General features: G+C 63.8%; 419 protein-coding genes, 7 tRNA genes and 11 pseudogenes (2 of these 437 cut by a window edge). 235 read left to right on the top strand and 202 right to left on the bottom strand.

What is annotated here, in order from left to right; genetic code table 11:
- Positions 1-462: the 3' portion of an aldo/keto reductase gene (locus tag QYR03_RS04905; RefSeq protein ID WP_301713341.1), read on the top strand. 375 nt of this gene lie to the left of the window's left edge; only the last 462 of its 837 coding nucleotides appear in the window; its start codon lies off the left edge, out of view; its stop codon occupies positions 460-462.
- A gap of 208 nt (positions 463-670) precedes the next feature.
- Here QYR03_RS04905 and QYR03_RS04900 read toward each other — a convergent pair whose 3' ends face one another.
- On the bottom strand, positions 671-1,645 hold the full coding sequence (locus QYR03_RS04900; RefSeq protein ID WP_301713340.1) for a DUF1906 domain-containing protein: 975 nt from the start codon (positions 1,643-1,645) through the stop codon (positions 671-673).
- A 102-nt stretch (positions 1,646-1,747) separates the two neighbouring features.
- Between QYR03_RS04900 and QYR03_RS04895 the strand changes: the two genes are divergently transcribed.
- From QYR03_RS04895 to panC, 3 genes are read left to right on the top strand one after another with little or no spacing between them, the layout of a single operon-like run.
- Positions 1,748-2,206, top strand: coding sequence for a hypothetical protein (locus QYR03_RS04895; protein WP_301713339.1), 459 nt, complete (start codon positions 1,748-1,750; stop codon positions 2,204-2,206).
- Positions 2,203-2,523 (top strand): transcriptional regulator, encoded by a 321-nt coding sequence (locus QYR03_RS04890; protein ID WP_301713338.1) that lies wholly within the window; start codon positions 2,203-2,205, stop codon positions 2,521-2,523. Before QYR03_RS04895 ends, QYR03_RS04890 begins: the two co-directional genes overlap by 4 nt.
- Positions 2,507-3,304 carry a pantoate--beta-alanine ligase gene (panC, locus tag QYR03_RS04885; RefSeq protein WP_301713337.1) on the top strand — a complete coding sequence of 266 codons (798 nt, stop codon included), beginning with the start codon at positions 2,507-2,509 and terminating at the stop codon, positions 3,302-3,304. Before QYR03_RS04890 ends, panC begins: the two co-directional genes overlap by 17 nt.
- Positions 3,305-3,307: 3 nt before the next feature.
- Here panC and panB read toward each other — a convergent pair whose 3' ends face one another.
- The 4 genes from panB to QYR03_RS04865 are packed head-to-tail and all read right to left on the bottom strand — an operon-like array spanning position 3,308 to position 7,320.
- Positions 3,308-4,126: a 3-methyl-2-oxobutanoate hydroxymethyltransferase gene (gene panB / locus QYR03_RS04880; protein WP_259851896.1), complete on the bottom strand. Its 819-nt coding sequence runs from the start codon at positions 4,124-4,126 to the stop codon at positions 3,308-3,310.
- Positions 4,127-4,157: 31 nt separating this feature from the next.
- Complete coding sequence (locus QYR03_RS04875; RefSeq protein WP_301713336.1) at positions 4,158-5,024, bottom strand: ABC transporter ATP-binding protein; 867 nt, start codon at positions 5,022-5,024, stop codon at positions 4,158-4,160.
- A 5-nt stretch (positions 5,025-5,029) separates the two neighbouring features.
- Positions 5,030-6,115, bottom strand: a complete 1,086-nt coding sequence (locus QYR03_RS04870) for an iron ABC transporter permease (RefSeq protein WP_259851898.1) — start codon at positions 6,113-6,115, stop codon at positions 5,030-5,032.
- A gap of 26 nt (positions 6,116-6,141) precedes the next feature.
- The gene (locus QYR03_RS04865) at positions 6,142-7,320 is read right to left on the bottom strand and encodes an ABC transporter substrate-binding protein (protein WP_301713335.1); all 1,179 of its coding nucleotides are present in this window, start codon (positions 7,318-7,320) and stop codon (positions 6,142-6,144) included.
- Between the two features lie 153 nt (positions 7,321-7,473).
- On the opposite strand from QYR03_RS04865, the gene QYR03_RS04860 reads away from it, so the two are divergent.
- Positions 7,474-8,259: a hypothetical protein gene (locus tag QYR03_RS04860; RefSeq protein ID WP_301713334.1), complete on the top strand. Its 786-nt coding sequence runs from the start codon at positions 7,474-7,476 to the stop codon at positions 8,257-8,259.
- 80 nt (positions 8,260-8,339) lie between these two features.
- Positions 8,340-8,412 (top strand) — tRNA-Arg (locus tag QYR03_RS04855).
- Positions 8,413-8,424: 12 nt separating this feature from the next.
- Here the strand turns inward: QYR03_RS04855 and QYR03_RS04850 are convergent.
- From QYR03_RS04850 to QYR03_RS04830, 5 genes are all read right to left on the bottom strand, one after another.
- A complete protein-coding gene (locus tag QYR03_RS04850; protein ID WP_301713333.1) occupies positions 8,425-9,633 on the bottom strand; it encodes a Fic family protein in 1,209 nt (402 codons plus the stop codon).
- A 123-nt stretch (positions 9,634-9,756) separates the two neighbouring features.
- On the bottom strand, positions 9,757-10,038 hold the full coding sequence (locus tag QYR03_RS04845) for a glutaredoxin domain-containing protein (RefSeq protein ID WP_259851902.1): 282 nt from the start codon (positions 10,036-10,038) through the stop codon (positions 9,757-9,759).
- A gap of 3 nt (positions 10,039-10,041) precedes the next feature.
- The gene (locus QYR03_RS04840; RefSeq protein WP_259851904.1) at positions 10,042-10,560 is read right to left on the bottom strand and encodes a dihydrofolate reductase; all 519 of its coding nucleotides are present in this window, start codon (positions 10,558-10,560) and stop codon (positions 10,042-10,044) included.
- A 2-nt stretch (positions 10,561-10,562) separates the two neighbouring features.
- The gene (locus QYR03_RS04835; protein WP_301713332.1) at positions 10,563-11,369 is read right to left on the bottom strand and encodes a thymidylate synthase; all 807 of its coding nucleotides are present in this window, start codon (positions 11,367-11,369) and stop codon (positions 10,563-10,565) included.
- Between the two features lie 53 nt (positions 11,370-11,422).
- Complete coding sequence (locus tag QYR03_RS04830; RefSeq protein WP_301713331.1) at positions 11,423-12,196, bottom strand: 3'(2'),5'-bisphosphate nucleotidase CysQ; 774 nt, start codon at positions 12,194-12,196, stop codon at positions 11,423-11,425.
- 151 nt (positions 12,197-12,347) lie between these two features.
- Here QYR03_RS04830 and QYR03_RS04825 point away from each other — a divergent pair, with 151 nt between their 5' ends.
- Genes QYR03_RS04825 through QYR03_RS04810 form a run of 4 tightly spaced genes read left to right on the top strand, consistent with a single transcriptional unit; the run spans position 12,348 to position 18,636 of the window.
- On the top strand, positions 12,348-17,108 hold the full coding sequence (locus QYR03_RS04825; RefSeq protein WP_301713330.1) for a DEAD/DEAH box helicase: 4,761 nt from the start codon (positions 12,348-12,350) through the stop codon (positions 17,106-17,108).
- Positions 17,109-17,163: 55 nt separating this feature from the next.
- Entirely contained in the window at positions 17,164-17,406 is a 243-nt protein-coding gene (locus tag QYR03_RS04820; protein WP_259851511.1) for a type II toxin-antitoxin system Phd/YefM family antitoxin, read from the top strand.
- Positions 17,406-17,831 (top strand): type II toxin-antitoxin system VapC family toxin, encoded by a 426-nt coding sequence (locus QYR03_RS04815; RefSeq protein ID WP_367620404.1) that lies wholly within the window; start codon positions 17,406-17,408, stop codon positions 17,829-17,831. The genes QYR03_RS04820 and QYR03_RS04815 overlap by 1 nt, the downstream gene beginning before the upstream one ends.
- Complete coding sequence (locus QYR03_RS04810; protein ID WP_259851512.1) at positions 17,818-18,636, top strand: DNA-formamidopyrimidine glycosylase family protein; 819 nt, start codon at positions 17,818-17,820, stop codon at positions 18,634-18,636. Before QYR03_RS04815 ends, QYR03_RS04810 begins: the two co-directional genes overlap by 14 nt.
- Here QYR03_RS04810 and QYR03_RS04805 read toward each other — a convergent pair.
- The 3 genes from QYR03_RS04805 to pgi form a co-directional block, all read right to left on the bottom strand.
- Entirely contained in the window at positions 18,633-19,262 is a 630-nt protein-coding gene (locus QYR03_RS04805) for a DedA family protein (protein WP_259851513.1), read from the bottom strand. The two genes, QYR03_RS04810 and QYR03_RS04805, sit on opposite strands and share 4 nt — an antisense overlap.
- Before the next feature lie 15 nt (positions 19,263-19,277).
- Positions 19,278-20,765, bottom strand: coding sequence for a glutamate-cysteine ligase family protein (locus QYR03_RS04800; RefSeq protein WP_259851514.1), 1,488 nt, complete (start codon positions 20,763-20,765; stop codon positions 19,278-19,280).
- 61 nt (positions 20,766-20,826) lie between these two features.
- Entirely contained in the window at positions 20,827-22,464 is a 1,638-nt protein-coding gene (pgi, locus tag QYR03_RS04795) for a glucose-6-phosphate isomerase (RefSeq protein WP_301713328.1), read from the bottom strand.
- A gap of 96 nt (positions 22,465-22,560) precedes the next feature.
- Here pgi and QYR03_RS04790 point away from each other — a divergent pair, with 96 nt between their 5' ends.
- Positions 22,561-22,881 (top strand): antibiotic biosynthesis monooxygenase, encoded by a 321-nt coding sequence (locus tag QYR03_RS04790; protein WP_259851516.1) that lies wholly within the window; start codon positions 22,561-22,563, stop codon positions 22,879-22,881.
- 5 nt (positions 22,882-22,886) lie between these two features.
- Here QYR03_RS04790 and QYR03_RS04785 read toward each other — a convergent pair whose 3' ends face one another.
- Positions 22,887-23,186: a chorismate mutase gene (locus QYR03_RS04785; protein WP_301713327.1), complete on the bottom strand. Its 300-nt coding sequence runs from the start codon at positions 23,184-23,186 to the stop codon at positions 22,887-22,889.
- Positions 23,187-23,272: 86 nt separating this feature from the next.
- Between QYR03_RS04785 and pcrA the strand changes: the two genes are divergently transcribed.
- Positions 23,273-25,567, top strand: a complete 2,295-nt coding sequence (pcrA, locus tag QYR03_RS04780) for a DNA helicase PcrA (RefSeq protein ID WP_301713326.1) — start codon at positions 23,273-23,275, stop codon at positions 25,565-25,567.
- Positions 25,568-25,570: 3 nt separating this feature from the next.
- Here the strand turns inward: pcrA and QYR03_RS04775 are convergent, their stop codons facing one another.
- A complete protein-coding gene (locus QYR03_RS04775) occupies positions 25,571-26,293 on the bottom strand; it encodes a M23 family metallopeptidase (protein ID WP_259851519.1) in 723 nt (240 codons plus the stop codon).
- 213 nt (positions 26,294-26,506) lie between these two features.
- Complete coding sequence (locus QYR03_RS04770) at positions 26,507-27,238, bottom strand: M23 family metallopeptidase (protein WP_259851520.1); 732 nt, start codon at positions 27,236-27,238, stop codon at positions 26,507-26,509.
- Positions 27,239-27,441: 203 nt separating this feature from the next.
- On the opposite strand from QYR03_RS04770, the gene QYR03_RS04765 reads away from it, so the two are divergent.
- From QYR03_RS04765 to QYR03_RS04745, 5 genes are read left to right on the top strand one after another with little or no spacing between them, the layout of a single operon-like run.
- Entirely contained in the window at positions 27,442-28,989 is a 1,548-nt protein-coding gene (locus tag QYR03_RS04765; RefSeq protein ID WP_259851521.1) for a DUF6350 family protein, read from the top strand.
- 6 nt (positions 28,990-28,995) lie between these two features.
- Positions 28,996-29,586 carry a phosphoribosylglycinamide formyltransferase gene (gene purN / locus QYR03_RS04760; RefSeq protein WP_301713325.1) on the top strand — a complete coding sequence of 197 codons (591 nt, stop codon included), beginning with the start codon at positions 28,996-28,998 and terminating at the stop codon, positions 29,584-29,586.
- Positions 29,583-31,103, top strand: coding sequence for a bifunctional phosphoribosylaminoimidazolecarboxamide formyltransferase/IMP cyclohydrolase (gene purH / locus QYR03_RS04755; RefSeq protein WP_301713324.1), 1,521 nt, complete (start codon positions 29,583-29,585; stop codon positions 31,101-31,103). The genes purN and purH overlap by 4 nt, the downstream gene beginning before the upstream one ends.
- 48 nt (positions 31,104-31,151) lie before the next feature.
- On the top strand, positions 31,152-31,715 hold the full coding sequence (locus tag QYR03_RS04750; RefSeq protein WP_259851524.1) for a hypothetical protein: 564 nt from the start codon (positions 31,152-31,154) through the stop codon (positions 31,713-31,715).
- Complete coding sequence (locus QYR03_RS04745; RefSeq protein WP_301713323.1) at positions 31,712-32,599, top strand: hypothetical protein; 888 nt, start codon at positions 31,712-31,714, stop codon at positions 32,597-32,599. The genes QYR03_RS04750 and QYR03_RS04745 overlap by 4 nt, the downstream gene beginning before the upstream one ends.
- 72 nt (positions 32,600-32,671) lie before the next feature.
- On the opposite strand, the gene rpsR is transcribed toward QYR03_RS04745, so the two are convergent.
- The 5 genes from rpsR to QYR03_RS04720 form a co-directional block, all read right to left on the bottom strand.
- Positions 32,672-32,920 (bottom strand): 30S ribosomal protein S18, encoded by a 249-nt coding sequence (gene rpsR, locus QYR03_RS04740; protein ID WP_087116263.1) that lies wholly within the window; start codon positions 32,918-32,920, stop codon positions 32,672-32,674.
- Positions 32,921-32,938: 18 nt separating this feature from the next.
- Entirely contained in the window at positions 32,939-33,244 is a 306-nt protein-coding gene (rpsN, locus tag QYR03_RS04735) for a 30S ribosomal protein S14 (RefSeq protein ID WP_076599275.1), read from the bottom strand.
- A gap of 2 nt (positions 33,245-33,246) precedes the next feature.
- Positions 33,247-33,411 (bottom strand): 50S ribosomal protein L33, encoded by a 165-nt coding sequence (gene rpmG / locus QYR03_RS04730; RefSeq protein WP_259851526.1) that lies wholly within the window; start codon positions 33,409-33,411, stop codon positions 33,247-33,249.
- Positions 33,412-33,414: 3 nt separating this feature from the next.
- Positions 33,415-33,651, bottom strand: coding sequence for a 50S ribosomal protein L28 (rpmB, locus tag QYR03_RS04725; protein ID WP_259851527.1), 237 nt, complete (start codon positions 33,649-33,651; stop codon positions 33,415-33,417).
- Positions 33,652-33,878: 227 nt separating this feature from the next.
- Positions 33,879-35,006 carry an SLC13 family permease gene (locus tag QYR03_RS04720; RefSeq protein WP_301713322.1) on the bottom strand — a complete coding sequence of 376 codons (1,128 nt, stop codon included), beginning with the start codon at positions 35,004-35,006 and terminating at the stop codon, positions 33,879-33,881.
- A gap of 139 nt (positions 35,007-35,145) precedes the next feature.
- On the opposite strand from QYR03_RS04720, the gene QYR03_RS04715 reads away from it, so the two are divergent.
- Positions 35,146-35,418, top strand: a complete 273-nt coding sequence (locus tag QYR03_RS04715; RefSeq protein ID WP_087116267.1) for a type B 50S ribosomal protein L31 — start codon at positions 35,146-35,148, stop codon at positions 35,416-35,418.
- Positions 35,419-35,451: 33 nt separating this feature from the next.
- Positions 35,452-35,625, top strand: a complete 174-nt coding sequence (rpmF, locus tag QYR03_RS04710) for a 50S ribosomal protein L32 (protein ID WP_076599278.1) — start codon at positions 35,452-35,454, stop codon at positions 35,623-35,625.
- Positions 35,626-35,818: 193 nt separating this feature from the next.
- On the opposite strand, the pseudogene QYR03_RS04705 reads toward rpmF, so the two are convergent.
- From QYR03_RS04705 to QYR03_RS04695, 3 pseudogenes are all read right to left on the bottom strand, one after another.
- Positions 35,819-37,010: pseudogene (locus QYR03_RS04705) on the bottom strand (IS3 family transposase).
- A 49-nt stretch (positions 37,011-37,059) separates the two neighbouring features.
- Positions 37,060-37,602: pseudogene (locus tag QYR03_RS04700) on the bottom strand (IS256-like element IS3507 family transposase); the annotation flags it as partial.
- A 787-nt stretch (positions 37,603-38,389) separates the two neighbouring features.
- Positions 38,390-38,920: pseudogene (locus tag QYR03_RS04695) on the bottom strand (IS256 family transposase); the annotation flags it as partial.
- A gap of 247 nt (positions 38,921-39,167) precedes the next feature.
- Here QYR03_RS04695 and QYR03_RS04690 point away from each other — a divergent pair.
- The 5 genes from QYR03_RS04690 (at position 39,168) to QYR03_RS04670 (ending at position 43,407) form a co-directional block, all read left to right on the top strand.
- Positions 39,168-39,869, top strand: a complete 702-nt coding sequence (locus QYR03_RS04690) for a response regulator transcription factor (RefSeq protein WP_301713055.1) — start codon at positions 39,168-39,170, stop codon at positions 39,867-39,869.
- A complete protein-coding gene (locus tag QYR03_RS04685) occupies positions 39,866-41,275 on the top strand; it encodes a HAMP domain-containing sensor histidine kinase (protein WP_301713056.1) in 1,410 nt (469 codons plus the stop codon). The genes QYR03_RS04690 and QYR03_RS04685 overlap by 4 nt, the downstream gene beginning before the upstream one ends.
- A gap of 121 nt (positions 41,276-41,396) precedes the next feature.
- A complete protein-coding gene (locus QYR03_RS04680) occupies positions 41,397-42,572 on the top strand; it encodes a S1C family serine protease (RefSeq protein WP_301713122.1) in 1,176 nt (391 codons plus the stop codon).
- Between the two features lie 63 nt (positions 42,573-42,635).
- Entirely contained in the window at positions 42,636-43,202 is a 567-nt protein-coding gene (locus QYR03_RS04675) for a molybdenum cofactor biosynthesis protein B (RefSeq protein ID WP_259851531.1), read from the top strand.
- 10 nt (positions 43,203-43,212) lie between these two features.
- Positions 43,213-43,407, top strand: a complete 195-nt coding sequence (locus QYR03_RS04670; RefSeq protein WP_301713057.1) for a hypothetical protein — start codon at positions 43,213-43,215, stop codon at positions 43,405-43,407.
- Here QYR03_RS04670 and mscL read toward each other — a convergent pair.
- The 3 genes from mscL to QYR03_RS04655 form a co-directional block, all read right to left on the bottom strand.
- Complete coding sequence (mscL, locus tag QYR03_RS04665) at positions 43,404-43,814, bottom strand: large-conductance mechanosensitive channel protein MscL (protein WP_301713058.1); 411 nt, start codon at positions 43,812-43,814, stop codon at positions 43,404-43,406. The genes QYR03_RS04670 and mscL overlap by 4 nt on opposite strands.
- A 115-nt stretch (positions 43,815-43,929) precedes the next feature.
- A complete protein-coding gene (locus tag QYR03_RS04660; RefSeq protein WP_301713059.1) occupies positions 43,930-44,553 on the bottom strand; it encodes an SAF domain-containing protein in 624 nt (207 codons plus the stop codon).
- A gap of 3 nt (positions 44,554-44,556) precedes the next feature.
- On the bottom strand, positions 44,557-45,171 hold the full coding sequence (locus QYR03_RS04655; RefSeq protein WP_301713060.1) for a 5-formyltetrahydrofolate cyclo-ligase: 615 nt from the start codon (positions 45,169-45,171) through the stop codon (positions 44,557-44,559).
- Here QYR03_RS04655 and QYR03_RS04650 point away from each other — a divergent pair.
- From QYR03_RS04650 to QYR03_RS04630, 5 genes are all read left to right on the top strand, one after another.
- A complete protein-coding gene (locus QYR03_RS04650; protein WP_301713061.1) occupies positions 45,170-46,117 on the top strand; it encodes a UTP--glucose-1-phosphate uridylyltransferase in 948 nt (315 codons plus the stop codon). The genes QYR03_RS04655 and QYR03_RS04650 overlap by 2 nt on opposite strands.
- A gap of 9 nt (positions 46,118-46,126) precedes the next feature.
- Positions 46,127-47,386, top strand: a complete 1,260-nt coding sequence (gene glp, locus QYR03_RS04645) for a gephyrin-like molybdotransferase Glp (RefSeq protein ID WP_301713062.1) — start codon at positions 46,127-46,129, stop codon at positions 47,384-47,386.
- Between the two features lie 2 nt (positions 47,387-47,388).
- Positions 47,389-48,042 (top strand): GNAT family N-acetyltransferase, encoded by a 654-nt coding sequence (locus QYR03_RS04640; protein WP_301713063.1) that lies wholly within the window; start codon positions 47,389-47,391, stop codon positions 48,040-48,042.
- 102 nt (positions 48,043-48,144) lie between these two features.
- On the top strand, positions 48,145-49,182 hold the full coding sequence (gene glpR / locus QYR03_RS04635) for a gephyrin-like molybdotransferase receptor GlpR (protein WP_301713064.1): 1,038 nt from the start codon (positions 48,145-48,147) through the stop codon (positions 49,180-49,182).
- Positions 49,183-49,228: 46 nt separating this feature from the next.
- Complete coding sequence (locus QYR03_RS04630; protein WP_301713065.1) at positions 49,229-49,753, top strand: hotdog fold domain-containing protein; 525 nt, start codon at positions 49,229-49,231, stop codon at positions 49,751-49,753.
- Here the strand turns inward: QYR03_RS04630 and QYR03_RS04625 are convergent.
- Positions 49,734-50,159, bottom strand: coding sequence for a DNA-3-methyladenine glycosylase I (locus tag QYR03_RS04625; protein ID WP_301713066.1), 426 nt, complete (start codon positions 50,157-50,159; stop codon positions 49,734-49,736). The two genes, QYR03_RS04630 and QYR03_RS04625, sit on opposite strands and share 20 nt — an antisense overlap.
- Before the next feature lie 54 nt (positions 50,160-50,213).
- Here QYR03_RS04625 and QYR03_RS04620 point away from each other — a divergent pair, with 54 nt between their 5' ends.
- Together QYR03_RS04620 and QYR03_RS04615 are read left to right on the top strand one after the other, a co-directional pair.
- Complete coding sequence (locus QYR03_RS04620; RefSeq protein WP_259851542.1) at positions 50,214-50,621, top strand: DoxX family protein; 408 nt, start codon at positions 50,214-50,216, stop codon at positions 50,619-50,621.
- Entirely contained in the window at positions 50,614-51,234 is a 621-nt protein-coding gene (locus QYR03_RS04615; protein ID WP_301713067.1) for a zf-HC2 domain-containing protein, read from the top strand. The genes QYR03_RS04620 and QYR03_RS04615 overlap by 8 nt, the downstream gene beginning before the upstream one ends.
- Before the next feature lie 18 nt (positions 51,235-51,252).
- Here QYR03_RS04615 and QYR03_RS04610 read toward each other — a convergent pair whose 3' ends face one another.
- Positions 51,253-52,836 carry a dolichyl-phosphate-mannose--protein mannosyltransferase gene (locus QYR03_RS04610; RefSeq protein WP_301713068.1) on the bottom strand — a complete coding sequence of 528 codons (1,584 nt, stop codon included), beginning with the start codon at positions 52,834-52,836 and terminating at the stop codon, positions 51,253-51,255.
- Between QYR03_RS04610 and rsmI the strand changes: the two genes are divergently transcribed.
- The 3 genes from rsmI to metG all read left to right on the top strand — a co-directional run bounded on the left by rsmI (position 52,835) and on the right by metG (position 57,404).
- Positions 52,835-53,677, top strand: coding sequence for a 16S rRNA (cytidine(1402)-2'-O)-methyltransferase (rsmI, locus tag QYR03_RS04605; protein WP_301713069.1), 843 nt, complete (start codon positions 52,835-52,837; stop codon positions 53,675-53,677). The two genes, QYR03_RS04610 and rsmI, sit on opposite strands and share 2 nt — an antisense overlap.
- Positions 53,678-53,906: 229 nt before the next feature.
- Positions 53,907-55,532: a BCCT family transporter gene (locus QYR03_RS04600; RefSeq protein WP_301713123.1), complete on the top strand. Its 1,626-nt coding sequence runs from the start codon at positions 53,907-53,909 to the stop codon at positions 55,530-55,532.
- Between the two features lie 18 nt (positions 55,533-55,550).
- Positions 55,551-57,404 carry a methionine--tRNA ligase gene (gene metG / locus QYR03_RS04595; protein WP_301713070.1) on the top strand — a complete coding sequence of 618 codons (1,854 nt, stop codon included), beginning with the start codon at positions 55,551-55,553 and terminating at the stop codon, positions 57,402-57,404.
- A gap of 7 nt (positions 57,405-57,411) precedes the next feature.
- Here metG and QYR03_RS04590 read toward each other — a convergent pair whose 3' ends face one another.
- Positions 57,412-58,764 (bottom strand): HNH endonuclease signature motif containing protein, encoded by a 1,353-nt coding sequence (locus QYR03_RS04590; protein WP_301713071.1) that lies wholly within the window; start codon positions 58,762-58,764, stop codon positions 57,412-57,414.
- 237 nt (positions 58,765-59,001) lie between these two features.
- Positions 59,002-59,394 (bottom strand): DUF3806 domain-containing protein, encoded by a 393-nt coding sequence (locus QYR03_RS04585; RefSeq protein WP_259851547.1) that lies wholly within the window; start codon positions 59,392-59,394, stop codon positions 59,002-59,004.
- Between the two features lie 24 nt (positions 59,395-59,418).
- Between QYR03_RS04585 and QYR03_RS04580 the strand changes: the two genes are divergently transcribed.
- The 9 genes from QYR03_RS04580 to QYR03_RS04540 all read left to right on the top strand — a co-directional run bounded on the left by QYR03_RS04580 (position 59,419) and on the right by QYR03_RS04540 (position 69,772).
- Positions 59,419-60,255, top strand: coding sequence for a TatD family hydrolase (locus tag QYR03_RS04580; RefSeq protein ID WP_301713072.1), 837 nt, complete (start codon positions 59,419-59,421; stop codon positions 60,253-60,255).
- A 165-nt stretch (positions 60,256-60,420) separates the two neighbouring features.
- Positions 60,421-61,545 (top strand): resuscitation-promoting factor, encoded by a 1,125-nt coding sequence (locus tag QYR03_RS04575; protein ID WP_259851549.1) that lies wholly within the window; start codon positions 60,421-60,423, stop codon positions 61,543-61,545.
- 11 nt (positions 61,546-61,556) lie between these two features.
- A complete protein-coding gene (gene rsmA, locus QYR03_RS04570; protein ID WP_301713073.1) occupies positions 61,557-62,432 on the top strand; it encodes a 16S rRNA (adenine(1518)-N(6)/adenine(1519)-N(6))-dimethyltransferase RsmA in 876 nt (291 codons plus the stop codon).
- On the top strand, positions 62,429-63,424 hold the full coding sequence (locus QYR03_RS04565) for a 4-(cytidine 5'-diphospho)-2-C-methyl-D-erythritol kinase (RefSeq protein WP_301713074.1): 996 nt from the start codon (positions 62,429-62,431) through the stop codon (positions 63,422-63,424). Before rsmA ends, QYR03_RS04565 begins: the two co-directional genes overlap by 4 nt.
- Positions 63,425-63,437: 13 nt before the next feature.
- Complete coding sequence (locus tag QYR03_RS04560) at positions 63,438-65,237, top strand: ABC-F family ATP-binding cassette domain-containing protein (protein ID WP_301713075.1); 1,800 nt, start codon at positions 63,438-63,440, stop codon at positions 65,235-65,237.
- A 72-nt stretch (positions 65,238-65,309) separates the two neighbouring features.
- Complete coding sequence (locus QYR03_RS04555; protein ID WP_301713076.1) at positions 65,310-67,343, top strand: neutral/alkaline non-lysosomal ceramidase N-terminal domain-containing protein; 2,034 nt, start codon at positions 65,310-65,312, stop codon at positions 67,341-67,343.
- Positions 67,344-67,360: 17 nt separating this feature from the next.
- Entirely contained in the window at positions 67,361-67,681 is a 321-nt protein-coding gene (locus tag QYR03_RS04550) for a putative quinol monooxygenase (protein WP_301713077.1), read from the top strand.
- Positions 67,682-67,787: 106 nt separating this feature from the next.
- The gene (locus QYR03_RS04545) at positions 67,788-69,002 is read left to right on the top strand and encodes an NRAMP family divalent metal transporter (protein WP_259851555.1); all 1,215 of its coding nucleotides are present in this window, start codon (positions 67,788-67,790) and stop codon (positions 69,000-69,002) included.
- Positions 68,993-69,772 (top strand): putative hydro-lyase, encoded by a 780-nt coding sequence (locus QYR03_RS04540; protein ID WP_259851556.1) that lies wholly within the window; start codon positions 68,993-68,995, stop codon positions 69,770-69,772. The genes QYR03_RS04545 and QYR03_RS04540 overlap by 10 nt, the downstream gene beginning before the upstream one ends.
- On the opposite strand, the gene QYR03_RS04535 is transcribed toward QYR03_RS04540, so the two are convergent.
- From QYR03_RS04535 to QYR03_RS04525, 3 genes are read right to left on the bottom strand one after another with little or no spacing between them, the layout of a single operon-like run.
- Positions 69,769-71,511 (bottom strand): biotin carboxylase N-terminal domain-containing protein, encoded by a 1,743-nt coding sequence (locus tag QYR03_RS04535; RefSeq protein ID WP_301713078.1) that lies wholly within the window; start codon positions 71,509-71,511, stop codon positions 69,769-69,771. The two genes, QYR03_RS04540 and QYR03_RS04535, sit on opposite strands and share 4 nt — an antisense overlap.
- 4 nt (positions 71,512-71,515) lie before the next feature.
- The gene (locus tag QYR03_RS04530) at positions 71,516-73,018 is read right to left on the bottom strand and encodes an urea amidolyase family protein (protein ID WP_301978997.1); all 1,503 of its coding nucleotides are present in this window, start codon (positions 73,016-73,018) and stop codon (positions 71,516-71,518) included.
- A gap of 35 nt (positions 73,019-73,053) precedes the next feature.
- Positions 73,054-73,815, bottom strand: a complete 762-nt coding sequence (locus QYR03_RS04525; RefSeq protein WP_301713124.1) for a LamB/YcsF family protein — start codon at positions 73,813-73,815, stop codon at positions 73,054-73,056.
- A 170-nt stretch (positions 73,816-73,985) separates the two neighbouring features.
- Between QYR03_RS04525 and ppk2 the strand changes: the two genes are divergently transcribed.
- A complete protein-coding gene (gene ppk2 / locus QYR03_RS04520) occupies positions 73,986-74,840 on the top strand; it encodes a polyphosphate kinase 2 (RefSeq protein WP_301713080.1) in 855 nt (284 codons plus the stop codon).
- A gap of 134 nt (positions 74,841-74,974) precedes the next feature.
- Here ppk2 and QYR03_RS04515 read toward each other — a convergent pair whose 3' ends face one another.
- From QYR03_RS04515 to QYR03_RS04505, 3 genes are all read right to left on the bottom strand, one after another.
- The gene (locus QYR03_RS04515) at positions 74,975-76,612 is read right to left on the bottom strand and encodes a histidine-type phosphatase (protein ID WP_301713081.1); all 1,638 of its coding nucleotides are present in this window, start codon (positions 76,610-76,612) and stop codon (positions 74,975-74,977) included.
- Positions 76,613-76,777: 165 nt separating this feature from the next.
- Positions 76,778-77,344 carry a DNA-3-methyladenine glycosylase gene (locus QYR03_RS04510; RefSeq protein ID WP_301713082.1) on the bottom strand — a complete coding sequence of 189 codons (567 nt, stop codon included), beginning with the start codon at positions 77,342-77,344 and terminating at the stop codon, positions 76,778-76,780.
- The gene (locus tag QYR03_RS04505) at positions 77,332-78,132 is read right to left on the bottom strand and encodes an HAD family hydrolase (RefSeq protein WP_301713083.1); all 801 of its coding nucleotides are present in this window, start codon (positions 78,130-78,132) and stop codon (positions 77,332-77,334) included. The genes QYR03_RS04510 and QYR03_RS04505 overlap by 13 nt, the downstream gene beginning before the upstream one ends.
- Before the next feature lie 34 nt (positions 78,133-78,166).
- On the opposite strand from QYR03_RS04505, the gene QYR03_RS04500 reads away from it, so the two are divergent.
- From QYR03_RS04500 to manA, 3 genes are all read left to right on the top strand, one after another.
- Positions 78,167-79,165, top strand: a complete 999-nt coding sequence (locus QYR03_RS04500) for a 3-hydroxyisobutyryl-CoA hydrolase (protein WP_301713084.1) — start codon at positions 78,167-78,169, stop codon at positions 79,163-79,165.
- 83 nt (positions 79,166-79,248) lie between these two features.
- Positions 79,249-80,688, top strand: a complete 1,440-nt coding sequence (locus QYR03_RS04495) for a glyceraldehyde-3-phosphate dehydrogenase (RefSeq protein WP_301713125.1) — start codon at positions 79,249-79,251, stop codon at positions 80,686-80,688.
- 13 nt (positions 80,689-80,701) lie between these two features.
- Positions 80,702-81,871: a mannose-6-phosphate isomerase, class I gene (manA, locus tag QYR03_RS04490; RefSeq protein ID WP_301713085.1), complete on the top strand. Its 1,170-nt coding sequence runs from the start codon at positions 80,702-80,704 to the stop codon at positions 81,869-81,871.
- Here the strand turns inward: manA and QYR03_RS04485 are convergent.
- Both QYR03_RS04485 and QYR03_RS04480 read right to left on the bottom strand, forming a co-directional pair.
- Positions 81,841-82,965 (bottom strand): glycosyltransferase family 1 protein, encoded by a 1,125-nt coding sequence (locus tag QYR03_RS04485; protein ID WP_301713086.1) that lies wholly within the window; start codon positions 82,963-82,965, stop codon positions 81,841-81,843. The genes manA and QYR03_RS04485 overlap by 31 nt on opposite strands.
- Entirely contained in the window at positions 82,965-84,155 is a 1,191-nt protein-coding gene (locus QYR03_RS04480) for an NAD-dependent epimerase/dehydratase family protein (protein ID WP_301713087.1), read from the bottom strand. Before QYR03_RS04480 ends, QYR03_RS04485 begins: the two co-directional genes overlap by 1 nt.
- Before the next feature lie 133 nt (positions 84,156-84,288).
- Between QYR03_RS04480 and QYR03_RS04475 the strand changes: the two are divergent.
- Positions 84,289-85,746, top strand: a pseudogene (locus QYR03_RS04475) (FAD-binding protein).
- Here QYR03_RS04475 and QYR03_RS04470 read toward each other — a convergent pair.
- A complete protein-coding gene (locus QYR03_RS04470) occupies positions 85,743-86,966 on the bottom strand; it encodes a D-serine ammonia-lyase (protein WP_259851567.1) in 1,224 nt (407 codons plus the stop codon). The pseudogene QYR03_RS04475 and the gene QYR03_RS04470 sit on opposite strands and share 4 nt — an antisense overlap.
- Positions 86,967-87,039: 73 nt before the next feature.
- Here QYR03_RS04470 and QYR03_RS04465 point away from each other — a divergent pair, with 73 nt between their 5' ends.
- Positions 87,040-88,239: an MFS transporter gene (locus tag QYR03_RS04465; RefSeq protein WP_259851602.1), complete on the top strand. Its 1,200-nt coding sequence runs from the start codon at positions 87,040-87,042 to the stop codon at positions 88,237-88,239.
- Here QYR03_RS04465 and QYR03_RS04460 read toward each other — a convergent pair.
- Positions 88,236-88,697, bottom strand: a complete 462-nt coding sequence (locus tag QYR03_RS04460) for a hypothetical protein (RefSeq protein ID WP_301713088.1) — start codon at positions 88,695-88,697, stop codon at positions 88,236-88,238. The two genes, QYR03_RS04465 and QYR03_RS04460, sit on opposite strands and share 4 nt — an antisense overlap.
- Before the next feature lie 49 nt (positions 88,698-88,746).
- On the opposite strand from QYR03_RS04460, the gene QYR03_RS04455 reads away from it, so the two are divergent.
- The 6 genes from QYR03_RS04455 to QYR03_RS04430 all read left to right on the top strand — a co-directional run bounded on the left by QYR03_RS04455 (position 88,747) and on the right by QYR03_RS04430 (position 94,843).
- Positions 88,747-89,910, top strand: coding sequence for a YihY/virulence factor BrkB family protein (locus tag QYR03_RS04455; protein WP_301713089.1), 1,164 nt, complete (start codon positions 88,747-88,749; stop codon positions 89,908-89,910).
- A gap of 21 nt (positions 89,911-89,931) precedes the next feature.
- Positions 89,932-90,798: a patatin family protein gene (locus tag QYR03_RS04450; RefSeq protein WP_301713090.1), complete on the top strand. Its 867-nt coding sequence runs from the start codon at positions 89,932-89,934 to the stop codon at positions 90,796-90,798.
- A 27-nt stretch (positions 90,799-90,825) separates the two neighbouring features.
- The gene (locus QYR03_RS04445) at positions 90,826-91,692 is read left to right on the top strand and encodes a patatin family protein (RefSeq protein ID WP_259851571.1); all 867 of its coding nucleotides are present in this window, start codon (positions 90,826-90,828) and stop codon (positions 91,690-91,692) included.
- A gap of 236 nt (positions 91,693-91,928) precedes the next feature.
- Positions 91,929-92,474, top strand: a complete 546-nt coding sequence (locus tag QYR03_RS04440; RefSeq protein WP_301713091.1) for an LppP/LprE family lipoprotein — start codon at positions 91,929-91,931, stop codon at positions 92,472-92,474.
- Positions 92,475-92,562: 88 nt separating this feature from the next.
- Positions 92,563-93,975, top strand: a complete 1,413-nt coding sequence (locus QYR03_RS04435) for a hypothetical protein (RefSeq protein ID WP_301713092.1) — start codon at positions 92,563-92,565, stop codon at positions 93,973-93,975.
- 202 nt (positions 93,976-94,177) lie between these two features.
- The gene (locus tag QYR03_RS04430) at positions 94,178-94,843 is read left to right on the top strand and encodes an LppP/LprE family lipoprotein (RefSeq protein ID WP_301713093.1); all 666 of its coding nucleotides are present in this window, start codon (positions 94,178-94,180) and stop codon (positions 94,841-94,843) included.
- Between the two features lie 9 nt (positions 94,844-94,852).
- On the opposite strand, the gene QYR03_RS04425 is transcribed toward QYR03_RS04430, so the two are convergent.
- Positions 94,853-96,484, bottom strand: a complete 1,632-nt coding sequence (locus QYR03_RS04425) for a peptide chain release factor 3 (protein ID WP_301713094.1) — start codon at positions 96,482-96,484, stop codon at positions 94,853-94,855.
- A 59-nt stretch (positions 96,485-96,543) separates the two neighbouring features.
- Positions 96,544-97,443 carry an NAD(P)/FAD-dependent oxidoreductase gene (locus QYR03_RS04420; RefSeq protein ID WP_301713095.1) on the bottom strand — a complete coding sequence of 300 codons (900 nt, stop codon included), beginning with the start codon at positions 97,441-97,443 and terminating at the stop codon, positions 96,544-96,546.
- Positions 97,444-97,585: 142 nt separating this feature from the next.
- On the opposite strand from QYR03_RS04420, the gene QYR03_RS04415 reads away from it, so the two are divergent.
- Entirely contained in the window at positions 97,586-98,131 is a 546-nt protein-coding gene (locus tag QYR03_RS04415) for an NADPH-dependent FMN reductase (RefSeq protein ID WP_301713096.1), read from the top strand.
- Here the strand turns inward: QYR03_RS04415 and pth (QYR03_RS04410) are convergent, their stop codons facing one another.
- Positions 98,132-98,785, bottom strand: a complete 654-nt coding sequence (gene pth, locus QYR03_RS04410; RefSeq protein WP_301713097.1) for an aminoacyl-tRNA hydrolase — start codon at positions 98,783-98,785, stop codon at positions 98,132-98,134.
- On the opposite strand from pth (QYR03_RS04410), the gene QYR03_RS04405 reads away from it, so the two are divergent.
- Positions 98,784-99,734 (top strand): nitronate monooxygenase, encoded by a 951-nt coding sequence (locus QYR03_RS04405; RefSeq protein ID WP_301713098.1) that lies wholly within the window; start codon positions 98,784-98,786, stop codon positions 99,732-99,734. The two genes, pth (QYR03_RS04410) and QYR03_RS04405, sit on opposite strands and share 2 nt — an antisense overlap.
- A gap of 47 nt (positions 99,735-99,781) precedes the next feature.
- On the opposite strand, the gene pth (QYR03_RS04400) is transcribed toward QYR03_RS04405, so the two are convergent.
- The 6 genes from pth (QYR03_RS04400) to QYR03_RS04375 form a co-directional block, all read right to left on the bottom strand.
- Complete coding sequence (gene pth / locus QYR03_RS04400) at positions 99,782-100,348, bottom strand: aminoacyl-tRNA hydrolase (RefSeq protein WP_301713099.1); 567 nt, start codon at positions 100,346-100,348, stop codon at positions 99,782-99,784.
- An 85-nt stretch (positions 100,349-100,433) separates the two neighbouring features.
- On the bottom strand, positions 100,434-101,096 hold the full coding sequence (locus QYR03_RS04395) for a 50S ribosomal protein L25/general stress protein Ctc (protein WP_301713100.1): 663 nt from the start codon (positions 101,094-101,096) through the stop codon (positions 100,434-100,436).
- Positions 101,097-101,310: 214 nt separating this feature from the next.
- The gene (locus QYR03_RS04390) at positions 101,311-102,687 is read right to left on the bottom strand and encodes an MFS transporter (RefSeq protein WP_259851585.1); all 1,377 of its coding nucleotides are present in this window, start codon (positions 102,685-102,687) and stop codon (positions 101,311-101,313) included.
- 147 nt (positions 102,688-102,834) lie between these two features.
- Positions 102,835-103,812 carry a ribose-phosphate diphosphokinase gene (locus QYR03_RS04385; RefSeq protein WP_301713101.1) on the bottom strand — a complete coding sequence of 326 codons (978 nt, stop codon included), beginning with the start codon at positions 103,810-103,812 and terminating at the stop codon, positions 102,835-102,837.
- Positions 103,802-105,214: a bifunctional UDP-N-acetylglucosamine diphosphorylase/glucosamine-1-phosphate N-acetyltransferase GlmU gene (glmU, locus tag QYR03_RS04380; RefSeq protein WP_301978994.1), complete on the bottom strand. Its 1,413-nt coding sequence runs from the start codon at positions 105,212-105,214 to the stop codon at positions 103,802-103,804. The genes QYR03_RS04385 and glmU overlap by 11 nt, the downstream gene beginning before the upstream one ends.
- A 108-nt stretch (positions 105,215-105,322) precedes the next feature.
- On the bottom strand, positions 105,323-106,543 hold the full coding sequence (locus QYR03_RS04375; RefSeq protein ID WP_301713126.1) for an MFS transporter: 1,221 nt from the start codon (positions 106,541-106,543) through the stop codon (positions 105,323-105,325).
- A gap of 70 nt (positions 106,544-106,613) precedes the next feature.
- On the opposite strand from QYR03_RS04375, the gene QYR03_RS04370 reads away from it, so the two are divergent.
- Both QYR03_RS04370 and QYR03_RS04365 read left to right on the top strand, forming a co-directional pair.
- On the top strand, positions 106,614-107,993 hold the full coding sequence (locus QYR03_RS04370; RefSeq protein WP_301713104.1) for a multicopper oxidase family protein: 1,380 nt from the start codon (positions 106,614-106,616) through the stop codon (positions 107,991-107,993).
- Positions 107,994-108,045: 52 nt separating this feature from the next.
- On the top strand, positions 108,046-109,551 hold the full coding sequence (locus QYR03_RS04365) for a multicopper oxidase family protein (protein WP_259851590.1): 1,506 nt from the start codon (positions 108,046-108,048) through the stop codon (positions 109,549-109,551).
- A 40-nt stretch (positions 109,552-109,591) separates the two neighbouring features.
- Here the strand turns inward: QYR03_RS04365 and QYR03_RS04360 are convergent, their stop codons facing one another.
- Positions 109,592-111,004 carry a hypothetical protein gene (locus QYR03_RS04360; protein WP_259851591.1) on the bottom strand — a complete coding sequence of 471 codons (1,413 nt, stop codon included), beginning with the start codon at positions 111,002-111,004 and terminating at the stop codon, positions 109,592-109,594.
- 230 nt (positions 111,005-111,234) lie between these two features.
- Between QYR03_RS04360 and mfd the strand changes: the two genes are divergently transcribed.
- Positions 111,235-114,852: a transcription-repair coupling factor gene (mfd, locus tag QYR03_RS04355; protein ID WP_301713127.1), complete on the top strand. Its 3,618-nt coding sequence runs from the start codon at positions 111,235-111,237 to the stop codon at positions 114,850-114,852.
- Here the strand turns inward: mfd and QYR03_RS04350 are convergent.
- From QYR03_RS04350 to QYR03_RS04330, 5 genes are all read right to left on the bottom strand, one after another.
- On the bottom strand, positions 114,842-115,774 hold the full coding sequence (locus tag QYR03_RS04350) for an ABC transporter substrate-binding protein (RefSeq protein ID WP_301713105.1): 933 nt from the start codon (positions 115,772-115,774) through the stop codon (positions 114,842-114,844). The genes mfd and QYR03_RS04350 overlap by 11 nt on opposite strands.
- Positions 115,774-116,460 carry an ABC transporter permease gene (locus tag QYR03_RS04345; protein ID WP_301713106.1) on the bottom strand — a complete coding sequence of 229 codons (687 nt, stop codon included), beginning with the start codon at positions 116,458-116,460 and terminating at the stop codon, positions 115,774-115,776. The genes QYR03_RS04350 and QYR03_RS04345 overlap by 1 nt, the downstream gene beginning before the upstream one ends.
- 1 nt (position 116,461) lies before the next feature.
- Positions 116,462-117,097, bottom strand: a complete 636-nt coding sequence (locus QYR03_RS04340; RefSeq protein WP_301713107.1) for an ABC transporter permease — start codon at positions 117,095-117,097, stop codon at positions 116,462-116,464.
- Complete coding sequence (locus QYR03_RS04335; protein WP_301713108.1) at positions 117,094-117,900, bottom strand: ABC transporter ATP-binding protein; 807 nt, start codon at positions 117,898-117,900, stop codon at positions 117,094-117,096. Before QYR03_RS04335 ends, QYR03_RS04340 begins: the two co-directional genes overlap by 4 nt.
- Positions 117,901-117,965: 65 nt before the next feature.
- Positions 117,966-118,595: a CPBP family intramembrane glutamic endopeptidase gene (locus QYR03_RS04330; RefSeq protein ID WP_301713109.1), complete on the bottom strand. Its 630-nt coding sequence runs from the start codon at positions 118,593-118,595 to the stop codon at positions 117,966-117,968.
- Between the two features lie 78 nt (positions 118,596-118,673).
- On the opposite strand from QYR03_RS04330, the gene QYR03_RS04325 reads away from it, so the two are divergent.
- A tRNA-Leu gene (locus QYR03_RS04325) sits at positions 118,674-118,747 on the top strand.
- Between the two features lie 20 nt (positions 118,748-118,767).
- Here QYR03_RS04325 and QYR03_RS04320 read toward each other — a convergent pair.
- Positions 118,768-119,760, bottom strand: coding sequence for a suppressor of fused domain protein (locus tag QYR03_RS04320; RefSeq protein ID WP_301713110.1), 993 nt, complete (start codon positions 119,758-119,760; stop codon positions 118,768-118,770).
- A gap of 130 nt (positions 119,761-119,890) precedes the next feature.
- Between QYR03_RS04320 and QYR03_RS04315 the strand changes: the two genes are divergently transcribed.
- Both QYR03_RS04315 and QYR03_RS04310 read left to right on the top strand, forming a co-directional pair.
- Positions 119,891-120,742 carry a Bax inhibitor-1/YccA family protein gene (locus QYR03_RS04315; RefSeq protein ID WP_301713111.1) on the top strand — a complete coding sequence of 284 codons (852 nt, stop codon included), beginning with the start codon at positions 119,891-119,893 and terminating at the stop codon, positions 120,740-120,742.
- Positions 120,743-120,986: 244 nt separating this feature from the next.
- Positions 120,987-122,159 carry an HNH endonuclease signature motif containing protein gene (locus QYR03_RS04310; RefSeq protein WP_301713112.1) on the top strand — a complete coding sequence of 391 codons (1,173 nt, stop codon included), beginning with the start codon at positions 120,987-120,989 and terminating at the stop codon, positions 122,157-122,159.
- 83 nt (positions 122,160-122,242) lie between these two features.
- Here the strand turns inward: QYR03_RS04310 and QYR03_RS04305 are convergent, their stop codons facing one another.
- The 3 genes from QYR03_RS04305 to QYR03_RS04295 form a co-directional block, all read right to left on the bottom strand.
- Positions 122,243-122,578 (bottom strand): hypothetical protein, encoded by a 336-nt coding sequence (locus QYR03_RS04305; protein ID WP_259851283.1) that lies wholly within the window; start codon positions 122,576-122,578, stop codon positions 122,243-122,245.
- Between the two features lie 82 nt (positions 122,579-122,660).
- On the bottom strand, positions 122,661-123,182 hold the full coding sequence (greA, locus tag QYR03_RS04300; RefSeq protein WP_259851284.1) for a transcription elongation factor GreA: 522 nt from the start codon (positions 123,180-123,182) through the stop codon (positions 122,661-122,663).
- A 79-nt stretch (positions 123,183-123,261) separates the two neighbouring features.
- Positions 123,262-123,744 carry a DUF4307 domain-containing protein gene (locus tag QYR03_RS04295; RefSeq protein WP_259851285.1) on the bottom strand — a complete coding sequence of 161 codons (483 nt, stop codon included), beginning with the start codon at positions 123,742-123,744 and terminating at the stop codon, positions 123,262-123,264.
- Positions 123,745-123,824: 80 nt separating this feature from the next.
- Here QYR03_RS04295 and mca point away from each other — a divergent pair, with 80 nt between their 5' ends.
- The 3 genes from mca (at position 123,825) to QYR03_RS04280 (ending at position 125,892) form a co-directional block, all read left to right on the top strand.
- Positions 123,825-124,718, top strand: a complete 894-nt coding sequence (mca, locus tag QYR03_RS04290; protein WP_259851286.1) for a mycothiol conjugate amidase Mca — start codon at positions 123,825-123,827, stop codon at positions 124,716-124,718.
- Positions 124,715-125,026 carry a hypothetical protein gene (locus QYR03_RS04285; protein WP_301713113.1) on the top strand — a complete coding sequence of 104 codons (312 nt, stop codon included), beginning with the start codon at positions 124,715-124,717 and terminating at the stop codon, positions 125,024-125,026. The genes mca and QYR03_RS04285 overlap by 4 nt, the downstream gene beginning before the upstream one ends.
- Before the next feature lie 95 nt (positions 125,027-125,121).
- Positions 125,122-125,892 carry an isoprenyl transferase gene (locus QYR03_RS04280; RefSeq protein ID WP_301713114.1) on the top strand — a complete coding sequence of 257 codons (771 nt, stop codon included), beginning with the start codon at positions 125,122-125,124 and terminating at the stop codon, positions 125,890-125,892.
- A 22-nt stretch (positions 125,893-125,914) separates the two neighbouring features.
- On the opposite strand, the gene coaA is transcribed toward QYR03_RS04280, so the two are convergent.
- A complete protein-coding gene (gene coaA, locus QYR03_RS04275) occupies positions 125,915-126,841 on the bottom strand; it encodes a type I pantothenate kinase (RefSeq protein ID WP_301713115.1) in 927 nt (308 codons plus the stop codon).
- Between the two features lie 108 nt (positions 126,842-126,949).
- On the opposite strand from coaA, the gene glyA reads away from it, so the two are divergent.
- Entirely contained in the window at positions 126,950-128,239 is a 1,290-nt protein-coding gene (gene glyA / locus QYR03_RS04270; RefSeq protein ID WP_259851290.1) for a serine hydroxymethyltransferase, read from the top strand.
- Here glyA and QYR03_RS04265 read toward each other — a convergent pair.
- Positions 128,236-128,595, bottom strand: coding sequence for a DUF5997 family protein (locus QYR03_RS04265; protein ID WP_259851291.1), 360 nt, complete (start codon positions 128,593-128,595; stop codon positions 128,236-128,238). The two genes, glyA and QYR03_RS04265, sit on opposite strands and share 4 nt — an antisense overlap.
- A 22-nt stretch (positions 128,596-128,617) precedes the next feature.
- Here QYR03_RS04265 and QYR03_RS04260 point away from each other — a divergent pair, with 22 nt between their 5' ends.
- The 4 genes from QYR03_RS04260 (at position 128,618) to QYR03_RS04245 (ending at position 132,143) form a co-directional block, all read left to right on the top strand.
- The gene (locus QYR03_RS04260; RefSeq protein WP_301713116.1) at positions 128,618-129,349 is read left to right on the top strand and encodes a LysR family transcriptional regulator substrate-binding protein; all 732 of its coding nucleotides are present in this window, start codon (positions 128,618-128,620) and stop codon (positions 129,347-129,349) included.
- A 64-nt stretch (positions 129,350-129,413) separates the two neighbouring features.
- Positions 129,414-129,959 carry an LGFP repeat-containing protein gene (locus tag QYR03_RS04255; RefSeq protein WP_301713117.1) on the top strand — a complete coding sequence of 182 codons (546 nt, stop codon included), beginning with the start codon at positions 129,414-129,416 and terminating at the stop codon, positions 129,957-129,959.
- A 201-nt stretch (positions 129,960-130,160) separates the two neighbouring features.
- On the top strand, positions 130,161-131,489 hold the full coding sequence (locus tag QYR03_RS04250) for a PhoH family protein (RefSeq protein WP_301713118.1): 1,329 nt from the start codon (positions 130,161-130,163) through the stop codon (positions 131,487-131,489).
- A 45-nt stretch (positions 131,490-131,534) separates the two neighbouring features.
- Entirely contained in the window at positions 131,535-132,143 is a 609-nt protein-coding gene (locus QYR03_RS04245; protein WP_301713119.1) for a GNAT family N-acetyltransferase, read from the top strand.
- A gap of 44 nt (positions 132,144-132,187) precedes the next feature.
- On the opposite strand, the gene QYR03_RS04240 is transcribed toward QYR03_RS04245, so the two are convergent.
- The 4 genes from QYR03_RS04240 to glpX all read right to left on the bottom strand — a co-directional run bounded on the left by QYR03_RS04240 (position 132,188) and on the right by glpX (position 137,019).
- Entirely contained in the window at positions 132,188-133,735 is a 1,548-nt protein-coding gene (locus QYR03_RS04240) for an MDR family MFS transporter (RefSeq protein ID WP_301713120.1), read from the bottom strand.
- The gene (locus tag QYR03_RS04235; RefSeq protein WP_301978892.1) at positions 133,729-134,340 is read right to left on the bottom strand and encodes a TetR/AcrR family transcriptional regulator; all 612 of its coding nucleotides are present in this window, start codon (positions 134,338-134,340) and stop codon (positions 133,729-133,731) included. Before QYR03_RS04235 ends, QYR03_RS04240 begins: the two co-directional genes overlap by 7 nt.
- A gap of 166 nt (positions 134,341-134,506) precedes the next feature.
- Positions 134,507-135,904, bottom strand: coding sequence for a class II fumarate hydratase (locus QYR03_RS04230; RefSeq protein WP_259851297.1), 1,398 nt, complete (start codon positions 135,902-135,904; stop codon positions 134,507-134,509).
- Positions 135,905-136,011: 107 nt separating this feature from the next.
- Positions 136,012-137,019: a class II fructose-bisphosphatase gene (gene glpX / locus QYR03_RS04225; RefSeq protein ID WP_301713546.1), complete on the bottom strand. Its 1,008-nt coding sequence runs from the start codon at positions 137,017-137,019 to the stop codon at positions 136,012-136,014.
- 164 nt (positions 137,020-137,183) lie between these two features.
- Here glpX and QYR03_RS04220 point away from each other — a divergent pair, with 164 nt between their 5' ends.
- Positions 137,184-137,762, top strand: a complete 579-nt coding sequence (locus QYR03_RS04220; protein WP_259851299.1) for a DUF4245 domain-containing protein — start codon at positions 137,184-137,186, stop codon at positions 137,760-137,762.
- 78 nt (positions 137,763-137,840) lie between these two features.
- Here QYR03_RS04220 and QYR03_RS04215 read toward each other — a convergent pair whose 3' ends face one another.
- Both QYR03_RS04215 and xseA read right to left on the bottom strand, forming a co-directional pair.
- Positions 137,841-138,107: an exodeoxyribonuclease VII small subunit gene (locus QYR03_RS04215; protein ID WP_259851300.1), complete on the bottom strand. Its 267-nt coding sequence runs from the start codon at positions 138,105-138,107 to the stop codon at positions 137,841-137,843.
- 35 nt (positions 138,108-138,142) lie between these two features.
- Entirely contained in the window at positions 138,143-139,390 is a 1,248-nt protein-coding gene (xseA, locus tag QYR03_RS04210) for an exodeoxyribonuclease VII large subunit (RefSeq protein WP_301713547.1), read from the bottom strand.
- Between the two features lie 77 nt (positions 139,391-139,467).
- Here xseA and QYR03_RS04205 point away from each other — a divergent pair, with 77 nt between their 5' ends.
- The gene (locus QYR03_RS04205) at positions 139,468-140,427 is read left to right on the top strand and encodes a 4-hydroxy-3-methylbut-2-enyl diphosphate reductase (protein WP_301713548.1); all 960 of its coding nucleotides are present in this window, start codon (positions 139,468-139,470) and stop codon (positions 140,425-140,427) included.
- A 16-nt stretch (positions 140,428-140,443) separates the two neighbouring features.
- On the opposite strand, the gene QYR03_RS04200 is transcribed toward QYR03_RS04205, so the two are convergent.
- The 4 genes from QYR03_RS04200 to QYR03_RS04185 all read right to left on the bottom strand — a co-directional run bounded on the left by QYR03_RS04200 (position 140,444) and on the right by QYR03_RS04185 (position 144,452).
- Positions 140,444-141,130: a DUF6542 domain-containing protein gene (locus QYR03_RS04200; protein WP_301713549.1), complete on the bottom strand. Its 687-nt coding sequence runs from the start codon at positions 141,128-141,130 to the stop codon at positions 140,444-140,446.
- A gap of 52 nt (positions 141,131-141,182) precedes the next feature.
- Entirely contained in the window at positions 141,183-142,304 is a 1,122-nt protein-coding gene (locus QYR03_RS04195; RefSeq protein ID WP_301978888.1) for a DNA recombination protein RmuC, read from the bottom strand.
- A 21-nt stretch (positions 142,305-142,325) separates the two neighbouring features.
- Positions 142,326-143,696 (bottom strand): AI-2E family transporter, encoded by a 1,371-nt coding sequence (locus QYR03_RS04190; RefSeq protein ID WP_301713535.1) that lies wholly within the window; start codon positions 143,694-143,696, stop codon positions 142,326-142,328.
- 381 nt (positions 143,697-144,077) lie between these two features.
- Complete coding sequence (locus tag QYR03_RS04185; RefSeq protein WP_301713533.1) at positions 144,078-144,452, bottom strand: hypothetical protein; 375 nt, start codon at positions 144,450-144,452, stop codon at positions 144,078-144,080.
- Between QYR03_RS04185 and QYR03_RS04180 the strand changes: the two genes are divergently transcribed.
- From QYR03_RS04180 to QYR03_RS04165, 4 genes and pseudogenes are all read left to right on the top strand, one after another.
- Entirely contained in the window at positions 144,338-145,321 is a 984-nt protein-coding gene (locus QYR03_RS04180) for a metallophosphoesterase (RefSeq protein ID WP_367620406.1), read from the top strand. The genes QYR03_RS04185 and QYR03_RS04180 overlap by 115 nt on opposite strands.
- A complete protein-coding gene (locus tag QYR03_RS04175; RefSeq protein ID WP_301713532.1) occupies positions 145,242-145,568 on the top strand; it encodes a hypothetical protein in 327 nt (108 codons plus the stop codon). The genes QYR03_RS04180 and QYR03_RS04175 overlap by 80 nt, the downstream gene beginning before the upstream one ends.
- 86 nt (positions 145,569-145,654) lie before the next feature.
- Positions 145,655-146,743, top strand: coding sequence for a redox-regulated ATPase YchF (gene ychF, locus QYR03_RS04170; protein WP_301978886.1), 1,089 nt, complete (start codon positions 145,655-145,657; stop codon positions 146,741-146,743).
- A gap of 113 nt (positions 146,744-146,856) precedes the next feature.
- Positions 146,857-147,240 (top strand): annotated as a pseudogene (locus QYR03_RS04165) (recombinase family protein).
- Positions 147,241-147,414: 174 nt separating this feature from the next.
- Here QYR03_RS04165 and QYR03_RS04160 read toward each other — a convergent pair.
- From QYR03_RS04160 to QYR03_RS04150, 3 genes and pseudogenes are all read right to left on the bottom strand, one after another.
- On the bottom strand, positions 147,415-147,672 hold the full coding sequence (locus QYR03_RS04160; protein ID WP_301713500.1) for a hypothetical protein: 258 nt from the start codon (positions 147,670-147,672) through the stop codon (positions 147,415-147,417).
- A 26-nt stretch (positions 147,673-147,698) separates the two neighbouring features.
- Positions 147,699-149,179 (bottom strand): annotated as a pseudogene (locus tag QYR03_RS04155) (multicopper oxidase family protein).
- A gap of 70 nt (positions 149,180-149,249) precedes the next feature.
- On the bottom strand, positions 149,250-149,819 hold the full coding sequence (locus QYR03_RS04150) for a CueP family metal-binding protein (RefSeq protein ID WP_301712991.1): 570 nt from the start codon (positions 149,817-149,819) through the stop codon (positions 149,250-149,252).
- Between the two features lie 403 nt (positions 149,820-150,222).
- Here QYR03_RS04150 and QYR03_RS04145 point away from each other — a divergent pair, with 403 nt between their 5' ends.
- The 3 genes from QYR03_RS04145 (at position 150,223) to QYR03_RS04135 (ending at position 152,507) form a co-directional block, all read left to right on the top strand.
- Complete coding sequence (locus tag QYR03_RS04145) at positions 150,223-150,945, top strand: response regulator transcription factor (RefSeq protein WP_301712979.1); 723 nt, start codon at positions 150,223-150,225, stop codon at positions 150,943-150,945.
- A complete protein-coding gene (locus QYR03_RS04140) occupies positions 150,942-152,069 on the top strand; it encodes a cell wall metabolism sensor histidine kinase WalK (protein WP_301712980.1) in 1,128 nt (375 codons plus the stop codon). The genes QYR03_RS04145 and QYR03_RS04140 overlap by 4 nt, the downstream gene beginning before the upstream one ends.
- A 111-nt stretch (positions 152,070-152,180) precedes the next feature.
- Positions 152,181-152,507, top strand: coding sequence for a heavy-metal-associated domain-containing protein (locus QYR03_RS04135; RefSeq protein ID WP_301712981.1), 327 nt, complete (start codon positions 152,181-152,183; stop codon positions 152,505-152,507).
- Between the two features lie 6 nt (positions 152,508-152,513).
- Here the strand turns inward: QYR03_RS04135 and QYR03_RS04130 are convergent, their stop codons facing one another.
- Positions 152,514-152,759, bottom strand: coding sequence for a hypothetical protein (locus tag QYR03_RS04130; RefSeq protein WP_301712982.1), 246 nt, complete (start codon positions 152,757-152,759; stop codon positions 152,514-152,516).
- On the opposite strand from QYR03_RS04130, the gene QYR03_RS04125 reads away from it, so the two are divergent.
- From QYR03_RS04125 to QYR03_RS04115, 3 genes are all read left to right on the top strand, one after another.
- Positions 152,685-154,790 carry a copper-translocating P-type ATPase gene (locus QYR03_RS04125; protein ID WP_301712983.1) on the top strand — a complete coding sequence of 702 codons (2,106 nt, stop codon included), beginning with the start codon at positions 152,685-152,687 and terminating at the stop codon, positions 154,788-154,790. The genes QYR03_RS04130 and QYR03_RS04125 overlap by 75 nt on opposite strands.
- A 52-nt stretch (positions 154,791-154,842) precedes the next feature.
- Complete coding sequence (locus QYR03_RS04120; protein WP_301712984.1) at positions 154,843-155,505, top strand: DUF305 domain-containing protein; 663 nt, start codon at positions 154,843-154,845, stop codon at positions 155,503-155,505.
- Between the two features lie 87 nt (positions 155,506-155,592).
- Positions 155,593-156,645, top strand: coding sequence for a type II glyceraldehyde-3-phosphate dehydrogenase (locus tag QYR03_RS04115; RefSeq protein ID WP_259799003.1), 1,053 nt, complete (start codon positions 155,593-155,595; stop codon positions 156,643-156,645).
- Between the two features lie 111 nt (positions 156,646-156,756).
- On the opposite strand, the pseudogene QYR03_RS04110 reads toward QYR03_RS04115, so the two are convergent.
- Positions 156,757-157,281, bottom strand: a pseudogene (locus QYR03_RS04110) (class I fructose-bisphosphate aldolase); the annotation flags it as partial.
- 55 nt (positions 157,282-157,336) lie between these two features.
- Between QYR03_RS04110 and QYR03_RS04105 the strand changes: the two are divergent.
- Entirely contained in the window at positions 157,337-158,047 is a 711-nt protein-coding gene (locus QYR03_RS04105) for an IS6 family transposase (RefSeq protein ID WP_301712985.1), read from the top strand.
- 273 nt (positions 158,048-158,320) lie between these two features.
- Here QYR03_RS04105 and QYR03_RS04100 read toward each other — a convergent pair whose 3' ends face one another.
- The 3 genes from QYR03_RS04100 to QYR03_RS04090 form a co-directional block, all read right to left on the bottom strand.
- Positions 158,321-158,662 (bottom strand): metal-sensitive transcriptional regulator, encoded by a 342-nt coding sequence (locus tag QYR03_RS04100; RefSeq protein WP_301712986.1) that lies wholly within the window; start codon positions 158,660-158,662, stop codon positions 158,321-158,323.
- Between the two features lie 290 nt (positions 158,663-158,952).
- Positions 158,953-161,289, bottom strand: coding sequence for a cation-translocating P-type ATPase (locus tag QYR03_RS04095; protein ID WP_301712987.1), 2,337 nt, complete (start codon positions 161,287-161,289; stop codon positions 158,953-158,955).
- A 170-nt stretch (positions 161,290-161,459) separates the two neighbouring features.
- The gene (locus tag QYR03_RS04090) at positions 161,460-161,669 is read right to left on the bottom strand and encodes a heavy-metal-associated domain-containing protein (RefSeq protein WP_034997583.1); all 210 of its coding nucleotides are present in this window, start codon (positions 161,667-161,669) and stop codon (positions 161,460-161,462) included.
- A gap of 186 nt (positions 161,670-161,855) precedes the next feature.
- Here QYR03_RS04090 and QYR03_RS04085 point away from each other — a divergent pair, with 186 nt between their 5' ends.
- Positions 161,856-162,053: a type II toxin-antitoxin system prevent-host-death family antitoxin gene (locus QYR03_RS04085; RefSeq protein ID WP_301712988.1), complete on the top strand. Its 198-nt coding sequence runs from the start codon at positions 161,856-161,858 to the stop codon at positions 162,051-162,053.
- 87 nt (positions 162,054-162,140) lie between these two features.
- Here QYR03_RS04085 and QYR03_RS04080 read toward each other — a convergent pair whose 3' ends face one another.
- A complete protein-coding gene (locus QYR03_RS04080; RefSeq protein ID WP_301712989.1) occupies positions 162,141-162,977 on the bottom strand; it encodes a hypothetical protein in 837 nt (278 codons plus the stop codon).
- A 107-nt stretch (positions 162,978-163,084) separates the two neighbouring features.
- On the opposite strand from QYR03_RS04080, the pseudogene QYR03_RS04075 reads away from it, so the two are divergent.
- Positions 163,085-163,837: pseudogene (locus QYR03_RS04075) on the top strand (M23 family metallopeptidase).
- 230 nt (positions 163,838-164,067) lie between these two features.
- Here QYR03_RS04075 and lnt read toward each other — a convergent pair.
- From lnt to QYR03_RS04025, 10 genes and pseudogenes are all read right to left on the bottom strand, one after another.
- A complete protein-coding gene (gene lnt, locus QYR03_RS04070; protein ID WP_301978880.1) occupies positions 164,068-165,633 on the bottom strand; it encodes an apolipoprotein N-acyltransferase in 1,566 nt (521 codons plus the stop codon).
- Positions 165,633-165,806 (bottom strand): annotated as a pseudogene (locus QYR03_RS04065) (multicopper oxidase family protein); the annotation flags it as partial. The pseudogene QYR03_RS04065 and the gene lnt, both read right to left, overlap by 1 nt.
- Positions 165,807-165,876: 70 nt before the next feature.
- Positions 165,877-166,446, bottom strand: a complete 570-nt coding sequence (locus tag QYR03_RS04060; protein ID WP_301712991.1) for a CueP family metal-binding protein — start codon at positions 166,444-166,446, stop codon at positions 165,877-165,879.
- Positions 166,447-167,201: 755 nt separating this feature from the next.
- Positions 167,202-167,552 carry a VOC family protein gene (locus QYR03_RS04055; RefSeq protein ID WP_301712992.1) on the bottom strand — a complete coding sequence of 117 codons (351 nt, stop codon included), beginning with the start codon at positions 167,550-167,552 and terminating at the stop codon, positions 167,202-167,204.
- Between the two features lie 172 nt (positions 167,553-167,724).
- Complete coding sequence (arfB, locus tag QYR03_RS04050) at positions 167,725-168,168, bottom strand: alternative ribosome rescue aminoacyl-tRNA hydrolase ArfB (RefSeq protein WP_301713052.1); 444 nt, start codon at positions 168,166-168,168, stop codon at positions 167,725-167,727.
- Positions 168,169-168,231: 63 nt separating this feature from the next.
- The gene (locus QYR03_RS04045) at positions 168,232-168,516 is read right to left on the bottom strand and encodes a type II toxin-antitoxin system RelE/ParE family toxin (RefSeq protein ID WP_301712993.1); all 285 of its coding nucleotides are present in this window, start codon (positions 168,514-168,516) and stop codon (positions 168,232-168,234) included.
- A 9-nt stretch (positions 168,517-168,525) separates the two neighbouring features.
- Entirely contained in the window at positions 168,526-168,732 is a 207-nt protein-coding gene (relB, locus tag QYR03_RS04040; protein ID WP_301978876.1) for a type II toxin-antitoxin system RelB family antitoxin, read from the bottom strand.
- Between the two features lie 100 nt (positions 168,733-168,832).
- Positions 168,833-169,045, bottom strand: coding sequence for a hypothetical protein (locus tag QYR03_RS04035; protein ID WP_301712995.1), 213 nt, complete (start codon positions 169,043-169,045; stop codon positions 168,833-168,835).
- A gap of 131 nt (positions 169,046-169,176) precedes the next feature.
- The gene (locus QYR03_RS04030; RefSeq protein ID WP_301712996.1) at positions 169,177-169,431 is read right to left on the bottom strand and encodes a hypothetical protein; all 255 of its coding nucleotides are present in this window, start codon (positions 169,429-169,431) and stop codon (positions 169,177-169,179) included.
- Complete coding sequence (locus tag QYR03_RS04025; RefSeq protein ID WP_301712997.1) at positions 169,421-169,666, bottom strand: ribbon-helix-helix protein, CopG family; 246 nt, start codon at positions 169,664-169,666, stop codon at positions 169,421-169,423. Before QYR03_RS04025 ends, QYR03_RS04030 begins: the two co-directional genes overlap by 11 nt.
- A gap of 137 nt (positions 169,667-169,803) precedes the next feature.
- Between QYR03_RS04025 and QYR03_RS04020 the strand changes: the two genes are divergently transcribed.
- Positions 169,804-170,085 carry a type II toxin-antitoxin system RelE/ParE family toxin gene (locus QYR03_RS04020; protein ID WP_301712998.1) on the top strand — a complete coding sequence of 94 codons (282 nt, stop codon included), beginning with the start codon at positions 169,804-169,806 and terminating at the stop codon, positions 170,083-170,085.
- An 8-nt stretch (positions 170,086-170,093) separates the two neighbouring features.
- A complete protein-coding gene (locus tag QYR03_RS04015; protein ID WP_301712999.1) occupies positions 170,094-170,399 on the top strand; it encodes a HigA family addiction module antitoxin in 306 nt (101 codons plus the stop codon).
- Between the two features lie 7 nt (positions 170,400-170,406).
- On the opposite strand, the gene arfB (QYR03_RS04010) is transcribed toward QYR03_RS04015, so the two are convergent.
- The 6 genes from arfB (QYR03_RS04010) to QYR03_RS03985 form a co-directional block, all read right to left on the bottom strand.
- The gene (gene arfB, locus QYR03_RS04010; protein WP_301713053.1) at positions 170,407-170,850 is read right to left on the bottom strand and encodes an alternative ribosome rescue aminoacyl-tRNA hydrolase ArfB; all 444 of its coding nucleotides are present in this window, start codon (positions 170,848-170,850) and stop codon (positions 170,407-170,409) included.
- A gap of 63 nt (positions 170,851-170,913) precedes the next feature.
- On the bottom strand, positions 170,914-171,198 hold the full coding sequence (locus tag QYR03_RS04005) for a type II toxin-antitoxin system RelE/ParE family toxin (RefSeq protein WP_301712993.1): 285 nt from the start codon (positions 171,196-171,198) through the stop codon (positions 170,914-170,916).
- A gap of 9 nt (positions 171,199-171,207) precedes the next feature.
- Positions 171,208-171,414, bottom strand: coding sequence for a type II toxin-antitoxin system RelB family antitoxin (gene relB / locus QYR03_RS04000; protein WP_301978876.1), 207 nt, complete (start codon positions 171,412-171,414; stop codon positions 171,208-171,210).
- 100 nt (positions 171,415-171,514) lie between these two features.
- Complete coding sequence (locus QYR03_RS03995) at positions 171,515-171,661, bottom strand: hypothetical protein (RefSeq protein WP_301713000.1); 147 nt, start codon at positions 171,659-171,661, stop codon at positions 171,515-171,517.
- Between the two features lie 105 nt (positions 171,662-171,766).
- Positions 171,767-173,686, bottom strand: coding sequence for a VWA domain-containing protein (locus QYR03_RS03990; protein WP_301713001.1), 1,920 nt, complete (start codon positions 173,684-173,686; stop codon positions 171,767-171,769).
- On the bottom strand, positions 173,679-175,073 hold the full coding sequence (locus tag QYR03_RS03985; RefSeq protein WP_301713002.1) for a magnesium chelatase: 1,395 nt from the start codon (positions 175,071-175,073) through the stop codon (positions 173,679-173,681). Before QYR03_RS03985 ends, QYR03_RS03990 begins: the two co-directional genes overlap by 8 nt.
- A 58-nt stretch (positions 175,074-175,131) precedes the next feature.
- Between QYR03_RS03985 and QYR03_RS03980 the strand changes: the two genes are divergently transcribed.
- The gene (locus tag QYR03_RS03980) at positions 175,132-175,674 is read left to right on the top strand and encodes a histidine phosphatase family protein (RefSeq protein WP_301713003.1); all 543 of its coding nucleotides are present in this window, start codon (positions 175,132-175,134) and stop codon (positions 175,672-175,674) included.
- Positions 175,671-176,396: an SCO1664 family protein gene (locus QYR03_RS03975; RefSeq protein ID WP_301713004.1), complete on the top strand. Its 726-nt coding sequence runs from the start codon at positions 175,671-175,673 to the stop codon at positions 176,394-176,396. The genes QYR03_RS03980 and QYR03_RS03975 overlap by 4 nt, the downstream gene beginning before the upstream one ends.
- A gap of 3 nt (positions 176,397-176,399) precedes the next feature.
- Here QYR03_RS03975 and QYR03_RS03970 read toward each other — a convergent pair whose 3' ends face one another.
- Together QYR03_RS03970 and QYR03_RS03965 are read right to left on the bottom strand one after the other, a co-directional pair.
- Entirely contained in the window at positions 176,400-176,942 is a 543-nt protein-coding gene (locus QYR03_RS03970; protein ID WP_301713005.1) for a DUF488 family protein, read from the bottom strand.
- 144 nt (positions 176,943-177,086) lie between these two features.
- Entirely contained in the window at positions 177,087-177,491 is a 405-nt protein-coding gene (locus tag QYR03_RS03965; RefSeq protein ID WP_301713006.1) for a putative glycolipid-binding domain-containing protein, read from the bottom strand.
- Positions 177,492-177,748: 257 nt separating this feature from the next.
- On the opposite strand from QYR03_RS03965, the gene QYR03_RS03960 reads away from it, so the two are divergent.
- A complete protein-coding gene (locus tag QYR03_RS03960; protein ID WP_301713007.1) occupies positions 177,749-178,729 on the top strand; it encodes an NAD(P)-binding domain-containing protein in 981 nt (326 codons plus the stop codon).
- Positions 178,730-178,807: 78 nt separating this feature from the next.
- Here the strand turns inward: QYR03_RS03960 and QYR03_RS03955 are convergent, their stop codons facing one another.
- From QYR03_RS03955 to QYR03_RS03940, 4 genes are all read right to left on the bottom strand, one after another.
- Positions 178,808-180,700: a cation-translocating P-type ATPase gene (locus tag QYR03_RS03955; protein ID WP_301713008.1), complete on the bottom strand. Its 1,893-nt coding sequence runs from the start codon at positions 180,698-180,700 to the stop codon at positions 178,808-178,810.
- Positions 180,697-181,056: a helix-turn-helix transcriptional regulator gene (locus tag QYR03_RS03950; RefSeq protein ID WP_259901270.1), complete on the bottom strand. Its 360-nt coding sequence runs from the start codon at positions 181,054-181,056 to the stop codon at positions 180,697-180,699. Before QYR03_RS03950 ends, QYR03_RS03955 begins: the two co-directional genes overlap by 4 nt.
- A gap of 235 nt (positions 181,057-181,291) precedes the next feature.
- Entirely contained in the window at positions 181,292-182,371 is a 1,080-nt protein-coding gene (locus QYR03_RS03945) for an FUSC family protein (protein WP_259851325.1), read from the bottom strand.
- Positions 182,372-182,596: 225 nt separating this feature from the next.
- Positions 182,597-182,911 (bottom strand): hypothetical protein, encoded by a 315-nt coding sequence (locus tag QYR03_RS03940; protein ID WP_301978871.1) that lies wholly within the window; start codon positions 182,909-182,911, stop codon positions 182,597-182,599.
- Between the two features lie 333 nt (positions 182,912-183,244).
- Here QYR03_RS03940 and QYR03_RS03935 point away from each other — a divergent pair, with 333 nt between their 5' ends.
- Positions 183,245-183,805: a DUF1707 domain-containing protein gene (locus QYR03_RS03935; protein ID WP_259851327.1), complete on the top strand. Its 561-nt coding sequence runs from the start codon at positions 183,245-183,247 to the stop codon at positions 183,803-183,805.
- Between the two features lie 8 nt (positions 183,806-183,813).
- Here the strand turns inward: QYR03_RS03935 and QYR03_RS03930 are convergent, their stop codons facing one another.
- The 3 genes from QYR03_RS03930 to QYR03_RS03920 form a co-directional block, all read right to left on the bottom strand.
- A complete protein-coding gene (locus QYR03_RS03930) occupies positions 183,814-184,491 on the bottom strand; it encodes a YoaK family protein (protein ID WP_301713010.1) in 678 nt (225 codons plus the stop codon).
- 70 nt (positions 184,492-184,561) lie between these two features.
- Positions 184,562-185,251, bottom strand: a complete 690-nt coding sequence (locus tag QYR03_RS03925; protein WP_301713011.1) for a hypothetical protein — start codon at positions 185,249-185,251, stop codon at positions 184,562-184,564.
- 258 nt (positions 185,252-185,509) lie between these two features.
- Complete coding sequence (locus QYR03_RS03920; protein WP_301713012.1) at positions 185,510-186,601, bottom strand: hypothetical protein; 1,092 nt, start codon at positions 186,599-186,601, stop codon at positions 185,510-185,512.
- A 338-nt stretch (positions 186,602-186,939) separates the two neighbouring features.
- On the opposite strand from QYR03_RS03920, the pseudogene QYR03_RS03915 reads away from it, so the two are divergent.
- Together QYR03_RS03915 and QYR03_RS03910 are read left to right on the top strand one after the other, a co-directional pair.
- A pseudogene (locus tag QYR03_RS03915) lies at positions 186,940-187,323 on the top strand (YhgE/Pip family protein); the annotation flags it as partial.
- A gap of 173 nt (positions 187,324-187,496) precedes the next feature.
- Complete coding sequence (locus QYR03_RS03910) at positions 187,497-189,041, top strand: ABC transporter permease (RefSeq protein WP_301713013.1); 1,545 nt, start codon at positions 187,497-187,499, stop codon at positions 189,039-189,041.
- A 268-nt stretch (positions 189,042-189,309) separates the two neighbouring features.
- Here the strand turns inward: QYR03_RS03910 and QYR03_RS03905 are convergent, their stop codons facing one another.
- The 4 genes from QYR03_RS03905 to QYR03_RS03890 form a co-directional block, all read right to left on the bottom strand.
- Positions 189,310-190,170, bottom strand: coding sequence for an SDR family oxidoreductase (locus QYR03_RS03905; protein ID WP_301713014.1), 861 nt, complete (start codon positions 190,168-190,170; stop codon positions 189,310-189,312).
- A gap of 84 nt (positions 190,171-190,254) precedes the next feature.
- The gene (locus QYR03_RS03900) at positions 190,255-191,733 is read right to left on the bottom strand and encodes a DHA2 family efflux MFS transporter permease subunit (protein WP_259851334.1); all 1,479 of its coding nucleotides are present in this window, start codon (positions 191,731-191,733) and stop codon (positions 190,255-190,257) included.
- Positions 191,734-191,912: 179 nt separating this feature from the next.
- Positions 191,913-193,979 (bottom strand): bifunctional UDP-sugar hydrolase/5'-nucleotidase, encoded by a 2,067-nt coding sequence (locus QYR03_RS03895; protein ID WP_301713015.1) that lies wholly within the window; start codon positions 193,977-193,979, stop codon positions 191,913-191,915.
- A gap of 236 nt (positions 193,980-194,215) precedes the next feature.
- On the bottom strand, positions 194,216-194,650 hold the full coding sequence (locus QYR03_RS03890) for a cupin domain-containing protein (RefSeq protein ID WP_301713016.1): 435 nt from the start codon (positions 194,648-194,650) through the stop codon (positions 194,216-194,218).
- 109 nt (positions 194,651-194,759) lie between these two features.
- Between QYR03_RS03890 and QYR03_RS03885 the strand changes: the two genes are divergently transcribed.
- Positions 194,760-195,182, top strand: a complete 423-nt coding sequence (locus QYR03_RS03885) for a DUF4298 domain-containing protein (protein WP_259851337.1) — start codon at positions 194,760-194,762, stop codon at positions 195,180-195,182.
- Between the two features lie 18 nt (positions 195,183-195,200).
- On the opposite strand, the gene QYR03_RS03880 is transcribed toward QYR03_RS03885, so the two are convergent.
- From QYR03_RS03880 to QYR03_RS03865, 4 genes are all read right to left on the bottom strand, one after another.
- Entirely contained in the window at positions 195,201-195,914 is a 714-nt protein-coding gene (locus QYR03_RS03880; RefSeq protein ID WP_301713017.1) for a DUF4185 domain-containing protein, read from the bottom strand.
- On the bottom strand, positions 195,830-196,315 hold the full coding sequence (locus QYR03_RS03875) for a hypothetical protein (RefSeq protein WP_259851339.1): 486 nt from the start codon (positions 196,313-196,315) through the stop codon (positions 195,830-195,832). Before QYR03_RS03875 ends, QYR03_RS03880 begins: the two co-directional genes overlap by 85 nt.
- Before the next feature lie 70 nt (positions 196,316-196,385).
- Entirely contained in the window at positions 196,386-197,480 is a 1,095-nt protein-coding gene (locus QYR03_RS03870) for a hypothetical protein (RefSeq protein ID WP_301713018.1), read from the bottom strand.
- 94 nt (positions 197,481-197,574) lie between these two features.
- A complete protein-coding gene (locus QYR03_RS03865) occupies positions 197,575-198,486 on the bottom strand; it encodes a DUF808 domain-containing protein (RefSeq protein WP_259851340.1) in 912 nt (303 codons plus the stop codon).
- Between the two features lie 76 nt (positions 198,487-198,562).
- Between QYR03_RS03865 and QYR03_RS03860 the strand changes: the two genes are divergently transcribed.
- Positions 198,563-198,937 carry a DUF2218 domain-containing protein gene (locus QYR03_RS03860; protein ID WP_259851341.1) on the top strand — a complete coding sequence of 125 codons (375 nt, stop codon included), beginning with the start codon at positions 198,563-198,565 and terminating at the stop codon, positions 198,935-198,937.
- Between the two features lie 31 nt (positions 198,938-198,968).
- Here QYR03_RS03860 and QYR03_RS03855 read toward each other — a convergent pair whose 3' ends face one another.
- Together QYR03_RS03855 and QYR03_RS03850 are read right to left on the bottom strand one after the other, a co-directional pair.
- On the bottom strand, positions 198,969-199,526 hold the full coding sequence (locus QYR03_RS03855) for a DUF402 domain-containing protein (RefSeq protein ID WP_259851397.1): 558 nt from the start codon (positions 199,524-199,526) through the stop codon (positions 198,969-198,971).
- Positions 199,527-199,599: 73 nt separating this feature from the next.
- Positions 199,600-200,337 carry a hypothetical protein gene (locus tag QYR03_RS03850; RefSeq protein ID WP_301713019.1) on the bottom strand — a complete coding sequence of 246 codons (738 nt, stop codon included), beginning with the start codon at positions 200,335-200,337 and terminating at the stop codon, positions 199,600-199,602.
- A gap of 256 nt (positions 200,338-200,593) precedes the next feature.
- Between QYR03_RS03850 and typA the strand changes: the two genes are divergently transcribed.
- The 8 genes from typA (at position 200,594) to QYR03_RS03810 (ending at position 209,949) form a co-directional block, all read left to right on the top strand.
- Positions 200,594-202,510, top strand: coding sequence for a translational GTPase TypA (typA, locus tag QYR03_RS03845; RefSeq protein WP_301713020.1), 1,917 nt, complete (start codon positions 200,594-200,596; stop codon positions 202,508-202,510).
- 52 nt (positions 202,511-202,562) lie between these two features.
- On the top strand, positions 202,563-204,353 hold the full coding sequence (locus QYR03_RS03840) for an ABC transporter family substrate-binding protein (protein WP_301713021.1): 1,791 nt from the start codon (positions 202,563-202,565) through the stop codon (positions 204,351-204,353).
- 1 nt (position 204,354) lies between these two features.
- Complete coding sequence (gene mshB, locus QYR03_RS03835) at positions 204,355-205,242, top strand: N-acetyl-1-D-myo-inositol-2-amino-2-deoxy-alpha-D-glucopyranoside deacetylase (RefSeq protein WP_301713022.1); 888 nt, start codon at positions 204,355-204,357, stop codon at positions 205,240-205,242.
- Positions 205,239-205,628 carry a hypothetical protein gene (locus QYR03_RS03830; RefSeq protein WP_259851346.1) on the top strand — a complete coding sequence of 130 codons (390 nt, stop codon included), beginning with the start codon at positions 205,239-205,241 and terminating at the stop codon, positions 205,626-205,628. The genes mshB and QYR03_RS03830 overlap by 4 nt, the downstream gene beginning before the upstream one ends.
- A gap of 44 nt (positions 205,629-205,672) precedes the next feature.
- Complete coding sequence (fdxA, locus tag QYR03_RS03825; RefSeq protein WP_301713023.1) at positions 205,673-205,996, top strand: ferredoxin; 324 nt, start codon at positions 205,673-205,675, stop codon at positions 205,994-205,996.
- Positions 205,997-206,001: 5 nt separating this feature from the next.
- Complete coding sequence (dapC, locus tag QYR03_RS03820; protein ID WP_259851348.1) at positions 206,002-207,105, top strand: succinyldiaminopimelate transaminase; 1,104 nt, start codon at positions 206,002-206,004, stop codon at positions 207,103-207,105.
- Positions 207,106-207,241: 136 nt separating this feature from the next.
- Entirely contained in the window at positions 207,242-207,835 is a 594-nt protein-coding gene (locus QYR03_RS03815; RefSeq protein ID WP_259851349.1) for a GtrA family protein, read from the top strand.
- Positions 207,836-208,059: 224 nt separating this feature from the next.
- Positions 208,060-209,949 carry a hypothetical protein gene (locus QYR03_RS03810; RefSeq protein WP_301713024.1) on the top strand — a complete coding sequence of 630 codons (1,890 nt, stop codon included), beginning with the start codon at positions 208,060-208,062 and terminating at the stop codon, positions 209,947-209,949.
- Positions 209,950-210,072: 123 nt separating this feature from the next.
- Here the strand turns inward: QYR03_RS03810 and dapD are convergent, their stop codons facing one another.
- The 3 genes from dapD to QYR03_RS03795 form a co-directional block, all read right to left on the bottom strand.
- A complete protein-coding gene (gene dapD, locus QYR03_RS03805; protein WP_259851351.1) occupies positions 210,073-211,038 on the bottom strand; it encodes a 2,3,4,5-tetrahydropyridine-2,6-dicarboxylate N-succinyltransferase in 966 nt (321 codons plus the stop codon).
- Positions 211,039-211,186: 148 nt separating this feature from the next.
- Positions 211,187-212,557, bottom strand: a complete 1,371-nt coding sequence (locus tag QYR03_RS03800; protein WP_301713025.1) for an amino acid permease — start codon at positions 212,555-212,557, stop codon at positions 211,187-211,189.
- Between the two features lie 104 nt (positions 212,558-212,661).
- Positions 212,662-213,597, bottom strand: a complete 936-nt coding sequence (locus QYR03_RS03795) for a succinyltransferase (protein WP_259851353.1) — start codon at positions 213,595-213,597, stop codon at positions 212,662-212,664.
- A gap of 29 nt (positions 213,598-213,626) precedes the next feature.
- Between QYR03_RS03795 and dapE the strand changes: the two genes are divergently transcribed.
- The 7 genes from dapE (at position 213,627) to QYR03_RS03760 (ending at position 218,661) form a co-directional block, all read left to right on the top strand.
- Positions 213,627-214,718 (top strand): succinyl-diaminopimelate desuccinylase, encoded by a 1,092-nt coding sequence (gene dapE / locus QYR03_RS03790; RefSeq protein ID WP_259851354.1) that lies wholly within the window; start codon positions 213,627-213,629, stop codon positions 214,716-214,718.
- Between the two features lie 76 nt (positions 214,719-214,794).
- Positions 214,795-215,598, top strand: coding sequence for a TIGR00730 family Rossman fold protein (locus QYR03_RS03785; protein ID WP_301713026.1), 804 nt, complete (start codon positions 214,795-214,797; stop codon positions 215,596-215,598).
- On the top strand, positions 215,595-216,494 hold the full coding sequence (gene folP / locus QYR03_RS03780; RefSeq protein WP_301713027.1) for a dihydropteroate synthase: 900 nt from the start codon (positions 215,595-215,597) through the stop codon (positions 216,492-216,494). Before QYR03_RS03785 ends, folP begins: the two co-directional genes overlap by 4 nt.
- Positions 216,494-217,225: a glucosyl-3-phosphoglycerate synthase gene (locus QYR03_RS03775; protein ID WP_301978862.1), complete on the top strand. Its 732-nt coding sequence runs from the start codon at positions 216,494-216,496 to the stop codon at positions 217,223-217,225. Before folP ends, QYR03_RS03775 begins: the two co-directional genes overlap by 1 nt.
- Positions 217,226-217,234: 9 nt before the next feature.
- Positions 217,235-217,582: a cell division protein DivIVA gene (locus QYR03_RS03770; RefSeq protein WP_259851358.1), complete on the top strand. Its 348-nt coding sequence runs from the start codon at positions 217,235-217,237 to the stop codon at positions 217,580-217,582.
- A gap of 6 nt (positions 217,583-217,588) precedes the next feature.
- On the top strand, positions 217,589-217,759 hold the full coding sequence (locus tag QYR03_RS03765; protein ID WP_259798789.1) for a DUF3117 domain-containing protein: 171 nt from the start codon (positions 217,589-217,591) through the stop codon (positions 217,757-217,759).
- Between the two features lie 23 nt (positions 217,760-217,782).
- Entirely contained in the window at positions 217,783-218,661 is an 879-nt protein-coding gene (locus QYR03_RS03760) for a methyltransferase domain-containing protein (protein ID WP_259851359.1), read from the top strand.
- A gap of 97 nt (positions 218,662-218,758) precedes the next feature.
- On the opposite strand, the gene QYR03_RS03755 is transcribed toward QYR03_RS03760, so the two are convergent.
- Together QYR03_RS03755 and glgA are read right to left on the bottom strand one after the other, a co-directional pair.
- Entirely contained in the window at positions 218,759-220,156 is a 1,398-nt protein-coding gene (locus QYR03_RS03755; protein WP_259851360.1) for a GH32 C-terminal domain-containing protein, read from the bottom strand.
- A 16-nt stretch (positions 220,157-220,172) separates the two neighbouring features.
- Positions 220,173-221,363 carry a glycogen synthase gene (glgA, locus tag QYR03_RS03750; protein ID WP_259851361.1) on the bottom strand — a complete coding sequence of 397 codons (1,191 nt, stop codon included), beginning with the start codon at positions 221,361-221,363 and terminating at the stop codon, positions 220,173-220,175.
- Positions 221,364-221,482: 119 nt separating this feature from the next.
- Here glgA and glgC point away from each other — a divergent pair, with 119 nt between their 5' ends.
- Entirely contained in the window at positions 221,483-222,706 is a 1,224-nt protein-coding gene (gene glgC / locus QYR03_RS03745) for a glucose-1-phosphate adenylyltransferase (protein ID WP_301713029.1), read from the top strand.
- 82 nt (positions 222,707-222,788) lie between these two features.
- Here glgC and QYR03_RS03740 read toward each other — a convergent pair whose 3' ends face one another.
- A complete protein-coding gene (locus tag QYR03_RS03740) occupies positions 222,789-223,436 on the bottom strand; it encodes an O-methyltransferase (protein ID WP_301713030.1) in 648 nt (215 codons plus the stop codon).
- Positions 223,437-223,500: 64 nt separating this feature from the next.
- Between QYR03_RS03740 and sigE the strand changes: the two genes are divergently transcribed.
- The 3 genes from sigE to QYR03_RS03725 are packed head-to-tail and all read left to right on the top strand — an operon-like array spanning position 223,501 to position 224,943.
- Positions 223,501-224,085: an RNA polymerase sigma factor SigE gene (gene sigE / locus QYR03_RS03735; RefSeq protein WP_301978858.1), complete on the top strand. Its 585-nt coding sequence runs from the start codon at positions 223,501-223,503 to the stop codon at positions 224,083-224,085.
- Between the two features lie 5 nt (positions 224,086-224,090).
- Complete coding sequence (locus tag QYR03_RS03730) at positions 224,091-224,438, top strand: anti-sigma factor (RefSeq protein WP_259851365.1); 348 nt, start codon at positions 224,091-224,093, stop codon at positions 224,436-224,438.
- Positions 224,439-224,442: 4 nt separating this feature from the next.
- Positions 224,443-224,943 (top strand): Sec-independent protein translocase TatB, encoded by a 501-nt coding sequence (locus tag QYR03_RS03725; protein WP_259851366.1) that lies wholly within the window; start codon positions 224,443-224,445, stop codon positions 224,941-224,943.
- A gap of 17 nt (positions 224,944-224,960) precedes the next feature.
- On the opposite strand, the gene QYR03_RS03720 is transcribed toward QYR03_RS03725, so the two are convergent.
- Positions 224,961-226,103, bottom strand: a complete 1,143-nt coding sequence (locus QYR03_RS03720) for an Mrp/NBP35 family ATP-binding protein (protein WP_259851367.1) — start codon at positions 226,101-226,103, stop codon at positions 224,961-224,963.
- A 91-nt stretch (positions 226,104-226,194) separates the two neighbouring features.
- Between QYR03_RS03720 and QYR03_RS03715 the strand changes: the two genes are divergently transcribed.
- From QYR03_RS03715 to QYR03_RS03705, 3 genes are all read left to right on the top strand, one after another.
- Positions 226,195-226,746, top strand: a complete 552-nt coding sequence (locus QYR03_RS03715) for a phage holin family protein (protein ID WP_259851368.1) — start codon at positions 226,195-226,197, stop codon at positions 226,744-226,746.
- Positions 226,746-227,453: a hypothetical protein gene (locus QYR03_RS03710; protein WP_259851369.1), complete on the top strand. Its 708-nt coding sequence runs from the start codon at positions 226,746-226,748 to the stop codon at positions 227,451-227,453. The genes QYR03_RS03715 and QYR03_RS03710 overlap by 1 nt, the downstream gene beginning before the upstream one ends.
- A 485-nt stretch (positions 227,454-227,938) precedes the next feature.
- The gene (locus tag QYR03_RS03705; RefSeq protein ID WP_259851370.1) at positions 227,939-228,757 is read left to right on the top strand and encodes a GDSL-type esterase/lipase family protein; all 819 of its coding nucleotides are present in this window, start codon (positions 227,939-227,941) and stop codon (positions 228,755-228,757) included.
- Positions 228,758-229,186: 429 nt separating this feature from the next.
- On the opposite strand, the gene QYR03_RS03700 is transcribed toward QYR03_RS03705, so the two are convergent.
- The 3 genes from QYR03_RS03700 to QYR03_RS03690 form a co-directional block, all read right to left on the bottom strand.
- Positions 229,187-232,942: a multifunctional oxoglutarate decarboxylase/oxoglutarate dehydrogenase thiamine pyrophosphate-binding subunit/dihydrolipoyllysine-residue succinyltransferase subunit gene (locus tag QYR03_RS03700; protein ID WP_301713031.1), complete on the bottom strand. Its 3,756-nt coding sequence runs from the start codon at positions 232,940-232,942 to the stop codon at positions 229,187-229,189.
- A 65-nt stretch (positions 232,943-233,007) separates the two neighbouring features.
- On the bottom strand, positions 233,008-236,667 hold the full coding sequence (locus QYR03_RS03695; protein WP_301713032.1) for an ABC transporter ATP-binding protein: 3,660 nt from the start codon (positions 236,665-236,667) through the stop codon (positions 233,008-233,010).
- Between the two features lie 48 nt (positions 236,668-236,715).
- Positions 236,716-237,648 carry a hypothetical protein gene (locus QYR03_RS03690; RefSeq protein WP_301713033.1) on the bottom strand — a complete coding sequence of 311 codons (933 nt, stop codon included), beginning with the start codon at positions 237,646-237,648 and terminating at the stop codon, positions 236,716-236,718.
- Positions 237,649-237,848: 200 nt separating this feature from the next.
- Here QYR03_RS03690 and QYR03_RS03685 point away from each other — a divergent pair, with 200 nt between their 5' ends.
- Together QYR03_RS03685 and QYR03_RS03680 are read left to right on the top strand one after the other, a co-directional pair.
- On the top strand, positions 237,849-239,420 hold the full coding sequence (locus tag QYR03_RS03685; protein WP_301713034.1) for a carboxylesterase/lipase family protein: 1,572 nt from the start codon (positions 237,849-237,851) through the stop codon (positions 239,418-239,420).
- A 111-nt stretch (positions 239,421-239,531) separates the two neighbouring features.
- Positions 239,532-240,392: a hypothetical protein gene (locus QYR03_RS03680; RefSeq protein WP_301713035.1), complete on the top strand. Its 861-nt coding sequence runs from the start codon at positions 239,532-239,534 to the stop codon at positions 240,390-240,392.
- A gap of 81 nt (positions 240,393-240,473) precedes the next feature.
- Here the strand turns inward: QYR03_RS03680 and QYR03_RS03675 are convergent, their stop codons facing one another.
- The gene (locus QYR03_RS03675) at positions 240,474-240,935 is read right to left on the bottom strand and encodes a hypothetical protein (RefSeq protein ID WP_301713036.1); all 462 of its coding nucleotides are present in this window, start codon (positions 240,933-240,935) and stop codon (positions 240,474-240,476) included.
- 115 nt (positions 240,936-241,050) lie between these two features.
- On the opposite strand from QYR03_RS03675, the gene QYR03_RS03670 reads away from it, so the two are divergent.
- Positions 241,051-242,352: an MFS transporter gene (locus QYR03_RS03670; protein WP_301713037.1), complete on the top strand. Its 1,302-nt coding sequence runs from the start codon at positions 241,051-241,053 to the stop codon at positions 242,350-242,352.
- On the top strand, positions 242,352-243,356 hold the full coding sequence (locus QYR03_RS03665; RefSeq protein ID WP_301713038.1) for a nucleoside hydrolase: 1,005 nt from the start codon (positions 242,352-242,354) through the stop codon (positions 243,354-243,356). The genes QYR03_RS03670 and QYR03_RS03665 overlap by 1 nt, the downstream gene beginning before the upstream one ends.
- Positions 243,357-243,374: 18 nt before the next feature.
- Here the strand turns inward: QYR03_RS03665 and QYR03_RS03660 are convergent, their stop codons facing one another.
- From QYR03_RS03660 to QYR03_RS03645, 4 genes are all read right to left on the bottom strand, one after another.
- Positions 243,375-244,661 carry a DUF4041 domain-containing protein gene (locus tag QYR03_RS03660; protein WP_301713039.1) on the bottom strand — a complete coding sequence of 429 codons (1,287 nt, stop codon included), beginning with the start codon at positions 244,659-244,661 and terminating at the stop codon, positions 243,375-243,377.
- A 51-nt stretch (positions 244,662-244,712) separates the two neighbouring features.
- The gene (locus tag QYR03_RS03655; RefSeq protein ID WP_301713040.1) at positions 244,713-247,640 is read right to left on the bottom strand and encodes a DUF3427 domain-containing protein; all 2,928 of its coding nucleotides are present in this window, start codon (positions 247,638-247,640) and stop codon (positions 244,713-244,715) included.
- A 4-nt stretch (positions 247,641-247,644) separates the two neighbouring features.
- Entirely contained in the window at positions 247,645-248,034 is a 390-nt protein-coding gene (locus tag QYR03_RS03650) for a (deoxy)nucleoside triphosphate pyrophosphohydrolase (protein ID WP_301713041.1), read from the bottom strand.
- Positions 248,035-248,123: 89 nt separating this feature from the next.
- Positions 248,124-248,723 carry a hypothetical protein gene (locus tag QYR03_RS03645; RefSeq protein ID WP_301713042.1) on the bottom strand — a complete coding sequence of 200 codons (600 nt, stop codon included), beginning with the start codon at positions 248,721-248,723 and terminating at the stop codon, positions 248,124-248,126.
- 200 nt (positions 248,724-248,923) lie between these two features.
- Here QYR03_RS03645 and QYR03_RS03640 point away from each other — a divergent pair, with 200 nt between their 5' ends.
- Positions 248,924-249,562, top strand: a complete 639-nt coding sequence (locus QYR03_RS03640) for a hypothetical protein (RefSeq protein WP_301713043.1) — start codon at positions 248,924-248,926, stop codon at positions 249,560-249,562.
- Here the strand turns inward: QYR03_RS03640 and QYR03_RS03635 are convergent.
- The gene (locus tag QYR03_RS03635) at positions 249,559-250,062 is read right to left on the bottom strand and encodes a hypothetical protein (RefSeq protein WP_301713044.1); all 504 of its coding nucleotides are present in this window, start codon (positions 250,060-250,062) and stop codon (positions 249,559-249,561) included. The two genes, QYR03_RS03640 and QYR03_RS03635, sit on opposite strands and share 4 nt — an antisense overlap.
- A 166-nt stretch (positions 250,063-250,228) precedes the next feature.
- On the opposite strand from QYR03_RS03635, the gene QYR03_RS03630 reads away from it, so the two are divergent.
- A complete protein-coding gene (locus tag QYR03_RS03630) occupies positions 250,229-252,313 on the top strand; it encodes a DEAD/DEAH box helicase (protein WP_301713054.1) in 2,085 nt (694 codons plus the stop codon).
- Positions 252,314-252,430: 117 nt separating this feature from the next.
- Here the strand turns inward: QYR03_RS03630 and QYR03_RS03625 are convergent, their stop codons facing one another.
- The 3 genes from QYR03_RS03625 to putP all read right to left on the bottom strand — a co-directional run bounded on the left by QYR03_RS03625 (position 252,431) and on the right by putP (position 255,388).
- Complete coding sequence (locus tag QYR03_RS03625) at positions 252,431-252,913, bottom strand: DUF2269 domain-containing protein (RefSeq protein WP_301713045.1); 483 nt, start codon at positions 252,911-252,913, stop codon at positions 252,431-252,433.
- A gap of 6 nt (positions 252,914-252,919) precedes the next feature.
- A complete protein-coding gene (locus tag QYR03_RS03620) occupies positions 252,920-253,576 on the bottom strand; it encodes an HNH endonuclease family protein (RefSeq protein WP_301713046.1) in 657 nt (218 codons plus the stop codon).
- Positions 253,577-253,828: 252 nt separating this feature from the next.
- Positions 253,829-255,388 (bottom strand): sodium/proline symporter PutP, encoded by a 1,560-nt coding sequence (gene putP, locus QYR03_RS03615; protein WP_259851387.1) that lies wholly within the window; start codon positions 255,386-255,388, stop codon positions 253,829-253,831.
- A gap of 151 nt (positions 255,389-255,539) precedes the next feature.
- On the opposite strand from putP, the gene QYR03_RS03610 reads away from it, so the two are divergent.
- The 6 genes from QYR03_RS03610 (at position 255,540) to QYR03_RS11035 (ending at position 264,364) form a co-directional block, all read left to right on the top strand.
- Positions 255,540-258,602 (top strand): DEAD/DEAH box helicase, encoded by a 3,063-nt coding sequence (locus QYR03_RS03610; protein ID WP_301713047.1) that lies wholly within the window; start codon positions 255,540-255,542, stop codon positions 258,600-258,602.
- A 21-nt stretch (positions 258,603-258,623) separates the two neighbouring features.
- Positions 258,624-259,448 carry a hypothetical protein gene (locus tag QYR03_RS03605; RefSeq protein WP_301713048.1) on the top strand — a complete coding sequence of 275 codons (825 nt, stop codon included), beginning with the start codon at positions 258,624-258,626 and terminating at the stop codon, positions 259,446-259,448.
- 69 nt (positions 259,449-259,517) lie between these two features.
- On the top strand, positions 259,518-260,675 hold the full coding sequence (locus QYR03_RS03600) for a metallophosphoesterase (protein WP_301713049.1): 1,158 nt from the start codon (positions 259,518-259,520) through the stop codon (positions 260,673-260,675).
- Entirely contained in the window at positions 260,675-263,362 is a 2,688-nt protein-coding gene (locus QYR03_RS03595; protein ID WP_301713050.1) for an AAA family ATPase, read from the top strand. Before QYR03_RS03600 ends, QYR03_RS03595 begins: the two co-directional genes overlap by 1 nt.
- A gap of 57 nt (positions 263,363-263,419) precedes the next feature.
- Positions 263,420-263,899, top strand: a complete 480-nt coding sequence (locus tag QYR03_RS03590; RefSeq protein WP_259851392.1) for a MarR family winged helix-turn-helix transcriptional regulator — start codon at positions 263,420-263,422, stop codon at positions 263,897-263,899.
- Between the two features lie 90 nt (positions 263,900-263,989).
- Positions 263,990-264,364: a PspC domain-containing protein gene (locus QYR03_RS11035; protein WP_367620400.1), complete on the top strand. Its 375-nt coding sequence runs from the start codon at positions 263,990-263,992 to the stop codon at positions 264,362-264,364.
- A 76-nt stretch (positions 264,365-264,440) separates the two neighbouring features.
- Here QYR03_RS11035 and QYR03_RS03580 read toward each other — a convergent pair whose 3' ends face one another.
- A complete protein-coding gene (locus QYR03_RS03580; RefSeq protein WP_301713051.1) occupies positions 264,441-264,989 on the bottom strand; it encodes a YceI family protein in 549 nt (182 codons plus the stop codon).
- A 206-nt stretch (positions 264,990-265,195) separates the two neighbouring features.
- Between QYR03_RS03580 and QYR03_RS03575 the strand changes: the two genes are divergently transcribed.
- Positions 265,196-265,269 (top strand) — tRNA-Arg (locus tag QYR03_RS03575).
- A gap of 100 nt (positions 265,270-265,369) precedes the next feature.
- Here the strand turns inward: QYR03_RS03575 and QYR03_RS03570 are convergent.
- Both QYR03_RS03570 and QYR03_RS03565 read right to left on the bottom strand, forming a co-directional pair.
- Positions 265,370-266,557, bottom strand: coding sequence for an IS481 family transposase (locus QYR03_RS03570; RefSeq protein ID WP_301713561.1), 1,188 nt, complete (start codon positions 266,555-266,557; stop codon positions 265,370-265,372).
- 361 nt (positions 266,558-266,918) lie between these two features.
- Positions 266,919-267,599, bottom strand: coding sequence for a type 1 glutamine amidotransferase domain-containing protein (locus QYR03_RS03565; protein WP_259850883.1), 681 nt, complete (start codon positions 267,597-267,599; stop codon positions 266,919-266,921).
- A 141-nt stretch (positions 267,600-267,740) separates the two neighbouring features.
- Here QYR03_RS03565 and QYR03_RS03560 point away from each other — a divergent pair, with 141 nt between their 5' ends.
- On the top strand, positions 267,741-268,100 hold the full coding sequence (locus tag QYR03_RS03560; protein ID WP_259850885.1) for a VOC family protein: 360 nt from the start codon (positions 267,741-267,743) through the stop codon (positions 268,098-268,100).
- Here the strand turns inward: QYR03_RS03560 and QYR03_RS03555 are convergent.
- The 6 genes from QYR03_RS03555 to QYR03_RS03530 form a co-directional block, all read right to left on the bottom strand.
- A complete protein-coding gene (locus tag QYR03_RS03555; protein ID WP_259850887.1) occupies positions 268,097-269,005 on the bottom strand; it encodes a DMT family transporter in 909 nt (302 codons plus the stop codon). The genes QYR03_RS03560 and QYR03_RS03555 overlap by 4 nt on opposite strands.
- Positions 269,006-269,104: 99 nt before the next feature.
- Positions 269,105-269,257: a CPBP family glutamic-type intramembrane protease gene (locus tag QYR03_RS03550; protein ID WP_367657543.1), complete on the bottom strand. Its 153-nt coding sequence runs from the start codon at positions 269,255-269,257 to the stop codon at positions 269,105-269,107.
- Positions 269,258-270,063: 806 nt separating this feature from the next.
- Positions 270,064-271,680, bottom strand: a complete 1,617-nt coding sequence (locus QYR03_RS03545; RefSeq protein ID WP_301713501.1) for an alpha/beta fold hydrolase — start codon at positions 271,678-271,680, stop codon at positions 270,064-270,066.
- Positions 271,681-271,926: 246 nt separating this feature from the next.
- Positions 271,927-272,565 (bottom strand): lactate utilization protein C, encoded by a 639-nt coding sequence (locus QYR03_RS03540; RefSeq protein WP_301713502.1) that lies wholly within the window; start codon positions 272,563-272,565, stop codon positions 271,927-271,929.
- A complete protein-coding gene (locus QYR03_RS03535; RefSeq protein ID WP_301713503.1) occupies positions 272,565-274,175 on the bottom strand; it encodes a LutB/LldF family L-lactate oxidation iron-sulfur protein in 1,611 nt (536 codons plus the stop codon). The genes QYR03_RS03540 and QYR03_RS03535 overlap by 1 nt, the downstream gene beginning before the upstream one ends.
- The gene (locus QYR03_RS03530; RefSeq protein ID WP_301713504.1) at positions 274,172-274,957 is read right to left on the bottom strand and encodes a (Fe-S)-binding protein; all 786 of its coding nucleotides are present in this window, start codon (positions 274,955-274,957) and stop codon (positions 274,172-274,174) included. Before QYR03_RS03530 ends, QYR03_RS03535 begins: the two co-directional genes overlap by 4 nt.
- Before the next feature lie 62 nt (positions 274,958-275,019).
- On the opposite strand from QYR03_RS03530, the gene argS reads away from it, so the two are divergent.
- The 7 genes from argS (at position 275,020) to QYR03_RS03495 (ending at position 284,201) form a co-directional block, all read left to right on the top strand.
- Positions 275,020-276,690 (top strand): arginine--tRNA ligase, encoded by a 1,671-nt coding sequence (gene argS / locus QYR03_RS03525; RefSeq protein WP_301713505.1) that lies wholly within the window; start codon positions 275,020-275,022, stop codon positions 276,688-276,690.
- A 3-nt stretch (positions 276,691-276,693) separates the two neighbouring features.
- Positions 276,694-278,103 (top strand): diaminopimelate decarboxylase, encoded by a 1,410-nt coding sequence (lysA, locus tag QYR03_RS03520; protein ID WP_301713506.1) that lies wholly within the window; start codon positions 276,694-276,696, stop codon positions 278,101-278,103.
- Between the two features lie 35 nt (positions 278,104-278,138).
- Positions 278,139-279,491: a homoserine dehydrogenase gene (locus tag QYR03_RS03515; protein ID WP_301713507.1), complete on the top strand. Its 1,353-nt coding sequence runs from the start codon at positions 278,139-278,141 to the stop codon at positions 279,489-279,491.
- Between the two features lie 2 nt (positions 279,492-279,493).
- A complete protein-coding gene (gene thrB / locus QYR03_RS03510; RefSeq protein WP_301713508.1) occupies positions 279,494-280,423 on the top strand; it encodes a homoserine kinase in 930 nt (309 codons plus the stop codon).
- 296 nt (positions 280,424-280,719) lie between these two features.
- Entirely contained in the window at positions 280,720-281,619 is a 900-nt protein-coding gene (locus tag QYR03_RS03505; protein ID WP_301713509.1) for a VWA domain-containing protein, read from the top strand.
- A gap of 54 nt (positions 281,620-281,673) precedes the next feature.
- A complete protein-coding gene (locus QYR03_RS03500) occupies positions 281,674-283,023 on the top strand; it encodes an IS256 family transposase (protein WP_301713562.1) in 1,350 nt (449 codons plus the stop codon).
- Positions 283,024-283,127: 104 nt separating this feature from the next.
- Positions 283,128-284,201, top strand: a complete 1,074-nt coding sequence (locus QYR03_RS03495) for a hypothetical protein (RefSeq protein WP_301712834.1) — start codon at positions 283,128-283,130, stop codon at positions 284,199-284,201.
- Positions 284,202-284,426: 225 nt separating this feature from the next.
- On the opposite strand, the gene QYR03_RS03490 is transcribed toward QYR03_RS03495, so the two are convergent.
- Positions 284,427-285,569 carry a glycerol dehydrogenase gene (locus QYR03_RS03490; RefSeq protein ID WP_301712833.1) on the bottom strand — a complete coding sequence of 381 codons (1,143 nt, stop codon included), beginning with the start codon at positions 285,567-285,569 and terminating at the stop codon, positions 284,427-284,429.
- Positions 285,570-285,656: 87 nt separating this feature from the next.
- Complete coding sequence (locus tag QYR03_RS03485; protein ID WP_259850902.1) at positions 285,657-287,432, bottom strand: long-chain fatty-acid--CoA ligase; 1,776 nt, start codon at positions 287,430-287,432, stop codon at positions 285,657-285,659.
- Positions 287,433-287,701: 269 nt separating this feature from the next.
- Between QYR03_RS03485 and rho the strand changes: the two genes are divergently transcribed.
- The 17 genes from rho (at position 287,702) to QYR03_RS03400 (ending at position 303,211) form a co-directional block, all read left to right on the top strand.
- On the top strand, positions 287,702-289,591 hold the full coding sequence (gene rho / locus QYR03_RS03480; RefSeq protein WP_301712832.1) for a transcription termination factor Rho: 1,890 nt from the start codon (positions 287,702-287,704) through the stop codon (positions 289,589-289,591).
- A complete protein-coding gene (prfA, locus tag QYR03_RS03475; RefSeq protein ID WP_259850904.1) occupies positions 289,591-290,670 on the top strand; it encodes a peptide chain release factor 1 in 1,080 nt (359 codons plus the stop codon). The genes rho and prfA overlap by 1 nt, the downstream gene beginning before the upstream one ends.
- Positions 290,639-291,511 (top strand): peptide chain release factor N(5)-glutamine methyltransferase, encoded by an 873-nt coding sequence (gene prmC, locus QYR03_RS03470; RefSeq protein ID WP_301712831.1) that lies wholly within the window; start codon positions 290,639-290,641, stop codon positions 291,509-291,511. The genes prfA and prmC overlap by 32 nt, the downstream gene beginning before the upstream one ends.
- A gap of 41 nt (positions 291,512-291,552) precedes the next feature.
- A complete protein-coding gene (locus tag QYR03_RS03465) occupies positions 291,553-292,218 on the top strand; it encodes an L-threonylcarbamoyladenylate synthase (protein WP_301712830.1) in 666 nt (221 codons plus the stop codon).
- A gap of 4 nt (positions 292,219-292,222) precedes the next feature.
- Positions 292,223-293,362: a glycosyltransferase family 4 protein gene (locus QYR03_RS03460; RefSeq protein WP_301712829.1), complete on the top strand. Its 1,140-nt coding sequence runs from the start codon at positions 292,223-292,225 to the stop codon at positions 293,360-293,362.
- Positions 293,363-293,481: 119 nt separating this feature from the next.
- Positions 293,482-293,847, top strand: coding sequence for a hypothetical protein (locus tag QYR03_RS03455; RefSeq protein ID WP_301712839.1), 366 nt, complete (start codon positions 293,482-293,484; stop codon positions 293,845-293,847).
- 348 nt (positions 293,848-294,195) lie between these two features.
- On the top strand, positions 294,196-294,993 hold the full coding sequence (atpB, locus tag QYR03_RS03450; protein ID WP_301712828.1) for a F0F1 ATP synthase subunit A: 798 nt from the start codon (positions 294,196-294,198) through the stop codon (positions 294,991-294,993).
- A gap of 100 nt (positions 294,994-295,093) precedes the next feature.
- Positions 295,094-295,336, top strand: coding sequence for an ATP synthase F0 subunit C (locus QYR03_RS03445; RefSeq protein ID WP_076598385.1), 243 nt, complete (start codon positions 295,094-295,096; stop codon positions 295,334-295,336).
- 47 nt (positions 295,337-295,383) lie between these two features.
- On the top strand, positions 295,384-295,965 hold the full coding sequence (locus tag QYR03_RS03440; protein WP_301712827.1) for a F0F1 ATP synthase subunit B: 582 nt from the start codon (positions 295,384-295,386) through the stop codon (positions 295,963-295,965).
- Positions 295,966-295,973: 8 nt separating this feature from the next.
- Positions 295,974-296,807, top strand: coding sequence for a F0F1 ATP synthase subunit delta (locus QYR03_RS03435; protein WP_301712826.1), 834 nt, complete (start codon positions 295,974-295,976; stop codon positions 296,805-296,807).
- An 8-nt stretch (positions 296,808-296,815) separates the two neighbouring features.
- Positions 296,816-298,495 (top strand): F0F1 ATP synthase subunit alpha, encoded by a 1,680-nt coding sequence (gene atpA / locus QYR03_RS03430; protein WP_301712825.1) that lies wholly within the window; start codon positions 296,816-296,818, stop codon positions 298,493-298,495.
- A gap of 67 nt (positions 298,496-298,562) precedes the next feature.
- Positions 298,563-299,537: a F0F1 ATP synthase subunit gamma gene (locus QYR03_RS03425; protein ID WP_301712824.1), complete on the top strand. Its 975-nt coding sequence runs from the start codon at positions 298,563-298,565 to the stop codon at positions 299,535-299,537.
- Positions 299,538-299,539: 2 nt separating this feature from the next.
- Positions 299,540-301,090 (top strand): F0F1 ATP synthase subunit beta, encoded by a 1,551-nt coding sequence (gene atpD / locus QYR03_RS03420; protein WP_259850920.1) that lies wholly within the window; start codon positions 299,540-299,542, stop codon positions 301,088-301,090.
- A gap of 9 nt (positions 301,091-301,099) precedes the next feature.
- Complete coding sequence (locus tag QYR03_RS03415) at positions 301,100-301,462, top strand: F0F1 ATP synthase subunit epsilon (RefSeq protein ID WP_301712823.1); 363 nt, start codon at positions 301,100-301,102, stop codon at positions 301,460-301,462.
- Positions 301,463-301,696: 234 nt separating this feature from the next.
- Positions 301,697-302,155 (top strand): DUF2550 domain-containing protein, encoded by a 459-nt coding sequence (locus QYR03_RS03410; RefSeq protein ID WP_259850924.1) that lies wholly within the window; start codon positions 301,697-301,699, stop codon positions 302,153-302,155.
- A 63-nt stretch (positions 302,156-302,218) separates the two neighbouring features.
- Positions 302,219-302,911, top strand: coding sequence for an endonuclease NucS (nucS, locus tag QYR03_RS03405; RefSeq protein ID WP_301712822.1), 693 nt, complete (start codon positions 302,219-302,221; stop codon positions 302,909-302,911).
- 24 nt (positions 302,912-302,935) lie between these two features.
- Positions 302,936-303,211, top strand: coding sequence for a hypothetical protein (locus QYR03_RS03400; protein WP_301712821.1), 276 nt, complete (start codon positions 302,936-302,938; stop codon positions 303,209-303,211).
- On the opposite strand, the gene QYR03_RS03395 is transcribed toward QYR03_RS03400, so the two are convergent.
- The 3 genes from QYR03_RS03395 to QYR03_RS03385 all read right to left on the bottom strand — a co-directional run bounded on the left by QYR03_RS03395 (position 303,208) and on the right by QYR03_RS03385 (position 308,869).
- Positions 303,208-304,314 carry an HNH endonuclease signature motif containing protein gene (locus QYR03_RS03395; RefSeq protein ID WP_301712820.1) on the bottom strand — a complete coding sequence of 369 codons (1,107 nt, stop codon included), beginning with the start codon at positions 304,312-304,314 and terminating at the stop codon, positions 303,208-303,210. The genes QYR03_RS03400 and QYR03_RS03395 overlap by 4 nt on opposite strands.
- A 230-nt stretch (positions 304,315-304,544) precedes the next feature.
- Positions 304,545-306,761 carry a 1,4-alpha-glucan branching protein GlgB gene (gene glgB / locus QYR03_RS03390; RefSeq protein ID WP_301712819.1) on the bottom strand — a complete coding sequence of 739 codons (2,217 nt, stop codon included), beginning with the start codon at positions 306,759-306,761 and terminating at the stop codon, positions 304,545-304,547.
- Positions 306,762-306,841: 80 nt separating this feature from the next.
- Entirely contained in the window at positions 306,842-308,869 is a 2,028-nt protein-coding gene (locus QYR03_RS03385) for a maltotransferase domain-containing protein (protein ID WP_301712838.1), read from the bottom strand.
- A gap of 145 nt (positions 308,870-309,014) precedes the next feature.
- Here QYR03_RS03385 and QYR03_RS03380 point away from each other — a divergent pair, with 145 nt between their 5' ends.
- Genes QYR03_RS03380 through QYR03_RS03350 form a run of 7 tightly spaced genes read left to right on the top strand, consistent with a single transcriptional unit; the run spans position 309,015 to position 316,136 of the window.
- Positions 309,015-309,866: an ABC transporter ATP-binding protein gene (locus QYR03_RS03380; protein ID WP_301712818.1), complete on the top strand. Its 852-nt coding sequence runs from the start codon at positions 309,015-309,017 to the stop codon at positions 309,864-309,866.
- An 18-nt stretch (positions 309,867-309,884) separates the two neighbouring features.
- The gene (locus QYR03_RS03375; protein WP_259850933.1) at positions 309,885-310,712 is read left to right on the top strand and encodes an NUDIX hydrolase; all 828 of its coding nucleotides are present in this window, start codon (positions 309,885-309,887) and stop codon (positions 310,710-310,712) included.
- Positions 310,702-312,006, top strand: a complete 1,305-nt coding sequence (locus tag QYR03_RS03370; RefSeq protein WP_301712817.1) for an SAM-dependent methyltransferase — start codon at positions 310,702-310,704, stop codon at positions 312,004-312,006. Before QYR03_RS03375 ends, QYR03_RS03370 begins: the two co-directional genes overlap by 11 nt.
- A 41-nt stretch (positions 312,007-312,047) precedes the next feature.
- On the top strand, positions 312,048-312,875 hold the full coding sequence (locus tag QYR03_RS03365) for an electron transfer flavoprotein subunit beta/FixA family protein (RefSeq protein ID WP_259850935.1): 828 nt from the start codon (positions 312,048-312,050) through the stop codon (positions 312,873-312,875).
- 14 nt (positions 312,876-312,889) lie between these two features.
- Complete coding sequence (locus QYR03_RS03360; RefSeq protein ID WP_301712816.1) at positions 312,890-313,837, top strand: electron transfer flavoprotein subunit alpha/FixB family protein; 948 nt, start codon at positions 312,890-312,892, stop codon at positions 313,835-313,837.
- Between the two features lie 44 nt (positions 313,838-313,881).
- Positions 313,882-314,976 (top strand): cysteine desulfurase family protein, encoded by a 1,095-nt coding sequence (locus tag QYR03_RS03355; protein WP_301978987.1) that lies wholly within the window; start codon positions 313,882-313,884, stop codon positions 314,974-314,976.
- Between the two features lie 59 nt (positions 314,977-315,035).
- Positions 315,036-316,136 (top strand): glycoside hydrolase family 25 protein, encoded by a 1,101-nt coding sequence (locus QYR03_RS03350; RefSeq protein WP_259850937.1) that lies wholly within the window; start codon positions 315,036-315,038, stop codon positions 316,134-316,136.
- Between the two features lie 12 nt (positions 316,137-316,148).
- Here QYR03_RS03350 and QYR03_RS03345 read toward each other — a convergent pair whose 3' ends face one another.
- From QYR03_RS03345 to QYR03_RS03320, 6 genes are all read right to left on the bottom strand, one after another.
- On the bottom strand, positions 316,149-316,961 hold the full coding sequence (locus QYR03_RS03345) for a spermidine synthase (RefSeq protein WP_259850939.1): 813 nt from the start codon (positions 316,959-316,961) through the stop codon (positions 316,149-316,151).
- Positions 316,962-316,972: 11 nt separating this feature from the next.
- Positions 316,973-317,722, bottom strand: coding sequence for an ABC transporter permease (locus QYR03_RS03340; protein ID WP_259850941.1), 750 nt, complete (start codon positions 317,720-317,722; stop codon positions 316,973-316,975).
- A gap of 3 nt (positions 317,723-317,725) precedes the next feature.
- Complete coding sequence (locus QYR03_RS03335) at positions 317,726-318,472, bottom strand: ABC transporter permease (protein ID WP_259850942.1); 747 nt, start codon at positions 318,470-318,472, stop codon at positions 317,726-317,728.
- A complete protein-coding gene (locus QYR03_RS03330) occupies positions 318,469-319,386 on the bottom strand; it encodes an ABC transporter ATP-binding protein (RefSeq protein WP_259850943.1) in 918 nt (305 codons plus the stop codon). The genes QYR03_RS03335 and QYR03_RS03330 overlap by 4 nt, the downstream gene beginning before the upstream one ends.
- Before the next feature lie 83 nt (positions 319,387-319,469).
- The gene (locus QYR03_RS03325) at positions 319,470-320,156 is read right to left on the bottom strand and encodes a response regulator transcription factor (protein ID WP_259850944.1); all 687 of its coding nucleotides are present in this window, start codon (positions 320,154-320,156) and stop codon (positions 319,470-319,472) included.
- Positions 320,153-321,298, bottom strand: a complete 1,146-nt coding sequence (locus tag QYR03_RS03320) for a sensor histidine kinase (protein WP_301712815.1) — start codon at positions 321,296-321,298, stop codon at positions 320,153-320,155. Before QYR03_RS03320 ends, QYR03_RS03325 begins: the two co-directional genes overlap by 4 nt.
- Positions 321,299-321,402: 104 nt before the next feature.
- On the opposite strand from QYR03_RS03320, the gene mnmA reads away from it, so the two are divergent.
- From mnmA to QYR03_RS03305, 3 genes are all read left to right on the top strand, one after another.
- Complete coding sequence (gene mnmA, locus QYR03_RS03315) at positions 321,403-322,569, top strand: tRNA 2-thiouridine(34) synthase MnmA (RefSeq protein ID WP_259850946.1); 1,167 nt, start codon at positions 321,403-321,405, stop codon at positions 322,567-322,569.
- Entirely contained in the window at positions 322,566-323,438 is an 873-nt protein-coding gene (locus tag QYR03_RS03310) for a methionine synthase (RefSeq protein WP_259850947.1), read from the top strand. The genes mnmA and QYR03_RS03310 overlap by 4 nt, the downstream gene beginning before the upstream one ends.
- Positions 323,439-323,503: 65 nt before the next feature.
- The gene (locus QYR03_RS03305; protein WP_301712814.1) at positions 323,504-323,902 is read left to right on the top strand and encodes a hypothetical protein; all 399 of its coding nucleotides are present in this window, start codon (positions 323,504-323,506) and stop codon (positions 323,900-323,902) included.
- Positions 323,903-323,917: 15 nt separating this feature from the next.
- Here QYR03_RS03305 and QYR03_RS03300 read toward each other — a convergent pair whose 3' ends face one another.
- Positions 323,918-324,595 (bottom strand): 3'-5' exonuclease, encoded by a 678-nt coding sequence (locus QYR03_RS03300; RefSeq protein ID WP_259850951.1) that lies wholly within the window; start codon positions 324,593-324,595, stop codon positions 323,918-323,920.
- 82 nt (positions 324,596-324,677) lie between these two features.
- Here QYR03_RS03300 and QYR03_RS03295 point away from each other — a divergent pair, with 82 nt between their 5' ends.
- Positions 324,678-325,457 carry a MerR family transcriptional regulator gene (locus tag QYR03_RS03295; protein WP_301712813.1) on the top strand — a complete coding sequence of 260 codons (780 nt, stop codon included), beginning with the start codon at positions 324,678-324,680 and terminating at the stop codon, positions 325,455-325,457.
- A 16-nt stretch (positions 325,458-325,473) separates the two neighbouring features.
- A complete protein-coding gene (gene ligA / locus QYR03_RS03290; protein ID WP_301712812.1) occupies positions 325,474-327,528 on the top strand; it encodes an NAD-dependent DNA ligase LigA in 2,055 nt (684 codons plus the stop codon).
- Between the two features lie 13 nt (positions 327,529-327,541).
- Here ligA and QYR03_RS03285 read toward each other — a convergent pair whose 3' ends face one another.
- The 4 genes from QYR03_RS03285 to QYR03_RS03270 form a co-directional block, all read right to left on the bottom strand.
- Positions 327,542-327,808: a hypothetical protein gene (locus tag QYR03_RS03285; protein ID WP_301712811.1), complete on the bottom strand. Its 267-nt coding sequence runs from the start codon at positions 327,806-327,808 to the stop codon at positions 327,542-327,544.
- Positions 327,805-328,860 (bottom strand): serine hydrolase, encoded by a 1,056-nt coding sequence (locus tag QYR03_RS03280; protein WP_259850957.1) that lies wholly within the window; start codon positions 328,858-328,860, stop codon positions 327,805-327,807. Before QYR03_RS03280 ends, QYR03_RS03285 begins: the two co-directional genes overlap by 4 nt.
- Positions 328,860-329,348: a helix-turn-helix transcriptional regulator gene (locus tag QYR03_RS03275; RefSeq protein ID WP_259850958.1), complete on the bottom strand. Its 489-nt coding sequence runs from the start codon at positions 329,346-329,348 to the stop codon at positions 328,860-328,862. The genes QYR03_RS03280 and QYR03_RS03275 overlap by 1 nt, the downstream gene beginning before the upstream one ends.
- 240 nt (positions 329,349-329,588) lie before the next feature.
- Positions 329,589-330,263, bottom strand: a complete 675-nt coding sequence (locus QYR03_RS03270; RefSeq protein ID WP_301712810.1) for an amino acid-binding ACT domain protein — start codon at positions 330,261-330,263, stop codon at positions 329,589-329,591.
- 83 nt (positions 330,264-330,346) lie between these two features.
- On the opposite strand from QYR03_RS03270, the gene QYR03_RS03265 reads away from it, so the two are divergent.
- The 7 genes from QYR03_RS03265 (at position 330,347) to QYR03_RS03235 (ending at position 337,253) form a co-directional block, all read left to right on the top strand.
- Complete coding sequence (locus QYR03_RS03265) at positions 330,347-331,486, top strand: cytochrome P450 (RefSeq protein ID WP_301712809.1); 1,140 nt, start codon at positions 330,347-330,349, stop codon at positions 331,484-331,486.
- A gap of 67 nt (positions 331,487-331,553) precedes the next feature.
- Positions 331,554-331,862 carry an Asp-tRNA(Asn)/Glu-tRNA(Gln) amidotransferase subunit GatC gene (gatC, locus tag QYR03_RS03260; RefSeq protein ID WP_301712808.1) on the top strand — a complete coding sequence of 103 codons (309 nt, stop codon included), beginning with the start codon at positions 331,554-331,556 and terminating at the stop codon, positions 331,860-331,862.
- Positions 331,862-333,343 carry an Asp-tRNA(Asn)/Glu-tRNA(Gln) amidotransferase subunit GatA gene (gatA, locus tag QYR03_RS03255; protein ID WP_301712807.1) on the top strand — a complete coding sequence of 494 codons (1,482 nt, stop codon included), beginning with the start codon at positions 331,862-331,864 and terminating at the stop codon, positions 333,341-333,343. Before gatC ends, gatA begins: the two co-directional genes overlap by 1 nt.
- Positions 333,327-334,670 carry an MFS transporter gene (locus QYR03_RS03250; protein ID WP_301712806.1) on the top strand — a complete coding sequence of 448 codons (1,344 nt, stop codon included), beginning with the start codon at positions 333,327-333,329 and terminating at the stop codon, positions 334,668-334,670. The genes gatA and QYR03_RS03250 overlap by 17 nt, the downstream gene beginning before the upstream one ends.
- A gap of 19 nt (positions 334,671-334,689) precedes the next feature.
- A complete protein-coding gene (locus QYR03_RS03245; RefSeq protein WP_259850967.1) occupies positions 334,690-335,721 on the top strand; it encodes a 6-phosphofructokinase in 1,032 nt (343 codons plus the stop codon).
- Between the two features lie 9 nt (positions 335,722-335,730).
- Positions 335,731-336,660 carry an NAD-dependent epimerase/dehydratase family protein gene (locus QYR03_RS03240; protein ID WP_259850968.1) on the top strand — a complete coding sequence of 310 codons (930 nt, stop codon included), beginning with the start codon at positions 335,731-335,733 and terminating at the stop codon, positions 336,658-336,660.
- Entirely contained in the window at positions 336,657-337,253 is a 597-nt protein-coding gene (locus QYR03_RS03235) for a GNAT family N-acetyltransferase (RefSeq protein ID WP_259850969.1), read from the top strand. The genes QYR03_RS03240 and QYR03_RS03235 overlap by 4 nt, the downstream gene beginning before the upstream one ends.
- On the opposite strand, the gene QYR03_RS03230 is transcribed toward QYR03_RS03235, so the two are convergent.
- From QYR03_RS03230 to nadA, 4 genes are read right to left on the bottom strand one after another with little or no spacing between them, the layout of a single operon-like run.
- Positions 337,250-338,155 (bottom strand): PrsW family intramembrane metalloprotease, encoded by a 906-nt coding sequence (locus tag QYR03_RS03230; protein ID WP_259850970.1) that lies wholly within the window; start codon positions 338,153-338,155, stop codon positions 337,250-337,252. The two genes, QYR03_RS03235 and QYR03_RS03230, sit on opposite strands and share 4 nt — an antisense overlap.
- A complete protein-coding gene (locus QYR03_RS03225) occupies positions 338,155-338,715 on the bottom strand; it encodes a hypothetical protein (protein ID WP_259850971.1) in 561 nt (186 codons plus the stop codon). Before QYR03_RS03225 ends, QYR03_RS03230 begins: the two co-directional genes overlap by 1 nt.
- 30 nt (positions 338,716-338,745) lie before the next feature.
- Positions 338,746-339,603 (bottom strand): carboxylating nicotinate-nucleotide diphosphorylase, encoded by an 858-nt coding sequence (gene nadC, locus QYR03_RS03220; protein ID WP_301712805.1) that lies wholly within the window; start codon positions 339,601-339,603, stop codon positions 338,746-338,748.
- A 6-nt stretch (positions 339,604-339,609) separates the two neighbouring features.
- Positions 339,610-340,563 (bottom strand): quinolinate synthase NadA, encoded by a 954-nt coding sequence (nadA, locus tag QYR03_RS03215; protein WP_259850973.1) that lies wholly within the window; start codon positions 340,561-340,563, stop codon positions 339,610-339,612.
- Between the two features lie 53 nt (positions 340,564-340,616).
- On the opposite strand from nadA, the gene QYR03_RS03210 reads away from it, so the two are divergent.
- Genes QYR03_RS03210 through gatB form a run of 3 tightly spaced genes read left to right on the top strand, consistent with a single transcriptional unit; the run spans position 340,617 to position 343,711 of the window.
- The gene (locus QYR03_RS03210; protein ID WP_301712804.1) at positions 340,617-341,138 is read left to right on the top strand and encodes a mismatch-specific DNA-glycosylase; all 522 of its coding nucleotides are present in this window, start codon (positions 340,617-340,619) and stop codon (positions 341,136-341,138) included.
- 35 nt (positions 341,139-341,173) lie between these two features.
- Positions 341,174-342,148, top strand: coding sequence for a bile acid:sodium symporter family protein (locus QYR03_RS03205; protein ID WP_301712803.1), 975 nt, complete (start codon positions 341,174-341,176; stop codon positions 342,146-342,148).
- Positions 342,149-342,208: 60 nt separating this feature from the next.
- Positions 342,209-343,711, top strand: coding sequence for an Asp-tRNA(Asn)/Glu-tRNA(Gln) amidotransferase subunit GatB (gatB, locus tag QYR03_RS03200; RefSeq protein WP_259850975.1), 1,503 nt, complete (start codon positions 342,209-342,211; stop codon positions 343,709-343,711).
- A 127-nt stretch (positions 343,712-343,838) separates the two neighbouring features.
- Here the strand turns inward: gatB and QYR03_RS03195 are convergent, their stop codons facing one another.
- Positions 343,839-345,242 (bottom strand): hypothetical protein, encoded by a 1,404-nt coding sequence (locus tag QYR03_RS03195; RefSeq protein ID WP_301712802.1) that lies wholly within the window; start codon positions 345,240-345,242, stop codon positions 343,839-343,841.
- A 71-nt stretch (positions 345,243-345,313) separates the two neighbouring features.
- Here QYR03_RS03195 and QYR03_RS03190 point away from each other — a divergent pair, with 71 nt between their 5' ends.
- A complete protein-coding gene (locus QYR03_RS03190; protein WP_301712801.1) occupies positions 345,314-346,390 on the top strand; it encodes an aldo/keto reductase in 1,077 nt (358 codons plus the stop codon).
- A gap of 59 nt (positions 346,391-346,449) precedes the next feature.
- The gene (locus tag QYR03_RS03185) at positions 346,450-347,391 is read left to right on the top strand and encodes a DoxX family protein (RefSeq protein WP_301712800.1); all 942 of its coding nucleotides are present in this window, start codon (positions 346,450-346,452) and stop codon (positions 347,389-347,391) included.
- 339 nt (positions 347,392-347,730) lie between these two features.
- Here QYR03_RS03185 and QYR03_RS03180 read toward each other — a convergent pair.
- From QYR03_RS03180 to QYR03_RS03165, 4 genes and pseudogenes are all read right to left on the bottom strand, one after another.
- Positions 347,731-348,522, bottom strand: a pseudogene (locus QYR03_RS03180) (glycosyltransferase 87 family protein); the annotation flags it as partial.
- 14 nt (positions 348,523-348,536) lie between these two features.
- Entirely contained in the window at positions 348,537-350,390 is a 1,854-nt protein-coding gene (gene ilvD / locus QYR03_RS03175; protein WP_301712799.1) for a dihydroxy-acid dehydratase, read from the bottom strand.
- A gap of 5 nt (positions 350,391-350,395) precedes the next feature.
- Positions 350,396-350,896: a PH domain-containing protein gene (locus tag QYR03_RS03170; protein ID WP_259850981.1), complete on the bottom strand. Its 501-nt coding sequence runs from the start codon at positions 350,894-350,896 to the stop codon at positions 350,396-350,398.
- A gap of 4 nt (positions 350,897-350,900) precedes the next feature.
- On the bottom strand, positions 350,901-352,451 hold the full coding sequence (locus QYR03_RS03165) for a mechanosensitive ion channel domain-containing protein (protein WP_301712798.1): 1,551 nt from the start codon (positions 352,449-352,451) through the stop codon (positions 350,901-350,903).
- Positions 352,452-352,683: 232 nt separating this feature from the next.
- Here QYR03_RS03165 and QYR03_RS03160 point away from each other — a divergent pair, with 232 nt between their 5' ends.
- The 3 genes from QYR03_RS03160 (at position 352,684) to ilvC (ending at position 356,263) form a co-directional block, all read left to right on the top strand.
- Entirely contained in the window at positions 352,684-354,531 is a 1,848-nt protein-coding gene (locus tag QYR03_RS03160; protein WP_301978824.1) for an acetolactate synthase large subunit, read from the top strand.
- 2 nt (positions 354,532-354,533) lie between these two features.
- Positions 354,534-355,061 (top strand): acetolactate synthase small subunit, encoded by a 528-nt coding sequence (gene ilvN / locus QYR03_RS03155; protein ID WP_259851085.1) that lies wholly within the window; start codon positions 354,534-354,536, stop codon positions 355,059-355,061.
- A gap of 185 nt (positions 355,062-355,246) precedes the next feature.
- Positions 355,247-356,263 carry a ketol-acid reductoisomerase gene (gene ilvC, locus QYR03_RS03150; protein WP_301712796.1) on the top strand — a complete coding sequence of 339 codons (1,017 nt, stop codon included), beginning with the start codon at positions 355,247-355,249 and terminating at the stop codon, positions 356,261-356,263.
- Between the two features lie 341 nt (positions 356,264-356,604).
- Here ilvC and QYR03_RS03145 read toward each other — a convergent pair whose 3' ends face one another.
- A complete protein-coding gene (locus tag QYR03_RS03145) occupies positions 356,605-357,297 on the bottom strand; it encodes a hypothetical protein (protein WP_259850985.1) in 693 nt (230 codons plus the stop codon).
- Positions 357,298-357,520: 223 nt separating this feature from the next.
- Between QYR03_RS03145 and QYR03_RS03140 the strand changes: the two genes are divergently transcribed.
- The 9 genes from QYR03_RS03140 to QYR03_RS03100 all read left to right on the top strand — a co-directional run bounded on the left by QYR03_RS03140 (position 357,521) and on the right by QYR03_RS03100 (position 368,942).
- Positions 357,521-358,435: a cation diffusion facilitator family transporter gene (locus QYR03_RS03140; protein ID WP_301712795.1), complete on the top strand. Its 915-nt coding sequence runs from the start codon at positions 357,521-357,523 to the stop codon at positions 358,433-358,435.
- Between the two features lie 18 nt (positions 358,436-358,453).
- On the top strand, positions 358,454-360,214 hold the full coding sequence (locus tag QYR03_RS03135) for a DUF262 domain-containing protein (RefSeq protein ID WP_301712794.1): 1,761 nt from the start codon (positions 358,454-358,456) through the stop codon (positions 360,212-360,214).
- Entirely contained in the window at positions 360,211-361,140 is a 930-nt protein-coding gene (locus QYR03_RS03130; protein WP_259850988.1) for a hypothetical protein, read from the top strand. The genes QYR03_RS03135 and QYR03_RS03130 overlap by 4 nt, the downstream gene beginning before the upstream one ends.
- Before the next feature lie 41 nt (positions 361,141-361,181).
- The gene (serA, locus tag QYR03_RS03125; protein WP_301712793.1) at positions 361,182-362,798 is read left to right on the top strand and encodes a phosphoglycerate dehydrogenase; all 1,617 of its coding nucleotides are present in this window, start codon (positions 361,182-361,184) and stop codon (positions 362,796-362,798) included.
- A gap of 150 nt (positions 362,799-362,948) precedes the next feature.
- Positions 362,949-365,255 (top strand): carbon starvation CstA family protein, encoded by a 2,307-nt coding sequence (locus QYR03_RS03120; RefSeq protein WP_259850992.1) that lies wholly within the window; start codon positions 362,949-362,951, stop codon positions 365,253-365,255.
- Positions 365,255-365,458 carry a YbdD/YjiX family protein gene (locus tag QYR03_RS03115; RefSeq protein ID WP_259850993.1) on the top strand — a complete coding sequence of 68 codons (204 nt, stop codon included), beginning with the start codon at positions 365,255-365,257 and terminating at the stop codon, positions 365,456-365,458. The genes QYR03_RS03120 and QYR03_RS03115 overlap by 1 nt, the downstream gene beginning before the upstream one ends.
- Positions 365,459-365,468: 10 nt before the next feature.
- Positions 365,469-366,515 carry a 3-isopropylmalate dehydrogenase gene (locus QYR03_RS03110; RefSeq protein WP_259850994.1) on the top strand — a complete coding sequence of 349 codons (1,047 nt, stop codon included), beginning with the start codon at positions 365,469-365,471 and terminating at the stop codon, positions 366,513-366,515.
- A gap of 10 nt (positions 366,516-366,525) precedes the next feature.
- A complete protein-coding gene (locus QYR03_RS03105) occupies positions 366,526-368,091 on the top strand; it encodes a cell wall-binding repeat-containing protein (RefSeq protein WP_259850995.1) in 1,566 nt (521 codons plus the stop codon).
- Positions 368,092-368,150: 59 nt separating this feature from the next.
- On the top strand, positions 368,151-368,942 hold the full coding sequence (locus tag QYR03_RS03100; RefSeq protein ID WP_301712792.1) for a fumarylacetoacetate hydrolase family protein: 792 nt from the start codon (positions 368,151-368,153) through the stop codon (positions 368,940-368,942).
- A 27-nt stretch (positions 368,943-368,969) separates the two neighbouring features.
- On the opposite strand, the gene QYR03_RS03095 is transcribed toward QYR03_RS03100, so the two are convergent.
- Positions 368,970-370,085 carry an isochorismate synthase MenF gene (locus QYR03_RS03095; RefSeq protein WP_301712791.1) on the bottom strand — a complete coding sequence of 372 codons (1,116 nt, stop codon included), beginning with the start codon at positions 370,083-370,085 and terminating at the stop codon, positions 368,970-368,972.
- A gap of 305 nt (positions 370,086-370,390) precedes the next feature.
- On the opposite strand from QYR03_RS03095, the gene QYR03_RS03090 reads away from it, so the two are divergent.
- The 11 genes from QYR03_RS03090 to QYR03_RS03045 all read left to right on the top strand — a co-directional run bounded on the left by QYR03_RS03090 (position 370,391) and on the right by QYR03_RS03045 (position 378,780).
- Complete coding sequence (locus QYR03_RS03090; protein WP_259850998.1) at positions 370,391-371,437, top strand: PHB depolymerase family esterase; 1,047 nt, start codon at positions 370,391-370,393, stop codon at positions 371,435-371,437.
- A gap of 25 nt (positions 371,438-371,462) precedes the next feature.
- Positions 371,463-372,953, top strand: a complete 1,491-nt coding sequence (gltX, locus tag QYR03_RS03085; RefSeq protein ID WP_259851000.1) for a glutamate--tRNA ligase — start codon at positions 371,463-371,465, stop codon at positions 372,951-372,953.
- 154 nt (positions 372,954-373,107) lie between these two features.
- Positions 373,108-373,179: transfer RNA gene (locus QYR03_RS03080), tRNA-Gln, on the top strand.
- 54 nt (positions 373,180-373,233) lie between these two features.
- Positions 373,234-373,306 (top strand) — tRNA-Glu (locus QYR03_RS03075).
- Positions 373,307-373,380: 74 nt separating this feature from the next.
- Positions 373,381-373,938 (top strand): LURP-one-related family protein, encoded by a 558-nt coding sequence (locus QYR03_RS03070; RefSeq protein ID WP_259851002.1) that lies wholly within the window; start codon positions 373,381-373,383, stop codon positions 373,936-373,938.
- Positions 373,939-374,031: 93 nt separating this feature from the next.
- Positions 374,032-375,090 (top strand): ABC transporter substrate-binding protein, encoded by a 1,059-nt coding sequence (locus tag QYR03_RS03065; RefSeq protein ID WP_259851004.1) that lies wholly within the window; start codon positions 374,032-374,034, stop codon positions 375,088-375,090.
- A 164-nt stretch (positions 375,091-375,254) separates the two neighbouring features.
- Positions 375,255-376,778 carry an iron ABC transporter permease gene (locus QYR03_RS03060; RefSeq protein WP_301712836.1) on the top strand — a complete coding sequence of 508 codons (1,524 nt, stop codon included), beginning with the start codon at positions 375,255-375,257 and terminating at the stop codon, positions 376,776-376,778.
- Positions 376,778-377,830: an ABC transporter ATP-binding protein gene (locus tag QYR03_RS03055; RefSeq protein ID WP_301712790.1), complete on the top strand. Its 1,053-nt coding sequence runs from the start codon at positions 376,778-376,780 to the stop codon at positions 377,828-377,830. The genes QYR03_RS03060 and QYR03_RS03055 overlap by 1 nt, the downstream gene beginning before the upstream one ends.
- 76 nt (positions 377,831-377,906) lie before the next feature.
- A tRNA-Glu gene (locus QYR03_RS03050) sits at positions 377,907-377,979 on the top strand.
- A gap of 16 nt (positions 377,980-377,995) precedes the next feature.
- Complete coding sequence (locus QYR03_RS11030) at positions 377,996-378,343, top strand: DUF6114 domain-containing protein (RefSeq protein ID WP_301712789.1); 348 nt, start codon at positions 377,996-377,998, stop codon at positions 378,341-378,343.
- Between the two features lie 77 nt (positions 378,344-378,420).
- The gene (locus tag QYR03_RS03045) at positions 378,421-378,780 is read left to right on the top strand and encodes a hypothetical protein (protein WP_259851011.1); all 360 of its coding nucleotides are present in this window, start codon (positions 378,421-378,423) and stop codon (positions 378,778-378,780) included.
- 6 nt (positions 378,781-378,786) lie between these two features.
- Here the strand turns inward: QYR03_RS03045 and QYR03_RS03040 are convergent, their stop codons facing one another.
- Together QYR03_RS03040 and QYR03_RS03035 are read right to left on the bottom strand one after the other, a co-directional pair.
- The gene (locus tag QYR03_RS03040; RefSeq protein WP_301712788.1) at positions 378,787-380,976 is read right to left on the bottom strand and encodes a YhgE/Pip domain-containing protein; all 2,190 of its coding nucleotides are present in this window, start codon (positions 380,974-380,976) and stop codon (positions 378,787-378,789) included.
- A complete protein-coding gene (locus QYR03_RS03035) occupies positions 380,973-383,564 on the bottom strand; it encodes a YhgE/Pip domain-containing protein (protein WP_259851015.1) in 2,592 nt (863 codons plus the stop codon). The genes QYR03_RS03040 and QYR03_RS03035 overlap by 4 nt, the downstream gene beginning before the upstream one ends.
- Before the next feature lie 165 nt (positions 383,565-383,729).
- On the opposite strand from QYR03_RS03035, the gene QYR03_RS03030 reads away from it, so the two are divergent.
- The 4 genes from QYR03_RS03030 (at position 383,730) to QYR03_RS03015 (ending at position 386,330) form a co-directional block, all read left to right on the top strand.
- On the top strand, positions 383,730-384,068 hold the full coding sequence (locus QYR03_RS03030) for a hypothetical protein (RefSeq protein WP_259851017.1): 339 nt from the start codon (positions 383,730-383,732) through the stop codon (positions 384,066-384,068).
- 375 nt (positions 384,069-384,443) lie between these two features.
- A complete protein-coding gene (locus QYR03_RS03025; protein ID WP_301712787.1) occupies positions 384,444-385,013 on the top strand; it encodes a DUF6230 family protein in 570 nt (189 codons plus the stop codon).
- The gene (locus QYR03_RS03020; RefSeq protein WP_259851021.1) at positions 385,003-385,497 is read left to right on the top strand and encodes a DUF6114 domain-containing protein; all 495 of its coding nucleotides are present in this window, start codon (positions 385,003-385,005) and stop codon (positions 385,495-385,497) included. Before QYR03_RS03025 ends, QYR03_RS03020 begins: the two co-directional genes overlap by 11 nt.
- The gene (locus QYR03_RS03015; protein ID WP_301712786.1) at positions 385,497-386,330 is read left to right on the top strand and encodes a hypothetical protein; all 834 of its coding nucleotides are present in this window, start codon (positions 385,497-385,499) and stop codon (positions 386,328-386,330) included. The genes QYR03_RS03020 and QYR03_RS03015 overlap by 1 nt, the downstream gene beginning before the upstream one ends.
- On the opposite strand, the gene QYR03_RS03010 is transcribed toward QYR03_RS03015, so the two are convergent.
- Complete coding sequence (locus QYR03_RS03010; RefSeq protein ID WP_259851090.1) at positions 386,320-386,661, bottom strand: carboxymuconolactone decarboxylase family protein; 342 nt, start codon at positions 386,659-386,661, stop codon at positions 386,320-386,322. The two genes, QYR03_RS03015 and QYR03_RS03010, sit on opposite strands and share 11 nt — an antisense overlap.
- A gap of 151 nt (positions 386,662-386,812) precedes the next feature.
- Here QYR03_RS03010 and QYR03_RS03005 point away from each other — a divergent pair, with 151 nt between their 5' ends.
- Both QYR03_RS03005 and QYR03_RS03000 read left to right on the top strand, forming a co-directional pair.
- A complete protein-coding gene (locus tag QYR03_RS03005) occupies positions 386,813-387,790 on the top strand; it encodes a pyridoxal-phosphate dependent enzyme (protein WP_301712785.1) in 978 nt (325 codons plus the stop codon).
- A 53-nt stretch (positions 387,791-387,843) separates the two neighbouring features.
- Positions 387,844-390,558: an FAD/NAD(P)-binding protein gene (locus QYR03_RS03000; RefSeq protein ID WP_301978816.1), complete on the top strand. Its 2,715-nt coding sequence runs from the start codon at positions 387,844-387,846 to the stop codon at positions 390,556-390,558.
- Between the two features lie 41 nt (positions 390,559-390,599).
- Here QYR03_RS03000 and QYR03_RS02995 read toward each other — a convergent pair whose 3' ends face one another.
- Positions 390,600-391,301 (bottom strand): IclR family transcriptional regulator, encoded by a 702-nt coding sequence (locus tag QYR03_RS02995; protein ID WP_301712783.1) that lies wholly within the window; start codon positions 391,299-391,301, stop codon positions 390,600-390,602.
- Between the two features lie 181 nt (positions 391,302-391,482).
- Between QYR03_RS02995 and leuC the strand changes: the two genes are divergently transcribed.
- Together leuC and leuD are read left to right on the top strand one after the other, a co-directional pair.
- A complete protein-coding gene (leuC, locus tag QYR03_RS02990; RefSeq protein WP_301712782.1) occupies positions 391,483-392,904 on the top strand; it encodes a 3-isopropylmalate dehydratase large subunit in 1,422 nt (473 codons plus the stop codon).
- Between the two features lie 46 nt (positions 392,905-392,950).
- A complete protein-coding gene (gene leuD / locus QYR03_RS02985; protein ID WP_301712781.1) occupies positions 392,951-393,541 on the top strand; it encodes a 3-isopropylmalate dehydratase small subunit in 591 nt (196 codons plus the stop codon).
- A gap of 26 nt (positions 393,542-393,567) precedes the next feature.
- On the opposite strand, the gene QYR03_RS02980 is transcribed toward leuD, so the two are convergent.
- Complete coding sequence (locus tag QYR03_RS02980) at positions 393,568-394,575, bottom strand: bifunctional NUDIX hydrolase/histidine phosphatase family protein (RefSeq protein ID WP_301712780.1); 1,008 nt, start codon at positions 394,573-394,575, stop codon at positions 393,568-393,570.
- 131 nt (positions 394,576-394,706) lie between these two features.
- On the opposite strand from QYR03_RS02980, the gene QYR03_RS02975 reads away from it, so the two are divergent.
- Together QYR03_RS02975 and QYR03_RS02970 are read left to right on the top strand one after the other, a co-directional pair.
- A complete protein-coding gene (locus QYR03_RS02975; protein WP_301712779.1) occupies positions 394,707-395,705 on the top strand; it encodes an NAD(P)H-dependent glycerol-3-phosphate dehydrogenase in 999 nt (332 codons plus the stop codon).
- Between the two features lie 20 nt (positions 395,706-395,725).
- Positions 395,726-396,790: a D-alanine--D-alanine ligase family protein gene (locus tag QYR03_RS02970; RefSeq protein ID WP_301712778.1), complete on the top strand. Its 1,065-nt coding sequence runs from the start codon at positions 395,726-395,728 to the stop codon at positions 396,788-396,790.
- Here the strand turns inward: QYR03_RS02970 and QYR03_RS02965 are convergent.
- The gene (locus tag QYR03_RS02965) at positions 396,762-397,760 is read right to left on the bottom strand and encodes a DUF3515 domain-containing protein (RefSeq protein WP_301712777.1); all 999 of its coding nucleotides are present in this window, start codon (positions 397,758-397,760) and stop codon (positions 396,762-396,764) included. The two genes, QYR03_RS02970 and QYR03_RS02965, sit on opposite strands and share 29 nt — an antisense overlap.
- A 76-nt stretch (positions 397,761-397,836) precedes the next feature.
- Here QYR03_RS02965 and QYR03_RS02960 point away from each other — a divergent pair, with 76 nt between their 5' ends.
- The 7 genes from QYR03_RS02960 to QYR03_RS02930 are packed head-to-tail and all read left to right on the top strand — an operon-like array spanning position 397,837 to position 405,078.
- The gene (locus QYR03_RS02960; RefSeq protein WP_301712776.1) at positions 397,837-398,817 is read left to right on the top strand and encodes a thiamine-phosphate kinase; all 981 of its coding nucleotides are present in this window, start codon (positions 397,837-397,839) and stop codon (positions 398,815-398,817) included.
- A complete protein-coding gene (locus QYR03_RS02955) occupies positions 398,814-399,458 on the top strand; it encodes a uracil-DNA glycosylase (RefSeq protein WP_301712775.1) in 645 nt (214 codons plus the stop codon). Before QYR03_RS02960 ends, QYR03_RS02955 begins: the two co-directional genes overlap by 4 nt.
- An 11-nt stretch (positions 399,459-399,469) precedes the next feature.
- Positions 399,470-401,041: a DAK2 domain-containing protein gene (locus QYR03_RS02950; protein WP_301712774.1), complete on the top strand. Its 1,572-nt coding sequence runs from the start codon at positions 399,470-399,472 to the stop codon at positions 401,039-401,041.
- A 2-nt stretch (positions 401,042-401,043) separates the two neighbouring features.
- On the top strand, positions 401,044-403,173 hold the full coding sequence (locus tag QYR03_RS02945; protein ID WP_301712773.1) for an ATP-dependent DNA helicase RecG: 2,130 nt from the start codon (positions 401,044-401,046) through the stop codon (positions 403,171-403,173).
- A gap of 26 nt (positions 403,174-403,199) precedes the next feature.
- The gene (locus QYR03_RS02940) at positions 403,200-403,805 is read left to right on the top strand and encodes an RsmD family RNA methyltransferase (protein WP_259851049.1); all 606 of its coding nucleotides are present in this window, start codon (positions 403,200-403,202) and stop codon (positions 403,803-403,805) included.
- 41 nt (positions 403,806-403,846) lie between these two features.
- Positions 403,847-404,326, top strand: coding sequence for a pantetheine-phosphate adenylyltransferase (gene coaD / locus QYR03_RS02935; protein WP_259851050.1), 480 nt, complete (start codon positions 403,847-403,849; stop codon positions 404,324-404,326).
- Positions 404,323-405,078: a sulfite exporter TauE/SafE family protein gene (locus QYR03_RS02930; protein WP_301712772.1), complete on the top strand. Its 756-nt coding sequence runs from the start codon at positions 404,323-404,325 to the stop codon at positions 405,076-405,078. The genes coaD and QYR03_RS02930 overlap by 4 nt, the downstream gene beginning before the upstream one ends.
- On the opposite strand, the gene QYR03_RS02925 is transcribed toward QYR03_RS02930, so the two are convergent.
- From QYR03_RS02925 to QYR03_RS02910, 4 genes are all read right to left on the bottom strand, one after another.
- On the bottom strand, positions 405,075-405,857 hold the full coding sequence (locus QYR03_RS02925) for an amino acid ABC transporter ATP-binding protein (protein ID WP_301712771.1): 783 nt from the start codon (positions 405,855-405,857) through the stop codon (positions 405,075-405,077). The genes QYR03_RS02930 and QYR03_RS02925 overlap by 4 nt on opposite strands.
- 2 nt (positions 405,858-405,859) lie before the next feature.
- Positions 405,860-406,798 (bottom strand): amino acid ABC transporter permease, encoded by a 939-nt coding sequence (locus QYR03_RS02920; RefSeq protein WP_301712770.1) that lies wholly within the window; start codon positions 406,796-406,798, stop codon positions 405,860-405,862.
- A gap of 2 nt (positions 406,799-406,800) precedes the next feature.
- Positions 406,801-407,700, bottom strand: a complete 900-nt coding sequence (locus QYR03_RS02915; RefSeq protein ID WP_301712769.1) for an ABC transporter substrate-binding protein — start codon at positions 407,698-407,700, stop codon at positions 406,801-406,803.
- Between the two features lie 80 nt (positions 407,701-407,780).
- Positions 407,781-408,158: a hypothetical protein gene (locus QYR03_RS02910; RefSeq protein ID WP_301712768.1), complete on the bottom strand. Its 378-nt coding sequence runs from the start codon at positions 408,156-408,158 to the stop codon at positions 407,781-407,783.
- A 213-nt stretch (positions 408,159-408,371) separates the two neighbouring features.
- Between QYR03_RS02910 and QYR03_RS02905 the strand changes: the two genes are divergently transcribed.
- Complete coding sequence (locus tag QYR03_RS02905; RefSeq protein WP_301712767.1) at positions 408,372-409,304, top strand: cutinase family protein; 933 nt, start codon at positions 408,372-408,374, stop codon at positions 409,302-409,304.
- A 7-nt stretch (positions 409,305-409,311) separates the two neighbouring features.
- Here QYR03_RS02905 and crtI read toward each other — a convergent pair whose 3' ends face one another.
- The 3 genes from crtI to QYR03_RS02890 are packed head-to-tail and all read right to left on the bottom strand — an operon-like array spanning position 409,312 to position 413,317.
- Entirely contained in the window at positions 409,312-410,892 is a 1,581-nt protein-coding gene (gene crtI, locus QYR03_RS02900) for a phytoene desaturase family protein (RefSeq protein WP_301712766.1), read from the bottom strand.
- Entirely contained in the window at positions 410,892-411,773 is an 882-nt protein-coding gene (locus QYR03_RS02895; RefSeq protein WP_367620397.1) for a phytoene/squalene synthase family protein, read from the bottom strand. Before QYR03_RS02895 ends, crtI begins: the two co-directional genes overlap by 1 nt.
- A 50-nt stretch (positions 411,774-411,823) precedes the next feature.
- Positions 411,824-413,317: a deoxyribodipyrimidine photo-lyase gene (locus tag QYR03_RS02890; protein ID WP_301712765.1), complete on the bottom strand. Its 1,494-nt coding sequence runs from the start codon at positions 413,315-413,317 to the stop codon at positions 411,824-411,826.
- A gap of 259 nt (positions 413,318-413,576) precedes the next feature.
- Here QYR03_RS02890 and QYR03_RS02885 point away from each other — a divergent pair, with 259 nt between their 5' ends.
- The gene (locus QYR03_RS02885; RefSeq protein ID WP_301712764.1) at positions 413,577-415,139 is read left to right on the top strand and encodes a sodium:alanine symporter family protein; all 1,563 of its coding nucleotides are present in this window, start codon (positions 413,577-413,579) and stop codon (positions 415,137-415,139) included.
- On the opposite strand, the gene QYR03_RS02880 is transcribed toward QYR03_RS02885, so the two are convergent.
- Positions 415,136-416,332 carry an MFS transporter gene (locus QYR03_RS02880; protein WP_301712763.1) on the bottom strand — a complete coding sequence of 399 codons (1,197 nt, stop codon included), beginning with the start codon at positions 416,330-416,332 and terminating at the stop codon, positions 415,136-415,138. The genes QYR03_RS02885 and QYR03_RS02880 overlap by 4 nt on opposite strands.
- Positions 416,325-416,813: a MarR family winged helix-turn-helix transcriptional regulator gene (locus tag QYR03_RS02875; RefSeq protein ID WP_301712762.1), complete on the bottom strand. Its 489-nt coding sequence runs from the start codon at positions 416,811-416,813 to the stop codon at positions 416,325-416,327. Before QYR03_RS02875 ends, QYR03_RS02880 begins: the two co-directional genes overlap by 8 nt.
- A gap of 130 nt (positions 416,814-416,943) precedes the next feature.
- On the opposite strand from QYR03_RS02875, the gene kdpF reads away from it, so the two are divergent.
- From kdpF to QYR03_RS02850, 6 genes are read left to right on the top strand one after another with little or no spacing between them, the layout of a single operon-like run.
- Positions 416,944-417,036 (top strand): K(+)-transporting ATPase subunit F, encoded by a 93-nt coding sequence (gene kdpF, locus QYR03_RS11025; protein ID WP_367620396.1) that lies wholly within the window; start codon positions 416,944-416,946, stop codon positions 417,034-417,036.
- 7 nt (positions 417,037-417,043) lie between these two features.
- Positions 417,044-418,681, top strand: a complete 1,638-nt coding sequence (kdpA, locus tag QYR03_RS02870; RefSeq protein WP_301712761.1) for a potassium-transporting ATPase subunit KdpA — start codon at positions 417,044-417,046, stop codon at positions 418,679-418,681.
- The gene (gene kdpB / locus QYR03_RS02865) at positions 418,678-420,789 is read left to right on the top strand and encodes a potassium-transporting ATPase subunit KdpB (RefSeq protein ID WP_301712760.1); all 2,112 of its coding nucleotides are present in this window, start codon (positions 418,678-418,680) and stop codon (positions 420,787-420,789) included. The genes kdpA and kdpB overlap by 4 nt, the downstream gene beginning before the upstream one ends.
- Before the next feature lie 5 nt (positions 420,790-420,794).
- Positions 420,795-421,358 carry a potassium-transporting ATPase subunit KdpC gene (kdpC, locus tag QYR03_RS02860; protein WP_259851068.1) on the top strand — a complete coding sequence of 188 codons (564 nt, stop codon included), beginning with the start codon at positions 420,795-420,797 and terminating at the stop codon, positions 421,356-421,358.
- 4 nt (positions 421,359-421,362) lie between these two features.
- Complete coding sequence (locus tag QYR03_RS02855; RefSeq protein ID WP_259851070.1) at positions 421,363-423,876, top strand: ATP-binding protein; 2,514 nt, start codon at positions 421,363-421,365, stop codon at positions 423,874-423,876.
- A gap of 4 nt (positions 423,877-423,880) precedes the next feature.
- On the top strand, positions 423,881-424,564 hold the full coding sequence (locus QYR03_RS02850) for a response regulator (protein ID WP_259851072.1): 684 nt from the start codon (positions 423,881-423,883) through the stop codon (positions 424,562-424,564).
- Here QYR03_RS02850 and QYR03_RS02845 read toward each other — a convergent pair.
- Together QYR03_RS02845 and QYR03_RS02840 are read right to left on the bottom strand one after the other, a co-directional pair.
- On the bottom strand, positions 424,561-426,936 hold the full coding sequence (locus QYR03_RS02845) for an excinuclease ABC subunit UvrA (protein ID WP_301712759.1): 2,376 nt from the start codon (positions 426,934-426,936) through the stop codon (positions 424,561-424,563). The two genes, QYR03_RS02850 and QYR03_RS02845, sit on opposite strands and share 4 nt — an antisense overlap.
- 258 nt (positions 426,937-427,194) lie before the next feature.
- Complete coding sequence (locus QYR03_RS02840) at positions 427,195-428,598, bottom strand: hypothetical protein (RefSeq protein ID WP_301712758.1); 1,404 nt, start codon at positions 428,596-428,598, stop codon at positions 427,195-427,197.
- Between the two features lie 574 nt (positions 428,599-429,172).
- Here QYR03_RS02840 and QYR03_RS02835 point away from each other — a divergent pair.
- Both QYR03_RS02835 and QYR03_RS02830 read left to right on the top strand, forming a co-directional pair.
- Positions 429,173-430,401, top strand: a protein-coding gene (locus QYR03_RS02835; RefSeq protein WP_301978559.1) for an IS3 family transposase whose coding sequence is annotated in 2 segments (ribosomal slippage) — positions 429,173-429,446 and positions 429,446-430,401 — 1,230 coding nt in all. Because the reading frame shifts where the segments join, the coding sequence is not laid out codon by codon here.
- A 231-nt stretch (positions 430,402-430,632) separates the two neighbouring features.
- Entirely contained in the window at positions 430,633-430,839 is a 207-nt protein-coding gene (locus QYR03_RS02830) for a hypothetical protein (RefSeq protein ID WP_301978806.1), read from the top strand.
- A 219-nt stretch (positions 430,840-431,058) separates the two neighbouring features.
- Here QYR03_RS02830 and QYR03_RS02825 read toward each other — a convergent pair.
- Positions 431,059-431,135, bottom strand: a tRNA-Leu gene (locus tag QYR03_RS02825).
- Between the two features lie 146 nt (positions 431,136-431,281).
- Between QYR03_RS02825 and polA the strand changes: the two genes are divergently transcribed.
- On the top strand, positions 431,282-433,894 hold the full coding sequence (gene polA / locus QYR03_RS02820) for a DNA polymerase I (RefSeq protein ID WP_301978983.1): 2,613 nt from the start codon (positions 431,282-431,284) through the stop codon (positions 433,892-433,894).
- Between the two features lie 64 nt (positions 433,895-433,958).
- On the opposite strand, the gene QYR03_RS02815 is transcribed toward polA, so the two are convergent.
- The gene (locus tag QYR03_RS02815) at positions 433,959-435,284 is read right to left on the bottom strand and encodes a hypothetical protein (RefSeq protein WP_301712914.1); all 1,326 of its coding nucleotides are present in this window, start codon (positions 435,282-435,284) and stop codon (positions 433,959-433,961) included.
- 332 nt (positions 435,285-435,616) lie between these two features.
- On the opposite strand from QYR03_RS02815, the gene rpsA reads away from it, so the two are divergent.
- Together rpsA and QYR03_RS02805 are read left to right on the top strand one after the other, a co-directional pair.
- Entirely contained in the window at positions 435,617-437,089 is a 1,473-nt protein-coding gene (rpsA, locus tag QYR03_RS02810) for a 30S ribosomal protein S1 (RefSeq protein WP_301712915.1), read from the top strand.
- Between the two features lie 231 nt (positions 437,090-437,320).
- On the top strand, positions 437,321-438,415 hold the full coding sequence (locus QYR03_RS02805; protein ID WP_301712916.1) for an HNH endonuclease signature motif containing protein: 1,095 nt from the start codon (positions 437,321-437,323) through the stop codon (positions 438,413-438,415).
- A 189-nt stretch (positions 438,416-438,604) separates the two neighbouring features.
- Here the strand turns inward: QYR03_RS02805 and QYR03_RS02800 are convergent, their stop codons facing one another.
- From QYR03_RS02800 to QYR03_RS02755, 10 genes are all read right to left on the bottom strand, one after another.
- The gene (locus QYR03_RS02800; protein ID WP_301712917.1) at positions 438,605-439,738 is read right to left on the bottom strand and encodes a trimeric intracellular cation channel family protein; all 1,134 of its coding nucleotides are present in this window, start codon (positions 439,736-439,738) and stop codon (positions 438,605-438,607) included.
- A 102-nt stretch (positions 439,739-439,840) separates the two neighbouring features.
- The gene (locus QYR03_RS02795; protein WP_259851401.1) at positions 439,841-440,194 is read right to left on the bottom strand and encodes a DUF4259 domain-containing protein; all 354 of its coding nucleotides are present in this window, start codon (positions 440,192-440,194) and stop codon (positions 439,841-439,843) included.
- 76 nt (positions 440,195-440,270) lie between these two features.
- Positions 440,271-440,864 (bottom strand): dephospho-CoA kinase, encoded by a 594-nt coding sequence (gene coaE, locus QYR03_RS02790; RefSeq protein ID WP_301712918.1) that lies wholly within the window; start codon positions 440,862-440,864, stop codon positions 440,271-440,273.
- 2 nt (positions 440,865-440,866) lie between these two features.
- The gene (locus QYR03_RS02785) at positions 440,867-442,600 is read right to left on the bottom strand and encodes a choline/carnitine O-acyltransferase (RefSeq protein WP_301712919.1); all 1,734 of its coding nucleotides are present in this window, start codon (positions 442,598-442,600) and stop codon (positions 440,867-440,869) included.
- 91 nt (positions 442,601-442,691) lie between these two features.
- Complete coding sequence (locus tag QYR03_RS02780) at positions 442,692-444,482, bottom strand: ABC transporter ATP-binding protein (protein WP_301712920.1); 1,791 nt, start codon at positions 444,480-444,482, stop codon at positions 442,692-442,694.
- A complete protein-coding gene (locus QYR03_RS02775; protein WP_259851405.1) occupies positions 444,479-445,573 on the bottom strand; it encodes an ABC transporter permease in 1,095 nt (364 codons plus the stop codon). Before QYR03_RS02775 ends, QYR03_RS02780 begins: the two co-directional genes overlap by 4 nt.
- The gene (locus tag QYR03_RS02770) at positions 445,573-446,520 is read right to left on the bottom strand and encodes an ABC transporter permease (protein ID WP_301712921.1); all 948 of its coding nucleotides are present in this window, start codon (positions 446,518-446,520) and stop codon (positions 445,573-445,575) included. The genes QYR03_RS02775 and QYR03_RS02770 overlap by 1 nt, the downstream gene beginning before the upstream one ends.
- 3 nt (positions 446,521-446,523) lie before the next feature.
- Positions 446,524-448,080: an ABC transporter substrate-binding protein gene (locus tag QYR03_RS02765; RefSeq protein ID WP_301712922.1), complete on the bottom strand. Its 1,557-nt coding sequence runs from the start codon at positions 448,078-448,080 to the stop codon at positions 446,524-446,526.
- A 60-nt stretch (positions 448,081-448,140) separates the two neighbouring features.
- Positions 448,141-448,941 (bottom strand): TetR/AcrR family transcriptional regulator, encoded by an 801-nt coding sequence (locus QYR03_RS02760; RefSeq protein ID WP_301712923.1) that lies wholly within the window; start codon positions 448,939-448,941, stop codon positions 448,141-448,143.
- Positions 448,942-449,005: 64 nt separating this feature from the next.
- Complete coding sequence (locus QYR03_RS02755) at positions 449,006-449,842, bottom strand: YdcF family protein (protein WP_301712924.1); 837 nt, start codon at positions 449,840-449,842, stop codon at positions 449,006-449,008.
- 317 nt (positions 449,843-450,159) lie between these two features.
- On the opposite strand from QYR03_RS02755, the gene uvrB reads away from it, so the two are divergent.
- Positions 450,160-452,256 (top strand): excinuclease ABC subunit UvrB, encoded by a 2,097-nt coding sequence (uvrB, locus tag QYR03_RS02750; protein WP_301712925.1) that lies wholly within the window; start codon positions 450,160-450,162, stop codon positions 452,254-452,256.
- Between the two features lie 60 nt (positions 452,257-452,316).
- On the top strand, positions 452,317-452,760 hold the full coding sequence (locus tag QYR03_RS02745; RefSeq protein WP_259851410.1) for a universal stress protein: 444 nt from the start codon (positions 452,317-452,319) through the stop codon (positions 452,758-452,760).
- Here the strand turns inward: QYR03_RS02745 and QYR03_RS02740 are convergent.
- Positions 452,757-454,940, bottom strand: coding sequence for an ATP-binding domain-containing protein (locus QYR03_RS02740; protein ID WP_301712926.1), 2,184 nt, complete (start codon positions 454,938-454,940; stop codon positions 452,757-452,759). The genes QYR03_RS02745 and QYR03_RS02740 overlap by 4 nt on opposite strands.
- Before the next feature lie 124 nt (positions 454,941-455,064).
- Positions 455,065-455,399, bottom strand: partial view of a DoxX family membrane protein gene (locus tag QYR03_RS02735; protein WP_259851412.1) — the end only. It continues 685 nt past the right edge of the window; only the last 335 of its 1,020 coding nucleotides appear in the window; the start codon falls outside the window, past its right edge; the stop codon is at positions 455,065-455,067.

Raw genomic sequence — 455,399 nt, 5'->3', positions numbered from 1 at the left:
TACCGCGCGCTGATCGACGTCCGCGATCGCGGCGATCTCGTCTCCGTCGGCGTGGCGAATTTCTACGAGGAGACCCTCGACGAGATCATTGAGGCCACCGGCACCGCCCCCGCGGTCAACCAGGTGGAGCTGCACACCGGGTTCACTCAGCCGGAGCTGCGCGACTACCACGTCGCCCACGGCATTCTCACCGAGGCATGGGCGCCGCTGGGCAGGGGAGAGATCCTCGCTGAGCCCGCGATCACCGAGATCGCCGAGGCCCACGACGCCACCCCGGGCCAGATCGCCTTGGCGCACCTGCTCGCCCACGGCATCTCGGTCATTCCGAAGACAGCCAACCAGGAGCGTCTCGCGGAGAACTTCGGTGCCCTCGACGTCGCGCTCAGCGGCGAAGACGTCGCCTGCCTTGATCAGGTGCAGGGGAGCCGCCAGTCCAAGGACCCGCGGGAGTTCCCGGGGTAGGCCTGCGGGTTCGTCTTGGTGCGTTCATCCTGCGGGTTCATCTTGGTGCGTACATTTCTGTGCGGCCAGGTCCGCATCAACTAAACCGCAGAAACTGAACCGCATCAACTGACAAGCCGCCCGACCTCATCTGAGGCAGGGCGGCTTTTTCAACGGTCCATGCAGAACTGTCCATGACGGTCAGTTCATGCAGATCATGCAGAGTAGGTTACTTGATGAACTGGCGCGCGAATTCTGCGGCGTTCTTGATGTCCTGCGCATCGATGTTGCGTGCGAAGTTCTGGGCCTCCGACGACATCCCCTGCGGAGTGGGGTTGGAGGAGAAGTCCGGCACCGACGAATTCTCCGGGATGCGGTAGTCGGGAGCTGGCTGCGGCTGCGCTTGAGACTGCGAATTCGGCTGAGGCTGTGCGGCAGGTGCCGGGGTGCTGCTCCGGCCGGGTTTCCACTGGCCCCAGTCTGCGGTGTAGACGTTGTTGATGTCGCACAGGTGGCCGTCGATGTGCTTCTGCCATCCGGCTTTCTGGTGGATATTCGCCCGCGGGTGCAGCTTGCCTTGCGAACCCCAATCGTGCTGCCAGAAATACGTGCCGATGCCGTCTTCAACGCACCACTGGATGGTGTTGTAGTTGCCGTACACACCGGTCTTCAAGCCTGCAGCTGTCAGTGCGACTTGGAAGGCGCGCAGGTAGGGGCGGATCTGGTTGGTGTACTGCTCGCGTGACGGATTGTCGTCGATGGCGACGTAGATGGGGACGCCGTTCGGGCCGCCTGCGGCGCGGTGGAGCTGGATCGCCTGCGGCGCGTGGACAGCGGCGCCTGCGGCACCGGTGAGCCAGTCGGCGGTGGTGGCACGTCCGAACTGGTACACCGAGGCGGTGAACAGTCCGTTGGCGGCGAGGTCCTGTGTCTCCGACAGGCGTACAGGCTTCGCCTTCATCCAGCTCACCGAGTCGGGGCGCGGCTGGGAGACATAGCGCACGGCACCCATGTGGCCCGCAACCCTGATCGAGCGTCCGGATGGCACGCCTGCTGCGTAGTCGAGGACGGTCCCCACAGGGGTCCGGTTCTGGGCGTCCGCGGACGGGATGCGGGACACACCGATGATGCCGGCCGTCCCGATAGCGGCGAATGCGGATACGCTACCCAGAAAGCGGCGGCGGGAAAATTTGGATGCAGTCACATGCGAAACAATAGCAGCATTAATTACAGCTATCCAGCGCAAAGTGGTGCGATTGCCTGAAGCCGCTTGTTTTCCAGTCGGGAAAGTGTCAGACTTGTCAATATGGAAAACAAGGGAGATGTGATGAACAAGGACGAGGTGAATGAATCGCTCGCGGCCGTCCGCGATATTGAGGCGCGCGCCGCGAGCGCGCCAATTCCGTGGGGCATGATCGTGGCCGTCGGACTGACATTCGGTTTCGGCCTCGGTCTTTTGCTTGCGGGCAATATGTGGGGTTTTCTCGCGCTTTTGGTTTCTCTCGGTGTGATCATTGCCCTGGAGAGCGGGAGTAGGCGCGCAGTCCGCACCGCGATGAAGCAGGACGTGCAGTCAGAAGAGAATTCGTGGAGCTGGAAGCGGTTCCTGTCGTTCATGGTGCTCTACACCATCGCGTATCTCGGGATGCAGATCTTCGCGGACCGCTACCCGGACGGGAACACACCGGTCGGCATCGTCGTGGGAATCATCGCCGCCGTCGCGATGATCGCCGGCTACGGCTTGACGTGGAGGAGGTTCCATTGATCGATCCGGTTATTCACCCCCTCAACCGTCTGAAGATCTGTGCGGCGCTGCGTGCCGGCGGTGCGACGGAAGGCACGACTCGCCGCGAAATGAAATTCTCCCGACTGCGCGACATCACCGATCTGTCGGATGCGACGTTGTCCAAACAGCTCAGCGTCCTAGAAGAGCACGGCTATGTCTCCCGATTCCGCGAATACGGGTCGTCCCGAGCCAAGGATACGGTGTGGGTGACTCTCACCAAGGCAGGGGAACGGGCCCTCGAAGGCCACCTCGACGCACTCAACCGATACGCTGAGCCGCATGACGCAACTGACTAGGACTCCGCAGGAGCTTGAAGCAGCGCTTATCGACGCCACCGGGGTCTCCCTCGTACCCACCATGGGTGCCCTGCACAGCGGGCACATCTCACTCGTCCGGGAAGCTCAGAAGGTGGGCAACCCGGTGGTGGTGAGCATCTTCGTCAACCCCCTGCAATTCGCGCCGGGGGAAGACCTGGATGCGTACACGCGTACCCTCGAGGAGGATCTCAGAAAGCTCGAAGCCGAGGGAGTGGAGGCAGTCTTCGCGCCGAGCGTGTCGACAATGTACCCCCACGGCCCCCGCACCACGATCCACCCGGGACCGCTCGGATCGGTGTTGGAGGGAAAGACTCGGCCGACGCATTTCGGCGGCGTGCTCACCGTGGTGGCCAAGTTGTTCATGCTCACCGGCGCGACCGACGCATTCTTCGGGGAGAAGGACTACCAGCAGCTGGCTCTCATCCGACAGATGGTTGAGGACCTGCACCTGCCGGTGCGCGTTCACGGCTGCCCGATCGTGCGCGAAGACGACGGGCTCGCGCTATCTTCGCGCAACCGCTACCTGAGCGATGGGGAGCACGAGGCGGCGCTGGCGCTATCGCGTGCGCTCGCAACCGGGAGTTACGACGCGGCATTGGCACAGCTCAAGGCGGCGGAGGGGATCGACCTCGATTACTTGGCTGTTACCACTCCGGGGCTCGAGGAACTGCCGGAAGGCTACGCAGGACCCGCACGCCTGCTCGTCGCCGCGAAGGTGGGGCAGACCCGCCTCATCGACAACACCGAAATCCAGGTCTAAGCCTTAGAAGGTGTGCTCGTCCGCGGGGAATTCGCCCTCGTGGACGGCGCGCTTGTAATCGGCGGCGGCTGCGCCGAGCGCCTCGCCGACCGCGCCGAATTGGCGCACGAAACGCGCGCGGTGGCCGCCGGCAGGGAAGTCAGCCAGGTCGTGCCAGACCAGCACCTGGGCGTCAGTGTCCGGGCCAGCGCCAATACCGATGGTGGGCACCGGGCACGATGCGGTGAGCTCCCCGGCGAGGTCCGCCGGGACCATTTCGAAGACCACCATGTCCGCGCCCGCCTCGACCACGGCCTCGGTATCGGCGCGCAGCTGATCAGCGCTGTCGTCGCGCCCCTGGACCTTGAAGCCGCTTAAGTTGTCGACGGACTGCGGGGTGAAGCCCACGTGGGCGCACACGGCGAGGCCGGCATTCTTCAGGGCCGTAATACGCGGGGCGATACGGACGCCGCCTTCGAGCTTGACCATGTGGGCGCCGCTGCGGCGGACCATCTCGGTGGCGCTGAGCACGCACTGCTCGTCGGACGCCTCGTAACTGCCGAAGGGGAGGTCAGCCACCACGAGTGCATTGCCGGCGCCACGCACGACAGCGGCGGCGAGGTAGGCCATCTCGTCCAGCGAGACCTGGTTAGTGGTCTCGTAGCCGTAGACGACATTCGCGGCGGAATCGCCGACGAGCATGCATTCGATGCCGGCTTCGGCGAAAACGCGGGCGGTGGAGTAGTCATACGCCGTGAGCATCGCCCACTTCTCACCGTCGCGCTTCTTCTGCTTCAGGTCCGCGACCCGGACTTTCTTGGTTGGGGCCAGATATCCAGTCATAAACACAGTTTAGGCGGACGGCATCGCCCCTCTAGCCACGGGCGGTGGAGATAGCCTCGATCACTTCGGGGTCCGCCACCGCAGGGTCGACCATGGCCGGTTCGTCCGAGCTGATCTCTGTCGGGTTCTCGTGGCGCGGCAGTCGCAGCACCGGGCACACGATGGGCACGCCAGCATCGTTGATGATGCGGGCGCTGATCCCGTAGACGCGCTCGAGCAGGTCCGGAGTGAGCACCTCGGCCGGTGTGCCCTTCGCGATGGCGTGGCCGTCCTTGATCACCAACAGCTCATCGCAGAAGCGCGCCGCCAAATTCAGGTCGTGGAGGGCGACGAGCGCCTGACGGTCCTCACCTCGCACCTCGTCCTGGATGATCTGCAGCAGCTCCACCTGGTGGCGGAGGTCGAGGGCGGACGTCGGCTCGTCGAGAAGCATGATGCGCGGGGAACGCACCAGCATCTGAGCGACGGCGACCAGCTGACGCTGGCCTCCCGACATGTCGGAGATCATGCGGTCCGACAGCTTCGTGATACCCAGGCGGTGCATGACTTCGGCGGTCTTCTGCAGCGCGTTGTCGGTGCCTTTGCCGCGGCGGCGCGCGGACACCATGACCGATTCGAAGGCGGTGAGTGTGGCGCGCGACAGCATGTCCTGTGGCACGTAACCGACGGCGCTCACGCGCTCCTTCGCGGAGAGCCCGCGGCCGCCGACGACGATGTCCGTGCTGCCTTCCGAGGGCTTATTGATGCCCGCGAGGGTCTTCACCAACGTCGATTTGCCGGCGCCGTTCGGGCCGATGAGGCCGGTGATCTTGCCGTCCTCGAGCGGGCCGAAGGTCATGTCGTTGATGATCGTGGCCCGGCCGTACCGCACCGTGAGGTTTGTTGCGCTGATTGCCATCGGGCTTAAGCACTCCTTCCACGAGAGCGGGTGAAGATCAGGAACACGAAGAACGGTACGCCAACCAGCGAGGTGATGATTCCGAGGGGGATGGCCACACCCGGGATGATCGACAGCGACACAGCGTACGCGAGGCTCATCAGCATCGCGCCGGCCGCGGCCGCGCCGGGCAGGAAGAATTTCTGGTCCTCGCCGACGATCATGCGGGCGATGTGGGGGCCGACTAGGCCGATGAATCCGATGATGCCGGTGAACGCGACGGAAGCCGCAGCGAGCAGGGAAGCTACCAACAAGGTGGTCACGCGCAGGCGCTGGACATTGATGCCCATGGCTGCGGCGCGGTCGTCGCCGAGTCTCAGCGCGGTGAGGCGCCAGGAATTGACCACGCAGAAGGGGATCGCGGCGGCGAGCACGACGGCGATGACGATATTCGCGGTCCACGACGCTCGGTGCATGGAGCCCATCGTCCAGAAAACGATCTGCTGCAGCGCCTCGTTGCTGGCCACGTACTGCAGTAGCGACAGGACAGCCTGGAAGAAGAAAGACAGCGCGATGCCGAGCAGGATCATTGACTCCGCGTTCGCCCCGCGCCAAATGGCCGCACCCGCGATGATCAGCACCGCGAACAGTGCGGCCAGTGCGGCGGTGAGCGCCAGATTCAGCTGCGCGTTCAGGATGAGCGTCCAGCCCATCACGATGGAGATCGCCGCACCCAGCGCGGCCGCGGCGGAGATACCGAGCGTGAACGGCTCCGCCAGCGGGTTGTCCAGGATAGTCTGCATCTGCGCGCCGGACAAGCCCAGCGATGCCCCGACCAGCACCGCCATCACCGCGGCAGGCAGACGCAGCGTGCGCACGATGGTCTCGGTCTGTTGGTCGACGGAGTCGGGGGAGAAGACGGCGCGGAAGACGTCGCTAAGCGAAAGATCGATGGGCCCAACGACCACCGCAACGAGGAAGCTGACAATCGCCGCGGCGATGAGGAGGGCGATGGAGATCGCTTTTCGACGTCCCCGGCGACGGTAACTTTCTATCGCACGGTCCGGCGAATCCTCCCGCGGGTCAGTGTCAGGCGCTACGCGTGTGGTCATTGAGCTCTTTCGTGTCGGTTGCTCGGCTACTTAGCTTCGTAGCCGTCGAGGAAGAATGTGCCGCTGTACTCGATCGGCATCCACTCGGCATGGAAGTCCTGGAAGTCCTTCGCCGGGTCCAAGTCCTCGAATTCTTCGGGGTGGAGCCACTTGGCGAATGCCTCGAGCGCGAACACGTTGTACGGGCTGTCGTAGAACTGATGGTAGACGGCGAAGTAATCGCCCTCCTTCGGGGCCGTCAGTTGTTCCATGCCCGGTCCGTTCAGCGGGCCGCCGAAGGAGTCCTTCGCCACTGCCTCGTCGGCCTGGTAGCCCAGCTCAACGTGGCTGAATGCATCGGACTTCTGCGGGTCGCTCGCCCACTCGCCGCCGGAAACGATGAGCTTGTCCGGGTTGGTCTCGACGAGCTTTTCCGGGGTGATCGCTGTTTCATCGGTACCCAAGATCTCCGGGCCGATATTGTGACCGCCTGCCGCGGTGACGAGCTTGCCCAGGTTCGCGTCGCCCGCGATGGAGCAGCAGTCCTTGAAGCCGGCGGCCATCCACACAGCGGTCTTCGGCTTCTCCGTCGTCTTCGCCACACGGTCGGTGATGTCCTTGACCTTGTCGGCCCAGAATTTGTTGTAGCTTTCAGCGCGGTCGGACTTGCCGAAGATATCGCCGAAGAGCTTCATGGACACCTCGGTGTTGTTCAGCGGGTCCTGGCGGAAGTCAGTGAACACGTACTTCAGGCCCACTGCATCCATATCAGCCAAAAAGCCGTTCTGCTCAGCGACCTTCTTCTGGTCCAGTGTCATGACGACCACATCCGGTTTCTGCGCCAGCAGGTTCTCGACGGTGACATCGCCCTTCTGCAGGGAGCCGATCACCGGCAGATCCTTGGCCTCCGGAGACTTCTCCAGGAGCTTCTCGCGCATCGCCGGGGCGGCGCTTTCGAGGTCGTCGCCGTACGCCACGACCTTCTCGAACGGGTCGTCCTGCAGGATCGACGTGGCGAAGACACCGCGGCCCTCGGCGAGGAGGATGCGCTCCGGCTGCTTGTCGAATTCGACGGTGCGGCCAGCCGCGTCCGTGACAGTGAGAGCCGTCTCGCCCGAGTTTCCGCCGTCAGCGTTGCCGCTGCTCGATTCGGAGGAGCAGCTGGCGAGACCGAGCACTGCCATGAACGAGAAGAGCAGTGCTGCGAGTGTGCGTGGAAAGTTCACGATCCACCTTTCATAGTAAGTAAGCCTAGGCTTAGTTTGCTTAACCCTTTGCATGGTAAGGCATGCCTAATTTGAAAACAAGAGTGTGCCCTAATTCGGTTTGTGGGGCGAGTTCCTCGGCCAATGGGTTCATGGGCACCTACCATGGGGCCCATGACGCATAGGACGCTGCCTTTCTCCCGCAGCCTGAAAGTTCTCGGAGCGACTACCGCCATCGCTGTGCTCATGACCGTTGCTGGCTGCAGCCCGGATAATCAGTCGGAATCGTCCACGTCTGCGCCGGCGGAAGGCAGCCCGGTTTCAACCTCTCAGGCAGAGGATGGAAAAGAAGGGGATGAGGAGGGGCTCAAGTCCGAGGCCTCGAAGAATCTCAACATGTCCCAATTGCTGGAGGGGGTCACGTACAAGGGGCAGCCGGTGGCCGTGCGCACGCCAGCGGAAATCGAAGACTACGTCCAGATGGAGCGGGATGCGATTGCGGATAATGCCGTCGATAATTTGAAGACGGATCCGCCGGAGTGCAAGGAGTTGTCGCGGGCAGCTTATGACAAAGTCGAGCCGGACAAGAAGACGCCTGAATCCTACGCGATGGCCGACTTGGGGGTCGATCAGTTCACGATTCTCGCATACCGCGCAGACATTGCGTACGACCCTTTCGCCGCGGATGTTCACGACCCCGAGAAATGCAGCGAGTTCACGCAAGAAATGCCCGGGTACTCGCAGCACGTCACTAGGGAGGCTCTCCCGTTCGAGGCCGATGCAGACAAAGGGAGCGCAACATTGCAGACTTCCGAGATAAGCGATGGCACTGTATCCAAGCTGTACAACGTCACGGCAGTGAAGGACGGGAACGTCATCCATGTCGCCGTCACCGATGACTCGGAGGAGTCCATCCACGCCGCCAACGAAACGCTTGACCAGATTCTGGAGCGGCTCTAGGCAGTCTTTGCCGGGGGGACGGGCAGTGCGGGGTGCTTCTTTCCTGCTGTGAAGGCCGTGCGGTAACGTAGCTTCTCGTTGCCCTAGTAGCTCAGTGGATAGAGCACGGCTCTCCTAAAGCCGGTGTCGGAGGTTCGATTCCTCTCTGGGGCGCAAATTTTTTGGTCAATTCAACCCCAGCACATCGAGGGCTTTTGGAGTTAGAGCGAGCTCCAAGGGGCGTTTCTTCACAGCAACGATAAGACCGTTTTCCTGGAGTTCCGTTACGTGATCGCGAACGGTATTCCAGGAACGGTTGAGGTATTCCTGCAAGTCTCTTGCTGCCACCGGCGCGTCGGGGCCGAAGAGCTTGGCTTGGCCAAGAATGAAGAGAATCTGGCTTTGGTTTTCGGGTAGTTCTACTTTCGCTACGTTCTCGCGAAGCGAATTCAGCAATGTCAGTTTTTCCGAAAGGGACTTCTCGAGCTGCTCTTGAGCGTCGGTCAAAATCGCGAGCATTTTAAGCAGGAAGAAGGTTCCTTCGCCCCGGTTGAGAGGTGCCTCCGTCTCCTCGAACGCTTTGTAGTACTTGGCGCGCTGGATGGAAAACTGGTGTGACACTGACATTGCAGTGGGGGCGGACAGCGCCTCAATTAGGGCGAAAGCCAAGAGAAAACGGCCGATGCGGCCGTTTCCGTCGTAGAACGGGTGAGTGAATTCGAACATGAAGTGCCCCATGAAAGCATTCACCAGGCGGTGGTTGTCCGCGCTTTGCGTAGCAAGGAAGGTCTCGAGTCTCGCGGTGATTTCGGCTTCGTCCGTCGGGGCGGCATGAATCTCTTTCTGCCCATCGTGAATCGAAACTGAGTGGGCACGGAATAACTGGCCGTCAGGCTTGTCGCTATCTGCAATCTCGTCGGCCAGGAGTTCGTCGTAAAGCGAGCGAAGCGCTTGTGGTGACTGGGGGAAGGCCCGTGCATCTTCCCGTGGAAAGAGCAGAGATGCGTACAAGGCCGCCATTTCACGAAATCGCTTGTGCGCGGTTGTCCGTGGTTGCCTCAGTGCTTCGGCGATTTCCTGGCGAGTGGAGCGAATGCCTTCGATGCTGTTCGTTGCCTTGATTTCTTCGATAAGGAGGCCACTCAGGTAGTGGCTCTTCGCGGCATCGGGAAGTGATGCCCACTTAGGGGCGATCTGCAGTTCGTTGCTCCACACCCGCTCAATCGCTTCAACGACCTCGTTCGTATGCACAACAAACAAGGGGTGGTTGCCCACGTTGAAGTCCCAGGTGACCGTTGCGGGCGAGGCAAGACGCAGCTCGTGCTGCTCCTTTGCGATTTTTTCACCGTGTTGATGGCTGTGGAAGACCTGTTTTAGCTGCTTATAAGGGCTCATGTTGCGAACTTCCCTGGTCGTCGGGGTGCAATTTAGGGACCCATCCTAAGTCCCTATTTTGCAAAAAACCCGCATTTTGAAAAATACGGGCTGGGGGAGAGGCTGGAAATTGCAGTTCTGGTTTTAGCTCAGCTCTGCGATCTTGGCCAGCACGTCGGCCGCCGGCGGATTGGTAGCGTGCGAGCCGTCGGAGTAGAGGACGGTGGGCACGATGCGGTTGCCGTCGTTGACGGACTCGATCCACTCGGAAAGGGCTTCAGTGCCGGGGGCATCGACATCGATGATGTCGACCGTGCCTTCCGCCAGATCCGCGCGGCGCAGATCCGCGATCAACCTGGCGCAGAACGGGCACCAAGATGTGGCGAAGACAGTGACAGGGGAGTTCGTCTCAGGGGTGGTTGCCATAGTTCATGAAGCCTTTCGTTCGAAGCGCTGGAAACAGTAGCTCAGAGGGGTGTCCTCCACGCCGGGCACAGTTGCGCGGCCCCGTTCGGAGGTGAGCCAGTCAGTTTGGCTGATCAGCTCGAAATCGTCGGTGATGCGCGGGGCGTGGACGGCATTGCCGGGGGTGAGGGGGGCCAAGGCGACGTCGATAAGCGTGCGCTCGATGACGTCTACCTCGTCGAGCGTGGCCTCGTAGAGCTGCGCCCCGCCGATGATCCACGCGTCGGTGTCGAAGTCCGGAAGGTCGCGGTAGACGTAAGCGCCCTTCGACCAATCACCTGCTTCGCGCGAGGAGATAATGATGTTCGCGCGACTCGGCAGCGGGGTAAGGGGCAGCGACTCCCAGGTGCGGCGGCCCATGACCACCGGGCTGCCCAGCGTCGTCTCCTTGAAGTGCTTCAGGTCCTCCGGCAGGTGCCACGGCATTCCCGTGCCGTCGCCGATGACCCCGTCCAGGGACTGTGCCCAGATAGCGCCGAGCATCACTACACCGAGACCTTGGCGGTGATCGTCGGGTGCGGGTTGTAGCCCGTGACCGCGATGTCCTTAAAGCCGTAACCGAAGATGGAATCCTTCTTTGTCAGTTCAAGTTGCGGGTAGGTGCGAGGTTCGCGCGAGAGTTGCTCTTTGACCTGCTCAACGTGGTCGTTGTAGATGTGGCAATCGCCGCCCGTCCAGATCAACTCGCCGACCTCGAGGCCCGCTTGCTGTGCGAACATGTGCGTCAGCAGCGCGTAGGAGGCGATGTTGAACGGCACGCCCAGGAACATGTCCGCCGAGCGCTGGTAGACCTGCATGGACAGTGTGCCGTCCGCGACATAGAGCTGGAAGAGCAAGTGGCACGGCATGAGCGCCATCTTGTCCAGCTCCGAGACATTCCACGCCGAGACCAGGTTGCGGCGCGACTCCGGATCCTTCTTCAACAGGTCGAGAGCGTTCTGGATCTGGTCGATGTGCTCGCCGTCCGGCGTCGGCCACGAACGCCACTGCACGCCGTAGACTGGGCCGAGCTCGCCGTTGTCATCCGCCCACTCGTTCCAGATGCGGATGTTGTTCTCCTGCAGCCAACGGACGTTGGAATCGCCCTTGAGGAACCACAAAAGCTCGCCGACCACACCTTTGAAATAGACCTTCTTCGTGGTCAACAGCGGGAAGGAATCGGCGAGGTTGTAGCGCAGCTGCTTACCGAAGACACTGATCGTGCCGGTGCCGGTGCGGTCTTCCTTCGGGGTTCCCGTCTCGAGAATCTCGCGCAGCAGGTCTTCGTACGGGGTCGGGATCGTCCCAGTCATTCACTCACTCTTCGTGTGGCTCGTTGTTGTGCCAGCGTCGTTCCGTCTCGCCGTTATTTGACGATGCCTTCGTAGCTGCCGTGCTCGCCCTTGTAGGCTGCAGCGTGCTCGAGAATCTCATCGGCGAGCTCGGGGCGGCAAATCAGGAGGTCCGGGATGTAGGTGTCTTCGTTGTTGAAGCGCACCTCACTGCCGTCGAGGCGGGAGGCGTGCAGGCCGGCTGCCTTGGCGACACCCACCGGTGCTGCCTGATCCCACTCGTACTGGCCGCCGGCGTGAATGTACGCGTCGTAGTCGCCGAGCAGCACGTGCATGGCCTTAGCGCCGGCGGAACCGATGCCGGCGGCTTCGAAGCCCATCTTCTCCGCGACGTATTTCGCCACCGCCGGCGGGCGGTTGTGCGACAGTGCGATTTTGCGGGACAGGGGGCCGGCGACATGGCGGACATCGGAAGACTTGAACACCACGCCCAAGTCCGGCAGGCCCACGGCGGCGTGGGTGGGCACACCGTTTTCCACCAGTGCGATGTGGACGGCCCAGTCCTGGCGGCCGGTGGCGAATTCCTTTGTGCCGTCGAGCGGGTCGACGATCCACACTCGCGGATTGTCCAGGCGGGACAGGTCGTCGACCGCTTCCTCGGACAGAAAGCCGTCTTCCGGGCGGTGCTGGGCCAGCACGCGCGCGATCCAGTTCTGGGCGAGGTCGTCGCCCGCCTCGCCGAGCTCCCGGCCGCGGAGGAGGCCGACGCCGCGGATGCCCTTGAGGATCTCGCCAGTGCCGAGCGCAATCAGGTTAGTCAACCGTGAGTCCGAGTACGTTGCCGTCATGGCCTAGACCTTACCGCGTGCGCGCTGTCCGCGTGTGCCGCGGCCGACTGCTTCTGCGGCGCAACATAACACTTAACTTCCCACATAACATCCCACAAGTGTTAAGTAGTGGGAAGTCAAGTGTTATGTTCCGGCCGTCTAAGGTGAAGGCGTGCCTGACAGACCTTCTGACCGACCTTCAAGCGGGGAGACTGGTTGCATTCTCGACCGCTTCCACCCGCAGGTGGCCACGTGGTTCGAGGAGGTCTTCGCCGCACCCACGCCGGTGCAGGAGCAGGCGTGGAAATCGATCTCGGAGGGGGAGAACACCCTCGTCGTAGCCCCCACTGGTTCAGGCAAGACGCTCGCGGCGTTTCTCTGGTCGCTGAATTCGATGGTGCAGCGTTCCGGCCAGCAAGCCCTGCATTTCGACGACAACGCTGCTCTCCAGCGCACCACCCAGGGCACCCGCGACGGTGTGCGGGTGCTGTACATCTCCCCGCTGAAAGCACTCGGCGTGGATGTGGAGAACAACCTCCGCGCGCCGTTGACCGGCATCGCCCGGGTGGCCCAGCGGATGGATTTGGAGATGCCGGATATCTCCGTCGCGGTGCGCTCCGGCGATACCCCGCAGGCGGAGCGCAACCGGCAGGCCCGTAAGCCGCCGGACATTCTCATCACCACCCCGGAGAGCCTCTATTTGATGCTCACTTCCAAGGCCGCGGGGATCCTGAAGACGGTGGACACAGTCATTGTCGACGAGATCCACGCGCTCGCCGGCACCAAGCGCGGCGTGCATTTGGCGCTGTCGTTGGAGCGCCTCCGTCGATTAGCAGGCGATTTCCAGCGCATCGGCCTGTCCGCGACGGTGCGCCCGCTGGATGCGGTGGCGAATTTCCTGGGCGAGCGCACCACCATCGTGAACCCGCCCGCGGAAAAGAAGTGGAAGCTCGATGTCCACGTCCCCGTCGAGGACATGAGCGACCTGCCCGTTCCTGAGGAAGGCTCGCCGATCGGGGACGCCGTAATCGACACCTCGGCCATCTCCGACGACATCCTCGATTTCAACTTGGACGGGCCGGAAGAGAAGAAAGACCTTGCTCCGCCGCCGACACCGGGCCAGTCATCGATCTGGCCGCACATCGAGCAGCAGCTGTACCAGGAAGTGATGGCGCACCAGTCGACCATCGTCTTCGTCAATTCGCGCCGCACGGCGGAACGCCTGACCAGCAGGCTCAACGAGATTTGGGCGACGGAGCACGACCCGGAGGCGCTCAGCCCGCAGACGCGGCGCCCGCCGGCGCAGCTGATGAAATCCGTGGACACAGCCGGTACCGCGGCGCCGGTGATCGCGCGCGCCCACCACGGGTCGGTGTCCAAGGAGGAGCGCCTGGCCACGGAGACCGCGCTGAAGGAGGGAACCCTGCGAGCGGTGGTGTCCACCAGCTCGTTGGAGCTTGGCATCGACATGGGTGCGGTCGACTTGGTCGTCCAGGTCGAGTCGCCGCCGAGTGTCGCATCCGGCCTGCAGCGCGTGGGCCGCGCCGGGCACTCGGTGGGGGCGGTGTCGGAAGGCTCCTTTTACCCCAAACACCGCTCCGATCTGGTCCAAACAGCGGTGACTGTTCCGCGTATGCGGGAAGGTCTGATCGAGGAGCTGCACACCCCGAAGAGTCCGCTTGACGTGCTCGCCCAGCAGACCGTCGCGGCCGTCGCCGTCGAGGACATCGAGCTCGACGATTGGTACGGGACCGTCACCCGCGCCTGGCCCTACCACGACCTGGCCCGGGAAGTTTTCGACGCGGTGATCGACCTCGTCATCGGCATCTACCCGTCGACGGACTTCGCGGAGTTGCGTCCCCGCGCCATTCTCGACGGCACGACACTCAAGGCCCGCCCCGGCGCCCAGCGCGTCGCCGTCACCAACGCCGGCACCATCCCGGACCGCGGCATGTTCGGAGTCTTCCTCGTCGGCACTGATGCGGAAGGAGGCGTGCCCAGACGCGTCGGCGAGCTCGACGAGGAGATGGTCTACGAGTCCCGTGTCGGCGATGTGTTCACCCTCGGCGCTTCCAGCTGGCGCATCGAGAACATCACCCGCGACCAAGTGCAGGTCTCTCCCGCGCCGGGGCACACTGGGCGACTGCCGTTCTGGAACGGCGACAGCGCCGGCAGGCCGTACGAGCTCGGTCTCGCGCTCGGCGCATTCCGCCGCGAAGCGAAGTCGGACCCGGGCATCATAGACGCCAGCCTGGACGGGTACGCGCATGACAACCTGCAGAAATACCTCGCGGAGCAGGAGGAAGCCACCGGCGTCGTGCCGGACGAGAAGACACTGGTGCTCGAGCGGTTCACCGACGAGCTGGGGGATTGGCGCGTGGTGCTGCACACCCCGTTCGGTAAGGGCGTCAACGCCGCGTGGGCGCTGGCGACGGGGTGGCGCGTGGCACAAGAGACAGGCATGGACGCCCAAGCGGTCGCAGGCGACGACGGCATCGTGCTGCGTCTCCCGCAGGGGGAGAAGGAGCCCGATGGGTCGATTTTCGCTTTCGAAGCCGACGAGATCGCGGACATCGTCACCGAGCAGGTGGGCAATTCCGCACTGTTCGCCTCCCGCTTCCGCGAGTGCGCCGCCCGCGCGCTGCTCCTGCCGCGCCGCAATCCGGGCAAGCGCGCACCGCTCTGGCAGCAGCGCCAGCGTGCGGAGCAGCTTCTCGACGTCGCCCGCAATTACCCGTCTTTCCCCATCATTCTCGAGACAGTCCGCGAGTGCCTCCAGGACGTTTACGATTTGACGTCGCTGCAGGACGTGATGCGCAGCCTGGCCACCCGCCGCATCCGTATTGCCGAGGTGACCACTGACCAGCCGAGCCCGTTCGCGTCGAGCCTGCTGTTCAACTACACCGGCGCGTTCATGTACGAGGGCGACACACCGCTCGCGGAAAAACGCGCCACCGCCCTCGCACTCGACCCGTCTTTGCTCGCGAAATTGCTCGGCACCGTGGAGCTGCGCGAGCTTCTCGACGCCGACGTCATCGCCGACGTCGATGCCTCCCTGCGTCGACTCGGAAAGGCCGAGACCTCCGAACAATTCGCCGACACGCTCCGCATCGTCGGACCCATTCCCGTCGACGAACTCGAGCTCTACACCTCGGTTCCCGCCGTGGCACTCGAAGAGAATCTGGGCAAGCGCATGATGCGCGTGCGCATCGGTGGCCGTGAGCATCTCGCCCAAGCGCTCGACGCGCCATTGCTTCGCGACGGCCTCGGTGTCCCCGTCCCTCCCGGCATCGCCGCCCAGGTGGCCACGATCCCGGACGCGCTCAGCCAACTGGTCAGCCGGTGGGTGCGCACACGCGGCCCGTTCACCCTGCGCGACTTCGCCGCCGCATTCGGTCTGTCCGTCGGTGCCTCCTATGAGACACTGAAGCGCCTCATCGAAGACGGCAAGGTCATTGAGGGCCGTTACCGCCAGGGCGTCGACGAGCAGGAATACATGGGGGCAGATGTCCTGCGCATCGTGCGCACCCGCTCCCTCGCGGCGGCGCGGGCCCAGACACGGCCTGTGTCCCAGTCAGCGCTCGGGCGTTTCATGCCCGCCTGGCTCAATGTCGCGCCTGCCGGTGTCCGCCCGTCCCTCCGCGGGGCGGACGGGGTCTTCTCCGTTATTGAGCAGCTGGCCGGAGTCCGCCTGCCGGCGAGCGCCTGGGAGTCGATGATTCTGCCCAGCCGCGTGGGCGACTATTCACCGGAGATGCTGGATGAGCTCACTCTCTCCGGCGAAGTGCAGATTGTCGGCGCGGGCAAGGCCGGATCGCGGGATCCGTGGATCATGCTGCTGCCCGCCGACTACGCCGCCCAGCTCATCCCCGTGCCGGAGGAACCGCTGTTGAGCCTGACCCAGCAGCGGGTCATGGAGAAGATCGACGCCGGCGGCGGCTACCTGTTCACGGACCTGCTCGGTCCGGCGAGCGAGGCTTCCACCACCGCCGAGGAGCTCCGCGAGTCCATGTGGGACCTGGTGGAGGCAGGGCTGATCTCACCTGACTCCTTCGCCCCGATCCGCGCCCGCTTGGCCGGGGGAAAGCACGGCAAGACGGCGCACCGCGCGAAGCGGAGGCCGGCGAGAAGCCGCATCCGCTCGGGCCGCACGACGTTCGCCACCGTGACCCCGCCGGACATGACGGGACGCTGGGCTGCGACGCCCACTCCCGACACCGACGCCACGCAGCGCTCCGTCGCACACGGCGAGGCGTGGCTCGACCGCTACGGCGTGGTCACCCGCGGCAGCATCGTCGCCGAAGATGTCCTCGGCGGTTTCGCGCTGGCCTACAAGACTCTGTCCGGCTTCGAGGAATCCGGCCAGGCGTTGCGCGGCTACCTCGTCGAAGGGCTCGGCGCGGCGCAGTTCTCCACGCCCGCCACCATCGACCGTCTGCGCGGCTACCAGGACTCGGACGACCTCGTCGGATGGCCGTCCGGCACCAAAGAACCGAAGGTCTACGTGCTCGCCGCGACCGACCCCGCTAACCCGTACGGCGCGGCGCTGCCGTGGCCCGAAAGCGGCCCCACCCGCTCGGCTGGTGCGCTGGTCGTGCTTATCGACGGCCTGCTCGCTGCCCACATCACCCGCGGCGGTAAGACCATGACCACCTTCTTCGAAGGCTTCCCGGAAGGGGTGGGGGAGGAAACGGAGCTTTTGGCCATGGTGATCGGCGCGCTTGCCGATGCCGTCGCGCAGGGCCGTCTGAGTCCGCTTGTTGTGGAGAAGTACAACGGTGGACCGGCCTTCGGGCTGAAGAACTACGGCGCGGCACCATCCCCGCGCGGCGCGAAGATCGGCGGGAAGGCCGTCTCCCCGCGGAAGCGGCGCGGAAGGAGTGTAGCCGAGGCGTTGGAGGAACTTGATGGGAATCTGAATTTCGACGATTGACGGGGGATTCAACTTATCCCTAGGATGTAGTCATGTTGCTACGGAGGGAGTGCTGATGACTCAGTTGATGTCTGCTCGTGAGTTTAACCAGGAGCTCAGTCGGGCGAAACGGGAAGCGCTTGTATCCCCGGTAATCGTTACTGACCGTGGTGAACCATCCCATGTGCTTATGTCTTACGGAGAGTACAAGAGGCTGACGCGTTCCCCTGGGAGCTTTGTCGAAAAGCTATTGATCGATGATCCCGTCGACGTGGATTTAGAGAAGACCGAATTACGCATGCGGCCGGTCGAATTCTGATGTACATCCTCGATACGAACGTTGTTAGCCAGTTTCATAAACCTCGTCCTGACAGGGGAGTCTTGGCATGGGTTGGGGAGCGCAGCGAAGCTGAACTCCATATTTCCGTCATCACGGTGATGGAGATTGAGATCGGTATTCGCCGCCTGGAACGGCGTGATGCGGAACAGGCACGGCGGTTGCAGAACTGGCTCGATCACACGGTGATCCGCGCATTCCAGGGACGGATACTGCCGATCGACCTCGACGTCGCTCGTCGATGCGCACCCCGACACGTCCCGGACCCGGCTCCGGAAAGGGATGCTCTTATCGCGGCCACTGCCTCTTCACACGGCTTCACAGTCGTGACGCGCAACGAGAAAGATTTCCGGCGGCTAGGGGTCCCGGTGCTCAACCCGTTCGAGGTGTTGGATGCCCGAAGGTGATTCCGTCTACCAGCTGTCCAAGCGGTTGCAGTTCATGACCGGGCGTGAGGTGACAGCGTCATCGTTGCGTGTCCCGCGGTTTGCCACCGTCGACTTCACGGGCATGACCTGCGAGTGCGTCTGGCCGTATGGGAAACACCTGTTCATGCAGTTCGGCGCCGACGGCCACGAACCACCGATCCTGCACACGCACCTGAAAATGGAGGGCACGTGGTCCGTGCACCGCGCTGGGGCTCGCTGGTCGAAGCCCGGCCACACTGCGCGTGTGGTGCTCCAGCTTGCCGACGCCGCCGGCGACATCGAGCTCGTCGGTCACGACCTCGGGCTTGTCGACGTGTTCCCCGCCCGTGAGTACGAGACCCAGATGGGCTACCTCGGACCTGATCTGCTCGCGGAGGACTTCGACGTTCACGAAGCGACACGCCGCATCCTCGCTGATCCGGACCGGGAAATTGGTCGAAGCCTGTTGGACCAGTACCGCGTCGCCGGCATCGGCAATGAATACCGCGCGGAAATCTGCTTCCTCGGCGGCGTCCACCCTGCGCGGACGGTGGGGGAGGTGGGCGAAGAAGGTGTCGACAAGCTCCTGCGCATCGCCCGCCGTCTGATGTGGGCCAACAAGGACGAAGTGAAACGCGTGTCCACTGGTATCAAACGCGCCGGCGAGACCACCTATGTGTTCGGACGCAACAAGAAACCCTGCCGCCGGTGCACCACCTTGATCACCAAGGGGTTTCTGGGCGGGCAGGGCGATTTAGAGCGCGTGATCTGGTGGTGCCCCAGCTGTCAGCCGGAGCCTGATTAAGCAGTGGCTCCTTCGTTCTTCTCGCGGATCGCCCGGCGGATGAAAAAGATCAGGAAGCCGAGCAGGATCAGGATGAGAATCACGTAGACAACCTTGGAGTACTGGTCGACGTAGCCGGTGACGGCCTCCCAGTTCTCGCCGAGCTTGAAGCCCAAGAAGATGAGGATGAAATTCCAAACGGCGGAGCCGAGGGTGGTCCACAGACCGAAGGTGAGCAGGCTCATCCGGTCAAGGCCGGCGGGAATGGAGATTAGCGAACGGATGCCGGGGATGAGGCGGCCGAAGAGGATGGACGGCTTGCCGTACTTGTCGAACCAGGCGAGGGATTTATCCACATCGGATACCTTGACCAGCCACATCCAGTCGGCGATCGCGCGCAGGCGGTCCGCGCCGAGCCAGGCGCCGAGGCCGTACAGCAGATACGCGCCGACGACTGATCCGACGGTGGCCCAGATGAACACCGGGATGAAGCTCAGCGAGCCCTGGGCGACGGTGAAGCCGCCAAGCGGCAGGACCACCTCAGAAGGGATGGGCGGGAAGAGGTTTTCAAGCAGGATGGCAATGCCGACGCCAGGGGCGCCGAGCGTATCCATCAAACTGACAATCCAGTCAATGATCGCGGACATGGCAAGTATCTTGCCCTATCGGAAGTCGGTGGACCAAGAATGAACCGGAGTGCCAGACTTTTGGTTCTCTAAATACATCCGGAGCGCATCTGCGAGCGCCTTCTGCCGTTCCGGGGTGCCGGGTTTTGTGCCGGCGCCGAACGCGTCCAGAGCGTCCAACTGCCATGTCGCACCATTCTGGCGGTGCCAGGCGCGCCCCTCGATCACGGCGAGGTACTTCTCCGACAGCTCTTCATCGACGTCGAGCATGCGCAGGCCTTCGTGCGCCTGGTCGAGCAGGTGGTTGAGGACGAGGTTGGAAACGTCGATGCGCCCCAACGTCGGCCACACCATCGTCGCGCCGATGCCGTCTCGGGCGCCGGCGTAGAAATTGTCACGCGCATCGTCGAAGGTCAGGCGCGACCACACCGGGCGGGTTTGCTCGCCCAGGAATTTCGCCAACCCGTAGTAGAACGCGGCGTCGGCGACGATGTCGATCGTGGTTGGGCCAGCCGCCAGAAGGCGGTTCTCCACACGGATGTGGGACAGCTCAAGCGACGGATCATAAATCGGTCGGTTCCAGCGCCACACCGTGCCGTTGTGCAGGTTCAGGTAGTGCAGGCCCGGACTGTTGCCGTCCATCATTGGCTTGCCCGCATCCGCGCGGGATTCCGGGATGAGTGGGGAGAAGTAGCGGACATTTTCTTCGAACAGGTCGAAGACACTGGTGATCCAGCGCTCACCGAACCACACACGCGGACGGACGCCCTGGTTGACCAGCACGTCCGTGCGGGTGTCGATGGACTGTTTGAACACCGGGATACGCGACTCGTGCCACGTGCGGCGGCCCATGAACAGCGGGGAGTTCGCGCTCAGAGCCACCTGCACGCCCGCAATCGCCTGCGAGGCGTTCCACGCCTCAGGGAAGCGGTCGGGAGCGACCTGCAGGTGCAGCTGCATCGAGGTGCAGGTGGATTCGGTGGCGATGTCCTCGAAGGTCGCGCGGTAGCGCTCCTGCCGCGAGATGTCGATATCCACGAGCTCACCTCGTGCCTCGAGGACCATATTCGACAACGCGGAGTAACGGTTCTCCTGCGTCATCCACGCGTCGCTCTGCAGGTACTCGGTGGTGATTGTCGGCAAAGTGCCGATCATCGCGACATGCGCACCAGCCTTATTCGCTGCCTCGGAGACAGTGCGCAGGCGCTCATCAAGCCCTTCGTGAAGCACCGTCAGGCCGGTACCGGACAAGTCCAGTGGCGGGTGGTTCATCTCGACGTTGTAGCGGCCGATCTCGGACTGGTACTCGTCCGAGAGCTCCTTCAGCACGGCCTCGTTGCAGCCGGCGGGATTCATCTCGTCGTCGACCAGGTTCAGTTCGAGCTCGAGCCCGATCGTGCCGTGGTCGACGAATTCCGCCTCCTGGAGGTGGTGATCGAAAATCTCGAGATCGTCGAGGAGAGCTTGGCGGTACTTGGTCCGCTGTTTGGGGGTATAAGAATCGCGTGAAACGGCATCGCCCATGCACAAATCTTATCTGTGCCGTGCGGCAAACCTCCGGTTTCCCGCGCCCTTTGCATTCATGTTATTTACTGCTGCGGTACCACTCGATGAGCGCGTCGGTGGAGGAGTCACCGGTGTCGGGAGCAGCCTCACCGGAAACTGCAGCGGCGAGCTCATTGGCCTGGGCCTTGCCCAACTCCACGCCCCACTGGTCGAAGGAGTTGATGCCCCAGATCACGCCTTGGGTGAACACGATGTGCTCGTATAGCGCGATGAGGGCACCGAGGGCGTGCGGGGTGAGCTCGGGGGCGAGGATCGTGGTGGTGGGGCGGTTTCCCGGCATCACCTTGTGCGGGGAAAGCTCGTGGCTCACACCGCCGTCCTCGACCTCTTGCCGGGTCTTGCCGAATGCGAGCACCTTTGTCTGCGCGAAGAAATTACCCATGAGCAGGTCGTGCATTGAGCCTTCGCCGGAAGCGGTCGGCAGGTCCTGCTTCGGGTTGGCGAACCCGATGAAATCGGCCGGCACCATCGTCGTGCCCTGGTGGATCAGCTGGTAGAAGGCGTGCTGGCCGTTGGTGCCGGGCTCGCCCCAGAAGATCTCGCCGGTGTCGTAGGTGACCGGGGTTCCGTCGATACGCACGCTCTTGCCGTTCGACTCCATGGTGAGCTGCTGGAGGTACGCGGGGAAGCGGGAAAGATCCTCGGAGTAGGGGAGGACGGCGTGGGTGTCCGTGCCGTAGAAATTGCGGTACCAGATGTTCAGCAGACCCATTAGCGCCGGAATATTCTCCTCCAGCGGTGTACTGCGGAAGTGCTCGTCCATGGCGTGGAAACCCTCGAGGAAGCGCATGAAGTCCTGCGGGCCGATGACTGCCATGAGCGACAGGCCGATCGCCGAATCCACGGAATAGCGGCCGCCGACCCAATCCCAGAACGGGAACATGTTGTCGGTGTCGATGCCGAATTCCGCGACCTTCTCCGCATTCGTGGACACTGCCACGAAGTGCTTCGCAATGGCGGACTCATCGCCGTCGAACTGCTCTAGCAGCCACCGCTTCGCGGCGTGCGCGTTGGACAGCGTCTCCTGGGTGGTGAAGGTCTTCGACGCGACGATGAACAGTGTTTCACCCGGGTCGGCGTTGTCGAGCACGCTCGTCATGTCTGCCGGATCCACGTTGGACACGAACTCGGCGGTGATCCCGGCCGTCGCATACGTGCGCAGTGCTTTCGTGGCCATTGCGGGCCCTAGGTCGGAGCCGCCGATGCCGATGTTGACCACCTTTTTGATCGTGTGGCCTGTGTGCCCGAGCCACTCACCCGACCGCAGCTTGGACGCGAAATCTCGCATCCGGCCCAACACCTCGTGGACATCCGCCGCCACGTCCTGCCCGTTCACGGAAAGGTCCTGTTCCGCCGGGATACGCAGAGCGGTGTGCAGAACAGCGCGGTCCTCGGTGGAGTTGATGTGCGCACCCGTGAACATCTTCTCGGTTGCGCCCTTGAGGTCCGCTTCCTCGGCGAGAGCAACCAGGGCTTCGAGAATCTCGCCGTCCACCAGGTTCTTCGAGAGGTCCACGTGGAGGCCGGCGCCGTCGAACGTGAACTTCTCCGCGCGCTGGTCATCGCGTTCGAAGAGCTCGCGCAACGTCGTCTTGTTCTTCTCTGCGTGAAGCTTGAGCAGGTCGTTCCAGGCAGTCGTGGAAGTGATATCAGTCATGGCCACTCCTTAGGGGCGCATCGAAGACGGTGTTAGCGGTCAATGCTTCCCAGACTAATGAAAAACAGCCCCGCATTTGCGCCATAATAGGAAGGCATGAGCATCGTGAAGATCAACGCAATCACCGTCCCCGAAGGTGCCGGCGAGCAGCTTGAGCAGCGCTTCGCTGCCCGCAAGCACGCCATTGATGCCCAGCCGGGCTTCGAGGGCTTCCAGCTGCTGCGCCCAGTGAAGGGGGAGGACCGCTATTTCGTAGTCACCCGCTGGGCCGATGAGGAGTCCTACAAGAACTGGTGGGCGGGAGAAGGGAAGGCGGCCCATGCCCACAAGGAAGGCGAGGAGCCCCGTAAGCCGGTCGCTTCCGGAGCCGAGCTGCTTGAATTCGAGGTCGTTCTCGACTCCCTCGAGCAGGACTAGTCCGCCTAACCCAGCTTGCCCCGGCCGAGCCGCAGCAGAATCGCGGCGAGGTTGGGGCCTTCTTCGCCCAACTCGTCCCGGAACTGGTTGATGATGGCCACTTCCCGGGTGTGGACGAGGCGCGTTCCGCCGGAGCCCATGCGGGTCTTGCCGACGGCGGACGAGATCTCCGAACGCCGCTTGACCGCATCCAGGATCACCCGGTCGAGCCGGTCGATTTCTTTGCGGTAGGCCTGGATTTCCTCGTCCGACAACGGATCGTCAGTGCCGGACGGGTGCCTGATATCGCTGTTATCCACGCTCATAACCACTGATTCTGCCACGAATTCCACAAGGCGTTCGAATGGGTGCGGCCGGGTGGTCCACCCCGCCAAGTACGGTAGTAGCCATCATGGGAACAGATTTGATTTTGGGGTTGAATCCGCAGCAGAAGGCCGCCGTTGAGCACGCCGGCAGTCCGCTGCTCATCGTCGCTGGAGCGGGGTCCGGCAAGACTGCTGTGCTGACGCGGCGCATCGCCTATTTGCTGCAGCAACGCGGGGTGGCGCCGTGGGAGATCTTGGCCATCACCTTCACCAACAAGGCCGCCGCGGAGATGAAGGAGCGCGTCAGTCAACTCATCGGGCCGCAGGCGGAGCGGATGTGGGTGGCCACATTCCACTCGGTGTGCGTACGCATCCTGCGCCAGCAGGCTCAGCTGGTCAATGGGCTGAACACGAATTTCACCATTTATGACGGGGATGATTCCCGCCGGCTTTTGGGCATGATCGCCAAAGAGGCGAACCTGGACCTGAAGAAGTTCTCGCCGCGTGCGCTGGCAAACGCGATTTCCAATTTGAAGAATGAGTTGATTGGTCCGGGGCAGGCGCTGTCGAACGCGGAGAAGACGAAGAATCCCTTCGAGGTGACAGTGGCCAAGGTCTACTCCGAGTACCAGCGGCGTTTGCGCGAGGCGAATGCCGTGGACTTTGACGACCTGATCGGGGAAGTCGTCGGCATGTTCAAACGTCATCCCGAGGTGGTGGAGTATTACCGTCGCCGGTTCCGCCACGTGCTGGTGGATGAGTACCAGGACACCAACCACGCGCAGTACGAGCTCATCCACACATTGGTGGGGGACGGCCCCGACGCGCCGGAATTGGCTGTCGTGGGCGACTCGGACCAGTCGATCTACGCCTTCCGCGGTGCGACGATACGCAATATCGAGGAATTCGAGCGCGACTACCCGGATGCCACGACGATCATGCTGGAGCAGAACTACCGCTCCACGCAGAATATTCTCGCCGCTGCCAACGCGGTGATCGCGCAGAATGCCGGGCGCCGCCCGAAGAAGTTGTGGACGGATCTGGGGCAGGGGGAGAAGATCGTCGGCTACGTGGCGGACAACGAGCACGATGAGGCCCGCTTCGTCGCCAGTGAGGTCGATGCCCTAGCCGACAAGAACATCCCGTATTCCGATATCGCGGTCATGTACCGCACGAATAACTCGTCGCGCGCGCTCGAAGACATCTTCATCCGCGCCGGGATCCCGTACAAGGTCGTCGGCGGCACACGTTTCTACGAGCGCAAGGAGATCCGCGACATCGTAGCCTACCTGCGCGTGCTGGAGAACCCCGACGATTCGGTGAGCATGCGCCGCATCATCAACGTTCCCAAGCGCGGCATCGGCGACAAGGCTCAAGCGATGGTGGCGCTGTACGCGGACAATCACCGGATCAGTTTCGGTCAGGCGCTTATCGACATCGCCGGCGGCGAAGGCGAGGCCATCACCTCCCGTTCCCGCAACGCGATTTCCGGCTTCGTGGACCTTTTGCACGGACTGCGCACGGATATGGACGAGCTGGTCAACGAGGTGACCGGCATGCCGGATCTCGGGGGACTGGTCGCCCGCATCCTGGACGCGACGGGGTACCGGGCAGAGCTGGAAGCCTCCAACGACCCGCAGGACGGGGCCCGGCTGGACAACCTCAACGAGTTGGTCTCTGTGGCCCGGGAATTCTCCTCCGACGCGGCGAACCAGATGGCGTACGAGGACTTCGACCCTGAGAGCGGAGAAGCCCGACCGGGGTCGTTGCAGGCATTCCTGGAGCGCGTCTCGCTGGTGGCTGATGCGGACCAGATTCCGGATGAGGGACAGGGTGTGGTCACCTTGATGACTCTCCACACCGCAAAGGGGCTGGAGTTCCCCGTCGTCTTCGTCACCGGCTGGGAGGACGGGCAGTTCCCCCACCTCCGTGCCCTCGGCGACCCGGACGAGCTGGCAGAGGAACGCCGACTGGCCTATGTGGGGATTACCCGCGCGCGTGAGCGCCTGTACCTGACACGCGCGATGCTGCGTTCGTCGTGGGGATCTCCGGTGACCAACCCGGCCAGTCGCTTCCTCGCAGAGGTCCCTGAGGACCTCGTCGACTGGCGGCGGGTCGAACCGGAGCGCTCCTTCTCCTCGGACGCGTGGGGGAGCCCGGTGCCCGCGCGGCGGCCGAAGCGCCGCAGCGAGAGCAGTGTGAAGGTGAACAAGAACCTTCAGCTGGCTAAGGGGGACCGGGTCAACCACGCGAAGTACGGGCTGGGCACGGTCATGAGCGTCGACGGTGTCGGTCCGCGCGAGACCGTCACCATCGATTTCGGTTCGAGTGGCACGGTGCGCTTGATGCTCATCGGCGGTGTGCCAATGGAGAAGCTGTAGCGCTTAGACCGTGATGCCGCGCTCGGCGAACCACGGAACCGGGTCCACCTTGTTCTCGCCGTCCGGCATGATCTCGAAGTGCAGGTGCGGTCCGGTGGAGTGGCCTTCGCTGCCCATTTCGGCGATCTGCTGGCCGGCTGTGACGTGGTCGCCGACGTTCACGTTGAACGAGCGGACGTGGCCGTAAACGCTGATCGACCCGTCGTCGTGGCGCACGCGCACCCACTTGCCGAAGCCTTGGGCGGGGCCTGCGTTGATCACGGTGCCGTCCATGACCGCGAGGATCGGGGTGCCGGGGTCGTTGGCGATGTCGATGCCGTAGTGGAAGCTGCCCCAGCGCGGACCGTAGCCCGACGTGAAGCGGCCCTCTGCCGGCATGACGACCTTGTTGCCGTTCGATGTGGTTCCGGTCTGCGGAGTGACTGAAGTGGTGGGGACGCCGGCGGTGGCTTCCTCCTCGTTGTACTCAGGCAGAGCACGCGGGTCGTACACGATGCTGTATCCGGCGGCGGAGACAGTGGCGCCCTTGGTGAAGATGTCGTCGAGCGCCATGCCGATCGACGGCAGGGCGGGGCCGATCTCTTCTACTTGCTGTCCGTTGACAGAGACGGAGATCGCGTGGGCGGGGATGGCGGTCAGGGGTATGGCGAGCGCCACGGCGGCGACGAGTAGGCGTCGTTTCATGTCGTCCTTCTTCGATTCGTTGCGGAACCAGTAAACAGGCATGGTTTTTCCAACCCGCAACATGCTATCGGCCCATTACTCCGCGGGCAACGCCGTTTTTCCGCTCTGACATGCGGAAAAACTGTTCAATTCGCACAAAACAGCTGGTTAGGGGAGTGAACTAGTGTGGCTAGTGTGAACACTGTGAATTAATGGCGGGGGTAGTGAGGCATGAAAAAATTCCCCCCGGCGAACCGGAGGGAAGTGAAGGATTTCTTAGAGATTGATGCCGCGTTCCTTCAGCCACGGGGCCGGGTCGATTGCCTCGCCGCCGTTCGGGTGCACCTCGAAGTGGAGGTGGGAACCGGTGGAGAAGCCACGGGAACCCATACCGGCGATCTTCTGGCCGGCATGAACCTTCTCGCCGACGGCGACATCCAGGGTCTCCATGTGTCCGTAGACGGTGACGGTGCCGTCCTCGTGGCGCAGGCGGATCCAGTTGCCGAAGCCATTGGCCGGGCCAGAGTCGATGACCTCGCCGTCCTCGACGGCGACAATCGGGGTGCCGACCGCGTTGGCGATGTCGATGCCCTTGTGGAAAGTGCCCCAACGCGGGGCGAAGCCGGAGGTGAAGGCACCTTCAGCCGGCTTCACGGACAGGGGGGCGCGGGCCGCCAGATCGGCGGCGCTGCGGACCTTCGCGTACTCAACAGCCTTCCCCAGCTGTTCAGAAAGGTTGTCGACCGGCTTGTACTCGCTGATCGTGAGGATCTGCGGGGCTGCACCTGCGATCTCGTCGGGGGTGCCAGCGTTGTCGACTGCAGCCTGTGCTGCACCAGCGTTGTCGGCGTTTGCGGCGGAAGCAGCGGAGATGCCGCCGGATGCGACTGCACCGGTAGCGACTGCGACCAGTGCGACACGACCCTTGTTGGGGCTCTGCTTGCGGTGCTTGCCTGCAGTGCGGCGTGCGCTCGAAGAGTTCAAGGTGTACCTCGTTGAGATCGTCATTGGGTAACGGTTCGTTCCGGAATCGTAACCTCTTTGTTATCTACGGGTGGTAACACTAGCCAGTCTCGGTCCGACAAGCAACCTAAACGGTGAGATTCATATATTCGAGTGCCCATGCTCATGCGTTACATCCAACGGGAGCACCGTCAGATAATCGTGTCCTAGCGCCCGATTACACTATCCGCGTGCCAAGGTTGAAGGCAATGAGCAACAAGTCTAGTCCGCCGAGTAGATCCACCCGCACTTCGACGCCGGTGAGCCGCCGTCGCCTGCGTGCGGGCACGGCCAACTCCGCTGCGCGCACACCCGCCGCGGACAAGGTGCCCACGACAATGAAGGAACGGGTGCGCCACTACCTGCCGTTCGTGGGCATCCCGAACCTGATCGTGGTGCTCGGCATCGTCGCTGTGTGCCTGGGGACGGTCTTGTTGAGCGGCGGGCGTCTTGCCGCGATGGCATCTGCGGTGGCCGAGACGTGGTTCGTCCTCCACGGCGTGCCTGTCAGCTTCCAGGGGGTGACGCTCGGCGCGATTCCGTTGCTGCCCGCCATCGGTGTGGCGGCGCTCATTGCGTGGCGCGTGCGTGTGGCCACCCGCGACCGGGTGAGCATTCTCGACTTGTACGCGATTTTCGGCCTAGTCGTTCTCATCCCGTTCACGTTGTCCGCGGTCGCGTGGTTCATGATCGACGATGCGGCCGCGGTCTTCCCGGTCTCTCCGCCAGCGATTCACAAGGCCCTGGCTATTCCCGTGTTCGTTCATGTGGTGGGAATGATGTGCGGCATGAGCGGCCGTTTGTGGAAGGCCTTGCTGACACGTCTTGGCGCGCCTGATTCGCTTTACGACGCCGCCCGCGCGACCATCATGCTCTCCCTCCGCCTGCTGGGGGCTGCGGCTGTCGTCTACCTGTTCCTGCTCGCCGCGGGTTACAGCAGGCTCTCCGGGCTCCTCGGGGAGTTTCCGACATTGGGGGCCGGCGGCGGTCTCGCGCTGTTCGCCTTGAGCGTGCTGTACCTGCCGAATGCGGCGCTTGCCACTCTGGGTGTTCTGCTCGGCGCTCCTTTCGACATTGCTCAGGGCGGGGTTTCCCTCTTCGGTTCGGTGCTGGTGCCCCTGCCGCCGTTCCCGCTGTTCGCGGCTATCCCGGGAGAAGTGCCGGTGTGGGCGCCGGTACTCCTCGTGGTGCCCGCTGCGGTGATGATCCACTTTGTCCTGTCCAAGCGCCTCGGTTGGCAGGAAGTCCTGATTTCCTCTGTGTTCGTTGCAGTCCTCGCGGTGTTCGCTGGACTGATGTCCGGCGGTGAGGTCGGTGCCTATGGCTGGATCGGCATCAATCCGTGGTTCTTCGCGCTCGCAGCCGCCCTCTGGGTCGGTGTCGTCGGCGCGGCCGCCTATCTCGTCGCCCGCTTCGCGCACAAGGACACGGCTGAGCCGGAGCAGGAAGAGCCTGAAGAAGCAGATGCAGAAGAGGCAGAACCGGAAGAGCCTGAAGACGACCCTGAGGAACAGTCCGAAGAGTCCGAAGAGTCCGAAGAGTCCGACAACGGCGCCGAGGCAGATGAGGCAGATGAGGCAGAGCAAGCTGATCTGCGAGAGGAACCGGAGGAAGAGGAACCGGAGCATGATCCCGCGGACGGGGAAACGCAGGAGGAAGAGCAGGAAGAAGAGGAAGAGGATGACGTCGATAAGCCCGCTGCTTCTGGGGGCGGTTCGACGGCGATCTCGGTCCTGCGTGAGGACCAGCTAGACTGATCTTCCGTGGCAGAGACTTCTCAGACCTCTCAGACTTCTGTGGCGGTGCTCGTCTCCGGTTCGGGGACGTTGCTTCAGGCGATCCTGGATAATCAGGGGGCGTACTCGGTGGAGCTCGTCGTCGCCGACGTGGAATGCCCGGCGTTGGACCGGGCCCGGGCGGCGGGCGTGCGTGCCGAGGTCGTTCCCCTTGAAAGTGATCGTGATGAATGGAACCGTCAGCTCGCTGACATGATGGGGGACCCCGATATCGTGGTCTCCGCAGGATTCATGAAGATTGTGGGGGAGGCCTTCCTCGACCGCTTCGAGGGACGGCTCATTAACACCCACCCGGCGCTGCTGCCCGCCTTCCCGGGGGCGCACGCGGTGCGCGACGCGCTCGCGTACGGCGTGAAGGTCACCGGAACCACTGTCCACTACATCGATGCCGGCGTGGACACCGGCGAGATCATCGCCCAGCGCGCGGTCGACGTGCGCGCGGGGGAGACTGAAGAAGATTTGCACGAACGCATCAAGGAAGTGGAGCGCGCTCTCATCGTGGACACGCTGAACCGCGCCGAAACCTCAACAATCGGAAAGGTCGAATTTCCAGCATGAGCACCCGCACCCCCATCAAGCGCGCACTGATCAGCGTCTATGACAAGACCGGAATCGAAGAGCTCGCGTCTGCGCTTTCCGAGGCCGGGGTGGAGATCGTCTCCACCGGCTCCACCGCACAGCGCATCAAGGACACCGGCGCGAACGTGACCGAGGTGGCGGAGCTCACCGGCTTCCCCGAGGTTCTCGAGGGCCGCGTGAAAACGCTGCACCCTCGAGTGCACGCTGGCATCCTCGCAGATCTGCGGAAGGACGACCACGCGAAGCAGATTGAGGAGCTCGGCGTGAAGCCGTTCGAGCTCGTCGTGGTGAACCTCTACCCGTTCTCCGAGACGGTGGCTTCGGGCGCGAGCTTCGACGAGGTCGTCGAAATGATCGACATCGGCGGCCCCTCCATGGTGCGCGCGGCGGCCAAGAACCACCCGTCCGTCGCCGTCGTCGTCGACCCGGCCAAGTACGGGGAAGTCGCGGAGGCCGTCAAGAACGGTGGTTTCGACGAAGAGCAGCGCCGCCAGCTTGCCGCTGACGCGTTCGCGCACACGGCACAGTACGATGCGGCTGTTTCAACCTGGTTCGACGAGCAGCTGGGCAGCTCCACCACGCTGCGTTACGGCGAGAACCCGCACCAATCCGCAAGCCTCATTTCCGACGGAACTGGATTGGCGGGCGCGACCCAGCACGGCGGCAAGGAAATGTCCTACAACAACTACCAGGACGCCGACGCCGCATGGCGTGCTTGCTGGGACCACGAGCGCCCCTGCGTGGCCGTGATCAAGCACGCCAACCCGTGCGGGATCGCGGTGTCCGACACATCGATCGCCGACGCCCACGCCAAGGCCCACGCGTGCGACCCAGTCAGCGCCTACGGCGGCGTGATCGCGGCCAACCGCGAGGTCACCTTGGAGATGGCGGAGCAGGTCAAGCCGATCTTCACCGAGGTCATCATCGCGCCGAGCATCGCTGACGACGCTCTCGAGCTGCTGCAGACCAAGAAGAACCTCCGCATTCTCACCGCGGAGAAGCCGGAGCGGGAAGGCAAGGAGATCAAGCACATCTCCGGCGGCACGCTCATCCAGGACCGCGACATCTACCAGGCGGAAGGGGACAACCCGGAGAATTGGACTCTCGCCGCTGGTGAGGCAGCCGACGAGAAGACCCTGGCTGACCTTAAATTCGCGTGGAACGCGATCCGCTGCGTGAAGTCCAACGCCATCCTGATCGCCCGCGACGGTGCGGCAGTCGGCGTGGGCATGGGGCAGGTCAACCGCGTCGATTCCGCGAAGCTCGCCGTCGACCGCGCGAACACTCTCGACGAAGGCCGTAACCGCACCAACGGTGCCGTCGCCGCTTCGGATGCGTTCTTCCCGTTCGCCGACGGTTTCCAGATTCTCGCCGACGCAGGTGTGTCCGCTGTTGTTCAGCCGGGCGGCTCTATCCGCGATGAAGAGGTCGTCGCGGCGGCGAATGAAGCCGGAGTCACCATGTACTTCACTGGTATGCGCCACTTCTCCCACTAAACTAGGGTTTTTGAAAGACAATTTCACGCTGACTGAAGGACAACCCAGGTGAGTATTCCGACGTGGGGCGGCCCCGAGCCGCAGCACCAGCCGACACTCGAGCAGCAGACGAGCACCAGCACCGCAGCTGGGAGCGGGGACAGTAACAAAACCAATAACAACACCGCCCTGATCATCGTCAGCATTCTCGCGGCGCTGCTGGCTCTCGCTCTCGCCGGCTTCTCAGTGTTCTACTTCCTGTCGGGCTCCAATTCCGGAAGCACGACCGACGACGTGGCAGCGATGTCGAGCATCTCCGCCGCGCCCGCCCCAGCGTCGAAGTCCACGGTGACCGAGACTGTGGATGCCCCGGCACCGAAGAAGGAGAAGGCGAGTGCCAAGTGCGACTACTCGTCGTGGGATGTCACGGACCCGAACGTAACCACGGCCGGGTTCGCCAAGAATGTCTTCAACGACTTTAAGTCCGCGTGCCGTGAGGAGGGCTCGCCCAACGTGACGCTTGTCGACGTCTACAGCCCCTCCACGCAGAAGAATTACACGATGACTTGCCGGGAACGTGACGGCCAAGTTGTGTGCACCGGCGGGCGCAACGCCGCCGTCTACATCTCGTGACATACCTGAGAAAGACACTGGCACTGTCCGTGGGAGTGGCCGCCTTGGCCGCGGGAGCTGCCGCATGCACGATCGGGGAACCCTTGGACGAGCCCAGCACTGAACCCGTCGAAATCGTCACCGTCACCGAGACGGCCGCTGACGGGGGAGAAGCGGCCCAGTCCCCCTCACCGTCAATGCCACCGTCGGATGATCCGACCGCGGCGCTGACTGAAGCAGTGGACAACGTAATCGCCGCATACGGGGGCCGGGCCGCTCTCGCTGTCTCGGGGGACCAGGAGTATTCTGCCGGCGACACAACGGGCTTCGCCTCCTGGTCCACGATGAAGGTTCCGGTGGCGATCGCGGCCCTCAACAGCCGTCCTGAGATGACAGTCGAGGCCGCCAATGCCATTCAGGCCTCCGACAACGGTGCGGCCGATATGCTGTGGAACGCGACCACGCCTGAAGCAGTCGAAGCAGTGCTGGCGGAAGGGCACAGCCCGGTGGCTGTTGAACGCAACGTCACGCGCCCGGGCTTCTCCGCCTTCGGTCAGACGCAGTGGACCGTCGACGAGCAGGCCCGGTTCGCCTCGCACCTCAGTTGCGTGGCCGGGGCAGGGCCTGTGCTCGAGCACATGGGCAACCTGACTGCTGGGGGCGACTACGGCATTGGCACCCTGCCGGGGGCCCGGCTCAAAGGGGGATGGGGGCCGTCGATAAGCGGTGCGTACGAGGTGCGCCAATTAGGCCTCGTGCCTGATGCGAATGGGCGTCAGATCGCCGTCGCTATCGCGGCGAGCGCAGCTGACGGCACTTACGAGACCGGCCAGGCAATGCTCACGCAGCTGGCCGTGGCTCTCGCCGGCGTGCTCGACACCGCGCCGGCCGCGGTCTGCCAATAAAAAATCTCCCCGCATCCGAAAATCGGATGCGGGGAGACGTCGAACTCTACGCTGTCGAAGTCAACCGGGAATTTAGCGGCTGGTGAACGGCAGCAGAGCCATCTCGCGTGCGTTCTTCACAGCGGTAGCGACCTGGCGCTGCTGCTGCGGCGTCAGGCCGGTGACGCGACGCGAACGGATCTTGTGGCGGTCGGAGATGAACAGACGCAAGGTCTCAATGTCCTTGTAGTCCACAGCTTCGATGCCCTTGGCCTTGAGCGGGTTCTTCTTCGGGCGGCGGGACTGCTCCATCCGCACCTTGCGGTTGTTATTGCGCTTCATTTACATGCACTCCCTTGCTTACCACGAGGACTTGCGGACGCCCGGCAGCTCACCGCGGTGGGCCATCTCGCGCATACGGACGCGGGAGAGGCCGAACTTGCGGAGGTAGCCGCGGGGGCGGCCGTCGTGCGAGTCGCGGTTACGGACGCGAGCCGGGGAGGCATCGCGCGGCTGACGGTTGAGCTCAAACTGAGCCTCGAGACGGTCCTCGTCGGACGTCTCCGGGTTGCGGATGATCGCCTTGAGCTCCTGGCGGCGCTCAGCGTAACGCTCGACGATCTCCTTGCGCTTCTCGTTCTTAGCGATCTTGGACTTCTTCGCCATTCTTATCGCTCCTCGCGGAATTCAACGTGCTTGCGCGCAACCGGATCGTACTTCTTCAGGGAAATACGGTCCGGGTTATTGCGCTTGTTCTTACGGGTGACGTAGGTGTAGCCGGTGCCCGCGGTGCTCTTGAGCTTGATGATCGGGCGGATATCGTTACGTGCCATGAGCTAGATCTTCTCCCCTCGGGCGCGGATCTGAGCAACAACAGACTCGATGCCGTCGCGGTCGATGATCTTCAGACCCTTGGTGGAAACATTGAGCGTGATGGTACGGCCCTCGGAGGGCAGGTAGAAACGCCGCTTCTGCACGTTGGGGTTCCAACGGCGCGAGTGGCGGCGGTGCGAGTGAGACACGGTTTTGCCGAAAGACGGCTTCTTTCCCGTGACCTGGCAATATGCCGACATGGTTACTTCTTTCTCCTAGCCGCTTGAGCCACGGAGACTATGAGGAGGACGCCGCGCTCTTAAGCAGGTTATCGGCCAGAAATGTGAGGAAGGCCGTGGTGCTCGAGGGCGTCGCAAGTCACCGGTTGACTAAGCGTAAACGTGTACTTCGACAACAGCGAGAGTAAACACTACACGCGCAAGGCCTCATTTCATAATCGCTACCGCGCTTATCGACGGGCCTCCGTTCAGCCCGCAACCATCATTGCCCCGAGAGGGGCCGCGACAGCGAAAGGCATGAGACATGCGCCGCGGACGGCCACGTCTTTCCATGCGACCGCGACCCCCGCCCGCTGTAGCTGATCGTGCCAGAGCAGCGTGGCGAGCGACGCCCACGGCATCACGATGGGCCCGCAGTTGACGCCTATTAGTAGGGCAATGATCTGCTGCGGAGTCTGCGCGGACGGTTCCAGCAGGAGGTAGGCCGGCAAATTATTCACCGCATTCGCCGCTACTGCGCCTGCCGCGGCGAGCGGAACTGGGGCGAGCTCCCCGAATTCAATCCCGGCGGCAATTGCGGCGGCGGAGGCGCACGAGAAGGTGGCGGCCAAGACGATTGAGAACCACGGAACGAGATTGCTTCTGCGGTGGTTCTTTCCAGCTGCCGCGTAGAGCACTGCTGCGGCGACCGTACTGACAAGCCAGTAGGGGAGCACCATTAGCGCCGGAGGGATGGCCGCCAGCACGGCGAGCGCCATCCTCAAGGCGGGGCTGCTCGCCGCTTCGTTTTCTGTCCGCGGACTCGGCGCAGGTTCGTCCGCGGCAAGAACATAGGCCAGCCAGGACGCGGCCACGGCGACGAGGAGCGCCGCGGTAGCCGGGGCGGCGGCCATTCGCATATATGCGGTCTCCGACGCGATGTGGGCTGACCCGGCGGCGAGAAGATTGGTCAGGTTCGACACTGGCAAAAGCAGCGAGCCGAGGTTGGCTATCCACACCACGGCGAATGCGACTGGCACCACCTTCAGCCCGTTTCTGCGCGCCAGGGCCACCGCCATCGGGGTGATCATGATCGCTGTCGTGTCGAGAGAGAGGAAGATCGTGGAGATCGCCGAGATGGCGACAATGCCGGACCAGAGTGCCCACGGCGACCGTGTGCACCGCTCAAGTCCGCGCGCGACCGCCTCGAATGCTCCGGCGGCGGACGCAAGATTCACAGTCACGGACATTCCCGCGACGAACAGCAGCACCGGGGTCAGCCGCAGCGCGAGGGAGAGCAAGGCTTCTGGCGCGGCGACGGCGAGAAAGACAGCGCTCGGAGCGAGCACGGCTGCGCACACGGCCCAGCGAAGCAGCGATTTCAGGATAGTGTCCATCACCTGTACTATGTATCAAGTTGTCTGATCAGGCGTATTCGCGCTGCTCGGATAAAGACCATTTTCGCACCCAACTCAGGCACGATCCGGGGTACCCCGCGAACCGACCTGAAGTATCAATCCTGAGGGAAACGAAGAGATGAAGAAAGATATCCACCCTGATTACCACCCGGTGATCTTCCAGGACGCAGGTACTGGCCACCAGTTCCTGACCCGTTCCACCGCAACCTCCGGCCGTACCGCCCAGTGGGAGGACGGCAATGAGTACCCGCTCATCGTCGTCGACGTGACCAGCGAGTCGCACCCGTTCTGGACCGGCGCACAGCGCGTTATGGACACCGCTGGCCGTGTTGAGAAGTTCAACCGCCGCTTCGGCGGCATGGCCCGCCGCAAGAAGAAGTCCGCTAACTAGCGCGAGATACCCCGGTAAAGGAGGAAAGACACTATGGCAACCCCGAAGTTCCGCAAGTCCCGCTCGAACACGCACCACCGCCGTTCGCAGTGGAAGGCTGACAACGCCGCTCTGCAGGAGGTCAAGATCGACGGCCAGACCGTGCGTATCCCGCGCCGCCTGATCAAGGCTGCCGAGCAGGGCCTGATCGACGTCGAGCAGTTCTAAGCTCTTCACGCACAGCCGGTCGCCACTTTTGTGGTGGCCGGCTTTTCGCTTGTGCAGGGAAGATTGCGCGTTAAAAGACAGAATGTGTGTCTGGCTCGGCGTGTCGTCGGGCGGGCATTGTTTTTACTGCATGGGGCCTTTGCGCATTACTATGTAGTGTTGGGGCTCTGAAGCGTCCTGGTTTTCGTTCCGCTTATTTAACGCCCAACGTTTGAGCGCCTGATCGTTGATAGTAAGCGTCCTCCATCTCCTGTGGAGTGATATATCTTAGGGATTGATGAAGTCGCTGGTTGTTCCACCAGTGCACCCAGCGAAGGGTGGCAATCTCGACTTCACCGACCGATGCCCACGGCCGGTGGGGATAAATCAGCTCTGTTTTGTAGAGCCCGTTGACCGTTTCAGCCAACGCGTTGTCATAGGAGTCGCCAACGGTGCCGACAGACGGATCGACACATACTGCGAGCCGCGGTCACTGTGGTGGACAAGCCCTTCTGGGCGAAGATCACCAGCGTGATACAGGGCGTGCTCAAAGGCCTCCAGCGGCAGTTCATCGGTACGCATGCTCGCCCGGGTCGCGACACCGACGATCTTTCTGGAGTACACATCGGTGATAAACGCGGTGTAGGCAAAACCAGACAAGGTGCGTACATAGGTAATGTCAGCGACCCACAACCGGTGCGGTGCGGGGGCAGTGAAATCACGGTTGACCAGGTCAGGGCGGCAATCTGGCACGTTGGCCCGAAGCGTTGTCATCGGTGTGCGGCCACGCCTGCGGCCGTAAATGCCAGCTTGCTTCATCAAACGCGCGGTCTGATCACGACCGATGTTCCAGCCGGCGCGCTGCATGGCCTTCCACATCTTGCGGATCCCGTAGACGCTGAAGTTGTCCTCGTAGACCCTCACCAATTCAGGAATAAGCAGCGCATCTGACAAACTTCTCGCCGACGGTGCTCGTGTTTTCGCTGCTCGGTAACCGCGAGAGGTGATGAACCCACATTCTGTCTTTTTCAATGTGCGACAGATAGCCTCGACCCCGAAGCGATCGCGATACGCATCGATGTATTCGATCATCTTCTGGTGGGACGGTCGAGTTCCGCCGCGAAAAAAGCTGACGCGGTTTTCAAGATCTCATTAGCCCTGCGTAGCTCCTTAATCTCTTTCCGCAGCCGCTTCAGTTCGTCAGCCGTTGACTCGCCGGCGCCAATCTCAACATCGGATGAGACCATATTCGGCTTCAGCCAATCGTTGAGCGTGTGCGCTGGAATGCCGAGCTTTTCACCGATCTCTACGGCTGCACCCCATTTCGAACACCCTTCGAGCTCAACGAGGTCCTCAGCCAAGCGCACTGCCTTGGTCTTGAACTCGTCACTGTACTTCCTTGGCATGATTCCAATCTTTCTCTAGAAATGATCGGAACTAAACCCAGGACACTTCACGTTGGGCGTGCACGAGGCAACGCTGGATTTTCGTGGTGGGCCAGCACTTTTTGATCGCGCTAAACGCTCCCTGGCCGCCATCGATAACGGCGATAAGTGGGGCTTCGATGCGCTCGAGAAGTCGTTGGTAGTCGCGCGTGGTTTCGAGTTTGCACCAGTGCCAGGCGATGACATGGTCGATAGTGGCGGCAATGATCAAACAGCCGCCGGCGGTATAGGTACCGTCTAGAAACACCTGGTCGTAGACCCGCCCGATATGTCCGATGGTGGGATCGGGTACGTCAACGAGCCAGAAGGGTTCGAAGCGGCGTTGCAGTGTGCGCGGCGAGCATCCCACACGGCTGGCAATGGTATCGAGGCTGGCGCCAGTGGTCAGGTGGTCAATGAAGGCGGTAAAACCCGTGGAATTGGTGATGTCGATGCGGCGCTTCACACTCGACGCGCCGCAGTGTTTGCATCGCCACCTCGTAGTTCCTTTGCTGGTGGTGCCGTTGCGTTTCATCTCACCGCCGCAGTGGCAGCGTGGTTGGTTCTTTGACATTGCGACACCACACCACGCCGCGTGTAGCACATCACTGCTGCCACACCGAGGATTTACCGTCCCGGAGTCAGATATATGCTCCCGGAGCATATATTTTCCTGAAACCTAGAGGTCAAGCACTACAAATCACCGAATCCAGACACACTTTCTGTCGTTTAACTCCGTCTAGCGTTTAACCCCGTCTAGATACCCGCATATTGAGGGTTTTATTTCAGCTAAAAAGATAGGCCCTTCAGTAAAAACGATATACTTATAGAGCACACCTATAGATCACGATTTAGAAACTAAGATTGACCCAAGTATGATTTTTGCTAAAATCGAGGACATGCTTCACTCGAACACTTCCAAAAATGCAGCAAAGAGACTTGCTGCCGCCGCAATCGTTTCCCTTGGCCTTATCTCCATCCCTTCCACCCCGGAGGCCAGTGCTGCCCCTAGCTGCAAAACGTGGCAGGAAGGAAAAACTGGGTTCGCATCATGCAAGGGAGTCCATTCACACCGAGTAGTTGTATCCTGTAGGCGATTTGATGTCATTCGCTGGGAGAACATTTACCACAAAGTGCGGGGCGAATGGGTAGGAGATGGACAGGTATCCAGCGCAACATGTGAAAATAGCCGTGGAATTGACGTCGTAGGGTACGAGATACGATAGCTCTCAATAAGAATTTTTTCGCCCAAGATTTCTTCTATGGAACTGGGGTTTTCGTATTGCAATCTCCTTTGCTAAATAAAGGTTAAATGACAGAATGTGTGTCTGGCTCGGCGTGTCGTCGGGCGGGCATTGTTTTTACTGCATGGGGCCTTTGCGCATTCCTATGTTGTGTTGGGGCTCGGTTGGGATACCGTTGTCGTAGAGGGGGTCGGTTTGGTTCTCGTGTTGGGTCAGGGTGGAAACTTTGGCGAGTTGGTCTTAGCCCCAGTTGGACTGCCTGGCGATTCGTGCTGGATCGTCGGGCAGTTCGGTTTTTAAGTAGAGCCACCAATCCAGCATCCGGCGTTGTCGTTCGCCTGATCTTCCGCGGTGTGTTCTGGCAAGTAGTTTGATCTGGGAGTTGATGTCGCCTTCGAGACTGTTGGTGGTGGATTTAATCCGGTTTTTCTCCAGCACACCTTCTGGTGGGGTGAGGTAGACAAGCAGCAGGTCGGAGCGCCAGAGGTGGTTGAGGCTGTTGTAGGCCTTGCGCACGTTGTGATGTGTCCGCGTGCGGGTCCATGTACCTGTTTTTGGGTCTTTGACCACCGTTTTCTCGTCCATCCAGGAGCGGTAGATTGTGGAGAATTCGTGCAGTTGTGTACCCCATGCTGCTGCTTCGTCCAGTGCTGGTGGTGCCGTTGCGTTTCATCTCACCGCCGCAGTGGCAGCGTGGTTGGTTCTTTGACATTGCGACACCACACCACGCCGCGTGTAGCACATCACTGCTGCCACACCGAGGATTTACCGTCCCGGAGTCAGATATATGCTCCCGGAGCATATATTTTCCTGAAACCTAGAGGTCAAGCACTACAAATCACCGAATCCAGACACACTTTCTGTCGTTTAACCCAAGATTGCCATAATGGAGGGTATGAAGGTTTTGGTGGTCGACGACGAGCAGGCAGTCCGTGAATCCCTGCGACGCTCCCTCAAATTCAATGGATACGAGGTTGCGCTGGCGGAAAACGGTGTTGAAGCTCTCGCCGCCATCGAGACGGAGCAGCCGGATCTGACCATTCTGGATGTGATGATGCCGCGTCTCGACGGGCTCGGGGTGTGCCGTGAATTACGCTCCACCGGGTACGACCGGCCCATCCTCATGCTCACCGCCCGGGACGGTGTAGCTGAGCGGGTCGCCGGCCTGGATGCTGGCGCAGATGACTACCTGCCCAAGCCTTTCGCTCTTGAAGAGTTGCTGGCGCGCGTGCGCTCGCTCCTGCGCCGTGCTCAAGCCGACACCGTGATGCCGGCGAACAATGGTCCGGCGGCGGAGCTGGTTTTCGAGGATTTGCGGCTTGACGCGATCACCCGGGATGTCTACCGCGGTGACCGTCACGTCTCGCTCACCCGCACGGAATTCTCACTGATGGAATTGCTCCTACGAAATCCCCGCCGCGTATTGTCCCGGCAGAAGATCCTCGAGGAGGTCTGGGGCTACGAGTTCCCGTCCTCGGGCAACGCCCTCGAGGTGTACATCGGCTATTTGCGCCGTAAGACGGAGGCCGGCGGCGAATCCCGCCTCATTCACACTGTCCGGGGCGTCGGCTACGTGCTGCGGGAGACCGCTCCGTGATTCTCCGCCGCCTCGATGCGGGCGGGGATGCTCTCCTGCGTCCCGCCCGCAGTTCTTCCATCCGCGGGAAGATCGCGGCATTCGCCGGTGCCGGTGTAGCGGCGGTGGTCGGTGCCACGGCGGTGATGTCTTATGCCGCAGTTTTCGGTGCGATTGAAGACCATGAGCTCAGTGCGCTGAACACCCGCACCATCGCGTTGATGCGGCAGGTGGAGGACGACAACGCGGATGAGGCAGCGCTGGACGCGATCGTCGATAAATTCCGGGTCGATAACCCGGGTTACCGTGCAGCCGTCTCCCCCAAAGAGCGGAGCTCCTTCGTAGGTGATCCCTTGCCCGTCGACCGGATGGCGCGCGACGGCGACGCTGCTAACTGGTCGCGGATGGAGAACGGCGACGAGATGGTGTCCATCCTGCGAGACGGCGACGGCACGACCGTCGCCGTGGCGCACAACCGCGCGGATTTCGCCCACCTGAAGAGCCGTCTGAAGGCGACCCTCGCGGGCATCGTCGGTCTGGGCACCTTGCTGGCTGCTCTCACTGGAGTCATCATCGCCCGGGTGACCGTGCGCCCGATCACGCGTCTCCGCCGCGCCGTCGACAGTGTTTCCTCCGAGGGCACGCTGGAGCCGATCGAGGTCGCCGGCAGTGACGAGTACGCGAAGTTGACCGAGTCCCTCAACGGCTTGATGGAGTCGCTCGACAAATCCCGTGTGCGCCAGGCCCAGCTTGTGGTCGATGCCGGACACGAACTGCGCACGCCCTTGACCTCGATGCGAACGAATATCGAGCTGCTGATCATGCTGCACCGCTCCGGGCAGATGGCCCAGATGTCAGAAGAGGATCTCAACGAGCTCGAAGACGATGTCAACGGGCAGATGAAGGAATTGACCACCCTGATCGGCGACCTTGTCGACCTCGCGCGGGAGGATGACCTGCAGAAGGAATTCGAGCCGGTGCGCCTCGATGAGGTCATTAAGGAAGCCGTGACCCGTGTGCAGCGGCGGCGCCCCGACGTGAATTTCCGCTTCCGCGTCGATCCATGGGTGCTGGATGCCGACCGTGCTGCCTTGTCGCGTGCCCCGGTGAACCTGTTCGACAACGCGGCCAAGTGGTCCCCGCCGGGCGGAGTCGTGCGCGTTTCACTCCGCGCCGGGAAGCGCAGCGCCGTGTTGATCATCGACGATTCGGGCCCCGGAATTCCGCCGGAGGAGAGGGAGAACGTCTTCGAGCGCTTCTACCGCGCTCCCGAATCGCGCTCCATGCCGGGCTCGGGATTGGGGTTGGCTATCGCAGCTCAGGTGCTTGAACGCCATGGCGCCGTCATCAGCATCGAGGACTCTGATGACGGCGGTGCCCGCATCCGTGTCATCTTCCCCGGTAGGCCGGAAAAAGTCTCACAGTGACCGTTCAGCAACTACTACGATAGGGACGGACTGGAAATGAGAACCGGCACAGCGTTGAAGAGGACAATGACCGATCATGACAACTCCGGAATATCCCACTAACCCAGGTTTCGGCGGCCCCATGGCCCCGCCGCCCTACGGTGAGCAGCAACCTGCTCCTGTCCAGCAAACGCCCGTCCGCCAAAAGAAAAAGGGAGTGGGGGCAGGCACTGCCTTCGCGATAGCTCTCGTCACCGGCCTCGTCGCAGGGATCGGCGGAGGTGCCCTCGGCGGCACACTGGTCTCCGGTAAGGACGAGTCGTCGCAGAGCTCTGGTATCGGCGCCAGCAGCAACGAAAACTCCCTCGACGCTCCGGTGAAGACGCAGCGCGAGCCTGCTCCCGACGGGTCAGTGGAAAAGGTCGCCGAGTCGGTCCTCCCCGCAGTGGTGTCCATCGAGGTCGCGACCCGCCAGGGCGGGGCGGAAGGCTCCGGCTCCATCATCAGCTCCGACGGCATGGTGCTCACGAACCACCACGTTGTCGCCGAGGCCGCTGAAGGCGGCGCGCAGATGCAGGTCACGCTCAACGACGGCACCAAGCACTCCGCGAAATTCATCGCCTCCGACGTCAACACCGACATCGCCGTGATCCAGATTGAGGACGTGAAGGATCTGCCGACGATCCAGTTCGGCGATTCGGACAGTCTCGCTGTAGGCCAGTCCATCGTCGCCATCGGTTCCCCGTTGGGGCTGTCCGCCACGGTCACCACCGGTATCGTTTCCGCCCTCAACCGCCCGGTCCGTGCTGCCCAGGGCGGCGGGGAGAGCTCCTTGATGGACGGCATCCAGACCGACGCGGCAATCAACCCGGGTAACTCCGGTGGACCGTTGGTGGACATGAATGGCCACCTGATCGGCATGAATTCTGTGATCGCGTCTTTGTCCCAGGGGGAATCCGGTGAAGCGGGCTCGATCGGCTTGGGCTTCGCCATTCCCTCGAATTTCGCGCGCCGCGTGGCTGACCAGCTCATCAACGAGGGAAAGGCTCACCAGCCGATGATGGGCGTGGAGGTGGACATCCGCCACACCACCGGTGGTGCATTGGTCAGTAACGTGCAGCCGGGCAGCCCCGCTGAAAAGGGAGGGCTCAAGGCCGGCGATGTCGTCACCCGCATCAACGACCGTCCGATTGAGTCCTCTGACGCCCTCGTCGCGGCAACCCGCTCCTTCGATTTCGGCGAGACCGTGAAGATCGAAGCCCATAATAAGGATTCAAAGGAGTCCAGAACGGTGGAGGTGACTCTAAGTTCCGAGTAGATTCACTAAGTAGCTGAATAGCTGAGAAGCACGACCCCGCGAAGCCCATGAGGAGCCCCGACCATGTCTAACACTCTCGACGCGCTAGACCTCAAAGAGCCCGACGAGGCCTTCCTGCTCGCCGCTGAGGCGGAGGTGGAACTACCGGCGCAACCGTGCGCTCTCGCGGTGCTGATCAGCGACCACAAGCGCAACGGCGCCATCGCCGAAGGGACCGACCAGCTGGTCTTCGAGCTGCTCCAGGAGATGGGCTACAAAGTCGACGGCGTGGTCAGCGTGAAGTCGAAGAAGTCCGAGATCCGTAAGGTCATCGAGACCGCGGTCGTGGGCGGAGTCGACCTGGTGGTCACGGTCGGGGGGACGGGCGTGGGTCCCCGCGACAAAGCTCCGGAGGCCACACGCGCGGTCATCGACCAGCTCGTCCCAGGTGTGGGCCAGGCGGTCCGCGCCTCCGGCCAGTCCTGCGGCGCAGTCGACGCCTGCACGTCGCGCGGAATCTGCGGTGTTTCCGGTTCTACCGTCGTGGTCAATCTCGCACCATCGCGCGCCGCGATTCGGGACGGCATGTCCACGATCGCTCCGCTCGTCGCCCACTTGATCAGCGAGCTGCGCAAGTACAGCGTCCAGTAGAAGAAACGCGATGGCACAGCGCGCGCGGCGCCGGGTGAAGCGCATCTCCGATGCCGATTACGACAGAAAAGCGGACCGTCCTGATCGTGGACGGTCCGCTGGTGATGCCGAGCGCATCGTCGAGTTTGATGATTCGCTGCCCGGATCAGAGTCGAGTGAGGCTGCCGATTACGAAGAGGAACGGCCGCCACACCACGGAGGCTAGTGCTTGATCTGCGGGTTGTTGCCGCCGGCGAGCAGGTCGCGGATCTCGGTGAGGAGCTCCTGCTCGGTCGGGTCGGTCGCCTTTGGGTCAATGCCCTTGCGGAGCTTCTGCTGCTCGTCGAGCTTGTTCATCGGGGCGACGATGAGGAAGTAGACGACAGCTGCGATCAGCAGGAAGTTGATGATGGCGGTGACGAGAGCGCCAAAGTCAATGAAGGTGGACTCGTCGCCGGAGATGATCTTGAAGCCGAAGGAGAAGTCGGCGCCGCCCACGGAGTTGATTAGCGGGTTGATGATGTTGTCGGTGAACGCGGTGACGATAGCGGTGAATGCGGCACCGATCACGACACCGACAGCGAGGTCGATGACGTTGCCGCGCATGATGAAGTCTTTGAAGCCCTTGAGCATGGGGGTCCCTCCTGGGGTCTAAAGGATCTGGCCCGACAGAAGCTACTACAGAGACTCCTAGAACACCGTTATCGGAGGCCTAAGTTTGCGGAAATATCCACGGGGACTCTCAGCCTTAGACACCCAGCACCACCGCCAAAGGTGAAGTGAGAGATGCGGCGGCGACGGTGGCGGCATCGGAGTGGCGGAGCAGGAGCAGGACGCTGGAGCTGTCCTCCTCTCCCGGAGCTCCGGCGATCACGACTGTGCCGGATTCAGCTACTGTCTGCGGGGTGCCGTCGCCGGCGGTGACAACGGAGACGCGGGCCCCGTGGTGCAGCATCGGGATGATGTCGGGGTCAGCGAGTTTAACGGGCACCATCGTGTACGCCTCAGCATCGTCGCCGACCAGTGCGCCGACGAGATCCGGCCCCAGCAGCCGTGTGGAGGTGACCACCTCACCGGAGGATGCATGCGAAGCGATGACCTGGCCTTCCGCAGCCTCAACCGACGCTACGGCGGACGGCGGCGTGAATTCCTCGGGCAGGGAGCGCACGGCGAGATCGCCCGCCTCGACGACATCGCCGGGATGCACATCGCGGGCGAAAACAACGACGCCGGGATCGGCATTCGCCCGGCTGAGGAGCGCGCTCACCGCCGCGCCGGCCACGAGCACAGCGGCGGCTCCCCGGCGCAGCGCAACGGACCGGCGGTAGCCGGGGGTGCGGAGGAAATCAGCGGCATCATCAATAAGACCCATGCCTTATTGGACTGCCGCACCGCCCCGTCCGGTTCCCAACCACATGAACCCCGATTGCGTCACTGCCGCATCGACAGGCTGGTCGTGCGGCTCACAGGGAAGTTCGTCGTAGACCTCCGAGTCGTAAACCAGCGCCACAACGGGGCATTTCACGCCGTCGAGGGCGCGGTCGTAATAGCCCGCACCCTGCCCCAGACGGACGCCGTGGCGGTCCACAGCGAGGGCGGGCACGATCACGGCATCGCACGAAAGCATGCTTAACGACGCCTCCCCGGGCCCCTCCGGTTCCCCGATGCCGAAATGAGCTCCTTCATGGAGTTCGCCTACGAAACGCCCCCAGCGCAGATCCCCCTCTTTAGGAGTGATGGGCAGCCAGAGATCGTGCTTCGCCGCCAACGCGGCGACGAGTTCCACACCGCCCGGTTCGCCCGGGAGGGGGGAGTACGCGGCCACACGGGAGGTGGGGCCGAGCCAGTCGAGGAGATGGTCAGTCAGGGTGACGTCGATAAGCGAATGTTCCATTGTCGCACGCTGCCTGCGCGTCGTTGCGCGGATTGCTTCTTTCGCGGAGTGGCCTACACCGAACACGCCATCATTGTAGGTAAACTGCTCATTCATGCAGAATTCCGACCAGAGCCCGCACTCGCGCGTGAAAACTGTCGTCGTGCCGGCCGCCGGCATGGGCACCCGGTTCCTGCCGGCGACTAAGACTGTTCCGAAGGAGCTGCTCCCCGTGGTGGACACACCGGGGATCGAGCTGATCGCCGAGGAGGCGGCGCAGGCCGGCGCACAGCGCCTCGCGATCGTGACCGCGCCGGGTAAAGGCGAGGTCATGGAGCATTTCGGCGACTTCGAGCACCTGCGCTCCACGTTGCTGTTGCGCGGTAAGGAAGAGCAGGCGAAAAAGGTCTCCCGCGCCGCTGAGATCATCGCCGCGGAAGCCGTGGTGCAGGAAGAACCGCTCGGCCTCGGACATGCAGTGGGCTGCGCGGAGTCGATTCTCGACGACGATGAGGATGTCGTCGCCGTCATGCTTCCCGACGACTTGGTGCTGCCCACCGGTGTGATGGAGAAGATGGCGGATGTGCGCGCGAAGCTCGGCGGTTCCGTGCTGTGCGCCTTCGGGGTGAGGCCGGACGAGGTGTTCAACTACGGCGTTTTCGATGTCCGTGAAGTCGACGCCGATTCCGGTCTAGACGCCGACCGCGTCAAGCGTGTGGTGGGCATGGTGGAGAAGCCAGACCCGGCCGACGCTCCCTCAAACTTCGTGGCCACCGGCCGCTACCTGCTCGACCGCGGGATTTTCGACGCTTTGCGGCGCATCACCCCGGGCAAGGGCGGCGAGCTTCAGCTCACCGACGCGATCGAGTTGATGATCAGCGAGGGGCACCCGGTCCACGTGGTCGTTCACGACGGGAAGCGCCACGACCTGGGCAACCCGGCGGGCTATATTCCCGCGAACGTCGACTTCGGCCTGCACCACGAGAAGTACGGCCCGGCTCTGTACAAGGCGATCAAGCAGATCGTGGCAGACTTCGAGGCGGAGAGCCCGGACATTCGGTAGGAGGGGACCATGCGCAGTGTCGACGACCACCTCGCCATGATCATCGATGCGACGATGACGCCTGAGCCGATCCGCATCGGCATCACCGATGCACTCGGCCTGATGTGCGCCGAAGAGGTGCAGGCGAATGCGCCCCTGCCTGGTTTTTCCCAGGCGGCCGTCGATGGCTACGCAGTCCGCGCGGTCGACGTCGGCGGCGGTAAGAGCCTCGGTCAGAAGGAGGACGCTCCTGCCCCGGAGGCCTCTCTTCCCGTGGTGGGCGAGGTCGCTGCCGGATCCCAGAAGCCTTTGCGCCTCCAACCGCGCCAGGCAGTGCGCGTGGCCACGGGTGCCCCGCTGCCCACGCTCGCCGACGCAGTGCTGCCCCTCGAGTGGTCAGACCGCGGCCGCAAGCGCGTCACCCCGCACCGCCCTGTGCGCTCCGGTGACTTCATCCGCCGGGAGGGCGATGACATCCAGCCCGGCGATATCGCGGTGCGTTCCGGCGCTGTGCTCGGCCCGGCCCAGATCGGGCTGCTCGCCGCCACCGGCCGCGACAAAGTCCTCGTCTACCCGCGTCCCCGGGTGACCGTCATGTCCTACGGCCTGGAGCTGGTCGACATCGACCGGAAGCCGGGCCTGGGCCAAGTCTTCGATGTCAGCTCCTATGCTGTCGCCTCCGCCGCGAAGGACGCGGGCGCGGAAGTGAACCGCGTGGGTATCATCAACGCCGAGCCGCGCCGCCTCAAAGAGCAGCTCGCGGTCCAGGCGCAGAAGAGTGAATTCATGGTCATGACCGGCGCCGTCGGCGGGTCGAGCGCCAAGCCGATCCAGGATGCGCTGGGGGAGCTGGGCGACATCGACACCACGCGTGTGGCAATGCACCCGGGTTCCGCCCAGGGCTTCGGCCTGATCGGGGAGGACCGTATCCCTGTTTTCCTGTTGCCGTCGAATCCGGTGAGCGCGCTCGTCATTTTCGAGGCACTCATCCGTCCGGCGATCCGGACATCCCTGGGCAAGCGCGTGCCCACCCGCCGCACCGTCAAGGCGCGTGCCTTGGGCCGCATCGAGTCCATTCCTGGCCGCCTCGGTTTTATCCGCGCCCGCCTGATGCGCGACGCGGAGACCCACGACTACCTCGTCGACGGTATGGGCGGCGTGTCCGGAAGCCCGGCCCACCTGCTGGCGGGGCTTGCGGAGGCCAACGCGATCATCCGGATTCCCGCCGATGTCTCAGAGGTCCGTCCAGGCGATATCGTGGATGTTCTCTTCCTCCAGCAGCGGGCCTAGACATGTTCAGTTTCTTCGGACGGGCGAGCCACCCGGGTTGGCCCGAAGCGTCCCCGACCGTCCACATCCCCGGCGTTTCCACTGTGCGCTTGCGTCCGCTCAATTCCCGCGACGGGAAAGACTGGTCGCGCATGCGCATCCGGGACGAGGCTGTGTTGCGTCCTGTGGAGCCCACCGTGCCGGGCACGTGGGAGGAGGCTCACTCACCGGCGGCGTGGCGTGTGAACTGGCAGAACCTGCGGAAGTTCGCCCAGGACGGCATCATCGTCCCGCTCGCGATTGAGCTGGACGGCCGTTTCATCGGCCAAGTTACCCTCGGCAACATCCAGCACGGCGCGATCGGGGAGTGCTGGATCGGCTACTGGGTCTATTCCCGCTATTCGGGGCGCGGCATCGCCACCGTCGCCTGCGCGCTCGGGGTCGACCACGCTTTCGCCAGGATCGGTCTGCACCGCGTCACGGCGACCTATCTGCCGGACAACCCGGCTTCGGGCAAGGTCCTCGCGAATTCTGGTTTCCGCGAGGAGGGCTATTTGCACCAGAACCTGCATATCGACGGTGCGTGGCGCGACCACCATTTCGTCGCGCAGAACATCGACGACCTGCCTGGATCCGCCGTGGAACGGCTCGCGACCCGGGGCCGCTGCTGGATCTAGAAATTGCCCCGGGTTTTCGCGGCGTGGGTCGGTCACCGCCTGATCGAGAGTGGATAATGTCAGCCTGGAAATCTTGCCCGGAAAGCAGAAAGGTCGTGGCACATGTCCGGCAGCCTGAGCCTGATCATCGTCCTCATCGTGGTGGTGTGGGCGATTGTTCTCGCCCCGATGGTGATGGGGGACTCGAAGCCGATTCGGCGCTCCGGCGAAGGTTATGACGAGACCCGCGTCCTGCACGAGGGAGCTGCACCCCTGCAGGGTCGTCGTCGCCCGCGCGTGACTAAGGCGGACATCCACAGCTTCGACGAGGAAGACGGCTACGAGGTCGTTGAGGCCGACGAGGCAGTGCTTATCGACGACACCTCCGGCTCCACCTCCCTGAAGAAGCTCTTCACCCGCAAAGAGTCCGTCGACGGCGAAGTCGTCGAACTCGAAGAGCCAGAGGCAGAAACAGGGACAGAAACAGAAACAGACACAGAGACAGAAACAGACGCTGAAACCGCCTCTGAATCTGCCCCCGAAACTGCTTCCGATTACGAGCTCGACGAGTCGTACCTCTCCCCGGAGGACTACGGCTACACCACCGTCACCGAGCTCGAGACTGAAACTGCCACAGACACAGGCACGAGCGACGAGTCCGAAGCTGCACACGAGGAAGACACCGTCTCCGATTCCCCGGAGCCGACGGAGGACGAGCTCGAGTTCGCGCGTGCGCGCCGCGGCCGCGGCGGCTGGGATCCGGAGAAAGCGAAACGGGTGCGTGAGGACCGTTTCCGCCGTCGCCAGCGCACGCTGCTCGGCCTTGTCATCCTGTTCGGTGTGAGCTTCGTCTTCGCGATCGTGTCCGGCGGCTGGGCATGGGCGGCCCCGGCCGCGGCTGCGGGACTGCTGGCATGGTTCCTGACGGCACTGCGCACGACTGTGAAAAAGGAGCGTGCGCTCCGTGCCCGCCGCGTGCGCCAGTTGCGTCGCGCACGTCTGGGCGTTGTGTCGTCCGCTGAGGATGCGCCGGTTCCGCCGCACATGCGACGCCCGGGGGCAGTCGTCGTGGAGGTCGACGACGAGAGCGCCGACTTCGCGAACCTGCCGGTCTACACCGCACCCCGCCAGGAAACGGAGCGGATGCGCGAAATCGCTTAGTTTTTCCGCCAATATGAGGTCGTTGTAGCCGGTAACATCACCAGGTATGACGACCTCTTTTTCTACTCACACACAACAGGTGAACACTGACCCTGGCAAGTCCGCCCAGCTGTGGGAGAAGTTCAGCGACACGAAGCTCAAGCGGCTGATCTTCTCTGCTTTCTACTCCGTCAAGGCGCCGTATTTCCGCACCGTCATGCCGCGCGTTCAGCTCGCTGAGCCGGGACGCTGCGTGGTGCGCCTGGGCAAGTGGTGGGGCGTGCAGAACCATATCGGCACTTTCCACGTCATTGCCGGCCTGAACGGTGCGGAAGCCGCGATGGGTCTGTTGTGCGAGGTGTCCGTGCCGGACACGCACCGCTGGATCCCCCGAGGAATGCGCGCGGATTATCCGGCGAAGTCCACCGGCGGCCTGACTATTACCGCCACGGCGGACTTCCCGGACTTCTCCGAGATCACCCGCGAAACAGGCGGCCGTCTGGTCACCATCGACTGCGAGATTGTCGACGATGCCGGAGTGGAGCCGATCACCGCGGAGATCGACGTCTGGATCACTGCGAAGAAGAAATAACCATCTCCATCATCCCCTTCATCGTCGTGGGCCCGATGAAGACGAAGCCGTAAGTCCGCAATTCGGCGGTGAGCTGCAGCTCGTCGCCGGGGGTGAATCCGTCGGCGAAGGACGCGATGAGCCCGCCCAGCGATTCACCGCGCTCCCACATCGCCACCGCCGCGCGGGCGTTGGTGATCACGGCGTTGATCTTGTGCCGGTTGCGGATGATGGCCGGATTCTTCAGGAGGGTCTCGACGTCTTCATCCTCGAAGGCTGCCACACGGTGTGGGTCGAAACCGGCGAAGGCGTCTTTGAGGGCGCCACGTTTCTTCTCTATCAACTCCCAGGACAGCCCTGGGAGAAATACTTCGAGGGCGAGCAGTTCGAAGGCGTGCGTGTCGTCGTCAAGTAAAAGTGTCGTCATACCTACTTTGACTGTCTCCACCGCCCAAAGGTTCCACGTTGTAGTCTTTAACACATGAATAGCCCCGCCCTCCGCGATTTCGCCCTGCTCGTGGCGCGGCTTGTGCTCGGCGTTGTGTTCATCGCCCACGGCTACCAGCACTGGATCGGACACGGTATGCGCCAGACCGCCGAGCAATTCGACCAGGCGGGAGTGCCGCAGCCGCAATTGGCGGCGTACCTCACCGGCTCCGTCGAGCTCGTCGGTGGGGCGATGCTGATCATCGGCTTGCTCACCACCATCGTCGCGGGTGTCCTCGCACTGATGGTGCTCGCCGCCGGGTACTTCATGCATATCGACGCCGGCTTCTTCGCCGACCGAGGCGGCTTCGAATATCCGCTGGTGCTCGCCGTCGTTCTGGGGCTGGTCGTCGTCTTCGGGTCGGGCCGGGTGAGCCTGGATAAGGTGCTCGTCGATGGTTGACCACAGTGACGTGCAGGCTGCCCTGTCGGCACGCATCGACGGTGAAGAGACCGGACTCGCAAACGATGTGGTGGACGCGCACCTCGCCGAGTGCCCGGAGTGCCGCCGCTACTGGGAGCAATCTTTGGAGCTGTCGCGCACGCTCAACGGCACGCGAGCAGACAGCTCGATGTCTCCGCCGGAGGATCTCTCGGAGGTCATCTACGCCGGTGTCGAATCCGAATTCCACCGTGTTTCGGCCCGCCGTGTGCTGCTCATGACCATGTGTCGTGTGCTGCTGGTGCTGCTGGCGGTCGTCTACATCGTGTGGGCGGGCCGCCTGCTGTCCACCGAGATGACGGATTTGGTGCTGGGCGCGGCGTCGGTGCGCGTGGGCATCGCGTCGGCCCTGCTCTTCGTCAGCTGGAAGCCGTCGCAGATCCCCGGCGTGCTCTTGATCGTCGGAGCGATGTTCGGCTTCAGCTTCGGCTTTGTGGTTCTTGAGGCAGTGACCGGCGGCACCGCACAGTGGGCACCGCTCCTGACGCTCCTGTTCACCTGTGCCGTTCTTGTGGCGATGTGGGCCGTGGATTACGGTAACCCGCTCCGCGTGCTCAACGCGCGGCCGATCTAGATTTCCGGAATATTTGGCTTATTTCCAGCTCGGCAGCCACATCAGCTGGTTGTAGTAGCTTTCCGGGATCGAGAACCCGTAGAGGATCGGGGAGAAGTACAAGAACATTCCGATCACGACGGCGAGGTAGACAACCACGCCGAGCTGCCCTGAAGTGATGGGGCCGACGTACTTGCCCACCCGCTCGAGGTATGTGCCACGTTTGGAGAGCTCACCGAGCGCGAGGGCGAGCAGCACGATCGTGAACGGCGCGAGGGGGGCGGCGTAGAAGAAATACATCTGTCGGTCGAAGGCGGCTAACCAAGGAAGAAAACCGGCGGCGAAGCCGACCAATGGAAGAATGACCCGACGGTCTTTGCGCGTCACCCAGGCCCAGACGGCCCACAGCAGGACGGGCACCGTCAACCACCAGATGGCGGGAGTGCCGAAGAGGTAGATCATCCGGCGGGAATCATCACCGTTGGCGGAGAAGTAGAGGATCGGGCGGGAAGCCACCAGCCACGACCACGGCTTGGAGTCCCAGGGGTGGGAATGGCCCGACGACGACGTCAGCTCGGAGTGGAATCTCAGCACCGAGAGGTGGTAGTAGAACCAGCCGGCGAGTGCCTCGGGCAGTTTGGCCAGCCCGGGCCAGTCGGAGTTGGCAATGGTGCCGTCGGAAAGCGCGTGGCGGTATACAGCAGTTTCGGACGCGAACCACGCGCGCCACGACCACACGTAGAGCACAGCTGGAATGAGGACGATCGACGCGAGAGCCGAAGGGACATCCTTGAGCAGGGTTTCCCGGACCGGGTTCTTCACCCCGTATCGGTGCCGCAGCCACAGGTCGTAAAAGGACGACAATAGTCCGAAGAATGCGATGTAGTACAGCCCGGACCATTTCACGGCCAGCGCGCATCCGAGCAGCACGCCGGTGGCGAAGCGCCACCAGCGGAAGCCCAGGCGGGGATTAATCTCGCCCTCCACGTAGGCGTCGTGGAAGCGCTGATGCACATCGCGCATGTCGCCGGCCAAGGTCCAGGCGGCCATGACGATGAACAGGAGGATGAACACGTCGAGCATGCCGAAGCGGCCGATGACCAGCAACACTCCGTCGCAAAGCGCGATTGTGCCCGCGAAAAGGGCGATCATCGTTGACTGGGACAATCGCCGCGCGAGGAGCATCGTGAACACGACGACGGCGGATCCGAAGAGGGCCGCCATGAACCGCCAGCCGAGCGGCGTGTAGCCAAAGACCATCTCCCCGAGCGCCTCGATTCTCTTCGCCAGGGGAGGGTGCACGACGAGGCCGTAGCCAGGATTCGACTCGATGCCGCCGAGCACCGGATTGAACCAGGACCGGGCGATATCCCACGCCTGCGGGACGTAGTGCTTCTCGTCGAAGACCGGGGTGTCGCTCGAATGCGCGGATGTCAGCCCGACGAAGCGGGTGAACAGGGCGAGGATTCCGATGACGAGTGTGGCGACCGTATCCCGCTTCGACCACGGCACCGTCACGGGGGCCGTTGGTTCAGGTTTGCTGATGCCGAAGGGAATGCCGGTAGCCACTGTCGAACTCACGGCAATGATCTTAGCGGGTGGGTGTGCAAAGCTTGGGGGCATGGAAACGGATTCACTGCCGTCCCGCGGGGTCGTGCTCGCGGCGACTCCGCTTGGCAATATCGGTGACGCGTCCCCGCGCCTGAAGTACGCGCTCGAGAACGCCGACGTGATCGCCGCCGAAGACACCCGCCGCACGCGCAATCTCGCAACAGCCCTCGACGTGGAGATCCGCGGCAAGGTCGTCTCCAATTTCGACCACAACGAGGACAAACGCGTAGCTGAGCTTATCGACGCCGCCCGCCGCTCAACCGTCCTCATCGTCACCGACGCTGGGATGCCGTTGGTCTCCGACCCGGGGCACTCCCTCGTCGCGGCGGCCCACGCCGCGCAGATCCCCGTGACCTGCCTGCCTGGGCCCTCCGCAGTGACCACGGCTCTCGCCCTGTCCGGTCTCGGCGTCGGACAGTTCATCTTCGACGGCTTCGCTCCCCGCAAGCCCGGCGCGCGGAAGGCCTGGCTGCAATCCCTGAGGAACGAGAAACGCGCCGTGTGCTTCTTCGAGTCCCCGCACCGCATTGAGACCACGCTGGCGGAAGCCGCCCGGATACTCGGCGACCGCCAGGCGGCGGTGTGCCGCGAGCTGACCAAGACATTCGAGGAGGTCAAGCGGGGTACGCTCGCCGAACTCGCCGAATGGTCGAAAGGCGGTGTGAAAGGCGAGGTCACGGTAGTGATCGACGGTGGCACTGATACCGCGGAGCCGGAAGACGTCCTTGCGCTCGTGCAGCAGCGCGTCGATGACGGCATGCGCGCGAAAGACGCGGTCAAGGAGGTCGCGAAAAGCGCGGGCATCAAATCGGGCGAGCTTTATGACGCCTACATAGCCTCTCGCAGTTCCTAGTCAGCAATTGTGCACGCTGTGCACATCTTCGTTACGGTCATTGGCGTGAGAAAGGAACCCAATGAGCAGTGAAGAGATGATCAAAGACCCGCACGACCCCGATGCGACTCCTCACACCGAGGACCCCATTAAGCGCGACCGTACGGCAACCGCTGAACTCCAGGACCTCCTCGACGCGAGGAAAGACGGTCAACAGCAAGCAATCGCCTCCCCTGAAGATGCCGTGGAGATGGCCTCGGAGGACGAGAACCTGAAAATCGATTGGACGATTGTCGCTCCGCTCGCTGCGGTCGTCGTCGCCATCGTGGTCTGGGGCCTTGCCGCGAAAGAGAGCTTCAGCGCATTCTCCGACGCGTCGTTCAGCTGGGTCATCGAGAACCTCGGTTGGGCGTACGTCTTCTTCGGCAGCGTCTTCGTGGTGTTCATCCTCGTGATCGCGCTGTCCAAGTTCGGCAAGGTCCGGCTGGGAGCCACCGACGAGCAGCCGGAGTTCAGCACCATGTCGTGGATCGCCATGATGTTCGCTGCCGGCATGGGTATCGGCCTGATGTTCTTTGGTGCGTCTGAGCCGCTCAACTTCTACCGTGACGGCATTCCAGGTATGGATAGCGCGGATTCCGTCGGCACGTCGATGGCGCAGACGATGTTCCACTGGACCCTCCACCCGTGGTCCGTCTACGCGATCATCGGTCTCGCCATCGCCTACTCCACGTTCCGTCTGGGACGTAAGCAGCTGCTCTCCAGCGCGTTCATCCCGTTGATCGGCGAGAAGCGGGCCGCTGGTTGGCTGGGCAAGCTCATCGACGGCCTCGCCATCTTCGCCACCATCTTCGGCACCGCGTGTTCCCTGGGGCTCGGCGCCCTGCAGATCTCCACCGGCCTGGAGGCGTCCGGCGTCGTCGATTCGCCGTCGACGATGCTCACCGTCGGAATCGTGAGTGTTCTGACGCTCGCTTTCCTGCTGTCGGCAATGTCCGGTGTGGGCAAGGGCATCCAGTGGGTGTCCAATTTCAACCTCATTGTCGCGGCAGTGCTCGCCATCTTCGTCTTCGTGTTCGGCCCGACCCTGACGCAGCTCAACCTGCTGCCCACCGCGGTCGCTTCGTACTTGGACCAGTTCTTCCTCATGGCCTCCCGCACTGCCGAGTCCGCGGACACTGAAGCAGGGGAGTGGCTGGGCGGCTGGACCATCTTCTACTGGGCATGGTGGATCTCCTGGTCCCCGTTCGTGGGCAGCTTCCTGGCCCGTATCTCCCGCGGCCGCACAATCCGTGAGTTCTGCCTCGGCGTGACCCTCGTCCCAGCTGGCCTGTCCACCATATGGTTCTGCATCTTTGGCGGCACCGCCATCCACATGGAGCAGAACGGCGAATCCATCTACGGCGAAGGCACCTCTGAGGAGCAGCTGTTCAACCTGCTGCACAACCTGCCGGGCGGCTTCCTCATGGGTATTGTCGCCCTGATTCTGCTGGGCACCTTTTTCATCACCTCGGCGGATTCCGCCTCGACTGTGATGGGCTCGCTGTCTCAGAACGGCAAGACCGACGCGAAGCCGTTGCTCACCGGTATGTGGGGCCTGGCCACCGCAGCTGTCGGCTTGACCCTGCTCATCGCCGGTGGTGACGATGCCCTGAATTCTCTGCAGAGCGTCACCATCGCTGCCGCGACACCGTTCCTTTTAATCCTTATTCTGCTGATGTTCGCAATCGTCAAGGATGTCAGCAACGACACCATCTACCTGGACCTGAAGGAACAGCAGCGCTTCAATCACCAGCTGGCCATCGAGCGCCGTATGCACCGCGATGCGCTCGCCAAGGCCCGTAAACGTCAGCGCATGTTCGGCACTGAGCAGTAGTCACTTATGCTGGGGCGTATGACTGTCTCCCCGAACAACTCCACCTCCGAAAATGTCCTCGTGTGCGTGGCGTGGCCCTATGCGAACGGGCCGCGCCACATCGGCCACGTCGCCGGCTTCGGTGTCCCTTCCGATGTGTTCGCGCGCTACCAGCGCATGCTGGGGAACAACGTGCTCATGGTATCCGGCACCGACGAGCACGGCACGCCACTTCTGGTCCAGGCGGATAAGGAAGGCGTGACGGTCAAGGAGCTCGCTGACCGCTACAACCGCCAGATCGTCGAGGACCTTGCGGGACTCGGCCTGTCGTACGACTTGTTCACCCGCACCACCACGCGCAACCACTACGCGGTGGTGCAGGACTTGTTCAAGGGCCTGTACGCCAACGGCTACATGATCAAGGAGGTCACCCAGGGCGCGATCTCCCCGTCGACCGGCCGCACCCTGCCGGACCGCTACATCGAGGGCACCTGCCCGCTGTGCGGCGCCGACGATGCCCGCGGCGACCAGTGCGACAACTGCGGCAATCAGCTCGACCCGGTCGACCTGATCAACCCGGTGTCCAAGATCAACGGGGAGACCCCGGAGTTCATCGAGACCGAGCATTTCATGCTCGACCTGCCTTCGCTTCACGACGCCTTGAAGCAGTGGCTCGAGGCCCGCCAAGACTGGCGCCCGAACGTGCTCAAATTCTCCCTGAACCTGCTGGAGGACATGCGTCCCCGCTCCATGACACGCGACATCGACTGGGGCATTCCGGTGCCCGTCGAGGGCTGGGAGAACGACCCGGGCAAGAAGCTCTACGTCTGGTTCGACGCCGTCATCGGCTACCTGTCCTCCTCCATCGAGTGGGCGGCGAGGACCGGCAACCCCGACGCGTGGAAGCAGTTCTGGCAGGATCCGCAAACCCCGGGCTTCTACTTCATGGGCAAGGACAACATCACGTTCCACTCCCAGATCTGGCCGGGCGAGCTCCTCGGTTACGCCGGCAAGGGATCGAAGGGCGGCGAGGTCCACGAGCTCGGCGAGCTCAACCTGCCGACGGGGGTCGTTTCCTCGGAGTTCCTCACGATGTCGGGTTCGAAGTTCTCGTCGTCCAAGGGCGTGGTCATCTACGTCAAGGATTTCCTTGCCGAGTTCGGCCCTGATCCGCTGAGGTATTTCATCGCCGTCGCCGGCCCGGAGAACAACGACACGGACTTCACCTGGGACGAGTTTGTCCGCCGCGTGAACAACGAGCTCGCCAACGGCTGGGGCAACCTGGTCAACCGCACCGTGTCCATGGCGCACAAGAACTTCGGCGAGGTGCCGCAGCCCGGTGAGCTTCTCGACGTCGACCGCGCCATCCTCGATCTGGCCTCCCAGACCTTCGAGTCCGCTGGCAAAGAACTCGGCCTCGCCCACTTCAAGGCCGCCATCACCAAGGTTATGCACGTCGTCGGTGAAGCGAATGCGTACATCGCCGACCAGGAGCCGTGGAAGCTCGCCAAAGACGAGTCCCAGCGCGAGCGGCTGGCCACTGTCCTGTGGACTGCCCTCCAGGTCGTCTCGGACTGCAACGCCCTGCTGACCCCGTTCATCCCGCACACCGCGCAGAAGGTTCACGAAACCCTCGGCCGCGACGGTATCTGGGCTGCGTCCCCGCGGGTTGAGGAGGTCATCGATGACGAAGAACTCGATTTGGTCGGTGTCGGTTTGCCTGAAGAGGGCCAGACTTACCCGGTGATCACCGGTGATTACGCATCCCAGCAAGCAGTGTGGGCCCGCGTCGATGTGGTGCCGGGCACCAAGCTGGAGAAGCCGCAGCCGCTGATTGCCAAGCTCGACCCGGAACTTGGAGAGACCGGCCCCGAGTGGGCTCCGGTGCAGTAGTTTCTGGTCACTTCACCTCCGGGAAGAAAGGGAAGTCGAGCCTGAATTCCCGTTCCAGGTCGATCAGGGCCGGGACGCACGCTTCGTAGTCGCCGTCGATGTCGTAGGCGTCCAGAATTGCGTGACCCTTGGCGAAGAACTGCTCACGGTCGCGCTTGAGGCGCTGGATGTCGTCGAGCGTGCATTTCCACCGCGGTGCCGTCGGGGTGGTGTGGCGGGCGAAGATTCCGTCCGGGTCCACCAGCGCGTAGGTGCCGTCCGCGAAAAGCCATACAATGTCGCCGGTGACCGGGTCGGGCACATAGAACGCACGGCGGTCGGTTTTGCAGTTGTGATGGTGCTGGCACAGGGAGAACAGGTTGGCCGCCGCGGTCTGTCCACCTTCCTCGTACGGGATGCGGTGGTCGAGCTGGCAGTTCCACGCCGGCTGGTCGCACCCCGGGTAGATGCAGGTGCTGTCGCGCCCCTGGACGTATGCGCGCACCGACGGTGGCGGGACGTATCCAGCAACGGTGTGCTCTTTCGCGGGGCGGATATCGACGACGGTGGTTCCCATGCTGTGCACCATCTCGGTTCCGGCTGCGGTGGTGTGGCCGTAGCCGGGGATGAATGCAGATGCGGATTCATCGAGAGTTCCGTCTGCGTCAAGCGGCGCGTAGGCGAAAATGGTCACATTCGCCGGTGGGGTGATCGCGCCGGTGAGGAGCTGCACCACGGCTTCCACCTCGGTGATTTCGTGCTCCTTCGAGGCTTCCCGGATGAATTCCTTGATGGCGGCCATGCTGGTGTGGTCTCCGGACAGGGTCATTCCGGAGGTTCCGTGAGCGATGCCGTCGTGAAAGGCGAGGTCGTACTGGCCGGGGGCGGCGCTTTCGCGGGCCTTGGGCTTGCGCTTGTCGTGCGCGACGGACGAGTCGATGCTGCCGATGAGTTTGTGCAGCCGACTGGTCACCTTGTGGGCGCTAGGCAGCTCCTGGTGAGGTTTGTCCGGGGTGAACAGGTCCACGAGCATGTCGTCGATGATGTCGTGGATGGACTGGTCGATGTCGTGCCCGAGCATGCCCACGGCGCGGTCGATGGCTTTGAGCCGGGAGAGGTCCAGGCGAGCAGTTTCCTCCTGCAGCTGTTTGAGGCGCGGCAAGGAGCCGAGCGTCATGTAAGCGTAGACAGCTGCCTTGACCTCGTTGACAGGAATGCCGGTGGCGGTGCGCATGCGGGCCATTTCCAAGTCGTGGTCGTGGGAACCGCAGAAACCGTCCTCGGCATAGTGGCGGAACACCGCGTGGTGGGATTTCCTCAGCGCCATCCCCAGAATGGCGTCGGTGTCGTCCGGATTCTCAGTTTCGAAGAACGGTTCCATCGGGCCCCACCCTTCCCGTTTCCGTGATGTGCAGTTGCATTGCTTCCCCCTCAATGACGTATGGACTTATGACTTTGTTTTCTAGTCGTGCGAACAGTCTTTCACATGGGGTGAACCAAGCCTGTGGAAATCCGTCCAGATTCGAACAAAGTGTCGAAAACATGTCCGAAATGCCAGGTCGTGAGAGAACGGCTTCGAACGCCAGGAAGGATGGGATAGGTGGGAAGGGCGGGAAAGTCAGCGCCCCAAGAACTGCTTAATGAAGGCGGTCAGCTTCCCTGGTTCGTCGTCTTCGAAGCGGGCGTCCACGACGACCAGGGGAGCGGTGTACATGTCGTGGTCGGGGGAGGTGACGACGAGGTCGGTGCCGTAGTCGTCGATAAGCAGTTGCCAGGTGAAGCCGTGCTCGCGGATGAACGCGTCGCCGAGCGCGGTGCCGTACATGCGCGCGACGTCGCCGCGGGAATAGGCGCGGCGGAGGTCGGGTTCGAGGGCGAGATAATCGGTCAAGGTGTCCTCGAAGGAGGCGACGATGTCGTCGAGCGAGCCATTGATGCCTGCGACGGCGGCTTCCGCCAGATCGCGGTCGAGCTGGGAGCGGGTGGCGGCATCGATGTCGTGGAACTTCATGCGCCCGAGGATAGGCTGGAACGCATGTCGAAGAAGAAACCGCGTCCCACGCCCGTTCCGGCCGAGCGAATTGCCGGGCTTATCGACGCCCACACGCACCTCGCCTCAGCCAATGCCCGCACCGAAGCTGAAGTCGGGGAGATGGTGCGCAGGGCGGTGGATGCGGGCGTCGAAAAGCTCTGCACTGTCGGTGACGGGCTCGACGAAGCTGAGCTCGCGTTGCAGGCCGCGCACTTCGATGAGCGCGTGTTCGCGGCGTGCGCGATCCACCCGACGCGGGCGGGCGAGCTGGACGGGGCGGCGCGTGAGCGGCTGACGGAAATGGCGGCCGACGAGCGGTGCGTGGCGGTGGGGGAGACCGGCATCGACACCTACTGGATCAAGCATGATCCCGAGGGAACTGCGCCGCTCGACGTGCAGGAGGAGGCATTCCGCTGGCACATTCAACTGGCCGTTGATTCGGGCAAGGCGCTGATGATCCACAACCGCGAAGGTGATGAGGAAATGATGCGGATTCTCGCTGATTCCCCGCGTCCCGAACATGTCATGCTGCACTGCTTTTCTTCGCCTGTCGACGTCGCCCGCGAGGCCATCGACCGCGGCTACGTCCTGTCTTTCGCAGGGAACGTGACCTTCAAGCGAAACGACGGGCTGCGCGAAGCTGCGGCACTTGCCCCAGTCGGCCAGCTGCTGATCGAGACGGATGCGCCTTATATGACGCCGGAACCGTTCCGCGGCGCGCGCAACGAACCGTCCCTGATCGGGCACACCGCGAAAGTGGTGGCTGAAGCTCGGGGAATGGCAGTGGAGGATCTCGCGCAGGAGGTCAACGCCACCTTCGGGCGCATCTTCGGAGTGTGACATAGCACACGTTAGCGTTGTTGCTGGTGGCCGGTGGCACAGGGGCCAGTGGTGGCGGATGTGGTGTTTGTGGTTGCCGACCCAACGAATTTCTGGTCTCCGAGCGATCTTTACCGTATTGTTACATGAGTTCTTCATTCCCTTCCCCAGTGAGGAATTCTCTTCATGTCGCGCCATCGTCGCATTAACAAGACTTCAACCACCCGCGCCGTCATCGCCTCCACGGCTGTCGGCGCCCTCGCCATCGGCGGGGCCACCACTGCTGTCGCCGCACAGAAATCGGTGACCGTGGACGTCAACGGTGAGCCCATCGAGCTGACCACCTTCGCAGGCAACGTCGGCGGGGCGCTCGAGGCAGCCGGCGTCCAGGTTGGTGACAAGGACCTCGTGTACCCGGCGCCGTCCGACGCGCTGGCCACCGGTGACACCGTCACCGTCCGCACCGCGAAGCCGGTCGCCGTGACCATCGACGGCGGCGAAGCGCAAGAATTCACCACCACGGCGCTGACTGTGTCCGACTTCCTGAAGGAAATCCCGGGCGCTGGCGGCACGGCGCACGCGTATGCGGAGGACGAGCCCCTCACCGACAACATGACCATCGATCTGACGTCCCCGAAGATCGTGGCCATTCACGATGGAGGCAAGACCACCTACACCGCCGCCGCGGCGAAAACGGTCTCCGAACTGCTCCGGTCCCGCGGCGTGCTAGTAGACTCGAACGACCGCGTCTCCCCGGGCATGGATGCCCCGGTGACCGGAAACATGGACATCACGATCGACCGTGTCGACGTGGATGAGCGCACCACCACCGAAGAATTCGATGTCGAGCCGCGCTTCGTCGATGATGAGTCTCTCGCCGAGGGCGAAGAGAAAGTCCGCGAGCCCGGTGAGAAGGGCAAGCGGGAGACGACCCGCCGCGTGGTCACGGTCAACGGCAACGTGGAGTCCGACGAGATCGTCAACAGTGTGGAGTCACGCAAGGGCCGCGCAGCTGTGATCGCCCGCGGGAAGAAGGCATCGGCCTCCGCGCCGGCAGTCGGAGATGGTTCCGTGTGGGATTCCATCGCGCAGTGCGAGTCGGGCGGTAATTGGGCAATCAACACCGGCAACGGGTTCTACGGCGGCCTGCAGTTCACGGCTTCCACCTGGGCGGCCTACGGCGGCACGGCGTACGCGCCGAGCGCCCACATGGCTACCCGTGAGCAGCAGATCGATGTCGCGAAGAAGGTTCAGGCCAGCCAGGGTTGGGGAGCATGGCCCGCCTGCACCGCGAGCCTGGGAATCCGCTAACCTCGAAGGGCATGACAAGCCCCGACATCCAGTTGCTCGGCCCGGTGGAGATCCGGGCCCTCGCTGACGAGCTCGGGGTCACCCCGACGAAGAAACTGGGTCAGAATTTCGTCCACGACCCCAACACGGTGCGCCGCATCGTGGCGGCGGCGGACATCTCCGGCGAAGACACCGTCCTCGAGGTTGGACCGGGGCTGGGATCGCTCACCCTCGGCCTGCTCGAAGTGGGCTGCAGTGTCGCGGCCGTGGAGATCGATTCGCGCTTAGCTCAGCGCCTGCCTGAGACGGTCGCGCAGTTCGCGCCCGAGGTGGCGGGCAACCTCGATGTGCTTAACGCGGACGCGTTGAAAGTCTCCCGTGGGGACATTCCGGAGCCGACGGCACTCGTGGCGAATTTGCCCTATAACGTCGCTGTTCCTGTCTTGCTTCACCTGCTCGAGGAATTCCCCGGCATCCGCCACGTGCTGGTGATGGTTCAGCTCGAGGTAGCCGACCGTCTGGCGGCTGGGCCAGGCTCGAAAATCTACGGTGTGCCCAGCGTCAAAGCGGCCTTTTACGGGGACGTGCGTAAAGCAGGCAACATCGGCAAGAACGTCTTTTGGCCTGCGCCCAACATCGAATCGGGGCTCGTGCGTATCGACATCCGCGAGAAAGGCTGGCCGCTCTCGTTGCGCGACCGCGTTTTTTCGCTTATCGACGCAGCATTCGCCCAGCGCCGCAAGACCCTCCGCGCCTGCTTGAGCGGGATCTACGGCTCAGGTGCTGCCGCCGAGGAAGCGTTGCGTGCCGCGGGTATTGACCCGCAGCTGCGCGGCGAGAAGCTCGCAGTCGAAGATTTCGTGCGGCTGGCGGAAGTGGGCAAAGGGAGCGGGGTGAGCGAGAAATGAAATTCACCGCACGCGCGAACGGCAAGGTGAATCTACACCTCGGGGTGGGAGAGGTACGCAGCGACGGCTACCACGACCTGTCCACCGTTTTTATGGCGGTGGACCGGCCCGAGACGGTCACGTTGACGACTCTCCAGGGTGAAGTGGAAAAACACCCGGATGCGTCCCCGTTGAGCTTCATCACAGAGATGCGCACCACCTACCACGTGCAGGAACCGGACGAAGACCTGGATACGTCGAAGAACCTGGCGTGGAAGGCCGTGGATTCCATCTGCACCGGCTACATGGGCATTCTCGCGCAGGATATGTCGCGGGAGGACATCAAACCGGACCTGCCACCTATGAGGCTGGACATCGACAAGAAGGTGCCGGTCGCCGGCGGCATGGCTGGCGGGTCGGCGGACGCTGCTGCGGCCGTGGAGGCGATCCGGGCCCTCATCGCCCACTACGACAGGCCGCTTCCCGACGAGCTGTTCAACTATCTTGTGCCGGCACTTGGGGCGGACGTGCCCTTCGCTCAGATGGGCGGCATCGCGCTGGGAACCGGCCGCGGGGACTCACTCGTGCCCATGATGGGACGGGGGAAATACTGGTTCGCTTTCCTGAACCCGAAGGTCGGCCTGTCCACGAAGGCGGTGTTTGAGAAGCTGGACGATCTCCGCTTCAACTACGCCTCCATGGTCCCGCACATGGACACCACCACACTGTCGCGGGCACTCGTCTCCGGAGACCCACAGCTGGTGGGGGCCGCCATGCACAACGACCTAGAGGCTGCGGCACTGGCGCTGCGGCCGTCGTTGCAGCAACTCATTCATGATGCCGAGGATGCCGGCGCGATCCGCGCAATGGTGTCCGGTTCAGGCCCGACCGTCGCGGCGCTGTGCGCGGACGAGGAGGGGGCGGGGGCTGTCGTCGATAAGCTTGCGTCCGAGAGCGTGGAAGCGTTCGTCGCGCACGGACCTGTTGGCGGGGCGGCGTTGCTCCGACCCTAGAATGGCCCCCATCATGGCGAACCTGATCAACCTGGAAAATGTGTCCAAGACGTGGGGCCTGAAGACCCTGCTGGATGGAGTGTCGCTTGGTGTGCAGACCGGCGACCGTATCGGCGTTGTGGGGCTCAACGGCGGCGGCAAGACCACGCTGCTGGAGGTGCTCACCGGCATCGAGCCGCCGGACGAGGGGCGCGTTTCCCACACGAACGGGCTGCGCATGGCGGTGGTGACGCAGCGATTCACGCTCCCGGACGACGTGACTGTCGGCCAGGCGGTTGTGGAGCCGCTCGGTCTGGAAGTCTTTGAATGGGCGTCGAACGCGAAGGTGCGCGAAGTGCTCGCGGGCACGGGCGTGGCGGAGCTGGGCCTGGACACTCCGGTGGGGAACCTCTCCGGCGGTGAGCGGCGCCGGGTGAACCTCGCGGCGGCGCTCGTGCAGGACCTGGATTTGATCGTGCTCGACGAGCCGACGAACCACCTGGACGTGGAAGGCGTGCAGTGGCTTGCCGACCACCTGCTCAAGCGCAAGGTCGCCATCGTGGTTGTCACGCACGACCGCTGGTTCCTCGACACCGTCGCCACTCTGACCTGGGAGGTCCATGACGGAAAAGTCGACGTGTACGAGGGCGGCTACAACGACTGGACCTTCGCCCGTGCGGAGCGCGCCCGGCAGGCGGACGCGATCGAGCAACGCCGTCAGAATCTCGCGCGCAAGGAGCTCGCGTGGCTGCGGCGCGGAGCACCCGCCCGTACATCGAAACCGCGCTACCGGATCGAGGCGGCGGAGGCCCTCATCGCCGACGTGCCGGCACCGCGCGACACGGTGGAACTCATGGCGTTCTCCAAGCAGCGCCAAGGCCGCGTCGTTGTGGAGCTGGAGGACGCGCGGATTGAATCCCCCGACGGCCGCACGCTCGTCGACCACTTGACGTGGCGGCTCGCGCCGGGCGAGCGCATCGGTCTCGTCGGCGTGAACGGCTCCGGTAAGACGACCCTGCTGCGCACGATCGCCGGGGACTACCCGCTCGCCGCGGGAAAGCGGATCGAGGGGCAGACAACGAAGATCGGGTGGCTGCGTCAGGAGCTGGACGACCTCGACCCGTCGCGCCGTGTGATCGACGCGGTCGAAGACGTGGCCACCTACATCACGCTGGGGAAGAAGGAGATGTCCGCGTCCCAACTGGCAGAGCGCCTCGGATTCTCCTCGAAGCGGCAGCGAACTCCGGTGGGAGATCTCTCAGGGGGCGAGCGGCGCCGCCTGCAGCTGACCCGCGTGCTCATGAGCGAGCCGAATGTGCTGCTTCTCGACGAGCCGACCAACGACCTCGACATCGACACCCTCCAGGAACTGGAGAACCTGCTCGACTCGTGGCCGGGAACGCTGGTGGTGATTTCGCACGACCGCTACCTGATCGAGCGCATTGCCGACGTCACCTACGCGTTGTTCGGCGACGGGGCTCTGACGAACTTGCCGGGCGGGATCGAGCAGTATCTCGAGCGCAGGAAAGCTATGTCGGAGGATTCCGGGGTGCTCGACCTCGGGGACACGGCGCCGAAGGAGAAGCCCGCGGACGCACTCAGCGGGCAGGAGCGGCGTGAACTGACCAAGAAGATGAAGTCCCTCGACCGCAAGATGGAGAAGCTCGACGAGGAAGCGGCCGCGCTCGAAGCGGAAATCACCGCGATGTCGGGGGAGGAAGCCCCTGACTTCCAGGCGATCGGCGCGAAGACAGGGCATGTCGCGGAGTTGCGCGCTCGGCGCGAGGAGCTCGAATTGGAGTGGCTCGACCTCGGTGAACGGCTGGAAGGCTGATCCGGACTAGATTTTTGGGAAAAATAGTTCAAAATCCAAAAACAAAGCTGAGTTCTCTGTACCGTTTCCGCCATGGGGAACATGGTGAGCTCAGTCACAAAAGGATTCAATTTCGCGCGCCGCACGTTCTTGGCTGGGACGGGACTCGCCGCCGCGACAGCGGCGATGGGGGTGCCGCGGGCGAGGGGCCAGGAGGCCGTGCTCACTGTCGGCCGCGGTATGGCGGACATGACAGGTGAGCCGCTGGGCGCAGGAATGAATGGCTATGCGGTGATGAAGCAGTCCACGACCGGGATCCGCTTCCGCCAGTTCGCCCGCGCCTTCATCTTCGAGGACGCCCAAGGCACCAGCAGCGTGTTCGTCATCGCGGAGATGGGCTTGATGTTCCAGTCGATTCAGTTGGAAGTGCTGCGCCGCCTGCGCGAGTTATTTGACGGCAAATACAACGAGTCGAACGTGTTCATCACCGCCACCCACACCCACGTCGGCCCCGGCGGCACGTCCGGCCACCTCATGGTGGACCTGACCACGCTGGGCTTCCGCCCCGTCACTTTCGAAGCGACAGTCCAAGGGATCGTCGAGGCTGTCGAGAGAGCGCACGCGGACAAGCAGCCGTCGAACCTGCGCCTGGTGCGCGGCGAAGTGAAGGACGCGGGCGCGAACCGCTCGTTCCAGGCGTTCAAGCGCAACCCGGCAGAAGAACTCCGCGCGTTTCCGAACGGAGTGAACCCGGAAAGCTTGACGCTTTGTATCAGCCGTGGCGGCAAGGACGTCGGCCTGATCAACTGGTACGGCCTGCATGCCACGAGCTTCGGCCACGAGCACACGCTTATCGACGGCGACCATAAAGGCTGGCCCTCATGGCGCATGGAAACGGAGCGCGGAGTTATTCACCGAGATGTCGAGGACCCGCCATTCGTCGCTGCTTTCTCTGCTTCACCCCAGGGCGATATCACTCCGAATGCGGGGCTGGAGCCCAAAACGGGGCCGGGCTACGAGGACGAGGCGAAGTCCGCGCAGATCCTCGGCGACCGGCAGATCGACGCAACCGAAGGGCGGCTGGTGGATATCTCTACCGGTGGAGCGAGGGTGAGGAACCGACACCAGTGGGTGGACATGAGGGACATCAAGATCCGCGGAGAGTTCACGCCCGACGGCACAGAACAGCGCACAGGCCCGGCGATCCTCGGCGCGGCTTTCGCAGCGTCCAGCCAGGAAGACGGCGGCGGCTTGGAGGTGCCCATCTTCAACGAGGGGGAGCGGGGCGGCACTCCTTGGGTGAAAGAACTGAATAATGTCACGGTCCCCGACGACTGGAAGGAGATCCACGGAGCAAAGGAGATGCTGCTGCCGCTGGGCTACGTCGACGGCATGATCCAGCAGGTGCTGATGTTCTCCATCACGCAAATTGCGGGCCTGACCATCATCACGAACTCAATGGAGCCGACCTCGATGGCCGGCTACCGCATGCGCAAACGTGTGGCCGAGGTGCTCGGGGTGCCGTTGGAGACCGTCGTGTGCCAGGGCTACACCAGCGGGTACGCCCACTATGTGGCCACGCCGGAGGAATACGACAACCAGGACTACGAAGGTGGCGCCACTATCTTTGGACGCCACGAGCTGTGCGCGATGGTGCAGGTCTACGACGGGCTGGCGGTATCCCTGCGTGACGAGTCCCGGGTCGATCCAGGTGCGCCTGCGGGCGACCTGACCGGCTGGATCCCGACATCGCTGTCGGGGCTGCCCGGAATCGACCGGCCGGCCTGGGGTAAGCGCTTCGGCGACGTGATCACCGCGACCGAACAGGTCAAAGCAGGGGATACTGCGTCAGTGACGTTCTCGTTTGCCAACCCCAATTCGGATCTGCGCCGCGGGGTCGGCTACCACACCATCACGGACGGGGCAGGAAAGATCGTCGCGGACGACTTCAACTCGTCCACCATTATCGAATTCGTGAAGAACGCCGACGTGGTCAACGCCCGCATTTCATGGGACACCGATGGGGTTTCGCCCGGCACATACACCGTGAGCGCGAAGGGCGTGTCCCGCGATATCGGCGGCTCGCTTACCCCGTTTACCGGCAGCACGGAAGTGAGAGTGGTTTAGCTCGTAGACTGGGGTCCATGATTTTGATCAACGTCCGTTTCCGTCCCCTGCCCGAGAACACCGAGAATTTCCGCGAGCTCGTCGCCGAGTTCACGGAGGCCTCCCGCGCGGAAGAGGGCAACCTCTTCTTCGAGTGGTACCGCAACACCGACGACCCGCGCGAGTACATCCTGGTCGAAGCATTCAAGGACGATGCCGCTGAAGCGCACGTCAATTCCGACCACTTCAAAGCGGCCCAGGAGCTGTTCCCGCAGATTCTGGAGAAAACCCCAGACATCATCAACACCCTGATCGACGGCAAGCTCGAGTGGGACGAGATGGCGGAGTTCCAGGTTTAGCCCCCCCGTGTTTTCTAGGTCAGAGGATTCATTCCCGCATCGGTTCGCTGGCCCCTTAAACTGTGCGCAGTATTTGAACTAGATCTGCTTAGGAAAGGGAGGGCCTATGTCTTCACAGGAAGTGGCCGCCGAGGTAGGGAGGAAGGGGCTCGGCCCACTTCTCGGCGCCGTGTTCCTCATGGCAACCAGCTCGATCGGCCCGGGATTTCTCACACAGACCAGTGTGTTCACCGTTCGGTTGGGGGCTGCCTTCGCGTTCGCGATTCTTATTTCCATTCTCGTGGACATCGCTATCCAGTTGAATGTGTGGCGCGTGCTCGGTATTTCGGGACTGCGCGCGAACGAGCTCGGCAACTCGGTGCTCCCCGGGTTGGGTTGGGTGATGTCGATACTGGTCTTCGCTGGCGGTGCGATCTTCAATATCGGCAACATCGCCGGAGCGGGGCTGGGCATGAATGCGATGTTGGGGATCGACCCGAAGATCGGTGGTGCGATCTCAGCGGCCATCGCCGTGTTCATCTTTTTGTCCAAACGCGCAGGTGTTGCCCTAGACCGCATTGTTGTGGGGCTCGGCGCAATCATGATCCTGCTCATGCTGTACGTCGCTATTGTCTCCCAGCCGCCCGTCGGCGATGCATTGAAGCAGACGTTCCTGCCTGAACAAGTGGATTTCGCGATCATCGTCACGCTGATTGGCGGTTCGGTTGGCGGCTACATCACCTTCGCCGGTGTCCACCGCATCATTGATTCGGGTCAGACCGGTGTAGAAAATATCAAGAATATTTCGAATGCATCTGTGCTGGGCATCGTGGTGATCGGCATTATGCGAGTACTTCTCTTCCTCGCTGTGCTCGGTGTCGTGGCTACCGGCGTGGCGCTTTCGAAAGATAATACGGCCGCCGATGCCTTCTATCAGGCCGCCGGGGAGTTCGGCCTTCGTGCTTTCGGTCTGGTGCTGTGGGCGGCAGGCTTGTCATCTGTGATTGGTGCGTCCTACACCTCGCTGACATTCGTGACCACTCAGAAGATGGGAGTGAAGCTGCGTAACTGGCTCACGGTGGCGTTCATCGTGGCGTGCACGATCCTCTTCCTCTTCGTCGGTGCTGCGCCGCAAAAACTGCTGATTTTCGCTGGCGCGTTCAACGGGTTGATCCTGCCGATTGGTTTCGCCGTGGTCATGTGGGCCGCGCTTTTCCGCAAGGATTTGCTCAAGGGGTACAACTACCCGGTGTGGATGAAGGTCGTCGGAGTGATTGTGCTCGCTGGAACCTTCTGCATGGGTGTTCGTTCGCTCGCAGGGTTGTCAGAGATTTGGGCGTAGAGAAGGAACCCGCCCGCGCACGGGAGTTTTTCCGCACTCATGATGTCGGCACCACTGCGGGGTGGGCGCCGGGGTACGCACAAGCGAATCTCATCGCTGTGGATGAGAAGTATGCGTTCGACTTCCTGCTTTATGCCCAGCGTAACCCGAAGCCATGTCCTGTCTTAGGGGTTCTCGAGGCCGGGCAGCTGGAGTCGAGCCTCATGCCTGGAGGAGATATCCGTACCGATATCCCCGCGTACAAGATCTACAAACAAGGGCAGCTTATCGACGAAGTGACCGACGCGACCGGTTACTGGACCGATTCCACGGTAGCTTTTCTCATCGGATGCTCATTCACATTCGAAGACGCGCTGCTGGCAGAGGAGATTCCTGTCGCCCACATCGAGCAGGGGCGGAATGTGTCGATGTTCATGGCGAATATCGAGACGGAACGTGCCGGTATTTTTGGGGGCCCGATGGTGGTCTCAATGCGACCGATCCCAGCGAACCGAGTAGCGGATGCCGTTCGCATTACCTCGCGCTATCCGGCAGTGCACGGGGCACCCGTGCACGTCGGGGATCCGGCAGCGATCGGCATTCGAGACCTCGAAGCCCCCGATTTCGGCGACCCGGTGGAGATCCCAGCCGGAACGATTCCGGTGTTCTGGGCGTGCGGTGTCACACCCCAGTCGGCTGTGATGAGTTCAAAGCCGGAGCTGGCTATCTGCCATGCTCCGGGCAAGATGCTCATTACCGATATCCCGGATCGGTACTATCAGGTCCCTTAAACGATGGTGGCGATGGCTACGCCCGGTTTCACGCGGTCGCCTTCGTTAGCGGAAACAGAAATTGTGCCAGCCGTAGGCGACTTCAGCGTCGACTCCATCTTCATGGCCTCGACAACGGCCAGCGGTTGACCCTTTTCCACTGAGTCGCCGTCGCTGACCATCCACTTCACGATGGTGGAATCAAACTTCACGGTAACGGCACCCTCTCCACTAGTCCCGGAAGACTCTGGCTCGCTCGTTTGTGGACCGCCACCTCCAGAGCACATGCGGCGGGGGATACCGATCTGGTGCAAGCGGCCGTCGATTTCGATGACGACGGTCTCCCGCTCGTCGTAAAGATGCTCAATATCGCTGGTTTCGTGGTTGGCGCTCGGCGAGTAATTTCCGTCAACCCAGTCGGTGTAAAGGTCGAGGGAATCGCCGTTCAGCTCCGGTGCGTCCACCATGTCGCGGTGGAACGGAAGTACCGTCCGCACGCCCTCGATGGTGAACTCCTTGAGAGCCTGGCGGGAACGCGCCAGCGCAGCATCGCGGGTCGGTGCGATGACGATTAGCTTGGCCATGAGCGAGTCGTAATAAGCCGGAATCTCACTACCGGTGCGCACACCGGAGTCGACGCGGATGCCGTGTCCAGTGGGGACGTCGAAACGCGTGACCGTGCCCGGCGACGGAGCGAAACCATTGGTGACATCCTCGGCATTGATGCGGAATTCGAAGGCGTGCGAGGTGATTTCCGGGTCGCCGCCAAAAGACAGTTCTTGGCCGTCGGCGATGCGGAACTGCTCTGCGATGATGTCTACGCCCGTGACTACTTCCGTGACTGGGTGCTCGACCTGCACACGAGTGTTTACCTCGAGGAAGGAGACAGTGCCGTCCTCTGAGACGATGTATTCGACGGTGCCGGCGCCGATATAGTTGGCGGAGCGGCAGATCTCGCGTGCGCCGTTCTCGATGCTGTTGCGTTGTTCCTCGGTCAGGAAGGGTGCGGGGGCTTCTTCGATGAGTTTCTGGAAGCGGCGCTGAGTAGAGCAATCTCGGGTGCCTAGGACCGCGACATTGCCGTGCGTATCGGCGAGTACCTGGGCTTCGACGTGGCGGGGATGGATGAGGAATTTCTCCACGTAGCATTCTGCGCGGCCGAAGGCTTCCTTGGCTTCGCGTCCGGCGGAGGCGAATGCATCTTCGATGTCTGCTTCGTCATACACGACCTTGAGGCCGCGACCGCCGCCGCCGTAGGCTGCCTTGATAGCGATCGGCATGCCGTGCTCTTCTGCGAACGCGCGGGCCTCTTCCCAGTTATCGATCGGATCCTCGGTGCCCGGGGCCAGCGGAGCACCGACTTCAACGGCGACGCGCCGGGCTGCGATCTTATCGCCGAGCAGATCGATAGATTCGGGAGTGGGGCCGATCCAAGTGAGCCCCGCGTCGACGACAGCGCGAGCGAAGTCTGAATTCTCCGAAAGGAAGCCGTAGCCGGGGTGCACGCAGTCCGCGCCCACCTTGTGTGCGAGAGAGATCAATGCGGGCACATTCATGTAAGTCTCGGACGCGCTGTTGCCGGGGAGGTGGTAGGCCTCGTCGGCGACTAAGGTGTGCAGCGCGCCGGTGTCAGCGTCGGAGTAAACGGCGATGGACCGAATACCCAAGTCACGCGCCGAGCGGGCGATGCGAACTGCGATCTCGCCGCGGTTGGCGATGAGAACGGCTTTGAGCGAGGTTTCTGGTGCGGGAGTGGACATGGGCTTATTCTCCTTCGCTGTAGAGTTCGAAGCGGATAGTGGAACCGGGGGAGAGCTGGGCAGCGATGTCGACATCTTCGCTGATCACAGTGGCGATAGCGGGGTAGCCGCCTGTCACGGCGTGGTCGCGGAGGAATACCACCGGCAGCCCGCTCGGCGGCACCTGGACACTTCCAGCCACCATTCCCTCTGAGGGCAGCTCACCACCGCGCTCGCGCTGCAATGGCTCGTCGGTCTCCAAACGGACACCGACTCGGTTGGACTCGCCGGTCACCGTGAAGGTGGTATCGAGGAATTTTTCGACTTCGGATTTGTTGAACCAGTCATCGCGTGGGCCGAGGACGCAGCGCACGGTGGAGACGTCTTTGGTCACGCGCAGCGGGTTCGAAAGCAGATCGGTTGCGGTGCCAGGATTTCCCATGGCCACCGAGACCGTGTCGCCGGCCTGGATTGGTGCGGGTCCGAGCCCGGAAAGCAGGTCGGTGGCGGCGGAGTTGAGCTCCGTGTCGGCGATCAATCCACCGCGCACAGCGACATAGGAGCGCATGCCCGTCCTTGGTGGGGAAACCACGAGCTGGGCGCCTGCGGGAACAATGATCGGGGTTGCCAACGGGAAAGGTTGCTGCCCCACGAAGACGTCGCTGTCTGCACCGGTGACGCACACGACGGCTTCGGCCAATGCGGTCATGGACAAACCGCCGATATTCTCCAGAAGCGTCGCGTTGCGCTTATTTCCCACTACGTCGTTGGCGATGCGGGCGGATGCTCTATCGGAAGAGCCAGACGTAGTCACTCCGAGACTGCCGTATCCTTGCCTTCCGAGATCTTGGTAAAGGGTTTGCAACCCGGCCTCGTCGACGGTGAACAAGGGCATCCGCGGGGGAGTGTCCAGCTTATAGTGGCTGGTCTCCTGCTCGTCGGTGAGCTTATCGACGCGAACGTAGCGCACCGTGTCTCCTGGGCTAACGAGCGCCGGCGGTTCGGCGGTTGAATCCCACATCGGCGTCGTGGTCGTGCCGATCAGCTGCCACCCGCCAGGGGACGTGCGTGGATAGACAGCCGAAAAATCGCCTGCCAGCGCAACTGCGCCCGCGGGCACTTCGGTGCGTGGGGAGGAACGGCGGGGCACATCGAGTGCATTAGCCTCATCGGCCGGAACGCAATAGGTGAACCCGGGAGCGAAGCCGCCGAAACCGGCTTTCCAGACCGTGGATGTGTGCCACTCGATAAGTTCTTCGGGAGTCTTACCGAGCAGCTGGGCGAGTTCGTCGAGGTCTTCGCCGTCGTAGCAGACCTCGATCTCGATCTCGCGTGACTTTTGGGCCTCGGCAGCCTCCGGCGTGAAGGTGCGCAGAAACTCTGCGGCTTCCTTTGCCGCGGACGTCGAATCGAAGGTGACCAGTACGGTCCGGGCGCCAGCGACAACGTCAGTCTGGCGTTCGAGCGGAGAGGTGTTCAGTGCTCCGTAGAAGTCCATAACCTCTTCGAGGCTGTCTAGGTCGATCATGAGTGCGCGTGTGCCGACGCGTCTGATGTCTCTTCTCACAGAAAACTCCTGATCTCGATTCCTTCGTCCTTCAACCTAGCCACCACACTGCGGGTCAGCTCCACCGAACCCGGGGAATCGCCGTGGACGCAGACGGATTCTGCTTGAACGTCGACGACACTGCCGTCGATAGCCGTCACGGCACCCGTTGACGCGACCTGCAGCACCCGGTCTGCCACTTGCTGTGCGTCGGTCATCACCGCGTTCGGTTCGCGGCGCGACACCAAGGTGCCGTCGGGGTTGTACCCGCGGTCGGCGAAAGCTTCGCGGATAACCCTCAAACCGGCCTTTTCCGCGATTTCCACGGCAATGCCGCCGGGGAGCAGCATGACGGGCAAATCACCGAATGCTTTGATCCCGGCGACTACGGCTTGAGCGTGCTTCTCGTTGTGGACGATGGTGTTGTAGAGCGCACCGTGCGGCTTGATGTAGCGAACCTGAAGTCCCTGAGCCCGGGCAAGGGCATCCAGCGCGCCGATCTGATACAGCGTTTCGTCGGCAAGCTCGGCCGGGTCGTAGTCGATAAAACGACGGCCGAAACCAGCGGGATCCTGATACGCGATGTGGGCGCCGACGACGACGTCTCTTTGTTTCGCGTCCACGAGAGTACGGCTAATGGAGTGTGGGTCGCCCGCGTGGAAACCCGTGGCCACGTTCGCACTCGAGACCATCTCCAGCATGGCCGCATCGTCGGCAACCGGGTTGCCAGCAGTGGTTTCGCCCAAATCGGCGTTGAGGTCGATGTGCTCGTTCATAATTCACCAACTTTCAGAGTTATGGAAAATACTCATAACAGTCTAGTGACCCACCTCTCCGTGGATTCAGGCAAAGACCCCGGACACCAATAGGCTCCACATTGTGCGCCGAAACGTAGCGGGGTCGATGACCGAGTTCAATGAGCGGGAGCAGGCGTATTACCGTTGTAGGTATGACATCCGAGAACACGCATAAACCGCCGAAGCTGTCCAAGAAGGCCTACGAGGAGGAACTGCTCCGCCTCCAGGCCGAGTTGGTCAAGATGCAGCAGTGGGTCGTGGCCACTGGCGCGCGCATCGTCGTCGTCATGGAGGGCCGCGACGCAGCGGGCAAGGGGTCGGCGATCAAGCGCATTACCCAGTACCTGAATCCGCGCGTGTGCCGTATTGAGGCTTTGCCGAAACCGACGGAACGCGAGCAGACGCAGTGGTACTTCCAGCGTTACGTCGAGAAGCTTCCCGCTGCCGGCGAGATCGTGATTTTCGATCGCTCCTGGTACAACCGCGCCGGTGTGGAGCGCGTCATGGGCTTCTGCACCACGGAGGAGTACCGCCGTTTCCTCCACCAGGCACCGATCTTCGAGCGCCTGCTCGTGGAGGACGGTATCCACCTGCGCAAGTACTGGTTCTCCGTCTCCGACGAGGAACAGCACGCCCGCTTCGAGTCCCGCCGCAACGATCCGCTGCGCCAGTGGAAGCTCTCGCCGATGGATCTGGAGTCCATCACCAAGTGGGAGGACTATTCCCGCGCGAAGGACGAGATGTTCATTCACACCGACATCCCGACCGCTCCCTGGTACACCGTGGAATCCGAGGACAAGAAGCGTTCGCGCATCAACGTGATCTCGCACCTGCTGTCCACCATCCCGTACGAGCACATCGAGCCGGACCTGCCGGATGTGCCGGAGCGCCCAGAGTCCGACGATTACGAGCGGCCGCCGCGCGCGGAGTTCCGCTACGTGCCCGACGTGGCCGCCAACTTGGAAAAGGGCAAGCAGAAAAGCACGAAGAAACGCAAGAAGAAGTAGCTATTTCGGGTAGCCGCGGGGGAGCCAGAAACGTGGAGCTCCCCCGCGGATTAGCGGATTAGGGCACGGTCCTTAGCTTGTCGACGTCGTCTTGCGGGGTGTTTCCCACGGTGACGGTGACTTTGGCCTGTCCGTTAGAACGGCAGGGGCGGCAGTGCCGGCACGTCGATAAGGCCTGACTGCACCGCGCCCAAGCCGAGGGCGGCGCTGACAAAAGCGAGTACTGCGAGGATGAGGGCGACGGTGCCACCAGTCGAAGAACCGGTGGAGCTGGTTGAACTTTCCGAGCCGGATTGGGGCGCGCTGTCGGGGCGGGCTTTGGAGTGGTCGGAAGTGGAACCGAGCGGCAGGCAGTCCGCCAACTCGTCGATGGTGTAGAAAGCCGAGTCATCTGCCACGGGCATGCATCCCGCGTGGAACGGGGTTTCCGCCTCGTTGTAAAGCATGCGAACGAGGGTGACACCCGCGTCATTCTGAAACGCGTCCCACTGGATGTTCGCGCCCATCGGCGTAACCTTGTCGCCGCGCCAAGTGGAATTGTCGTAAGACATGACCTCTTCGGCGGGCACACCTTTCTCGGAACCAGGCAGCTTAAGCAAGGCGGCGAGCGGGGCGATGGTCTCGGCGTGGCCGAACCGGTACTCGGCTGCGATGTTGCCGCCGGCGGCGCGATCCTGGACCCCCTTGATCATATGATCGAGGAGGGGTTCGTAGATGTCGTAGGACACCGATTGTCCCTCGATACCCGGGCCGCTTCCGTAGAATTTCTCTACGTCGAGTAAGTAAGCGAGCTGTCGACCGTCCTCATCATCCATGAACTGGTCGAAGATCCAGCCTTCGGCCGGTTTAGCGGGCTCGTTCTCCATCGCGGGGGCGATGATGTACAGGTTGTAGAACTGAAGTGCCGCGTCGGCGGTGCCTTTAACTTTCTTACCGCTGGCGCCGACAAACTTCAGCGTCCCGTTGTCGAGGTCGTCGATGAACTTCTGGTCGAAGATCTTGGTGAGCAGGTGAGTCGCCGCCTGCTGGGATGCCTCGGAATTCTTGGCTTTGTTCACCTTTTCGTCGAGGGTGTCGCTCTCGGTCCACTCGGAGTACGCCGCGTAACGCGGAGAATTCTCGTCGGAGTGGGCGTGCAGCAGGTCGAATCGGTCCTCGACGTTGACGGTGTTGTTGGTCATGCCGTCGGCTAGGTTGTCAGACAGCTCTGGAACAGCCGAGAGCAACCCCTGCCCGAAAAGCTCGCCGGATTCCTTCGCGCGGTCCGCGCCGGAGGACATGAACTTCACCTGGTCGGTATCGCTCTGAGACACCGATTCCAAGAATGTCAGGTTGCGGGCCGCATTGCGGGTGCCGATACCGCGCAATTCGTTGCGGCCGAACGTGGTCAGGTTGCCGTAGCCACCTTCCCCCGGACCGGTGAGCTGTTCGTTTGCGCGAGACATCGCCTCCACCTGAGGGATTAACTTCTCGCCGAGCGGGGTCAACTCTCCACGCTCTTTAGCGGAAGCTAGCATCTGGCCGGCGAGGTCGTCGTATTTGAAACCGGACAAGCCGCGGGAACCGTGACGGCCCACGGAGGCGGTGTAAATCTGGTGGAAACCAGCGGGAGGTTGGCTGTAGGAGGAGATGGGGGCGGCGGGGGAATATGGCTGTTTGGTGGAATAGTAGGTCGCTGCCTCGGCGGCACCAGCAGGAACGAGTGTCGCTGCAGTGGCTGCGACAGTGGCGAGGGCGATGGCGCGACGGGCCAGTGCTGGGGAGTGTGGCACGGGGAACTCCTTAGTGGAAACGGGGGGAAACAACAGGAATTACAGCTTAAAAGCCCCTGGTGAAAAGCTGGTTACACCGATGTGAACATCCGCCACTGTTTGTGTTTTTATCGACGCTCGGATCGAGGACACGACCGAGTGGGAGGAAATAGCAAGAAGAAATAGCTATTTCGGGTAGCCGCGGGGCGTGCTGACCGTTTTGTTGCGGGGGATCCAGAAACGGTAGGGCGCGCCCGCGTTCTTGCTGATTCCGATGCGCGGGCCAACCACCCATTCGGGTTCCTCGGTGCGCATTGTGAGCTGGACGGGTGTGCCGTTGTCGTCCAGGGCTAGGCCGAGGGCGCGCCCGAGATTTCCAGGTCCGCGGGCGAGGTTTTCGTAAGGAATTGGGGCGCGGTCTTTCACTTGTCGACGGCTGCGGGCGAGCTGCTCTCCCCCGACGATCTCCCCGCCGCGCATGAGGCACCCCTGGCCGGTGCCCTCCGGCGCACAGACGATGTTGCCGTTCAAGTGGATGCCGTAGGACAGGTAAACGTAGAAGCGGCCGGGCGTGCCGAACATGGCGGCGTTGCGTTTGGTCCGGCCCCGGTATGTGTGGGCGGCGGCGTCTTCGGCACCGAGGTAGGCCTCGACTTCCGTCAGCCGGACGGTCACGCCGTTGTGGCTGACGCAGCAGCCGAGCAATTGTGGTGCGACGACGTTGGCGGGGGCGGTGAAATCTATGCCAGCCATGCCTGCAGCTGCTTGATCGCGCCGTGATCGGCATTGGAAGCGGCGATAATGTCCGCGATAGCTTTGAGTTTCTCGTGGCCGTTCACCATCGCCACGGCGGTGCCGGCGGCCTCGAGCATCTCGAAGTCGTTCAGGTAGTCGCCGATGGCGGCGGTGTCCGCGATGGCGACCCCGAGGGAATCGGTGAGGGACTGCAGGGCGCGGCCCTTGTTGGTGTCCGGGGACATGACGTCGACCCAGTTCGCGCCGGACACGGCGATGCTTTGGCCCGTTGCCGCCATGGCGATTGGCAGACCGTCGGTCTCGGCGTCTGTTTCGACGTAGAGGGCCACCTTAATGGTCGGGCCGCCGGATTGTTCCGCCGCCTCCACGAGGGAAGGTACGCTGCGCCGCGAGTGGTAGTACTTCTCGGTCTCCGCCGCCGCTGATTCCGGGATGTCCTCGGCGACGAAGGCGAATTCCGGCTGGCACACCACAGGGTGCACGGGGGAGTCGGATTCAGCCGCGGCGCGGAGGACCGCCCCGACCGCCTCCTCATTCATCGGCTTGGTGGAGACAACCTCGCCGCGGTGCCACACCACGCCCCCGTTTTCCGCGATGAAGGTCTCGATGCCGCGCCCGTCGAACATGTCCTGCAGCGTGGCCAGCTGACGGCCCGACGCCGGGGCGATCACCATGCCCTTCTCCTTCGCGTCCTCCAAGACGGACCAGAACTCCTCGGGGATGTTCCCGTCCGGGTCGACGAGGGTCCCGTCCATGTCCAAGACGACAATGCGGGGAAAAGTCATAGCAGTCCTTTGCACGCTGTGGAACACTGGCTTCATGGCAGAAAGCACCACCGGACCAGTACATATTGCCGTCGAGCAGTCTACCGGAGTGATCACTCTGGACAGACCCAAGGCGTTGAACTCCATCAACCCGGAGATTCTCTTTCCCGTCATCGAGGCGCTCGAAGCGTGGCGCGACGATGATGCGGTGGAGCAGGTCGTGGTGGCGTCGACAAGCAAGCACTTCTGCGCGGGCGGCGACGTCCGCTATGCACGCGAGACGGTCCTCGACGGCCGGGGAGAGGAAGCTGACGAGTTCTTCTCCCGCGAATACGGGATGAACCTGATGATTTCGGAGTATCCGAAGCCGTATATCTCGCTGATTTCCGGCGTCGTCATGGGCGGCGGGCTCGGGCTCTCCGCCCACGGCAGCCACATCGTGGTCACCCCGGATGTGTCGGCGGCGATGCCGGAGATGAATATCGGCTTCTTCACCGACGTGGGAATGAGCCACCGGTTGCAGAACCTGCCTGGAAAGCCGTCGCTGGACCTCGGCATGTTCCTCGCACTGACGGGGTACCGGATGAACGCCGGCGACATGATGGCCACCGGGCTGGCAACCCACCTCGTGGAATCACTCGACGGACTCAAAGACAGAATCGTCGCTCAGGGAGCGGGGGTACTGGATGAGGTGGCGGTCGCGCCCGGGGAGTCGGAGCTGGAGAAGCTCTCCCCGCTTATCGACGGACGGTTCAGCTCCCCCTGGTCCGAAATTGCGAACACCATTGATTCCGACCCGGAATTGGTGGCGGTCGTGGCGCCGCTGCTCAAGCAGGCATCGCCATCGTCGCTGGTAGCGACGGCGGAGCTGATGATGGCTAATTCCAGGCACGATCTGGCGGCCGCGCTGGACAACGAACGCCGCTACGCCGAAATGCTCCTCCGCGAGCCGGATTTCAGCGAGGGCGTGCGCGCTGTTTTGGTGGACAAGAGCAACGACCCGTCGTTCGCCCCCGAGCCAGGTCCGGAAAAGTACCGGGACGTACTAGAATAAGGGCCGTTTGAGCAACGTGACATGTGAAAGGACGCAGCGTGAACGCTGAAAGCCCGGTCAATCCGAACCCGCACGACAACCCGATGGACGACTGGAACCACAAACTGCAGCTGGCACAGGAGATGCTGCCGCTGATCAGCCAGCTCCACCGCGAGAACAACGTGGTGACGTCCATCTATGGCCGTCTCCTTGTGGGCATGACGGACATCGAGATCATCAAGGCGCACCGCTACGCCCGCCGTGTCGTGGCGCGCGAGCTGCCGCTGGACGCCACGCTGCCGATCCTTCGCGAGCTGACCCAGATGAACCTGGGCACCGCCTCCATCGACTTGGGCCGCCTGGCCAAGAACTACTCCCGCACCGAGGGTGCGGAGCTGCGCTCCTTCCTCGAGGAGGAGCTGGCTGAGGTCATCGGCGCCGACAGCCACCGCGTCCCGCGCGATGTCGTCCTGTACGGCTTCGGCCGCATCGGCCGCCTGCTGGCCCGTATCCTCATCGCCCGCGAGGCACAGTACGGCGGCGTGCGCCTGCGCGCCGTGGTCGTGCGCAAGAAGGGCGACGACGACGTGATCAAGCGCGCGTCCCTGCTGCGCCGTGACTCGGTCCACGGGGCCTTCAACGGCACCATCACCGTGGACAAGGAAAACGAGGTTATCTGGGCCAACGGCACCCCGATCCAGATGATCTACTCGGACGACCCGGCCGCCATCGACTACACCGCGTACGGCATCAACGACGCGATCGTGGTGGACAATACCGGCCGTTGGCGCGACCGCGCCGGCCTGTCCCAGCACCTGCAGTCCAAGGGCGTGACCCGCGCACTGCTGACCGCGCCGGGCAAGGGTGACGTGAAGAACATCGTCTACGGCATCAACCACGCCACCATCGACGACTCGGAGCAGGACCGCGTTCTGTCCGCCGCGTCTTGCACCACCAACGCGATCACCCCGGTGCTCAAGGTCGTCAGCGACCGCTGGGGCGTCAAGCATGGCCACGTGGAGACGGTCCACTCCTACACCAACGACCAGAACCTGGCCGACAACTTCCACAAGGGCCCGCGCCGCGGCCGCGCCGCCGGCCTGAACATGGTGCTCACCGAGACCGGTGCCGCCAAGGCAGTGTCGAAGGCTCTCCCGGAGTTCGAGGGCAAGTTGACCGGTAACGCCATCCGCGTTCCCACCCCGGACGTGTCCATGGCAGTGCTCAACCTGGACCTGGACTCCGAGGTCGACCGCGAGGAGGTCAACAACTACCTGCGCCGCGTGTCCACCGACTCGAACCTGCGCCAGCAGATCGACTACATCCAGTCCCCGGACATCGTGTCCACCGACTTCGTGGGCACCACCCACGCCGGAATCGTGGACGGCCTGGCCACCATCGCCTCCGGCAACCACCTGGTGCTCTACGTCTGGTACGACAACGAGTTCGGTTACTCCAACCAGGTGATCCGCATCGTCGAGGAGATCGCGGGCGTCCGCCCGAAGATCCTGCCGACCCGCAAGGACCCGCAGGAGATCCGCTAGGGGGGAAGTAACAGTGCTCAAACTCACGGGCAAGGTTCAGGATTACGCCTGGGGCGACACCAGCAGCATCGCCACCTTGCAGGGCCGAGCGCCGTCCGGCGGGCCGGAAGCGGAAGCCTGGTTCGGGGCGCACCCGTCCGCCCCGTCCGGGACCGCTTCGGGGCTGCTCGACGAGGTCATCGCGGCGGACCCCGTGAGTGCGTTGGGCACGGAGGGGACACTCCCTTTTCTGGTGAAGTTGCTGGCGGCGGAGCGGCCGTTGTCGATTCAGGCGCACCCGTCGATAAGCCAGGCGCAGGAAGGCTTCGCGCGCGAGGACGCGGCGGGCATTCCGCGCGGTGCGGCGCACCGGAATTACAAGGATCGTAACCACAAGCCGGAGGTCCTGATCGCGCTGACGCCGTTCAGGGCGATGGCGGGGTTCCGGCCGCTGGAGGAGACGGTTGCGCTTCTCGACGAGCTCGCGGTGCCGCAGCTCGAGAACGACCGGGCAGTGCTTGCCGACGGCAGCGTGGACGTCGAAAAGCGTCTCCGCACCGTGCTCTCCGGTTGGCTGGCGTTCGACGACCCGGTGCCCGTCGTGGAGGCTGTGCTCGAACGCGCCGCGGAACTCAACTCGGATGTCGCGCGCAACCTGGTCTTCATCGGCGAGGAATTCCCCGGCGATGTGGGTGTGCTGGCGGCGCTGCTGCTGCATCACGTCGAGCTGGCCCCCGGTGAGGCGCTTTTCTTGCCCGCCGGAAACATGCACGCCTACCTGAGCGGATTCGGCGTGGAGGTCATGGCGAGTTCCGATAATGTGCTGCGCGGCGGGCTGACGGCCAAGCACATCGATGTCGCCGAACTTGAAGACATCGTCATTTTCGAGCCGATCGACGATCCGGTCCTGGAACCCGACATGACCGTGGAGAACGGAGTAGCGTGCGCGCGTTTCCCGATTCCGGTCCCGGATTTCGCGGTGACGCGGTGTACGGCTGAATCCGGTTCTCTCGAGCTGAGCCGCGGTCCGGCGATCGTTCTCGCGGTGGCGGGGAAGGTCCGGCTCGGTGAAGAAACGCTCGGCCCCGGCGAAGCTGCGTTCCTCGCCGCCGGGGACGGAGAAGTGACGGCGGAATTCACCGCTGGCGGCGATATCTTCGTGGTCCGCCCCGGTCAGCGGTGGGCGTCAATGCACTCGGAGTAGTACTCCACGAGCTTTACTGTGGCGGCGCGCCAGGACCAGCGCTCCGCCTCCGCGCGGGCGGCTGTGCGCATGCCGGGGGAGTCGGCGGCGCGGATGAGCGCGTCGGCCCACTGTTCCGGGGTGGCGTCCTCGTCGACGAGAATGCCTGTCTCGCCGTCATCGATGACGAAAGGAATGCCTCCGGCGCGTGCGCCCACCACGGGAACGCCTGAGGCGAAAGACTCGAGCGCGACCAAGCCCAGCGTTTCCGTCAGCGACGGGAAGGCGAAGACGTCGGCCGAGGCGAACGCCTGCGCCAAGGACGTGCCGGACATGTAACCGGTGAAAACGGTGTACTCGGGGTCGAAGGATTCTTTCATCTGCTCCAGCTGCGGCCCCGCCCCGATCAGGGCCAGACGGGCGCCAGGAAGCTTCCCGCGCAGTACCTGCATGACCTCGTTGAGGATGCCCAGGTTCTTCTCCGCGCTCATGCGGCCGACGTAGACGACCAGCGGGGCATCGGGGTTACCGCCGGTGAGGCGCATGCGCATCGCCTCGGAGTAATTGTCTGGCCGGTAGCCGTCGGTGTCCACAGCTTTCGGCCACACGGCGAGGTCCCGGAAGCCGTAGCCCCGCGCGGTGTCCAGCATCGGTGCGGAGGTGACAAGGTTCTTGTCCGCCCGGTTGTGCATAAGGCGGATGATGCCGGTGGCGGGCTTCTTCAGCACACCGATCTTCAGGGCCTCGGTGTAGGCGGGCACATCGGTGTGGAAAGAGGCGAGCAGCGGGATCCCGAGGCGCTTAGCCGTGAGCGCGCCGTAGCCGGCGAAGAACACCGGGTTGACCGCGTGCACGACGTCCGGGTTGAAGGCCTTGAGTGCCTTCGCCACGCCCGGGGAAGGAAGACCGACCTTGATCTCCGGGTAGATGCGGTGGAGGGAGAAGCTCGGGGCGCGAACCACCGGGAAGCCGGCGTAGGTCTCCGGGGTGTCGCCGGTGGCGAAGATCATCACCTCGTGGCCCATTTCGGCGAGCTGGTCGATGGTGCGGATCACCCTCGTGACCACCCCGTCAATCTTGGGCAGGAAGACCTCCGTGAAAATCGCGATGCGCATTAAGCGTTCTCCGGAACACCCTCAGATTGCGCGCTGGTCCACAAGGAGCGAGCCGGGATCTTGCTGCGGTCGGCTCGGCCGGCGTATTTCTTGGCCACGTCCTCCACCTCCTGCAGCAGGCCCTCCGCGAGCTTGGTCGGTTCGAGGCCCAAGCTCAAGAAGGTGTCGTTGGAGACATGCAGCTCGTTCTCCGCCGATTCCTTGCGGGGGTTGGGCACCAGCGCGTATTCGGCCCCGGAGATCTCTGCCACGAGCTCGGCGAGGTCGCGGACGCGGTGGGTCTCCGTCATTTGGTTGAAGATCTTGACACGGTCGCCTTTCGCCGGCGGGTTCTCCAGCGCGAGCTGGACGCACTTGACCATGTCGCGGATGTGGATGAAGGCGCGGGTCTGCCCGCCCGTACCGTGAACGGTGAGCGGGTATCCGATCGCCGCCTGCATGAGGAAGCGGTTGAGCACCGTGCCGTAGTCGCCGTCGTAGTCGAAGCGGTTGATCAGGCGCTCGTCCCGCTCCGTCTGCGGGGTGTGCGTGCCCCAGATGATGCCCTGGTGCAGGTCGGTGATGCGCAGCTCGTCATTCCTGGCGTAGTACGCGAACAGGTTCTGGTCCAGCACCTTGGTGAGGTGGTACACCGAGCCCGGGTTGGTGGGGTAGAGGATCTGCTGGTCGACGAGCTCTTCGCCGTTGTCGACCTTGATGTCCAGGTAGCCCTCCGGGATCTTCATGCCGGCGGTCCCGTAACCGTACACGCCCATCGTGCCCAGGTGGACGATGTGGATGTGCAGTCCGGATTCGACCACGGCGACGAGCAGGTTGTGGGTGGCGTTGACGTTGTTGTCCACCGTGTAGCGCTTGGTCACCGGAGTCTTCATGGAATACGGGGCGGCGCGCTGCTCGGCGAAGTGGATGATCGCGTCGGGGCGGTACTCGTCGATGAAGGATTTCAGTCCTTCGTAGTCCTGGGCGACATCGATGTTGCGGAATTCGATGGTCTTGCCGGAGACCTCGTGCCATGCGGCGGTGCGCTCGTCGATGGATGCGATCGGGGTGAGCGATTCCGCGCCCAGTTCCTCGTCGATCCGGCGGCGGGACAGGTTGTCCACGATCACGACATCGTGGCCGATGTCGGAGAGGTGGAGGGACGCTGGCCAGCCACAGAATCCGTCGCCGCCGAGAACCGCGATTTTCATGTGTCAACCTTTCTATTTCCAAGCTTCTCGGTCACGTTACCTGGGAACGGGCGATCGCGCCGGGTAAGCGGAAAACGGCCACAGCGCGCGCCAATCCATGTATGTTTCGGGTATGAAATAATACTCGGGAGACATCATCATCGTGGGGGCCGGCCTCGCCGGGCTGGTGGCGGCACACGAAGCGGTCAAGGCGGGACGCCGCGTCGTGTTCGTGGAGCAGGAGAGCCGGGCGAACCTCGGCGGACAGGCATTCTGGTCGCTGGGCGGCCTGTTCATGGTGGGCACACCGGAGCAGAAGCTCGTGGGGGCGAAGGACTTCGAGGACCTTGCCTGGGCTGACTGAGAGAATTCCGCGGACTACGACGACGAGGACTACGACCGTTGGCCGCGCGAGTGGGGCCGCGAGTACGTCCGCTTCGCGTCCAACGAGATGCACGGCTACCTCAAGGATCTGGGGTTGCGCGTGCTGCCGACAGTCGGGTGGGCAGAGCGCGGTTCGGGCGACGCCTCCGGTCACGGCAACACAGTGCCACGTTTCCACCTGACGTGGGGTACGGGTCCCGAGGTCGTGCGTGTGTTCCGGGAACCAGTCGAGCGTGCGGAGCAGGCGGGCAAAGTCGAGTTCAAATTCCGCCACCGCGTCGACGGCATCATCGTCGAGGACGGCCGTGCGGTGGGGGTGAAGGGAGTGAAGCTGGCGGATGACTCAAGTGACCGAGGCGCCGCCTCGAACAGCGACGAGGTCGAACCTTTCGAACTGCGCGGCGCGGCCGTGGTGATCTCCACCGGCGGCATCGGCGGCAATCTGGCGAAGGTGCGCGAGATGTGGCCGGAAGACCGCTGGGGGCCGTGCCCGAACGACATGGTCACCGGTGTGCCGGAGCACGTCGACGGTCGCGGAATCGATATCGCGGCGCTCGCCCACATCGGCAGGACCGGTCACGGGTATTCGTGGTTCATCCTCAACCAGCACATCGCGGACAAGGAATTCATTTTCTCCGGTTCGGAACAAAACCCGGATCTTACCGGCAAGTCGTTGAAGAAACTCGCGGGCAAGGTAGGGCCGGGCACGCACCCGGCGGTGAAGGCGTTCATGGACAACGGCGTGGACTGGGTCACTGCGGACACAGTGGAGGACTCGGTACGCAAGATGAACGAACTCGGCTCCGACGGCATAGAGGTCGACGTGGATCTGGTGCGCAAGCAGCTCGTCGAGCGCGATGCGCAACTGACCAACAACTTCTCCAAAGATGCGCAGGTCAACTACATCCGCACCGCGCGGAATTTCCTCGGGGACAAGATCGTGCGGTGCGCGGAGCCGCACCGTCTGCTCGATCCGAAGAAGGGGCCGCTCATCGCGGTGAAGTTGCACGTGCTCACGCGTAAGACGCTCGGCGGGATCGAGACGGACTTGGGCGGTAGGGCATTGCTTGCCGACGGCTCCGTCTTCCCCGGCCTCTACGCTTGCGGCGAGGCGGCCGGTTTCGGGGGCGGCGGAATGCACGGCAAGAATGCGTTGGAGGGAACCTTCCTCGGCGGCTGCATCCACTCGGGCAAGCGGGTGGGGGAGCACGCCGCCGCGGATAATTAGCGCTGCCAGTGGAGCGCCGCAGTAGCTGCCTGCCCGCGAAGGCGGTCCTTGTCCTGGTCGGGGATGAGCGAGCCGCCGGTGAGCCACACGAGGTGGGTGGCGGTGTCGGGGACATCGGGAAGACGCCACGGAATGGTGAGACCTGCGGTGGCTGACGGCTCGGCGATGATGCCGGCGCTCCGCTCCAACCAGTTGACGGCGGCCAGGAAAGTGGTGTCGGAAAGTGTGTGGAAGCCGCTGACGAGGTGCGCCGCGTGCTCCATCACGAGCGGGGAGGGCCGTTGCACCGCCAGCCCGTCGGCGACGGTCCGGCCGGACAGGCCGTAGTCGGCGCAGGTGACATCCGGGTTCCCGGTGAATGCGCCGAGCGTCATGCACGGGCTAGCCGTCGGTTCGACGAAATGGCAGGAGACAGCCTCGCCGAAAGCCATCTTCAGGCCGAAGGTGACTCCGCCTGCGCCGCCGCCGACGCCGCAGGGGAGATAGACGAACAGCGGGTTCTCGGGGGTGAACGTCTGGCCGGCTGCGGCGAACTGCTCCTTGAGTCGCTGGCCAGCGACGGCGTATCCGGTGAAGAGGCCGAGGGAATTCTCGTCGTCGATGAAGAAAGCATCGCCCGCGCTCTCCCGTGCCGCGGCCACGGTCTCGGTGAAGAGTCCGCGGTGCTCCACCACAGTCGCCCCACGGGAACGGAGCAGGTCTTTCTTCCACTGCTTCGCGTCCGTCGACATGTGGACCTCTGTGTCGAATCCGAGCAGGGGGCCGACGGTGCCGATGGACAGCGCCAAGTTGCCGGTCGAGGCGACGGAAAGTCTGCCGTACCGCTGCTCCTCCGCGAGGCGGAAGACTTCGTGGACGCCGCCGCGGGCCTTGATGGAGCCGCTGATCGGCAGCGAGTCGTCGCGCTTGACCCAGAGCTGGCCAGGTAGATCGCGCTCCATGAGGCGCGACATGAAGTCCTTGGTCTCAGGAACAGGGGCGAGCTCCGACTCGATGGTGCCGTCGCCGGTCTCTGGGAAATGGTCGGCCACCCAGGGGGCGAAGCGATCAAATCGGGCGGATGCCTCGTGGACAGCTTCAACCACGTCCGGCGCGAGGGAAGACGAGTCGGGGGTGGGGGTCCAGGAGATCTCGTGCTGGGCGGACAAGCCGTCGATAAGCGAGAGCGGTGTACGCGTCGGCGGGGTGGGTTGAGCTGGGCGGTCCCAAGGCATGGTCATGGGGATCCATTGTACGAGTAGCGCAGGTGTAGAGTTACGTGGGTCACATTTCCATGCAGGAGGGAGACAGATGATGAACGCGCAAAAGTCTCGACCGCAGCTGGTCTTCGCCAGTGTTGTGGCCTTTCTCATCACGGCGGGGTGGTCGGCGAACCACTTCGCCTCCGTCCTGGTGGTCCTACGAGAAAAACAGGACATGTCCACGCTGCTGGTCAACAGCGCCTACGGGATCTACGCCCTCGGACTGTTTCCGTGCCTGATTGCCGGCGGTCTGGTCGCGGACCGTTTCGGCTCAAGACCCGCGGTGATGGTCGGCGCGGTGGTGGCGGCGCTGGGAAATATCGCGCTCATGTTTTGGCAGGAGGTTCCGGCCGTTCTGCTCGGCGCGAGGTTCGTCATCGGCCTCGGCGTCGGGCTCGTGGTCAGCGCGGGCACCGCGTGGGCGGGACGTTTGCGGGGAGCAGCGGGCACGACGCTCGCAGGCATTTTTCTGACCTCCGGCTTCATGCTCGGACCGATTGCATCGGGCATCATTGCTCACCTCGTCAGCGCGCATAACGCGATCTACATCCCGTACATCGCGTCGATCCTGCTGTCGTTCGCGGCGGTGGCATTCTCCGCAATGGTGGGAGACGTGCCGAACACCCGCGAAGTAGTGGTGGAGAAGGAGGAAGAAGAGCAGGGGGTCCGCGCACCCGCGCACGAGCGGTCGGCGAAGAAGGCGCTGGCCACGGCATTCCCGATGGGGCTGTGGGTGTTCGCGTCGATGACCAGTGCCATCGTTGTGCTGTCCGGGCGTGTGGGGCAGCACTTCGAATCCAGCGCATTCCTACCCGGTGTGGCGGCTGTTGTGGCGTTCGGCTCCGGCCTTGTCATCCAGGCGCTCGGGCGGCGCTTCGAGTTCGGGCCGTCCTCCGGCGTCGTCGGGGCGGTGTGCTCTGCTGTCGGAATGTCGGTGGCGGCGGTCGGCGGGGCGGCTCCGTCGGTGGCGATGTTCGTGGTCGCGTCGATGTTCCTGGGGCTGGCCTACGGGCTGTGCCTGCGGGAGGGGCTGCTCGACGTGGAGACGTTCAGCCCGCCGGAAAAGCGCGGTGCCGTCATCGGCATCTACTACGTGGCCACCTACATCGGTTTCGGGTACCCGCCGCTGATCGAGTGGCTCGCTGGTTACGTCGGCCCCTCGTCGCCGTACTGGGTACTGGCGGCGCTGGCCCTGTGCTCGGCGGTCATCCGCACCGTCCAGATCCGCTCGGGGTACCTGCGGCGCGGCTAAGGCTCGACGATGAAGGCCACGTTCGTCGTGGCCAGTTCGTGCTCCCCGGGGCCGGCGGGCAGGGCGCGCAGTTCGGCCTCGGAGTCCCGGGAAATCGGAATGAGCCAGCCCTGGTTCGGGTCGAGGGCGGGCGGGCCGGATACGCCCGGCTGAAAGGTCACGGGGCGGGAGTCGGGGGAGGTCAGGCGCAAGGGGGCGTCGATAAGTGTAATGCTCCTGAACGCGTCCGCGTCGACGGTGACGACCACCATGATGTCGTCCGATTCCGGGCTGAGATTCGCGGTGTGGACCGACAGGGTGCGCGCGCGGACGACGGCGGTGCGGGTGCGCTTCTTCGCGAAGACGAGCGCGACGACGATGAGCGGGACCGCGATCAGCATGAAGATGATCACGAGGATGAGGATCGGTTCCCAGATGCTCGTTTGAAAACCGAGATCGCTATTTTGTGCCCATGACATGGCCCAACCCTACAACGGTGTGGCCCGGACTCCCGATAGTGTGAGACGCATGAGCCAGGAAACTCCGGGTGAGGATACAGAAACCGTGGTGCACGCGGCGGAATTCGTGCAGCACTACGGTCTCGGGGAGATCGAGGTTCTCGGGCCCCGTCAGACGCGGCCGGAACCGCTGCGCCGCGGTAACTGGCTGTCCTGGAAAGCGTGGAAACTCGTGCTCGCGCGCACCGTGTTCGACTTCGGCCCGTTGGCGATCACCGACCGTGGGGCGACGATGACGTATTTCAGCGTTACAGCTTTCGCGCCGCTGCTCCTGGCGTTCTACTCCCTGGTGACCCTGCTGTTTCCCACCGACGAGGCAGCGCTGCACGAGATGCTCGGCGGACTTATCGACGAGGCCGTGCCTGAGACCCTCCGCCCCCAGGCCTTCGAGCTCGTGCTCACCGTGGTGGGCAGCCCCGCGCAGAGCACCGTCGCGCTGGTGCTGTCGATCGTGGTGTCGCTGCTGGCGGCGTCCGCGTATGTGCGGGCGTTTTCGCGCTCCACGAATGTCATTTACGGCCGGTCGGAAGGGCGCAACCTGGTGGTGACGTGGGTGACCATGTGGGCCATCACGCTGCTGCTCGTGCTCGGACTCATTGTCGTGGTGGCGGCGCTCGTGCTGCGCGAGTCTATCGTTGACGCGGTGTTCGGCCCCATTGCGGAACCACTCGGGCTCACCGGTGCAGTGAATTACGTGAAGCACATTTTGTTGCCCGTGTGGGAATGGGCGCGGTATCCCGCTGTTGTCGTGGCGGCGGTCGTGCTCGTGTCGTGCCTGTTCTATTTCGCGCCGAATGTGCGGCCCGGGCGGTACCGGCCGCTCACTGTCGGGGCCATCTTCGCCATGCTCGTCATCGGCGCCGAGTGGAGTCTCTTCGGTTGGTACCTGTCCACCTTCGGGCTGCGCAGTGCATACGGTGCGTTCGGGACGGTGCTGGCCGTGCTCGTCGCGGTGTGGTGGATGAATATCCTGCTACTGCTCGGCGTGAAGATCGACGCGGAGATCCTCCGGGCGAAGGAGCTGCAGGCAGGCTACGACTCCGAAGAGATGATCCAGGCGGCCCCGCGCGCCCAAGATGCGGTGCTGTGGCAGCGCAAGATCAGCCTGTGGCTCCACCAATTAGCGGAAGAAGTCAAAGAAGATTCGCGGGCAAAAACACAAAATAGAGGGTGAAGTTCCTTAAACTTGTGAACCATGATTGACGCACGCGATACCGCCCTCGTGATTGAGGGCGGCGGAACCCGAAACTCGTACACCGCCCCCGCGATCATGAAGCTCATCGAGGAACGTGCGCGATTCGGCTGGGTTGGCGGCGTGTCTGCTGGTGCGATCCACGCCATCAACTTCTTGTCCGGGGACGCGAAGCGCACCGAGGAAGCATTCACCACCTTCATGGGGCACCCGAAGATCGGCGGTCTGCGCTCGCTCGCGCTCGGGCGAGGTCTGATGAACGCGGAGTTCATGTTCCAGGACCGTGGCGGCGAACTGCCGTTCAACCTCGAGGCGTTCAAGGCCAACGAGACCCCGATCCACATCGAGGCAGTGCGCGCTGACACCGGCGAATCTGTCGTGTGGCAGAACGCGGACCTGCAGGACGAGGACACTATCAACCTGGTCATGCGCGCTTCCTCCACGATGCCGATGCTCATGCCGATGGCGAAGATCGACGGTGTGCCCTACGTTGACGGCGCGCTCGGCGACGACGGCGGCTTGCTCGTTGGGGCGGCTGAGCGCGCCGGATTCACCAAACTCCTCGTGCTGGCCACGAAGCCGCGGGATTACGTCCGTGAGCCAGTGAACCGTCCCGCCATGATCCGCCGCATGTTCCCGAAGTACCCGGACGTAGCCCGCCGCACCATCGGCCGACCGGATGCCTATAACAAGGCCAAAGCCCGCATCGACGAGTTGGCGGAGCAGGGCAACGCCTATGTCTTCTACCCGGAGCAAATGATGGTGGAAAATGCCGAGTTCAAGGTGCCCAAACTGCAGAAGAATTTCGCCGCGGGCAAGGAGCAGTTCGACCGCGAATGGGGCGCGATCAAGGAGTTCCTCGAGAACTAATCCGCGGTTCGACCTAGAATCGTCCGCATGATCGACGCCACCGACACCGCTTTAGTCATCGAGGGTGGCGGGATGCGCAATTCCTACACTGCGCCGGCGATCGTCCGCCTGATCGAGGAAGATGTCCGTTTCGGCTGGGTCGGGGGAGTCTCAGCGGGTGCGGCGCACGCGGTGAATTACGCGTCGCGGGATGCGCACCGGGCGAAGGAGTCGTTCACGAATTTCGTTGCGCACCAGAAATTCGGCGGGTGGGTCTCGCTCGCCCGCGGCAACGGCTACTTCAACGCGGAGTTCATCTACGAAGGGTCCAACGATATTTTGCCGTTTGACTGGGAGACCTTCGACGCCAACCGCGACACTGAGGTGCACATCGAGGCCGTACGCGCGGACACCGGCCACACTGTGACGTGGAACCGCAAGGACCTCCATTCAACGAAGCTCATCGGGCAAGTCACCCGCGCTTCGTCGACGCTGCCGAAGGTCATGCCCATGGGCAGCATCGACGGCATCCCTTACGTCGACGGTGCGCTCGGGGTATCGGGAGGCTTGCTTATCGACGCCGCACTCAACGCCGGCTTCTCCAAATTCCTCGTCCTGGCCACGAAGGAGCGGGATTACGTCCGCCCCGACAACACCAGGCCGATTGCGACGCGACGGCTGTTCACTAAGCATCCTGCGGTAGCGGAAGCGTTGATCGCGCGCCCGCCGCGCTACAACGCTTCCAAGGACAAGATCTTGGAGCTGGAAAAACAGGGCAAGGCCAAAGTTCTTTTTCCCGATGCCATGAGCGTGGACGCTTCGGAGCGCAACGTGGGCAAGCTCAACGCCAACTATCTGCTGGGCAAAGCGCAGATGGAGCGCGAATGGGACGGGTGGATGGACTTCCTTGCGTGACCTCTTCGTGACACGATGCCTATGAAATTTTGAGGAAGAAGCTGTTGTGGCGGAAAGTGCAGCGCGTGCGTCCAGAGAAAACTCAAAGTCTGCGAGCTGCGACGTTAATGATCTTGTGCTCTGATCTGACAGTTGTAGCGTGAGTTTCACCGCGGTGATCGGAAAGTAAATCCAACGACAGCCCCCGGCAAAACAGCAAAACAGCGAACACGTGGGACAGAAAGCGTATGGAAATCATGACTACCCAGCGACGAGGAAACACGACCGCAAAGGCATTCGCAGGTGCCGCGCTAGTCGGCGCGGCGCTGATGAGCCCCAGCATCGCGACTGCCCAGGAAGCAGTGCCAGCCGACAATTGCGCCCCCAACCCCAGCGCCCCCGAGATCGCTGCAGCCACCAAGCAGCTCAACGACGAGCACCACACCGACCGTGGTGGTTGGACATACGCGGGCGGTTCCACCTTCAGCCCGTGTGCGGACCTGAGCTACGCCCTCACCAAGCAGGGCGGCCAGGGCAACGGTGAAGAGACGAATGTGCTGCTGCTGTTCCACAAGGGCCAGTATGTCGGCATCGACTCCAATCACCCGCAGACCATCCAGCACATCACGCCGCACGATGACGGCACCTTCACCGTCGTCTACCGCGACGTCGAAGCCCAGATGGCTGCCGGCGCACCGAATTCGGATGCCAGCAAGTTCACCACCGAGGTGACCTATTTCTGGGACGGCGACAAGGTCGGCCACCACGGCAGCATCCCGAACGAGTCCTTCCCGGAGTTCTAGACAACAGGACTCTTCCGCGGTAGCAAGCGGCGCCCGACTGAATGAAAGTCGTGCGCCGCTTTTTGTGCCGGGCGTAGTCTCCTGAAGGATGAAGAACCCATCGAGCATTGCACAAACCGCTGCAGCGCTGCTCCTTATCGGGGCAGCCGTCGGCGGCTCAACCGCTCACGCCGAGACTCAGTCTGCTCCTACGGGGACGCGCCTGATGCACCGCGACATCAACTCCTCCGACTCGGTTCCCTGGGCGGGGCCGAACATGGCGGGGAAGATCAACTGGTCTGTGCCGCTCGGAACGTGCTCGACGACGTTTCAGGCATCGGACGGCATGGTGCTGGCCCTGTGCACCAAGTATGTGGGCACGGAACAGAAGCAGAAGAACGCACTGGGATTGGACCTGGGATTGGACACCGTGGTTCCGTCGGTCGTCCTCTTCGATCCGGAGACCGCCCAGCCGCTGGCCACGCTGGAATTGCAGAAGACCTCTCTGCTCGGCGGGGTGTACGGATACTTGGACGAGCACGACAACGTGGTCATCGCCGAAGGCACCGATGTCCTCCATATCGGGCACCGGGTTGAAGGCGGGAAGTGGCAGTTGAGCGTCGATAAGCGCATGCCTCTCGGCTTACCTTCCGGAACGTCACTCGGCGGCCTTGCACCGGATCAAGCGGGGCGCACCTGGTTTGTCACCAAAGACTCGACGATCGGACTCATCGACGAAGGGCGCGTGGTCACCCGCCCGCTCGCACAAGCTCCGGGAGGGGAGACCATCGCGAACGGGCTGACCGGCAGGCCGGACGGCATGAGTGTGCTCACCAGCCACTCCCTGAACGAGGTCGAATACAAAAACGGGAAGATCGAGCTGAAATGGCGGCGCGATTACGACCGCGGCAGCGCCCGCAAACCCGGGCAGCTGTCGTGGGGATCGGGGACTACACCGACAGTCTTCGGACCCGACGGGAAATGGGAAGCGATCGTCGACAACGCCGACGGATCCCCGAACCTCATCGTCGTCGATGCCGATACAGGTGAGGATGTGTGCGTCATGCCGGCGTTCACTACGAGCGGCCCGGGCACGGAGAACTCCCTGATCGCCAGCGGAAATTCGCTGTTCATCCCGTCCACCTACGGCTTCACGTATCCGCCGAGGGCAGTGGAGGGGAAAGCGGACCCCGAATTCGCCCCGTTTACGGGCGGCCTCGCACGAATCGACGTCACCCCAACGGAAAGCGGCGCTCACTGCGAGAGGAAGTGGGAGAAACCGCGCAAGATAGAGACCTTGCCGGTGCTTACCGAGCAGGACCGCACAATCTGGTCGCTGAGTTCTGATCCCGCACGACTGCGCGTGGATCTCGTCGGTGTCAGCGCTGATACGGGCGAAGAAGTGTCTCGGCGCCAGGTGGGTTCGTTGCCAGCGGATTTGCCGATGCAGCTCACCGGCATGGTCACTCCCGACGGGGCATACTGGCAGGGGACAGTGACCCGGATGCTCCGTCTGAAATAGCTAGTCGGCGACGAGGAGGACTCCACATCGGTCCAGCTCTACCAGCCGCCAAAGGAGCCCCTCGATTACGCTATGACGAAGGCGGTGTTCAACAACCCCGCTAAGGTCACTCCCGTTTCCAGTGGAATCTGCGTCACCGATGGCGCACCGACTCGGTAGAAGCGGCTTGAAAACCACTGCCTGAAGAAATTGGAAGGTGCTCATGCTCAATCACCGTCAATACACCCGCCGGTTCCTCGCCGGGCTTTCCTTTTCGTGTGCTGTTTTCCTCGCAGGATGTAGCGACGACACTATCGCGGAGCCGCCGCTCCAGTCCGTTGATTCCAGCGTGAAAGCTACCGACGGGGCGACGAGCAGCACTACCATCACGACGCTTTTCGAGACAGAGACTGAGACTGAAGCAGGGCAATCCGAACAAGAGGAGCCTGAGAAGCATGAAGAATGCGATACGGACCCGGCTTCTCCCGAGATCCACAAAGCCGTCGATGAGGCCAACGAGGAATACCCGAATAAGTTCGGGGGCTGGAAATTCACGGGGCGCACCAACTTCGACTCGTGTGCCGATTTGAGCTACGCTTTCGTGACCCAGGCGGAACAGGGAAACGCGCAGTTCGGCACGCTGATCCTCATGTTCCACAAGGGCGAGTACATCGGCGTTGATTCGCTTTACCCGCAGCAAGCGATGGAGATCACACCGAATGACGACGGCAGCTTTACCGTGTTGTACAAAGACTGGGAAGCGTTGGATGAAGCTGGCGCAGGCAACGCTGAATCGCCGAATTACAACAGCACTGTTACCTACTACTGGGACGGCGACAAGGTCGCCCACGACGGGCGGATCCCGAACACCTCTTTGACACCGCAGTAAGGGGAGCGGCTAGTCGGCGACGAGCGGCTCCATGGTGAGTTCCGGGTGCTCCTTTTCGATGAAGGCGAGCTTCCACTTGTCGCCGAACAGGGCGATGAGCTCGCCGTCGGTGCGGGTGAAGATCTCCACGCCGCGCTGGCGGCCCAGCTCAGGTGCGGATTCGGCGTCGGTGCGGCGGGCAACGGAATATGGGATCGGTTCGGTGACCGTCTCGACGTTGTACTCGTTTTCCATCCGGGCCTGCATGACCTCGAACTGCATGGGGCCGACGGCGGCCATGACGGGGGCGGCATCGCCGCGGGCGTCGTTGCGCAGAATCTGCACGACACCTTCAGCATCCAACTGCTCGAGCGCCTTGCGGAACTGCTTGTATTTGCCCAGCGACTTCGCACGCAGGGTGCGGAAGTGCTCGGGTGCGAACTGCGGCATCGGCGGGAACTGGACCTTCTTGCCTGAGTAGATGGTGTCGCCTGGGGCGAGCGCGCCTGCGTTTACTAGGCCGATGATGTCGCCAGGGAAGGCCGTTTCCACTGTGTCGCGGTTGCGGCCGAACACGGTGAGGGCATACTTCGTGGAGAAGCTGCGCCCAGACTGGGCGTGGATGACCTGCATGCCGCGGTCGAATTCGCCGGAGACTACCCGCATGAACGCCAGCGTGTCGCGGTGGTTCTTGTCCATGCCGGCTTGGACCTTGAACACCACACCCGAGAATTCGTCGCCGACCTCGCGCTCGGTGTCCATCGCGGTGGTCGACGACTCCACTGCCTTCGGGTCGGATTCGCGCCCTTCCGGCGCGGGGGCGATGGCGCACAGCGTGTCCAGGATCTGGTGCACACCGAAGTTGAGCATCGCGGAGGCGAAAATCAGCGGGGAGGTCACGCACTGCTCGAAGAGCTGCTGGTTGTGCACGGCGCCATCGGCCGCGAGCAACTCCGCCTCCTCCACGGCGGTCTCCCACGCATCCTCCTCGCGGGCGAGGGCGTCGCCGGGGGAATACTCCTCCTCCGGGGCGATGGTGGAGCCGCCGGCGGTGCGGATGAAGTGGATATACTGGTCGGCCTCACCGTCGTCGTTGATGTGGGCGAGCCCGCGGAAATCTCCTGCTTCACCGACTGGCCAGTACAGGGGAGTGGGCTGGAGGTCGATCTCGGTGACGATCTCGTCGACAAGCTCGAGCGGCTCGCGCCCCACGCGGTCCCACTTGTTGATCACGGTGACGATCGGCAGGCCGCGGGCCTTGCACACGCGGAAGAGCTTGAGGGTCTGTGGCTCCAGTCCCTTCGCGGCGTCGATGAGCATGACTGCGGCGTCGACGGCGGACAGCACGCGGTAGGTGTCTTCCGAGAAGTCCGCGTGACCCGGGGTGTCCACCAGGTTGATCACGTAGGGCTCGCCGTCCTGGCCCTCCGGCAGATACTCGAACTGCAGCGCGGACGACGCGATCGAAATGCCGCGGTCTTTCTCCATCTCCATCCAGTCGGACACCGTCGATTTGCGGTTGCCCTTGCCGTGCACCGCGCCGGCCTCGGAGATGATGTGCGCGTGCAGCGCCAGCGCCTCCGTCAACGTCGACTTACCGGCGTCCGGGTGGGCGATGACGGCGAACGTGCGGCGGCGGGCGGCCTCGGAAACGGTGCTCATGACCTGTAGAGGGTAGTCGCTCCGGCAGCGGCAGGGCTAACCAGTGCGGGGCAGTGGAATCAGAGTAGGGACTCTGCGAATAGTGCCTGGTCGATCGCGATGCCGACGGCAGCTCCCGCTCCTGCGGCTTGTGAAACCTGGTCGGGGGAGCTGATCACATTGCCGGCGGCCCACAGCCCAGCCTGTGATGTCAGCCCACGCTCGGTGTGAACCCACCCGTCAACAACATCGCACCCGGCTTCGCGCAACAGCTCATCGTTCGGTTGGAAGCGTGGACCTGTGAAGCAGGAATCAAAAGTGGTCTCGTTATTGCTGGTGCGAATTGTGACAGCAGAACGGCTTGCGTCGGCCGCGTCCACTGAAACGACAGGCTCCTCGGTGACGGTGATTCCCAGCGATGTGAACAACCCGCGTTCTTCCGCAGGAAGTTCAAGACCGTTCGCGAAGAACGTCACTTTTTCTGCCCATTTGGTCAGGAGCTTAGAGATGTGGAACGTGAAACCGGGGTTCTCTCCGCCAATCACCGCGAGGTTCGTTCCTCTCTCCTCGTACCCGTGGCAGTAAGGACAGTGGAAAACACGTTTCCCCCACAACTCAGGCAGACCGGGGACATCAGGGAGTACATCTGTGATGCCGGTGGCGACGAGAACGTGGGAAGACTTTACAGCCTCTCCACCAGTCAGCTGGACCGACCAACGAGACTCGCCGTCATGCGACTCCGTCAGCTTGTTCGCGCGTTGAGGAAGAATCGTTCCGCCGAACGACACGAATTCTTCGTGAGCTCTAGAAAGAAGCTCCGAGGGATTGATCGAGTCTAGGCCAAGGATGCCGTGGGCGTGCTCGCTGAAGCGGTTGCGGGGCTTACCCTCGTCAACCAAACAAACCGAACGATTCGCTCGCGCCAAATTGATCGCGGCCGCCGTGCCGGCAAAGCCTCCGCCGATAATGGTGACGTCCATGCTGTAGCCCCCTGGAATTCTTCCGCCAGTCTTGTGCGTTGAACACACTAGTTGCTTGGGGCTCCATAGCGGGAGGCCGTGACGGCCTCCGTTAGAGTGGGAGCGAAGTTAGGTGACTTGTACGCAATTGAGAGGAGACGTTATGAAGATCGGTGTGATCGTCGGTTCCATCCGTAAGGGACGCACTGCGGAGAAGGTCGCGGACTGGATGAAGGAGAGCATCGGCGAGCGGGAGGGGTTCGACTACGAGTTCATCGACCTCGCGGATTACGCGCTTCCGCTTTACGACGGCGCCGGGCTACCCATGCTCATGAACAAGCAGTATGACAACGATGAGGTGACCCGCTGGTCGCAGGCAATCGATGCGTGCGACGCCTTCATCTTCATCACCCCCGAATACAACCACTCCGTGCCCGCCGCACTGAAGAACGCCGTGGACACCCTGGGCCCGGAGTGGGTGGGCAAGCCCATCGCGTTCGTCGGCTACGGCGGCGTCGGCGCTATCCGAGCGATCGAGCACTGGCGCCAGATCGCCGCGAATTTCCACATGCACGACATCCGCGAGCAGCTCGGCTTCATTCAGGCGATGGAAATGAAGGACGGCTTCAACCCGATGCCGCACCGCGCCAAGGAGCTCGCCGCGATGTGCGATCGCCTCGAGGAAATGGCAGGCAAGCTGCGCGGCTAGTCACCGCGCGTGGATCTGGTTCTGCGTGCGCTGCAGACCTTCAGCGACGACGAGGCGGGCTGCCTCGGCGGCGGTGGCTATCTGCTCATCGAGCCCTTCGTCATCGATGGGGCTAAGCATCCAATCTGGAACTGGCATCCCTTTCGGTGGGCGGCCGATGCCCATACGGACCCGGATGTAGTCCCGTGTGCCTAACTGCTCCGTCAGGGATTTCAGGCCGTTGTGGCCGTTCTCGTTACCGCCCTGCTTGATGCGCACCTTGCCCGCGGGCAGGTCCAGCTCGTCGTGCAGGACAATGATCCGCTCTGGCGGGATTCCGAGCTTCTCCGCGACTGGGGCGACGCCCTCGCCGCTGTTGTTCATGAAGGTCGTCGAACGCACTGCCAGAGCGGACGTGCCCGGAACTGGTGCTGTGTGCGCTTTGAAGCCGGGAAGGGGGTTCAGCGCAGCGCCGACAAGCTCGTTGAGCGCCATGTATCCCACGTTGTGGCGGGTAGCGGCGTATTTCGCGCCGGGGTTGCCCAATCCGACGATGAGCCACTCTGCATCGGGAAACTCGGGACTGTGCGTGGGCCGGCGGGACGTGAACAGGGCGCGGAGTTTATCGAACACGCAGCCCAGTCTAAGGGGCCATGTTGCTAGTGTGGGCGTCATGCCACCAGATCTTCCCGCACGCCTGCCCCGCATCGTCGCAGCCCCCATGGCGGGCGGCCCGAGTACCCCCGAACTCGTGAATGCCGTCGGCTTCGGCTTCCTCGCGTGGGGGACATGCCCGCTCGACCAAGCGCGCGACGAACTCAGCCGGGTGGAGGAGCCGTTCGGCATTAACCTGTTCTACCCGCAGCGCGAGGAGCCGCGCCGGGAGGACCTCGAAGCGGCCGCCGCAGAGCTCGGGGCCGAGATTCCTGAGCCGGATTACACATTCGGCTTCCACGACAAACTCGACCTCGCGCTTGCCGACGGTCGCGCGACGATTATTTCCTGCACCTTCGGCTGCTTCACGGAGGCGGAATTCGCACGCATCCACGACGCCGGCATTCAGGCGTGGGTGACGGTGACCAATGAAGTAGACGCGATCAAGGCAGCGGAACTCGGTGCCGACGGACTGATTGTCCAAGGCCCGAAGGCCGGCGGCCACCGCTCCACGTGGACGATCACCGAAGAGCCCGACGAGCGCGACCTGGAGCAGCTGCTCAGCGGCATTTTCCGCCACGTGAACATTCCCATGATCGCCGCTGGCGGCGCGCGGACCTCCGAGGACGTCGAGCGGCTCATCGAGTGGGGCGCGGTATCCGTTGCCTGCGGCAGTGCATTCCTGCTTGCCGACGAAGCCGGCACCAGCCAGACCAACCGCTCCATCCTGAAAGCCGGTGGCACCTCCGTGTCCACTCGCGCCTTCTCCGGCCGCTACGCCCGTGGCGTGGAAAGCCGCTTTACTCGCGAGCACCCCGATCTGCCGCCGCTGTACCCGCAGCTCAACGCGATGCAGAAGCCACTGCGGGAGAACCCGGACTACTCCTACTGCCTCGTCGGCGACGAGTTCGCCGGGAAACTCCAGGAGGGCCCCGCCGCGGAGATCGAGGCGAAGCTGCTGGGTCGTTAGACGGTGGTTACGACTGGCGCGGTTCGAGTTCGCATGGCAGTCCCTTTCTACGAGATGGCGGCGATGAGCTCGTCGGCGGCGTCGGCGAGCGTGATGGGCAATTCCGCCGCCTCCTGCTTGGCAAACGGCTTGAGCACGTAGTCGGCGGGGGCTTGGCGGCCCGGCGGGCGGCCGATGCCAACGGCGAGGCGGTTGTAGTTGGGGGTGCCCAGTGACTTGGTCACGGACTTCAATCCGTTGTGGCCGTGGTCGCCGCCGCCGAGCCGGAGCTTGACCTGGCCGAAGTCGAGGTCGAGCTCGTCGTAGACAACGTAGATATTTTCTGGGTTCACGCCGTAGTAGGTGGCGAGGGCTTTCACCGGGCCGCCCGAGACATTCATGAAGCTGCGGGTGCGGGCGAGAATCGTGCGCCGGTCGGTGAGACGGCCGGCCGTGAGTTCGGCGACCTCCGTGTTGGTCTTCTTGTGCACGCTCAACTGTGCCGGCATCGGGGTGGCGCGGTCGAGCAGTTCCTCGATGACCATCACTCCCGCATTATGGCGGGTCTGCGAGTAGATCGTGCCGGGGTTTCCCAAGCCGACGACCAGAACCGGGGCGGTGGAATCAGCAGCCATGCACACCAGAATAAATGAATAAACGGCCGGTAACCCCGTGGTGGGGTCGCCGGCCGTTAAGACGCGGGCGTCGATAAGCGAAGGCTTACTCCTCGGAGTCGTCCTCGGACTCGCCCTCCTCTGCGCCCTCCTCGGAGTCGGCGCCAGCCTCGGCTCCGCCTTCCTCAGCGTCCTCAGCCTCAGACTCGAGCTCCTCGTCAACCTGCTCGTAGGTGACGTTGATCGCCAGCTGCTCCGGATCGGTGATCAGCTCGGAACCCTCCGGCAGCGGCAGGTCGCTGGCGAAGATCTGGTCGCCGATCTCCTTGCCCTCGATGGACACGACGATCTCGTCTGGAATGTTCAGAGCGTCGACCTCGATCTCGACAACGTCGATCTCCTGGAGAATCACAGCGTCCGGGGCGGCCTCGCCCTCGTAGATGACCGGAACCTCGACGGTGACCTTCTCGCCGCGCTTGACGCCGAAGAGGTCGATGTGGTCGATGTTCAGGGTCAGGACGTTCTGGTCGACGTGCTTAACCATCGCGAGGTTCTTGTCGCCGTCAACCTCGAGCTCGAGAATGGCGTTGGTGCCGTCGTTGCGCACGAGAGCGGTGATCTCGAGGATGTCCACGTGGAAGTGGAGGTTGTCCTCGCCGTTGCTGTACAGGACGCCCGGGACGCGGCCAGCGGCGCGCAGACGGCGAGCGGAGCCCTTGCCGAACTCATCGCGCTTCTCAGCCTGGATAGTCGGGAACTTATTCGCCATGATGCTTTCTCCTTCTAGTGATGCGTAGGTTCGATGAGCCACAGAAAAAGCCTGCGGCCACGTGTGCTCGTCGAGTGACCGCAGGCTTTTTGGGAGAAAAGTCTGTGATGATTCATCGCGTCGATAACGGCCCTGCTTGCGCGTATCCGTGCAAGTGGGGTCCCTCGCCGAGACAGGTCACGAGATTAGCAGACCGGGCTGGGCCGGACCAAACCTAGCGTTGCCAGATGAAATGGCCGGTGCGCTGCACGTGTTCGTTGCTAGGGTCGAGCGGAATGTCCGCGCGCTCCCGGAGACACACAGCCACGGCGAGTCCGATGACACTCGCGCCGACCAGGTAGGTGGTGATGCCCCACGATGAGCCAGTGGCCTCGTAGATCCAGGATGCAATGAACGGAGTGAATGCGCCGCCGAGGATCGCGCCGATGGCGTAGGTGATCGACGTGCCTGACGCGCGGACCGATGCGGGGAAAAGCTCGGCATACAGTGCTGCAATCTGTCCGTAAGTGAAGCCGAGCGCGAGAGCGAGGAAGATTAGGGCGACGTAGATCTTTCCCATGTCCGCCGTGTTCACCAGCGGGAAAAGAACGAGAGCGGCTACGATCTGAACGACAAAACCTCCAACGAGGGTGGTCTTTCGCCCGAGCCGGTCGGAGAGCCAGCCGGTGAAGAACGTGGAGACCATCCACACCGCGCCGGCGACGGTGACGGCGAAAAGAATCGGGCCACGGTCGAGGGCCATTCCGTCCGGATCGGTGGTGTAGTTCTGGATGTACCCGCCGGTGGTCATATATCCCAGAACGCTATTCGCGGCGAAGAGTAGAGCGCCAGCGATGACAACGGGGGTGTAGTTCCGGAACAGGGTTCCGATTGGATTGGATGTCTGGTTGGAGGAAATCTCCGCCATTTCCTCGTACACCGGTGATTCATCCACTCCCTTACGCACCCACCAGCCGAGCAGGACCAGCAAGGCGGAGAAGAGGAACGGTACGCGCCACCCCCACTCGAGGAAGGCGTCGCCCGGGGCGATGATATTCATCAGATACAGCGCCCCGGACGATAGCAGCAGGCCAGCCGGGGCGCCGATCTGCGGACTCGCGCCGAAGAGTCCGCGTTTGCCGTCCGGGGCGTGCTCGACGGCCAGCAGGACAGCCGAGCCCCACTCGCCGCCGGCGGAAATGCCCTGCACCAGGCGCAGCAGGACGAGCAAGACAGGGGAGAGGACGCCGATCGTCTCGTAGGTGGGGAGCAGGCCGATCAGAGTGGTGGCGCCGCCCATCGCCAACAGTGTCACCATGAGGACCGCGCGGCGGCCGAGCTTGTCCGCGAAATGCCCCGCCAAAAACGCGCCGAGCGGGCGGAACAGGAACGACAGTCCGACGGTGAGGAATGCGAATAAAGTTCCGCCGGCCGGGCCCAGCGGGGTGAATATCGCGGCTTTGAACACCAAGCCGGCGGTGGCGGCGTAAAGGAAGAAGTCGTACCACTCGATGGCAGTGCCCACCGTCGTGGCTGCTACCACGCGGCGGCGTTCGGAGGTGAGGGAGGGGCCGTCGATAAGCGGTGCGGTTGCTACTTTCGGTGAAACCATGTTTGCGAAGTTTATGCGAGGGCGCGCGCACACCGCTCGAAAACGAGAAAACCTACTCCAGGAGGCCTATCCACAAGGTCGGCGCGATGGGGTGGCTACGCGCTCGGCGGTGAATAGGTGCCTTGGAGTAGGTACCTGGAAAAGGTGCTAGGCCTGGCCCTCGAAGAGGGTGGTCACGGAGCCGTTCTCGAAGATCTCGTGGATCGTGCGCGCGAGAAGCGGGGCGATGGAGAGAACGGTGAGGTTGCTCCAGCCCTCCGTGGACTGCGGCAGAGTGTCGGTCGTGATGACCTCCTCCGCGCCGCAGGTGGACAGGCGCTCGCGTGCCGGATCGGAGAAGACGCCGTGGGTGGTGGCGATGACCACCGAACGGGCACCGGCATCCTTGAGCACGCCGACCGCGCCGGCGATGGTACCGCCGGTGTCGATCATGTCGTCGAGCAGGACGCAGTCCTTGCCCTGAACATCACCGACGACGCGGTTGGACACGACCTTGTTCGCGGCATCGATGTCGCGGGTCTTGTGCACGAAAGCCATCGGGGCATCGCCGAGCGTGTTGGCCCACTTCTCAGCGGTTTTCACGCGGCCCGCATCCGGGGAGACCACTACGAGGTTGTCCAGCGGATACTTTGACTTGATGTAGTCGGTCAGGATCGGCATCGCGTGCATGTGGTCGACCGGTCCGTCGAAAAAGCCTTGGATCTGGTCCGTGTGCAGGTCGACGGAGACAATGCGGTCCGCTCCGGCAGCGGTGAGCAGGTCTGCGACTAGGCGGGCGGAGATCGGCTCGCGGCCGCGGTGCTTCTTGTCCTGGCGCGCGTACGGGTAGAACGGCAGGATCGCGGTGATGCGCTTGGCGGAGCCGCGCTTGAGCGCGTCGATCATGATGAGCTGCTCCATCAGCCACTTGTTCAGCGGCTGGGTGTGGGACTGCATGACAAAGCAGTCGGCGCCGCGGACGGACTCGTCGAAGCGGATGAAGATCTCGCCGTTGGCGAAGTCGCGTGCGGTGGTGGGCACGAGGTCGATGCCCAGCTCCTCGGCGACCTTTTCGGCGAGCTCGGGATGGGCCCGGCCGGAGAAGACCTTGAGGTCCTTGTGGCTTTCGACTTTCTTACCGGTCATTGGTGGTGTCACCTTTCAGTTCACTCTCGCGTGCGCGCTGGGAGGCTTCGGCCGCGTCCGTGCCGGGGCGGTTCTTCTCCACCCAGCCTTCGATGTTGCGCTGGTGTCCTTCCTTGACGGCGAGGGCGCCGGCGGGCACATCTTTAGTCACTACTGTACCTGCGCCGGTGTACGCCCCATCGCCGACCGTGACGGGAGCGACGAACATGGTGTCGGAGCCTGTGCGGCAGTGGTCGCCGATGGTGGTGCGGTGCTTGTTCACGCCGTCGTAGTTGACGAAGACGCTGGAGGCGCCGATATTCGATTCACGGCCTACGGTCGCGTCGCCGATGTAGGTCAGGTGGGGCACCTTCGAGCCGTCGCCGATCTGCGCGTTCTTGGCCTCGACGAAGCCGCCGAGCTTGCCGCGTGCGCCGAGGGTGGTGCCCGGGCGGATGTAGGTAAACGGGCCCACGGCGGCTTCTTCGCCGACGACGCCGAGTTCGCCGTGGGTGCGCACAACGGAGGCGCGGGTCCCGACCTCGAAGTCGGTCAGGGTGGTGTCGGGGCCGACGACGGCGCCGTCGCCGATCACGGTGGAGCCCCACAGCTGGGTGTTCGGGTGGATGGTGACGTCCTGGCCGATTTCCACGTCGACGCCAATCCAGGTGGTGTCAGGGTCGACGATGGTGGCGCCGCCGCGCATGGCGCGCTCGACGAGGCGGCGGTTGAGTTCCTTGCCGGCGGCGGCGAGCTGCACGCGGTCGTTGACGCCGGCGAGCTCCCGCGCGTCGGGGGCGGTGAACGCAGTGACGGTCCGGCCGTCGTTCACCGCGATGCCGAGCACGTCGGTGATGTACAGCTCACCCTGCGCGTTATCGGAGTTGATGCGGGTCAGCGCATCACGCAGTACAGCGCCGTCGAAAGCGAAGACACCGGAGTTGACCTCGGTGACCGCGCGCTGTTCGTCGTTCGCGTCCTTTTCCTCGACGATTTCGCGCACGTTGCCGTCGCTGTCGCGGATGATGCGCCCGTAGCCCGTCGGGTCCTCGAATTCCAGGGACAGCACAGTTACAGCGGCCTGCGCGCTTTCATGCTTATCGACGAGCGCCTCGATCGTCTCCGTCCGCAGCAGCGGCACATCGCCATTGGTGACCACGACAGTTCCGTTGAAATCGGGGATGGCGCCCAAGCCGACCTGCACGGCGTGGCCGGTGCCATTCTGCTCCTCCTGGACGGCCTGGAGGATGGTTACCTGCATGTCCTCGGCGATGCCGTCCACGGCCGGGGAGACCTGGTCGCGCTGGTGGCCGACCACGGCGACGAGGTGGGCGGGGGAGATCCCGGCGGCCGCGTGCAGCGAATGCGACAAGAGGCTGCGCCCGCCGATTTCGTGGAGGGTCTTCTGCGTCGTCGACTTCATGCGGGTTCCGGCACCGGCCGCCAAAACGACGACGGCGCACTCGGAATTAGTTGGCACGCTGGGGTACTCCTTACAGTTCCTGGGAAATTTCGTGGACTAGCTTAACGCTTAGGCTGCTCCCGCAGAGACTTCACGCAAATTCGACGCACCGAACACGCCGACGAAGCCGATGACCGCGAGGAATATCAGAGCGGCTTGGGTGCCGAAGGCGGCGACGACTGAGGACACAGCGCCCACCACGAGCAGCATGACGCCCATGACAGTGTTGGACACGCCGGTGATCAAGGTGCGGTTGTCACCGGTGGCCATGTCAACCAGGTAGGTCTTGCGGCTCACGCGCACTGTCGTGTGCGCGAGGTTGACGAGGAAGAATCCCGCGGGCATGACCCAGGCGTTGATGTCGGCCGGAACGAAGCGCGCGCTGAGAACGAGCAGCACCAGCACGGTCGAGGCTGCGCCGGCCGCCCAGCCCATCGCGTTCTTAGAGGATTTATCAGACCATTTGCCGGACACGCGTCCGCCGAGCAGCGCTGCGCCCCCGGAGGCGATGATGAAGGCACCAAGCCCCGTCAGATCCGAGCCTTGCTCCTGGCCGAGCACGACAATGAACGGCGTCGACAGTGCGGTGACCAGCATCAGCGAGCGCACGACGAGGAATTTCTGCAGGTCCTTATCACTCGTGACCAGCGACCACATTTCCTTGAAACCGTGGGTGGCGGCGTTATCGTCCGGTTCCGATTCCGGCTCTTTGATTCCGGAGAAGACGAGCGAGGCAAACGCCCAGGTGGATGCGCCGATGCCGAGCAGCAGCACGAGGATCCAGCGCGGCAAGTCGTTCGGCAGGAATGTCAGGGCCAAACCGACCGCCAGAGTGAATCCGCCGCCGAGCGCCGTTGCGCGCCCGGTGATGTCGCCGCGATGCCCCTTCGAGATTGTGCGTCCCTGCACGTCTTTGCCCGCGATCGAGCAGATAGCCCGGAAGCACGCCTGGATGCCGAGCAGCACCAAGACAGCGACACCGAGTGCGGTGCCGTTCAGGAACATCGCTGCCACAGCGATCAGTGCCGCCGCGATGAACTGCCCCCAGGAGCCGATCAGCCAGACTCGCTTGCGGGACGCCGCCGATGTCACCCACGGGCTCAGCGCGAACTGGGGGAGCATGGAGCCGGACTCGCGGATCGGCACCAGAAATGATGTGAATCCAGCGGGAACGCCGGCGGCGGTGAACAGCCACGGTAGCACAGTTTTCGGGGCGACAACCTGGTCACCGATGTTTTGTAGGCCGTTCGACCAGATGAAACGGCGCGCGTTGTGCTCTTCATGCGGCATGGGGGAAGACACACCTCGGATAGTAGGGTCGAATCTGTACACCAGCGAACTGGGAGGCAGTAAGAGCTCAATGACCGGCGCAACAGATTCGACACGATCGCTGCCGATCCCGCCGCTGTATGAAGGGACACTCGACGGCAATGTCCGCCGCTTCGAGCTGACCGCGCAGGAAGGCGAATACGAAATCCTGCCGGGCACGACGACGAAGACGTGGGGTTTCAATGGGCCGTTCCTCGGTCCGACGCTGTACATGCGGCGCGAGGAACAGATCGACATGACGGTGCACAATGAGCTGCCCGATCCTACTGTTGTCCACTGGCACGGTCTCCACCTGCCGGTCACGGCAGACGGGGGACCGGCGCTCATGTTCGATCCGGGCGAGTCGTGGTCGCCGTCGTGGACCGTCGAACAGCCTGCGTCGACGTGCTGGTACCACCCGCACCCCCACGGCGAATCCGCGATCCAGGCGTACCGCGGGCTCGTCGGCGCCATCGTGCTTGACGACGACACCACCACCGCCGGCATCCCCGGCTTGCCCTCCCGTTACGGGGTGGACGACATCCCGGTGTTGATTAGAGACGCGAATTTCGACGACGACGGCCAGCTCAACGCCGACGACGGTTGGCTCGGCGACACCTTGATCGTCAACGGGATCACCAGTCCGCGCTTTGAGGCGACGACCCGGCGATTACGCCTGCGCATCCTCAATGGGTCGACGATGCGATTTTTGAATCTCACGCTCGGGGTTCCCTTCCAGATCGTCGCCACCGATCAAGGACTGCTGGAAACTCCGGTGGAAGCGGAATCGATCTTGCTCACTTCCGGCGAGCGTGTGGAGATCGTCGTGGATCTCGAGCCCGGAAAGGATCTCGCGTTGCGCAGTGACGGTCTGCCGCGCTTCGCCGACCTGCCCGACGAAGAAACCGCGCAGACCTTCGGTGTCACCGACCTCTTCGACGTGCTCGCGATCGGTGCGCCGCCGGAAGAAGCGCCCGCGTTCCCGCCGCTACCGGAGACACTCATCGAATTTGAGGAGCCCGAGAAGGCCACCGTCCAGCGTGAATTCCGTTTGAAGGACATGGAGATCAACGGCAAGCAGATGGACATGTCGCGTGTAGACGAGGTGGTGGACCACCGCGGTCCTGAGATCTGGAAAGTCACGAACGAGAATGCCGCCAAGCTGCACAATTTCCACGTGCACGACGCGCGCTTTCTGGTCACCGACGTCGAGAACGGCCGCATCGACTTCAGTGCGGGCTGGCACGACACGATCAATGTTCCGCCGCTCGCGACGGTCACCCTGCACGTCGACTTCGGCTACTACCCGGACCCGACCTTGGCGTACATGTACCACTGCCACATGCTCAACCACGAGGACCACGGAATGATGGGGCAGTTCGTCATCGTCGAACCGGGGCAGAAGCCGGAACTCCAGAGCCATTCGCACTAGACGCTGGTTAATCCGCTAATCAAGTCAGAGCAAGACACAGAAAAGGAGAACCATGAAACGGGAATTCGGACGGCGCACGTTCTTCAAGGGCATGCTGCTCGCCACGGCGGCGACGGCGACCGCCTGCGCAGGACCGGGTGGTGTCCGTTTCCGTCAGACCGCGCCCGAGGGTGCGAAAGAGGAGTACCGCGACCTGCCGGTGCCGGAGCTGTACGAAGGCGAGCTGGAGGGTGGCACCCGCCGCTTCGAGCTCACCGCGCAGGCGGGACAGACTGAAATCCTGCCGGGCAAGATGACCGACACGTGGGGCTTCAACGGTGCGTGGCTCGGCCCCACGCTGTACATGCGCCGCGGCGAGCACATCGAGATGAAGGTCAACAACGAGGTGACCGAGCCCACCGTCGTGCACTGGCACGGCCTCCACCTGCCGGCGGCCGCCGACGGCGGACCCGCGCTCATGTTCGACCCGGGCACGTCCTGGGAACCGTCCTGGGACATGGACCAGCCGGCATCGACCTGCTGGTATCATCCGCACCCGCACAATGTCTCCGGACTGCACGCCTACCGGGGTCTCGCTGGCGGCCTGATCGTCGCGGACGACGAATCCGACGCCCTCGAGTTGCCCCACGACTATGGCGTCGACGACATTCCCGTCATCATCACCGACGCCAAGTTCCGCGCGGACGCCAGCCTGGACTCGACTTTCGACCCCGACTACGGGCTGCTAGGGACCACTCCGCTCATCAACGGCATCACCAAGCCGCAGTTCACCGCAACCACGCGCCGGGTCCGTCTGCGCTTGGTCAACGGTGCGACGATGCGCTTCCACAACCTTGTCGTGGGGAAGCCCTTCCACGTCATCGCCACCGACCAAGGACTGTTGAGCGAACCGGTGGAGGTCGACAGTATCCTGCTCAGCCCCGGCGAACGCGCCGAGATCCTCGTCGACCTCGAGCCCGGCGAGGACCTCATGCTGCGTAGCGACGGCGTCCCCGACGGCGGCGGTCTCCCCAAGGAAGAGGTAGCCAACGGTTTCGGCCTCCGGGATACCTTCGACCTAGTGAAGATCACTGGCCCCGATGAGAACACCCCGGAGGTGGGGGAGGTGCCGGGGACGCTGGTGGGCGTCGATAAGCCTGACGCTTCCGGCGCAGTCGAGCGCGAGTTCGCGCTGAGTGGATTCGAGATCAACGGGCAGACAATGGACATGGAACGCGTCGACGTCGTCGTCGACCACTCCGGCCCCGAGATCTGGCGGGTGACCAATGAGAACGCGGACTGGCCGCACAACTTCCACATCCACAACGCGCGGTTCACGGTGGAGTCCGTCGACGGCGGGGCCGTTGCGTTCACCCAGGGCTGGCACGACACGATTTTCGTGCCTCCACAAACGACGGTGACCTTGCTCGTGGAATTCGGCTACCACCCGGACCCCACCCTGGCGTACATGTACCACTGCCACATGCTCTACCACGAAGACCAGGGAATGATGGGCCAGTACGTCATTGTCGAACCCGGTCAGCAGCCCGCGCTGGAGAAGCACACCGGGCGGCACTAGCTGCCATGCGGCGCTGAGTAGGGGGCGCACCCCCGCACTGTCACCCTTTGCAGGAAGTGTCGGGGGTGTAGGCCGTGAAAGTTGTCTGGGACTCTGCGGTGAAGAGGCGGACATGGAGAATGTTGCCGTTGCCGCCCTCGAGGTACCAGTGCTTGACTGACCATTCGCCGGACTTCTCGGTTTCTGGCTCATGCCCCGGGACGATGTTGAAATCATCGCCGGGTTTCCAGCTATGGATCGGCTCGTTCTCGAAATAGCCGTTGCCGCCCTCCGCGCGGATCGCGCTGATTACACCGTTTTCGAGGTACACCGTCGCCTCGGGGACGCCAAGCTTGGAATATGTTGCTGTGGTGCACCCCTCGATCCCGTTCTCCGCGGGGGCGACCGAGCCGGAATCGAGCCCCAACTCGGTCGCTTCCTTCTCGCTCATCCCGATGAGCAGTTCCCCGTAACCCCACGGCGTCATGAAAGCAGCCTCCCGGGCCTGACGGGAGCTGTCGCCCTCCTCAGCCGACTTCTTCTTGCCGGCGCCGGAGTCTTCCGCCGTGAACTCCTCGTAGAAGTCCAGCACCGGGCCCGAGCGGGCAATGCCGATCTCACCATCAATGTCGTCCCACTCGCCGGCGTGGAAGTTCAAAGAGCCGGTGAGCTTGCCGTCGGCGGAGGTGAATTCTGCCGAGCCGCCGCTGGCATCGCCGCCAGTGAATTTCCAGGTGCCGCCGCTTTCGCAGTCGCCGACGGTGATGTTTTCTACTCGGATATTGGGATCGGTGCTATCGACAGTGCCGTAGCAGCCGCGTCCGGGGTAGGCGACGGTGTGGGTGGTGGCGTCTTGGGAGATGCGGAAGATGACCTCATCGGAAATATTCTTCGACGGGTCGTCGGCGTGGACCAATTCGATGGTGCCGGTGGAGCGGTAGGAGTGCTCGGGGAATTCGATCCCGTCGGGTTCGGCGCCGGCTACCTCGGGGTTAATGCCGACCTCGCCGGAGGTGTTCCCCGGGTCAGTCTGAGGCAGCTCGGCAGAGGCGGAGGCGCCGTCGGAGGTGGTATAGGAGACGTCCATGGCATCGTTCTCGCCAGGTTCGAAGGTCCACTCGACACCGCTGTCGCCAGCGTCGACATCCTCGCCGTGAAGAATCTCTTCGCGGTAGGTGTGCTCGTCGGTCCGGGTCAGCGTGGAGTGGCGCTTCAAGGTGGGGGAGGTCAACTCACCTGTCTCGCCGTTGTCGTGGAAGCGGACGACGAGTACGACGGGGACGGGGTCCGCGGCCTCGATAAGCCCTTCCGCGTTCTCGATCGTTCCGCTGTAGCGCGTCTCGTTGTAGGGCTGCGCGATGTCGTCGCCGGAGCCGAAAAGACCGCTGCGCGCGGCGATGGCTCCACCCATGACCGCCGCGATGAGCAGCAGCACGCCAAGGACAGCGAGAAGGATCTTGTTGGTCTTCGTCACAGGTTCAGGGTAGCTGGCTCACACCTTCCGCACATTGAAGTGGAGGGGAATTCTGTTCGCATGAGCAATGCGGTAAGCTCTTGACCGTCTTTCCCCATGGTGTAATTGGCAACACTGCGGTTTTTGGTACCGTCATTCTAGGTTCGAGTCCTGGTGGGGAAGCTTTTTTATCGCCCGGACTTAAGCTTCAACCAGGGGGTTCGATGGCTGACCAGCCGCAGAATGTGCCGATGCTCGCCGGGGTGCTGACCCAGGCGATGACGGATCCGAAGTTGAAGGGTCTGAGCAAACGGGTGGGGGAGCCGTCGCTGCACGTCACCGGCATTGACCAGGTGCGTCCGTGGGCGGCGGCGACGATCGCGCGCACCGTGCCGGTGCTGCTCGTCACTGCGACTGGGCACGAGGCCGAGGATCTCGCCGCCGAACTCTCGGCGTTGCTCGGTGATGAGCGGGTGGCGTTGATGCCGGCGTTCGAGACGTTGCCGCACGAGCGTCTGTCGCCCGCCGCGGACATCGTCGGCAAGCGGAATCAGGTGCTGCACGGGCTCGCGGAGACGTCGGTCGTGGTGGCTTCCGCGCGCGCTATGTGCCAGCCGGTGCTGCCGGCGGTGGCGCCGATTGAGGTTGCACACGGCGAGGAATACGACTTCGAGGAGCTCGCCGCATCATTGACGAGTTTCGCGTACGAGCACGTCGACATGGTCTCCGGCCGCGGGGAATTCGCCACCCGCGGCGGCATCATCGATGTGTTCCCGACGACGGCCGAGCACCCGGTGCGCATCGAGTTCTGGGGCGACGAGGTTACTGACCTGCGCACATTCGCGGTTGCGGACCAGCGCACCATCGAAGACATCGCGCGCGTCGAGCTGCATCCCGCGCGCCAATTGCTTATCGACGATGCCGTCAAAGCGTCCGCCGCCTCCCTCGCCGAGGCCCACCCCGGCAACCGGACCCTGGTGGAGCTGCTCACCCGCATTTCCGACGGCACGCACGCCGACGGCATGGAGGCGCTCATCCCCGCGCTGACCGGTGCGCCGTACGCGGTGCTGCCCGAGCTCATGCCGGAAGGCTCCGTGGTGCTGGTGACATCGCCGGAGAAGGTGCGCACCCGCATCTCCGATTTGCAGGCGACCGACCAGGAATTCCTCGAGGCAGGTTGGGAGGCCGCCGCGATGGGCGCCGACGGACCCGTCGCGGCAGAAGGCCTGGATGTGTCGGCGAGCTCTTACCGATCCTTCGAATCCCTGGAGGTCTCGGCCCGCGAGGCCGGCAACGCGTGGTGGACCTTCGCGCCTCCCGGCATGTTCGCCGCGGGCGAGGACGACGAAGCCACCCTGCCCCTCGAATTCGAGGCCGCGCCAGCACCGAAGGGCGACCCGAAGCAGATCGAGGCGCTGTACGGCCAGGTGAAGATGCACCTGAAAAACGGCGGCCGCGCCGCATTCACCGCGCCGGCGAAGGGGACCGTGGACCGCATGGCGGAGCGCCTGCGCGAAAACGGCATTTCCGCGCGCGTGGCCACTGCCGGCCTCGAGCCCGTCGACGGCCAGGTCACGCTCTACCAGGCGCTGTCGCACGCAGGTTTGACCTTCCCAGGCCCCGGATTGGTCGTGTTCACCGAGACCGACGTGACCGGCAACCGTGTCGGCGATATCGCCGGTGCCAAGCGTCGTGCCCCGCGCCGCCGCAACCGGGTCGACCCGCTGGCGCTCAAACCTGGCGACTACGTCGTGCACGACACCCACGGCATCGGCCGGTTCGTGAAAATGGCCGAGCGCACGATCGGCACCGGCGAGGATTCTTCGCGTCGCGAGTACATCGTGCTGGAGTACCAGCCGGCCAAGCGCGGCCAGCCCGCCGACCAGTTGTGGGTGCCCATGGAGTCCCTGGACTTGCTGAGCAAATACTCGGGCGGGGAGCAGCCGTCGTTAAGCAAGATGGGCGGCTCCGACTGGAAGAACACGAAGAAGAAGGCCCGTGCGGCGGTGCGCGAAATCGCGGGAGAGCTCGTGCAGCTCTACGCCAAGCGCGCGTCCGCCCCTGGGCACGCATTCGCTCCGGATTCGCCCTGGCAGATCGAGATGGAGGACAATTTCCCCTTCGTCGAGACTGAAGACCAGATGGCCGCGATTGAAGCGGTGAAGGCGGACATGGAAAAGCCCACGCCGATGGACCGCGTCATCGTCGGCGACGTCGGCTTCGGCAAGACCGAGGTCGCGGTGCGCGCCGCGTTCAAGGCGGTGCAGGACGGCAAGCAGGTCGCCGTGCTCGTGCCCACGACGCTGCTTGCGCAACAGCATTTCTCGACGTTCAGCCAACGCATGGACGGCTTTGGTGTGGACGTGAAGGAGCTGTCGCGCTTCACCACCGGCGCGGACGCGAAGAAGATCATGGCGGGGCTTGCCGACGGCTCCGTCGACATCGTCATCGGCACCCACCGCCTCCTGCAGACGGGCGTGCAGTGGAAGAACCTCGGCCTCATCATCGTGGACGAGGAGCAGCGCTTCGGCGTGGAGCACAAGGAGCACATCAAGGCGCTCAAGTCGCACGTCGATGTCCTCACCATGACCGCGACCCCGATTCCGCGCACTCTCGAGATGTCGCTGACCGGCATCCGCGAGATGACATCGATCACGACCCCGCCGGAAGACCGCCACCCGGTGCTGACGTATGTGGGTCCGCAGGAAGACAAGCAGGTCGCCGCCGCCATCAGGCGCGAGCTGCTTCGCGACGGCCAGGTCTTCTACATCCACAACAAGGTCTCCGACATCGAGAAGACCGCCCGGCACCTGCGCACCCTCGTGCCGGAAGCGCGCATCGTCGTCGCCCACGGGCAAATGGGGGAGCAGCTGCTCGAGCAGACGGTGCAGGGCTTCTGGAACCGCGACTTCGACGTCCTCGTGTGCACCACCATTGTGGAGACTGGCCTGGACATCGCCAACGCCAACACCCTGATTGTCGAGAACGCCCAGAACATGGGGCTGAGCCAGCTGCACCAGCTGCGCGGCCGCGTCGGCCGCTCCCGCGAGCGCGGCTACGCCTACTTCCTGTACCCCAAGGACAAGGTGCTCACCGAGACCTCGTACGACCGCCTGGCCACCATCGCTCAGAACAACGACCTCGGCGCCGGAATTGCGGTCGCCCAGAAGGACTTGGAGATGCGCGGCGCCGGCAACGTGCTCGGCGCGGAGCAGTCCGGCCACATCGCCGGCGTCGGCTTCGACATGTACGTGCGCCTCGTGGGTGAGGCCGTGGAGACCTACAAGGCCCTCATGTCCGGCGACGTCGTCGACGCCACCGACCAAGGCCCCAAGGAGATCCGCATCGACCTGCCTGTCGACGCACACATCCCCGAGACCTACATCAATTCCGAGCGCCTCCGCTTGGAGAGCTACCGCAAGCTCGCCGCCGCCCGCGACGACGCGGAACTTTCCCATGTGGCCGAGGAATTGGTCGACCGCTTCGGCGAGATGCCCGAGGAAGTCGAGCGCCTCTTCGCCGTCGCACGTTTGCGCCACCAGGCCCGCCGCGCCGGGGTAGCCGACATCACCATGCAGGGCACGCGCCTGAAAGTCCACCCGGTGGACATGCCCGACTCGAAGCAGGTGCGCCTCAAACGCCTGTACCCAGGCTCGAATTACCGCGCCGCGGCAAAGGCAGTCCAGGTGCCGTTCCCGCGCGAAGGTGGGGCGAAGAAGGCCCTCAACGCCCCGAATCTCCGCGACGAGGAGCTGCTGCAGTGGATTGCCGACTTCCTGAGCGAGATGTTCGACGTGGAGAAGGTCTCGGTGAGGGGCGCAGGCATCGACAAACCCGCGAAAAAGCGCGTGGTCTCCGTCAGCGAGTAGCGCGGTCGCTGATCCAGTCTCGCGCAATCACGGCGGGCTCCGCGCGCTCGTCGCCGACATTGCGCAGATTCATCTCCACCAGATCGTCGGTGGTCAGCTGAGCATTGACGTTGTTGACCACATCGAGCGCGCCGGGCGGCAGCGCTCCGGCGCGGATCACGGGCACGACATTCTGCGGCGGGATGAGGTGGAGGGGGTCCTCGAGAATCACTAGGTCGGGCTTGTCTCCCTTCCCCGTCACGGCTGGCGAGGTAGTGAAGATATTCGCGGCGTCGACCGCGCCTTCCTCGAGCGCCTGGACGGTGAGCGGGCCGCCGCCGTCGGAAATCGGGCGGACCGTGATTTTGCCGAGATCGATTCCGTACACCGATGTCAGGCCGGGTGGTCCGTAGCGCCGCTCCGCGAATTCCGGTGGGGCGGCGATGGTGATGTGATCGAGTTTGTCTAAGTCCCCGATGCTGCGGATGCCACGGTCGGCTGTGGCGGTGGTGACGCGGTAGGCGTCGGCGGATTGAGCAGGGCTGAACTCGCCAAGCTCGAGCGATTCCGGCAGGGAAGCAGAAAGGGTGTCGCGCACCGCGGTTTCGTCGGCACGCTCGGGCAGCTCGGCGTAGAAGGACGCCAGATTTCCGGCGTATTCCGGGACGATATCGATGGTGCCGTCCTCGACAGCCGTCAGGTACACCTCGCGCGAGCCGATCCCGGGGGCGACGGAGGCCTCGAAGCCGGCATCGTCGAGAGCTGCGGCCCAAATGTGCCCGATGATCTGTGCCTCAGGGAAATTAGCGGTGCCGATGACGATCGTCCCGGCATCCGCCTCCACCGTCGGGGCCTCATCTGAGCCCGAGGTGTCCAGCGGGTCACCCTGAGCGCACGCGGCGAGCAGGAAGGGGAGAAGTACAACCAGATAGCGGGCACGCATCACGCATTCTCCTTCACATTTAGGCCATTTGGGGTCGCCCAGCGCTGCACACCCGCGAGCAGCACATCCACGACCAAGGCGAGAAGCGTGACGACGATCGCCCCTGCCACCATCCGCGCATAATCCTGCATGGCCAGCCCGTCGATGAGATAGCGTCCCAGCCCGCCGAGACCGATATAGGCGACGACAGTCGCTGTAGCCAGCACTTGTACCACGCACGAACGCAGCCCGCCGAGCATCACCGGCGCGGCCAACGGCAGCTCCACATCACGGAGGATCTGCTTTTCGCTGAACCCGGCGGCCCGGGCGGATAACACCACGTCCCGCTCGACGGACTCGAAACCGGCGACGATTCCAGCTAAAAGCGGTGCGACAGCCAAAAGCACGAGCACGATGAGCGACGGAATGATCGGCCAGCTGATCCCGCGCGGCAGGGTGATAGCCAACCAGGTCAGCAGACCCAACTCCGGCAGTGCACGCAAAGCACCGGAGATGGCGATCACGGCATTCGCCCCTTTACCGGTATGCCCGACAGCCACGCCCACGGGAACGGCGATGAGCGCAGCGGCGAGCACCGCCAAAACGGTGTAGCCGAGGTGTTCAGCGATGCGCACCGCGAATCCGGTGGCGCCGGTCCAATGCGAGGAGGTGGTGAGGTACGCGAAGGCGTCGATCAGCGGCTGCATGTCAGGACCTCCACGGCATGGTGAGGCGGGCAAGCAGGTTCAAGGCGGCGTCGAAAAGCAATGCGAGAACGACGGTGCCGACGATGCCCGCGATGATCTCGGTGGGGAACGCACGCTGGAAACCTTCAGTGAACAGAGTGCCCAGCGATTCCACACCTATTAGCGCACCGACCGAGATCAGACTCACCGTCGAAGCCGCCACGACGCGCATGCCGGTGACCAGGCCGGGGCCCGCCAGCGGAAGCTCGACGCGCAGAATGCGTCCGAGTGGGGAGTATCCGGCGGCGACAGCGGACTGTTTGACATCGACGGGGACCGCATCGAACGCGTCGGCGGAGCTGCGCACCATCAATGCGAGACCGTACAGCGTCATCGCCGCCACCACATTCAGCGGCGAGAGAATCGATGTGCCTAGAACCAGCGGCATCACAATGAACATCGCCAGCCCCGGCACCACGTAGACCAGGCTCGTCGCAGCGACGATCACCTCACGGAAGCGCCCCGAACGGTGCGCGGCCCAGCCGAGGGGCACAGCCAACACGAATGTCAGCACGATCGCCGGAAGCGCGATGAGGACATGCCGCCACGCCAACCCACCGATCATTCCCGCGTTATCCGCGAGCCAGTCCCAGTTCATTCGAGGACGCCTTTCATGTGGCCCGAGGCATCCACGACGACGGTTTGCCCGCCGCGTCGCTGTGTACGCAACCTGCGTGATTGCGTATCGACGAACTCCCTCACCGCCCCATTTTCCGGCTCCGCCAGAACCTTCTCCGGGGTGTCCGCCTGTTCGATCCGGGCCTGCTCGCCGAGAACGACCACGGTGTCACCGAGGAAGAACGCCTCGTCGATGTCGTGGCTGACGAGCAAAACAGTGGTGGTCAGCTTCTCCCGCAGTTCGATGATCTCGCGTTGCAGACCACGCCGCACCACGGGATCGACGGCGCCGAAGGGCTCGTCCATAATGAGCACGTCCGGTTCGTTGACCAGCCCGCGGGCAACGCCGACGCGTTGCGCCTGGCCGCCGGAGAGTTCCGCTGGATAACGCTTGCTTAACGACGCATCCAGCCCCACCAACTCCAACATTCCCTCCGCCTTGTCGCGCGCGTCGGCTTTGCTCGCCCCGCCCAGCCGCGCCACGTCCGCGATATTGTCTCGCACCGTCCGGTGCGGCATGAGGCCCGAATGCTGCATGACGTAGCCGATGCTGCGGCGCAGCTGCACCGGATCAGCCTGAGACACGTCGTCGCCGCGGACCAAGACGGTGCCTTCATCCGGGTCGACCATACGGTTCACCATCCGCAGCAGCGTCGTCTTCCCGCAACCGGATGGACCGACGAATGCCGTCGTCGCGCCTTCTTCGACCGTGAGGCTGAAATCCTTCACCGCCGGTCGTGTGGAGCCGGGGTAAGTCTTGGAGACGTTGCGGAATTCGATCACCGTAATCAGCGTACTGCGCGGATGGCGATGCCGGTCGTGATTCTTTCAGTCCGTGCCCCAGTGCGTCACTGAAGGACCAGCGGCATCGCCGCCAACATCGTGATACTCCACGTCAGGTGGGCCGCGATGGGGGAAACCACTTTTCCTGTGCGCGAGGCTTCGACGAAGCACACTGCGCCGAGCACTCCCGCCGCGAAGACGAGCAGCGGCACCCCCATCGCCACGGTGACGATGCAGTAAATCAGTGTCGAGGCCACGCCCGTGCCGAGTTCCGAGAAGCGCCTGCGCAACTGCCGCGGCACCGCATCTCGGTACACCAGCTCCTCGCCGATGCCGTTGATGACGAGCACCGCCAACGTCGGCACCCAGCCCCCGGCGGCGGGCATGCTCAGCAAGGCGCTGACCGGTTCCGCCAAGAACGGGATCCGCCGGACCACGACCGCCCCAACCAGGAAGACGACGGCCAAAGCCGCACCGATCCCGATACCGCGTGCCAGATCCGCACCTTTCAGGTTTGCCCACGCGTACCGGTCGCCCCAGATCCACCACGCTGCCGCATACACCACGGCCGTGACAACGGTCAGCGCGTAGAACCCCGCCGTGCCGTCGCCAGCCTGCCGCGCGAAGAAAAGCCCCAGCGCTCCGAGTACACAGGGCACGAGGACCAACCAAGGATGAACAGCACGCGACGTCATGATGGAGCAAGTATAGGAGCGCGCACCGGCGTGCCGTACACTCATTCACCAGGCTTGGCTCATATGCGTGCCCGGCCGGCCCCTATAGCCCAATTGGCAGAGGCAGTCGACTTAAAATCGATTCAGTCAGGGTTCGAGTCCCTGTGGGGGCACTTTCAGATCCGACGGCGCGTCACCGCGCCGGGTCGATGACACTGATGGCCAGCGGCGCCGTACTCAGACGGTAGATCCCTGGCGCATTGTCAAGCACCGCGAGAATCTCGTGGCGCAGCGCGCGGTCGACGGCCACCGTCAGGTGGGAGCTGGAATGTTCGTCTTCCCCGAAGGCCACCGCCGGCTCCTCAGCGGGCACGAAGCGCACCCAACCGGCATCGCCTTCACCCACGACAGCGAACGGCCGCCCGTAACCGAGACGCCATTTCATCGCCCGCAGCACGTGCTCCGAGGCATGGGTTGTCAGATCAATGCGGCCCGATTCGTCGACAGCGAAATAGCCGGAAGACACCGCCGCGATGGAGGAGCCGTCCCTCTCAGTGAGGGAGGTGAGAGGGCGGGAGAACGCGGCATCGATAAGCAATGATGCGCGCGCGGGATCGCCGACGCCCAGTGGCAGCGTGTCGCCGAGCACACCCGCGAATTTCAGCGGATCCCAGCACAGCGCTGCGTCGAGTTCGTCGGCGGTCACAGGCACTGCGTTGAGGAAGCAGACGCGGCCCGTGCGTGCGGTCAGCAGCGGGACGACCGGGTCGTTGACGAAGATGAAACCTGAAAGTGTCGCGCCTTCACACACCGGCGCACGCAGATCCATGTAATGGCCGGGCTCGATCGGATTGCCGGAATTACGGCGGTAGCGGGCGAGGCGGCGCAAACGGTGCACGGGCCACATCGGCGGTTCGGCGGTATCCGGGACACGCAGCGTCATCTCATCCTGAGTGCCCGCCGTTGGCGCCGAGGAACGCGTGCGCGACAACCCGTAGGTGACGTAGAGAAGATGGGGGACAAGCTCACGGAAACGGTAGACGACCACCGCGATCTCCTCCGAGAACCTCAATTCCCCGTGCACCGCCAGAGGCTCAGCCCCCGCTACCTGGCCGAGGTGGGCGAGCAAGAAATCGCCGCCCGTCTGCTGCGCTGCGCGACTGAAGAAACCCCACCTCCAAGCCATGCCCCCATACTATTTCGCACCGCGCGGGAACGAAACAGCGAGGTGATGCGTTGAACAGTATGATCGATGATCAGTTTGACCGCCGCTTGGAGAAAGTAGAAAGCGGAACAGAGAAAGGAACCCGAGAAGCGTGAAATCAAACAACCCCGTGCTGACGCGCCTCCCGCAGGCCCAGCAGAACACAGGATACGCCAACCCGCAGGCCGGCTACCCGCAGCAGTCGCCGTACGGCCAGACGCAGTACGGACAGCAGCCGAATTTTCAGCAGCCGGGCCAGGCTTACAGCCAGGGTGCTGAGCGCCCCATCACGGTCGACGACATCGTGACCAAGACCGGCATTACCCTCGCCGTGATCGTCGCGTTCGCCGTGGTCACCTTCGGCATCGGGATGGTGAACCCGGGAATTGCCATGTTCCTGACCTTTGTCGGCGCGATCGGCGGCTTCATTACCGTGCTGGTTCACTCCTTCGGCCGCAAATACGGATCCGCTGCCGTCACCTTGATCTACGCGGTGTTTGAGGGCCTGTTCGTGGGCGGATTCTCGCTGGTCCTCTCAGGTTTCATGGTCGGCGGCGAGAACGCCGGTGCCATCATCTTCCAGGCGATCCTGGGCACCATCGGTGTCTTCGCCGGCATGCTCTTCGTGTACAAGACCGGCGCCATCCGCGTCACCCCGAAGTTCACCCGCATCATCACCGGCTGCATCATCGGCATCGCTGTCCTCGCGCTGGGCAACCTGTTGCTGTTCATCTTCACGGGCATGTCCCCGCTTCGCGATGGCGGACCCATCGCCATCATCTTCTCCCTTGTCTGCATCGTCCTCGGTGCCCTGAGCTTCCTCAGCGACTTCGACACCGCTGACAAGCTCGTCCGCACCGGCGCACCCGCCAAGATGGCATGGGGCGTGGCTCTCGGCCTGGCTGTGACCCTGGTCTGGCTCTACACCGAGATCCTCCGCCTGCTGTCCTACTTCAGGGACTAGTCTTCACCACCCGCGTCCAAGCGGTACACAAGGCCCGTACGTCTCGTGCGGGCCTTTTGCATGCTTATCGACGCTTCCAACGCTGGTTTCCACATTCCCTCGGCCTGGTACTTGCACAGTTTGTCGGTACCGAGGCCTTCTTTTTCGTTTTTCCACATGCCGTTGACCTTGTGGTTCTTGGGTTATCCACAGGTGTGGGTTGGGGGTCTGTTGGTGGGTGGGGTGGGGGTTTATGGTTTGGGGCATGAACGATTTCGACGCTTTCATCGCTTCGGTGTCCTCCCCGATGGGGATCTTGGCGGGGTTTGACCGTCAGGTGGCGGTGCGTGCCGGCATCAACCCGCTCACGGTACGCAAGTGGTCCGGTTTGGCGAAGGTGTATTTCGGCCCGACACGGTTTACCCGCAAACAACGCCACGCAGTGCGCCTGGCACGTGAAACATCGAAGTCGTTGGACCAGTTGGTCTTCATCGAGTCCTGTGTGCGTGGCGTGTCTGATGATGCCGGTAAGTGGGGGTTGCGCCTGGCGTTGTTGTCGGTGCGTGGCACCTACGACACGTTGAAGCGCAAAGCCGCCGACATCCTCCCCAACCACGGCGACAGTGACAGTGATGGGGGCGGTGATGGTGATGGTGGGCGTGGTGCCCCTGCACTGGGTGTGCGGTTCACCGGGTCTTTCAAAGGCACCCGCACGATGACGGTGACCGGGGATGAACACGTTATAGCAGCGGTGGAATTCGCCTTGCGGCGTGATCTGCGCCCAGATAGGCCGGTGGCAGGCCAGATGTATGACGCGTTCGTCAACCTGATCCACACCACCAACAACAACGGCGACCGTGCCGGTGCCGGTGCTGGTGGTTCTGGTGCTGGTGGTGGTGTGGCCGCGGCGGTGCCACGCCCGGTGGTGCTCATCCCGCTCGATGAGTACACCAGGATCCTTGCCGGTGACGGTGATGATGTGGTGCTGGGGTTATCCGATGGCACCACGATGACCGGGGCGCAGTATTTAGCGCGGTTTCACGGCACCACCTTGGAAGTCGCGGTGTTCCACCCGCAGGCTGGTGCGGTGAACCTGTATGACACCAAGCGTTTGGCGAATGCCAAGCAGCGGGATTTAGCCCGGATGGTGCTCACCACCTGCCCGGTACCAGGCTGCCGGCACGCGGCGGATAACTGCGAGGTCCACCATGTCACAGCCTGGTCGCGGGGTGGGTTGACGAATATGGATAACCTGTCGGTGCTGTGCAGGTACCACAACCGCACCAACGATGATGACCCGGCCAAAAAGAACAGGGGCCGGATTGAGATCAGGGCCGGAACACCGACCTGGGTATCGCCCAGGGGCACACCAGTGGCGAATAACCGCCACCCCTACGGAGCCATGAAACAGCTCTTCGGAACACAAGCAGGAACATAAACAAACCCCCGCTCCGACCGTGTCGAACGGTAAGAGCAGGGGTGGATCGGCGTGCGTAGAACGAAGGCGAGAAGGTGCCGCAGCTAGTTCAGCGGTGCCTGCTCAGCCACGCCAGCTTCGTCCGTGGTGGCAGTCTCGGGCTCGATGGTGGTCGCACCATCGGTGGTGCCGCTGGTCTCGCCGAGGTTCGCGTCGGTGGCAGCCACAGTGGACGTTTTGGTAGACGTGGACGTCGAGGTGGTGGTGGACGCGGAGGAGCTCTCGCCTGCTCCCTTCAGGGAGTCAGGGTTCTGGCTCGTGGCGGTGTCGACCTTCTCGGCGGAATCCTTCTGATGCGGCGGGGAGCACGCTGTCACGCCGAAAGCGGTGGCGGCGACGAGAGCGAGGGCGGCAACCTTGCGGGAAGTGCGGGTAGTCACTGCAGTGTCCTTATCCTTGGTGCTTGGAAAGTGCTTTGGGGGTATGCGTCGAAAAGCAGTCACGTGCTTTTGCGCGGGTGTTTTATTTCGCGCGCGGGGTCTTGGCCTTAACCGAATCATACGGCTTCGCGGATTCAATGGTGACGGAAATCTCGCGGCCGTTCGGAGCGGTGTAGGTGCGGGTCTCACCCTCAGTCGCGCCGAGGACGGCGGCACCGAGAGGGGACTGCTCGGAGTAGGTCTCCAAGTCCTTGTTGTCGGTCGAGGCGGCGCGGGTGCCGATGAGGAAGGTCTCCTTATCGTCCTTGTCCCCGTTGTAGTAGACGTGCACGACGGAACCGACGACAGCCATGCCGTCGACGACACCCGCGCGCTCGGTGGTGGAGTTGGCCAGCAGCTCGGAGATCTGCTTGATGCGGGCCTCTTCCTGGTCCTGCTGCTCACGCGCGGCGTCGTAACCGGCGTTCTCCTTGAGGTCACCTTCTTCGCGGCGCTCGTTGATCTCGGCGGCGATGACCGGGCGGTTGTCAATGAGCTGCTGCAGCTCGGCCTCGAGCTTGGCCTTCATTTCAGGGGTGATGTACTGCTGCTGCTTTTCAGCCATGGAGTTCGGACCCTCGTTTCCTCATGTTGGGTTGCTTATTCGTTCGGATATTAACATGAGCACCGCTTATCGACGCTTCCTACCTCGCCTCCACGAACTCCTCATCCGCGTCAAGGAAAGACGGAATCGTCGTGGAGCAGCCGTACACGCCTCCCGAGACGGGGACATCGCGGACGGGGATGTCCACGTGCATGCGGGTGTGCTCCTCACCGCCGGCGGGGAGCACAACGTCGCGGCGGCCGATCTCGGCGTGCTCGTAGTTCAGGGAGGTGATGATGCAGTAGCCGGGGACAGACGGATCGTTCCGGGAAACGTCGAACCAGACGCGGGAGGTGGTGTCGTCGATGCGCTCGTGTGCGACGAGTTCCGCCGTGATGGGTTCGGCGCGGCGCTGCATGATGTAGCGCCCCGCGAACGCCACAATGAGCACGATGAACAGCACGGAGATCACGGCGACGATCTTTCCAGCGGTGCGGGAAGGTGCGGCCTTGGCGGCCGTGGTGCCGTAGCGGGCGCGGGTGCGTCCGGTGTGCTCGTCCGCCGAAGAATCGTGCTCTGCCACGTGGGTTCTCTTCCTAATCGGGGGAGGTACTAAACTTGTCTCGCGATTAACCATAACCCCAAGTAGAGGTGGAACACTAAGTGACGGGATACCGTTTGCTGGCCATTCACGCGCACCCAGACGACGAGTCGAGCAAGGGCGCTGCGACGATGGCGAAGTACTCCCACGAGGGCGACCGCGTGAAGGTGCTCACCTGCACGGGCGGGCAGCGGGGCGACATCCTCAACCCGGCGATGGACAAGCCGGGGATCATCGAGCGCATGACGGAGATCCGCCGCGGCGAGATGGCCGCGGCGGCCGCCGCCCTAGGCGTGGAGCACGAGTGGCTGGGCTACGAGGACTCCGGCTTGCCGGAAGGCGACCCGTTGCCGCCTCTGCCCGAGGGCTGCTTCGCGTTGGAGGACCCTGTCGAGGTGGCCAAAGTCGTGGTTGGCAAGATCCGCGAATTCCGCCCGCACGTGATTATCACCTACGACGAGAACGGTGGCTACCCGCACCCGGACCACATCATGGTGCACAAGATCTCCATGATCGCGTGGGAGGAAGCCGGCAACCCGGACTTCGCGCCCGAGATGGGGGAGCCGTGGACGCCGTTGAAGCTGTACTACAGCCACGGCTTCGTCGCCCAGCGCATGCGCCTGCTGCACGACCGCCTCGCCGCGGAGGGCAAGCCCAGCCCCTACGAGCCCATGCTGAAGCGCTGGGAGGAGAACGCCTCCGACATCATGCAGCGCGTGACCACCCAGGTGGAGTGCGGCGATTACTTCGGCCACCGCGCCGAGGCCCTCACGGCGCACGCGACGCAAATCGATCCGGCGGGCGCCTTCCTGGCTAGCCCTGTCGAGGTGCAGAAGGAAGTGTGGCCGACCGAGGAATTCGAGCTGGCGCAGACCCGCGTGCAGACCTCCCTGCCGGAAACAGACCTGTTCGCTGGAATTGACCTCGGCGCTGAAGCAGGGAACGAAGGAGAATGACAGTGCGGATCGACACGGGGATTGACAATCTCGCGGGCACAGTGACGGTGCTGGCCCAGCAGATGAACAAGGACGCGCCCGTCGGGCCGGAGTTCGGCAAGGCGGAGCCCATCGGCGCGCTCATCGTCGTGTGCATGATGGCGGTCATTTTGCTGATCGGCTGGGCTTTCCACCGCCGCTATTCGCGTTTCAACCGCCGCAAGCGTTTCGCGGAGGAGCACGGGCTCGACGTCTTCGATGAGAAGGCTGTCGATGAAGCGATGGCGGCCGAGGGCCTGTTGGACCGCCGCAAGAAGACTTTCTTCTAGCGGCCCTGTCTCGGGAACCTGAACCGGCACCAGAACCGGCGCTTGATACGCCGAGCAGTCGAGCAGGACGCTCCAAGCAGAGTAAGGTTGTGCACGTGACTCAGCTCGACCGACTTCTGTACCCGCTCTACGAGAAACGGTTGAAGCGTGAACTCCAAGGCGTGAGCCGTCCGAAGCACATCGCGGTCATGGCCGACGGCAACCGTCGGTGGGCGCGTGAAGCCGGGTTCGAGGACATCTCCCACGGCCACCGCGTCGGTGCAGCCAAAATCGGGGAGCTGGTGCAGTGGTCGGCGGAAATGAACGTCGAAGTCGTGACCATCTACCTGCTGTCCACGGAGAACCTCTCGCGCACAGCGGAGGAAGTGCAGCTGCTCTACGACATCATTTCCGGTGTTGTGGACGAGCTCTCCGGTGACGATTACGAGGCACGCATCCGCCTTGTCGGGCACCTGAACCTGCTGCCCGAAAAAGTGGCGAACCGCATGCGGTCCGCGGCCGCGGCCACCGAGGACAAAGACGGCATCGTGGTCAATATCGCCGTGGGCTACGGCGGGCGCCAGGAGATTGTCGACGCTGTCCAGAACTTCCTCAGGGCCAAGGTCGCGGAGGGGGTCCCGGCAGAGAAGCTTGCCGACGAAGTCTCCGTCGAATCCCTATCCCAGCACCTCTACACATCCGGCCAACCCGACCCGGACCTGGTGATCCGCACCTCCGGCGAGCAGCGCCTCTCAGGCTTCCTGCTGTGGCAGTCGGCCTATTCGGAGATCTGGTTCACCGACACGTACTGGCCGGCCTTCCGCAAGATCGATTTCCTGCGCGCGCTGCGCGACTACTCGCAGAGGTCGAGGAGGTTCGGTAAGTAGGGGGCGTCGATAAGCACGCGCATCACATCTTGCGCATGCGCACCCTCTGAACCGAATGGTCGGCCGCTTTGGAGAGCACGAGCGATGCGCGCACACGCGTCGGCTGAATATTCTCCACTAGGTTGGGCAGGTTGATTGTCTGCCAAATTCTGCGGGCCTCCGCCGCGGCAGCCTCGTCGGTGAGGTCCGCGAACCGCGCGAAGTGCGCCCCCGGACGGCGGAACGCGGTGTTCTTCAGCTTGATGAAGCGGTCGATGTACCACTTCTCGATGTCCTGCGTCTTCGCGTCGACGTACACCGAGAAGTCGAACAAGTCGGACACCATCAGTGTCGGACCCGTCTGGAGCACGTTGAGGCCCTCGAGGATGAGAATGTCGGGGTGGTCGACGACCTGGTATTCGCCCGGAATGATGTCGTACGCGTCGTGCGAGTACAGCGGCGCCTTGACGTTGTCGCGCCCAGCTTTGACCTCAGTGACGAAACGCAGCAGGTCGCGGCGGTTATAGGACTCCGGGAACCCCTTGCGCGTCATTAGGTTGCGCTCGCGCAGCTCCGCGGCGGGAAGGAGAAAACCGTCTGTGGTCACGAGGTCGACGCGCGGATGGGAATCCCACCGTTGGAGCAGCGCCTGGAGCACACGCGCTGTCGTCGACTTGCCCACCGCGACGGACCCCGCGATCCCGATGATGAACGGCACGTGACCCGGATTCTCCCCGAGGAATGTCTCCGTCACCGCTGTGAGCTTCTGGCGCGCGCGGATCTGCAAGTGGATCAGACGCGACAAAGGCAGATAAATGTCAGCGACTTCCTGCAAGTCCATGCTCTCGCCGATGCCGAGCAGCTGCTCGAGGTCGGCTTCGTCGATTACCTGCGGCATGGTGGCGCGTCGCTCGCGCCACGCCTCGCGCGGGAAATCCAGGTACGGGCTCGGGTCTGCGGGTCGCGGCATGGGCACCATTGTTGCACTTGCAGGCACGAAACTCGGCCTTAAGGGGTGTGTCTAGAGTGAAGTGGTGCATACTGGCGCATAACTGCCGTACGGAAAGGAACCCGGAACATGACTGAAGATCTCCGCTACCAAGACCTCGCGTCGCTCGACCCGGAAGTGCACGAGCAGATCCTCGGGGAGGTGGCCCGCCAGCGCAACACGCTCGAGATGATCGCGTCGGAGAACTTCGTTCCGCGCGCGGTGCTGCAGGCGCAGGGCTCCGTGCTGACCAACAAGTACGCGGAGGGTTATCCGGGCCGCCGCTACTACGGCGGCTGCGAGAACGTCGACGTCATCGAGAACATCGCGCGCGACCGTGCCACCTCGCTTTTCGACGCCGAGTACGCCAACGTCCAGCCCCACTCCGGCGCCCAGGCGAACGCCGCCGTCCTCCACGCCCTGATCAAGCCGGGCGACACCATCATGGGTCTGTCGCTGGCGCACGGCGGCCACCTGACCCACGGCATGAAGATCAACTTCTCCGGCCGCCTGTACAACGTGGTGGCCTACGAGGTGGACCCGGAAACGATGCTCATCGACATGGATAAGGTGCGGGAGCTCGCTTTGGAGCACCGCCCGCAGGTGATCATCGCTGGCTGGTCCGCCTACCCGCGCACCGTGGACTTCGCCGCCTTCCGCGCGATCGCCGACGAGGTGGGCGCGTACCTGTGGACCGATATGGCTCACTTCGCCGGCCTGGTGGCCGCGGGCCTGCACCCGTCGCCGGTGCCGCACTCGGATGTCGTGTCCACCACGATCCACAAGACTCTCGGCGGCCCGCGCTCCGGCATGATCCTGGCCAAACAGGACCACGCTAAGGCACTCAACTCCGCCGTTTTTCCCGGCCAGCAGGGCGGTCCGCTGATGCATGTCGTGGCGGCGAAGGCCACCGCACTGAAGATCGCGGGCACGCCCGAGTTCAAGAACCGTCAGGAGCGCACCCTGGAGGGCGCCCGCATTCTGGCTGAGCGCCTGACGGCGGGGGACTGCAAGCAGGCCGGCGTCGACGTGCTCACCGGCGGCACCGATGTCCACCTCGTCCTCGCGGATCTGCGCAACTCCGAACTCGACGGCCAGCAGGCGGAAGACCTGTTGCACTCCGTCGGCATCACGGTCAACCGCAACGCCGTGCCGAACGACCCGCGTCCGCCGATGGTCACCTCCGGTCTGCGTATCGGTACCTCGGCTCTGGCGACCCGCGGTTTCGACCTGGCCGCTTTCACGGAGACTGCGGACATCATCGGCACCGCACTCGCGCAGGGTAAGAGTGCGGATGTGGAGGCGCTGCGGGCGCGCGTCGATAAGCTCGCCGAGGACTTCCCGCTCTACCCGGGCCTCGAAGACTGGAAGATGCTCTAATCTTCCCGTACGCCGGTGCCGCGCTCCTCGGCGTGGACGCGGCGCGCCTCTGACAGCCAGGCCGGCTGATCCTCTAGTAGCTCTTTGATCTCCTGGGTGGTCAGTGGCTTGTCCATGTCATTGTTCTTCAACGCCGTGATGCTGATGCCCAGCTTGCGCGCCACCTCGGGGCGGGGGTGCGGCCCCTCAGCGCGCAGTTTCGCCAGCCATTCCGGCGGGGTGTCCTGCAGCTCGCGCAGCTGCGCATGGGTGACGGACCCGTCCTGGAATTCCTGCGGGGTCGCTGGGAGGTAGATCCCGAGTTTCTTCGCGGCGGTGGCGGGCTTCATCGCTGTGCTTGACGGCTGTTCGCTCATGCTCAAACGGTAGCATCGGGGTATGCTTCGCCTCGCCTTCGTCACCGGAACCGAACCTGGAAAGTGGTTCGCCCGCTACCGCGACACTACCGGTAGCGGGCTCGAGGACATCCCCAGTGACGACCCCGTCGCATTGCTTATCGACGGCACCGCCACCCTCGCTCTCACCCGCCTTCCCGATTCCCGCATCGGTGAGCCCGGGCAGAGGTACCACCAGGTGAAGCTGTACTCCGAGAAGCCCGGAGTGGCTGTGCCCAAAGATTCGGTGTACGCCGAAGTGGGGGAGCCCGTGCGCACCGGCGATCTCGTCGACGAGATCGTGAACTTCCGGTTCAGCGCCGCCGGGGAAGCCCATGAGGGAGGGTCCGGTTCGATCGATGACCTGCGCACTGCCCTCCAAGTTGTCGCCGCGAATGTCGGCGTCGCCTATGCGCCCGCACCCCTTTTGAAAGTGCTGGCGAAAAAACAGGTCAGAGTGCTCGAACTCGTCGACCCAGCCGCAGATGCCGAAACCGAGATCGCGTTGGTGTGGGCCGTTGCGGACGACTCCGAGGCGGTCCAGGACTTCGTCGGGGTGGCGAAAGGGAGGACGAGGAATTCGTCGCGGGGGAGCGGGGAGGCGTCGAAAAGCGAACCGAGAAGAGAACGGAGCCGCGCGAAAGTGAACCGTAAAGTAAACGGCAAAAGCTGTGCGCAGCGAAAGGGGTCCGCGAGGAAGCACCCCAAAAAAGGGGTGCGCAATCGTTATAAATGACGCAAAGTTTGCATAATGGGGGGCCTGCAAGTTCAAGAACGTGTATCGAAAGGTTAATTAATTCATGAACCGCAAGATTGGCGCATCCATTGCCGCACTCGCACTGACCACCGGTCTGGTCGCTTGCTCCAGTGACGAAGGCGACACCACCGAGGTCGAAGCCACCGAAACCAACGTCGAGACCGTCACCTCCGAGACCGCCGACGCTTCGGGCTCCGAGTCCGCTGGCGCAGAGGGCGACACCGTCGAACTGACCACCCAGGACGGCGAGAAGGTCGTCGTTCCGGCGGCCGCCGCTAACGCTCCGGAGGAGCTCGGCCTGGGCAACTGGGGCGACCCGTACAACGTCGAGACCACCGAGGACGGCAAGACCCTCATCGAGTACGACGCCGACAAGAACATTGTCTACTCCGAGGATGCGGGTGCTGTACCGCTGGTCGGCGAGATCGCCAACACCTGGAAGAAGGACGGCGGACTGAAGAACGAGATCGGCCTGCCGAAGAAGGCCGAGGATAAGCGCTCCGACGACAACGGCTGGATCCAGGAGTTCGAGAACGGCACCATCGAGTGGCTCGAGGAGAACGGCGAGTTCGGCGCCAAGATCAGCTAAGAACCGCTGTGAACAGCAGTGATCGATGTGAATGGGGTTTAACGGAAGTTAACCTTACATCGATGTAATTTAAACCTTGCTCCCTTAGTGTAGCGGGTGCCAGGCACCGCGAAGAACGGTCTTGGCTACCACCAACCGCACTAGGGGAGCAAGTTCATGTTTGACCCTTCTGTTAGCCAACTTGACACTGCCGGCGCTCGAATGGAAAGCACCGGAAGCAATCCCGAACAACTCACCTCGCCAACTGCACTGAAGACATATGTGCTGGACACGTCGGTCCTGTTGTCCGACCCGTGGGCGTTAAGGAAGTTCGCGGAACACAACGTCATCCTCCCGCTCGTGGTCATCACGGAACTCGAGCAGAAACGTCATCACCCAGAGCTTGGCTGGTTCGCCCGCCAAGCTCTTCGTTTTTTGGAAGACCTGCGCTCCGACTACGACCGGCTGGATGAACCGATGCCGGTCAACGTCGACGGCGGCACCGTCCGCGTGGAGCTCAACCACCAGGACCAGTCGAATCTGCCGGTGGCCCTGCGCGGCCCGGAGAACGACAACCGCATTCTCGCCTGCGCGTACAACTTCATGCAGGAGGGCAAAGACACTGTTCTGGTGACCAAGGATGTGCCGCTGCGTGTGAAAGCGGGCGCTGTGGGGCTGGCCGCACAGGAGTACCGTGCGCAGGACGTTGTGCTGACCGGTTACACGGGAATGGCTGAGCTGGAGGTCTCCGGGGAAGAGATCGACGAGCTGTACGCCACCGGCTTTGCGGCGGTCGACACGGGCGATTTGCCGGTGCATTGCGGGTTGACGCTCAATGCGGGTTCGCAGTCGGCTTTGGCGCGTGTTGCGCCGAGTGGCGGGGTGAAGCTCGTCCGCGGCGATGCCGACGCGTTCGGTCTCTCGGGCCGGAGCGCGGAGCAGCGGGTCGCGCTCGACCTGCTTCTCGACGACAAGGTCGGCATCGTGTCTATCGGCGGCCGCGCCGGCACCGGCAAGTCGGCGTTGGCACTCTGCGCGGGCCTGGAGTCCGTGCTGGAGCGCGGGGAGCACAAGCGCATCATCGTCTTCCGCCCGCTGTATGCGGTGGGAGGGCAGAACTTGGGCTACCTTCCGGGCGATGAGATGGAGAAGATGAATCCCTGGTCGCAGGCCGTCTACGACACCTTGGAGGGCGTTGTCTCCGACAACGTTCTTGAGGAAGTCGCAGCCCGGGACCTGCTCGAAGTGCTGCCGCTGACGCACATCCGCGGCCGCAGCCTCCACGACGCCTTCGTCATCGTCGACGAGGCGCAGTCGCTGGAGCGCAATGTGCTGCTGACAGTTCTGTCGCGTCTGGGACGCGGTTCCCGCGTGGTACTCACCCACGATGTCGCCCAGCGCGACAATCTGCGCGTCGGCCGCCATGATGGTGTGCAGGCCGTGATTGAGAAGCTGAAGGGGCAGGACCTGTTCGCGCATGTCACCCTGACGCGCTCGGAGCGTTCGCCGATCGCCGAGCTGGTCACGGATCTGCTCGAGGACCACGCCTAAGCAGCTAATTCACAGGGAAGAGAGGGCGGTTGTACGATGGTCGCCATGTCGAATCGCGATTTCACGATCCGCCCGATCCGCCCTGAGGACTACCCGCAGGTCCGCGCGATCTACGAGTCTGGGCTGGGAACCGGCCACGCCTCGTACGAGACGGAAGGGCCGACGTGGGCGAACTTTTCCACCAACAAGATCATCGAGACCGTGTTCGTCGCCGTCGAGCCAGATGACGACGACAAGGTTCTCGGCTGGGTCGCCGCCGCCCAGGCATCCACCCGTTCCGTGTTCCACGGCGTGGTGGAGGACTCGATCTACATCCATGAGGATGCGCGCGGCCGCGGAGTGTCCGGTGCGCTGCTGGACAAACTGATCGAGACGTGCAAGGACTTGAACAAGTGGTCCATCCACTCGTGGATCTTCCCGGAGAACGAGGGTTCGGCGGGCTTGCACGTCTCCCGTGGCTTCGTGAAGGTGGGCACCTACCACCACATGGCCAAGATGACCTACGGCGAGCTCGCAGGTACGTGGCGTGACACAGACATCTACGAGCTGCTGCTGCCGAAGCCGGGCAAGAAGCCCGTGGCGGCAGACGAAGAAAGCGACGGCGGCGCAGTCATAGGCACAGGCACAGACACAGACGGGGAAGCCGGCGCTTAGAAGCACCGGCGCTCCGCCTGCTCCACCTGCTCGACCTATCCCGCCTACTCGATCGTTTCCTTCAAGGTGTCTTCGCGCACGGGCAGCAAGACCAGCGCAGAGATGATCACGAGCGGGATGAGCAGCAGGAAGATGGGGGTCAAACCGTCGTTGTAGCTGGTGGCGATGGCGTCGTGAAGCGGCTGCGGCAACTGGCTGACCGACCCTGGTGTCATTGACTGGGACGCGCCTTCTTTGAAGGCTTCCGCGTATTTCGCGGCTTCCGGGCCGAGCTTCGCCAGCGCGACCGGGAGACGCTCTTCCATGTTGTTCTGCATGTTGTGGATGAACACGGTGCCCACAATGGATGCGCCGACGGACATGCCGATCTGGCGGAAGAAGTTGTTCGCGGCGGTGGCGGTGCCCACGACCGAGATCGGGAACGAGTTCTGGACGATGAGGACCAGCACCTGCATCACCATGCCGAGGCCGAAGCCGTAGACGAAGATGTAGATGCCGAGCGTCCACAGGTCGGTGTCGACGGTCAGGCGCGAGAGCAGGTAGCAGCCGACGGCGACGATGCCGAGACCGATAATGGGGAAGATCTTGTAGCTACCCGTGCGGCTGATCAAGGCACCGATGCCGATGGAGGTGATGATCATGCCACCGACCATCGGGATCATCATCAAGCCGGCTTCGGTCGGGGTCATCGAGTGGACCATCTGCAGGTAGGTGGGTAGGTAGGCCATAACGCCGGTCATGGAAATTCCGAGGACGACGCTGGCGATCGTGGTCAGCAGCATGTTGCGGTTGCGGAACAGGTGCATCGGCACGAGCGGATCCTTCGCGCGCAGCTCCACGACGACGAAGACGACCGCGGCGACTGCCGACGTGACCAGCAGCCCGATGATGCGCGGCGAGCCCCACGGGTACTGCAGGCCGCCCCATGTGGTGGCGAGGATGAGCGTGGAGGTCGCGACCGCAATGAGAGCGGCACCGGGCCAGTCGAAGCGGAAATTGCCGCGGTCGCCCTTGGACAGGTCGAGCACGATCGACGCTACCGTCATGGCGAGGATGCCCAGCGGGATATTCATCCACAGCCCCCAACGCCAGCCCGGGCCGTCGGTGAACCAGCCGCCTAGGACGGGGCCGAGGACGGAGGAGATGCCGAAGACGGCTCCCATCACGCCCATGTATTTGCCGCGCTCGCGGGCGGGAACGACCTCGGCGATGATTGCCTGGGAGTTGATCATCATGGCGCCGGCACCGAAGCCCTGGACAGCGCGGCCGATGATGAGCATCGTCATGGTCTGTGCGAAGCCGCCGAGAGCGGAGCCGATGACGAAGAAGACGATGCCGGAGACGTAGAACCACTTGCGGCCGAGGCCGTCGCCAAGCTTGCCGTAAATGGGAAGAGCGATGGTCATGGTGACCATGAACGCGGAAATCACCCAGCTCATGTGCTCAACGCCGCCGAGTTCGCCGACGATGGTTGGCAACGCCGAGGAGAAGATCATCTGGCCGAGCGAGCTCATCAGCATGGTGATGAGCAGCGCCGTGAAGACGAGCCCGACGTTGGGGGCTGTGTGTTGTTGCCGTGGGGTATCTACCATTCGAGTCTCCTTGCGATGTCGGTGATGAAGACTGCGGCGCCGCGCACGTTGTCACGCGCGTCGCGGTCGGGATCGGAAAATTCGGGGTTGAAAGCGGTGGTGCTCACGGCGCTCTGGACGATTTCGATGATCGCCTGAATTTCGGCGTGGGCGGGGTGGTCGGGGGCGAGACGGTCGGAGGGGAAGCGCTCGAAGTGTTCTTCCAGTGCCCCGCCGATAGCGGTCAGGGTGGTGCGGCGGCGCGCGAGAGCGAGGCTTGCCAAGGATGAGTTGGTGGCGAAAATGGCGCGGCGGCGTTCAATGCCGGCGAAGTCGAAGTTCTCTGCGTCGGGCAAGCTGGTCTCCGAGATGATCAGCTCGACGAGGTTGTCGGCTTGCGTCACGGCGATGCGCCGCAGCGCGTCGTCGGTGACAGTCAGAGGCGCGGGCCCGAGGACTGCCTCGTCTTTGCTGTCCATGTAGTTGAAGAATGTCCGCCGGGAGATTCCGGCTTGTGCGCAGATGTCCTCGACGGTGACGTTGTCGAAGCCGTGCTTTTCGACGAGTTCCGTCGCGCTTTCCACGATCCTTGCGCGGGTTTCCCTCCGCTTTTTCTCGCGTTCCACGAGCAGCAAGATTACACCCAGTGCAAGAATTCGCAAGATCGCGCTTATCGACGTTCGCCGCGCACCAAAAAGACCCTGGCAGAAGGCCTGCCAGGGTCCCGGGTGGAGCTAGTGCGGCGAGCTCGCTGTGCCTGCCGTGCCGGCTTTGCTAGCTCAGGTCACCGCTCTAGTTGCGGTCGGTGTTGGCCATGTCGAGGACGTTGAGGCGGCGGTCCAGCTCTTCCTCGGTCAGGTCGTCGCCGATGAAGCCGAGATCGATGACGGTCTGGCGGATGGTCTTGCCTTCCTTCAGGGCCGTCTTGGCGACCTTGGCGGCGTTCTCGTAACCGATCGCGGAGTTCAGCGGGGTCACGATCGAGGGGGAGGACTCGGCGAGGGTCTTCATGCGCTCGACGTTGGGCTCGATGCCGTCGACAAGTTTGGTGGCGAACTGGCGTGCCGTGTTCGCGAGCAGACGCGAAGACTCGAGAACATTGCGGGCCATGACCGGGATGAACACGTTGAGCTCGAACTGGCCCTGCGTGCCGGAGAACGCGACGGCGGCATCGTTACCGATGACCTGGGCGGAGACCTGCGTTGCGGTCTCGCACAGGACCGGGTTGACCTTGCCCGGCATGATGGACGAGCCCGGCTGGAGATCCGGGAGGTGGATCTCGGCGAAGCCGGTCAGCGGGCCGGAACCCATGAGACGAATGTCGTTGGCGATCTTGTATAGGGAGACGGCTACCGTGCGCATTGCGCCGGAGAACTCGACGAGGCCGTCGCGGTTGGCCTGGGCCTCGAAGTGGTTGCCTGCCTCGGTGAGTTCGTTGACGCCGGTGAGCTTCTTGAGCTCCTCGGTGACCTTGGCACCGAAGTCGGCCGGGGTGTTGAGGCCGGTGCCCACGGCCGTGCCGCCGATCGGCAGCTCACCCAGGCGGGGCAGTGAGGACTCGGCGCGGGCGATGCCGAGCTCGATCTGGCGTGCGTAGCCGGAGAACTCCTGGCCCAGTGTCACCGGGACGGCGTCCATGAGGTGGGTGCGGCCGGACTTGACCACGTCCTTCCACTCGTCCGCCTTCTTCTCCAGGGACTCCTGCAGGACCTTCAGGCCCGGGATGAGGTCGTTGACGGCGGCCTCGGTGGCGGCGACGTGCGTCGCGGTCGGGAAGGTGTCGTTGGAGGACTGGCCCATGTTGACGTCGTCGTTCGGGTGGACCTCGACGCCGTTATTCTTCGCGATGGACGCGATGACCTCGTTGGTGTTCATGTTCGATGAGGTGCCGGAACCGGTCTGGAAAACGTCGATCGGGAACTCGTTGTTGTGCTTGCCGTCGGCGATTTCCTTCGCGGCGGCGATGATGGCGTCGGCTTTAGTCGCGTCGAGGGCGCCGGATTCCTTGTTCACCGTCGCGCAGGCGGCCTTGAGCAGGCCGAGCGCTCGGATCTGCTGTGCCTCGAGTCCACGGCCGGAGATGGGGAAGTTCTCCACTGCGCGCTGGGTCTGCGCGCGCCACAGCGCCTGTGCCGGGACCTTCACTTCACCCATGGTGTCGTGCTCGATGCGGTATTCCTGATCAGCCATTATCTTCCTTTGCTTTGATCGTGCTTATCCACCCGCGATTATGCCCCAACCGGGGGTCGTGGAGTGCGGGGATGACCGGATGATGCCCCCGGTTTGAGGTGGTGCGTTTAGTCGATCGGGGAGGAGTAGTCGATGACCGAGTATTCTCGCAGCTTGGACAGCTGGTGCTGCGACTCGACGAGACGCACCGTGCCCGACTTGGAACGCATGGCCAGCGATCGAGTGGTGGCGCCGCTGGCGCGGTAGGACACGCCGCGGAGCATGTCGCCGTTGGTCACGCCGGTGGCGGCGAAAAAGCAGTTGTCGGAGCTGACCAGGTCGTTAATGCCGAGCACTCGGTCGAGGTCGTGACCGGCGGCCAGGACCTTCTCGCGCTCCTCGTCGGACTGTGGGGCGAGCATGCCCTGGATTTCGCCCTCGAGGCACTTCAGGGCGCAGGCCGTGATGACGCCTTCGGGGGTGCCGCCGACGCCCATCGCCAAGTCAATGGAGTTGTTGTTGCGGGCGGCCGCGATGGCGCCGGCGACATCGCCGTCCATGATGAAGCGGACTTTCGCGCCGGCCTCGCGGATCTCGGAGACAAGCTGGGAGTGGCGGGGGCGGTCGAGGACGACGACGGTGACATCGCGCGTGTCGACGCCCTTTGCCTTCGCCACGGCCTGGATGTTGTGGGCGACAGGGGCGGTGATGTCGATCTTGCCCGCGGACTCGGGGCCCACGGCGATCTTGTTCATGTAGAAGGCGTCTCTCGGGTCGAACATCGTGCCGCGCTCGGCAGCGGCGATGACGGAGATGGAGTTGGGGCGGCCCTCAGCCATCAGGCGTGTGCCGTCGACCGGGTCGACCGCGAGGTCGAGTGCGGCGCCTTGGCCGTTGCCGACCTGCTCGCCGTTGAAGAGCATCGGCGCTTCGTCTTTCTCGCCTTCGCCGATGACGATGACGCCGTCCATGGTGACGGAGTTGATCATCTTGCGCATTGCGTCGACCGCGGCGCCGTCGCCCTCGTTCTTCTTGCCGCGGCCGACCCAGCGGCCGGACGCGAGCGCCGCGGCCTCCGTCACGCGAACGAGTTCCATCGCGAGATTGCGGTCCGGAGCTTCAACGGAGTTGGACATGTGCGCCTCCTGGGGCAGTGGTGGGGGTGGTACGTCGGTGAAAATCATGACACCTTCCCACCCATTCTGGCACCTTCAGGGGGAGGGCATGCCTGGTTTCTCACCTGTTCGGGGGCGTTGGGCGTATTTCTGGGCCGGGGGCGCGGCATGCCATACTGGCAGGCGTGGCTAAGGAGAAACCCCGGATTTTCCAGGACGGCAAGGACATGACCATCAACGTCATCGTCATTGTCCTGCTGATGGTCGGCGCAGTCGGCTTCACTGGCATGTGCAGTTTCAATCCGGGGCGCCCGGAAAACGGCCCAGTCCAAGAGGTGGACGGTGCCACGTTCATGGGAATGGAGGCGCGCGCGGTGAAATTCCCGGTGCGTTTCCCGCGGATGCCGGAGGGCTGGGTGAACAACTCGGCGCGCCGCACGACGGTCGGCGAGGACCCGGCACCCGTCGTGGGGTGGGTGACCCCAAAGGAGGGCTACCTGCAGCTCACGCAGACCGGCGCGGATGTCGAGACTGCCGTCGAACGCGTCGATTCCTCGCCCCGCGAGAAGACGGGCACCGCGCTTATCGACGATGCCCAGAGCCTCGAGGCCACCATCTACTCGTCGCCTGAAGCCGATGTCCGCGATGTGTGGGTCGTCGATCTGGGGGATGTGCGCCTTCTGGTGAAGGGCGAAGCAAGGGAGGACGAGTTCCGCGAGCTGCTCGCGACGACGGTCGCCACGGAGCCGCTGCCGGCGACTTAGGCGTGAAACGCCAGGCGTCAAGCAGCAGGCGTTAGGCGTGAAACGCCAAGCGTGAGGCGGGGAGCCGTGAGGGTCGGGCTATTCTTCCTCACCGCCACTGGCCTCACCGGCGCCGAGTGCGGTCTCGACGCGCTTCTGGGCGCCGTCGAGAAGCACTTCGCAGCGCTTGGCGAGGGCTTCGCCGCGCTCCCAGTATTTGAGGGATTCGTCGAGGCTCATTTGGCCGAGCTCGAGAATCTTGACCGTCTCGACGAGCTCGTCGCGCGCTTGCTCGTAGGTGAGGGTTTCGGGGTCGGGGAATGCGTCGTCGTTGGGAGTGCCTTGTCCGTAGGTGTTCTCTGCCATGGTGTTTCTCCTGGTGTTTCGGTTCTTGCTGGTGGTTATTCGGCGGGTGTGGTGGACATTCCGGCGGCGGTGATGGAGCCGTCGCCGACGCGGATACGCAGTTGGGATCCCGGTGGCGCCTGCTCGATGCTGGTGACCACCTGGGCCTCGGTGCCGTCGCGGGGCTGGACCTGGACGACGGCGTAGCCGCGGGCGAGAGTCGCGGACGGGCCAAGGGCGGAGACCTGGGCGCGGAGACCGCGGACCTCGGACTGTTCGACGGCCACGAGCCGGGTGATGTCGCGGCGGATGGACGCCCGTGCGCGGTCGAGTTCCTCTCGGCGCTGCTCGATCGGGGTGAGCGGATTCGCCATCACAGGCCGGGAACGCACTTGGCGCAAGCCTTCACGCTCGCGGTGCACCCACCCGCGCAAGGCGGCGGCCATGCGAGAGCGGGCCTCGGAGAGGAGTTCGAGCTCGGCGGCGACATCGGGGACGACGCGCTTGGCGGCATCCGTCGGGGTGGCGGCGCGCAGGTCGGCGACATTGTCCAGCACGGGGTTATCGGGTTCGTGGCCGATCGCGGAGACCACAGGGGTCTGTGCGGCGGACACGGCGCGCTGGAGGGCTTCCTCGGAGAAGGGCAGGAGGTCCTCCACCGAGCCGCCGCCGCGGGCAATGATGATGACGTCGACGTCTGGGTCGGCGTCGAGAAGCTTGAGCGCATCGATGACTTCCGGGACGGCGTTGGCCCCCTGGACGGCGGTGTTGATGACGCGGAAGTCGACCGCCGGCCAGCGGTCTTTAGCCACGGAGAGGACATCCCGCTCGGCGGCGGAACCGCGGCCGGTGATCAGGCCGACCTTGGTGGGCAGGTAGGGCAGGGGTCGCTTGCGGGAGACGTCGAAAAGCCCTTCCGCCGCGAGCATCTTCCGCAACTGTTCAATCTTGGCTAGCAGCTCGCCTTCGCCCACGTGGCGGATTTCCGTGACCCACATCGAGAACGATCCGCGGCCAGCGTAGAACGCGGGCTTGCCGCGCACCACTACATGGTCGCCGTCTTTCAGCTGCGTCGGCATGCTGCGGAGCAACTCCGTCGACGCGGTGAGCTGCAGGCTCATCTGCTCCTGGGTGTCGCGCAACGTCAAATACGACAGCTTCCACGTCGGCTTGATGTTGACCTGCGTGAGCTGCCCCTCGATCCACAGCCAGCCCAGCCTTTCGATCCATTGCTTGACTGTCTGGTTGACCTGCGAGACCGACCACGGAGTTTCCGGTGTGCTCTTCGGTGGTTGTCCTGACAAAGCTAGCGCCCCCTTTCTCAACTCGCTCGAGCAAGCCAGCTTACCTTTTAGACTGCGTTTCCATTACCCTTGGTTCCATGTCCACCACTGTGAAAAACCTCCTCCTCGCAGCACCCCGCGGATACTGTGCCGGCGTTGACCGCGCAGTCGAGACTGTAGAGAAGGCGCTGGAGAAATACGGCGCTCCCATCTACGTCCGCAAGGAAATCGTCCACAACAAATACGTTGTCGAGACCTTGTCGAAGCGCGGCGTGATCTTCGTCGAGGAGACCGACGAGGTGCCTGAGGGCGCGCATGTGGTGTTCTCCGCCCACGGCGTTTCCCCGGCCGTGCGCGAATCCGCGCAGCAGCGCAACCTCATGGCTCTCGACGCGTCGTGCCCCCTTGTGACCAAGGTGCACAACGAGGTCAAGCGTTTCGCCCGCGACGGCTACCACATCCTGCTCGTCGGCCACGAGGGCCACGAGGAGGTCGAGGGAACCGCGGGCGAGGCCCCGGATGTGGTCCACCTCGTCGACGGCGTCGAAGGTGTCGAGTCCGCGCCGGACTTCCCGGCGGACCAGAAGCTCGTGTGGCTGTCGCAGACCACGCTGTCGGTCGACGAGACTATGGAGATCGTCACCCGCCTGCGCGAGAAGTACCCGAACTTGGAGAACCCGCCGAGCGACGACATCTGCTACGCCACCCAGAACCGCCAGGTCGCCGTGAAGGCGATCGCCGAGCGCGTCGAGTTGATGATCGTGGTCGGTTCCCAGAACTCGTCGAACTCCAAGCGCCTCGTCGAGGTCGCGCTGCAGAACGGCGCCGATGCCGCCTACCTCGTCGACTACGCCAACCAGATCGAGGAGTCCTGGCTCGAGGGCGTCACCACCGTCGGTGTCACCTCCGGCGCGTCCGTCCCGGAGATCCTCGTGCGCGAGGTCGTCGAGTACCTAGACGAGCGCGGCTTCAGCAATGTCGAGCAGGTGACCACTACCACGGAGACGATCACGTTCGCCCTGCCGCGCGACCTGCGTGCGCCGCGTACCAAGGCCTAAGGCTCAGGGCGGTGTCTCAGGACTCGTAGAGGTCGTCGCTGAGCTTGCGGCTCGTTCCGCGCTGGCTCTCGCTGGCAGCCTTTTGGCGCTCCGCGCGGCGGGCGAGGAGCTCTTGGACAGTGACTTTCGTGTCGGTGTCATCGCCGGCGCGGGCGCCCGTGCCGGAGCCGGAAGTACTGCGCCTCCGTGAACGGGACGCTTCGCGGTGGGTGCGCCGGTTGGTGGCGCTGACGCTGCGGCGCTGGCGTTCCTCACGGGCGAGAATGTCCTCGTTCTGTTTCTTTAGCAGTCGGTACCGCAACAGGGCGATGAGCAGAGTGCCCAACGCGACGAAGAGCAGCACCGGGAAATACTGGGTCAGCGGGTACAAGATCAGCAGTGCCGACGCCTTGCTCAGCGACGACTGCCCGTCAGGCAGCTGGAAGTACGCGATCAGCGTGCCAGTCACCAGCAGGAAAAAAGTGAACAGCAGCGGGATCGACGCCACTGTGACGAACAGGCCCTTCGGGTTGACGAAGGTGGCCACGACGATGGCCGCCAGCGCGAAGAGCACGAGGAACGGCAAGCCGACTGCTTCGTTGTACAGGCTGATCAGCCCGCCGGTCACGAGAGCGGCGATGATGATGCCGATGCTGGAACCCGTGGAGAAGCCGGTCAGCGTCGATGCAGACGTGGACGACGAGCGGGGGGAAGCATGAGACACGGTGAAATATATTACCCGCCAGCATTGCCCGCTTTGCTTTCACTCGGCGGGTCTACCCCCATTTTTCTTCGGGGAGTGCGCCAGCCGAATCGTGCTCGGGGCCGGGGACGGCGGTGCGTGTGCGCGTGGACACCGGGTTCAAAGTCGTGGGTGCGGAGGAGGAATGCGCGGGAACATCCAGGTCCTTTAACCGACGCGCTGTGACCATGACACGCGAGTCCATGGACCCAAGGGTGGCGTTGAACGCCTCCACCGCTTTGTCGAGGGAGGTGCCGAGACGGTTGTAATGCTCGGCCATCGTGCCCAGCCGCGTGTACAGCTGCGCGCCGAGGCGCTGGACTTCGTGGGCTTTTTCGGCGGCGGTTTCCTGCTGCCAGCCGAGGCCGACGGTGCGCAGCAGCGCGAAGAGTGTGGTGGGCGTTGCCAGCACAACCCCGCGGTCGAAGGCGAAGTCGAGCAGCTCCGGGTCCTGCTCGAGCGCGGCGTCGAGGAACGGGTCCGCGGGCATGAACATCACGACGAATTCCGGGGTGGGGGAGAACGCCTCCACATAGCTTTTCGACGCCAACGTCGCCACATGGCTCCGCACCAGGTGGCTGTGCCGGCGCAGGTAGCCCTGTTTCTCCTCCGGGTCCTCGGTGCTGAGCGCGTCGAGGTAGGCGCCGAAGGGGACTTTCGCGTCGACGACGATGTTGCGGCCGCGGCTGAGCCGGATCACCATGTCGGGGCGCACCATCTGCCCGTCGATTGACGCGGTGGCTTGGACATCGAAATCGCAGTACCGGGTCATTCCGCCGAGTTCCACGACGCGCTCGAGCTGCATCTCGCCCCATCGTCCGCGGGTGTTGGGGGAGCGCAGCGCGGCGACGAGTTGGTCGGTCCGGTCGCCGAGGCGTGCCGATGCTCTCGTGACTGCCTGCACCTGCCCTGCCAGCGCTGAATAGGCCACGGCACGGTCCTCGTCCATTTCCCGCAGCTGGGCGGAGAGCTGCTCCATGGTGTGGCCGAGGCGGTCCAGTTCCCGCTGCTGCCCGGTATCGGGGGCCGCCGGGGGTTGGGCGGGGCGGCGCTGCTCCTGCCTGACCGACTGGTAGGCGGCACCGACGAATGCCCCGGCCAGAAAAGCGAGGATTGCGACGACAACGAAGAGGGCGATAGCAGTGGGGGTGCTCATGCCCCTCACCTTTGCACACGCCTAGGACACGTCGTCCCCGCCATCCTTGCGCGAGCCGAACAAATTTTCGATCTTCCATTCCTTGCGCGGCCGGAGATTGATCGCGCGTACCTGCTTGACCAGGGTCGAGCCGGGGGCCGTGCGCGGTTCAGGGGCGACGTTCGTCTCCTCCTCGACGGCGGGCGGAGTCCACGGGTGCTGGGACATGAGTTCGTCGCGGGCGTCGTTGCTCTCGCGCTCTTCGGCTTCGGCGAGTGCGCGACCGACATCGGTGGAGAAAGTCAGGTCGCTGGCGCTGACTTCGCCGGCGTGGAGGCGCAAGATGTCCTGGGCGTAACGGAAGACCACGGCCACGGTGGCAGCGACGGGGACTGCCAAGAACGCGCCGACGAGGCCGAAGAGACCGCCGCCGACAGTGACGGAGACCAGCACGATCACTGGGTGCAGGTTCATCGCGCGGGACTGGAGCAGCGGGGAGAGAATGTTGCCCTCCAACTGCTGCACGCCGATGACGATAGCTAGGACAATCAGTGCCTTGGTAAAGCCGAGGGAGACGAGCGCGATCAGCACTGCGAGTGCGCCGGCGACTATCGCACCCACGAGGGGAATGAACCCGGCCATGAACGTGATCACGGCCAGGGTGAACGCCATCGGGACTCCGACGAGGTAGATGCCGAAGCCGATGCAGACGGCGTCGATAAGCGAAACGAGCGCTTGTGCCCGGACGTACCCGCCGAGCGTGTCCCATGTGCGCGTGAGCAGCTCCGTCGCGTGCAGGCCCGCGCGGCCGCCGGTGGCGCTGCGGACCCACGGCAGGAATTTCGGGCCGTCCTTGAGGAAGAAGAAGGTCAGGACCACGACCACGACGAGCGTGATCGACATCGATGTGGCCGTGCTGATGCCGCTGAAGATGCCGCCGGCGATCGCCCCGGCCTTGTTCTGCATCCATGTCGCGATGTCCTGGACGATGCTGTCCACCTGCTCCGCGTCCACGTCGAACGGCAGCGACTCCTGGTTCTGGAGCCACAACTGCAACCCCTGCACACCCTGCCCGGCCTGAATGACAAGGACGCGCGAATTGCGCAGGATGTCCGGAAGGATGATGGCCACGAAGAAGACCAGCACGCCGAAGAACACGAGCAGCGACATCATCGCCGCCAGCCCGCTGGGGACTTTGTGCCGGCGCATGAAATTCGTGATGGGGGACAGCACCGTGCACACGATCAACGCCAGAACAACGGGCAGCACGCCCGCCCAGAATTTGCCCACCAAGTAGAACGCCGCGCCGAGCAGCACCACGATGATGAGCATGCGCAGGGAGAACTGCGCCATGTTCTTCAGCCACGAGTTCACGATCACGGAGCGGTCGACGCGGTTGCCGTACTCGTGCACGGCGCGGGACCCGGCGGACTTCGCGTCCGACGCTTTGACTTCCTCGGCCAGCGCCTGCGCATCGCGCGCACTGCCGTCGGCGGCGGGATCCTTGCCCGAATCCGGGCCATTCAGTGCAGAACTCACGCGCACTATTGTGCCTTAATACGCTTGCCAGGAGCCACGGGTTCGCGCATCGCTTTTCGACGAGCGACCCAACGTGACCCGTATTACATTCTTGCGCTCGGACGCAGTGGCCCCTGTCTTTTCCCTTCCAAAGCTTCCTGAACCCCTTGGAAACGAAGCATGAGATGCGACTGGAATCTGCTGCTGGCGCGGTTCATTTCCAACCGCAGATCCGCGACATGATTTCCAATTTCCGCATTTAGAACAGCTAGAAGACTACGAATGACTTTCCGCTGCACCACCGCGACCACAACGCTGGCGGTGGCCTTCTCCGCCGCTGCTGTCCCAGATGCCGCCGCGCAGTCCTCCTTCGTCGCCGGCCCTGGTGCCGTCAGCCACATCGGTGTCGGTGCCACCTCCACGGACATGAATTTCTCCTGGCGCACCGATTTCCGCGGCGCGGAGTACGTGAAGTACTACCCGGCGGGCCAGCCGGAAAGCGCGCAGACCTTCCGTGTGCAGACCACCGGTGATAACTGGTCCTTCCTCGATTTTTCCGACGCCCAGATCGGCGTCGATCTGCGCGTGAGCGACCAGGCAGAGGCGCGGCGCTCCGCAGTGAAGGCCACCACTGCGCCCGCCCCGATTCATCCTTCGTCCTGCACTCTGGCGACCAGGTCGAAGGCTGGGGCGATCCGGTCACACAGTGGGAAGCCTTCTTCTCCGCCGACGAACCGAAGCGCTACCCGGTCGCGATGTCCAAGGGCAACCACGAGACCTACGCACCGGATAAGCACTTCGACGAGCACCGCAACTTCCCGAACCAGCAGGGCGCCAGCGCCAACTACTTCTTCGAGCGCAATAACGCGCTGTTCGTCGTGCTCGACTCCAATCAGAGCAGCAGCGCCGATATCCGCAACCACGCCGACTTCGTACGCAACACTGTCGCACAGCACGGCGGCGGCAAGGATTGGATCATCGCCGTCATGCACCACGCGCCGTACACGCAGGGCTCGCACGGCACGACGGACGCGGATGTGAAGAAGCTCCGCGAGGGCCTCGCGCCGGTGTTCTCGGATGCGGGCGTGGATATGGTCATGTCTGGCCACGACCATATGTACAACCGCACGCACCTCATCAACGGCCTGACACCGACCGTCCCGGAGGCGCGCCCCGAGCCGGGCGACGTGCTGAAGCCGAAGGCGGGGGAGGTCATGTATGACACCATCACGACTGCCGGCGGCGGCAAGTACTACGACTTCCACAGCGCAGACGGCACCAAGCACCCCGAGTACACCGACCGCTCCCAGACCGAGGGGACGGACCTGCAGGCCAAGGAGATCGCGATCTGGCGCCAGGACAAGACCCCGGACTATGCCGTCGTCGACGTGACCAAGGACAAGCTGACCATGAGCACGTTCAACGTCGCGGATAATTCGCTTGTCGACGAATTCACCCCTCGACAAGACCAACACCGACCGCCCCAAGCCGGGCACCGTCAAGCCGGGCGCGGGGGATGACCCCGCTTCGTCCGGCAGCTCCTCGAGCGACAACGGCAGTGCCGGTGCCAACAAGGCGTCCTCGACCAACGGAACTGCCATCGGCATCGGCATCGGTGTTGCAGTGCTGCTCGGCCTGATCGGCGGTGCGGCGTTGGCTGCGCCGCAGCTGCGCAACGCTGCCGCACAGGTGCCGCAGCTGCGCAACGCTGCCGCACAGGTGCCGCAGCTGCGCGATCTCGCGGCGCAGTTCGGTATTCAGCTGTAGAACGCGAAGACTGAACACAGCCCGACTCCCACGCCCCGTCCGCCCCTCGCTCTGGGTGGCCAGGGCGTGCGTTATCATTGGCCACCGTGAGCCTTACTCTTGGAATCGTCGGTCTGCCCAACGTGGGCAAATCCACCTTGTTCAACGCGTTGACCCGTAACGAGGTCCTGGCGGCCAACTACCCGTTCGCCACCATCGAGCCGAATGTCGGCCTGGTGCCGCTGCCGGACAAGCGCCTCGACCGCCTCGCGGAGATTTTCGGGTCCGCCGAGATCCTTCCTGCGACGGTGTCGTTCGTGGACATCGCCGGCATCGTGAAAGGTGCTTCCGAGGGCGAGGGCATGGGCAACGCCTTCCTCGCCAATATCCGCGAGGCTGACGCGATCTGCCAGGTTGTGCGCGCATTCTCCGACGACAATGTCATTCACGTCGATGGCAAGGTCGACCCGGCCAACGACATTTCGGTCATCAACACCGAGCTGATCCTCGCCGACCTCCAGACCATTGAGAAGGCCCTGCCGCGCTTGGAGAAGGACGGCCGCAAGGACAAGGACACCGCCGCGCAGGCTGAGGAGGCCAAGAAGGCGCAGGAGGTGCTGGAGAACGACACAACTCTCTTCGCAGCGTCCAAGGCCGGTGAGATCGACCTCTCCCTGCTGCGCGACCTGCACCTGATGACGGCGAAGCCCTTCCTCTACGTGTTCAACTCCGACGAGGGCGTCCTCACCGACGACGCCAAGAAAGCGGAGCTGCGTGAGCTCGTCGCTCCCGCCGAGGCCGTCTTCCTCGATGCCCAGACGGAGACCGAGCTTCTCGAGCTCGAGGAAGAGGACGCCGCAGAGCTCCTCGCCGCTGTGGGCCAAGACGAGCCCGGCTTATCGACGCTCGCCCGCGCCGGCTTCGAAACCCTCGGCCTCCAGACCTACCTCACCGCCGGCCCCAAGGAGTCCCGCGCCTGGACCATTCACAAGGGCGACACCGCACCCAAGGCTGCCGGTGTCATCCACACCGACTTTGAGAAGGGTTTCATCAAGGCCGAAGTCGTCGCCTTCGACGACCTCGACGAGCTCGGCTCAATGGCCGAAGCCCGCGCGAACGGCAAGGTCCGCCAGGAGGGCAAGGACTACGTCATGGCTGATGGTGATGTCGTCGAGTTCAAGTTCAACGTAACCTAAGGCGAGCAAGTGCTAGTCGTGTGACAACACGTGCTGCCATTTACCTTCGCATCTCGCTCGATGCTGCCATGGACGGTCTTGCCATCGAGCGTCAGTGAGAAGACTGTAAAGCCATTGCAAAGCAGCGTGGCTGGACGGTCGTACACACCTATGGGAATCAGTCGATCTCGGCCTCTAAGAAAGACGTGGAACGTCCCGACTACGACGCGATGGTCGCTGGTCTTAAGCGAGGCGAGCTAGGCGCGATTATTTTCTAGGACTTGGATCGTCTAACACGACAGCCGGCGCAGATCGAGTGGATCGACAGAGCGGAAGAGCACGGGTTGAAGCTTGTTACCGCGAATGGTGATGGGGACCTCCGTACTGACGGAGGCCGGATGTTCGCGCGCATCAAGGCGGCCGTAGCACGCAGTGAAGTCGAGTGTAAAGAGGCTAGGTTGATCGGTGTGCATCATCCACCCAGGTTCAGGCGCACACGTTTTAATCGCCTGAGCTAAGGATTCGGCGGTCAACGCTATCGTCGGCGATGTAGCCACGGTGTGGGCAACGATTGAACGGTCGAACAGGTCCATCACCGGTGACAGGTAGACCCTCCTCCATCAGCGACGGGTCGGAGAAGTCCGGCAGCGGGACACGTTCCTCCTCTGCGTAGATAATCTCGGTTTGGCCTCCTAGTGAGTGGAACTGGAAGGTGCCCCCGACGGCGACGGCGTTTCGCCGTCGCCTGAGGAACAGGCCACCAGGGTCACGGCGGTGAGCACCGCGGCAACCGCGATGGGCGGCTCTGCGAGGGTGTGCTCGGCATGGATTAGATTTCCATATTCCGGGGCGGTGGGGAAGAAGACGGTGTTCTGGTTGTCTCGGAAGACCACAACACCGAGGAAGATCATCGTGCTGCGCGGTGGGTGGTCTGCAGCGACTCTGCCCACCTCGGCACTCAACCCTGCTGTGGGGGTTACTCGTAGCGAAGCGAGGTGAGCATCCCGGTTGCCATGTGATAGGCGTTATGGCAGTGAAATGCCCACTCACCGGGGTTGTCAGCGATCAGGTCGGCGATCATGGTTTCACCGTGGCGGAGAAGGACGGTGTCCTTGCGTAGCCCGCCGCTGCCGGGCAGCGCCCACGTGTGGCCGTGGATGTGCATGGGATGGGGCATCATGGTCCTGTTGCGCATGACCATCCGCAGGCGCTGGCTCTCCTGGACGGTCGCGGAGGAGGATTGACCGTCGGTGAGAATGCTCCATTCATACGGCATCATCTGCCCGCCCAGGTCGATGCTGACTTCTCGGTCTGGTGTGCCCTCGGGCAGGAGTGCACGGTCTGCTGGCTTCAGGGAGGACAGAAGCAGTCCGGTGGACGACAACTCGGGGAAGTCGACATCGGGGCGGGGGCCTGGCCGCCGGCGGTGCGGATGACGGCGAAGGCGCGGTCGTCCTTACCCACCGCCAAAGCCGTGAGCGGGAAGATGCCGTCGCCGAGGATGACCTCGACGTCGACACGCTCGCCCATCGACAGGTAGATCGATTCGGTCTCCCAGGGCTGGACGGGGAAGCCGTCGGTGTGGGTGACGGTCATGCGGTGACCACCGAGGGCCACCTTGAAGATGGTGTCACCGCCGGAGTTGATAAACCGCAGGCGGGCCTTGTCGCCCGGGCGAGCCTCGAAGGTCCGGTGAGCACGGGGGATACGTCCGTTGATGAGGTAGTGCGGATACATCACATCGCCGGCATCCCCGCCCAGTACCCGGTCCGGGGTGCCGTGCGTCATCTGGCCGTGACCTCCCATCCCCTTCTTCCCGTTATGGTCGCCCGAACCCATTCCGGTGAGCTTGTCGAGCTCATCGTCGGGAGTGCCCTGAATGCCATCGACCCAGTCGTCGAGCACGATGGTCCACTCGACGTCCTGGTCCTCAGCGTCTTGCGGGTCACGGACGATCAGAGGGGCGTGGAGGCCGCGATCAAGCTGCAGGCCGGAGTGGGAATGGTAGAAGTAGGTGCCACCGTGGGGGACTTCAAAAACATAGGAGAAAGATTCGCCAGGTTCAATGGGGTCCTGGGTCATGCCGGGCACACCGTCGGCTGCGTTGTGGAGTGCGATGCCATGCCAGTGGATGGAGGTGCTCTCAGGCAGTTCATTGGTGATATCGACCTGGAGGACGTCGCCGGCGGTGGCCTCAATGGCCGCATCCCCGGTGTCAGAGACGTATCCCCACGTCTTGGCTTCGATGCCGCCGATATCCAGAGACAGGGGCCGGGCGGTCAATGTCCGGCGCACCGTCGGCTCACCGAGCGCAGTGGGGGTGGGAGTGGGGCGAAGGGAGGGACCTGGTGCCGAGGCAGCGGGTCCAGGGTCGCTGGTGCAGGCGGCCACGGCGCCGGTGCCGGCGAGGACGAGCCCGCCGAGCAGCAACTGTCGTCGGGAAAACGCGTTTGTCATGATTTACCTTCCTTGGTGCAAGATTTCAGTGATGCGGGAGACAGGCGCAGGTGAGGATCCTGCTGAGTCATCACGTCAGGTGCAGGTTTGTGACACAGGTGGCACCGTCGTCGGTGGTGGAAAACTCGGTGGTGCCGGTACGCCCCTGGTAGCTGACCTCAATCAGGCCGGTGGCATCATCGGGAAGCCAGAAGCCAATAAATCCGTTGTCGAAGGTGGTTGTTGCCTCGTCCACCAGCACCTCACCGGTCGCCTCATCGGTGATCGTGACGTGGATATCCTCATTGTCGAGTTCCCCCAGGCAGGTCGTGAGGCTGTGGTAGAAGCAGTCGTGGGTGGAGGTGAGATAGGGTGCGATCGAGACATACGTCTGATTGTCGGGAAGATCGACCACGACTTCCTGGTCTTCGCTGGAGAGCAGCAGTTCATTGGCACGCACGGAGGCGATCAGATCCGTGGGACGCTCAGTGACCTTCTGCCGGTCGAGGTGATCAATGATCTCCACCGCGTCCATGGCGGCCAGGCCATGGGTAGTCAGGAATGTGTCCTGGGACTCCGTCCCGTCGGCGGTGGGTTCCGGGTCGGCGGCCGAACACCCCGTGAGGGCGAGGGCGGAGGCTGCGATCGCTGCTCGTTTCACGTCAATCTCCTTGGATCGTGGTAGGACCGTGAGAAGACACCGCCTCAAGGTCGATGCCATACCTTTATCTAGCACGGGTGCCTGACGGACTAGAAATCAAAAACCCTGCTCATAGCCTTATAGCAGGGGAAAAAGGGGGTGAATTCGGTGGGCTGGGTCACAACCGGGGCACCACCCCACAGCCGTGGGCGATGTCCTTCTACCCGCCCCGGGTATGCGGTGCAGGCGGTGAATTCCCTGGTGGCGCCTGCTGAACCGACGAGGGGAGGCGATGTCGCCGGCCCGGGGTGGGGCACAGGGGTGACGGCGGTCGAAGGGTGATGTTTGAAGATTTGATGAAGTTTTCCCCGCCGGGCACTGAGCGAGGGTGGTATTCCCCTTGGCCGGAGTGATACTGGGGTCTATGGCTGACCGCACACCGACCACCGCCACGCCCCCGGGGCGGGTGCTGGTCGTCGATGATGAACAACCTTTGGCTCAGATGGTGGCCTTCTACCTCATCCGGGCCGGCTTCGATACCCGCCAGGCGCACACCGGCACCCAGGCCGTGGACGAGGCCCGTCGCTTCTCCCCCGATGTTGTGGTGCTGGATCTGGGGCTGCCCGAACTCGACGGCCTGGAGGTGTGCCGACGGATCCGCACCTTCTCGGACTGCTACATCCTCATGCTCACCGCGCGTGGCAGCGAGGACGACAAGATCAGCGGTTTGACCCTGGGGGCGGATGACTACATCACCAAACCTTTTAGCATCCGGGAACTGGTGACCCGGGTGCATGCGGTGCTGCGCCGCCCGCGCACCAGCACCACCCCACCGCAGGTGACCACCCCCTTGATCGTTGGTGACCTCATCCTTGACCCCGTCGCCCATCAGGTGCGGGTGGGGGAGACGACCGTGGAGCTCACCCGCACGGAGTTCGAGCTGCTGGTTGCCCTGGCCCTGCGCCCCGGCCAAGTGCTGACCCGCCACGACCTGGTCACCGAGGTCTGGGACACCACCTGGGTCGGTGATGAACGCATCGTCGATGTCCACATCGGCAACTTGCGTCGCAAGCTCGGCACCGACACCCGGGGCCGGGGGTTTATCGACACCGTGCGTGGCGTGGGCTACCGGGTGGGGCAGCCATGAATCACGGACCCGGCCTGACCTTCCGCTTCCTGGCCGCCCAGGTGTTGGTCGTGGTGATTAGCCTGCTGGTGGCCGCGACCGTGGCCACGATGGTGGGCCCGACCCTGTTCCATGATCATATGTTGATGACCGGCCAGGAGAACCCCTCGCTGGAGCTGTTCCATGCCGAGCAGGCCTACGGGGATGCCAACCTGATCACCCTGGCCGTCGCCCTGCCCGCCGCCTTGATCAGCGCCCTGCTGGCCAGCCTGTGGTTATCGCGTCGCCTGCGCACCCCCCTGCAGGATCTCACCCGCGCCGCTACCAGCCTGACGGCCGGCAACTATCGTATCCGTGTGCCCGCCGGAGAAGCAGGCCCCGAAGTCACCACCCTGGCGCATGCCTTCAACACCATGGCCGACCGGCTGGAACACACCGAACAGGTCCGCCGCCAGATGCTCTCTGATCTGGCCCACGAAATGGGCACCCCCTTATCGGTGCTCACGGTCTACCTCGATGGTCTCCAGGACGGGGCCGTGGACTGGAATAATGCCACCCACACGATCATGGCTGACCAACTCACCCGCCTGACCCGGTTGATGGAAGACATCGACGATGTCTCCCGGGCCCAGGAACACCGGATCGATTTGGACCTGGCGGAGGAAAGGCTCGGGGATCTGCTCCATACCGCCGCTGCTGCCGCGGGGGAAGCTTATGCTGACAAAGGCGTCGATTTACAGGTCGAGACCATTACAGACACCGCCCGGGTGCTCGTGGACCGGCAACGCTTCGGCCAGGTGATGAGTAATCTCCTGTCGAACGCGCTACGGCACACCCCGGCCGGCGGGCAGGTCCGGATCAGCGTCCACCGACAGGGGGCGTCCACCGCGCTCATCCACGTCGCCGATGACGGCGAGGGCATCCCACCTGGCCAGATCGGACACATCTTCGAACGCTTCTACCGGGGGGATGCCGCCCGCAGCCGGGACGACGGCGGGGCCGGTATCGGTCTGACCATCTCCAAGGCATTGGTCGAGGCCCACGGCGGCACTCTCACCGCCACCTCCCCCGGACCCGGTCGCGGAGCGGTGTTTGCCCTCCGCCTCCCGCTGTCCCCTCCCGACAGTGAGGAGGCTGCTCGGTGACCGCACCCTGCCCCGCGTGAGGGCCGTGCCCTCCACCCCTTGAAAATATACCCCCGAGGGGTATATACTAGCGAGCGTTATCGCATCCCACCGACCCATAGGAGCTTTCCCATGATCACCTCCCCGCCCAACCTCTTGCCGATGGCCTCCCACGGCTGCAGCTGTTGCGGACCTGCCTCACGTGCCGACACCGCCTCCATCCCTGCCGCCAGCGACTCGTCAACAGGAGGATCCTCCCCTAGCTACCAGGTCACCGGCCTGACCTGCGGGCACTGCGCGAAAAGCGTGACCCAGGCCCTTCAGGCCCTCCCCCAGGTCGACGACGTCCAGATTGATCTCGCTGCTGGTGGTGTTTCCACCGTCACGGTCACCGGTGCCGTACCTCCGGAGATGGTTCGCCGGGCCATCGAAGAGGCCGGCTACACCGTCTTATCCTGATCAGTTTTACCCATCATCTCGACCCCGACCGGGTTGAGCGGAAGGAACGTCATGAACACTCCCCACCATTCCGGTGATCACCATGGTGATCACCCCGCTCCGGAAACAGACCACACCCACCACCCGGATCATGCCAGCCACGAACACCACGCAGATGCCGACACCCACGGCCAGGCGATGCCCCACGATCACCCGCACTCCGCCCTGGACGAAGACCACCACGTTCATAGTCACGGCGAACACGCCGGACACAGCACCGCAATGTTTCGGGAACGCTTCTGGTGGTCGCTGATTCTGTCCATTCCCGTCGTTATTTTCAGCCCCATGGTCGCCCAGCTGCTCGGCTACCACCTCCCGGCATTCCCCGGATCCACCTGGATCCCCCCGGTGCTGGGCACGATCATCTTCGTCTACGGCGGAACGCCTTTCCTCAAGGGCGGATGGAACGAACTGAAATCCCGCCAACCCGGGATGATGCTCCTGATCGCCATGGCCATCACCGTGGCGTTTGTCGCCTCCTGGGTCACCACTCTGGGGCTGGGCGGTTTTGACCTGGACTTCTGGTGGGAGCTGGCCCTGCTGGTGACCATCATGCTGCTGGGCCACTGGCTGGAGATGCGTGCTCTCGGGGCCGCGTCCTCCGCGCTTGACGCGCTGGCTGCCCTGCTGCCGGATGAGGCCGAGAAAGTCATCGACGGGACCACCCGCACCGTGGCCATCTCCGAGCTGGTCGTCGACGACGTCGTGCTGGTGAGGGCCGGTGCCCGGGTGCCGGCCGACGGAACCATCCTCGACGGAGCCGCCGAATTCGATGAGGCGATGATCACCGGCGAATCCCGTCCCGTCTTCCGCGACACCGGTGACAAGGTGGTCGCCGGTACTGTGGCCACCGACAACACCGTCCGTATCCGGGTGGAGGCTACCGGCGGGGACACCGCCCTGGCCGGGATCCAACGCTTGGTTGTCGACGCCCAGGAGTCCTCCTCCCGGGCCCAGGCCCTGGCGGATCGGGCGGCGGCGTTGTTGTTCTGGTTCGCGCTGATCTCCGCTCTGATCACCGCGGTGGTGTGGACCATCATCGGCAGCCCGGACGATGCCGTGGCGCGCACTGTCACGGTGCTGGTCATCGCCTGCCCGCACGCCCTGGGCCTGGCGATTCCGCTGGTCATTGCGATCTCCACCGAGCGGGCCGCGAAATCCGGGGTGCTCATCAAGGACCGGATGGCGCTCGAGCGGATGCGCACCATCGACGTGATGCTCTTCGACAAAACCGGCACCCTGACCGAGGGGGCGCACGCGGTCACCGGTGTCGCGGCAACTGTCGGCGTCACCGAGGGCGAGCTGCTGGCCCTGGCCGCCGCCGCGGAGGCCGACAGCGAGCACCCCGTGGCCCGCGCCATCGTGGCGGCCGCGGCCGCCCATCCTGAGGCCTCCCGTCGGCAAATCCGTGCAACTGGTTTCAGCGCCGCCTCCGGCCGGGGGGTCCGGGCCACTGTCGATGGCGCTGAGATCCTCGTGGGCGGGCCGAACATGCTGCGCGAGCTCAACCTCACCACCCCGGCCGAGCTCACCGACACCACCAGCGCCTGGACCGGGCGTGGGGCCGGTGTGCTCCATATTGTCCGCGACGGTCAGATCATCGGTGCGGTGGCCGTCGAGGACAAGATCCGCCCCGAATCCCACGCCGCCGTGAAAGCCCTGCAGGACCGCGGAGTGAAGGTCGCGATGATCACCGGTGACGCGCAGCAGGTGGCCCAGGCGGTTGGCCAGGACCTGGGGATCGATGAGGTCTTCGCCGAGGTCCTGCCCCAGGACAAGGACACCAAGGTCACCCAGTTACAGGAGCGTGGCCTGAGCGTGGCCATGGTCGGTGACGGTGTCAACGACGCCCCCGCTCTGACCCGCGCGGAGGTCGGTATCGCCATCGGGGCCGGCACGGATGTGGCCATGGAATCCGCCGGAGTGGTCCTGGCCAGTGATGACCCGCGGGCAGTGCTGTCGATGATTGAGCTCTCGCAGGCCAGCTACCGCAAGATGATCCAGAACCTCATCTGGGCCTCTGGCTACAACATCCTCGCCGTGCCGCTGGCCGCCGGCGTGCTCGCCCCGATCGGGTTGGTGCTGTCCCCGGCCGTGGGCGCGATCTTGATGTCTGCCTCGACCATCGTGGTCGCCCTGAACGCCCAGCTTTTGCGCCGCATTGATCTGGATCCGGCTCACCTGGCTCCGACCGACGGGAAGGAGGAGAAGGCTGCTGTGAGCTCTGCAGCCCCCGTCCGCTGACTTTCAATCCTTCATCGACTCCCCCATACACAACCTCCGAAAGGGAACCCCCATGAAGCGCACCATCACCATCGCCGCTCTCGCCTTGACCTCCACCCTGGTTTTGTCCGCCTGCGCAGATAACACTGAGGGAGAAAACACCGACACCACGACCATCGCCACTACGTCCGCCCCCGACACCACCGAAACGACCGGGGCCACCACGGATCCTGAGACAGAGACGGGGGCGGCCGGAGAGGTCTCCGCCGATCACAACGACGCGGACATCATGTTCGCGCAGATGATGATCCCGCATCACCAACAGGCCGTGGAGATGAGTGAAATCCTCCTGGACAAGGACGATATCCCCGCCAAGGTCCTGGAGTTCGCCCAGGGTGTTATCGATGCCCAGGGCCCGGAGATCGACCGGATGAACGCCATGCTCGAGACCTGGGAAGAAGATCCGGTCACCGGTGATATGGGTGAGATGGACCATGGCGGGATGAGTGGAATGATGAGCGAGGAGGACATGACAGCCCTCGAGGACGCCCAGGGCACCGAGGCTGCCCGGCTCTACCTTGAGCGGATGACCGCCCACCATGAGGGCGCGGTCGACATGGCCCGCGATGAGGTCACTGATGGCCAGAACCCGCAGGCCATCGCTCTGGCTGAGCAGGTCATTGAAGATCAGGAGGCCGAGATCGCCCAGATGCAGCAGATGCTCAACGAGCTCTGAACAAGGACATTCCCCGACCACCCCAGATGAGAAACACGACCATACGGCCATCGGGCCAAACCAGGATTTCCAGGAAGGACAATCAGCATGCCGAATAAAATCAAGGTTGTAGTAAACGGGTACGGTGTCATCGGTAAACGTGTAGCCGACGCGGTGAGAGCCCAGGAGGACATGGAACTCCTCGGGGTCAGCGACGTCACCACCGATTACCGGGTCGCCACCGCCATCACGCAGGGCATCCCGGTCTATGCCTCCACCGAAGAAGCCCACCAAGAGATGAGCGCTGCCGGATATCCCATCGCCGGGAAACTACCGGACCTGCTCGACAACGCGGATGTCGTGGTGGACTGCACCCCGTCCACCATCGGGGCCGGCAACCTCGACCTTTATCGCACCCATGGAGTCAAGTCCGTGTTCCAGGGCGGGGAGAAGCACAGTCTCACCGGCCACTCCTTCGTTGCCCACGCCAACTACAGTTCCACGCTTGGACGCGACACCACCCGCGTGGTCTCCTGCAACACCACCGGCACTGTCCGCACCCTTATCGCACTCCAGGACGCTGGATTGCTGTCCAAAGCGCGGGGGGTGCTTGTCCGCCGGGCCACCGATCCGTGGGAATCCGACCACTCGGGGATCATGAACACCATAGTTCCCGAAGGTCGTATTCCCAGCCATCAAGGCCCAGACGCCCAGTCGGTGGTCCCCGACCTGGATGTGGTGACCATGGCGGCCAAGGGAGCGCACACCCACAACCACCTGCATTTTTGGACCATCGAGCTAACCCGCCCGGCAGGCACAGAAGAGGTTCTCGAAGCGTTGAAGGCAGTGCCGCGGATCGCATTCGTGCGGCGCTCCGATGGAATCGTGGCGGTCAACAGCACCGTCGAATTGATGCGAGATCTAGGCCGGCCACGGGGCGATATGTATGAGGTCGCCATCTGGGAAGATATCCTGACCGTGCAGGGCAATGAGTTGTTCTGGACGTACACGGTCGACAACCAGGCCATCGTCGTCCCCGAGAACATCGACGCAATCCGTGCCCTGGCTGGCACCGTGAAAGACGGTGATGAGTCCATCCAGCGCACCGACCGTGCCCTGGGGGTGCGCGCGGACTTTTTCTCACCTCTGCCCAACGGCTGATTCCAGCAGGAGACACCCACGGCGGTGCCCGACCCAGATCGCTCATGTCCGGGTCGGGCACCGCTGTGTAAGCAGTTGATCAGGCGCACCGCGCCTTCTCGGAAGGCGCAGTCAGGTGCGTGAGGCTTCCGCGATAGTGCCGATTGTTTCATCCAGGACAGCGTCGAATTCGCGGTCGTCCTGGGTGACGGTGAGCCCTTCGGTCAGGGCGCGGGAGAAACTGGCGACTATTCCGGGGTTGCGTGCCAGGCGAGCGTTAGCTTCCGCGCGGGAGTAGCCGCCTGATAGTGCCAGCACCCGGATCACCCGCCGATGTTCCACGAGCTCGCGGTAGAAATCATCAGTTTCGGGAAGCGTCAGTTTGAGGATGACCGCCTGGTCCTCCTTCAGCTGGTCGAGCTCTTTGCGCAGGGTCACCCGGAGCTGGTCTTCTACCTCGATCTTCCGGGGGCTGTGGATGTCGACCTCAGGCTCGACAATGGGTACCAGCCCGAACCGGAGGATCTGCTGAGCAATCGCGAACTGCTGCGCAACGACAGCGTCCACCCCCTCCCCGGGAAGCCTGATGAACGAGCGCATTTTGGTGCCGAACATGTGCTTGCTTACCGCACGCTCGAGCAGGTTGTCCAGATCAGGAGGTGCTGTTGCAAAGGTGGGGCAGTAGGAAGAGCGACGCGAAATAATCACAGCCATGGGTATCTTCTCCGGTCGTCATTTTCCCCGTGACATCATTCTGTGGGCAGTGCGGTGGTACTGCCGCTACGGGGTGAGCTACCGCGATCTGGAGGAAATGATGACCGAGCGGGGCGTGCCGGTCGATCACACCACGATCTACCGCTGGGTCCAAAAATACGCCCCTGAGCTGGACAAGCAAACACGGTGGTACCGGCAGGTACCTGACTGGCAGGCCAGTTCCTGGCGGGTGGATGAGACCTTTATCCGGGTCGGGGGAAAGTGGTGTTATTTCTATCGGGCGATCACCGCCGGTGGCCAGACCCTGGACTTTTACCTCTCTCCGAAGCGGAACGTGGCCGCAGCGAAGCGTTTCCTGGCCAAGGCCCTCAGATCCAATGCGTCAGCCGGGTATCCCAGAGTGATCAACACCGATAAAGCACCCTCACTAGCCAGGGCAATCGCCGAGTTGAAGTCAGAGGGAATCTGCCCGCCAACAGTGGAACACCGGCAGGTGAAATACCTCAACAACATCCTGGAAGGCGACCATGGTCGGCTGAAGCGGATCCTCGGGCCGAAAGGCGCGTTTAAGAACCGGACATCTGCATATCGGACGTTGAAAGGGATGGAGGCGATGCACTCATTGCGGAAAGGGCAAGGCACGATGTTTGCTTACGGGCAACCGAACCCGGACGCGGTGATCGTCAACCGGGTCGTCGAGACGGCCTGAGAACGCCCACACGCAGCGGCCATCAGGGAATGAGAAACTGAGTTTTTGCGGCTCTCCCCCCAACTTTGCAACAGCACCGGTTGATGTTGCAGGTGGGGATGTGGTCGAGGTTGTTCAGTGGCGCGATCTTTTCGACCAGCAGCACCACAGTGGCCATCAACCCGATCATGCCGCCGCCAGCAGCAGGACTCCCAGCCTTCAGCCGGCAACAGGGGCGGTCAGAGTGGCCTGGCCGCCGTTCTCGACGGGGTGTGGTGGTCGGGTCCCGGCCTGTCACCGGGCGAAACGGGCGATAGCGTCGGTGACTTCCTGGAACTTCGCGTCGGCCTCCTCTCCTCCTAACTGGGCGGCTTCACGGACGCAGTGTTTCATGTGGTCATCGAGTAGTCCCAGGGCAACGCTGCGTAGGGCAGCATTGACCGCGGAGATCTGGGTAAGGATGTCGATGCAGTACTGTTCCTCGTCGACCATGCTGTGCAGGCCCCGGGCCTGGCCCTCGATGCGCTTGAGGCGGGCGAGATAGCGATCCTTGTCGTTGATGTAGCCATGGGTGGTGTGACAGGTGTCGGCCCTACCCGAGGAGGAAACGGCCTGACCAGGGGTGCGAGTATCCACAATGGTCTCCTTGCTGAAAAAAGGGGGCAGGTATGTCCTGAGTCAGTTGCGGGTAGATCAGGATGGAAAGCCCGAGGGTATGGAATGAGGCGTGAGGACCTCATGGTCCCCACGCCCTGTGGCATTATTCGGATAAGTAGTCGGCAGATTGTCGGCCCGGAGGGGCCTGCCGGGTGGGCCGGGGGAGAGGTCAGGAGCAGGTACTTGGGGACGGAGGTCTGAGTGTTATTGTAGGGACACAGCCGCAGGAGGAGGACACGGGGTTCCTTATCGCTAGAAAAGGATGCGGATTAGGCGGTGACAGGCTGCCGCACGGAGGGGCGAGCGGGCTGCGGTGAGGAACTGATGTTGTCGTGGGAGAGCTTGAATCTACGCAGCGTGAGGGAGTGGGAGACCACGAACACCGAGGAGAAGCCCATCGCAATGCCCGCCAACCCCGGGTTGAGGAAACCGATCGCGGCGACGGGGATCAGCACGACGTTGTAGGCGAACGCCCAGAACAGGTTGCCCTTGATGGTGCCCAGCGTGCGACGTGACAGACGGATGGCATCGCCCGCGGAGCGCAGGTCGTTGTTCATTAAGGTGATATCGGAGGCCTCGATGGCCACATCCGTGCCCGCCCCCATGGCCAGACCCAGATCGGCCTGGGCCAGGGCGGCCGCGTCATTGACGCCGTCGCCGACCATGGCGACCTTCTTGCCCTCATGTTGCAGCTTCTCGATGACCGCGACCTTGTCCTGCGGCATGACCTCGGCACTCACGTTGGCCGCATCGATGCCCACCTCTTGGGCGACGGCGGCCGCGGCCTTCGCGTTATCGCCGGTGAGCAGGTACGGACTCAACCCCAGCCTGCGGAACTGAGCGACCGCTTCCGCTGAGGAGTCCTTGATGGCATCGCGCACCACGACCACACCGGCGGGCTGGTCATCGACGTAGACGGCCACCGGGGTTGCACCCTGCGACTGTGCGTGGTCGAAGGCGGTGGTGAGGTCACGGGGCAGCTGGCCGGCGGGACGGCCGACGGTGACGACGTGACCCTTGACGGTGGCCGTGACGCCCCGGCCGGCGGTGCTGTCGAAGTCGGTGGCCTCCTGGATGTTCTCGGAGCGCTCGGCCTCGGTGACAATCGCCTTGGCGATGGGGTGCTCGGAGCCTGCTTCGACGGCCGCCGACAAGGCGAGGACCTCGTTGTTGGTGTAGCCGTCGGCGGCGTGGACACCGGTGACCGACATGACCCCGGAGGTGACGGTGCCGGTCTTGTCCATGACGATGGTGTCGACCTGGCGGGTGGATTCGAGGACCTCCGGGCCCTTGATCAACAAGCCCAGCTGCGCGCCCCGGGAGGTGCCCACCAGCAGGGCGGTCGGGGTGGCCAGTCCCAGGGCGCATGGGCAAGCGATGATCAGCACCGCGACTGCGGCGGAAAAGGCCCAGTTCGCCCCGCTGCCGAGGGCGAGGTGGACGATCAGGGTGATGATGGAGACGACAATGACCGTCGGGACGAAGACCGAGGAAATCTTATCCACCAGGCGCTGGACCGGGGCTTTTTTCGCCTGGGCGTCAGTGACCAGCTTGGCCATCTGGGACAGCGTGGTCTCCGAACCTGTGCGGGTGACTTCGACCAGCAGTCGACCGGAGGTGTTGATCGTCGCGCCCGTGACCGGGGTGCCGGGGGCGGCCTCGACGGGAACGGACTCGCCGGTCAGCATCGACTCATCGATGGCCGAGGTGCCCTCGATGACACGACCGTCGGTGGCGATCTTCTCACCCGGGCGGACGACGAAGACGTCACCGACTGTCAGCTGGGAGACCGGGACGCGGACTTCCTCACCGTCGCGGATCACCGCGGCGTCTTTCGCACCCATGTCCAGCAGGGACTTCAGCGCCGCAGAGGACTGGCCCTTGGCGCGGACCTCAAACCACCGGCCAAGCAACAGGAAGGTGATGACTACGGCGATGGTCTCGAGGTAGATGTGGTCCATGCCGTCATGGCGGGGCAGCAGGCTCATCTCCATGACCATGCCGGGGTGCCCGGCGTTGCCGAAAAACAAGGCCCACAGTGACCACAGATACGCAGCGGTAGTGCCCAGAGACACGAGCGTGTCCATCGTGGTCGAGCGGTGACGCAGGTTGGTTAAGGTCGCCCGGTGGAACGGGGCGCCACCGTAGAAGTAGATCAGGGTGGACATGACGAGCAGGGCCCACTGCCAATTGATGAACTGCAGGGACGGGATCATCGAGATCGCGACCACCGGAACGGAGAGGATCGTCGACCCGATCAGACGCGACTTCAGGTCTGTGGCCTCGGCCTCGCGGGCCTGTTCGTGGCGGTCACCGACCACCTCGGTGTACTCCTCCGGGCCGCTGTCCACGGCGGAGGCGTGTTGATCCCCCATGGTGAACGCGTCGTACCCGGCACCCCGCACGGTTTCGATCAGCCGATCGGCGTCGACTTTGGTGGGGTCGTAACTGACGGAGGCGGATTCGGTGGCGAAGTTGACGGTGGCCTCCACGCCATCGAGCTTGTTGAGCTTGCGCTCCACCCGCCCTGAGCACGACGTACAGGTCATGCCGGTGACGCCCAGATCGACCTGGAGTAGGTCAACCGACGGCTGAGTCTGAATCATCAGTAATCAGTCCTTCAGCAAACAGTGGTGAGGTGCATCTCCGAGGTCCCAAAAGGCCCGCCCACAGATGCACCGTCGGGGATATCGAACCGGCATGGCTGGGCCTGATGGGCATATCCAGCAGGGTTGGCCCGGCCGTGTCTACCCGAGGCGGGGACCGGGCCCAGGGATTAGGGCTTGACGGTGTAGCCGGCTGTCGTGACAGCGGCGACAACATCGTCGTCGGTGAAGTTTTCACCCGTGACGGTTACTTGCCCGGTATCCACGGTGGCCTCCACCATGGTCACACCGGCGACCTCGCCGATCTCCTCCTCCACGGAGGACTTGCAGTGTCCGCAGGTCATGCCTTCGATGATGTACTTCTTTGTTACGGCGCTCATCAGATGATCCTTTCCTTGATGTCCTGAGAGGCAGGGGTGGAGATGCCCCAACAACCTTCAACATATACCCATGGGGGGTATCAGTCAAGGAAATGTCTGCCCCTAAGCGTCCCGTTCGGCGGGCAGGACTTCTGGAACGGCCGCGATCGTTGCTGCACTTCTTGTACAAAATGTACGTTAAAGGGTATGGGCATCACGGTCACCCTCAGTCAGTTCCGCAGCGAACAAAGCCACTATCTTGATGCCGCCCAACGTGAACCGGTCACCATCCTCAGTCGCGGGCCCCGCCGCCGGGCGGTGGTGGTCTCCCCGGATTTCTACGACCGGGCGGTTCAGGCGCTGGAGGATGGCGAGGATATCCGTGCCGCAGCGGCTGCCCGCTAGGAGGCGGGCGGTGTCTCCCACGAGGAGTTCACGTCCGACCTCGAACTGGACTGACCTGCCTGTCCATACCTGTGCCGCGGTATTTGATCATCGATAAGCTTTCAGCTGCGACAGCCCTTCGCACGCTGGCCCGGCAATGGCAGCAGTGATTGCCACCGCCATCGACGCCCTGGCCCACGTTCCGCCGTCTCGGCGGAGTGGAAAAGTTGCGGGGCGGCGACGGGGAGTGCTGTAGCTGGGTAGTCCACGGCCGTCAATGACGGTGAGCTGATCAGCGTCTCGGCTCCAAGGAAGACAGGCACTCATACTCGCATCGTTGAGTGGGATGAGGCCGGTCCCTGGCGTTCCTGCGCATGACGCATGACTGCCGAACCTGAACAAATAAGGAATGGACAGCTGAGGCACGCTGCATAAGGCTGCTAGCGGGGCCTTTTTTCGTTGCCCGTATCGGGTCAGACCCCGCGGCTTGTACACCGCCAGCACCGTAGCCACCAGCAATACTAATGCTGCCACGGAGTGGAGGGCCGGGGAGAAATTCCGCACGGCCTCCAGCCCCACGCCCGGGTCTGCCGCCACCCTGGCAAGATACTCGAAGGTCTGCATGTACAGCACCAACACACCTGTCGCCACCACGGTGAGCCCCAGCTTGAACACCACCCAGTAGTGTCGGAACAATCCCCACGTCGTCCCCAGGGATTGAAGGACTCCGGTCACCAGCGAGGCCACCGCCAGGGAAACGAGCGCCCACCACGCCACCTGCTCCATCACCCGATACGTCCCCCGGACCGCCATCTCATCCGCGCTCACTATCCCCATGACCGCCATCGCGATAAAGGCGAGCACCATCCCGAGCCAGCCGACCGAGCAGACCACATGTGCCACCAGCGCGGCCTTGCGTATTCGTGGGGTCATCACTCGCGCCATTAGAGGCGCTCCTGGACCAGGAAGGCCCCCTCGGCCGGCATCCCCAACCCATGGCGACTGGGCCCATGGTTGCCGTCTCCAAACACCAGTACCAGCACGACCGAGTCATGCGCCTGAAAGCTTCGCGGTCATCCGGAGGAAAACACCGCACGATCACCACCTCGCAGACCAAGGGGCATCTCGCCCTCGTGGCTGTAGCCGCCGGCACGGTCTCATCCGCCGGTGTCGGTGGCGCCACGGCCGCCACCTTGCAAGCCCCGGCCGAGGTCGAGGCTCCGGTCTCCCCGGAGGCTGCCACCGTCGAGGTGGATTTGGCCACCAACGACACGGCCCTGTCCTCGAGTGGGACGCAGGCCGCACCGCAGATTCTCGCGATCTCCGAATTCAAGCCGGTCGCCAACATCGACGAGCAGCTGGACAAGGCCATCCAGTACAACGCCGAGCGGGCCGAGAACGAGCGCGTTGCCCGCGCGCCCTCGGTGGTCAAGCCCGCTGAAGGCACCTTCACCTCCGGTTCTGGCGTGCGCTAAGGAACCCTCCACGCGGGTATCGACATCGCCAACGTCGTGGGTACCCCGATCCTCGCGGCGATGGGCGGCACTGTCATCGACTCCGGCCCGGCCTCCGGTTTCGGGCAGTGGATCCGCATCCAGCACGATGATGGCTCGATTGCCGTCTACGGTCATATGGAGACTCTCGACGTGACCGTTGGGGAACGCGTCACCGCTGGTCAGAGGATCGTTGGCATGGGCAACCGGGGATTTTCCACCGGCTCTCACCTGCACTTCGAGCTTTACCCGACTGGCAGCGGGGTGGTCGACCCGTTGCCCTGGTTCGCCGAGCACGGCGTCACCTTCTAACCTTCCCGCACTCACCAGGACCGGCCCCGACACAGGAACCGGCGGCAGTGACTGGGCGTGAGGCACCCGCCTCAGACCACAGAGACGCTTCTCACTCATCGCCGACACAGCCCCGACTTGATAGCTTCTCCAGGCAGGGCAGACCGGGGCACAGGGGAGGCAGTCCGTGCTCGTCATATATGGGGGCGGCGAGCGTCCCGCCAACGAGGAGCAGGTGCAGTAATCCACGTTTAGTGGGATACTTCCGTAACCTGCCTTCTCCTGCGCCAGCTGACGAGGCCGGTAACGGCAGGCCATGCAAGAGCCAGCATCGCGAGAACCAACAGGGGCGTATCCCCCATGCGCGCATACGGCGTCAAACCAGTATGAAGGGGAACGGTTGCCGTCAGCAGTTCGTTCGTGCCCAGGCCACTGAGTTGTGAGACTGTGCCGTCGGGCTGGATAACTGCGGAGTATCCGGTGGGGGCAGCCTGGAGAACTGTGCGGCCAAACTCGCGGGCACGCATCCGGGATGCGGCCACTTCAATTGCAGGTACTTCCTCGGTCACAAAAGACGCGGCGTTGGTCGGTGCGAGGAGTAGCTGCCCACCATCGCGAACGGCATCGGCGACCCGGTCGGCGAAGAAGACCTCATAAGAAATAACGATCCCCAATCGTGGTGTCCCGCTGGGATCGAGCACCGCTGGTCCCTCTCCGGCAATGGCGTCGCGGGGGATGAACCGTGCGTCCTCGCTGAGTCGTTCAATCAAATTGCGCATAGGGATGTACTCGCCGAACGGCACACGATGATGCTTCTCATAGCGTCCTAACCGGGTCCCGTCCGGTCCCCACACTATGGATGCGTTCCGGAAATGTTGATCCTCGGATTCGGTAATTCCGACGACGATGTTCGTGTCGAGTTGCCTGGCCAGTTCAGCGAAAGCTGCATCAACGCGCGTCCCGTCGATTGAGCCGTCGATATTGACGACGTTTTCGGGCAGCAGAACCAGATCAGGGTCCCCGGTGATATCTTCGGCAGCCTGTAGGTGCCGGCGGGTCGTATCAAACGGATCGGTATTGATCGCGCGAAGCCCGCGGGGGCCTCCACCCTGCACGAGCACGACGTCAAGGCTACCTTCTGCCGTATCATCTACGATCGTTGGCGCGAACGCCGGTACCGCGAGTACCACGACCACTGCGACCACGGATGCTGCACGGGCTCGTCTCGGCCCGAAGATGACAGCGGTAACAACGGCCCCCGCAACTGCGGCCAACGCGGTCACGAGGAGAGTCCCACCCAGGGGCGCTGCCGCCATGAAAGGACCATCGGTCTGGCTGTATCCGAAAGCGGACAGCGGGAAACCGCCGAACGGGAACCGGTGCTGCACAGCCTCGAATAACACCAGGGCAGCAGGGGTGAGCAGCCACCAGCCCGACCAGCGGCTGCGAAAAGCCGCCTCGTTAGGCGATACCGCGGCAACCAGCATTAACAGTAGCGCCTGAACGGCAACAACAGCAGCGTATCCGGCAGTGTTGAAGTCGGTGAGCCAGCGCAGAGCAAGAGCGTAGTGCGCCACCCCGCCCAACCCACCGAGCCACAAACGGTTACGTAGTGGTTGACCTGCCAAACCCAGTATGAACATAGTCACGCCCACCGGGAACAGCACCCACCAACCGCGTGGCGGCAGCGCCAGCCACCAGACCACCGCAGCTCCCATCATGAGCGCGGTGGGACCGGCCAATCTGCGCCAGTTATCGCCGGCTATCCCCCGGGAAAGACGTGAGACTGTCACGTCTGCTGCAGTACTAGCCTTCATGTCCGGCGCACCGTCGGCTCACCGAGCGCAGTGGGGGTGGGAGTGGGGCGAAGGGAGGGACCTGGTGCCGAGGCAGCGGGTCCAGGGTCGCTGGTGCAGGCGGCCACGGCGCCGGTGCCGGCGAGGACGAGCCCGCCGAGCAGCAACTGTCGTCGGGAAAACGCGTTTGTCATGATTTACCTTCCTTGGTGCAAGATTTCAGTGATGCGGGAGACAGGCGCAGGTGAGGATCCTGCTGAGTCATCACGTCAGGTGCAGGTTTGTGACACAGGTGGCACCGTCGTCGGTGGTGGAAAACTCGGTGGTGCCGGTACGCCCCTGGTAGCTGACCTCAATCAGGCCGGTGGCATCATCGGGAAGCCAGAAGCCAATAAATCCGTTGTCGAAGGTGGTTGTTGCCTCGTCCACCAGCACCTCACCGGTCGCCTCATCGGTGATCGTGACGTGGATATCCTCATTGTCGAGTTCCCCCAGGCAGGTCGTGAGGCTGTGGTAGAAGCAGTCGTGGGTGGAGGTGAGATAGGGTGCGATCGAGACATACGTCTGATTGTCGGGAAGATCGACCACGACTTCCTGGTCTTCGCTGGAGAGCAGCAGTTCATTGGCACGCACGGAGGCGATCAGATCCGTGGGACGCTCAGTGACCTTCTGCCGGTCGAGGTGATCAATGATCTCCACCGCGTCCATGGCGGCCAGGCCATGGGTAGTCAGGAATGTGTCCTGGGACTCCGTCCCGTCGGCGGTGGGTTCCGGGTCGGCGGCCGAACACCCCGTGAGGGCGAGGGCGGAGGCTGCGATCGCTGCTCGTTTCACGTCAATCTCCTTGGATCGTGGTAGGACCGTGAGAAGACACCGCCTCAAGGTCGATGCCATACCTTTATCTAGCACGGGTGCCTGACGGACTAGAAATCAAAAACCCTGCTCATAGCCTTATAGCAGGGGAAAAAGGGGGTGAATTCGGTGGGCTGGGTCACAACCGGGGCACCACCCCACAGCCGTGGGCGATGTCCTTCTACCCGCCCCGGGTATGCGGTGCAGGCGGTGAATTCCCTGGTGGCGCCTGCTGAACCGACGAGGGGAGGCGATGTCGCCGGCCCGGGGTGGGGCACAGGGGTGACGGCGGTCGAAGGGTGATGTTTGAAGATTTGATGAAGTTTTCCCCGCCGGGCACTGAGCGAGGGTGGTATTCCCCTTGGCCGGAGTGATACTGGGGTCTTTTCGTTTTCGTGATTACGAAACGCCCTGTAAATACCTGCCGTGACCTGCAACGATGTGGTTTGGTATTCTTGCGTATTTTTACGAAACCGCGCAGCAGACACCCCACCGTGCCCTCACTGTGCCGTCACCGGAACCCTTCTTGTGCGAATCTCTCCAGTAGCCCTGCAACATGAAAAATATGTAATTTGACGCGCATCTTTCCGTGTCCTGTTGCATCCTGAGTTGCTAGATATTCTGGGAGCGATAGCGCCATGACCGCATCCTGCGGTACTTCTCTGGATTTACTTACTGTCTATAGCGGAAAGGTTTCCTTGCGCCGACACGCCGTGGAGTTCAAGTTCAACGTGTAGTTATGCTTCGGGGCTGCCCACGCAAAACTCGTTGCCTTCCGGATCCTGCATAACGGTCCAAGCGAGTCCCGGTGCCTCATGACTGCCGAGTTCAGTGGCGCCCAACGTCTTGAGGCGCTCTACTAGGGCTTCGCGTTCAGGGCCGCCACCGTCGATATGCACGCGGTTTTTACCGGGAGTGGGGTCGGCAACGCGTTGAAAACCTAGTGCCGGGGTGGAGCCGACCATGACGAAGTCTCCGTAGTCGGCGACGATCTCGCACCCTGTCGCGGAGGACCAGAATTCGGCGAGCTGGGAGGGGTCGTTACAGTCGAAGGTTATCTGGGGGATAGCGAAAGTTGAGTCACGCATAGTCCGCACCGTACCCGTGCCCGCACTCCACGTCTCGCTTCGCGTTCTCCAAGGATTCACGTGATGCCTGAGCCGTGGATCGCCGCCTTTCGTTCTCCCCTCAGGCACCTGAGATGCGGACACGGCTTTTCGGCTGTTGAGGTTCTTCGAAATGAGCCTTTTAGGAGCGGTATTACGGCAGCTGGGGTCGGCGCCTCGTCGATTTCAGCTCCGAGCGCCGCTTCTTCGCTTCGAGACGGCGCCGCACCGAGCCGCGCGACGGCTTCGTCTTGCGTCGCGGGGGAGGTGGCGGGGCGAGCGCCTCGCGCAACACGGCAGCCATGCGTTCTCGCGCCTCGGCGCGGTTGCGAACCTGCGAGCGCTGCGTCGACGCGCTCACGGTGAGCACCGTGCCATCCAGGCGGTGCTCGAGGTTGCGCAGGGCGCGGCGGCGCTGGGCATCGGAAAGCGATGCGCATTCCGCGATGTCGATGGACAGCTGCACCTTGCTGTCGGTGGTGTTGACGCCCTGGCCGCCCGGGCCCGACGCTTTCGCGAACCGCTCCGTGAGATCCGCGGCGGCGACGACGAGGCCGCCGGGGATGCCCGGGCCGGGTGCGATGGTCAGGTCCTGCATGCCTAACACCCTACGATCACCCTGGGGCCGAGGACGAGGCGGCTGAGTCGGTGATGTTGGTTGTTAATCGCAATAAATTTCGCCGCGATGGCCTATCGAAAGCGCCGCGATTGTGATCGTGCCTTCATCGATGAGGGCGAGGATCCGGCACGAGCCGACGCGATATCTCCACTCGCCGGAACGATTTGCGGAGAGCCCTTTCCCAAATGCCCGCGGGTTGGTGCAGCCGTCTAAATTTTCTTTGATCCAGGTGGCGATGAGCCGGGCGTCGAAGCGGTCGATCTTCTTCAGCTGCTTCCGTGCGCGGGACGTAAATTCGACAGTGTAGTGACGCGATGGTGCCATCATCCGGGGGTGCTACGTATCGAGATCGGCGAGAATGTCTTCCAGGCTGTACCGCTCGCCGGTGTCGTGCGCGATGGCGTCTCGAAGCTCCTGCAGATCATGCGCATCTTCAATCTTTTCCAAGATCGCATTGCGGGCGAAATCGGAAAGAGTTACGCCTTCGAAGCGAGCGTACTTACGCACGAGCTCTGCGTCGTTGTCATCCATCCGAATCGTCATCGTAGCCATGTTTACCCCTTTAATCAGTGTGAATACACTGTATTCGGCGGGTGCTCGATGTGCAATAGGTGAGGCGGAGCCCGTCGCAAAGCACCTGCGCCTAGCGCCGCGGCAGCACGACCTCTGGGTACTTGCGCACGTAGCCGACCGCGATGACGACGAGCGCCGCGAACGCGCCGATCACGGTCTCCGCGGTGCGGGCGAGCAGCATCGGCCAGACGGGGGAGGCCTCGACCGTTTGCACCATCAGCAAGGCGGTCGGGGTGATGAAGCTTGCGGCGTCTTTAGCGGAAAGGTTTCTTTGCGCCGACACGTCGTCGAGTTCAAATTTAACGTGTAGTGACTTCAACCCCACATGGTATATCTGATTGACTACTCGCTGAGCGCTCCCAGCGGCGCCAAGTCGCGAGAGAAACCCCAGCTTTTCGAGCCGTTTCCTCTTGGCTAATCAAGCAAACTACGGTACTGCCTACGCGCCTTCATTGAGTGGATGATGGCTTCAGTACCGTCATCCCAGAGAAGAACGACAATCTCCAGCAACCGCATAGAGGAATCAAATCCGAGCCGAAGTTCACGCTGCGGGTGATCCTCGTCGAGTGGCGCTTTATATACACATCCCGAAGTGGCTGCAGTGAGCGAGGATTCCGGTTCGATACCGTGCTTTTCAGCGCTACGGCGTACCTCGATCTCAAATGGCATTTTTTAGAGCCTTGCGGATTGCCTGCGATCGCGACAACCCGTGTGAGGCGGCATACTGGTCGAGATGAAGGACTTCGCTAGGGGAGAGGCGGATGGAAACAACTTGCGCGGCTTCCTCATCCCGTGGTTTCCGCCCGCGTTTCCGTAGCATCTCCACGTCGTAGCCTTCTTCGGCTTCGGCTACCCATGCCTCAATCTGCTCTTCACTAATCGGCTTGCCGTTTATCGTCTTCATGCAAGATATCGTAATACGGAATTGCAGTCGATACTGTGGCCTAAAGGTGGCCGAACACTTAAAACCGGTTGAATTCAAGTTCAACATTTAACGCGATGCGTTATTGACGCTTCGCGTTATGGGGGATAGGGTGAAGCATGATTCAGTCGTTCGGGAATCGACAAACAGAACTGGTGTTTCAGCGTGAGCCGGTTCCGAAATTGGATCCTCGGATCCACAAGTCGGCGAACAAGAAACTCCACCAGCTCGATGCGGCAGTCTCTCTTGACCCCCTCGGTGTGCCGCCTGGGAACCGCCTAGAGGCGCTCAAGGGCGACAGGAAAGGGACTTTTAGCATCCGGGTCAATGACCAGTGGAGAATCACTTTTCGCTGGACGAGCGCGGGGCCCGAGCAAGTGACCATCGAGGACTACCACTAAGGAACGCCATGTCGGAGAAGCTTTACCCGCCGATTCATCCTGGAGAGATTCTTCTCGAGGATTTCATTGAGGGATTTGAAATCACTCAGCACAAGCTTGCCGTATCGATCGGGGTGCCCCCACGTCGTATCAACGAGATCGTGCACGGGAAATGCGGAATTACAGCTGACACCGCGCTCCGGCTCGGAAAATACTTTGGCGTCGAGCCTATGTTCTGGATGAATCTGCAGAACCAGTATGAGATTGAGGTGGCGGAGGACAAGGCCCTCGCTGAGATCGAGCGGATTCAGCCGGTCCAAGCTGCCTCGGCGTAGGCCGCACCTAGGGTATTTGGGGTCGGCGCCTCGTCGATTTCAGCTCCGAGCGCCGCTTCTTCGCTTCGAGACGGCGCCGCACCGAGCCGCGCGACGGCTTCGTCTTGCGTCGCGGGGGAGGTGGCGGGGCGAGCGCCTCGCGCAACACGGCAGCCATGCGTTCTCGCGCCTCGGCGCGGTTGCGAACCTGCGAGCGCTGCGTCGACGCGCTCACGGTGAGCACCGTGCCATCCAGGCGGTGCTCGAGGTTGCGCAGGGCGCGGCGGCGCTGGGCATCGGAAAGCGATGCGCATTCCGCGATGTCGATGGACAGCTGCACCTTGCTGTCGGTGGTGTTGACGCCCTGGCCGCCCGGGCCCGACGCTTTCGCGAACCGCTCCGTGAGATCCGCGGCGGCGACGACGAGGCCGCCGGGGATGCCCGGGCCGGGTGCGATGGTCAGGTCCTGCATGCCTAACACCCTACGATCACCCTGGGGCCGAGGACGAGGCGGCTGAGTCGGTGATGTTGGTTGTTAATCGCAATAAATTTCGCCGCGATGGCCTATCGAAAGCGCCGCGATTGTGATCGTGCCTTCATCGATGAGGGCGAGGATCCGGCACGAGCCGACGCGATATCTCCACTCGCCGGAACGATTTGCGGAGAGCCCTTTCCCAAATGCCCGCGGGTTGGTGCAGCCGTCTAAATTTTCTTTGATCCAGGTGGCGATGAGCCGGGCGTCGAAGCGGTCGATCTTCTTCAGCTGCTTCCGTGCGCGGGACGTAAATTCGACAGTGTAGTGACGCGATGGTGCCATCATCCGGGGGTGCTACGTATCGAGATCGGCGAGAATGTCTTCCAGGCTGTACCGCTCGCCGGTGTCGTGCGCGATGGCGTCTCGAAGCTCCTGCAGATCATGCGCATCTTCAATCTTTTCCAAGATCGCATTGCGGGCGAAATCGGAAAGAGTTACGCCTTCGAAGCGAGCGTACTTACGCACGAGCTCTGCGTCGTTGTCATCCATCCGAATCGTCATCGTAGCCATGTTTACCCCTTTAATCAGTGTGAATACACTGTATTCGGCGGGTGCTCGATGTGCAATAGGTGAGGCGGAGCCCGTCGCAAAGCACCTGCGCCTAGCGCCGCGGCAGCACGACCTCTGGGTACTTGCGCACGTAGCCGACCGCGATGACGACGAGCGCCGCGAACGCGCCGATCACGGTCTCCGCGGTGCGGGCGAGCAGCATCGGCCAGACGGGGGAGGCCTCGACCGTCTGCACCATCAGCAAGGCGGTCGGGGTGATGAAGCTGACGGCATCTTAAGCGGAAAGGTTTCTTTGCGCCGACACGTCGTCGAGGTCAAGTCCAACGTTGAGCGTTTAACATCGTTACCAGTGGAGGTACTCTCCCACCACAGCGCCTCCGAGTTCGTTGAGGTCGGGTGCGACGACGTTGGCGCCGGAGCGGTTGGCGAGGGCGTCGATAAGCGAAACAAGCCCTGGATCATCCCCGAGGCGGAAGAAGGTGATCTTCGTCCCGCGTTTGGTCACCGAGTCAAGCGCGTCGACCGTGCGCGCGAGCGTGATGCGGTCGGTCGGCCAGTTGAAGTAGGCCTGGCCCCATTCGGTCAGGATAGAGGTCGGCTCGCCGTCGGTGACGATGAGAAGCGTCGGGTCGTAGTCGGCGTGGCGGGTGAAGAACTCGTTAGCGAGAAGCAGCGCGTGCTGCAGGTTGGTGCCCTTTTCCTGCATCGGCGGCAGGGCGGTGAGTTCTTCGATCGTCAGCGTCTGCGCGTAGAGGCCGAAACCGATCAGCGCGAGCTCGTCGCTGCGGAACTGAGTGGTGATGAGGTGGTTCAGCGCTAGCGCGGTCTGCTTCATCGGCGTCCAGCGGCCTTCCATCGCCATGGAAAAGGAGGTGTCCACAAGGAGTGCGACGGCGTTTTTCGTACGCACTTCGGTTTCGACCACTTCGATGTCGTTCACGGTGATCGCGAACGGCTCGCCGCTGGCGGCACTGCGCTGGAGCGCGTTCGTGATGGTCCGGGTGGTGTCCCACGCCTGAGTGTCGCCGAACTCCCAAGGGCGGGTGCCGCCGGTGGGTTCGCCTTGCTGACCGGCGAGACGGGAATCGCGTTGGCCGCGGGATAACTGGGAGGTCGCGCCCTTCAGCAGCTCCTTGCCCAGCATACGCAGCGCTTTCGGGGACAGCTGCAGCGAGCCGGACTCGCCCTTGTTCAACAATCCGGAGTCGTGCAACGCCTTTTCCAAGTCGCGCAGATGCTTAGCGCTGGTGGCGGCGTCAGCGCCCAAGAGGTCGGCGACGTCGTCCAAGTCAATGTCTCCGGGGCGTTCGCCTCCGAGGGTGGCGGCGAGCTCGTCGAGGCGCCCGAGGTCGCGCATCGCGCGGGTGGCTTCGCCGAGGCCCATGCCGCCTGATGCCTCGTCGCCGTCGAACGATTCGGACCCGGTCCAGTCCAGGTCGGGGCGGATGCCGCGCAGGTTCGCATCCAGCTCGCCAACGAGGTTCATCAGCTCCTCCGAACCGAAGGCCTCGGCCGCGAGCTGCATGAGCTCGGCGCGCTGCTCGGGTGTCATGGAGTTGAGCAAGCGCTGGGCTGCCGCCGATCGCTGCGCAAGTAGCTCCACCAACTCCTCGATGTTGCGGGGGTTCTCCGGAAACTGATCCCCGTGCTTGGCCATGAAATCCTGAAAGTCCTGCTCCGTGGCCATGCCGGCGCGATGCTTGCCCAACAGCACGTTGAGATCGCGAAGCATCTCGGCGACGGATGCGCGATCTTCATCGGTAGCACCTTCCAGCGCCTCTTTCATGCCGGCGAAGCGCTGGTCTAAGAGTTCGCGGCCGATGAGGTCTTTGATCTGCTGGTACTTCTCGCGCGCTTCTGAGGAAGCCCAGTCGTAGCCGTTCAGTTCGGTCACCGCCGCCGCGGGGGAGACGGGCAGGTTGTCCAGCGTCATCTCCCGCATTGTGCGGTCGAGATCGTCCATGTCCACGTCGCGGGCGAGTTGGCCGCGTTCGGCGAGCACCGCTTCGTCGAGAAGCTTCTTTGCTTCCCGGAGCGTGCCGCCGAGGTTGGTCTTGTGCAGCAGCTCCTGGCGGCGCTCCGCGATCTGGCGCAGGAAGTCGTCGTAGCCCTCGCGGCGCAGATACTCGCGCATGGCCTGCTCGGTGGAGTAGCCATACATGACGTCGTCGGCAATGGCGCGCACCGCCTTGGTCAGGTCGGGCGGTGGGGCGAGTGGATCCGGGCCCGGGGTGTACCTGCGGTACCTGCGTTGCTTAGCCATAGATGCTCTCACCTTCGCCGGAGTCCTTCGAAATCTTTTGGGTGAGGTAGAGTGCCTCCACCGCGAGCTCGATGGCACTAGCGCGCTCGCCCTCGCTCTCGGCGTTGAATGTCGAAGCAATGTCTTCGTAAAGCGTGCCTTCGAGCTGGGGCAGGCCGTTGAGGAATTCTGCCGCCGTAATGTTTTCTCCAGTGGTGATGAAGGTGGAGCCGTCGAGTGCTTCGATCAGCGGGGTGAAGTCGAGTCCCTTGATCCGGGGGCGAAGAGCTTGAGCCACGGAGTTGCGCAGCAGGTACTCGAGGATGTCCCACTCGCGGCCTTCCTCGCCGTGCTCGAACTCCACCTTGCCGCCGAGCACTTCGACGGCGGCCTCCAGGTCCACTAGGCGCGCGACTGGGGCCTCCCCGGTAATGGCGGCGCGGCGGGCAGCGGAGGCTGCGACTGTCTCGGCGCCGGCGACGGCGAAGCGGGCCGAGACGCCGGCACGTTGGTTCACCGCGTCGGATTCGCGCAGCGCGCGGGTGAACCGGGCGAGGGCTTCCATAATGGTTTGCGGAACATTGGCCGTGAGCTGTGACTCCTGCTCGATGACGCGGATCTCGTCGTCCAGCTCGACGGGGTAGTGGGTGCGGATCTCAGCGCCGAAGCGGTCCTTGAGCGGGGTGATGATGCGCCCGCGGTTCGTGTAGTCCTCCGGGTTCGCCGACGCCACCACCAGCACGTCCAGCGGCAGGCGCAGCATGTAGCCGCGGATCTGGATGTCGGCTTCCTCCATCACGTTGAGCATGGCCACCTGAATACGCTCCGCGAGGTCCGGCAGCTCGTTGATGGCCACGATGCCGCGGTTGGAGCGCGGGATGAGGCCGTAGTGGATAGTTTCCGGGTCGCCCAGGCGGCGGCCTTCGGCCACGCGCATCGGGTCCACGTCGCCGATCAGATCCGCCACGGAGGTGTCCGGGGTGGCCAGCTTCTCGGAGTAGCGGGTCTCGCGCGGGATCCAGACGATGGGCAGCGCGTCTCCTTCATCCTCGACGCGGCGCTTCGTGGCGTCCGTCACCGGGTTCAGGGGGTGTTCGCGCAGCTCGGATCCTTCGACGGCGGGCACGAAGGCGTCCAGAAGCAAAGGAAGCGTGCGAAGCAGGCGGGTCTTGCCCTGGCCGCGCTCGCCGAGCAGCACGATGTCGTGGCCGGCGATGATGGCGCGCTCGACCTGCGGCAACACGGTGTGCTCGAGGCCGTGGAGGCCGGGCCACGGGTTTTCGCCGGCGCGCAGTGTGGCGTTGAGGTTGTCGCGCATCTCTTCGCGCACGGTCTTGTAGGTGTAGCCGGCGGCCTTGAGCTCGCCGAGGGTGGTCATGGATGGCCAGGAGTTGGGCGCTTCAGTCATGCCGGCCAGGGTACGCGGGTTTCCTGGGTGGGTATCCGCGATGGCGTATTATCCCTTCATGGCCACCATCTACCTCATTCGCCACGGCGAGACCCCGACGACCGGAAAAATCCTTCCCGGGCGCGCGCCGGGGCTGCACCTTTCGGAGAGGGGGTGCATGCAAGCCGCGGCTGTGGCCCAGCAACTCGACAGCGTTGACGCGGTGTATTCCTCACCGCTCGAGCGCGCTCGCGAGACCGCTTTACCCACGTGCGAACGGTTCCAAAAAGAACTCGTGTTTGACGGCGGCCTCTTGGAAGCGGATTTCGGCGCATGGACCGGCGAATCCTTGGCCGACCTTGCCACAATGCCCGAGTGGCAGGTCGTGCAGAGGCGGCCCGGGGAGTTCCGCTTCCCTGGCGGCGAGTCGTTCGTGGAGATGCAACACCGCGTCGTAGGTTGCGTGCGCACGATCGCGGCGCGGCACCCGGGCGAGACGGTGGCCTGCTTCACCCACGCCGACCCGATCAAGGCGGCGTTGGCACATTTCACGGGACGGGGGTGGGGTGCGTTCCAGCAAATCCCGGCGGAACCGTGCTCAGTGTCGGAGCTTGAGCTGTGACCGCGAATGAGCTGCTTGAACTACTTCAACACGGCGAGGTCGGTTTCGTAGGCCAGCTCGCGGAGTCTTCGAACCTTACGGTGGTTGTGGACCTCACGCTTGCTCGCGACGGTGACCACGAGGACTCCTGCTGGGGCATCTTCAAGCCTGAGGCAGGAGAGCGTTACCTCCACGATTTCCCGGCGGGGCTGTGGCAGCGCGAGCGGGCTGCGTACCTGCTCAGCGAGTGGTTGGGCTGGGACATAGTGCCGCCCACGGTGGTGCGCGAGGTGGGCCCGCTCGGTGTCGGGTCGTTGCAGCACTACGTGGACAACGACGGCTCCCACTATTTCCCGCTGTACGAGACCCGCCCCGACCTGCATCCCCAGTTACTGCGCATGGCCGTCTTCGACTTGCTGGTGAACAACACGGACCGTAAATCGGGCCACGTTTTGCTCGCGGGTTCACACGCCGCTGACCACGTGTGGGGCATCGACCACGGACTGTGCTTTCACAAGGACCCGAAGTTGCGTACTGTGATCTGGGACTTCGCGCATGAAGCGATCCCATCCGAGCTGGTGGATGCGGTCGAGCCTCTCACGGGGGAGGTGCCGGAGGAGGTGGCGTCATTGTTGACACCGGAAGAGGTGGCGGCATTGAAATCGCGCGCCTCGCGCATCGTGCGCCTGCCGTGGTTGCCCGAGCCCCAGTCCGAGTTTCCTTACCCCTGGCCCCTAGTGTAAGCGCTATTCCCGCGCGGGGTAGCGCACGAGGAGGTCGTCGCCGACCACGGCGCCGTCGTTAAGCGCTGCTTTGTGTATCGACGCACCTTCGGCCCCCAACCCCATCACGTGCTCCACCTCGTCCCCTTGAGCGAGGAGGTGATCGGCGATGATGCGGCGGTGGCAGCGCCACCACACCGCTTCCGAACACATGATGGCGGTCGGCGTGTGAGCAGCGTGCTGGCGCAGTTTCTCCAATGCTGTCGCGAATTCCTCACCCAGGGCGTGGTCGGCGTAGTTGTGAAAGCTGCGGTTCTGCCAGTTGGCGTTGACCTCAAACGGGATCGTCTTGGATACGTTGCGCCGCCCCGCCAGCCCCTCGTTCTTCATGTAGGCGATGCCGTGTGTGGGGAGGTGCTGGGTGAGGGAGTCGTCGTTGAACCACGGGTACTTCCGTGAACCGGTCAGCTTGCGCACATCGACGACTGCCGCGACCCCGGCTGCCTGAAGCATGCGCACGAACTCGTCGAATTCGAGGTTGGAGTGGCCGACGGTGAAGATGCGCATGGGTGCCACCGTACCCCGAACCCGAGGTGCTCTTGAGCGGAGCCGCCTGAATCAGACCCGCTGGGCGAGATCAGGGTAATGTACGACCACTCCGTCACTGTCCACTTCTAATTCGACGTCGACTCAACGTGTTCCGCTTGCGTCTTAGGGGCCTGAGCTTTCAAAAGCCCCAAGCGGCGAATGGTCATCGTGTTCGTGAGCGGGGCAAAGGCCGAGGTCGCAATCCAGCGCGTCTTCCAGGTCTGCTGAACGAACAATTCCGGGGGAGGGCAGATTTGTTGGCGGGGTCCCCTCTTCTTTGGTCTGCGACGACCATACGCTCTGCTCGGACCTGACGAGTTTGAGGCTCCGCTCCCAACCATCGCCTTCAACGTTCACCGTCACATTCTGGGTGGCCCAGTTCTCCGTGGCCTCTAGTGCCCAGGTTGCCTGGTAACCCTCTCCGTGTTGCACTCCGGTGGCCGATAAACCGGCTCCGTGAAACCGAACCGTAGCCTCGTTCTGGATGACGGGGTTGTCGATGTGCACCCACCTGTAGCTACGGTCCATGGTGGTTAGTCTATCGAGAGACCGCGCATGGGAAAGCGGGTAGTCGACTGCAACTGGGCCCGAGAAGAGTGTTGCGGGTTCTGTAGTTTTGCGGGGACGCTGGCTAAAGTCGCGGGTATGAAGCGCTTGTCCATCAGAATAGTGGCGGAGATTGTGGCCTCCGCCGGTGTTGTCCCGCTTGCGTGCGGTGGCCCGCGCCAGAATGACCGTCAGGCGGCGCTTGAGGTCCCCTACGGGAGCAATGGCGGTGCTCGCCAATGACTGAGCACCACACTGCCATCGTCGTCGGCGGTGGCCAGTCCGGTTTAGCCACGGCCTATTATCTGCGGCGCTTCAAAGTGGATTTCCTGGTCCTGGACAACCAGGAAGAAGCTGGCGGAGCATGGTTACACGCATGGCCTTCGCTGACGCTTTTCTCTGCCGCGGGGTTCTCTAATCTGCCCGGCTGGCCTATGCCGCACTACCCGGGGTATCCGCCGGCACACCATGTCATCGACTACCTGGAACACTACGAACAGCGCTACGACATCCCAGTTAGGCGCCCCGTACACGTCCGCAGCGTGTCTTGTGATGGTGGGGTGTTTCATCTGGACACGTCTGCGGGTCAATTCACAGCGGAACACGTTATCGCGGCCACAGGCACGTGGTCCGCGCCCTTCGTGCCCCACTATCCCGGTACCTTCCGCGGACGCCACTGGCACTCGTCGACCTACCCCGGTCCCGAACCATTCCGCGGCGCGAAAATCGCGGTGGTCGGTGGGGCGAACTCGGGTGCCCAGATCGCCGCGGACCTCATCGGGACGTCGGAGGTCACATGGTTCACACGTGAGCAACCGCGCTGGATGCCTGACGACGTCGACGGCCGCGATCTCTTTCTCAACAGCCGCCGCCGGATTCTCGGCGGCGATTCCGGCCCGGACCTCGGGGACATTGTCGCGCTTCCTCGTCTACGTGAGCTCCGCAACTCCGGTCAGCTCACCGCTACCCCCATCTTCGATAGCTTGAGCGAGCTCGACCACGACCACCTGATCTGGTGCACTGGTTTCCGTCCGGCCCTCGGCCCATTCCGCCACCTCATGCGCGGCCGCGAACCTGAAGTGGAGAATCTGCATCTAGTCGGTTACGGCAACTGGACCGGCGACGGATCGGCAACGCTGATGGGTGTGGGGCCTTTTGCCAAACACACCGCCCAGGTAGTCGCGGGCCATGTCGATGAAGCTCGGCATCAAAAGTTTTGAGATGACGCTTGGTCCCTGAGCAGCTCGATCCTTCCAAGATCCGCGTTGGAGAGCCAGCGCGCTGGGCGAAAGTGTGGCTCAGCGCTTCGCTTGCGCAGCCCGCAGGCCGTTCAAGATCACGATGACTTCGGCGACCTCGTGAACCAACACGACGGCGGCCAGGCCCAGCACGCCGCTGATCGCAAGCGGCATCAACACGATGATGATGGCCAGAGACAGCACGATGTTTTGGTTGATGATCCTGCTGCCTCGGCGGGCGTGCTGCAGCGCCTGCGGGATCAGCCGGAGGTCGTGGCCGGTGAAGGCGACGTCAGCGGACTCGATCGCGGCGTCGGAGCCACTAGCTCCCATCGCTATGCCCACCGTCGCGCCCGCTAGTGCCGGCGCGTCGTTGATGCCGTCACCGATCATCGCCGTCGGCGTCTTGGAGGAGAGTTCGGCTACGATGCTCGCCTTGTCCTCTGGGCGAAGCTCGGCGCGCACGTCGTCGATTCCCGCGATTTCAGCCAGTGCCCGGGCGGTGCGAGTGTTGTCACCGGTGAGCATGCTCACTTCCACGTCATTGGCGTGCAGGGTCTGCACGGCTTCGGGCACCTCGGGCCGCAGCTCGTCGCGAACCCCGATCGCCCCGGCAAGGGCGTCATCGACGGTGACCAGTACGCAGGTCTGCCCCTTGGACTCCATGCGCTCAACATCGGCCTTCAGTGGCCCGGCGTCGATCCACCGCGGGCTGCCCACCAGCACCCGTCGACTTTCGACGGTGCCGCCGATGCCATGCCCGGCTTCCTCGCTGATGTCCAGGGCAGCGGGCGCTTCGGGCCTCGCCGCCGCGATCGCCGCGGCGAGGGGGTGCGTCGATTGCTGCTCAACTGCCGCCGCGAAAGTAAGCACCTGCGCCCGATTGAATCCGTCTGCCGGGACCACGCCGGTAACCTCGGGCTGGTTGCGGGTGAGGGTTCCGGTCTTGTCCACCGCTAGGTGACGGATGCCGCCGAGCCGCTCGAACGCTGCGCCGGACTTGATGACCACGCCGAACTGGCTGGCTGCCCCGATCGCGGCCACGACTGTCAGCGGCACGGAGATTGCCAGCGCGCACGGCGATGCTGCGACCAGGACCACCAACGCTCGGGTGATCCACGTCTCGGGGTCGCCCAGCAGCGAGCCGATCACGCCGACTAGCACCGCCAGGATCATCACCCCGGGCACGAGGGGTCGGGCAATCCGGTCGGCGATCCGGGCGCGGTCGCCCTTTTCCGCCTGCGCCTGCTCGACTAGGTCCACGAGTGTGGTCAGCGAGTTGTCCGTTCCAGCTGCGGTCGTCTCGACCTCCAGCGAACCGGCGGAGTTGATCGCTCCCGCGGGCACCTCGTCGCCGGGCGCTACCTCCTCCGGAATGGATTCTCCTGTGATCGCTGAGGTGTCAAGGCTGGAGCGCCCGGACCGAATGATGCCGTCCGTGGCGATCCGCTCGCCGGGGCGCACGAGCATCAGCTCGCCAGCCACGAGGTCCTTCGCGGCGACCTCGACCGCCGTGCCGTTGCGCAGCACCGTCGCGGTTTGCGGTACCAACTTCAACAGTGCCCGCAGTCCGCCCTGGGCCCGGTCCATTGCCTTGTCTTCAAGTGCCTCGGCGATCGAGTATAGGAACGCTAGCGCTGCGGCCTCTCCGACGAAGCCGAGGATCACCGCGCCGACCGCGCTGATCGTCATCAGCAAGCCAATGCCGAGCTTGCGCTTCGTGACAAGATTCCGGATCGCTCCGGGCGCGAACGTATACGCCCCTAGCAGCAGGCCGATCCAGAACAGTATCGTCGCGGGTGTCTCTAGCCCGGACCAGTCCAGCGCCAGGCCTATGCAGAGGGCTACGCCGGAGAAGATCGGCAGTAGCAACTCGGGGTCCTTCCACCATGGCTGATCGAGCTCTTCGATATCCGTGGCGGTTTCGTGTTCGCATCCACACGCCGAGCTCATGCGTCCGCTCCTTTCACGCCGCAGCCGGGCACCGAGCACTCAGGGTCAATGCACGGGGCGTTTTCGTCGACAGCCAACGTCGCGTTCACCAGCGCGTCGAGCGCTGCCGCGAGGTGCGGGTCGGCGATTTCGTAGCGAGTCTTGCGGCCCTCTGGCTCGGCGACGATGATGCCACAATCGCGCAAGCAGGTCAGGTGGTTCGAGACGTTCGAGCGGGTCAGGTCTAGGTCGCGCGCAAGCACGGCTGGGTAGCTCGGACCGTCGAGTAGGGTCATCAGGATTCGGGAGCGCGTCGGATCGGCCATAGCCCGGCCGAGCCGGTTCATGACGTCGAGGCGTGAAGCAATAGTCAGCATGCGCTGAACTATACAGTATTCACTGAACGATTCAACATGCACTGAACTGACATTGAAACGAAGAGCTTGCGACCTGTGGGATTAGTCGATGGGATAGCCGGTAACTGGGCCTTCGCTGTTCGGCCGACAGCCCAGCCTGCGTTTTAAACGTGTTTTAAACGTGCGTTGCTAGCCGGGTACTGTCGCTCGGATCCCTCTAGTGAGACCCGACGGCCAATCGAAGCAGGTCACGTAGTTAGGACTCCGGTTGACGCTGAACGCGGCGCGGCAAGACCACGTTGGGGTAGGTCCGCACGTAGCCAACGGCAATGATGATCAGTGCGGCGAATGCGCCTAAAACTGTCTCAGCGGTGCGGGCCAGCAGCATGGGGGCAACAGGTGCGGCATCGACGGTCTGAACCATGAGCAACGCGGTCGGGGTGATGAAGGTCGCGGCGATCGTGTAATTCCGCGTCACGTACATCTCCGTGAGGTACTGCAGCACGATGATCCACACGACGATCTGCCAGCCGTGCAACGAGTGCGACAGGAGAAAGCCCGCTACGGCGATGCCGGTGAGGGTACCCACCACGCGCTCAATTGCACGGTAATACTGCATTTTGAATCGCGAGTTGACCAAGGGAGCCACCGACGCGACCATCGCCCAGTAGGAGTGGGAGAGGGGGTCGAATAGACTCACGGAAATCAGGCCGAGCGTTCCCGCGATCAGAGGCGAGAAGAAAAACCGGCTGGCTTCCACTGCCAACCGCTGCCACGGGAGTCGCGCAGCATCGGGGGCACGTGTCGGGACTTCGTTCGGCTTCGCGTTGCCTCCGGGTCCCTCGCCAATGAACTGGGAAAGCTGCCCCAGCACGAGACACAGCAACGCTGCACCGCCAGCGATGGCGAAGGCCAACGAGGGGTGCACGGGGTTGCGGACAGACCCGACTGCCGCGACGGAGAAGACCACGAAGACGGAACCAGAAGGCTTCATGTCCGCCGTCAACGCGACCGTCGCCCACAGCGAGGACGCTAACGCCGTGACCACCATGAGTAACCACGGACTCAGGTCGAACCAGGCGATTGTCGCGCCGATTGTGACAGCGAGGGTCAGGGCGATCCCGGCGAGGATGTGGTGCTTCAGCCGTTTTTGGCGGGTTGCGTGCCGGCCATACACGCCGGTGAATGCCCCGAAGTTCGCGTAGATAGCCAGATCGATCCGTCCGAGCGCCAGCAGCGTGAACATCGGGATGGCCACACCGAGGGCCGTGCGGAACGCCGGGATATGGTCGCGTTGAGCAGGCCCCATCTGGAACAGCGGATTGGACGTGGGCAACGGCGACCTCCTCGACACTGACCTAGCCGTGAATTTTGGAACGTGCATCACTGTAACGAGCACCAGCAGCGGTCGCTTGGGCGGACGGGACTGCCCTGATCGCGGACTCGCTAAAGTAAGCGAAAATCACGAATAACACCAACGGCATTGACAATCCGAGAGCACCGAAGACGCATCCGATCTGTGTGCCGAGGTCCTGCTCCTTGAATGTGAACGGTGCGAATTTCACCCCGGTTTTTTCTTTGCTTTGCGGATCTCCAGATCCAGGTTCGGTCCGCTCTTTTTGCGTTTGACCCATTTGCCGCGTTCGTCGCGCCACACCTCCCAGCGCAGGTCGGCCTTAAAAGCCGTGCCCATGAAACCGGAGGTGAATTTGCTGGTCGAATTCGCTCCTTGCTCGGTGCCATGGCGAATGATGCGATCCTCGCGCAAGAAGCCGTCGGGACGGTCGTGCAGGATCTTGACGCGCTCCTCGTCGAAGGCTTCTCTCTCGGTGCCGAATTCTCTGACGATATTGTCCTGGTGGGTTTGGATCACCACGCTCGAAGGTGTCGTCGTGATGGTGAATATCGATCCGAGCAGACGTGGATACAAAGCGTGGGTGAGCGCGACGACGCGTGGACTGCCCCGGAACACCGGCGGCGGACCCTATTGACTCGGATCAGGGTGCGGCTTCTCCGTTACGTCTTCGGCGATATAGATAAGTACGAACGCCACGGCGAAAGCGATGAAAGGTGCCAGTACGATGAGCACGACGAGCCAGTTCATAGGCGGAATTCTATGCAGCTTAGACTGGTAAAATGCGATAAGTAGATGGCGAACGGGCTCGCGCTTAGTGGCGGAGTCCGCGACTAGTTAGAAAGGTCCACGCTCGTGCCTGAGAATTTCGACCCGAGCCAGATACGCGTCGGGGACCCGGAGCGATCCGAGGCGCTGGACCGGCTTGGGGAGCACTTCGCTAATGGTTATCTCGACGTCAACGAGTTCGAGGAACGTACGGGACGGGCAGCAACGGCGCGCACTCGGGCGGATCTATCAGCGCTGTTCGGTGACCTGCCGGGCGGTCAGTCGCAGCAGGCGCCGGTGCCGGCCACAAGAGAAACGGGTTCCACTTTCGCGCACACGACCGCCGAGCAGGACGCCGACCGCGAACTTGAGGAAGTGCTGGAGCGGAAGAAGAAGCTGAACCGTGCACTCGGCATTTTATGGTCGATCACGATGGCAGCGTTCTTCCTCTGGCTCTTCGTTTTTGAGGGCGATTACTTCTGGGTGGTGTTCCCGGTGGCGGGTGTGCTCACCTGGGGCCTGTACGAGTACTACGACATCGGCGACGAAGAAGACGACATGCTCGACAAGATCCTGGAGGAGCGCAGCAAGGAGCGCGCGGAGCGTCTCCGCATCGCGAACCGGCGCCGTAAGGAACTGGGGAAGTAGCTGCCCAGCTACACGTGGAGGCCGCGGGACCGGCGGATGTGCCGGTTCACCAGGGCAGCCACGGTCCCCGCGACGAGGAGCGCGGTGACCACCCACACCGAATACAGACCGAATTCGACGTAGCAGCGGCCGCCGATGAGCGCGCCGCACGCCAGCGACAGCCACAGCGCGAAATTGATCAGCCACGCGCTGTGCGGGCCGCCGAAGAATGCGGCGACGAAGCGCTGTGACATCTTCACCAGGGTGCCCGTCATGTACGTCAGTGAGATGGACACCTCACCGTTGCGCTCGAACGTCGAGTTCATTGCGCCGACGGTGAACGAGAGGCTGTAGACCGCCAGGTCTTCGTGCCCGGTGGCCACCCACACCGACGCGATCGTCGATGTCAGACAGACGAACAGCAAGATCGCCTCGCGGGTTCGGGTGCGCGGAAGGTGGCGGTGCCCGAGCTGGCTGATCAGCGCGCCGATGGCCACGCCGACGAGAAAGAGCATCATCAAGGTGCCGGCTTTGGCGGCGACGTCGAGATGGCCGTCGTTAAGCGCCGCGGTGAGGCGCGTCGTGTTGCCGGACATGAATGACAGGAAATATCCGCCGAGGTACATGAATCCGAGCGCGTCGATGAAGCCCGTGATGGACGACAGATAAACAGCGAGGAGATGCTCGCCCGTGCGGTAACCTTTCATGAGGTCAAGCTATAACACGCGGCCATGAAAGTCGCCGTCGTTGCACGCTTATCGACGACGGCGCTGGCCCCTAGAGCTCCTCCACCCTGCCCCGATCTTGCGCCAAGCTGGCCGCGCCGAGCGGCAGGCTGGTGTCGGAAGGGTGGTGCAGCTCTCCCCACTCGACGATCAATCGGACGCGCTTACCCACGTACGGCTCCCACCGCTCGCTCGAATCGAAGTAGGTTCTGTTGGTTCCGAGGGAGATGATCTCATTGACGTAGGTGTATCCCTGGGGGTTGCCTCCCTTCGGCGCAGTGATTTCGGTGGGCTCATCGAGCACGAGCACGTAGTACCTGTCCGACGGCTTGCTGTAGTCCGGGTTCGGATCCGGCGCGCCCTTTAAGACCTCTTCGGTGGTCTGTTTTTCCACGGTGCCGATGTATGCGGATTCTCCCGGCGCGAGGTCGCTGGACACTTCGTCCTGGGTGTCCTCGTCTGAGTCGTCGTTCTCGCCTGTGTCGCCGTGATCCTCTTCGCCATCGGCAGCGTCGACGGCCTCGGGTTCGTTCTCGTCGCCCGCGCCCTCGACTTCGTCGTCAGGGCCGAGAACCGTGCCGTCGTTGTACTGCGTGACGGTGACGATCTCGACATCGCCGGCAGGTTCCTCCGGCGCCGCCTGGGGAACCTCGGCGGATTCATTGCCGCCGCAGGCTGTGAGAAGCAGGGAGGCACCGGTGATGACGCTGGTAAAACGCGTGGCACGGCGTCGGGAAGTCATGCTGCTCAAAGTAGCACGATTCAGACACACCGGAGGGGTCGGCTCAGGCTGGTTGCATGCCGGTTAGCTGAGCGCTGTGGATTTAGATTGCATCGTTTCCGCATTGACCAAAACTGACCTGGGGTTCTGTCGAGCAGGTCCTGGCCAAAATGAAAGTAGATCCAAGCGGTGCCTTGGGCTTGCCGCGGCGAGACAGGACATGCCGGCGTCGGGACGGGGCTTGCCGGGGCACGCATCGGGTGACATCTGCCAACAGGCTCATCCCACGAGCTCGAAGGAGATCGGCTCGCTTTCGACACCGTTGACCACCACGGAAACGGCGTGCGTACCGGGGTAGAGAGTTCGGGTGCTGGTGACAGCGAATGAGTGACGCTTGACCAGGTCGCGTTCTTCGCCGGGGGCGAGGGTGAGCCGGCCGAGGCGGAAGGTGGTGGGGCGGTGGGTTCCGTTCTTCTTGAGGAAGTGGACGCGGTAGTCGACAAGAATGTCGCGGGGTTCATCTGAAGCATTGACCACACGCGCGGTGAGCTCGGATTTCTCACCGACCGCAACACGGGGCGGGAAAGCTGCGGATACCAGCTGAATGTTGTCGGTGGCGGCAAAGCCGACGGTAGCGAGGGCGGCGGGGTCGCCCTGCCTGATCAATCCGCGCAGGCCGCGCTCAGCGACCCAGGTGACCTCCGGGGACGGGGTCTCGGCGAGCCAGCGCTCGGCGGTGGCGACGGCGAGTAAAGGGTGGGTGCGCGCGATGTCGTTGAGGTTATTGGCTACGGAGGTGCGCACATATAAAGAGGTATCTGCGTAGAGGCGGTCCAGCACCGGAATTATAGGTGCAGAATCATCCAGAAACGGGCGGTGAACGGGGGCCCAGGGGAGGCGGGGGCGGATGCCTTCCGTCGATAAGCGGCGCACGTTGTGGCTAGTCGAGCGCGACCATTCCTCGACGCGTTCCATGGTGAGCGCGGGGTAGTGCGTAAGGTACGGGCGCACGGCCCACTCGCCGGTGAATGCGCGGGTGAGTGCCTCGATCGCGTCGAGCGAGAGGGACGGATCGTCGAGCCCATAATCCTCGATGTAGCGGCTCACGGGCCAGAGGTGGAAGGCGTGGTTGAAGTAGCCTTCGCCTTCCGCGAGTTCGGGGCCGAGCTTATCGACGATCGCCGCCACCGCTTCCCCGTAATCCGCGGGAAGACGGTCGCGCAAGCCCCGGGCGAAGACGCCGACGCGGTCCTTGATCTCTAGGTCGTCGACTCTCTGGGCGACCCAGGCGGCGTACTCGTCGCCGTCGATGCCCAGCTGCTCACCGAGCATGCGGGCGGTGTCGGCGTTGAAGAAGTACTTCATCTTCATGGCGGTCATTCTACGGGTGCGTTTCCCCGTGTATCGGGGATCCCTGGAGTAATGCAGGGGTGCGAACTTGGCGGTAGAGCACCACCGATAAGAAAGTCGAAAAAATTTCGACGGACCCGGTGAAATCGCTGATTTTTTGGTTACTCCGTACTATATTCCTCTACAAAGTAATCTGAATCACCCCTTGTGGCGAATGTGTTTCGGCGCAAAGTGTTGTGGTTTGGGCTACGAAAGTCGATGAGAAATGGGGTACTTCGTTGAGTACGAAAGTCACCGGTGCAGATTCTCCGCGGGCAGAACGCGGCGATAGGAAACTGGGGGCGCTTGAGCGTCTCCTGATGTGGCGGCCGTTCTCCACGGTCGCGCGCACGTTGATCATCCTCGCGTTGGTCTTCCCGTTGCTGTTCGCGGGACTGTTCATGTGGGCGATGTGGGATCCGACAGGTTCGGTGCCGGACACCAAGCTCGCGGTGGTGAACAACGACAAGGGCGTTGACCGTGGAGAGGGCGCCGGACTGGAGAAATTCGGCGAAAGTGTCGTAGAAGGCCTGACCAGCCGGGACTATCTCGACTTCAGCGAGGTCAGCTCTGAGGAGGCGGACAAGGGCCTGAAAACGGGCAAGTACCTGTTCACCGTGACCATTCCGGAAGACTTCTCCAAGAACGTGGTCACCGTCATCGACCCGGAGCCGAAACAGGCGAATATCCTGGTCGATTTCAACGACTACAACGGCACGAACGGTGCTGTGCTCACCGCCGGCCTCGTCCCGCAGATCCAGCCGAGGTCCGTGCAGAGGTTGCTAAAACCTACGCCGAAGAGGTTCTCGGCGGCCTCAACGAGCTCGGCGACGGAATCCGCGCCGCGGCCGACGGCTCCGAGCAACTCGATGACGGCGTGGGGCAGCTCAAAGACGGCGGCGATCGCGCGGTCGACGGCATCAACCAGCTCGATGACGGTGCGCACGAGCTGCACGACGGCACAGGCCAGCTCGTCGACGGCACCGGCGAGCTCAACGACGGTGTCGGCGAGCTCCGCGACGGGTCCGTGCGCCTGCAAGACGGTGCCCAGCAGCTCAACGACGGCCTCTACCAGCTCGAGGACGGCACTGACCAGCTCGCGGATGGTGCCCGACAGATTGACGAGGGCGTCAACAAGCTAACAGACATGCTGATCCCGCTGCTGGAGAATGTGCAGGGTGGTGTGGGCCAGCTCAAACCGATCGTGGACACGTTGCGCCAATTCGGCCTGCACGCGGAGGCGGACAAGCTCGACGGCATCGTCAGCCAGCTCGACCCGGAGAACAAGGACAACGTTGTCAACGATCTCAACCGGCTGCGCGACGGTACGGGCGAGGTCTACGCGAACCTCTCCGACCCGGAGCTGCCCTACCGCAACGGCCTGAACCGCCTGATCGACGGTTCTGACCAGCTCGTCGACGGCACCGACCAGCTCGCCGACGGCACGTCTCGCCTCCAGGATGGCGCCAACCGCCTCAACGACGGCGCGAACGAGCTGCACGACGGCACCAGCCGCTTGACCGACGGCACAAGCCAGCTTGTCGACGGCGGCGGGCAGCTCTCCGACGGCATCAACAAGCTCAAGGACGGTTCCGAGGAGTTGTCCACCAAGCTCGGTGAAGGTGCTGACCGCGCGCCGACGGTGAAGAACATGGATAAGTCCACCGAGCAGATTGCGGTGCCGATCATCTTCGACGAGGCCAACCTCCACCCGACGCAGGTTGAGGTCGATCCGGAGAACCCGACGAAGAAGGAGCCGTCGAGCGGCTTCTCCATCCTCGCCCTGATCGTGATCAACTTCCTGCTCATGGCAGTTGTGTCCATCCTTCTGCCGCACGCGATCGGTCGCCGCCAGAAGGCATCCGGTGCCGCCGGCCCGGTGATGAGCGCCTGGCTGCGCATGTTCGGTATCAACGTGGCGCTGAGCGCCCTGCTCGGGTTCGTGTCCATCACCCTTGGCTGGCGTCCGGAAAACTGGTTCGTGATCGGCGCCGCAATACTGCTCATCGACATCGCCGGAACATCGATCTTTCAGTTCTTCCGGATCCTGTTTGGCCGCGTGATCGGCGCGATGTTCAACATCGGATTCTTCGCGCTGGGCCTGTTCGTCTCCGGTGCAGTCTGGCCGCTGTCCACGCTGCCCGCACCGCTGGCATTCATGAACCCGCTGCACCCGATGAGCCATGCGCGAAACTTGTTTGTCCGCTCCGTCGACGGTATCTACGACAGCACGTTCTGGATCGGCCTCACGGTCCTGCTGGTGTTCAGCGTCGCCGCTGTGGGCATGTCCATCCTCATCTACGACGCGCGCCGCAGGTCGCTGTTCATCGATGATCCGAACGAGAACGACCACGAGCGCGAGAAATACGAACGTGAAGTCCATGAGGGCGAGGAGCCACTGCAGTCGGTGTTCTCCCGCTAGGCATTCCAGTACCGCCAGCCCTTCCAGCCCTGGTCTCCTGAGCCCCCTGAGCCCCCGAGCTAATGCCCAGGGGCTCAGGTAGTGGCCGGGTTATGCCCTATGCGATATGCGGTGTGCACTATGCGATGTCGAAAGCTGGGCGGCCGCGACCTGCGTTTTTAGCCATCGCATACTGTACATCGCATAGTGCATACCGTATTTCGGACGGAAAGAAGGGCCCCGGCTGGGGCCCTTCTTGGTTTTTGGGGTGGAGAAATGGGTGCGCGGGCTACCAGGTGGCGACGAAACGCATGAGCAGCTGCGCGATGGGGTCGGGGAAGGGTTTGCGCAGCCACTTGAGCAGGCGGTCGGTGAGACTGACGGCGTAGTGGGGGACCCACTTGCCCCACGGAGCGTTCTTGGTCAGGACGCGGACGGCTTCATCGGCGACGTCGCCAGGGGTGAGGTTCACTCCCATCGTCTTCACCGACTGCGCCTTCACGTTGGCCACCTGGGTGGCGGCCCAGAGGGGCATGAGGTCGTGGACGCGGATGTCGTCGTTACGCCATTCGACGCTGAGCGCTTCGGTGATGCCGTTGACGTAGAACTTCGTTGCGGAGTAGGTGGAGATTTCCGGCTGGCCGAAGATGGCAGAGGCGGAGCTCATGTTGATCAGCACCGCGCCCTTCGTGGCTTTCAGGTAGGGGTGCGCCGCTTGCGCACCGAAGGTGACGCCGAGGCAGTTAATGTCGACGAGCGCGCGGATCTTCTCCGGATCCTGGTCGACGAGCAGCCCGTCGATGATGATGCCGGCGTTGTTGAACAAGAAGTCGAGGCGGCCGCCGGTCTGAGAGGTGAATTCCGCCAAGGCTGCGTCCCAGCCGTCGCGGTCGGTGACGTCGAGGTGCCCGGTGATCAGCTGCCCCTCGGGGATCTCGCTGGTGCCCCAGGCGACCTCCTGGACGTCGTATACGCCGACGGTCCAGCCGAGGTTGAGCAGGCGCTGCGCGGTGGCTTTGCCGATGCCGCTGGCCCCGCCGGTGATGAATGCGGCGGGACGGGAAGCGGCGTCGGCGGCGAAGTCTGCGGGCTTCACATAGGGGGTCTCGTTGGTGTCTTCATGAAACGGTTTCGCAAATGGATTCCACATGAAAATAACTATATGGCCCGAAAGTGTATTGCGTGGCTCAAACCGCTTATCAAATGTGATTTGCGGCATAACGGATCTGGGGGTCTAGTTATCGCTCCATGTGCGCGTCTTCGCGAACATAGCTGCCACAGCGACGCCGATCACAAGCACACCAGCCGGAAGCAGAAGAGACACGCTCATGGCTTCGGCGAACGGCGCGTGGAGGAATTCGGGCAATGGACCGGTTTCGGAGTGTCCGCCCTCGCCACCGCCTCCGTCGCCGAGGCGCTGCGACAGCTGGGAGGACATCGCCGCAGCCACAGCGGCAGAGCCGATCACAGCTCCCACCTGCCGCACCGTGTTGTACACGCTCGAGCCCGCGCCAGCGAGCGACGGATCGAGGTTGCGCGTGGCGATCATCGACAGTGGCCCCCAGATCAGTGAGTTGCCGAGGCCGTAGAAGAGGCTGATGAACAGCATCCAATAGGGGCTGATCTGCGGGTCCGTGATGAAAGCCGAGGCGAAGATGCTCAACGACGTCACCGCCAAACCCGCAATAGCGAAAGGCTTCGGGTCGTGGGTGTTGGTCAGCTTGCCGACGAACCCGGACAGTGCTCCCGACACCAGCCCCGAGGGCAGGATGAGTAGTGCGGCCTGCGTGGGTGTGAATTCCTGCACGCGCTGGACATAGATCATCCACGGAATGGCGAAAGTGGACACTGCGAAACCGACGGTGGTGATCGCCGCCGAGGCGAGCGCGAAGTTCCGGTCCGCGAACAGGGATAGGGGGACGAGCGCATCGCGGGACGTGCGCGACTGCCAGCCGACGAAAGCCGCGATGAAGACGAGGCCGCCGATGATCAGGGCGATCGAGCGGGCATCCCAGTCGAAGTTGGATCCTTCCTGGATACCGAAGATGAGGCAGAACATGCCCACAGCGGACAGAGCCACCCCGAGCCAGTCGAGCCGGCGTGCGGTGAGTTCAAGGACCGGAACATTCTTCCACGCCACAAACAGTCCGATGATGCCGAAGGGAACGTTGACGATGAAGATCCACTCCCACCCGCCGAGGTCGAGGAGAACACCGCCGAGCAGTGGCCCAACGACTGTCGCCACACCGGCCACCGCGCCCCACACACCCATGGCGCTGCCGCGCTGGGCAGGTGAGAAGGTGCGGATCATCACCGACATGGTCTGCGGTGTCAGCATTGCGCCGCCGAGGCCCTGGAAAGCGCGCGCGGCGATGAGTATGCCCACCGAACCCGCGACACCGCAGGCCAAGGAGGAGGCGGTGAACACCGCCAGGCCAAGAAGATACATCCGCCGGGGGCCGAACCTGTCACCCAGGCGGCCCGTGATCAGTAGCGGAACGGCATAGGCCAGAAGGTAGGCGCTGTTGACCCAGATCACGTCGTTGTAGCTGGCTTCGAGGCTTTCCGCGATCGCCGGGATCGCGACGGAAACGATGGTGGAATCCACCAGAATCATGAAGAAGCCGACCATCATCGACCAGAGAGCGGGCCACGGTGAGCCGTGACTGTCGTGCTCGGCGGCTTTCGCAGCGGCACTGTCGTCCTGCGTCATCGCATGCCCTCCCTATCCATAGCGGCCAACGACATTCATAGTGGCCAACAACGGAAATCTACTCGCATTTGCCTGCCGCGTCCACGTTCAATATTCCATTCCCCGGGCAGAAAGAAAGCCAGTCCCGCCCACGGCCTGTGGGAGGGACTGGCAGGGGAGCCGGCCGGAACCGGTGAAAACTAGATCTGGATGCCGAAGTCCTTCAGCACTGCGTTGATCTGGTCGCGGACTGGCGCGAACTGCGGCAGGAAGGCGACGGCGCCGGCGAGAGCGGCCAGCAGGCCAGCGATGCCCAGGCCGATCAGGATCGGCTTGGCGCTGGAGCCGTCGGAGCTGGAGGAGCTGTTGCCGTTGGATGCGTTGCCGCCGTCCTTGGCGTTGCCAGTGGTCGTCACCGGCTGGGTGACGTCGGTGCCCTTCTCCGTGGTGATGCGCAGGACCGCATCGCTCGGTGCGTCAGCAGGGACATTGAGCTTGACGGTCGCCTTACCGGCTTCGCCATAGCCCTTCTCGCCGAACGACGGGTCGATGGCGGAGGTGGCGGTGGCGAACTCCTTGCCTGCGGCATCCTCGAGCGCGACGGTGACCTTCTTGGCAGGGTCGCCTTCGGTGTAGATCAGGGAGGTCAGGTCGATGGTGTTCTCGGCACCCGCCTTCAGCGGCTGCTCGACCTTGACGCCCACACCAGCCTGGCCGCGCGGCTTGAGGTCCTTGTTGTTTTTCAGGTACTGGATGAACGCGTCGACGTCGACGAGACCGAGGTTCTGCGGCGCGGAGCCCTTCGTGAAGGCATCGAACTTGTCGCCGCCGCCGAGCAGGAAGGTGGAACCTGCGACAACGTAGTCCTTCTCTGCCTCCAACGGCTTACCGTCAACGGTGACGGACAGGATGTGGTTGCCCTGCTCAGCGTCCGGGTCGTAGGTGTAGGACACGTTGTTCGACAGGCCGAGGGACAGCACTGGACGGTCACCGCCCGGCTTCCACTGCTGCTCGAGGGCTTCCTTGAAGTCCTTGCCCTTGAGCGTGATGTAGGTGTTCTCGTTGCCGAACGGCTGGACGGAGAAGGCCTGCTGGTAGGTGATGTCGCCGGCGGGGAGATCGTCGCGGACACCACCGGCGTTCATCACGCCGATGTCGGCGGTGGTGTTGGAGTTCGCGTTGACGCTCCAGCGTGCGGCGTCAGCCAGGAGGTTGTTCAGGGAAGACTCAACGCCCCGGTTGGAACCGGAATCGGCGCCCTCGTCGGCGCCGCGGGCGAAGTCGGAGGTGGTCGTTGCGACGACCGTCTTGCCTGCCTCGGCTGCCTCTGCCTTGGCCGCATCCACGATGGTTTGAATCTCCGGGTATGTCTTGTCGGTGCAGCCCAGGACGGTGGCGTTGTCGACGATCTTGGCCTCGTCGACGGTGACCTTCTTGGTGGCGCGGTCGACGCTCAGGTCGACGTTGGCGAAGCCCTGGGAATACTGGCCGGCCTGGAGGACAACCGGAGTCGTGCGCCCGTCCGCGTTGATGTAGGTGTGCGTGTGGCCGAGGAACGCGATGTCGACGGCCTTGTCGAACTTGTCCGGGGTGATGTCGCCGGCGTGGACGAGAGCGACAACGACGTCGGCTTCCTTGTTGTCCTTGATCTGCTTCGCCAGCTTGTTGGTGGTCTCAACCGGGTTGTTCCAGGTGATGCCCTTGATGCCGTCCGGGCTGACCAGGTTCGGCATGTCGTCGGTGACGGTGCCGACGAACGCGACCTTCACGCCGTCGAGCTCCTCGACGTGGTACGGCTTCGTCCCCTTCACAGACTCCGCGTTAGCTGCGAGGTAAGGGAATTCAGCATCCGGAATGACGCGGTCGGAAAGATCGGCCGCGCCCTTGTCGAATTCGTGGTTGCCCACTGCGGAGACCTTCAGGCCCATCTCGTTGAGGACGTCGATGGTCGGGGCGTCGTCGAGAAGCATTGCCTCGAAGGGGGATGCGCCGATGTTGTCGCCGGAGGAGGTGAGAATGTGCGCGTCACCGAAGGATTCGCCTTCCTTGTCGATGGCGCACTTCAAGCGCTCGGCGCCCGGGACGGATGCCTCCGGTTTGCGGGAATCCTCGTTGTAAGCGAAACGGCCGTGGAAGTCGGTGATGTTCGAGATTGAGATCTTCGCGGTCGTCTCGTCGGCAGATGCGGACGGGGCGATGACGGGGGAGACGCTGGCGGCGCTGACGGACAGCGCTGTGATCGTGGCGCACAGCACGCGGTTACGCATCGTGGGAAACCTTTCCGGGGGGCGGTAGTGAAACGAATTACCGGCTGGAGAGCCGCGTTCAGCGCACGGTGCTGCGGTTGCCAGATTCCAACCAGGACATTTCAAAAACTAAGCCAGGCACATGGACCAGTTGTGACGGCGACATGTCCAGAGCGTGACCGCCAGATGAAAAGGGGGTGACGTCGATAAGCGAAAAGCCCAGCGCAAATGCTGGACTTTTTTGAAGACGGTGCGTTCTAGACGCCGTCGGTCTCCTGCGGGTCGCCGTCGGCATCCGCCTTGGTCTCGTGGCGGGTACCCGGGTTGTGCTCCGGCGGAGCGTAGATGGAGTACAGCTTCGCTTCGGTGTCGGACTCGTTGACGAAGTTGTGCCACTTGCCGGCCGGGACGAACGCTGCCCAGTCGGCGCCGATGACCTGGTCGACCTCGAGGTCGTCCTCGCTCGGGCCGATCTTAGCGTGGAGCTCGCCTGCCTCGAGGCGCAGGAACTGGTCGTGGCCGTCGTGGATCTCAGCGCCGATCTCGCCGCCTACCGGGATGGTCATGACGGTGAGCTGGAGGTTCTTGCCTGTCCACAGCGTGTCGCGGAACGCGCCGTTGTCCAGGGTGGCCTTCTCAATGTCGACGACGTACGGGTTCGGGCCGTGGTCGTTTCCGGTTTGTGCTGTCATTTTTCCTCCTCGACTAGGGGTTTGACACTTCCCAGTGTACCCGCCCCCTGTGCTGCCCGTGCCGTGCAATAACCCCGCTTAAGGGGAATTCGCGGAGTACAGTGACGGCATGAGCAGTGGTGAAAACGACTTTCCCGGATCCGAGGACATACCGGAACGAATAATTGCCAACGATGGGCGCCTGTCCCACTTCGTCGAGGCCAACGACCGTTGGGAGGAGATCCCGGAGCGGCTTGCCGAGGACTGGGATTCGATGAAAAAGCTCATCGCTTATTACGAATCCATCTGGCGCGACGACGTCCGAGATTTCCCCGAAGCCCAGTTCGGTGTGCTGTCGGAGGACGGCGTGTGGAACGAGATGGGGCGTTTTTACCAGTCCATGAAGGAAATCGCGGAGACCGCGACGCGCATCGTGCGCGAGTACGAGGCCGAGAACGACCCGGAGGTCGACCCCGGCACCGCGCCGACGGACGAGGAAACCGTCGATGAGGAACCCATCAACGAGGGCGACAGGCTTATCGACGAACCATAGCCGCGCTAGCGCTTTCGCCTAGTGCAGCGCGGTGGCCGCGTTGTCCGCGGCGTTCTCCATCGCTTCCGCGTCGCCGAGGCGGTGCATGGTCTCTTCCGACACCGCGGTCTCGTCGACGGCGACGCGCGCCGGCGTGATCGAATTCCAGTCGCGGGCGACGGTGTCGGAGATGCGCACTTCGATAGAGGCAGTCTCTTCGTTGAACATGGCGAGCACCCAGTGGTTCTCGATGTAGCGTAGGGGCATCTCGCCAGCTTGGACGTTATCGGACAGGATCGGGAGGAGGTCGTGGCCCCATGTGCCTTTCGACGGGTTGTAGAACTCCCACTGCTTGCGGTCCGCCATCTGCTCCTCGCGGCAACGGGAGAGGTAGACGGGGTCGTCGCGGTTGAATTCGGTGGACACTACGTAGATGTATCCGTCCGGGCCCTTCTCCCAGCTAATCAGGTTGCCCATGCTGTTCATGTAGCGGTAGGGAGTCCGCCCGACCGAGGTCCAGGTCTTGCCGTAGTCGGTGGACCTCCAGATCTGGGTTTCGCGCACATTGCCGATGCCCTCGTTCCACATGCCCTGCATGTAGAGCGTCCCGTCCAGGTTGATCACGTCGGACGGGATTAGTGTGCGGTTGTCGTAGTGCTGGTACGAAATCAGCTGGTCGGCAGTTTTGCCGTCGTTGAGCGGTCGGTTGAAGGTGATGCGTCCGTTCTCGTCGCGCTCGGCCACGAAGCCCACGGGGCTGAGCCACTTGCCTTCGCCGAAGTACCTGCCGGTGAGGATACGCCGAAGACGACCGCGAACGTCTCGTTCATCAACGGCACCATGATGCCCAGGTCGGCTGCGCCGAGCCTCAAATTGGGCTGGTGGTTGCCGAGCAGGTCGCCGACCATTTCCACAGCGAAGCCCTTGTTCGTGTTGTCCTCCGGCTTCGGCGTCTGCGGTTTCGGTTTCTGCTGCGGGGCGAACAAGGCGCCCAACTCGTTGATCAGGTTGCGGGAGCTGGTGGAGCTGCTCGAGCTGGAGGAACTCGTCGAACTTAGGGAGCTTTGCGCACCCGCGGGGGCGGGAGCGAGTGCGGTCGCGGCAATGGTGCCGGCGGCGATGGCTGAGAGGGCGCAACGGCGGAACGGACGCATAACGGAGCTCATTTCAAGACACGGGGAGGGAAAATGACTGAACCGCAACGGAACTCTTGCAAACCCGGGGCTAACCGTCGCGGCGGTGACGCCCGGTGTATTCCTGCGGGGCGTCGTCGTCTCTGCTGTGTTTCGGTCCGTTCGACTTGCGGCGTGCGCGACGGAGACGGACTTTCTCCACCTCGGTGAGATAGGTCTCGCTGGCTGCGGCATCGCCGTCGTCCGCGGATGGCGGGTTGAAGTCTACGAAGGCGGGGAAGTACTGGGTGGGCGCGTCCTCGGCAGGGTGGACGGGTGCGACGGTGCGGGCGCCTTCGCGGGGGTGGACGAAGTCCTCGGGATCGATGGCGGAGGGCAAGTCGACGGTGACGACGAGGGAGCCGTCAGCGAATTGGTAGACCTCCGCGGAAGGAATGTCTATTTCGGGTCCGGCCGGCAGGGGTAGCGGAGGCAGGGTACGCACGGGGAAGGACCCGGGTGTGCGGGTGACGTCGACGCTGATGGACCCCTCGACAGCCCAGGCGCGCGCTTTGACATCGGACCCCTGGGCGAACAGGGTGGCGAGTTTTTCGCGGACGGGCCCAGCCTGGGCGGGGTTCAGGGTGCCCAGAACGCGGCCGCCGCAGGTGACCACAACAGTGCGGCCGTGCAGGTGCAGGCCCACAAGCCACTGGCCGGGGGACATCAGCATGGTCTCGGCGGCGGTGAACTCACCATCGGCGACGTGGACGTAGACAGAATCTTCGCCGGGCAGGGTGCCGGGCAGAAGCAGAGCACCCGGCAGCAGGTTGTTGCGCGGAACGCACATGGCGGCGGGGGCGAGCTGCACGACGACGCGGTGGCTGGCGGTGGTGCGGTCGAAGGAGATGAAAGCCTGGGCAGTGGGAACCAGTCCGGCTTCGTGGAGGGTGTCCACACTGCGGTACGGGGCGCGGTCGGAAGCGCTGATCTCGCCGATGATTCCGCCGTGGGCAACGGGCCAGCGCACGCGCCATGCGCCGGTGAGCGGGTCGGGATCGAGCTCGACTGTCGTGTGCAGGGGCTCATCGGCAGCCGGGGTGCCGGCGTTCTCGAAAAGTGTCGCGGCGATGAGGCTGCCGACGCTGAGCTCGGTTCCGCCGCCGAGGGCGGACGGGGCGAGTGGGTAGCGGGGCAGCGGTTCCATGGGCCTCGACCTTAGCGCGGGTGCGTCCCCAGCCCGAGTCGCCACTCTGGGGCGCGCGCAAGGGAATGCGGACGGCGGCCTACCAGACGGCGGCTTAGCGGACGGCTTTGCGCACCAGCGAGACGATGCCGAGGACGGCGAAGCCGACGAGGAGGCCCGCCAAGGCGGAGCCGGCGGTGTCCACCAGCCAGCCGAGGGCGCCGCCGCCGACCGCCTCCGCCAGGTGCTCGAGAACGTCGTGCGGCCAGTGCCAACCGAAGACCTCGTGAAGGCCGCGGATGATCAGGTGGCCGCCGACCCAGAGCATGGCCACGGTGCCGACGATGCCGATGATCTTCAGCACGACCGGCATGCCGTTGACCAGGGCGCGCCCCAGACCCGGGGCTTTGTCGCGTTCGATCATGCCGAGCCCGATGTCGTCGATCTTGACCAGCAGCGCCACTGCGCCGTACACGGCGAGGGTGATGAAGATCGCGACTGCGACGAGCACCATGAACTCCACCATCAACGGCTGGTCGGCGACCTCGTCGAGGGAGATGATCATGATCTCCGCGGACAGGATGAGGTCGGTGCGCACCGCGCTTTTCACCAGGGCGTCTTCGCCCTGCTCGTCACGGTTGACCGCCTCTTCCTGCTGGTCCTTCTCGTTGTGGAGGAGCTTATCGGCGATTTTTTCCGCGCCCTCGAAGCACAGGTAAGTGCCGCCGACCATCAAGATGGGCACCAGCGCCCACGGGGCGAACGCGTTGAGCAGGAGGGCGATCGGGAGGATGATGAGCAGCTTGTTGCGCAGCGAGCCCTTCGTGATCTTCCAGATGATGGGCAGCTCGCGTGCGGGGGTCACGCCGGTGACGTACTGCGGCGTGACCGCGGCATCGTCGATCACGACACCGGCCGCCTTCGTCGATGTCTTCGCCGTCATGCCTGCGACATCATCCATGCTGGAGGCGGCGGTTTTGGCGATGAGGGCGACGTCGTCAAGCAAGGCGAGGAGACCGCCAGCCATACGCGGACCTTTCTGTTGGGGGGTGTTCAAACAACGAATACTAATCTGTCCGCGGCGTTTGGGTAGGGTGTGGTCCATGCCGAAAACCGTGACCTCGACCGCGCGCGTGCGACTCGACCGTCCCGCGCGGTACGGGAAGTTGCTGGCCAGCTATTTTGAGCAGCTTATCGACGCCACTTGGGACCCCGAGACCTCCAAAGGCACGTTCACCTTCCCCGCGGACCGCACCCTTCAAGCCCCTGGAAGCGGTTCTGCGACTTGTGACGTCATCGGCACCGAGGGGGTGCTCATGCTCAGCGTCGAAGGGGCGGAACCTGCCGTCGAGCGTGCGGAGCGCGAACTGGCGACCCGGCTGTTGCACCTCGCGCACGACCGAGATGTCGTCGTGGAATTCACCCGCGCTGACGGCTGCCGCGCACGTTTCACCCGCGAGGAGCTGACCAGCGCCTAGGGGGGCACCGGACGCTGTGGGCATCGGGGGCCTAGGATGCGGCCGGTGTGAGCTCCACCTCGTCCGCCCAGGTCAATTCGATGCCCTGGGCGCGCAGCCATTCCATCGCGTCGTCGTCGTGGCGGGTGATGCCCTCGACGGCGTTGAGTGTGGCGTCGATAGCTCTCTCCGCCTCCTCCGCCGTGATCAGGCCCGCGGACGTCGCGGCAGCGAGCTCGTCGATGTCGAGCACATCGATCGCCTCGCCCTGGACAGCGACGAGGTCGACGTAGAGGTCGCGGGTGCGCCACACATCGCCCTCGATGTCGATGTCGGCGATGTCGAAGTAGTAGTCCTGTTCCACATCCACGCCTTCGCGGAAGTGGAAGATATTCGCGCGCAGCTTCAGCTCCGGAAGCAGCCAGCTCTCCAGGTAGCCGAATTTCGGGTGGTTCGCGCCACGGGCCATGTACAAGCCGAAATCGGTGACTTTGAACGTGTCCACGTCCCTCAGGAAGCCCTTCGGGTCCGTGTTGGTCTTCGACGTGGTGTCGAATGTCTCCTGCTTCACCGGGTGCAGATCGGGTTGATCCGCGCGGTCCGCCTTCATGCCGTTCAGCTGCCGTCCGTGAATCTGCTCGTCCATAGTGGTCCGTGGTCCGTGGTTCGTGGTTGCCTGGTCTCTACTTCACCGTCACGCTCAGCGCCGTCGGGGCGAAACCGCAGCTGCGGCCGTCGGTCTTGACTGCCCCGGAGACCACCGCCAGCACCGGGCCGGAACCCGTGTCGGCGACGTTGGAGAGCGTTGCCGGTCCTGTTGGGTTAATCCCGTTGTTGCGCAGAGGCGTTACACCGGTGCGGAGAGTCGCCAGGTTGACCCAGTGGACATTCATGGCCCCTTGCTGGGGAGATGCCGGTTTTGTACCCAAAGCTGTGAACACGAAAGTGGCCTGACCGGCCTTGGGTGCAGGCACCGGGATGCGTGCCGGGCCGGGGACCGCGATCAGCGAGCCCGTCGAGTTCATGCCCGGCCCCATGCAGTTGGGGGAGATGGTCGGCCACAGGCCCTGGCGGAAAGCCGGGCCGCTTTCCGGCAGTCCAGGGCCGGCGTTGCCACCGCCGCCGCCGGTGAGGAACGCAAGTCCGGCCAAGAGCGCATCGCGCACCTGCGGAGGTGTGCCGGGGCGGTTGGCGAAGTCCGTGACAGCGCGCTGCACTTGCGGCGTTGGGCGCCCGAGTGAGTCGACGACATTCGAGGATCCGCCGGCGAGCGCCGCGAGGGAAGTAGGGGCCGGTGCCGGCGCAGCCTGGGCAGGCGCGGGGGCGGCGGTGGCACCCACGGCGCCCACGGCTCCCGCTACGAGCGCGGCGGACAGAGTCGCGGAGGCGAAGGCGGTGCGGAGGGGTGTCGCTAACTTCAAGGATTCGATCCTTCGTCGGGGAAAATAAAGCGATAACAATTACAACTCCTGCAACTTTAGTTACGCTGGTCACTTTTGCAACAGCTGTCCAGGGGATAACTGGTTTTCGGCGTGTGGTCAAGGCGCGATTCTGGACGGGACATGAGAATTTTCGCGCGCGTGTACCTTCGGTATCGCACGCAAAGCCCTACCGGAGTAGGGTTTAACCGTTCAACTGCCGTGTGCAGTACGCCTATGCAAAGGAGCAGACGAAGAAGTGTCGCACCCTGAGTTCCGTAACGTCGCCATCGTCGCCCACGTCGACCACGGCAAGACCACTCTCGTCAACGGCATGCTGGAGCAGTCCGGCGCGTTCGGCGACCACGGCGAGGTTGCAGACCGCGTCATGGATTCCGGAGACCTCGAGTCCGAGCGCGGAATCACCATTTTGGCGAAGAACACCTCCATCCGCCGCAAGGGCGCGGGCAAGGACGGCCGCGACCTCGTCATCAACGTCATCGACACCCCGGGCCACGCAGACTTCGGCGGCGAGGTCGAGCGTGGCCTGTCCATGGTCGACGGCGTCGTCCTGCTTATCGACGCCTCCGAGGGCCCCCTCCCGCAGACCCGCTTTGTTCTGGGCAAGGCACTCGAAGCGAAGAAGCCCGTCATCATTTGCGTGAACAAGACCGACCGCCCGGACGCGCGAATCGACGAAGTCGTCGACGAGGCTCAGGACCTCCTCCTGGAGCTCGGCGCCTCCCTCGAGGACCCCGAGGCCGCCGAGGCCGCCGAGAACCTGCTCGAGCTGCCCGTCCTCTACGCTTCCGGCCGCGCCGGCCGCGCCTCCTTCGACAACCCGGGCAACGGCCAGCTTCCGGACAACGAGGATCTGCAGCCGCTTTTCGACGTCATCTACGACGTCCTGCCCGAGCCCTCCGCTGACATCGACGCTCCGTTCCAGGCGCAGGTGACCAACCTCGACTCCTCCTCCTTCCTCGGCCGCATCGCCCTGATCCGCGTCTACCGCGGCTCCGTGAAGAAGGGCGACACTGTCGCCTGGGTCCACTATGACTCCGAGGGCGAACAGCACGTCAAGAACGTCAAGATCGCCGAGCTGCTGGTCACCGAGGGCCTTGAACGCGTCCCCGCCCAGGGCGACGTCATCGCCGGCGACATCGCAGCCGTGTCCGGCATCGACGAGATCATGATCGGCGACACCCTCTGCAACCCGGAGAAGGTCGAGCCGCGCCCGCGCATCAAGGTCGACGACCCGGCGATCTCCATGACCATCGGTGTGAACACCTCCCCGATGGCCGGCCGCGGTGGCGGCGACAAGCTCACCGCCCGCCTGATCAAGGCCCGCCTCGACCAGGAGCTCATCGGTAACGTGTCCATCAAGGTGCTGCCGACCGACCGCCCGGATGCCTGGGAAGTCCAGGGCCGCGGCGAGATGGCCCTGACCGTTTTGATCGAGACGATGCGCCGCGAAGGCTTCGAGCTCACCGTGGGCAAGCCGCAGGTGGTCACCAAGGAGATCGACGGCAAGACCTACGAGCCTTATGACCACATGGTCATCGACACCCCGGCCGAGCACCAGGGCGCCGTCACCCAGCTGATGGCCAACCGCAAGGGCCAGATGACCGCGATGGGCAACGCAGGTTCCGGCGACTGGGTCCGCATGGAATTCGACGTCCCTTCCCGTGGCCTCATCGGCTTCCGCACGACCTTCCTGACCGAGACCCGTGGTGCCGGCATCGCCAACTCGTACTCCATCGAGCACCGCCCCTGGGCAGGCGAGATCAAGGGCCGCCCGACCGGCTCCCTCGTTGCCGACCGTTCCGGCCAGGTCACCTCCTACGCACTGATGCAGCTCGCGGACCGTGGCGAGTTCTTCGTCGAGCCCGGCGCGGAGACCTACGAAGGCATGGTCGTCGGTGCGAACAGTCGCGACGAGGACATGGACATCAACATCACCAAGGAGAAGAAGCTGACCAACATGCGTGCCGCTTCCGCGGACACGACGGTCACGCTGGCCAAGGCGAAGTCCCTGTCCCTCGACGAGGCAATCGAGTTCTGCGACGACGACGAGTGCGTCGAGGTCACCCCGGAGGTCATGCGTGTTCGTAAGGTCATCCTCAACGCGACCGAGCGCGGCCGCGCACGTTCCCGCGCGAAGCAGATGAACAAGTAGTGCCGGGCTACTGCGGCAGGCTTTCCGGGCCGATGCAGTAGCATTGACCCTCATGCGCACCCCCAGTTGCAGAGCTACAGCGGCGAGGATTCTCGCCCCGGTTCTCGCGCTGGGGGTGTTGTCGTCGTGCTCTGCGAACCCGGGTCCGCCACCGATCGTGGAGGAGACAGAGGCGACTGAGACGTCCACCACCACGGCCCAGCCGGCGGCGCGTACGAAGGCTAATGTGGGCGTGCAGCCCCTGCGCAACGGGTTGAACCCGCACCTAGTTGCGGATGAGCTCTCCACGGTGCGCGACGTCGCCGAGCTCACGTTGCCGAGCGCGTTCGGCGCCGGTGGCATGAACGAGGACTTGCTCGTGTCCGCTGATGTCGTCGACAACGCCGGGGACGCCGCGGAGCCCGACGCCCCCGCGATGACCGTGCGCTACGTCATCGACCCGGCCGCGCAGTGGTCCGATGGCAGCCCGGTCACGGGGGCGGATTTCGTGTACCTGTGGCGCGGGATGACCTCCACGCCGGGGGTCGTCGACCCGGCGGGCTACCGGGCGATCCGCGATGTGCGCGTGAGCGGCGCGGGAGGCAAGACAGTCGACGTGCTTTTCGACGAGCCTGTTACCTCCTGGCACGACCTCTTCAATTACCTCCTCCCGTCGCATTTGCTGGATTCCCGTGCGGAGGATTTCGCCACCGCGCTCGCCGACACGATTCCGGCGTCCGCCGGGCATTACATGGTGGACAAAGTCGACCGGGGCGCCGGCGTGATCGCGCTGAAGCGCAACGACCGGTTTTGGGCTCCGGACCCGGCGAATATCGACCTGCTCACGCTCAATTTCGTCCGGCCGACGGAACTTGCCGCGGACCGCCTGCGCTCCGGCCAACTCGCCTTCGTCGACCACGTGCCGGGGGAGACGTCGTGGGATGCGTACTCGCTGATTCCCGGCGCGCAGCTGCGCCTCGAGGAAGGTCCGCGCGAGCTCGGTGTGACCATGTCTGTGGATTCGCCGATCCTGGGCTCCAAAGATGCGCGTCGGGAGCTTGCATCGCTTATCGACGTCCCCCTCATCTCCCGCATCGCCGCCGGCCGCACGAGGGACCTCGCCGCAGCCGACTCCACCCAGCCCTTGGACGGAGAGCCGGAGGCCCTGCGCAAAGCCGCGGCCGAGTCGGGCCCGCTGCGCATCGCCGCCGACCCACGCGACAGCCAAGCCATGCCAGCTGCACGCGCTGTGGCCGACCTCCTCGTGGGCAAGGGCATCGACGCTGAGGCGGTGGCTCTGGATGCCACCGAGACCGCTTCCCGCCTGCGCGCCGGCACGGTGGATGCTGTGGTTGGATGGTCCATCGACGGCGGTGCCGCCATGTGGGCGAGCAGGATCCAGTGCCCGCAGGAGGACACTGATTTCGCGGCGGGTAACCTGAGCGGCCTTTGTCTCCCGTCGACACGCGGCATGGCCGCCAATATTCTCTCCGGGCGCATCCCAGCAACCGAAGCGCGCGACACCGTCTCCGACACGCTCCGCCGCGAGGCTGTCTGGGTGCCCGTGCTTTCCGAGCGGCGCATCATGGTCCTCGGCACCGGCATCACCGGCCCGGACCCCGACCTCCAGAAATGGAACAGCGGTGTAGCCGGTGCCGCCCAGTGGACCGCCGAACGCACCCCTGAAGAGACTGAAGAGCCCGCCACAGAGACAGACAAAGACAGCGACACCACTGAAGACCGTGACGGTGACCGTGCACGCAAGCGCAATGAGACCGAGGAGGACCGCCCCGCAAATGACCGCAGCGAAGACCAGCCAGACTCCGGTACCGAATCCAGCACCGAATCCGGCGACGGACAGTGACATGACCCGCCCGCGACGCCCCGAGCGCGACCTCGTCGGTCTGCGCGTCGTCGCGGTCCACGCGCACCCGGACGACGAGTCCATCTCCACCGGCGGCGCGCTCGCACACCTGGCCCGCCGGGGCGCAGATGTCCTCGTGGTCACCTGCACCCTCGGCGAGGAGGGGGAAGTGATCGGGGAGACCTACCAGGGGCTCGTCAACGACGAGGCGGACCAGCTCGGCGGGTTCCGCATCCACGAGCTCACCCGGGCCCTGCACATCCTCGGTGTGCGCGGCGAATTCCTCGGCGGCGCCGGAACATACCGCGACTCCGGCATGGCGGGCTCACCCGCGAGCCGCAACCCTCGCGCCTTCGTGAACTCCGGCGACCGCGCTGTGAACGACCTCGCCGCCATTTTCTGCCGCGAAGCTCCGCAGCTCGTGCTCACCTACGACGAGAACGGGGGCTACGGCCACCCGGACCACATCCGCGCCCACGAGATCACGCACCTTGCCGCCGAGCAGGTCGACATTCCCCGCATCCTCTGGGCCGCGCGCCTGCGCGAAGAACTCGAGGCCAACATCGCCGACGACATCCCCGCCGGCTGGACGCGCCCCGCGCCGGGTCAGCTCGACGCCGTCGACGTCACCGACACATGGGTCGAGATGAACGACGTCGAATACGCCGCCAAGACCGAGGCTATGAAAGCGCACGCAACGCAGATCTGGATCGCCGACGGTTCCCTCACCCACACCAACCCCCATTCCGCCACCGCCCGCGGCTCAGTGACCACCTACGCCTTGTCCAACCTCATCGCGCAGCCCATCCTCCGCCGTGAGCACTACCTCCTCGGCGCAGGACTGCCTTTGGAGCACGGCGCCGACATCGCCAGCGGACTGCCGCTGTGACAACCCCGCAGCCCCACTCCCGCCGCCCCGTCACCCGGACGCAGTTCCGACCCGGGGAAGCCCGCACCGGCCTCACATGGTTGAGCGCGGGGGCGGGGATGGCGGGGCTGGTGGAGGTGGCGTCGATAAGCAGTGCCTACGGTGTTCCCTCGATCCTCGCCGCGGCGGGCCTCGGGGCGGTATTCACGCGCACCGCACTGCTCTGGGTGGGCAAACACACACTCCGCGCGCTCGTGCCGCTCATTGCGTGGCTGTGCGTGTTCGTGCTGCTCGCTCTCGGACCCGAAGTGACCGCCACGCTTATCGACGAACATAAGATTCGCAGCGCAATCCTGCTCGCCGCCGCATGTGGTGGGGGCGTGTGGCCCATCGTGGCGCGGAAGTGACATACTGATGTGAGAATTTTCGTCATAAGGAGTGACAGGAGTCCATGACCTACATCATCGCTGAGCCATGCGTCGACATTCTGGACCGCGCCTGCGTAGAAGAATGCCCGGTCGACTGCATCTACGAGGGCAAGCGCATGCTCTACATCCACCCCGACGAGTGCGTGGACTGCGGCGCTTGCGAGCCCGCATGCCCGGTCGAGGCGATCTTCTACGAAGATGACCTGCCGGAAGAGTGGAACGACTACTACGACGCCAACGTCGCCTTCTTCGAGGAAATCGGCTCGCCGGGCGGCGCCGCCGCTGAAGGCCCCTACGACTTCGACCACCCGTTCGTGGCCGCGCTGCCACCCATGAACCAGGAGTAGGGGCCATGGGGTCGCGCCGCTCGCTCAGCCAGGTCCTGCCCGACTTTCCGTGGGACACCATCGCCGACGTGAAGGCGAAAGCCGCGTCGCATCCCGGCGGGCTGATTGACCTGTCCGTCGGAGGACCCGTCGACGACGTCCCGCCGCCGATCCAGCTCGCGCTCTCGGAGAACGCCGCAGCGCCGGGCTACCCGCAGACCATGGGCACCCCTGAGCTGCGCGCCACCATTGTCGCGGCGCTGGAGCGCCGCTTCGGCATCACCGGGCTCAACGAGCGCGCTGTCCTGCCCACCATCGGGCTCAAAGAAGCCATCGCGTGGCTGCCGACCCTGCTGGGCCTGCGCGGTCAGACCGTCGTCATCCCGGAAGTCGCGTACCCCACCTACGAGGTCGGGGCACTCATCGCAGGCTGCGATGTCGTGCGTTGCGACGACCCAGCGAAAGCCCCCCGCGACGCCGCCTTAGTCTTCATCAACTCCCCGTCGAACCCGACCGGTGCTGTTGCGACCGTCGAGCTGCTGCGCTCCTGGGTCGCCTTCGGCCGCGAAACCGGTGCGATCATCGCCTCCGACGAGTGCTACCTCTACCTCGGCTGGACCGTTGAGCCGGTATCCATGCTGCACCCGTCCGTCACCGACGGCGACAACACCGGCCTTTTGGCGCTGCACTCCCTGTCCAAGACCTCGAATATGGCGTCCTACCGCGCTGGGATGATTTCCGGCGACGAAACCCTCGTTCAGGAACTGCTCGAGGTACGCAAGCACGCCGGCCTGATAGTGCCCGGTCCGATCCAGCACGCCATGGCCGCGGCGCTGGAGAGCGACCTGCACGAGGAAATGCAGCGTTCCACCTACGCCATGCGCCGCCTCGAGCTGCTCAAGGCTCTGCCCGAGGCCGGCTTCGCCGTCGACCAATCCGATGCTGGTCTCTACCTCTGGGCGCGCCGCGAAGGTATGGATTCCCGCGAGGTCCTCGACTGGCTCGCCGACCGTGGCATCCTTGCCGCCCCTGGCCATTTCTACGGCCCGGCCGGTGCGCACCACGTCCGGATCGCCCTGACTGCGACCGACGAGAAGATTGCGGAGGCGGCGCAACGCTTAACTGAGTGACTCGGTGATGCGGTAGGGCGGTGATGCGCTGCCGGGGCCGCAGCGCATAACGTTTTCATGTACCCGGCTCCGCGGGACTAAACTGTCAAGAGTTTAACTACAGCGCGACAGCAACGCGGAAAGGAAGGCGGCCGGGGTGACCCACAACGACACCGAACCCACTGCCGACGCGCAGGGGAACCGGGGGAGCACAGCTGTCCGGGTGATCGACGGGCTGCGGGAATTCATCAAGTTCGGCATCGTCGGAGGCTCCGGCGTGCTGGTGAACTTCGTCGTGTTCTACGTGGCGTCGAAAGGACTGCTGCACGGCTTCGGCCTGGGTGCCGACGACATCGTGGCCCAGATCGGCTCCACCCGCTGGAACGTGCGCTGGTACCATCTGCTGTCGTCCCTGGCGTTCCTGCTCGCCAACACGTGGAACTACCAGCTCAACCGCAGCTGGACCTTCCGAGGCATGATCAAGCGTTCGTGGCTGCGCGGATTCTTCCCGTTCTTGGCAACGGGGTTGGTCGCCTTCGTCGTGTCGCTGACATGCATGACGCTGCTGATGAACCCGACCACCCCCGTCGGCCTGCCAGACCACATTTTCGACGGCTCCAGCGGTCTGCGCACCAAGTCCTACTGGGCGCAGGCGATCTCGACGCTTATCGCGATGCCGGTGAACTTCATCATCAACAAGCTCTGGACATTCCGGAAACCCAAGGCTGCGAGAAGCAGCACAGCGGCATAGGGGAGACAACAAAGAACTGCCGGCAGGGATTACGCCCGCCGGCAGTTTCAGTGTCCCGGACTCCTGGACGCGTAGTGATGTATCTGCACACGGTTCCTGAATCTGCTCATCCCGTGAGCTCGCGGAATCTAGTCGATGTAGATGTTATTGGCGAACGAGACTGGCCTGGAAGGCAAGAGAATACTAAAACACTCCACTGCAAACCAAAAGGTTAAACTGGCGAAATGGCCATGTCCATTGATTATGTGCGTTGGATTGGAATTGCAGCGTGGACCAGTGGTTTAGCCGTCCCACGAAACTGCCAGGCATTGGCTGTTCTTCCGGGGGATTTTCCCGGAAGAATCTTGGTCCAGAGCGCCGGGGGACGCGCCACAACATTCGAGGACATTGAGCGTGAGTACACACATATCCAGTGGTTGCTAGCCGGAGCTCCTAGTGATGAATCTGTGCTGGATTATGTGTACCACCAGAAGCTCTGTTTAACGCATTATGAGCTCATCGACCATGACTTCGCCATCCTGGATGTCAGCGATAGCGCGTGCGAGAGCAAAAACTACTCCTTCAGACAGTCGTCTGCCGCTGATCGCCGCCCCGACTACAGTCCCAAGGCAGCATTAGCCGCAGCTCAGCGCCTCAGCAACTCCGCAAGAGGATCAGCTCTTTCAGAACATATTCCTGCCTGGAATATGGCCGAGCCATTAGGACTGCTAGCTCTTGCTGTTCGTGAATACTTCACAGGCGCGGTAGTACGGGAACTTACTCGGAAGTATGTAAAGGATCTTCGTTCGGATTCTCGAAACACCCAGGAAGTTCTCGGTTGTGGCCGCCTTGCTTATAGCGTGGCATTCAAAGTTGATGATGACTCTGCAACCACCGCTCCGGCGATCACCCTGCACGTTCAGGACGATGATCCTCTTTTCACAGAATCAGTGTTGAGGCACATCCTTGACCGGGCACAGGCCTTCGCTAGCGCATGTGGAAGTGGCGTTCATTGTGGGTCGGTATTCCACAACATCATTTTCCACCAGGCGTTCCCTAGCACCGTCCATGAACCGGATGCTGAAGAAACACCAATCATTCTGTACCGGATCCCGCTCAGCACTGATCTTCTCCCTGTCCAATCCTTAACGCAGGTGTTGGGGGACAGCGCCGCCCGCACAGCCGATGACGCACTGAGAGAACCTCCCCAACGGACTTCGCTAAGTATTCGCCGGCTCCCAGATAGCGGCATCATCCGGGTACGCAGCTTCATGCCAGGAACAAGTATCATCGATCGTGCAATTCACCGCGGTGGCTATCTCGCATCCTCGGAAATTGTTTCTAAGCTACAACAGGAAAAGGCGATGGCTGATCCTGATTGTCTCGCCGCAGCTGTAACACCGGCGCTGATCTGGGAATCTCTCAGCACTTGGGGTCTCGCGTCCGGCAGCACCGCAAGTTCGTGTTCCGTGCTTAGCGTGCGTGCCAATAGCATCTCCGCTGTGGAAGGTTCCATTCATCAACCACTGTTGACAGTTGAGGTCGATGCGCAGGCGCCACTCGGCACTGTGGCACATGACGTGTGTGATGTTCTCGGTGACCTGGGCATCGATTCCTTTACGGACTTCCCGATTGAGTTACTGTGGTTCGATCAGCCGAAAGAGGCCAGCGTCAGCACCTTCTCTCCCAACGCTGCACCCCCACAGGCCACGTCGCTGGAACTCCCCGTCTTATGGCCTCGTGCGTTAGGGGCACGATCAATAGCTGCCACAAATCAGGCACTCGCGCTCGCCGCCGTTCGCCGAGCTCTGCGCCACTTTTGCACTAAAGGCCTGTCATGGATCGGGGTTGCTCATGCTAGAAAAACCTCTGCCAGTGGGAGGCATCTGATTATGGTGGCGGTCGCGTTCGAGTCTGAATACGCAGACAGAGCGGCCGTCAATCAGGAATTGTCCCTCGCAGTGAATGCGGTTTGTGCCGAAAACTCTATCGGTCCACATGTCACGTGCGAGGTTATCGATGCTAACCAAATAACCGACGTTTCAGCGTGGGTCACGGCGGCCGGGTACCATCCCGTTACTGGTTTCCTGCCTGCATATATTCAGCTTGAACACCTCAACACCAGACAACCATGACCCTGGCATGGGTGAGGTCCGATCAAGTGGCGCTACCTACCGTTCGCGATCTGGCCTTTTGGTGCGAAGATCGTTGGGGGCCATCGAAATCCACAGCATCGAGGGCGTCAGTTCGCGAGTGCGTTAGTTGTTGTGCAGCTCCGCGTTGAGCTCCACGCCCTTCGCCTTCACCGCCTCAACAGAGCCCGTCACGGAGTTGCGGCGGAACAGGATGCCGTTGGCGCCGGAGAGCTCAAGGGCCTTCACAGTGTCGCCCTCGGAGCGGCCCACGGCCTGGGCGATGTCGGCGGACAGCACCACCTTGGTGCCGGCGGTGACGTAGAGGCCGGCTTCGACGGTGCAGTCGTCGCCAAGCGAAATGCCGATGCCCGCGTTGGCGCCGAGCAGGCAGCGCTCGCCGATCTTGATGGTCTCCTTGCCGCCGCCCGACAGGGTGCCCATGATGGACGCGCCACCGCCGATGTCCGTGCCGTCGCCCACCACGACGCCTGCGGAAATGCGGCCTTCGACCATGGATGCGCCGAGGGTGCCGGCGTTGAAGTTCACGAATCCCTCGTGCATGACCGTGGTGCCCTCAGCGAGGTGGGCGCCGAGACGAACGCGGTCCGCGTCCCCGATGCGCACACCGGACGGAACGACGTAGTCCACCATGCGCGGGAACTTATCGACGGAGAACACCACCACGGGGCCCCGCGCCGACAGACGGCCGCGCACGACCTGGAAATCGGAGACAGCGCACGGACCGTAGTTCGTCCACACGACGTTGGCCAGCAGGCCGAAAAGACCGTCCAGATTTGCCTCGTGCGGCTTGACCAGGCGGTGGGAGAGAAGGTGGAGGCGGAGGTACGCGTCGTAGGCGTCGACGGGGGCGGCCGAAATGTCGGCAATCGACGTCGCCACCGGCACTCGCGCCACACCGCGGTCCTCGTCCGGCCCGGCGAGCTTGGCGAACTGCTGCGGGGTCTCCTCCAGGCGGGTCGTCCCCGTCGTGGCGACCGACTCACCGAGCTTCGGTGCCGGATACCAGACATCCAGGACAGTTCCATCGTGGGTGACAGTGGCCAAGCCCCGTGCGAATGCGGTGGTCATAGTATCAATCAGTTCTTTCTCTTACGGTGTATGCGAATGCACGGCCCGCGCAATGCGCTGACCGTGCTCAGCTTAGAAGATCTTTCGCCGGCGTGGGGGATAACGCACAGCGGGCGGCACCCGGCGCGCTAGACCGCCCTAGACCGGGCTAGACCATGTGCGCCGGTTCGGAAGCCTTGCCGCGGTGCACGATGAGGCTGGTCACGACTATCACGCTGACGACAACGAGGGCGGAGACGAGCTCGGTGCGGCCGTTGGCGTCGAAAAGCATGAGCAGAATGAAGCCGCCCAGCGTGGCGAGCGTGAGCCACGGCAACCACGGGTAGCCCTTCATCCGCACGCTGGTGATCTCACCCGATGCGACGAGCTGGGGGTGCAGGCGGATGTACGACAGGATCACCATCGCCCAGATCGAGATGAGGATGCCGCCAACAGCGTTGAGCAGGAAGGTGAGCAGCCCCGGCGGGTTCCACCACTGCAGGGCGACGGAAACGAAACCGAACACGATCGAGACGAGCACCGCACGGACCGGGACACCCGACGCATTCGTCTGCGCGAAGTAGGAGGGGGCGTCGCCGCCGCGAGCCATCGAGTAGAGGAGGCGGGAGTTGCCATAGAGCTGCGCGTTGCACGCGGACAGGAGGGCGAGCGCGATCACGACCTCCATGATGGTGGCGGCGCCGGGCACGTTCGCGCGGTCGAGGACGAGGGTGAAGGGGGATTCGGCGGCCGAGTCGGCGCCCGCGATCTGGTCGTACGGCAGCAGCAGGACGATCAGCAGCACCGAGCCGATGTAGAACACCGCGATGCGCCAGATGGCGGAGCTGATCGCCGCGCTGACGGCTTCCTTGGGGTTCTCGGATTCCGCGGCGGCGATGGTGACCAGTTCGATTCCGCCGAACGCGAAGGCGACGGCCAGCATCGCGGTGGCGAGGCCGCCGATGCCGTTGGGCATGAAGCCGACACCGTCGATGTTGCTGGTTCCCACGGCGTCCATGCCCGGGAAGAGGCCGACGACCATGAGCACGCCGATCACGAGGAAGATGATGATCGCCGCGACTTTGATCAGGGCGAACCAGAACTCGAATTCACCGAAGCCGCGGACGGCGGCGAGGTTGATTGCCGCGAAGAACACGACGGCGACAAGCGCGGGGATCCAAGGGGCGATGCCGAACCAGCCGGAAATGATGGCGGAAGCGCCGGTGATCTCCACGCCGATGATGAGCACCTGCATGATCCAGTAGGACCAGCCGACGGAGAAGCCCGCCCAGGCGCCGAACGCTTGGTCGGCGTAGGTGGCGAAGCTTCCGGAGGAGGGCCGGGACGCCACCATTTCCGCGAGCATCGTCATGATGCAGACGGTGACGGCGCCAGCGATGATGTAGGCGATGACGACGGCTGGGCCGGCGGCCTGGATGCCCACGCCGGTTCCGAGGAAGAGCCCGGCACCGATGGCGGAGCCCAGACCCATCATGGTGAGGTGGCGGGTTTGCAAACCGCTGTTGAGGGTGTTCGACATGAGTCAAGTGTAGGAACACTGGGCGCGCGCCAAGAATTCAGGGTGAATTAAATGCAGTAGGAGGCAAAAAGAGCACGCTTATCGACGCCCGCACCCGCCCAGCGTCACACCCCGTTCCGGTTCCGCACGACCGGCGTCGCGGAATGCGGCTCGTGCGTGATGGTCCAGTCCGACTGCTCGGTGACCGTCCGGGCGGGGACGTAGGTCTTCTCGGCCGGGTTGCGGGTGTCGTAGACGATGGTGCCGGGCTCGAGAATGACACCGGAGCCGAGTTCGCAGCGGTCGCCCATGTTCAGGTCGATGAGGCCCGCCGACGGCCGGATGACGCAGTTCTCGCCGATGCGCAGGGGAGTGCGGTTGTGGCCGTCGGTGCGCTCGGCCATGACGAAGGACGACAGGCCGATGTCGGAGCCCGCCCCGATGACGCAGGAGGACAGCACGCGCCCTTCGACCTGCGCCGGCCCGAGTGTTCCGGCGTTGTACGACACGGAGCCTTCTCGGAACACGCTCGTGCCGGGCGCCAAGTACGCCCCGAGGCGCACGCGCTCTGCCTCCGCGATTGTCACGCCGGTGGGGACGACGTAGTCCACCATGCGCGGGAGGCGCTCGATGCCATAGACGTGGATGTTTCCGCGCGCACGCAGGTTTGTGCGCACGAACTCGAAGTCGTCGGGCAGGCACGGGCCTTTATTCGTCCACGCCACCGGCACGAGGTGCTCGAGCACGTCGGTCATGTTGATCTCCAGGGGCTTGACCTTGCGGTGGGAGAGCAGGTGGAGGCGCAGGTACACGTCGTGGGCGTCGACGGCGGGGGCCGACAAGTCCGCGATCTCGGTGCGCACCGGCACTACTTCCACGTGCCGGTCCCGGTCCATGCCGATCAGGTTGAGCAGCCGGGGCGAGAGCTCGTTGGCGCTGACGCGGCGGGTGAGGGGGTGGGGGATGTCGTCGATAAGCTCGACGGTGGGGTACCAACTGTCGAGGACGGTGCCGTCAGCGGCGATTTGTGCGATTCCTGTCGCGCGGGCTCCTTGAGGCATGGCTGTATCGTACCGGTAGGATCGCCCCCGTGAAGCTGGACCTATTTGCTGACCCTGTCGAGTTGACGAAAGCCTTGATCGACATTCCTTCGCCGTCCCACGAGGAGGGGGCGATCGCCGACGCGATCCAGGCTGCTGTCGAGGACCTTGACGTTGAGGTGACCCGCCGCGGCAACACCGTCGTCGCGCGCACCAACCGCGGTCTGGGCGAGCGCATTGTGCTCGCCGGGCACATCGACACCGTGCCCATCGCCGACAACGTCCCGCACCACGTCGAGGGTGACGTGCTGTGGGGCTGCGGGTCCGTGGACATGAAGTCCGGCATGGCGTGCTACCTCCACGCATTCGCGGCCCTGTGCAACTCCGACGACCTCGCGTTCGACATGACGCTCATCTGCTACGAGGCGGAGGAGGTCGCCGCCGAGTACAACGGCTTGGCGCACCTCGAGCGCGACGAGCCCGAACTCCTCGCCGGGTCGCTGGCGCTGCTCGGCGAACCGTCCGGCGGCATCATCGAGGCCGGCTGCCAGGGCAGCATCCGCGTCACCGTCACCGCGCGCGGCACCCGCGCGCATTCGGCCCGCGCGTGGCTCGGGCACAACGCGGCCCACGACCTTGCCGGCGTGCTCGGGCGCATCGCGGAGTACGAGCCACGCGCCGTCACTATCGCGGGCTGTGAATACCGGGAGGGCCTCAACGTCGTGGGGCTGGCCGGGGGAGTGGCGACGAACACGCTTCCCGACGAAGCCTCCCTCACCATCAACTTCCGCTTCGCCCCCGACCGGAGCCTCGACGAAGCCAAACAACACATCGAGGAGACCCTCGCGCTCGAAGAGGGCCTCGAATTGCTTTACGACGATGCCGTCCCCGGCGCCCTCCCCGGCCTCGACGCCCCCGCCGCCCAGGGCTTGCTCGCCGCTGTCGGCGGAAGTTTCCGCGCGAAATTCGGATGGACGGATGTGTCGCGGTTCTCTACGCTTGGTGTTCCGGCTGTGAACTTCGGTCCCGGCGACCCTGGGTTCGCCCACAAGATCGACGAGCAGTGCCCGATCGGTCAGATCAGCTCCGTCGCCGACACGTTGATGGCATACCTGACCGGGGCTTCCCGCACCTCCGCGTAGCTCGCCCAGCGGCTGCGCGTAGGTGGGCGCACGCGCAGCCGCACATCTCCCCCCACAAACTAGAAAGCTTAAATTCGTGGCTCCAAAGATCACCCCGCGCCCGGACCGGGACCGCACGCTGAGCGGCCCGATTCTCCGGCGCCAAAGGGACGGCGACACCGATTCCCCCTCAACGTACGACCAGCGGCTCCTCCAGATGGGCCGCGCGGATCACGACTGGAAGCACGCGGACCCGTGGCGCGTCATGCGCATCACCAGCGAGTTCGTTTCGGGTTTCGACGCGCTCCAGGACCTCGACTGGGCCGTCACCGTTTTCGGCTCGGCCCGTCTGGGGGAGGGGACCCCGGAGTACGAGCAGGCCCGCGCGCTCGGTAAGGCGCTCGTCGAGGCCGGCTACGCCGTCGTTACCGGCGGTGGACCGGGCCTGATGGAAGGTCCGAACCGTGGGGCGCACGAGGCCGGCGGCATGTCCGTGGGCCTTGGTATCGAGCTGCCTTTCGAGCAGGGGCTCAACCCGTGGGTCGACCTCGGCCTGAATTTCCGCTATTTCTTCGCCCGCAAGACGATGTTCCTGAAGTATTCGCAGGCGTTCGTCTCGCTGCCGGGCGGGTTCGGCACGATGGACGAGGTCTTCGAGGTCCTGTGCATGATCCAGACAGGCAAGGTCACGAACTTCCCGATGGTTCTGCTCGGCACCGAGTTCTGGTCGGGTCTCGTGGAATGGATCCGCAGCCAGCAGCTCGCCCGCGGCCTCATCTCGGAGGGCGACGACCAGCTCTTCCTCGTCACTGATTCCGTCGACGAGGCGGTCGAGTACATCGTCAACACGCATCGCGAGATGTCGGACCCGCGCAACCTGCACAAATACAAGCGCGCATGAGCCCGCTTACCGACGGCCTCCCCCGCGTCATGGCCATCATCAACCGCACCCCCGACTCGTTCTACGACAAGGGAGCCACCTTCGCCCTCGACGCTGCGCTCTCCCGGTGCCACGAGGTCGTCGACGCGGGAGCCACCATTGTCGATGTCGGGGGCGTGAAAGCCGGTCCCGGCGACGACGTGGATGCCGCCGAGGAAATCAACCGCGTGGTGCCGTTTATTGCCGCTGTGCGTGAACTCTTGGATAAGCGCTACAGCGGCGGCAGCGGCGGCAGCAGCAGTGGCGGCCCAGCGGACATCTCGGTGGATATTTCGGTGGACACCTGGCGCCCCGAGGTCGCCGAGGCAGCCGTGCGCGCCGGCGCGACCCTGATCAACGACACGTGGGCGGGCTACGAACCTGAACTCGTCGAGGTCGCCGGCGCCCACAAGGTCGGCTACGTCTGTTCGCACACAGGTGGAGCGGTTCCGCGGACACGCCCGCACCGAGTCCACTACGACGACGTGGTCGCCGATGTCATCCGGGAGACGACGGCCCTCGCGGAGCGCGCCGTCGAATGCGGCGTGCCCGAAGGGAAGGTGTTCATCGACCCGACGCACGACTTCGGCAAGAACACCTTCCACGGGCTGGAGATTCTCCGCCGCATCGACGAGGTCACCGCCACCGGCTGGCCGGTGCTTATGGCGCTGTCGAACAAGGATTTCATCGGGGAGACCACCGGCCGCGGAGTGGGGGACCGGGTCGCGGGGACACTCGCCGCCACTGCTTGGTGCGCCGCCCGCGGGGTCGCCGCCTTCCGTGTCCACGAGGTCGCCGAGACACTCGACGTCATCCGCACCACTGCGGCGATCCAGGGCGTGGCGGCGCCGCTCGACACGATTCGGGGTCTGGCGTAGTGGACGTCTCCGTCGTTATCCCGGCGCTCAACGAAGAAGCCACGGTCGCCGGGGTCGTGCGCGCGGCCCGCGCGTCGTGCGCAGACGAGGTCATCGTCGTCGACTCCGACTCCACGGACTCCACCGCTGAACGCGCGCGAAACGCCGGAGCGAAGGTGATCAACTGGCGCGACATCGCCCCGGACATCCCCGTCCAGCCGGGAAAAGGGGAGGCGCTCTGGCGCGGGGTCCGCGCGGCGCAAGGAGACATCGTGGTCTTCCTCGACGCGGACGTGACGACCGTTTCGGAGGGGTGGGTTGACGGGCTGGTGGGGGCGTTCGTCGATAAGCGTGTGCATCTCGCGAAAGCGACCTACACTCGCGCGCTCAACGGTGCGCCGCGCGGTGGCGGGCGCGTCACGGAACTGACGGCGAAACCGCTGCTGCGGCTCCTCTTCCCGCAACTTCCGGAGCTCGACCAACCCCTCGCCGGCGAATACGCCATCCGCCGCAGCACCGCACTCGAGGTGCCGTTCGTCGCGGGATACGGCGTCGAGGCTGGCCTGCTTATCGACGTCGCCACCCTCCACGGTCCCTCCTCCCTCACCCAAGTCGACCTTGGGCAGAGGATCCACCGCAACCGTCCCCTCGACGAGCTTTCCGGCATGGCCGAGACCGTTGCGCGCACCATCCTCGCGCGTGCCGGAATGCACGACATTCCCCAACGCCAGCCCTGGACCGAACTGCGGTAACATCGCCTCATGCTGTCTTGGGTGATTCTGATCCTCGTCATCGCCGCGGTGGCGCTGCTCGGCGCGTGGATGTCCTCGTCGATTTTCGGCCGCGGAGAAGCACTGCCGCCGATGGACGAGCCGCGAGACGTGATGGCCGCGAACCGCGCCGCCGTCGATGCGGGGCGTTTCGGCGACATTGCTCTCGAAGTCGTCCCCCGGGGATACCGCCAAGACCAGGTCGACGATCTCATCGAGCACCTGCTGAGCGCACAAGAGCGTAGGATTGATGGGGAGTTTTCGCCCGCGGAGCCCGAACTGGAACAATCCAGCGTGGCCGGAGGCGAGAAGCAGACAACCGAAGAAGCCAAGGAGTAACACCACATGGCAGCAATGAAGCCGCGTACCGGCAACGGTCCGATGGAAGTCGTCGAGGAGAGCCGCAAGATCGTGATGCGCATCCCGTCCGACGGCGGCGGGCGTCTCGTGGTGGAGCTCAACAACGAGGAAGCAGCCGAGCTGGGCCAGCTCCTCACTGATGTCGCCGCTGAGTAGCGCAGCAGGTAAAATTACACGCCATGCTCAAAGACATTGTTGATGTGCTGGCGGACCCCGTCGACGGTAGCCCCTTGACGGGTGCGGACGATTTCACCCGCCTGGTGTCTGAGACAGGGCACTCGTACGACGTGGCCAAGCAGGGGTATGTCACGCTGGCCTCCGGTGCCGGGATCGCGCATGAGGGCGACAGCCCGGAGATGGTGGCATCCCGCGAGGCGTTCCTGTCGCGGGGCCACTTCGCGCCGTTCGTGGAGACGGTCACTGAGCGCGTCCTCGATGCGCTCCAGGGGCTCCCTCTCGACGACGACGCCGCGACCACCCCGACCATCCTCGAGGTGGGCGCCGGAACTGGCTACTACCTGAGCCACACTCTCGATGCGGTGGAGAATTCCCGCGGCGTGGGTGTGGACATTGCCGTCCCCGCGGCGAAGCATTTGGCGAAGGCGCACCGCAACATCGGTGCCGTCGTCGCCGACGTGTGGGAAGGTCTGCCGCTGCGCGACGCATCCGTCGACGTGATCACGGTGATTTTCGCGCCGCGCAACCCGCAGGAATTTGCCCGCGTGCTTGTCGACGACGGCGAGGTCCTCATCCTCACCCCCCAAGCCGGCCACCTCGACGAACTGCGCGAGCCCCTCGGCATCCTAGGTGTCGAGGAGGGCAAGATCGAGCGCATGCTCGAGCAGGCCGCCGGGCATTTGGCTCCCGTCGGGGAGCCCGAACTCATCGAGTTCCCGATGTCGTTGGACCGTGAGTCCATCGCCGCGCAGGTCGGCATGAGCCCTTCCGCGCGCCACCTCGATCCCGAGGTTCTCGCTGAGCGTGTCGCCGCGTTGCCGGAGACTATGACGGTGACGGCGCGTGCGCAGCTGACCCGCCTGAAGAAGGCCGGCCGCTAGGTCCTACCCGGGGATCCCATCCCAGAGCTGGAGCCGGGCCCCGCAACGCATCAGACGGCAGCCACCAGCAGGGGCCGCTCCGGCTGCGCTGCCCAGATCAGGCGTCCCGCTCGGTGCGCGGGCGGCGCCACTGGTTGAGGATCTCGGCGTCGCCCTCAGTGCGCACGCGGAGCTCGCCGACCCCGTTTTCGGGCCAGAAGCGGCTCGCCATGGTGACGGCGCCGCCGCCGGCGAAGAGTTCGATGGCGGAGCCGTCGACAAGCATGGAGATGTGGTCCTCGTCCTCGTCGTCGAGTTCGGCGGTGGCGGGGGAGCCGTCCAGGCGGTCGAGGGTGATCCGGTCGCCCGAGTGGGTGATCACAGCGGTGACTTCGCCGTGGGTGTCCAGCACCTCGACTGTGACCGAGGAGCCCACGGGGATTTCGCACATGCCCGTCCAGAGCTTGGCACGCTGGGTGGCGCTGACAGCGTCGGGAAGCCCCTGCGCAGGGGTCTGGTACAGCTTGCCACCGGCGAGGGTGACCACACGCGGGAGGGACAGGGCGTTCGCCCAGCCTTCGGCCTCCCAGGATGGCTGGGTTGTCGGGTCGCCGCCGCGGCCGGTCGCAGCGAGAAGTCCGAAGATGCGGGCTTCGGCGTAGCGCTCGTCGTCGGTCTGCGTGCCGCGCACGACGTTGGTGCTGCGCGGGCGGGTGAAGTCGTGGCCGTGGTCGAGACGCGCGAACGGCGTCTTGACGGTGAACTCGGTCTCATCGAGCGTGCCCACGAGGTAGCCGGACACTTCGCCGTCCTCGAGTTCGACGGTGAGGAAGAGGATGTCGTAGATCTCGCCGTCCTCTTCGTCGCGCAGGCGGATGATGCGCGGGGCGACGGTCACAGCGTCGTCGTCGAGCCCGGTGGCGCCGTTGAAGCGCAACGGGCCGAGCAGAGCCCAGGAAATTCCGTCAGGCGAGTCCAGCACCACCGGCACCGGCTTCTCTGACGGGCCACTGCTCGCGACCATGATCCATCCGGACTGCCCGAGGTCCCGGTCGCCGTTCTCGTTCCAGGCCGGCACGACACAGGGGGAACGGAAGCGGCTGAAGCGCCCGACGTCCTTCACCACGGGGCCGAGTCGGCGCACGCCGGGGTCGATGTCGCCGGCTTCGTTGACTTCGTCGCACAGCGTCTCGATTTCGTCGATACGCGCCGCCTGGATCGTCGTTCCGGCGTTGGTGACGGACGTGAAGTACAGGTCTGTGCCTTCTGCGGAGGAGACGACGGAGCCCGCCAGAACGCGGGTCTCACCGCCGACGGGCGCGACGACATCGTTGCACTCGTAGAAGTCGAACGGGTTGCCCTCGGAGTATTCGTGGGCCCACCGCGACGGGGCCTCGGCATCGGGCTGGTACTGGTAGAACAGGTGCCAGTCATCGCCGTCGCGAAGCATGCCGGCGGCGGCGTCGAGGATTCCCTTGTCCGCGGTGACATGGAGTTCCGGTCTCAAATTGCTCACAGTTTCGTCCTCCGGGTTACAGAAGCGACTTGTACACGTCGACGGTTTCTTGGGCGATCTTGTCCCAGGTGAATTCCTGTTTCACGCGGGTCAGGCCAGCTGCCGCGAAGCGTGAGGTGGTCTCCGCGTCCTGGGCGAGCGCGTTGACGGCGGCGGCGAGGTCTTTCTCGAAGGCCCGGGTGTCGTCCGCGTCGTAGTGGACCAGGGTACCGGTCTCGCCGTCGACGACAACCTCGGGAATACCGCCCACGTCGGACGCGACGACGGCGGTGTTGCACGCCATCGCCTCCAGGTTCACGATGCCGAGCGGCTCGTACACCGACGGGCAGACGAAGATGTCGGCCGCGGAGTAAATGTCGCGGATGTCTTCCTTCTGGAGCATTTCCGTCACCCAGTGCACGCCGTCGCGCGTTTCGCGGAGCTTATCGACGAGCCCCTCCATCTCCTCCGCGATTTCCTTCGTGTCCGGTGCACCGGCGCACAGGATCAGCTGGATGCCGGGGTCGAAGTCCTGGGCCGCCTTCACCAGGTGGGGCACACCCTTCTGGCGGGTGATGCGGCCGACGAACGCGACGACAGGGCGGGTCGGGTCGATGCCGAGGCGGTCGATCACGCTGTTGGTCCCGCCGTAGCCGTCGCCGCGCAGGTCGGTCGTGGGGTGCCAGAACGCCGTGTCGATGCCGTTGAGGACGGTGTGGACGCGGGATTCGTCGATACGCGGGTAGGCGCGCAAGATGGCGTCCTTCATACCGGCGGAAACACCGATGACCGCGTCCGCGTTCTCCATCGCGTTCTTCTCGGACCAAGAGGAGACGTCGTAGCCGCCGCCGAGCTGCTCGCGCTTCCACGGGCGGTCGGGCTCGAGGGAGTGCGCGGTGACAACGTGCGGGATGCCGTGCAGCAGACCCGCGAGGTGACCGCCGAGCCCCGCATACCAGGTGTGGGAGTGGACGATGTCGACGTTATCGGCGGCGTCGGCCATACGCAGGCCGGTCGACATCGTCTTGATGGCGCCGTTCGCCTCTTCCAGCGCGGGGTCGACACCGTGGACGTAGACGTTCTCGGCGTCGCGGGGCTGGCCCATGCAGTGGACGTCAACTTCGACGCCGTCGAGCTCTCGCATGAAACGCGTGAGCTCTGTGACGTGGACCCCCGCGCCACCGTAGATTTCCGGCGGATATTCGCGGGTCATCATTCCGACTCTCATGCCCTCCGAGACTAGTAGCGTTTCGGCGGGCGTGCAGGCACCCGCGGGTGGAGGTGGCGCACGTGTGATTTTGTGCGGAGGTAGTGCAGGTTTAACTGTTCTTCCCTAGTGTTGGGGGTGTGAACAGCCAGCCGAATGTCCTCGCCATTGTCCTCGCGGGCGGAGAAGGCAAGCGCCTTTTTCCGTTGACCCTCGACCGCGCTAAGCCCGCCGTGCCGTTTGGCGGGAATTACCGTCTCGTTGATTTTGTCCTGTCGAACCTCGTCAACGCCGGCTACAACCGCATCGCGGTGCTGACGCAGTACAAGTCCCACTCGCTGGACCGCCACGTGGCTACCGCGTGGAATTTCTCGGGCCCGATGCACCAGTACATTGCGTCGGTTCCGGCGCAGCAGCGTTTGGGCAAGCGCTGGTACCAGGGGTCGGCGGACGCGCTTTTGCAGTCGTTGAACCTGATTTACGACGAGCAGCCGGACTACGTGCTCGTCTTCGGCGCCGATCACGTCTACCGGATGGATCCGTCGCAGATGGTGGAGGACCACATCGCGTCGGGCAAATCGTGCACGGTCGCCGGTATCCGCGTGCCGCGCAGCGAGGCGACGGCGTTCGGCTGCATCCAGTCCGACGACAGCGGCACGATCACGGAGTTCCTGGAGAAGCCGGCCGACCCGCCGGGCACCCCGGACGACCCGGAGGCGACGTACGCGTCGATGGGCAATTACTGCTTCTCGACGGAGGCCCTCATCGACGCCCTCCGCGAAGACAACGAGAACGACGACTCCGACCACGACATGGGCGGGGACATCATTCCGTTCTTCGTCGGGAAGGGAGACGCCCACGTCTACGACTTCTCCGCCAACCAGGTGCCCGGCGCGACTGAGCGCGATATGGGCTACTGGCGCGACGTCGGCACCATCGACTCCTTCTATGAGGCGCACATGGATCTGATTTCGATCCACCCGGTGTTCAACCTGTACAACAAGTCGTGGCCGATCCACTCCACCGAGGATGAGAACCTGCCGCCGGCGAAGTTCGTGTCGGGCGGTATCGCGCAGGAGTCGATCATCGCGCCGGGCTCCATCATTTCGGGTTCGACGGTGCGCAATTCGGTCCTGTCGACGGACGTGCGCGTCGAGGAAGGCGCGACGGTCGAGTCGTCGGTGCTGATGCCGGGTGTCCGCGTGGGCCGCGGAGCTGTGGTGCGCCACGCCATCCTTGACAAGAACGTCTACGTCTCCGACGGCGCCACTGTCGGTGTCGACGAGGACAACGACCGTGCCCGGGAGTTCACGATCTCCAAGGCTGGAGTCGTGGTGGTGGGCAAGTCGGGTGTCGTGGAGTAGGCGGGCCCAGGCGCGCTGAGCCAGCCGCAGCGCCAGCCAGCCCGGCGCGCTAGCCAGATCCCGCTAGCCAGATCCCGCCGCGCTAGGCCAGGCGGGTCACCAGGGTCACCCCGGAGTCCAGGGGGAGGCGGGTGACCAGGGTGCCCTCGAGCCCGTCTACAAGCTCATCGGCTTCGCGCGCGGCGAGGGTGCCGCGGTCTTTGCGGGTGGGGTCGGTGATGGTGGCGTCGAGAAGCGCGCCGGCGAGCACGAGTGTGCCGCCGGGGGACAGCAGGGGCCATGCGGCCTCGACAACACCGGGCAAATCGATCGGGTCGACGTCGGCGTAGACGAGGTGGTAGGCACCCGCCGCCAGGCGGCCGAGCACATCGAGTGGGCGCGACGGCAGGAAGCGCGCACGCGACGCGCCGTACCCGGCGTCACGGAACGCGGCCTTCGCCCGCGCCTGGTGCTCAGCCTCCGGGTCGATGCACGTCAGCGACGACTTCTCCGGCAGGCCCGCGAGAATGTGCAGCCCCACAACACCGGCGGCCGGGGTCATCGCGACAGCGCCCGTCGCACCGGCTGCAGCGTGCCCGGCGGCGGCCAGGGTGCCCAGCAGGTCGCCCACCGCAACGCTCGGGGTGGGCAGGGAGTATTCGGAGGCGTCGGAGCGGGCGTCGATAAGCGTGCCGTCCTGCTCTTTGGCCGTGATGTACTCGTTGAGGGAGGTAAATGCTGAATCGCTCACACGCTCATCCTACGAAACAGACCCCGCCCGTGCGGGGAGCAGCGCGGTGCGCAACAATAGGAGCATGCAAGACGACGTGACGGGCACCGCCGCTTTCGACGCTGGGAGCGGAGCAATGCCCACCTGGGCCGAACTCGTCGAGGAGCACGCCGACAGCGTTTACCGCCTCGCGTTCCGTCTCTCCGGCAACCAGCAGGACGCCGAGGACCTGACGCAGGAGACGTTCATGCGTGTGTTCCGCAACGTGAAAACGTACAAGCCAGGCACGTTCGAGGGGTGGCTGCACCGCATCACGACCAACCTGTTCCTCGATATGGTGCGACACCGCAGCAAGATCCGCATGGAGGCGCTGCCCGAGGATTACGAGCGCGTGCCCGGCACCGCCCCGACCCCCGAGCAGGTGTACTCCGAGACGAACCTCGACCCGGCGCTGCAGGCCGCGCTCGACGAGCTGAGCCCCGAGTTCCGCGTGTCTGTCGTGCTCGCCGATGTCGTCGGGATGAGCTACGAGGAGATCGCGAAGACGCTCGGCGTGAAGATGGGCACCGTCCGTTCGCGCATCCACCGCGGCCGCAGTCAGCTCCGCGCGTCGCTCGAGGCGCAGGCCGTGTCCAGCGAGGCGGCGCGCGAGCTCATCCGCGCGAGGTGACGGCGGTGCCCAAGTTCGATTCGATCGACCACCTCAATTTCGAAGCCGTCGCCGCGCTTATCGACGACGAGCTCACCCCCACCGCCTACCACCGCGCCCAGCAGCACCTGATACAGTGCCCGGACTGCCGCCGTGAAGTGGCGCAGCAGCGCGCCGCCGCCGAGGCTGTCCGCGAGCACAACACCGACGGGTGCTTGCGTGCCCCGCGGTCGTTGGTGGAGCGGCTGGCGCACTTGGAGGAGAGCGAGGATGCCGAGGCTGGCTCCGTTTCCGGCGGTCCGTCGCGCCGCTCCAACCGGCCGGGCCTGAAGTGGCCTGTTTCCTGGCCCCGGCTAGGTGACGGGCTAAGCTAGAGGCGTGTTTGACTCAATCGGCTGGGGCGAAATCTTCGTCGTCATTCTCGCGGGCTTGATCATTATCGGCCCGGAGCGTCTGCCTGGGGTCATCATGGATGTCCGCGCGGCCATCTTCGCGGCGCGCCGCGCCATCGACAATGCGAAGGAAGAGCTCTACGGCGACGAATTCGACGAGCTCCGCAAGCCGATGAGTACTGTCACCGAGTACGCGGCGATGGGGCCGAAGCGGGCGATCGCCAAGGTGCTTTTCGACGAAGACAGCTCCTACCTCGACCAGTTCGACCCCCGCCAGATGATGGACGGGGATCCCGCAGTGGGCAGGCGCGCCGGTTCGGCAGCGGCCGGTGGCACGGGGCAGTCTGAGCAGCCCGTGCAGTCCGAGCCACCGGCGCAGCCCGAAGCCCCGCGCCGTTCCAAGCCGCGGCGCATGCAGCCCGGCATGGGTGCGGAGCAGCCGAAGCAGTCCGGTGGGGGCGGGTTCTCGTGGACGGATGTGACCTAGGAGCTAGAAGCTAGGGGCTAGTCGCGGGTCACGCCGAGGTTGAGGCTCCTGCCGGCGAGGGAATCGCGGCGGATCTTCAGCTTGTCCGCGATGCCGGCGATGGCCTTGCCGGAAGGGGAGTCGGGAGCCTGAACGGCGATGGGGGTGCCTTCGTCGCCTTGGACACGCAGCTGCGGATCGAGGGGGACAGAGCCGAGCAGGGGAACCTCGGTGCCGGTGATCGCGGTGAGACGCTCGGCGACGTTCTCGCCGCCGCCGCTGCCGAAGATGTCCATGGTGGTGCCGTCGGGCATGACCATCGCGGACATATTCTCAATCACGCCGGCGACGCGCTGACCGGTCTGCTGGGAGATGGAGCCGGCGCGCTCGGCGACCTCAGCGGCAGCGGCCTGCGGGGTGGTGACGATCAGCAGCTCGGCGTCCGGCACGAGCTGCGCCACTGTGATGGCGACATCGCCGGTCCCGGGCGGGAGATCCATGAACAGGACATCGAGGTCCGTCCAGTAGACGTCGGCGAGGAACTGCTGGATCGCCCTTGTGAGCATCGGGCCGCGCCACACGACGGGGGCGTTGCCCTCCACGAACTGGCCGATGGAGATGTGTCGGACACCGTGGGCGATCGGCGGCATGAGCATCTCGTCCACGACGGTCGGGCCCTGGCCCGCCGAACCCATGAGGCCGGGGATGGAGTGGCCGTAGATGTCGGCGTCGAGGATGCCCACGTTGAGGCCCTGCGCCGCCAGAGCGGTGGCCAGGTTCACCGTCATCGAGGACTTGCCGACGCCGCCCTTACCCGACGCCACCGCGTACACCCGGGTCGTCGAGCCCGGCTGCGCGAAGGGAATAACCGGTTCGGACCGGTCGCCCTTGAGGCGCTGCGCGAGGTTGCGGCGCTGCTCCTCGCTCATGGTGTGCATGGTCACGCTGACCTCGCCGACGCCGTCGAGTTCCTCGAGGACGGCGCGCACGTTCGACTCGATGGTGTCGCGCATCGGGCATCCGGCAATGGTCAAGTAGATGCCGACGGCTACATCGCGGCCGTCGATACGCACGGACTCGACCATGTCCAGGTCGGTGATCGGTTTGCCGATCTCGGGATCGTCGACACGCGCGAGGGCGTTGCGGACAGCGGCTTCTGAAATCGGGGCTGTATCAGTCATTGCACGTAAAGTATATGGCCTTCAGCGCCCGCGGCCGAAGCCGGCACTAGACTTGAGCGGGTAAGCGAACCCGACTTGAAGGAAGACCACCATGAGCCAGCTGAATCCGGCGCCCGGCGGCGCCTCCGCGTCCCGCCCCCGCGAAGGGCTGCAGCGCCCCTCCGGTTGGCCTGTCGGCAGCTTCCAGAATTACGCCGACGCGCAGGCCGCCGTCGACGGGCTGTCCGACCAGCAGTTCCCGGTGGAGAACCTCACGATCGTCGGTGTGGACCTCCTGCAGGTAGAGCGCGTCACCGGACGCCTGACCTGGGGCCGTGTGCTCGCGGGTGGTGCCCTGTCCGGCCTGTGGTTCGGTCTCTTCGTGGGCCTTCTGTTCGCTATTTTCACGCCAGACGTGTGGCCGTCGCTGCTGTCGGCGCTGGTGATCGGCCTGGTTTTCGGTATCGTGTTCGCGGCTATCGGGTACGCGTTCACGCGCGGCCGCCGCGATTTCTCCTCCGCGACGGCGATTGTCGCCGGCCGGTACGACATTCTCTGCGAGCCGAACCTTGCCCCCCAGGCGCGCGACATGATCGCCCAGATGGGGACCCGCCCGTCGCAGAACGCACAGCGTGACAGCGCTCCCCGCAACCCCCAGCACTAATGCGCACCCCGTCACGGAAAATCGCCGCCCTCGCGGCCCTCGCAGTCGCTTCGACCACTCTCGGTGGGCTCACGGCCTGCACGCAGCCCAAAGAGCCGGTGCGTATCGCCGCCGATCCGGCGGATCCGGAGCAGATGGTTCTGGCTGAGATCTACCGCCAGGTGGCGGAGTTGTCGGGTCGGGAAGTGGGGATCGTCGGCAAGCAGTTCGCTGACGACGGTGAGAAGCTCGCCCTCCTCCAAACCTTCGACGCGAATTTGGCGGTGATGTGCGTCGGATCTCTGGTCGTCTCCGCCAATCCGGGCGAGGCAAAAGCACTCGAGGCGAAGAAGACCGAGGCCGAAAAAGCCGATTCGAATGACACCGACTTGGCGCTGGCCACATACGATGCTGCCGTGGGCACCCTGCCGGGCAGCTTCACCACGGTCGATCCTTCACCCGCCGAGGGCTGTGCAGGCACCGAGCATGCGGGCTTGCCCCAGAACATCATTCCCGTGTACAAGGACGGTCTTTTCGACCGCGGCGTCCGAAACGCCATGAGCAAAGCCACCCGCGCGTTGTCCACGACCGATTTGGAAAAGCTTGTGGAGCGAGCCCAGGAAGACGGCGACCCCGGTGCCGCCGTCAACGAGTGGATGCAGGAGAAGACCGGCATGGGCTCCGAGCTGGAACGCATCGTCGACGAAGGGCAGGCCCGCGAGGCATAACCTCTCAGCGCACGCACCCGACGACTGGGCCGCGGGACCACAGCCCGAGACAGGCAACCAAAGAGTCGAAAACTTCGATCCATGGCTCGATGCCCGAGACTTGAGACGCGGGGACCCGGGGACCCAGACTTGGTCCCTAAGCCGTAGCGCCTAGACGGTTTTGGGCACGCCACATTGGCGGTCCTGCGTGGTGTTTTGCGGGGTCGCCGTGTCAGCTGTCAAGTAAGTCGGGTACGCCCCAGCAGTTGAGCAGTCCGGCGGTGCCAGTATCAGAGACGCGCCAGTAGTCGGGCAGTGCCTGAAGTCGTGCCCGCAGTCAGTGCCGGGATGGTGCTTATGGTCCTGCCTGTGTTCCGAAGAGCTGTTTCATGGCCCCGTAAGGGTGGCGGTTATTCGGTACTGGTGTGCCCCTGGGTGATACCCAGGACTCTTCATAACCTATACTTAGAAATTTCAAGGAGAAACACAGATAAGAGGAAACAAGAATGAAATCCCCCACTAAACTCGCAGCAGTAGCAGCCGGAGCCGCAGCTCTCATCGCAGGACACACCTCCGCCCTCGCCGCAACACCAGGCAACACCGTCCTCACCGGTGACAGCGTAGTAGCCAACCCAACCGTGCCTGACTTCTGGAAGAATAAAGCAAAAATCCAAGTAAACACCGGTGTCGGCTGTGTTACAGACGGGGCCATCGCCGACGAAATCGCCAACGCATCCGGCGGCGCACACGTCGACCAGTACCAATGCGCAGGCGCCTCCTTTTCCACCGGCGGTGTACATATCGACAATGCCCTGCGCACCGCAGCTCAACACGGTGACCTCAACCCACAAACCAAAAACGTAGTCATCGTCGCAGGAGTCAATGACACCTATCCCTACGGCCCCGACGTCCAAGCATCAGACCGCGCAATCCGCAACGGCCTCCGCAATGCCATCAACATCGCCCACCACCACGCACCCAACGCCAAAGTCATGGTAGTCGGCTACCCCCACGTCTCTTTCAACAACATGTCCTGCTACAACAGCGGACTCGGCTCATCCAACCCCCTCCCCATTCCGGCCGGCAACACTGCAGGTACCGAGCAGCGCCTACAGAACACCCTCCGCGAAGTAGCACAACAAAACAACGCCACCTTCCTCGACACATGGCCAATGTCCGAAGGACACGATGTCTGTTCCCCAGACCGCTGGTGGGTAAACCTCATCGACATCATGCCACCAGCACCAGGCAATCTTCCTCTCCACCTCAATGCCCACGGCACCCACGCCTACGGCCAATTCATCGGACACAACCTCGCTAAGTAACCCCGCGGGTGGGGTTGGCGCCGGCTTGCGCTGCGAATTGGTTCATGCCACAAACGCTAAACCACTTGCAAGCCGAGGTCTATCGAACAATGTCTACTTCAGTAGACAACGCCCAAACACGCAGGCCACAAGGGGTACGAAATCGGCGATTTGGGCCGAAAAGCGGCGAAACCGAACTCGAAGAGAGAGCTCAAGCGCGACTGAACCGGCAGAAACAGAGTTGAGACGGCGAAAAACCGGGGATTGAACCGGCGACAACTAGCGAAGAACCGGGGGGGGAAACAGAGCGAATCGCGGCGGCGGGAATATGGGGAAGCGGGCGGATTCGGGAGCGGTTGGTACTGGACCGAGGCGGCTGGGGGAAGCGCCGAGACAGCACAACCCCCGCCGCACGCCGCAAAGGGCGAGGGCGGGGGTTGGGTAGGGGGCTTAGGCGAAGGCTTCGTCGATAAGCGCCTTCTCCTCTTGCTGGTGGATCTTGCTCACGCCGGTCGCGGTGGTGGACATTGCGCGGCGGGAGACGCGGCGCATCGGCGGGAGGTCGTCCACGAGGTTGGCCAGGTGCTCGTTGTAGAACGGCCACGGACCCTGGTTGGCGGGCTCGTCCTGCACGAAGCGGACCTCCTTGGCGTTCGGGTAGTTGGCGAACGCCTTGTTGAGGCGGTTGAAGGGGATCGGGTGGAGCATCTCGATGCGGATGATCGCGACGTCGTCACGCCCGTCCTTCTGGCGGCGCTTCTCCAGGTCGTAGTAGACCTTGCCGGAGCACAGGATGATGGTGGTCACCTTGTCGGCGTCGCCGATGACCTTGTTCTTCGCGTCGACGATGTTCGGGTCGTCGATGACGGAACGGAAGGACTTGGCCTCGATGAAGTCTGCCGGCTGGGAGACGGCGGCCTTGTTGCGCAGCATCGACTTCGGGGTGAAGACGACCAGCGGGCGGCTCATATCGCCGAGAGCCTGACGGCGCAGCAGGTGGAAGTGGTTTGCTGGCGTCGACGGCTGGGCGATCGTCATAGAGCCCTCGGCGACGAGCTGCAGGAAGCGCTCGATGCGTGCCGACGAGTGGTCCGGGCCCTGGCCCTCGTAGCCGTGCGGCAGGAGCATGATCAGGCTGGACAGCTGTCCCCACTTGGTTTCGCCGGAGGAGATGTACTCGTCGATGATGGTCTGGGCGCCGTTGGCGAAGTCGCCGAACTGGGCCTCCCATGCGACGAGGGCGTCCTGGTTGCCGACGGTGTAGCCGTACTCGAAGCCGAGACCGCCGAACTCGGTCAAGGCCGAGTTGTAGATGCGGAAGCGGCCGCCGTTGCCTTGCTCGATGGCGTTGGCGTCGAGCGGGTTGTACTGCTCGCCGGTGTTCGGGTCGAAGAGGATGCCGTGGCGCTGGGTGAAGGTGCCGCGCTTGGAGTCCTCGCCGGCGAGACGGACGAGCTTGCCCTCCGCCGCCAGGGAGCCGAAGGCGAGCAGCTCGCCCCAGGCCCAGTCGATGTTGCCGTTCTCGAAGGAGCCGCCGCGGGACTTCAGCACCGACTTGAGGCGCTTGTTGGGGGTGAAGTCGCCGGGCAGGTTGGCATAGGTGCCGGCAAGCTGCTGGAACGTGTCTTCGGTGATGGAGGTGTCCAAGCCGCGGGTGAGCGACTGGGATTCGGTGATGCCGTGCTGCTCGGCGGGGGATCCGCCGTCTTCCTTGACGTCGTTGAACACGGAGTCCAGCTGGTCGTGGAAGTCGCGCTTGGCGATCTCGGCTTCTTCCTCGGTGAGGTCGCCGCGGCCGATGAGGTCCTTGGTGTAGCGGGTGCGCACCGACGGGTGGGATTCGATGCGGTCGTACATCACTGGCTGGGTCACCGACGGGTCGTCGGCCTCGTTGTGGCCGCGCAGGCGGTAGCACAGCAGGTCGATGAAGACGTCTTTGCCGAACTCGCGGCGGTACTCGGTGGCGAGCTGGCCGACCCATGCGGCGGCCTCCGGGTCGTCGCCGTTGACGTGGAAGACCGGGCAGTCGAAGCCCTTGGCCAGGTCAGTGGCGTAGTAGGAGGAGCGGCCCTGGTCCGGGGTGGTGGTGAAGCCGATCTGGTTGTTCACCACGATGTGGACGGTGCCGCCGACGTCGTAGCCGTTGAGCTTGGACATGTTCAGGGTTTCCTGAACGACACCGAGACCGGTGAAGGATGCGTCGCCGTGGAGCATCATCGGGACGACGGAGTGGTCGTCGGCGTTCTTGTTGTGGTTCAGGATGTCCTGCTTGGCGCGGGCGATGCCGACCATGACGGGGTCGACGGCCTCCAGGTGGGACGGGTTGGCGGCGAGGGTGACCTTGATTTCGCCGTCGCCGAACATCTGGATGTGCTCGCCCTCGAAGCCGAGGTGGTACTTCACGTCGCCGGAGCCGCCCTGCTGAGCGGGCTGCAGGTTGCCCTCGAACTCGCCGAAGATCGTCTTGACGGGCTTGCCGACGATGTTGAACAAGACGTTCAGGCGTCCACGGTGCGGCATGCCGATGACCACTTCGTCGAGGCCCTGGCCGGCAGCGGTGTCGATGACGGCGTCCATGAGCGGGATCAGGGTCTCGGCGCCCTCGAGGGAGAAGCGCTTCTGGCCGAGGTACTTGGTCTGCAGGAAGTTCTCGAATGCCTCCGCGGCGTTGAGCTTCTGCAGAATGTACTTCTGCTCGGCGTTGGTCGGCTTGGGCATGCCGACCTCGATGCGGTCGCGCAGCCATTCGCGCTCGTCGCGGTCGAGGACGTGGGTGTACTCGGCACCGACGTGGAGGGTGTAGGCGGCGCGGAGGCGGGTGAGCACCTCGCGCAGGGTCATGGACTCCTTGCCGCCGAAGCCGCCGACGTTGAAGGTGCGGTCGAGGTCCCACAGGGTCAGGCCGTGGGTTTCGAGCAGCAGGTCGCGGGAGTCCGGCTTGGGTAGGCCCGGCTGGTGCCAGTGGAGCGGGTTGGTGTCCGCCATGAGGTGGCCGCGGGAGCGGTAGGCCTCGATGAGGTTCATCACGCGGGTGTTCTTGTCCACACCGCCGTTCGGGATGTCCTGGGCCCAACGCATGGGGGCGTAGGGGATCTGCATGGCGTTGTAGATCTCGTCCCAGAACTTGTCGTCGTTAAGCAGCTGCGAGATGTCGCGGAGGAATTCGCCGGACTCTGCGCCCTGGATGACGCGGTGGTCGTAGGTAGAGGTCAGCGTGGTCAGCTTGCCCACACCGAGCTCGGCGAGACGGTCCTCGGAGGCACCGGCGAATTCGGCCGGGTAGTCCATGGCGCCGACGCCGACGATGGTGCCCTGGCCCTTGGTCAGGCGCGGGATGGAGTGGCGGGTGCCGATGCCGCCCGGGTTGGTCAGCTGGATGGTGACGCCCTGGAAGTCGTCGATCTTCAGCTTGTTCTGGCGGGCGCGGGCGACGATGTCCTCGTAGGCCTTGACGAACTCGTCGAAGGTGAGGGTCTCGCACTCCTTAATGGCGGCGACGACGAGAGCGCGCGTGCCGTCCTTCTGCGGGAGGTCGATCGCGAGGCCGAGGTTGATGTGCTCGGGCGTGACGACGAAGGGCTTGCCGTCGACGACCTTGTAGTTCACGTTCATGCCCGGGTGGAGCAGGGCGGACTTGACGATGGCCCAGCCGATGATGTGGGTGAACGAGATCTTGCCGCCGCGGGTGCGCTTCAGGTGGTCGTTGATCTGGGCGCGGTTTTCGAACATGAGCTTGACCGGCATATCGCGCACGGTCGTCGCTGTCGGGACGGTCAGGGACTCGTCCATGTTCTTCGCGATGGCCTTGAAAGTGCCCTTCAGCTGGGTCTCGCCGGCTTCGGGCAGTGGCTTGAGGCGGTCCATCGGGGACTGCTTGGCCTTCTTCTTGTCTGCCTGCTTCTGCGAGGGCTTCGGCACCTCCTTGACGGCGGTGTCGACGCGGGTCTCGCGGCCGTCCTGGCTCGGGGCGCCGGTGGTGTCGGCGACCTTGGCCGCGGTGCGGGCCTTGTGCGGTTGCGAGGTGTTCCCCGCGGCCTTCTTCGCTGCGGGGGAGACGAGCGGGGCAGCCTTGGCCGCGGCCGGTTTGCCGCCCTTTTCGAACATCTCGCGCCACTCCTCGTCGACGGAGTTGGGATCGTCCTTGTACTGCTGGAACATCTCATCAACCAGCCAGTCGTTTTGGCCGAATGTGCTCTCGCTGCTCACGGCAGGTACTCGCCTCGTTTCTTAGTTCTACGTGTGTTTTTGATCGCTTTATTGATCAGTGTCAATCAATGACTAACAGCCCACAATACTGCATAGTGACCGGCCTGCTTGAGCAGGTCGGCGTGGGGTCCGTCTTCAATGATACGTCCTTGGTCGACGACGAGTATTCGGTCGGCCTCCGCGGCGGTGGCGAGGCGGTGCGCGACGATCACGGATGTGCGCCCAACTGTGGTTTTTGCGGAGGCGTCGAGCACGCTGCGCTCGGTGGCGGGGTCGAGGGTCGCGGTGGCTTCGTCGAGGAGGACGACGTCGGGGTGGAGCATTTCGGCGCGGGCGAGGGCGATGATCTGCCGCTGCCCGGAGCTTAAGCCGCGGCCGCGTTCGCCGACGCGCGCGTTGAAGCCGCCGGGGATGGCAGCGATGATGCCGAGCGCGCCGATGCGGCGCACGGCCTCCTCGATCTCGTCGTGGGCGGCATCGGGGGCACCGTAGGCGATGTTCTCGGCGACGGTGCCGGGGAATAGGTAGGACTCCTGGGGGACTTGGGCGAGGGCGCGGCGCCAGTCGGGGAGCGGGAACGCGGAGACGTCGGTGCCGCTCGCGGTCACAGTGCCTGTGACGGGGTCGTAGAAGCGGGCGAGCAGCTTGACGACGGTTGACTTGCCCGCCCCCGTCGCCCCCACCAGCGCGACGGTTTCGCCGGGCTGGAAGGCGACGGTGAAATCCTCGATGACGGGGGTAGTGCCGGGGGAGTACGCGAAGGTGACGTTGTTGAGCGCGAGTTCCCCGCGGGCGGCGTCGGCAGCGCCGGGGGAGGTGCCGGTGTCGGGGACGGTGGTGCGCTCGTCGAGAAGCTCGCGGATGCGGTCGAAGCTCACGGTGGCTTGCTGCCAGGAGTCGAAGATCTGGCCGAGCTGCTGGATGGGGCCGTAGAGCTGGCCGAGGTACATGGTGAAGGCCACGAGGACGCCGACGGACAGTGTGCCGTCGGCGATGCGGCCGGCGCCGATGCCGACGATGATGGCGGTCATGATCTGAGAGATCAGCTGCATGCCGTTGAAGTAGGTGGCCACGAGGAGCTGGGAGCGCATGCGCAGGCGCCGGTAGGTGTCGCTCTCCGCGGCGAAGTGTACTTCGGCGGACGGCTCCATGCGGTGCATCTGGCTGATGCGGATGCCGCCGATGAGTTCGGCGAATTCGCCGTTGACGGCGGAAATCTGGGCGCGGGCGGCGGCGTGGAAGCGCTTGGAGTAGTGGCGGAAAACGATTGTGACCAGCGCGATGAGCGGCACGGCGTAGAAGGCGGTGAGCGCGAGTGAGCCGTCGGTGGCCACGAGCATCGCGGCGACGCCGATAAGAGTGCCCACGGAGACGATCGCTTGGGCGAGCCCTGTCTGCAGGAAACTGGACAGGGTGTCGATGTCGGTGGTCATCCGCGTCATGATGCGCCCCGACAGGTGTGATTCGAAATAGCTCATCCCGAGGCTCTGCAGGTGGGAGTAGCTGCGCACGCGCAGACCGTAGAGGAGGCGTTCGCCGGAGCGGGCCGACAGGACGGTCATCGCGGCGTTCGCGAGCCAGGCGATGAGGACCACGGCCAGCGCTGCCCCGGAAACCAGCCACAGCGTGCGGGGGTCGCCGGCGTGAATGCCCTTATCGACGGCTGTGCGCACCAACGTCGGGAAGCTCAGATCCGCGAGCACGCCCACGACGAGCAGCGCTGTGACTCCCGCGATCAGCCACTTCACCGAGGAGAACATCGCGCGCAGTCCAGCCGGGATGGTGCCTTTGGGTTCCTCGTCAGCCGGCGGGAGGTGTTCAAGGCACTCGAGGAGCTCCGGGGTCGCGGTGACGACGCGGGCAGCGCCGCCGCCCCCGCCACCGCCGCCGACTCGGCCGAAACCTGCGGACGGGGCGGGGACGTGCTCGTGGGGGCCGACGTTGGGGAGCTCGGGCCAGAGTGCCGAGTGGGGCGGTTCCGGTTCGGGCTCGGGTTCGGATACGCGTTCAAGACCGGGGCCGACTCCAACGTCTCGTTGCGGGGTCTCGCCGGGGGCCATCAGGGCCTTGTAGGAGGGGTGGGCGGTGGCGGTGGCGCGGGGAGCGTCGATAAGCGCGGCGCCATGGTCCATGATGAGGACGCGCTCGGTGTGCTCCACCGTGGATTGGCGGTGCGCGACGGCGATGATGGTCACGCCGGGGAGGTTGTCATGCAGGTTGGCCAGGATGTCTGCTTCGGTGGTGGCGTCGATGGCGGAGGTGGCGTCGTCGAGGATGAGGACGCGCGGGCGGGCGAGCAGTGCGCGGGCGAGGGCGATGCGCTGCCTCTGGCCGCCGGATAAGGTGAGGCCGCGTTCGCCGACGACGGTGCTGTAGCCGTCGGGGAGGTCGGCGATGAATTCGTCGGCGCAGGCCATCCGGGCGGCGTGCGCGATGTCGTCGTCGGTGACGTCGGCGCCCATGGCGATGTTGTCGCGGATGGACAGGGAGAACAGGAATGCCTCGTCGAAAACGCACGTGACCTTGCTGCGGATCGCGTTGTGGGTGAGCTCGTCGTAGGGGATCTCGCCGTCAGGTGTGACCAGGGCGAGGTAGCCCTCGTCGGGCGCGTAGAAGCCGCCTGCGAGCTGGACAGCCATGGACTTGCCGGCGCCCGCCGGGCCGATGACAGAGACTTGTTCGCCGGGGGCGACGGTGAGGGTGAACCGGTCGAGGACGTCGCGGCCGTCGGCGCGGAAGGTGACGTCGTTGAACGCGATGCCGGCGGGGCCGTCGGGCAGCTCGCGCGGTGCGGCGGGGTCGGGGCGCTCGGGGGCGAGCTGGAGGACCTCTTCGAGCCGGTCGATGCCGCTCATGCCCATCTGGAGTGTGACGTAGGTGTTGGCCAGCATGGACATCAGCGACGTCAGAGAGCTCAGGTATGCGGTGAATGCGACGAAGCCGCCGACCGTCATGCCGCCGCGCAGCGCGATGAGTCCGCCGGCGACGATGGTGACTACGAGGGCGAGGTTGGGAAGCTGGCTCAGCGCGGGCTGGAAGCGGGCGGTGAGCTTGGCCGCGCGCATCTTAACGGCGTAGAGATGGCGGGCGAGACCGTCGAGGACCGCGACTTCGTGCTCCTCGCGGCCGAAGGCCTTGACCACGCGCACACCGGAGACCGTCTGCTCGACGTGGCTGGTCAGATCCGCGGCGGACTGCTGGTTCGCCCATGTCGCGGCGTAGAGCGCGGTGCGTGAGCGGCCCGCCACCCACACGATCAGCGGCAGGAAAGCCAGCGCCATCAGCGTCAGGGGCACGTCCACCCACGCCATGACTGCGATGGTGAGGAGGAGCTGCACCAGGCGGGACAGTGCCATCGGGCTCATCGCCAGTACGGAGAAGAGCTGGCCCAAGTCGGTGATGGAGCGGGAAACGATCTGCCCGGTGACGATCCGGTCTTGCCCGGGGCCGTCGAGCCGGTGGAGAGTTTTGAGCAGCTCCACGCGCACGTAGTGCTGGGAGCGGGTGGCCAGGTTTCCGGCAGCCCACCTGCGCAGCACCTGGAAGGCGAATTGGGCGACGGCAATGCCGGCCATGGTCCAGGCGATCGCCGCCACGCTGCCTTCACGGGCGCCGGTGGCCACGTCGACGGCCGTGCCTGTCAGCCCCGGCAGGGATGTCTGCAGCACCGCCGCGATCACGGCGGTGGCGAGGGTGAGCGCGGCGAACCCGGGGTTGGCCTTCAACGACCGGGTGATCAGGTGGCCGCGCAGCTTTTCCGCGATTGGCGTGGCTTACTCCTTCTCGATTGCGTCCGCGGCGGCCTCAGCCTCGGCGACATCCGCGTCCGTCGCGCCCGCCGCGCCGGCCTCCTCCTTGTCGCGGTTGCGGCTGAAGATGGCCAGGAAAGACTTCACGCGGGACGTGGTGTTCTTCTCTGCGGCGTCGAATTCGTCCTCCACCTCGGATTTGGCGGGCAGCTCGTTGGCGAACTCGGCGGGCGGCTGGCCCAGGTTGGGGTTGACACCCTCGATGACCTTCTTGGCCAGGGCGCGGTTGGCCATCGCGCCAGCGACAGCGCCGATGCCCAGCGGCATGAGCTTGCCCAGCCACATTCGGCGCAGACGGCGCTTCATCGACTTCATCAGGGAGCGGGTGAGCAAGCTGTTGGCCTGGCTCAGGGTGGGGCCGGAGAACTTCGACACCATCGCCACAGACGGCAGCTTCTGGGCGTCCGGGCCGACGAGCGTATCGACGATCGCCGCTCCCTGCGATCCCGACAGCACCATCAGCACGATGGCGCGGCGGCGCTCCGCATCGGAGATGTCCACACCGCGCAGGTAGGCGGAGCCGACGGTGTAGACAGCGGCCAGATCCACGAACACGAGAGACTCGCCGGCTACGGCGGCGGCCCCCGTGAAGAACCCGATGCCGGGGACTGCGGCCGCGCCGCCGGCGCCCGCACCGGTGCCGGAAGCGGCGTACATGAAGTGCTTGTCCATGAGCGTCTGGATCTCCGCCGGGGAAGCCTCCGGGTTAGAGCGGCGCAGGTGGTCGACATATGCGCGGATCACACCGGACTGCAGACGCACCGCACGGTCGAGACCCTTGATGAACGTCCTGCCCATGAAGTTGGCGTTCTTCTCGATCTCCTTGGCATCCATCGCCGCGGGTGCGCTGGCAGCCTGGTTCTTCTTGTCGTCCTTGCGGTTGCGGAAGAGGGCCATGTCGTTTCTCCTTCGAGCGCCTTATTGCGCGGCGCGTAGGGGTGGGCGTGCAATTCGTTCGGCCCGTGAAAAGCCAATGCACACCAATTTATAGGAGGGCGGGGAATGCTGTCGGGGAGGAGGTTGAGGTAGCGTCGACAAGCGTGCCGTGCGCTGTGCTGGCAGCCTTCTGTGCGCCGCGGTAGCTACAGTGGCGAGGCATGACCGCAAATCCCGTCGTGCGCACCACGTCCGGCCGTGTCCGGGGTGTCGTCGACCCGACGACGGGGATGCGCACGTGGCGGGGTGTGCCGTTCGGTGCGCCGACGGACGGGCAGCACCGTTTCCGGGCACCGCACCCGCGCGAGCCCTGGGAGGGCGTGCACGACGCGGTCCACTTCGCGCACCCGGCGATGCAGGGCACCTACGGCTGGAACGACCGCGTCAAGGGCACGGAGGACTGCCTCGTGCTCGACATCGTGCGCCCCGACACGGACGAGGAACTGCCGGTTGTGGTGTACATGCACGGCGGGACGTTCCTGACCGGCTCGTCGCACGAGAAAGTTCTGCAAGGGCACCGGTTCGCAAAAGCCACGGACATCGTCTACGTCTCGATCAATTTCCGCCTGGGTGTGCTCGGGTATCTGGACCTGCGCTCGCTCGGGGCCGATTGCGCCGCGAACCCGGGCACGATGGACCAGATCCTCGCCTTGGAATGGGTGCGCGACAACATCGCCGCTTTCGGCGGCGACCCGGACCGGGTGACAATCATGGGCGAATCCGCTGGCGCCGCCTCGGTGGTCACCCTGATGAGCTCGCCGCCCGCGCGCGGACTGTTCCACGGCGCTGTCGCCCAATCCACACCCGCGGCCGCGGTCCACTCGCGCATCCAGGCGGCAATGTGGGTGCGCAAGCTTCTCGACGGCATGGGCTTGTCCCGCCTGTCCACCCTCGAGGACCTGCGGCAGGTCGACGGCGAAGAGCTCGTGCGCGTGGGCAATTCTCTGCTGATCCGCAGCGGCGAACTGCCGTACCTCAACCTCGCGTTCATGCCGACCGTGGACGGGGAGGTGCTGCCGAGCCACCCGATCGACGTGTTCACCGCCAACGAGGAAGCGCCAGTGCCGCTGATCATCGGGTCGAATTCGGGCGAGGCCAGCTTCACCAAGGCGATGTATGTGTTCAACCGTTCCCGCGAGCGGGCCGCACGCCGCATCCTCGAGGTCTTCGACCCCGGGCACGCCGACGCCATCTTGGACGCCTACAACGGCGCACAGACCCGTAAGGACTTCGCGGAGCTGGTGGCCGACGCGGTGTTCTGGGCGCCTTCGGTGCGCCTGGCCACGGAGCACCGCCGTGTCGCGGATGTGTGGATGTACCACTTCGACCACGCCGCCCCGGCCGTCAAGCGCCTCGGCATCGGCGCCGTGCACACCGCGGACCTCGAGGCGGTTTTCGGGGCACCGTATTCCAGCCCCGCCGGCATTCTGCAGCGGCTCGGTCCCCAGAGCGACTTCGAGACTGTCAGCGAAATGATGCAGCGTAACTGGGGAGCCTTCTTCCACACAGGCCAGGTGGGGGAGGAATGGCCCGTCTATGGCTTCCGCTCCGAGGACGCGCCGGGCCGCGCCACCACCATCATCAGCGCCAACCCCCGTGTGGTGCGCGACCCGAAGGCGGAGAAGCGCCGCGCGTGGGAGGGCTTCAAATTCACGAGCTGGGGCACCGGCCGCCCGGAAGTCCTGGAGAGCGTGACGGACTTTCTCGGCCTCGAACCCGACGAGGAACCCTGACCGAAAGCCCGCCGGAAGTCGAAGAACCGGTGCGGTGGCACCACAACGTCGCTAGGCTGGGTGCGGCCAGGCCGAATGCGTCTGAAAATCCAGCAGGAGGGAACCGACGTAATGAGCTTTTTCGAGGACATTGCCGCAGGCCTTGACCGCGAAGGCATCGAGTCGCGCGTGCACGACGACACGATGTTCGTGCCGATCACCTCCGATGTGGAGATCCATTTCGTGGAGATCGACCCCGATCTTCCCGCCGCGAATGTGTATATCGCCGCCGCGGATGTGGACGAAGACGACGAAGAATTCGAGACCGTTCTCGTCTCCGTCGTCTTCTCCGTGGAGGACGCTGTGGCCACCGCCGTCAAGCACATGGCGACCGACCAGGTGATCACGGTGCTGAGCGACCTGCTGGAAGGCACCGACGAGCGCATCGGTGACCTGGACTTCTTCCAGGACCCGGTCAACCCGAACCTGGTGCGCGCCGAAGTCGGCGACAATGCCGAGCTGCAGGTCCAGGTTGAGCTGCAGGACGGCGACCCGTGTGCGGCGGTGACCTTCATCGCTCTGCCGGAGACCTACGACGATCTCCTCGACGACGCCATCGGCGAACTCTGGGAGTCCGACGGCGATGCCGAGTTGACCGACGAGGACCGCGAGCGTCTCTTCGCCAGCCTGCACGCCGAGGCGATCGCCGAGGTGGAGACCCTGGATTTGGGTGTCTTCTTCGACTTCGACCGCCTCTTCGACATTCTCTGCCTCGCCGCCGACCACGCCGAGGACTGGGAGTCTCAGCTTCTCCCGTTCGACGACGATGATTTCGACGAGCCCGACGTGTACGACATCTTCGGCGCCGACGACCCGTACGACGACGATCTCGACGATGACGGTGAAGATGAAGACCTCGATGACGAAGATCTCGACGACGAGGACTACGACGACACCGTCGCCGACGATGTCGACTTCGAGGACGAGGTCTAAAAAACTCGAAGCGCCGCGGTGAACGCGGCGCGGACGAACAGGACAGTGACCGGGTAGAACGGCGCAGGCCGGTCGCGGTTCTTACGCGGCAGCCAGGCCCTCAAACATGGAAGCGGGGGAGTAGACGGGCGTGAACGTACCGTCGACGAGCCAGACGAAGGTCGTGCCGGTGGGGGAGTAGACCTCGTGGACGGCACCAGCCATGGACGATGGAACAAGGGCACGTACCCATGCCTCCGCGAGATCGCGGTCCACGGTGATGCCTGTGATATCGGTGAAGCGGACCTCGATCAGGTAGGCGGGGACATGGGATTCGCCGTAGCCCTTGATGCGGGCCTTGGCGCGCGGGCCAACGCGGCGGCGAGTGACAGCGGCCTTCAACTGGGGGCCGTGGCCGATGCGGGGAAGGTCGCGTGACGGCGGCCGCCACGCAGGGGTTGGCCGGGCCAGGGAACGCGGGTGGTGGATCACGGCCTCGAACCGGTCGAGGGCCTCGGAGTGGGTGGAGCGGATCTGGTGTGCGAGTTCTCGTGTGTTCGTCATGGCCCTCAAGGTACGAGGCAGGGTGGACACACAGGGCCATGCATTCGAACACAAATTCGAACACGGATGTAAGGAAATGGCTTTACCGGCTCAAACGGGTAGCCTGTTTGGCGCTATGACAACCTCATCTCTGACCGCACGCTGGGCAGCACACAGGCACGACCGTGCGCGCGCACGCGCGGCACGCGGCCCGGTGCCGCCGATCCCGCACGAGATCTGGGTGCTGGTCTCCGCGGCATTCCTCATCGCGCTGGGGTACGGACTGATCGCCCCGATCATCCCGCAGTTCGCGGAGAGCTTCGGCGTGCCGATGGCGGCGGCTGCCGCGGTGGTGTCGGTGTTCTCGGCGGCGCGTTTGGTGGGGGCGCCGGGGGCGGGGTGGCTCGTCGATAGGCTTGGCTCGCGGAAGATCTATCTCTCCGGTCTTGTGATTGTGGCGGTGACCACTGCTTTGGTGGCGGTGGCGCAGGAGTATTGGCACATGCTCGCGCTGCGGTTCCTGGCGGGGCTGGGGTCGACGATGTTCACGATCTCGGCGCAGGCGCTGATTGTGAAGGTGGCGCCGCCGCAGATCCGTGGGCGGGCGAGCTCGACGTACGCGACGGCGTTCCTGCTGGGAAACATCATTGGGCCGATTGCGGGCGCGGGCCTGTCGTTTCTGGGGATGCGCTGGCCTTTTGTGATTTACGGTGCTGGCGTGGGGCTGGCGGCGTTCGTGGTGTGGGCGCGTCTGCCCAAGTCCGACCGGGATGTGGACCGTGCCGCGCGCCCGCCGATGCGCCTGAACGAGGCGCTGGCGCACCCCAGCTACCGGAGCTTGCTCGCGTCGATGTTCTCGCAGGGCTGGGTGAATATGGGTGTGCGCGTGGCGATCCTGCCGCTGTTCGCGGCGTCTGTGTTCACCCACGGCGGCGCGATGGCTGGTCTCGCGCTCGCGGCGTTCGCTGCGGGCAATGCGGTGACGCTGCAATTCTCCGGCCGGCTTGCCGACGAGATCGGCCGCAAGCCCATGATCCTCTCTGGCCTGGCCACCACCGTTGTTGCGACGGCGACCCTCGGTTTCGCCACGAGCTTCTGGCCGCTGATCGCACTGTCTGCTCTTGCCGGCGTTGGCGGTGGCCTGCTCGTGCCGAGCCAGCAGGCGACGCTCGCGGACATCATCGGCAACGACCGCTCCGGTGGTAAAGCACTGTCATTGTTCCAGATGTGCGGCGACGCCGGTCAGGTTCTCGGCCCGATCGTGATCGGTGCGCTCGCCCAGTCCCACGGTTTCCCGGTGGCGTTCGGGGTGTGCGGCGCGATCGCCGCCGGCGCGTTCGCCGTCTGGGCGGTGATGGGGCAGGAGACCCACCCGAAGCACGCCACCGGGGAACCCCGGACAACCAGCACGACGACGACCCCTGCGAAGGAGCACTAATGCGCATCATCTACGACTGCGACCCAGGTGTGGACGATACCTACGCACTGACCTACCTCGCCGCCACGGTCCACGCCGGCACCCACGAGCTCGAGTGCGTGACCACCACGAGCGGCAACGTGGAGGCCGACCAGTGCGCACGCAACGCCGCCTGGATTCTCACCTTGTGCGGTTTGCCGATCATCCCGCTCGCCGCCGGCGTCCCCAACCCGCTCGGGTGGGAGCTGACCACCACACCGGAGACCCACGGCGACACCGGCCTGGGCTACGCGCACGCCCCGGACCGCCACGTTGAGCACGACTGGGACCGCCTCTGGATCGACGCGATCGACCGCGGCACTGACGACCTCTACCTCATCGTCACCGGCCCCATGACCAACCTCGCCGCTTTCCGACGCCTCCACCCCGACCACTACGCCAAACTCCGCCACATCACGGTCATGGGCGGGGCGTTCTGTTACCCAGGCAACACCACGCCCACCGCCGAGTGGAATTTCTGGGTCGACCCGCACGCCGCCAAGGAGGTCTTCGCGAACGCCCCCGCACCGATCACTGTGTGCCCGCTCAACGCGACGGAGCAGATGCTGCTGACTCCGGAGCATCTCGACAACATCACGCGCACCCTTGGCGCCGCACCCATCGCCGAGCAGCTGGGCCCGATCACCCGCTTCTACTTTGAATTCCACGAGGGGATGGGGCAGGGCTACCAGGCCCAGATCCACGACCTGTTCACCGTGCTCGCCGCCACCGGCGCCATCCCCACTGACGCCCAGCTGACCACCGTCGACGTCGAAGCCGACAGCGAACTGACCCGCGGCACCTCCGTCGCCGACACCAACGACTACTGGGGCCGCGACCCCAACGTCCGCATCATCACCCACGCCCCCGCAGCCACCATCAACCAAGCATGGACGCTTTTCGACGACGCCTGCCACATCCTCGACCGCATCGCCGCCGGCGACGCCGCCCTGGAGAAGCTCCGGCACCTGCGGGCGGAGGATTAGCTTCGCTGATAGGGGAGCTTAGCGCCCCGATGGCTGATTCTCTTCCTTGATGATCGCCTGACTTAAACGGAATTGCTCAGCTTCAGGAACGTCGATGTACTCGAGCAGGTTTCCTTCGACTGCGAGCAAGGCGTCTTTTACTTCACCTGGAGTCGCGTAAAAGAACTCCCTGCGGTTGTTAATCCTGTTGACTTTTCGTCCTGCGAACTTCTGGTGGAGCGCATTCTCAATGCCAACTGCGTCATCGGAAAAGTGCAAAGCGTGCACGTCAAAGTTGAAGGGGACCGATGCATCGCTGAGCTCTCGAACGCGGTCCATCGGATCGAGGCGCCGAGTCATACCGATTTTGACCATGCGTTCACCAAAGCTTCCAAGATTTGAGATTACGTACACATAGCCGGCGCGGATGTTTGCTTGACGGTAGTCGACATTCTCTATGCCCTTCTGAATCTCGTTAATCTGCTCGCGCAGCGTTTGGGCTTCTTCTTCCTTTCCGTCTGCAAGAAGCTTGGAAAGAGCATTCTGGTAGTGATTCTTTTCTTTCTCCAGGCGTTTACGCTCTGCCTCGAGCTCAGCTTGGGCTTTCTTTTCTTCTCGGAGTCGCGCTTTTTCTTCCCGCTCTGCTTCCTTGGCGGCTTGCTTAGCCTTCAAATGTTCCGAAGCTAGCTTTAGCTCTTCGATACGTAGCCGGTGATACTCCCTGGTTACGCCAAGGTCGATCATGCTTCCCATCTTGCTGATTTGAAGGCGTGCTCTGTCCACACGTTTAATTGCGGAAGACAAGTTCCCAGCCTTCATTCGCGTGATCGCGTTTTCGACTTCGGCGTTGTAAGAGCGCAACGCCATCTTCGAGAGGTTGTTTACAAAGGACTTTCCTTTTGAGAGCGAGTTATTGAAAGTGAACCCTTCGGTTGCGCTTACTGCAACCTTGTTTCGAACCATCTCTTTTGCTTCAGCTCTAACCTGCTTTAGCTTTTCTTCCAGTTCTAGCGCATGCTCAGCAGGGTTTTCGAATTCGAACCATCCAAAATCCTGCAAACGCTGTTCGTCGCGTGCGTCGATGATTTTGGCTTGAACGTTGTCGAATTCGACTTCTGCTTGGCGGAGACGTTCTTCTGCGGTCCTCTGGGAAGATTGAAGGGCATCGACCTCAGACTGGAGGAGTTCTCGATGCTGGTTAATCAGAGTGAGGTCGCCACCATTGGTGTTGTGGAGGATCTGCTCAGCGTAGGCCAGACGATTTCGCAGCTCCTGGTTTTCGGCCCTCAATACTTCATTCTCTTGCTTGGCTTGCCTTCCAAACATTCAAGTCCCTCCACCTACCAAGTAATAAGTTTGAGGCAGAGTATAGATTTTCTAATGCCGGTTTTCAGCAGCAACCGTCTTGCGAGCAGTGAGGCTGTCGAACAGCTCAGCCGGCAGCGGGACCCTGAGTTTCAGGTTGGTTGTGACCACGTCGACCGGTTTATTGTTCTTGCCGAGCATCTCGGTTTGCTGAGGATTGGTCGAGTCAGCTTGTCCGAGGTAGTAGAACTCGGCTCCTTCTGCGTCTTCGCGCTTGGCGAAGAGATGGAGGTCAGCATCGCCATTAAGGATCGGCTGAAGCTCATTGCTCTTCAGGGTGCGGCGGTTGCGCGTGAACCAGTGCAAAGTTGAGCGGTCGATGAGGGTGTCTTCGTAACGAATGCTCTCAGAGATCTTTGCATCCTTGTGGTAGGTCACGAAGATTGGGCACGTCATCGTAGCTTTGTCCGTTTTGTAACCGTAGACGGTCGACTCCTGGTTATCGGACCAGTTGAGCAGCCGGCATGCATCGCGCCGAGAGTAACGCTTGCCTTGGATCAAACGATCTCCGCTGGCGAAGTTCTTCCGGTTGAGAAGCAAACCAGTCTCAACGATGTCGTCAACGTGATCTCGGAAGCTGACAGGCGAGAAGCTCTCACTAAGGGCATAAGAGTCGTAGAGCATTTGGAAGTCATCGCTAAGTCGGAAGACGTCGTTGTGCCTTTCAGCTAATGGGCGATTACCAAATGTCGAGCGCTGCCCATCTGTGAACCACTGGAGGTTCAGGACCCGTTCAACTGAATCAAGACATGCGTTGCTGTGGTCGAGATTCTTCTGCTTCAAGAATTCGACGTATTCACCCACTGGTAAGGAGCCACTTTCGCAGAGCAGCTGCAAAAGCAAGAGTTCCTGGGGACGTTTACCACTCAGCAGAATCGCCGAGAGCATGTTGAGGAAGCCTTGCTCTTTCTTCGAGGGGCCAACCTCAACGAACTTGAGTGAATGCAGCAGTGACCAGTAGTTCTTGTACTTGCTCGCCATCAAGAAAGGGTTGATCGATTCGTGGGTTTCGAAGTCAACGAGGCGGGGCAGTTGGCCAAGTCGATACTCGAGATTGAGGATTGCTTCCTTACATTTGCGCTTGTCAATGAGATTCGCGCGCTTAATTGATTCGAGAATTCGCTCAGTGGTGACTTCATCGAAGCTGATCGTTGAGGAGCCAGCGACGGGATGCGTACGAGAACGTCGGATGGTTTCGCGAGCACTGTCAGGATCGCCGGAGCGATCACCAGTCAATGCAATTGGAATCAGGTAGTTATTCGAGTAATTGCCGATGACATCAATGACGCGGAGCGTCTCTTTAAACGTGGCTTTACGCAGCCCGCGCCCCAATTGTTGCGTGAAGATGATCGAAGACTTAGTGCTACGCAGCATCATGATCACGTTGACGTCGGGAATGTCGATTCCCTCGTTGAAAATATCGACGGTGATGATGAAATCTAGTTCGCCAGCTTGCAGCTTTTCGACGGTGTCTTCGCGGAGGTGAATGCTGTCTGCACCGCTCAACGACACGGTCCGAAGTGGCTTTCCGTAGAGCGTGTACTTATTCAGTTCTTGAGAGAGTCGTCTCGCTTCCTTGTTGGAACTACAGAAGATCAGCCCTTTCGTGCCACTGGGGAAGCTGTAGTCTTCCAAGACTTGGACCAAATGCTCAATGCGCTCACGGGCGACTTTCTCAGCGATCGTTGAGTCGTCCGAGATGGTGTAGCCGTTCATCGACTCATAATCGGATACCCCGTAGTAGTCGAACGGAACGAGCATCCGCGACTCGAGAGCGTCACCGAGCCGAATTTCGAATGGGACGTTGTGGTCGAACAGTTCGTAAACGTTGAAGCCATCAGTGCGTTCCGGTGTGGCGGTGAGCCCTAGAAGGAAGCTTGGGCGGAAGTGATCGATGATTCGACGATATGAAGCAGCGCCGGAGCGGTGAACCTCGTCGATGATGATGTAGTCGAATTGTTTCGGAGAGATTTCAGCGAGGTGCTCGATCCGGGAAATTGACTGAACTGTTGCGAATGTGAACCGACGGCCCATTTCGCGTTGCTGTCCAATGAAAAAGCCGGTGTCTTCATTTGAGGTTTCAAACACGCGTTGAAATTCCGTCGCTGCTTTGCGAAGGATCTGTGCAGTGTGGGCAACGAAGAGCACGCGTTCCGGCTTGAACTCACGGGCAGCTAGACCTGCAAGAATGGTCTTGCCCGTACCAGTGGCGGAAATGATCAGTGCACGGTTTTCTCCCGACTCAATGAGCGCCCGAAGCCGATCCAACGCTTCAGTCTGCATCTTGTTGGGCAGAATCTTTGTTTGCGGTGCTCGCTCTCCCGGCTGAATCTCGTCAGCTGTAGTGGGAAAGACTGGTGGTCGCCTGCGATTGCTGTAGGCCTGGATCCATTTTTCGGTGAGGGGCTCGGAGGTTTCGATGTGGCGTTGAAGAGCAGCGTTCAGTTGGTCAGCAATGTCTCCGTCATGGTGAGTCGAGAACTTGAGGTTCCATTCGGAGTTGTCCATGAGCGCATCGCGCGTGAGATTCGAGCTACCGACGAGTGCAGTGACGTGGTCGCCATGATCGAAAACGTAACCCTTGGCGTGGTGCGAGCGGCCGCTCATGATCCGGACGTCGATGTTTCGAAGCCGCAGGAGCTCGCGTAACGCGTCGGGCGAGTTGAAGTCCTGGTAGTCCGAGGTGATGATCATGCCTCGACCACGGAAATCAACGAGTGCTTCTTTCAATGCGCCGATGCCGCCATTGGTGACGAAGGCGACGGAAATGGTGAAAGACTTGGACGATTTCAGCTCAGCGCGTAGCGCAGCAAGCATCGTGTTGTCATCAGCATTGGCTACCAGCGAAGGATTGTGGATTCGCTCAGAAAGCGTTTGCCTGTCGATGTAGCCGAAGAATGTATCGGCTTCAAGGCTACGAAGTGAGTGCGCTGTGCTCATGTTTTTATTTGGCGATGAGTTCAACCGCTGGGATGTCTGCGGGTGCCCAATCGAGGTCGGTGAGTTCGGTGAGCGGGACCCACCGGGAGTCTGCATGCTCGGTTAAAGTGGGCTCGGTGCCGGGGGCGAGGGTGCAGTGGAACGTCGATAAGCGGACCGTGCCGAAGTCGTACGTGTATTCGGTGGTGGTGATGTGGTCGTGGACTGCGGCGTCGACAAGCAGCTCTTCTTTGAGCTCGCGGGCAAGAGACTGCTCCGGGGTCTCGCCGGGCTCGATCTTGCCGCCGGGGAACTCCCACTTGCCGGCAAGCGCTTTACCCGGACCGCGCTGAGCGGCGAAAACCGCACCGTCGCGGATGATGACGGCACCGGTGACATCGATGAGCTTTGACATGCGTCCGACACTAGTGGGCGTGGGCCTGAATTACAGGCTCTATTGGGCGGTGGCGGTGAGGTCGGCGGGAACGGTGCGGCACTGACTGGTTAGACCGGCAGTTCGCTGACGCGATCCTTGGGGACGGCGACGACGTTTGTCTCGTTGCTGTCGGGGCCGCAGGAGGGGTGCTTGTTGAATTTCTGGTCCTCGTCGCCGGGGAAGAGGAAGTTGTTTCCGCCGCACGTCCAGCCGTTGGGCGCGTCCCAGAAAGCGCCGGAGCCTTGTGGGGGCGTGCCAGAAGGAGAGTCGGACATGTAGTCAGTGAAGACCTCCATGGCCTCGTCGCAGTCTGTGCCGTCGTCCATCGCGACGATGGACAGGGGGCTTCCATCGCCTTTCGAGGTCACCTCGCCGCAGACGGTGCCGGCGGCGACGTTCGTGCGGTCATCCTCAGGCTTGGAATCCGCTTTCTCGCTGGCCTCGTCTTTCTTCTCTCCCTTTGCCGTGGATGTTTCCTTCGTCGGCTCGGTGGACGGCTGTTCGGCGGAGCTGGGCTCTGCAGATTCACTGGGGGTGGTCTGCAGGGTGCTCATGGCTGGGGCGTCGGCGACGGTGTTGTCGGAAGAGCAGCCGGCCAGAGCCAAGGCGGCGGCGGTGGCACCGCCAACAAAGAGCACGGTGGTGCGGGTCGAAGTGGAAAGACGCATAGGGGGACAGTGTAGGCGGTGAAGGCGCGGTTACGTCTGATGTGGCGGGCACAACCGTGATGGGTGTATGTGAAATCGCTGCTGACACAGAAGAACTTGGTTAGTGTGTAGACAAGCTGCTGCGCCGAGCGCGACGCCCCAGCACGGTGCGCCAGACGCTGCATTCATGGTGGGCGGGGTGAGGGCTTCAGGGCGCACGCATGAAGAAAATCGGGATCGTCGTCATGGTGCTCGGCGGGATCGGGCTCGTCGCAGCGATCTTGCTCGGGGTGTTAATGGGAGCTGGCGGCATAAAGCAGCTTGCTGATACTCCGAAAGTCGAGATCAATAGTGGCGAAGGCACCGCGGAACTTCTTGCGGAGACGGAGTACCGGGTCTTCGAGAGGAGCGGGGAACCGGGCGTGGCCGAATGCACTATCTCCTCCCCGTCGGGCGAGCAGATCAACCTTGAAAGCGTCGTGGGCTCGGTGAATTTGGGGGAAGAGGAGGGCGATTGGACCAGTACCCGCAAGATCACATCAGCCGATGAAGGTTCCTATTCCTTCTCCTGCGACCGTGCGGTGATGCTGGCCAAGAAGGAGGACATCGACAAGATCTTCCCCGGGCTGATCGGGATATTCGGCGGAGTGTTCGGCGGCATCGCAGCGCTCATTGTGTTTGCCCTCGGCATGATCCTGTTCTTTATCGGCCGGCACCACGAGAAGCAGCGGGCGCAGTCGGGTGCTCAGCGGAATTGGCAACCGCCGTATGGCGGTGCACCGGGGCAAGGATATCCGGCTGGGGCCGGTGGATTCGGTGACCACGGGGGAGCGGGCGGATTTGCACCGCCGCAGCGCTAAGGCAGGTCCGCGATACGTTCCTTGTCCATCCACACGCCTAGACGGTGCTCACGGCTGGGGCCGCAGGCGGGCTGCAGCGACGCGTTATTGTCGGGGTCGCCGTTCAGCAGAATCTTCTTACTGCAGTACCAGCCGTTCGGAGCCTCCCAGATCGCGGACGTGCTCCTCGGCGGACCGCCGGTGGGGTCAGGGGAAAGGTAGTCCTCGAAAACGGACATGATTTCCGCACAGTCCGCACCGTCCTCGAGCGCGACGACAGAGCGTGTCAGTTCGCCGTTGCTCACTGAGACGTCGCCGCAGATGGTTCCCTTTGTCACGTCGGCAGCCTCGGCCGCGGTCGCGGTCTCCGTCTCGGTCGCGGCATCGGTAGCGGCGTCGGTCGTGGCGGGGGAACCGGTGGATTCGAGGCCGGCGTTCAGATCGGGCTCGGCGAGAGTGGAGCATCCGACGAGCAGGAAGCCGGCGGAGACGAGAGCAGGAAACAAATATCGGGCGTTCACATTCTCAGAGCTTAACCGTCGCGCACGAACCGCATGGGCATCGGGGAGGAGCTGTCCCCGCTGTAAATAGCTATAGGGTCTGCTTTGACGGTAGGCTTTGGCGGTGATGAGTATTGATGACAACGCCGCTGATAACCAGCAGGCGAACACACCGGCTGGGGCAGAAATGACGACCGAATCGGAAGCGAATTCGGCGCAGCTCAGCGCGGAGACGCACACGCAGTCTGAAACTGGGAATGGGAAAGAGAACGCTGGGGCCGTGGACGAGAACAACGGGAACGAGAACAACGGGCAAGAAGACAACACTGAGAAAACTGCAGAAAACACTGCCGACAACGCAGAAAGCACCGCAAATGACGCTGCTGACAACGAAGTGACACCGGCAGCATCCTCCGCTGAGGAAAGCGGGGGCGAGGGGGCAGACGAGGCGTCGCAAAGCACTGGCTTCGATGCCCTTGGCCTACCGGATGATGTGCTGGAAGCGGTCAAGCGGGTCGGCTTCGAGGAGCCGTCGCCGATTCAGGCGCAGACGATCCCGCTGCTGATGGAAGGCCGCGATGTGGTCGGCCTCGCGCAGACGGGTACGGGCAAGACGGCGGCGTTCGCGCTGCCGGTGCTCGCCCAGATCGACAAGAAGGCGCGCCACCCGCAGGCGCTCGTCCTCGCGCCGACGCGTGAGCTCGCCCTGCAGGTGTCCGATTCCTTCCAGTCCTTCGCGGACCACGTGGGTGGCATCTCTGTGCTGCCGATCTACGGCGGTCAGGCGTACGGCATCCAGCTGTCCGGTCTGCGCCGCGGTGCGCAGATCATCGTGGGCACCCCGGGCCGCGTCATCGACCACCTGGAGAAGGGCTCGCTGGACATTTCCAACCTGCGTTTCCTCGTGCTCGACGAGGCGGACGAGATGCTCAACATGGGCTTCCAGGAAGACGTCGAGCGCATCCTTGAGGACACACCGGACGACAAGCAGGTCGCACTGTTCTCCGCGACGATGCCGAACGGCATCCGCCGCATTTCGAAGCAGTACCTCGACGACCCGGCCGAGATCACGGTCAAGTCCGAGACGCGCACGAACACCAACATCACGCAGCGCTATCTGTTCACCGCGCACCGCAACAAGCTCGACGCGATCACCCGCATCCTCGAGGTCACCGAATTCGACGGCATGATCGTCTTCGTGCGCACCAAGCACGAGACTGAGGAAGTCGCCGAGAAGCTGCGCGCACGCGGTTTCTCCGCCGCCGCGATCAACGGCGACATCGCCCAGCAGCAGCGCGAGCGCACGGTCGACCAGCTTCGCGACGGCCGACTGGACATCCTCGTCGCCACCGACGTCGCCGCCCGCGGTCTGGATGTGGAGCGCATCTCCCACGTGCTCAACTACGACATCCCGAACGACACGGAGAGCTACGTCCACCGCATCGGCCGTACCGGCCGTGCCGGCCGCACCGGTGAGGCGATCCTGTTCGTCACCCCGCGCGAGCGCCGCATGCTGCGCTCCATCGAGAAGGTCACCGGCGCCAAGATCGAGGAGATGGACCTGCCCACCGTGGACGAGGTCAACGTCTCCCGCATGGCCAAGTTCTCCGACTCGATCACCGAGTCGCTCGAGAACGACCAGATGGACCTCTTCCGCGGCTTGGTGCGCAGCTACTCCGCCGACCACGACGTGCCGATGGAGGATATCGCCGCGGCGCTTGCCGCCCAGACCTCGGGCGACGAGTTCCTGATGAAGGAGCCGCCGAAGGACAAGCGCGACCGCCGCGACCGAGACCGCTGGGACCGCGGTGGACGTGGGCGCGACCGCGACGACCGCGGCCGGGGCCGTTTCCACAACGACGACCCGAATTTCGACACCTACCGCCTGGACGTGGGCAAGCGCCAGCACGTCCGCCCGGGCGCCATCGTCGGTGCCCTGGCCAACGAGGGCGGCCTGACCAACCGCGACTTCGGCCGCATCACCATCGGCGGAGACTTCACTCTCGTCGAGCTGCCGAAGAACCTCGACCCGGCCGTGCTCGACCGTCTCTCCGACACCCGCATCTCCGGCCAGCTGATCAACATCCAGCGCGACACCGGTGCACCGCCGCGTGGCCGCGGAGGCCGTGGCGGCTACCGCAGACGTGACGACGACCGTGATCGCGGTTACCGCGGCGGGCGCGACCGTGGCCGTGGCTACCGCGGCGGACGTGGCCGAGACGACCGTGGTGACCGCGGTGGGCGCGGACGTGACCGCGGCTGGCGCGACTAGGCCCGGGTCGGGCGCACCGGCTCTGGCCCGATAACGTGAAACGCCCCCTTCCCTTATCCATGGTGACACGGAATAGGGAAGGGGGCGGACGTTTTGGTCGCCGCTACCTGAAGGTGTTTAAGCCGGAGCCGGCAGGAACATCAGGATCAGGACGACGAACCACAGGAGGCTGAAGATGCCGCCGCCGGCAGCTGCCTTGACGCGGGCGGAATCGAAGTTGGTGGCCACATCGCTCGGGTCGGCGTCAGCCGGGGCCAGGGCACCGAGGCTGCCCATCATCTTGCGCTGCTGCGGGATGACCATGATGAACAAGAACAGCCACGCGATGACGCTCAGGACGATCGCGGTGTGCATCCAGTAGTTGGTCTTATAGGCATCCCAGTTGAAGGCGAGCAGGGCAGCACCTAGCAGCGGCACCAGCAGGGAGAGCAGACCGTAGGTGGTGGAGGTGCGGTGCAGGAACGAAGCGCGGCCGATAGCTTCCTCCGAACCGGAGTTAGCGGCCTTGGCGGCCTTCGGGAACGCGGACACAGCCACGGTCACCGGGCCGATCAGGAGGACCGCTGCGGCAACGTGCAGGAAAAGCATGAAAGTTGTCATGGCACCTTACTCTACGGAATGCAGCGGGATTCTCCCAGCTGGGGCGAAAATACTTGCCACTCCACGCACACCGGAGCACTGCCGGCGCATGGCGCGCACATCCGGTCGCGGCAGTTCAAGGTGGTAGGTGCGCGCGACATCGGCGATGCGGCGAGCATACGCGCAGCGTGCTCCTGCTTCGGGAGGGAGCCATTCGCTGGGTAGGGAGTCAGACTTGGCCTGGTTGGCCGCGCGTGAGGTGACCACGAGGTTGAGCGGGTCGTTGGCGAACGCGGTGCGCTTATCCTCCGGCCAGGCGTGCGCTCCGGAATCCCATGCGGCGCGCAGGGGGATGATGTGGTCGATCTCCACGTCGGCCGGGTCGAGGGCCTTCCCGGTGTAGGGGTCGGTGTATCTCGCTATGCGGGACGCGTCCCACTGGCGGTAGGGCACGGTGCACGATTCCACCTGCCAAGCGTCGGCCATGACGGCTTCGCGGGTGGTGCAGCCGGCGGGTTGGATGGCCCACCCGCCTTCGCCGAAGAATTCACGTTCGTAGCCGAGGACGGTGCGGCGGGAATGGGGGTGGGAGGGGACGTCGATAAGCGAATACGGGGTGGGGAACGGCACGACCGCAATGGTGGCGGCGGCGAGGACGGCGAGGTATGCGCGGAACCATGTCATGCCTTATTGGACTGCCCCGGACGCGCTGAGGTTCCCGGTTCGCGTTCACTCCCCGTAGCGCGCAACTAGCTCACTGGATCCAGCTAGTTGGATCCAGCTAAACGCGCCGTGCACGGCAAATAGCTGGATCCAGGTAGCTGGATTTAAACAGCAGGGACCTTGCAGGCATGAAAAAAGGGGGACACACGGCGTTGAAACCGTGCGTCCCCCTTCAGTTTCGGCTCATGTCAGGTGAGCCGGAAAGTCAGCTGTTTAGCGCGGGGTGCTCTCCAGTGCATCGTCGAAGCTGTCGTCCGGGTGCGCCATAGCGTAATCGAAGACGTGGCCGGCGCGGTCGAACTCAGCCTCGGATTCCGGATTCGGCTTGGTGGCCAGGGAGACGACGACCATCGCGATGGTGGCGAACAGGACGCCCGGAACCATCTCGTAGATCAGCTCGGAGGTAGCCGGGACGTAGCCCCAGATCAGTACGGTCACGGCGCCGACGATCATGCAGGCCATCGCGCCCTGAGCCGTGAGACGGCGCCAGAACAGGGAGGCGACGACGACCGGGCCGAATGCGGCACCGAAGCCGGCCCACGCGAAGCCGACCAGGCCCAGAATGGTGTCCGACGGGTTGAGCGCCATGAGGATGGCGATCAGGGCGATGAGGACGACCATGCCGCGAGATGCGATGAGCAGGGAGCGGCCGGTCAATTCCTTCTTGGCGAAGCCGCGGAAGAGGTCCTCGATCAGCGCGGACGAGGTGACCAGCAGCTGGGAGGACATGGTGGACATGATCGCGGCGAGGACGGCGGTGAGGACCAGGCCCGCGAACAACGGGTGGAACAGGATGTAGGTCATGTCCAGGAAGATGGTCTCAAAGCCCTCGCGGTCCGTGACGGAGTGCTCGGTCTGGCCGAAGAAGCTCGTGCCGATGATGGCGGTGAACACGGAGCCGATGTAGCAGATGCCCACCCAGATCATGCCGGCATTGCGGCCGGAGCGTGCCTCGGACGGGCTGCGCAGAGCCATGAAACGGGTGACAATGTGCGGCTGGCCCAGGTAGCCCAGGCCCCAGGACAGGTTGCCGATGATGGTGGCGGCGGACACGCCCGCGAAGAAGTTGAAGAAGGTCGGGTTGCCGTTCTCGTGCGGCCCGTACTTGTGGTCCAGCGGGTAGGTGAAGATGTCGCCGGCGTTGTCGATGGCGAACAGCGCCATGATCGGGACGATCATCAGCGCGAGGAACATCAGGATGCCCTGCGCGACATCGGTGTAGGAGACGGCGAAGAAGCCGCCGACGAAGGTGTAGACGACGGTGATCGCGCCGACGATAAGCATGCCCCACAGGTAGTCGCCCTTGAACGTCGACTCGAAGTAGCGTCCGCCGGCGACCATGCCGGAGGAGACGTAGAAGGTGAAGAAGAAGATGATGATCACAGCCGCGATGACGCGAAGCGCGCGCGACTGGTCGTGGGTGCGGTTTTCGAAGAAGCTCGGCAGAGTGATCGAGTTGTTGGCCACTTCGGAGTAGGCGCGCATGCGCGGTGCGACCCACTGCCAGTTGGCCAAGGCACCGAGGAAGAGACCGATGACGATCCACAGCTCACTCATGCCGGAGACGAATAGCGCGCCCGGCAGACCCATGAGCAGCCAGCCTGACATATCTGAGGCGCCGGCAGAGATACCGGCGACGAAGGCCGGCAGATCGCGCCCGCCGATGACGTAGTCGCCATAGTGGGTGGTTTTGCGCCATCCGTAATAACCGATGGCGAGCATCATTCCGAAGTAGATGACCACCGCAATGATCATCCATGTGTTCTCGGACATAGGTCTCCTTTGTGTTCTTACGGCCCGTAGCTTTAAAGGCCCGTGGTTTTCAGAAGCAACGGCCAGAATAACGTACGCGGAAACACAGGGTGCCTTTACGTGCTTTTTGATTCGGGTGGTGGTGTCGGTCGCCGGTGGTAGAAAAGAGGTTATGCCTAAATTCCTTCTGCACGGTCTGTGGCTGCCTGCCACGGGGCTCAACCTGTGGGTTGAGCGTGTGGACGGACACAAAATTCTCATGCCGTCGCAGGTGCCCAAAGGCACGTTCCCGCCGATGGTGGAGAACATGCTGGAGGATTCGCAGTTCCGCCGCCGCGACCCGATCACGCTGCAGACGCCGCGGGGCAAGCAGTTGCAGCTGCGGGTGCCCACTGCCGCGTTCTCGCCGGAGGAGACGGTGGCTTTTTTGAGCCAGATCGCGCTTCTCGACGACGCGTCGCCCGCCGCCACCGCCGCCCAGCGCGAGGCGATCGCCCCGGATTTGTACTGGATCATCCGTCTCCATGTGGGCTTGACGCGGTTCGTCCGCGCGGGCCGGGTGAGCATCCGCGTCCGCCCGTCCGATTCGTTGTGGTACCCGGAGTGGCAGTTGGGCACCGGGTTAGAGGAGCGCGGCTGGTTGGCCTCGATGATCGCCGCAGCCCCCGGCGTGGTCACGGCGAATAACCTGAATCTGGCAGAGGATGTGGCCACAACGCTGGTGCACTGGATCGCCAGCGCCCACCTGTCCCACTTGAAGGAGCAGACGCGGGCCTACCCCTGGCACGATTTCGCCGATGCCCTGCTGAGTTCCCAGCCTCTGCGACGCGGCGGGTCGAGTGTGTCGAAGCAGATCGCGCACTGGAACGGCTCGATCACGGCGGTGAATGTCCAGCTGGTCTTCATCGTGGAGGAGCCCTCGGACCCGGTGCAGATGGCCCATGAAGCGGACCCGGCGGACGCCATGCTCAGCGAGCTGGCGGACATCACCGGTACTGCGGGAAAGGATGCGCCGCTCGATCCGGCGAAGGTGCAGTGGCCGGTGCGCGCGCAGGTCCGTGCGGGCACGGATGCGCCCCGGCCGATCCACCTCGACCGCGTCGATATGGCCACGCTTTCCAGCCTGCGCGACCAGCTGCGCCGTGCGGTGGAAGTGACCAGCCTGGTCGACCCGGAGCGCCACCCGCGCCTGCCGCAGACCCCGTTGACGGACCGCGACGGTGACTGGGATGCGTATTTGGGCACCGACGAGCTGATGGAGCTCGTCGCCCGAGACGCCACCCGCCTGCAGATGAAAGGCATCACGGTCATGTTGCCGCGGGCATGGCAGCGGATGGAGACCACGGCGAAGCTCACCGTGGGCAGCCGGGAGGAGGACGGCGCGGACGCCGCCACCACCCGCCGCTTCGGTGTGGACCAGCTGATCTCCTACGACTGGTCGCTGTCGGTCGGCGACACGGAGCTGACGCAGGAAGAGATGCGGCAGCTGGTCGAGTCCAAATCGGGCCTGATCCAACTGCGCGGCCAGTGGGTGATGGCGGATTCCCGCTCCCTGGCCAAGTCGCGCAAATATATTGAGTCGCTGTCCGAGAAGGAAGTGGAGGACGGCGTCATCACCGCCGAGGAGCTGCGCCAGCTCGCTCTGGAAGCAGCTGCGGAATCCGAGGGCGGCGCACTTGAAATCGCAGGCGACGTGGATTCGCCGGCGTGGATGGACACGCTCATCGGCGGCACGGACCGGCCCGCCCCGGAACGCCAGCCGATCCCGGACACCGTCCACGCGGAACTGCGGGACTACCAGCGCCGCGGCGTGGACTGGCTGTACTTCATGTCCCGCAACCACCTCGGTGCGGTGCTCGCTGACGACATGGGCCTGGGCAAGACCCTCCAGCTGCTCACCTTGCTGGCGGTCGAGGCGGACAAGCAGGTCACAACCGGCCCGACGCTCGTCGTGGCACCGACGTCAGTGGTGGGGAACTGGGCGCGCGAGGCACAGCGTTTCGTGCCCGGTATGCGCGTCGGGGTCCACCACGGCCCGGGCCGCCTCAAGGGCGACGCCTTGATCGAGGAGATCGGGCAGCTGGATCTGCTGATCACCTCCTACGGTGTGGTCACCCGCGACTTCAAGCAGCTCGGGCTCGTCGAATGGGACCACGTGGTGCTCGATGAGGCGCAGGCGATCAAGAACACGGGCACGCGGGCGTCGCAAAGCGTGCGTGCGATCGGCGCTCGCCACCGCATCGCGCTGACGGGCACCCCGGTGGAGAACCGCCTGGCGGAGCTGCGCAGCCTCCTCGACTTCGTCAACCCCGGCATTCTCGGCTCGCAGAGCTTCTTCCGCAATCACTTTTCCAAGGTGATCGAGACCCGCCGCGATGAGGAGCTCGCCGACGAGATGCAGGCGCGCCTCCAGCGCCTCACCGCGCCGTTCGTGCTGCGCAGGCTGAAGACGGACCCGGCGATCATCTCGGACCTGCCGGAAAAGAGCGAGCAGGTGGTCCCGGTCGACATGACCGACGAGCAAGCGGCGCTCTACACCGCGCTCATCGAATCTATGAAGAAGGAACTCGAACAGCGCACCGGCATGGCGCGCAAGGGGCTCGTGCTGTCCACGATCACGCGCATCAAGCAGATCTGCAACCACCCCGCGCATTTCCTCGGCGACGGCTCACCCGTGACCATCAAGGGCGCGCACAGGTCCGGCAAGGTGAAAAAATTGCTCGAGCTTATCGACGTAGCCATCGAGACCGACCAGCGCGTCCTCGTCTTCACCCAGTACAAGGCCTTCGGCGACATCCTCCAGCCGTACCTGTCCGACCGGCTGGGCCAGACCATCCCGTTTTTGCACGGCGGGGTGTCCAAGACCGCCCGCGACGCGATGGTCGACGAATTCCAGGACCCGAACGGCCCGCGCGCGATGATCCTGTCGCTGCGCGCCGGCGGCACCGGATTGAACCTCACCGCCGCATCGATGGTGGTGCACATGGACCGCTGGTGGAACCCGGCCGTGGAGAACCAGGCCACCGACCGCGCCTACCGCATCGGGCAGGCAAAGAATGTCCAGGTGTACAAGATGATCACCCGTGGGACAATGGAGGAATCCATCCAGGACATTCTGGACGGCAAACTCCAGCTCGCCGGTGCCGTCGTGGGCGAGGGAGAGGGCTGGATCACCGAACTGGACACCGACGACCTGACTACGCTAATGAGCTACCGGGGCGCCGAGGGCGAGTAGGAGACAGGGGAGAAAACGACTATGCCGCGACCGCAGATGGACAACGTCACCTACGTCAATTTCGGCGCCCGCAGAAAGGTGGACAGCGCCGCCGAGACGACCACGCCGCACGACGAGTCGGAGACCACGCGGGCGGAGATCCTCCGCTTCAACGAGGCCGCCCGCACCATTTACCGCGCCGCGCAGCAGGGCACCGACCAGGGGCGTTTCTCCCGGGGCCGGAAATACGCCGAGCAGGGCAATGTCCTCGAGGTCCGTCCTGAGCCCGGCCGCTTCACCGCTACTGTTGCCGGCACGCAGAACGAGCCGTTCACCACGCTGGTCATCCTCCCGTACCGCGATTCCGGCACCATCCGCGACGCTTTGAGCATCATGTCGCACAATTCCAACGCGCTCGCAGAGGTCCGCAACGGCTACTTCAGCCGGGAGTTGCTCGACTGCCTCTTCGCCGGCGCTGACGAGAAAATTCGTTTCCGCTGCGACTGCCCGGACGATTCCCGGGTGTGCAAGCACGGTGTCGCGGCCGCGATCAAGGCAGCCGAGCTTATCGACGCCGACCCCACCCTCCTGTTCCGCCTCCGCAACCTCGACCTGAACACCCTCGAGCGCCAGCTCCGCGAATCCGCCGGGGAGCGGGCCAAAGAATCTGCCGAGGAGGGCTCGGAGTTCTTCTGGGACGGCCATGTCCTGCCGCATCTGCCGGATCCGAAGATCGCGCCGATGATCGAGGACTCCGACCTGGACCTGCTGCACAAGGCGATGCAGACCATTTCCTTCACCAATATCGACCAGTTGCGCGCCGTGTCCGACCTGGAGGACCTGTACGACGAGCTCACACGGCGGTAGCGAACGTGCGTTCGGGAACATCAGCCCACGTCAACGGCATGGTTCACCCCGGGTGGTAGTACTTGCATCATGACCTCGAGTCCACAGCACGTCACCTTCATCCACAGTTCCGATTTCCAGCTCGGCATGACCCGCTGGTTCCTGGACGACAAAGCCCAGTCCCGTTTTGACGACTCGCGGCTCCGCGCCATCGCCCGCCTCGGCGACCTCGCCACCGAGACGGGTGCGGAGTTCATCGTCGTCGCAGGAGACGTCTTCGACGCCAACGCCCTGGCGGCGCAGACCATGGGCCGCGCCCTCGAGGCGCTCGGCGCCTTGCCCGTGCCCGTCTACCTGCTGCCGGGCAACCACGACGCCCTCCTGCCGGGCGCGGCGCTCGAGCGCGCCGGGCAGCGCGACAACATCACGGTGCTCAGTGATTCCACGCCCATCGAGGTCCGCCCCGGTGTGGAGTTGGTCGGGGCGCCGCTTTTGGCCCGCTACGCCACCGAGGACCTCGCCGCGAAGGCGCTGGCGGAGCTGGAGCCGACAGATTCCATCCGCGTCCTCGTCGCCCACGGCCAGTGCGAGGACCGTAGCGGGGAGAACAAGCCGGACCGTATCGATTTGCCGGGGCTCGAGGCAGCTGCGGCCGCAGGCACCATCGACTATGTGGCCATGGGCGACACCCACTCCGCAGGCTCTATCGGCAATTCCGGCCGGGTGTGGTTCTCCGGGGCTCCCGAGGTCACCGACTTCCACGACCGGCGCGAGGGCGTCGAAGGGGGAGAGGTGAATTCAGGGAAGGCGCTCGTGGTGGAGATCGACAAACGCTCCGCGGACGACGTTGATGTAAAGGTCGATGAACGCGTGACCGGTGAATGGACTTTCGACGCCCTGCACTGGGAAGTCAGCGATGGCGCCGACGTCGAGGAGTTGCTCGCGCAGCTCGACGCTTACCCGGAAAAAGCCCGCACGGTGGTGAAATACTCCATCGCCGGCACCCTCGGCTTGGAGGCGACCCGCGCACTGGAGGAGGGGTTTGCCAGCCGGGAAAATATCTTCGGAGCGCTGTACGAGCGTGAGCGCCTCATGGATCTCCATCTCGAGCCCAGCGACGAGGAACTCGAGGATCTGCCGTTGAGCGGTTATGCCCGTGAGGCGATGTCGGAGCTCCTCGGCTCGCCCGACGAATCCTCCCGCGATGCCGTCAACCTGCTGTTCCGTCTGAGCAAGGAGCCGAAATAATGCGCATTCACTCGCTCGTCATTGACAATGTCCGCGCGGTCGAGCACCTCGAGCTCACCGACCTGCCCGACACGGGCGTCATCCTCATCCATGGTGACAACGAGGCCGGCAAGTCCACCATCCTCGACGCGCTGGACGCTGTGCTGACCATCAAGCACGACTCCACTGCCCAGAAGATCCGCGCGTTGTACCCGAAAGGCCGCGACGAGCAGCCTGAGGTCACGCTCGGTGCCACCGTCGGCCCGTACACGTTCACCGTGCACAAGCGCTTCGGCAAAGGTGCCAAAGGCAAAGCCGAGCTGACCATCACCGCGCCGCGCCGCGAGGAGCTCACCGGCGAGCACGCCCACAACCGCCTGGGTGAGATCCTCGCCGAGCATGTGGACCAGGAGCTTTTTGACGCATTATTCCTCCGCCAGGGTGCCTTCACCGAGACGATTTCCGCTGCCGGCATTCCGTCCTTCACCCGCGCTCTGGAGGCCTCCGGCACGGACGGCGCGGCCACCAGCACCCCTGCCGACGCGGCCCTCGACGATTCTGGCCTGATGCAGCGTGTGGAAGCCGAATTCAGCCGCTACTTCACCGGCAAGGGCAACGACAAGCAGGTTCTCACCAACGCCGACAAGGACGTCGCAGAGGCTGAAGCCGCCGTGCGCGAGGCTGAGGTGGAGCTCGAATCCTACGAGCGGGATGTCGATGAATTCGCCCAGTGCGAGGCCACGATGGCCGAGATTGATGCAGAATTGCCCGCCGCCGAGGAAGAACTCGTCCAGCGTGAGGAAGAAGCCGCCGCTGCCTCCGAGCTCGCGGGAAAGCTCGAGACGGCGCGGGAGAAAGCCGACCGCGCGGCAGTCGACGCCGAGCGTGCCGAAGACGACCTGGAGCGCCGCGCCGCACTCGCCTCGCGCGCTGAAGAGCTCGACACCGAGCTAGCCAGCATCACTGAGGATCTCGAACCCGCACGTGAACGCGACCGCCTCGAGGCAGAGAACCTCGCGGCCAAGGAGCAGGCCCACGCCGAGGCCCGCGAGGCTGAGAAGACTGCGCGTGAGAAGCTCTCCGCCGCCGAGAAAGCCTTAGCCGCCGCTCAGGCCACGGTCCGGCTGGACGAGCTCGCCGCCACAGTGAAACGCCTGGACGAGGCCGACGCGGAGATCGCCCGCCTGCGCAGCACCGTTCCCGAGCGCCCCGTCACCGACGACGATGTGCGGGCACTCGAGAACGCCGCCAACGAGGTCGCCCTCCAGCAGCGCCTGCGCGATGCGGCCGCGGCGCGCGTGGACATTATCGCCCCCGACGGCACGACCATCACCGTCGACGGGGAAGAGCGAATTCTCGGCGGTGGTGCTGAATCCGACTCCGACTCTGACTCTGACTCCGTCGCCCTGCACGAGGGCACACAGCTCGGCATCGGTGGTGTGACGCTGACCTACCGCGCTGCCGCCGGAGCGGACACAGCCTCCAGCGCCCTTGAGGAGGCCGAAGCCGAGCTGGGGCGCCTCTCAGAGGTGATCGGCTGCGGCGACGTGGCGCAAGCGCGCACCCTGCGGGACACCCACCGCGACGCAGCAGCCGCCCTCGCCGCCGCGCGCGACCGCCGCCTGGATATCATCGGCAACCGCGACGCCGACGAGCTGCGCCACGAGCACGCCCGAGCCGCAGAGTTGGCGGGGGAGACCGACTCCGCACTGGCGGACACACTCTCTGTCGACGACGCTCAAGCAGCTTTGGACGACACCCGGACTGGCGTGGAGGAAGCGGCGCAGGCTGTCCACGACCTAGCACTTGAGCTCGTGGAGCTGCGGACCAAGCCGGAGCACGCGGCGCTTATCGCCCTCGAAGCGAAAATCGCCGGTGTGACATCGTCCGCGGAGGGAGCGCGAGCCGACCTCGCCGCCGCGCGGGAGAAGGCTGACGACGATGCGCTTGCCACTGCCCGCGCTACCGCCCGATCCGCGAGCGAGGCCGCCGCTCAAGCCGTTTTGACTGTCGCTGAGGAAGTGGCTCAGGCCGACCCGGAGCAGGCCGAAGCGCTGCGCGACGGTGCCCGCAACCGGGTGGACAACCTGACCAAGCGCTACAACACCGCCCGCGACCGCCGACTGCAGCTTGAATCCCGTGTGACCAGCGCAGAGGGAGAAGGGGAGAAGCTGGAGCACGCGCGCGCCGCGCTGGAGGTGGCCCGTGTGGGGCGCGACAGGCTGCGCCGCAAAGCCAACGCCGTCAAGCTGCTCCACGAAATCCTCGTAGCCCACCGGGACGCCGCCCGCGCCAAGTACGCCGCGCCCTTCGCCCGCTCACTGCAGCGCTACGCCAGCCAGGTCTTTGGTCCTGGTACCGAGTTCGAGCTCGACGACGCTTTGCGGGTCCACACCCGCACCGTTGACGGCACCACGATCGACCTGGCGCAACTTTCCGGCGGCGCGAAGGAACAGATGGCACTGCTGACCCGCTTCGCCATCGCCGACATGGTGGCTGGCGGCGGGGAAGGGGAGACGACTGTTCCCGTCGTCGTCGACGATGCGCTCGGTGCCACTGACCCGCAGCGCCTCGCCCGCATGAACGCGCTGTTCTCTCAGGTGGGGGAGAACTCCCAAGTTTTCGTCCTGACCTGTTTCCCGCAGCGCTTCGACCGCGTCGCTGCTGCCCGCAGCTCCTCCATTCAGGAGCTCAAAACGCGGCGATAGTTGGGCTGCAAGAGCGGAATATTGTGTCCATGTCTACATTTAGTAATCTTTAGGTTCATGAGTACGGAACCACGCTGGCTCAGCGATGACGAGCAGTTTTTCTGGCGGCAGCTTCTCGCGGCCCGGGGCAAACTCATGCGTGTGGTCGATGAATCGTTGATCGCCAGCTCTGATTTGTCCAGCCCAGAATTCTCGGTCTTGGTCAAGCTTTCCGAGGCTGAAGAGCACTGCATGCGTCTCCGTGACCTGTGCAATGAGTTGGAGTGGGACCGCTCCCGTGCCTCCCACCAGATCACTCGTATGGAGCGCCGCGAGCTGGTGACCAAGGAGAAAAGTGTGAGCGACGGCCGCGGCGTCGTCGTCCGCCTGACCGACACTGGGATGAAGTGCCTTGAGCGCGCTGTCCCCGACCATGTGGAGACAGTCCGCCGTGCTGTCTTCGACCATCTCGACCCAGCTGATATGCCGGCCATCCGCCGCTTCTTCGACGGCATTCTCGCTTCCGAAGAAGTCGCCGGCAGGGAGGAAGCTAACTAGGTCCCCGTTGTCGCCCGCCGGGAATCCGGGTTCAATGGGAGTTGTAAGAATAAAGCGACTTCCACTGAGGACCACGAGAAAGGACAAGCGATGTCCAGCCCGTACGACCCGACCAATCCGGAGAACCAAGAGAACACGGAGAACTCGGCGAACACGAATAACAACAACGTCGACTCTGTCAGCACATCGAACCCGGGCAAGGCTGATGCCAACCAGGGCGCTCCCTACCAGGGTGCCAACCAGCAGGGCGGGTTCCAGCAGAACCCAGTGCCACCAGCCTCCCGCAAGCTGTACCGTTCGGTGAACGACCGCATGATCAGCGGCGTGTGCGGCGGCATTGCGGAGACCTACGGCATTGACCCGGTACTGGTGCGCGTTCTCTTCGTCGCGGCTTTCCTCTTGGGCTTCTCCGGCGGTTTGATCTACCTGATCTGTTGGATCGTCATCCCGGACCAGCGCTATTAGCAGTCATTCTGAATAAAACGCGGCAGTGCAGGAGAGGATTCCTGCTCTGCCGCGTTTTGCGTGGGCCGGCTAAGTGCTAAGCGCGCTTGATGCCGGAGCCGTCGATCTCGATGGTGATTTTCTCGCCGACGAGTGCGCCGCCGGAGTTCAGCGGGGCGTCGAAGTCGATGCCGAAGTCCTTGCGGTTGATCGTGGTGCGGGCCTCGAAGCCGAGGCGGGTGTTGCCGAACGGGTCTTCCTCGACGCCGAAGGTCTCAACGTCGAGGGTGACCGGCTTGGTGGTCTCCTTGATGGTCAGATCACCGGTGACGGTGCCGTTGCCGGAAGCGTCGACGTCGAAAGCCGTGGAAACGAACTTCATCTGCGGGTAATTCTCGACGTCGAAGAAGTCCTCGTTCTTGACGTGCGCATCACGGTCCGCGTTGCGCGTATCGACGGATGCCGTCTGCACCGTCGCCTCAACCTTGCTCTCGCTCGGGTTCTCCTGGTTCGCGGTCAGGGCAGCGGTGAAGTCGGTGAACTCGCCGTGCACCTTGGTCACCATTGCGTGCCGGACAGTGAATCCGACAGAAGAGTGAGCGGTGTCGAGATCGTAAACGCCACTGAAGCTGTTCGGGGTGGTCATGAGTGGGTGACTCCTTGATAGTTAGAAAATCGTTCGTTTGGTGACACGTCTACAAAGTGTCCGTGGCCCATGGTATGCCTGCGCCGCGAAAGAGTCAATGGCCCAGAAAAAGTCGGCTCGGTGATCATTGCGAGGCAATTGGCGGCCACCTTTTGGGCAGTGCTAGATTAAGGAGCGCTGTTACAGCATGTGCAGCTTGCTGCACTGTCTCCGTAGCTCAGTGGATTAGAGCATCGGTTTCCGGTACCGAAGGTCGCAGGTTCGAATCCTGTCGGGGACACGGTGTGTCCTCAGTCGCGACATCGTTGACAGATCAGTCGCGACATGGTGGACAAACCGGTGTCTTGGTTTTTATTTTTCCAAGGCGCCGGTTTTGGTTTTCAGGTCAGTGGGGGTTGGCCTTTTCGCCAGTAGGCTTTTTGGTAATTGCGGGATGTGTCGATGTAGTGCTCGGCGATGGGTTCGCCGGTTTCTTTTAGTGATGTTGTGATGTGGTTGTCGGTGATGACCATCAGGACTTCTTCGCCGTAGTAGGCGCGTCCGATTCCTAGGCTGTAGAGCCTGCCGGCGTAGCGGATGGTGACTTTGCCGCTGGGGGCGACGACATCGTTGCGGACGCGCCATTCTTCTTCGGGGGTGTGGTTGGGTTCGGCCTTGGGTCCTGTTGTGTATGCCTGTTGTGGGGTGCGCCGCCCAAGTGATCTGTGGGGGCGTTCGGTGTTGTAGTAGGCGGCGAATTCGTTGAGTTGTCGTTGAAGGTGGGGGATGGTTTCGGCGGGTGGTTGGGCGTTGATCCAGCGTTTGAGTGTTTGGTGGAAGCGTTCGATTTTGCCTTGAGTTTGTGGGTGTCCTGGCCGGCCGTTTTTCTGTTGGATGCAGTTGTCGGTGAGGACTTTCTCAAAAGCGTTGCGGCCGCCTTTTCGTCCGGCTAACCGGGCGGTGAACACCAGCCCGTTGTCAGTGAGCGTGGATGCCGGTGGGCCGTAGGTGTCGATGAGGCGTTGGAGTTCTGCTGCGACTGCTGGGCCTGTAAATGCTGGCCGGGCGGTGATTGATAGCAGGTAGCGGGAGTGGTCGTCGATGAAGTCGAGGACTTCTACGCGTCTGCCGTCGATGAGGAAGAGGTAGGTGATGTCGGCTTGCCAGCATTCGTTGGGCATGGCGGCTTCAAACCTGATGTAGGAGCTGCGTGGTTTCTTTTGTGGTTGCGGGTCGACGAGTCCGGCGTCAGTGATGATGCGGCGGATCGTTGATGTTGACGGGGTGCGAAGCCCCTGCCTGTCTAGGTGGAAGGCGATGGTGTCTGGGCCTGCGTCGAGTCCTGCTTTGGTGAGTTCTTTGCGCATGTCGATGATGTAGTTGCGCAAGCTGTCCGGCACGGCATTTGGGTGGGTGTGCGGTGCGCGGGATTTCGGGGCGATGGCCTCTGCGCCGCCGGCGTCGAACTCGGCAAGAATCTTGTAGACGCGCTGGCGGGAGATGCCGAAGCGTTTGGCGACTTTGATGACTGGTTCACCTTGATCACGGACGGCTTTGACGATGGCAAGGTTGCGGTTCGGGCTGTTCATTTGTCAACGATGTCCCGACTGATCCCCGCATCGGCACCAGACGCGCGGGGGTAGCGGAAGGTGCCAACGATGTCGCGACTGAGGTGTCAACCATCACCCCAGAATGTTTCCGCCCCCTAAGTGTCAACCATGTCGCGACTGACCTGTCAACCATCAGGAATGATGTCCCAGGCACGCCGTGTCAACTATGTCATGACTTCAGACACTGTCGGGGACACGGCGTGAAGCCCCGAGGCATTGTTGTTAAATGTCTCAGGGCTTCGTTTATGTCCGGGGCATGGTCGAGGTGCCCCGAACTTCGAGGTGCCGTTGGTTGAGCGACTTTGGGCCAGTTGTGGCGGGGCACCGTCGAGTAGGTCGCCTAGCCGAGCTTTTCGACGACGGCCTCACCCACGCCCGCCGCGCTCATCGGGTTCTGCCCGGTGATGAGGTTGCCGTCCACAATGACGTGCTTGGTCATGGGGACGGTGGCGGTGGAGTACTCGCCGGCCTGGGCGGTGAGCTTCTCCTCGAGGCTGAAGGGAACCTCGTCGGTGCGGTTGGCCAGCTTCTCCTCGGTCCAGGAGTAGCCGGTGAGGCGGCGGCCGTCGATAAGCTGCGAGCCGTCGGCGAGCGTGACATCGAGCAGGCTGACTGGTCCGTGGCACACGCCGGAGACGATCTTGTTCGCGTCGGCGAAGTGCGCGACGGCCTTCTTCACGTCCGGGTCGGTGAAGTCGTACATGGTGCCGTGGCCGCCGATGAGGTAGATCGCGTCGTAAGAGTCGAGGTCGACGTCGGCGATGGCGGGGGTGTCGTCGAGAAGCGACATGAACTCGGGGTCCTCGTAGCGCTTATTCGTCCCGCCCATCTGGATGACGGGAGCTTTGAGGCTGACCGGGTCGATCGGCACGACACCGCCGGCGACACTGGCGAGGTCGACCTCGTGGCCCGCCTCAGTCACGACGTCGTAGAAGTGGGTGAATTCGCCGAGCCACATGCCGGTGCGGAAGCCGGAGGTCGCGTAACGGTGGACACTGGTCGAAAGAGCGAGAATCTTCATAACTGCGTGCAACGTGGCATGGCGGCGGCATATTCCGTCCGGAGCAGCAAATGGGCAACATGAAGAACGCACCCGTACGTTGCGCTCTGCTAGCCTGGGCCCGGTAACGAGACATCTATTGGATGGTTGAAGGGGATTCTGATGGAACGCGAGATCGTATTCATCGTCTACGTCAGCGACATCGATCGCGCTGTTGAGTTCTACCGCGATGTGCTGGAATTGCAAACGGACTTCGTCACTCCTCGCTACGTCACTTTCTCGCTGGGCGAAGGCGTCGCGTTCGCATTGTGGACTGGTTATTCGGGGGCGCTGGACGGCGATTCAGCCCGCACATCCGAGGTCTGCATGAACGTGCCTGAAGATCAGGTGATGAAGACGTATGAAGCATGGCAGCAAAAGGGAGTCACCGTGGCGGAGGAGCCGCATGAGGACGTCTTCGGCACCACATTCGTCGCGGCGGATCCTGACGGGAACCGGATTCGCGTCGCCCCGATCGACTAGACCCCCGCGGAATTCGGCGGGCGCTCCTCGTCCGCGGCGCCGGGGCGTGTGCGTGAGGCGGACCGCCAGGTGACGATGGCGCCGGCGAGCGCCACCATGGGGATGCCGAGCAGGATGCGGGGAGTCATCGCATCGCCCATGAACAGCCATCCGAGCACCGCGCCGACGACAGGGTCGAGAGCAAAGAGCGTGCCGACGACCTGAGCCGAGGACAACCGCGCCGCCAACGTGTCGGCGATATAAGGGATCACCACACCGATGAGTGCTGCAAGGGTCAGGACGAGCCAGGCGTTGGGGGAGACGTCGGTGAGTTTCGGCGCGGCGATGGGGAGCGTGACGAGTGCTGCGACAGCGACCGAAACGGCGAGGTCCGTCAGGCCGCCGCCGTCGGCCTTGCCCACGCGTTCCGCGAAGACGGTGTAGGCGCCGAAGAAGGCACCGGCGAGGAAGCCGAAAACGAGGCCCACCGGGTCCATGCCCGATGACGGCCCCGCAATGAGAACCACGCCGGCGAACGCGACGAGCGCCCAGGCGCGCTCCCGCCAATGCTTGAGGCCGAGAAACGAGACCATGCACGGGCCGAGAAAGTCGAGTGTGACCACAACGCCGAGCGGGAGACGGTGGACGGCAGCGAAGTAGAACTGGTTCATCGCGGCCATCGCGATGCCGTACACGCACGCATTGATCCAACGTTGGCGCGTGAATGTGCGCACCGCAGGGCGGAACGCGGTGAGCATGATCACTGCAGCGACGACCAAGCGGAACGTGGAAACCGCGACTGTGCCGAGCTCGCCGAACAGCGTCGACGATACGACCGCGGAGGACTGGATCCCTAAAGAACCGGCCAGCACGAGCGCGACGGGGCGTAGGTCGAGTCGGTCTCCGCCCGTCTGCGCTTGCGCCACAGTGCTACTCCTTCAAACAACAAAACCCCCGCGCGGTGCGGAGGCACAACGGCTGAACATCGTACGCCGGTGGCGCAGCCGGCAGGCAGTGGGCCGGGTTTACAGGCCCGTGAGAACGATGACGTTCACGAGCAGGTTGTTGAGCATATGCAGGATGAATCCCGCCCACAGCGAATGGTGCCAGCGGGTCACCAGGGCCATGGTGAGACCGGCGAAGAACGTGTACACGATCGCCGGAGGGGAAAGGTGCACGAGCCCGAAGACGAGCGAGGACAGAGGACAACAGCACACTGGCTGCGGCGGGCATGAGGGTGTCCAGATAGCCCATGAACAGGCGGCGGAACACGAGCTCCTCCAGAAACGGACCGATGAGAAGGTAGGCGCTCAGCGTGAACAGGATGAGTGCGCCACTCTCGCTAGCGGCGCTCGACGGGCCGTCCTGCTCCACGCCGAGCAGGGGAGCAACGAGCGATGTACAGAGCGCGGCAGCGAAAATCGACACGGGGACTTGCCAGAGTAGACGCCAGCCACGCCTGCCTAACGGCCGGAACCCAAGGGGAATGCCTCGGCGCTTCAGGTAGACCACCAATGCGATGGTGGGAATGACCAGTGAAAGGACGATCAAGACGGGCAGGACTACCTTGACAACTCCGCCGAGGCCGAGCCCTTTCAACCCGAATGCGGAGCCAATCAGAAGCGCGTCAGCAGCGAGGAGTGCGCCGAAGCCGACGGCGGCATCCGTCAACCGCGGGGCGATGCTCAACGGGTCGGGGGAGAATTCTGTATGACTAGTCGGCTCGCTCATACAAGGAAGATAACAGCGTTGGGAGACACGGCAAGCGGGACGAGTTTGGTGGGAGGCGCGGGGAGGAGCCGGCGCTGACAGGGAACCGTGAGCCAACGCCGATGAAACGAGCACCGGTTCGTCATTGCGCTCAACGGTTGATGCCCCATAGTTGTTCTTGCGCGCGACAAGCGCGGCACGGGAAAATGACAGCAGATCGGCCCGCACCCCTCCAGACGGAAGGTGCGGGCCGATTTGTGTGCGGAGAGCTTTTCTAACGCTGCTGGTCGAAGTAGCCGGGAGCGTCGTGCTGGTTGACCTTGCCGGTGCGCAGATACTCGACCACGATGTCGTCCACCGCCGCGTTTCCGCGGGCGACGTGGCCGTGGCCCGGGCCGTGAACGGTGACCAGCTGCGTACCCATCTCGTTTTGGATCACGCCGCGGCCGGAGTACAGAGTCTGCGGATCCCCGGTCGCATTGATCTGCAGCGGGCGAGTCTTCAGCCCGCCGCCGTTAAGCGGAATGCGCTTGGCCACCGGTGCAGCGCCGTTGCATGCGCCGCCGCTGCCGAACAAGTCGTGCGCTGAAGCGAACACATCCTGCGAAATGTAGTTGGACCAGATTGCCTGCGGAATCAGCGAGTAGTCGGGCTGCGTGATGTTCTCATTGCACGCCTGGTTGAAGAGCAGATTGAGGCGAGCAACGTCCGCACCCATGACCTCATCGATAACCGGCTTCGGCGGGGCAGGCTTCGGCTCGAAGGTGCCGTTGGTCATCCGTGCGAGAGTGTCCCAGTCGCTGGGGGCGGGGATACCCAACTTCGTTTGCTGCAGAAGCTGGGAGTTGAATTGGGTCGCGCCGGGCTTGAGCATCCGGCTCACAATTCCCTCTGCCTCGACGCGTGCTTTGCCGGTAGCGGTGATGGCATCGGCACCCGCCTGGCCCGCGAACTCCAAGCCGGGCGGCAGATCGCCGACGCGTGCCGGCGGCGGCACGACCGTGGGATTGGTGCCGGTCTCCTCGACGACCTTCGCGGACCAGTACTGGTACGCCTTCAATGGGGTGTCGCCCATGCGGTAGGTGGCATCGTTGCGGGCCACGAAGTCGAAGTAGTCGTGCAGGGCGCGTTCGTAGCCGCCCTTTTGCTCCATCACCAGCTCGTTCCACTGCTGGTCTGGATTCATCGCGGAATCAAGCACGACCTTGTCAGTGTGGTCCGGGAACATCGACGCGTAAGCCGAACCGAGGTACGTGCCGTAGGAAAGACCCATGATGGAGACAGTGTCGTAGCCGAGTGCACGGCGCACCGTATCCCAGTCGCGGGCATTGTTCTCGGTAGTGATGCTCTCCGGCATGCCGGGATTGTCCCCCTGGCACATCCGGCGGGACGCAGCACCGGCGTTGACCGTGTTGTCTACCTGGCTGCGAATCGCGTCGAGCTGGTTCGCCGGTGCGGCGGGCTCGCACTCCAGTTGAGTGGAGTGCTGCAGGCCGCGGGGCTGAACTGCGACCATGTCCCATTCGTTGCGGATCTCCTTCGGCCAAGTAAAGCCCACCGAGTCAGAGCCGACGTAGGTGTAGGCGTCGCCGCCGGGACCGCCGGGGTTGCCGAAGAGCACCCCGCGTTTTGCTGCCGGCTGCGCGGCCGGGACACGGACAAAACCGACAGAGATCTGCGGGCTGTTCGAGTCGCCGTAACGCATCGGCACATCAACTTGACCGCATTCAGCGCCCGGGGCATCGACCGTGGCCGGGCATGTCTCCCACTTCACCTCCGGGACCGGTGCCGGTGCAGGGGCGGACTGCGCCGTCGCGGTTCCGAAAGGCGCGGCAATCAGCGATGCCGAGATGCCCACCGTTGCAAGAAGTGGGGCGGCGCTCCTTTTCAAGTCACGTGACGGTCTCGGTTGCAGTGACGGTGTTTTCTTGCGAAACACAGCGCGGCCTCCCATTCCAGCAGGATTTATAAAGCTTCATCAATTGGACAGTCGCTGATATTAATCTGTGTATAGGCTAGACGCTGGGTGATTGAGAATGCGAATCGGCCCGTCCCTTCCTTATGCGGAAGAGCGGGCCGATTCGGGGTGCGCGTAGCCCTTCCGGCGCGGTGAACCCACCCCGGAAAGGCGTATTGGCTAATCCACGAGCAGGACGATCAGGTCACGCGGACCGTGGACGCCCTCGACGCGGACGAGCTCGATGTCAGAGGTGGCCGACGGGCCGGAAATCAGCGTCGACGGCAGCTCCGGGTTGAGCTTCGCGAACATCTCCGGAACCCCGTAGACGACCGTGTCCATGTGCACGATGCACAGGTGGCGGTCGGGGACCAGACTCAGCGCGCGGCGGCCGCACTCGCCGGCACCGTTCTCCGACTGGAGGCAGATGGTGCCGGTCTGAGCGGACGAGACGACAGAGCCGGTGACCACAGCGTCGACGTCGTTGAGGTCGCGCGGGTCGACCTTGACGTCGTCCGGCTGTGCGTTGCCGTCGAAAGAGGCGAACAGCGCGGCGTCGAGTCCCTGCGCGTAGCGGACGTCATTGCACTCGTGCTCGCGGAGGATGTCGGCGATCTTGCCGGGCAGCTCGTCGGTTGAGACGGTCTGCACCTCAGCCTTGTAGTCCACCAGGCGGTCGACGAGCATCTCGCGCAGCTCGTCGCGGTTCAGCGGCGACTCCGTGCGGTACTCGTGGGCGTGCTCGACGCTCGCGGGGGAGTCGGCGAGCTTATGCGCGTCGCGAATGCGGGCGAGGATGTCTTCCTTAGCGGTACCCATTACTTGTCGTCCTCCTTGCGGTTGTAGCGGGTCCAGGAATCCCCGGGCGCAGGCTTCTCGTCGGCGCCGGCGGTGCCGGTGTGGTCGGGAGCCACGTGGCTCTTGACACCCTCCGCGCGGGCCTCAGCCATGAGGCGCTTCGCCTCGTCAGTCTCGAACCACTGGCGGAAGGACTTCTTCGGCGGCACGGCGACGTCGCGGTAATCGGTCCAACCGGACACCGGCGGCGGCATCTTGTTGATGACACCGTTGAAGCCGCCGAGAATGCGGCCGGCGGCGACCATGCGCACGGCCTTGTCCCACAGCTTCGAGTGGCCGTAGACCTGGCCGATGACATCGAACATCGCGCCCTCGATCTTGGGGCGGTGGTTCTCCACCTTCTGGTGGCGCATCTCCAGCAGGACGTCGGTGATGGGGATCTTCACCGGGCAGACCTCGTCGCAACGCCCGCACAGGGAGGAGGCGTACGGCAGGGAAGCGGTGACATCGTCGGCGGAGTCCATGCCCGCGAGCTGCGGGGTGAGGATCGCGCCGATCGGGCCCGGGTAGACGGAGCCGTAGGCGTGGCCGCCGGCGCGCTCGTAGACCGGGCAGACGTTGAGGCAGGCGGAGCAGCGGATGCACTTGAGTGCCTCGCGGCCGATCTCATTGGACAGTGCGGCGGTGCGGCCGTTGTCCACGAGCACGATGTGGAAGTCCTGCGGGCCGTCGTTCTCCGTGACACCGGACCAGATCGAGGTGTACGGGTTCATGCGCTCGCCTGTCGACGAACGCGGCAGCAGCTGCATGAACACACCCAGGTCCTCATAGGACGGGAGGATCTTCTCGATGCCCATGACGGTGATCAGGGTCTCCGGCATGGTCAGGCACATACGCCCGTTGCCCTCGGACTCGACGATGGAGACCGAACCGGTCTCCGCGATGCCGAAGTTGCAGCCGGAGATGGCGACCTTGGCCTTCATGAACTGCTCGCGCAGGAACTTGCGGGAAGCCTCGGCCAGCTCGGCCGGCTCCGCGGTCAGGTCCTTCGGCGCGCCCGGCATCTTCTCGGTGAAGATGTCGCGGATCTCCGCACGGTTGCGGTGGATCGCCGGAACGACGATGTGGGACGGGAAGTCCTCGCCGAGCTGCACGATGAGCTCCGCCAGGTCCGTCTCGCGGGCGTTGATGCCGTTTTCCTCGAGGACGTCGTTGAGCGCGATTTCCTGGGTGAGCATCGACTTGATCTTGACGATGTTGGTCTCACCGGTGTCCTTCACCAGATCAGTGATGATCTGGGAGGCTTCCTTGGCGTCGCGCGCCCAGTGGACGTGGCCGCCGCGCTTGGTCACGTTCTCCTCGAACTGCTCGAGCAGTTCCGGCAGGCGTGCCAGCGTGTCGCGCTTGATGGTCGAGCCAGCTTCGCGCAGCTGCTGCCAGTCGTCGAGCTCGTCGACGACGCCCTGGCGCTTCAGACGGATCTGCGTCGTGGCGTAGTTCAGGTTACGGCGCTGAGTCGAGTTGTTCAGCTCAGTCTTAGCGTTCTTCTGGAACTTGTTGTATTCGCGGAAGTGCCCCAGGTCGTGCGGCGCGTGGGGCGGCATCGTCGGGTTACCAAGTCCGACCTTCACAGCATCTTCTCCTTCGTGTACGCGGCGGACTCAGGTGTCCACGGGTTTTCACGGGTCGAGGCGAGAATCTCAGCGATGTGGATTGCGCGGATGCCCGTGTGCTGGCGGGACATGGCACCGCCGATATTCATCAGGCAGGACGAATCGCCCGCGGTGACGTACTCCGCGGCGGTGTCCTTGATGTGGCGCACCTTGTCGGAGACCATCGCGGCCGAGGTATCGGCGTTCTTCACAGCGAAGGTGCCGCCGAAGCCGCAGCATTCCTCGATGTTTTCGAGTTCCACGAGCTCCAGCCCGTCGACGGCCTTGAGCAGGTCCGTCGGGCGGTCGCCGACCTTGATGAAGCGGCGGGAGTGGCAGGTGGAGTGGTAGGTGACGCGGTGCGGGAAGAATGCGCCCACATCGGTCGTGCCCATGACATCGACGATGAACTCGGAGAGGTCGAGGGTCTTCTTGGTGGTCTTCTTGGTGCCGGCGACCAGCTCCTTGGACCCGTAGCGCTCGGCGATTCGGGTGTGCTGCTCGCGCACGGCACCAGTGCAGGAGCCGGACGGAGTGACCACGTAATCAATGGAATCGTCGGCGAATGCGTCGACGTAATTTTCAATCATGGGCACCGTCTCTTTCTGGTACCCGGTATTGATATGCATTTGTCCGCAGCAGGTTTGCTCCGGAGGGAAGACGACCTCGCATCCAAGTCGAGACAGGACGAGAGCAGACGCCTTGTGCGCATCGGGGAACAGTGCATCCCCGAGGCACGTGGAAAACAGGGCTACGCGCACTGATTGGCTCCTTTCTGGGTAAGTTGCCGGGCAGTGGCCAGCTTCAATTAAACTCCTTTCCCATGACGCCTGCTGACCTTGCCTCCACAGTCCGCACAATCACCATCGAAACGCTCGACGCTCACGGCCTCGATTCGACGGTCGTTCCCGACAACGTCACTGTTGAGCGCCCCCGCAACCCGGAGCACGGGGACTATGCGACGAATATCGCTTTGCAGGTGGCCAAGAAGGCGGGCACCAACCCGCGCGAGCTCGCCGGCTGGCTTGCCGACGCCTTGTCGGCCCGCCCCGAGATCGACTCCGCCGAGGTCGCGGGCCCGGGCTTCATCAATCTCCGCTTGGGTGCCGCCGCCACGGGAGGCATCGTGACCGAGATCCTTGAAAAGGGTCCATCTTTCGGTTCATCCGACCTTCTTTCGGGCGCGAAGATCAACCTGGAATTCGTCTCCGCGAACCCCACCGGCCCGATCCACTTAGGCGGCACCCGCTGGGCAGCTGTGGGCGATTCCCTCGGCCGCGTCCTGGAATTCTCAGGCGCGGAAGTCACGCGCGAGTACTACTTCAACGACCACGGCGGGCAGATTGACCGTTTCGCCCGCTCGCTTGTCGCGTCCGCGAAGGGTCTGCCCACGCCGGAAGACGGGTACGGCGGTGAATATATTGGCGAGATCGCGGATGCGGTCGTCGATAAGCGCCCCGACGCCCTCGACGGCGATGAGGAAACTGTGCAGGAGACTTTCCGCGCTGAAGGCGTTGAGATGATGTTCGCTCAGATCAAGGAGTCGCTCCACGAATTCGGCACCGACTTCGACGTGTTCTTCCACGAGAACTCGCTGTTCGAGTCCGGTGCCGTGGACCGCGCCATCCAGACGCTGAAGGACAACGGCAACCTGTACGAGGCCGACGGCGCGTGGTGGCTGCGTTCCACCGACTTTGGCGACGACAAGGACCGCGTGGTGATCAAGTCCGACGGCGACGCTGCCTATATCGCGGGCGACATCGCGTACGTCGCCGATAAATTCGACCGTGGCCACACCCTGGCGATCTACATGCTGGGTGCGGACCACCACGGCTATATCGCCCGGCTGCGCGCCGCCGCGCAGGCTCTCGGCTACGACCCGGAGGCCGTCGAGGTGCTCATCGGCCAGATGGTCAATCTCGTCCGTGACGGCAAGCCGGTGAAGATGTCCAAGCGCGCCGGGACGGTGATCACCCTCGACGACCTCGTGGACCTGATCGGCCGCGACGCTGCCCGCTACTCGATGGTGCGTTCGTCTGTGGATTCCACCCTCGACATCGACCTCGACCTGTGGGAGAAGCAGTCCAATGACAACCCCGTCTACTACGTGCAGTACGGCCACACCCGCCTCGCGTCCATTGAGCGCAAGGCCGCCGACGCCGGTGTTAGCCTCGGCGGCTCGGCTGACGGGAACGACGTCGACCTCTCCCTGCTCACCCACGAGAAGGAGGGCGACCTGATCCGTACTCTCGGCGAATTCCCCGCGGTTGTGAAGGCTGCCGCTGAGCTGCGCGAACCGCACCGCATCGCCCGCTACGCCGAGGAGCTGGCCAGCGTCTTCCACAAGTTCTACGACGCCTGCCAAATCCTGCCGAAGGCCGGCGAGGACCCGCAGCCGATCCACTCCGCCCGCCTGACTCTGGCTTCCGCTTCCCGCCAGGTGCTCGCGAACGCCCTGCGCCTGCTCGGCGTCACCGCGCCGGAAAGGATGTAAATCATGCTCGATCCGGTCCTGAATACGGCGAACCTGTCGCGTGATGATCTGCTGCGCGTGCGCCACGACGAAGCCGGCTGCTTCAACGACCTGCCTGCGCACGTCTGGCCGCGCAACGCCGTCCGCCACGACGACGGCACTGTATCCATCGCCGGTGCCGCATTGACGGAGATCGCCACTGAATACGGCACCCCAGTCATGGTCGTCGACGAGGACGATTTCCGTTCCCGTTGCCGTGACATGGCCCGCGCCTACGGCGACCCGGCACACGTGCACTACGCCGCGAAGGCGTTTTTGACCTCCCGCATTGCAAAGTGGGTGGCTGAAGAGGGATTGGCCCTCGACGTGGCCAGCGAGAACGAGCTGCTCATCGCTCTGGCTGCGGATTTCCCCGCCGAGCGCATCACCGCCCACGGCAACAGCAAGCCCGATTCCTTCCTGCGCCGCTGCGTGACCAGCGGTGTCGGCCACGTCGTCATCGACTCCCACCAGGAGCTCGAAGTCCTCGACCGCATTGCCGGGGAAGAGGGCATGGTGCAGGATGTGTTCATCCGCGTCAAGCCCGGCGTGGAGGCCCACACCCACGAGTTCATCGCCACCAGCCACGAGGACCAGAAATTCGGCCTGTCTCTGGCATCCGGCTCCGCATTCCGTGCTGCCCAGACCGCGCGCGACGCCGCGAATATCCGCCTGACTGGTCTGCACTGCCACGTCGGCTCCCAGGTCTTCGACGCGGAGGGCTTCAAACTCGCCGCCTCCCGCGTGCTGGGTCTGTACGCGAAGATCTACCGCGAGCTCGGCGTGGAGCTGGAATACCTCGACCTCGGCGGCGGCTACGGCATCGCCTACACCGTCGACGAGGAACCCCTCGACGTCGATGCCGTTGCCCGCGACCTTCTCCGTGCCGTGAAAGAGGCGGCGGGGGAGATGGGGCTCACCCCGCCCAGGGTCATTGTGGAGCCCGGCCGCGCGATCGCCGGCCCCGCCGCCGTCACGGTCTACTCTGTGGGCACCGTCAAAGACGTCCACGTGACCGACGATGCCACCCGCCGGTACATCGCCGTCGACGGGGGAATGAGCGATAATATTCGCACCGCGCTCTACGGTGCCGAGTACGACGCCCGAATCGTCAACCGCATGACGGAAGGCGCCCCGCACGCCACGCGCCTTGTCGGTTCCCACTGCGAGTCCGGCGACATTCTCATCAATAATGCCCTCTGGCCTGACGATATCGCCCCCGGCGATCTCATTGCGCTGGCCGCCACAGGCGCCTACTGCTTCTCCATGGCATCGAACTACAACTGCTTCGGGCGCCCCGCAGTGGTCAGTGTCCGGGACGGAAACGTCACTCCGATGGTGCGCCGCGAAACAGTCGAGGACCTACTTGCCCGAGAGGTTTTTGTAGACTCTTAGGGCATTGCTGTCCACCCCCTAGACATAGGAGAACCATGACTGCGCTGAGCGCCGAAGGAAGGAACGGAAACTACCCGGGCAAGGGCATCGGGCAACCCGTGGGGGTCGCTGTGCTCGGCATGGGCACCGTCGGTACCGAGGTGCTGCGCCTGATCAACGAGTTCTCCGGCAGCCTGGAAAACCGCATCGGCGGTCCGATCGATGTCCGCGGTGTGGCCGTGTCCGACCTGAGCAAGAAGCGCGAGGTGCTCGACCTTTTCCCGGGCATCACGCTGACCGACAACGCGCGTGAGCTCATCGACCGGGACGACATCGACGTCGTCGTCGAGGTCATCGGCGGGATCGACTACCCGCGCGAACTCGTCCTCGCCGCGCTGAACGCGGGCAAGTCCGTAGTCACTGCCAACAAGGCGCTTATCGCGGCGCACGCCGACGAGCTTTCCGACGCCGCCAACGCCGCCGGCGTCGACCTCTACTACGAGGCCGCGGTCGCGGCCGCCATTCCCGTTGTGGGCATGCTGCGCCGTTCCCTGGCCGGCGACCAGATCCAGCGCATCTCCGGCATCGTCAACGGCACGACGAACTACGTGCTGGACGCGATGGCGTCGACAGGCATGTCCTACGACGAAGCACTCGCCGAAGCGACCCGCCTGGGGTATGCGGAGGCGGACCCGACCGCCGACGTCGAGGGCCACGATGCCGCGTCCAAGGCCGCGATCATGGCGTCGATGGGCTTCCACTCCCGCGTCACCTACGACGACGTGCACGCGGAGGGCATTACGAAGATCACCGCGGAGGACATTGAGGCCGCGCACGAAGCCGGATTCACCATCAAGCTGCTCGCCATTTGCGAGAGGCTTATCGACGACACCGGCAACACCTCCGTCTCCGCCCGCGTCCACCCGACGCTGGTGCCGAACGACCACCCGCTGGCGAGCGTCGATAAGTCCTACAACGCCGTGTTCGTCGAAGCGGAAGCTGCTGGCCGCCTGATGTTCTACGGCAACGGCGCCGGCGGTGCGCCCACCGCGTCTGCTGTGCTCGGCGACCTCGTCGGCGCCGCCCGCAACAAGATTCTCGGCGGCCGTGCCCCGGCGGAGAACCCCTACGCGCACTACCCAGTGGCTGACTTCGGCGATGTGCCCACGCGCTACCACATCGACATGTCCGTCGTGGACCGCGCCGGCGTGCTCGCCGAGATCTCCCGCCGCTTCGCCGCGCAGGATATCTCGATTTCCGCGGTGCGCCAGGAGGAGTCCGGCGAGCACTCCCGCCTCATCGTGGTCACCCACCAGTCACTGGAACGCAAGCTCGCCGCCATCGTCGACGAACTGCGCGACATCGACGAGGTCAAGGCCATCAACTCCGTCATCCGCCTGGGTGCTTAAACATGAGCACTGACCTGGAAACGGGCCTGCGCGCCCGCGTCACCGTCCCCGGAAGCTCCGCGAATTTGGGCCCCGGCTTTGACACCCTCGGCCTGGCCGTCGGCATCTACGACACCGTCGAGGTCGAAGTCACTTCTTCCGGCCTCGAGGTGGAGATCTTCGGCGAGGGTGCCGACGACCTGCCCCTCGACTCCTCCCACCTCGTAGTCAAGGCCATCAACTCCGGCCTGCACGCCGCCGATGTGCACGCCCCGGGCTTGAAGGTGACCTGCCACAACAACATCCCGCAGTCGCGCGGTCTCGGCTCGTCTGCCGCCGCCGCTGTCGCCGGTGTCGTCGCTGCGAACACGCTCGCCGGTAGCCCGCTGAGCACCGACGAGCTGATCCAGCTCAGTTCCGCCTTCGAGGGCCACCCGGACAACGCTGCCGCGAGCGTCGTCGGTGGGGCAGTGGTGTCGTGGACCGACATTCCCGTCGACGGTGTCTCGCAGCCCGAGTACCGCGCCGTTCCGCTGACTGTGCACAAGGACATCATCGCGACCGCCCTCGTGCCGGACTTCCACGCTTCCACGAACGCCGTGCGCAAGGTCCTGCCATCGCACGTCACGCACACCGACGCCCGGTTCAACGTCTCCCGCACCGCTGTCATGACCGTCGCGATTCAGACCCACCCCCAGTTCCTGTGGGAGGGCACCCGCGACCGCCTGCACCAGCCGTACCGTGCCGACGTCCTGCCGGTGACCGCCGAGTGGGTCAACCGCCTGCGCAACCGCGGCTACGCCGCCTACCTCTCCGGCGCCGGCCCGACCGCCATGGTCCTGTCGACCGAGCCCGTCGATGCGAAGATCCTCGACTCCGCGCGTGACGACGGCCTCCACGTTCTCGAGCTCGATGTCGCTGGGGCTGTGACTGCCGAACTGCTTCGTGCTTAAAACAAATAGGTAACGAAGCCTGCGTGCTTTCTGTTGTTGCTTTACATTCCTTAGTGACGCTGAACACATTGTGGAAAGGAATTGAAGGCATGTAGGCGTTATCTTCATCAGTTCGAGCGAGGGTTTTCCTCGCTCTTTCGATTGCCGTGGCGTGGGCCCCGATGACGCTCGCGCAGGGGTCCTCGGCCTCGTCTGCAGCTTCGTCTTCGGCTTCTTCGGTTTCGTCTGCGGCTAGTTCTGCGGCTTCGCCGGCGGAGTCGGGGTCTGCGGGTTCTGCCAGTGCGGATAGTAAGGCGATGTTGATTTTGGATGCGTCGTCGTCGATGTTGCAGGACGACGCTGATGGTCCGCGTATTGATGCTGCGAAGAAGGCTTCGAAGGATCTCGTCGAGTCCCTGCCGGGTACTGCCCAGATGGGGTTGATGGTTTACGGGGCGAAGGAGTCTGATGCGCCGGATAATCGTGATCGGGGGTGCAAGGATATTGAGACGCTTGCGCCTGTGGGGGAGATTGATAAGGACAAGTTCAACAAGGCGATTGATGGTGTGACGCCGAAGGGGCATACCCCGATGGGGAATTCGTTGCGTGAGGCAGCCAAGGAGCTTGGTGACGAGGGGCAGCGTTCGATCATTCTGGTTTCTGACGGTATTGATTCGTGTGCTCCGCCGCCGGTGTGTGAGGTGGCCAAGGAGTTAGCTGACGAGGGTGTGGATTTGGCGATTCACACTGTGGGTTTCAAGGTTGATGAGGAGGCTCGTAAGGAGCTGCAGTGTATTGCTGATGCGGGTAAGGGTCAGTTCTTGGAGGCTGATGATGCCGGTTCTCTTGCTGACTCTTTGAAGTTTCTGACTCAGCGTGATGTGGGTAAGTACCAGTTGAAGGGGACGAAGTTTGAGTTTGCGGATAGTCCCGAGGATGCGAAGTGGCTTGATGAGGGTCAGTATCAGACGAAGGTGACCCCGGATAGGAATGCGAAGAAGGATCGTTACTTCCGTGTCTCTGTGCCGGAGGGCCACAACGCCCGAGTCATCATCACCCCGGTATGGCAGACCAACGGAGGTATCCACCATGGCGATCTAGTGGTAGGAACGTCCTCGGAAACCAATGAAAAGGACCCGGAATGCGGTGCCGCAAGGACTGTCGTGGGTGGAACGAGCTCGGCCTACAGTAACGCTGAGTTCGGGCTCAGACCGTAGAGGGTGTCAGGAAGTTTGTGTGTGAGGCTCTGATCTGAAGGAGTTTCACTGATAATGACTGCTGTGTCACCGAAGAAAGGCCATGACCCGGCGAGGGTCAACGAGATCAGCGAGAAGCTGATGGAAAATCCTGAGCTGGCCAGCCTGATCAGCGAGCTGTCGGCCTCTGCTGATGATGCAAGCGACCTGGTTAAAGGCCTGTTGCAGGCATCGATCAACGCTGGTCTGCAGGCGGAGATGGATGCGCATTTGGGCTACGGCCATGCCGACCGTAAGGCGAAGGCCCGGGTGGAAACCGCACAGGAGAGCAATCACCGCAACGGGTCGTACACCAAGACCGTCAATTCTGGGTATGGCGCGTTGGAAGTGACTATGCCGAGGGATCGTGCTGGCACGTTTGTTCCAAAGATGGTGCCGAAGGGATCCCGTCGGCTGACAGAGCTCGACGACATGATTATCTCGTTGTACGCCGGCGGGATGACCGTGCGCGATATTCAGCACCATCTCGCCGGCACCCTGGGGGTGGATATGAGCCCAGATACGATCAGTACCATTACCGATGCGGTGTTGGATGAGGTGCTGATCTGGCAGAACAGGCAACTCGACGAGTTCTACCCAGTGATCTTCCTTGACGCGCTGCGAGTGAAGATCCGCGATGGTCACCGGGTGGTCAACAAAGCCTGCTACATAGCCATCGGTGTGGATATCGACGGCATCAAGCACATTTTAGGATTGTGGATCGCAGACAATGAAGGTGCCGCATTCTGGGCATCAGTCTGCGCAGATTTGGCCAACCGTGGCGTCCAGGACGTGTTCATCGTGTGTTGCGACGGGCTCAAAGGCCTGCCGGAAGCCGTGGAGGCAACCTGGCCGAATTCGATGGTGCAGACCTGCATCGTGCACCTGATTCGAGCTGCGAACCGGTGGGTGTCCTACCAAGACCGCAAACCCGTATCGAGGGCGCTACGTGAGATCTACACGGCCGCCAACGAGGACGCCGCCCGTGCCAGCCTGGATGCTTTCGAGGCCTCAGAGTTGGGCCGTAAATACCCGCAGTCGGTCAAAGTCTGGCGCGACGCCTGGGACCGGTTCGTGCCGTTTTTGCAGTTCCCGCCGGCGGCCCGGCGGGTGCTCTACACCACCAATTCGATCGAATCGCTGAATGCTGAACTGCGTAAAGCTACCCGTAACCGGGGCCAATTCCCGAACGATACCGCGGCGCTGAAGACCCTATGGTTGATGATCTGCAACATCGAAGACAAGCGCGCCGCCCAGCGAGCGAAGAAGGCGAAGCGCGACATCGAATGCAACGGCTATATTGAAGGAGCGAAAGCCAACGGGTGGAAACAAGCCATCAACCAACTAGCCGTGGCGTACCCCGACCGATTCGCGGACTACTTGTAAACCAAACCCCGCACACAAACAATCGGACACTCTCCAGACCGTACGAAATAGTGCTCGATCGCCATGAGTCGCTTACAGACAACGGCAAGCAGAACAATTGCGACATGAGTTCCTGGCTCATTCCGGTGCAGGTGTACCAGGACGGCGACGAAATCACTGACGATGTGAACCTTGAAGTCAACGTGAACTACGAGCCGCTTCCGGATGAGGAGCAGGCGAAGGAATGGAACGACCGGAAGATTCACGATGCTGGCGAGTACAAAGGGGACCTCGAAATCGAGAATTCCCAGGCGGTCACCGGTGGTTCTAGTTTCAACGATGCGGTGGAGATCACTGAAGGGTCGTATTCCGACAAGATCGTTCCGGGCGAATATCGGATGTACAAGATTCCGGTGGAGTGGGGTCAGCGCCCGGTGATCAAAGCGAAGACACCGAAATCGGTGATTGAGGAGGCCGATGCAATCGGATTAGGCTTCCACGATGCTCTTCGCAATAACGCCGGTGACGGGAAGCTGATTTTCTTCGATGAGGATGCCGAAGAGGGCCCCGTTGCTGCCAGTAATTATGCGTGGTACCGGGAAGCACAACAGGGCTTCTACTATGTCTGGTTCGGCATGGGGTCCAAGGGCGAAGGCGAAGTCACTGGTGTAGAGCAACCGTACGAGTTCGCAGTGAAGCTTGATGGTGAGCCGGCTGACGGTGGCATGGACTGGGAGCCGACGTATGAGGATGGTCCGGAGCCGTCGGATGAGCCGATCAAGTTCGACAGTGCCAATGACGACGGCTCCAAGAAGGATGGTAAGGAAGACGGCGATGGTGCGGATTCTGCCGAAGACGGTGATTCTTCGGCTCCGGGGTGGTTGTGGCCGGTTGCCCTTGGCGTGGGTCTGCTGCTGTTGGTGTTCCTCGGCATCTTGATGTTCATGCTGCGCCGGAGGAAGAAGGCTGCGCAGTCCCGGGTTGATGCGCGGGATGATTTCCCCCAGGGTCCGCGCGGTGGATCGACCGCCCAGTTCGGACAGCACGACCCAAGCGGTCCCCACGGCCAGCCTGGCCAGCCGAGCCAACCCGGTCCTCAAGGCCAGCCGGGCCAGTACGGCCCAAATACCCAGAACGGGCCGGAGAACCCGTACGGTCCAAGCAATCCGAACGGACCGAGCACTAGCCCCTACGCGTAGGAGCGGGGCGGAGGCGGCCGCACTATGCGATGTCCACTATGCGATGTGCACTATGCGATCTGCATAACGCCAGGTCGCGGCTCGCCGGGAAATGGCATCGCATAGTGAGGACAGCATAGGGGACAGGAAGGCCACCGAAGGCAGACTGTCCGGGAACAGCAGAAACCGCCCCGCACCCAGGGAGACTGGGACGGGGCGGTTTGGGCGTCGATAGGCGGAAGCTGCCTAGTGCTTGGCCTCGTACTTGACCGGCTCCGGCAGGCCACGCTGCTCGCGGACGCGGCGGGAAATGTGCTCGAGGGCGATGAGGGATTCCACGACCATCTCCGGGGTGACCGGGAACGGCATGTTGTGGATGGTCTCGTGCTCGGCGGTGGCGGCCTTGGCCACGGCCTCGAGCTCCTCGGTGTTCTCAGGCGTCAGGCCGACCTCGGTCAGGGAGTTCGGCAGGCCGACCTTGGTGGTGAACTCGATGAAGTCCTCGATCTCCTGGGCGTCGGCGCCCTCCATGATGAGCTGGGCGCAGGTGCCCACGTTGACCTTCTGGCCGTGGGACAGGCCGTGGGTCTGCTCGGCGGCGGTGAGGCCGTCGTGGATGGCGTGGGCAGCGGCGAGACCGCCGGATTCGAAACCGAGACCGGACAGGAGAGTGTTGGCCTCGACAACTGCTTCGAGAGCCGGGGTGACCACGCCGGCACGCACAGCATCGAGCGCGGCGAGACCGTGCTCCCACAGGATGTCCCAGCTCAGCTTGGCCAATGCGGCACCAGCGCGGGTCGGGTGGCCGCCGTTCATCGTGGTGCCGTTGCCCTTCGCGGTGGCGCGGGCCTCGACCCAGGTGGCCAGGGCGTCGCCGATGCCGGCGACGAGGAACTGCTCCGGCGCCCCGGCGACGAGCTGGGTGTCGATGAGCACGACGTCGGGGTTCTTCGGGAAGAAGCGGTACTCGTCGAACGCGCCGTCCTCGGTGTAAATCACCGCGAGGGTCGACGTCGGGGCGTCGGAGGACGCGGCGGTCGGGACGCTGGCCCAGACGATGTCGGACTCGAAACCGGCAGCCTTGGCCGCGTCGATCGCGGAGCCGCCGCCAATGCCGACGATAATGTCATGGCCCTCGGCCTTGATTTTTTCCACCAGGTCGTCGACGGCCTTCGCGGTCGCGAACTTCTCGAAGCCCACGCGGTTGACGGGCAAACCTGCGGCCTCGAAACCTTCGACAAGTTGCTTTTCGACGATCCCCCACACCGTGTCGTCCGACACCAGCAGCGGGTTCTCGCCAAGTTTCTTCAGGTGCTCGCCCAGATCGGCAATCGCACCCTTGCCTTGGATGTAGCGGGACGGGGAAGAGAAAATGTCGTGTTGTGCCATGCCCCCAACGGTACGCCGATCTCGTGATATGCGTTTTTGCGTGGAGAAATACGCGACTGCTCAGGCATGGCAGCGCGGGTCGCGGGGTTAGTTGCGCACAGTGGCCCCGGACGCGCTGTCGCCCCCGTCGCCCTCACGCTTGTCGGCGGTGTGGGTGCCGGGCCCGGGGAGGGTGATGATGTCGAATTCATCCTTGGCCAGATGCGAGCGCAGGTCGACCTTGTCGAATTTGCCCACGGAGGTCTTGTCGATGGAGGTGACGAAGGTCCAGTACTCCGGTGCCATCCAGGTGGGCAGCTCGCCCGCGAGGTCCTTGCGGAGCTTCTTGGCTAGCTCGACCGTCGGTGTGACATCGGCGTGGAGGACGGTCACGGCGAGGGGGCGCTCGCCCCATTTCTTATCGGGGTAGCCGATGACGGCGCACTCGACGACTTCGTCGGACTCCATGATTAGGTTCTCCAACTGGGCGGAGTAGATCCACTCGCCGCCGGAACGGATGACGTCGCGGGAGCGGTCGTAGAGCGTCATGAAGCCGTCGGAAGTCACGGTGCCCACATCTCCGGTGCGCAACCAGCCGGTGCCGGTGAACGACTCGTCGGAGGAGGGGACGGGCTCACCGCGGAACGTCGATACGCGTTCGGCTGCTTCTGGGTTTTCCGGCCAGTAGTAGGAGCCGGTGACCATGTTGCCGCGGACGTGGATCTCGCCGTCGTTTCGGTCGGTGCGCGACACGATGCCGCCGTCGTTGACCACGCGGTACTCCAGCCACGGTGCAAAGCGACCCTGCGAGATGCGATAGGCCCAGCGACGTTCACCGGACGCGCCCGACGGCGGACGCGCGACGGTGCCCACGGTGGAGGTCTCCGTCATGCCCCAGACGTGGATGATATCCACACCGTAGCGCTCCTCCCACACCTTGATCAGGGCCGGTGGGGCGGGGGAGCCGCCGACGTAAATCTCTGTCAGAGACATGCGCTCCGGCGGGTTGTGCAGGTAGTGCACCATGAGCTGGATCCACAAAGTGGGCACGCCATGCGCGACACGCGGGTGGGTGCCGGCGATCAGCTTCGCCAGCGTCGGCGCGGAGACATCCGAGTCCGGCAGCACCAGGGGAGTCCCAGTGAGAAACGCGCTGAACGGCACATTCCAGCTGAGCACGTGGTAGATCGGGATGCAGCACAGGAACGACTCGCCGTGCGTGATCGCCAGCGAGTCTGTCGCGCGCAGACTCATCGCCGTCAACCAGATCGACCGGTGGGAATATGCGATGCCCTTCGGAGGGCCGCTCGTCGCGGTGGAATAGCAGATCGCCGCGGCAGTGTTCTCGGGAAGTTCGGGCCAAGGGTAGAGGGTGGAGGAGCCGTCGAGAAGCGATTCGTACGAATAAACCGCGACGTCCGCGCCCACCGTGCCGCGCAGTTGCTCAATGTCGTCGAGGCCCGTGAAACAGACCGCGCGTACTGTCGGGCAGGACTCCAAGATGCGGTCCAGCTTCGGTGCAAGACGCGGGTCCGCGACGATGACCTCTATTTCCGCGTGGTTCACGATGTAGGCGATCTGGTCCTCGATCAACTGGAGGTTCAGCGGCACGAAAACCGAGCCCTTCGCCGCCGTTGCGAACATCACCTCGAGGTGCTCCGCGCAGTTGTACATCAGCGTGCCCACCCGCTGGTCGCCGTCAATGCCTAGGTGGTCCTCCAACGCGTGCGCGAACGCCGCCGCACGCGCGCCGACGGCCGCGAACGTCGTCTCCTCCGCCTCGCCCGAGCGCCACGTGGTCACTTTCGTGGAACCGTGCACCGAGGACCCGTACTCGAGGATCCGGCCGACCGAAAACGGCACTTCCTGCATGGTGGAAAGCATGCAGCCAACAATACCGTGGCCCCTTTTGAGCGGGTTGGTGAACCGCCGCCGCGCTGCGTCCGCTACACTGTCGGACAAGATCGTGACCTTACGGCGCTTTCCGCCTCCAGAAATCCGCCCGTGCCAGTAGTTTTCCCACGCGGCGTGAGTCCGATCTAGCGTGCACCACCTCCGCCCCTTCATTTCGCGGGCTTTTCAAGCCGACGGGCCGAGAGTGGGGACTACCGCGTGAACACACAGCGTCGCACGAACATGACGAAAGGACATCCGTGACCGAAACGGGTAACGCAGGGAGCCAGGACCTCGCATCGCTGAAACTTCCGGAGCTGCGCAAGATTGCCGCTGAAAAGGGCCTGCGCGGCACGTCCGCCCTGCGCAAGGGCGAGCTCATTCAAGCCATCACCACCGGCACCGTCCCGCAGCGCGCACGTCAGCGCGCCAGCGGGCAGGCCGCCGCGGACAACACCGAGACACCCTCCGCGCCCAGCTCCGACAACAAGGGCGACGACAAGAAGGACGCGCCGAAGAAGGATGGTGAGGAGCAGCGCTACGAGTCGCGCTCCGCCGCCCGCCGCGCGCGCCGCAACCGCGCCAAGCACGGCGACCAGTACGAGCACAAGCTTGACGACGGCGCCGCCAACCCCGACAACCGCGATCGCGGTGAGAAGGGTGACCGCGACGACCGCGGCGACCGTTCTGACCGGGGGGACCGCAGCGACCAAGACAATCACGACAACCGCAGCGACCGGGTCGACCGTTCTGACCGGGGCGACCGGGGCGGCAACAACCGCAGCAACGGCAATAACAACGGCAACCGCGGCGGCGACAACCGAGACAACCGTGACAACCACGACGGCAACGGCAACGGCGGCGGGGGCCGCCGCGGGCGCCGCAACCGCCGGAACCGCCGGAACCGTGATAACCACGGCAACAACAACGGTGGCGGCAACAACAACCACAACAACGGCCAGGACCTGGATCCCGAGGAGCTGCAGGAGGTCGCGGGCATTGTCGACATCGTCGACAACAACGCGGCGTTCGTGCGCACGACGGGCTACCGGGCGAACCAGGCAGACGTGTTCATCAACAACAACCTGGTGCGCCGCTGTGGCCTGCGCTCCGGCGATGCGGTGATCGGCCAGGTCCGTGCGAACGGCCAGGGTCACACGCACGGCAACGGCCGCAACCGCCAGCGCTACAACCAGCTGGTGCGTGTGGACACGGTCAATGGCATGACGGTGGACGAGGCGAAGCAGCGCGCTGAGTTCCACAAGCTGACCCCGCTGTACCCGAACCAGCGTCTGCGCCTGGAGACGGAGCCGAACATCCTCACCACGCGCGTGATCGACTTGGTCATGCCGATCGGTAAGGGCCAGCGCGCCCTGATCGTGTCCCCGCCGAAGGCCGGTAAGACGACGATCCTGCAGAACATCGCCAACGCGATCGCGCACAACAACCCGGAGTGCTACCTCATGGTCGTGCTTGTCGACGAGCGCCCCGAGGAAGTCACCGACATGCAGCGCTCCGTCAAGGGCGAGGTCATCGCCTCCACCTTCGACCGTCCGCCGAGCGAGCACACCGCTGTCGCGGAGCTGGCGATCGAGCGCGCTAAGCGCCTCGTCGAAATGGGCCAGGATGTCGTGGTCCTGCTCGACTCCATCACCCGCCTGGGTCGCGCGTACAACAACTCGTCGCCGGCGTCCGGCCGCATCCTTTCCGGCGGCGTGGACTCGAACGCGCTGTACCCGCCAAAGCGTTTCCTGGGCGCGGCCCGCAACATCGAGGAGGGCGGCTCGCTGACCATCATCGCGACCGCCATGGTGGAGACCGGTTCGGCCGGCGACACCGTCATCTTCGAGGAGTTCAAGGGCACCGGCAACGCCGAGCTGAAGCTGGACCGCAAGATCGCGGAACGCCGCGTCTTCCCGGCCGTGGACGTCAACCCGTCTGGCACCCGTAAGGACGAGCTGCTCATGAGCCCGGAGGAGACGCGCATCATGCACAAGCTGCGCCGTATCCTCTCCGCGCTCGACCCGCAGCAGTCCATCGACATGCTGATCAAGCAGCTGAAGAAGACGAAGAACAACGGCGAGTTCCTCGTCGGCGTGGCGCAATCCGCGCCGATGGCGGCGGACCAGGAGACGGAGGACTACCAGTAATGGCAGAGAAATCGCAAGTCTCGCTTGTCGACGACTACGTCTCCGAGTACCAGGGCATCCAAGCCCAGATGAGCGACCCGGAAGTGGTGGGCGACCAGGATCTCTTCCGGAAGCTGTCGAAGCGCTACGCGCAGCTGCAGCCGATCATCAACGTCAACAACGAGCTCAACCAGGCCCGCGAGGACCACGAGGCCGCCGCGGAGATGGCCTCGGAGGACAAGGAATTCGCCGAGGAGGCCACGCGCCTTGAAGGTGAGATCGTGCGCCTCGAGGAGGAGCTCGCGGACCTGCTCGCCCCGCGTGATGAGCACGACGCCGACGACGTGATCATGGAGATCAAGGCCGGCGCGGGCGGCGAAGAGGCCGCTCTGTTCGCCGGCGACCTCGCCCGCATGTACCAGAAGTACGCTGAGAAGGCGGGCTTGAGCTGGGATGTCCTCGACGTCGCGGAATCGGACCTGGGCGGTGTCAAGGACATGACGGTGTCCGTGACCATGAAGAACCCGTCTCGCGACGGCGCGTGGTCGAAGTTGAAGTTCGAGGGCGGCGTCCACCGCGTGCAGCGCATCCCAGTGACGGAATCGCAGGGCCGCATCCAGACGTCGGCAGCTGGCGTGTACGTCTTCCCGGAGACGGAGGAAGTCAGCGCGGTGGAGATCGACGAGAAGGATATTCGCGTCGATGTCTACCGTTCCTCCGGCAAGGGCGGCCAGGGCGTCAACACGACGGACTCGGCCGTGCGCATCACCCACCTGCCCACGGGCATTGTGGTCACGTGCCAGAAAGAGCGTTCCCAGATCCAGAACCGCGCGCGTGCGATGCAGGTTCTCCAGGCCCGCCTCGAACAGGCTGAGCGCGAGAAAGCTGAGGCCGAGGCGGCGGAAGGACGCGCGTCCCAGGTCCGCACGATGGACCGTTCGGAGCGCATCCGCACCTACAACTGGCCGGAGAACCGTATTTCCGACCACCGCATCGGTTTTAAAGCCAACAACCTTGACTCCGTGCTCGACGGCAACATGGACGACCTGATCACCGCGCTCCAGACCCATGAGCGCCAGGAGCGTCTTGAAGCAGAGTAGTCTCCGCTCAGCGATCAATAACGCCACGCAATCGCTTATCGACGCCCGCGTGGCATCCCCGTCCGTCGACGCCCGCCTCATCGCTGCCCACCTTTTAGGAGTGCCCCCGACGCAGCTGGTTTTGGCTGAACCGTATGACGGCTTCGATTCCGAGTACACAGCTCTGATCGCCCGCCGTGCTGCGCGGGAGCCCCTGCAGCACATCCTGGGTAGCGCGCCGTTCGGTGTCCACGACCTGAAGGTCGGTCCGGGAGTATTCATTCCTCGGCCCGAGACGGAGGTGCTCGCCGAGTGGGCCGTCGAGCAGGCCCCCCGGGGGACCGTGGTCGACTTCGGCACCGGTTCCGGTGCTTTGGCTATCTACATCGCTGACAGGGCGAAGCCGGAGACCGTCATCGGGGTGGAGAAGTCCCCGGCGGCGCTCGCCGTCGCCCGCGAGAATGCGGCACCGTTTCCCAACATCCGCATGATCGAAGGCGATATGACCGATCCGGATCTGCTCACCGAGCTTTCCGGGACCGTCGACCTCGTCGTCGCCAATCCTCCTTACGTGCCGTTCACACCTGAGGAGTCGGGGGAGCTGCAACCGGAGATCTACCGCGATCCCCTTGACGCCGTCTTCTCCGGCGCCGACGGCATGGATGCGATCAAGGGTCTCCTTCCTGTCGCGTCGCGGTTGCTCGCGCCCGGCGGGAAACTCGGCATCGAACACGACGACACGACCGCAGCGCTGACCCGCGGGCTCGTCGAAGCGGACGGCTCATTTGCAGACATCCGCAACATGGCCGACCTCACGGGACGTGAACGGTTTGTCACGGCGAGTAAGCTACGGACACATTGACGTTTCCATCCAGGGACCACATCCGAAGGAGCACCACCTAGATGCCGAGCAGAATCTACGACTGCCTTGACCCCCAGGGGCGCAAGGAGGGCATCGATGCCGCCGCGAAGGCTGTCCGGGCGGGGCAGTGCGTGGTTTTGCCGACCGACACGGTCTACGGGATTGGGGTGGACGCGTTCAACCCGGATGCCGTCGCAAAGCTTCTTGCCACGAAGCGGCGTGGGCCGGACATGCCTGTGCCTGTGCTCGTGGGGTCGTGGACGACCATTCAGGGGTTGGTGCGCGAATTCACCGATACCGCGAAAACTCTCGTTGAAGCCTTCTGGCCAGGCGGACTTTCGCTCGTTGTCCCCGAAGCGCCGTCCCTACCGTGGAACCTCGGCGACACCCGCGGCACCGTCCTTCTGCGCATGCCGCTGCAGTCCGTGGCGATCGAGCTGCTGCGCGAGGTCGGCCCCATGGCTGTCTCGAGCGCGAACATCTCCGGCCAGGCGCCGCCGGTGTCCGCCGTTGGCGCCCGCGACCAGTTCGGCGAGGCCGTGCAGACCTACCTCGACGGCGGCACCTCGCAGGTGGGGCAGCCGTCCACCATCCTCGACATCTCCGGGCCCGCGCCGGTGATTCTCCGCGAAGGAGCCGTCAGCCCCGCACAGATCGGTGAAGTTTTGGGGCTTGACCCCGAGGAGCTGAGGTGGAAAGACAGGTAGTGCCATGACCGGATCAGGTGTCCCCTTGAGGGAGCTGGGGATGGTCATTCTCGTCGCGGCGGTGCTCAGTTACCTCTCGACGGGACCCATCCGGTCCCTCCTCGTGCGTACCGGCCGCATTGCCGAGATCCGCGAGCGCGACGTGCACACCCAGCCCACCCCGAGCCTCGGGGGAGTGGCCATGTTCACCGGCTTCCTGTCCGCGGTGTACCTGGCCATGCAGCTGCCAGCGCTGACACGTGGTTTCGCCCCTGTCACCCCCGAGATGACAGCGGTGGTCGTCGGCGCCTTCCTCATCGTGGTTGTGGGCATCATCGACGACCTCTACGAACTCGGCGCGCTCTCCAAATTTTTCGGCCAGGTCGTCGCCGCCGTCACAATGTCCCTGATGGGGCTATCCTTCAACGTCTTCTACTTGCCGTTCGACGGCGGAACCACGCTTATTCTGGACCAAGCGCAAGGCGTGGTCGTCTCCTCGCTGATCATTGTGATGCTCATCAACGCCTTCAACTTCGTCGACGGTATCGATGGGCTGGCCGCCGGACTCGGCATGATCGCCGGCGGGGCAATTTTGGTGTTCTCCCTGACAGTGCTCCACGACCAAGGCGGCGCCGTCTCCGCGTACCCGCCCGCCATCATCTGCGCCGCACTGGTGGGCATGTGCGCCGGTTTCCTGCCGCACAACTATGAACCCGCGCGCATCTTCATGGGGGACTCCGGCGCCATGCTGATCGGGCTCTTGCTCGCCGCCGCCTCGATCTCCGCCTCCGGCAAGATCAACATGTCGCTGTACGGCACCGCTGACTTCGTGGCCCTGATCAGCCCCTTCATCGTCGTTGTCGCCGCTGTGGCTCTGCCCGTCGTCGACCTCGTCATGGCCGTCATCCGACGCGTTTCTCAGGGTAAGAGTCCGTTCGCCGCCGACCGGCAGCACATCCACCACCGCCTGCTCGCCCTCGGGCACACGCACCGGCGCACCGTGCTCGTGCTCTACATGTGGGTCTCCGCTATCGCCTTCGGCGCCGTGAGCTTCTCCGTCATTCCTTCTCGCTACGCCGCCGCTCTCTTGCTGTCCGCAGTCGTCCTCGCCGCCGCGGCCACGGCCGTGCCCGCAATGAAAGGCAAGATCGGACCTTCGCGGTAGCATGATCGCTTGTGAACCCTGCGAACTCTGCGAACTCTGCTGACTCCGCTGGCCCCGTCGACTCCGGTGCCCCCGCCGTCCCCGACTACGAGGACCCCGCAGCGCCGCTCAAGCGCGCACTGAAACTCGGTGGCTGGGCCCTCGTCGTGCTCACCGTCGTCTCGCTCGCGGCGTGGGGCGCCGCGCGAGAACTTCCCGGCATTTGGGGCGTGCTCCTCGGCGCGGGCATCGGCGGCGGCTTCGTCCTGCTGACCGTCGTCTCTGTCCTGGCGACATCCAAAACCACACCCGCCACGACCATGGCGGTGGTGCTCGGGAGTTGGTTAGTCAAGCTTCTCGTCTTGGGCGGTCTACTCGTGTGGCTGCGCACAATGGATTTCTACGACACCGCGGCCTTTGTGGTGACGATCATCGCGGCACTCGTCGTCGTCCTCGCATCCGAGGTGTGGGGAATCATGACGACGCAGGCGATGTACGTGGGGTAGAGGTGGGCGTCGATAAGCGGGTGCCCCCTGTGACTCACGTTACAGCGAGCTGATTGGTGCCCATACCTGCTCATACGCCGACAATGAAACACCCGGCCCCGAATCACCGCGACAACCTCCCCCCAACGTGCCCGATTAGGGCAGTCTGCTGATAGGCTTATCGCGGGTTAAGAGAGGGAAGCTACGCCTTAATGGGGTAACCACCTCTGAAAGTCCCCTGCACCGCGGTAGCTGATGTGCGACGGAGTCCGCCGCGGAAGGCAGAAATGAAGACGTCCATCGCACCGCACCCCGCACCGGAGTGCGGCCCGAGAACGGGAGAGAACGCTGAGCGTTACAACTTTGGCCATGAGGGGCAGCTTCCACGCGCCCGAATTGGACCCAGAATTTTTCCCGGGGCAATACTACGGCCAAATGATCGGGGAAGACTTCCTCGGCGGTTGGTTCGCGCTGGATCGCATCATGATCGTCCGCCTGTTCATGGCGGCCATCCTGATCATCCTGTTCCTGCTGGCCTTCAGGAAACCACAGTTGGTTCCCAAAGGCCTGCAAAACTTCGGTGAGCTCGCAGTGGACTTCGTCCGCGTGCAGATCGCCGAGGACATCTTGGGCAAGAAAGAAGGCCGCCGATTCCTTGCGGTAATCGCGACCATCTTCTTCACGGTCCTCTTCATGAACGTTGCCACGATCATTCCGGGGTTGAACATCTCCCCGAGCTCACGAATCGGTCTGCCGATCGTGCTCGCGGTGGTGGGCTACTTCACCATGATCTACGCAGGCGCATCGCGCTACGGATTCGGCAAATACGTGAAGCACTCGCTCGTGATCCCCAACTTGCCTCCCTTGCTCCACCTCCTGGTGGTGCCGATCGAGTTCTTCTCGACATTCATTCTGCGTCCGGTCACCCTGGCTCTTCGTCTCATGGCGAACTTCCTGGCCGGCCACATCATTCTCGTCCTGCTGTACTCCGCCACGAACTTCTTCTTCTGGCAGCTCAACGGCTGGACGGCAATGAGCGGCCTCACACTGGTCGCAGCGGTCCTGTTCACCCTGTACGAGTTGATTGTCATCTTCCTGCAGGCGTACATCTTCGCCCTTCTGGTCGCGGTGTACATCGAACTGTCGCTGCACGCAGATTCACACTAGTCAGGCGCGAACTGACTTACGGCCAACTGAATAACCCCACTCACCTCGTCACCGCCCGGACCGCAACAGGGAAGGGCACCAAGAAAGGGAACGACTTTCCATGAACGACATCATCCTCGCGCAGGCAGCAGAAGCTACCGAGTACACCGGTCTCGGCGCCATCGGCTACGGCATCGCCACGATCGGCCCGGGCCTCGGCATCGGCATCCTCGTCGGCAAGACCGTTGAGGGCATGGCACGTCAGCCCGAGATGGCTGGCCAGCTGCGCACCACGATGTTCCTGGGTATCGCCTTCGTCGAGGCGCTCGCCCTGATCGGCCTCGTCGCCGGCTTCCTGTTCTAAAAGAACACGCACATTAACTCGTAAACCTTTTAGTACAGGAGCAACCAATGACGAACGTCATCTACCTACTTGCGGCCGAGGAGGCCGAGAAGTTGCCCGGCGACGGCGGCAACTCCATCCTCCTGCCCAAGACATACGACCTCGTCTGGTCCCTCGTTGTCTTCCTCATCATCTTCCTGCTCTTCTGGAAGTTCGTGCTTCCGAAGTTCCAGGAAGTCCTCGCAGAGCGCGAAGACAAGATCAAGGGCGGCATTGAGCGCGCGGAGTCCGCTCAGGCACAGGCCAAGGCTGCTCTGGAGAAGAACAACGCACAGCTCGCTGAGGCACGCGCCGAAGCCGCAGAGATCCGCGAAGCAGCCCGCCAGAAGGGCAAGGAGATCGAGGCAGAAGCCCGCGCCAACGCAGAGGCAGAGTCCCGCCGCATTGTCGAAAACGGCGAAAAGCAGCTCCAAGCCTCCCGCGAGCAGGTCATCGCTGAACTGCGCAACGACCTGGGCCAGAACTCCATCACGCTGGCTGAGGAGCTCCTCGGTGCAGAGCTGTCGGACAACACCCGCCGCTCGAACACCATCGACTCCTTCCTGAGCCAGCTGGACACCGTCTCCGCCCGCTCGGCGACGCGGAAGTGAGGTAGTCCATGAGAGCAGCTAGCCGCGAAGCACAGACTCGGGTCTCCGAGAAACTGGACGCATTTCTGCGCAACGCTGGCGACACCGTCTCCATCGCAGCCCAGGTGGGCACCGAGCTGTTCCTCGTTGTGGACCAGCTCGAAGCACACCGCTCCCTGCGCGTTGCAGTGGCGGACACATCCCTGAAGCCGGAGCAGCGTTCCGGCTTGATCGGCGACGTCTTCAGCGGCAAGGTGGCGGACACCACCATGTCCGTGCTGAAGCAGGCCGCCGAGCAGGACTGGTCGACCCCGCGCGAATTCCGTGAGGGGCTCGTGCACCTGGGACGCCGTGCCCTGCTGCGCGGCGCCGAGAGCGAGGGCAAGCTGGAGCACGTCGAGAACGAGCTCTTCGCCCTGTCCCGCCTTCTCGAGCGTGAAGGGGAGCTGACCCAGCTGCTGTCCGACCGCCGCGCAACCGCTGACCAGAAGCGCCAGCTCCTGGCGAGCGTGCTGTACGGCAAGGTGAGCATGTACACCGAGGCGCTCGCGCTTCAGGTGATCGGCCGCCCCGAGCACAATCCGGTCGACGACATTGCCGCGGTCTCCCGCGAGTCCGCAGAGTTGACCGGCAAGACGGTTGCCGAGGTCACGTCCGCGACGGAGCTGACCGACGCACAGCGTGAGACGCTGGCAGAGAAGCTAGGCAAGATTTACGGCCGCGAGATGGCCATCCACTCCGAGGTTGACCCCAGCCTCCTCGGCGGTGTGACCATCCGCGTTGGCGACGAGCTTATCGACGGCTCCACGCGCGGCAAACTGTCGCGCTTGCGTGCCGACATGGCGGCCAACACGGCTTATTAACGACGAAAATGCTGGAACAATCAACCGAGAGCAGGAAGAACATGGCGGAGCTGACGATCTCCTCCGATGAGATCCGTAGCGCGATAGCGAACTACACCTCGAGCTACTCCGCGGAGGCCTCCCGTGAGGAGGTCGGCGTGGTGACGTCGGCTGCAGATGGTATTGCCCAGGTTTCCGGGCTGCCGGGCTGCATGACCAACGAGCTGCTTGAGTTCCCTAACGGCGTCATTGGCGTCGCACAGAACCTTGACACCGACACGATCGGCGTTGTGGTCCTGGGTAATTTCGAGACCCTCACCGAGGGCGACAAAGTTGTACGGACCGGCGAGGTTCTGTCCATCCCGGTCGGGGATAACTTCCTCGGCCGCGTGATCAACCCCCTGGGCCAGCCGATTGACGGCCTTGGCCCGATCGAGGCCGAAGAAGAGCGCGTGCTCGAGCTTCAGGCCGCAAGCGTTCTCGACCGCCAGCCGGTCGAGGAGCCGATGCAGACGGGTATCAAGGCGATTGACGCCATGACCCCGATCGGCCGTGGTCAGCGTCAGCTGATCATTGGCGACCGCAAGACTGGTAAGACCGCGGTCTGCATCGACACCATTCTCAACCAGAAGGCCTACTGGGAAACCGGCGACAAGACGAAGCAGGTCCGCTGCATCTACGTTGCCATCGGCCAGAAGGGCTCGACCATCGCAGGTGTGCGCCGCACCCTCGAGGAGAACGGTGCACTGGAGTACACCACCATTGTGGCTGCTCCGGCTTCCGATTCTGCGGGCTTCAAGTGGCTGGCGCCGTTCGCCGGTGCCGCGCTGGGTCAGCACTGGATGTACCAGGGCAACCACGTCTTGGTCATCTATGACGACCTGACCAAGCAGGCTGAGGCCTACCGCGCGATTTCGCTGCTGCTGCGCCGCCCGCCGGGCCGCGAGGCATACCCGGGCGACGTCTTCTACCTGCACTCCCGCCTGCTGGAGCGTGCGGCCAAGCTCAACGACGAGCTCGGCGCCGGCTCGCTGACGGCGCTCCCGATCATCGAGACGAAGGCGAACGACGTGGGCGCCTTCATTCCGACGAACGTCATCTCGATTACGGACGGCCAGTGCTTCCTGCAGTCCGACCTGTTCAACCAGGGCGTGCGCCCGGCTATCGACGTGGGTATCTCTGTCTCCCGTGTCGGTGGTGCCGCACAGACCAAGGGCATGAAGAAGGTCGCCGGTAACCTGCGTCTGGACTTGGCCGCGTACCGCGACCTCGAGTCCTTCGCTGCGTTCGCCTCCGACCTCGACGACGCTTCGAAGCGTCAGCTCGAGCGCGGCCAGCGCCTCGTCGAGCTGCTGAAGCAGTCCGAGAACTCGCCGCAGCCGGTCGAGTTCCAGATCATCTCCATCTTCCTCGCCAACGAGGGCGCCTTCGACTCCGTTCCCGTCGAAGATGTCCGCCGTTACGAGGCAGAGCTGCACGAGACGATCCGTGCCGAGGCCCCCGAGGTCTACGAGCAGGTCGACGGTGGTGTCGCCCTGTCCGACGAGTCCAAGGAGACTCTGAAGTCCGTCAACGAGCGCTTCGCACGCGACTTCCAGCCGACCAACGAGGAGCACGTCGTCCGCGAGCCGGAGGCGAAGCCCCTCGACGAGGCGGATGTGTCGAAGAACCAGCTCAACGTTTCTCGTAAGTCGCAGAAGCGCGGCTAGTTCACACGACGAGCTAGACGAGCGAATACGACTCACTACGACTTAAGAGAAAGGAGGAGCACACACCATGGCTACACTTCGCGAACTGCGCGACCGCATTCGGTCAGTCAATTCCACGAAGAAGATCACCAAGGCCCAGGAGCTGATCGCGACTTCCCGCATCACCAAAGCCCAGCAGCGTGTTGCGGCGGCACAGCCGTACGCCAACGAGATGCAGGACATGATGGAGCGGCTTGTCTCGGCCACGAGTCTGGACCACCCGATGCTTCGTGAACGCGAAAACGGCAAGGTGGCGGCGGTGCTCGTGGTCACGTCCGACCGCGGCATGGCCGGTGGATACAACCACAACGTGCTCAAGAAGGCTGGCGAGCTGGATCGCATGCTCCGGGACAACGGCTACGACGTGGTGCGCTACGTCACCGGCGGCAAGGGTGTCAGCTACTACGACTTCCGCGATCAGGAGATCGCGGGGGAGTGGACCGGCTGGTCCCAGGATCCGTCGTGGGAGTCCACCCATGACGTCCGTCAGCACATTATCCAAGGTTTCGAGGCCAGCTCCGAAGGTGAAGCGAAGTGGCGTAACGGCCTCCGCGGCACCGAGGGGCAGGCTGTCCGCGGCTTCGATCAGGTGCACGTCGTGTACACGAGGTTCGTGTCCATGCTGTCGCAGGAAGCCACTGTCCACCAGCTGCTTCCGATCGAGCCGGTGTTCCACGACGTGGAGTTCGAGCAGAAGGATCTGCTGAACACGTCCGGCAATGCTCTGCCGGACATGGACTTCGAGCCGGATGCCGACACGCTCATGGAGCAGCTGCTTCCCGCGTACGTTTCCAGGTCGCTCTACTCGATCTTCCTGGAAGCGTCGGCGGCGGAGTCCGCTTCTCGACGCACCGCGATGAAGAACGCGACGGACAACGCAACCGAACTGGCCGGCGAGCTTTCGCGTGAAGCGAACCAGCTCCGTCAGGCGAAGATTACCCAGGAAATCACCGAGATTATCGGCGGCGCTGGCGCGTTGTCCGGTAGCGGAGAAAGTGACTAGAAATGACTACAGCTCAATCTTTTGATGGGCGTAACGACGAGCCGACCGGGGCCGAGGACAACGTCGCAGCCTCCGGTGCCGTCGAGAACGCCTCTGATAATGCCACCCAGGCTCGTAGCGCTGAGAGCACCCAGAACCCGCAGGGCTCCGAGAACGGCCGCGTCGTGCGCGTCATCGGCGCCGTCGTCGACGTGGAGTTCCCGCGCGGCGAACTGCCGGAGCTCTACAACGCTCTGCACACCAACATCGAGCTCGAGGCAGTGGCTAAGACCATTACGCTCGAGGTCGCTCAGTTCCTGAGCGACGGTCTCGTCCGTACCATCGCCATGGCCCCGACCGACGGCCTCGTCCGCGGTGCCAAGGTCGTCGACACCGGCAACCCGATTTCGGTGCCGGTCGGCGACCAGGTCAAGGGCCACGTCTTCAACGCGCTGGGCGACTGCCTGGACGACCCGTCGGTCGGCCAGGAGGGCGAGCGCTGGGGCATCCACCGTGAGCCCCCGGCCTTCAAGGACCTCGAGGGCAAGACGGAGATTCTCGAGACCGGTATTAAGGTCATCGACCTCCTCACCCCGTACGTCAAGGGCGGCAAGATCGGCCTCTTCGGCGGCGCTGGTGTGGGCAAGACCGTTCTCATCCAGGAGATGATCACCCGTATTGCACGCGAGTTCTCCGGTACGTCGGTCTTCGCCGGCGTCGGCGAGCGCACCCGTGAGGGTACAGACCTCTTCCTCGAGATGGAGGACATGGGCGTCCTTCCGGATACCGCCCTTGTCTTCGGCCAGATGGATGAGCCGCCGGGGGTCCGTATGCGTGTGGCCCTGTCCGGCCTGACCATGGCGGAGTACTTCCGCGATGTCCAGAACCAGGACGTGCTGCTGTTCATCGACAACATCTTCCGTTTCACCCAGGCAGGTTCCGAGGTGTCCACGCTGCTCGGCCGTATGCCGTCTGCAGTGGGTTACCAGCCGACCCTGGCTGACGAGATGGGTGTTCTCCAGGAGCGCATTACCTCGACCAAGGGCCGTTCGATTACGTCTCTGCAGGCCGTTTACGTGCCGGCGGACGACTACACCGACCCGGCACCGGCGACCACCTTCGCCCACCTGGATGCGACGACAGAGCTCTCCCGTTCCATTGCCTCGAAGGGTATTTACCCGGCTGTGGATCCGCTGACCTCGACTTCCCGCATCCTGGAGCCGGGCATCGTCGGCGAGCGTCATTACGCTGTCGCGCAGAAGGTGATCAACATCCTGCAGAAGAACAAGGAGCTGCAGGACATCATCGCCATCCTCGGTATGGACGAGCTGTCCGAAGAGGACAAGATCACCGTTATGCGTGCCCGCAAGATCCAGCGCTTCCTCGGCCAGAACTTCTTCGTCGCTAAGAAGTTCACCGGTGACGAAGGTTCGTACGTGCCGCTCGAGGAGACGATCGACGCGTTCGACCGTCTCGCTTCCGGCGAGTTCGACCACTACCCGGAGCAGGCCTTCAACAACCTCGGCGGTCTGGACGACGTCGAGGCTGCGTACAAGAAGCTGCAAGAGAAGTAGGAGTAGCTCATGGCTGAAATCACCGCGCACCTCGTTTCTGTCGAGCGCATGTTGTGGTCTGGCGAGGCGAAGGTCGTCACCGCCCAGACCTCCGAAGGTGAGATCGGCGTGCTGCCTGGCCACGAACCCTTCTTGGGCCAGCTCAAGGAGAACGGCGTAGTGACCATCACCCCGGTCGACGGCGACAAGATCGTCGCGGCCGTGCAGGGTGGGTTCGTCTCGGTGACCGGTGACAAGGTCACCATCTTGGCGGACTACGCGATCTTCGCCGATGAGGTCAATGCCAACGAGGCTTTCGACGAGGAGGACCCGATGTCGAAGGCCCGCCACGATGCGGAGCAAGCAGCTTTGCGACGCAGCGGCAACGCCTAAGCTCTCCCTTTCCGCCCGGTACCGGCCACTGGCTGGTCCGGGCGGTTTCTTTTTGCCTGCTGCCGCCTGCCGCGGCAGTCTTAGGATGCCCGCCTCCGGGCACCGCTTTCGGGCACCGCCTCCGGGGTGACGCCTGCTGATGCTGCGGCTGGTCATCCCTATCCGTTCTTAACGGGGGTAGTCCAACTTTCGGCGGTTAATTTCCTGTGCCGATGGTCATTAGACTAGTCCGTTATGAAACTTCTCGGGTTCCTCTTCGGCGCAGTGCTGGTGGTACTGCTCGCAGGTGCCCTGTGGAGGTTCTTCACGGTGCGCAACAACGGAACTCCGGCGCTTCTGCGCAAGCTCCCGGCCACCGGGACACATGGTTGGCGTCACGGCATCGCCGCGTACAAGGGCGAGACAGTGAGGTTCTATAAACTGCGCTCGTTGTCTTTCTCCGCGGATATGGAGCTCAACCGTTCCATGCTGACCATCACCGGTAACAGGCAGGCCACCGAGACCGAACGGCATTTCATGCCCGGGGTCCAGGTGGTCGTTTTGTTTTCCACGGGGCGCGAGGACTACGAGTTCGCGACGAACCGCCACGCCGCGATGGCGCTCATCTCGTGGGTGGAGTCCGCACCCGACAGCAGGCAGGTGCGTGCCGACGCATCGCGGTTCCGGCAGCGGTCCTTTCGAAGCCATCTTTGACTCCCCGCCGGGGCGCAGGGCACCGTTCGGGCGAGCACGTAGCAAGCGCTAGGGTAGGGGACTATGCGTCTTGTTATCGCCCGTTGCTCGGTTGATTATGTCGGCCGCCTGGATGCGCACCTTCCGCTCGCGGACCGGCTGATCATGGTGAAAGCGGACGGTTCGCTATCTGTCCACGCCGACGACCGCGCCTATAAGCCACTCAACTGGATGACACCTCCGTGCACGATCGCCGAGGAACCGATTGTGGATGTTGACGGCGACGAGACAGGCGCCCAGCTATGGGTCGTGGAGAACCCAAAGGGGGAGCAGCTGCGCGTCACCATCGAGGAGATCCACTCGGATGTCACGTTCGACCTGGGCGTCGACCCGGGCCTGATCAAGGATGGTGTGGAGGCCCACTTGCAGGAGCTGCTCGCGGAGCACATCACGGTGCTCGGTGACGGCTACACCCTCGTCCGCCGCGAATACCCCACTCCGCTCGGTCCGGTAGACATCATGGCCCGGGACGCCGACGGCAAGGCCGTGGCAGTGGAGGTGAAGCGCCGCGGCAACATTGGCGGCGTGGAGCAGCTCACCCGCTACGTCGAGATGCTCAGCCGCGATGCACTCCTCGGCCCAGTCAAGGGGGTCTTCGCGGCGCAGGAGATCAAGCCCCAGGCGCGCACCCTCGCCGAGGACCGCGGCATCACGTGCGTCACTCTAGACTACGACGACTTGCGCGGCATCGAATCCAACGAGCTTCGGCTGTTCTAGGTTTTCAAGGTCGGGGAGGTCGAGGTGCCGCGAAGGAATCGTCGATATGCGCAGCAATTGCGCCCGCTGCCGCGCGACGGCGGCGCGTATTACGGCACGCGCGAGGAAGAGGGCCCGCACGGCGACATCTACCTCGTGCGGCAGATTGGGGCGGCGTCAGCGAAGAAGTACTACGTGTGCCCGCGGTGCAACCAGAATATTCCGCCGGGGGTCTCGCACATTGTGGCGTGGCCGCGGGACACTGGCGGGCGCGGGGACGACCGGAGGCATTGGCACAAGCACTGCTGGGAGCGTCGTTAAGCGAATAGTGCGTGCATGGCACCCTGCGTGTTCGTGCGCACGAGGTGGCCTTTCGGGGAGCGCCACACGGGGGTTCCCGCCACGCTGACGATGCGGCCGCGGCGCGCGCGTCCGGGGTCGTCGTCGTTGACCCGGTTGTGGTAACGGCACAGCAGCGCAAGGTTCGCGATGTTGGTCTCCCCGCCGTGCTTCCAGGCTGTGATGTGGTGGATCTCGCACGCGTCGGCGCCGTGCCGGCAGTCGGGCACTGGGCACGCCGGGCTCGTTGCGCGGGCGAGGACCCGCTGCTTGTCATTCGCTAATCGACGCGCCCGGTACAGGTTCACCGCCCCCTCCTGCGCGTGGAACGTGGCCGCCTCGAGGTGGTGTTCTGCTTTCGCGTAATGCTTGTTCAGGAACTCCGCGCCCGTCATTGTCGTGCCGTTCGTCAGTGTGAGAACGGTGTCGTCGCCGCGGCCCTCGTGAATGTCGACCCAGTCGGGCAGTGGGATGAGCAGCAGCGGGCGCGGGACGGCGTGGGGGACGCCCGGCGCCGGCGCGGCGTCGGGAGGACTGCCCTCCGCGTTGCAGCCCCGCATGAGCAGCAGGAATTTCGAGAGCATCTGGGGTGCGACGGGCTTTGTGGTGTCGGCCCCAAGTGTCAGCGCGTGCTCGAGGTCCGCTAGGTCGTCCTCGTCGGCGGTGACCGTCATGGTGCGGCAACCGGCGCGCGAGCGGGAGAACCTGACCTGCTTGCGCGGCGGCTTCTCCTCGCCAGGCACGAGACGCTTAGCGACGCGCTCCAGCGCCCTATAGTTCCCATGCGCCTCCAGCAGCGCCAGGCGCAATTTCGCCTGGGTGCGGCTGGATTTGATTTTCTTGAGGCGCCGCTCGATCATCGCCAGCTGGTCCAGCGAGAATCCTTTACGCCGGGCCTTTTCCGCGGCGAGGCGCTGCTTCTGCGGCGAAGTCGTGGGGCCGAAGTACGTCTCGTGGAGTCTTTTCCACGCATTGACGCGATTCGGGTCGAGCCCGGCGGCGAGCGCCTCGTCGCGGTCGAAGTCCGCCAGAGCGTCGATCGCCGCCTCCGACATTGTCTTGATGAGTGATCTAAATAGTGTCATGCCCCGAACGCTACTGGCTGCCGTGCGGTGCCGTAAAGAGGTGAATGTGCACTATAATCGCCATTTTTGAGGGAACCTGAAGTGCGTCGATGTGAGGGGAGTGACGCGTGCCCGCCCCCGCGCAGCCGCGGGGCGTGTGTGGCGGCGAGAAGCGGGGTGCAGCGGCCAGGCGGAGATTAGCGGGAGGCGGGAGGCGGGCGGCGAAGCGAGCCCAGGGCCGGCCCGGCCACTTAGCGGAGGCGGTAGAACTGCGCGCTCATCGCCGGCACATGGAAGGACGCGGACTGCTCGAAGGAGTCCCAGGGGGTGGGGTGGGTGAGGACGGCATCGTTAAGCGGGTTGCCCGCGCCGTGGTAGCGCGCGTCGTCGGTGTTGAGGATGAGCTCCCACTCGCCGGCGCGAGGCAGACCCAAACGGTAGTCGGTCTGGGATGCGCCAGAGAGGTTGATCACGGCGAGTACCGGTGTTCCGTCGGCACCCCAGCGGATGTAGGCGAGGATGTTGTGCTGGGAATCGTCGCCCTTGATCCACTGGAAGCCCATCGGCGTGTTGTCCTGGCTGTACAGGGCCGGAGTGTCGCGGTACAGGTGGTTCAAATCGCGCACGAGGGTACGGATGCCGTGGTGGTACTCGCTGTCCCAGCCCTCGAGGTCGTCCCAGTTGATGGAACCGGCCTCAGCCCACTCGGTGGTCTGGCCGAACTCGCACCCCATGAAGATGAGCTGCTTGCCTGGGTGCGAGAACATGTACGCGAACAGGCTGCGGACACCGGCGGCCTTGTTCCAGCTATCGCCGGGCATGCGCTCCCACAGCGATCCCTTGCCGTGGACGACTTCGTCGTGGCTGAACGGCAGGACGTAGCGCTCGGAGAAGGCGTACACAAGAGAGAACGTGATCTCGTGGTGGTGGTAGGAGCGGTGGATGGGGTCGAGCGAGAAATACTCGAGGGTGTCGTTCATCCAGCCCATGTTCCACTTCAGGGAGAAGCCGAGGCCGTCTGCGGAGGTCTGGGCGGTCACTCCCGGCCACGCGGTGGATTCCTCGGCGATGGTGAGCACGCCGGGGTGTTCGCGCTGGACGGTGGCGTTGACCTCCTGGAGGAACTGGACGGCGTCGAGGTTCTCGCGGCCGCCGAACTGGTTGGGCAGCCATTCGCCCGGGTTGCGGGAGTAGTCGAGGTAGAGCATGGAGGCCACGGCGTCGACGCGGATGCCGTCGAGGTGGAACTCCTCGAACCAGTACAGGGCGTTGGCGACGAGGAAGTTGCGCACCTCGTTGCGGCCGAAGTCGAAGACGTAGGTGCCCCAGTCCTTCTGCTCGCCGCGGCGCCAGTCGGGGTGCTCGTAGAGGGCGGTTCCGTCGAAACGCGCGAGCGCCCATTCGTCCTTGGGGAAGTGCGCGGGCACCCAGTCGACGATGACGCCGATGCCGGCGTTGTGGAGCGTGTCGACGAGGTAGCGGAAGTCGTCGGGCGAACCCCAGCGCGCGGTGGGCGCGTAGTAGCCGGACACCTGGTAGCCCCAGGATCCGCCGAAGGGGTGCTCAGCGACAGGCAGGAACTCGACGTGGGTGAAGCCGTTCTCCTGCAAGTAGGGGACGAGTTCGCGGGCGAGCTCGCGGTAGCCGTAGCCGACGCGCCACGAGCCGATGTGGACCTCGTAGACGCTCATCGGCGAGTTCGTCACGTCGGTGCCGGGGCGGGCGGCCATCCACTCGTGGTCGGTCCACGCGTACCCGTCGGCATCGGCGACCACGGACACGGTTTCCGGCGGAGTCTTGGTCTGCTTCGCCAACGGGTCCGCCTTATCGACGGCCCGTCCGTCCGCCCCCTGCACCGTGAACTTGTATTCGGTTCCCGGCTCGATGCCGGGGATGAAGATCTCCCAGATGCCGGTGGAGCCGAGGGTGCGCATCGGGTACTGGTTGGGGTTCCAGTTGCAGAAGTCTCCGATCACGGCGACACCCTGGGCGTTCGGCGCCCACACAGCGAAGGAGGTGCCTTTCACCTCGCCCATCGAGGTGTTGTAGGTGTGCTGGTTCGCGCCGAGGACCTCCCACAGGCGCTCGTGGCGGCCCTCACCAATGAGGTGCAGATCGAAGGAGCTCAGGGTGGGCAGGAAGTGGTACGGATCGGCGATGATCACCGGCGGCGTGTCGGGGTAGGTGACCTGGAAGCGGTAGTCGGGGGCGAGATCGTCGTCGAGCGGCAGCACCCAGATGTCGTCGCCGATCGGCGTCATGGGTTTGCCCTCGTTGTGGATCAGCACCTCCACGTCCGTCGCTCCGAGGAGGCGCGTGCGGATCACGGAGCCTGACGACGTCGCGTGCCACCCGTAGAAATCGTGCGGCGCGTGGTGCTTGCACTCGAGGAGTCGGCGCCGGTCCTCTTCCGGGATGTAGTGCGCCGGTTCCAGCTGGGCAGGGGTGTCGTCAAAGCCGGAGGTCATGGTGTTCCTTTGAATTCGAATTCGGTTGGTCGGTCTGGGATCAGTGTGAGGTCGGGTGAACGGTGGTACGAAGCGCCATCTTACGGGCGGTAATCCTCGTCGGTGATGTGGCGGAAGGCGAGGCGGGTGCGGGTGGGTCCGTCGATAGGCGGAAGGCGGAAGATGTGCGCGACGTTTTCCACGGGGCTCAAACGGACGTAATTGCGCATGGACCAGTCGTAGTCGGCGCCGGAGATCTCGTCGTGGACGGGGAATGTCGCGCCGGGCGCGAGACCGAGGGCGTCCATGTTGAGCGTAACGGTCGCTTCCTGCGTGTAGATCGGGTCGAGATTGACGACGACGAGGACGCTGTCGCCGGTGCCGGCATCGAATTTGGAGAAGACGAGGATGTTGTCGTTGTCCGCGTCGTGGAAGTGCAGGTTGCGCAGCTGCTGAAATGCCGGGTGCTCGCGACGGACCGTGTTGAGCAGCGTGATGTACGGCTCGAGTGAGTCGCCGCGCTCCAGAGCTGCCTGGAAGTCGCGGGGGCGCAGCTCGTATTTCTCGGAGTTGAGGTACTCCTCGCTGCCGGGGGCGACGGGCTCGTGCTCGTAGAGCTCGAAGCCGGAGTACATGCCCCACAGCGGGCTCAGCGTGGCGGCGAGTGTCGCGCGGATCGCGAAGGCGGCGCGGTTGCCTGTCTGGAGGAACGCGTGGAGGATGTCCGGGGTGTTGGCCCAGAACGACGGGCGCGAGATATCGGCGAAGCGGACGCAGTCCTGGGCGAAGCCGGTGAGCTCCTTCTTCGTGGTCTTCCACGGGAAGTAGGTGTACGACTGCGTGAACCCGGCCTTCGCCAGTCCCAGCAGGCGCGGCGGGCGGGTAAACGCTTCGGCGAGGAAGATCACGTCGGGGTGTGTCTCGTGCACCTTGTTGATAATCCAGTGCCAGAAATCGACGGGCTTGGTGTGTGGGTTGTCCACGCGGAAGGTCGTGATGCCCAGTTCGACCCAGACCATGAGTGCGCGGTAGATCTCCTGGTAGATACCGTCGGCGTTGTTGTCGAAGTTGATGGGGTAGATGTCCTGGTACTTCTTCGGCGGGTTCTCGGCGTACGCGATGGTGCCGTCGGCGAGCACGGTGAAGAACTCCGGGTGGTCTTTGGCCCACGGGTGGTCCGGGGCGGCCTGGAGAGCGAAGTCGAGGGCGACTTCGAGGCCGAGTTCCTCGGCGCGGGCGAGCAGCTTCTCCAGGTCTTTCTTGGTGCCCAGCTCCGGGTGGATGGCGTCGTGGCCGCCGTCTTTGGAGCCGATGGCCCACGGGGAGCCGACATCGCCGTCCTCGGCGACGAGGGTGTTGTTCGGGCCCTTGCGGTTGACGGTGCCGATGGGGTGGATGGGTGGGAAGTAGACGGTGTCGAAACCCATCGCGGCGACGCGTGGCAACGCCTCGGCGGTGGTGGCGAAGGTGCCGTGGACGGGATGGCCGTCGGCGTCCCAGCCGCCGGTGGAGCGCGGGAACAGCTCGTACCAGGAGCTGAACAGGGCCTTTTTGCGTTCGACGAGGATCTGGCACTCGGGGCCCTCGGTGACGAGGTCGCGGACCGGCCGGCCGGCGAGAACGGCGGCGACCTCGGGTTCGAGGGCGGGGGCGATGCGCTCGCGGAGGGGAGCGTCGGACTCGAGGGCGTCGGCGGCATCCACGAGCTGGCTGGTGCCGGCGGCGTGGGCTCCGGCTTCGGCCGCCGCGCGGCGCAGCAGTTCGGCGCCGTGGGTGAGATCGTTGGCGAGCTCGGCGGCGGATTGGCCGGCGGCAGTCTTCTTGGTCACGGCGTTGCGCCAGGTAGCCATCGGGTCGGACCAGGCCTCGACGCGGAAGCGCCACAGGCCGGGCGCGTCGGGGGTGAACACGGCGTTGCAGTAATCGGGGCGGTCGGTCTCCGGAGTCATGGCGACGGTGTATTCGCTGCCGTCCGGGGAGGTCACCACCACGGTCGCGGCGATCGCGTCGTGGCCTTCGCGCCACACCAGGGCGGAGATCGGCACTACCTCGCCGACGACGGCTTTCGTGGGCAGGGCACCGTCTGTGGTGCGGGGGCGGACATCGTCGATTCCAAGTCGGCCGATCACAGGGCTCACGTCGATTCACCTCGTCCAATTGACGTAAATGGGGGCACAGGGGCGCGCGGGCGCACCTTCTGGCACCCAGAGTAGCGAAGGAACGGGGGAGCCATTGGCCATGTCAGTCGGCCGTCGGGAAGCAAAATGCGCCACAATGGGAAGCGTGACTGACCGAACTCCCGAAATTGAACCGACAAATCCCGATTTGCTGATCGACTTCCGCGGCGTGGAATTCCGGCGTGGCGGAAAATCGCTGGTTGGCCCCATCGACTGGCAGGTGGAGCTCGACGAGCGCTGGGTCGTCATCGGCCCGAACGGTGCCGGCAAGACCTCCCTGATCAGGATGGCCGCGGCGCAGGAATTTCCGTCGGAAGGCACGGCATTCCTGCTGGGCGAGCAGATCGGCAAGACCGACATGCGCGATCTGCGCGCGGTGATCGGCATGACCAGTTCGGCGCTCGCGGAACGCGTGCCGGTGGACGAGCGCGTCGAGGACCTTGTTCTTTCCGGCGGTTACGCCGTCGTGGGACGCTGGCGTGAGGAGTACGAGGAGCAGGACTACGAGCAGGTGCACGATGCCCTCGACCAGGTCGGTGCGTTCCATCTGCTGGGCCGTCGCTGGGGCACCCTGTCGGACGGCGAGAAGAAGCGCGTGCTCATCGCCCGCGCGATCATGGTCAACCCGGAGCTGCTCATCATGGACGAGCCAGGCGCGGGCCTGGACTTGGGTGGCCGCGAGGACCTCGTCGCCTATCTGGGGGATCTCGCGCTCGACCCGGATGCCCCCGCGATCGTGATGATCACGCACCACGTGGAGGAAATCCCGTTCGGTTTCACTCACGCACTGCTTCTCGACGAAGGCGAGATCGTCGCCCAAGGCCTCATCGACGACGTGCTCACCAGCGAGAACCTGACGAAGGCGTACCACCAGCCGATCAAGCTGACGAAGGAAGAGGGCCGCTACTTCGCGCGGAGGGAGCGTCGGGGCGGGACGCACCGTCGATAAGCGGACGGGAGGATGCATATGTCCACGCGCGACGAAGAGGACATGCTGGGGATCAACTACGGCCGACTCGCGGCGACCGTGATCCTCGTGCGCGACGGCGCCCACGGGCTCGAGGTGTGGATGCAGGAGCGCGTGCTCACGATGCGCAATTACCCGGGGATGACCGTGTTCCCGGGCGGCGGCGTGGACATCCGTGATTTTCCGCCGAGCAAGGACGAAGCGAAGGAGCTGTGGTCCGGGCGGTCGGTGTCCGACCTTGCCAAACAGCTCGACATGAAGCCGCGGCAGGCCCACGCGCTCATGTTCGCCGCCGTGCGCGAACTCTTCGAGGAAACCGGCACTCTTTTGCTTGTCGACGACACCGGCGCCCTCCTCCGCGACGCCCGCCCCTTCCACCGGGTCCGCAAACGGCTTGAAAGCCACGAACTGTCGTTCACCGAGCTGCTCGAAGAAACCGGGCTCGATGTCGACGCGACTTTGCTCAAACCTTCCGGCCGCTGGGTGGGCAAGTCCGAGAAGGGCAATTGGTTCGACACCTTCACATTCATCGCCGAGTTGCCCGCCGGGCAAGAACCCGATGTCACCACCGGCGAGGCCAGCGACGCGAACTGGTTCCCGCCGAGCCTGCTTCTCGACGGCTGGCGCCAAGGCCTCGTCCGTTTCGCCCCCTCCACGTGGGCGCAGCTCTACGACATCTCCGAATTCTCCTCCGTCGCTGAGATCATGGAGCATGTCAAAGGTCTGCCCATTGAGGCCGTCGTCGGCGACCCCGTCGACATTCCCCGTTACCGCGAACTCTTCGAGTCCAACCCTGTGAACCGGATGGGGAAGAAATTTGAGCTTTAGCCCCGACGAGGTGCGGTTTCTCGCCGCCCACCGCGCCGACATTGCCCGCGTGGCCGCTTCCGGTGAGGTGGCGCTGACGAAGAAGTCCGCCATCGCCGACCGCACTGCGCTGTCCAAGCGCTTCGGCGGCAACGCCCGCGTCGTGATGGAGCTGCTGCAGGCGCGGAAGGTGCTGGCCCCGAAACTCGCCGTCCCCGCGGCCGGCGACGTTGCAGGTTCTGCCCCAAATTCTGCTCCGCAGTGTGCCACGGTTTCAGCCTCCGAGTGGCTCGCCGACAGCGATTCCGCCCAGCAGGCCACACCGCTCCGAGTGTCGATGGTGCGCGCGGAGCGCATCGCCGCGGCAGGGGCATCGTTAGTTCACGACGTGACGTGCTCCATCGGTACGGAAGCACCTGCGGTGATCTCTGCGGGGCTCGATTGGCTGGGCACGGACTTGGACTATTCCCGGCTCCTCATGGCGCGGGAGAATCTGCGTTCGGCTGCGGCCGAGGCTGGGGCTGCGGGCGCAGGCCGGGCGTGGGTCGCTCAAGCCGACGCACTGGTGCCGGTGACCACAACCGCGAGCAGTCCCGGACCGCGGATTCGTGCGTGCTCGGGAACCGGCTCTCGCCCGGGACGCGTCATCGTGGCGGACCCGGCCCGCCGCGCGGACGGGCGGCGCATCACGGACCCGGCGAAGCTCATCCCGCCGCTTCCGGACCTGCTCGACGCTTTTCCCGGCGCGGCGATGGCGGTCAAATGCGCGCCGGGAATCGACTACTCGGACTGGCACGGCCTGGTGAGCGTGGTCAGCGTCAACGGGGGAGTCAAAGAGGCGTGCCTGTACACACCGGATCTCGCGGAGGCAGGCCACACGCGGGAAGCAGTGGTCATCCGCGACAGCTTCACGGAGAGGGTGAGGAATGAGGGGGAAGGGGTGGACGTCGATAAGCCGCGAGGCTTCATCGTTGAGCCCGACGGCGCGGTGATCCGCGCGGGGCTCGTCCAGCAGTGGGCCGCGCGGCACAGCCTTGCGATGCTGGACCCGCACATCGCGTTCCTCACCGGCGATGCCGTACCGGACGGGTACTCCGGATTTCCATTCATCGAGGCGGTGCCGTTGAAGAAGCTGCGGCCCGCACTCCAGGCGCACGGGGCGGGGTCGGCGGAGATCCTCGTGCGCGGTGTCGATGTGGACCCCGACCAGCTGCGCGGCAAGCTGAAGCTCAAAGGCGACCGGCCGATGGCTGTCGTGATCGCGCGGATCGGGGACCATGCGACAGCGTTCATTTGCGGCGCGCGCGTGCGCTAGGCTCGTGTGAGCGAATCTGACAGATGGAAGGTGAAACATTCATGCCCACCATTGCTGTGCTGGTGAAGAACGTGCCGGACACGTGGTCGACCAAGTCGCTCGAGGCGGACAACACTCTTGACCGCGCGAACGCCGACAACGTCATCGACGAGATCAACGAGTACGCCGTCGAGGCCGCGCTGCGTCTGCGCGACGCCGGCGACTACCGCGTCGTTGCGGTGACGATGGGGCCGGAAGGCTGCGAGGAAGCGCTGCGCAAGGCCCTCGCGATGGGTGCCGACGACGCTATTTCGCTTATCGACGACTCCCTCGCCGGCTCCGACGCCATCTCCACCGCGTGGGCCCTCCACAATGTGCTGAACACCATCGACGACCTGGCGCTGGTCGTCGCCGGAAACCAGTCCTCCGACGGCGGCACCGGTGCGGTCGCCGGCCTGCTGGCCGAGTACCGTCAGGTGCCCGCTGTGACCCAGGCGCACAACCTGCGCATCGAGGGCGGCGAAGTGCTGGCCACCCGCGAGGACGAGCGCGGCACGTGGGAGATCGCCGCGCCGCTGCCTGCTGTCGTCGCGGTGACCGAGCAGTCCGATAAGCCGCGCTTCCCGAATTTCAAGGGCATGAAGGCAGCCAAGAAGCACGAGATCACGCGCTTGACCATCGCCGATATCGGCGTCGACGCCGGCCAGGTCGGCCTGGGCAATTCCGCGACGTCCGTCACCAGCGCCACCGAAGTGCCGCCGCGCACCGCCGGCGAATTGCTTGAAGGCCCCGCCGACGACATCGCGGCGCAGGTCGTCGAGCAGTTGGCCGCCCGCAATCTTCTGGACAACCAGAACAATCCGAACAATTTGAGCAACCCGAACAACTAAGGAGCCGCACCACAATGCACGTCTACGTACTGGCAGAACACACCGGCTCTGAACTGAGCCCGATTACCGGAGAGCTGATCACCGCGGCGCGCGGGTTGGGAGTGGTCTCGGCGGTGGTCGTCGGCAAGCCTGGCGACGCTGAGGCGCTCGCACCGTCGTTGGCGACGTTGGGTGCCGCCCAGGTGATCGACGCGTCCGCCGAGGACTACGGCGAGCGTCTCATCCTCCCGGAGGTCGACGCCCTGCAGGCCCTCGGTGCCGCGAACCCGGCGCCGATCGTGATCGCCGCGACCGTGACCGGCAACGAGATCGCCGGCCGCCTCGCCGCGCGCCTCGGCTCTGGTGTGCTGGCGAATGTCGTGGGCATCGAGGACAACCGTGCCGCCCACCACGAGATTTTCGGCGGCAGCTACACCACGACCGCGATCGCCGGCGGCGAGTGCCCGATCTACACTCTGCGCCCCGGGTCTGTGAAAGCCGAGCCGCAGGAGGCGGCCGGGGAGATCGCTCCGATGCCGCTGCCGGCGGCGACCGACCGCGACGTGCACGTCACCTCGTTCACCCCGAAGGTGCGCGCCGACCGGCCGGAGCTGACCCAGGCGTCCACCGTCGTCTCCGGCGGCCGCGGCGTCGGTTCGGCGGACGGCTACAAGGAATATGTGGAGCAGCTCGCCGATGTCCTCGGCGCCGCCACCGGTTCCACCCGCGACATCGTCGACTTGGGCTACGCGGATCCTGAGACCCAGGTCGGCCAGACAGGCGCGACCGTCTCGCCGGATCTGTACATCGCTCTGGGAATCTCGGGTGCGATCCAGCACATCTCCGGTATGCAGACGTCTGGCACCATCGTCGCCGTTAACCAGGACCGCGACGAGCCGATCTTCTCTATCGCCGACATCGGTGTGGTGGCCGATATCGAGGAATTCGTGCCGGAGCTGATCAAGGCGCTCAAGAACCGGTGACGGTGAGCGGGACCCGCTATTTCGACCACGCGGCCACCACGCCTATGCGGCAAGTGGCCGTCGACGCGTGGGCCGAGCACGCCCATCTGCTCAACCCGGGAGGCCAGTACGCATCCGGGCGCGCCGCCAACGCCGCTGTGGCTCAGGCGCGTGAGACGGTCGCGGAGCTTCTCGGTGCCGATCCTGTCGAGGTGATCTTCACCGCCTCCGGGACCGAGGCCGACAACCTCTCGCTGCGCGGTTTCGCCGGCGAGCCGGGCGCGCGCATCGTCGCCACGCCGATCGAGCACCCGGCGGTTCGCGAGACCGTCGCGGATTTGGAACAGCACGGGGCACAGGTGGACATGCTGCCCGTGGGAGGAGACGGCGTCGTCCGCGTGACGGACATCCTCGACCAGCCGGCAGCAGTGGCGACCTGCATGTGGGCCAACAACGAGACCGGTGCGGTCCAGCCCGTCGACGAAGTTGTCCGGCGCGCGGACGCCGCCGGCACACCCGTCCACGTTGACGCGGTGCAGGTGGTGGGGCACCTGCCGGTAGATTTCCATGCGCTCGGCGCGACGACACTGGCGGCCTCCGCCCATAAATTCGGCGGACCGCGCGGCGCGGGAATCCTGCTGGCGAAGCGTTCCCCAGCGCCGGCCGCCGTGCTCACCGGCGGGGGACAGCAGCGCGGAATCCGGCCGGGGACCGTGGATGTCGCCACCGCAGTAGCGACTGCCGCGGCGCTGAAAGAAGCCGTTGCCGACATGGAGACGGAACGTGCGCGCTTAGTGACGCTGCGCGACCGTCTCGTCGCAGAGGTCTTGCGCACCATTCCGGATGCGCGTGCGACAGTGCTGGAACACGGAGTTCCCACGCTGCCCGGACACGCGCACCTGATGTTCCCGGGGGCGAACGGCGACGCGATGATCATGCTGCTCGACAGCATGGGCATCGAGGCGTCCACCGGATCCGCGTGCAACAACGGCGTGAACCAGCGCAGCCACGTGCTTGAGGCGATGGGGCTTCCCGACGAGCACGTCGACGGCGCCCTCCGTTTCACCCTGGGGCGCACGACGACGGACGAGGATGTGCAGTTCCTCCTCGCGAGGCTGCCGGAGGTGATCGGGAGGGCGCGGGACGTCGCAAAGCTGTGAAGCGGTACCGTGCGTGTCGCGTGTGGCGCATGTGACTGAAGTGAGTTACGGTGCGTACCATGACTCGTTCTTTGCGCCCTGCAGCCCTCATCGCATCCGCGGCCATCGCCTTCGGCGGAATCATGGCCGCCGGCTCCGTCAACGCCGATAGCCGCGCCGACTGGGTCAACGGTGTCGACGTCTCCCACCACCAGGACACCGGCGCCAACGGCATCGAGTGGAACTCGGTGCGCGACGACAACAACCGCTTCGCCATCATCAAGGCCACCGAAGGGGTCGACTACACCGACGATGCCTACGCCAAGTTCGCGCAAGGCGCGGTCGCCTCCGGCATGAACGTCGGTGCCTACCACTACGCCCGCCCGGCCAAGGACCCGGTCGCACAGGCGCAGAACTTCGCCAACGCCTACAAGTCCGTCCCCGGCCTGAGCCTGCCGCCGGTGCTCGACCTCGAAGTCGACGAAGGCCTGAGCCCGGAGCAGCTCAGCGGCTGGACCCGCACCTTCCTCGCCGAGGTGGAAAAGCAGACCGGCCGCCGCCCGATGGTGTACACCTACCGCTACTTCTGGCTCGAGCAGATGGGCGACACCAAGGATTTCGCCGACTACCCGCTGTGGCTCGCCGCGTACCAGAACAAGGCGCCGGGTCCCGTGGGCGGCTGGGACAAGGTGGATATCTGGCAGCGTTCCGAGTCCGGGCGCGTCGCCGGAGTGAACACCCCGGTCGACCTGAACCTGTTCAACGGCAACCAGGGCCAGTTCGCGCGCTTCAGCGGAGGCGACCTCAATGCCGCGGGCGGCCTGCTCGAGACGATGCAGGACAGCGACATCGAAAGCGGCATTTCGGATTCCCTCGCGGTTCTGGAGCAGGGTAACTCTGCGCTCGCCGCCGCCATCCTCGGCCTTGCGTCCGGTGTTCTCGCGCCGCAGCAGGTGCAGGGAGCCGCGGAACAGTTCGGTTTCGATGCTGGTGACGCGCAGAACATCGCGGACACCGCGCGCACCCAGGTAGAGAATGGCACGCTGCCCATCGACGACCTCAACAAGATGATGGTGGGCGACGACTACTCCGTCGGCGACCTGCTCATCCTGCTCGACAACGCCAACAAGAACGGCGGAGGCGCCGCAGCAGCCGGCGCGGCCGAGGGATCGAGCCAGTAAGCGTCACGCCTGTCACGCCTCCGGCGGGCGTTCGCTCTCCGGATCGTGGCGCGGTGCCGCGGACGCCGCCATCTCCCGCGCCCACGCATCGCCCTTGAATTGGGCGGGTACCCCACCCCCTAGCAACCTGCGGGTCAGCTGGGGGGTGTCGCGTATTTCGGACGCCGACCCGAGCAAAATGATGTTGCCGTAGCGCCGGCCCTTGAGCATCGGCGGGTCGGCGATCGCGGCTACGTGCGGGAAGACCTCAGCCATGCCGGCGAGTTCTTCGCGAGCCTCGGTGAGGTCGCCGCGGGAGCCGCAATTGGCCACGTAAAGGCCGTCTGGCGAGAGGGAGCGGAGGCAGGACTGGTAGAAGGGGAGCGTCGTCAAGCTGCGCGGTGTCGTCGCTGACTCGAAAACGTCGCGGATGATCACGTCGCGCGACGCATCGACGAAGCTGTCGGTGACCTCGCGTGCGTCGCCGACGCGGATCTTCACCAGCGGGGAGCGCGGGATGTCGAATTTCTCGCGCGCGAGCTCCGCCAATCCCATGTCCCACTCGACGACCGTGTTGCGCGAGTACGGCCACACGTGCGCGAAATAGCGGGGCAGCGAGCAGCCCGCGCCCCCGAGGTGCGTAAGGCGCGGCTTTTCCCAGGCGCGGGTCTCTTCGACGGCCGCCGCGATCCAGCGCATGTACTCGAAATCCAGCCGTTCCGGCTCACCTGGCACGATGTGCGAGCTGGGCACATCGTTGACCATGAGGAGCATCGACCCGTCTGGTTCGTGGATGATCTCCGCGATTCCGGTGTCGATCTCGATCGTCTCGCTTTTCTGGGCCATAGACGCTGAGACTACAGACGCACATCTGTTGTTCGTAGATAAGCCGTGGCGGCGAGCCACCCGGCCAGCGTGAGGACGATGGACGCGAGAGCGACTTCGACGACCGTTGATGCGTCTATCGCCCCGGATCCGGCGACTGCGGAGCTGCCCAGCCACAGGGTGTCGCTCAGCAGTCCCGGCGGCAGGAGGAAGCGAGCGAAAGAAGCACCGGAGGCAACGATTCCGAAAGAAATGATGCTGGCGACCAAAGCGATGGCGACGGGGCCTGCGAAATTGCGGATCAGCATCGACAGGAAGGACTGCCAGGCAGCGACAGCCACGGTGGGCAGCAGCGAGAGAAATGCTACCGCGAAGAATTCACCGGGCAGCGCGCCTGGCACCCCGAGGACCAGTCCGACCGCGACGGCTAGGACGACGAGCACGGCCTGCATAGCCGCCGCTGCAAGCGAGATCGCAGCGATCTTGGAGGCGATCAGGCTTCCCGCCGGGCGGGTGGAGGTGAGCAGGGAATGCCAGTTGTGGCCACGGTGCTCGACGCGCCAGGCAGCGGAGGCGATGATCGCGATGCCGGATGTCATGAAGATCATCCCGTAGAAGAGCATGATCTGGGAGAGATAGCTTGTCCACCCGGCATCGAGCTGACCTTGGTTGCCGACATAGTTGCCGGCCCCGATAGCCACAGCGATCAGCGGAACGAGGGTGAGCACTGCCCACAGGTGTGACCGGCGGTATTTCATGAGGTCGTTGCGCAGTAAATCCATTCTCTAAAGCTCCTTCCGGTTGAGCATGCGCGTTGCTGCGGCGAATACAGCACCGACAACGACGATGTAGGCACCCCATGCAAGCCAATGCGGTGCAGTCGGCGCGGTTCCTGAGTCGTCGAACGTGAACGGGACGAGCATCGCGAAGTAGCCGAACGGATTGACAGCGGCGAGCCACGTCGGCGACAAAAGTGCGGCAATGCCGAGGAAACCACCTACGACGCCGATCGCGAGTACGACGATCTGGGAGTCGGTCACGGCTGCCAGCCATAGCATCACCGCGAGCAGGGCAAGCGAGGTTCCGAGCGCGCCGAGGCCGAAAAGCGCCCAGGTGACCAACATTTCGGGCCCCGGCGCGGGAGCCCCGGCAAGGATAGGCAAGGCCAGGATCGTCGTGAACTCGACGAATTTGAACATCGCAACAAGCACCGCCGCCACACCGAATTTGCGCACAACCAACGTGCCAGGCGGCACACCAGCGATGGCGTTGAGGCGCCACCCGCCGCCCACGTTCTCAGTGTCCGCCACGCGGCTGGCGACGACCGCTAATTGCAACGGCGACAGAAAAGCTAGCGCCATGCCGTAGCCGACAAGGTGGCCGGCCCAGGACATCTCGGGGTCAGCACGGAAATCCTCGATGCGTCCTCCAGCGAAGAGATTCATTCCAGCAAATAGGACAATGCCCACACACAGCAGGAAGCCGAGCAGCACGACCTTGGTGCGGCGCAATTTAGCAATCTCGATGATCATGCGCTCAAACCCTCCCGTCCCGTCAGGCCGATGAAGATCTCCTCTAGGCTGCGACGCTTGCGCACGACTTGGTGCAGTGGAATGCCGCGGCTGACAAGGTGGGCGCAGACTTCTGCGACTTGGGTGTCGCTCAAACCCTGCAGTTCGAGTCCACCGGCCGCCGGGATGGGGCGAAGGGCAGCAAGCAACTGGGCGGCGGCATCCGCGGAGGGGGTTTGGATGAAAAGGTCGGGGAGTTGGGCGTCGTAAAGCTGTTGCTGTGAGCCCTGAAAAATGAGTGAGCCACGGTCGATGATGGTCAGATTCGAAGCCATTTTCTCAATTTCAGAGAGCAAGTGGCTGGAAACCAGCACCGTGCGGCCTTCGTCGCGGGCGAGGCTGACAATGAGAGCGCGGATCTCCTCGATGCCGGCCGGGTCGAGGCCGTTGGTGGGTTCGTCGAGGATGAGCAGCTGCGGGTCGCGGGCAAGCGCCATCGCGATGCCGAGGCGTTGTTTCATACCGAGTGAGTAGTTCTTGACCAGTTTGTCCATGTGGTTGCCCAAGCGCACAAGCTCGATGGCGCGCTGCGCATCCACGGGCGAGGCACCGAAGAGCCGCGCCGCGATCTTCATGTTCTCGCCGCCGGTCAGGTGCGGGTACGCGGAAGGTGCTTCGATAAGCGAGCCCACGCCGGCGAGCACTTCAAGGCGGGTCGCGCGGTTCATTGGCCGCCCGAGCATTGCGATCTCGCCGTTGGTTGGCGTGACCAGTCCCAGCAGCATTTTCATGGTGGTCGATTTACCTGATCCGTTCGGTCCGAGCAGTCCGTGCACGGTGCCTGCCGTGACGTCGAGGTTCAGCTTGTCGACGACCGTCGTGCCCCCGTAAGTCTTCGTCAGACCTTCAGTCCTGATGATTGATGATGTCTCCATGCCCAATAGATTTCCGCACAACCAGGGGTTTCCGCGTCGGCGCGGAGCATGATTTCTGCAGTCGTACCCGGGTATGACTCGGCTTAGGAATCCAGCAGGTCAGCCCGTCCAACAAGGCCGGTGCGGTAGGCGAAAAGCGCGGCGTGGACGCGGTCGCGCGATTGCGTTTTAGCAAGCACGCGCCCGACGTGTGTTTTCACCGTCGGCATAGAAATGAACATGCGCTCGGCAATCTCCGTATTCGTCCATCCGCGTCCGACGGCGACGAGGATCTCGGTCTCACGCTCGGTTAACTCGTCCAAGGCGAGGCGGTCGGAAGGAGACAGCAGGACAGCGTCTTCAGAAGAAGAGGAGCTGAGCTTATCGATGATCCGTTTCGTCGCTCTCGGCGAAACCACCGCATCGCCGGCGGCGGTGGTGCGGATACCGCCCAAAAGAGTGTCTGGCTCGGCATCTTTGAGCAAGAACCCGCTTGCCCCCGCGGACAACGCACCCATGACGTAGCCTTCGTCGTCGAATGTGGTCAATATGATCACCTTCGTGCCGGGAAAGCGATGCGAGAACTGGCGGGTGGCCGCAATGCCGTCGAGCACCGGCATCTGGATGTCCATGAGCACGATGTCGATCGGATCAGCGGCCATCGCCGCAAGAGCTTCTTCACCGTTGCTGGCGAGCCAGTGCACTGACAGGTCCGGCTGGGAATCGATCACTGCACGGATTCCGTGGAGAAAGAGCAGCTGGTCGTCGACAAGACCGATGGAGGAGGTCATGGCTCGACCTTATCTGCGCGCCGTAGGGGCAGGTGAGCTTCGGTGACCCACGTGCTGTGATCTGAAGGGGATGAGGTGAGGGAGCCGTCGATAAGCGATGCGCGTTCGCGCATGCCACGAAGACCGTGTCCGAGCTTGTGCGCGGTGCCGGGCGTGAAGTCGTTCTCGAGGCGAAGCGCGACCTCGTCTGGGAGCCAGGAAACAGCGAGACGAGCGGTGCCGTTGCCGTGCTTCATTGCGTTGGCGAGCGCTTCTTGGACGATGCGGTGGATCGTCAGCGTCGTGCCGGGGTCAAGCGTGGGCGGTGTGCCGTCGACGCTGTAAGTGATACGCAGTCCGCTTGCGCTACTGGTGGCAACGAGTCCGTCGATATCGAGTTCCGGAACGTGCGGTTGGACCGGGCGCTGCTCTCCTTCGCGCAGCAAGCCTACGACGCCCCGCATCTGGCGCAGTGAGTCGCGTCCAACAGAGCTGATCGTGCGCAGCGCGTCGTCGGGCGAGGCGCCGTAACGTGCGCCGTCGGCCTGCGCCACGATGACGGTGAGCGAATGCGTCACGATGTCGTGAATCTCCCGGGCGAGATGCGCACGCTGCTCCGCTGCTGCGCGCTCGAATTCCTCGCGCTGGCGCTCGAGCTGGGTTTGGAGCTCTGCCGCCGCTGATTCTTCCGCCCGGCGGCGCAGCTCGCCGAAGAGGAACCCTACGGTGAGCAGCGTAACGCTCCAAGCGATGTAGGGAACCCGCTGGTTCAATGGCAAGGCGACGAGACCGGGAACGATGAACATCGTGGCCACGATGTCTCCGCCGAGCAGAGCGGCCGCGACAATGAGACGGTGCGATGCGGGAAGATGACGGATTGCCATGTAGCCGGTGAATACAGCCAGTGTGATAGTGCCAGTAGGCAGCATTTCTGCGAAGGCGCTAGTCGCTAGCACTGCGGCGCACACACCGATGGTCACGGCCGGCCACCGCCAGCGAGTGAATGGCGCAGCGGCGACGCACGCGACCACAGCAGCGTCGGCGGCGCGAAGCCCTGACGAGAGCGGGCCGAGGAGACCGAACCCTACGAGCACGAAAGCCAGGCCGGCGTCAGTGAGCCAGACGGAGACGGCGCGTCGGCTAGTCGTCGGTGTTTCACTCATGTCTCGCAAGGGTAATTTCTCGGATCGTCATTCACGTCGTACCTCGGTATCACGTTTGGATTCGCATTTTCCGTCCGCGGTCGACCCCGAGTACACTCCGCCTCGTGCGAGTTCTGGCAGCAATGAGTGGCGGCGTCGATTCCTCTGTGGCGGCGGCGCGGCTTGTCGACGCCGGACACGACGTCGTCGGCGTCCACCTCGCCTTGAGCAAGGACGCGCAGCAGACCCGCGAATCCGCCCGCGGCTGCTGTTCGCTGGAGGATTCCGCCGACGCGCGCCGCGTGTGCGACAAGCTGGGCATCCCGTTCTACGTGTGGGATTTCTCTGACCGTTTCAAAGAAGAGGTCATCGACGATTTCGTCGAGAGTTACGCGCGCGGCGAGACCCCCAACCCGTGTCTGCGCTGCAACGAGAAGATCAAGTTCGCGGCCTTGCTCGAGCGCGCGGTCACGCTCGGTTTCGACGCGATCGCGACGGGGCACTACGCGCTTATCGACGACGCCGGCAACCTCCGCCGCTCCATCGACGCGAACAAGGACCAGTCCTACGTGCTCGGCGTGATGACGCGCGACGAGCTCGACCGGTGCCTTTTCCCGGTGGGCGACACCGAGAAGCCCCAGATCCGCGAGGAGGCCGCCGCCCACGGGTTCTCCACGGCTTCCAAGCCGGATTCCTACGACATCTGCTTCATCCCCGACGGCAACACCCAGGCATTTCTGGGCAAGTCGATCGGCATGCGCCCCGGCATGATCGTCGACCAGGACGGTGAGGAGCTCAAAGAGCACGATGGCGCGTTTCAGTACACGATCGGCCAGCGCAAGGGTTTGAATATCCGGGTGCCTGCCGCCGACGGCAAGCCCCGGTACGTCACGGACATCGACGCCGCGACCGGCACAGTCACCGTCGGCCCCCGCGCCGCTTTGGACGTGACTACCATCCACGCCGACCGCCTCAAAGTCCTCCACCCGGCGATGGAGGGCGAGTTCGATGCGAACGTCCAGATCCGTGCCCACGGTGGTGTAGTGCCGTGTCGCGCACACGTTGATGTGGATTCCGACACCATGACCTTGGCTCTGGCCGAGCCCCTTTCCGGCGTGGCACGCGGCCAGGCTGCTGTGCTCTACCTGCCGGACCCGGACGGGCAAGGCGATATCGTGCTGGGCTCCGGCACCATCTGCGGTACTGAGTCGGCCGGCGCAGACACCGCCAGTGCCGGATCGGCCGGTGCAGATGACACCGGCGAAGAAACCGCCGGCGCGGAGTCGGCGTGACAGCGTTCGGGCTGGGGACCATGCCGGGCACCGATCTCGTCCAGGCGGCGGACGTGGTGCTCTCCGAGAGCCCGCTGCCGCATCTGCCGCAGCTGCCCGCGCGGGGTGTCGGCTCGGACCTAGTCGGCCGGACTGCGGCACTGCTGCCTCTCAACCTCGACATCGGTCCGCGCTCCTGGAGGGTCACGCGCCGGCCGCAGTTGGCCACCATGCGCGCCCGCGACCAGTTCGAGCGCGACCTCGACAAACTGGAGGAACTGTGGGACGGCAAAGTCGACGAGGTGAAGGTGCAGCTCGTCGGGCCCTGGACGCTCGCCGCCCAGATCGAGATGTCAAACGAGCACCGGATGATCACCGACCGCGGCGCTACCCGGGACATCGCCGACGCGCTCGTGCAGGCGGTGGGGGAGCATAGGGGAGACGTCGAAAAGCGGTTCGGCGCGCGGACGGTGCTGCAGCTCGATGAGCCGTCCCTTGCCGCGGTGCGGAACGGGACGGTGAAGGGCGTTACCGACTACGAGGAGATCCCTGCAGTGCCCACCGAGCGCGTCTTGGATGTGCTCGGAATGTTCGGCGTGCACCTGGTCAACAGCCCGGAGCCGCTTTACGACGCAGACTGGTTCACCGTGGATCTTGCCGCCGCGCTGGACCTAGACGCGTTGGCTGGTGCGCTCGACCGCGGGGCGCGCATCGCGGTACCCGTGATGGAGCCGCGGGAGGTGTTCAACCTCTTCGACAGGCTCCAGATCGACCCGGCGGAAACCGAGGTCGATGTCTACGCCCAGCCCGGACCGACGCTTGTGAAAACGGCTGCGAATTACCATGCGGCGGCGGAGATGGCGGAAGCGGTCGCCCCCAACCGTCGATAGCTATGAGTTTGGCCATAAACAGCCTATAGACCCATTTCAACGCCTCTAGCGGATATGATGGAAGCATGGGAAACAACGGGCTGAAGTGGCAGAAGAAAGAGAGCAACTGGGTCCTGTGTATCGGGACCGCCGTCGGATTCATGATCGCGTCTTGGCTGCTTTTCGACGATCTCCTCATCTCCTTCACCATCGGCCTCGCCCTGGGAGTCGTGATGCTTCCTTTCTCGGGTAAGCACTCCGTCGCCATTGGTGACGGCACGGTGACCTACGATGCCGGGGATGGCGAGAGCATTGTTCCCGTTGCGGAGGTCGCCGCACTCCACCAAGAACCAAAAGCTGATGTGCTCATGGTGGAATTCGCCAGCGGGAAGAAGGTCGCAATCGACACCTGCGGCGACGAAGCCGGAGTCGCGGAGTTTGTCGAGCAAGTGCACAACACGCCCGAACTCAGCCACATCGGCTAAAGCCCGCGTTGGCAGCTAGCTGATCATCGGCCAGCTAGTCGAGATACCGGAGGTGTCGCGGCCGCGGGATTCGCAGTACTTCCGGAAGTCCGTCTGGATCTCGAAGTGCTTGACCGCCTGGAATTCCATGAGTTCGTCGAGTTCTTTCTGCGACAGCTCTGGCCAGACTTTGTTGACCTGCTTCCAGGCGATGCGGGCGGCGGCCATGGCATCCGCGGTGGCCTCGTGGGCGTTGTCCAGCTGCACGCCGTAGAAGTCGGACAGGGCACCTAAGTTGCGTTTGCCGCCTTTGCGGTAGCGGTCCATGGCGCGGTCGATGAGCAGGGGGTCGTAGACGGGGCCGGTGACGGTGAAGTCGCCGGTGAGGGTGCGCAGTACGGTCAGGTCGTAAGGCGCGTTGAAAACGATCAGGGTGAACCCGTCGTCCCAGGCCTGCCTGATGGTCTCGACGGTCTCGCGCAGGACGTCGTCATGGGGGCGGCCCTCGGCGCGGGCCTTCTCGGTGGAGATGCCGTGGATCGCGGCGGCTTGCTCGGGGATTTCCACGCCGGGGTCGGCGAGGTGCTCGGTGGCGGTGACGTCGCGGCCGTCGATACGCACGAGTGCAGAGGTCACGATGCGTGCCTCCCGCGGATTCGCCGACGTGGTCTCCAGGTCGAAGGAGAGCATCCGCTTCGCGTCGAAAGTAGGCATGTCGCCCATTCTAATGAGCACCGCGACACGTTTTTGCTGAAGTGCTTGACCTTGCCCCAACGTCAACGTTCACACTGTGGTCATGGGTGAGTACACGGAGTACACAATCGGAGAAGCCGCAGCGATGCTCGGCGTGACGACGAAGACGCTGCGGCACTGGGAGGCGCGCAGCCTGCTCGATCCGTGGCGGACCGCGGCCGACTACCGCGTTTACACGGACCATGACATCGAGCGGGGCGCCGCGATCGCGCTCTACCGCGGTGTGGGCATGCCGCTCGGCGACATCGCAAAGCTTATCGACGCCCCTTCCCACACCCTCCGCACCGCCCTCACCCGCCACCGGGCGCTACTGGCCGACCAGTTGGCCGCTGTGAGCAGCCAACTGGAGGCAGTGGACGCACTCATCGAAGAATCCGGACAATCCGGCGAAGGAGTAATCAACATGGACGCAATGAAGAAGTACCTCGGCGAGAAGATGCCGGAATACCAGGCTGAAGCCGAGCAACGCTGGGGTGATACCCGCGAATGGGCGCAGTCCCAGGAGAAGCTTGCCCAGATGGGTGAGAACGATTTCGCTGCTCTGCAGCGGGAGCACGAAGGGTTCGTCGCCGAACTGAAGCAGGCCCAGAAGGACGGGGTCGCGGCAGGCTCGGAGGAGGCGAAGGGGCTCGTCGATAAGCACCGCGCGTTGATCGGAAGGTGGTACGAGGTCACGCCGTCGCGGCAGCTGATTCTCGCCCGCATGTACGTCGGTGATGTGCGCTTCCACGAATCGTACGGCGGGACGCAGGACTACTTGCTCGGGCTCGTCGAAGCCCAGGCCGCGGCCGAGGGGGTGGATATCGACAACCCGCAGTGGTGACACATCTCTAGACTTAATGCCCGTGACTGAGAACAACGCACCGGACGGCACCGAAGAAACAGTGGACAAGGACCTCCTCCGCGAGTGGACGGAGCTGGCCAAGGAAGTCCGCCACCACCGGGACCTGTACTACAACGGCGACCCGGTGATCACCGACGCGGAATTCGACGGGATGTTCCGCCGCCTGCAGAAGCTGGAGGAGGACCACCCGGAGTTGGCGGTGCCGGATTCGCCGACGAAGGAGGTCGGCGCACCAACAGCTGACACCGCGTTCGCGGATGTGGAGCACCTCGAGCCGATGACGAGTCTGGACAACGTGTTCTCGGCCGAGGAGCTGGCGGACTGGCTGGCCAAGACGCCGGGGCCGTACCTGACGGAGCTGAAGATCGACGGGCTGTCGATCGACTTGGTCTACGAGAATGGAACGCTCGTGCGCGCCGCAACGCGTGGCGACGGCCGCGTCGGCGAGGACATCACAGCCAATGCCAAGGTGATCGAGGACATCCCGCACGAGCTGACCGGTGACGCGCCGGCGCTGGTCGAGGTCCGCGGCGAGGTGTTCATCCGGCCGGAGGATTTCCCGGAGCTCAACGAGCTGCGCCAAAAGGAAGGCGGCAAGCCGTTCGCGAATCCGCGCAACACAGCCGCGGGCGGCCTGCGCCAGAAAGACCCGGAGGCTGTGCGCAAGCGCAAGCTGCACATGATCTGCCACGGAATCGGGGCGCGTGAGGGCGTGGAGTTCACCTCGCAGCACGACGCGTACGAGAAGCTCGCGTCGTGGGGGCTGCCGGTCAGCGAGTACACCAGGAAGGCAGAGACAGCCGAAGACGTGCAGAAGGCTGTGGCCTATTGGGCCGACCACCGCCACGACGCGATCCACGAGATGGACGGTGTGGTGGTCAAGGTCGACGACTTGGCTGCGCAGCGCCAGCTGGGGTTCACCTCCCGTGCACCGCGCTGGGCCATCGCCTACAAGTACCCGCCGGAGGAGGTGACCACGAAGCTGCTCGACATCGAGGTCTCTATCGGCCGAACGGGCCGCGCGACGCCGTACGCGGTCATGGAGCCGGTGTTCGTGTCCGGCTCGACAGTGTCCATGGCGACGCTGCACAACCAGACGGAAGTCAAGCGCAAGGGCGTGCTCATCGGCGACACGGTGGTGGTGCGCAAGGCGGGCGAGATCATACCGGAGGTGCTTGGGCCGGTCGCGGACTTGCGGGACGGCACGGAGCGCGAATTCGTCTTCCCCGAGAACTGTCCGGCATGCGGCACGAAGCTCGCGCCCGCGAAGGAAGGCGACGCGGACTGGCGTTGTCCGAACACCCGCTCGTGCCCGGCGCAGCTCGGCGCGCGCTTGGAATACATTGCCTCCCGCGGGGCATTCGACATTGAGGCACTCGGCGAGAAAGGCGCGCACGACCTCATCGCCTCGGGCGTGCTTATCGACGAATCCACCCTCTTCTCGCTCACCTCCGACGATGTAGAAAAGTCGTCTACGTACACGAGAAAAGACGGGCAGATCAATGCGTCGGGCAAGAAGCTTTTGAAGAACTTGCAGGAGAAGAAGTCCACAGACCTGTGGCGGGTGCTGGTGGCGTTGTCGATCCGCCACGTCGGACCGACGGCGGCGCGTGCCTTGGCGGCGCGCTACAAGTCGATGGATGCTCTGCGCGCCGCGTCGGTGGACGAGCTCGCGGAGACCGACGGTGTGGGGGCCATCATTGCCGAATCCTTCAAGGACTGGTTCGAAGTGGACTGGCACGTGGAGATCGTCGATAGGTGGGCGGCTGCCGGCGTGACCATGGAAGACAACGTCGAGGATGCGGCACCCCAAACGCTGGAGGGCCTGACTGTCGTTGTCACTGGCACCCTGGAGAATTACTCCCGCGACAGCGCCAAGGAGGCGATCCTGTCACGCGGCGGCAAGGCGTCTGGTTCAGTGTCGAAGAAGACCGACTACGTCGTTGTTGGTGAAAACGCCGGCTCCAAAGAACAGAAGGCCCGCGACCTGGGCATCACGATCTTGGACGAAGCCCAGTTCGAGCAGCTGCTTGAAACCGGCGCGGTGTAGCGGGAGACCTCATTTAGGTGGTGCGGTGCTCACCGGCGCTCTGGGGGCGTGCCACCACACGGGCAGCCTGGAACCCGACGAGGGCTGCGCCCCAGAGAGCGAGCAACCACCACGCAAACACAGGCAGGTCGGTATTCCAGCTCATTCCGCGGGCCAGGAGGAAGACGATGAGGACGGTGAAGACGGCGTCGATAAGCCCGACAATGGGGGAGCGTACTCCGCGCACCGCAGTGAACGTGGCGAGCGCGAGAATAACGATCGTGAGTACCAAATTAATCATCGCTGGGTTCCTTTCAATAGTGTGATGCTGAGGTCGTCGACGCTCGCTTCGCTGGAATTAGCCACGAAGGCGGCGCGCCGGGGATTCGCAGGGTCCCAGACGAGCATCGTGCTGTAGCCCCCGGTGCCGCCGTTGTGGAAGGTGTATGCCGTTCCGCCGTCCTCCAACTCAGCCCAGCCGAGGTCCGGGCCACCGTGCGCGGAGATCCAGTCGACGTACTTCGCTATGTCCTTGGCAGTGGAGCGAATCGCGCCAGCGGGTGCCCAGCCATTCATTTCCCACCGTTCCGCGGGACGGCCAGCCAAAGTGAGTCCTTGCGGATGACCGTCGGCAGTTCCGGGCAGGGCGAGGAACGTCGAAGTCATGCCGGCGGGTTCGAGGATCTTCGTGCGGAGGAGCTCGTCGTAGCTCATACCTGCGTTCTTGGCGAGCAACTGACCGAGCAGCGCATGGCCGAAATTGGAGTAATTCTCCTCGCCGCGGCCTTTAAGCTTCAACTTCGGATTAGTGGCAGCAGCGAAAATATCCTCTGGGGTATCTCCGCGGTACGGGTTCCCGCCGTTGCGCAGCATCATGGAGAGGAACTGCGGGAGACCAATGCTTTCGAGCCGCGACAGTCCGGACGTGTGGTTGAGAAGCTCTTCCACGGTGACATCAGCAATGGGAGTGCCGGCGGCGTCAATAATGTCTTGGACTTGAGTGTCGAGGCGCAGGGTGCCAGCCTCGATCTGCTGGCGGGCGAGTTCGCCGTTGAACGTCTTGGTGAGAGAACCGATTTCAAACTCAGTGTTCTCGTCTGCGCCCAGGCCGCCGAAGCGGACCTCCCCGCCTTCGCTGACGAAAGCGGCGAGCTCGTTGGAGCCAGGGTCGGCGCCCGTTTCCAACAGAGTGGAGATTTCCTCCTCGCCGGTACGCTGCGTTGCCAACGCGATGGGGCGGGGCCCGAACGCGATGAGCAATGAAAGTGTCGCGAGAGCGGCGACCCCAGCGACGATGAGCGCTGCGGGACCGAAATGCCTTTGTTGGTTGCGGTTGTTTTGCTTAGTGGTCATCAGTGATCTTCTCCTGCTGCGATGATGGTCAACAGTGGGACGACGCGGGCGGGGCGCACCTCGAAGTGGCCGTTGAGCTTGGCTACCCACCCCGCGTCCTGCAGGGCTCCCAGGTGGTGGTAGCCGGTGCCGGTGGAAGAAACGATTGCTTCCTCCACGAGTTCCGCGACTGACGCAGGTTTCGTGAGGAGCCGGCGGAGTATCGCTCCGCGGATAGGGTGCGCGATAGCGGCGATTCGCTCGGTGTACTCGTCCCATTCGTGGCCCAGCAGATAGTCCGTTTCGCGCTGCCACTGGTACGCGTATTCGTGGCCGCCGACGCGGACGGAGCCGCCGAAGACGAGCGCGCCATTATCTGGCCCGTTATCTGTTCCAGCCTGCGCGCCAGCTTGCGGCCGGGATGCCTCCACTCCGTCGACGACCCAGTAGTCGCCGGTGGTACGGGTGAGCGGGGAGGTGCCGCCGGACGATGATGCTTGGGATTCCAAGGCGGCGACGCGCTCCTCGAGCGCCCCTAACCGCTCCAATAAAATGGAATCGTTTTGAGTCAGTTTAGTAATCTGCTGGTCCACAACTCCAATATTATAAAATATGTTTGCAATTGTCGAGGATTCTTGGGTTGGTCAGTGTTTCAGAGTTTGGGCATTGAGAAAGTGGGGGCATTGAAAAAGCGCGTCGGAGCGCGCTTTGAGATGGCCTTAGTGGGGTGGTGGCTCCCGGAGGCGGAACTAACGCACCAAGGCGCCGACGATCGCACCGAGGTCGCCGATGTGGGTGACTTCGGAAGCGAGGAAGTCGGGGCCGCCGGTGCGGCCGACGATCAAGTAGAGGCCGGTCGTGCCGAGGGGGGTGACCGCCAGGGTGGAATCGAGGAGCCACCATGCCTCCGGCACCCATGTGTCGGTGTCGTCGCGGAGGATGCGGGCATGGGAGACGTCGATAAGCGCGGGCGCGGAACCGTCGTCTCCCGGTGCAGCCTGGGATGCGGCGACGCGCTCGCTGCCTTTGCCGGTGTCGCGAAGGACGACCGCCCACGAGGATGTCAAGGCGAGCGGCATGACGGAAACGAGTTCCTGCATTGCGGCGGGCAGGTCGTTGACTTGGTTTGCGACGCGCGCCAGCATCTGCACCTGCTCGCGGCGGTCGACGCGGCCGGTGAACGGGCGGATCGAATCGACCTCCACTCCGTCGACAGACACGGCGGCGGTGATGAGCGAATCGACCATGGTGCCCGTGGGCAGCTCAACCACGATATCGTCGGTGACCAGCGCGGCACCGTCGTTGAACGTGGTCTCGACGATGTCGACAGACTTGATATTCGCGTCGATCATGCCGAAGGCCTCGGCGAGCTCACCGAGGCTGCCGGGGGTATCGGGCAAAACGACGCGGATCAGGTAGGACATGGACCTATTTATAGCAAGCTGGCATGTCCAGGGCGGGCGTACGATCGGGGGCCGGACAGATTCAACCCGATCGGAGGTAAATAATGCAGCCGAATGGACTCGACGAGTCCACCCTGGCGGGAACTGAGCCCCGCGCATTCGCGGACGCCCTGCTCGGCGCCGGAACGAGGCTGGCGAAGGACGGCGACGAGGTCGTTGTCACAGGGCATGACCTCGCGCGCGAGGTGGCCGAGACACCGGAGAAGTTTTCTTCCGCCGTGTCGCGCTTCATGCAGCTGCCCAACGGCCTTGACGGTGAAGAGCACGCCAAGGTCCGCACGATGATCGAGCGCTACCTCGATGCTCCCGCCGTCGAGGGGCTCGAACCGGCGTTCCGGGAGATTGCCCGGGCCATCATCGCCGATGCCGCAAAGGAAGGCATGGTCGACGCAGTGGGGGACGTGGGCGCGCAATTCGCGGTCCGCGCGATGACCGCCTGGTTGGGGTGGCCGGCAGAGGTCAACGAGGAGTTGGTCGCGTGGGTCGCGGACAACAATGCGGCCACCCGTTCCGGGCAGCTCGAGCGCACGGCCGCGGTGGCGGAGCGTTTCGACGATATCATCCGTTCCGTCGTCGCACCGTTGCAGGAGAATCCGGATGATTCGGTGACGTCGCGCCTGATTTACGACGACAGCCTTGGCCGCCCGCTGGAATTCGAGGAGGTCGTCTCCATTCTGCGCAACTGGACCGCAGGAGACCTGAGCTCCATGGCGTACTGCATCGGCGTGATCGTCGAAGCCTTGATCCAGCACCCGGAGCTCAAGGAGCGCTTGGGTCAAGGTGTCTCCCGCGCCGAGTTCACAGCGATAGCCGACGAGATCCTCCGTGCCGATTCCCCGTTCGTAAGCAACCGGCGCATCACCACCTGCCCCGTGTCGCTCGACGGTGTGGAGCTGCCGGAGGGGCAGAAGGTGCGCATCCACTGGACCGCCGCCAACCGCGACCCGGAGACGTTTGACGACGTCGACGGCTTCGATCCGGAGGCGAACGCGCCGCAGAACCTGGTTTGGGGCGCCGGCCCGCACGCATGCCCGGGCAAGGACCTCTCCGTGATTGAGCTGCAGGCGTTCACCGAAGAGCTCTGCGCGGCCGTGGAGTTGTCGCGTGCGGGCGATGGGGAACGGGAGATCCACCCGGTGGGTGGCTGGGCGTCGCTTCCCGTGCGCCTTACCGCTCGCGGTTGAGCAATCCCGCGTGACGTAAGATAAGGCGCGTCAAGAGCAACCCGAGGATTTAAGAAGGTGGGACAACGTGGCTGAAGCCTCAGGAATCTCCCGCGAGGAGGTCGCAGGCATCGCGCGGTTGGCGCGCATCGCCGTGAGCGACGAGGAGCTGGACCAGCTGGCTGGTCAGCTGGACACCATCGTGGAGGCCGTCTCCGCAGTGCAATCAGTGGACACCGAAGGCGTCGAGCCGATGAGCCACCCGCACAGTGTTGAAGCGGCAATGCGTGAGGACGTCCAGCGCACCACCCTCACCCAGACCCAGGCCCTCGACCAGGCACCGGAGGTTGAGGACGACCGCTTCATGGTTCCGCAGATCCTGGGGGAGGAGGACTAATGGCCGACTACACTATTCCCGCTGAAGGTTTGACCAGCCTGCCGGCGCACGTGCTGGCAGAGAAGATCCAGGCCGGCGAGGTGACCTCCCGCGAGGTCACCCAGGCATTTCTGGACCGCATAGCGGAGACAGACGGGACCATCGGCGCTTTTTTGCACGTCGGTGCAGAGGAAGCGTTGAAGACTGCCGATGAAGTCGACGCCGCTGTGAAGGCTGGCGAAGCTCCGGCGTCCCCGCTTGCCGGTGTGCCGCTGGCTTTGAAAGACCTATTTGTCACCACCGACGCTCCGACCACGGCCGCCTCGAAGATGCTCGAGGGCTACATGAGCCCGTACGACGCGACGATCGTGACCAAGATCCGTAAGGCAGGCATCCCGATTCTGGGCAAGACCAACCTCGACGAGTTCGCGATGGGCTCCTCGACGGAGAATTCCGCGTACAAGGTCACCCGAAACCCCCATGACCTGGACCGAACCCCGGGTGGTTCAGGCGGCGGAACCGCGGCGGCTCTGGCTGCGGGGCAGGCGCCCTTGGGCATCGGCACCGACACCGGCGGCTCCATCCGCCAGCCAGCGTCGCTCACCGGCACCGTCGGTGTGAAGCCGACCTACGGCGCTGTCTCCCGCTACGGCATGATCGCCAACGCCTCCTCCCTCGACCAGTGCGGTCCGTGCGCGAACAACGTGCTCGACACTGCTTTGCTGCACGAGGTCATTGCCGGCCACGACGAGTTCGATGCCACGAGCGTCGACCGCCCAGTCAGCTCCGTCGTCGCTGCCGCCCGCGAGGGTGCTTCCGGCGATCTCACCGGCGTCAAGGTGGGCCGCGTGAAGCAGTTCGGCGGCGAGGGGACGCAAAGTGGTGTGGGGGAAGCCATCGATAAGGCGATCGCGCAGCTGGAATCCCAGGGTGCGGAGATCGTTGAGGTGGATTGCCCGAATTTCGCCCACGTCATGGGTGCGTACTACATCATCCAGACTTCCGAGGTCAGCTCGAACCTCGCGCGTTTCGACGGCATGCGTTACGGCCAGCGCGTCGGCGACGACGGCACGAATTCGGCCGAGGACGTCATGTCGCTCACCCGCGGTGAAGGCTTCGGCGACGAGGTCAAGCGCCGCGTCATCCTGGGCACCTACGCTCTGTCTGTCGGCTACTACGACGCGTACTACCTGCAGGCGCAGCGCATCCGTACCCTCGTGGCTCAGGATTTCGCCAAGGCCTTCGAGCTGGTGGATATCATCGCCGGTCCGGCGACTCCGACCACGGCGTTCAAGCTGGGCGACAAGGTCGACGACCCGCTGGCAATGTACAACTTCGACCTCTTTACGCTGCCGCTGAACCTGGCTGGTCTGCCGGGCATGTCGGTGCCGGCCGGCACCGCGTCCGACACCGGACTGCCTGTCGGTCTGCAGCTCATCGCGCCGGCCTTCGCCGACGAACGTCTCTACCAGGTGGCCGCCGCTTTTGAAGCCCGCCGTTAACCCCTGGAATACCCTCGCGGCACTCGCCGCGGGGTATTTTCTCGTTCTGATCGACCAGGGCTTCATGCCCGTGATCACCCCGATGCTGCCTTTCGACGTGGGCAATGCGGTGTGGCTGACCAGCGTGTACCTGCTGTGCACCGTGGCCCCCATGCCGGCGACCGGCCGGTTGGGCGACGCCTACGGTCAGCGCCGCGTGTTCCTCATCGGCCTGGCGGTCTATGTAGCTGCCCTCGTGTTCGCGGGGGCATCCTGGTCGTTCGGCTCCCTCGTTGTCGCGCGCGGGGTGCAGGGCTTCGGTGCCGCTGTTTTCCTGCCGCAGGCCTTCGGGCTGATTCCTCGTGTTTTCAACGAAGACACCCAGGGGCGCGCCTTTGCCGCGTGGGGTGTGATCGGTTCGGTCGCCTCCCTGATAGGTCCGGTGGCTGGCGGCGCCATAGCTGAATCGGCTGGCTGGCGCGCCGCGTTCTTCGCCCAGGCGGGGCTTGGTGCCGCCGCACTTGTCGCCGGCCTGGTCGCGCTGCCGAAGCTGCCGGCGGGGCAGCAGCGGATCTATTTTCTTCCCGTCCTGCTGTCCTTCGGCGGACTCGGGTGCTTGGTCTACGGCATCCAGTACGGCGAGTGGCTGAGCATCGCACTCGGCGTCGTGAGTCTCGCTGCCCTCTTCCTAGCTGCGCGCAGCGGCGAGGACAGAGGCTTCCTACCCCTGGAACTCGTCCGCGACCGTTCCTTCGCCCTCGGTGCCGTCGGCGTTGCCGCGATGGGCTTCACTGTGGCGTCGATGTTCATCCCGTTGATGTACTGGTTGCAGACAGTCGCCGGGGCATCGCCGACCGCCTCCGGACTCATCGCGGCGCCGATGTCGGTCTTCGCGTTGGTGCTCACACCTGCCGCCGGCTACCTCACGGACCGGCGTGACCCCGGCCTGCTGTGCGTCGGCGGCTTTCTCGTGTGCGCGGCGGGCTTGGGGTTCGCCATCGTTTTGATCGGCGCATCCGCGGACGTGTGGTGGTTCGCCGCCGTGACCGCGTTGCTGGGAATCGGCGGGGCTTTCGTGTGGGCACCGAACGCGGCGGTGACCATGAGGGGCGTTGCGGAGGGGCAGACCGGCGCGGCGTCCGGGTTGTACAACACCGCCCGCCAGGTGGGAAGCGTCCTCGGTGTCGCATTGATGGGCACAGTGCTCGCCGCCGGGCCGATCGAGGCCACCGCGGGGAAGGCGGTCGCCCTTCCGCTGGCGGCGATGCTCGTCGGTGCCGCTGCTTCAATTCCGCTGCGCACCAGGAAGGGCAATAAGGTTCCGCACGGCGCGGACAGCGCTACTTAATCGCGCTAGTCTGGGTCATATGCGTCTTGCCACACTTACTTCCGGCGGCGACTGCCCCGGCCTCAACGCTGTCATCCGCGGCATTGTCCGCACCGCGAGCTCGGAATACGGCTCTACCGTTGTCGGCTACCAGGACGGCTGGGTAGGTCTCATGGAGGACCTTCGCCAGGATTTGTACGACGACGCCTTCATCGATTCGATCCTGCTGCGCGGCGGCACCATTTTGGGCACCGGCCGCCTGCACCCGGACAAGTTCAAGGCCGGCTTGGACCAGATCAAGGCGAACCTCGAGGATGCCGGTATTGACGCGCTGATCCCGATCGGCGGCGAAGGCACCCTCAAGGGCGCCAAGTGGCTCTCCGACAACGGTATTCCGGTGGTGGGTGTGCCGAAGACGATCGACAACGACGTCAACGCGACCGACTACACTTTCGGCTTCGACACGGCGGTGTCGGTGGCAACGGATGCCATCGATCGTTTGCACACCACGGCGGAATCCCACAACCGCATCCTCATTGTCGAGGTCATGGGCCGTCACGTCGGCTGGATCGCGCTCCACGCGGGCATGGCCGGCGGCGCGCACTACACGGTCATCCCGGAGGACCCCTTCGACATCGAGGACATCTGCAAGGCGATGGAGCGCCGTTTCCAGATGGGGGAGAAGTACGGCATCATCGTCGTCGCCGAGGGCGCTGTGCCCAAGGAGGGCACCATGGACGCGGGCCTCGGCGAGGAGGACGAATTCGGCCACAAGACCTTCAACGGCATGGGCCAGATCATCGGCGACGAGATCAAGCGCCGCCTAGGCTACGACGTGCGCACGACCGTGCTCGGCCACACGCAGCGCGGCGGCACCCCGACGGCCTATGACCGTGTCCTCGCCACCCGCTACGGTATCCATGCCGCTCGCGCCGCACACGAAGGCAATTTCGGTACCACTGTCGCACTCCACGGCGAAGAAATCGCGCTCGTCCCGCTCGCGGATGCCGTGGGCCAGTTGAAGCGCGTTCCGGAGTACCGGATCAAGACTGCCCGTTCCGTGTTCGGTTAAAATCACCACGTGCGCACTCTTGTCACCGGCGGAGCCGGCTTCATCGGATCCCATCTCGTCGACGCCCTCATAGGGGAGGGGCATAGTGTCGCTGTGCTGGACAATTTGAGCAGCGGCCGCGCTGACAACCTGAAGCATCAGCCGTCGGTGGAGCTCGTCGAGGGCGATGTGCGGGACGAGGGGGTTGAGGGGATCGTCGATAAGCTTGCTCCCGAGGTGATCTTCCACCTCGCCGCGCAGATCGACGTGCGCAAGTCCGTCGAGGACCCGATCGCGGACGCGAGGGTGAATATTTTGGCGACGATCAATCTCGCAGAAGCCGCGCGGAAGGCTGGTGTGCGCAAGATCGTGCACACGTCGTCGGGCGGGTCGATTTACGGCACTCCGGATACGTTCCCTGTCGACGAGTCCTTCCCGGTCGATCCGCACTCGCCTTACGCGGCGTCGAAGCTGGCCGGCGAGCAGTACTTGGGCACATTCCGCCACCTCTACGGGATTCAGGCGAGCTATATCGCGCCGGCGAATGTGTACGGGCCGCGGCAGAATCCTCACGGGGAGGCCGGTGTTGTGGCGATCTTCTCGGAGAACCTGCTGCGGGGCAACCCGACGAAGATTTTCGGTGGTGGCACCAACACCCGCGACTACGTCTACGTCGGCGATGTGGCACGCGCATTCGTGCTGGCCGCGGGGGAACGAGGCGACGGGACGCGCTTCAATATCGGCACCTCAGTGGAGACGACCGACCGTGATCTGCACAGCCTTGTAGCGAAACATGCCGACGCGCCCGATACGCCCGAGGATTTTCCGCCGCGGCTTGGCGACGTCCCCCGCTCCGCCCTTTCCTACCGCCGTGCACGGGAGGTTCTCGGATGGGAGCCCACCGTCAGCCTCGACGAGGGCGTGGCGCGCACCGTCGACTACTTCCGGACGATGCAATGAGTTCCCGTGACCAGAGCTTCAGCGACAACCCGGCGCTGAGCAACCAGTGGGTGAGACTGGAACCGTTGAGCCTCGAGCACGCTGAGTCGCTCGCCTTCCATGTCGGGGACTTGTCCAAGCTGTGGTACCAGGACCACATCCCGACTCCAGCGGGAGTTCCCGAGTATATTGAATCGAATCTCGCTGATCAGGAACGTGGTGAACGTGCCCCGTGGGCGATCGTCGACCCGGCTGGCACCGCCATCGGTGTGACCACGTTCCTGCACCCGGACCCGGCGAACCGGAGCATCGAGATCGGCTCGACGTGGATCACCAAAGAGGCCCAGGGCGCGCCGTTCAATAAAGCGGCGAAACTGCTCATGCTCCAGCGCGCCTTCGAGGATCTCGGATGCCTGCGCGTGGAGATCCGCACGCACTACATGAACCGGCAGTCGCGCGCGGCCATCGAGAGCCTCGGCGCCAAGCTCGACGGGGTACTGCGCAGGCACAAGATCCTCAAAAGCGGCCTCGTCCGCGACACCTGCGTCTACTCCATCCTGGACACCGAGTGGCCCGAGGTGAAGACCGCGCTCGAGGCGCGGCTGCGAGCTTAAGACCGCTGCCTGGCTTCTCGGGCTGAAGCTTCCTCAACAGTCGGTGCGGAAGCTGCGACTTCAGTCCCCCCAGTCGTCTCCGCGATGTCTCGGCGGCCGATCTTGCGGGTGCGTAGGTAGAGCCAGATTCCGCCGATCCAGGTGAACGCAATGACCGCGATCAACGCCACCAGCGGGGCGATCTCGCCGGGTAGCTCGGTTGAAGCGTTGAAGATCGAGTGAATGGCGAATCCGAGGAAGTACCAGATGACCAGTTGGCCGATGCGCCAGCGGAGGGATTTGTCCGTGCGGCACAAAAAGACGCCGAGGCCCCATGCCGAGAGACCGAGGTAGAGCGAGTGGCCCCATGGTCCAGGGACGGTCCGGGCGGCATACCCCAAGAGCGAGCCCTCGACATCGGAGTTGAGGTTATCGAGCGCCGCTTTCAAGATGTAGGTGGCGTTCTCCAGCGCCGCGAAGCCGAAACCGACGGCAATCGCGATGGTTACGGCCTCAATGGGGCGGCGGATGCGGAAGATCATGGTGCTCAGGATGAACACCGTGGCGAATTTGAATAACTCCTCGGCTGTGGGGGTCAGCAGAGCGAATCCCAAACTGCCCAAGCCCAGCCAGTCCTTGAAGGCGATGATGGATTCATTCGTGGTCACTGAAGGGGCGCACAGAGCCATACCTGAGACGAACCCCGCGAAGATGAAGGCGGGAGAGGAATGAACAGGGCGACCCGGGTGGTTGCGCAGCAGAAGCCACGCCAGCAGTAACCACAGCGCCGCGTGCAATGCGCTCATTGCCGCGATCGTTGCGTTGAAGGGGAGCTGGCTGAAGTAGATAGCCGACCAGACAGCGGAGGCGAGGAGGATCAGCATTCCTGCGATGCGGAGGATGAGGTTCATTTTGTCGGTCACTAGTCGCCCTCCGTTTCCTCGGAATCGTCAGCGGAACTATCAGTGTTCACGTCAGCGGAGTCGATCAAACGCTGGGCGAGCTCTTCTGCGTCGTCCCCGCCGAAAGAGAAGTAGCGGGTGGTCTGCCCGTCGGCAATGGAGACCGCCACGAGTTTGCGTTCGGCGTCTGCCTCGGTGCGCTTCACATGCACGCCTTCACGCGGGGACTCGACGTTACCAGTTTCCACGTTCCGGTCGAGTGTCACTCTGCGGTAGAAGCGGGCGAGGGCTTTCTCTGCGTTGTTGGGTGCCGGTTCGGAGCGGCCAAGAATGCGCGTCGAATCGCAATCCCACGTCTTCGTGCTTTCCGCGAAGCCCGACGGGTTGCTGCACACAAGCTGCCCGCCGTTCTCGTCGGGCACGCCAATGCTGCCCAACTCCACAGGGTTGTCGGGCACCTGGGACTCTTCGGGTGTCGTGGTGGCGTCGACAACGCGCGGAAAGACCAGCGCGGCGGCGACGAGGAATAAAAGAATAAGCCCGAGCACAACGGGTGCTCGGGAAGATGTTTGATTATTCATAGCGCCGATCAAAATACATGACGGCAACTATTACTGCAATGCGGCGTCCAGTCCTATGTCGAGGATGGCAACCGAGTGCGTGAGCGCGCCGACAGCGAGGAAATCCACGCCGGTTTCGGCATACGCGCGGGCGCGGTCGAGCGTCAATCCGCCCGAAGATTCCAGCTTCGTCGACGGAGAAAGGGCATTCCGCTTATCGACGGCCTCCCGCGTCCCCTCCACCCCGAAATTATCCAGCATGACCAGATCGGGGGAGAATGCCAGGGCTTCTTCGAGCTGCTCGAGGTCGTCAACCTCGATCTCACTGGGGAGGTCCGGGAAGGCGGCGGTGGTGCGCCGATACGCTTCAGCCACGGTGCCGACGCTGGCGACGTGGTTGTCCTTGATCAGCACAGCATCCCCCAGGCTCATCCGGTGGTTGATTCCGCCACCGCACCGCACCGCGTACTTGGCTAAGTCGCGGTATCCGGGCAAGGTCTTGCGGGAGTCGCGGACTTTGGCATCGGTCCCTGAGAGCTCCCGGGTCCACTCGTGGGTGCAGGTGGCGATGCCGCTGGCGTAGGTGAGCAGATTCAACGCAGTGCGTTCCGCCGACAAGACCGCCCGTGCTGGGCCGGAAATTGTCGCGAGACGATCACCCGGTGCGACTAGGTCGCCGTCGGTCGCGTGGACCGTCACGGCGATGTCTGGGGAGACTTCGTTCATGGTCCATTCGACGGTGCCGAGACCCGCGACCACACCGGGCTGGCGCGGGACGAGGCGGGCGGTGAGCGTGACATCGGTGTCGACAGTCGCCTCCGAGGTGGCGTCGGGGCCGTGCGCGAAATCTTCTTCGAGGCCGAGACGGATGAGGCGCAGAGTCGCTTCCTTATTCAGTGGTGCACCCATGCGGCGTCACTCCCCGCTGCCTGGGTTGCCGATGGCGATCATGCGCTCTAGCGACTGGCGTGCCTTATCAGCGACATCCTCTGGCACCGTGACTTCGTCGCGCATGTCGCGGAGGCTGGCCACGAGCTTCTCCGGCGTGATCATCTTCATGTATTTGCAGGAGGCCTGGGGGTTGACGGGCTGGAAGTCCGCCAGCGGCGACTTTTTCTGCAGTTGGTGCAGCATGCCCACTTCAGTGGCGACGAGGACGGTGCCCTGCTTGTCGCGGTCGGCTTGGTCGAGCATGCCGCCGGTGGAGAGCATATGGACGCGCTCCGGGGCGATGACGCCTTCGCCGGCCAGGTAGATCGCGGAATTCGCGCATCCGCACTCGGGGTGGATGTACAGGGGAGCGTCGGGGTGCGCGGCTGCTTGGTCGGCTAGTTCCTTGCCATTGATGCCGGCGTGGACGTGGCACTCACCGGCCCAGATTCGGATGTTCTCCCGGCCGGTCTGGCGCTTGACGTGGGCGCCGAGGAATTGATCGGGGCAGAAGAGGATCTCAGAATCGGGGTCGATGGAGTTGACCACGTCGACGGCGTTGGAGGACGTGCAGCAGATATCGGTCAGGGCCTTCACGTCCGCTGTGGTGTTGACGTAGCTGACTACCACCGCGCCCGGGTTCTCGGCTTTCCAGTCCCACAACTGATCAGCAGTGATGGAGTCGGCCAGGGAGCAACCGGCGTCTTCGTCAGGAATGAGAACCGTCTTTTCGGGGCTGAGAATCTTGGCGCTCTCAGCCATGAAGTGCACGCCGCAGAAAACGATGACATCTGCGTCGGTATCAGCCGCGATGCGGGATAGAGCCAGCGAATCACCGGTGAAATCTGCGATGTCCTGGATTTCAGGTATCTGGTAATTGTGCGCCAGAATGACGGCGTTTCGTTCTTTTTTGAGCTGATTCACTTCATCGGTCCACATATGTCCAATCTAACCCTCATGTGGCACTGAGATACCGCGCTATGGTCGGAAAAATGCACGACCGAATTCCCGACCCTTGCCGGCTGCTCATCGTAGGTATCAACCCAGGAGCGCTGTCCGAGGAGGTGGACGCACCATTCGCGCACCCCGGTAACCGTTTCTGGCCCGCGTTGGAAGCCGCCGGGATGACGCCCTACCGCGTGCAGGCGAGCCACGGGTTGGCGGAGCAGGACGAGGACATGCTCGCCATACAGGGGATTGGTTTCACCAACCTCGTCGACCGGATGACGCCCAAGGCATCCGATTTGAGCAGGGTCGAATTGGTGAAGGGGGGAAAGAGGCTGGAGGGAGCCGTCGCTAAGCATCGCCCAGCTGCTGTGATGATTGCTGGTGTCGGTGCCTACCGGGATGCCTTTGGGCGGCGAAAAGCGGTGCGGGGACTGCAATCCGAGACGATCTCCGGCGTGCCCGTGTGGGTGGTGGGCAACCCGAGTGGACTAAATGCGCACGAGACCGTCGAAACGCTGGCTGCGAGCTACCGAGAGGTGTGGGCGTCGACGCACCCACCCCAGTGAACGGATTCCATAATGTGGACGCTATAGTCCACATTATGGAACCAGCGGAGATGGAACAGAAGAAGCACGCCGAGGAGCGCTCGGCTTTCGTCGCGACGCTAGGCTTCCCGCTCCTCGTGATCGCGGGTGGCATCATCGGTTTCGCCGCGCCTGGTGCCGTCGAACCGATTTCCGGCTGGACGACGTGGCTGCTCGGCATCGTCATGTTCGGCATGGGACTGACGCTCACGGGCAGGGACTTCGTCTTCGTTGCCAAGAAACCTCTTCCGGTGGTGATCGGCGTTGTCGCGCAGTTCGTCATCATGCCGCTCGCCGCTGTCGCGTTGACCTGGGCGTTGCGTCTACCACCGGAGGTCGCCGCGGGCGTGATCCTGGTCGGCTGCGCGCCGGGAGGCACATCGTCGAATGTGGTTTCCTACCTCGCGCGCGGCGATGTCGCACTGTCCGTGACCATGACGACCGTATCTACGTTGCTGGCGCCAATCCTGACCCCGCTGCTGACGCTGTGGCTGGCCGGCGAGCACATGGACGTCAGCGCCGAGCCGATGGCCTGGTCCATCGTGAAGATGGTCATCCTCCCGGTCGGCCTCGGCCTGCTGGTGCGTCTGGTCGCGCCGCGTGCCGTCGCCGCCGTGCTGCCGGCGCTGCCATGGGTGTCGGTGGTGGCCATCGCCATGATTGTCGCGATTGTCGTGGCCGGCTCCCGCGACAAGCTCGCGCAGGCCGGGATGATCGTCTTGTTGGCGGTCGTCCTGCACAACGCGATCGGCTACACGCTCGGCTACCTCACCGGCAAGGTGACCGGACAGCCGGAGGCCACCTCGCGCACCATGGCCGTGGAGGTCGGCATGCAGAATTCTGGGATGGCGGCCACGCTGGCGGCCAGTTACCTCAGTCCGCTGGCGGCGCTGCCCGGTGCTGTGTTCTCCGTGTGGCACAACATTTCCGGTGCGATCCTGGCGCTGATTTTCCGTGCGAAGGACAGGAGGTCCTCCCCGGCGGATGCGTAAATCAGACGTAACCCGAGCTATCGTCCCGGCGTGCGTGCGGGGGCACTACACTTGGCAAGCATGACTGCGTACGACCTGATGGATTACAGCGACGTCCTGGAAAAGTACGACCCGGTGATGGGTCTTGAGGTGCACGTGGAGCTGGCCACGGAGACCAAGATGTTCTCCACCTCGTCGGCCCACTTCGGTGCGGAGCCCAATACCAACATCGACCCGGTCTCGCTGGGCCTGCCGGGCGCGCTGCCTGTGGTCAACGCCAAGGGCGTGGAGTGGGCCATCAAGATCGGTCTGGCGCTGAACTGCAAGATCGCGGAGTCGTCCCGTTTCGCGCGGAAGAACTACTTCTACCCGGACCAGCCGAAGAACTACCAGATCTCCCAGTACGACGAGCCGATCGCGTACGACGGTTACCTCGACGTCGTGCTCGACGACGGCACCGAGTGGCGCGTCGAGATCGAGCGCGCCCACATGGAGGAAGACACCGGCAAGCTGACCCACCTCGGTTCCGCTTCAGGCCGCATCTCCGGCGCCACCGCCTCCCTGGTGGACTGCAACCGCGCAGGAATCCCGCTCATTGAGATCGTGACCAAGCCGATCATCGGGGCAGGCGAACGCGCCCCGGAGGTGGCGCGCGCCTACGTCGGCGCTCTTCGTGAGCTGGTCAAGTCGCTCGGTGTCTCCGATGCGCGCATGGACCAGGGCTCCATGCGTTGCGACGCCAACGTCTCCCTACGCCCGGTCGGCCAGGAGAAATTCGGCACCCGCACCGAAACCAAGAACATCAACTCCCTGAAATCCGTCGAGCAGGCCGTCCGCTACGAGATGCAGCGCCAGGCAGGCGTGCTAGAAGCCGGCGGCGAGATCGTTCAGGAGACCCGCCACTACCAGGAGACCGACGGCTCCACCTCCAAGGGCCGCCCGAAGGAAGAAGCTAGCGAGTACCGCTACTTCAACGATCCGGATCTGCCGCCCGTCATCGCCAAGCCGGAGTGGGTCGAAGAGATCCGCGCGACCCTGCCGGAACTTCCGTGGGTGCGCCGCGCCCGCATCCAGGAGGAGTGGCAGCTGCCGGAGAAGGAATTCCGCGACCTGGTCAACGCCGGGGCCCTCGACCTGATCGTCGATACCGTTGAGGCTGGTGCCACCCCGGACGAGGCCCGCGCGTGGTGGGTCTCCTACATCGCCGGCAAGGCCAACGAGCTCGGCCGCGACCTCGATGCGCTCGGTGTCACTCCGGCCGATGTCGCTCGGGTCGTTGAGTTGGTCAAAGACGGCAAACTGACCACCAAGCTCGGCCGCCAGGCCATTGACGGCGTCATTGAAGGGGAGGGAAGCGTCGACGAGGTCGTCGCGAAGCGCGGTCTCGAGGTGGTGCGCGACGACGGTGCCATCGAAGCCGCCGTTGACGAAGCCCTCGCCGCCAACCCCGACATCGTGGAGAAGTACAAGGCCGGCAACACCAAGGTCACCGGTGCCATCGTCGGCGCCGTGATGAAGGCGACGCAGGGCAAGGCTGACCCGAAGGCGATCAACGAGATCATCGCGAAGAAGCTCGCGGACTAATCCCTACCTGCTGGCCCCTGCGCGTCCGGCGCAGGGGGGAGCAACGCCTAGACGACACAACGACGACTGTCCCCCGACCAGAAACTGGATCTGGCCGGGGGCAGTTTTTGCGTCGTTAAGCCGAAAGCTATTGCTTTTCGGGTTTGGCCGCTGGGAACTCGCCGGTCTTGTACATCTCCTCGTAGGACTTCCAGTTGATCTGGTCGCCCTTGGAGTCGGGTGCTCCGCCGTAGGACTCGGAATCCGGGTCGAGCGCGGGGACATTCTTGAGGCGGAAGTCGTTGGAACCGTCGGCGTCGAGGTCCGCCGCGACCTCCTCCTGGACCGAGTGCCAGAGGTCCTGGTCGCCGATGTTGGAATCGGAGGTCAGAGTGTTGACTTCGTCGCGCTCATCCTCGGTCAAGTTGTCTTGGTCCGGGTGGAGCTGCGTTTGGGCGAGCTCGGCGAGGCGCTCGCGGCGGCCGGTCTCTTCCTGGATGTTCTTGCGGTCGCGGAACCAGGCGACACCCATGATGATGCCCAGCACGAGGCCAAGGTAGCCCAGCACCGGGTAGACCCAGCTGACCAGGTCTGCGAAGCCGATGAAGGACAGCGCGAAGCCGATGGCCACGACGATGAAGTAGTAAGGGCGGAACTTCTCGGGCTTGTCGTGGCTGAGACGGCGGCCGAGGGCGTAGAAGAGGCCGACGGCGGTGTTGTAGATCATCAGGTAGATCACGATGGAGACGGCTGTGCCCACAGCCGGGTGCATGGTGTCGAACACCATGAGCAGCGGCAGGTCGGCGTCCATGACGTTCTCCATGTTGAAGAACAGGATGAAAACGAGGATCATCAGCAGGACCGCGAACATGATGCCGCCGAGCAGGCCGCCCTTGCCGGTCTGCGCCGGGTTCATGTGGGAGCCGGCGAAGACGAGCATCATGGAGCAGTCCATGATCATGACCAGGGTGGCGTAGTTCATCGCTGTTACGAACCAGTTGCCGAAGGTGCCCGAAGCGTGCTGGTTGGTCTGTGCTAGGTCGTTGAGCTCGCCGATGTTGTCCGGCATATTCATCATGGTGATGATGAACGCGCCGAGGATGCAGATGATCAAAAGGGGCGTGATCAGGGAGATGACGTTGGTCAGTTTGTCGATGTCCAGGAACCCGGACAGTACCAGGAGCACGACCATGATGGCCGAGCCGATCCAAGTGGGGAAGCCGAACTGCTGCTCCATGTTGGATCCGGCGCCGGCGACCATGACAAAGCCGATGCAGAACAGGGTGAACATGGTCGTGATGTCCATGTACCGCGCCAAGAACGGGCGTGAGACGCTCTTGAACACTGCGCTGTGGTCGTCAGCCAGGTAGTAGGAACCGAGCTGGTAGACCCAGCCGCTGAAGACGGCGATGGTGAGGCCCGCGACCGCGGCGCCGACGATGCCCCAGTAGCCGTAGGAGAGGAAATACTGCAGCACTTCTTGGCCGGAGGCGAAGCCGGCGCCGACTGTGAGGCCGACGAGCGCCATGGCCACTTTGAGTGTTTTCTTCATAGAAGAACCTTCAATTAGAGAAATTTTATGATCGGGTAGAGAGTAGCAAAGCTGTGGCACAATGGGCGGGCATGGATGCTTATACCGCTGCTTCTGACCGTTACGACAACGCTGGTGAGAACTGGTTCCGCCGGATCGGGAATTCGGGCCTGAAGCTGCCCCGGGTCTCGCTCGGTTTCTGGCACAATTTCGGCGACGACAAGCCGATCGAGACCCAGCGCGCCATCATGCGCCGCGCTTTCGACCGCGGTGTGACCCACTTCGACCTGGCCAACAACTACGGCCCGCCCGCCGGGTCTGCGGAAATCAATGCCGGGCGCATTCTGGCGGAGGATTTCGCTGCCCACCGCGACGAGCTGATCATCTCCTCGAAAGCCGGCTGGTACATGCACGAAGGTCCGTACGGCTTCGGCGGTACGCGCAAGTACCTCCATTCTTCGCTGGACCGCTCGCTGGAGCGCCTGGGACTGGATTACGTGGACATCTTCTACCACCACCGGCCCGACCCGGACACCCCGTTGGAGGAGACCATGTACGCCCTGCGGGATATTATCGCCTCCGGCAAGGCGCTCTACGCCGGTATTTCCTCGTACGGCCCGGAGCTGACGGCGGAGGCCGCGGAGATCATGGCGGGGGAGGGGTGCCCGCTGCTCATCCACCAGCCCAGCTACTCCATGGTCAACCGGTGGGTCGAGGAGCCCGGTGAGGACGGGGCATCCCTCCTCGAGTCCGCCGCGGAGAACGGCCTTGGCGTGATCGCCTTCTCCCCGCTGGCGCAGGGGTTGCTCACCGACCGTTACCTCGACGGAATCCCCGCCGATTCGCGTGCGGCGGCGGGCAAGTCGCTCAGCGAGGACATGCTCAGCGAGAGCAATATCGCCATGGCGCGCAAGCTCAACGAGGTGGCGAAGAAGCGCGGCCAATCTCTCGCGCAAATGGCCATCGCGTGGGTCTTGCGCGACCAGGGGGAGCGCACGGTGACCAGCACGTTGATCGGCGCATCCAGCGTCGAGCAGCTCGACGCGAACCTCGATGCCGTGGGCAACCTCGAGTTCAGCGACGAGGAGCTCTCGCTTATCGACGACATCGCCCACGACGCCGGCATCAACATCTGGGCTGGGGCGACCGCTTCCCGCACCCGCGGCTAGAGCAGATTCCCCTGCGTGGCAGCCGGGATGTCCGACCCGGCTGCCTTAAGTTTGAGGGTATGACTGACAAAGGCAGCAAAAAGCCCGTGAATAAGCTCGAGGACGTCACTGAGATTGACGACCTCGACGTTCCCACTACCAACGTCTACACGCGCACCGGCAAGGCCGCGCCGACAGAGGTGTTGCCGTCCACGCCGAAATCCCAGACTCAGCCGGCATCGACCGCAGCCGAGACTGATGCAGGCGAAAAGTCCGCGAAATCTGCGAAATCTGCGAAGTCCGCTAAGTCCAGCAAGATTGCCCGCACCGCTGAGCCGGAGGTGTCCGGCACCGGCGGCTCGACGATCGCCCGCACGACTTCCTCTGAGCCTGTCGCGGCGAGCACGGTGAGCACCGCCGGTACCCTCCACACCACCGAGGCCGCGGAAGGCATTGGAACGGATTCCACTCTGGATACCGATACCGCCAAAACCGCTCAGCGCGAGCCGCAGGAGCAAGCACCGGTCGGCCGCGGCACGATCGATGTCGGCTTACTGATCCTGCGCCTGGTCGTGGGCGGTATTCTCATCTGCACTTCACTGGCTGTCCTGTTCCAACTCGGAGGCAATGACGGCCTCGCAGGACTGGAGGATCAGCTCGCATCGCACGCTTATCCACGCGCATTGGCGATCGCCCTGCCCACCATGGGGCTCGCTTCAGGTGTGTTCCTCGTGCTGGGCCTTCTCACTCCGGTCGCGGCATTGGTCGCCGTCGCCGCCACTGGTTTCGTGGCGGTCGAGGCACTGAGCGGTTCCGAGGCGGCGACGGATGTCTTCGCGTGGGAGCCTTCGGTGTGGCTGGCAGTCGCCATGCTCGGAATGGCGCTAGCGGTTCAGTTCACCGGCCCGGGCGTCATCGGCGTCGACTTCAACCGCAGCTGGACGCGCCGCCCGATGGCCAGCTCCTGGCTCTGCGCTGCGATCGGTATCGCGGGCACGGTCCTTCTCTGGATCTTCGCCTAGCACGTCCGAGCTGAGGCGCCCGCCGAAAGCGAATACCAGATATCCCACGAAAATCGCCAGGCCCATCAGGCCGATGATGTTGGTGTTGAACCACAGCGGCCAGGCGAAATTCTGGGCATCCTCCTCGGCCACCAACTCGTAGCCGGGGACAAGCCACGCGCCGGCAGCCACGGCGAGCAGGAAGCGCAAGCCCTGCTCGCGCACGGCGAAGATCAAAGGCAGTACCAGCACAATGCCCGCCCAGTGGTGGGACACGGCGTACGGGCCGCCGAGGGAGATACCCAGCACGGTCACGAACAGTGCCTCCACGCTGCGTCCCCGTTCCTCCAGGCGGTAGGCGATGAAGATCGTCGCCGCCGCGAACATCAACAGGAATAGCGGTGAGAGCTTTTCGACGGTTCCCGCATCCACAAGACCCCGCGACAGCAATCCGCCCAAGCCCTGGTTCGGCGGGTAGAACACGTCGCCGCCGCGGTCGGTGGCAAAGAATTCTTCAGTCCAGAAGTACACAGACTCGCCGGGACGGAAAATGAATCCGATGACGGCGGTGAGCGCGAAGAATCCCGCCGAACGGGCGATCGACCACCAGTCTTTTCTGGCGAGGAAGATCACTGCGTAGGCTGCCGGGGTCAGCTTGATGCCGGCAGCGAGGCCGATTCCCAGGCCGCGCACGGGTTTCGGGGTGTAGCCGAGTACGTCCGCGGCGACCAGGAAGACGAGGAAGATGTTGATCTGCCCGTAATAGAGGTTGGACGACATTGTGTCCAGGCAGGTGGCGAAGCCGGTGAGGGCCGCCGCCCACGCCCACCAAGGCCGCAGCCCGAGCCGGTGGCACGCCATCGCCATGATGCCGAATAGGGCCGCGACGATGGAACAGTTCCACATGATGTCCATCGCGAGCTCTGGCACCCACGTCAGCGGGACGAAGAGTAGAGCCGCGAACGGCGGATAAATGAACGCGAAACCGCTGCGCGAGGGGAAGCCCTCGTACAGTGGCGCGCCGTCAATGAAGGCGGCGCCGGCGTCGCGGAACACGCCGACGTCGAGAAGCGTCTCCTGCGCGGCGAAGGTCAAGCTGTGTCCGAGGTTGAGCCCGCCGAGAACGACGCCGAGCAGCAGAATGAGCGGCATATTTCTTTCCTGGTCTAGTCCACGCGTCGGACAGCGCCCTTGTCTGCGGACGTGGCCATCTTCGAGTACGCGCGCAGCGCCTTGGTGACGTGGCGGGTGCGGTTCGGCGACCACGGGTTGTCGCGCAATTCCATTTCGGCGCGGCGGCGGTCGAGCTCATCGTCGTCGACTTCGAGCTGCAGCTTGCGGTCGCGGACGGAAATGCGGATGGTGTCGCCGTTCTCGATCAGACCGATGAGGCCGCCCTGGGCCGCCTCGGGGGAGATGTGGCCGATCGACAGGCCGGAGGTGCCGCCGGAGAAGCGGCCGTCGGTGATTAAGGCGCAGACCTTGCCCAATCCTGCGCCCTTGAGGAAGGACGTGGGGTGCAGCATTTCCTGCATGCCGGGGCCGCCGGCTGGCCCCTCGTAGCGGATCACCACGACCTCGCCAGGCTGGACCTCGCGCGCGAGGATCATGGAGACAGCCTGCTCTTGGGAATCAACGACCCGGGCGGGCCCGGAGAATTCCCAGAGCTCCTCTTCGACACCGGCGGTTTTGAGGATTGCGCCGTCCTCGGCAAGGTTGCCGCGCAACACGACCAGGCCGCCGTCGGAGGTAAAGGGGTGGTCGAAGTCGTGGATCACCCCGCCCAACGGGTCCGTGTCCAGCTCGTCCCACCGGTTGGACTGGGAGAACGCCTCGGAGGAACGGACGCCGCCGGGCGCGGCGTGGAAGAGTTCGATGGCCTCGTCGGTGGCATTGCCGCCGCGGATATCCCAGTCGTCGAGCCAGTCGTTCAGGTTCGAGTAAGCGACGGAGTGGACGTCGGTGTTGAGCAGACCGGCACGGTTGAGCTCACCCAGGATGCGGGGAATGCCGCCAGCGCGGTGGACATCCTCGATGTGTGCGTCGCCGTTCGGCGCAACCTTAGAGATGCAGGCGATCTCGTGGGAGAGTTCGTCGATGTCTTTCAGATCGAAGTTGACCTCGCCCTCTTGGGCCGCGGCGAGAGTGTGGAGGATCGTGTTCGACGATCCGCCCATGGCCATGTCGAGCGCCATCGCGTTGCGGAATGCCTCGCGCGTGGCGATGCTGCGCGGCAGCACCGATTCGTCGCCTTCGCCGTAGTAGCGGCGGGCAATGTCCATCACGGCTTCGCCGGCGCGCTCGAAAAGGCGGCGGCGTGCGGTGTGGGTGGCCAGGGTGGTGCCGTTGCCCGGAAGCGACAAACCGAGAGCCTCGGTGAGGCAGTTCATCGAGTTCGCGGTGAACATGCCGGAGCAGGAGCCGCAGGTGGGGCAGGCGGATTCAACGATGCGGTCCAGGTCGGTGTCGGAAATCGCGTCGTTCGCGGAGCTGGACATCGCGTCGACAAGGTTCGTTTTCGTGCCCGTCTGCGCGACACCGTCGATGACCACGGCCTTACCGGCCTCCATTGGGCCGCCGGAGACGAAGACAGCGGGGATGTTCAGCCGCATGGCGGCGTTGAGCATGCCCGGTGTGATCTTGTCGCAGTTGGAGATGCAGACCATGGCGTCGACTGTGTGCGCATTGACCATGTACTCGACGGAGTCGGAGATGATCTCGCGGCTGGGCAGGGAGTAGAGCATGCCGCCGTGGCCCATCGCGATGCCGTCGTCGACAGCGATGGTGTTGAACTCCTTGGGGATGCCGCCGGCCTCGCGCACGGCTTCGGCCACGATGTCGCCGACATTCTTCAAGTGCACATGGCCGGGGACGAACTGGGTGTAGGAGTTCACAATGGCAACGATCGGGCGGCCGAACTCGTTGTCCCTCGTGCCTGTGGCTTTCCACAGCGCACGCGCGCCAGCGGCCTGGCGGCCCACAGTGGTGATGCGGGAACGGAGCGGGATTGCGTTGGGCATAAGGCTTACTCCTCGTTCTTAGGTGCAGTTCTCGAAAGTTTTTCGCCGGCTGCGGTGCGCTCCTCGTATTCTTCGGGCGTGACCAGGATGGAATTGCCCTCCTGGTCGGTGACCTCCATCATTCCGTCCGCTGCCTCGGAAGCTTGGGTGATCACGTCGGCGATCCGCCCGGAGGAGGCCTCAGCGAGTTCCGGCAATGAATTGAACGATACTCCGGGCAGTGAGTACTCCTCGCCGTCTACGGTGGCGATCTTCGCGCGCGAGCCCTCGAAACCGATGCCGCGGAGCTGGTCCCACGGCAAACGCACATTCTTCCTGAACAGGTAGGACACGGCGATGCCGTCATCGTCCACCCGCGTCTTGGCGGTGAACACCCACGCGATGAAAATAATGGGGAAAATCAGGAGCCAGCCGAGCTTGAGCGGGGCCCAAGAGATTCCGATGAGCGCGATGCCAGTCATGAGCACCGCGGCGAGAACGTGGGTGCGGTCCGGGGTGAACGTCATGGTGTCATGCTATCGGGCTGGCGCTCGCTGTCTCCCTCGGGGTGGAGGCGGGAGCGGGAGTCTGCGCCGTCTCCCGTGCGCTTGTCGGTGCAGTGGTTTGCTGCGTTGTGCGCGGCTGCTTGGAGTTCTGCGGCACCGGTGCCTGTGCGGACTCGGACGTTTCCGGTGTCCCCGACTGTGGCGGTTGAGTTTCCTTGCTCGGCTCCTCCTCGACGCTGGTCGGGGCGGTACTGGTGGCTTTGGCGCCGCTCGTGGGCGTCGCCGGTGCGGAGGTGGATGACCGCGGCGGCGCGAAGACACCGGAGCGGGCCTCGCTGTTCTCTCCCGCCGACATAGTCATCCCGCGCAGAATGAGCAGGCCCAGGAAGAGAGCGATGAGCAGACCTGTGGAAGCCCTGACGCGGCCACCGAAGGTGCCAAAGGCGAAACGGCGCTTCGACTCTGCCGCCGCCGGGTCCTCTTCGGCCGGGACTTCTTCGTGGTCGCTGAGCTCCGGATCGGGATTGCGGCCCACTTCCGCCTCGACGTCTGCATCGTCGCCGAAGCCGTCCCCGGGGCCGTCGCTGGAACCGTCGTTAGCGGGAAGGACCGACGTTGCGGCCGCAGACGGGTCCGCATCCAGGTCGTGGTCCGTGCTCCAGCCCCTCTTGTACCGGCCGGTGCTCACGGCGGGGAAGGACTGCGTCGCGTCGTCGTCAAGCGGGCGGGTGGCCGTCTCCGAGCCGTACTCGTCGAAGAATTCCTCGAGAATGTGGACGCGGAGGGCGCGCTCGATGGGGAACTGGTCGCCCGGCGTGCAGCGGACCATGAAGCGGACATCCAGGGTCCACGGCATGCCGACAGTGTTCGGCGGGTTGATCTCGATTCCGGGCTGCGACAGGAGCTCGCCGCGGACCAGGGGTGCGATCTCGGGGTTGGCCAGCGCCTTCCGGGCCGCGCGCTCGGCGCGCGCGATGACCTCGTCGACATCGCGGGAACGGGCGAGGGGAACGGGCACGACGACGAGGGCGCGCGACCAGATATTGGAATTATTGATGCACACCTTTGCCGTCGAATTCGGAATCGTCACCGTGTACTGCTCCAACGTGCGCACCTGGGTGGCGCGCATGGTGATCTGGATGACGTCACCCGTGATTTCGTCGCCGCCGAGATTGAAGGTGACGAGGTCGCCCACGCCGTACTGCTTCTCCGAAAGAACAAAAAAGCCCGCCACGAAATCAGCAATAATATTCTGCGCGCCGAAACCGATTGCGGCAGAGACAACGGTCGCGGGAATTGCGGCGCCGGCGAGCGAGAAGCCGATCTGCTGCAAGAAAAAGACGAGGATGAGGAAGTACGCCAGCAGCTGGAGGAGATAGATCGCGACTCCAGCGATGGCGAGCGACGACTTTCCCTCGTCAGGGTCCTTTGCGTCGGCCACTTGGCGCTCCGCGTACCGGTTGGCCAGACGGCCGGCGCGGGGCACCAGCATCGCCACCACAATGAGCAAAGCGAGGTTGATGCCGGTGTCGGCCAACCAGCGCCACATCTGTTCGAGAATGAGTGTGAAAGGCATAGCAAGAACAGATTATCCTCAAAATTCCTGTGGGAAGCGTGGAGATGTTTTAAGATCTAGGCATGATCTTCAACGGCCTAGTAGTAGAGATTCGCACGGCGCTTGCCTTACGTGCGACAAAGTCGTCTACCTAGAAGCCGTAAGACAAGCGCCCCCGCCTCAGCATTCGAGCGGGGGCGCTTGTCGTGGATCACCCAGAGTGCTTAAAACTCACCAAAGGAGTTCGGAAATAGTGGCAGCGTCACAGAAGAAACAAGCGGAGCGCATCACAGGTGCCGAAGCTATCGTCCGCAGTCTCGAGGAGCTGGGCACCGAAATCGTTTTCGGTATCCCGGGTGGAGCGGTTCTTCCGCTTTACGACGCCCTGTTCGCCGCCAAGAAACTGCGCCACGTCCTGGTGCGCCACGAGCAAGGCGCCGGCCACGCCGCCGAAGGCTACGCCATGGCGTCCGGCGAGGTCGGCGTCTGCGTGGCAACCTCGGGTCCCGGTGCGACCAACCTCGTCACGGCCCTGGCCGATGCGTACCTCGACTCGGTGCCGATCGTGGCCATCACCGGCCAGGTGGGAACCCCGCTGCTGGGCACCGACGCGTTCCAAGAGGCCGATATCCGCGGCATCACCATGCCGATCACCAAGCACAGCATCATGGTGACCGATGTGGATGAGATCCCGCAGGCTCTCGCCGAGGCTTTCCACCTGGCCAGCACCGGCCGGCCGGGCCCGGTCTTGGTCGACTTCCCGAAGGATGTCCAGAACGCAGAGATCGACTTCCGGTGGCCGCCGGTCATCGACCTGCCCGGCTACAAGCCGACGACCAACCCGCACGGTCGCCAGATCTCCTCCGCGGCGAAGATGATCGCCAAGGCTGAGCGCCCCGTGATCTACGCCGGCGGCGGCGTGATCAAGGCGAACGCTTCGAAGGAGCTCTTGAAGTTCGCAGAGGTCACCGGTGTTCCGGTCGTGACCACCCTGATGGCGCTCGGAGCGTTCCCCACTCACCACCCGCTCAACATGGGCATGCCGGGCATGCACGGCACGGTTCCCGCCGTCGCCGCCCTGCAGAAAGCGGACCTTCTGATCACCATTGGCGCGCGTTTCGACGACCGCGTCACCGGCGACCCCGACCATTTCGCTCCCGACGCCAAGGTAATCCACGCCGATGTGGACCCAGCCGAGATCGGCAAGATCCGTGCCGTCGACGTCCCGATCGTCGGCGATGCCAAGGAGGTTCTGAGCCAGCTCATCGAGCCGTTCAAGAAGGGCAAGAAGGTCTCCGCTCCGAAGATCGACGAGTGGAAGAGCTACCTCGATGACATGAAGGAGCGCTTCCCGCGCGGGTACGAAAAGCACGCGGACGGATCCCTGTCGCCCCAGTTCGTCATCGAGACGCTGTCCAAGGAGGTCGGCCCCGAGGCGATCTACGTTGCAGGTGTCGGCCAGCACCAGATGTGGTCCGCGCAGTTCCTCGACTTCGAGCACCCGCGCACTTGGCTCAATTCTGGTGGTTTGGGAACGATGGGTTATTCCATCCCGGCGGCGCTCGGCGCCAAGGCAGGTTGCCCGGATAAAGAGGTCTGGGCCATCGACGGTGACGGTTGCTTCCAGATGACCAACCAGGAAATCACCACCGCCGCTGTCGAGGGCTTCCCGTTCAAGGTCGCGTTGATCAACAACGGCAACCTGGGCATGGTCCGTCAGTGGCAGACGCTGTTCTACGACGGCCACTACTCGCACACGAAGCTGCACCAGGACGAGACGTACATCCCGGACTTCCTTGGTCTGGCCACGGCTCTCGGTGCTGAAGCAATCCGCGTCACCACCGAGGAAGAGGTCCTGCCCGCCATTAAGCGTGCGCGCGAAATCAACGACCGTCCGGTCCTCATCGATTTCGTCGTCGGCGAAGATGCCCAGGTGTGGCCGATGATCTCCGCCGGTAGCTCCAACTCCGAGATCCAGTACGCGCGCGACCTGCGCCCGCTTTTCGAAGAAGACATGTCCGCCGGGGAAACGCCCGCCGACATCCACGAGACCGTGGCCGAGAGCACGACCGATGCACCGGCAGATGCGGAGGAGAAATAATGATGAACAACAACCAGATTTACGACGATGTCACCCGTAGTGTCCTTTCCGTTCTGGTGCAGGACGTCGACGGCATTATCACCCGCGTCACCGCCATGTTCACCCGCCGCGGTTTCAACCTGGTGTCGTTGACTTCCGCGAAGACGGAGACTGAAGGAATCAACCGCCTCACCGTTGTCGTGGACGCCTCCGAGCACGCTGTCGAGCAGCTGACCAAGCAGCTCAACAAACTGATCCAGGTGATCAAGGTCGTGCGCCTCGAGGAGGAGAACACGATTGCCCGCTCGCTGATGCTGGTCAAGGTCAACGCAAACAACAGCAACCGCCCGCAGGTGGTCGACGCGGCGAATATTTTCCGTGCGCGCATCGTCGATGTGGCGCCGGACTCCGTGGTCATCGAAGCAACCGGCACAACGAGCAAACTCCGTGCCTTCCTCGAGGTGCTGGAGCCGTTCGGGGTCCGTGAGCTCGTCCAGTCCGGCCGTGTCGCTCTCAACCGCGGCCCGAAGACGATGGCCCCTTCCAAATAGCCCGCAGTGTGGGAGCAGGACTCTATGAATACGGCATAAAAGCGGCATAAATACGGCCCTGATCCCACACAGAACCGCGCGCGTCCCGTATAGTGAAACATGGCGCCCAATATGCGGGACGCGTTCAATAAACGCTCAACGCGCTCCGGCGCGCAGGAACCAACAGAAAGGTGAGTGCTTCGCTCATGGCAATTGAAGTTTTCTACGACGACGATGCTGATCTGTCCATCATCCAGGGCCGCAAGGTCGCTGTTATCGGCTACGGCTCCCAGGGCCACGCCCACGCGCAGAACCTGCGCGAATCCGGCGTCGAGGTCGTCATCGGTCTGCGCGAAGGTTCCAAGTCCGCGGAGAAGGCCCGTGAGGCCGGATTCGAGGTCAAGACCAACGCCGAGGCCGCCAAGTGGGCAGACGTCATCATGCTGCTCGCACCGGACACCTCCCAGGCCGAGATCTTCACCAAGGACATCGAGCCGAACCTCAACGAAGGCGACGCCCTGTTCTTCGGCCACGGCCTGAATATCCACTTCAAGCTGATTGACCCGGCCGACAACATCACCGTCGCAATGGTCGCTCCGAAGGGGCCCGGCCACTTGGTCCGCCGCACGTTCGCTGACGGCAAGGGCGTTCCCTGCCTGATTGCGGTCGAGCAGGATCCGGCCGGAAACGGTCAGGCCCTCGCCCTGTCCTACGCTGCTGCCATCGGTGGTGCACGTGCCGGTGTCATCCCCACCACTTTCGAAGCTGAGACCGTCACTGACCTGTTCGGTGAGCAGGCTGTTCTGTGCGGTGGCCTGGAAGAGCTGATCAAGAACGGCTTTGAGGTCCTGACCGAGGCCGGCTACGAACCGGAGATGGCCTACTTCGAGTGCCTCCACGAGATGAAGCTGATCGTCGACCTCATCTACGAAGGCGGCCTCGCTAACATGAACTACTCGATCTCGGACACCGCCGAGTTCGGCGGCTACCTGTCCGGCCCGCGCATCGTCGACGAAGGCGCCAAGGATCGCATGCGCGATGTCCTGAAGGATATCCAGTCCGGCGACTTCACTAAGCGCCTGATCGCCAACGTCGAAGGCGGCAACAAGGAGCTCGAGGGTCTGCGCGAGAAGATCTCCCAGCACCCGATCGAGAAGACCGGTGCGCAGCTGCGCGACATGATGTCCTGGGTGCAGAACCCGCTCAGCGACACCGCCCGCTAAATCACCGGCAGCGACTTGCCGCCCGAGGTCTCCTCGGGCGGTTTTTTAATGCTTATGTATCGGCAATGGGGGGGGAGGAAACACCGCGCAGGCAACGCGGGTGAATCTGTTTGCATTTCTCTCCAGCTTAGATTTCCCGAAGGCTGTCTACCTGGTGGTATAGCGTTTAGTGCATAAGTGTGATGCCAACAGATTCACCGGCGGGTGTGCTGTGTGAGGTGGAGGGGGTTCTGGGTCTCAGGCATGAGTGAACCCCGCGTCCCTGGAGCGGGAATCGCGGGGTTGGGGTATGCGTCGCGGTGCGGCGCAACTGGCCGCCGGAGGGAACCGGCTAGCCGTTCTTAGTTGGTGGCGTTGCCGATTGCGTCGCCAGCCTGGCCAGCCGCATCGCCGACAGCGTCCGTTGCCTGGCCAGCCGCATCGCCGACGGCATCGCCAGCGTTGCCGGCTGCGTCACCAGCGGCGTCACCGGCGTTGCCGGCTGCGTCGCCAGCAGCGCCTGTAGCATTGCCGGCCGCATCGCCTGCAGCGCCGGTAGCGCTGCCTGCTGCGTCGCCTGCGCCCTCAGCAGCACCGCCCTCTGCCGGTGCAGTGGTGGTCACGTCGATGGTGGTGGTGCCGGTGACTTCGGTGGAACCCTCGGTGGATTCACCGTCGCCGCCCTTGACCAAGGACCAGATCAGGAGGCCGAGCAGAATCAGGGCCAGCAGGCCGAGCAGCCACTTCCACCAGCCGCTGCCGCCATTGTTCTCCTCGGCGACGGTGGAGCCGCCGGTGGTCGCCGGGCGGGAGTCGGTGCGGACCTCGCGGGTGGAGCGGGTGGCGTCGTTGTCCGCCGGCGTGATGCGCTCTTCGTTCACGCGGGTCTCGTTGAGCTTGTCGTGGGCGTGGGTGCGCGCGTCGCTCAGCTTGTCGTGGGCCTGGGTGCGGGCATCGTCGAACTTGTCGCTGACGCGGTCGCCGTGGCCGAGACGGTCGGCAGCTTCCTTGGGCAGGTTGTGCGGGTCGTTCGGGTTCGGAGTCTTGTCGGTCATAGTCGCGACCACCTTTCTTTCTAAGCTTTCTAACTAACGGACCGTTTGAACAGTCAGCGTCCCACCCTAACAAGATTTGCCGCTTGTCGCCGTCGTCTTTTCCTGGCCGCAGTATGTCTTGCCTGGCGAACACCGGAGTCTGTGCTGGTCAATGAAAAATCGGGCGATCAGGATGTTTTCAATAAGATTGCATTAAGCGTCAAGTTGTCATAGAGTGGTGACCATGACGGAACATAGCCACGGGCACAGCCACGACCACAGCGTCAGCGATGCGCCGCTGTGGGCGCTGTCCGCGGCGCTAGGGATCACCGGCGTGGTGTTCTTCGCTGAGCTCGTCGGCGGATGGCTGTCAGGTTCGATGGCGCTCATGGCGGATGCGATGCACATGCTCTCCGACGCCACGGGTCTGATCATCGCGCTGGTGGCGGTCGCGCTGGGGAGGAAACCGGCATCGCGGTACGCCACCTTCGGCTACCGGCGCGCTGAGGTGCTGGCGGCCGCCGTCAACGCTGTCACGGTCGCGGCGATCTCGGTGTGGATCGTCGTGGAGGCGGTGCGGAGGATCGGCAGTCCGGAGGACATCGATACTCGGGCGATGATCATCGTCGCGGTGGTCGGCCTAGTGGCGAATGCGGCGTCGGCGGCGGTGCTGCAGTCGCAGCGTAAGCAGTCGGTGAACATCGAGGGCGCCTTCCTCCACGTCATGGTCGACCTGCTGGGGTCGGTGGCAGTGATCGTGGCCGGTCTGGTCATCGTGTGGACGGGATTCACCGGTGCAGATGTCGTGGCCTCCCTGATCATCGCGGGGCTGGTGCTGCCGAGGGCGTGGGGGTTGCTGAAGACGTCGATAAGCGTGCTGCTCGAGCGCGTTCCGGACGGTGTCGATCCCGACGATGTGGAGTCAGCGTTGCTGCATCTAGAGGGAGTGGAGGCGATCCACGACCTCCACCTGTGGTCCTCCGGCGGAACAGATGTCTTGTGCACGGTGCACCTTATTACTGTGGCCGAGCACGCGCCGCTGCTCGACCGTGCGCAGGCACGCTTGCGGGAGCTGGGGATCGAGCACGCGACGATCCAGATCGAGCCGCCCGAGCACTACACGCACGAGAATTATTGCGCCCCTCACGCTGACCGGTAGTGATCTAGAGTTGGGGTCATGGGGTTTACCACGCCGAGCTACTCCTTGACCGATCTGTTCGCGCGCGCTGAGCGGGGCGAGCTTCAAACGCCGGATTTCCAGCACACCTATCTGTGGGACGTCGATCGCACGCGCACACTCCTGTCGACTGTGCTGCGCGGTTACCCGGTGGGCACGTTGCTGGCGCTGGACACCCGCAATGAGCCGATGCGGTTCCGTCCGCGGCCGTTGCAGGGTGCGCCGGCGACCGACACGCAGCCAGGGTTGCTGCTGCTGGACGGTCAGCAGAGGTTGTCTTCGTTGTACCTGTCCCTGCAGGGCGACGGGCGCATCGAAGTGCTCGACTTCCGCGGCCGCCGCATTTTTCGGCGCTTCTTCGTGGATGTCCGCGCGGCTGTCGCGGACGACCCGATGCCGGCGGAGGCGGTGTTCGCTGTCGACGACGACGGAGTGGTGCGTTCCCACTTCGGCCCGGCGATCGACGGCGGCGTCGGCGACAGGCAGACGATGGTGGACAACTTCATCGTCCCGGTTTCCGCACTGCTGTGGGAAGAAGGGAACGATCTGCTCTTCGATATGGCCGCCACCACCGATGACCCGGCCATCCGGCATGATGTGAAGGAGTTCCACCGGCGCATTCTGCGCCCGCTCGCGGCCTACGACATTCCGATGACGCGCCTCGATCGCGGCACCTCCCAGATCGGGGTGGGGCAGATCTTCGCGCAGGCGAATTCCTCGGGCGTGTCCATGGATGTTTTCGAGCTGCTCACCGCTGTGTTCGCGATGGAAGACCCGGAGTTCTCCCTGGCCGCGCACTGGCAGGAGTGCGAGCAGGTGCTGCGGCAGCACCCCGCGCTCGACGAGATTGACCGTGTCCGTTTCCTGCGTGGAGTGTCCCTCCTCGTCACCAGCGCACAAGGGTCGGCGCGGGGCCACCGCGGCGATATCTTGAACCTGTCCCTGCACGATTACCTGTGGGCATCCCGCGATCTGCTCGACGCTTTCGTGCGTGCTGCGGAATTCCTGTCGGACCGGTGCATCTTTAGCGTCGAGCAGGTGCCGTACTCCCACCAGTTGGTTCCGTTGGCGGTCATTCTGGCGCGGCTCACGTGGGACGGGGAGTGCCTGGGTAATCCGGAGACCTGGGACCGCATCAACCAGTGGTACTGGAACGGCGTGTTCGGCGAGCTGTACGGCGCGCACGCCCCGTCGATCCGCGCCGGTTCCGATGTCGACCAGGTCACTCCGTGGGCGAAGGGGGAGACCGACCGGGTGCCGAAGACGGTGGAGGACGCTTTTTTCACCGAGTCCCGGCTCCTGACCGCCAGGGCTGACTCCGGTGTCTACCGTGGGTTGTTCTCCCTGCTCATGGCGCGAGGTGCCCGTGATTGGCGCACGGGCAAGCCCTTCACGGCGGAGACGGTCGCGGAGCTCCGCCCCGGATTCCACCAAGTCTTTCCGGACGGCTTCTGCCGTGTCCGCGGCGTCGACGCTGACTTGGCCCAGTCGGTGCTCAACCGCACCCCACTCGGCCGGCGCACTGAAGCGGTCATGGAGGACGCCGCACCGAAGCGGTACCTGTCGCGCCTGCAGTCGAAAGCGATCATGGAGGACGACGAATTCGATGCTGTCCTGGCCACTCACGAACTGGAGCCGGACTATTTGTTCACCTCCGACTGGCAGTCCTTTTTCATCGACCGCCGCGACAGGCTCGTGGGGATCATCGAGTACGCGATGGACAAGAAGGTCGTGCGCGACCTAGACGGCGATTCTGAATGACGCGGATTCGACCACGGGCGACCGGGCTCGCCGCGGTCTTGGCGGGTGCGGCTCTTCTGCTCGCCGGATGCGGTGAAGCTGGTCTGGACGATGGCCCGGGCGGGGAACGGGTGCTCCAGGAGGCGCGTTCGGTGAACCAGTCGCGGCACGTCGCTGAACGTTTTGAAAGCCATCCGGTGGTGCTAGACGACGAGGCCGGGTTCAACGCTTGCGAGCTTTTCTACCCGTCGTCGGAGGTGCTGATCCTCGCCGACGAAACGCCTGCGGCTCAATTGCGCGCCGCATCGCTGGCTGTGGTGGCGCACGCCCCGATGCTGATCTACAACAGCGAACACCACGCCGAGGTGATCCAGCAGATTGAGCGTATGGCCACCCACACTGTGTATGCGGTGGGCGATGTGCCGGTGCTGGGGTACACGGACCAACTCAAAGTGATCAGGGATCCGGGCGGGCGTGAGGCCCTAGAGAAGGCGACCGCGCTGGGTTTCGCCGAGAAAGAAGTGGCGGACGAAAAAGCGGCGGCGGAGGAGGTCGCGGTGCTTCGCGACGGGGAGCCGGTGTGGCTCCGCGCTACGTACGGCCCGCGGCAGCATGTGCCGGAAGACGCTGAAAATGGGGTGGTGCCGGTCCGCTCGCGCCAGGACGCGGAGATGGCTCCCCAGGTCATCGCCCTGCCGACATCGTCGCTAGCTTCAATAGCCACTGCCCGGGCTTTCGGCGCCAACGTGTACGTGACGGATAACCCCGATCCGCGGGTGAGCCACAAAACGCTTCTGCTCACTGCCGGTTTGTCGGATCTGCCGCTGGTGGCGCTGGGGGATTTCGGCACTAGCGTGGAGCTCGGGGAGCGGATCCGCGAGGCGGAGGCGGGGGTTCTGCCGGGAGAGTTGGATAATATCGCTTCGCTTCCGCAAGTATCGGATTAAGGTTTAATGAATCAATACCCGCTAACCAATACGTCTAGGAGATGAGCACCGTGTCCGCACCTGTGTCCAACCCGGAAGCCAAGCCTGTTGTTCTGATTGCCGATAAGCTCGCCCAGTCCACAGTGGATGCGCTGGGGGATTCCGTCGAGGTGCGTTGGGTGGACGGCCCGAACCGCGAGGAGCTGCTTGCTGCGGTGCCGGAAGCGCAGGCACTCCTCGTGCGTTCCGCGACCACCGTGGACAGCGAGGTCCTCGCCGCCGCGCCGAATCTGCGCATTGTCGGCCGCGCCGGTGTCGGCCTCGACAATGTGGATGTGGAAACCGCCACGGAGCGTGGCGTGATGGTTGTCAACGCCCCGACCTCCAATATCCACTCGGCGTGCGAGCACGCGATCGCGCTGCTGTTGTCCACCGCCCGCCAGATCCCGGCTGCGGACAAGACGCTGCGCGACGGCGAGTGGAAGCGCTCATCCTTCAAGGGCGTGGAAATTTACGGCAAGACCGTCGGCATCGTTGGCTTCGGCCACATCGGCCAGCTGTTCGCCCAGCGTCTCACCGCATTCGAGACGGAGATCATCGCCTACGACCCGTACGCGAACCCGTCGCGCGCCGCACAACTCGGCGTTGAGCTCGTGGAGCTGGAGGAGCTCGTCTCCCGCGCCGACTTCGTCACCATCCACCTCCCGAAGACCAAAGAGACCCAAGGCATGTTCAACGCGGAGCTCTTGGCGAAGGCGAAGGAAGGCCAGATCATCATCAACGCGGCCCGCGGCGGGCTCGTCGACGAGCAGGCGCTTGCCGACGCAATCGTCAACGGCCCCATCCGCGGCGCCGGTTTCGACGTCTACGCCACCGAGCCGTGCACGGATTCCCCGCTGTTCGCCCTGGACGAGGTTGTGATGACTCCGCACCTGGGGGCGTCGACAAGCGAGGCTCAGGACCGCGCGGGCACGGATGTCGCGCGTTCTGTTTTGAAGGCGCTGGCCGGCGAGTTCGTCCCGGATGCCGTCAACGTTGTCGGCGGTGCCGTGGGCGAGGAAGTCGCTGTGTGGCTCGAACTCGCGCGCAAGCTCGGCCTGCTGGCAGGCAAGCTGCTTGACGACGCCCCGGTGTCCCTGCGCGTCACCGCCCGCGGCGAGCTGTCCACCGAGGATCCGTCGACGCTGGCTCTGTCCGCTGTGCGCGGCCTGTTCTCCGGCATTGTCGAGGAACAGGTGACTTTCGTGAACGCCCCGGCAATCGCGAAAGCCCGCGGCCTGGAGGTCGAGTCTGGCGCGGCCAACGAGTCCCGTGACCACCGCTCTGCGCTCGAGGTGCAGGTCGTATCCGCGAACGGCGGCACTGCGACTGTTGAAGGTGCACTGACCGGCCTGGACCGCGTGGAGAAGATCGTGCGCATCAACGGCCGCGGCGTGGACATGCGCGCCCAGGGCCGCAACCTGTTCCTGTCCTACACAGATAAGCCGGGCGCTCTCGGCCACGTCGGCGCCCAGCTGGGCAACGAGGGAATCAACATCGAGGCCGCAGCCCTGACCCAGTCTGCGAAGGGCGACGGCGCCTTCCTGATTCTCCGCGTGGAGAAGGAAGTCCCGGCCGAACTCGAGGCAGCTGTGGCGAAGTCCATCGAGGCGGACTGCATCCAGCTCGACCTCGATTAAACGGCCAGCTAGCAGGCGGCTACTGAGCGGAAAGCCAGAAAAATCCCACCCCGGATTGCAATTAATCCGGGGTTTTTCTGCGCCAAAGCCAAGACATATGACAGTATTAAGCACACTTAATTTTGTTGTCCAAACCTGAAGGGGGCGAACATGACCACCGCAACGCGCAAAGACGACCCGGGGTCGCCAGAGGCATCCGCGGTTCCGCGTGAGCGTCTAGAGATTTCCGTAACGCCGGACGGTGCCGAGCACATTGTGGGCGTGAAACCGGAGAAGATCATCGGCACCGGTGAGCGCATCGCCATTGCGATCGCCGCAGTGCTGGCGGCCCTCGGCTGGGGCGCCATCGCGATGAACCGCGGCGAGACAATCAACTCGGTGTGGCTCGTCCTAGCCGCCATCGGCACCTACATCATCGGCTACAGCCTCTACGCGCGGCTGGTGGAGTACAAGGTAGTCAAACCGCGCAATACCCGGGCGACACCCGCCGAGTACGTCAACGATGGCACCGACTTCGTCCCGACTGACCGCCGCGTGCTCTTCGGCCACCACTTCGCCGCCATCGCCGGTGCAGGTCCGCTCGTCGGCCCTGTCATGGCCGCGCAGATGGGCTACCTGCCGGGCACCCTCTGGATCATCTTCGGCGTGGTTCTCGCCGGCGCTGTCCAGGACTACCTGGTGCTCGCGGTGTCCTCGCGCCGCCGCGGCCGCTCCCTGGGCCAGATGCTCAAGGACGAGGTGGGCAAAGTCGGCGGTTTCGCGGGCACTCTGGTCACGATGGTGATCATGGTGATCATCATTGCCGTGCTCGGCCTCGTCGTGGTCAACGCGCTCGCGGAATCCCCATGGGGCGTGTTCTCCATCGCAATGACTATCCCGATCGCTTTGTTCATGGGCGTCTACGGCCGCTTCATCCGTCCGGGTCGCGTGGCTGAAGTCTCTGTCATCGGTGTCGTCCTCCTGCTCGCCGCGATCATCGGCGGCGGTTATGTCGCCGAGACGGCCTGGGGCGCCGACATGTTCACGTTGTCCAAGGGGACCCTGGCCGTGTGCATCCTTGTCTACGGTCTGATCGCGTCGGTGCTGCCGGTGTGGCTGCTGCTCGCTCCGCGCGATTATTTGTCCACGTTCATGAAGATCGGCGTCATCGCGATGCTCGCGGTGGCGATCTTCGTCGACAGGCCCGAAGTGCACATGCCCGCGGTCACCGCATTTGGCCGTGAGGGCGGCGGGCCGGTGTTCTCCGGAAACCTGTTCCCGTTCCTGTTCATCACCATCGCGTGCGGCGCGCTGTCGGGCTTCCACGCGCTGATCTCCTCGGGCACGACTCCGAAGCTGCTGGAAAAAGAGACGCACGCCCGTGCCATCGGCTACGGCGGCATGCTCATGGAGTCCTTCGTGGCCATCATGGCGCTGATCACGGCGATTGTCCTCGACCGGCACGTCTATTTCGCCATCAACTCCCCGAAGGCGAAGACCGGTGGGGAAGAAGCGTCCGCCGCGGAATTCGTGAACGGTCTGAATATTCCCGGTGAGGGAGTGACCGCGGAGAAGCTTTCTGCGCTGGCCGAAGCGGTCGGCGAGCCCACGATCGTGTCCCGCACCGGCGGTGCCCCGACGTTCGCCATCGGAACGTCCGAGATCATGACCAACATCGTGGGCAATCCGGCCATGCAGGCATTCTGGTACCACTTCGCCATCATGTTTGAGGGCCTGTTCATCCTCACCGCCATTGATGCGGGTACGCGTGTGGCGCGCTTCATGATGGGCGACATGGTGGGCAACATTAAGGGGCTGGAGAAGTTCAAGGACCCGTCTTGGCGGATCGGCAGCTGGGTCTCCACCCTGCTGGTCTGTGCCATGTGGGGCGCGATCCTGGTCATGGGTGTCACTGATCCGCTCGGCGGCATCAACGTGCTCTTCCCGCTGTTCGGCATAGCCAACCAGTTGCTCGCCGCGGTCGCACTGTGCCTGGTCACTGCCATTGTGTTCAAGAAGGGCCTGTTCAAGTGGGCGTGGATCCCGGTGGTGCCGCTCGTGTGGGACCTCATCATCACGATGACGGCCAGCTGGCAGAAAATCTTCAGCGACGATCCGTCGATCGGCTACTTCGCGCAGCACGCCAAGTACAAGGATGCGCGGGCTCAAGGGTTGGAGGCATTCCAGGCTGCGAAAACGCCGTCGGAGATCGACATCGTCGTCCGCAACACGATGATTCAGGGTGTTTTGTCCATCTTCTTCGCTGTGCTCGTCATCGTCGTGGTCCTGGCGACCATCGTCGCATGCGTTCGCGCGGTTCAGGCGCACAACCGCGGCATCGAGATCGAAGACCTCGAAGAGCCGGAGGTTCCGTCCACCTTGTTCACTCCGCGCGGCATGACTGCCACAGCGGAGGAGAAAGCAGTGGCCAAGGAACTCGGGATCGATCTGAGCACCCCGGCAGGAGCGGGGCACTGATGGGCGCGGTAGCGGAAGGAGTTGTCTCCGCTTTCAAGTGGACGAACTGGTACATCAAGGAATTGATGGGCGACAACGACTACGCGAAGTACTGCGCCCACCAGCGCGCCCACCATCCGGACGCGGAGTTGATGACGGAGCGGGAATACTGGAAAGCAAAGTGGGCGCATCAAGAAGCCAACCCGGGAAGCCGTTGTTGTTAAGCTTTAACGCATGAAAATTGCGGTTATTGCAGGAGACGGCATCGGCCCGGAAGTGATGGAAGAGGGCCTGAAGGTCCTGCGCGCAGTGCGCGACGACGTGGAGCTCACCGAGTACGACCTCGGTGCGCGGCGCTATCTGCGCAACGGTGAGTTGCTTACCGACGAGGACTTGGCGAGCCTCCGCGAGCACGACGCGATTCTCCTCGGTGCGATCGGCGACCCGGACCGCGTCCCGGCCGGCGTGCTCGAGCGCGGCCTGCTGCTACCGCTGCGCTTCAAGCTGGACCACTACGTGAACCTCCGCCCGTCGAAGCTGTACCCGACGGCGGTGAGTCCGCTCGCGAATCCCGGCGAGATCGACTTCGTGGTTGTGCGCGAGGGAACCGAGGGACTCTACGCCGGCAACGGTGGCACGCTGCGGCAGGGCACTCCGGCAGAAGTGGCCTGCGAGGTTTCCCAGAACACCCGCTACGGCGTCGAGCGTCTCGTCCGCCACGGTTTCGAGACCGCGATGGCGCGCCGCAAGAAGCTGACGCTGGTGCACAAGACGAATGTGCTCACGAATGCCGGTGCATTGTGGCAGAACACTGTTAACGATGTCGCTGCCGAGTACCCGGAGGTCGAGGTCGACTACAACCACATCGACGCCGCGACGATTTATATGGTCACCGATCCTGACCGGTACGACGTGATTGTCACCGACAATCTCTTCGGTGACATCCTCACCGACCTCGCCGGCGCTGTCGCCGGCGGCGTGGGGCTGGCGTGCTCGGGCAACATCGATGCCTCCCGTGCAAACCCGTCGATGTTCGAGCCGGTCCACGGATCAGCGCCGGACATCGCAGGCAAGGGACTCGCCGACCCGACTGCGATGATTCTTTCGGTCGCCATGATGCTGCGCTGGCTTGACGACGAAGAGGCCGCCACCCGCATCGAAGATGCCGTCGCGGAGGATGTTTCCGCACGGCGTGACAACGAGACCGCCGGCGGTGCAAGTGCGGAAAACGGAAGCTTCACCGAAAGGGTCGGAACCCGTATCGCGGAATCCCTCAAGTAAGGTTTTCCTCATGCGTTTCACTTCCCGCCGTTCCACCTCCACCGCCGCGGTCGCGGTGACAACCTCGATGCTGCTGGCCGGATGCTCGGCTTTCGGCGGGGGAGACGGGCCCTCCGACAGCGGATCGGAATCCGGGGCGAATGCTCAGGGCGGCGGTGTGGCGGCTTCGCTGGTGAAGGACGGGTCCCAAGTCATCGCCGACCCCGACGGGACAGGGTCTGAGGTCTCCCAGAAATTCTTCCCGGAATCGGACACAGTTGTCGTGGCCGCCGCCGATCGGGAAAGCAGGCTCAAAGCTGCGGCAATCGCTGTGGACGAGGGGGCTCCGATGCTGACCCGTTTCGGCACGCCCGAAACGTCCGCTGCCGTCGACGCCGAAATCGAGCGGCTCGGCGCTACCCGCGTAATCAACGTCGGTGAAGGCGCTGGCGAGGAAACCGACGAGGACGACCTCAAGCTCATCGCGGACACCCAGCCGGTGGCCGCGGAAGAGGAACAGGAAGTCCGTGCGATTGTGGACCGCGCCCAGGGGGATGGCCGGGGCACGGACAGTGACGGGGCCGGAGAGGATGTCCCGATCTTCGCGACCGAACTGACCTCCTTTGCCGCCACCGCGACTGCTGCGGCCAAGAAGCTTCCCGTCACGGTGCTCTCGTACGCCGACCCGCGCGTGACCAAGGAATCGATGGACCAGGTCAACGGCAAGAAGGCTGTGGCGCTCGGCCGTCAATTTGGCAGCACGGAGCGGTTCCGCAGCACGATTGAGTTGGCCAAGAACGGCGAGGTGACCGGTGGTGGCGGCCTGATCTTCCCGGGGCGGCGGATGATCGCCACCTACGGGCACCCGTCGGGCCCGGCGCTGGGCCAGATGGGTGAGCAGCCGCCCGCGGAAGCAGTGAACGTCGTGAAGGAATGGGTGCGCCAGTACCAGGAACTCACAGACGAGAAGGTGATTCCGGCCTTTGAGATCATCGCCACTGTGGCATCTTCGGATCCGGGTGACGACGGCAATTTCACCAACGAGTCCGACCCCGCGGAACTCGTCCCGTACATCGACGCCATCACGGAAGCGGGCGGCTACGCCGTCATCGATTTGCAGCCGGGCTTGACCACTTTCAAGGAGCAGGCACTCAGGTACGAAGAGCTGCTGAAGCGCCCGAATGTGGGGCTCGCGCTCGATGCCGAGTGGAAGCTCCAGCCTGGCCAGCAGCCCGCGGCCCAGGTGGGGTCCGCGAATGCGGCGGAGATCAACGAAGCGACGCAGTGGCTCGCGGAACTCACCCGCGAAAACAAACTACCGCAGAAGGCGTTGATCGTGCACCAGTTCCAGCTGGCGATGCTGCCAGACCGCGAGAACATCGACACCTCGGCGCCCGAGCTGTCCTTCATCCTGCACGCGGACGGCCACGGCACAACTGAGCAGAAATTCGAGACATGGAACGTCATGAGGAAGGACCTGCAGCCGCAGTTCTTCATGGCGTGGAAGAACTTCATCGACGAAGATATGCCGATGTTCACCCCGGAACAGACGTACAGCACAGTCAATCCGCGCCCGTGGTTTGTGAGCTATCAATAGTCGGGAATTGAAAGGCTAACCTTAAGCGGCGGGGATAGTCGTGGCGTATGCTCAGCAGCATGCGTTTTGGACGAATTGCTACACCTGAGGGAATGACTTTCGCGGTCATCGACGACGAAGCGACGACAGCGAAGCAAATCAAGGGAACTCCGTTCACGGAGCCCGAGTTCACGGGGAAGGAGTGGGCGCTCGCAGATGTGCGCCTGCTGGCCCCGATGCTCCCCAGCAAGGTAGTCGCAATCGGCCGCAACTACGCGGACCACGTCGCTGAGGTGTTCAAGCAGTCTTCGGAGCACCTGCCGCCGACGCTCTTCCTCAAGCCGCCGACAGCAGTGATCGGTCCGGAAGCGCCGATCAAGATCCCGGACTTTGCCACGCGCGTCGAATTCGAGGGTGAGCTGGCTCTTGTCATTGGGGTCCCATGCAAGAATGTCAAGGCTGAAGACTGGAGGTCTGTGGTCCGCGGCGTGACCATCGTCAACGATGTCTCCTCCCGCGACCTGCAGTTCACCGACGGCCAGTGGGCGCGCGCCAAGGGCATCGATACGTTCTGTCCGCTCGGCCCGTGGATCGAGACGGACTTGGATAAGTTCGATTTCGACGATCTGCCGATCAAGGCGCACCTGACCCACGACGGGCAGACGGAGACTAAGCAGGACTCGAACTCGAATCAGATGATCTGGAAGCTGGGCAAGATCATCGAGTTCATCACCTCGTCCTACACCTTGCTGCCCGGCGACGTCATCTGCACCGGCTCCCCGGCAGGAACAGCCGAAATGGTTCCGGGCGACACCATCGAGGTGGAGATTGACGGCATTGGCAAGCTCAAGAACCCGGTGGGGCGGGCTTAAGCGATAAGCGGCTTTGGCTTCAGGTAACTAGAGGCCGAGGGCACGCTGAATCGTGCGGAGTTTCGCCGTGGTCTCGGCGAGCTCTTGCTCCGGGTCGGACGCTGCGACGAGGCCCCCGCCCGCCCATGCGCGGGCAGCGGTGCCTTCTCCGTTGACCTCGGCACAGCGGATGGCGACCATGAATTCGCCGTCACCGCTTGAATCGCACCATCCGACGGTTCCGGCGTAGAAGGAACGGTCGGACTCGGCTGTGGTGATCAGCGCTTCAGCCGCGTGCTGGGGCGACCCGCAGACCGCAGGGGTGGGGTAGAGGCGAGCGGCGAGGTCGAGAGCGTTCGGGGCAGGCTCGCGCAAGGCGCCGGTGATCGGGGTGGCGAGGTGCCACATCTCGCTCGTCTTTGTCAGCACTGGTCGATCGGGAATTGACAGCTCGCTGCACAGGGGCTCGAGAATCTCCCGGATGTGCTCGACGACGTACGAGTGCTCGTCGAGGTCTTTCTCCGAGTGGGCGAGTGCCGCGCCTGCGGCGGCATCCGCCTCAGGGTCGTCGAAATCGCGTGCGGCTGAGCCGGCTAGGGGGTAGGAGGAGATCTTCAGCCCCTCGCGTTTGATCAACAGCTCGGGAGACGAGCCTACGAACATATGCCCCTGTTTGCCGGCGGGAGTCAGGTCGGCGATGAATCCGTCGCGGGTGCGGGAGAGGTCGATGAGGCGTGCGGCCACCAACCTGGCGTCGACAGGCGGGTCGAACGCGATGTCCACGGCGCGGGCGAGAACCACTTTGTCCAGAAGCGAATCCTCGATGGTCGCCACGGCTGCTTCGATGCGGCGTAGGTGTTCGTGCGGTTCCGGATCGTAGCCGGTGACACGGGCGGAGAGTTGGGAACCCGCGCCGATGCGGTAGTGCGCGTGCGGTTCGAGGGGGCCGGGCTCCCGGATGACGGACTCTGGCACGGTCAATGCTGCAGGAGCCTCACGGTCGAAGGGGAGGGCACCGACGACAATTTCCACATCGCCTCGGTCAATAACCTCGATGGCATCCCAGACATCGGTGAAGCTCCTCGCGGATCCCTGGGTGCGCACCGAGCCTTCCGCTCGGGAGAGCAGAAAATCGGGCGCGGTTGCAGGTCTGGGTAATGGCATGGTGACCGATTCTACTGCGGGAGAAACCAAGGCCGGAGGCAGGGTTGCCCGGAATAAATGCACTGTAATTGAAGTGTTAATGAACTTGCTGTTCAGGGAATTTCAGCGAATAATAAGAATGCTTCAATCTTCTGTTGAAGGACGCGTTAAGTATCACTACTGTTACGCAAGTGACTGTTGAGGATAAGAGCTCGCGTCCAGTCCTTGCCGGGCTTCTCACCTCCTCCAATTTTTCTGAAAGGCCGCACATGAAAACCTCACGCGCTTGGAGTCGCCGTCTTGCGGGTGCCATCGCAGGTCTACTCATGGCTGCAGGGCTCGCCGTTGCCCCGGCTCAGGCTCAGAGCATCCCCAACGTGAACCAGCTGACCGCACAATCCAGCCAGGCATCCAACGCAGCCGCACAGGCTGCCGCAGACGCCGCCAATAACGCGAACCGCGCGTGGAACGACATGGCCCGCCAGGTCAACGGTGCAATCCCGCAGGGTGCCGGTTCTTCTGTGCCGTACAACCCGATCCCGGCGCCGCCGCAGGCACAGACACCCGCGCCGCGCCCGGGGGCGGCACCGTGGCGCGCCACCGCCGGTCAGCCGGTTGCTCCTGGTCAAAACGGTGAAATCCGCGTGGGCAACCGCTCCTACCTGATTTGGGTTCCGCGCGGGTACAACGCCTCCCGTCCGACCCCGGTCATGGTCGGCTACTCGGCGTACGAGGACTCCACGGAGAATTTCCGGAACTACTCCCGTTTGCGCGAGTCCAATGTCGGCCGTGACGCGATCATCGTCTACCCGCGCTCCATCGGCGCCTCGTGGGAAGGATCCGCGACAGCTGCCACCCGCCCGGGTGAGGACATCCGTTTCGTCCGCGCGATGATCAACGATGTGCAGCGCTACTACAACATCGACCGCCGCCGCATCTACGCCACGGGCATGTCCACCGGCGGCGGCATGGCGGCGGTGTCCGCCTGTCACATGGCTGACCTGTTCGCCGGTGTCGCGGGTGTGTCCGGTGCCTACTACTGGCCGGTCAATGCCAACTGCCAGAACATTCCGGTCGCGTTCTTGGCTTACCACGGCACCAACGACACGCTGACGAACTATTACGGTGGTGTGCGCCGCGGAACCCGTTACTTGGGTGTTCCGGAGCTGTTCAGCTCGTATGAGCGCCGCAACGGCTGCCAAGTCGGCCGTATCAACTCGGCGCCGCTGGGGCATAACGCAACCCGTATTTCTGCCACCGGATGCCAGAAGCCGGTGCAGGCCATCAAGATCCACGGTTCCAACCACTTCTGGTGGTACGACCCGTCCACCGCGAACGACATGTGGGCAGTGCTATCCCGCGTGAGCAAGTAGCTGCCCGCACGCTACAGTTGGGTGCATGACTGACGCACCTGTACGAGTTCGTTTTTGCCCGTCGCCGACCGGAACGCCCCACGTGGGGATGGTCCGGACGGCGCTTTTCAATTGGGCGCAAGCTAGGCACACCGGCGGCAAACTGGTTTTCCGTATCGAGGACACCGATGCCGCCCGCGACTCCGAAGAGTCCTACCAGGCGATCATTGATTCCCTGCGGTGGCTCGGCATGGAGTGGGATGAAGGTGTCGTCACCGGCGGTCCCCACGAGCCGTACCGCCAGTCCCAGCGCATGGATATCTACAAGGAGATCCTGGACAAGCTGATCGAGGCCGGCGAGGTTTATCCGGCGTACTCCACGGCAGAAGAGGTCAAGGAGCGCCACATCGCCGCCGGCCGGGACCCGCAGCTCGGCTACGACAACTTCGACCGCGAGCTCACCGATGAGCAGGTGGCCGCGTTCAGGGCGGAGGGCCGCGAGCCGGTGTGGCGCCTGCGCATGCCGGAGAAGGACTGGAAGTGGCACGATTTGGTCCGCGGCGACATGGAATTCAAGGCATCCACGCAGCCGGACTATGTCGTCGCCCGCTCCAACGGTGCGCCGCTGTACACTTTGGTCAACCCTGTTGACGATGCATTGATGGGCATCACTCACGTGCTGCGCGGCGAGGATCTGCTGTCTTCCACCCCGCGCCAGCTGGCGCTCTATGAGGCGCTGCAGCGCATTGGCGTCACCGATTTCACTCCGGAATTCGGCCACCTACCGTTCGTGATGGGCCAGGGCAACAAGAAGCTGTCCAAGCGTGACCCGGAATCGAATCTGTTCAACCACCGCGACAACGGCATCATCCCCGAGGGCATGATCAATTATCTCGCGCTCCTTGGATGGTCGCTTTCCGCGGACCAGGACATTTTCACGGTCGAGGAGTTCGTCGAGGCCTTCGATATTAACGATGTCCTCGCGAACCCGGCCCGTTTCGACCAGAAAAAGCTCGAGGCCATCAACGCAGACCACATCCGCATGCTGGAGCCGGAAGACTTCAAGAACCGCCTGCGCGATTACCTGACGGAACACACGGACTTCCCAGCCGATTACCCGGAGGACAAATTCGCTGTCGCCGCGGATCTTGTGCAGACCCGCATCAAGATGCTGGGAGACGCGTACGGCCTGTTGAAATTCCTGGTCACGCCCGATGCGGAGCTCACCTTGGACGAGAAGGCGGCGAAGAAGAACCTCAAGGAGGACGCCGCGGAACCGCTCGATGCCGGTATCGCCGCGCTCGAAGGGGTCAGCGAGTGGACGACGGAGAACATCGAGAGCGCACTCAGCGGCGCGCTTATCGACGATCTCGGCCTCAAGCCGCGCAAGGCTTACGGAGCCCTTCGTGTCGCAGTCTCCGGCGAGGCTGTTTCTCCGCCTCTGTTCGAATCCATGGAGCTGCTCGGCCGCGAGTCGACCTTGGCTCGTCTGCGCGCCGCACGCGAGGCCACGCCGTTCGTTCCGGCGGGGGAGTAACCTCCGAATCACACCGGCGTTATTCACCTGCCCGTGAACATCCTCCAATAAAAGGTGGAGGACCTGCCGATTTGGTGGGATATCGCCGGTGTGGTTATAGTTATCGACGTTGTTCAGAGCGCCTGGCAGTAGCCGGGAAGCACTGAAATGACAATGGCCTATGGTGTAATTGGCAACACTACGGTTTCTGGTACCGTCATTCTAGGTTCGAGTCCTGGTAGGCCAGCTGCAGTTCAATTGAGGTGAAACTCAATGGGATTGCTGGACACAAAGTCCTTATGCCCCGTTCGTCTAGTGGCCTAGGACGTCGCCCTCTCACGGCGGTAACACGGGTTCAAATCCCGTACGGGGTACAAATAGAAATACGCAGACCTCCGGTCGGCTTCAACACTGAAGCGGGCCGGAGGTTTTCGTTATGCTGGCCTCCATGTTGCAGGCGAATGAACTCATCATCTCTCAGTCGAAGGCGATCGGCCGTGACGAATTCACCATCAGCGACCCCAACGGCGGTCAGCTCGGCATCGCGCGGCAAACGCGGAAGCTCAGCGATCTGTTCAAAGCCTCCCGTGGGGTCGAAGTATTCGATGCGGGAGGAACACCGGTGTTGGCGGTCGAGGATCCGGTGAATGTCATCCGAGACCGGTATATCGTGCACCGCGCCGACCCCCAGAATGGAGGCCAAGCTGAACTCGCGCACATTACCAAGCGCTTCGCCTGGATCGGCGCAAAATACGACGTGGACATCGTGGGCTTCCCGCAGGTGGAAATCCAAGGAGAGGTCTTCCAACTCAACTACGCGCTGACGTGCCAGGGGCGCACGATTGCTCGCGTGGATGCGGAATTCTCCGGCATGGGCAGGGCGCTGATGGGCAAGACCACATACCGCGTCGCCTTCGAACCGGGGCTCGACGAGAATGTCCACGCTGCCGTCATCGGCATCGCTATCGCGTTGGATATGCGCAGAGAGAAGATGCGCGACAGCTAGGTGCGGGAGTCCTACGTCGCTTGGCGAGCAGTGTGGGGCGGTCGGTGCTACGGTGAGCGCCGTCTGAGAACTATCTGAGAGGACGACACTGTCATGCGCATTTCCCGTAAGCCCCTGTCCCTGATCGCCGTGTGCGGCGCTGCAGCAATCGCTCTGGCAGGCTGTTCCGAGCCGAGCACCGATGACTCTGCCGCAGGCGGAAACGGCGACAGCACCGCAGAGAAGTCCGGCGAGAAGACCGTCATCACCGTCTACACCTCTGAGCCGGAGGAGAAGGTCGATGAGATCAACCAGGCGTTCACGAAGGCGAACCCGGATGTCGAGGTCGAGGTCTACCGTGCGGGCACTGGCGATCTGAAGGCGCGTATCGACGCGGAGAAGTCCTCCGGCAAGGTCGAGGGCGACATCATCTGGGCCGCTGACGCACCGACCTTCGAAGGCTTCAAGTCCGAGGACCTGCTGGCCAAATTCGATGATGTGAAGACGGACGGCGTGCTCGAGGAGGTCGTCGACGCTGACGGCTTTTATGTGGGCACCCGCCTCATCCCGACGGTCATCGCGTACAACACCGATGTCGTCGACCAGGCTGATGCACCGGCCTCCTGGGCGGACCTGACGGACGAGAAATTCATGGACAAGATCGTCATGCCGGACCCGGCTGTCTCCGGTGCCGCGGCATTCAACGCGACGGTGTGGATGAACAACGAGAAACTCGGCGAGACCTGGGTGAGCGACCTGGGCAAGAATAAGCCGATGATCGCGGCCTCCAACGGCCCGACCTCGCAGGAGATTGCCGGCGGCGGACACCCGGTCGGCGTCGTCGTGGACTACCTGGTGCGCGACCTGGCGGCCAAGGGCTCTCCGATTAAGGAGGTCTACGCCACCGAGGGCTCCCCGTACATCACCGAGCCGATCGCCGTGTTCAAGGATTCGGAGAAGAAGGAAGCAGCCCAGCGCTACATCAACTTCATCCTTTCCGAGAAAGCGCAGAAGATCGCTGTCGAGCAGAACTACCTGCCGGTCGTCGACTCCGTGGGCACCCCGGGCGACGCACCGAAGCTTGAAGATATCGAGCTCATGACCGTCGACGATGAGACTCTGTCGAACGACCGCGAGCGCTCCGTCGAGTTCTTCCAGAACGCGGTCAAGTAAGCCAGCTGGAAGGCCGGCTCTCGGCTTTCCGCTGAACCTGCCACAGTCATTCTCACGGAATAGTTCAAAACATAGTGGGCACTCGTTTTTCTTCCGGCGGCATCGCTTTCGCGCGGGCGGGCATCTGGCTGCTGGCGGCAGCGATCTTCATCGCGCCGCTGGCAATGGTCATCTCACTCGCACTCGGTGGCAACCAGTTTCCGGTCTTGGTGGAGCAGGGGCTAGCCACGGCGACGTGGAATTCGGTGTACACGACATTGGCGTCGTCGATAAGCGCTGTGCTCGTTGGAACTGCTGTCGCGGTCCTACTGGAACGAACCGATATTGCGGGCGCGGGCACGCTGCGGCTGTTTCTGCTTTCGCCGCTGCTCGTGCCGCCGTTCGTCGGCGCGATCTCGTGGCTGCAGCTCTTCGGGCATAATCAAGGGCTCAACGCGGTGTTCGGTCGCCCGTTGTGGGATATGTACGGCGCCGACGGCATCATCTTTTTGATGATGCTGCACTCGTACCCGCTGGTGTATGTGATTGTGGCGGCGGCGCTGCGGTCCATTCCTTCGGATCTGGAGCTCGCCGCCCGTGTCGGCGGGGCGGGCACCTGGACTGTTCTGCGGACCGTGACGATTCCTCTGCTCGGCCCGGCGCTGCTGAGCTCGTTCACGCTGACGGCAGTGGCGAACCTGGCCGATTTCGGCATTCCGTCGATTCTCGGCTCGCCCGTGCGTTTCGAGACGCTGGCGACGATGGTCTACCGCTTCATGGAGTCCGGGACGGTGAGCAATCCGCTGCAGGTGGTGTCCACCGTGGGCACCATCCTCATGTTGCTGGGTATCGCGGCTGTGATCGCCGATTACCTCGTCTCCCGGAGAGCGTCGTCGACCGTTTCGGGCGGGGGCACCATGAAATTGTCGCTGGGCCGAGCAAAATGGCCGGTGACGGTTATCGCGTGGATCATCGCGTTAGCTATTACTCTGGGCCCCGTCCTGGGCTTGACGTACCGCGCGTTTCTCCCTGCCCCGGGCGTACCGTTCACGATGGAGAACATCTCCTTTGACAACTTCTCCCGCACGTTGTCGAACCCGCGCGTGCAGGAAGGCTTCCTCAACTCCGTCATTCTCGCCGCGGGCGCGGCGCTCTTGTGCGCGCTGCTCGGGTGGGCCATCGGCCTGCTGGTCACCCGCACCCGTGCGCGCTCGAACACGGCGTTGAGTTTGCTCACGCTGCTGCCCTCAGCCCTGCCGGGTCTGATCATCGGTGTCGGCTGGGTGATCGTTTCCCGATACACCGGCACGTACAACACCCGGTGGGTGATTCTGTTCGCCTACGTGTGCGCGTTCACATCGATGGTGCTGCAGGCGGTGCGTGCCCCGCTGCGGAAGATTCCCGCTGCGGTGGAGGAAGCCGCGCAGATCTCCGGCGCCGGCCGTCTGCGCGCCCTGTGGGACACGAGCGGCCGCATGGCGCTGCCCGCCGTGGCCTCGGGAGCAGTGCTCGTGGCTGTGACAGCCGTGCGGGAGTTGACCATTTCAATTCTGCTCGTGGCCCCTGGCACCACGACTATCGGCGTGCAGCTGTTCAATTTGCAGCAGTCCGGTAACTACAACCAATCCTCCGCACTGGCACTCATGTTCGTGGTGATCGGTATCGCCGCGCTTGCCTTGACCGTGCGCAACCCCGCGAAGGAGTCCTGATGAGCGACATCGACATCGACAACCTGGGCGTGACGTTCCCCGACGGGACAGCAGGACTTAGCGGCATCACCTTGCGTATTCCCAGCGGGGAATTCGTGGCGCTCGTCGGGCCATCGGGATCGGGCAAGACGACGTTGCTGCGCACCATCGCCGGATTCATTGAACCGTCGGAAGGTGCCATCGCGCTCGGCGGGGAGGATGTCTCGGACACGCCGCCGGAGAAGCGCCAAATGGGCATGGTTTTTCAGCAGCATGCCGTGTGGCCCCACATGAGCGTCGCGGACAACGTCGCCTACCCGCTCCGCCGTTCCGGAGTGAAAGGCTCGGATGTGAAAAGCAGAGTGGAGGAGACCCTGGCTACCGTCGGGCTGGAGGGCTACGGCGACAGGAAACCAGGGACCTTGTCCGGCGGCCAGCGCCAACGCGTCGCTTTGGCCCGCGCCATCGTCGCACATCCGCGAGTGCTGCTTCTCGACGAAGCCTTGTCTGCCCTCGATGAGCCTCTGCGCGATTCGCTGCGCCGTGAAATTGTCTCCCTGACCCGCCAGCATGACCTCACCACGGTTCATGTCACGCACGACCGCAAGGAAGCGGTTGCCGTTGCGGATCGCATCGCCGTGCTTCACGATGGCCAGCTCGAGCAATTTGACACACCGCACGCTGTGGTCACACGCCCAGCGACAGCGTGGGCCGCGTCCTTCATTGCGGACGCCACGCTTCTCGACGGCACCGTGCGCGGCTCCGAAATCGTCGTCAACAACCCCTCGCTGCGTTGGCCGCGTTCCGAGGTCAACGTGGGCGGCAGCGACGGCCTGTCTGACGGGGCACGAGTGACGGTGGCGGTGCTGCCCGATGCAGTCCAGGTGGGTCCGACGTTTTCTGCGGGTGTGCAAGCGACGGTCACGTCCGTGCTGTTCGAGATGACCAGCTACTCGGTGAACCTTGAATCCAACGGTGTCGAGTTCCGCGCTCGCATGGCGGCGGACCCGAAGCCCGCGGTGGGGGACACCGTCCGCCTGAGCGTGAACGCGCCGCTCATCTATCCCGCATAAGGTGGCGGCAACCAGTCGATTTGGTTCTTGGCGCAGGGTCATTTACTGTTAGCGAGTCGCATTCAAAAGCGAACGCGCCCCGTTCGTCTAGCGGCCTAGGACGTCGCCCTCTCACGGCGGTAACACGGGTTCAAATCCCGTACGGGGTACAAGGCGAAGCGGCCGGTGGAAAACAATCACCGGCCGCTTTTTCGCGCGTGGGCCAATTGCTCGTTAGTTGAGTGGGCGCGCGGGCGAACAGCAGGCGTCGCCGCTGGCCCGAAGACAGCGAGTCCGCGCCGTTGGCCAGCGGAAAGTCCAGCGGGAAGTCGAAGCCGACGGCGGCGAAGACGGCGGTTGCGGTGGCGCCGTCAAGCGAGGCGCGAGGGGCGGATCCTCACCGGGCTCACCGTCCTCATCCTCGGCGTCGTGGCCGTGCCGACCTCCATCTTCGGCGGGTTCATGCTGGGCTCGCTGCTCGCCATCCTGGGCGGCACCCCCCCTTCATCGTCCAGGCGGACTCGATGCAGCTGACGGGCAACATCAAACTCAGCACTCGACGGGGTGCTGCGCCGCTTCGGCCCCACGCGCTCCGACGTGGTCGATGCCGCGTGGGCCGACAACGGGCCGGGGTGGAAGGCGGTGCAGCTGGGGGGGACGTCGACAAGCTCCGCTCCCTCGAATTTTCGAGAGGAGGGGACAAGGTCGGCTTCGTGGCGCTCACGGGCGGGGCCGAGCCGTGGTGCGAGGTGCGCGCGTTCACCACCGACCGCGAGGACCCGGTCACCAGATGCCTCAACGGCGCCCTCGCCCAGTGGCTGCGCGCCCGCTCGCTGGCACCGGAGAGCTACGTGGCGGACCAGGGGCGGCACGTCGGGCGCGCGGGGCGCGTCGAGATCACCGACGACGGCCGCGACATCTGGGTGGGCGGTAAGGTCACCGCCCGCGTGTGCGGCACCATCGACCTGTAGGCGCGGCTAGGTCATCATCACCTTGGTCTGAGCAACCGCCTCGTCCATGCGGTCGATCGCGTGGTGAAGCCGGTGGCGCAGCCAGAGGCCGAGGAAGAGGAAAGGCAGCACGAAGAGGACGAGGATGCCGAGGGCTCGCCAGAAGTCCCAGCCGTAGGTGCCGAAGACCGCGGCGCGCATAGCGCGGATCGAGTAGGTCCCGGGCAGCCAGGGGCTGATCGCCTGCGCCCAGCCCGGCAGCAGCTGCAGCGGGTAGGCGCCGCCCGCCGCCGAGACCTGGAGCACCAGGATGAGCACGCCCACGGCCTTGCCGGCGTTGCTCAGGGAGAGCACCAGCGTGTAGCAGATCAGGTGGAAGACCAGGCTCGAGACCCATCCCGCCACGAAGAGGAGGAAGGGGTGCGCGGGCTCGATGCCCACGTAGACCATGAGCCCCGCCATGAGGAGCGTGGATTGGGCCAGGCCGGTGGTCACGAACGTCAGGTAGCGGCCGAAGTACTTCTGGCCCGCGGTGAGGCGGCCGGGATCGACCACGTTCTGTTCGATGGAGCGGTCGTCCGTGCGCACGGCCACCGACGTCAACAGGGCGCCTACCCACAGGGCGAGCACTGTGTAGAGCGGGGCCATGCCGGCGCCGAAGCTGACGCGGGGGAAGACCTCCTTGCGCTCCACCTTGACTGGGTCGACGAGGGCGTCGGCGAGCTCCTCCGGGTGGCTGGAGACGAGGTCGGCCAGCTTCGTCAGGTCCCCGCTCGAGCGCGCCTGCGCGATCGACTGCTGCGCCTCCTGCATCCTCGCCGCGTTGGCGCGCAGAGATTCCGCCGTGTCGCGCAGGTCCGCACCGGAGGCTGCGAGGGTGTCGCGCAGCGAGCCGGGCCGGTTGGCCAGGGCAGAGGAGACGCCGTCCATGTCCGAGCGGGCCTCGTCGACGTTCGCCCGGACGTTGTCCAGCGAGCCCGACAGCGCCTCGAGGCGCGGGCGGATCCCGGTTTCGTAGGAATTCTTGGCCGAGTCCATCGCCTCACGGGCCCGGGCGATCGAGTCCTTGATCTCCTGCCGGTCCGCGTTCTTCCCGTCCGGGCTGCCCTGTCCGGCGGTGAGGCGCGCGGCGGCGTCGTTGAGTCGGTCGCGCACGGCCGTCTGGCGGGCGATGGCGTCGTTGAGGTCGCCGACCACCGCGCGCACCCCCGGCTGGGCGTCGGGGGGAAGCGCCGGGGCGACTTGGCCGTTGATGGTGTCGCGTAGGGCCGTGTACTGCTTCACCTGGACATCGATGCGCGCGGCGATGTCCGTCAGGCTCGCGGCGGTGGTCTGGGAGGTGGCGGAAGAGTCCGCCATCAGCTGGTCGACGCGGTCGCTTACGGCGGCAAAGCTTTCCGACGTCGCCCCCAGCGCCGCCGCAAGCGCCGCGCCGTCTCCGCCGAGGCCCGCCCCGGTGGCCCCGAGGTCGACGGGGCGGACCTGCCCGAGGGAGTCGCCCAGCGCCCCGGAGATCCGCTCGGCGCTGTCGACGAGCGGCACGCTCGACTCGGTGAGCGAGGCGAGCGCGTCCACGGTGCTGGCGCTGGATAGCAGCTGGTCGCGGGCGCTGGCGGTGCGCGTCTCGATGGAGTCGAGTGCCTGCTTGGTCTCCGACTCGTTGAAGAAGTCCGAGGCCGTCTCGATCACCCCGAAGGACACCTCGGCGAGGGCTCTAGTGAACGACGCGCTGATCTGGGCGCTGACGCCCTGCGTGCCGTTGGAGATGAGCAGCGGGGAGATGGGGTTCTTCTTCTCGTTGACGTAGAGGTCGATGGGGCTGGGTTCGGCGTTTCCGGCGTAGAAGGTGAACATGTCGTCGCTCAGCGTGGGCGGCAGGACGATGGCGGCATAGTACTCGCCGGACTTCGCGCCCTCGATGGCGTCGTCGGCGTCGGTGATGACCCAGTCCATAGAGTCGTCGCGGTAGAGCTGGGAGAGCACCATGTCGCCGACGTTGACGGCCAGCGGGGTGAGGTCGCTCGTGTGGCCGCGGTCGGTGTTAGCCACCGCCACCTCGAGGCGCTCCGTGTTGGCGAAGGGGTTCCACGTGGCCAGCACGTTGAACCAGGCGAAGAGGCAGGGGATGGCGATGAGGCCGACCATGACGATGCCCGCCATGACGTTGGTGTAGAGCCGGCGCAGGTCGTTGTAGGCGATGGAGAAGACGGTTCTCACTTGGTGTCCTCACTTTCGGCATCCGCGGGCCCGATGGTGACGCTGGTGCCGGCGGAGTCGTGGCGGTGGATCACGGCGTCGCGCAGCTCGGCCTCGCCGAGGCGCGAGACCTGTTCGGCGTCGACGAGGCTCTGCGTGAAGTACTCTACCGCCCCGAGGTAGAGGACGACCAGCAGCGACCAGGCGACGACGATGGCCAGCATGATCGTCTTGTCGGTGGGCAGGAGCATGGTGAGCAGGGTGATAATGGCGATGCCGACAACGCCCGCGCCGATCCCGCCGAAGATGAGGGTGCGGTAGTTCTCCCGCAGCATCCGCGCCCGCTTCTCGACGCCCCCGCGGAACTCATCCCGGTCCGACAGGGCGGCCATGATGTCGGACGCGCGGTAGGGCGAGCCCATGACCTCCACCTTCTCGTTGGTGATCAGGTTCGTGCGTGCGAGCTGGCGGTTGAACAGGAGGTTGGCGTGCGAGGAGGTGAGTCGGAACAGCCACCCCAGGGCGAAGGCCGCGGCGGACATGGCGAGAAGCGTCGCCAAAAAGCGGAGGTAGTGATGGCCGTAGAACCCGGCGATGGTCTCGCGCATCGCGTCGATGCCGTAGCGGAAGGGGAGGAAGGGGTAGATGTGGCGGAAGAAGTCGGGCATGAGCTCGATAGGGTAGAGGCCCGACGCGCCCGGGATCTGGATGACGACGAGGAAGACGGCGATGCCGCGGCCAATGTGGCCGAGCGCGGAAACGATGGAGTAGATGATCCCCGTGTAGGCGACCCCGATGGCGATTGCGGTGGCGAGAAAGGCCGTGACGGACTGCATCTGCACCCCGAAGGCCACGTTGCCGAGCGTCACCACGACGGCCTGGAGCACCGAGAGCGTGGCGAAGAGGAGGAAGCGGCCGAGGTAGGCCTGGCCGACGGTGAGGCGGCGGAAGCCCTCGGTGTCGACTTCGACGCGGAAGATGATCGTCAGCACGAACGCGCCGATCCACAGGGCCAGGTTGGTGAAGAAGGAGGCCATGGAGCTGCCGTAGTTCTCCGTGGGGAAGACGGCCTGCTGCTCGACGGTGACGGGCGAGGAGATGTACTCGCCGATCTTCGCGGAGTTGAGGTTCGTGACAGTGTTGAGGGCCTCCGAGTCGGAGGTGGCCAGGAGAGCGTTGATGTCGGACTGGGCGGAGCGGGCACCGTCGGCAAGCGTGCCGAGGTTACCCGAGACCTCGTCGAGGATGCCGAGGCTGGCCGCGAGCTGGTTGTCCACCCCGGCGAGCAGGGAGGTTGTCTCCTCACGCAGGGCACGCTGGCTGCTCAGCGCGCCGCGCACGGAGGCAACGCTGCCGGAGGCCTGGGCGAGCGAGGCGTTGATCGCGGGCACGGACTCGCCGAGCTGCTTGCTCGCGTCGCGCGCTGCGGCGTTGGAGTCGGCGGTCGCGGCCTCGAGGGAGTCGCCGAGCTCGCCTATCGACGCCAGCGCGGCGCCCGCGCTGCGGTCCACGTTGTTCAGGCCGTCGAGGACGGTGCGGGAGGCGGCGGTGCGCTCCTCCAGCGCGCCGGCCGCGGCGTCTAGCTGAGCGCGGACCTCGGGCGACAGGGCCGCCCCGGCCGACAGGGCGCGCAGCTGCGCGGCGGCGGACTCACCCTGCTTGACCACGCCGTCGACCTCGCCGACGGCGGAGCGCACCCGCCCCTGGGCGGTGCCGAGCTGGTCCGTCGCCCCCGCGATGGAGGCGTTGGCGGAGGCGGCGCCGAGGCTGAGCGCGTTGGTGGACTCGACGAGCGCGGTGGAGGTGTCCGCGCTGAACCCGGCGGAGGACTTCTGTAGCTCGGCGATGATCCCTTCGACCTCCCCGAGGGAGGAGTCCACGGACCCGAGGGTGTCGTCGACGGAGCCGACGAGGGTGTTCAGCTCGGCGACGACCGAGCGCGCCCCGCTGATGCTCTGGTTCATCGTGGCCACCCGCCCCTCGGCGGCGTCGAGGTCGGCGGCGACTTGGGCGAAGCTCCCGGAGGTCTTGCTGCGGGCCTCCTCGGCGCCGTCGCGGAGGGTGTAGCCCGTGCTACGCAGCTCGGTCGCCGCAGCCTCGCCGACCTTCTTCTTAAAGGCCTCGGACACGGCTGCGTCGACAGCGGAGGCGCCCGCGTCGGTAATCGAGGGGGTGACGCCGTTGCTCTTCTCGTTGACGTAGTACTCCAGCTCCGGCTGCGTGTAGGTGCCGCTGACCAGGCTCAGCAGGTCCTCGCTGAATTCGGGCGGGATGAGGAACATGGCGTAGTAGTCGCCGCGCATGAGACCGTCGCGGGCCTCGTCCTCGGGGAGGAACACCCACCCGATCTTGTCGTTGCCCTTGAGCTGCTCGGTGATCTGCTCGCCGATGTCAACCTCGCCGACGCGCTCGGCGGAGGCACCGCGGTCGTTGTTGACCACCGCGATGCGGATGTTCTGGGTGTGGGCGTAGGGGTCCCAGAAGGCGTTGATGTTGAACCACGCGTAGAGCGCGGGGATGATAAGCACGCCGACGATGATGATGAAGGCCCGGGGAACGCGCAACAGGCGACGAATGTCCCGTCCAAGAATCTGCCCGCTTTTTCTCACGTGGCGAGCGTACCCTCAAATGGAGCGTTAGTGAAACGCTCCGCGGCGGCCCCGCTGGCCCGGAACGCACAAGCTGGAGTTCATGCTTTCCGAATCATCCCCCGGCCTGCTCGCCGCTGTCGGCGGCACGCCCCTCGTTTCCCTTCCTGAACTCGGCGGCACACCGTGCACCGGGTAGATGAGCAGACTGGTGGCAAGGCGGAGTTGGCCCACATCACCAAACGCTTCTCTTGGATCGGCGCCAAATACGACGTGGACATCGCAGGTTTTCCGCCTGTCAAGATCCAAGGACAGATCTTTGAGCTCAACTACCAGATCACCGTGGAGGGGTGTCCCATCGTCAGTGTTGACGCTGAATACTCCGGTGTCGGCCGAGCTCTGATGGGAAAGATGACGTACCGGCTTGTCTTCGAGCCTGGTTTAGACGAGAACGTGCATGCCGCCGTGATCGGCATCGCGATCGCCTTGGACATGCGGCGCGAGAAAATGCGGAATTCGCAGTAGTCCGCCTCTCAGGATCTACGCGACCCGTGAGCTGCCGATTTGGTTCTTCAGTGACGGTCCTTTACATTTAGCAAGTCGCATTCAACAGCGAACGCGCCCCGTTCGTGTAGCGGCCTAGGACGTCGCCCTCTCACGGCGGTAACACGTGTTCAAATCCCGTACGGGGTACAACGACAGCAGATCCCGGCACCCACAACGCAGGCGCCGGGATCTGCTTTTTTCGTCCTCTGCGCTGAGAGAACTTATGAATCTCGGCGAAATTAGTGACGCAGGTCTCATTGGCGACTATCGTCAGTTCTATCGCAAAACTAACTATCTGTTTTTGCGGTTCGTTTGCATCGCGCACACTGACGTCAAACTCGCTGGAGGATATCGATGGGACACACACGGAAATTACGGTTCGCGGGAATCGCGGGCATTGGCCTACTCGTTCTTGCCGGTGAGGGAGTGGCGATGGCCCAGAGCGGCGTGTCTGCTGGAATGGCGCTCTCCAACGTGATTTTCACGCAGCAGGTCGGGGGAATTGAAGCGGATAACTTCAACCTATTCGTCGACCGCGAGAGCCTGGAGGACCGCGATGTGGCGGTATCCCGCCTCAAGCTGGAGGATGCCACCATCACGGATCTGTGCATGTCCGCGCCCATCAGTCTCCCCGGGCTGGGCGACCGGCGCTTTCAGATGACGGTGGATGGACCGAACACCACTGCCCACAATCTGATCATCGGTGCCAAGGAACTGAACGGAACGATGACGATGGCTAACCCCCAGATCGGCGTTGACGCGCGGCAGTTGTCGGACAAAGCGGAATCAGGTGCTTTCGGCATCGCGATGTCCCACTTGGATGCCTCCGACCAGTTGATTTACGCGACTTCGATTTCCGCGGACAAACTGACTGCCGCAGGCGGTCGCATCGCCGTTGTGAAGGAGGGCGAGAATGCCTGCTAGCCGAGCACTAGACCGGGATCACTCTGTCACCGACATGGACGAGCAGCAGGACGGGTGGCAGGACGAGCCGCAAGACGAGCCGGTCACCGAAAGCTCGGCCGGCCGTGGTTTCTCTGGATGGCGTTCGCGGCGTCCGTTCGGTGCCGGCCTGTTGATGCTGCTGGGCGGAATCGTCATCTTGATTCCCGCGTACCTGTCCTTCGAGGTGTCGAATATCCAGATCCAGATCAGCACGATCTCCGGTGTGTCCACACTGCTCATCGGTGTGCTGCTCATCGCCTGCGGGGTGATGACGTGGCACCAGAAAGAGGGGCGGCTCCTCGCGGGCATCTCGGCCATGATCCTCGGGATCGTGGCGTTGCCCACCTCGAATTTCGGAGGATTCTTCATCGGCACGCTTTTCGCGCTGATCGGGGGAGCATGGGCGTTGTCGTGGAGCGACGAACCGGAGCCTGTCGTGCGGAACGGGGAGGATACCGCGTAGTGGTGTCCAGATCGACCCTGAAGAACCGCGGTGCACTGGCTGCTCTTTCCGCTGCGGCCGCTATCGGCTTGGCGCTTTCGGCACCCGGGCCCGCGGATGCCCAGTTCCCCGAGCTGCCGTCGCTGCCGGGACTGCCCGGCGGGCCTGCCCCGCTTCCGGCGCAGCCCGAATTGCCGGTGCTTCCGCCGCCTGTGGCGCAGCCGCCGAAGCCTCTGCCGCAGGTGCCGTCGGTGCCGGCAGAGGTGCCTGGTCTCGAAGGTGTGCAGCTTCCTCCCGAACTCGCCGGCCGCGATGTCGTACCCCGCAAGATCGGCGGTTTCGACTTCGAACCGCCTGGACCGATTCCGGGGATGCTTACCCCGACTGGGGAAACCTACACGGTGGAGTCGGACTCCACGCGCCTGCTCGGGAACGTGAAGATGTCGTACGTGCAGATTGACACCCTGCAGGGTACGAAACCCGCGATCCGCATTGACGCGGACCGAGTCGTGCTGGACAACCTGCGCGTCCGGTTCCCCGGAACAGCGCCTGGGGTAGAGGATGTGTGGCAGCGCTCGGGCCCCGGTGTGGAAACGACGCTCAACGGCCACTTCCACATCATTGTCGGCAAGATGACCATCACACCGCAGGTCGCCGGAGTCACACTGCCGATTCCAATCACGATCGATGCGTCGTGGGCACCCGAGCGTGTGCAGGCGGAATTGTCCAAGGCAGGCGCCGGGCTGCCGGACGAGATGTCGAATCTAATGGCGGTGATCGACGGCACGATGGAGACCTACTACATTTCCGCCGACGACCTCGTTGCCGAACAGGGGATGAGCATCAAGCCTTAGGGCCGAGCTCGTCCTCGAGGACTTCCTGCGCGACCTTCATCGCCGACAGAGCGGCTGGGGCGCCGCAATAGCCGGAAGAGTGGATGATCGCCTCGGTGATCTCCTCGCGGGTGAGGCCGTTGGCGAGCGCGCCGCGGACGTGGCCGCGCAGCTCTTCCGTGGCGCGCAGGGCGACGAGCATGCCGATGTTGAGCAGGCTGCGGTCGCGTCGGCTCAGGCCGTCACGCGTCCAGACTGAGCCCCATACCGTTGCGGTGACGTGCTTCTGGAGCTCCTCGCCGTCCTTGCCGGCGTTGCGGGTCAAGGCCGCGTCGACGAAGTCGTCTCCCATCACCTCGCGGCGCACCTTGATGCCGGCGTCGTAGCGGCCGTCTTCCCCCGAATGGCGGATATCCTGAGCAGTGCGGTTTTGCTTCTCGTTGTGGGTTGCATCAGTCATGTATCCCAGCTTAATCTCCCCCGGTTCGCATAAACTGCGCGTTATGGCTCAATCTGACTACGGGATTCTTAGCGCGATAGGCACGACTCCACTCGTGCGCTTGGACGCATTCGGTGGGACCCTCGGCGGGGGCACCGAATGTCGCGTCTGGGGAAAGTTGGAATCCTTCAATCCTGGCGGTAGCGCCAAGGACCGGACAGCACATGCGCTTGTGCGGGCAGCTGAAGAGAATGGTCTTCTCAAAGAGGGAACGAAAGTCGTGGAGTCGAGCTCCGGGAACCTCGGAGTTTCGCTCGCGCGCGAGGCTGCGGTCGGTGGGTGGGAATTCCACTGTGTGGTGGACCCGCGCACGAATGCTTCCACGCTGGCGATGATCAGTGCGCTCGGCGGTATCCTCCACCCAGTCACTGAGCCTGATCCTGAGACGGGGGACTGGCTCGTTGCCCGGCGGAAGCTCGTCGCCGAGCTCAAGAACGAGCTTGGGGCGCTGAATCTGGACCAGTACTCCAATACAGCCGCCTTTGATGCGCATGATCGAGGGACGATGGCGGAGATCGTCGAAAAGCTTGGGCGAGCTCCCGATGTCCTCATTGTTGCGGTGAGCACAACGGGCACGATCGGTGGCTGTATACGGTATATCCGCGCTCATGGGTACGACACGTCAGTGGTGGCAGTCGACGCTGAAGGATCAGTGCTTTTCGGCGGTGAACGCGGGCCCCGTCTGCTGCCCGGGTACGGGGCCGGAGTGACACCAGATCTTTCGCGGGAAGTGCATCCCGACCGCGTGATCCGCGTGCGAGCCGCAGAAGCCGTGCGCGCAGCCCGGAAGTGGGCAGCTTCTACCGGATTTGTCCCAGGTGCATCCGGAGGTGCTGTTGCTCACGCAGTCGAGGAACTTGTCGGGGAGAGCGGATCAGGCGATGTCGTGGCAATTTTTCATGACGATGGACGCGCATACCTCGATACGGTGTACAACGACGAATGGGTGAAGGAAAACCTAGGAAGCGAGGCGCTGCAGTGAAAGTGGCGATCATCGGCGCGGGCCCTCGTGGTCTCTGGGCGGCGGAGTCACTGATGGAGCGTGCACGGCAGCGCGGTGGTGCGATCGAACTGACTGTGTTCAGCGACATGCCCCTGTCCCACGCATCTGCTCCCGGTGCATTTGCTCAGGACCTTCCCGAGCAGTGGGTTCTGAATGCACCGAAAGGCATCGTGGAGACGCAGCTCGGGACTGTCGATCCTCCCGATGAGCATGCAGGGGATTTTCCTTCTCGACGCATCGTCGGGGAGCTCCTCGAAGATTCGTGGAACGCATTGGTCGAGCACACTCCACGACGTAGCAGTGTGCACTTCTGTTTCGATCGTGTCGACTCGGTTCGTCCGGACGGGGACGGAGTCTACGTTCAAGGGCGACACTTTGACGAGGTACTAATCGCGACCGGTCATGCGCACGATTGGCCAGGCTCCCTTGTGCATCAGGATCTGGGGAACCTCCGCGTAATAGCGCCAGCTTACCCGGCCGCCAAACTCGACCGGGTTGAAAAGAACGATGTCGCGCTCGTGCGCGGTGCAGCGCTGACGTTCATCGACATAGTCCGCTACGCCACAGCGAAGACGTTCTACCCGGTGACGCGCTCGGGCAGGTTCATGGAAGTCAAGGCGTATCTGGATGAGCAGAAAAAGCAGGAGGCGCGCCCATACCTTGATAGCGCAGCTGAGGCGATCCTGAACTGTGCTGATCTCGCCGAATTGAAGCGCATACTCGCGAAGTGCTCGGCGGAGATTGCAACCATTGCCGGCGGCGACGGGAATAAGGCGGATATTCAGGCTGTGCTGGACGGAACCGACTTCAAGGGAGAACCGGTTGAAGAACTGCGCGCGTCGTTAGCTGCGGCGAAAGGTGAACAGCCGTGGACGGCGGCCCTCGCCGTGGCGCTCACGTTCAGGGATACTTACGACGCTTTGATCCAAAGGGCGTCGTTCGGCGGCCGCGAGTCTCTAGGCGGAGCCGATTTCCACGAATTCACCCGGACGATGGAGCGGGTGGCATTCGGGCCGCCGGTGAGTTCAGCGCAGGATGTGCTCTCGCTCATCGACAGCGGCAGGATCCGATGCGATGCGATGTCGTGGGGCGGGGAGGATCTACGGACCGTCGCTGCTGATGTTGGAGCCACAGTCGTCATCGATGCGGTGCTTGCCCCGCCCGGAGTGGTAAAGGGCACCTTGGTCGGGAACCTCGTCGAGCAAGGGATCGGGCACCGCTACGCCGACACGGATGCGCTCCATGTCGGCCGCGACGGGATACTTAGCGGCCAACGGCATATTGCGGCCGCGGGGCGAATGAACGAGGGGATGATTCTCGGGCACGACACGCTCCGCCGCGGTGAACACGACGTGGTGGAGAAGTGGGCCGACCGTGTCAGTGCGGCAGCGGTGGAGAATGCCGGGCGAGCGCACGGTATGCCCCCGTTGGAGGCGACCACATTCGAGTGGTCGGAGAATCTTCTTTCCGACTCAGACGCGTGCGCGCGTCTGCTGGACCGTTTCGGCAGCCCCGTCAACGTGCTGAATGCGGGGCCGATGATGTCGAATATCGATGAGCTCGTTGGAGCCGGTGCGGCCGCAGGGGTCGAGACGAAGGTGTTCTATGCACGGAAAGCCAATAAGGCGCTTCTTTTCGCAGACACCGTCCGCGACACTGGTCATGGTGTCGACGTAGCCAGCGAAAACGAGCTGCGCCAAGTTGTCGAGCGCGGTATGCCCGGCGAGCGCATCATCTTGTCCGCTGCAATCAAGCCGGACCGGTTGCTCCAATTGGCTATCGGCAATGGAGTCGTCATTTCTGTTGATCACCGCGGCGAATACGACCGCATTCAGCAGTTGGCTTGTGCGGCGGGTTCCGTAGCCCGGGTGGCGCCACGACTCGCACCCGATCCGGCAGCAATGCCGCCGACCCGTTTCGGCGAAAGGCTCGGAGCGTGGGCATCGCACCTCAAAAACAAATCACCACATGTCGATGTCGTGGGCGTCCATGCCCACCTGCACGGTTACGCGGCGACTGACAGGCAGGCAGCGCTGCGGGAATGCATGGAGCTGAGCGACCTTTTGCGGTCGTCCGGTCATTCGCCGGAATTCATCGACATCGGCGGCGGTGTGCCGATGAACTATCTCGCGGATGAGGAACAGTGGCACGACTACCAGCACGCAATTGAGCAGCAGCGTGACGGCTATGCGACACCGTTCACATGGAAGTCTGATCCGTTACGAAACACCTACCCGTACTGGCAGAGCCCAACGCGAGGTGAGTGGTTGACGCAAGTGCTCTCCGACGGGATTGCCGAGGGGCTGCGTGAGCGAGGGCTGCGGCTTCATTTGGAACCGGGGCGTTCGCTTCTCGACGGCTGCGGTGTCATCCTCACGCGCGTGGCCTTCACCAAGACCCGCTCTGACGGCCTGCCGCTCGTGGGGGTGGAGATGAACCGGACCCAGTGCCGGACTACCTCCGATGATTTCCTCATTGATCCAGTACTGGTGAAGCGGGGTGCCGGAGAAGAGCACCAACGGGAACCGGTGGAGGCGTTCCTTGTTGGGGCGTACTGCATTGAGGACGAAGTGATTCTCCGGCGGAAAATCCGTTTTCCGGAAGGCGTCGCGCCGGGCGATATCATCGCCATTCCGAACACGGCCGGGTACTTCATGCACATCCTGGAGAGTGCGTCGCACCAGATTCCGCTAGCGAAGAATGTGGTGTGGCCCGAAGCAGAACTCGATGCCATCGACGAAGAGTAGGCCCTGCCGGGCGGGTGCGGGCGTGCGGGCCGCGGAAAGACTTAGATCGCTTTCATGAGCTTCTTGGCGGCGGCGAGGAGTTCCTTGCCCCACTTGTCGGCAGGAGAGGGCTTGAGCCGCTCAACGGGCCCGGAGACGGAGAGGACGGCGAGGACAGCGCCGTTCTTGCCAAGGATGGGGGTGGACACGCTGGCGAGTCCCACCTCGCGTTCGGCGACGGATTCGGCGATGCCGGTGGAGCGGACGGTGACCATTTCTTCGTCGGTGAAGGGAGCGTCGACAAGCTTGTGCGCGGCGAAGACCTTCGCGGCGGACCCGCGGTCGAGGGGGAGTTGCGAACCCACGGGGACGGTGTGGGTGAGGCCGCTCGGCGGCTCGATTGCCGCTACGCAGGTGCGTGAGGAACCAGTCAGTTCATAGAGCTGGACAGATTCGTTAGTGGTGCGGACGAGCTCGGCCATGATCGGCTTTGCGGCGTCGATGATCTGCGAGGGTGCGGAGGCGGCGTAACGGGCGAGCGCGGGGCCGATGGTCCATGCTCCCGAATCGGTGCGCACGAGGATCTGGTGCATCTCCAGGGCAGTGGCGAGACGGTGCGTCGTCGCGCGGGGGAGGCCGGTGTCGGAGCTGAGTTGGGAGAGGGTCTTCTCGCCGGAAGCGACGGCGTCGATAATCGCGATCGATCGGTCGAGAACCTTAATGCCCGAGCTGTTTTCGCCGGGTGCGGCCGTTGATTGTTCCATTGACTCTCCCTCCGAGATTCCCACGGCGTGGATCTTATCATCTCACTATATGGTCTCCGTGCTGTTTGGAAACCTGGCGAGGTTGTGTGCGCGGACTGGGCGGCGTGCACTATAGTGTCCCATTGAATGGAAACGTCTATCCCGGTATGTGGAATTTCGGGAAGCCTGAGGAGGAAAGACAATGTCGCAGAAACCGTTGACACTGGCGGAGAAAGTCTGGCGCGACCATGTGATCACGAAAGGTGAGAACGGAGACCCGGACCTGATCTACATCGATTTCCAGCTCCTGCACGAGGTTACCTCCCCGCAAGCCTTTGACGGACTGCGCATGGCCGGCCGCACAATCCGCCGCCCACAGCAGCACCTGGCCACCGAGGACCACAACGTTCCCACCGTGGGGATCAAATCGGGCAACCTGCTTGAGATCGAAGAGCTGACCTCGCGCACCCAGGTGTCCACCCTGCGCAAGAACTGCGAGGAATTCGGTGTGCGCCTGCACTCCATGGGGGACGTCAAGCAGGGCATCGTCCACACCGTGGGCCCGCAGTTGGGAATCACCCAGCCGGGCATGACCATCGTGTGCGGCGACTCGCACACCTCCACCCACGGCGCATTCGGTTCCATCGGAATGGGCATCGGCACCTCCGAGGTCGAGCACGTCATGGCGACCCAGACGCTGCCGCTGAAGCCGTTCAAGACCATGGCTGTGGAGGTCTCGGGCGAGCTGCAGCCGGGCGTGACCGCGAAGGATCTGATTCTGGCCATCATCGCCAAGATCGGCACCAACGGAGGCGCGGGCCACATCATCGAGTACCGTGGCGAGGCCATCGAGAAGCTCTCCATGGAAGCCCGCATGACCATCTGCAACATGTCTATCGAGGGCGGTGCCCGCGCAGGAATGGTCGCCCCCGACGAAAAAACATTCGAGTACGTCAAAGGCCGCGAGTTCGCCCCGAAAGGCGAGAACTGGGATGACGCGGTGGCGTACTGGAAGACGCTGCCGACGGATGAGGGCGCGGAATTCGACACCGTCGTCGAGATCGACGGTTCCGCGCTGACGCCGTTCGTCACCTGGGGCACCAACCCGGGTCAGGGCCTGCCGCTGGCGGAGTCTGTCCCGGACCCGGAGTCCTTCGGCGACGACACCTCGAAATTCGCCGCCGAGAAGGCGTTGAAGTATATGGACCTGACTCCGGGCACGCCGCTGCGCGACATCAAGATCGACACGGTCTTCCTGGGGTCGTGCACCAACGCCCGCATCGAGGATCTGCGCGCCGCAGCCGAGGTGATCAAAGGCAAGAAAATTCACCCGGAGACCCGCATGATGGTCGTCCCGTCGTCCGCGATGGTCAAGCAGCAGGCAGAGGAAGAAGGGCTCGACCAGATCTTCCGCGACTTCGGTGCCGACTGGCGCACCGCCGGCTGCTCCATGTGCCTGGGCATGAACCCGGACCAGCTGAAGCCGGGGGAGCGCTCCGCATCCACCTCGAACCGAAACTTCGAAGGCCGCCAGGGCCCCGGCGGGCGCACCCACCTCGTTTCCCCGCTCGTGGCCGCGGCCACGGCGATCACCGGCCACCTCGCATCACCGGCAGACCTCTAAGCGCTCCAGGACACCAGGCGAAACAGAAAGAGAAGGGTTCAAAACAATGGAGAAATTCACCACCCACACCGGCGTCGGCGTCCCTCTGACCCGCTCCAACGTGGACACCGACCAGATCATCCCCGCCGTGTACTTGAAGCGCGTCTCACGCACCGGCTTCGAGGACGGCCTGTTCTCCAACTGGCGCAAGAACGAGGCGGACTTCGTGCTCAACCAGGAGGCCTTCAAGAATGGCTCCGTGCTCTTTGCCGGCCCCGACTTCGGCACCGGTTCCTCGCGCGAACACGCCGTGTGGGCGCTCATGGACTACGGTTTCAAAGCCGTGTTCAGTCCGCGCTTCGCCGATATCTTCCGCGGCAACACCTCCAAGGCGGGCCTGCTCGCCGGACAGATGACGGAGGCGGACATCCAGTTGATTTGGAAGCAGCTCGAGCAGGACCCGGGCCTTGAAGTCACCGTGTCGTTGGAGGACCGCACAGTCATCGTCGGCGAGAACACCTACACCTTCGAGATCGATGATTACATTCGCTGGCGACTCATGGAAGGTCTCGACGACATCGGACTGACGCTGCGCGACGAAGATGCCATCGAGCGCTACGAGGAGGCCCGCCCGGCGTACAAGCCGGCGGTCAACTAGTAGAGCAAGTAGGGCAGTTAGACCAGCTAGCGCACCGGCAACGCCGACGGCAGGTAGTCGGCGCCGGTGAGACGGCCCTCATCGAAGGAGAGGACCCACACAGACCCCTTCTTCGCCTTGATCTCCGAGTCAATGGGCAAGCGACCGGTGGCGGACAGCCACGCGACGATATTCGGAATCACATCGCCCTGGGCGCAGACGACACTCACACCGCCCTGCTCGATCACCTCGGTAATGGCCTTCTGCGCACCGACCATGTCGGAGAGCCACGCGTCATCGCCGAAGCGGGCGTCGACCTCGACGGGGAGGTTCAATTCGTCGGCAAGCGGGGCGACCGTGGTCTGGCAACGGTCCGGCACCGCGGAGTAGATCCGGTCGGGGTGGAACGGCGCCAGCATGGGCACGAGCATCTCCGACTGGCGGCGGCCCTTCTTGTCCAGCGGGCGCAGGTTATCGTCGCCGGACCACTTCTCGCGGTCGTGCGCACGCGCGTGGCGGACGTAGAGAATCCGGGCGGTGGTGGGAATCCCGAACCGCTTCTCCGCCTTCTTGAGCACCTGCCGGTCGAGGTCGTAGGACATGATCTCTTTGGCTTCGTCGAGGGGGAGCCAGCGGATCTCGTCGACCTCCTCGTTCGCCTCGAACTCGCCGCCGACTACCTCACCGGTCCAGTAATAGACCACCTTTGTCGAGTTCTTCACCGGGTAGACCGTTTTCCCGATCAGCTTGCCGAGGCGGACGTCGAAGCCGGTCTCTTCCTTGATCTCGCGGACGGCTGTGCCCACGAGCGATTCACCTGGGTCGACCTTGCCTTTGGCGAGCGACCAGTCGTCGTAGCGCGGTCGGTGAATGCACGCGATCTCGATATTGCTGGGATCATCGTCCTCCCCACGCCACAACACCGCTCCTGCGGCGAGGGTGGTGGACGAGAATTCCTCGGCCGGCTTGGAAGGAATTTCCTGGTGGCGACCGGTGAGGAACATCTCGCCCTGGAGATCTTTATCCTCTTCGTGCATCTGTGACTTCTTGCCCATGACGCTCATTGTCCCGCATCTCGCGCGGGCGTGCATAACCCTGAAACCGCTTTGGCGGTGCTCTACACTGTGACGGGCGTAAATCCCGCCCTGCGGGAGCGGTGGAAAGCAGATAGAAAGGTGGCGCGCGGATGGTCAAGGTCGCGGTTCTCGGAGCAGGTTCCTGGGGCACGGCTCTGGCGAAAGTCTTCGCCGACGCCGGCAACTCCGTCAGTTTGTGGGCCCGCCGCACCGAACTTGCCGACGCGATCCAGAAGACCCGCATCAACGCTGACTACCTCGACGGCATCCACCTGCCGGAAGCGATAGAGGCGACTGACGACGCCGACGCTGCGATCGATACGGCGCAGATCGTCGTGCCGGCGGTGCCGAGCCAGACGATGCGCGAGAATCTCGCTGCCTGGGCGCCGCTCATCCCTGCCGAGGCGACAGTGGTGTCCATCTCCAAGGGCATTGAATCTGGCACGTACAAGCGGATGAGCGAGGTGATCGCTGAAGTCACCGGCATCGCCTCCGACCGCATCGCGGTGCTCACCGGGCCGAACCTCGCCCGCGAAGTCGCTGACGAGCAGCCCGCCGCTACCGTCATCGCCTGCGAAGAGTTGAACCGGGCGAAGCTCGTTCAGGCCGCCTGCGCCACGTCGTACGTGCGCCCCTACACCAACACCGACGTCATCGGCTGCGAGATCGGCGGCGCCTGCAAGAACGTTATCGCCTTAGCTTGCGGCATGGCCGCCGGCAAGGAGATGGGGGAGAACACCCAGGCGACGCTGATCACCCGCGGCCTTGCGGAGATCACCCGTCTCGGCATCCAGCTGGGCGCGGACCAGCGCACCTTTGCCGGCTTGGCGGGTTTGGGCGACCTCGTTGCCACGTGCGGCTCGAAATTATCCCGCAACCGCACCTTCGGTGAGCGCCTCGGACGCGGCATGGCTCTCGACGAGGCGCGCGAAGCCACACACGGTCAAGTGGCAGAGGGCGTGATCAGCTCGCGGAGCATTCATGAGCTCGCCCTGGCCAACGGCGTGGACATGCCGCTTACGGACGCTGTGTTCTCCGTCTGCCACAAGGATCTGCGTGTCGACGACATGATCGCGGCGCTCATGGGGCGTTCCAAGAAATCCGAATAGCTGCTTGTAGTGTGGTCTCCATGATCACAATCGCCGTTGTTTACGGTGGGATGTCCTCCGAGCATTCCATTTCCTGCATTTCCGCTGGCGCCATCATGGCGGAGCTCCCCCGAGACACGTACGAGATTTTCCCGGTGGGCATCACCAAGGACGGCACCTGGGTCGCCGGCACAACTGATCCGGTAGGGGACTCGAAGCTGCCCAGCGTCGACGGTGGCCGTGAGGTGGCTCTGTCGGTGAATCCGGAGCGCCGCGGCGAGATCTACGACCCGAATAACGGTGAGGTTCTGGCGGCTGTCGATGTCGTTTTCCCCGTGCTGCACGGCACGTATGGGGAGGACGGCACGATCCAGGGCCTGCTGGAGATGGCCGGTGTGCCGTACGTGGGCACGGGCGTGCTGTCCTCGGCGTGCTCCATGGACAAGGAATTCACGAAGACGATCGTGCGCTCCGCCGGCGTTCCGGTCACCCGCGAGTTCATCCTCCACGACGGGATGGATGCCTCCGCTGTCGACGGTGAAACACGCGCTTACCTGGGACTGCCCGTGTTCGTGAAACCGGCGCGCGGCGGCTCGTCCATCGGCATTACGAAGGTGGATAGTTGGGATGAACTTGGCGCGGCGGTGGATGCCGCCCGCGTCTACGACACCAAGGTGATCATCGAAGCCGAACTCATCGGGGACGAGGTGGAGATCGGTGTTCTCGAGCGGCCTGACGGCGAACTCGTCGCTTCCCCGCCGGCGAAGCTGAACGGCACCGCAGATTCGGAGGAAGGCTTCTACGGTTTCGAGACCAAGTACCTCGACAATGTCGTCACCGCCACGATTCCGGCGGGCTACAGCGAGGAACTCAATGCGCAGCTCGCGGAGCTGTCCCTGACCACTTTCCGTGCCTTGAGCTGCGAAGGTCTGGCCCGCGTCGACTTCTTCGTCACCGAGTCCGGCCCCATGCTCAACGAGGTCAACACCATGCCGGGATTCACATCGATCTCGATGTACCCACAGGTCTTCCTCGCCGCGGGCATGACGTACGGCGAACTGTTGGAGACCCTGATCGCTACTGCTCTGGAACGTTCTCCGAAATAAGGTCCGACAGGGCGGTCAGCGCACCGTCGCCGGCACCCGGCGGGACGGACACAGCGATATCGGTCGCGCGGCCGAGCGCGTACAGGGTAGCCGCTGGCGACGCATTGCTGCCGTTGGTCTCTTCGAACCAGGGGATGCCGTTGATCTGCGTCAGCTGCGCGCCTGGGGCGTAGCTCGCAGCTGGTGCCACGCCGCATTTCAGCACGACCGGCTCGTACTCCTCGGCACCCCAAGCGGCGGCATTCCTGCCGAGTCCGTCGACATCGGCGACGTCGATGCGCGAATACCCGTCGGCGAGTTCTTCGGGCAGCGCCGCCATCAACTCACGGCAGGCACCGTGCACGGCTGCGGCATCGCTTGCCGACGGCTCCAGCTCCGCCAGCGGCGCCTTCCCCGGCGCGGGGTCCACCGCCGGCAGCGTGGCGAGGTCCAGGTCCGCGACGGGGGCTGAGTCCGCGGCGCCGTCGAGTGCCGCACCGTCGGCGGTGACCGCGACGACGGGGGCGCGGTCGACGGTGAACCAGGTGGTCAGATTCGATCCCGGGGCTGGGTCGGCGACTTTCATCCATCTTGCCCCGCCGATTTCCTCGGTGGTGGTGAGCTCGGTGAACTGCAAAGGCGCGTCCACACCGCAGCGCAGGGTGATGCGCTCGGCAGGCGTCGTTTGCCACACCGCTGCGCCGGCAGGGGCGGGATCCGCCAACTTCGCCCGTTCGTGTCCGGCTACTGTGTCCGGCAGCGAGTCGACCAGTGCGGCGCACTCCGGGGAGTCCGCGTCCGGCGACGGCAACTCCGTCAGCGCCACCGGCTGGTTGTTAAGCTGCTTCAGGTAGAGCTTTGACCCGACGAGCACACCGGCGACGAGCAGCAGAGCAAGCCCAAGGCTCACCAGGATCAGCGGGCGCCGCATGACGGCCCCTTGGTCGCTGCGGTCGGCGGGTTGTTCCGTGAGCGTCGGGCTGGTTGTCATAGCGGCTCATTGTATTCGTTGTGCCCGGAGTTTCCCCGGACACCTCTAGCACTCGACGGAAAGGCGTTCATCCACCGTGATCCAGACAGGGTATCCGACAGGCGGACCCACACTCGGGGAGGTCGGGGAGCGTGCGGTGATCCAGTCCATCATCGACGCGACTCCGTCCGCCATCAACGGCGATGACGCGGCGGTGTTGCACCGCTCCTCCCCGAACTCCCGGGTGGTGGCAACGACCGACATGCTGGTGGAGGGACGCCACTTCCGGTGGGACCTGACCACACCGCGCCTGGTCGGCCGGAAGGCCATCGTGCAGAATTTCGCCGATGTCGAGGCGATGGGTGCCCGCCCGGTAGCTGCGCTGCTTTCCCTGTCGGCCCCGAAGAATTTGCCCGTCGCGGTCGTCGCCGAATTGGCCCGCGGTATCGGCGAGGAAGTGGAGAAGTACGCGGCGGAGCTGGTCGGCGGCGATGTGACTTCAGGTGACAATTTGGTCATGTCGGTCACCGCGATCGGTTCGCTCGGCGGGAACCGCCGCGAGCTGACGCTGGATGGCGCACGCTCCGGGCAGAAGCTCGTCGCCCACGGCCGCCTCGGCTATTCCGCGGCGGGGTTGGCGTTGCTCGAATCCGGCAAAGATATTCCGGACGATTTCGAGCCCCTCGTGCTCGGCTACCAGGCCCCGGAGATCACGCCCGGTTCCGGGGTCATCGCGCGTTCCGCCGGTGTGACCAGCATGACCGACAATTCTGACGGTTTACTGCACGACCTCAACCACCTCGCCTCCCGCTCCGGGACCAGCATCGACATTCATTCAGCGGCCATCGCCCCCGACGAGTTGTTGGTGCGGGCGGGCGAATTCCTGGACCACGACCCGTGGCAGTGGGTCTGCGAGGGCGGGGAGGACCACACGTTGCTGGGCAGCGTCAACGGTGATGCGCCTGTCGGTTTTCGCACAATCGGTGCCACGACGCGGCCCGGCACCGATGAGGCACCTGCGGTGACGATCGACGGTCAGGCGCCGCAATACGGCGGCGGATGGGAGAGTTTCGCATGAGTTTGCCCGTGCATCCTTCCTGGGAGGCTCCTCTTGCGGAGGTCGAGGGGCAGATCCATGAGCTGGGCGATTTCCTCCGCGCGCAGCCGGCGTACCTGCCGGCCGGAAACGACATTCTCCGCGCTTTCCAGGACCCCTTCGACGATGTCCGTGTGCTCATTGTGGGCCAGGACCCGTACCCCACGCCGGGGCACCCAATGGGCTTGAGCTTTTCGACGCAGCCCGGAGTCGCGCCACCCCGCTCCCTGGTGAATATTTATCAGGAGCTCCAGGACGATTTGGGCATCCCGCCGCGCAAAGACGGCGACTTGTCCTCCTGGGCGGGCCAGGGAATTCTACTGCTCAACCGCGTTCTCACAGTGGCACCGGGCAAGCCGGGCTCGCACCGCGGAGTCGGCTGGGAGAAAGTCACTGAGGCTGCTATTCGTGCGTTGGCGCAGCGCGACGAACCCCTGGTGGCGATTCTGTGGGGCAGGGACGCTCAGACCGCGAAGCGTTTCCTGGGGGACACACCCTGCATTGAGTCCGCGCACCCTTCGCCGCTGTCAGCCCGCCGCGGATTCTTCGGTTCCCGCCCGTTCTCACGCGCCAATGAAGCGCTTCGGGCGCAGGGCGCGGACGGTGTCGACTGGGCACTGTAAAGTAAGGCTCCATGACTAATCCTGCGGTGATCGATGGAGCGCGGCTGCTGTCGTGGGCACGCCGCGCGGCGCAGGAATTGGAGTCCCACCGCGAGGAAATCAATAGCCTCAATGTCTTCCCCGTGCCGGATTCGGACACTGGGTCGAATATGGCCCACACGATGGCCGCCGCAGTGAAGCAAGCGGAGACCCTGGATGACGGTGCCAGCGCCGCAGAGATCGCCTCAGCTTTGTCGGTGGGCAGCATCAAGGGTGCCCGCGGAAACTCCGGAGTCGTCCTATCCCAGGTGCTCCGCGGTGTGGCGCAGGCCGCCGCCGAAGGGGACCTCGACGGCAGGAGCGTTGCCGACGCACTGAATAACGCTGTGGCCTATGTCGGGCGCGCCATCAATGAACCGGTCGAAGGCACGATCGTGACGGTGTTGCGCGAAGCCGCGGCCGCGGGAACGCAGGTACTCGACGAGCGCGCCGGTGACGGGCGTGATGCGTCAGAACCTGTGCTCGCCGCGGTGGCCGTTGCTGCTGTGACCGCGGCGGAGGAGGCGCTGGAGCGGACCCCGTCTCAGTTGGCGGAATTGCGCGAAGCCGGAGTGGTCGATGCCGGTGGGCGCGGTCTGGTCCTGTTGCTCACCGTGCTGCGCGACGAAGTCGTCGGCCGGCAGGGGGCTGCCGGCAGTGAATTTCCCCGACGGGTTACCGCGGAGTGCAGCAGCCCCGAGGCTGACTCCCGCGGCCACGGTGGGTGGCTGGAAGTCATGTTCATGTTCTCGGGTCCAGTCGACGAACTTGAATTGGCGCTCGCGCCAATGGGCGCGAGCCTGGTCATCGCCCGGGCCTCCGACACGGATGCGAAAGTGCACATCCACTCCCGCGACGCGGGAGCCGTCATCGAGCGTGCATTCAGCTTCGGTGCAGTGAGTGAATTGCGGTTGGAGATTCTCCCGGATGACGAGCACGAGCAACAGCCAGCCGCACCCGCACGCCTGGTCATCGCAGTCAGCCCGTCGGGAGCTGTGGCGGATCTCTACCGCCGGGCAGGTGTGCTGCCCATCGCCCCGGGTGAGGAGTTGGCCGAACAAATCGGGGAGCGGATCGCTGCAGCGGGGGCGGACGAGCTGATCTTTCTGCCCAACGGCCACGTCGGCCCGCAACAGCTGCAGGAGATCTCGCAGGTACTCCGCGAATCAGGCGTCGCCGTTGCCGTTTTGTCCACCGAGCGTCTGGTGGGCGGAATCGCCGCCCTGGCTGTGCACGATCCGCGGCTGCCGCTCGAAGATGCCGCCGCCCAGATGGACGAGGCTGCCTCCGACATGCGCGCCGCAGATATCGTCAAGGCAGAAGACCGGACTCTCGTGCTCGCGCCCGACGGCGTGCTGCTGGCGGACGAGGAGTCGGTGCACGGTGCCGTCGATAAGGCGTGCCGTTCCATGCTGGCCGGCGGCGGGGAACTGGTGACCCTGCTGATAGACAGTGACGTTGCCGCGGGGCTGGACGCGGATGCGCTGGAAGAAGCACTGGGCATCGAGCTCCTCATCTATCCGGCCGACGGACTCGGTGCGCTCGGCCAAATCGGGGTGGAATAAGAGTGCTGGGCCTGAACTACACCACGCCGCTCAACCTGATCATTCCCACGCGTCCAGCCCGCGCCATCGCCAAAGCCTTCGGCATCGAGACAGCTGAGGGGCTGCTGGAGAACTACCCGCGCAAATACCTCCGCTACGGCAACGGCAGCGCACTGGAAGGCGCACTTCCGGACGACCGGATCACGTTCATTGGCACGGTCGTGTCCACGCGCAAGATCACGGGGAAGCGGCCGATCTTCAAAGTGGAAGTCACCGACGGTCACGACACGATCGACGCGACATTCTTCAGCGCGCGGTACGCGCCGAAGGTGCTCCACGGCGGGGTGCGCGCGATGTTTACGGGCAAGCTGAGCTACTTCAACGGCAAGCCCCAGCTGCAGCACCCGGATTTCCTCATTCTCGACCCGCCGAAATTCAAGGACGGCGACGGGTCCAAGCCGGCGCCGAAGGGCGGGGCCACAGGGTCGATGAAGCAGCTGTCGGTGTTCGGCGACCCGGATGAGATTCTCGCCGGACGCGAATGGCTGCCCGTGTACAGGGCGACGAAGAACCTGTCCACGTGGACGGTCATGGGCGCCGTCAACGCTGTGCTGAACACGCTGCCGCCGGTGGAGGAACCGCTCGGGTTCACACCAGAGGGGTTCCTGACGCTGGATGAGGCGATCCGGCAGGTGCACAACCCCGGCCCGGCGGGCCCCGATCCGGCACGGGAACGCCTGAAATACAACGAGGCCCTGCGGGTCGCGCTCATTATGGCACTGCGGCGCGCCGATTCCAGCCACCGCACAGCGCCAGCGCTGCCGCGGGTGGACAGCGGCTTCCAGGACCAGTTGCTAGGTAACCTGCCCTTCGCGTTCACTGCGGGGCAGGAACAGGTGTTGCGCGAAATATCAGGGGACCTCGAGAGCACCACGCCGATGAGCCGCCTCCTGCAGGGAGAGGTCGGGTCCGGAAAGACGATCGTGGCGCTGGCGGCGATGCTCCAAGCCGTGGACAACGGGCTGCAGTGCGCGCTGCTCGCACCGACGGAAGTGCTGACGCTGCAGCACGAGAAATCCCTGCGCAAGATCCTTATGCGCACCGGAGTTCATGCCCGGGTGGTCGCGTTGACCGGGTCGATGTCCACGGTGCAGCGGCAGGAGGCGTTGCTCGCGATCATGTCGGGCGAGGCGGACATCGTCGTGGGAACGCACGCGATCATCCAGGACAACGTGGACTTCTTCAAGCTCGGCTTCGTGGTGGTCGACGAGCAGCACCGCTTCGGGGTCGAGCAGCGCGACCGGCTGCGTGACAAGGCGGGGGAGACCACCCCGCACCTGCTCGTGATGACGGCGACACCGATCCCGCGCACCATCGCGATCACCGTCTTCGGCGACTTGTCTGTGTCGACGCTCCGTGAACTGCCCGGCGGCCGCAAACCAATCCAGTCGTCGATCGTCCCCGAGTTCAAGGACACCTGGATCCAGCGGGCGTGGGAGAAGATCAAGGAGGAGGTCCATGCGGGCCACCAGGCGTACATCGTCTGTCCGCGTATCGACGGGCCCGGCGGAGTCCTCGAGATCGCCCATCTGCTCGAGCGGACCCACTTCAAGGGCATGTCGGTCGGTGTCTTGCACGGGCGCATGAAAGGGGAGGAGAAGGATGCGGTGATGTCCGCCTTCGCCGCCGGCGAGATCGACGTGCTTGTCTCAACCACTGTGATCGAGGTCGGCGTGGACGTCCCTAACGCAACGGTGATGATGGTCCGCGAGTCGGAGCATTTCGGTGTGTCCCAGCTCCACCAGCTGCGCGGCCGCGTTGGACGCGGCGGACACGAGTCGCTGTGCCTCTTCCACACTTTCGCCGGTCCGGACACGCCGCAGTTTGAGCGCGTCGCCCAGATTGCCGCGGTTTCGGACGGTTTCCAGCTTGCGGAGCTCGATCTGCAGAACCGCCAGGAGGGCGACGTACTGGGCACCCATCAGTCAGGCAACGAGCGTCAGTTGAAGCTTCTGAACTTGGTGGAGGACTACGAGATCATCCACCGCGCCTACGACGATGCCGCCGCTGTCGTGGCCGCCGATCCGGAGCTCGCGCGGTCGGTGACCGACATGGAGATTCTCGAGGAATTCGAGTACCTGGAAAAGAGCTAGGCCGTCCAGGCGTTAAGGTTGTGGCCATGAACCGCATCATTTCGGGCGAGGCCCGCGGACGCACGATCAAGGTTCCCCCGGAGGGCACCAGACCCACATCGGACCGCGCCAGGGAAGGTCTGTTTTCCTCGCTGCAGGTCCGCTTCGGTTTTGCGGGACAAAATGTGCTCGACCTCTTCGCGGGCTCCGGTGCGCTCGGACTCGAGGCTGCCTCCCGGGGTGCGGAAGAAGTGGTGATGGTGGAGTCGAACCCGCATGCGGTGGAGATCATCCGCCACAACATGAAGGTGGTCGGCCACCCCCGCGTCACTGTGGAACAGGCCAAGGTCTCCGACTACGTTCCCCGAGCGCCGCGCGAATATTTCACGATGGTGCTCGCGGACCCGCCGTACGATCTCCCGGACGAGGACGTGGCGGAAATGCTGCATGCCCTCGTGCCGTTGCTTGCCGACGAAGCCGCTGTTGTCGTCGAGCGCCACCGCGAAAGTCCCGAGACCGCCTGGCCGGAGGGGTTCACCCCGACGGGGCAGAAGCTGAAGAAACGGCTGTACGGTATAGCACGTATGGATATGGCGGTGTTCACCCGCAGTGGCCCAGGAACCACCGGTCCCAGTGCCGGGCGCGCCAACTAGCAAACCACGAACCAGACGGATTAGAACGAGAAAGAGCAACGATGACGAAAGCGGTCTGCCCCGGATCCTTCGACCCGGTAACGAACGGCCACCTGGACATCTTCACACGCGCGGCGCTCAGTTTCGACGAGGTGGTCGTACTCGTCACCGCGAACCCGAACAAGCAGACCGGGCTCTTCACCATCGAGGAGCGCATGAGCTTCATCCGTGAAGTGACCAGTGACTTCCCTAATATCACTGTGGACACGTGGGGCGGCCTGCTGGTGGATTACACCACCGCGCACAAGGTGGGCGCACTGGTCAAGGGCCTGCGCTCTTCGCTCGACTACGACTACGAGCTCCCCATGGCGCAGATGAACCGACACCTTTCCGGTGTGGACACGTTCTTTCTCATGACGGATGAGAAATACGGATATATCTCTTCCTCCCTGTGCAAAGAGGTGGCCAAGTACGGCGGCGATGTCAGCGGTCTCGTGCCGGACTGCGTTGTCAGCGCGATGAACGCCAAATACCGGGGATGAGCACAGGGCTGACCGTCCTCGTCGTCTTTTTCGCTGTTGGCGTCGGCGCCTGCTTCCAGCGCATCGCGGGAATGGGCGTCGGCTTGCTCGCTGGGCCGGTGCTCTCGCTGATTCTCGGCCCCGTCGAGGGGATCCTCGTGGTGAATGTTCTGGCCGCGACGAACGCGCTGATCACCAGCATCGGCATGCGCGCGGACATCGACTGGCGCAAATTCGGCATTCTCGCTCCGACGCTGGTGTTCGGCGCGGTCCCGGGCGCGTTGCTGATCCGTGCCGTGGAGCCGAACGTGGTGCTCGTCCTCGTCGGAGTCCTGCTGCTTTTGGCGCTCGCCCTGGTCACCTTCGGCCGGCGGTTCGTGCCGGAGCCGCACGGGACATTACCAGCGGTAGTCGCTGGGGTGGCCGGCGGCTTCATGAACACGCTCGCCGGTATCGCTGGCCCCGCGATCACTGTGTACGCTCAGGCGGCGCGCTGGGACCAGCGTGTCTACGCGGCGACTTTGCAGCCGATCTTCTTCGTCAGCGGCATCCTCTCGTTCGCCATCAAGGAATTCGCCGGGGCAGCAGATCTCGGCGGTGTGAACGGCTGGATCTGGGGCGCTGGAGCGCTCGGCATGGTGCTGGGGATCTACACCGGGGTGAAACTGTCGCCGAAGATCTCCCGCACTAGCGCGCATCGCATCGCGTTGCTTCTCGCCGCTTTAGGGGGCGCCACCGCGCTGGTGCGTGGGGCAACCGGCCTTTTGGCCTAGAAGATCGAGGAGAGGAATTCCTTCGTGCGCTCATGCTGAGGGTTATCCAGCACCTGCTCGGGCGAACCCTTTTCCACAATGGTGCCCTCAGACATGAACGCTACGGTGTCGGCGACTTCGTGAGCGAACGCCATCTCATGGGTGACCACGATCATGGTCATGCCGCTGGCAGCCAGATCCTTCATCACGCGGAGTACCTCGCCGACGAGCTCGGGGTCGAGGGCGGAGGTCGGTTCGTCGAAAAGCATGAGCTTCGGGTCCATGGCCACCGCGCGCGCAATGGCGACGCGCTGCTGCTGGCCGCCCGAAAGCTGCACCGGGTACGCCTCGGCCTTGTGGGCGAGACCGACCTGCTCGAGCAGCTCCATGGCCTTCTTTTTCGCTGCATCGGGCTTGACGCCCTTGACGTGCACAGGGGCCTCGATGATGTTCTCGAGCACGGTGCGGTGGCCGAAGAGGTTGAAGGACTGGAAGACCATGCCGATATCGCGTCGCTGCAGCGCGGCGTCCTTCGCGGAGATCTCGTGCAGAACTCCGTCTTTCTCGCGGTAACCGATCAGATCACCGTCGACGTAGAGCCGCCCGGCAGTGACCTTCTCCAAGTGGTTCACACAGCGCAGGAAGGTGGACTTGCCGGAGCCGGACGGGCCGATCAGGCAGGTGACTTCACCGGGCTGGACCTCGAGGTCGATTCCTTTGAGCACGTCGAGAGAGCCGAAGGACTTCCACACGTCCACGGCGTTGACCATCGGGGTGGAGGAGCTAGTTGGGGTAGCCATGGTTAACGGTTCCTTTCCACGATGGTGACGTTGTTGGGAGCTTTGCCTTCAGCGTCGGTGAGCGCAGCGAGCTGACGGGCGGTGAGCTCGCGGGTGACACCGCGGTCGAAATAGCGCTCGAGGTAGTACTGGCCGACCATGAGAATCGACGTGATCACCAGGTACCACGTGGCTGCGACGAGCAGCATCGGCACTGGTTCGAACAGAGCGGCGGCGATGTCCTGGGAACGGCCGTAGAGCTCCAGGGAGTAGGGGACCGCCACCACGAGCGAGGAGGTCTTGAGTAGGGAGATGAACTCGTTGCCAGTGGGCGGGATGATGATGCGCATCGCCTGCGGCAACACAGTGCGGCGCATGGTCATACCCCAGCTCATGCCGAGCGCCTTCGACGCCTCGATCTGCCCCTCCGGCACAGAGTTGACGCCGGAACGGACGATCTCGGCCATGTAGCCGGCCTCATTCAGCCCGAGCCCGATGACGGCGAGTGCGAAAGCGGAAGAGGTGAAGGCATCCAGGGAGATCTGGGTGAAGCCTAGATTGATGGACTGGTAGATGGCACCGATCAGACCCCAGAAGACGAGCTGGACATAGATCGGAGTGCCGCGGAAAACCCACAGGTAGAGCCACGAGATAGACTTGAACACGGGGTTCGGCGACATGCGCATCACAGCGAGAAGGACGCCGAGCGCCACACCAATGATCATCGACAGCACGGTGATGGCGAGGGTATGCAGGCCCGCGATCATGATCCGGGTGTCGAAGAGGTATGCCCAGTAGGTGCCCCAGCCGTAGGCTTCACGGCGCGCCGCGTCGACGACGAACATCGCGAAGAGCACGAGCAGGATCGCCGCGGTGATCCAACGGCCTGGGTGGCGCAGCGGCTTCGCCTCAATGCGTTCGGGTTTACGCCCGGAACCCCGCTTCGTTGTGGTGGTGCTCATTGTCACTGGCCTCCTACAGGCTGTTCGTTGATCTGGGCCTGCTCGAGCAAGCCTGATTCCACGCCCCATTGGGACAGAATGCGTTCATATTCGCCGGTATCGATGAGGTGCTGCATCGCCGCGGCCATCGCTGGCCCGAGCTCCGAGCCTTTGGGCACGGCGAAGCCGTACGGTGCCGCGTCGAACATCTCGCCGATCAGCTCCAAGTCCCCGTCGGAGCGGTTGACCGCCCAGGCGGTGACAGGCGAGTCGGCGCTCAACGCGTCGGCGCGCCCGACGAGCGCGGCGAGTGCCGCGTTGTCGGAGGTGTCGTAGGCGAGGATTGTCATCGGGTTGCCCTCCTCCTCGCACTTTTCCGCCTTCGGCCTCAGATCGTCCGTTTCAGAAACGGTCGTGCGCTGCACGGAAACGGTGAGCCCGCAGGGATTCTCCGGGTCGACACCGCTCCCGGGCTGGGACGCCCACTGGATGCCTGCGTAGAGGAAGTTGACGAAGTCGAAGTTCTCCCGGCGCTCCTCGGAATCGGTGAACCCGGACATGCCTGCATCGAGCGTGCCCGCCTGCACCGCGGGCAGGATCATGGCGAAGTCCTGCTCCTGTGGGTCGTAGTCCAAGCCCATCACGCTGGCGACGACGCGGCCGAGATCCATTTCCATTCCAATGAGGTTGCCCTTGGAGTCCTTGAACTCGAATGGGGCGAACGGGGGATTGGCGCCGACTGAGAGTTTTCCAGATGCTCGAATATCTTCCGGAACCATCGCGGCGATCTCGGGCACGGCGGCCGGAGTGATCTCCTCCCAGCCTTCCGGGTTTCCGCCCTCAGTATTGGTGACGCAGCCAGCGAGCATAGCCACAGGAATGAGGCTGGCGCACGCGGCGGCTGTCCTGACACGGGTGAACATAGCCGAAAGCATACTATGCTCCCGCATGAAAAATAAAAAGGCCACGCACGGATGCGTGGCCGAAAAGACTGGATGGGAAACTAACGCGGCATATTCGCCATGACGATCTGGATGGCCTGTCCGATGATGGTGACACCAGCGGCGATGATGAGGTAGTTGATGATGGCCTGGGTGACTCCCTGGGAGCTCTGTTCGAGATCGCCGGAGAACATCAGCTTGTACGGCTTGAACATCATCTTCATGAAGCCAGAGAAGGACTCTTCCTCCATAGAGGAAGCCTTGTCGGGGTCGAAGGCATTCTCGATGCCGCGGTTGATAGCATCGCTGGTCTCGTTCGCATTGGTGGCGGTGGAGCCCGCGGGGGCGGTGGCGGCCGTGGCCGTGGCGGGGGAGACAGCCGGCACGGCGGCGAAGGCCAGAGAGAGGGCGAGGGCGGAGGAAGCAATCTTTTTACGCATGGCGGTGAGTGTACCTCTAGTTGAGGCGTTGAGGAATTCGTGAATTGGCTGCCTGGAATGTGTAACACTGCACGTAGACAGGCCGATAGGGGCCTTATTGTCCGGCCAGTGGCGGCGGGTGCAACGGCTTACTATAATCACGATTCATCCAGATATTTCCCCGGGTGCGCACAGAGTTTGGGCTCTCCCGCTGAACCAAGGAGACGTGCTCGCATGCTGTGGAAGAAGATCGCCGCAACCGTCGCAGCCGCCGTCGGTCTCGCCGCCGCGGGTGCCGCACCGGTGGAAGCGCAGGACCTGCGTTCGCTGATCGAGTCGCCGAACGTGAACAAGTGCGCCGATGAATTTCTGATCACCGTGCCCGGCGGCGGGAACACGGTTTCGTTCCTGCCGGAGAAATTCCCTGTGGGCCCGAAGGTCACCGAGGTGGCCACCGGAGTATTCAAGGCGACCCGAGGCACAGTGCAGCCGGTGTGGATCGCCTACAACGCCACACCGTTCACGCTGTTGAGCTATAACGATTCCTCGAACCGCGGCTACTGGGAGGCCTCTGGCACGATGCGCCGCCTGGCGCGAATGTGTCCGAAGGCCACCTTCAGCATCACCGGCTACTCCGAGGGCGCCGATATCGGTTCGAAGCTGCTGAACAATATCGGCCACGGCCGCGGCCCAGTGTCCGCGAACCGCGTGAATTCCGCCCTGCTCATCTCCAACCCACACCTGGGCGACAACGGCGGCGCATTCACCGCCGGTGCCACGCGCATGAACCGCGGCGCGCTGGAGCCCCTCGAAGGCGGCTATGGCGAGCTCGGTTCGCGGGTTCTGGACATGTGCCGCTTGGACGACCCGATCTGCGCGCTTCCGCCGGAATGGCACAACCACGTCGACCCGTTCCTCCGCATGGCCACCCTCCGCGGCCAGGTCCCGGTCACCGAGTTCGCGGCAATCGTGGCCCGGCGCTCGCCGACGACGCTGCCGTTGGTTCTGAGCGTGTACAACCACGGGCAGTACGGTGGCCCGATGATTGCCGAGGGCATCCAGTGGATTGTGTCCCGCCAGGCACCGATCCGCAACGACCGGCCAGCAGGAGAGCGGGCGCAGGAAATCCCGCCGGCACCGGTGCCAGTGCCTGGACCGGTGCGCTAGTCCTCCGCTAGTCGGCGTCGGCCTCCGGCAGGGGGCGCGAGGAAGTGTCTCCGCGGAGCCGTTTGATCACGTTCTCGGCGGAGATCAGGCACATCGGCACACCGACACCGGGCAGCGTCGTTGCGCCCGCGTAGAGGAGGTTGTCCACCTTCCGCGAGGCGTTGCGTCCGCGGAGAAACGCCGATTGCTTCAATGCGTGCGCGGGTCCGATCGCGCCGCCCGACCATGAGTTGTACCGCTCGGCGAAATCCGCTGGACCGAGGGTGCGGCGGACGAGAATGCGGGACTCCAAGTCCGGGATGCCGCACCAGTGGGCGATCTGCTTGACCGCCGCATCCGCGATCGCGTCCACGCGCGGGTCAGCGTCACCGCGGTAGGCGTTGCCGTGCCCCATATCCGGCGCGGCCGGGGTGGGAACAAGGACGAAGAGGTTCTCGCACCCGGCGGGGGCTGTGGAGGGGTCCGTCGCCGACGGCTTCGACACATAGATCGAATGCGACGCATCCAGGGGCCGCGCTGGTTGCGGCCCGTCGAAGACAGCGGCGAAATCAGCCGACCAGTCGTTGCTGAACAGCAGGTTGTGGTGCCGCAGCTGCGGCAGGTGCCCGTTGACGCCGAGCATCACCAGCACGCAGCTCAGCCCCGGATTGCGCGCGGCGAAATACCGCTCGTTGTACGTGCGCTTCTCCTCCGGCAGGAGACGGGTCTCGGTGAATTTCAGGTCGGCGGTGGACACCACGAGGTCGGCGGAGAGTTCCTCGATACCCGCTCTGTCCGCACGCCGCACAGCAACACCCGTGGCACGCCGCCCTCTGGTCCTGATCGCGGTGGCTTCGGTACCCAGTTGAATCGCCGCACCCTGCTCGCGCGCGAGAGATTCCAGGGCGCGCATCACCGCCGCGAATCCGCCTTGCGGGTACTTCACGCCCTGCACCAAATCTGTGTAGCTGAGCAGGTGGTACAGCGACGGTGTGCGTGCTGGATGCGAGGAGAGGAACACAGCCGGGTACGACAGGATCTGCCGCAAGCGGACATCAGAGAACCGCTTATCGACGAACCTTTCAAGCCCCACCCCCAACAGCTTGACCAAGGTGCTGTAGTTGGCCCGCACCTCCGGGGCGATGAATCCCGCCGGGGTCGAGAACGTGGTGTAGAGGAAGTACTTCAATGCCAGCTCGTAGGTCTCCCGGGCGCTGCCGAGGTACTCAGCCAATTTCGCGCCAGCACCGGGCTCCAGGGATTCAAAGAGCTCGATGGCGCGGGCGGGGTCGGAGGGGATGTCGATAAGCCGCTCGCTTTCCGGGAACAGCCGGTAGGCGGGCGAGAGATCGGCGAGCTCGAAGAAATCCGCGGTGCTCTTGCCGAAGAGCGCGAAGAAATGGTCGAATGCGTCCGGCATGAGGTACCAGGACGGGCCGGTGTCGAAGCGGAAACCGTCGACGGTGAGCTCGCCGGAGCGTCCGCCGATCTCGTCGATGCGGTCGATGACGGTAACCCCGTACCCTTCGCGGCCGAGTAGCGCTGCGGTCGCCAGACCGGACGCACCTGCACCGATGACGATCGCTGTGCGCTTAATGTCTGCGCTCATCACTCCTTACCTCCTGTTGCTTGGGCCGCCGCCCGGATGGTCAGCACCGCTTTGCGGTGGGCGGGCACGCTCAGCCGCTGAAGAGGCAGTCGGGCGGCCGGGGTCTGCTCGATCATGTCGGTCAGTTCCGTGAACAGATTGGTGGCGGCGAGCACCGCGGCGCGCACACGGATAGGCAGCAGCCCGACTGTGTCTCTCGCCGCCGCGAGATCGCCGCGGATCTCCGTGACGAGCGTGTCTTTCGCCTCCTCGTCCAGCTCGCCGGTGAGCTCCAGATGGGAGAAATAGGACCGTCCCAAATCTTCCGTGTCCTCGCCGAGATCGCGCAGGAAATTCACCTTCTGGAATGCTGCGCCGAGCCGCTGTGCCCCAACTTCGAGCTCGGCGCGCCGCGCGGACGGCACCTCGCTGTCCGCCAGGAAGACGTCGAGGCACAGCAACCCGATGACCTCGGCGGAACCGTAGACGTAGTCGTCGAGCTCGGCGCGCGAATATCCGGCGTGGCCGAGGTCGCGCCGCATGGAGGCGAAGAATGCCGTGATGTGCTCTGCGCTGAACCCGCAGTGCCGTGCCGTGTGCGCGTAGGCATGCAGGACCGGATCAGTGTGGAAAGGCTGCCCGGGGGCGGCGAGGACCTGGCGCTCGTAGTCGTCGAGAAGCTGCCCGATATCCTGCGCGCCGGCAGCGCGGGCGGTGCCGTCGACGATCTCGTCTGCGATGCGCACCACGGCGTACAGGTTGCGGATATCGCGGCGTTCCTGCGCGGGAAGCAGCCGGCTAGCCAGGTTGAAGCTGGTGGAGTATTCGCCGATGACAGCGCGGGCGGCGGTATAGCTCATTGCGTCGTACCGCCGCAGCCAGTTGCTCATCCGCTGTGCCACGGTACTCACCCTAATCTGCCGTGGGCTGGGGCCAAGTCCCGGGGTCGGGCTCAGCTACGGATGTCGTCGTAGGCGGCTAGCGCTGATTTCCGTGATTCTTTTACATCCACCATCGGCTCCGGGTACAGCGGCGTGTGCCTCTCCGGCACCCACTGTGAGACGTAGACCCCGTGCGGGTCGAATTTTTCCTCCTGTGTCAGCGGGTTGAACACACGGAAATAGGGCGCAGCATCGTCCCCGCAGCCGGCGACCCACTGCCAGTTGAACGGGTTGGACGCATAATCCGCATCCACCAGGGTGTCCCAGAACCACTCTTCGCCGTGGCGCCAATGAATGCCGAGATTCTTTGTCAGCCAGCTGCCTGCCACCATCCGCACGCGGTTGTGCATGGTTCCGGTCGCCCACAATTCACGCATTCCGGCATCGACCAGAGGCACCCCCGTCATGCCCTCCTGCCATTGGGCGAGCTGAGCGAGATGCTGCCGCGCGTCCGCGTCGGGCTCCATGTCCGGATGGGCGAAAGCGCGTATCGACGACCCCGGATCCGCATTCCCGCTCCACCCCCATGGGAACGCGTCGAACTGCCCGCGCACATTTGTTGTCGCCAGATCGGAGTGGTGGTAGAGCCTGTGCCAGGCGAAGTCACGCCACAACAGCTGGCGGAGAAAAGCCCATGCATCCGCGGATGCCGCCGGATGGATCTCCGCGAAGCACGCCGTTTCCGACCACACGTACCCGGGGCTGATCTCCCCGAAACGCAGGTGCGGCGACAGCCCGGATGTCGCATCAGCCGAAGGAATGTCGTGGCCGAGCTTGTAGCCGCCACCGGCGGCGAGTCCGTCGAGGAAACTCTGGAAGCGCTGCTGCGCAGCTTCCTCACCGGGGGAGTTGTGCTCGGCCAGTGTCGTCGCCCATCCAGGCTCGTCGGTCTCAGGGCCGTCGATCAGAGCCGGATGCGCAAAATCAGCGGTGGCTCCCATGAGATCGGGAACGCCGAGGGGGCGAGGTGGATCGTCGGCAAGCATCTGCTGCGCCGAGGTGGCGAAGGGTGTGAATACCCGGTACGGCGTTCCGCTTCCCGTCTGGACGAGCCACGGCTCAGTGAGAAGATAACCGGGATGGGAGTGCGCGCTGAAGCCGTTCTGGGTGAGCGAAGCTTTGATGTCAGAGTCCACGGCCCGCAGGGGCGCGTGGTACCGCCGGTTCCAGTGGACACCAGCGAGACCGCGGCGGCAGTCGATCTCCCGCGCCAGTTCCGGAACGATTCTGCGCGGGTCGCCGTGCGCGAAGAGCAGGGGCACCCCGTGCAGTGCGAGTGCCTCCCTCAAGTGCCTGAGACTTCTTTGCTGCCACCACCTAGCGGCGGCTCCAAGGCGGCGCGCGCCAGTGTCCGTCTCGTCGATGAACAGCCCGATCACCGCTCGTCGTCCGCTCTGCGCGGCATGGACAAGCGCCGCGTTGTCCGTCAGGCGGAGATCGTTCCTAAACCACACCAGACAGACAGGTGCGGTGGCGGACGACCGGGATTCAGCGTTGTCGTGCATGAAGCCAGACTAGGCGGGACAGGTCAGGCTTGGGCTCCGCGCATCCGGACCGGACCGGCAAAAAATATGGGCGAAAACCGAAAGTTGAAAAAGCCCTTGGTATATCTTCAAAGAATCAAATTCATCCGCCGAGGGGTATGCCGGTCTAAATGCATATTCGTCGAAGCTCGCCGAGAAGACGTGGTGGAAAAATACCACTATGCGTATTAAATCAGCTTCCTAAGGTGCGGTGAATCCGATGGATAGGGAGGCCCCCGCAATGGACGACATCATCACTAGCCTCAACGGCGCGATCTGGTCCAACTGGCTCGTGTATCTCTGCCTGGGAGCCGGGGTGTACTTCACTCTCGCGACTGTGTTCCTGCAGGTGCGTTGCTTCCCGGACATGATCCGGCAGCTGAAGGCCGGTGAGGATTCCGACGCCGGTATCTCGTCGCTGCAGTCGTTGATGATCTCGCTCGCCGGCCGAGTAGGCGTGGGAAATATCGCGGGTGTTGCCACGGCGATCGCTTTCGGCGGGCCAGGCGCGGTCTTCTGGATGTGGATCGTGGCGTTCCTCGGCTCCGCGACCTCGTACATCGAGTGCTGCCTGGCCCAGATTTACAAGGAGAAGGACCAGGACACGGGTGAATACCGTGGCGGTCCGGCCTACTACATAGAGAAGGCCTACCGCCACACGGCGGCTCGCCCCTTCGCGCTTGTCTACGCGATCGTCTTCGCTGTGCTGATGATCCTGGCCACCTCTTACTTCCTGCCGGGGGTCCAGGCCAACGGCGTCGCGACAGCGGTGGAGAATGCGTGGACGGTTCCCACATGGGTCACCGCGATCGGCATGGTGGTGCTGCTGGGCATCATTGTCATTGGCGGTGTCAAGCGCATCGCTTGGTTCGCCACCATGGTGGTGCCGTTCATGGCAGGTATCTACATCCTCGTCGCCATCATCATCCTCTTCGTCAACGCTTCGCAGATCCCCGAGGTCTTCGGCATGATCTTCCGCTCGGCCTTCGACAAGGAAGCGGCGTTCTCCGGTCTGCTCGGCTTCGCCATCCTGTGGGGCGTCAAGCGCGGCATCTACTCGAACGAGGCAGGGCAGGGCACCGGCCCGCAGTCCGCCGCGGCAGCGGAGGTCTCGCACCCGGCGAAGCAAGGCTTCGTGCAGGCGTTCGCGGTGTACGTCGACACACTGCTCGTGTGCTCCGCGACGGCCTTCATCATCATCTCCACCGACATGTTCCGTGTGTACGAAGGCGGCAGTGATGAAGGCGGCGTCGTGTACGCCGGCGCGATCGGTGATTCCGTCGAGGTCGGCCCCGGCTTCGTCCAATCCGCACTGGATCTCTACACCCCGGGCCTCGGCGGCAGCTTCATCGCGCTGGCTGTGCTGTTCTTCGCTTTCACCACGATCGTCGCCTACTACTACATGGCGGAGGTCAACTTCACCTACCTCAACCGCTGGATCAAGAGCGAGAAGATGCGCACGGTGGTCATCTGGTTCCTCCGCGTGCTCATCCTGGTTTCTGTGTGGGTCGGTGCGACCACAACGCCGGGCAACGCATGGGCGCTCGGAGACATCGGTGTCGGCACCACCGCATGGCTGAATATCCTGGCCATCCTGGTTCTCCAGGTTCCTGCGCTGAAGTGCCTGTGGGATTACCGCCGCCAGAAGAAGGCCGGCCGCGAGCCGCAGTTCGACCCAGAGGCGCTGGGCATCAAGAACGCGGACTTTTGGGTGGAGCGCAAGGTGGCCATGGTCGCCGATGGCACATGGCACGAAGCGTCGCTTGTCGACGGCACCCCGGCTCCCGAAGCACCCCGCACCTAGAGGATGCGGGTCAGGGTGCTCCGGCCCGCGAAGAGGATGACCAAGGAGACCACCAGCGTCGCCGCTCCGGCCCAGTAGGGGACACCGGCACCGTAAGCGGTGGCCAACGGGCCAGAGACTGCCGGTGCGATGGCGCCGCCGAGAAAGCGTAGCCCCGAATAGGTCGACGATGCGACGTTGCGGGGCAGATCGGTTGCCTCCATGACCGCTTCGGTGAGGACCGTGTTGAAGATGCCGATGAAAATGCCCGCCACGATCACCAGCACGATCAGCAGCGTGAGATTATCCACGCCGAAGCCGAGGCCGACGAGCAGGACGGCGAAGCCGACCAGAATCGTGCAGATCACCGGCATGAGACCGAAGCTCTGCGTGAGCCGCGGCGCCACGAATACTGAGGACAAGGCCAAGGCTAAGCCCCAGCCGAAGAAGACGTAGCCGAGCTCAGTGGCACCGAATGCGCTTCCCGATGCCTCCGCCGCCTCATCGATCGGGTACGGGGAATAGGCGAGCAGGGTGAAAAAGCCGTAGTTGTAGAAAAACGCAACAGCGCCCAGGGTGAGCAGCGCAGGTTCGCGCAGCGCCTTGAATCCGGCGACAAAAGACACCGGTTCCGGTTTTCTCGCCGGCTTGCGCAACAGAGCCGCGATAGCGAGGAAGCCGACGGCCATTAACGCCGCGGTGCCGTAGAACGGGCCGCGCCAGCTGATCTCGCCGAGGACTCCGCCCACCAGGGGACCGACTGCCATGCCGATGCCCATCGCCGCCTCGTACAGAATGACGGCCTGGCTCGGTCCGCCCGACGCGGCACCGACAATCGCCGCGAGGGCAGTTGAAATGAACAGCGCGTTGCCCAAACCCCAGCCGGCGCGGAAGCCGATGATCGCGTCCACGGATCCCGCGGTGCCCGACAGGAACGCGAACACGACGATCAGTGCCAACCCGGCCAACAGCGTCTTTTTCACGCCGATGCGCGAGGAGATGAAAGAGCTGAAAAACATGGCCAACGCGGTGATCAACAGGTAGCTGGTGAACAGCAGCATCGTCTGGGTCGGCGAGGCGTCGAGCTCACGGCTGATCGCCGGGAGGATCGGGTCGACCAGGCCGATGCCCATGAACGACACCGCACAGGCGAAGGCGATCGCCCAGACGGCGACGGGTTGTTTGAAAATATTCTCTGGTGTCGTCTTACTCATTCACGTCCTTCTTTTCGGTTGTCTGTGGCGGTTCGTCGTTGTGTGTTCCGCGGAGCCGCGCAGTCAGGACAGGGAGGATCTCAGCCGCCTTGATCAGCGTTTCCACATCGTCGGGGGAGAGGTCCCTGAACTCGGGCACAAGTGCACGGACTGAGCCCTCGCGGTACGCCCTGACTTCGGCGCGCCCGGCGTTGGTGATGGTCAGGTCGAAAGCGCGGGCGTCGTCAGGTGAAGGTTCCCGGGCGACGAGACCTTCGGCGACGAGCTTCTTGATGGCCTGGCTCATTGACGGCTGCGTGATACCTTCCCTGCGTGCTAGTTCACCGATGCGCAGACCCGGTTCCCGCTGGAGGGTGGCCAACACGCGCAGCGAGACATACGACAACTCGCTGCCGGTTGCCTGGAAAGTCGCGCGGGCGAAGTGGCCTCCCGCGGCGACTAGGTCGACGGCGAGGCGGGAGAGCGTCTCATCGGAAAACATAGACACACTATATAGGCAGGCTATGTAGATTGCTGGTTTCGGGGCCGGGGGCGCGGCCGTTAAGACTCCGTTAAGACGCCTTAGAAACGGATCAGGCCGCGGTCACAGGCGCCTGGGCGGTGGTTATTTAATGGGCATGACTCAAGATCTCATTGGAGCCATCCTCAGCGCGGGTGTCCTCGCTTACCTCGTGTACGCCCTAATCAACCCCGAGAAGTTCTGAGGACGCCATGCCACTTTTCATTCAGACAATCTGTGCACTGCTGCTAGTCATCGGACTGCTCGCAGTGCTCCATGTTCCCGTGGGCACGTACATCCACAAAGTCTTCACCGACAACAAGCACAACGCGGTGGAGAAAGTCATCTACAAACTCATCGGAGTCAACCCGGACAATGAAATGCGCTGGACGTCCTACGCCATCGCGTCCGTCGCTTTCGGTGTTTTCTCCGTGCTCCTTCTCTGGGTGATCATCATGGCCCAGGGGATGCTGCCGTGGGGCTTCGGTAGGTCGCAGGACTGGCACACAGCCCTGAACACAGCTGTCTCCTTCACCACCAACACCAACTGGCAGAGCTATTCCGGTGAGACCGGTGCGGGCTATGTCGTCGGGATGGCCGGATTGACGGTCCAGAACTTCGTCTCCGCCGCAACCGGCATTGCTGTCGCTGTGGCGCTGTTCCGCGGACTCGCTCGCAGCGGGTCCGGCACAGTCGGAAACTTTTGGGTGGATCTGGTCCGTGCTTCGCTCAGGGTACTGTTGCCCATCTCGGTCGTCGGCGCATTTCTGCTCATGGTTGGCGGTGTCGTGCAGAACCTGGCGGATCCGGTGAACGCGACCACTATCACTGGACAGGCGCAGACGATCCTCACTGGGCCGGTCGCCTCTGAGGAGGCCATCAAAATGCTGGGCACGAACGGAGGCGGCATCTTCAACGCGAACTCCGCCCACCCGTTTGAGAACCCGAATGCTTGGACCAATCTGCTCGAGATCATTCTCGTTCTTCTGATCCCGTTCTCGCTTCCCGTGACGTACGGCCTGTTCGTCAAGGACCGCCGCCAAGGCGGTGCGCTCACCGCCGCGATGCTCGTCCTGTGGAGTGTCTCCGCGGCACTGCTCGTGTGGGCGGAAAGCGCTCACCCGGCGACTGCCTTGGAGGGAAAAGAAAGCCGCTTCGGCGTGCTGTGGTCGGCGATCTTCGCCACGACGACCACCGGGACATCCACCGGTGCGGTGAATTCCATGCACGACTCCTACAGTCCCCTCGGCGGCGGCTTGGTCATGTTCAACATGATGCTCGGCGAAGTCTCCCCGGGCGGGGTCGGCACCGGCATGTACAACATGCTCACCTTCGTGGTGCTTTCCGTGTTCATTGCCGGCCTCATGATCGGCCGCACTCCGGAAGTGCTGGGCAAGACCATCGGACGCCGGGAGATCACGCTGGCTGCGTTAGCGGCCATCGTGATGCCTGCGCTGGTCCTCATTCTCACCGGTGCGGCAGTGCTACTCCCGGGCGTGCGTGAGTCCATGAACAACACCGGTGCGCACGGTCTGAGCGAGGTGCTCTACGCCTACACATCGGGCGCGAACAACAACGGTTCCGCCTTCGCGGGCCTGAGCGCCGGTACCCCGTACCTCAACCTCACCATTGCTCTGGCCATGTTCATCGGCCGATTCGCGCCGATCGTGCTCATGGTCGCACTCGCTGGGGCATTGGCTGCCCAGCGCGGCTGTCAGGACACAGCTGGCGCCATGCCCACCCACAACGTCACCTTCACCATCCTTCTGCTCTGCGTGATTCTCATCGTCGCGGGGCTGACCTTCCTGCCGTCGCTCGCGCTCGGCCCAATCGCGGAGGCACTCTCATGACAACAGCGACTACCGCAGTCGAACAGACACCTGCTACTGAACCGGGGCGCGTGAAGCGGTCGCTCGGAAGCCAGCTCGGAGACAACTTCGTCGACGCGCTGAAAAAGCTCAACCCAGCCAACCTGGTGCGCCAGCCCGTCATTTTCGTGGTGTGGCTCGGTGCAGTTCTCACTACTGTTCTGGCGGTGCTGGAGCCGTCTCTGTTCTCCATCAGCGTCACAGGGTGGTTGTGGGCGACTATTCTCTTCGCCAACCTCGCCGAGGCAGTCGCTGAGGGGCGCGGCAAGGCGCAAGCTTCCGCACTTCGTCAGACGCGCACCGACGCCAAGGCGCGCCTGCTCAACGACGACGGCACCGAAACCGAGGTAGCTGGCTCCGACCTGACAATCGGGGACCTCGTCGTTGTCGAAGCTGGCCAGCAGATCCCGGGTGACGGCGACGTCGTGGAGGGCGTGGCCACCGTCGACGAATCCGCCATCACCGGCGAGTCAGCCCCCGTCATCCGTGAATCCGGCGGCGACCGTAGCGCCGTTACCGGCGGTACGACGGTGCTATCCGACCGCATCGTCGTAAAGATCACGTCCAAACCTGGTGAGACCTTCATCGACCGCATGATTTCGCTCGTCGAGGGTGCGGAGCGCAAGAAGACCCCGAACGAGATCGCTTTGAATATCTTGCTGATTACCCTCAGCATCCTGTTCGTGCTCGCGGTCGCGGCCATCCAGCCGATGGCGATCTACTCGGGCCACAAGCTTTCTCTGATCGCCCTCGTTGCGCTGCTGGTGTGCCTGATTCCGACGACGATCGGCGCGCTGCTCAGCGCTATCGGCATCGCCGGCATGGACCGCCTGGTGCAGCACAATGTGCTCGCCATGTCGGGGCGCGCCGTCGAAGCCGCCGGCGATGTGTCGACGCTGTTGCTCGACAAGACCGGCACCATCACTTACGGCAACCGCCGCGCTTCCGACCTTGTCCCTGTCGAGGGGGCGGAAAACAGCGAGATGGTTGAGGCGGCATGGTTGAGCTCGCTTGCCGACGAAACCCCCGAAGGCCGTTCGATCATTGAGTTCATCGCCGCCGGCGACGCCACTGGGGCCGGCGTCGATGGTGCGTCCTACGCCGACACCGATGCGGTTTCCTTGACCCGCGAAGGAGCGGAATTCGTTCCCTTCTCCGCCAACACGCGTATGTCCGGCGTTGATTTCCCCGACGGCACCCAGGTGCGCAAGGGCGCGAATTCCGCAGTGCAGGCGTGGGTCACCGCAGAAGGCGGCCGCGTCGCGGCCGACGTGGACGACATCGTCGAACGGATCTCGGCTTCGGGCGGAACCCCGCTGGTCGTCGCAAAGCAATCTGGCGGGCAGACTCCCCGCGTGCTCGGTGTGCTGCACCTCAAAGATGTGGTCAAGCCCGGTTTGACTGAGCGCTTCGCACAGCTGCGCGAGATGGGCATCAAGACAGTCATGATCACCGGCGATAACGCCGTCACTGCGGAGGCCATCGCGAAGGAAGCCGGCGTCGACGACTTCCTCGCGGAAGCGACCCCCGAAGACAAGATGCGCCTGATCAAGAAGGAGCAGGCGGGTGGCCACCTCGTCGCCATGACAGGTGACGGCACCAACGACGCACCGGCGCTCGCGCAGGCTGATGTGGGTGTCGCGATGAACACCGGCACATCCGCCGCGAAGGAAGCTGGCAACATGGTCGATCTCGATTCAGACCCGACGAAGCTGATCGACATCGTCGCCATCGGAAAGCAGCTGCTGATCACCCGCGGCGCGCTGACCACATTCTCCATCGCGAATGATCTGGCGAAGTACTTCGCGATCATCCCCGCGATGTTCGTGAGCATCTTCCCGGGCCTGGACGCCCTCAACATCATGCGCCTGCACTCTTCAGAGTCCGCGATGCTCAGCGCCGTGATTTTCAACGCGCTGGTCATTGTGGCGCTGATCCCGCTTTCCTTGAAGGGCGTGAAATACCGCGCGATGTCCGCTGGAGCGCTACTCAACCGCAATCTGTTGATCTACGGCCTCGGCGGCATCATCGCTCCGTTCATCGGCATCAAGGCCATCGACCTCATCATTCAACTTCTTCCGGGGATGTGACAAACATGAATACCTTCCGTCAATCAGGCGCCGCCATCCGCGCCCTCATCGTGCTCACCGTCATACTCGGTGTCGCCTACCCACTGTTCATGGTCGCCGTGGGGCTCGTCATGCCGGCGAAGGCCAACGGCTCGCTGCAGAAGAATGGCGACGAAATCGTCGGCTCAAAGCTCATCGCTCAGCCCGCAGGCGGTCCGGAGTTCTTCCAGCCGCGCCCGTCCGCGGGGGACTGGGACGGCGAATCCTCCGGAGGCAGCAATCTTTCCCCGGTCTCCGATGACCTGAAGGAGCAGATGGAGCAGCGCAAACAGGAACTCGAAGCTGCCAACCCGGGGGCCGGCCCGATTCCGGCGGAGGCCTTGACCGCTTCATCCAGCGGTCTAGATCCCCACATTTCCCCGGAGTACGCACGGTGGCAAGCACCCCGCGTGGCGGAGGCCCGCGGCATGAGCCAGACCGACGTGGAAAAGCTCATCGAAACTCACACGAAGAAGGCCCTCCTCGGATTCTTCGGTCAGGATACGGTGAACGTCAACGAATTGAACTACTCGCTGGCCTACGAAAGCTGACACCATGACTAGAGGTCGACTCCGCGTCTTTCTCGGCGGCGCGCCCGGCGTGGGCAAGACAGTCGCCATGCTGACTGAGGGCCACCGTCTGGCGGAGGCGGGGGAGGACGTGGTGGTGGGCCTCGTCGAAACGCACGGCCGCTCCTTCACCTTGAAGCAGGTGGAAGGCCTCGAGGTCGTGCCGCGCACCGAGGTGTCCTACAAAGGAACCCGCATCCCCGAGATGGATGTGGACGCCATTCTCGCCCGTAATCCCGATGTGGTTCTCGTAGATGAGATGGCGCACTCCAACCCACCGGGGATGCGCAACAAGAAGCGGTGGCAGGACATCGACGAGCTTCTCGACGCGGGGATCGACGTCATCTCCACCGTCAACGTCCAGCACCTCGAATCCCTCAACGACGTTGTGGAAACCATCACCGGGGTGGTGCAGAACGAGACCATCCCCGACGCCGCACTCCGCGCCGCCGACCAAATCGACCTGGTGGACCTTTCGCCGGAGGCGCTGCGGCAGCGCATGGCCCAGGGCGACATCTACAAACCGGAGAAAGTCGATGCCGCCCTTGCGAACTATTTCCGTGAAGGAAACTTGTCTGCGTTGCGCGAGCTCGCCCTCCTCTGGCTCGCTGACCGCGTGGACGAAGCTTTGGCGCGCTACCGCGAGGACAACAGCATCGACACTTCGTGGCCGACCCGCGAACGCGTCGTGGTCGCGCTGTCCGGCGGCCAGGGCGGCGAAATTCTGCTGCGCCGCGGTGCACGGATTGCTAAACGCGGGGTGGGCGGGGAACTGCTCGCGGTTTTCGCCACCCGCTCCGACGGCCTGTCGGGTGCGACGCTTCCCGACATTGCGCGGCTGCGCCACCTCACGGAGGAACTCGGCGGAACGTTCCACACTGTGACCGGGGAGAACCCCGCGCAGACCGTCCTCGATTTCGCCCGCGGATGCAACGCGACCCAGATCATCATCGGAACGAGCAGGCGGCCGGCCTGGCAGCGGCTGTTTTCCCGCGGCTTCAGCGAGGCCATCATCGAGTCCTCACGGGAGATCGACACGCACGTCGTCGCGCTTGCCGACGGCGGCTCCAGCGTCCGCCGCGCACCCGTCCAGGCGTTGCCGGGAGAGCGGATTAAGCAAGGCTTTTTGCTCGCGTTCGTGCTGCCGGCCCTGGTGACGGGCGTGTTTCTCGCCTTCCGTGTCCACCCGAACCTCGCGCTGGTGTCCCCAGTGTTCCTGCTCATCGCCGTGATCGTGGCTCTGGTGGGCGGCATGTGGCCCTCGGTCATCGCCGCTGTGCTGGGGTCACTGTTCGCCGACTGGTTCTTCACCCCGCCGTACGGCACTTTCACCATCCAGCACTTCTCCAACACGGTTGCGTTGCTCGTGTCTGTAAGCGTGGCCATTGTCGTGGCCTCATTGGTGAACCGTTATGCCCTGCGGCTCCACGAGGCCCGCGTCGCGCAAACGGAAGCGACTGCGATGGCTGACATGACGAACGTGCTGCTCGGCTCAACAGACCAAATGAGCATTCTGCTGGACCAGATCGTGGAAATGTGCGGCCTGACCGGTGCGGCCGTGGTGGAGAAACGCTCCCAGCGCGGTGATTTTGTCACCCTGGAATCCACGTCCGGTTTCGACCCGGGGATCATCGGGGAGAGCGAGCGCGATGCGATCGACGACACCCACGAGCTCATCCTGCAGCCGGCGGACATCTCTGCGGAGAACCGCAGGCTGATCAGTGCCTGCGCCGTTTACGCCCGAGCACTGCTCCAGAAGGACGACTTGGAGAAGTCCGCTTCCACAGCGCTGGAGCTCGCCCAGGACAACAAAGCGCGCACCGCGCTGCTGTCGGCGGTCTCCCATGACCTGCGCACGCCGCTGGCGGGCATCATGGCCTCCATCGAGAGTCTGCGCAGCACCGCCGTGACGTTCACGGAGGAAGAGCGGGACGAACTCATGGAGTCCATCGAGTTCAGCGCGAATAAGCTGGACAAGCTGATCACGAATTTGCTCGGAATGTCGCGGCTCCAAGTCGGGGCCCTGGTGGCCAAACCGGATGTCTACGATCTCCGCGAGCTCATCCCCGAATACATTTCCCAGGTCAGCGAACCGGAACGGGTCGACTACCAGCCGGCCGGCGAAGCAGTGCTGGCGAATGTCGATGCGGGGCTGCTGGAGCGGGTGGTGACCAATCTGCTCGAGAATTCCTTGCGCTACCAACGCCGCGGGGCAGTGCGCGTGGCCACAAACAGCTCCGCTGACGGTGTGTCCATCACGATCGTCGACACTGGCCCAGGGGTGAAACGCAAGGATAGGGAGGCGATCTTCCAGCCCTTCCAGAGGAAGGACGATTCGTCGACAAGCGATGGCGTGGGCCTCGGCCTCGCTGTCGCGCGCGGACTCGCTGAAGCAATGGGCGGTATCGTGACTCCGTCCGAGACACCGGGAGGCGGCCTCACCATGACAGTGACAGTTCCCGCCGCGCCCACCGCCACGCAGGCCAGCAAAGGAAAGTGACGCCATGACCAAAATCCTCGTTGTGGACGATGATGCGACGCTGCTGCGCACGCTGCGCATCAACCTGCGCGCCCGCGGCTACGAATCCGTGTGCGTGAGTTGCGGTGCCGACGCGCTCGACGAAATGTCCGCGGACCCGGCGCAGCTGATCATCCTCGACCTCGGCCTGCCCGACATCGACGGCACTGAGGTGCTGCGGCGCGTCCGAGAGACCTCGGGCGTTCCGATCATTGTCCTGTCTGCGCGCGACCAGCCGGAAGACATCGTCGAGGCGCTCGACGACGGTGCCAACGACTTCGTCACCAAACCCTTTGGCGTCGAGGAACTCATGGCGCGAGTGAGGGTGTCGCTGCGCGATAGCGGAGTCGTCTCCTCCATCGTCCCGTCGTTCGTCGCGGACGACCTCCTGCTTGATTTCGCCGAATCCCGCGCCACCAAAGGTGGTCGCGAGCTGCATTTCACGCCCACCGAATGGCGCATGCTCAGCACGCTCGCAAAGGCCGGCGGAGCGCTTGTGCGGCACGATGAATTGCTCGGCGCCATCTGGGGGCCGGGGTACGGCCGTGAACTGAATTACCTGCGTGTCTATGCCCACCAGATCCGGCGCAAGATCGAAGACGACGCGACCAGGCCCCGCCACCTGCTCACCGAGCCGGGCGTGGGCTACCGCCTGGTGCGCGGAAGCTAGGAAGCAGACGTGCCAGCGCCGGCCAGGTAGCGCCCAGTCACGGAGCCGGTCTCGCTGTGCTTATCTGCGACAGCCCTCGCAGTCCCGCACGCCACCACCTGCCCGCCGGCAGATCCTGCCCCGGGTCCGAGGTCGACGATGTAGTCGGCCCGTGCGACGACCGCGAGGTTATGCTCGACGACGATGACGCTGGTGCCGCCGTCGACAAGCCGATCGAAGAGCTCCACTAGGCGCGCCGAATCCGTCAAGTGGAGACCGTGCGTCGGCTCATCGAGCACATAGGCCGGGGCGGGCTTCTTAAGACTGGCGGCGAGCTTGAGGCGTTGGCGTTCGCCGCCCGACAGCGTGGTCAGCGGCTGACCCAGCGTGACGTAGCCGAGGCCCACGTCGACCAAGTGGCCGCAGATCTTCGCCGCCGCCGTCACCTTGTTCTCCTTCAGGAACGGCTGCGCTTGTGCCGCGGGCATGGCCAGGACCTCGGCGATATTCTTGCCGCCGAGGGTGTGCACCAGCACGGCGTCGTCGAAACGCCTGCCCTCGCACACTTCGCACGGAACGTCGACACCCTGCATGAGCCCGAGGTCCACATAGACCACGCCCGCGCCCTTGCAGTGCTGGCAGGCGCCGTCGGAGTTCGGGGAGAACATTGATGCGGGCTCGCCCGACACTTTGGCGAACGCCTTGCGGATCGGGTCGAGCGCGCCGGTGAACGTCGCCGGGTTGGAGCGCCGGGAGCCGGAGATGGGGGACTGGTCGACCCAGACGGCATCGTCGAGAAGCGCCGTTGCTTTCAGTGCGCTGAGCAACGAGGACTTGCCGGATCCCGCCACGCCAGTGACGGCGGTGAGGACGCCGGTGGGAATGTCGACGTCGATTCCGGCGAGGTTGTTCTCGTCCGCCCCACGGATCTTCAACCACCCCGACGGTTCACGCGGCTCGTCCTTGAGCTCCACACCGAGTGCGAGACTCTCACCGGTCCTGGTCCCAGCTCCGCGCAGCTTATCGACACCTCCCTCGAACACCACCTGGCCACCCTCCGCACCAGCGCCCGGCCCCATCTCGATGACATGGTCCGCAATCTCGATCGTCTGCGGGCGGTGCTCCACCACGAGCACCGTGTTGCCTTTGTCGCGCAGCGCGAGCAACAGGTCGTTGAGCCGATCGATATCGGCAGCGTGCAGGCCCGCGGTCGGTTCGTCGAACACGTAAGTCACGTCCGACAGCGCTGAACCCAAATGGCGGATCATCTTCACGCGCTGCGCTTCACCACCGGAGAGCGTCGAGCTCGGCCGGTCGAGCGCGATATAGCCGAGCCCGATCGCCACGAAATTCGCCAAAGCTTCGCGTATCTGCACCACCAGAGGCGCCACTTCCGGCGCATCCACCGTGCCAAACCACGCCGCCAGATCGCTGATCTCCATGTCGCAGAGGTCGGCGATATTCTTGCCATTGATCGTGGACTCCAACGCGTGCGGCGCCAAGCGGGTGCCGCCGCATGCCGGACACTCCACCTGCGTGACAGCCCTCTCGACGAACTCACGGGCCGCTTTCTGGAGGCCTTCTTTCTCCTTGCTCAAAAGCGACCCCTCGAGCTTGGGGATGAGGCCCTGGTAGGTGGTGTTGAACCCGAGGTACTGGACTTTCTCCTGCTCGCCGTAGAGAAGCGCATGGCGCTGCTCCGCCGTGAACCGACCGACTGGGACGTCCGTGGGGTATTTGCCGGATTCGGAGTAGGCGCGCAACTGCCAGGAACCGGGCTTGAAGCCGGGGGCGAGGATGGCGCCGTCGTCAAGCGAAAGCGCGTCGTCGACGACCTCCGCCTCGTCGAATTGCGCGGTGCGTCCCGTACCCGCGCACGACGGGCACATCCCGCCGGTGCGGGTGTAGTTCTTGCGCACCGTCTTCTTGCCCGTGGCATCCGTCAGCACGCCGCCACCGGACACGCTTGGCACATTGAATGAATACGCGCCCGGGCCACCCGCGTGTGGCTCCGCAATGCGCGAAAACAGCACGCGCAGCAGGGGAGTGACATCCGTGGCCGTGCCCACCGTGGAGCGGACGTTCGCGCCCAACGCGGACTGGTCCACCACGATCGCCGCGGTCACGCCCTCCAACCCCACCACATCGGGGCGCGCCATCGACGGCATGAACCCCTGCACGAACGTCGAGTACGTCTCGTTGATCAGACGCTGTGATTCCGCCGCGACCGTGTCGAAGACCAGCGACGACTTGCCCGAATCAGACACCCCGGCGAACACCGTCAAACGGCGTTTCGGAATAGAGACGGAGACATCGCGGAGATTGTTCTCTTTCGCGCCGGTGACGACAATCGCGTCGTGGGCGTCGTCGCGCCCTTGCTGCTTTTCACTCACAAGGGGAAGCGTAGACCCGCGCTGCCACGGATGCGCAGCGACGGGAGCCAGCGCATTACCGAGGTGATTATCGGCTGATGGGGGTTTCGGAAAACTCTTTGACCACTACCAACGCGGCCTAGTTCCAGACGTAGTTCCACGGCCTTTGGTGTTTAGTTCCAAATCGATCCTAACCTGTGCTCGAAAATAGCCCTCACGCAGCCGCGCGGAGCTAAGTGTCACGGGGTTCTTGCCATTCATCGCGACGCCTAGATCCCGCTAATTGGGCTGCAGGAGATCGGCGATGTCTTCTGCCGTTGGCTTGTCGCCTTTACCGTTGGGGCCCAAACCTCGAAGATTTGCCAAGGTCAGATAAATGTTCTGCCCACTGCCAACAAAGCAGCGTTCCCACAAACTACCCGGGGATAGCCCCTTCTGCTCAGCAAGGGTATCTGCAATTTTCATGACTGCTTGCCAATAGTTCTTCTCAACCGATGATCTGACTACGACGATCGTGCCATTTTCAGCGGCCGCCAACAGAATGGCAAGAATGTAATCGAGAATAGGCCGTTGTGATGGCCATAGGCGGGCGCGAAAATCGCTATAGAATTGAAGGTCTTCCGTCGTGTACTCCTCTTTGAGTGCGCCAATGAGACCCTCCACATCTTTGGACTTCTTCGTGGCATAAGGAAAGATGTCAACCTGAGCCAGCCCTTCAGAGCGGCCTTCAGTCTCTAGCGGAATGAACTCTATTAGTCGGCCTTGGGATTTGTTTCGGTTGGGGGCTTGAAAGTACGTCGTATGCCAATTGCCATTCCACTGCTTCATCGTCGGGCCGTGCAAATTCAGCGGAGGGTCGAAAGAGAAGTTAGGGACGGCACCATTTGTTAACTGCCATGGCACAAAAACGCCCTCTCCAGTAATAGCTCTCAGAAGGGCATCTTGCTCTTTAACCCACTGCTGCTTAGATTCGCTCCGGTCGAAAGACTTTACCTTTTTCATGATTTCTTCCGAGAGGTTCTCCGCCCCGAGCGCCCAGTCGGAGAATTTGTGGAAGCCGGGATTGAAGGTAACCACAAGAACTTTGGGGTTGTTCAGATCGCCCATGAAAGGTTGCGCCACGCTTGGGTATATGGCGTCGTCCTCTTTGCGATGTTTGCGGTCGCTGTAGGGAGCTTCCGGGTCGCCATTGAGATATTTCAGAAATTTGCGGAGCGTATTCCGGTACGTTTGTGGTCTGACATTACCAGGTAAAACGGGTAATTCCATTGCGTCAATGGCATCTTTGAGAACCTTAAGGTCGGTCTCTGAATCTGAAAGCCCAAGCTCATTCAGATGAAGAAACTCTCGGTCAGCTGGGTGGAGGAAAGTGAGCCAATTTTTCGGCTGAGGTTGGGCCGTAGGTTCTAATGGGTAGAACTCTTCAAAGGTGTAGTGACCGTTATTCCCTTTACCGTCGGCATCCGCTCTGGGCAAGTATGGTTGAGACGCTTCTCCGCCCGTGCTGTCATCGATAACATCACCGGGAACGCCGCTGCCTGGCACCTCATTTTTTGAATGAGCGTGGTCTGCAAACGGATCGTACAGGGTGCCTTTACCCCAAAATTCTGTGATGCGCCGAGCCATCTTTTCAACGGTGAAATCCTCGAGCTTGAGCTGCTCGACTTGGCTCTGATCCACCATGGCTACAAAACCTCCAGAGAGCCGTCAATGGATTATCACCATCAAAGATAACAGCTTGGCGTCCTGCAGCGCATCAACTCTCTAGCGGGAGCCAACCGGGAAGCCGTTCCGGCGTCATTCGGACATGCAAGGAGGCTGGGTCGCCGTCAGTGCGTTGAAAATGTTTGCGTTAAAGTCCTGGCACGCGGTAAACCCGTATCCGACTATGCGCGACATCCGATTGCTCCACGGGTGGACCTCGCATCATTCCGGGGTTCGCAAGCCACGTTCGTAACTGGGGCGTATGTCTTCCGAGCGTTCAATCCCGAGATTAATGGCAGCGCGGTTTCACGCGTCCACGTAGACTCCGCCAGCCGTCTCGCTCCAGCAAACTGCTCAAATTTCAAATTCAAAGGGGTACATTGTTTTCATTCCCGATTTTGGGAATGGTCTTTCCTCGGGTATTCCCCGCGTTGGCAGGTGGGGAATTTCCACAAAAGCCCAGGGCTCTATGAGCGTTTCGGGGGTGCTAGGGTATCTGCACCTGAAGTGTCCTGGGTTTAGTTCCGATCATTTCTAGAGAAGGATTGGAATCATGCCAAGGAAGTACAGTGACGAGTTCAAGGCCAAGGCAGTGCGTTTGGCTGAGGACCTCGTTGAGCTCGAAGGGTGTTCGAAATGGGGTGCAGCCGTAGAGATCGGTGAAAAGCTCGGCATTCCAGCGCACACGCTCAACGATTGGCTGAAGCCGAATATGGTCTCATCCGATGTTGAGATTGGCGCCGGCGAGTCAACGGCTGACGAACTGAAGCGGCTGCGGAAAGAGATTAAGGAGCTACGCAGGGCTAATGAGATCTTGAAAACCGCGTCAGCTTTTTTCGCGGCGGAACTCGACCGTCCCACCAGAAGATGATCGAATACATCGATGCGTATCGCGATCGCTTCGGGGTCGAGGCTATCTGTCGCACATTGAAAAAGACAGAATGTGGGTTCATCACCTCTCGCGGTTACCGAGCAGCGAAAACACGAGCACCGTCGGCGAGAAGTTTGTCAGATGCGCTGCTTATTCCTGAATTGGTGAGGGTCTACGAGGACAACTTCAGCGTCTACGGGATCCGCAAGATGTGGAAGGCCATGCAGCGCGCCGGCTGGAACATCGGTCGTGATCAGACCGCGCGTTTGATGAAGCAAGCTGGCATTTACGGCCGCAGGCGTGGCCGCACACCGATGACAACGCTTCGGGCCAACGTGCCAGATTGCCGCCCTGACCTGGTCAACCGTGATTTCACTGCCCCCGCACCGCACCGGTTGTGGGTCGCTGACATTACCTATGTACGCACCTTGTCTGGTTTTGCCTACACCGCGTTTATCACCGATGTGTACTCCAGAAAGATCGTCGGTGTCGCGACCCGGGCGAGCATGCGTACCGATGAACTGCCGCTGGAGGCCTTTGAGCACGCCCTGTATCACGCTGGTGATCTTCGCTCAGAAGGGCTTGTCCACCACAGTGACCGCGGCTCGCAGTATGTGTCGATCCGTTACGGTGAAGCGCTCGCCCAGGCCGGTATCGATCCGTCTGTCGGCACCGTTGGCGACTCCTATGACAACGCGTTGGCTGAAACGGTCAACGGGCTCTACAAAACAGAGCTGATTTATCCCCACCGGCCGTGGGCATCGGTCGGTGAAGTCGAGATTGCCACCCTTCGCTGGGTGCACTGGTGGAACAACCAGCGACTTCATCAATCCCTAGGATATATCACTCCACAGGAGATGGAGGACGCTTACTATCAACGATCAGGCGCTCAAACGTTGGGCGTTAAATAAGCGGAACGAAAACCAGGACGCTTCAACCCGTTTTGTGTGCGTGGGGAGTGAGCGCGCGGGGCGTTGATGACCGCATCACCGCCACCGCTCCCAGCCACAAGGTCCTCAAGACTTATTGGGTGAGACAAGGGATGGCAGGGAGTCTACGGCCAGCGCAACATCATTGAAAGCCGCAACGACAAACTCAAGAACGCCCGTGGCGTCGGCATTGGCGACTCGACCATGCGCCTCATGCGAGGCTGGGCCGGCCAGTTGATTGCGACCGCGATTTCGTGCGTGGCCGTGAATATTTTGCTTCTTGCGTCCGACTCAGCTTGGTTTGACGAGGACAGCACCGACAATGACCCGACACCGCGCGGCCGCAACGAACCTGACCGCAAAAGGAGCGACCGTGCGTTGGCCGGCACGTTCCCAAACGCGCCGCCAGTCGCCGCGTAATCCTGAGGCCGCACGCCCACTAGAAAAGATGTTCTGGAGGGCTGCGGTCTAGAAGCCGTGTTCGAACAATGAAAAACGCTCCGGAATTGACGAATCGCTGTCAGTTTTGGAACGTTTTGGCAATGGGGAGAGAAGAAAATGCCACGTTAAAGGACTCTTCGTCGCCAAGATAGGCGAAAATGGGGCTCCGGAAAAAGTTTTCCGAAACCCCTTGTTCTTTGGTGCCCCAGGTGAGACTCGAACTCACACTGGACGGGTTTTGAATCCGTTGCCTCTGCCAATTGGGCTACTGGGGCGTGCGGATCAACAATAGCGCAGGGGTTCTCGAACGAAGAAATGCCCTGCAGTTGAGCCACGTCAGCCGTAGGTAGAGTGGGACGGCGTGAGTACCGCTGATAGTTCTTCTGCACAGAAACGCCTCCTGCTCATCGACGGCCACTCGATGGCTTTCCGAGCTTTCTACGCCCTGCCGGCGGAGAATTTCTCCACCTCCGGCGGGCAGCACACGAATGCGGTGTACGGCTTTTTGTCGATGTTCTCCAACATTCTCGCCGAGGAGCAGCCGACGCACGTCGCCGTCGCCTTCGACATCGGGAGGCAGACGTTCCGCACCGAGCGGTTCCCGGAATACAAGGCGCAGCGCGCGGCGGCGCCGGAGGAATTCAAGGGCCAGGTGCCGCTCATCCAGGACGTGCTGGGGGATTTGAGCATCGTCACCCTGACCAAGGAGAACTACGAGGCCGACGACATCCTGGCCACGCTCACGACCCAGGCGCAGGACGACTACGAGGTGGTCATCGTCACCGGTGACCGCGATTACCTGCAGCTGGTCAACGATAAGGTCACGGTGCTGTACCCGACGCGCGGCGTGTCGACGTTGACGCGTTTCACTCCGGAAGAAGTGGAGAAGAAATACGGGCTCACCCCGGCGCAGTACCCGGACTTCGCGGCATTGCGCGGTGACCCGTCGGATAACCTGCCGAATATTCCGGGCGTGGGGGAGAAGACGGCCACCAAGTGGATCGTCCAGTACGGAGACTTGAACAGCCTCATCGAGCACGCCGAGGAGATCAAGGGCAAGGCCGGCATCGCCTTCCGCGAGCGCATCGAGCAAGTCCAGCTCAACCGCGAGCTCACCCAGATGGTGCGCGACCTCGAGCTGCCCGTCGGCCCGGACGAGCTCGAACTCAAGCCCGCGGACGTCACTGCGGTGGCGACGGCTTTCGACGACCTCGAGTTCGGCGTCAACCTGCGCGAGCGCGTCCTCGCCGCCGTGCCCACCGACGGCGCCGCGCCCGAGTCGCAGACAGAGGAACTCCCGGAGCTCACCGTCGACGATGAACCGCTCGACACCTGGCTCGCCGCGCGCGAAGACCAGGGCATGGCCGTCTTCATCCGGGGCGACGCCACGCCGGCGGGAGGGGACGCGTGGGCGGTGGGGATCGTCGATAAGCAACGTCACGGCATCTCGAAGAACATGGGCGACCTCGCGCCCGACGAGGACGCCGCACTCAAGGCCTGGCTCGAATCCGACGCGCCGAAATACCTCCACAGCGCGAAAGCCGCCTGGCACATGCTGCGCGGCCGCGGGATCACCCTGCACAGCATCGCCCATGACACCGCGATCGCCGCGTACCTTCTCCGTCCCGGCCAGCGCACATACGACCTCGCCGACGTCTACCAGCGGCACCTCCAACGCCAGCTTTCGACGTCCAGCGACCAGCTGAGCCTGCTTGACGACGACACCGCAGACCTCGACTCCGCCGCCGCCATCCTCGAACTCTCCGCGGCCCTGACCGAAGAACTGCGGGCGATCGACTCCTTCGAGCTCTACGCCGACCTCGAACTGCCGCTTTCTACCATCCTCGCGCAGATGGAGGAGACCGGAATCGCCGTCGACACAGACGTGCTCGAAGAGCAGCTCGCCGACATCTCGCAGAAGGTCGCCGACGCCGAGAACACCGCGCGCACGCTTGTCGACGAACCCGACCTCAACCTCTCGTCCCCCAAGCAGCTCTCCGTCGTCCTCTTCGACAAGCTCGAACTGCCCAAGACGAAGAAGACCAAGACCGGCTATTCCACCGCCGCCAAAGAAATCGAGTCGCTCGCGGCGAAGAACCCGCACCCGTTCCTCGACCAGCTGCTCGCGCATCGCGAATGGCAGAAGCTCAAGTCCACCATTGAAGGGCTGATCAAGACCGTTCACGACGACGGGCGCATCCACACCACCTTCAACCAGACCGTCGCCTCCACCGGCCGCCTAAGCTCCACCGACCCGAACCTGCAGAACATCCCGGTGCGCACCGAAGCCGGTCGCCGCATCCGCTCCGCATTCACCGTGGGCGACGGCTACGAATGCCTGCTGACCGCCGACTACTCCCAAATCGAGATGCGCGTCATGGCGCACCTGTCCGAAGACCCCGGCCTCATCGAGGCGTACAAAGAAGGAGAGGACCTGCACAACTTCGTCGGCTCCCGCGTCTTTGACGTGCCCATAGACGAAGTCACCCCCGAACTCCGCCGCCGCGTCAAAGCGATGAGCTACGGGCTCGTCTACGGCCTGAGCGCCTTCGGCCTGTCCAACCAGCTGGGCATCTCCGCCGGCGAGGCCAAAAAGATCATGGAGGCGTATTTCGAGCGCTTCGGTGGAGTCAAGCGCTACCTCGACGACGTTGTCGAGCAGGCCCGCCGCGACGGGTACACCTCCACTGTCTTCGGGCGCCGCCGCTACCTGCCGGAGCTCACCTCCGACAACCGCGTCGCCCGCGAGAACGCCGAACGCGCCGCCCTCAACGCGCCGATTCAGGGCACCGCCGCCGACATCATCAAGGTCGCCATGATCCGCGTCGACGCCGCGCTTACCGACGACTCCGCTCAGCTCGCATCCCGTGTCCTGCTCCAGGTCCACGACGAACTCGTCGTCGAAGTCGCCCCCGGCGAACTTGAGCGTGTCCGGGCCATCGTCGAGGAAGAAATGGACCGCGCCATCAGCTTGCGCGTGCCCCTCGAAGTCTCCGCCGGAACCGGCGCGAACTGGGACGAAGCAGCACATTAGCCCGGGCAGGGTAGACCCCGCCCGGGCTAATCGGGAGCAAAGAGTTGTAAGGCTCTGGAAGGCTCTAGATCCTCGTCGATCCGGAACCGGTCGACTTGGACGACCTGGACGAGTCACCGTCGTCGGTGCTGTTTTCGTCGCTGTCGTCGCTGTCGTCGCCGTCTTCGTCCTCGAGCTCGTTTTCGAGCGCTTCGCGGAACTCGTCGTCGTCAAGCATGGACTCCTGGGCGAGCTCGTCGAGCGACATGTCGGCGTACTCGCTGTCCGGATCCAAGTTCTCCTCGTCGGAGATGAGATCCACAGCCGCTGTGCGCACCTCGGTCTCCTTGTTCAGGCGGTCGCGGTAACGGAAGTACTGGTAGACCAACACCGCGATCACGAACAGGCCCAGGTAGCCCAGGATCGGGTACAGGTTGGCCACCAGCTTCTTGAAACCGATGAAGGACAAAATGAACCCGACGACGCAGGCGGCGACATATGCCTTGTAGAAATTCGCCGGGTTATTGCGGGTCAAGCGCTTCGCCAGCGCGTAGATCATGCCCAGGCAGGTGTTGAACACCATGAGGAAGATCACCCACGTCATGATCTGGCCGAGCACCGGATTGATGTTGAACAGCACGGTCAGCAACGGCAGATCATCTCCGTTCACCGCCTTCGCCTCAATGAACAGCGTCACGACGAGCAGCGCAAGCATCAGCGCGTACAAACCGCCCGCGATCAGGCCGCCGACGCGGGCCGCCTTGTTGTCGAAGTGGTCGCCGCCGATGACGATCGCCATCGACACCGTGCACAACGCGTTCAAACCCGTGTGGTTAAGGGCGCCAAGCCACCACGTCGGAGCTCCTGTGGCGCCGTCGACATTCGCCTGCGTCCAGTCGCTCTGCGCCGCGAAATCGATGCTCGCGTGGGTGAACGTCCAGATCGACGCGATCAGCACGAACGTGATCAGCAACGGCGTGACCAGTCCGAGTACGACCGAGATCTTGTTCACATCGAGACGGCCCACAAGCAGCATGATGATCAGCATCGCCACGCCGCCGACGAACTTCGGCCAACCGTACGCCTGCTCAAGATTCGAGCCGGCGCCCGCGAACATCACGAAGCCGACGCTGAACATGCAGGCAATCGCCGACCAGTCCATGATCTTGGAGGAGAGCCCGTCTGAGACCTCACCGAACACACGCGTGTGCTCGTTAGCCTGGAAATAAGAACCGAAAACCAGGAATGCCACGGCGGCAAACGCCATGACCACGCTGGCGAGGACAATGCCCCACATTCCCATCTGACCGTAGGACACGAAGTACTGGAAAGCCTCCATGCCCGACGCGAAACCGGCGCCGACAACGACACCGATGAACGCGAAACCGATTCCGATTGCGCGTTTCAACATAAAAACACCACCTATGCGCCTCTGCGACGCTATCAAATACTGATGACTGCATAAGCGTAATGCCATTTGTAACGGTTTGCTGAATGCACGCCACAAGAAAGGGCCGAAACCGTACGCGCCAAAGTTTGCCCGAGCTGGGAAAATGAACTAATCTCGCAAAGGCGTATCTAAGCTGTCCGAGCGGTCCCGGTCGTAATAGGAGGGCCGCCCGCACCGGAAGCGAGATCGAAATCCCAGCCCTAACACGGATTATCGTGTTCTGGTCATGCTTTTTCGAGAGATGCGCTCATGCCCATTTGCTATCTCCTATCCATTTCGGAGCAACATAACCTATGCCCACTTCTACAACCCCGCAGGTTGCCATCAACGACATTGGCAACGCTGAGGATTTTCTCGCCGCAGTTGACGCCACCATCAAGTACTTCAACGATGGGGATATCGTCACCGGCACCGTCGTCAAGGTCGACCACGACGAGGTCCTCCTCGACATCGGCTACAAGACCGAAGGCGTCATCCCGACCCGCGAGCTTTCCATCAAGCACGACGTCGACCCGGACGAGGTCGTCGAAATCGGCGATGAGATCGACGCACTTGTCCTGACCAAGGAGGACAAGGAAGGTCGTCTGCTTCTGTCCAAGAAGCGTGCGCAGTACGAGCGTGCCTGGGGCACCATCGAAGAGCTGCAGAAGAACGACCAGCCGGTCACCGGTACCGTCATCGAGGTCGTCAAGGGTGGTCTCATCCTCGACATCGGCCTCCGCGGCTTCCTGCCGGCATCCCTCGTCGAGATGCGCCGCGTCCGCGACCTGGACCCGTACATCGGCCAGGAGCTCGAGGCGAAGATCATCGAGCTGGACAAGCACCGCAACAACGTCGTGCTGTCCCGCCGCGCATACCTCGAAGAGACCCAGTCCGCAGTCCGCTCCGACTTCCTCCACCAGCTGGAGAAGGGGCAGGTCCGCAAGGGTGTCGTTTCCTCCATCGTCAACTTCGGCGCATTCGTCGACCTTGGCGGCGTTGACGGCCTGGTCCACGTGTCCGAGCTGTCCTGGAAGCACATCGACCACCCGTCCGAGGTTGTCACCGTCGGCGACGAGGTCACCGTCGAGGTTCTCGACGTCGATCTCGACCGCGAGCGCGTTTCCCTGTCGCTGAAGGCGACCCAGGAGGATCCGTGGCGCGTCTTTGCCCGCACCCACGCTGTGGGCCAGATCGTTCCGGGCAAGGTCACCAAGCTCGTCCCGTTCGGCGCGTTCGTCCGCGTCGAGGAGGGCATCGAGGGCCTTGTCCACATCTCCGAGCTGGCTCAGCGCCACGTCGAGGTGCCGGACCAGGTCGTCAACGTCGGCGAGGAGGTCATGGTCAAGGTCATCGACATCGACCTCGACCGTCGCCGCATCTCCCTGTCCCTCAAGCAGGCCGACCAGGACTACTCCGAGGAGTTCGATCCGTCCCGCTACGGCATGGCCGACTCCTACGATGAGCAGGGCAACTACATCTTCCCGGAGGGCTTCGACCCGGAGACCAACGAGTGGATGGAAGGTTACGACGAGGCTCGCCAGGAGTGGGAGGCCCGCTACGCCGAGGCTGCCCGCCTGCACGAGGCACACACCGCTCAGATCGAGCGTCACCGCGCTGCCGCCGCAGAGGCAGAGGCAGCCGGCGAGGGCGAGACCAACTACAGCTCCACCTCCGGCGAGGCTGCAGCTCCGGCAGCTCCGTCCGCTGGTGAGGCTGAGCAGGGTGGCTCCCTCGCCTCCGACGAGCAGCTCGCGGCTCTGCGCGAGAAGCTCGCAGGCAACTAAGCCAGTTCGCTGAAGGCCCGTACCGCAAGGTGCGGGCTTTTTGCTTGCTTATCGACGTCTCGTGCTCTCTCTTTTCCCGCCCGTTGAGACTTTGTGGGCGCTGCGGTTTTTCCGTGTCAGCGGGGATTCTGGGCAGCGTGTTGGTGTTGGCCTTGTGGATAAGTTGTGTTTGTCCACAGGTTTGAGCCGGTGGGGTGTCGGGGATGCTTTTGTGGGTTTAGCGTTTGGGGCATGAACGATTTCGACGCATTCATCACGACGTTGGCTGACCCTTTGACCATTTTGGCGGGTTTTGACCGTCAGGCAGCGACGCGTGCCGGAATCAAGCCCGCTACCGTCACCGAGTGGAATACCCTCCACCGGATTTATTTCGGGCCTACCCGGTTCAGGAAGAAGCAACGCCAAGCTGTGGCGATCGCCCGGGATACGAAGAAGACTTTCGACCAGCTGGCACTGATCGAGCACCGGACGGCGAAGATCTCTGACCCGGCTGAGAAGTGGGCGCTTCGTGTGGCCCTGTTGTCGGTGCGGGGTAACTACGAGACGTTGAAGCGTCAGGCACGCCAGATTGTTCCGGATCGTGACGATCGGCCTGCCCCTGCTGCCACGGTCCGGTTTACCGGGTCACGCAAGAATATGCGCACCTGCACTATCACAGGTGATGAGCACACTATGGCGGCTCTTGAGTACGCGCTGCGCCGTGGTGTTGCACCGGATCGTGCGGCGGGCCCGCAGATGTATGAGGCATTCGTCGATGTGATCGCTGCCGACGGTGACGGCAACAGCAGCAGTGGTGGTGTGGGGGTGTCTGTGGCGCGGCCGATGGTGCTGATTGCTTTGCCTGACTACACCAAGATCCTCGCTGGTGAGGGTGATGACGTTGTGTTGGGGTTGAGCAATGGCACCACGATGACAGGGGCGCAGTATCTCAACGAGGTCCACGGTGCGCAACTTGGTGTCGGTTTGTTCGCCCCGGAGGCTGGTGCGGTCAACCTGTACCGGGAGCAGCGTTTGGCTAATGCCAAGCAGAGGGATTTGGCCCGCTTGATGCTTACGACGTGTCCGGTGCCGGGGTGCCGGCATGCGGCGGATAATTGCGAGGTTCACCACGTCACTGCGTGGTCGCAGGGTGGGGAGACGAATATGGCGAATTTGAGTGTTTTGTGCCGGTATCACAACCGCACCAACGATGATGACCCGAAGCACAGGCACCGGGGGCGAATAGTGATCAGGGCGGCGACCCCGACGTGGGTGTCCCCGGGCGGGGTAGCAGTGAAAAACGACCGGCACCCCTACGGGGCAATGCACCAACTCTTCGGGGCATAAGCAACATCCCGGCGCTGCCCGGCTGAGGACACGAACCCGACTGATGGGACGTGACCGACTACTGGCGCATGCCTGAATGCTGGCACATAGCCACCTACTCGTCGGCTGATACGGCGATCCCGCACAAACACCCCGCGGGACCGCCCACTGCAGCACGCCCGAAAACATAAGGCCGAAGTGCGGGGCCGTTTAGGAATCCTTGTTCTTGTAGCGTTCGGCGAGGCGCTCGATGAGTTCATCGGTGAGCGCGGCATCCGAAAGAATGATGTCGAGCATGTCGGCGTGCATCGCTTCGGTTTCGGCTGGGTCGGGTTCGACGGTGGTGTGGGCATCATCGTCGTAGGAGTCGCCGGCCAAGTCGACACCGATGCCTTCTAAGAGGTTTTCTTCCTGGGCCTGCTTTTCCGCCTCGGCCGCGGCGAGCATTTCAGAATCGATGGCGGGGAACTGGTTGGTGAACTCCGTGAGAAACTCGTCGGCCTCGCTGAACGCCTCGGCCGGCTGTTTTCCCCTGCGGATCTCCTTCTCAATGCGGCGCTGGAGCGCTTTCTCCATCTGGCGGTGCCGCCAGGTGCGCACGCTCTTGGGTTCCAAACCTCGGGCAACCGCCCGGGAGCGGTCTTCGGCTTTTCGCGCGAGGGACACTACTTGTGTGGCTGTCGCGTTGACGGTGGCATTCACGGGCGCGAAGTCCGGGTCCTGGCTGACACGCCAGTTGCCGTAGTAGCCGAATAGGAACATCGCGTAACTGGTGATGGGCCCCAGCACCATGGATAGGGCGAGAAGTCCGGTTGCGTTACCTACGAGCACGATTACTGCGCACGCCACCGCCGGAAGCACGGTGGGCTGGTTGCCGCCGAACACGGCGGGTTCACGGCCGGTGACAACGTCGCGGATCATGCTCCCGCCAGTAGCGGTGAACACGCCCATCATGATCGTAGGAAGAACGGGCAACCCGTACTGGATGGCCTTGGACGCACCGGTAGCGGCCCACAGCGCGGAAACGAGGGCGTCGCCGTGGGACTGTAGGAACTCCCACGCGCGGCCCTTGAAGTAGGTGAACCGGGCGATCAGGGCGCCGGTGAAAGCGAGAATCAGGTATTCGGGTTGGCGCATTGCGGCGACGGTGCCCTGGTTGATGAGGACATCGCGGAGCATGCCTCCACCGAGCGCCGAAAGCATGGCGATGAAGAAGAATCCCACGATGTCGTAGCCGCGCTGGCGCGCCAAGGTGCCGCCGATGACGCCCATCAGCAAGACTCCGGATACGTCCATCCATTGGTAGATGGAGCTGATGAGCGGGTCGACCTGGTCCACTGACATAAATGGCAATTGTAAAGGTGGCCTAATGGGAAGGCATGTCGGGGCGAATGAATGGCCCGCCCGACCACGCCGAGGCGCCGGGGCGGCACAGCGGGAGGTGATCTACGCGACGTATTTCTTGGTCTCAGCGAGCCAGTTCTCCAGTTCGCCAGCATCTTCCCACAGGTCGTACAGCTCGGACGTGCCGGGGAGGAGGGCTTGGTTGGCGCGGCGGCGGATCCAGCGCCGGTCGTCCAACGAAAAGGGGAAGTCGAGGGCCGCTTTCTGGGAGGGGCAGGGCACGTGGCCGTTGAGTACGGCGGCCAAGGCGATCACGGATTCGGCATCGTCGGTGCCAAGGGGGCCGCGGCCGCAGTCGAAGCGGAACTGGTCCATGCGGAAGGAGCCGTCGGCAAGCGCTGCGACGGCGTCCACTGCCGGGTCGTTGTCGAACGGCCCGATGTCCCACGTTCCCATGCCGGATCACGTTAGGACTCCCAGGTGAATGGGACGTAGCGTGGCCCTGAACGTTATCCGACAAATGGGCGAAACTTCAGGCGCGCAGCCGCTCGACTAAGGCGTCGACCTGTGGTTTCAAGGCGGATAGGTCGCCGTTGTTGTCGATGATGACATCGGCGGCGGCGTTGCGCTCCGCAGCGTCGATCTGCTGGGCAATGCGGGCGCGGGCATCAGCTTCATCGAGGCCGCGGGAGGAGGTGAGGCGCCGGACGCGTTCCTCGGCGTCGACATCCACGACGATGGTGAGGTCCATGTCGCGGTTCATTCCGAGCTCGACGAGCAGCGGCATGTCGTAGACCACGGCCGGCTCGCCGGCGGCTTCGGCGGCCGCGAACCGGCGCTCGGACTCCGCGCGGATCGCAGGGTGGGTGATCGAGTTCAGCTTTTCAGTCGCTCGCTTATCGACGAACGCCCTCCGCGCCAACTCGCCCCTGTCCAGCGACCCGTCTGCCCGGATAAGATCGTCGCCGAATGCGGCTGCGACGTCGTCGAGCACGGGGGAACCCGGCTCCATGATCTCCCGGGCGATCTTGTCGGCGTCGACGATTGCGAACCCGGCGTCGGCGAGCAGCTTGGCGACGGTCGACTTACCGCTCCCGATTCCCCCTGTCAGACCGATTTTCTTCATCGTCAGTCAATCTCCCCGCACAATTCCCAGAACAGCTTCGATGCCGCGGCGATGTTAGCGCGGAATTTATCCGCCCGCTCCGCCGTGGAGGTATTCCAGGACACGCAGAACTCGGCGTCCCCGGGCAGCGGAGTGTAGGAGATTCCGAAGCCCTCGGGCAACGTCGGCGCGAAGCAGTACCGCACGATTTGGTCGGCGCCTCCGATGGAGGTGGTGGACAGGAAGTCACGGCGGGCGGCGGTCACGGTCCGGTCGGTGAAGAACGGGTCGGAGTCGTCGATCGTCGCCATCATCTGGATGTGGCGGTCGAAACCGTTTCCCGATTTGCAGCGTTTCACCCAGGCGCGGTGGGCGTCGAGGGCGGACTGGAGGTCGGAGGGGGTGGCGGTGGCGTCGACAAGCTTCTGCGCGAAAGCGACCGCTTCAGGCGTGGCGGCGCGCAGGCACTCGGTGCGGCCGGCGCGGAATTCCCGCATGTCGACGGCCTCGTACACCGCCCGCACGTACCCGTACGCCAGCTGCTGCGCGATGGTCATGATGAGCTGCGCTGACGCGTCGCGGCTGATCTTGAACGGCAGGTCAGCCGGGACATTGTGCGGCACCGTGATGATGTCCGCTGTGAAACGCTCCGCTTTGTTGCGGAAGCTGTCCAGCTGGGCCGTGATCTGCTCCGCGGTGGTGTCGTCGAGGTCCCAGGTGAGTTCCTCAGGCATCGCTGGGGTGCCGGCGGGGGAGTCGGGGAGTTCGGCATCCTGCATGCGCCCCACCGCCGCAACCAGCGTCGCGCCGTCCTGGCCGGAATGCTCGACGTGGACGCTGACCCAGTCGCTGTCGAGGTCGACCAGGTAGCTCAGCGGCTTGTACACCCATGCCCCGCGCGGGGTGAAAGTAGCTTCCCGGATGCGCTCGGCGTCGCTGCGGGAGGATCCGTCCTGCAGTTCGACGGTGAAGAGCATGTCGGACAGGCGCTCGTACACTGCGGCATTGCCGTCACGCTCCAGGATCGCGGGAAGGAGTTCCGCGAGCACGCCGGAGCCGAGCAAGGACGGCGCGTTGAAGTCGATTTTGCCCGTGCCGGAGCGTGCACGGTCGCGGGCTTCTTCGAGGCCCGTCCGCAGGTCCTTGACGGAGAGGATTGCGCCGTCGCCGTCACTGACGGGGAGGGCGAAGAGTCGGCCGTCGACGAATACACCGATCTCCCGGTTCTGCGCGCCCAGCTGCGACGCGATAATCCGGTCTTCGCCTTCCTCCGGATGCCTGATTCCGCCGGCGTAGACGAACCACTGGTTCATGGTGATGCGGTTGCCCCGGGCGTCGGTCTCCTCGGTGATGCCGCCCGACGCGGCGGCGAGGTGGACGGTGGCGGCGCGGCGGATGAATTCGGCAGCGCGCTCGAAACCCTCCACGCCTTCAACGGCCGGGAAGAACAACTGGAAGCCGACGTTCGACGCCAACGTGAGGGGGGAGCGGGTGGTGAGGTAGGAGGAATACCATTCGTCGTTAAGCCAGTTGGTGCCCGCTTCCTCGCGCACCGACGCGCGCTCGCGCAGCTGCGCATCGAGCCGCGGACCTGCACCCCCGCGGAACTTATCGACGAGCCCCTCCGCGTACTCCAATTCACTGCCCTCCAAGACGGCGGCCAGAGCGTGGGCGTAGGCGTCGAGCGTGTCGTCGAGCGGCGGGATCGGAAGCGGCTTCAGATCAGTCGTCGCTGGGTGGGGAGCAGGGTACGCCATGGCGGGGCCTCCTATACGTCTACGTCCTAAATGTCGTATGTCGCCGGGGGTGGAAACACTCCCTTCACACTACCCAGCGCAGCCGCGGAGCCTACAGCGACGGGATGTGTGCCAAGAGACTGCGCGTGTACTCGTGCTGCGGGTTGTCGAGGACGTCGTCGACCGGCCCGTCGTCCACAATGATGCCTTTGTTCAGCACCGCCACGCGTGTGGCGATGTGGCGCGCCAGGGCGATGTTGTGGGTGACGAAGAGCAGCGACAGGCCGCGTTCGTACCGCAGCTCAGCGAGCAGGCGCAAGATCGAAGCCTGGACAGACACATCGAGTGCCGAAGTGATCTCGTCACACACCAGCACCGACGGGGCGTTGACGAGGGCGCGGCCGATCGCCGCGCGTTGGCGCTCACCGCCGGAGAGATCGCCCGGACGGCGGTCGTAGAAACTGCGGTCCAGCTGCACGGCCTCGAGCGTCTCCTCGACGATCTCGCGCTGCTCGTTCCTGGACAATTCGCCGGCCATGACGAGCGGGACGCTCATCGACTCGCCGATCGTGCGACGCGGGTTCAGCGAGGAGAACGGCGACTGGAAGATGTACTGGATATCTTTCCGGTGCTCGAGCGTGCGGTCGCGGCTCGAGTGCGCCAGCTCTTCGCCCCGCAGCAGCACGTCGCCGGTGTAGCCGGGGTTGAGGCCGGCCACGGAGCGGGCGAGCGTCGTCTTTCCGGAACCAGATTCGCCGAGCAGGAGGGTCGATTCGCCGGCTTCGATTCCCAGGTTGATGCCGTGGAGCACCTTGTTGTCGCCGTAGGCCATCTCCAGGTCCCGGATGCGGAGAATGGGTTCGCCGGCGGTGGCGGGGCTTGCGGCGGCGCCAGCACCGTCGGCGGTTGCGGAGGCTGCCGCGGTTGCGGTGCTGGTTGTCTCTGTCTGGTGGGCTTCAGCCCACGACTTCGTCCAGCGGTGGTTGCCCGCGATATCCTTTTCGCCCTCGAGGTCGGGAATGGCGCCGAGCAGCTTGCGGGTGTAGGCGTGCTTCGGGTTGTAGAGCACGGCGTTGTAAGGGCCTTCTTCGACGATGTCGCCGCGGAGCATGACGACGACGCGGTCCACCAACTCACCGACAACTGCGAGGTCGTGGGTGATGTAGAGCGACGCTACGTCGTTCTTCATCGTCATGGAGCGGATGGTCTGCAGAACGTGGTGCTGGGTGGTGACGTCGAGGCCGGTGGTCGGCTCGTCGAGAATCAGCACATCGGGGTACATGGCGAAGGCCATGGCGATACCGACGCGCTGCTGCTGGCCGCCCGATAGCTGGTGCGGCCAGCGGGCCAAGTACTCGTCGGTGTCGGGCAGGTTCACATCGCGCATCACTTCCCGGACGCGGTCGGCGCGCTCGGTGGCGTTGGCCCCGTATCCGTGAATGTCGAGGACCTCGCGGATCTGGTCGCCGATGCGTATCGCCGGGTTGAGGCTGAGCGCGGGGTCCTGCGGAATGTAGGCGACGCGGGCGCCGCGCAGGTCCCTGACCTCGTCGTCGCTCAGCGAGAGGACATCGGTGGTCTGGCCGTCGCGGGAGTACAGGGTGACTGACCCGTCTGTGATGGTCAGACCGGTGCGGACGTGGCCGAGCGCGGCCAGCCCGGCAGTGGTCTTTCCGGAGCCGGATTCGCCGACGAGGCCGACGATTTCGCCGCGGTAGAGGTCCATGTCGACGCCGTGCAGGATCTCGGTGCCGCTGTAGGTGGCCATGCGGAGGTCGTGGATGCGGAGGACGAGGGTGTCGTCGCTACGCACGGGCGATACGTGCTCGCCCTGGCCGCCTGTCGACGCCCTCAGGGATTTCTTCTTCGGGCCCTTTCCGCCCGCGTTCATCGAGGTAGTCATGCCTGCTCCTTCGGGGCAGCGCTACGGCTGCGAATGTCTTCGTTGATGATGGGCTCCACTTTCTCGCGGCGCTCGCTCGGGGTGGTCGAGCCGTTGCGTTTGATGGGGGTGGCGGTGGAGGCGGTTGCGCGGGCGGTGGCGTCGGCAAGCATGTTCGTGCCGATTGTGAGCACCGCGATGGCGATGACCGGCAGCACCACACCCCACGGCTGGATCGACAACGCGATGCGGTTCTCGTTGATCATCAGGCCCCAGTCGGCTGCCGGAGGCTGGATGCCGAGTCCCAGGAAGGACAGGGATGCGATCGAACCGATCGAGTAGGTCAGGCGCAAACCGGCCTCGACAGACAGCGGGCCCGTGATATTTGGAAGGATCTCCTGCGTGAGGATCTTCCAGTGGGGAACCGAGTACATCTGCGCGGCGCGAATGTAGTCCTCGTTGGTGACCGACTGGGTGGCCGAGCGTGCGACGCGGGCGATGCGCGGTGCGTGAGTCAGACCGATGACCAGGACGAGGACGGTCGCGGAGGGGCCGAAGATCACGATGGCGAGCATGGCGAAGATCAACTGCGGGAATGCCAGCAAGACATCGTTGATGCGCATGATGACGGCGTCGGTCTTGCCGCCCGCGTAGCCGGCGATCATGCCCAGCACCGTGCCCACGACCATGCCGAGCACGGTCGCGAGGAACGCGGTGATCAGCAGGATCAGACCGCCGCCGATGAAGCGGGACAGGACGGAACGGCCGAGGTTGTCGGTGCCGAAGACACCGTCGGAGACGAACGGGAGGCCGATGAACTCCGTGGTGGAATGCCCGGTGAGCTGTTCCGTGAAGAAATAGCCGAGGACGGCGACCAGCAGCACCAGACCGGTGAGGATCATGCCCACCTTGCCCTCCGGTTGCGCCCAGATCCGCTTCAGCAGCGGGTCGGGCTTGGACAGAGAGGCCTTGAGCTCGTCGCCGGTGCGTACATCGGTGGCGGCCGCAGGCTCTGCGCCAGTTCCCGTGCCGGCGGCAGTGTCGGCCTCGAGCGTTTCCGCCTGGGCGAGCGACTCGGTGGACTCAGTGCCAGGTGTGTGTGGCTGGGTCATTAGTTGCTCCTTAGCTTCGGGTTGGCCATGATGCCCACGATGTCGGCGAGCAGGTTCACCACGACGTACACGGCGGCGATCAGCAAGGTGACCGCCTGGACGACTTGGACGTCGCGGTAGTTGACGGCGTCGATCATCGCGACGCCGAGGCCGGGGTAGCGGAACAGGTACTCGACGACGACGATGCCGCCGGCGAGCCACGCCAGCTGGATGGCGACGACCTGGGCGATCGGGCCGATCGCGTGGGGGAGTGCGTGGCGGAAGATGACGCGGCGTTCGGGCACGCCCTTCAGACGCGCCATCTCGACGTAGCCGGAGTCGAGGGTTTCGATCATCGTTGCGCGGGTCATTCGCGCGATGTACGGACTGACGACGAGCGCGAGCGTCAGCGTCGGCAGCACCAGCTGCGACGGGAACGACCAGACGGAGGCGCCCGGCTGCGACATCGTCACCGCGGGCAGCACCTGGAAGACCGAGGTAGCGAACACGGTGACCAGCAAGATACCGATGACGAACTCCGGCATCGCCGCCAGGATCAGCGTCACCCAAGTGATGGCCTGGTCGCGGCGGAACCCGCGCCACCATGCGGCGTAGACACCGACGAGAATGCCCAGCGGGATTGCGACGAGGGCGGCAAGAACCATCAGCACCAGTGAGTTGACCAGGGGCTCACCGAGTAGTTCCGACACGGGGCCGCCTGTGGTCGTCGAGGTTCCGAAGTCGCCGGTGAGCACACCGCCGAGCCACAGGAAGTAGCGCTGGAAGGGGTTCTTGTCCAGGTTCATTTCCGCCTGGAGGGCGGTGATGCGTTCCGGGGTGGCCTGCTGGCCCAGAATCGCGCGGGCGGGATCGCCCGGCAGAAGCAGTGTGGCGCAGAAAATGATCACCGACACTGCCAAAAGAATGAAGATGCTCAAGCCGAGTCGGCGAGCGATTAGTTTGCCCATTGTCTATGCCTCCGCAATCCACATGTCGTAGAACAACGCCTGGGACAGGGCCACACCACTCGGGTGGGGCTTCGCCCCGGCCACGTATTTGTGGTACGCGTCCACCTGGTTCGGGAAACCCCAGATGATGTAGCCGCCGCGGTCGTAGAACTCGCGCTGGAGTTCCTTTACTTTTTCGCCGCGCTCGCGGTCGTCGACAATTGCGCGGGCGGCTTCGACGCGGGCGGTGAAGTCCGGGTCGGCCCAGTGCGTCTCGTTGAACGGTGCGTCCTCGGTTGCGCAACGGTTGACCTGCTCGAGGAAGTTGCGCGTGTAGTAAAAGGTCTGGGAAAAGGGGTAGGACAGGTAGTTGCCGTCGGCCCAGAAGGTGGTGGAGTCGACTTGGTCGATCTTCACTCGAATGCCGGCTTCGCGCACTTGCTCCGTGAACACCTGCGCGGCGCGGACAGCGCCGGAGGCGATCTCGGAGGTGGCGAGGGTGACGTCGATGCCGTCGGGGTAGCCGGCGTCGGCAAGCAGGCGCTTCGCTTCGGCGATGTCCTGCTCGCGCTGGGGAAACTCGTGGGGGTACGCGGGGTCGTACAGCGCGAACATGTCGTTGCCTACCTGGCCTTCCCCGGAAAAGACCTGGTCGACCATGCCCGGGCGGCGCACCGCGAGACGCATGGCCTGGCGGACGCGCTCGTCGTCGAACGGCTCGTGGTCCACGCGCATGGTAAACGGCAGCCACATGCCGGTCTCGGAGCTGACCACGTGGAGGCGCTCGTCGGCCTCAATGACGCGCACGAGCGCGTGGTTGAGTGCGCCGATGCCGTCGACCTGGGAGGACAGCAACGCGTTAAGCATGGCATCCTCCTGGTAGAAGTCCACGACCTCGACGCGGTCCAAGTTGGCCGGGCCGAGGAAGTAGTGCTCGTTGCGCTCCATGACGGTTTCGCGGCCGGCGGCGAAGTCGACGAGCTTGAAGGGGCCGGCGCCGATCGGGTTATCCGGGTCGTAGTCTTCGGGAACGATACCCATCTGGTACTCCGCCAGGGCGTCCGTCAAGGTCGCGTCGGGGCGGGACAGGGAGATCGTCAGTGTGCGGTCGTCGACGACACTCATTGACTCGATGTGGGCGATGGAACCGGCGCCGTTCTTCGGGTCGTCCGGGTCGCCCACGCGCTCGTAGGTGGCGATCACGTCCTCGGGGCGCAGCGGCCTGCCGTCGGAGAATTTCAGTCCTTCGCGCAGGCGGATGGTCCACTCGGTGGCGTCGCCGTTCGGTTCGAGGCTCTCGGCGAGGCGGTTTTCGAGTTCGTAGTCGTAGCCGCGGCGGACAAGCGGTTCGTAGAGGTTCACAACGCGCGCGGCGTCGCTGGCACTGGCGGGAATGTGCGCGTCGACGGTGTCGGCGGTGGATCCGCCCACGAGGCCGACGCGCAGAGTTCCGCCCTTGCGCGGCGGGCCCGACGTATCGATGTTTTCGGCCGGCAGTGTCGGTGAGCACGCCGCGAGCGCAGTCGCAGAACCTGCGGCTGCCGCGGCACCCAATAACTGCCGGCGTGATAGTTCAACCATGTTTGATAGTTCTCCTAAGTGGTTGTTGCCACCGGGGGTAGATGCGAACCATGTGCGCACCTATGCCGTGACGGATTCTGCTGCGTCGGCTGGGGAAAGTGCTCCGGTGAGAAGTTGCACCCCTAAGCCGTCGATCATTGCCGTGACCGCGTTGACCATGCGGTCCGGGTCGGTTCCCACGAACTGGCCTGCCGCCATTCCTTCCAGGACGATGACTCTCAGTTGCGCTCGCCAGCGGCCGTACGCCACTGACGCTGCTTCCTTTGCATCCGCGAAGGTCGGCGAGGACGACCAGAACTGAGCCCACGTTGTCCATTCGCGCATCGATTCCTCCGAGCCGTCCAACTGGATGCGGAGAAAATGAACGAGGCGTTCGGACGGTTCCGTGATCCTTGGTCCAGCAGAGCGACGTTGCGCTGCCTGCTCGGCGCAGAGATCGAGGGTCGCGAGAAAAATGTCGTTCTTGGAGTGGAAATAATAATGAACAGCTGAGGCAGACATGCGTGCAGCTTTAGCGATGTGCGCAATGGTGACAGAGTGGTATCCACGTTCTGTGAACAGTGTCCACGCCGTGTTCACAATCCGGCTTTTACGGGCCTCAAAATCCGTCGAGCCTTTCGGGGATGAGGACTCGGCGGTAGTTTTTTCTGGGCCGTGGTGGGCCGAATGGAGTGTTTCAGGCGCCACTCCCGTGAGATCAGCAAGAGCGCGCAGTTCCTGCGCGGTGAAACGTCGAACGCCCGAAAGCGACTTCGACAATTTGCTCGAGTCGATCCCGAGGTGAGCCGCCACCTCACGATGCCTCAAACCGGAAGCTGAAATCGCCGCACGAGCGGCCGACTGTTCCTTCGTTTGAGCCATAGGACTCAACCTTAGGTGAATCGCAACGATTTGAATGGCACTCAGGCCAGGAATCGCAAATTATCTAGAACGGGCGTGCCGCCTCAGAGCCGAATGGGATCGCACCGTCGGCAATGATGGCGTACGGGGCGATAAAGGACATAATGGCGTCTCGGTAGGCTTTCTTCCTCTGTTCTTCTGCGTTCCAGGCGATGGGCGAGCCGCCGTGCGCGCCGTAGACTGGTGCTTTATCGCCAAAAGTGATGGTGAAATCGGTAACTCCGCGGTGCAGGTGGAAGTCGTTGGTGACAACGGTGACTCCGCGGGAGTAGTTCAATCCGAAGACATCAGCGACGCGGCGCGACTGCCAGGCGTTAGAGACTGTGGACCAACTCCGTCCCTCTACCACGATGCGGTTGGGATCGAGTCCCTGCTCCTTGAGCCATTCGCGCATGCTCTCTGCTTCAACGAATCCGGACGGAGTGCGGCCCCCGGACAGCAAGACGGTCGCTTCAGGGTGTTGGTGAGCCAGCTCAAGTCCTTTTTCTAGCCTTGAGCGCACTGCCGGCGGAACAGTTCCATCCGAATTCAGTCCTCCTCCGAGGACGACGATGAGCGTTCCGGAGCCGTCGTCAAGCGGTGGCCCGGCGACTGGGGAGTGGAGTTGATGAATGACTTTGCTCATCATCGTGCGGCGCTCGGGTGACATGAGGCTCATCCAGTTCCGGACGGAGAAGTCGTCCCCGAGGTAGTCGGAGATGACGGCGCCCGCGGAAAGGAAGTCGTCGACCGTGCGCGGAGGGGTTGGCCCCGTTGGGCCGACGGGAACGAGCTCCGGCGGCAACACAATGGCGTTGTGAGGTACGAGATCGGAGGAGCCTTCGGGTGCACGAATGACGCCTCGCGCGATATCGGAGCTCAAAGGTGAACTGGAGTGGGGTGCGTATTCAAGGTACGAGGACCCGGGATACAGCGAAGACGTCTTGTCGTTTGGGCTTTGCACATCTGCGCGCTCAACTTCGGAGGCAGCCGCAACGGGAGCGTGGAGTGCGATTGTGAAGAGTCCGGCGCACAGTGTTGCGCTGAGCGCCGCCGGTAAGGATTTGACGGTGTTGGGCCGGGTACCGCGAGTACCTCGGGGAGATCGACGCAGGCGTGAAGTGTTCACGCGGTCAGTGTAACGGGAGCGCCAGCTTTGCGCTGTTCAAGATCGCGGGGGCGGGGGATACACTGGCGTGCATGGCTTTCGCTGCTGAGCATCCTGTGTTGTCGCATTCCGAGTTCCGCCCTGTCGGGGAGGTGGAGCGCACGGAGAAGCTGTTCAAGGTCGAGTCCGAATTCGAGCCGTCGGGCGACCAGCCGAAAGCGATCGCCGAGCTGGACCGCCGCTTGCGGGCAGGGGAACCGGACGTGGTGCTCATGGGTGCGACAGGCACCGGTAAGTCGGCGACGGCGGCGTGGCTGATCGAGCAGCAGCAGCGCCCGACGCTCGTCATGGCGCCGAACAAGACGCTCGCCGCACAGCTGGCCACCGAGTTGCGCGAGCTTCTGCCGAATAACGCTGTCGAGTACTTCGTTTCGTACTACGATTACTACCAACCGGAGGCGTATATCGCGCAGACGGACACCTACATCGAGAAGGACTCGTCGATCAACGACGATGTCGAGCGCCTGCGCCACTCGGCGACGTCGGCGCTGCTGTCGCGCCGCGATGTGGTCGTCGTGTCGTCGGTGTCCTGCATCTACGGCCTCGGTACTCCGCAGTCGTACCTCGACCGTTCGCTTTTGCTGCGTGTCGGCGAGGAGATCGAGCGCGACCGCTTCCTGCGCCTGCTTGTCGACGTCCAGTACGAGCGCAACGACATCGACTTCAAGCGCGGGACGTTCCGTGTGAAGGGCGACACTGTCGACATCATTCCGGCCTATGAGGAGGTCGCGGTGCGTGTGGAGTTCTTCGGCGACGAAGTCGACTCGCTGTACTACATCCACCCGCTGACGGGCGATGTACTGCAGCAGCGAGACGAGCTGCGTATCTTCCCGGCCACCCACTACGTGGCCACCGAGGAGCGCATGGAGAAGGCGATCGAGGCGATCAAGGAAGAGCTCGCCGACCGCCTGGAGGACCTGGAGAACCGCGGCAAACTGCTGGAGGCGCAGCGCCTGCGGATGCGCACCGAGTACGACCTGGAGATGATTCAGCAGGTCGGGTTTTGTTCGGGCATCGAGAATTACTCGCGCCACATCGACGGGCGCCCGGCCGGTTCGGCGCCGGCGACGCTGATCGACTATTTCCCGGAGGACTTCCTCACCATCATTGACGAGTCCCACGTGACGGTGCCCCAGATCGGCGGCATGTACGAGGGCGACATGTCCCGCAAGCGCAACCTGGTCGAGTTCGGTTTCCGCCTCCCGTCTGCGGTGGACAACCGCCCGCTGACATTCGACGAGTTCGAGGACCGCGTTGGCCAGACTGTCTACATGTCGGCCACACCGGGCGACTACGAGCTCGAGGCCGCCGGCGGCGAATTCGTCGAGCAGGTCATCCGCCCGACCGGTCTGGTGGACCCGAAGGTGTCGGTCCGCCCGACGAAGGGCCAGATCGACGACCTCATCCACGAGATCCGTGAGCGCACGGAGAAGGACGAACGTGTCCTGGTGACCACCTTGACCAAGCGCATGGCGGAGGACCTCACCGACTATTTCCTCGACAACGGAATCAAGGTGAGGTACTTGCACTCGGACATCGACACGCTGCAGCGCGTGGAGCTGCTGCGCCAGCTGCGGCTCGGCGAATTCGACGTGCTCGTGGGCATCAACCTGCTCCGTGAGGGCTTGGACCTGCCGGAGGTCTCGCTCGTGGCCATCCTCGACGCGGACAAGGAGGGCTTCCTGCGGTCGACGAAGTCGCTCATCCAGACCATCGGCCGCGCGGCCCGCAACGTTTCCGGCGAGGTCATCATGTACGGCGACAACATCACCGAATCCATGCAGGAAGCGATCGACGAGACGGAGCGCCGCCGCGCGAAGCAGATCGCCTACAACGAAGAGCACGGCATCGACCCGCAGCCGCTGCGCAAGAAGATCGCCGACATTCTCGACGAAGTCTACGAGCACAACGACGACGAGGAAGCTTCCACGTCCAGCGAGACAGCCATGCTCGAGGGCCGCGACACATCGTCCATGGCGGCGGACGAGATTCAAAAGCTTATCGACGACCTCACCACCCAGATGACCAGCGCCGCCCGCGAGTTGAAGTTCGAACTGGCCGGGCGCTTGCGCGACGAGATCGCCGACTTGCGCAAGGAGCTCCGCGGTGTGAAAGAAGCGGGTATATAGTGGCCAGAAGTGGCTCAAGGGGGTGAAGCCTTGGGCAACGGTCAACACGGAAGGTGCACCATGAGTAAGAACTACAACACCGTTGTTGTCGGCACGGACGGTTCTCCGTCCTCTCTACTGGCCGTCGAGCGCGCGGCTGAGTTGGCCAGCGCATTCGGCGCCAAGCTCGTCATCGGTTGTGCCTACTACGAGTCCGAGGACGAGGCATCGTCGGCTCTGCGCCAGGACTCCAACACCATTCTCGGTGACGACACCGCCCGTGAGAATCTGTCCGCCGCCGTCGAGCGCGCGAAGGAGACCGGCCTGGATCAAGTCGAGACAGCCGTCCGCCCGGGAACGCCTGTGGAAGCTCTCATGAGCATCGTCACCGATTACAACGCGGAGCTGCTCGTCGTGGGCAACCGGGGCATCAACTCTTTGACCGGCCGTCTACTCGGCTCGGTCCCGGCGGATGTCGCCCGCCAGTCCGATTGCGACGTGATGATCGTCCACACCGTTTCCTAGGGCTGGATGAGCGTGAGCGTCTGCGTCGCGCGCGTGGCGGCGACGTAGAGGTCCTGCCACCCCTGCGGCGACGCATTCACGATGGCGTCGGGGTCGACGACGACCACGTGGTCGAATTCGAGGCCCTTGACCTCCGCGACATTATCGACGGTGACGACGGTCGAGAGACCCCCGCGGGCTTCCAGCTCCGCACGCACTTGCCCGGGGTCGGCTCCGCCGTCGAGGTGGCGTACGGGTTCGCCGGTCGACCGCACGGTCACGGCAGGGGAGGCCTCGGGATCGATTTCGGCGAGGATTCCGTCGGCGACCTCCATGACTTCAGCGGGGGTGCGGTAGTTTACGGTCAGCTCGTGGAAGCGGAACCGGTTACCGACGAACGGCTCGAGGGCATCTGCCCACGCATCCACACCCGCGGGCGACGATGTCTGCGCCGGGTCGCCGACGAGCGTCATCCACCGCGACGGGCAGCGCCGGAACACCATGCGCCACTCCATGGGTGTGAGCTCCTGGGCCTCGTCGACGATAACGTGGCCGTAGGCCCAGGTCATATCTCCGCGGGCGCGTTCGGCAGTGGAGCGGATGTCGGTCTCACGCTGGCGGCTGGCCAGCGTCTCGGCATCGATGATGTCGTGGGCGGAGAGGACCTCGGCTTCGAATTCGTCGTCGGTGTCGGTGTTGGCAGACGAGGCGAGGATGTCCAGGGCGTCTTCCGCGTCGGCGACGAGCTCGCGCCACCGCTTGTCGGCCTTCTCGGCTTCGCCGGTGGGGGTGGGAATGCCGGTGAGGGTGTAGAGCTCGTCGATAAGCGCCGCGTCCGCGGGTGTGAAGGCCCACCCGTCGGGGCGGTACAGCGCGTCGCGCGTGAGGTCGTCGTAGTCGTGCGCGGCGGCCGCGATCGCGTCACGGTCGCTGAGCAACTCCGCGAGAACGGTGGGCGCGTCCAGCTCTGGGAAGTGCGTGTCGACGATCTCCGCCACCTGACCGTCCTCGGACAGATCGTCGTGCAATTGGTCGATGTCGGCGGTGGAGAGCAAGTTCTTGCCGCCCAGCGGGTCCGCGCCGATCCTCTCGGCGAGAGCCTCCGCGATGAGCTGGGTGAGGTGCTCCGCGAAGAATTCACGGGCCTCGTTGTGTGGCTTGCGCGAGCGGCGCGCACGGGTGCGCGCTGCGGCGACCATCGCGGGGGTGACCGCGAGCTCAATTCCGTCGATGCTCAGTGTGATATCGCCGTCGGGGACGGTCTGCAGGTTCCGCACCGCGCGCTTGAGAATGAGCGCCATGTCCTCCGCGCCCTTGACCTCGCGGGCGACGAGGGGATCCGTGCCGCGGGGAGTGATGCCGGGGACCAGCTCGCCGACAGTGCTCAACACCACGCCCGTCTCGCCCAGCTCCGGCAGGACGCGGGAGATGTAGTCGAGGAAGGTCCGGTTCGGGCCGATCACGAGAACGCCGGTGCGGGCGAGCTGGTCGCGCCACGTGTACAGCAGGTACGCGACGCGGTGCAGCGCCACTGCTGTCTTGCCGGTGCCGGGGCCGCCGCCCACGACGAGGACGCCGCGAGTGGGGTCGCGGATGATTTCGTCCTGCTCGCGCTGGATCGTCTCCACGATCGACTGCATGTGGCCGGTGCGCGGAGAGTTCATCGCGCGCAGCAGAGCCGCCTCGCTGCTGACGTCGGTCTGGGGCGTGCGGCCGCCGTCGTCGCCGGAGAGGGTCTCGTCGTCGACGGCTGCGACGGTGCGGCCCTTCATGCGGATATTACGGCGCTTCTCGACGCCCTCCGGGTGCGCCGTCGTCGCTAAGTAGTAGGGGCGGGCCATCGGCGCGCGCCAGTCGAGCAGGAGAGTGCGGTAATTGTCGGCGCGGTCGTCGATGCCCATGCGGCCGATGTAGCGCCGGTCGAGGTCGTCCCGGCCGGAAACGGGATTCTCAGGTTCGGGATCGGAGATGTCGATGCGGCCGAAGACGAGACCGGTCTCTGCGACATTCAGATCGTCGAGCTTTGCGTTGAGAGCGTGGTATTCGGTCTCGCGGCGGACGAGAGCGTCGGCGTCGGGGTTGTCGGGGTCGACAGCCCGCTGGACCTCCTCGAGGCGCTGGCTGGCCGCTGCCACCTCCGCGTCCAAGTGCTCGAACAGCGTGTCCACGTAGCGCTGCTCTTCTGCGCGGGTATCCGGCATTTCCGACAAGCTAGGACTCCTTTCACCGCCGCGGGTTGCATTCTACGAATAAACGAACGGCCCCGGGACAGGGGATATTCCCTGCCGCGGGGCCCGGACGTCGATGTGTGAGAGCGCGGGGAAGTTAGTTGAACTTCTTCTCTGCCTTCTTCACCAGCTTGTTGGCCTTCTTCTCGGCCTTCTTAGCCTTCTTCTTCCACTTGCGCTTCTGACGCCAGGACGGGGAGGCATCGAGGTTCTCGAAGCTCTCCTGCAGGCGGTCGATAGCGTCCTGGGCCTTGCCCTGCGCCTTGTCGGCTGCCTTGTTGACCTTGCGCTTACCCTTGAACTTCTCCCACTCGGAAGGGCCGAGATCGTCCAGGTTGGACTGCAGGTCGCCGACGAGGGAGTTGACCTTGCGCTTAGCCTTGTACTGCTCGACCTTGCCCGGCTTCAGGTCCTTGTAGGTGTCCTCCGCCC

The sequence above is a fragment of the Corynebacterium sp. P4-C1 genome (genome assembly GCF_030503595.1).
Taxonomy (GTDB): Bacteria; Actinomycetota; Actinomycetes; order Mycobacteriales; family Mycobacteriaceae; genus Corynebacterium.
This window is presented reverse-complemented; position numbering and strand designations above follow the sequence as displayed.

What these genes read in the sequence shown, in the direction of transcription:
- QYR03_RS03965 (WP_301713006.1), bottom strand. Translation starts at nt 177,491, where the DNA reads ATGGACCGTAGCTACAGGTGGGTGCACATCGACAACCCCGTCATCCAG.
- QYR03_RS03670 (WP_301713037.1), top strand. Translation starts at nt 241,051, where the DNA reads ATGACAACCTCATCTCTGACCGCACGCTGGGCAGCACACAGGCACGAC.
- QYR03_RS04230 (WP_259851297.1), bottom strand. Translation starts at nt 135,904, where the DNA reads ATGGCTGATCAGGAATACCGCATCGAGCACGACACCATGGGTGAAGTG.
- QYR03_RS03900 (WP_259851334.1), bottom strand. Translation starts at nt 191,733, where the DNA reads ATGACGCAGGACGACAGTGCCGCTGCGAAAGCCGCCGAGCACGACAGT.
- QYR03_RS02855 (WP_259851070.1), top strand. Translation starts at nt 421,363, where the DNA reads ATGACTAGAGGTCGACTCCGCGTCTTTCTCGGCGGCGCGCCCGGCGTG.
- QYR03_RS04450 (WP_301713090.1), top strand. Translation starts at nt 89,932, where the DNA reads ATGATTGACGCACGCGATACCGCCCTCGTGATTGAGGGCGGCGGAACC.
- QYR03_RS03210 (WP_301712804.1), top strand. Translation starts at nt 340,617, where the DNA reads ATGCACGACCGAATTCCCGACCCTTGCCGGCTGCTCATCGTAGGTATC.
- QYR03_RS03000 (WP_301978816.1), top strand. Translation starts at nt 387,844, where the DNA reads ATGGAGCGTGCACGGCAGCGCGGTGGTGCGATCGAACTGACTGTGTTC.
- QYR03_RS03225 (WP_259850971.1), bottom strand. Translation starts at nt 338,715, where the DNA reads ATGAATAATCAAACATCTTCCCGAGCACCCGTTGTGCTCGGGCTTATT.
- QYR03_RS03505 (WP_301713509.1), top strand. Translation starts at nt 280,720, where the DNA reads ATGTTGATTTTGGATGCGTCGTCGTCGATGTTGCAGGACGACGCTGAT.
- QYR03_RS03685 (WP_301713034.1), top strand. Translation starts at nt 237,849, where the DNA reads ATGACCGCAAATCCCGTCGTGCGCACCACGTCCGGCCGTGTCCGGGGT.
- glmU (WP_301978994.1), bottom strand. Translation starts at nt 105,214, where the DNA reads ATGAAGTCGACGACGCAGAAGACCCTCCACGAAATCGGCGGGCGCAGC.
- QYR03_RS04340 (WP_301713107.1), bottom strand. Translation starts at nt 117,097, where the DNA reads ATGAACTGGGACTGGCTCGCGGATAACGCGGGAATGATCGGTGGGTTG.
- QYR03_RS04870 (WP_259851898.1), bottom strand. Translation starts at nt 6,115, where the DNA reads ATGACCACACGCGTAGCGCCTGACACTGACCCGCGGGAGGATTCGCCG.
- QYR03_RS04085 (WP_301712988.1), top strand. Translation starts at nt 161,856, where the DNA reads ATGGGCATCACGGTCACCCTCAGTCAGTTCCGCAGCGAACAAAGCCAC.
- QYR03_RS03355 (WP_301978987.1), top strand. Translation starts at nt 313,882, where the DNA reads ATGCGGCAAGTGGCCGTCGACGCGTGGGCCGAGCACGCCCATCTGCTC.
- QYR03_RS03335 (WP_259850942.1), bottom strand. Translation starts at nt 318,472, where the DNA reads ATGATCATCGAGATTGCTAAATTGCGCCGCACCAAGGTCGTGCTGCTC.
- QYR03_RS02885 (WP_301712764.1), top strand. Translation starts at nt 413,577, where the DNA reads ATGGACGACATCATCACTAGCCTCAACGGCGCGATCTGGTCCAACTGG.
- QYR03_RS04375 (WP_301713126.1), bottom strand. Translation starts at nt 106,543, where the DNA reads ATGCCGCATGAAGAGCACAACGCGCGCCGTTTCATCTGGTCGAACGGC.
- QYR03_RS04390 (WP_259851585.1), bottom strand. Translation starts at nt 102,687, where the DNA reads ATGGTTTCACCGAAAGTAGCAACCGCACCGCTTATCGACGGCCCCTCC.
- QYR03_RS03090 (WP_259850998.1), top strand. Translation starts at nt 370,391, where the DNA reads ATGGCTGCAGGGCTCGCCGTTGCCCCGGCTCAGGCTCAGAGCATCCCC.
- QYR03_RS03340 (WP_259850941.1), bottom strand. Translation starts at nt 317,722, where the DNA reads ATGGATTTACTGCGCAACGACCTCATGAAATACCGCCGGTCACACCTG.
- arfB (WP_301713053.1), bottom strand. Translation starts at nt 170,850, where the DNA reads ATGCAGGACCTGACCATCGCACCCGGCCCGGGCATCCCCGGCGGCCTC.
- QYR03_RS03465 (WP_301712830.1), top strand. Translation starts at nt 291,553, where the DNA reads ATGCCGAGCAGAATCTACGACTGCCTTGACCCCCAGGGGCGCAAGGAG.
- QYR03_RS04580 (WP_301713072.1), top strand. Translation starts at nt 59,419, where the DNA reads ATGTCGAAGAAGAAACCGCGTCCCACGCCCGTTCCGGCCGAGCGAATT.
- QYR03_RS03650 (WP_301713041.1), bottom strand. Translation starts at nt 248,034, where the DNA reads ATGTCAAAGCTCATCGATGTCACCGGTGCCGTCATCATCCGCGACGGT.
- QYR03_RS04600 (WP_301713123.1), top strand. Translation starts at nt 53,907, where the DNA reads ATGGCCTCGGAGGACGAGAACCTGAAAATCGATTGGACGATTGTCGCT.
- rpmB (WP_259851527.1), bottom strand. Translation starts at nt 33,651, where the DNA reads ATGTCGGCATATTGCCAGGTCACGGGAAAGAAGCCGTCTTTCGGCAAA.
- QYR03_RS04145 (WP_301712979.1), top strand. Translation starts at nt 150,223, where the DNA reads ATGGCTGACCGCACACCGACCACCGCCACGCCCCCGGGGCGGGTGCTG.
- nucS (WP_301712822.1), top strand. Translation starts at nt 302,219, where the DNA reads ATGCGTCTTGTTATCGCCCGTTGCTCGGTTGATTATGTCGGCCGCCTG.
- QYR03_RS03395 (WP_301712820.1), bottom strand. Translation starts at nt 304,314, where the DNA reads ATGACACTATTTAGATCACTCATCAAGACAATGTCGGAGGCGGCGATC.
- greA (WP_259851284.1), bottom strand. Translation starts at nt 123,182, where the DNA reads ATGGCTGAAAAGCAGCAGCAGTACATCACCCCTGAAATGAAGGCCAAG.
- QYR03_RS04005 (WP_301712993.1), bottom strand. Translation starts at nt 171,198, where the DNA reads ATGATGGCACCATCGCGTCACTACACTGTCGAATTTACGTCCCGCGCA.
- QYR03_RS02815 (WP_301712914.1), bottom strand. Translation starts at nt 435,284, where the DNA reads ATGTTGAAACGCGCAATCGGAATCGGTTTCGCGTTCATCGGTGTCGTT.
- QYR03_RS03800 (WP_301713025.1), bottom strand. Translation starts at nt 212,557, where the DNA reads ATGTCGAACACCCTCAACAGCGGTTTGCAAACCCGCCACCTCACCATG.
- uvrB (WP_301712925.1), top strand. Translation starts at nt 450,160, where the DNA reads ATGGCTTTCGCTGCTGAGCATCCTGTGTTGTCGCATTCCGAGTTCCGC.
- QYR03_RS04765 (WP_259851521.1), top strand. Translation starts at nt 27,442, where the DNA reads ATGAGCAACAAGTCTAGTCCGCCGAGTAGATCCACCCGCACTTCGACG.
- QYR03_RS03110 (WP_259850994.1), top strand. Translation starts at nt 365,469, where the DNA reads ATGAAAATTGCGGTTATTGCAGGAGACGGCATCGGCCCGGAAGTGATG.
- pth (WP_301713099.1), bottom strand. Translation starts at nt 100,348, where the DNA reads ATGGCTGCTGATTCCACCGCCCCGGTTCTGGTCGTCGGCTTGGGAAAC.
- coaE (WP_301712918.1), bottom strand. Translation starts at nt 440,864, where the DNA reads ATGAAGAAAATCGGTCTGACAGGGGGAATCGGGAGCGGTAAGTCGACC.
- lnt (WP_301978880.1), bottom strand. Translation starts at nt 165,633, where the DNA reads ATGAAGGCTAGTACTGCAGCAGACGTGACAGTCTCACGTCTTTCCCGG.
- QYR03_RS04240 (WP_301713120.1), bottom strand. Translation starts at nt 133,735, where the DNA reads ATGGTAGATACCCCACGGCAACAACACACAGCCCCCAACGTCGGGCTC.
- QYR03_RS03005 (WP_301712785.1), top strand. Translation starts at nt 386,813, where the DNA reads ATGGCTCAATCTGACTACGGGATTCTTAGCGCGATAGGCACGACTCCA.
- QYR03_RS03610 (WP_301713047.1), top strand. Translation starts at nt 255,540, where the DNA reads ATGCCTAAATTCCTTCTGCACGGTCTGTGGCTGCCTGCCACGGGGCTC.
- QYR03_RS04025 (WP_301712997.1), bottom strand. Translation starts at nt 169,666, where the DNA reads ATGAAGACGATAAACGGCAAGCCGATTAGTGAAGAGCAGATTGAGGCA.
- QYR03_RS04415 (WP_301713096.1), top strand. Translation starts at nt 97,586, where the DNA reads ATGAAGATCGGTGTGATCGTCGGTTCCATCCGTAAGGGACGCACTGCG.
- QYR03_RS04015 (WP_301712999.1), top strand. Translation starts at nt 170,094, where the DNA reads ATGTCGGAGAAGCTTTACCCGCCGATTCATCCTGGAGAGATTCTTCTC.
- QYR03_RS03870 (WP_301713018.1), bottom strand. Translation starts at nt 197,480, where the DNA reads ATGGAACCGCTGCCCCGCTACCCACTCGCCCCGTCCGCCCTCGGCGGC.
- QYR03_RS03565 (WP_259850883.1), bottom strand. Translation starts at nt 267,599, where the DNA reads ATGAAGATTCTCGCTCTTTCGACCAGTGTCCACCGTTACGCGACCTCC.
- QYR03_RS04655 (WP_301713060.1), bottom strand. Translation starts at nt 45,171, where the DNA reads ATGAATGAGCAGTTTACCTACAATGATGGCGTGTTCGGTGTAGGCCAC.
- atpD (WP_259850920.1), top strand. Translation starts at nt 299,540, where the DNA reads ATGACTACAGCTCAATCTTTTGATGGGCGTAACGACGAGCCGACCGGG.
- QYR03_RS03720 (WP_259851367.1), bottom strand. Translation starts at nt 226,103, where the DNA reads ATGACTGATACAGCCCCGATTTCAGAAGCCGCTGTCCGCAACGCCCTC.
- QYR03_RS03655 (WP_301713040.1), bottom strand. Translation starts at nt 247,640, where the DNA reads ATGAGCACAGCGCACTCACTTCGTAGCCTTGAAGCCGATACATTCTTC.
- QYR03_RS03705 (WP_259851370.1), top strand. Translation starts at nt 227,939, where the DNA reads ATGAAATCCCCCACTAAACTCGCAGCAGTAGCAGCCGGAGCCGCAGCT.
- QYR03_RS04530 (WP_301978997.1), bottom strand. Translation starts at nt 73,018, where the DNA reads ATGATCGACCTAGACAGCCTCGAAGAGGTTATGGACTTCTACGGAGCA.
- QYR03_RS04585 (WP_259851547.1), bottom strand. Translation starts at nt 59,394, where the DNA reads ATGAAGTTCCACGACATCGATGCCGCCACCCGCTCCCAGCTCGACCGC.
- QYR03_RS04030 (WP_301712996.1), bottom strand. Translation starts at nt 169,431, where the DNA reads ATGCCATTTGAGATCGAGGTACGCCGTAGCGCTGAAAAGCACGGTATC.
- QYR03_RS04080 (WP_301712989.1), bottom strand. Translation starts at nt 162,977, where the DNA reads ATGGCGCGAGTGATGACCCCACGAATACGCAAGGCCGCGCTGGTGGCA.
- QYR03_RS02775 (WP_259851405.1), bottom strand. Translation starts at nt 445,573, where the DNA reads ATGACCCAGCCACACACACCTGGCACTGAGTCCACCGAGTCGCTCGCC.
- QYR03_RS04675 (WP_259851531.1), top strand. Translation starts at nt 42,636, where the DNA reads ATGTCTAACACTCTCGACGCGCTAGACCTCAAAGAGCCCGACGAGGCC.
- QYR03_RS03300 (WP_259850951.1), bottom strand. Translation starts at nt 324,595, where the DNA reads ATGCCTACTTTCGACGCGAAGCGGATGCTCTCCTTCGACCTGGAGACC.
- QYR03_RS03135 (WP_301712794.1), top strand. Translation starts at nt 358,454, where the DNA reads ATGGGGTTTACCACGCCGAGCTACTCCTTGACCGATCTGTTCGCGCGC.
- QYR03_RS04395 (WP_301713100.1), bottom strand. Translation starts at nt 101,096, where the DNA reads ATGGCGAATAAGTTCCCGACTATCCAGGCTGAGAAGCGCGATGAGTTC.
- QYR03_RS04835 (WP_301713332.1), bottom strand. Translation starts at nt 11,369, where the DNA reads ATGACTGGGACGATCCCGACCCCGTACGAAGACCTGCTGCGCGAGATT.
- QYR03_RS03020 (WP_259851021.1), top strand. Translation starts at nt 385,003, where the DNA reads ATGCCTGCTAGCCGAGCACTAGACCGGGATCACTCTGTCACCGACATG.
- QYR03_RS04640 (WP_301713063.1), top strand. Translation starts at nt 47,389, where the DNA reads ATGTTCAGTTTCTTCGGACGGGCGAGCCACCCGGGTTGGCCCGAAGCG.
- QYR03_RS04820 (WP_259851511.1), top strand. Translation starts at nt 17,164, where the DNA reads ATGACTCAGTTGATGTCTGCTCGTGAGTTTAACCAGGAGCTCAGTCGG.
- QYR03_RS03860 (WP_259851341.1), top strand. Translation starts at nt 198,563, where the DNA reads ATGCCGAAAACCGTGACCTCGACCGCGCGCGTGCGACTCGACCGTCCC.
- QYR03_RS03810 (WP_301713024.1), top strand. Translation starts at nt 208,060, where the DNA reads ATGGCCATGTCCATTGATTATGTGCGTTGGATTGGAATTGCAGCGTGG.
- QYR03_RS03360 (WP_301712816.1), top strand. Translation starts at nt 312,890, where the DNA reads ATGCACGTCTACGTACTGGCAGAACACACCGGCTCTGAACTGAGCCCG.
- fdxA (WP_301713023.1), top strand. Translation starts at nt 205,673, where the DNA reads ATGACCTACATCATCGCTGAGCCATGCGTCGACATTCTGGACCGCGCC.
- QYR03_RS03440 (WP_301712827.1), top strand. Translation starts at nt 295,384, where the DNA reads ATGACGAACGTCATCTACCTACTTGCGGCCGAGGAGGCCGAGAAGTTG.
- QYR03_RS04680 (WP_301713122.1), top strand. Translation starts at nt 41,397, where the DNA reads ATGGCCCCGCCGCCCTACGGTGAGCAGCAACCTGCTCCTGTCCAGCAA.
- QYR03_RS04020 (WP_301712998.1), top strand. Translation starts at nt 169,804, where the DNA reads ATGATTCAGTCGTTCGGGAATCGACAAACAGAACTGGTGTTTCAGCGT.
- QYR03_RS02940 (WP_259851049.1), top strand. Translation starts at nt 403,200, where the DNA reads ATGAACCGCATCATTTCGGGCGAGGCCCGCGGACGCACGATCAAGGTT.
- QYR03_RS04535 (WP_301713078.1), bottom strand. Translation starts at nt 71,511, where the DNA reads ATGTCCACTCCCGCACCAGAAACCTCGCTCAAAGCCGTTCTCATCGCC.
- QYR03_RS04810 (WP_259851512.1), top strand. Translation starts at nt 17,818, where the DNA reads ATGCCCGAAGGTGATTCCGTCTACCAGCTGTCCAAGCGGTTGCAGTTC.
- QYR03_RS03120 (WP_259850992.1), top strand. Translation starts at nt 362,949, where the DNA reads ATGACCACCGCAACGCGCAAAGACGACCCGGGGTCGCCAGAGGCATCC.
- QYR03_RS04310 (WP_301713112.1), top strand. Translation starts at nt 120,987, where the DNA reads ATGAACGATTTCGACGCTTTCATCGCTTCGGTGTCCTCCCCGATGGGG.
- QYR03_RS03280 (WP_259850957.1), bottom strand. Translation starts at nt 328,860, where the DNA reads ATGACCACTAAGCAAAACAACCGCAACCAACAAAGGCATTTCGGTCCC.
- arfB (WP_301713052.1), bottom strand. Translation starts at nt 168,168, where the DNA reads ATGCAGGACCTGACCATCGCACCCGGCCCGGGCATCCCCGGCGGCCTC.
- mscL (WP_301713058.1), bottom strand. Translation starts at nt 43,814, where the DNA reads ATGCTCAAGGGCTTCAAAGACTTCATCATGCGCGGCAACGTCATCGAC.
- ilvN (WP_259851085.1), top strand. Translation starts at nt 354,534, where the DNA reads ATGAACAACAACCAGATTTACGACGATGTCACCCGTAGTGTCCTTTCC.
- pcrA (WP_301713326.1), top strand. Translation starts at nt 23,273, where the DNA reads ATGGGAACAGATTTGATTTTGGGGTTGAATCCGCAGCAGAAGGCCGCC.
- QYR03_RS02910 (WP_301712768.1), bottom strand. Translation starts at nt 408,158, where the DNA reads ATGCGTAAAAAGATTGCTTCCTCCGCCCTCGCCCTCTCTCTGGCCTTC.
- QYR03_RS04205 (WP_301713548.1), top strand. Translation starts at nt 139,468, where the DNA reads ATGTCCACCACTGTGAAAAACCTCCTCCTCGCAGCACCCCGCGGATAC.
- QYR03_RS03600 (WP_301713049.1), top strand. Translation starts at nt 259,518, where the DNA reads ATGACCTCGAGTCCACAGCACGTCACCTTCATCCACAGTTCCGATTTC.
- QYR03_RS04815 (WP_367620404.1), top strand. Translation starts at nt 17,406, where the DNA reads ATGTACATCCTCGATACGAACGTTGTTAGCCAGTTTCATAAACCTCGT.
- QYR03_RS04805 (WP_259851513.1), bottom strand. Translation starts at nt 19,262, where the DNA reads ATGTCCGCGATCATTGACTGGATTGTCAGTTTGATGGATACGCTCGGC.
- QYR03_RS04660 (WP_301713059.1), bottom strand. Translation starts at nt 44,553, where the DNA reads ATGGGTCTTATTGATGATGCCGCTGATTTCCTCCGCACCCCCGGCTAC.
- QYR03_RS02745 (WP_259851410.1), top strand. Translation starts at nt 452,317, where the DNA reads ATGAGTAAGAACTACAACACCGTTGTTGTCGGCACGGACGGTTCTCCG.
- kdpF (WP_367620396.1), top strand. Translation starts at nt 416,944, where the DNA reads ATGGGCATGACTCAAGATCTCATTGGAGCCATCCTCAGCGCGGGTGTC.
- QYR03_RS04345 (WP_301713106.1), bottom strand. Translation starts at nt 116,460, where the DNA reads ATGCAGCCGCTGATCGACGCCTTCGCGTACCTCACCACCTCCTCGCAT.
- QYR03_RS02740 (WP_301712926.1), bottom strand. Translation starts at nt 454,940, where the DNA reads ATGCCGGATACCCGCGCAGAAGAGCAGCGCTACGTGGACACGCTGTTC.
- QYR03_RS04405 (WP_301713098.1), top strand. Translation starts at nt 98,784, where the DNA reads ATGCCACCAGATCTTCCCGCACGCCTGCCCCGCATCGTCGCAGCCCCC.
- QYR03_RS02915 (WP_301712769.1), bottom strand. Translation starts at nt 407,700, where the DNA reads ATGTTCACCCGTGTCAGGACAGCCGCCGCGTGCGCCAGCCTCATTCCT.
- QYR03_RS03930 (WP_301713010.1), bottom strand. Translation starts at nt 184,491, where the DNA reads ATGAAAGGTTACCGCACGGGCGAGCATCTCCTCGCTGTTTATCTGTCG.
- prfA (WP_259850904.1), top strand. Translation starts at nt 289,591, where the DNA reads ATGGCAGAGAAATCGCAAGTCTCGCTTGTCGACGACTACGTCTCCGAG.
- putP (WP_259851387.1), bottom strand. Translation starts at nt 255,388, where the DNA reads ATGTCCGAGAACACATGGATGATCATTGCGGTGGTCATCTACTTCGGA.
- QYR03_RS03055 (WP_301712790.1), top strand. Translation starts at nt 376,778, where the DNA reads ATGAGCGACATCGACATCGACAACCTGGGCGTGACGTTCCCCGACGGG.
- kdpC (WP_259851068.1), top strand. Translation starts at nt 420,795, where the DNA reads ATGAATACCTTCCGTCAATCAGGCGCCGCCATCCGCGCCCTCATCGTG.
- QYR03_RS04500 (WP_301713084.1), top strand. Translation starts at nt 78,167, where the DNA reads ATGGCAGAAAGCACCACCGGACCAGTACATATTGCCGTCGAGCAGTCT.
- QYR03_RS03645 (WP_301713042.1), bottom strand. Translation starts at nt 248,723, where the DNA reads ATGCGTCTTTCCACTTCGACCCGCACCACCGTGCTCTTTGTTGGCGGT.
- QYR03_RS04505 (WP_301713083.1), bottom strand. Translation starts at nt 78,132, where the DNA reads ATGACTTTTCCCCGCATTGTCGTCTTGGACATGGACGGGACCCTCGTC.
- QYR03_RS03515 (WP_301713507.1), top strand. Translation starts at nt 278,139, where the DNA reads ATGACTGCGCTGAGCGCCGAAGGAAGGAACGGAAACTACCCGGGCAAG.
- QYR03_RS03710 (WP_259851369.1), top strand. Translation starts at nt 226,746, where the DNA reads ATGCGCACCCCGTCACGGAAAATCGCCGCCCTCGCGGCCCTCGCAGTC.
- QYR03_RS03640 (WP_301713043.1), top strand. Translation starts at nt 248,924, where the DNA reads ATGAAGAAAATCGGGATCGTCGTCATGGTGCTCGGCGGGATCGGGCTC.
- QYR03_RS04055 (WP_301712992.1), bottom strand. Translation starts at nt 167,552, where the DNA reads ATGCGTGACTCAACTTTCGCTATCCCCCAGATAACCTTCGACTGTAAC.
- QYR03_RS02875 (WP_301712762.1), bottom strand. Translation starts at nt 416,813, where the DNA reads ATGTTTTCCGATGAGACGCTCTCCCGCCTCGCCGTCGACCTAGTCGCC.
- QYR03_RS03170 (WP_259850981.1), bottom strand. Translation starts at nt 350,896, where the DNA reads ATGACGTTCACCCCGGACCGCACCCACGTTCTCGCCGCGGTGCTCATG.
- QYR03_RS03265 (WP_301712809.1), top strand. Translation starts at nt 330,347, where the DNA reads ATGCAGCCGAATGGACTCGACGAGTCCACCCTGGCGGGAACTGAGCCC.
- QYR03_RS04255 (WP_301713117.1), top strand. Translation starts at nt 129,414, where the DNA reads ATGAACCGCAAGATTGGCGCATCCATTGCCGCACTCGCACTGACCACC.
- QYR03_RS04115 (WP_259799003.1), top strand. Translation starts at nt 155,593, where the DNA reads ATGCCGAATAAAATCAAGGTTGTAGTAAACGGGTACGGTGTCATCGGT.
- QYR03_RS03690 (WP_301713033.1), bottom strand. Translation starts at nt 237,648, where the DNA reads ATGGCCCTCTTCCGCAACCGCAAGGACGACAAGAAGAACCAGGCTGCC.
- glgB (WP_301712819.1), bottom strand. Translation starts at nt 306,761, where the DNA reads ATGACCTCCGGCTTTGACGACACCCCTGCCCAGCTGGAACCGGCGCAC.
- glpX (WP_301713546.1), bottom strand. Translation starts at nt 137,019, where the DNA reads ATGTCCAACTCCGTTGAAGCTCCGGACCGCAATCTCGCGATGGAACTC.
- rpsR (WP_087116263.1), bottom strand. Translation starts at nt 32,920, where the DNA reads ATGAAGCGCAATAACAACCGCAAGGTGCGGATGGAGCAGTCCCGCCGC.
- QYR03_RS04790 (WP_259851516.1), top strand. Translation starts at nt 22,561, where the DNA reads ATGAGCATCGTGAAGATCAACGCAATCACCGTCCCCGAAGGTGCCGGC.
- QYR03_RS04350 (WP_301713105.1), bottom strand. Translation starts at nt 115,774, where the DNA reads ATGCGTGCCCGCTATCTGGTTGTACTTCTCCCCTTCCTGCTCGCCGCG.
- QYR03_RS02830 (WP_301978806.1), top strand. Translation starts at nt 430,633, where the DNA reads ATGCGAGGCTGGGCCGGCCAGTTGATTGCGACCGCGATTTCGTGCGTG.
- crtI (WP_301712766.1), bottom strand. Translation starts at nt 410,892, where the DNA reads ATGAGCGCAGACATTAAGCGCACAGCGATCGTCATCGGTGCAGGTGCG.
- QYR03_RS02995 (WP_301712783.1), bottom strand. Translation starts at nt 391,301, where the DNA reads ATGGAACAATCAACGGCCGCACCCGGCGAAAACAGCTCGGGCATTAAG.
- QYR03_RS02850 (WP_259851072.1), top strand. Translation starts at nt 423,881, where the DNA reads ATGACCAAAATCCTCGTTGTGGACGATGATGCGACGCTGCTGCGCACG.
- thrB (WP_301713508.1), top strand. Translation starts at nt 279,494, where the DNA reads ATGAGCACTGACCTGGAAACGGGCCTGCGCGCCCGCGTCACCGTCCCC.
- QYR03_RS02890 (WP_301712765.1), bottom strand. Translation starts at nt 413,317, where the DNA reads ATGCACGACAACGCTGAATCCCGGTCGTCCGCCACCGCACCTGTCTGT.
- QYR03_RS03245 (WP_259850967.1), top strand. Translation starts at nt 334,690, where the DNA reads ATGCGTCTTGCCACACTTACTTCCGGCGGCGACTGCCCCGGCCTCAAC.
- glyA (WP_259851290.1), top strand. Translation starts at nt 126,950, where the DNA reads ATGACTGAAGATCTCCGCTACCAAGACCTCGCGTCGCTCGACCCGGAA.
- QYR03_RS03460 (WP_301712829.1), top strand. Translation starts at nt 292,223, where the DNA reads ATGACCGGATCAGGTGTCCCCTTGAGGGAGCTGGGGATGGTCATTCTC.
- rpsA (WP_301712915.1), top strand. Translation starts at nt 435,617, where the DNA reads ATGCCCACTTCTACAACCCCGCAGGTTGCCATCAACGACATTGGCAAC.
- rsmA (WP_301713073.1), top strand. Translation starts at nt 61,557, where the DNA reads ATGACAAGCCCCGACATCCAGTTGCTCGGCCCGGTGGAGATCCGGGCC.
- ilvC (WP_301712796.1), top strand. Translation starts at nt 355,247, where the DNA reads ATGGCAATTGAAGTTTTCTACGACGACGATGCTGATCTGTCCATCATC.
- QYR03_RS03500 (WP_301713562.1), top strand. Translation starts at nt 281,674, where the DNA reads ATGACTGCTGTGTCACCGAAGAAAGGCCATGACCCGGCGAGGGTCAAC.
- QYR03_RS03415 (WP_301712823.1), top strand. Translation starts at nt 301,100, where the DNA reads ATGGCTGAAATCACCGCGCACCTCGTTTCTGTCGAGCGCATGTTGTGG.
- QYR03_RS03955 (WP_301713008.1), bottom strand. Translation starts at nt 180,700, where the DNA reads ATGAGCTCGGCGTGTGGATGCGAACACGAAACCGCCACGGATATCGAA.
- rsmI (WP_301713069.1), top strand. Translation starts at nt 52,835, where the DNA reads ATGGAAACGGATTCACTGCCGTCCCGCGGGGTCGTGCTCGCGGCGACT.
- QYR03_RS03380 (WP_301712818.1), top strand. Translation starts at nt 309,015, where the DNA reads ATGGGAAGCGTGACTGACCGAACTCCCGAAATTGAACCGACAAATCCC.
- kdpA (WP_301712761.1), top strand. Translation starts at nt 417,044, where the DNA reads ATGCCACTTTTCATTCAGACAATCTGTGCACTGCTGCTAGTCATCGGA.
- QYR03_RS04610 (WP_301713068.1), bottom strand. Translation starts at nt 52,836, where the DNA reads ATGCCCCCAAGCTTTGCACACCCACCCGCTAAGATCATTGCCGTGAGT.
- QYR03_RS04195 (WP_301978888.1), bottom strand. Translation starts at nt 142,304, where the DNA reads ATGAGCACCCCCACTGCTATCGCCCTCTTCGTTGTCGTCGCAATCCTC.
- QYR03_RS04120 (WP_301712984.1), top strand. Translation starts at nt 154,843, where the DNA reads ATGAAGCGCACCATCACCATCGCCGCTCTCGCCTTGACCTCCACCCTG.
- mshB (WP_301713022.1), top strand. Translation starts at nt 204,355, where the DNA reads ATGACCCGCCCGCGACGCCCCGAGCGCGACCTCGTCGGTCTGCGCGTC.
- QYR03_RS02970 (WP_301712778.1), top strand. Translation starts at nt 395,726, where the DNA reads ATGATCACAATCGCCGTTGTTTACGGTGGGATGTCCTCCGAGCATTCC.
- rpmF (WP_076599278.1), top strand. Translation starts at nt 35,452, where the DNA reads ATGGCAACCCCGAAGTTCCGCAAGTCCCGCTCGAACACGCACCACCGC.
- QYR03_RS02965 (WP_301712777.1), bottom strand. Translation starts at nt 397,760, where the DNA reads ATGACAACCAGCCCGACGCTCACGGAACAACCCGCCGACCGCAGCGAC.
- ligA (WP_301712812.1), top strand. Translation starts at nt 325,474, where the DNA reads ATGCCCGTGACTGAGAACAACGCACCGGACGGCACCGAAGAAACAGTG.
- QYR03_RS03195 (WP_301712802.1), bottom strand. Translation starts at nt 345,242, where the DNA reads ATGAAGAAAACACTCAAAGTGGCCATGGCGCTCGTCGGCCTCACAGTC.
- QYR03_RS03905 (WP_301713014.1), bottom strand. Translation starts at nt 190,170, where the DNA reads ATGTGGAATCCATTTGCGAAACCGTTTCATGAAGACACCAACGAGACC.
- metG (WP_301713070.1), top strand. Translation starts at nt 55,551, where the DNA reads ATGACTGTCTCCCCGAACAACTCCACCTCCGAAAATGTCCTCGTGTGC.
- QYR03_RS02770 (WP_301712921.1), bottom strand. Translation starts at nt 446,520, where the DNA reads ATGGGCAAACTAATCGCTCGCCGACTCGGCTTGAGCATCTTCATTCTT.
- QYR03_RS03130 (WP_259850988.1), top strand. Translation starts at nt 360,211, where the DNA reads ATGACGCGGATTCGACCACGGGCGACCGGGCTCGCCGCGGTCTTGGCG.
- QYR03_RS03485 (WP_259850902.1), bottom strand. Translation starts at nt 287,432, where the DNA reads ATGCTTTCCACCATGCAGGAAGTGCCGTTTTCGGTCGGCCGGATCCTC.
- QYR03_RS03065 (WP_259851004.1), top strand. Translation starts at nt 374,032, where the DNA reads ATGCGCATTTCCCGTAAGCCCCTGTCCCTGATCGCCGTGTGCGGCGCT.
- QYR03_RS04560 (WP_301713075.1), top strand. Translation starts at nt 63,438, where the DNA reads ATGGCGAACCTGATCAACCTGGAAAATGTGTCCAAGACGTGGGGCCTG.
- QYR03_RS03490 (WP_301712833.1), bottom strand. Translation starts at nt 285,569, where the DNA reads ATGGCACAACACGACATTTTCTCTTCCCCGTCCCGCTACATCCAAGGC.
- QYR03_RS03100 (WP_301712792.1), top strand. Translation starts at nt 368,151, where the DNA reads ATGCGTTTTGGACGAATTGCTACACCTGAGGGAATGACTTTCGCGGTC.
- QYR03_RS04845 (WP_259851902.1), bottom strand. Translation starts at nt 10,038, where the DNA reads ATGGCAACCACCCCTGAGACGAACTCCCCTGTCACTGTCTTCGCCACA.
- QYR03_RS03580 (WP_301713051.1), bottom strand. Translation starts at nt 264,989, where the DNA reads ATGACCACCCCGAACAGCTTCAGTGGCGTTTACGATCTCGACACCGCT.
- serA (WP_301712793.1), top strand. Translation starts at nt 361,182, where the DNA reads ATGAGCACCGTGTCCGCACCTGTGTCCAACCCGGAAGCCAAGCCTGTT.
- QYR03_RS03325 (WP_259850944.1), bottom strand. Translation starts at nt 320,156, where the DNA reads ATGACCTCCTCCATCGGTCTTGTCGACGACCAGCTGCTCTTTCTCCAC.
- QYR03_RS04510 (WP_301713082.1), bottom strand. Translation starts at nt 77,344, where the DNA reads ATGGCTGGCATAGATTTCACCGCCCCCGCCAACGTCGTCGCACCACAA.
- QYR03_RS03985 (WP_301713002.1), bottom strand. Translation starts at nt 175,073, where the DNA reads ATGACTGAAGCGCCCAACTCCTGGCCATCCATGACCACCCTCGGCGAG.
- QYR03_RS04495 (WP_301713125.1), top strand. Translation starts at nt 79,249, where the DNA reads ATGGACGACTGGAACCACAAACTGCAGCTGGCACAGGAGATGCTGCCG.
- gatB (WP_259850975.1), top strand. Translation starts at nt 342,209, where the DNA reads ATGACTGCGTACGACCTGATGGATTACAGCGACGTCCTGGAAAAGTAC.
- QYR03_RS04485 (WP_301713086.1), bottom strand. Translation starts at nt 82,965, where the DNA reads ATGCGCATCGCGATTTTCACGGAGGTCTTCCTGCCCAAGATTGACGGG.
- QYR03_RS02800 (WP_301712917.1), bottom strand. Translation starts at nt 439,738, where the DNA reads ATGTCAGTGGACCAGGTCGACCCGCTCATCAGCTCCATCTACCAATGG.
- QYR03_RS03145 (WP_259850985.1), bottom strand. Translation starts at nt 357,297, where the DNA reads ATGACCGACAAGACTCCGAACCCGAACGACCCGCACAACCTGCCCAAG.
- QYR03_RS04435 (WP_301713092.1), top strand. Translation starts at nt 92,563, where the DNA reads ATGAAGAACCCATCGAGCATTGCACAAACCGCTGCAGCGCTGCTCCTT.
- ppk2 (WP_301713080.1), top strand. Translation starts at nt 73,986, where the DNA reads ATGACATCCGAGAACACGCATAAACCGCCGAAGCTGTCCAAGAAGGCC.
- pth (WP_301713097.1), bottom strand. Translation starts at nt 98,785, where the DNA reads ATGACGCCCACACTAGCAACATGGCCCCTTAGACTGGGCTGCGTGTTC.
- QYR03_RS03660 (WP_301713039.1), bottom strand. Translation starts at nt 244,661, where the DNA reads ATGTTTGGAAGGCAAGCCAAGCAAGAGAATGAAGTATTGAGGGCCGAA.
- QYR03_RS04430 (WP_301713093.1), top strand. Translation starts at nt 94,178, where the DNA reads ATGCTCAATCACCGTCAATACACCCGCCGGTTCCTCGCCGGGCTTTCC.
- QYR03_RS04785 (WP_301713327.1), bottom strand. Translation starts at nt 23,186, where the DNA reads ATGAGCGTGGATAACAGCGATATCAGGCACCCGTCCGGCACTGACGAT.
- QYR03_RS04860 (WP_301713334.1), top strand. Translation starts at nt 7,474, where the DNA reads ATGACGCATAGGACGCTGCCTTTCTCCCGCAGCCTGAAAGTTCTCGGA.
- QYR03_RS04260 (WP_301713116.1), top strand. Translation starts at nt 128,618, where the DNA reads ATGCTTCGCCTCGCCTTCGTCACCGGAACCGAACCTGGAAAGTGGTTC.
- QYR03_RS04550 (WP_301713077.1), top strand. Translation starts at nt 67,361, where the DNA reads ATGATTTTGATCAACGTCCGTTTCCGTCCCCTGCCCGAGAACACCGAG.
- QYR03_RS03350 (WP_259850937.1), top strand. Translation starts at nt 315,036, where the DNA reads ATGACTCGTTCTTTGCGCCCTGCAGCCCTCATCGCATCCGCGGCCATC.
- QYR03_RS03190 (WP_301712801.1), top strand. Translation starts at nt 345,314, where the DNA reads ATGGATGCTTATACCGCTGCTTCTGACCGTTACGACAACGCTGGTGAG.
- QYR03_RS03010 (WP_259851090.1), bottom strand. Translation starts at nt 386,661, where the DNA reads ATGGGAGACGACTTCGTCGACGCGGCCTTGACCCGCAACGCCGGCAAG.
- panC (WP_301713337.1), top strand. Translation starts at nt 2,507, where the DNA reads ATGACGCAACTGACTAGGACTCCGCAGGAGCTTGAAGCAGCGCTTATC.
- QYR03_RS04105 (WP_301712985.1), top strand. Translation starts at nt 157,337, where the DNA reads ATGGGTATCTTCTCCGGTCGTCATTTTCCCCGTGACATCATTCTGTGG.
- QYR03_RS03435 (WP_301712826.1), top strand. Translation starts at nt 295,974, where the DNA reads ATGAGAGCAGCTAGCCGCGAAGCACAGACTCGGGTCTCCGAGAAACTG.
- polA (WP_301978983.1), top strand. Translation starts at nt 431,282, where the DNA reads ATGGCTTTCCGAGCTTTCTACGCCCTGCCGGCGGAGAATTTCTCCACC.
- QYR03_RS04320 (WP_301713110.1), bottom strand. Translation starts at nt 119,760, where the DNA reads ATGGCTTGGAGGTGGGGTTTCTTCAGTCGCGCAGCGCAGCAGACGGGC.
- QYR03_RS03680 (WP_301713035.1), top strand. Translation starts at nt 239,532, where the DNA reads ATGAGCTTTTTCGAGGACATTGCCGCAGGCCTTGACCGCGAAGGCATC.
- glp (WP_301713062.1), top strand. Translation starts at nt 46,127, where the DNA reads ATGCGCAGTGTCGACGACCACCTCGCCATGATCATCGATGCGACGATG.
- QYR03_RS03665 (WP_301713038.1), top strand. Translation starts at nt 242,352, where the DNA reads ATGCGCATCATCTACGACTGCGACCCAGGTGTGGACGATACCTACGCA.
- gatA (WP_301712807.1), top strand. Translation starts at nt 331,862, where the DNA reads ATGGCCGACTACACTATTCCCGCTGAAGGTTTGACCAGCCTGCCGGCG.
- QYR03_RS03345 (WP_259850939.1), bottom strand. Translation starts at nt 316,961, where the DNA reads ATGGCCCAGAAAAGCGAGACGATCGAGATCGACACCGGAATCGCGGAG.
- QYR03_RS11035 (WP_367620400.1), top strand. Translation starts at nt 263,990, where the DNA reads ATGTCCAGCCCGTACGACCCGACCAATCCGGAGAACCAAGAGAACACG.
- QYR03_RS04455 (WP_301713089.1), top strand. Translation starts at nt 88,747, where the DNA reads ATGAGCCAGGAAACTCCGGGTGAGGATACAGAAACCGTGGTGCACGCG.
- QYR03_RS03140 (WP_301712795.1), top strand. Translation starts at nt 357,521, where the DNA reads ATGACGGAACATAGCCACGGGCACAGCCACGACCACAGCGTCAGCGAT.
- QYR03_RS02930 (WP_301712772.1), top strand. Translation starts at nt 404,323, where the DNA reads ATGAGCACAGGGCTGACCGTCCTCGTCGTCTTTTTCGCTGTTGGCGTC.
- QYR03_RS04140 (WP_301712980.1), top strand. Translation starts at nt 150,942, where the DNA reads ATGAATCACGGACCCGGCCTGACCTTCCGCTTCCTGGCCGCCCAGGTG.
- QYR03_RS02765 (WP_301712922.1), bottom strand. Translation starts at nt 448,080, where the DNA reads ATGGTTGAACTATCACGCCGGCAGTTATTGGGTGCCGCGGCAGCCGCA.
- mfd (WP_301713127.1), top strand. Translation starts at nt 111,235, where the DNA reads ATGCTCGCCGGGGTGCTGACCCAGGCGATGACGGATCCGAAGTTGAAG.
- QYR03_RS02975 (WP_301712779.1), top strand. Translation starts at nt 394,707, where the DNA reads ATGGTCAAGGTCGCGGTTCTCGGAGCAGGTTCCTGGGGCACGGCTCTG.
- QYR03_RS04555 (WP_301713076.1), top strand. Translation starts at nt 65,310, where the DNA reads ATGGGGAACATGGTGAGCTCAGTCACAAAAGGATTCAATTTCGCGCGC.
- QYR03_RS03760 (WP_259851359.1), top strand. Translation starts at nt 217,783, where the DNA reads ATGCTCAAAGACATTGTTGATGTGCTGGCGGACCCCGTCGACGGTAGC.
- pgi (WP_301713328.1), bottom strand. Translation starts at nt 22,464, where the DNA reads ATGACTGATATCACTTCCACGACTGCCTGGAACGACCTGCTCAAGCTT.
- panB (WP_259851896.1), bottom strand. Translation starts at nt 4,126, where the DNA reads ATGACTGGATATCTGGCCCCAACCAAGAAAGTCCGGGTCGCGGACCTG.
- QYR03_RS03970 (WP_301713005.1), bottom strand. Translation starts at nt 176,942, where the DNA reads ATGCGCATCTTCACCGTCGGCCACTCCAACCTCGAATTCGACGAGTTC.
- QYR03_RS04440 (WP_301713091.1), top strand. Translation starts at nt 91,929, where the DNA reads ATGACTACCCAGCGACGAGGAAACACGACCGCAAAGGCATTCGCAGGT.
- QYR03_RS03330 (WP_259850943.1), bottom strand. Translation starts at nt 319,386, where the DNA reads ATGGAGACATCATCAATCATCAGGACTGAAGGTCTGACGAAGACTTAC.
- QYR03_RS03320 (WP_301712815.1), bottom strand. Translation starts at nt 321,298, where the DNA reads ATGAGTGAAACACCGACGACTAGCCGACGCGCCGTCTCCGTCTGGCTC.
- QYR03_RS03560 (WP_259850885.1), top strand. Translation starts at nt 267,741, where the DNA reads ATGGAACGCGAGATCGTATTCATCGTCTACGTCAGCGACATCGATCGC.
- QYR03_RS04420 (WP_301713095.1), bottom strand. Translation starts at nt 97,443, where the DNA reads ATGGACGTCACCATTATCGGCGGAGGCTTTGCCGGCACGGCGGCCGCG.
- QYR03_RS04330 (WP_301713109.1), bottom strand. Translation starts at nt 118,595, where the DNA reads ATGACGTCGCGTGCTGTTCATCCTTGGTTGGTCCTCGTGCCCTGTGTA.
- relB (WP_301978876.1), bottom strand. Translation starts at nt 168,732, where the DNA reads ATGACGATTCGGATGGATGACAACGACGCAGAGCTCGTGCGTAAGTAC.
- QYR03_RS04095 (WP_301712987.1), bottom strand. Translation starts at nt 161,289, where the DNA reads ATGATTCAGACTCAGCCGTCGGTTGACCTACTCCAGGTCGATCTGGGC.
- QYR03_RS03890 (WP_301713016.1), bottom strand. Translation starts at nt 194,650, where the DNA reads ATGACAGCACAAACCGGAAACGACCACGGCCCGAACCCGTACGTCGTC.
- QYR03_RS04720 (WP_301713322.1), bottom strand. Translation starts at nt 35,006, where the DNA reads ATGGACACTATCCTGAAATCGCTGCTTCGCTGGGCCGTGTGCGCAGCC.
- QYR03_RS04135 (WP_301712981.1), top strand. Translation starts at nt 152,181, where the DNA reads ATGATCACCTCCCCGCCCAACCTCTTGCCGATGGCCTCCCACGGCTGC.
- QYR03_RS02905 (WP_301712767.1), top strand. Translation starts at nt 408,372, where the DNA reads ATGCTGTGGAAGAAGATCGCCGCAACCGTCGCAGCCGCCGTCGGTCTC.
- QYR03_RS03840 (WP_301713021.1), top strand. Translation starts at nt 202,563, where the DNA reads ATGCGCACCCCCAGTTGCAGAGCTACAGCGGCGAGGATTCTCGCCCCG.
- QYR03_RS03995 (WP_301713000.1), bottom strand. Translation starts at nt 171,661, where the DNA reads ATGGTGCAGACGGTCGAGGCCTCCCCCGTCTGGCCGATGCTGCTCGCC.
- QYR03_RS03025 (WP_301712787.1), top strand. Translation starts at nt 384,444, where the DNA reads ATGGGACACACACGGAAATTACGGTTCGCGGGAATCGCGGGCATTGGC.
- QYR03_RS02795 (WP_259851401.1), bottom strand. Translation starts at nt 440,194, where the DNA reads ATGGGAACGTGGGACATCGGGCCGTTCGACAACGACCCGGCAGTGGAC.
- QYR03_RS03895 (WP_301713015.1), bottom strand. Translation starts at nt 193,979, where the DNA reads ATGCGTAACCGCGTGCTGTGCGCCACGATCACAGCGCTGTCCGTCAGC.
- QYR03_RS03620 (WP_301713046.1), bottom strand. Translation starts at nt 253,576, where the DNA reads ATGACATGGTTCCGCGCATACCTCGCCGTCCTCGCCGCCGCCACCATT.
- QYR03_RS03865 (WP_259851340.1), bottom strand. Translation starts at nt 198,486, where the DNA reads ATGGCTGGCGGTCTCCTCGCCTTGCTTGACGACGTCGCCCTCATCGCC.
- dapD (WP_259851351.1), bottom strand. Translation starts at nt 211,038, where the DNA reads ATGACCACCGCATTCGCACGGGGCTTGGCCACTGTCACCCACGATGGA.
- QYR03_RS03540 (WP_301713502.1), bottom strand. Translation starts at nt 272,565, where the DNA reads ATGGGTACCGCTAAGGAAGACATCCTCGCCCGCATTCGCGACGCGCAT.
- QYR03_RS02760 (WP_301712923.1), bottom strand. Translation starts at nt 448,941, where the DNA reads ATGGCTCAAACGAAGGAACAGTCGGCCGCTCGTGCGGCGATTTCAGCT.
- QYR03_RS04465 (WP_259851602.1), top strand. Translation starts at nt 87,040, where the DNA reads ATGAACGCGCAAAAGTCTCGACCGCAGCTGGTCTTCGCCAGTGTTGTG.
- QYR03_RS03990 (WP_301713001.1), bottom strand. Translation starts at nt 173,686, where the DNA reads ATGGCTAAGCAACGCAGGTACCGCAGGTACACCCCGGGCCCGGATCCA.
- QYR03_RS03795 (WP_259851353.1), bottom strand. Translation starts at nt 213,597, where the DNA reads ATGCCTCAAGGAGCCCGCGCGACAGGAATCGCACAAATCGCCGCTGAC.
- QYR03_RS03445 (WP_076598385.1), top strand. Translation starts at nt 295,094, where the DNA reads ATGAACGACATCATCCTCGCGCAGGCAGCAGAAGCTACCGAGTACACC.
- glgA (WP_259851361.1), bottom strand. Translation starts at nt 221,363, where the DNA reads ATGAGAGTCGGAATGATGACCCGCGAATATCCGCCGGAAATCTACGGT.
- QYR03_RS04445 (WP_259851571.1), top strand. Translation starts at nt 90,826, where the DNA reads ATGATCGACGCCACCGACACCGCTTTAGTCATCGAGGGTGGCGGGATG.
- QYR03_RS04850 (WP_301713333.1), bottom strand. Translation starts at nt 9,633, where the DNA reads ATGAGCCCTTATAAGCAGCTAAAACAGGTCTTCCACAGCCATCAACAC.
- QYR03_RS03590 (WP_259851392.1), top strand. Translation starts at nt 263,420, where the DNA reads ATGAGTACGGAACCACGCTGGCTCAGCGATGACGAGCAGTTTTTCTGG.
- QYR03_RS03855 (WP_259851397.1), bottom strand. Translation starts at nt 199,526, where the DNA reads ATGAAGGCGGACCGCGCGGATCAACCCGATCTGCACCCGGTGAAGCAG.
- QYR03_RS04620 (WP_259851542.1), top strand. Translation starts at nt 50,214, where the DNA reads ATGAATAGCCCCGCCCTCCGCGATTTCGCCCTGCTCGTGGCGCGGCTT.
- gltX (WP_259851000.1), top strand. Translation starts at nt 371,463, where the DNA reads ATGACTGACGCACCTGTACGAGTTCGTTTTTGCCCGTCGCCGACCGGA.
- QYR03_RS03285 (WP_301712811.1), bottom strand. Translation starts at nt 327,808, where the DNA reads ATGATTAATTTGGTACTCACGATCGTTATTCTCGCGCTCGCCACGTTC.
- QYR03_RS03105 (WP_259850995.1), top strand. Translation starts at nt 366,526, where the DNA reads ATGCGTTTCACTTCCCGCCGTTCCACCTCCACCGCCGCGGTCGCGGTG.
- QYR03_RS03920 (WP_301713012.1), bottom strand. Translation starts at nt 186,601, where the DNA reads ATGAAGATGAAGTACTTCTTCAACGCCGACACCGCCCGCATGCTCGGT.
- relB (WP_301978876.1), bottom strand. Translation starts at nt 171,414, where the DNA reads ATGACGATTCGGATGGATGACAACGACGCAGAGCTCGTGCGTAAGTAC.
- prmC (WP_301712831.1), top strand. Translation starts at nt 290,639, where the DNA reads ATGAGCGCCAGGAGCGTCTTGAAGCAGAGTAGTCTCCGCTCAGCGATC.
- QYR03_RS04480 (WP_301713087.1), bottom strand. Translation starts at nt 84,155, where the DNA reads ATGAAAATCGCGGTTCTCGGCGGCGACGGATTCTGTGGCTGGCCAGCG.
- atpA (WP_301712825.1), top strand. Translation starts at nt 296,816, where the DNA reads ATGCTGGAACAATCAACCGAGAGCAGGAAGAACATGGCGGAGCTGACG.
- QYR03_RS03495 (WP_301712834.1), top strand. Translation starts at nt 283,128, where the DNA reads ATGAGTTCCTGGCTCATTCCGGTGCAGGTGTACCAGGACGGCGACGAA.
- QYR03_RS03375 (WP_259850933.1), top strand. Translation starts at nt 309,885, where the DNA reads ATGTCCACGCGCGACGAAGAGGACATGCTGGGGATCAACTACGGCCGA.
- nadC (WP_301712805.1), bottom strand. Translation starts at nt 339,603, where the DNA reads ATGGGTGCACCACTGAATAAGGAAGCGACTCTGCGCCTCATCCGTCTC.
- QYR03_RS04590 (WP_301713071.1), bottom strand. Translation starts at nt 58,764, where the DNA reads ATGGAACCGTTCTTCGAAACTGAGAATCCGGACGACACCGACGCCATT.
- QYR03_RS04715 (WP_087116267.1), top strand. Translation starts at nt 35,146, where the DNA reads ATGAAGAAAGATATCCACCCTGATTACCACCCGGTGATCTTCCAGGAC.
- QYR03_RS02805 (WP_301712916.1), top strand. Translation starts at nt 437,321, where the DNA reads ATGAACGATTTCGACGCATTCATCACGACGTTGGCTGACCCTTTGACC.
- QYR03_RS04650 (WP_301713061.1), top strand. Translation starts at nt 45,170, where the DNA reads ATGCAGAATTCCGACCAGAGCCCGCACTCGCGCGTGAAAACTGTCGTC.
- QYR03_RS03305 (WP_301712814.1), top strand. Translation starts at nt 323,504, where the DNA reads ATGGGAAACAACGGGCTGAAGTGGCAGAAGAAAGAGAGCAACTGGGTC.
- sigE (WP_301978858.1), top strand. Translation starts at nt 223,501, where the DNA reads ATGCAAGACGACGTGACGGGCACCGCCGCTTTCGACGCTGGGAGCGGA.
- QYR03_RS04875 (WP_301713336.1), bottom strand. Translation starts at nt 5,024, where the DNA reads ATGGCAATCAGCGCAACAAACCTCACGGTGCGGTACGGCCGGGCCACG.
- QYR03_RS03885 (WP_259851337.1), top strand. Translation starts at nt 194,760, where the DNA reads ATGAGCAGTGGTGAAAACGACTTTCCCGGATCCGAGGACATACCGGAA.
- QYR03_RS04245 (WP_301713119.1), top strand. Translation starts at nt 131,535, where the DNA reads ATGTCGAATCGCGATTTCACGATCCGCCCGATCCGCCCTGAGGACTAC.
- QYR03_RS04670 (WP_301713057.1), top strand. Translation starts at nt 43,213, where the DNA reads ATGGCACAGCGCGCGCGGCGCCGGGTGAAGCGCATCTCCGATGCCGAT.
- glpR (WP_301713064.1), top strand. Translation starts at nt 48,145, where the DNA reads ATGTCCGGCAGCCTGAGCCTGATCATCGTCCTCATCGTGGTGGTGTGG.
- nadA (WP_259850973.1), bottom strand. Translation starts at nt 340,563, where the DNA reads ATGTGGACCGATGAAGTGAATCAGCTCAAAAAAGAACGAAACGCCGTC.
- purH (WP_301713324.1), top strand. Translation starts at nt 29,583, where the DNA reads ATGAGCACCCGCACCCCCATCAAGCGCGCACTGATCAGCGTCTATGAC.
- QYR03_RS04460 (WP_301713088.1), bottom strand. Translation starts at nt 88,697, where the DNA reads ATGTCATGGGCACAAAATAGCGATCTCGGTTTTCAAACGAGCATCTGG.
- QYR03_RS03095 (WP_301712791.1), bottom strand. Translation starts at nt 370,085, where the DNA reads ATGCCATTACCCAGACCTGCAACCGCGCCCGATTTTCTGCTCTCCCGA.
- QYR03_RS04125 (WP_301712983.1), top strand. Translation starts at nt 152,685, where the DNA reads ATGCCCCACGATCACCCGCACTCCGCCCTGGACGAAGACCACCACGTT.
- QYR03_RS04265 (WP_259851291.1), bottom strand. Translation starts at nt 128,595, where the DNA reads ATGAGCGAACAGCCGTCAAGCACAGCGATGAAGCCCGCCACCGCCGCG.
- QYR03_RS02955 (WP_301712775.1), top strand. Translation starts at nt 398,814, where the DNA reads ATGAGTTTGCCCGTGCATCCTTCCTGGGAGGCTCCTCTTGCGGAGGTC.
- ilvD (WP_301712799.1), bottom strand. Translation starts at nt 350,390, where the DNA reads ATGCCCAACGCAATCCCGCTCCGTTCCCGCATCACCACTGTGGGCCGC.
- QYR03_RS03115 (WP_259850993.1), top strand. Translation starts at nt 365,255, where the DNA reads ATGGGCGCGGTAGCGGAAGGAGTTGTCTCCGCTTTCAAGTGGACGAAC.
- QYR03_RS02840 (WP_301712758.1), bottom strand. Translation starts at nt 428,598, where the DNA reads ATGGTGGATCAGAGCCAAGTCGAGCAGCTCAAGCTCGAGGATTTCACC.
- argS (WP_301713505.1), top strand. Translation starts at nt 275,020, where the DNA reads ATGACGCCTGCTGACCTTGCCTCCACAGTCCGCACAATCACCATCGAA.
- QYR03_RS03235 (WP_259850969.1), top strand. Translation starts at nt 336,657, where the DNA reads ATGAGTTCCCGTGACCAGAGCTTCAGCGACAACCCGGCGCTGAGCAAC.
- QYR03_RS04690 (WP_301713055.1), top strand. Translation starts at nt 39,168, where the DNA reads ATGAAGGTTTTGGTGGTCGACGACGAGCAGGCAGTCCGTGAATCCCTG.
- QYR03_RS04615 (WP_301713067.1), top strand. Translation starts at nt 50,614, where the DNA reads ATGGTTGACCACAGTGACGTGCAGGCTGCCCTGTCGGCACGCATCGAC.
- dapC (WP_259851348.1), top strand. Translation starts at nt 206,002, where the DNA reads ATGGGGTCGCGCCGCTCGCTCAGCCAGGTCCTGCCCGACTTTCCGTGG.
- QYR03_RS04425 (WP_301713094.1), bottom strand. Translation starts at nt 96,484, where the DNA reads ATGAGCACCGTTTCCGAGGCCGCCCGCCGCCGCACGTTCGCCGTCATC.
- QYR03_RS02780 (WP_301712920.1), bottom strand. Translation starts at nt 444,482, where the DNA reads ATGACTACCTCGATGAACGCGGGCGGAAAGGGCCCGAAGAAGAAATCC.
- QYR03_RS03960 (WP_301713007.1), top strand. Translation starts at nt 177,749, where the DNA reads ATGACTGAGCACCACACTGCCATCGTCGTCGGCGGTGGCCAGTCCGGT.
- QYR03_RS03875 (WP_259851339.1), bottom strand. Translation starts at nt 196,315, where the DNA reads ATGCGTCCGTTCCGCCGTTGCGCCCTCTCAGCCATCGCCGCCGGCACC.
- QYR03_RS02880 (WP_301712763.1), bottom strand. Translation starts at nt 416,332, where the DNA reads ATGAGTAAGACGACACCAGAGAATATTTTCAAACAACCCGTCGCCGTC.
- QYR03_RS02950 (WP_301712774.1), top strand. Translation starts at nt 399,470, where the DNA reads ATGACTAATCCTGCGGTGATCGATGGAGCGCGGCTGCTGTCGTGGGCA.
- QYR03_RS04770 (WP_259851520.1), bottom strand. Translation starts at nt 27,238, where the DNA reads ATGACGATCTCAACGAGGTACACCTTGAACTCTTCGAGCGCACGCCGC.
- QYR03_RS04370 (WP_301713104.1), top strand. Translation starts at nt 106,614, where the DNA reads ATGACCGGCGCAACAGATTCGACACGATCGCTGCCGATCCCGCCGCTG.
- leuC (WP_301712782.1), top strand. Translation starts at nt 391,483, where the DNA reads ATGTCGCAGAAACCGTTGACACTGGCGGAGAAAGTCTGGCGCGACCAT.
- QYR03_RS03185 (WP_301712800.1), top strand. Translation starts at nt 346,450, where the DNA reads ATGACTGACAAAGGCAGCAAAAAGCCCGTGAATAAGCTCGAGGACGTC.
- QYR03_RS04800 (WP_259851514.1), bottom strand. Translation starts at nt 20,765, where the DNA reads ATGGGCGATGCCGTTTCACGCGATTCTTATACCCCCAAACAGCGGACC.
- QYR03_RS02980 (WP_301712780.1), bottom strand. Translation starts at nt 394,575, where the DNA reads ATGGGCAAGAAGTCACAGATGCACGAAGAGGATAAAGATCTCCAGGGC.
- kdpB (WP_301712760.1), top strand. Translation starts at nt 418,678, where the DNA reads ATGACAACAGCGACTACCGCAGTCGAACAGACACCTGCTACTGAACCG.
- QYR03_RS04840 (WP_259851904.1), bottom strand. Translation starts at nt 10,560, where the DNA reads ATGCTCGGCGCTATCTGGGCACAGTCCCTGGACGGGGTCATCGGCGAC.
- QYR03_RS02925 (WP_301712771.1), bottom strand. Translation starts at nt 405,857, where the DNA reads ATGGCTACCCCAACTAGCTCCTCCACCCCGATGGTCAACGCCGTGGAC.
- QYR03_RS03605 (WP_301713048.1), top strand. Translation starts at nt 258,624, where the DNA reads ATGCCGCGACCGCAGATGGACAACGTCACCTACGTCAATTTCGGCGCC.
- QYR03_RS03765 (WP_259798789.1), top strand. Translation starts at nt 217,589, where the DNA reads ATGGCAGCAATGAAGCCGCGTACCGGCAACGGTCCGATGGAAGTCGTC.
- QYR03_RS03980 (WP_301713003.1), top strand. Translation starts at nt 175,132, where the DNA reads ATGGCCACCATCTACCTCATTCGCCACGGCGAGACCCCGACGACCGGA.
- rpsN (WP_076599275.1), bottom strand. Translation starts at nt 33,244, where the DNA reads ATGGCGAAGAAGTCCAAGATCGCTAAGAACGAGAAGCGCAAGGAGATC.
- QYR03_RS03070 (WP_259851002.1), top strand. Translation starts at nt 373,381, where the DNA reads ATGTTGCAGGCGAATGAACTCATCATCTCTCAGTCGAAGGCGATCGGC.
- QYR03_RS03205 (WP_301712803.1), top strand. Translation starts at nt 341,174, where the DNA reads ATGGAACCAGCGGAGATGGAACAGAAGAAGCACGCCGAGGAGCGCTCG.
- QYR03_RS03715 (WP_259851368.1), top strand. Translation starts at nt 226,195, where the DNA reads ATGAGCCAGCTGAATCCGGCGCCCGGCGGCGCCTCCGCGTCCCGCCCC.
- QYR03_RS04565 (WP_301713074.1), top strand. Translation starts at nt 62,429, where the DNA reads ATGAAATTCACCGCACGCGCGAACGGCAAGGTGAATCTACACCTCGGG.
- rpmG (WP_259851526.1), bottom strand. Translation starts at nt 33,411, where the DNA reads ATGGCACGTAACGATATCCGCCCGATCATCAAGCTCAAGAGCACCGCG.
- QYR03_RS04630 (WP_301713065.1), top strand. Translation starts at nt 49,229, where the DNA reads ATGACGACCTCTTTTTCTACTCACACACAACAGGTGAACACTGACCCT.
- QYR03_RS04895 (WP_301713339.1), top strand. Translation starts at nt 1,748, where the DNA reads ATGGAAAACAAGGGAGATGTGATGAACAAGGACGAGGTGAATGAATCG.
- QYR03_RS04775 (WP_259851519.1), bottom strand. Translation starts at nt 26,293, where the DNA reads ATGCCTGTTTACTGGTTCCGCAACGAATCGAAGAAGGACGACATGAAA.
- QYR03_RS04250 (WP_301713118.1), top strand. Translation starts at nt 130,161, where the DNA reads ATGGAAAGCACCGGAAGCAATCCCGAACAACTCACCTCGCCAACTGCA.
- QYR03_RS04470 (WP_259851567.1), bottom strand. Translation starts at nt 86,966, where the DNA reads ATGACCATGCCTTGGGACCGCCCAGCTCAACCCACCCCGCCGACGCGT.
- folP (WP_301713027.1), top strand. Translation starts at nt 215,595, where the DNA reads ATGAGCCCGCTTACCGACGGCCTCCCCCGCGTCATGGCCATCATCAAC.
- leuD (WP_301712781.1), top strand. Translation starts at nt 392,951, where the DNA reads ATGGAGAAATTCACCACCCACACCGGCGTCGGCGTCCCTCTGACCCGC.
- QYR03_RS04090 (WP_034997583.1), bottom strand. Translation starts at nt 161,669, where the DNA reads ATGAGCGCCGTAACAAAGAAGTACATCATCGAAGGCATGACCTGCGGA.
- QYR03_RS03595 (WP_301713050.1), top strand. Translation starts at nt 260,675, where the DNA reads ATGCGCATTCACTCGCTCGTCATTGACAATGTCCGCGCGGTCGAGCAC.
- QYR03_RS03060 (WP_301712836.1), top strand. Translation starts at nt 375,255, where the DNA reads ATGGTCATCTCACTCGCACTCGGTGGCAACCAGTTTCCGGTCTTGGTG.
- coaD (WP_259851050.1), top strand. Translation starts at nt 403,847, where the DNA reads ATGACGAAAGCGGTCTGCCCCGGATCCTTCGACCCGGTAACGAACGGC.
- QYR03_RS04575 (WP_259851549.1), top strand. Translation starts at nt 60,421, where the DNA reads ATGTCGCGCCATCGTCGCATTAACAAGACTTCAACCACCCGCGCCGTC.
- QYR03_RS03630 (WP_301713054.1), top strand. Translation starts at nt 250,229, where the DNA reads ATGACGACCGAATCGGAAGCGAATTCGGCGCAGCTCAGCGCGGAGACG.
- QYR03_RS04625 (WP_301713066.1), bottom strand. Translation starts at nt 50,159, where the DNA reads ATGACGACACTTTTACTTGACGACGACACGCACGCCTTCGAACTGCTC.
- QYR03_RS04830 (WP_301713331.1), bottom strand. Translation starts at nt 12,196, where the DNA reads ATGACGGCAACGTACTCGGACTCACGGTTGACTAACCTGATTGCGCTC.
- QYR03_RS03570 (WP_301713561.1), bottom strand. Translation starts at nt 266,557, where the DNA reads ATGAACAGCCCGAACCGCAACCTTGCCATCGTCAAAGCCGTCCGTGAT.
- QYR03_RS04365 (WP_259851590.1), top strand. Translation starts at nt 108,046, where the DNA reads ATGAAACGGGAATTCGGACGGCGCACGTTCTTCAAGGGCATGCTGCTC.
- atpB (WP_301712828.1), top strand. Translation starts at nt 294,196, where the DNA reads ATGAGGGGCAGCTTCCACGCGCCCGAATTGGACCCAGAATTTTTCCCG.
- QYR03_RS03365 (WP_259850935.1), top strand. Translation starts at nt 312,048, where the DNA reads ATGCCCACCATTGCTGTGCTGGTGAAGAACGTGCCGGACACGTGGTCG.
- QYR03_RS03770 (WP_259851358.1), top strand. Translation starts at nt 217,235, where the DNA reads ATGCTGTCTTGGGTGATTCTGATCCTCGTCATCGCCGCGGTGGCGCTG.
- QYR03_RS03675 (WP_301713036.1), bottom strand. Translation starts at nt 240,935, where the DNA reads ATGACGAACACACGAGAACTCGCACACCAGATCCGCTCCACCCACTCC.
- QYR03_RS02785 (WP_301712919.1), bottom strand. Translation starts at nt 442,600, where the DNA reads ATGGCGTACCCTGCTCCCCACCCAGCGACGACTGATCTGAAGCCGCTT.
- QYR03_RS03295 (WP_301712813.1), top strand. Translation starts at nt 324,678, where the DNA reads ATGGGTGAGTACACGGAGTACACAATCGGAGAAGCCGCAGCGATGCTC.
- QYR03_RS04045 (WP_301712993.1), bottom strand. Translation starts at nt 168,516, where the DNA reads ATGATGGCACCATCGCGTCACTACACTGTCGAATTTACGTCCCGCGCA.
- QYR03_RS04285 (WP_301713113.1), top strand. Translation starts at nt 124,715, where the DNA reads ATGACAGTGCGGATCGACACGGGGATTGACAATCTCGCGGGCACAGTG.
- QYR03_RS03270 (WP_301712810.1), bottom strand. Translation starts at nt 330,263, where the DNA reads ATGTCCTACCTGATCCGCGTCGTTTTGCCCGATACCCCCGGCAGCCTC.
- QYR03_RS04215 (WP_259851300.1), bottom strand. Translation starts at nt 138,107, where the DNA reads ATGGCAGAGAACACCTACGGACAAGGCACTCCCAACGACGACGCATTC.
- QYR03_RS03165 (WP_301712798.1), bottom strand. Translation starts at nt 352,451, where the DNA reads ATGCCTTTCACACTCATTCTCGAACAGATGTGGCGCTGGTTGGCCGAC.
- coaA (WP_301713115.1), bottom strand. Translation starts at nt 126,841, where the DNA reads ATGCCGCGACCCGCAGACCCGAGCCCGTACCTGGATTTCCCGCGCGAG.
- QYR03_RS03410 (WP_259850924.1), top strand. Translation starts at nt 301,697, where the DNA reads ATGAAACTTCTCGGGTTCCTCTTCGGCGCAGTGCTGGTGGTACTGCTC.
- QYR03_RS03625 (WP_301713045.1), bottom strand. Translation starts at nt 252,913, where the DNA reads ATGACAACTTTCATGCTTTTCCTGCACGTTGCCGCAGCGGTCCTCCTG.
- QYR03_RS03950 (WP_259901270.1), bottom strand. Translation starts at nt 181,056, where the DNA reads ATGCTGACTATTGCTTCACGCCTCGACGTCATGAACCGGCTCGGCCGG.
- QYR03_RS04385 (WP_301713101.1), bottom strand. Translation starts at nt 103,812, where the DNA reads ATGACCGGTAAGAAAGTCGAAAGCCACAAGGACCTCAAGGTCTTCTCC.
- QYR03_RS03425 (WP_301712824.1), top strand. Translation starts at nt 298,563, where the DNA reads ATGGCTACACTTCGCGAACTGCGCGACCGCATTCGGTCAGTCAATTCC.
- lysA (WP_301713506.1), top strand. Translation starts at nt 276,694, where the DNA reads ATGCTCGATCCGGTCCTGAATACGGCGAACCTGTCGCGTGATGATCTG.
- QYR03_RS04545 (WP_259851555.1), top strand. Translation starts at nt 67,788, where the DNA reads ATGTCTTCACAGGAAGTGGCCGCCGAGGTAGGGAGGAAGGGGCTCGGC.
- QYR03_RS02920 (WP_301712770.1), bottom strand. Translation starts at nt 406,798, where the DNA reads ATGAGCACCACCACAACGAAGCGGGGTTCCGGGCGTAAACCCGAACGC.
- QYR03_RS03925 (WP_301713011.1), bottom strand. Translation starts at nt 185,251, where the DNA reads ATGACTTCCCGACGCCGTGCCACGCGTTTTACCAGCGTCATCACCGGT.
- QYR03_RS04185 (WP_301713533.1), bottom strand. Translation starts at nt 144,452, where the DNA reads ATGAATCGGGGCGGGCGCAGTGGTGGCCTTCACTGCGGAGCGCCGCGC.